This is a genomic window from Peteryoungia wuzhouensis (assembly GCF_003205195.1).
In the GTDB taxonomy this organism is placed as follows: domain Bacteria; phylum Pseudomonadota; class Alphaproteobacteria; order Rhizobiales; family Rhizobiaceae; genus Allorhizobium; species Allorhizobium wuzhouense.
Genome location: NZ_QJRY01000007.1, coordinates 1 through 329295, shown reverse-complemented (window position 1 = coordinate 329295; position 329295 = coordinate 1). Strand labels below are relative to the sequence as shown.

The following is a 329295-nucleotide window of genomic DNA, read 5'->3' as shown; positions in this document are numbered from 1 at the left end:
CGGTTCAGGTTGAGCTGATCGTTCCGATCGCGATGGAAGAAAAGCTGCGCTTCGCGATCCGCGAAGGTGGCCGTACCGTCGGCGCCGGCATCGTCGCCTCGATCATCGAGTAATCGATTACGGGAAGCGGCCTCGGGCTACCGGTCCGAGGCCGCTTCGCATTTCTAGCTGCAGCTGGCGCAAGCCAGTGATGCAGTGAAAGCAGAGCTCGGCATTTCGGTCAGCGTGACCAATTGACGAGAGGCCGTTTGCGGTGTATGTCGCCGGCCACGATCAGAATCGCGCGGTGATTTGCACGGCGGATTCTCAGCGCTGCAGTTTTCAAAGGCCTGGTGACGGGTCGAGTTCGGCAGGGCTCCTCAGGAATAGAAGAGTGACAGCGGCATCCATGATGTCGCTGTGATTTTTGAAAATTTGGGGCCGGCCAGTCATGGTAATTCACTGTCTCTGCGTATGCGGGACGCAAGAAAAGAAACAAGGACAAGTCGAATGAACGGCCAGAATATCCGCATCCGCCTGAAGGCGTTTGATCACCGGGTTCTCGATGCCTCCACACGCGAAATCGTGCAGACGGCAAAGCGCACCGGTGCCAGCGTCCGCGGCCCGGTTCCGCTCCCGACACGCATTGAAAAATTTACCGTCAACCGTTCGCCTCACGTCGACAAGAAGAGCCGCGAACAGTTTGAAATGCGCACGCATAAGCGCCTGCTCGATATCGTTGATCCGACCCCCCAGACCGTGGACGCGCTGATGAAGCTCGACCTGGCTGCCGGCGTCGACGTCGAGATCAAGCTCTAAGAAGGAATTCCGGCGAGAGCCGAAATAACAAGGAAGGTACGTGGCAAGACCTGCCAACGACTTCTCGAAACGGGAAACCCGAAGGTTCGGAAGGGCCGGAGTGGAATCCTTAAACAAAGAGGAAAGGTCAGGATCGCGAGATCCCGTCCGCGACTCTCAAGAGGAATGAACCAATGCGTTCAGGTGTGATTGCACAGAAAGTGGGTATGACCCGCGTCTATAACGACGCCGGCGAACATGTCCCGGTTACAGTTCTGCGTCTGGATAACGTACAGGTCGTCGCTCAGCGCACGGCCGACAAGAACGGCTATGTCGCGCTTCAGCTCGGCGCCGGTACGTCGAAGGTCAAGAACACGACGAAGGGCCTTCGTGGTCACTTCGCAGCAGCGAGCGTTGAGCCCAAGGCCAAGCTCGTTGAATTCCGCGTTTCCGAAGAAAACCTCATCGATGTCGGCGCACAGCTGACCGCGAGCCATTTTGAAGCCGGCCAGCTGGTCGACGTCACGGGCACGACGATCGGTAAGGGTTTTGCCGGTGCCATGAAGCGCCACAACTTCGGTGGTCTGCGCGCGACCCACGGTGTTTCCGTCTCGCACCGTTCGCACGGTTCGACCGGTTCGAACCAGGATCCGGGCCGCGTTTGGAAGGGCAAGCGCATGGCTGGTCACATGGGCCAGACCCGCGTCACCACCCAGAACCTCGAAGTCGTTTCGACTGATGAAGATCGCGGTCTCATCCTGGTAAAGGGCGCAGTGCCCGGTTCCAAGGGTTCCTGGATCATCGTCCGCGACGCCGTTAAGTCGTCGAAGTAAGGGAGCCAAGCACATGGAATTGAACGTCAAGACCCTCTCGGGCACAGACGCCGGCAAGGTTTCTCTGTCTGACGAAATCTTCGGCCTTGAGCCGCGCGAAGACATCATTGCCCGCATGGTCCGCTACCAGCTGGCCAAGAAGCGCCAGGGTACGCACAAGACCAAGACCCGCGCTGAAGTCTCGCGCACCGGTGCGAAGATGTACAAGCAGAAGGGCACCGGTCGTGCTCGTCACCATTCGGCCCGCGCTCCGCAGTTCCGCGGCGGTGGTAAGGCTCATGGCCCGGTTGTTCGCAGCCACGCCCATGACCTGCCGAAGAAGGTTCGTGCACTCGCTCTGCGTCACGCCCTGTCGGCAAAGCTGAAGTCGGAAGACCTGATCATCGTTGATAATCTGGTTGCTGCCGAAGCCAAGACCAAGACCCTGGTCGGCACCTTCGCCTCGCTCGGCCTCACCAATGCTCTCGTCATCGGCGGTGCCGAAATCGACAGCAACTTCAAGCTCGCAGCCGCAAACATCCCGAACATCGATGTTCTGCCGGTTCAGGGCATCAACGTTTATGACATCCTGCGCCGCGGCAAGCTCGTCCTGTCGAAGGCGGCTGTGGAAGCTCTGGAGGAGCGGTTCAAATGACGGATCTTCGCCACTACGACGTGATCGTATCTCCGTCGATCACGGAAAAGTCGACCATGGTGTCTGAGAACAACCAGGTCGTCTTCAACGTCGCCAAGGGCGCCAGCAAGCCGGAAATCAAGGCTGCTGTCGAGGCTCTCTTCGGCGTCAAGGTCACCGCCGTCAATACGCTGCTCCGCAAGGGCAAGACAAAGCGTTTCCGCGGCTTCATCGGCAAGCAGAAGGACGTCAAGAAGGCGATCGTTACGCTCGCTGAAGGTCAGTCCATCGACGTGTCGACGGGCGTCTGAGGTAGGGAACAAGAACAATGGCATTGAAAAGCTATAATCCGACGACCCCGAGCCAGCGTCAGCTGGTCATCGTCGACCGCTCGGGCCTCTGGAAGGGCAAGCCGGTCAAGGCGCTGACGGAAGGTCTGTCCAAGAGCGGTGGTCGTAACAACCTCGGCCGCATCACGGCTCGCTTCATCGGTGGTGGTCACAAGCGTACCTACCGTCTCGTTGACTTCAAGCGTCGCAAGTTCGACGTCGAAGGCACCGTAGAACGTCTGGAATACGACCCGAACCGCACCGCCTTCATCGCCCTCATCACCTATGCTGATGGCGAACAGGCCTACATCCTGGCTCCACAGCGTCTCGCTGTTGGCGACAAGGTGATCGCCTCTGAGAAGGCTGTCGACGTAAAGCCCGGCAATGCGATGCCGCTGCAGTACATCCCGGTCGGCTCCATCATCCACAACGTGGAAATGAAGCCGGGCAAGGGCGGTCAGATCGCTCGCTCTGCAGGCACCTATGTTCAGCTGGTCGGCCGCGATGCCGGCATGGCAATCCTTCGCCTGAACTCCGGCGAACAGCGTCTGGTCCCGGGCTCCTGCCTGGCCACCGTCGGCGCCGTTTCCAACCCGGACCACGGCAACATCAATGATGGCAAGGCGGGTCGTACCCGCTGGCGCGGCAAGACCCCGCATAACCGCGGTGTCGTCATGAACCCGGTCGACCACCCCCACGGTGGTGGTGAAGGCCGCACGTCGGGTGGTCGTCACCCGGTCTCCCCGTGGGGTAAGCCCACCAAGGGTAAGCGGACTCGCTCGAACAAGTCGACCGACAAGTTCATCATGCGCTCGCGCCACCTGAAGAAGAAGTAAGAGAGGTAGTCAGAAATGGCTCGTTCAGTATGGAAAGGCCCGTTCGTTGACGGCTATCTTCTCAAGAAGGCTGAGAAGGTTCGTGAAGGCGGTCGTAGCGAAGTGATCAAGATGTGGAGCCGTCGCTCCACCATCCTGCCGCAGTTCGTCGGTCTCACTTTCGGCGTCTACAACGGCTCAAAGCATGTGCCCGTCTCTGTCAACGAAGACATGGTCGGCCACAAGTTCGGTGAATTCGCTCCCACCCGGACCTACTACGGTCACGGTGCGGACAAGAAGGCGAAGAGGAAGTAACGATGGGCAAGGCAAAAGCCGAACGCCGGCTGAAGGACAACGAGGCGCAAGCCATTGCGCGCACGATCCGCGTCAGCCCCCAGAAGCTCAACCTGGTTGCCGCGCTCATCCGCGGCAAGAAGGTCGAGCGCGCTCTCGCTGATCTCGAATTCTCCCGCAAGCGCATCGCCGGCACGGTCAAGAAGACCCTGGAATCGGCCATCGCAAACGCCGAGAACAACCATGACCTCGACGTCGATCAGCTGATCGTCGCCGAAGCCTATGTTGGCAAGTCGATCACCATGAAGCGTTTCCACGCTCGTGGCCGCGGCCGCGCATCGCGCATCGAAAAGCCGTTCTCGCACCTGACGATCGTCGTGCGCGAAGTCGAAGCCAAAGGGGAGGCCGCATAATGGGTCAGAAAATCAATCCGACAGGTTTTCGCCTGGGCATCAACCGCACTTGGGATAGCCGTTGGTTCGCGGACAATGCCGAGTATGGCAAGCTGCTGCACGAAGATCTGAAGATCCGCGCCTACCTGATGGAAGAGCTCAAGCAGGCCGGCATCGCCAAGGTCGTCATCGAGCGTCCGCACAAGAAGTGCCGCGTCACGATCCACTCGGCTCGTCCGGGTCTGATCATCGGCAAGAAGGGTGCAGACATCGAGAAGCTTCGCAAGAAGATCTCGTCGATGACCAACTCGGAAACGCACCTCAACATCGTTGAAGTGCGCAAGCCGGAAATCGACGCAACCCTCGTTGCCCAGTCGATTACCCAGCAGCTCGAGCGTCGTATCGCTTTCCGTCGCGCCATGAAGCGCGCCGTACAGTCGGCAATGCGTCTGGGTGCCGAAGGCATCAAGATCACCTGCGCCGGCCGTCTCGGTGGTGCTGAAATCGCGCGTACCGAATGGTACCGCGAAGGTCGCGTTCCGCTTCACACCCTGCGTGCCGACATCGACTACGGCACGTCGGAAGCGGAAACCGCCTACGGCATCTGCGGCGTGAAGGTCTGGATCTTCAAGGGCGAAATCCTTGAGCATGATCCGATGGCGTCTGAGCGCCGTGCACTCGAGGGCGATGCCCAGGGTCCGGCAAGCCGTGAACGCGGTGATCGTGGCGACCGTCGCCGCGAGAACGCTTGATTGAACGCTGGCGAAAGATAAGCTCGGAGAAGTAAGAAAATGTTGCAGCCAAAGCGTACAAAGTACCGCAAGCAGTTCAAGGGGCGCATCAAGGGCGTCGCCAAGGGCGGTTTTGATCTGGCATTCGGCGAATTCGGCCTGAAGTCTCTCGAACCCAACCGCGTGAATGCTCGCGAAATCGAAGCAGCCCGTCGTGCGATCACCCGCTACATGAAGCGTGCGGGCCGTGTATGGATCCGCGTATTCCCTGACGTTCCGGTCACGGCAAAGCCGACCGAAGTTCGTATGGGTAAGGGTAAGGGTTCGGTCGAATACTGGGCTTGCAAGGTCAAGCCCGGCCGAATGATGTTCGAGATCGACGGTGTATCCGAGGAGATCGCTCGCGAAGCGCTCCGTCTCGGTTCGGCCAAGCTCTCGGTCAAGACGCGCTTCGTACAGCGCATTGCAGAGTGAGGATTGAGCCCATGAAAGCCGCAGACGTCCGCGCCATGAGCGCCGATCAGCTGAACGACGAGCTTGCCAAGCTGAAGAAGGAGCAGTTCAACCTGCGCTTCCAGAAGGCCACCGGCCAGCTTGAGAAGTCTTCCCGTATCCTGGAAGTTCGTCGTGACATCGCACGCGTGAAAACCATTGCCCGCCAGAAGGCGGCAGAAGCCAAGGCCTAAGGACCAGAAGAATATGCCGAAACGCATTCTGCAGGGCGTAGTTGTCAGCGACAAGAACGACAAGACTGTCGTTGTTCGCGTTGAGCGTCGATTCGCACATCCCTTGCTTCAGAAGACCGTTCGCCGGTCGAAGAAGTACAAGGCCCATGACGAAAACAACCAGTACAAGACCGGTGACGTCGTTTCCATCGAGGAATGCGCACCGATCTCCAAGGACAAGTGCTGGACGGTTATCTCCGCCCAGGCTTAATTTGACGAGATTCTGCGCAGGGGCTTGCACCTTGCGCAGAATCTTGTATGAAGCAGGCCACTGGCTGGGAACGCCCCCTTACGGGCGTTCTTTTGCTTTGAGCGCACGGAAGGTCCCTTATGGGAAACCACCCTGTATTTATCTTCCCGCGCACTCTCGAAATTTATCATAAGCCGGAATAGGGGGCGTATGCCCAACCGTTCGGGTTACAACAAGAAGGCGACCTGACATGATTCAGATGCAGACTAACCTCGACGTCGCGGATAATTCCGGCGCACGTCGTGTCATGTGCATCAAGGTGCTGGGCGGCTCCAAGCGCAAGTACGCTTCGGTCGGCGACATTATCGTCGTCTCGATCAAGGAAGCGATCCCGCGCGGCCGCGTCAAGAAGGGCGATGTGATGAAGGCGGTTGTCGTTCGCACCGCCAAGGACATCCGTCGCGCTGACGGCAGCGTCATCAGATTCGATAACAACGCTGCTGTTCTTATCGACAACAAGAAAGAGCCGATCGGCACCCGTATCTTCGGACCGGTTCCGCGCGAACTTCGCGCCAAGAACCACATGAAGATCATCTCGCTGGCTCCAGAAGTACTGTAAGGGAGCGGGAAGCGATGAATAAGATCCGCAAGGGCGACAACGTCGTCGTACTCTCCGGCAAGGACAAGGGCCGCACTGGCGAAGTCCTCCAGGTCCTGCCGAAGGAAGATCGCGCCGTAGTGCGTGGTATCAACATGGTGAAGCGCCATCAGCGTCAGACACAGACGCAGGAAGCCGGCATCATCAACAAGGAAGCATCCATTCACCTGTCCAACATTGCCATCGTCGGCAAGGACGGCAAGCCGACCCGCGTTGGCTTCCAGGTCGTAGACGGCAAGAAGGTGCGTGTGGCCAAGCGTTCGGGAGATGTCATCGATGGCTGAGGCAAAGTATGAGCCGCGGCTCAAGACCGAGTATGTAACGCGCATTCGTGCAGCGCTGCAGGAGCAGTTCTCGTTCGCAAACGAGATGCAGATTCCGAAGCTCGACAAGATCGTCATCAACATGGGCGTGGGCGAGGCGACTGCCGACTCCAAGAAGCCTTCTGTTGCTGCTGCTGACCTTGCTGCGATCGCCGGCCAGAAGCCGGTCATCACCAAGGCGCGCAACTCGATCGCTGGTTTCAAGGTTCGTGAAAACATGCCGATCGGCGCGAAGGTTACCCTGCGCGGCGCCCGCATGTACGAATTCCTGGACCGCCTGATCAACATCGCGCTTCCGCGCGTTCGCGACTTCCGGGGCCTGAACCCGAAAAGCTTTGACGGCCGTGGCAACTTCGCCATGGGCATCAAGGAGCACATTGTGTTCCCTGAGATCAACTACGACAAGGTTGATCAGATGTGGGGCATGGACATCATCGTTTGCACGACGGCAAACTCGGACGACGAAGCTCGGGCTCTTCTGAAAGAGTTCAACTTCCCGTTCCGCACGTAACCGTAACGACGAGCGTAGAAGAGGAACTTCCATATGGCGAAGACAAGCGCAGTTGAAAAGAACAAGCGCCGCCGCAAGTTGGTCGGTCAGCACGCCGCTAAGCGGGCCGCGCTGAAGGCGATCATTATGAACCAGTCGCTCTCGATTGAAGAACGGTTCAAGGCAACATTGAAGCTGGCGGATCTGCCGCGCGATGGCTCCAAGACCCGTATCCGCAACCGTTGCGAAGTGACCGGCCGTCCGCGTGCGTTTTATCGCAAGCTCGGCATGTCCCGTATCGCACTCCGCGACCTCGGCAATTCCGGCAAGGTGCCGGGCATTGTCAAGTCGAGCTGGTAAGGAGACGCGCAAATGACGATGACTGATCCGTTGGGCGATATGCTCACCCGCATCCGCAATGGCGCCGCACGCCGCAAGAGCTCGGTTAACACCCCGGCCTCGAACCTGCGCGCCCGCGTTCTCGACGTTCTGCAGGCCGAAGGTTACATCCGCGGCTACAGCCAGGTCGATTACGGCAATGGCAAGTCCGAGCTCACGATCGAGCTGAAGTACTACGAAGGTGCTTCGGTCATTCGCGAAATCGGCCGCGTCTCCAAGCCGGGCCGCCGAGTTTATGTCTCGGTCAAGTCCATCCCGCAGGTCGCGAACGGCCTCGGCATCACCATCCTTTCGACTCCGAAGGGTGTGATGGCCGATCACCAGGCTCGCGAACAGAACGTTGGTGGTGAGGTTCTCTGCTCTGTCTTCTAAGACAGCGCAGGGGAACTCCATAGCGAACAGACAGGATAAAAACTATGTCTCGTATCGGTAAGAAGCCCGTTCCGGTTCCGGCTGGCGTGACCGCCACTGTCGAAGGCCAGAAGGTCTCCGTCAAGGGCCCGAAGGGTGAACTCTTCTTCGTCGCAAATGACGAAATCTCCGTGAAGCTCGAAGACAACGCTGTTGTCGTCCTGCCGATCAACGACTCCAAGGATGCTCGTTCCAAGTGGGGCATGTCCCGCACGATGGTCGAAAACATCCTGAAGGGTGTCAAGGACGGTTACGAGCGCAAGCTCGAAATCAACGGCGTTGGTTACCGTGCATCGCTGCAGGGCAAGAACCTGCAACTCGCGCTCGGCTTCAGCCATGATGTCGTCTATGAGCCGCCGGTTGGCATCTCCATCGCTGTTCCGAAGCCGACCGAAATCATCGTGTCCGGCATCAACAAGCAGCAGGTCGGCCAGGTTGCCGCCGAGATCCGCGAATATCGCGGTCCGGAGCCCTACAAGGGCAAGGGCGTCAAGTATGCCGAAGAGCGGATCGTCCGCAAAGAAGGCAAGAAGAAGTAAGGAACGCGCGAAATGGCAAGCAGAAAAGAAGCACTTGTTCGCCGTGCGAACCGCGTACGGCGTCAGATCAAAGCGGTGGCCAATGGCCGTCCGCGTCTGTCGGTACATCGCTCTTCGAAGAACATCTACGCTCAGATCATCGACGACGTCGCTGGCAAGACCCTTGCGGCTGCTTCGACCCTCGATGGCGGCCTGAAGGCCGAGCTCAAGACCGGCGCCGACACCGCAGCAGCAGCTGCCGTTGGCAAGCTGGTTGCCGAGCGCGCAACCAAGGCTGGCGTGAAGGAAGTTGTCTTCGATCGTGGCGCCTTCATCTATCATGGCCGCATCAAGGCCCTGGCAGAAGCGGCCCGCGAAGGCGGTCTCTCCTTCTGATCAAGTTTCCGCCCGGGCTTGCGCTCGGGCGGATATCCGGCCTATAGAGCCGGCCACACCGGATTCCACCTTGACCCGACAGGGCAGGGTGGAACTTTGCGTAATCTGCCGATTGCACCCGGAAAAGAAAAAGGAAAAGGACAATGGCACAAGAAAAGCGTGGTTCGCGCGATGATCGCCAGAACCGTGAAGAACGCGATAGCGAATTTGTCGACAAGCTGGTCGCCATCAACCGCGTCGCCAAGGTAGTTAAGGGCGGCCGTCGCTTCGGCTTCGCAGCCCTCGTCGTCGTCGGCGACCAGAAGGGCCGCGTTGGCTTCGGTCATGGCAAGGCACGTGAAGTGCCGGAAGCCATCCGCAAGGCCACCGAAGCCGCCAAGCGCGAACTGATCTTCGTTCCGCTGCGTGACGGTCGCACCCTGCATCACGACGTAAACGGCCGTCATGGCGCCGGCAAGGTTCTCCTGCGCGCCGCCAAGGCTGGTACCGGTATCATCGCCGGTGGTCCGATGCGCGCCGTGTTCGAAACGCTCGGCATGCATGACGTCGTCGCCAAGTCGACTGGCTCGTCGAACCCGTACAACATGGTTCGCGCCACGTTCGACGCCCTGAAGGCTCAGGTGCATCCGAAGGATGTGGCAGCTCAGCGCGGCTTGAAGTACGCCACGCTGCAGGCTCGCCGCGCCGCCTCCGGCAACGCAGCTGAAGAATAAGAGGAGTCTGAACCATGGCCAAGGCTACGAAGAAGACTGAAGCAAAGACGATCACGGTCGAGCAGATCGGTTCGCCCATTCGCCGTCCGGCAGTCCAGCGCGCAACGCTGGTCGGTCTGGGCCTCAACAAGATGCACCGGGTCCGCACCCTGGAAGATACGCCTTCCGTTCGTGGCATGATCCGTGCTGTCCAGCATCTCGTTCGCGTCGTCGACGAGAAGTGAGACGGGGGAAGTCATCATGAAACTGAATGAAATCAAAGACAACGAAGGCGCTTCCAAGGACCGTATCCGCGTAGGTCGCGGTATTGGTTCGGGCAAGGGCAAGACCGGTGGTCGCGGCGTGAAGGGTCAGAAGGCTCGTTCCGGCGTTGCCGTCAACGGCTTCGAAGGCGGCCAGATGCCGATCTATCGTCGCCTGCCGAAGCGCGGCTTCAACAACATCTTCGCATCTGAATACGTCACCGTTTCGCTCGGCCGTATCCAGACCGCGATCGATGCTGGCAAGCTCGACGCCAAGGCAACGGTTGATGCCGCTTCGCTCAAGGCAGCCGGCGTGATCCGCCGCGCCAAGGACGGCGTTCGCGTTCTCTCCGATGGCGACCTGAAGGCCAAGCTCACGATCGAAGTCGCCGGTGCCTCCAAGGCCGCCGTCGAGAAGATCGAAAAGGCTGGCGGTTCCATCAAGCTGCTCGAAGCAGTCAAGGAAGCCGCTGAATAAGTGACTGACAATCGCCCGGGGTGCTTCACACCGGGCGATTTTGCTCCCATATGTGAGCCTCACGATCCCAGGACGGAATGGACGTCGTTTCGTCTTCCGGGTCATCTGGAAAACAAGGGTGTGAGGCATGCGGTTGCTGGCCAACTTCTCCCCGCGCCCTGTTTTCTGAAAAACAGTTTGAACGAATAGCCTACGGCCGCGAAAGTCGCGTTGCCGGTCAAGGTTTGCGGAGAATTTCATGGCTTCTGCAGCGGAACAACTGGCCTCGAACCTCAACTTCTCGACTTTCGCCAAGGCGGAAGATCTGAAGAAGCGTCTGTGGTTCACCCTGGCCGCATTGCTGGTCTATCGCCTCGGCACGCATATTCCGCTGCCTGGCCTCAATCCCGAAGCCTATGCGGCGGCCTTCCAGGGCCAGTCCGGCGGCATTCTCGGCCTCTTCAACATGTTTGCCGGTGGCGCTGTCCAGCGCATGGCGATTTTCGCCCTCGGCATCATGCCCTACATCTCGGCCTCGATCATCGTGCAGCTCATGACCTCGGTCGTGCCGGCGCTCGAGAATCTCAAGAAAGAAGGCGAGCAGGGCCGCAAGATCATCAACCAGTACACCCGTTATGGCACCGTTCTGCTCGGCGCCCTGCAGGCCTATGGCATCGCGGTGGGTCTGGAATCCGGCCAGGGAATCGTTGTCGATCCCGGCATCTTCTTCAAGATCTCGACCGTACTGACGCTGCTCGGCGGCACCATGTTCCTGATGTGGCTCGGTGAGCAGATCACCTCGCGCGGCATCGGCAACGGCATTTCGCTGATCATCTTCGCGGGCATTGCCGCAGGTCTCCCGACCGCGATCGCCCACACGCTCGAACTCGGCCGTACCGGCGCGCTCTCGACCTTCCTGATCTTCGCAGTCGTAATCGTCGCCATCGGCGTCATCGCGCTGATCGTCTTCGTCGAGCGCGCCCAGCGTCGCCTTCTGATCCAGTATCCGAAGCGTCAGGTCGGCAACCGCATGTTCCAGGGCGACACCTCGCACCTGCCGCTGAAGCTGAACACCTCGGGCGTCATCCCGGCGATCTTCGCATCCTCGCTGCTGCTTTTGCCCGCAACGGCTGCAGGCTTCGCTGGCAGCTCGCAGATGCCGGGCTGGGCAACGACCATCATCGCGTCCCTCAGCCACGGCCAGCCGGTCTACATGCTGATGTATGCGGCTCTGATCGCCTTCTTCGCCTTCTTCTACACGGCCATCGTCTTCAACCCGAAGGACACGGCCGACAACCTGAAGAAACATGGCGGCTTCATCCCGGGCATCCGCCCCGGTGACCGCACGGCTGAATACATCGATTACGTCCTGACCCGCATCACGGTCATCGGCGCGATCTATCTCGTCTTCGTCTGCATTCTTCCCGAAATCCTCATCGCACGCACCGGCATCCCATTAGCCCTTGGTGGTACGTCGCTTTTGATTGTTGTCAGCGTCACCCTTGATACTGTAGCACAGATCCAGGGACATCTGATCGCCCAGCAATATGAAGGCCTGATCAAGAAGTCGAAGCTGCGTGGAGGAAAGAGGGGACGATGAGACTGATTCTGTTAGGACCGCCGGGCGCGGGCAAGGGGACCCAGGCCCAGCGGATCGTGGAGAAGCACGGCATCCCGCAGCTTTCCACCGGTGACATGCTTCGTGCAGCGGTTTCCGCCGGCACGGAGGTCGGAAAGCGCGCCAAGGCCGTCATGGACGCCGGCAGGCTGGTTTCTGACGAGATCGTCATCGCCATCGTGTCCGAGCGCATTGATGCGCCCGATTGCGCCAATGGCTTCATCCTCGACGGCTTCCCGCGCACGCTGGTCCAGGCCGACGCGACCGAAGCCATGCTGTCCGGCAAGAATATCGACCTGTCGGCGGTCATCGAGATCCGCGTCGACGACGAGATCCTGGCGGATCGAATCGCCGGTCGTTACACTTGCGCCAACTGTGGCGCCGGTTATCACGACGAAAACCTGAAGCCGAAGGTTGAGGGTGTCTGCGACAAGTGCGGTTCCACGCATTTCAAGCGCCGCCCCGACGACAACAGGGAGACGGTCCGTACTCGTCTCCAGGCCTACTACAAGGAAACATCGCCGCTGATCGGTTATTACCACGCCAAGGGTAAGCTGCATTCGGTCGACGGCATGGGCGAGATCGATGCCGTCACGGCCGAGATCGAAGCCATCCTCGCCCGGGTCTGACCCGGGCGGTTCCAAGAATCTTCGTGGCATCGGTTGCTTTTGTCGACTGATTCCGCTAAAGACCGCGCCAACTCGCGACATGACTGCGATCGGCGCGTTCTTCCTGAGACGGAAGACCGGGTTCGATCGTTTTGACGTGTTGAGAACCCGATTTGTAATTGCGGCTCATTCGGGCCGTGTAACGAGACACCACTTGCCGGATGGCAACTGGAAGCAAGGAGAATAGGCGTGGCACGTATCGCTGGCGTCAACATCCCGACTGCGAAGCGCGTTGTTATTGCGCTGACCTATATTCACGGGATCGGACCGAAGTTTGCACAGGAAATCATGGAAAAGGTCGGCCTGCCCGCTGAAAAGCGCGTACACCAGCTGACCGACGCCGAAGTTCTGGCCATCCGCGAAACCATCGACCGCGACTACCAGGTCGAAGGTGATCTTCGTCGCGATACCGCGATGAACATCAAGCGTCTGATGGACCTCGGCTGCTACCGCGGCCTGCGTCATCGTCGCGGCCTGCCGGTTCGCGGTCAGCGCACGCACACCAACGCCCGCACCCGCAAGGGCCCGGCGAAGGCGATCGCTGGTAAGAAGAAGTAATTTTTTCGAGGCAGTTGGCAATAGGCAGTGGGCAGTAGGGATACTACTGGCTACTGCCTAAATCCTATTGCCTCGATTGGTGTAGCCGCTGGCATTACGGCGGTGCTTAGATCAACTGAAAGGAAGACCATGGCCAAGGAAGCCACACGCGTTCGCCGTCGCGAACGTAAAAACATCTCGTCGGGCGTAGCGCACGTCAACTCGACCTTCAACAATACGATGATCACCATCACCGACGCACAGGGCAACGCGATTGCCTGGTCGTCTGCTGGTGCAAAGGGCTTCAAGGGTTCGCGTAAGTCGACCCCGTTCGCGGCCCAGATCGCTGCTGAAGACTGCGCCAAGAAGGCCCAGGAACACGGCATGAAGTCTCTCGAAGTGGAAGTCTGCGGTCCGGGTTCGGGTCGTGAATCCGCTCTGCGCGCCCTCCAGGCTGCCGGCTTCATGATCACGTCCATCCGCGACGTGACGCCGATCCCACACAATGGCTGCCGTCCGCGCAAGAAGCGTCGCGTCTAATCATTCTTCGTCTTGCCGGGCAGGCGGTTCGCCTTCCCGGTGCTTCTCATATTCGGCCGTCACGATTGAATGGTGATGGCGAACGGAAGGTAAAATCATGATTCAGAAGAATTGGCAGGAACTGATCAAGCCGAACAAGGTGGAATTTTCCTCCTCCGGCCGCACCAAGGCGACCCTCGTCGCCGAGCCGCTCGAGCGTGGCTTCGGCCTGACGCTCGGCAACGCTCTGCGTCGCGTTCTCCTGTCGTCGCTTCGGGGTGCAGCGGTTACCGCTGTCCAGATCGACGGCGTTCTGCACGAGTTCTCGTCTATCCCAGGCGTTCGCGAAGATGTCACCGACATCGTCCTGAACATCAAGGAAATCGCCATCAAGATGGACGGCGACGATGCCAAGCGCATGGTTGTCCGCAAGCAGGGTCCGGGCGTGGTTACCGCCGGTGACATCCAGACGGTCGGCGACATCGAGATCCTGAACCCCAACCATGTCATCTGCACCCTCGACGAAGGTGCGGAAATCCGCATGGAGTTCACGGTCAACAACGGCAAGGGTTACGTCCCGGCCGAGCGTAACCGCGCAGAAGATGCTCCGATCGGCTTGATCCCGGTCGACAGCCTCTACTCGCCGGTCAAGAAGGTGTCCTACAAGGTGGAAAACACCCGCGAAGGACAGGTTCTCGACTATGACAAGCTGCTGATGACCATCGAAACCGATGGTTCGGTCACCGGTGAAGATGCAGTTGCTTTCGCAGCCCGCATTCTCCAGGACCAGCTCGGCGTCTTCGTCAACTTCGACGAGCCGCAGAAGGAAGTCGAAGAAGAGTCGGTTACCGAACTCGCCTTCAACCCGGCTCTGCTCAAGAAGGTCGACGAACTGGAGCTTTCGGTCCGTTCGGCGAACTGCCTGAAGAACGACAACATTGTCTACATCGGCGATCTGATCCAGAAGACCGAGGCAGAAATGCTGCGCACGCCGAACTTCGGTCGCAAGTCGCTCAACGAAATCAAGGAAGTTCTCGCTTCCATGGGCCTGCACCTCGGTATGGAAGTACCGGCATGGCCGCCCGAGAACATCGAAGATCTCGCGAAGCGTTACGAAGACCAGTATTAATAACAGTGAAGGCAGCCTCTAGATCTGCCTTTCCCCGTCAAACTGCGGGCGAATGCCCGTATGTGTCAGGAAACGGCAGCCTCTGAGACAGAGCCTGCACTTAAAGGAGAATAGCAATGCGCCACCAGAAAGCCGGCCGCAAGCTGAACCGTACCGCCAGCCACCGTAAGGCGATGTTCGCCAACATGGCGGCTTCGCTCATCCTGCATGAGCAGATCGTGACCACCCTGCCGAAGGCGAAGGAAATTCGCCCGATCGTCGAAAAGCTCGTCACCCTCGGCAAGCGCGGCGACCTGCATGCTCGCCGCCAGGCGATCTCGCAGATCCGCGACGTTGCCGTCGTCGCCAAGCTGTTCGACGCCATCGCTTCGCGCTACGCAACCCGCAACGGCGGCTACCTGCGTATCATGAAGGCCGGTTTCCGCCAGGGCGACAACGCTGCCATGGCCGTCATCGAGTTCGTTGAACGCGACGTCGACGCCAAGGGCGCAGCCGACAAGGCCCGCGTCGCCGCTGAAGCCGAAGCTGAAGCCGCGTAAGTTTCCTCCCGTAAGGGAAGGACGAAAAAAGCCGGGTGAGCGATCACCCGGCTTTTTGCTGTCTTCCGTTTGCGTGACGGGCGGCCCTCAGAGTCTTCACCCGCAGGCCTCGGCGCGGCTCATCAGAAACGCCCGCTCTGCGGCATTCCCACTCAACCCGGCCGCCCGCGCGAACGCTGCCCGCGCTTCGGCCATGCGCCCCGATCGCATGAGGAAGTCTCCCTTGGCCGCAGGGAGCGGCGCGTAGCCCGCCAGCGACTGCTCCTCCTCAATCTCCTCCAGCAGCGCCAGCCCCGTCTCCGGTCCGAACGCCATGGCATGGGCCACCGCCCGGTTCAGCGCCACGACGGGCGAGGGGAGGCGCTCCAGCAGCCGATCGTAGAGCGCGGCACTTCTGTGCCAGTCCGTATCGTCAAACTTCGCCGCCCGCGCATGCACCGCTGCAAGTGCCGCCTGCAGCGCATAAACGCCATCTTCACCGCCAAGCCTGGTTACAGTCGCCAGCCCCGCCAGCCCGCGCTGGATCAGCAACCTGTCCCAGAGCCCGCGGTTCTGCGTCTCGAGCGTGAGCGCGCGACCATCCGCGCCGACCCGTGCCTTGAAGCGCGAGGCCTGAAGCTCCATCAGCGAGAGCAGGGCATGCGCCTCCGCTTCCTCCGGCGCCAGCCCCACCAGGATGCGCCCCAGCCGCATCGCCTCCTGACAAAGCTGCGGCCGGATCAGATCCTCACCCCGGCTTGCGGCATATCCCTCGTTGAAGATGAGATAGATCACCTCCAGCACCGAGCCGAGGCGTGCCGCGCGCTCCTCGCCAAGCGGCACCTCGAACGCGACATCGCCGTCACGCAGGATCTTCTTGGCCCTGACGATCCGCTGCGCCACCGTCGTCTCCTGGGAGAGAAAGGCGCGCGCGATTTCCTCCGTCGTCAGGCCGGCGATGATCTTCAATGTCAGCGCCGTGCGCTGGTCGTGGGAAAGCAACGGATGGCAGGCGGTGAAGATCAACGACAGCCGCTCGTCACCGATCGTGTCGTCGAGCCGTGCCTCGATCGCTGCATGGGCGTCGCTCTGCCCGGCCTCGATCTCATGCGTGATCGCTGCCTCGTACCGCGCCATCATCCGGCGCCGCCGCCAGAGGTCGACGGCCCGACGTTTCGCCGTCGTCATCAGCCAGCCGCCGGGATTGGGCGGCGTTCCTGTCCGGGGCCAGGCACCAAGGGCAGCCATCAGCGCGTCCTGCGCCAGGTCTTCGGCCAGGCTGATGTCGCCCACATGCCGTGCGAGCCCGGCAATCAGCCGGACCCGCTCCAGGCGAAAGATCGCCTCGATATCCCGTGCGGTCGTCTCCATGGCGTCCTGGCTCTTGCCGCCAGGATGAGCCGGTGCCTGTCCATCTCGTGTCATGGTCAGGAGTATGGACACCTTGCCCGTGCGGTCAACGCCGGCCATGGCCTCAGGCGTCGACGGTCGAGCTGTCGCCGGGTACGGCCGCAGGATCCATCCAGAAGATCTCCCAGACATGCCCGTCCGGATCCTCGACCGACCGGCTGAACATCGACCCATGATCTTGCGCCGGGTTCGGATCGGCCCGCCCACCCTTGGCGCTGGCAGCCTCCAGGACCCGATCCACCTCCGCCCGTTCACCGACCGTCACCGCGAGCAGCATCTGGCTCGTCGCCTTGGCATCGGCAATCGGCCGCTGGGTGAAGTTGCGGTAATAGTCATGCGTCAGGATCATCACGCCGATCGTGTCCGTCAGCATCATGCAGGCCGCATTCTCGTTGGAGAAATGCGGATTGCGCGTTGCCCCCAGCGCCTCGTAGAAGCGCGTTGAAGCGCCGAGATCGGTCACCGGCAGGTTGACGAAGATCATCTTGCTCATGCGGTCTCAACCCCTGTCTTTCTGCTGGGCTGCAAGGCCTTCGGCGGCGCGATCATGGCTCGCCTGGCCCTCGGGCGTGGCGATCTCGGCAAAGTCCTCCATCTCGTAGAAGGGACGGATTTCAATCTCGCTCGGCCCCAGCATCGGGTTCGGGCAACGCTTCACCCAGGCGACCGCTTCGTCCATGTCCTTGACCTCCCAGATCCAGTAGCCGGCAACCAGCTCCCGGGTCTCCGCGAACGGCCCGTCGATGACCCGGCGGTCCGGCCCGTCAAAGGCCACCCGCTTGCCCATCTTGGATGGCTTCAAGCCGTCGCCGGACAGCATGATGCCGGCCTGCACCAGCTCCTCGTTGAATTTGCCCATGTCCTCGAACAGTTTCGGCGGCGGCATGATGCCTTCTTCGCTGTCTTCCGTCGCCTTCACCAAGACCATCACACGCATGACTTCTCTCCTCTTGTTGTCCGGACCGCCTTGTCCGGTCCTATCCCCTCAACGGATGAGCATGGCAGGTTTCGACACGGGAGAGAAAAAAAATTAGTGGCGATGCCGATGGCGGAGGCGGTGGTCCAGAAAGCCGGCAAGTGCGATGCCGATCAGATAGGCGAGAATGTTCCACAGCGAGAAGATACGCCCCAGCAGCAAGGCGCCTGCAAGCGTCAGCCGAAAAGCGTCGAGCCAGGGAGCATGGTAGAGCCGGAGGAGCTCGACGGCGAGCGAGATTGCGCAGGCAAGCCCGGTCGCCAGCCGCAGCCGGCGGGGCAGGGCGGCCGCCACCAGCAGAAACACCATCGCCCCCCAGAGCATCGAACCGCCATATTTGACCAGTCCATAGGGCAAGCCGACCTCGTAACCGGTCAGCCGCAGGGTGATTCCCACGGCAATGGTCGCGAGCGCCGCAAGCAGCCGCCAAAGGCGCATTTTCAGAATGACGTTTGATCCGGTCATGCCGCGTGTCTACCGGCAGGCCGGCAAAAGACAAGGGCCGAAGGGAGGGGGAATGAGCACGCTGACTTCAAGAGATCGCATCAGCCTCGACGGCATCGACCGTCTCCTGATCGATCCGCCGCCGGCCCCTGCGCTTTCTGGTATCCGCCGCTTCTGCGTGGAATTTCTTCTGTTCGGTATCAAGGAAGCCCGTGCCTGCCTCTTTGCCGGGTCCTTCTTCGTCTCGATCTTCGTCATGCCCCGCGAGGGCCTTTTCGGCGTTCCGCGCTACGATCTGCTGCTCTTGATCGCGATTGCGATCCAGGTCTGGATGGTCTGGGCCAAACTCGAGACTTTGGACGAGCTGAAGGCAATCTGCCTCTTTCACCTCGTCGGCTTCGCTCTGGAGGTTTTCAAGACCTCAGGCGCCATCCAGTCCTGGTCCTATCCCGATTTCGCCTATACCAAGCTGCTCGGCGTACCGCTCTTCTCCGGCTTCATGTATGCCGCCGTCGGCAGCTACATCATCCAGGCCTGGCGCCTGCTGCATGTGCGGATCCGCCATCACCCACCGTACTGGATGGCGACCCTGGTGGCGCTGGCGATCTACGGGAACTTCTTTACCCACCATTATATCGGGGATTACCGCTGGTACATCGCGGCATTGGCGATCGGTCTCTATGCCCGGGCAACCGTCGTCTACCGTCCCTTTGATCGCGACCGCCGCATGCCGCTGATCCTCGCCTTCATCCTGATCGGCTTCTTCATCTGGCTGGCCGAGAACCTCTCGACCTTCTTCGCCATCTGGTACTATCCCAATCAGATCGGCGCCTGGTCGACGGTCCATCTCGGCAAGTGGAGTTCGTGGACGCTCCTGGTGATCATGACCTTCACCATCGTTGCCTCGCTCAAGCACATCCGGGAAAAGATCTACATTCCGCAGTAGGGACGGGGCAGCCAACCGCCCTCACGCCATCAGCGACATTTCCGAAAACACCTGGTTTCGCCCATTGGCCTTGGCCATATAGAGAAATTGGTCGGCGGCATTCAGCTGGTTGTCCAGCGGCTCCCGGGCCTGCACATTGGCAAGGCCGAATGAGGTCGTGACGGAAATTTCGGTGCCGTTGCGCAGCTCGATCGTCATCTCCTCGATCGCGATGCGAACAGCCTCGCAGAAGTCGTGCGCCGACTGGTCGGTCAGACCCCGCAGATAGAAGGCGAATTCCTCGCCGCCGAGGCGGGCCGCCATGTGTGGCGTGCCCTCGACCGCCTCCTGGACGCAACCGGCGACGCGACGCAGCGTATCGTCACCCGCCTCATGGCCATAGGTGTCGTTGACCTTCTTGAAGAAGTCGATGTCGAGCAGGGCAACCGCGCTGTCCACGCCCATCGCCTGATCCTCGCGCATCATCTCCGCCACCACCTCGAAGAAGTAGCGACGGTTGGGCAGATTGGTCAGCTGGTCCCGCTCGGCAAAATAGCGCAGGCGCTTGATCAGCTTGATCGTGTCAACATTGCTGTCGATGCGACATTGGAATTCTTCCGCCAGCAGCGGCCGGTAGATGAAGTCATTGGCACCCGCCTTGAGAAAAAGCGAGCTGACGCGGCGATCGCTGGACGATGTCACGCCGATGATCCTGAGCTGGGTATAGGCGGAACTCTGGCGCACATGCTGCACCAGCGTATAGCCGTCCATGTCGGGCATATTGTAGTCGGTGATCAGCAGCTCGACATCCTTTTCCTCCGCAAGGATCGTCAGCGCCTCGGCCCCGGATCGCGCCTCCCGCACATCGAAATTGTGCCGTGTCAGCAGGTCGACCAAGCTCTGGCGCGCGCTGTTCTGGTCATCGACCACGAGCACTTTCACATCCGCATTGCCAAGCACCCGCACCGCCGTCTGCACCACCCGGCCGATGGAATTGTTTTCGTCCTTGACGCAGTAGTCGAGCAGTTGCATCTGCGCATAGCGCGCCTGCGCCTGCGCGTCATGACGGGCGGTGAAGACGATGGCCGTAAGGTCGGCATCGTCGAGCACGCCGAGAATGTCCTCGCCACCGCCGTCCGGCAGGTTGAGCCCGGTGATGGCGAAGGCGAACCGCTCGGCCGTGAAGGCGCGACGGGCCTCGGCAAGGTTTGTGCAATGGACGATCGTTGCGCTCGAGACCGCCGCGAGCCGGGACATGATGAGGTTGGCAACGGCCAGGGAATCCTCGATCAGCAGAATGCTGTTCGACTTCTGCGCCCCGCGCACGGATTGAGCGTGGCAAGCCCAGCCGAAGGTAGCGCTGTCACGTCCTGAAAATTCCGCGTGGGGCTTCATGTCTCGGGCCGTCCTCCTGACGATCACACCGCAACTTAGGGCCCGATGTATTAATGCGATCTGAATAATCATCCGCCACAATTGACACTTTGAGGCGACGAATTGTTCTTAAAGCGACAATCGCTCCGTCAGGGCCTTGCCATCGCGCGCTTCGCCCGACGGCGCGCCATGATCCGGGGTCGAATGAGGCGATAGCCGAGCAACACGACCGCGACCGTGATGTAGAAGGCCGGCTCCGCCGAGATCACCTTCAGCGACAGGGCATAGTGCAGCACGGCGACGATCAGCACCGGATACACAAGCTTGTGCAGCTTGTTCCATGTCGGCCCCAGCCGCCGGATCGAGGCCTGGTTGGAGGTCAGGGCGAGCGGGATCAGCATCAACAGCCCCGCCATGCCGAACATGATATAGGGCCGCTTCAGGATATCGCCGGCAATCGACGAGAAGATCAATCCGCGATCGAGCGTCAGATAGACGGTGAAATGCGCCAGCACGTAATAGAAGGCGATCAGCCCCAGCGCGCGCCGGTAGGCAATGAGGTTAATGCCGAAGAGATCGCGCAGCGGCGTGACGGCAAGCCCGAGACAGAGAAACCGGAGCGCCCAGAGCCCCAGAAGATGCTCGAAGGCACGAACCGGGTCCGCGCCAAGCCCGCCGAAGATGCCGAGATAGAAGGCATAGAACCCCGGCAGGAGGCCGACGACGTAAAGCACCCAGATCGAGGCCGGCTTGTAGCGGGCGGGAAGGGCAGGCAGCGAAAGCGCGGTCATCAGTAGAACTTCGTCAGGTCCATGCCGGCATAGAGGCCGGCGACCTCGTCGGCATAGCCGTTGAACGGCAGCGTATCGATGCGCGCACCGCCGAACAGCCCGTCGGCCTCGCCGATCCGCCGCTCGGTTGCCTGGCTCCAGCGCGGATGGTCGACGGCCGGATTGACGTTGGCATAGAAGCCGTATTCGGACGACTGCAGCTTGTTCCAGGTTGACGGCGGCTCCTTGTCGGTCAGCGTGATCTTGACGATCGACTTGATGCCCTTGAAGCCGTATTTCCAGGGAACGACGAGCCGGATCGGTGCGCCGTTCTGGTTCGGCAGCGTCTCACCATAGAGCCCGGTCGCCAGGATCGCCAGCGGATGGCGCGCTTCATCGAGCCTGAGGCCCTCGACATAGGGCCATTCCAGCGCCTGGAAGAGACCGGCCTGTCCCTGCATTTCCTCAGGGCGAACAAGCGTTTCGAAGGCGACGTATTTTGCCGAACCCAAGGGTTCCACCCGGTCGAGCAGCGCCGAAATCGGGAAACCGATCCACGGGATCACCATCGACCAGGCCTCGACGCAGCGCATCCGGTAGACGCGCTCTTCCATCGGGAATTCTTTCAGGATCGTCTCGATGTCGATCACCTGCGGCTTGTTGACCATGCCGCCGACTTCGATCGTCCACGGGCGGGTGTTGAGCGAGCCGGAGTTGCGCGCCGGATCTTCCTTGCCGGTCCCGAATTCGTAGAAGTTGTTGTAGCTGGTCACATCCTCCTTGGAGGTCAGCTTGTCATCGACCTTGTAGGCGCTGGGTTTGGCAGCCAGGGGCATGGTCAGTTGGGCGGCGCCCGCAATCGAGGGCAGGCCGGCAGCCGCAAGCCCTCCGGCGGCGGCGCCAATGAATTCTCGGCGTCGCAGATACAGCGACTTCGGTGTGATGGCGCTTTCGGCGATGCGGGTAGGACGGTAGCGGGACATGATCGACCTCGTGAAGCTCCGGTATGCCTTCGATATGACATAGGAGACGAGCGGCAGGAAAACAGAGTTTCATGCCGGGGAAAAGAAGTCGAGCGGGAACAATTTCGTGTAGCGTGGGGCGCCGCGCGGCCTGTAAGAAATCCGGGTGTCGAGCGACAGCCGTCAGCCGCACCAGTTGAGCTTGTGGCCTTCCCAGCGATGCGCCAGACCCCGCGCGATCAATGCGTCGCCGATCGAGTGTCCGTCCTGCATCACGACGCGCAGCTTTCGCCCATACTTGTCGGTATCCCGCCATTCCTGCTGCTCGAGCGTCAGTCCGCGGCCGTTCAGCGTCTGCAAGAGCGCCACCTGCGCCTGGCGCGCAAGTTGCCGTTCCCGCTCGCAGGCCGGCTGGCTGATTTCCGGCGTGTTGATGTCCGAAATCCGGTATTTCACCCCTCCATACCAGAACGTGTCCCCGTCGACGACGCAGTTGATCCGTGTGGCCGAGGCGCAGATCGAGAACTTGGCACGGATCGGCTCTGCATCGGGCGAGACGGAGCCGGTGGTCGAGCGGTCGATCAGGCCGCTGGCGTCAACCATCAATTTGGACGGCGCCAGATCGGGGCTGGGCAACACGCCGAGGTAGATCGCCACCACGCCGAGCAGCGAAACGGCGGTCAGCCGCAGGGGAATGAAGTCGATCAGGCGCCTCTGGGGGCGGGGCGCGGGCGATGGTCCGGCCAGCTTCTGCCGGGCATCCTTCAGCAACAGCACGCGGGCGGGTTTCCGGGTCATCATGACGCCTCCTTCGCCGTCAAAGATTAGGAGAGACGTCTTGCCCCGGGCTTAACGCGATCACTCAAATGCGAATTGTCGTGCGGGTCCAGAGCCGGAAACCGTACCGATTTCAGGGAAGCTGCTAGTGACAGGATCGCCACCTTGGCTTAGATCCTTTCCAAAAAGGGCACCGCGCGCCGAGCGCCATTGGGCGTTTGCCTGCGGGCCAGAACCGACATTGAGGTAACACCCATGCCCGTCTATCGTTCGAGAACCACCACCCACGGCCGCAACATGGCGGGCGCGCGCGGCCTCTGGCGCGCCACCGGCATGAAGGACGGCGATTTCGGCAAGCCGATCATCGCGGTCGTCAACTCGTTTACCCAGTTCGTGCCCGGCCACGTCCACCTGAAGGATCTCGGCCAGCTCGTCGCTCGTGAGATTGAGGCCGCCGGCGGCGTGGCGAAGGAATTCAACACCATCGCGGTCGATGACGGCATCGCCATGGGCCATGACGGCATGCTCTATTCGCTGCCGTCGCGCGAGATCATCTCCGACTCGGTCGAATACATGGTCAACGCCCACTGCGCCGATGCCATGGTCTGCATTTCGAACTGCGACAAGATCACCCCCGGCATGCTCTCGGCCGCCATGCGCCTGAACATCCCCGCCGTCTTCGTCTCCGGTGGCCCGATGGAGGCCGGCAAGGTCGTCATGCATGGCAAGACGGTTGCGCTTGACCTCGTCGACGCCATGGTTGCCGCGGCGGACGACAAGATTTCCGACGAGGACGTCAACACCATCGAACGCTCGGCCTGTCCGACCTGCGGTTCCTGCTCGGGCATGTTCACCGCCAATTCGATGAACTGCCTGACCGAAGCGCTGGGTCTCTCGCTGCCCGGCAACGGCTCGACGCTCGCCACCCATTCCGACCGCAAGCGCCTCTTCGTCGAGGCCGGCCACCTGATCGTCGACCTCGCCCGCCGTTATTACGAACAGGACGACGACAGCGTCCTGCCGCGCTCGATCGCAACGAAGGAAGCCTTCGAGAACGCCATGGCGCTCGATATCGCCATGGGCGGCTCGACCAACACGGTTCTGCACATCCTCGCAGCCGCGTATGAAGGCGGCGTCGATTTCACCATGGACGACATCGACCGCCTGTCGCGCCGCGTGCCCTGCCTCTCCAAGGTTGCTCCCGCCAAGCAGGACGTGCACATGGAAGACGTGCACCGCGCCGGCGGCATCATGCGCATCCTCGGCGAACTCGAACGCGGCGGCCTGCTCAACACCGATTGCAAGACCGTGCACGCCCCGACGCTCGGCGACGCCATCAACCGCTGGGACATCACCCGCACCAATTCCGAGACAGTCCGCACCTTCTTCAAGGCCGCCCCCGGCGGCGTGCCGACCCAGGTCGCCTTCTCGCAGTCCTCGCGCTGGGATGAACTGGACACCGACTCGGACAAGGGTGTCATCCGCTCGGTCGAAAAGCCCTTCTCCAAGGATGGCGGTCTGGCCGTGCTCTACGGCAACATCGCGCTCGACGGCTGTATCGTGAAGACGGCCGGTGTGGATGAATCCATCCTCAAATTCTCCGGCCCGGCCCGCGTCTTCGAAAGCCAGGACGCCTCGGTCAAGGCGATCCTGTCCAACGAGATCAAGGCCGGCGACGTCGTCGTCATCCGTTACGAAGGCCCCAAGGGCGGCCCCGGCATGCAGGAAATGCTCTATCCGACGAGCTATCTGAAGTCGAAGGGCCTCGGCAAGGCCTGCGCGCTGATCACCGACGGCCGCTTCTCCGGCGGCACCTCCGGCCTCTCCATCGGCCACGCCTCGCCGGAAGCAGCCCAGGGCGGCGCGATCGGCCTCGTCCAGGAAGGCGACCTGATCGAGATCGACATCCCGAACCGCACGATCAACCTCGCCATCGACCCGGCCGAACTGGAGCGCCGCCGCGCCGAGCAGGACGCCAAGGGCTGGCAGCCTGCCGAAAAGCGCAAGCGCAACGTTACGACCGCGCTCAAGGCCTATGCCGCCTTTGCCGCCTCGGCCGACAAGGGCGCCGTTCGCATTCTGCCGGAATAAGGCATGACCTGAACGACCAGGAGGCGGTCCGCCGCCTCCTCACACTGCCTGCCCTTGGAAAGCGGCCATCCAGGTGCAGCGAAGACGACGCGGTCAAGACCTCGCTGCCAAGACAGACGGTAAGGCGGGCAACCGGCCCGAACGGTCGCCCAAACCTGAATGTCCCGCACATCTGGAGCCGCCATGACCGTCCCCTTCAGCCTCGTCGGCATCGACCACGTCGTCTTCATCGTCGACGACATGGAAAAGGCACTTCGCTTCTATCACGAGGTTCTGGGCTGCCGCCCGGGCTACACCTATCCGGCGCTCGGCATGGAGCAGGTCTGGTGCGGCGCGGCCTTGATCGTTCTCTGGGACATCACCCATCCCGGCGGCCACAAAGCCGCCCCACCGGTCGCAGGCGGCCGTAACGTCGATCACATCTGCATCGCCACAGGCCCCTTCGACCACGACGAGTTGCGCGCCCATCTTGCCCGCCACAAAGTCACCATCGACCGCGAAGCCATGCACGGCGGCGCCCGCGGCATGGGCCATTCCTTCTACGTAAAGGACCCTTTCGGCAACACGATCGAGATCAAGGGCCCCGCCGAATATCCGGATGGACGCGGCTGACACGTGCATTTGGATAAATGTTCAGCGTTTCCGCCGGAACCACTCCTGCTTCTGTGTCTCGCGCACTCTGGTCAGATCGAACGCGGCGAACACCAAGCCGGCTTCTGTCGGCCCGATGGAAACGACGTGGCCCAGTTCATCGACAGCCACCGAATGCCCGTCATCTTTCGGCTCAGGATAGTTCGCCACCGCCATGCAGGTCACAGTCTGGTAGGCCGTGGCACGAATGCCGGCCAGCCGCACATCTCCGATTTCGGCATCGTCGACCAGCGCGCAACTGTTGGGAACCAGAATGATCTCGGCGCCCGCCCGCATCAGGTCCGTGGCGACATCGGGAAACTCCCGGTCCATGCAGATCATCAGCCCGACGGTGACCGAGCCATGCGCGGTGACGAGTTCGGTCACGTCCGACCGCTCCCCGGCAGCGCAGGCATCTTCCGGATTGTCGAAAAAGCAGATGTGCCGCTTGCGCTGCCGCAACACCGTCTGGCCCTGCCGGTCGATGAGAAGGGCTGTGTTGAACGGCTTTTCTTCACCCCGCTCCAGCAGGGTCACGACAGTGGCGATCCGGTGACGAAGCGCCGCCTGGCGAAACCGTTCGACAAAGGCGCCGTCGATCGCCTCTGCCGCCTCGATCCACGCCGCGCGGCCGGACGGCGTCGTTTCATACCGGCCATATCCATTCGAGAACATTTCCGGAAAGACGATGACATCTGCGCTTTCCGCTGCCGCCTGTGCGAAGAGAACCTCGATATCCGCGCCCGGCAGCACCTGTGCCAGCGCCACCTTGATCCGTTCGGCCCTCATGGATGCTGCTCCTCCACCCGTTTTCGTGACCCGAAACAGATAGGGGCGGCGTGGTGTTCGCGCAATGCGTGTCGACCATCCGTCACGAAAGCAAACGCGAGGGAGGCATCCGCTGCCGTCTGGATCTCAATCCCGGTACGTCGGATCCTCCTTGTCGAGGCACGACTTCAAATACGCAAAATGCTTCTCCGCCATGCCGCGATACGGAATCCAACCATCCGAGGTCCCCTGCGCGATCTCGTCCGACAGCACCGCCAGCGGCTTGCCGGTCGAAAGCGCCAGCACCATCGTCTGCGCCGCCTTCTCGAAGAAATACAGGTCCTCGAAGGCATCCGCCACGGTTTCACCAGCAACCGAAACCCCGTGATTGCCCATGACCAGCACCGCCTTGCCCCGGATCATCTCCGCCAGCCGCTCGCCTTCTTCCGCCGCGTCCGCAATCCCGCCAAAGTCGAGGTCATAGCCGATCCGCCCGAAGAAGCGCGCCGTGTTGTTGTCGAGCGGCAGAAGCGTCGGGTCTTTCAGGCAGGAGAGCGCCACCGCATAGGGCGAATGGCAATGCAGGATCACGCGCGCCTCCGGCAACATCCGGTGCAGCGTGCCATGCACCGTCCAGGCCGATGGATCGGGCGCATTGGGCCTGTTCATCACAACGGGATCATCGGCATCGAGCAGCAGCAGATCGCTCGCCTTGACCGTGGCAAAATGCTGCCAGCGCGGATTGAGCAGAAATTTCCGCCCATTTGCAGAGACGGCAGCACTGAAATGATTGCCGACCGACTCGCTCCAGCCGAAGCGATGGCAAAGCCGGAAGGCAGCAGCAAGATCCTGACGCAGCGCAGTCAGCGCTGCATCGTCGAGCATATCGTTTCCGGAAGCCGCGATATTCATGCCTTGAACCGTCCTTCCGTCGTCAGCGCGCGATAGGTCGAGCGCATCTCCTCCCGATCGGCATAACAGCCGCGCAGATAGCGATCGCCGCTGGTCGCCGAATAGGCCAAACGCCCATGCACGATGCGGTGGTTGTCGAACACCATGCACTCCCCCGCCTTCATCAGGAAGCGCATCATGAACCTGTCGTCCTGCAGCATTTTGCCGAAGCGGCAGAAGGCCGGATAATAATCGTCGAGCACGGTCTGCGGCAGGTCGAACATGTCAGCCATATGCTGGCTGATCGTCAGGCCAGAGACCTCGCCGTGTTTGTCGAGCTCGATCACCCGCTGCCGCGAGCGCATGTCGTAGGTGTCGTGTTCGCAGAAGAACGGAATGTCGATCTCCGACAAGAGCTTGAAGCCATCAGGGTCGATCTCGCGGAAGGCATTCGCCACCGCCACGCCGTCCGAATAGATGCTCATGCCGCCTTCGACGGTATTGGCCCGGCAATGCAGGAACTGGATGCCCGGCGCATGCTCCTCGGCCGGCGTGTCGGTATGCAGCTCCAGCGCCTTGGCCGTATAGGCCGTATTGGTCGGGTTGATATGCGTCTTCACATCAAAATATTCGCCGAAGAAGGTCGGCCGCACATGGCCCATCAGCTTGACGGTCTCTGTCAGCCCCTCGTTGCTGTCGGGCATGTCGGTGACGATCGTCAGCCCCTCGACGATCATCGCCTCCAGCCATTCTGCAACCTTCTTCGGATCGCGCATCAGCTCCGGCTGCGAGAAGCGGGGAATGTTTGGATAGTGGTCGCTGAACCAGGCCTTGCGCGGCAGGTCGGCGGGGTCAGGCCGATGTTTGCCTTCGGTGTAGAGTTCAAGCAGCGACAGCGGAAAGCGCGACACATGGTTCTCGCCCGCCCAGCGGATGACAAGCGTCCCGTCTTCGATCTCGGCACTGGCAGCGCGCGGAGCAGCAGAGAGGTGGAAGATGTCGAAGCTGCGTTCGCGCGTCGTGCTGTCGAAGGAGGAGGGACAATTGTCGCGCAGCCAGTAATAATTGAAATAGGCCTGCTTTCCCTCGGAGAGCGGCAGGTTCAGCCCTTTTTCGGCCAGGGTCACGGCGCCTGCGGCAACATGCATATTCACAGCGAATTTCCTTAAGCTGGGGCAGCGATAGAGCGGATCGGATTTGACGATCATCATCCGACTTAACAGGCGAGGCCAGAGCGATTATGCTTATGCTGAGTTAAGCTGGAGGTTAAGTTGAGCCGTCTTCCGCCCTTACGTCTTCTGACCACCTTCGAGGCCGTCGCCCGCCTCGGCTCGATGCGCGAGGCAGCGACCGCCTTGAACGTCACCCAGCCCGCCGTGACGCAAGCCCTGAAGGCCCTGGAAGAGCATGTCGGCGCCGTTCTGATCGATCGCTCGACCCGGCCGGTACGGCTCACCGAACCCGGCCTTGAGCTCGCCCGCGCCACCCGCGACGGCCTCGACCTGATCGCCGACACGATCGAGGAAATCCGCACCAGCGCCGGCCTCGAAGACCAGCGCCTCACCGTCGCCTGCACCATGGGGCTGGCCACCCACTGGCTGATGCCGCGTCTGAGCGACTTCTACGCCCTCCATCCGGGCTTCTTCGTCAATGTCCAGGTGCCGCCCACCGACCTCCCGCAGATGTGGCCCGGCACTGATCTTGTCTTGCGCTACGGTCGCGGCACCTGGACTGATGGCACGACGCTCCGCCTCTTCGACGAGACCGTCTGCCCCGTCGGCCGTCCGGCGCTGGTCGAGAGCCTGCTGGCGAAAGGAGAGGGGCTCGACGCCGCCCCGCTCATTCATGTCCGCACCGTCGAGGCGCGCCACTGGGAAGGCTGGACCGATTATCTTAGCCGACGCGACCTGCCCAAGCCGCGCGGCCCCTCCCACATCTTCGACAACTACGTCCAGGCCGTGCAGGCGGCGCTGGACGGCCGCGGCCTGATGCTTGGCTGGCGCTCGATCACCGACACCCTCGTCGCCGACGGCAGCCTCAAACCCTGGCCCGATGGCGCCCTCGACCTCGGCACCGCCTACTTTGCCACGGTCGCGCCAGCGGCCGCGAAACGCCCGGCGGTCAAAGCGTTTGTGGCCTGGCTGGGGGAGCGGGCGGAAGAAGCCCATGACGGGGTGGAGCAGGGTGCGTAATTAGGCAAATAGGAAAATAGCGCAATATCGACGGCGCCGATTACGAAGAAGGCTGCGTTTCCTGAAAACTCTCCAGCGCTGTCACCATCTGCCACCAATCGCCGAGATTGCCGTACTCCGCAAACATCTGGCGCAGCTCCGGCACCTCCAGCGCATAGGCGATCATCGGCGCCAGATGAAGATCCGCCAGCGTGAGTGTGTCGCCACACATCCACTGCTGCTCGGAAAGAAAGCCGGCGAGCACGCCGAGCGTGATCCGGGCAACGCCGCGCGCTGTCTCCACGCGCCCTTCATCCGGAGTTTCCCCCCGCTTCGGCTTTTCGATGCATTCCACATACAGCCCCCAGACCATCTGCGGATACACATAGCCATCAGCAATGCTGATGATCTGGTTCATCCTGGCGCGCGTTTTCGCATCGGCAGGCTGGAGCGCCGGCCCGTCAAAGGCCTCGTCGACATAGCGGGTGATGGCGCCGGTCTCGTAGAGATGGAAATCGCCGTGTTCGAAGGCCGGGATTTTTCCGAAAGGATGCCTCTGCCGATGCGCTGCTGGAATCCCGTCTTCGGCAAAGATGTCGACCGGCACGAGATCATAGGCAACGCCTTTTTCCAGAAGGGCAAGGCGCGCGATCCGCACGTAAACGCTGTAATCGGCGCCGTAGAGTTGGGGTGATTTTCTGCTTGCAGGCTCCGTCACCATCGCTCCTCATGCATCCAATTCGGATGTGTGTGATGCAGTCAAAACACCCGAAGCGCAGTCCGCTCGACATCGGCCCGGAGCAAGGGATGCAGGCTATTGCGTGTCGTGAGGTCAATAGCCATCGAAAGCTCCTGCTCCAGAAACTGCTGGATGCCGATAAGCTCAATCAGGGAAAACTTCTGGGCTGGATCATGATCAATAAACAGGTCCAGATCACTTGTTGGTTTCGCTTCGTCGCGGGCCGTCGAACCGAAAACAAACAGTGCGGTTGCCCCCATGGCCCGGACCGTTGGGGCAAGCCGCTTGAGCTGCGATAGGGCTTCGACCTGTTTCATGCGAGGATGTTAGCACACCGCATGAGGCCAGTCACTTTGGATGCTTTGCATCATCTTGGCTGAAATTATGAAATTCCATACCTGTTTGGGAGAGGTACCATCATGATCACCAGCAAGCTGAGCAGCAAGGCGCAGACCACGATTCCCCAAGCGGTTCGGGCGGCCCTCCGATTGAAGGAGGGCGACGTGATCGCCTATGCGATCGAGGCTGATGGCGGGTCCTGTTGTCACGTGCGGTGTCGGAACCTCCGTCAAGAGACCCATTCGCAACCTTCTCCGAATGGGACGGCGAAGCGGACCGTCGAGCCTATGCCGATCTTTAAGCTAGTTGATATCATCCGCGAACCCTTCCCTCGTGTGGGATCGGGGCACCGACATCGATGATCGGCCAAGATGGTCTTGAACGGTGGAGCTGGCGAAGCGGGGGCCTTTTGAGGTGGCCATGATCACCTCAGCGGGAACCCGTGCCCGTCACTTCGGCCGCTGCACGCCCTCATACACCGTAGCCAGCTGTGCCATCCGCGCCGTATAAGCGGCCGTCAGGCAGGCGACGTCGCCCTTGCATTCGCCGCGCTTCGTCAGCCACTCGATCTGCTGGTCCTGCAATTCGCCGCGTGCGCCCATGGCGAGAAGACCGGACAGAAGGTCGAACGTCGTCACCATCTTCACGTCCATGTCGTTCAGCGACAGCGTCTGGCAGATCGCGGTCTCGTCTGCGGCCAGGTCCGGCTTCTGGCAGTCGAAGCTCGCCGCCTTTGCCGGCAGGGCGCCCGCCAGCATGGGGCCTGCCAGCAGCGCAAAGAGGATGGCGCGGGTCGCGGCTGCATGGGGATCGGACATGGTGTGACCTCGTTTGGTTTTGGCAACGGGATCAGAACGCTCAAAGCGCTTTCCCCGTTCCGTGCGCTGCGCGCATGGCAGGGTCTCACGATGCGGTGAGGCGGGCCACACACGCTTTGATCCAGCGCCTGCCTTTCCTAAATTGCACCGGATGAACAGAAGAACACTTCTCGCAGCTCTGGCGACGCTGCCGGCCCTCGCAGTGAACAGAAGCTTCGCCCAGCCTGGCCAGGCGGATGACACAACCCGCCAACGTATCGCCCGTTTGCTCGAGGAGGCAGGGCGGCTCGACACACTGGAAACCGTCTTCATCACCCGCAACGGTGAAACGCTCGGCGAACGCGCCTATGGCAACAGTTCGCTTGATGGTTCGACCAACATCAAGTCGGCGTCGAAATGCGTGGTCTCGGCGCTGGTCGGCATCGCCATCGACAAGGGCCTGCTCGATGGCGTCGACCAGAAGATCGAAACCGTGCTGCGCTCCGAATTCCCCAACAATCCCGATCCGCGCCTGTCGCAGATCACCATCGGCCATCTGCTTTCGATGCGCGCAGGCCTCGACCGCATGTCTGGGCCGAATTACGGCCGCTGGGTCGCCAGCCGCAACTGGACGCGCTTTGCGCTCGCCGCCGATTTCATCGATGAGCCGGGCGGTGGCATGCTCTATTCAACGGCCTCTACCCATCTGCTCTCGGTGATCCTCACCAAGGTCTCGGGCAAGCCGACCCTGGCACTGGCGCGGGACTGGCTCGGCCCGCTCAAGGGTTTCCGCATCGGCGCCTGGGACCGCGATCCGCAAGGCTATTATCTCGGCGGCAACCAGATGGCCATGACGCCGCGTTCGCTGCACGCCTTCGGCGAACTCTATCGCCGGGGCGGCGTCACTGAAGATGGCACCCGTCTGGTCTCCGAAGCCTGGATCCGCGAAAGCTGGATCCGCCGCACCAATTCCGTCTTCAACGGCGACGGTTACGGCTATGCCTGGTTCCTCAAGGAGATGGCCGGCGAGCAGGTCAACTATGCCTGGGGTTATGGCGGCCAGATGCTCTACATCACCCCGAGCCTCGGCCTCACCGTCGCCATGACCTCCAACGAGGCCGCCCCGTCCGCCCGCACCGGCTACCGTGACGCGTTGCACACACTGATGACCGGCATCATCGAGACCGTCAGGACTTGAGCCGGACAGGCGTTATCCCCATCTGCGATCACGCTTCCTTGGTTCTGCCTATTTCAGGACGCAGGAACCGGGTCTAGAACATTCCTGATCGTCTGAAGGATCTTCGCATGCCGCACTTCGACCGCCTGAAACCCATCGCCGTGATCGCCGCTTTGCTTCTGCCTCTGGCCCCGCCCGTGATGGCTGAGGACAAGGTCGTGCCGCAGAGCCAGCTCGACATGCAGATGTCTTTCGCCCCGCTGGTCAAGCAGACGCGCGGCGCCGTGGTCAATGTCTATGCCGAACGCATCGTCCAGAGCCGCTCCAGCCTCTTTGCCGGCGATCCCTTCTTCGAACAGTTCTTCGGCCAACGCATGCCGAACCGCACCGAAAAACAATCCTCGCTCGGCTCCGGCGTCATCGTCGAGGCGAACGGCACGGTCGTGACGAACAACCACGTCATCGACGGCGCCGACGACATCAAGGTGGCGCTCGCCGATGGCCGCGAATATCCGGTCAAAGTGGTGTTGAAGGATGACCGCCTCGATCTCGCCGTTCTGAAGTTCGATGCGCCTGAAACGATGCCGACCCTGCCGATCGGAAACTCCGATTCGACGGAAGTGGGCGACCTCGTGCTCGCCATCGGCAATCCCTTCGGCGTCGGCCAGACGGTCACTTCGGGCATCGTCTCCGCACTTGCCCGCAATCAGGTGACGGAAGGCGATTTCGGCTTCTTCATCCAGACCGATGCCGCGATCAATCCCGGCAATTCCGGCGGCGCGCTGGTCAACACGAAGGGCGAACTGATCGGCATCAACACGGCGATCTTTTCGCGCGGCGGCGGCTCGAACGGGGTCGGCTTTGCCATTCCCGCCAATCTCGTGCGCGTCTTCCTCGATGCCGCCGATCGTGGCGATGCAAGCTTCGAGAAGCCCTATGTCGGCGCGAGTTTCGAGCCGGTCACGTCGGATGTTGCCGAAGCGCTCGGCCTGAAAACGGTGCGCGGCGCGCTCGTCGTGCGCATTGCCGAGGATGGTCCGGCCGCCAAGGCAGGCCTGAAGCCGGGCCAGGTCGTGACCGCCGTCAACGGCATCCAGGTCGAACATCCCGACGCCCTCGGCTACCGCCTGACCACCGCAGGTCTCGGCAAGACGGCTGAACTCACGGTGCAGGAGGATGGCCGCGAGGAAAAGATCGAACTCACGCTCGCCGCAGCGCCCGAAACCCGTCCGCGCGACATCCAGCTGATCGAAGGCCGCAGCCCCTTTGCTGGCATGCGCGCCGGCAATCTGTCGCCGCGCCTCGCCTATGAACTCAAGATGGCCTCCGAGGTGACTGGCGTCGTCGTCACCGAAGTCGTGCGCGGCTCGCCGGCTGCCCGTCTCGGCTTCCAGCCGCGTGATATCGTCATTGCGGTCAATGGCGAGGATATCGCCTCGGTCGAAGACCTGCAGAAGGTCGCCGAAAGCGATCCGGGCTTCTGGCGCGTCGAGATCGAACGGGATGGCCAGCGCATCCGGCAGATCTTTCGATGAGTGATCTTTTCGCGCCGCAGATGTCGAAGGAAATGGCTGAGCGCCGGCCGCTCGCCGATCGCCTGCGGCCGAAAAACCTCGCCGAAGTCACCGGTCAGGAACACCTGACCGGCGAGGACGGCGTGCTCGCCCGGATGATCGCGTCGGGTTCGCTCGGCTCGATGATCTTCTGGGGACCGCCGGGCACCGGCAAGACCACCGTAGCCCGGCTTCTGTCGGGCGAGGCGGGGCTCGCCTTTGAGCAGATCTCGGCGATCTTTTCTGGTGTCGCTGACCTGAAAAAAGTCTTCGAAAGTGCGCGGCTCCGCCGTATGGAAGGCCGCCAGACGCTGCTCTTCGTCGACGAGATCCACCGTTTCAACCGCGCCCAGCAGGACAGCTTTTTGCCGGTCATGGAGGATGGCACCGTCATCCTCGTGGGCGCCACCACCGAAAATCCGAGCTTCGAACTGAACGCCGCTCTTCTGTCCCGGGCGCGGGTGTTGACCTTCAAGCCGCATGATGCCGAAAGCATCGAGACGCTGCTGAAGCGCGCCGAGGAAACGGAAGGCAAGCCGCTGCCGCTCGATGCCGATGCGCGGGCAACCCTCATCCGCATGGCCGATGGCGATGGCCGCGCCTCACTGACTTTGGCGGAAGAAGTCTGGCGCGCCGCCCGTCCCGGCGAGGTCTTCGACACCGAGGGCCTCGGCAAGATCGTCCAGCGCCGCGCACCTGTCTACGACAAGGGCCAGGACGGCCACTACAATCTGATCTCGGCGCTGCACAAGGCCGTGCGCGGCTCCGACCCGGATGCGGCGCTCTACTATCTCTGCCGGATGTTCGACGCCGGCGAGGATCCCCTCTATCTTGGCCGTCGCCTGGTGCGTATGGCGGTGGAGGATATCGGACTTGCCGACCCGCAGGCGCTTGTCGTCTGCAATGCCGCCAAGGACGCTTACGATTATCTGGGCTCACCGGAGGGTGAACTGGCGCTCGCCCAGGCCTGCGTCTATCTCGCGACCGCCCCGAAGTCGAACGGCGTCTATGTCGCCTACAAGGCCGCGATGCGCGCGGCCAAGGAACACGGCTCGCTTCTGCCGCCCAAGCACATCCTCAATGCCCCGACCAAGCTGATGAAGGCGGAGGGGTACAACGAGGGCTATCGCTACGACCACGACGAACCGGATGCCTTTTCCGGCCAGGATTATTTTCCGGAAAAGATGGGCCGGAAAACCTTCTACGATCCGCCGGAGCGGGGCTTCGAGCGCGAGATCAAGAAACGCCTCGACTGGTGGGCGAAGCTGCGCCGCGAGCGCGGCGGCTAAGGCTGGCTTGCGCATCGTCATGTCGGCTTAAGTCGGTTTTAAGCGCTCTGCCGTACTCTTTCCCGCGAGCAAGGGAGGAAGCATGGCGCAGAGCGGTTCAGTTTCACAGTTTCAGTCGGATGGCGGTGCGCCCGGAGGTTTTGGCCTGCCGGCGCTGGTGCGGCTTTTCGCCTTCGTCCTGATCACGCTCTCGGCCCTGTCGCTGCTCTTCATCGGCTATATCGCTTCGCGCAAGGCCGACGAGATTGCCGTCGACAAGCAGCTGGTGCTGCTGGAAAACGTCCTGCGCGACCGCCACGGCCTGCTTGCCCGCGACCAGCTCGGGCTCGCGCGCTGGGACCGCTCGGTCAAGTATATCACCCTGAAGTTCAGGCCGTCCTACGTGGTCGAGGAGTTTGTCTCTTCGCTCTGGTATGATTTCGGCCACGAGCGCAGTTTTCTGGTCGGCCCGGGCGGCCGGCTGCTGATGTCGGCCTGGCAGGACGATGTGGACCTGACGGCCCGCGATCTCGACGCCAAAGATGATCTGAAGGCCATCGCCGATCTCGCCATCGAACGGCATCATGCGCATCGCATCACGATCGAGGGCGGCTACGGCCAGAAGCCGGTGCCGGCCTCGGAAATTCACCAGGTCGCGGCCTTCGGTTATGCCGAGATCGACGGCGAGGTCATGCTCACCACCGCCATGGCGATCGTGCCCGATGACGGGGAGGTGGCCCTGCCGGAAGGCGATCCGGTCATCCTCATCTCGGCGCGGCCGATCAACGCGGAATTCGTCGGCGATCTCAACGGCCAGCTGGAATATGCCGACCTGAAATTCGCGCGCAACGGCGATGGTCTCCTGAAGATCAAGAGTGTCGACGGCCAACCCCTGGGCAGTTTCAACTGGGACCTCTACCGCCCCGGTGCCGAGATCTGGCCAGTCGTCGTGCCGGCCGTCGTGCTGCTGTGCGGGCTGCTGCTGGCCGCAAGCTTCGTGCTCGGCCGTTATATCAGCCGTCTGTCGATCCGGCTCGAGGACAGCGAGCGCCGCAACCGCGATCTCGCCCACCGCGACGCGCTGTCGGGTCTCGCCAACCGGCTCTTCTTCGAAAAGGCGCTGAACGATGCGGCTGACCGGCTCGCCCAGGCACCGTTCGCCGTGATCGCCAGCGACCTCGATCGTTTCAAGCTGGTCAATGACAGCCACGGCCACGCCGCCGGTGACGAGGTGATCCGCACGGTCGCCGAACGCCTGAAGGACGCCGTCGGCGAAACCGGTCTCGTCGGCCGGGTGGGCGGCGACGAATTCCTCATCCTGCTCACCGCTGCGCGCGACAGGGCGCGGCTTGCAGCACTCGCCAGACGCATCATCGCCTCGGTCTCCGATCCCATCACCTTGTCGACGGGCGCGGTCGTCGATGTCGGCATCAGCCTCGGCATTGCAACGGCGCCCGAAAACGGCGCTTCGGCACGCGTCATCATGTCCATGGCCGACCGCGCGCTCTATGCCTCGAAGGAAACGGGCCGCGGCCGGGTCTTCTTCGCCGAAGATCTCGAGGCTCCGAACGTGGGAGCAGCCGTCGATGCGGCCTGATCGGCTTCGCCGCCGCCTGCTGTTCCTGCTTGCCGGCTCGGGCCTCTCGACGCTGCCGCTTGCCCGCCATGCGCTGGCGGCGCCATCGCGGCCGACGCCCGGCAAAGGGCAGGCTCAGGCGGCTGCAGATGCCGGCAAGGGGTTGAAGGTGATTGTGGTTGGTGCCGGCATGGCCGGCCTTTCCGCCGCCGCGACGCTGACCGAGGCCGGTGCCGAGGTGATCGTCCTTGAGGCCCGCGACCGGATCGGCGGGCGCATCTTCACCGACCGCAGCCTGGGCGTACCCGTCGAGAACGGCGCCAATTTCATCCACGGTTTCAACGACAATCCGGCAGCCGAGCTTGCAAGCCAGACCGGCGCCACGCCCTTTTTCGTCGATCCGGAGCAATGGCAGCTGTTCCAGCCTGGTGGCGTGGAACCGGAGGAATTCGAGACCGACGACATTTTCGACGACCTCAACCGGATCGCCGACAAGGCGGCCGAGGAGGCCGATGGCGATCGCAAGCGCTCGCTGGAAGAGGTGATCGCCGTGCTCGATCCGGCACTTCTGCAGGAGCCGATCGGCAACTGGGCACTCACCGATACCTATGAGGGCGACCTCGGCGCGCCGCTGGCGCAGATCTCGGCGCTGCATTTCGACGCCGGCGAGATCTTCGACGGGCCGGACGCCGTGCTGCGCGAAGGTTATGACACGCTGCCGAAAGCGCTGGCCGAAGGCCTCGACATCCGGCTCAACGAGCCCGTCCGCCGCATCCGGCATTCCGCTGGCGGCGTCACCGTCGACACCGTCACGGGCACACTCAGCGCCGACCACTGCATCGTCACCGTGCCGCTCGGCGTCTTGAAGGCGGGGAGCGTCGTCTTCGATCCGCCGCTGCCCGAGCCGCATCGCCGGGCGATCGCGACCATCGGTTTCGGCCGGCTTGCCAAGGTCTCGGTCGCCTTCGACCAGGCCTTCTGGCCGGAGGCGCCGCATTTCCTGGGTTTTGCCGGGGACAGGCGCGGCCGGTTTGCCGACATGCTGAACCTTGTGCCGATCCACGGCGCCGCCGTTCTGACCATGGTCGCAAGCGGCGACTATGCCGAAACCGTCGACGCCATGGACGACGCCGCGCTTCGGGCGGATATCACGGCGGTGCTGCGCGACATGTTCGGCGACAAGGCTGTCGCCCCGAAGGCAATGGCCCGCCATGTCTGGTCCGCCGATCCCTTTGCGCTCGGCACCTATTCCTTCCCGGCGGTCGGGGCGGCACCTTCAGATCACCAGGTGCTGGCCTTGCCGGCCGGGCCGCGCCTCTTCCTGGCGGGCGAACACACCAGCGCCGACTATTTCGGCACGGTGCATGGCGCCTTCATCAGCGGCGAACGGGCGGCCGACGCGGTGCTGGTGGCGGGCAAGGGCTGATCGATAAGGGGTGACCGGCAAAGGCAAGGGGCGGGCCGGCCCGGCTCAGGACGCCCGTTGTTTCGGCTGCACGGCCGGTGCCGCGATCATCTTGACCTTCGATTCCGCCAGCCCGTGATGGCCTTCCATGTCGACGATCAGGTGCCAGTGGCCGCTTTCCGGGATGACGATGTTGAGCGGCGATTTCTTCGCCACGCCGCCCAGGAACTTGAAATCCAGCGTTTCCTTGAAGCGCTGGAAATTCGTCGGCGTCATCAGCCGCACATTGTTCACGGCCGACAGCGTCACCTCGATGATCGTTCCGGCGCGCTGTTCCTTGAGGTCGTAATGGGTGAAGCGGAAGGTCGGTTTGGACATTTCGCTCGGGTCTCCGTCCAGTCTTTTAATGTATCATAAATTACCGCAAGGCCGTTAAGGAAGCGTTGGCCGGTCGGCGCGTCGGGGCCGGGCAGGGCGGACTTTTTTGGGACGCGGCATTCACGGGAATGAAAGGTGGGGGTGGGTTCCCCGCGCTTGTGACCCGCCCCCTCATGCTGAGGTGCCCGCGTGAAGCGCGGGCCTCGAAGCATCCTGCGCTGGTGGCCTCGTCCTTCGAGGCCGGGCAAGCCCGGCTTATCTCCCCCTTGCGGGGGAGAACGGAAAATCGAAGGCTTAGGCGAGCGCAAGCCGCCTAAACTTCTGATTTTCCAAGAGAGGGGCAGCGTTCCGTTGGCGCTCAGCTTACCGAGCCCCCCTCTTGCGAAATCTGAGGTTTGGCCCTGAGCGGGCCAATTCCTCGATTTCGCTTTCTCCCCCGCAAGGAGGGAGATAGAGCCTCTCATGCTTCGCCGCCGGTCGGGATCATCTCCCTCCGGGGATGGGCATGCTTGTCTCGGACGAGGCGCCAGAAGCAACCTGTCTAAGTAAATATGTGGCTCCTTCCGGCGCCTCGTTCGGCGTCTATTCCCGCTGCATGCGTCTCTCTGGCAAGGCGGCGACGGGCGTTGAAACGTGAGTCCCAACGTTCGACCGGGCGCGGGTCCGGCTGCGGCAGTCTGCTCCGAAGAGTGTTCTGCTTCAGCCTGGCCGGTGGCCCGGGAGGTTCCCGCCGGATGGTGCACCAATCCGACCGGGACCCTCGCCCGGGGGATGATCGTCTGGCCATTTGCGGCTTAGGCGTCCATCCCCGCCGTTTGTTACGCCCCGCTGTCTGGGTGTTCGCGACAGCGCGGGCGCCTTGTCTGTGTGCCTCTGAGGCACGTCCTTCCGATCAGGGTATCCAGGTTTTGGGACGCATCCGACCCCATCACCCTCGTCAAGCCCTTCGTCCGGAGGGAGACCGTGGCAGCGGGCCGGGGATTTGTGCCTGCGAGNCCGGAGGGAGACCGTGGCAGCGGGCCGGGGATTTGTGCCTGCGAGAGCACGCCACCCCGGCGCCGGCCCCGCCTCGCCTGACATCGCATCGTCAGGTGTATCCGAGGGCGGGACAGCTCTGAGTCTACGAGAGGAAAAATGGGCGGGGATGAAAAAATGTGTCGGGGTTTGATTTTGTTGGGAAATGTTTGGAATTCATCCCCCTTTTTTGGGAAATGGGGCTGTCTGGCGTGACCGTCTGGCCTCGGAAGGCTTGTGTTTGGATCCTCGGGTCAAGCCCGAGGATGACGGAGTGTGAGGGGGAGCGACTGGTATCCTCCTCTACTGTCTTCACCGGATAACGTCTGCGGAGGATACCCTTATCTCCCCGAGAGGTCGTCATCCTCGGGCTTGACCCGAGGATCCAGTCACAAGCACATTGCACGCATGGCGGGATATGTTTACATCGTCACCAACCACAAACGCGGCACGCTCTATATCGGTGTGACATCCGATCTGGAGCGGCGGATCTACGAGCATCGGGAATGCCAAACGCCGGGTTTCGCGTCGAAGTATGGCTGCCGGCAGCTGGTCTGGTATGAGGAGCACGACAGCATCCGTACGGCGATCCAGCGGGAGAAGTCGCTGAAGCGCTGGTATCGGCAGTGGAAGATCGCGCTGATCGAGGGGTTCAATCCTGATTGGCGGGATCTGTACTACGAGTTGATGTGAGGCGGTGCCGCTTGCTGCCGTTGAAGGGCTTGTGTCTGGATTCTGGGGTCATCCTCGGGTTAAACCCGAGGACGAAGATAACGACCTTTGGGGGGAGGGGAAGGGTATTCTCCTCAGGGCTCGCCCGAGGACGAAGGTAGAGGAGGATACCAGCAGCATCCCCACCCTCCGTCATCCTCGGGCTTGACCCGAGGATCCAGACACAAGCCCATGCGCTCGCCTAACCCTTCGATTTTCCGTCCTCCCCCGCTTGGGGGGAGGTGTGCTTCTTTGAGCTTAATACGTCGCTAACTCTTAAACGTCCTCTCAATTTCAATTATTTCGCGAATTGAAGAATGGATACGCTTTAGTCCAAGTGAGTTCATCTTAACCTGACCAGCAGGTGAAATCTTACTCTCCATTGCAATCGCTATGTTGATAGAATTTGATAGCTCTATCAGTGGCTCTGTGTTTAGTGGCCATCTCGCTGTTTTGCTTATGCTGCGCAACAATAGTCGGAGATTTTCGAGGTGTTGGGCCATGTCAAAAAATGCTTCGTCATAAGTTTTTCTTCGAAAATCAGGGAAGCGAGACAAATTGAGGCCGGATTCAGTCTGTACATGGTGTTCAGCGTTACTCAAATTAGATAACGATTCCTTGTGAGTTGCGTGTAGTATCTCCTCGAAAACCCTATCCTGTCGCTCTCGATGGGCTTCTTCGCTCTGTCTTCTTAGATTTTCTGTTTGCTCCCCAATGAAATCGGCTTGCCGCTGAGCTTGCAATGCTTGATTGCGCGCCTGCTCGGCTTGTTCCCTCATAACTTCTCTGCTGTCGGCTAGTTCCTGACGCGTCATCGCCAATTCTTCGCGTTGCGCACGTAATTCTTGTGCCTGTATCAAAACCGCAGCGACGAGCCATAAGAATGCCACCGGGGCAAATGCGCCAGCCAAGAAATCTCCCAACTCGTTTAAGCTTCGGCAAGCTAGAAGTCGTTGGGTGAGGGTTTCTCCAGCGCTGCATAGGGATGTTTCGGGTATCAAAAAAACGACCAAGACTATCAAATACAGAGCAGTAAAAATTCCTGCCGTAGCGAGCCAGTTTATTCTTAAATGGCTTTGATTTTTTGCGTCTTTGATCATCTGGGAATCATCTTCTGTATTCGGATTAAAAAAAACCCGCGCCGAACTCAATCGACGCGGGGCTTAGTTTACCTCATCTCAGGCGAGTGAAAAATCGAAATCTCCACCTATCCCTGTGGTCCTCAGCTGCACCCGCTCGTCGCGCCGCACGTGTCGCACTTCTCGCAAGTCCCGTTCCGAACCATCGTAAAGTTCTGGCATTCCGAGCACATGTTGCCCGTATAGCCCTGCGCGATCGAGCGCATGCGGCGGGTCGCCTCGAGCTGCTTGGCATCCGCCTTGGCCTTCGCTGCCTCGTCGGCAGCCGTATCGGAGAAGAGGCTTTCCTCGGCGATCTCCTCGGCGAGTTCCACGGCCCGTTCCTCGTAGTCGCGCTTGAAGGACACGACTTCCGAAGTTGCGACGGCGGTCGTGACTTCCAGTTTGCGGGCAGCGCTGCCCGAAGACGCGAAGGCGGTGACGGTGGAGGCCTTGGCGGGTATGGCGGTGGCCGCCCCCTTCGGGTCGCTGCCGGCGGCGGCCGGCATGTGGCTGGAGACCAGCGTCGGCTTGTAACCGCGGGTCAGGCCCTTGGAGACGACGTCTGCCTTGCCTTCCTTGACGCCACGGCCAAGGGCCGTCGCGGAGAAGTCTGACGTGTCGACATGGGCGAGGTCGCTGCGACCGAGATAGGAGATCGCAAGCTCGCGGAAGACGTAGTCGAGGATCGACGTTGCATTCTTGATCGCGTCGTTGCCGGTGACCATGCCGGCCGGCTCGAACTTGGTGAAGGTGAAGGCGTCGACATATTCCTCGAGCGGCACGCCATATTGCAGGCCGAGCGAGACGGAGATGGCGAAGTTGTTGATGAAGGCGCGAAGGGCCGAGCCTTCCTTGTTCATGTCGAGGAAGATTTCGCCCAGACGCCCGTCGTCATATTCGCCGGTGCGCAGGAAGATGGTGTGGCCGCCGATCTTGGCCTTCTGGGTATACCCCTTGCGGCGGGTGGGCAGCTTTTCCTGTTCGCGCACGACCCGCTCGACGATGCGCTCGACGATGCGTTCCGTGATGGTGACGGCCTGGGCGGCAGCGGGCTGCTGCATCAGGTCGTCGAGGGCGTCGTCATTGTCCTCGTCTTCGATCAGCGAGGCATTGAGCGGCTGGGAGAGCTTCGAGCCGTCGCGATAAAGCGCGTTGGCCTTCAGTGCCAGCTTCCAGGACAGCATGTAGGCGGCGCCGCAATCTTCGACGGTTGCCTCGTTCGGCATGTTGATCGTCTTGGAGATCGCGCCCGAGATGAAGGGCTGGGCAGCCGCCATCATGCGGATATGGCTCTCGACCGAGAGATACCGCTTGCCGATCTTGCCGCAGGGGTTGGCGCAATCGAAGACCGGCAGATGTTCGGCCTTGAGGAAGGGCGCGCCTTCGAGCGTCATCGCACCGCAGACATGGATGTTGGCGGCTTCGATGTCCTTCTTCGAGAAGCCCATGTGGTCGAGCAGGTTGAAGCTCATGTCGGCGAGCTGCTCGTCGGAGACCTTGAGGGTCTCTTTCAGGAAGTCGGCGCCGAGCGTCCACTGGTTGAAGACGAACTTGATGTCGAAGGCAGCCTTCAGCGCGCCGTTGACGGCTTCGATCTTCTCGTCGGTGAAGCCCTTGGCACGAAGCGTCGAGGGGTTGATGCCCGGCGCCTGGTTCAGGTTGCCATGGCCGACGGCATAGGCGTCGATTTCGGCGATCTGGCTTTCCGAGTAGCCGAGGGTGCGGAGCGCCTCCGGAACGGCAGCGTTGATGATCTTGAAGTAGCCGCCACCGGCGAGCTTCTTGAACTTGACCAGCGCGAAGTCGGGCTCGATGCCGGTCGTGTCGCAGTCCATGACGAGACCGATCGTGCCTGTTGGAGCGATGACCGAGACCTGGGCATTGCGGTAGCCATGCTTTTCGCCGAGTTCGAGCGCCTTGTCCCAGGCCGCGGTTGCATGGGCAACGAGAGCCGGATCCGTGCATTCGCCATGGACGAGCGGCACCGGATTGACGGAGAGGCCTTCATAGCCATCCGACAGACCGTGGGCGGCGCGGCGGTGGTTGCGGATGACGCGCAGCATGTTGTCGCGGTTCGGCGCAAAGCCCGGGAAGGGGCCGAGTTCCGAGGCCATTTCTGCCGATGTCGCATAGGAGACGCCGGTCATGATGGCGGTGAGCGCACCGGCAATGGCGCGGCCTTCGGCGCTATCATACGGAATGCCGGAGGACATCAGCAGGCCGCCGATATTGGCATAGCCGAGGCCGAGCGTGCGGTATTCATAGGAGCGTTCGGCGATCTGTCGCGACGGGAACTGCGCCATCATCACGGAGACTTCGAGCACGACGGTCCACAGGCGGACGGCATGTTCGTAATCGCCGATGTCGATGTTCTTGGTCGTCTGATCCTTGAAGCGGAGCAGGTTGAGCGAAGCGAGGTTACAGGCCGTGTCGTCGAGGAACATGTATTCCGAGCACGGGTTCGAGGCGCGGATCGGACCGGCGGCCGGCGAGGTGTGCCAGTCGTTCATCGTCGTGTTGAAATGCAGGCCCGGATCGGCCGATGCCCAGGCGGCATAGGAGATCTTGTCCCAGAGGTCGCGGGCCTTCAGCGTCTTCATCACCTTGCCGTCCTTGCGGGCGGTCAGGTTCCAGTCGCCGTCATTTTCGACAGCGCGCAAAAAATCGTCCTTCAGCGAGACGGAGTTGTTCGAGTTCTGGCCGGAGACGGTGAGATAGGCTTCCGAATCCCAGTCGGTGTCATAGGTCTTGAACTCGAGATCCTTGTAGCCCTGCTGGGCGAACTGGATGACGCGCTTGATGTAGTTTTCCGGAACCTGGTCCTTCTTCGCGGCGCGGATTTCGCGCTTGAGGGCCGGGTTCTCGTTCGGGTCGAAGCAGGCGCCGTTGTCGGCCTCGCAATTGACGCAGGCCTTCATGATCGCCTTCAGGTGCTTGGCGACGATCTTGGAGCCGGTGACGAGGGCGGCAACCTTCTGCTCTTCCTTCACCTTCCAATCGATATAGGCTTCGATGTCAGGATGGTCGATGTCAACAACGACCATCTTGGCCGCACGGCGGGTGGTGCCGCCGGACTTGATCGCGCCGGCAGCCCGGTCGCCGATCTTCAGGAAGGACATGAGGCCGGAGGAACGGCCACCGCCGGAAAGCTTTTCGCCTTCGCCGCGCAGGTAGGAGAAGTTGGAGCCGGTGCCGGAGCCGTACTTGAAGAGACGCGCTTCGCGAACCCAGAGGTCCATGATGCCGCCTTCATTGACCAGGTCGTCTTCGACGGACTGGATGAAGCAGGCATGCGGCTGCGGGTGTTCATAGGCCGACTTCGACTTGACGAGCTTGCCGGTGAAGGGGTCGACATAGAAATGGCCCTGGCCGGGGCCGTCGATGCCATAGGCCCAGTGCAGGCCGGTGTTGAACCACTGCGGCGAATTCGGTGCGACGCGCTGGGTGGCGAGCATATAGGCGAGCTCGTCCTTGAAGGCGGCCGCGTCTTCTTCCGAGGTGAAATACTTGCCCTTCCAGCCCCAATAGGTCCAGGTGCCGGCCAGGCGATCGAAGACCTGGCGGGCATCGGTTTCCGAGCCGTAGCGTTCGTTTTCAGGCAGCGAGGCGAGGGCCTTCTCGTCGGCAACCGAGCGCCAGAGGAAGGAAGGAACGTCGTTCTCTTCGACCTTCTTCAGCACCTTCGGCACGCCGGCCTTGCGGAAATATTTCTGGGCGAGAATGTCGGCTGCCACCTGGCTGAACTGGGCCGGGACGTCAATGTCGGCAAGACGAAATACGATTGAGCCGTCGGGGTTCTTGATCTCGCTGATGGCCTTGCGGAACTCGATCTCCGCATAAGCGGACTGCCCCGGTTTGGTGAAGCGACGTTCAATGCGCATCTGCCTGTGTCCCTCGATCTTGGGCGCCGATAAGGCGCGAAATATGGCGTCCGGTTGCGCGCGTCAAACCGCACAGCCAGTGATTTGTTCGTCTGTCAGGTGATTCATCCGAAGACTGGGCACCCTGTATCTTGTGGTGATGGTGGCTGCAAACGCTAAATATAGTATTAACAGATTATTGCCGCCAGACATAGACCCCCTGTGTGGCGGTCAAAAATCGCACAGAATTCCTATCATGGGCGACGTCGTCAGAACGCCGTTCCAGGTGCAAGAAAGCCGCTACAAATTTTGATGAAACCCGGCCTCGTTCATGCCCGGTCCAGTCGCCGCCGCAACAGGATCCATTAACATCGACCCGACTGATTCCGTCAAGGGGTGGTCTGTGAAGGAAATGTTAACGCTATATCTTGTGGTGCCCTGTTGTGGATAACGGGCAAAAGGCCGAAGTCACGGGAATGTCTTGCCTTTCTGCTGCAGTGATCGCAGGCGGGGCAGGGGCTCCGGCCTGTCAAGCTTCCGTCACGAATATTTTTCTGTCCGGCGGTGGCACACTACCCATCACACTACCCATAGTGTCCAGCGCCGCTGTCCACAGGCGAATTGGCCGGATTTGCGCGGTGGAAAAGCTGGGGATGACGCGATGTCGCCGGTTGGTTGAACGCGTTGTGATGGGGGTTCTGGAAAGGTCACAGTGCAGTGCAGCACACCATCGAATTTCAGGCCGCAATTGCAACGAATTGGAAATATGTGGCTCCTAATTTAGCGCTCGATTTGTGTGGAATGACCTCCATGCCCGGCCGAGATGGTCACCTGCCAGGATGGCGGGTTTGTATGGAGCGCGTTGATGTCGATTGCCAATCTGTCCATTTTGAAGAAGGTGAGCCTCGTCGTCGTCCTGATGGGCGTGGCGGCGGCGGCCATCGCCACCGTTGGCGCCCAGGGCCTGTCGTCGCTCGGTGCGGCGCTCAAAGACACGGGCGCCCGCGAGGAAGTGGCCCGTGAAGCCATGGACCTGCGCGTGGATATCATCGCCATCTCGCGCATGACCTATCAGCTGGCGCTGTCGCCGGAAAAGGCGGCCGACTTTGCCGCCGAGACCGACAAGCGCTCGAGCGAGATGCTGGCGCGCCTGCCGAAGATTGCGTCCACCGCCAACGCCACGGAAAACCAGCTGCTCGACAAGATCAAGGGCACGCTAGACGCCTATTTCACCCAGATCCGCGCCATGGTCGCGGTTGCCGGTTCGGATGCCGGCAAGGACCCGGCGGTGATGAAGGCCGAGCTTGCCAAGGCGCTCGATGCCCAGAAGGTCGTGACCTCGGCGGTTAAGGAATATTCGACGCTGTCGGCGACCACGCTCACCGCATCGCGTGACAATGCGCTTGCCGCCTCCAGCTTCACCATGCTGGTGCAGATCGTCACCGCCGCCGTCTGCATTATCGCCGGTGTCGCCGTCAGCTTCGTGCTCGCCCGTCGTGGCATCGTCAATCCCATCCGCAGCCTGACCGCCGTGATGTCGGACATGGCCGCCGGCCGTCGTCCCGACAGCATCCGCGGCACCGAGCGCAAGGACGAGATCGGCGAAATGGCCCGTGCTCTCGAAGTCTTCCGCGTCAATGAAGAGCATATGCGCGCCATGGAAGCGCAGGAAGCGGCACTCACCGCCCAGAGCAAGGACCTGCAGTCCTCGATCAGCGTCATCGTGGCCTCTGCTGCCGCCGGCGATTTCTCGCAGCGGATTTCGAAGACCTATGACGATGCCGACCTGCAGCGTTTTGCCGGCTCGGTCAACGAACTGGTGGCCAATGTCGACCGCGGCATCACCGAAGTGCGTCGCGTCATTGCAGCGCTCGCCGATGCCGACCTGACCCACGAAATGCAGGGCCAGTTCCAGGGCGCGTTTGCCGAACTGCAGGGCAATGTGAACCAGACCATGGCGGTGCTGCGCCAGACGATGCAGAACATTCTGACGGCGGCCGGCACGATCACCGGCAATTCCGGCGAACTGTCCTCGGCTGCCAACCAGCTGGCGCGCCGCACCGAACAGCAGGCCGCCTCGCTCGAAGAGACGGCGGCAGCGCTTGAAGAGATCACCACGACGGTCAAGACTTCGACCCAGCGCGCCAACGAAGCCTCGCAGATGGTCCGCGAGACCAAGGACAGTGCCGGCAAGTCGGGCGACATCGTCCGCAACGCCATCGACGCCATGGGCCGCATCGAGCAGTCGTCGAGCAAGATCAGCCAGATCATCTCCGTCATCGACGAGATCGCCTTCCAGACCAACCTTCTGGCGCTGAATGCCGGCGTCGAAGCAGCCCGCGCCGGTGAAGCCGGCCGTGGTTTCGCGGTTGTTGCCCAGGAAGTCCGCGAACTGGCGCAGCGTTCGGCGAATGCCGCCAAGGAGATCAAGACCCTGATCAACACCTCGGCCGAAGAGGTGAAGGGAGGCGTCTCGCTGGTGCTGTCGACCGGCGAAGCGCTGCGCGAGATCGAGGCGCTCGTCAACCGCGTCAACGACCATGTGGTGACGATTGCCCGTGCGGCCGAGGAACAGTCGGCAGCGCTTGGCGAGATCAACACCTCGGTCAACCACATGGACCAGATGACCCAGCAGAACGCCGCCATGGTGGAAGAGACGACCGCATCCAGCCAGGTCCTCGCCGGCGAGGCCCGCCAGCTTCAGGCCCAGCTTGCCCGCTTCCAGCTCGGCGGCCAGACGGGCTCCGGCAGCTACCGCACGGCGGCGTGAGACAATTCGATAATTCCATAAATAAGAAAGGCGCTGCAGCAATGCGGCGCCTTTTGCGTTTGCGGGGCGGAACGGGCAAGGTGCTCAGACAGTCTCTTGGCATGGCGCGGGGTTGCCCGGAGCCGGCCAATCCGCCAGTCATTGTTGAAGGAGGGTGCATGCATCTGTTGATATTGGGCGCGACCGGCCTCGTCGGCGGCCATGTTCTGTCGCTGGCGCTCGCCGACCCGCGCGTGACAGCCGTGACTGCCCCGACGCGTCGCCCGCTGGTGTCGCGGGCGGGCCTTTCCGCGCCCACGGTGGATTTCGAACAACTGCCGCAGGACCCGGCGATCTGGGCGGTGGATGCAGTCATCTGCGCTCTCGGCACGACGCTGAAGACCGCCGGATCGCGCGAGCGCTTTCACCGTGTCGACCACGACTATCCCGTCGAGAGCGCAAGGCTGGCAAAGGCCCATGGTGCACGCACCTTCGTGCTCAACTCGGCAAAGGGGGCGGATGTGAAATCGCTGTTCTTCTACAGCCGGGTCAAGGGCGAGACGGAGCGGGACATTCTGGCACTTGGGTTCGAGCGCACCGTGCTGGTCCGGCCGGGTCTGATCGATGGGCCGCGTCCGGAGCCGCGGCCGATGGAGCAATGGGCGGGCAAGATACTCAAGGTTCTGAAGCCGCTTTTACCGGGTACGCTTCAGGCGAACCGGCCGGAGACCATTGCCCGTACCATGCTGGAGGCGGCGATGTCGGCGCCGGCGGGCGTGACCATCATTCCGTCGCAGGACCTTTTGTAAAGGGGCTGCGACGGCTTCGGTCGGGTTTGTCCGGTGTCAGCTGAAGCGGCCGAGCGGCAATTGTCGCGTCACATCGCCGACTTCAGGCGTCTTGATGCGCCGGAAACGCGCCTCGACGAAATTGTAGAGGCCGAAGGCGGCCAGGCCGAGCGCGACCACCGCATAGATGACGCCGCCGAAGGGGAGCGCGTGGACCCAGGCAAGCGCGTCCGCCATGCCGCCGGCCTGTTCCGGATCGACGGTGAAGGCGGCGTAGAGGAAGAAGACCCCGATGATGCCGAAGACCGCACCCCGCGCGACGAGGCCGTAAATCGAGATCAGCACCGCCGGCGTGTTCTTGTCGGCGTCGAGTTCCAGATAGCGACCGAAGCTGCGCTTGATGCCCTTCATGGCGGTGACCACGCCGCCGATGATGAAGCCGAGACCGATCAGGCCGGCGAGATAGCGGCCGAAGGGCTGGGCCATGACCCAGGCGGCAAGGCCCTGTTCACCGCCGGAGCCGCTGCCGCCGGACAGCTGCAGGGCCATGGTGAAGCTGGTGACGGCAAGGCCGGCATAGGTGACCGCACTGCCGAAGAGGGCGGCGCGGATGGCATAACCTTTCATGTCGTCATCCTGGCCGTCCGCATTGGCGAGCGACTGGGCGAGGCGCCAGATGACGAAGCCGGCCAGCCCGAGCCCGATCAGGCCGATCCAGATCCGTCCGAACGGCTGCTGCAGGATGGCGTCCAACGCGCCGCGCGTATCGGCCTTGCCGCCGCCCAGGCTTGAAAACAGGGCAAGGCCCGCAACGAGCAGAAAGACGATGCCGCGTGCGCCATAGCCGGCCCGCGCCATCAGATGAAATTTCGATCGGGTGTTCATGAAAAGCCTCTCCTGGTGTGGAGAGGAAACGGAGGAGAGGGGGCGGGGTTCCCCGCATCATCCGTGTTCCTGCCCGGCTTGTTCCGGAACCGAAGCCGCGGCGACGGGTTACCCTAGGAGGCAAGCAGCACGGGAGTATCGGATGGCGACGGAACCGGAAAATGGCGAGACCCAGCGGCCCCGCGACACCGATTACGCTGCCCAGTCCGACAGCGGCGCCAAACCCGGCTTTGTGCTCTCGGCCTGGTCGCTCGTTCTCGGGGGGATCGCCCTTTTGTTGATCATCAGCAGCCTGCTGGTTATCTGACGCTCCCCCGTCACCCTTTGCCCCGGAAATGAATCCTCAACCAGATGGTTGACAATTGGATTTGTTGCGCTCATGTTCAACCGTATGGTTGAATTATCTGCGCACCCCCTCGATACGATCTTTCACGCGCTGGGCGATGACACCCGCCGTCGGATGCTCGCCGCCCTCTCCGATGGCGAGCGCAGCGTCGGCGAACTGGCGGAGCCCTTTGCCATGTCGCTGGCGGCGGCCTCCAAGCACATCAAGGTGCTGGAGACGGCGGGCCTGATTCGGCGTGAAGTGAAAGGTCGCACCCATCTCTGCCGGCTGGAGCCGGGGCCGCTTGCCGGTGCCCACCAGTGGCTGAGTGCCTACGAGCACTTCTGGACCGGCCGGCTGGATGTCCTCGAGCGGATCCTGCGCGCGCAGGACGCCGCATCTTCCCCTCATGATGACACGGATGGAGAGAGACGATGACGCAACGACTGGACGTGAATGCTTACGGGCGGCTTGCCGAGCCGCAGACTTTGGTGATCGAACGCTTGCTGCCCGGCCCCGCCTCGCGGATCTGGAGCTACCTGACCGACAGCGACCTGCGGCGGCAATGGCTGGCCTCGGGCGCGATGGAAGAGAAGGCCGGGTCCGCCTTCGAACTGGTCTGGCGCAATGACGAACTGACCGATCCGCCGGGCATGCGTCCCGAAGGCTTCGGCGAGGAAATGCGGATGAAGAGCCGGGTGCTGGAACTGCAAAAGGACAAGCGGCTGGTCTTCACCTGGGGCGAGAGCGGCGAGGTCTGCTTCGACCTGCGGCCCGAAGGCGACGAGGTGCTGCTGACGGTGACGCATCGCCGGATTTCCGACCGCGCCAATCTGCTGATGGTCGGGGCGGGGTGGCATATGCATCTCGACATTCTCCAGGCCAAGGTCAGAGGTGGTCGGACAGAGCCTTTCTGGGATGGCTGGCTGAGGCTCAAGGGCGACTACGACAAGCGGCTGCCGGCCTGATCAAAGATGACCCCAAATGATGAGCGCCTCCCCGGTGACGGGGAGGCTCTTCCGCTTTTCAGCGGATGACTGCTCAGGGCTGGGCGGGTGTCGCCGGAGCCGGTGCCGGGGCATCCTGCACCGCACCCTCTGGGTCCGTTGCCGGCACATCGGTCTGCGGCGGCGTCGTGGACGGCGGGGCGAGTTTGCCATTGCCAGGATCCGCCGGTGTCGCCGGGGTCGGTGCGACGGCCGGATCGTCAGCCGGGGCGACGCCGGGCGTCGTGGCCGGCGACGAGCCTGTGCCGCCGGTCTCGGTGCCGTCCGCTTCAGCGGGTGCAGCCGTGGCGGCCGGTGCATTCGGCGGCATCTGGTCTGTGCCCAAAGGTTCGGCAAGCGGCGTGGCGCCGGTGGCGGCGACGCGCCAGACGGTGTTGCCAGCATCGTCTGCGACGAGAAGCGCGCCGGTGCCGTCGAAACCGAGACCGACCGGGCGGCCGCGAGCCTCTTCGTCGGCATTCAGGAAGCCCGTGACGATATCCTGCGGATCACCGGAGGGTTTGCCGTTTTCGAACGGCACGAAGAGCACCTTGTAGCCGTTGAAATGGTCGCGGTTCCAGCTGCCGCGATTGCCGACAAAAGCGCCGTTGGCATAAGGCTCCGGCAGGCCCATGCCATAGGAGAAGGCAAGGCCCAGCGCCGCCACATGGCTGGACAGCGCATAATCCGGCTTGATCGCCTGTTCGACCATGTCAGGGCGCGGCGGATGCAGGCGCGCATCGACATGCTGGCCATAATAGCTCCAGGGCCAGCCGTAGAAGGCGCGGTCCTTCACAGAGGTCATGTAGTCGGGCACCAGATTGGGGCCGAGCTCGTCACGCTCGTTGACCACGGTCCAGAGCGCGCCGCTTTCCGGGTTGAAGGTGAGGCCATTGGGATTGCGCAGGCCCGACGCATAGATGCGCGAGGCACCGCTTTCGCGGTCGATCTGCCAGATGGCGGCACGGCCTTTTTCCGCCTCCAGCCCGCGTTCGCCGGCATTGGAATTGGAGCCGACGGAGGCATAGAGAAAGCGACCGTCGGGGCTGAGCGCCAGGTCCTTCGTCCAGTGGTGGTTGATCGGGCCGCCGGGAAGGGGCGTCACGACGCGCGGCGGCGTGGTGATCTCGGTCTGGCCGAGCGTGTAGTCGTAAGCGAGCACGGCGTCGGCGGCGGCGACATAAAGCGTGTCGTCGGCAAAGGCGAGGCCGAAGGGGGAGTTCAGGTCCTTGAGCAGGTCGTGGCGCTCGTCGACGGTGCCGTTGCGGTCGGTGTCGCGCAAAAGCGTGATCAGGTTGGTCGGCTTGGCCTCGCCACCACCACCGCCCGATGCGATGCCCATGATGAAGTCGCGGATCACGTCCTTCGGCCGCTCCACGGGTTTGCCCGGAGGCGCCTTGCTCTGCACGACGAGCACATCGCCATTCGGCAGGGTGTGGACCGTGCGCGGATTGGAAAGATCGCGGGCATAGGCGGTGACGGTGAAGCCGTCCGCCACGGCGGGCGTCTCGTCTTCACCCCAGCCGACGACCGGCGCCACCTTGAGGTCGGGGACGAGGCTCTGGCTCGGTTCCGGCAGCACCGGATCCGGGCCGATCTGGCTGGAGATGTCGAAGCTGTCGTCGCTGTCGCTGCAGCCGGCAAGGGCCAGCACAATCAGGGCGCTGGAGGCAAGCGCGGTTCGACGGAGCGGGCGGCGCAATCGCGGGGACGTTGATGTCATGGGATCCTCCAGGCATTGGCGGTACGGGTTCCGGCGGTGAGGTAGACGCTGGCGATCATCGCAAGCAGCGTGACGGCCGAGGCGATCAGCCCGGCGGGCACGATCGCGGTCCAGCCGTCGCCGGCATGAATGAAGCTGTTGAGGATGCCGAGCAGAAGCACGCCGATATAGACGACGACGGCGGAAAGCGGGGGACGCAGCGCCCGCGTGGCGGGGCGGATGAGATCGATGAGGCCGGCGATCAGCGAGATCGCGCCGACGATCAGGCCGAAGAACAGCAGCCAGTCGGAAAAGTTGCTCCACATCAGGTTCGAGGTCCGCCAGTAGAGAATGTCCGTGAGGAGGACGAGTGTGAAGCAGACGAAGGGAAAGGGGACGAACAGCGCCGAAAACGGATAGGCGTTCGACGCGGCGGGGGGAGATTGTAGAGCCATGGGGATCTCAGCCTGTCTGGAGGTGGGACATGGCTGTCATACGGATGGAGGGGGTAGTTTGTTCCCTCACAAAACCTGTGATGGCGGCGTGAATGCGCAGATCAGCTGTTTCACGCGCGCATCCCCAAAAGAAAAGGCCGCCCGAAGGCGGCCGATCCGGATGTTTGAACGTGTCGAAATTAACCTTTGGAGCCCTTGGCGATCGGTTCCTGATAGGTGAAGCCCATGTCCCAGGGGAAGTAGATCCAGGTGTCCTGGGAGACTTCGGTCACGAAGGTGTCGATGGTCGGCACGCCCTTCGGCTTGGCATAGACGCAGGCGAAATGGGCCTTCGGCATCATTTCGCGCACTTCGAGCGCTGTCTTGCCGGTGTCGGTCAGATCGTCGACGACCAGCACGCCTTCGCCGCCATTGGTCAAGAGATCGGCCGTCACGCCTTTCAAGACGTTCATGTCGCCCTGGTTGACGTAGTCGTGATAGGAGGCGATGCAGACCGTTTCGATCAGGCGGATATTCAGCTCACGCGAGATGATCGCCGCCGGCACGAGGCCGCCACGGGTGATGCAGACGATCGCGCGGAATTCCTGGTTCATGCCGGCAAGGCGCCAGGCGAGCGCCCGGGCGTCGCGGTGGAACTGGTCCCAGGAGACGGGAAAGGCTTTATCGGGAAGAGACATTCGGGAGGGCTCCGGTGCGGCGTCAGGGAAAGCCACTCCATAATCCAGTTCTTCTGGCATGAAAATCGCCAGAGACCTGAAATCACCTCGATTCACAGCCGGAAATCGCTTCTTTACGGCGTTTTCTGAAGGACGTTGCCGGCTTGGATCACGGATTGCCTGCCCCGGAGCGGTTCTGCGCCAGGATGAAGGCCGTGATCGTGGAGAGCGCTTCGGGAGCATAGGCCCGGCGTCCTTCGACCAGAAAGCGGACGATGCGGGTCGCCGGCCACTCGGATGTAAGCTGCGCATTGTAGGCATCGGCCTTCAGCAATCCATGCGTTGCGTTCGCGACCAGCACGACACTGCTTCCGGCCCGACCGGCAAGCACAGTTCGATAGATCTGGGAATCGCCCTTCGCATCCACATTCAGGTCATCTTCGCCCCAGATCGCCAGGAGCGGAATATCGAGTGCGCGCAAGTCCTGCCTTGCATCGGCCTGGAGATTGCGCTGGATGAAGGCGTAGCGGGCAGGGGGGAGACCCGTGCGCCTGATGGTTTCCTCGCCTGCCTCAGGGCCGAAATCGGCAGCGTCTTGCACCGCCTGCGCGTCCGCCGCCCGTTCGGCCGCGCTGCGGTCCATACCCTCCCGCAGATTTCGGGTGATCCCGAAATAGCGGCCCTGGTCCAGCCAGGAAACCGCAGGCCCGGCCAGAACGAGGAAATCGGCTTGCGGCGCCCGCAGCTTTGGCAGCACCCATCCGGCCTGGGAAAAGCCGACAGCGCCGGTCGCGAGACCCGGGAGCCGCTGCCGCAAGGCTGCAAGTGCGGCAGCCGTCTCGTCGGCGCGATCCTGCATGGATTGCGCCAGCCAGTCGCCGGACGACCCGCCAAGGCCCGGCTTGTCCCAGGAGGCGACTGCGATATTGGCATCCAGCAGGCTGTTGATCAACGGCGCATAGCCGTTGTCGGAGGTTCGGTCCTGCGGGCCGTCGCCATGCACCAGCACCACGGCGGACTGCGGGGGCTGATCGGGAAGCCACAAGGTGCCGGAGAGGTGTGTCGTACCATTCGAAAAATCGAAAGCCTCGGACGTGCGACGGTCGAGATAGTGGTCGAGCAGCCCGCGCAGCGAAAAAGCCGCAAGGGCGACCAGAAGGAAGAGCGCGGTTATGAGAAGAGTGCGGCGGGAAGTCAGGCGGAACATGGAAAACGCGGCGGCCAGTGTAAAGAGCGGACAGAAGGCTGAAGACGAAAGTCGCCGGCCAAGGTCCTATCACGTCATAGGAAGAAGGCACGCCGGCGGCGCAGTGACCGACGTGCCGTATTGCGGTTGGTCGAGAGACTACGGCTCAACGCGACAGAAGCGTCAGTGCCGTCATCGAGTCGAGCAGCGTGCGGGTCACGCCACCGAACAGCATTTCCCACCACCGTTTGTTGCCATAGGCGCCCATGACGAGGAGATCAATGGAGCTGTCCGACAGGCGGTTCTCGATGGCCATGGCCGGGTCGAGCCCGCTCTTCTGCTGGCTGGTGACGGAGACCTTGATGCCGTGGCGGGCGAGCGTGGCGGCAATCTCGACGCCGGCCATATCGGCCGATTGCGCGGCGGTGTCGACCGCATCGACGGTGAAGATCTCGACTTCATCGGCCGCCTTCAGGAAGGGCAGGGCGTCGAAGGTGGCGCGGGCAGCCTCACGCGAGCCGTTCCAGGCGATCAGCACCCGGCGGATCGGTTTCGGGCTGCTCAGGATATGCGGGATGAGCAGGACGGGCCGGCCGCTTTCAAAGAGGAAGCTCTCCAGCTCCGATCGGCTCTCCGACAGCAGACCGGTTTCGCCCTGGGCGGCGATGACGAGATCGGCGCTGCGCGCGCTGTCGATCAGGGCCGCCGAGTTGAAGCCCGAGGACGTGACGAAGCTGCGCCATTCATGCGAGAGACCTTCGCGGCGGGAGATGTCGCGGAACAGCGTTTCGACGGCCTCTGTCTCGCGGTGTGCCATGTCCTGAAGCGCCTGCACCGTGACGGGGTCTGGAATTTCCATCGGTGCGACCAGCGGCACCATGGCGACGGCCTCGGCATGGGCGCCGATCACGTGACCTTGAAACTGATTGGCGAGGGCCACCGCGAAATCGGTGACCTGGCGCGTGGTTTTCGGGGTGTCCAATATGGCAAGAAGTGTCCGGTAACCCATGATCGTCTCCTTTCGCGGCCCTTAAATCGCGTCCGCATGGGTTAACTATGGGGTCCCATGCGCGGTTCCGCCTTGACCTCGGTCAAGGCGGGAGCGGGTGAGGCAGGGTGTCAGGCGACCTCGCCGGTGCCGAGATCGCGGGTCAGCGCTGCATCCTTCTCCAGGCGGATCGCCTCGATCATCGCCTCCACATCGGCCGCGGCGGCATCGACCAGCCCCTGGTCGCGGGCGCGCACGATCAGTTCGGTGGAGAATCGGATGCCGTCGAAATGCGGATAGGAGCCGATCGATGTCTGCGGATGCGCCTTCTGGATGATGCCGAGCGCAGTCCCGATATCGCCTTCGCCGAAGGGGCAGGCGATCGAGCGGGAGAGGACGCGCTGCCCGGCGGGAAGCGAGGCGACGACATGGGCGAGCATGGCCTGGAACACCTGCGGAACGCCCGCCATGACATGCACATTGCCGATGATGAAGCCGGGCGCAGTCGAGACCGGGTTCGGGATGTGGCGGCTGCCTTCGGGCATGCGCGCCATGCGCTGGCGGGCTTCGGTGAATTCCAGCCCGCGGCCCGCATACATGTCGCCGAGCAGTTTCATGGCGTCGGGATCGTGCAGGCAGGGCACGCCGAAGGCTTTCGAGACGGCATCCGCCGTGATGTCGTCATGGGTCGGACCGATGCCGCCCGAGGTGAAGACATAGGTGTAGCGGGCGCGAAGGGCATTCAAGGCCTCGACGATTGCCTCCTCCTCGTCCGCGACGATGCGGACCTCTTTGAGATCGATGCCGGCGACGGTCAGGAGATCGGCGAGGTGGCCGATATTCTTGTCCTTGGTGCGGCCGGACAGGAGTTCGTCGCCGATGGCGAGCATCGCGGCGGTCTTGATCGTGGAAGTCATGAACGGGTCCTATGGAATGGGCAGGCAGGTGCGGCGGGAGGTTACCGTTTTGTGTCTGCGAAGAGAAGTAAAGGCCATCATTGATTGAACACTGCGTTCGTGCGCGCGTGACTGGTCGAGACGACGGAATGCGCTACATGTGGCACATCCATCACGCGGCGTGGCCGCAGCTTCATAAAGGGAGATACGACATGGCAAAGGTACTGGTTCTCTATTATTCGGCTTACGGTCATATCGAGACCATGGCTTATGCCGTCGCGGAAGGCGCAAAGTCGGCCGGCGCCGACGTTACCGTCAAGCGCGTTCCTGAACTGGTTCCGGAAGATGTCGCCAAGGCTTCCTACTACAAGGTCGACCAGAAGGCCGAGATCGCCGATCCGAATGAACTCGACCAGTACGACGCCATCATCGTCGGCGCCGGCACGCGTTACGGCACGGTTGCGTCGCAGATGCGCAACTTCTGGGATCAGACCGGCGGCCTCTGGGCGCAGGGCAAGCTGACCGGCAAGCTCGGCTCGATGTTCACCTCGACCGCGACCCAGCACGGCGGCCAGGAAACCACCATCATGGGCTTCATCCCGACCTTCCTGCACCACGGCATGGTCTATGCCGGCCTTCCCTATGCCTTCCAGGGCCAGATGGGTGTCGAGCAGGTCAAGGGCGGCTCGCCCTACGGCGCTTCCACGATCACCGACGGCGACGGCTCGCGCCAGCCGTCCGACATCGAACTGGAAGCCGCCAAGTTCCAGGGCGCCCATGTCGCCAAGCTGGCCGCCAAGCTCGCCTGATTTCGGCGAAGGCGATCACAGATGAAGGGCGGGGCTTCGGCTCCGCCCTTTTTTGTTTTTTTCTACGATATTTAAAATGCAAGTATTTGATTTTAAATATCGTTCAGCCCGAAATGCGATCCTGTGACCATTGAACAGAGACAGGACTGTGTCATGCCGGAAACAGAGAGGCGACGAGAGCCACGTTTGCGCGCCCTGAAGGCGGGACGCGCGGTTTTGGCGGGCGGCCGCTCCACCTTCGACTGCATGGTGCGCAACCTCTCGCCGATTGGCGCCAAGGTGGTCTTCGAGAGCACGGCGGACATCCCCCCGCGCTTCAGCCTGCGCTTCCAGGACGGCACCGCCCATGACTGCGCCGTCAAATGGCGCACGCAGCGCGAAATGGGTGTCGAATTCGTCGAAGCCAAGACAGGCTGAGACACGGCCCCAGTGAGCCAGCCATGCCGCCGCAAACGCACATGCCACCCGTTGCAGACAGACATCGCCGTACCGCGTGACCCGTTTCGACCCTTGACGCCTTCGCGCAACTGGATGAAACAGGACGCGCATGCGGACGTGGCGAAACTGGTAGACGCAAGGGACTTAAAATCCCTCACCTCAGGGTATACGGGTTCGACCCCCGTCGTCCGCACCAAGACATCGGGCCAGCGGCGAACGCAGAACCCTAAGATTTCTTCTCCACCAGTGTGAATGGCAGTTCGAAGGGGACCGAGCGTTCGGCGGCGACGTCGTTGATCGTGTAGCGCAGGATATAGGCGCCGGGGGCAGCGCCTGAGACGTCGAGGGTGAGGTGGGTATAGACCTCCTGCGCCGGCGAATGGGCGGTGAAGGTGAAATTGCCAAACTCCTTCTGCAGCGCGAGCGTCTTGCCCTTGTCGTCGGAGAGTTCGAGGTCGACGGTGAAATGCGCCTGGTGGCGGTCACCCTCGACGGGCTGCCATTGCAGGCCGAGCACCTCGACATAGGCGAGAAGCGATTCGCCCGCTTCAAAGATCGGCTCCTTCTTGGCGGTGTAGGCGCGGTAGGCGGTGGGTGTTTCCGTGACGAAGAGCGCGCGCGGGACAGACAGTGGCAGGCTGGCGGTAAAGCGCGCCATGCCGGCATGGATCGCCTCGAAGGCGCCGGAGGAATCACCGGCGGCAGCCTTGCGCTCGGCTTCGGCCGCTGCATCGAGCAGTGGGCCGGCATGAAGCGGCGGCGGTTCGAGAACCGCCAGAGAGCCGACAAACGCCGCCCCGAGCAGGGCGGGCCGCAGACAGACGCGCCAGAGGCGGCGTGCTGAGATCTTGGAACGCATGTGATTCTCGTCCTCCATCGCCATGTGTGACGAGTGTGGGAAGATCCACCCTTTGCCGTCAAGCGCAACGTCGCGACGTCCGCAGCGTCCGGGGGAGCCGTTGCCGAGCGGTGACGGCCTCAAGGCCGGGACGGTTGAGGCTCCGCTGTCAGGACTTCCAGAAGATCGGCACCAGCAGCACCAGCATGGTCAGGACTTCCAGGCGGCCGAGCAGCATGGCGAGCGACAGGATCAGAAGTTCCGGGTCCTGCATCATCGCAAAATTGCCGACCGGGCCGATCAGGGGGCCGATGCCGGGACCGACATTCGACAGCGCCGTGATGACCGAGGACGTGGCGGTCGCGAATTCATAGCCGGCGAGCGCCATGGCCATCGAGCCGATCGCCCAGATGAAGATATAGGCGCTGAAGAACAGGAAGACGGCGCGCTGGGTGTCGGCATCGACGATCTGGTTGCCGTAGCGCACCGAATAGACGGCGTTCGGATAGATCAGCCGCTTCAGCCCGCTGACGATGATGTTGAACAGGATGACGAAGCGATAGGCCTTGATGCCGCCGGCAGTCGAGCCGGAACAGCCGCCCATGAAGGTGGCGAAGAAGGCGGCGGCCACCGCAAACGGCCCCCAGAGCGTGTAGTCTTCGCTGGCAAAACCCGTCGTCGACAGGATCGAGGAGAAGTTGAAGAAGGAATGGGTGAGCGCGACCGGAAGGGCGATGCCGTTCTGCAGATGATTGTAAAGGCCGGCGGCCAAGGCAAAGGCGAAGATGTAACCGAGGAAGACGAGGATCTGCGGGTCGCGCAGCGCATCCAGCCGGCCTTTGACCACGAGCACGATCAGGATCGAGAAGGGAAGGCTGCAGAGCGTCATGAAGAAGGTCGAGATCCACAGGATCGTCAGGCTGTCGAAATGGGCGAACGATGTGTCGTGGTTGCCGAAGCCGGCCGTCGCGACGGTCGAGAAGGCATGCACGATGGCGTCGAAATGGCTCATGCCGGCGACGTCGTAAGACACGATGCAGGCGAAGGTGATGGCGACATAGACAGCCATGAAGGCGCGGGTAAAGGTGGCGATCCGGGCAAACGGCTTGTCGCCGATATCGGAGGATTCCATCTTGAAGAAGGAGACGCCGCCGACGCGCAGGAAGGGCAGGACGAAGAGGCCGAGCGCCACGATGCCGATGCCGCCGAGCCAGGCGAGCAGGCCGCGCCACATCAGGATGCCGCGTGACAGGGTGTCGAGGCCGGAAATGACGGTGGAGCCGGTCGTGGTGATGCCGGAGATCGATTCGAAAAGCGCCTGGGCAAAGGTGAGGTCGAGGTTCGAGAAATAGAGTGGGATGGCGCCGACCACGGAGAACACGGCCCACAGGACATTGACCAGCAGAAAGCCCATGCGTTTGGTGAAGGCCGGCGGCGGTCCGCGCGTCGCCATGGCCGCCGTCAGCGACAGGCCGCCGACGAGGGCCGCAGACACCGTGAAGACGGACCAGTCGTCCGAACCGTAATAGAGATCCACCATGGCGGGGATCAGCATGGCTGTCGAAAGATAAAGCCCGCAGAGCGCGGCGATATAGACGACGGAACGGAACAGCGTGGCGTTCAAGGAATGTCTTCCGTTGGTTGGCAGTGCAAAGAGGCTTTGTCTCTGCCGGGTGTCTATGCCATAGCGGGACACGGTTCAGAATTCAACGGAGAGACGCGGTGAGGCCCAAGGAAGTCGACGACGCGCTGCAGGCGATGCGCGGTCTTTTTGCCGAAACGCCGCTGCAGTTCAATGATCACCTGAGCGCGCGTTACGGAGCGAATGTCTATCTGAAGCGCGAGGACCTGACGCCTGTCCGGTCCTACAAGATCCGCGGCGCCTTCAACTTCCTGCGCAAGATCGTGGCCGACAGCCCGAAGGGCACGACCTTCGTTTGCGCCTCCGCCGGCAATCACGCCCAGGGTTTTGCCTATGTCTGCCGCCATTTCGGCGTTGAGGGCGTGGTCTTCATGCCGGTGACGACGCCGCAGCAGAAGATCGACAAGACCCGCACCTTCGGCGGCGAATTCATCACCATCCGCCTGGTCGGCGACATCTTCGACCAGTGCTATACTGCGGCCCGCGACCATGTCGAGGCAATCGGCGGTTATATGGTGCCGCCCTTCGACCATCCCGATATCATCGAGGGGCAGGCGACGGTGGCAGCCGAGATCGTGCAGCAACTGCCCGAGGGCGTGACGCCGGATCTCATGGTGATGCCGGTTGGCGGTGGCGGACTGTCCTCGGGCATGACGGGGTATCTGGCAAAACGTCTGCCGGCCGATGCCATGGTCTTCTGCGAGCCGGCCGGCGCGCCCAGCCTGCGCCGCAGCCTGGAGGCGGGCGACGTCGTGACGCTGCCAAAGGTGGACAACTTCGTCGACGGTGCCGCCGTTGCCCGCATCGGCGACCACAATTTTGCGGCCTTGAAGCACTTCCGCGCCGACCAGGTGGTGATCGTGCCGGAGAACGCCATCTGCGTGACGATGACCGAGATGCTGAATGTCGAGGGCGTGGTGCTGGAGCCGGCCGGCGCCCTGTCGCTGGCGGCGCTCGATCTCCTGCCGCCCGAAGAGATTGCCGGCAAGACGATCGTCGCCGTCGTCTCCGGCGGCAATTTCGACTTCGATCGCCTGCCGGACGTCAAGGAGCGCGCCATGCGCTACGCCGGACTGAAGAAATATTTCATCCTGCGCCTGCCGCAGCGTCCAGGCGCCCTGCGCGACTTCCTCAACCTGCTCGGGCAGGAAGACGACATCGCCCGCTTCGAATATCTGAAGAAGTCCGCCCGCAATTTCGGCTCGATCCTGATCGGCATCGAAACTCGGCATCGGGACAATTTTGCAGGCCTGTTTGCCCGTTTCGAGGCGGCAGGTCTCGGCTTCGAGGACATCACCGACAATGAGATCCTGGCCAACCTGATCATCTGATCAGGGGGGCGCCGAACTTACCGAATCCCCTGTCTGCCGAGCCAGTTGACGATCGCTTTTGCGATAGGTTCGGTGGTGGCTGGCGAATAGGTGTCGCCGGCAATCACATGATTGTTGGCGTCTCCCGTAGTGCCTGGGTCGAAGCTCTCATGCGGTGCACCCCAGCGGATGGCGATCGCAGCCGTCAGGTCCGGCCTCACGACCAAATCTCTGGGCGAATAGACGAAAAAGGCCGGCACCTTGATGTCCTCGACCGGCGTGAAGGCGGCGAGCCGCACGGCCTCAGCCATCGGGATCAGGGCCTCGACGGGATAATCTGTCGTCCAGTTGTGGGCATTCAGCGCATTGACGGGCTCGAAGCCGCGCCGGGCGCCGATCACCAGATGGGCGATCTCTTTCGCAAAGGGGCCGGTCAGCAGAAAGCTGCCGGACGCCTGGATGCCGTAATTGGGCGACAGCAGGACAGTGGCCGCGACAGTCTCAGAAAGGCCGGGCCGGGCAAGGGCCCAGGTGACGAGCGAGGCGCCGGTCGAGGTCGCGATCACCACGACCCGGTCGCCCAGCAGGCGGCCGATGGCAAGAGCCTCTTCGAGATCGGCGGTCCAGTCACCGAGCACCGGCCGGCCAAGCGCGTCGGGGTCCTCCAGCCCGTGGCCGGCAAGCCGCGTGAAGAACAGGTTGGCGCCGAGCGCTGCCGCCACGCGGTCGGGCAGGGGGCGCAGTTCGGCCGGCGAAGCGGAAAAGCCGTGCACATAGACGACGGAGAGGGCGGTCCGGCCCGGATGGAGCGGATCAGCCCAGACGATCTGCTTGGCGAGACCCTTGCGGATCGAACCCGCCTTGTCCTCTTCACCGGCGATGAAGGCTTGAACCGATGTGATGTCGACACCGGCGGGCAGTGGCGACCTGCGCTCCAGCGCGAGATCGGGTGGCCGCCGATGGATGAGGGCGAGCGCAAGCGCTGCAATGACGACGATGGCGATCAACAGTCCCATGGCGACCCGCATTTCGAATGCCCCCCGGCCCCTCCAGGCCAACCGCGACCTTATCAGGACGGTGCCGCGATGGAAGTCGTCGCGGCCGGATGGCTTCCACCTGGCTCGGTGAGGGCGTCTGCCCCGGATGGGCGAGGTTGGGGGATGCCCGCCGAGTTTCGAAGAAAGGATCCACTTCGAATGCAAATCGGTCCGCCGCGACCAGGAGAGCTGCCAGGCCCGAACTCTCTGGGATGACGGCGTGGGGATCGACGCAGGCTTTTGCGATTTCCAGTGCATGCCAGCGGTGACCGAACGTCTTTCGTTCGGCCACCGGCCATGCTAGGGAAAATGCATGTCTATTCTGTCACGCATCCTGTCTATGTTCACGGGCGGCCCTTCAGGCGTCGCTCAAGCCCCCGCAGCCGAACCCGAGGCCTACAAGGATTGCCTGATCCATGCAGCGCCGATCGCCGAAGGCAGTCAGTATCGGCTGGCCGGGCGAATCGAGCGCGAAATCGACGGCAAGCTGCTTGAGCGCAGCTTTATCCGCGCCGATGTGTTCAGCTCCCGCGACGATGCCATGGAAGGCACCTTCCGCAAGGCGCGACAGATCATCGACCAGAATGGGCCGTCCCTGTTTGGCGATGGTGCGGACAAGCGCAGCGTCTGACGCAGGTTTTCCCGGTTTTCGCTGACGGCGTGACGATGACAGGACCGTCTAGATGACGCCTGACCGTAGGCGCGTGCAGGGGCGCACACAGGTTCTGACCCGAACATCTCTATAAAAACTGAACGACCGGCGGGGCGACCGCCGGTCGTTTGCGCATTGCGGGCGGTGGATCAGGCGGCGAGTGCCAGTTCTGCGACCTTGGCATGGGCGGCGGCAACGGCTTTTTCAGCCGCTTCCGGACCATAGGCGACGCCTTCGACATACACCGTCTCGACCAGTTCGATGCCGAGGAAGCCAAGAACCGTCTTCAGGTAGGGCTCGGCATGGTTCATCGGGGCGCCGGGGCCGGAGGAATAGATGCCGCCGGCGGCAAGCACGAGATAGGCCTTCTTGCCCTTGGCAAGACCGACGGGACCGTTTTCGGTGTAGGTGAAGGTGAGGCCGGCGCGGGCAACGTGGTCGATCCAGGACTTCAGCGACGAGTAGATGTTGAAGTTGATCAGGCCGGTGCCGATGACGATCGTGTCGGCAGCCATCAGTTCTTCGACAAGCTTGTCGGACAGGGCGACGGCTTGCGACTCTTCGGCCGTGCGGTCATCGGCCGGCTTGCGGATGGCGGCGGTGAAGGTGCCGTCGACATGGTCGAGCTGGGTTTCGACGAGGTCACGCCGAACGAGCTTGGCTCCGGCAGATGCGGCGAACTTTTCGGCCAGTTCCGTTGCAATGGCATTGGACAAAGATTCCGAGCCGCGCGGGCTGGAGGTGACGAGCAGGATGGACGACATGTGCAATTCCTCGAATGATGGAGGGCCCTTGGGAGCAGGCCAGCCATGCATCTAGACCCGGCGACGCATCGATGAAACTGTGATAATATAGATTGGTCATATCGAATAACTGGATGGATGATCGCCGCGCCATGGATGCCAATCCCACCCTCGACCAGCTTCAGGTCTTTCTGGCCGTTGCCGATGCCGGCAGCTTTTCGGCCGCCGCACGGATCCTCAACCGTGCCCAGTCCGTGGTGAGCTACACGATCGGCAATCTCGAGAGCCAGCTGGGTGTGACGCTCTTCGACCGGACCGGCACGCGTCAGCCAAGGCTGACGGACGAGGGCAGGGCGATGTTGACCGATGCCCGGCGGATCGTTGGCGATTTGCAGGTGATGCGCGCCAAGGTCCGCAGCATGCGCCAGGGGCTGGAGGCGGAACTGTCGATCGCCATCAGCGTGCTTGTGCCAACCGATGCGCTCCTGGCAGTGCTTCGTGACTTCCAGCGGCAGTTCCCCTCCGTCTCATTGCGCCTGGAGGTTGGCGAACTTGGACGGCTGGTGGAGCTGGTCTTGAGCGGCAAGGCGACGATCGGCATCGGTGGGGCACCGACCCGTCAGGACGACACGCTGATTGTCGATCGCATCGGCCATAACTTCCTCCTTCCGGCGGCCGCAGCCGGCCATCCGCTGGCGGCCCGCCAGGGCACGCTGTCGCTGCAGGACGTGCGGGAGGAGACGCAGATCGTTGTCAGCGACGCCTCCGATCTCACCTCGGGTCGCGACTTCAATGTGCTTTCCTTCAAGACCTGGCGGGTGAGCGACATGGCCACCAAGCATCAGCTGATCCGGGGCGGTCTTGGCTGGGGCGGACTGCCGGTCTCGATCATCCGCGATGATCTCGCCAAGGGCCGTATCGTGCAGCTCGACCTGCCGGCCTATGAACAGGGATCGTACAATCTCTATGCCATTCGCCGGACGGACAATCCGCCGGGTCCGGCCGGCACATGGCTGGTCCGCGCTTTCGAGGACCGGTTGTCGAATTGCCCCGCGGATCTCGCCGCCCCGCCGCTTGCAAAAGTGGTTTAGGGAATCGATTCAATGTCTTGAATCGATTCCACACTTGGGGTCCAAACAGCAAAGATCCCGTCGCGTCAGAGCGTCAATCGGAACTTCGCAAAGCCGTCTGCGCCATCGCCGGCATCCTCGATCTTGGCCCCCTTGAAACCGGACAGATGTTCGCGCGCCCTGGGGCCGGTCTCGAAGGTGACGGAGGTGTCGCCGATCGGGGCGAAGGACCAGTTGCCGTCGGCGGACGGGTTGATCGTGCCCTGCTCGACGATGTAGCGCACGATGATATCGCGATTGGTGTCCGGCCCGACGAAGATGACCTTGTCGGAGGCGATCTCGGGGAACTTGCCGCCGCCGCCGGCCCGGTAGTTGTTGGTGGCCACCACGAAGGTCTGACCCGGGTCGATCGGCTTGCCGTCGAATTGCAGGTTGACGATGCGGCTCGATTCCGGATGCACCACCTTCCCGTCCTTGTCGTAACGCGCGGGCTTGGTCAGGTCGATCTGGTAGGTGACGCCGTCGATCACGTCGTAATTGTAGGACGGGAAGTCCGGATTGATCAGGGGGACGTCTTTCGCCCCCTTCTCGATCTGGTTGAAGATGCCGGCCGACATTTCCAGCCAGTTTTTCACCTGCTCGCCGGTGATTGCCACCGCCTGGATGGTGTTCGGATAGAGATAGAGGTCGGCGACGTTCTTGATCGCGATATCGCCGGCCGGGACATCGGTGAAATAGTCGGCGCCGCCGCGCCCGCCGGCCTTGAACGGGGCGGCGGCCGAAAGCACGGGAAGATCCTTGTGCGGCCCGTCCTTCAGCATCTGCCGGATATACCAGGACTGGGCGATCGAGACGATCTGGATCGACGGATCGTCCGCAACCAGGGCGAAATACGAATAGAGCGGGGCCGAGGTCTTGCCGACGGGCGTGCGCACATAGTCGAGCGTCGCCTGATGCTCGGCCGCGACCGAGGCGACGACTTCCGCCTTGTCCTTGACGTCCGCCACGATCTTGCGGTTGTCGTCGCGGTGATAGATCGGCCGGGCCTCGCAGGTGAAGTCGACGATCTTCCAGCGCGATCCGTCCTTTTCGAGAAGCAGATCGATCAGGCCCATGTGGGATCCCCAGAAGCCGGCCATGACGGCGGGCTTGCCGAGCAGCGTGCCACGGGCGGCATCGGCGCCAGGGACATTCTCGAAATCCTTAGGCCCTGGAAAGACGAGGTGCTGGTGGCCGGTGAAGATCGCATCGATCCCTTCGACACCGGCGAGATACAGCGAGGCGTTTTCCATGCCTTCCGCCTCGCCATGGCCGTCGATGCCGGAATGGGAAAGCGCAATCACGATGTCGGCACCGTCCTCCTTCATCTGCGGCACCCAGGCGCGCGCCGCCTGCAGGATGTCGCGCGTCATCGCCTTGCCCTCAAGGTTCTTTGCATCCCACAGCATGATCTGCGGCGGCACGAAGCCGATGAAACCGACCTTGATCGGGCTCGTTGCCCCCGAGCCGTCGCGGATCTGCTTTTCGATGATGTGGTAGGGCTTGAAATAGAGCGGGTCCTGCTTCGGGTCGGAAGCAAGCTGGCCCTTGGTCAGGTTGGCGCAGACGAAGGGAAATTGCGCGCCGGCCAGCGTGTTGAACATGAATTCGAGGCCGTAGTTGAACTCGTGATTGCCGAGCGTGCCGCAATCATAGCCGAGAACGTTCATGGCCTTGATGACAGGATGCACGTCGCCGGGCTTCATGCCGCGCTGATAGGCCATGTAATCGCCCATCGGATTGCCCTGCAGGAAGTCGCCATTGTCGATCAGCATGGAATTGCCGGCCTCGGCGCGGATGGCATCGATGATCGATGCGGTGCGGGCAAGCCCCATCGTGTCGTTCGGCTTGTCGGCATAATAGTCGTAGGGCATCACATTGACATGGATGTCCGTCGTTTCCATCAGTCTCAGATGCGCCTGATTGCCCGCAGCGCGCGCCGCGAACGGATGAAGCGCCACCAGGGTGGCGGTGGCTGCGATGCCTCCGAGAAAGGAGCGGCGGCTGAAGGGGTGAAGATCGACCAATGAGGGCATGTCATGTCTCCCGGCGATGGACAGGTGCTGAAAGCGACCGATGTTAGGTCGCTTTCTCGACAGTTGCACCTGCAAAATGACAGGGGTGAGACGTGACCGCGATGTCGTCAGGATGGCCGGAGGTTTTTCGGGTCGCGGTGGAAATTGCGGAAATAGGCGGTGATCTGCGCCACCATATTGCTGGTCTGCTCGAATTCCAGGCCCATCTTGCCGGCCCTGTACCAGCGCACGCTGCATTCGACATGCCCGAGTTCCGGACAGGTGAGGATGATGGTGCTGCCGCGTTTCGCCTCGATCCAGCCATGCAGTTGCACCGCCATGCCGGTTCTTGAAATGTCGATGATGCGGCAATCGAGTTTTTGCGTGAGGAATTGCAGGGTGGCGCGGATATGGCACCGGATGCGCTGCGCGCGCCGGCCGTCGGCGCTTTGTTGAATGGCAAGCATGAAAATCTGCGCTCCATGAAAAACAAGGAAAGAAACGCAGAAAACCTCGGCCGGGCGCCTTAACGGCGACTGACCAAGGTCGTTAAGATGCCGTGGAATGCCCCGGCATATTTCGGGTATTGGAGGGTCTTATCCCCCCGTTTACCGTGAAACGGCGGGGATCAGGGCAGACGCGATGTTAGCGGGTCAGCACCGGGCGCACTTCCTGATGAAAGTTGCGGAAATAGGCCGCAATCTTCGCAAGCGAATTGCTGTTGGGTTTGAACATGACGCCGAGGCGTCCGCCATAATTCCAGCGCACCACACCTTCGAGCAGGCCGATGTCGTCGTTTTCGATCACGACGGAGCTGCCCGCTGCCGCATGCAGCTTGCCCGACAGTTCCAGCGCCAGACCGGTGCGGGATATGTTGATTACCCGCCCGTTCGCCTCCTGCTGGAGGTGCCGGACCTTGCTGTCCATGCGAACGCGGCTGCGAGGAGATTTTCGAACATCCATGGCGAGATTGTTGGTCATTGCACGATCCTGACGAACGATGATCAGGTGACACTACCAATCATGCGTAAGGGCAGGCTAAATCAAATCATTAGAATTTTCGGGACATTCCCTAAAGTCCCACATTGGGGCGTTCGATGATTTCGCGCAGCGCGAAACTCGAATTGATCTTGACCACATGCGGCAGGGCCGAGAGCCAGTCGCGGTGAATGCGCTCGTAGTCTTCGAGATCCTTGGCCGCGACCCTGAGGATATAGTCATATTCGCCCGACATCAGGTAGCAGACGAGCACATTGGGACAGCGTTTGACGGCCGCTTCGAACTCGGTCAGCGTTTTGGCGAACTGGCCGGACAGGGAGATATGGACGATGACCATCATCTTGTAGTCGATGGCCTTGTGGGCGAGGCGGGCGTGATAGCCGCTGATGACGCCTGACTTTTCCAGCATGTCGTGCCGACGCGAGCAGGCGGAAGGCGACAGTCCGACCTTCTCCGCCAGCTCCGCATTGGTCATGCGGCCATTCTCCTGCAGTGCCTTCAGAATGGCACGATCAATGGCATCGAGTTCCGCCATTCGCAGCTTTCCCCATTTTTGGGCTTCCTGACGCAAGAAGCTGCGAATTGTTTCGCGCTCCAGCCTTCATTTTGCAAGGACATTTTCCGCCGGGAATGTTTGAATTTCGGGGTCTGAAACAATGCGGCTGCGGCCGCGGAAAAATGAGAGGAACGCTTGATGCGTGTCGGTTGCCCGAAGGAAATCAAAAACCATGAATATCGTGTCGGTCTGACCCCCGGTGCGGTCCGCGAATATGTGGCACATGGCCATGATGTCCTGATCGAAACGGGAGCGGGAGCCGGCATCGGCGCCGATGACCACGCCTATGTCGCCGCTGGCGCGAAGATCGCAGCCTCCGCCAAGGACGTGTTCGAAAAGTCCGACATGATCGTCAAGGTCAAGGAACCGCAGCCCTCCGAATGGGCGCAGCTGCGGGACGGCCAGATCCTCTATACCTATCTTCATCTGGCACCGGATCCGGAGCAGACCAAGGGCCTGCTCGACTCCGGTGTGACGGCCGTTGCCTATGAGACCGTGACCGATGAGCGCGGCGGCCTGCCCTTGTTGGCGCCGATGTCGGAAGTCGCCGGGCGCCTGGCGATCCAGGCGGGTGCAACGGCCCTGCAGAAAGCCCATGGCGGCCGCGGCATCCTGCTCGGCGGCGTTCCCGGCGTCCTTCCGGCCAAGGTCACCGTCATCGGTGGCGGTGTCGTCGGTCTGCATGCCGCCAAGATGGCCGTCGGCCTTGGTGCGGACGTCACCATTCTCGACCGCTCGCTGCCGCGCCTGCGCCAGCTCGACGACATCTTCGGTGGCCGTGTGCACACCGTTTATTCGACGATCGATGCGCTGGAGCAGGAATGCTTCTCGGCCGATCTCGTCATCGGCGCCGTTCTGATCCCCGGTGCTGCAGCACCGAAGCTCGTGACCCGCGAAATGCTCTCCGGCATGAAGAAGGGCGCCGTCATCGTCGACGTCGCCATCGACCAGGGCGGCTGCTTCGAGACCTCGCATGCCACGACCCATTCCGACCCGACCTATGTGGTTGACGGCATCGTGCATTACTGCGTCGCCAACATGCCGGGCGCCGTTCCGATCACCTCGGCCCATGCGCTGAACAATGCGACCCTGGTCCATGGTCTGGCGCTGGCCGATCGCGGTCTGCGGGCGATTGCCGAGGACCGCCACCTGCGCAACGGCCTCAATGTGCACAAGGGACGTGTCACCAACAAGCCCGTTGCGGATGCGCTCGGTTACCCGGCCCATGCGCCGGAGGCCGTGTTGAACGTAGCGTAAGGTCGCACTCTCCGGTCACCTTACGTAACGTCTGGCCGGCAGTCGTATTGTGTCACGGCCGATCTGGGCCGGCCATCCCATCGGCCGGCCCATTTTTTTATGCCGGCGTGTCAGCCGGGCAGGGAGCCTCGGGTGGATGGGGTGAGGAGCCGCCGGTGGAGGCGGCCGTCGATCAGCACCAGCCCGGCAACGATCGTCGCCATGCCGATGAAGTGCTGGGTCGCGAGCACCTCGCCGAGAAAGAGCCAGCCGAGCAGGATGGCGCTCACCGGAATGAGGAAGGTGACCAGCATCAGGTTCGTCGCACCGGCAGACGCCAGGATGCGGAAGAAGATGATGTAGGCGAGGGCAGTGGAGACGAGCGCGATCGCGACAATCGCGGCGATCGTCGGGATACCCGGAACGGGCAGGGTCCAGGGCCTGTCGATAAAGAGGGCAAGCGGGATCATCAGGACGGCAGAGGCCGAGATCTGGCCCGTAGCCGTGACAATAGGGTCGATGCCCATCGCCTTGAACCGACGGCCAAAGATGCCGGCAAGCGAATAGGAGAGCGCTGCCCCGAGTACGGCAAGTTCGGCCAGGAGATGCGAGCCGAGCCCCGACAGCGCCGAAGGCCCGATCATCAGCGCCACCCCGGCAAAGCCGACGACCGTGCCGGCGAGCCGCCCGCCGGTCATCTTTTCGTCGCGGGTCAGCAGATGCGCGACCACGACCCCGAAAAGCGGAGTCGTCGCATTGAGTATCGAGGCGAGGCCGCTGGCGATATGGCCCTGTCCCCAGACGATCAGCGAAAAGGGGATCATGTTGTTCATCAGCCCCATGCCGAAGAAGGCGGCCCAGACCTTCATCGATTTCGGCATAGGCACGCCTGCGATCCCGAGGCCGACGAGAAGGGCGAGGGCCGCGAGCCCGACCCGCGCGGCGACGATGGTGAAGGGCGGCAACTCCTTGACCGCGATCCCGGTGAAGAAGAAGGAGCCGCCCCAGATGACCGAGAGAGCGGTCAGCATGGCCCAGTCGCGGCCGCTCATGCTTTTTGAGGTCGTCATATCGTGTCTCCAACTGCGCTTGCGGCATTCCTGCCGATATGGGAAAAACTCAATCATAGGGTCCAGGTGCCCGAATGGTTCTGGCGGCCTGTGGCCTCGTTGTCTGTCCGATAGCTAGCCTGAACCACAGGTGCTGGACAAACGACGATTTCTGCGAGAACGATTGAGGAAAACTAAATCATGAAGGTGGTTTTGCCGCCGCTCAATGCGCTCAGGGCCTTCGAGGCGACCGCGCGCCACCTGAGCATGACCCGCGCGGCCGGTGAGCTGCATGTGACCCCAGGCGCGATCAGCCTGCAGATTCGCGAACTCGAAACCGCTCTGGGCCTGCCGCTCTTTCTGCGCCGGCCGCGCGCCCTTGTGCTGACACCGGAAGGCACGGCCTACGCGGCAAGAATCCAGGCAGCCTTCGCGCTGATCCGGGAGGCGACGGCGGAGGTGACCGTGCAGCGCCGGGCAGCCACTTTGTCGGTGACCTGCACGGCGAGCGTTGCGGCCCAATGGCTCCTGCCGCGGCTGGCGGCGTTTCAGGCCGAGATGCCGGATATCGACATCCAGATCAACAGTTCCAATCGCCTGTTCGACCTGGAGCGCGATGGCATCGATCTCGCCATCCGCCATGGCAGCGGGCGTTATGACGGGCTCTCCAGCGTGTTGTGGATGGAGGACGGCCTGCTGCCCGTCCTGAGCCCCGAGCTCGTGCGGCGTGCCGGCGCGATCCAGCATGTCTCCGATCTGGCCGAGATCCCGCTGCTGCATGACGAAAACACCGACGACTGGCGCAAATGGCTGTCCGAGATGGGGGCGGCCGGCCTCGATGCGGGGCGCGGTGCCGTCTTCAGTGGCGGCAACGGTGCCATCGAGGCGGCTCTCGCCGGCCTCGGCGTCGCACTCGTGCGCTACGCCTTTGTCGAGCGCGAGATTGCTGCCGGACGGCTTGTAGCCCCCTTCGAGCATACGATTACGCAGGCCTATGCCTATTATCTGATCTCGCCTTTCCCGGCCCTTCGCCGACCTGAGGTCGTTGCCTTCCGTGACTGGTTGCTGCGGGAGGTCGGGCGTCTGCCGCCGGTGTGATCCAAGATGTGACATGGACGTCAGTCGGCGTTGTCTGCGTCGTCCCGGCGCTCGATCCGGCACTGGTAGCAATTGTTGCGGGCGGACCGCACATGCACATAGGCGATCCCGGGATCTGTCAGGAGACTTGCCGCGCGGCCCGCGATCTCCGCCGTGGGTGTGACGGCGCCGGTACCATAGACGATGCGGTCGTCGGCGCCGTAGCCGCGAACGATGTAGTCGGGCCCTGATAGCATGGGCGGCAGAATCTCGGCTGCCGCATAGCGCGGGCAGGCTTGGGCATGAAGAAAGATCGGTCCCGTTTCGGCATAGGGCTGCAACGTCGGAAAGGGACGATAGGCAAGCGTCAGATACTCCTCGCCCGTGCCAATCTCGTTGAGGCAATGGCGGCAGGGATAGCCGCCCGGCGAGACACGGCGTTCGGGGGCAAGTCCGTAGGCGTCGGCGGCACCGGCGCGGTAGGCTGAAGCCTCGTGCTCGCCAATGGCAACGAAGCGAATTTGGGGTGTCATGGTGGGATCTCCGTGAGGATGGAACGATGTCCATCCTTCGACCGGATTGGCAGAGCCGGCCACCCGATTCCTGCGCTTGGAGAGGACGATCGGCCATCACGTGCTCCAGGCGCCATGTCACCCGGATGTGGTCGGGCTGAAAAACATCCGTCTCAGCGGATGAAATCGTCGATCCGGCGCAGGGTCACGCGGCGATTGCGCCAGTCCGGCGCCTCTGTCGGGACGAGGAGAAAGTCCTCGCCGTAACCCACCGTCTCCAGCAGGCGCGGTGGAACGCCGAATTCCCGGGCGAGCACGAGCCGCAGCGATGCGGCGCGGCGCTCCGACAGGATCTGGTTCGACATGGCCGTGCCCACCGCATCGGTATGGCCTTCGATCAGGAAGCGCACGCCGCGCCGCCGCCTCAGGATCTGCTCCATGGCGCGTGCGATCTGCTGCACCTTGCGATACTCCGAACGCGGGATCTCCGCCGATCCGGTGGCAAAGTTGATCGCCTGGATATCGATCGAGGGGGCCGCGCGGCGCAGGTCCGGCCGGCGCTTGAATTCGTTGAGCGTAACGCGGCTCTCCGGTGCGATCTGCCGCAACGGCGCGGCATCGAGCCGGCGCAGGATCATCTCCTCGCTCGGCCCCTCCTGCGCCAGGCCGACCTTGATCGAGGCAAGGGTCGCGCTGACGCCGACGCCTGCCAGAAATGCCCGTCTTTTCATTGATTCCCCCGTGTCTCCCTGCGCCCGAGTGTGTCAGAGAAGGCGTGAATTGCAATCCGGCGGAGGCCGGCTGACCTCTATATTTCGGGGGGTGGATACAGGGTTTGGAGAGTGGCGAAACCGCAAGCCGGAAGGTCTGATTTCCCCGAAAAAAGCATTTCTCCTGCCTCCTGACTCGGGGCAGTGTTGATCCCATGCGAATCGGGATCGGGGGCATTCCAGATGAGATCACTGAAAACCTGTTGTGCCATAGGGCTGGCGTCCGTTGCGGCCTTCTTTTCCACGCCCGCCGATCGGGTGCGCGCCGCCGATCTGACGGCCGAGCAGATCGCGGAGGGGCAGAAATTCATCGTCAACAATGCGCTCTTCATCCTCTTTCACGAATCCGGCCACATGCTGGTGTCCGAGCTTGGCCTGCCGGTTCTCGGCCGCGAGGAGGATGCCGTCGACGCCTTGTCGTCGGTCATGCTGCTCGAAAGCGAGGACGAGGAACTGAAGGAAGCCATGCGGGATGCGGCAGACGGCTGGTTCCTGATCGACGAAGCCAATGGCGATGCGCTGGACGACAGCGATTTCCTCGACACCCACGGGCTTGATCGCCAGCGCGCCTATTCCATCGTCTGCATGATGGCCGGCGCCGATGCGGCCTATTTCAAGACCTTCATCGATTCGCTCGACTTCCCGGCCGAGCGCCGCGAGGAATGTGTCGAGGAATATGCCAAGATCCGCGACAGCTGGTTCGGGCTGTTGGAAGCGCATCAGGACGAGGCCAAGAAATCCAAATTCACAGTGACCTATGAGCCGGCCAACAATGCCGATCTCCAGCCCTTCGCCGATCTCCTGAAGGAGAGTCAGGTTCTGGAGACGATCGAGGCGACCTATGGCGAGGGCTACGACATTCCTGACGGCATCAAGGTGACCGGCAAGACCTGCGGCACGGAAAACGCCTTCTGGCAGGAAGACACCCGCGAGATCACCTATTGCTATGAAATGGCCGCCTATCACGCCGCCCTGATGGTCAACTACTTCTCCAACCAGAACGCCACCACCGCCAATGACCAGTCGGCTTCGCCTGAAGCCGAGGCCAATGCCAATTCGGTGAAGTTGAAACTGAAGGAGTGACGGGACGGTTCAGCCGTCCCGCTTCATCAGCGCCAGCAGTTCCTGGTCGGTCATCGGATCGACCAGGGCTTCATAGGTTCCGACCGGTGAGAAGCCGAACTGCTGGTAGAGCTGCAGCGCGCGCGGATGGTCGAGCGAATTGGTGGTGACGGTCACCCTCTTCGGATTGGTGGACCAGGCGGCATAAAGACATTGCAGCAGGAACCACTTGCCGATCCCCAAGCCCAGCGCATGTTCGAACAGGCCGAAATAGGAGAGCTCGACCAGATCGTCGCTTTCCTGCGAGAGCTCGTAGAAGCCGGCCGGCGCCCCGTTCACATAGAGGACGGAAATCGACACCTTCTGATGATGGATGATCGACTTCAGCTGGTCGTCGGGCAAACGCAGCCGTTCATACCAGTGCCAGCGCGCGCCGACCTGGCGATGCAGGAAGCGGTAGAAGGGGAGCGGGATCTCATGCGTGCGCATGATCGCCGTCTGGATATTGACCGGCACCGGCAGGCTGGATTTCGGCGGCGAGGTCATTTCGAGTCGCGTCACATGGGCGGTGAGCGGGGCTGTCGCCATGGAAGCGGCGATCGGCTCGGCTGCACCCGTCACAACAGGCGTATCGCTCTTTGAGCCCCATTCCGACCAGGAACCGTCATAAAGCGAACTGTCGCTATGCCCCAGGCTTTCGAGCGCCAGCGTCACCACGGCGGCGGTGACACCCGAGCCACAGCTGGTGACAACAGGATTGTTGAGGTCGATGCCGGCATTGGTGAAGATCGAGCGCAGGGTGGCGAGATCTTTCAGGCGGCCGTTTTCGGACAGCGAGGCGGCCGGCACGCTGCGCGCGCCCGGCATATGGCCGGAGCGCATACCGGCGCGCGGTTCCGGCTCCTCGCCGGTGAAGCGGCCGGCGGGGCGGGCGTCGGCAATCTGCTTGTCGCCGCTGTCGGCAATTTCAGACATCTGGTCAAAGGAGGTGAGTTTGGAGCGATCGAAGCGGGCCTCGAAGGTGACAGGGGCCGGCTCCGGCAGGTCGGTCTCAAGCGGGCGGCCCTCGGCCTTCCATCCATCCAGGCCACCATCGAGCACATAGACCCGGCGCGCGCCCATGACGCGGAACATCCACCAGACGCGGGGGGCGGAGAAGAAGCCCGGACCGTCATAGACGACGATCGTGTCGTCCGCGGAAATGCCGAGCTGGCCGACGGCCTGGGCAAAGAAGGACGGCGAGGGGAGCGAATGGGGCAGGCCGGTCGTGGTGTCGGCAATCACGTCCTGGTCGAAAAAGACGGCACCCGGAATATGGCCGGAAGCATATTCGACGGCACCGTTGCGCCCCTGTGCGGGTAGATACCAGGAGGCGTCGACGACTTTAAATCCGGGCGCCCCGAGGTTCTTTTCGACCCAATCCGCCGAAACGACGAAACGGCTTCTTTCACCGGACATGCACTTCTCCCGTAATTGCCTCAGGCAGAAGCGTCCGGGGCTCCAAAGCGAATGCGGAACCGGCGGTTCTCCTTGCCCTTCTTTTCAATCTTGGCGATATGAATCGCACCGACCTCCTGGGTCTCGGAAACATGTGTGCCCCCGCAGGGCTGGCTGTCAACGGCGGAGTTCTCGCCGATGCAGACAAGGCTAACGCGGCCTAAGCCGACGGGTGGGCGGACATTCTTCGACTTGACGATGCCGGGGTTGCCGGCGAGTTCGTCATCCGTGATCCACTGAAGGTATACGGGATGGTTTTCACCGACGAGTTTCATCAGGTCTGCCGTCACCTGATCCTTGTCGATCGTGTCCGCCATGTCGAAATCGACCCGGCTTTCTTCTTCGCCGACGGCCGCCCCGGTGATCGGATAGGAGCAGACGACCGAGAGCAGATGGCAGGCGGTGTGCATGCGCATGAGTTTGTAGCGGCGCGGCCAGTCGACATGCAGCACGAGTTTTTCGCCCAGTGAGGGCAGGGGCTCGCCCTCGGCCGGTCGGTGAAGGATGATGTCCTTGCTGGCACCGTGTCGCGTTTCGGAAAGCTGGATGCGGCTGCCGTCTTCGCGTTCGAGGAAACCGGTATCGCCTGGCTGGCCACCGGAGGCGGCATAAAAGCAGGTCTGGTCGAGTTCGACTGTGCCGTCCTCATGAACTGATGTCACCACCGCCTCCGCCGTCGAGAGATAGAAATCGTCGCGGTAGAGGGCGATGGTGGTCATGGTACTGCTTTCAATGGATGTCAGGCGGTCTCAAAGGGGAGATCGAAATCGGCGCGCTTTTCGAGCCAGGCCGGGATCGGCAGGTTCTTGGAGCGCAGGAAGTCGGGGTTGAACAGTTTGGACTGGTAGCGATTGCCGTAGTCGCAGAGGATCGTCACGATGGTGTGGCCGGGGCCGAGTTCCTTGGCCAAGCGGATGGCGCCCGCGATGTTGATGCCCGACGAGCCGCCGAGGCACAGGCCCTCGTTTTCGACGAGATCAAAGACGATGTCGAGCGCTTCCGAATCCGGGATCTGATAGGCGAAATCGGGGGTGAAGCCTTCGAGGTTCGCCGTGATGCGGCCCTGGCCGATGCCTTCGGTGATCGAGGAGCCCGAGGATTTGAGCTCGCCGTTCTTGTAATATTCGTAGAGCGCCGCACCCTCGGGATCGGCGATGCCGATCTTGACGCCGGGCTTCCTGTTGCGAAGGCCGATGCCGGTGCCGGCCAGCGTTCCGCCCGAGCCGACCGCGCAGATGAAGCCATCGATGGCGCCGCCGGTCTGCTCGAAGATTTCCTTCGCCGTCGTCTCGATATGGGCGTCGCGATTGACCGTGTTGTCGAACTGGTTCGCCCAGATCGCCCCGTTCGGCTCGGTCTTTGCAAGCTGGGCGGCGAGACGACCGGAGATCTTCACGTAGTTGTTGGGGTTCTTGTAGGGCACCGCCGGCACTTCGACGAGTTCGGCGCCGAGCAGCTTCAGCGCGTCCTTCTTTTCCTGGCTCTGGGTTTCCGGGATGACGATCACGGTGCGATAACCGAGCGCCTTGGCAACCAGTGTCAGCCCGATTCCGGTATTGCCGGCCGTGCCCTCGACGATCACGCCGCCGGGGCGCAGCAAGCCGCGCCGCTCGGCATCGCGGATGATGAAGAGGGCCGCGCGATCCTTCACCGACTGGCCGGGATTGAGGAATTCGGCCTTGCCGAGAATGGTGCAGCCGGTCGCCTGCGAGGCGCCCTTCAGCCGGATCAAGGGTGTATTGCCGATCGCTTCGAGAACGGAAGGATGAAATGCCATGAGATGTGCCTTTTCGTCTGACGCGGACACTAGAACCAAATGCGCGGGGAAGAAAACCGGGGCACCGCGCAATTTTGCCCTTCTGGACAAAATTATGCGGGTTAAGCGGCTGGCGCGGGATTGTACCGGTCTTTTCGGCTCGGATGCCGGGAATGGCAAGGAATGGCTTTTCGCGCGGCGGCGGCGGGAGGGAAAATGCGTTCGGGGGAGTTAGGTTCGGAAGGCTTCCGGAAAATCACAGGCCACGCCGAGAGGCATGAAGTGTCTCAGATTGGCGGTGATCAAGGTCAGCCCATAGGCCTTGGCGGTTGCGGCAATCAGGATATCGGCGAAGCCCGGATGGGCACCCGTTGCTGTCGCGACATCATCGAGGCCGCCGGCGATCCGGGCGACGATGGGATCAACAGGGAGGACGTGGTCGCCGAAAGTTTCGGTGATCGAATCGAGCCAGGCACTCAAGCGCTGCGCCCTGTCTACGCCACCAAGACGGTGCAGGCGGCGCACGCCCTTCTCGATCTCGGCCAAGGTGATGGTTGATACGTAGAGGATATCGCCCTGTTCCCGGAACCACATCCGCATCGCCTCAGACGGCGCCGGCTTCCGGTCGGGCGAAAAGAGGGAGATGATATTGGTGTCGATGAGGAAGCCGCTACTCAAGCTCGGCATCCCGCATGGGAGATGGGTTGCGTTCGAGATCGGCAGGGCCGGGATAGGACATCAGGAACTCGCCGAAGTTCGGCCTCGGCTTCGCCATCGCCCGTTTCGCCGCCTCTCCGGCCTCGACACTGACCAGCATGGCAGCAGGTTTCCCGTGGCGGGTGATCGTTACGAACTCGCCATTGGCTGCTTCGTCCACGAGGCTCGCAAAACCGGCCTTGGCATCGGCAACACTCATGCTCGACATGGGGACCTCCCGAGATGACTATATGTGGTCATTTTAGCGGAGGGTAGGGTGTCGATCAAGCGAACGATCTCCACAGACTTTCAAGGCTGGAAGCCTAGCCCCTCACTCCCCCTTCAACCCCTGAAACGCCGCCATCGCCGCATCCCGTGCCTTGCCGTGATCGACGATCGGCAGCGGATAGGTCTTGCCGAGGCTCACGCCTGCTTCCCGCAGCACTGTCAGCGGCGCCTCTGACGGCTTGTGGATGAATTTATCCGGCATGTCCTTCAGCTCCGGCACGAAGCGGCGGACGTAAACGCCCTCGGGGTCGAATTTCTCGCCCTGGCTGGTCGGGTTGAAGATGCGGAAGAAGGGGGCGGCGTCGGCGCCGGAGCCGGCGACCCATTGCCAGCTGGCGGCATTCGAGGCCGGGTCGGCATCGACAAGCGTGTCGCGGAACCAGCGCTCGCCTTCCCGCCAGTCGATCAAGAGATCCTTGATCAGGAAGGAGGCGACAATCATGCGGACGCGGTTGTGCATCCATCCGGTCTGCCAGAGCTGGCGCATGCCGGCATCGACGATTGGATAGCCGGTCTGGCCCTTTTGCCATTTCTCCAAGAGGTCCGGCGCGTCGCGCCAGGGGAAGGCGTCGAATTTGGCACTCCAGTTGCGGGTAGACAAATCCGGGAAATGGAAGAGCAGGTGATAGGAGAAATCGCGCCAGACGAGTTCCTTGCGGAAATGGATATAGTCTTCGCTGGAATAGTCCTCCGACAGACCGCGCGTCGCATGCCAGACGCTCGCTGGCGAGATTTCGCCGAGCGCGAGATGCGGCGATAGCATCGAGACATGCGCTTCGCCGGGGAAATCGCGGCGGGTGCGGTAGCCCTTGAGGCCGGACTGGACGAACGCGGCGAGCCGCTTTTGTGCGCCCGTCTCGCCGGGCTGCCAGGGACCTTCGAAGGATTTGGCCCAATTGAGTTTCGTCGGCAAGAGCGCCCAGTCTTCGAGCGCGTCGCTTTTGGGAGGCGAGGCGGGCGAGGGGATGCGGGCCGGCGCCGGGATCGGTTCGGCCGGTTCGCCGGACGCTTCAAGTGCCTTCCAGAACGGGGTGTAGACGCGGAAATTGCCGCCGGCCCCTGTCTTCAGCTTTGTGGGTTCATGCAGGATCTGGCCGGCGAAGCTGCGCACGACCAGCCCGCGCTCGGTCAGATCAGCCTTGATCGCCTTGTCGATGGCAATGCCCGGCGGATCGTAGCGCCGGTTCCAGAAGACGGCATCGGCGCCCGTCCCGGAAATCAGGGCTTTGAGCACCTCGGATGCCGGCCCCCGGCGCAAGACGAGCCCACTGCCATGGTGCATCAGAGAGCTGGCAAGGGCCTCCAGCGAATGATGCAGCCACCAGGCCTGCGCTGCCCCGAGCGGGCCGGTGCCGGCGTCTTCAGGTTCCAGGATATAAACCGGGATGACCTCGGCGCCCTCATCGACGGCCGTGGCAAGGGCTGCGTTGTCGGCAAGCCGCAGATCCTTGCGGAACCAGAGAAGGACGGTTTTGGGACGGGAGGGAGCGGCATCAGCGGGCATGGCAATCTTCTTGTCGTTGGCTTTGTCTAAGCCATACGCAGCCCGCAGGCGGAAAGATCACGCATGTCCGCGCTTTTGTCCGCCGTTGCCTCCTCCTGCGTTCGGGCGGCTTCTCAGTCGCGACGATGTGGGACGCAGGCTTGGCCCGTTATGCGGCCCCGCGGCTGCCGGTGCGCAGCCGATCCTGTTCGGCGCGCAGCAGCGCCATGATCTTCTCGGCGTTTTCGCGCACATAAAGCCGGTGCAGCTTTTCGGCGACGGGCGCGGTGGTCAGCAGGCAGGTATAGCCCTCCCGCTCGTACCAGCGGAAATCCACCACATTGTCCATGTTCACGAAGAGGGGGAAGCCATCCCCGTCATGAAGCTGGAGCCACATCGGCCTATTCTCCTGCATGCTTTGATCGGTCAAAATCTCTGCAAATGCGAATAGCAGCCAAAGATGAATAGGGGGTTTCAGACCGGACGACGCTGCGATCATGGCGGAGCATGCAGTGCCGTTGGATCGAAGGAGAAACAAAAAGGCCTGCGCAGCATTATCCGCGCAGGCCTTTTAAGAATGAGATGGCTCCCCGGGCCGGATTCGAACCGGCGACCTGTCGATTAACAGTCGAATGCTCTACCGCTGAGCTACCAGGGAACAGCCGCTTGGCGCGGTGTGAGCGGGGTAATACTGATGCTCGGTCCGTTTGCCAAGCGGTTTTTCAAAAAAAATGTCATCGCCTTGTTTTTATTTGTGGACCACCCATCTGCTCGAGCGGGGGCGGATGCTGAAGATCGCTGCAATTGCTGGAGTTTGAGACCTTGGCAGAACGACATTACCGCATCGACCAGGCCCGTGGTCGCCTCGTGCTGGGCCGTTTCGAGATCCCGATCCCCCGTTCCAGGGCGGGTCGGATCGCAACAGGGTCTGCGCTGATCGGCGGCGGGATTCTCGGTTTCCTGCCGGTGCTCGGCTTCTGGATGGTGCCGCTCGGCCTCGTCGTGCTCTCGCATGACCTCGCTTTCGTCCGCCGCCGCCGCCGCCGAGCAGCCGTCTGGTGGAGCCGCAGAAGGGCGGCACGCCGGGGTCCGCCCGTGCAAGGCTGATCGCCGCTCCCCGGTGCCCCCGGACATGTCTTAGTGAAATGCGCGCGCTTTCAAAGCAGCGTAGAAAGCTCAGACAGTCGGGGCACACCGAACGGCGATCCTGCCCGAACGGTTCCTCCGAAAAAAAATGGGTGAGGGTGAATGATCAACCTCCAGACGGCGGGGATCCCGATGATACTCACGCCACAAGACTTCAGCATCATGGAAGACGCGATGCGCGGAATCGGCGCGCTCAGCAGTGGACGTGACCGCGATATCCATCGGGAAAGCGTCGGCAAGGCGGTGATCAAGCTCTATCTCGCAGGCATCACCGATCCAACCAAGCTCGCGGAAGCCGCAGACACGCTGTCTGCCATGCGTCTGCTCAATCGGCGGGGGTGAGCGGGGAGAGTGGCGCCGCTTTTTGGAGGGCCGCGCAAGCGTGTGTCGAAAAACAGCCGATTCCCGAAAATGCCTCTTGCGGTTTTTTTAGATCGCGTCTAAATCCGCGCCACCACACGCTCTTTTCTACCGGACGGCCTCGTGGCGGAGTGGTTACGCAGAGGACTGCAAATCCTTGCACCCCGGTTCGATTCCGGGCGAGGCCTCCAACTTCTCTCCAGACGTCATATCGTGTCGGGCAAGCGTTGTGAAAGCGCTGACGCGCTGCTTTTTTCTCCCGCAATACTCCTTCCTGCCGCGCATTTCCGACCGGAGACCGGCCAATTCTGTGCCGATCTCCGCTCAGGCTCGGATGCGCCCGAAACTGGCCGATGTCACGGATTGTCCAGAGGTTTCTGCTGGCGCAGGTGTTCGGACATCGATCAACTCGGGAGTTCCTTGCATGCGCACCATCCTCTCTCTTTTCGCAGCCTCGGCGGTCTTTGCCGCCCCGCTCGCCGCCTCAGCCGAGACGCTGTCCTTTACGCTTGAAAACAAGACGTCCAACATGGTCGTGCAGGTTCATGTCTCGCCGGTCGATGGCGGCAAGAGTGTCGAGCTTCTGCGCAAGAAGGGGCTCTATGGCGGAAAGTCGCGGCAGTTGACCATCGACGACGGCACCGATGCCTGCGTCTACAGGATCCGGGTGGTCTTCGAGGGCGACAGCTACTACGACCTGCGCGACAAGGTCGATTTCTGCGAGACCGGCAGCTACACGATCGCAGAGTGACGCCCTTTTTGGCGGGCGGGTCTGAGGGCGTGCAATGATAATCTGTTCCCGAAGCCTGCCCGTGACTTGAAAGGCGCTCGCCCTGCAATTAAAGACACGGGGGAAAACCCGACCGGCCGAGATGGGGCGACAGGACATGATGGATTACGCAGCAGCACGCACCAAGATGGTGGACAACCAGATCAGGACCACGGACGTCACGTCCCATTCGGTGCTGACGGCCTTCCTTTCGGTGCCCCGTGAAGCCTTCGTTCCGGCGGAACTGAAGCCGCTCGCCTATATCGACGAGGACATGCAGGTTGCCCCGGCTGCCAACGGCAATCCGGCGCGCTACATCATGGAGCCGTCGCCGCTTGCCAAGCTTCTGCAGCTGGCGGCCATCACCAAGGACGACCTCGTGCTCGAAATCGGCTGTGGCGCCGGTTATGCGGCAGCTCTTCTGTCGCTGGTCGCAGGCTCCGTCGTGGCGGTCGAATCGGACGAGGCGCTGGTGCTGCGCGCGACCGAAAAGCTCTCCTCGCTCGGCTACGACAATGTCGCCGTCGTCGCTGGCAACCTCGAAGCCGGCTATCCGGCCGAGGCGCCCTATGACGTGATCTTCGTCAATGGCGCGGTGGAGCATCTGTCGGATGCGCTGCTCGGCCAGCTGCGCGAAGGCGGCCGTCTCGTCGCCGTCGTGGGTTATGGCAATGCGGCGCGTGCCCGTCTTTACGTGAAGGCCGGCGGCACGGTGTCCTACACCGAATATTTCAATGCTGCGGTCAAGCCGCTGCCGGGCTTCCGCAAGGCGGCCGAATTCGTCTTCTGACGGATGTCCCCATGAAACTGCCGAAGGCCCGCTGCGTGCGGGCCTTTTGCGTTCTGGGCGAACAAAGCTGTGCATCACGCCAATTGCGGGAGCCTGCGTGATTTTTTTCCTGAGGCGCGTATCCTAGGGTGACCGCGAATCGGTTGGCGGCAAGGTTGTCGCCGATGATCTTGAGGACAACGGGGATTAGTATGGCTCAGCCAAGCGTAGCGCGTGAACCGTCCATGGAAGAGATCCTGGCATCGATCCGCCGGATCATCGAAAGCAATGACCCGGTTTCGGGCGAAACCTTCGCGAGTGACAGCGACGAGATGGACGGGGGCGCTCATGCGCCGGCTCTGCGCCAGGCCGAAGTCGATTTCAGCTATGAAAGCGTGGATTTCACCCCCGCAAACGATCCCGGACCGGCCGCGCCGGCACCGCAGCGCGTCGAGGCTCAGGTCCAGCCGGAAGCATCCCGCAGCGTTTCGCTGGCCGATCTCGCTGCCCGTGTCCGTTCCGCCTCCGAGCGCACCGAGCGTCCGGTTCAGCCGTCAGCCGCTGTCGCCGCGCCGGTAGCCGCCGCGCCCGCTGTCGAACAGCCGATGGCCGCCGCCCGTGACATGCAGCCGTCGCGCGGTGAAAGCCCGCTGATGACCGCGCGGCTTGCCGAACTGCGCGCCCCGCAGCTCCGGCCGTCGATTTCGGTCGAGATCAAGCAGGCCCCGGTGGCCGTCAGACCTCCGCAGGCACCCGAAGTCGCTGTTGCCGCCGAGCCCGTGCCCGCGCGCCCGGCCCCTGCCATGATGCCGGACGCCACTCAGACGATCAGCCAGGCACCGGTGATCGAGCCGGAACGTCGGGACATGCCCGAAATGCAGTTGGAGATGCAGCGTGAAGAACCGCGCGCGCCGTCCTTCGATGCTATCGCCATGCATCTGGCCGCCGAACCGCGGCCGGAACCTGTGGCCGAAGACGCGGCCCAGTCGAGCGCCGGTACCGATTTGACCGCCCTGGTTTCCGCAGCAACCGTCGAACAGGTCTCCCGTTCCTTCTCGGATCTCGCCGCTGCCATCGACGGCCAGGAGCGTCGTTCGCTCGACGAAATGGCCGAGGAAATGCTGCGTCCGATGCTCAAGGACTGGCTGGACGACAACCTGCCGACGCTCGTCGAACGCCTCGTGCGCGAGGAGATCGAACGTGTCGCCCGCGGTCCGCGGCGCTGATTGAATTCCCCTGGGGATCATGGGCCGCTCGCAAGAGCGGCCTTTTTTATTGACTTGGTTTTGCCAGTCCTATTTACCAACCCACATCCAGAACTCGAAGAAACCGGTCGGAAAATGCTCGAAAAGACCTATGATTCAGCCGCCGTCGAACCGAAGATCGCCAAAGCCTGGGAAGACGCGGATGCGTTTCGCGCCGGCGCCAATGCGAAGCCGGGCGAGGACACCTTCACCATCGTGATCCCGCCGCCGAACGTGACCGGCTCGTTGCACATGGGCCACGCGCTGAACAACACGCTGCAGGACATCATGGTCCGCTTCGAGCGCATGCGCGGCAAGGACGTGCTGTGGCAGCCGGGCATGGACCATGCCGGTATCGCGACGCAGATGGTCGTCGAGCGCAAGCTCGCCGAAAACGGCCAGAACCTCTCGCGCCGCGACATGGGCCGCGAGGCCTTCATCGAACGTGTCTGGGAGTGGAAGGAAGAATCGGGCGGCCTGATCTTCAACCAGTTGAAGCGCCTCGGCGCCTCCTGCGACTGGTCGCGCGAACGCTTCACCATGGACGAGGGGCTCTCTCAGGCCGTGCTCGAAGTCTTCGTCACGCTCTACAAGGAAGGCCTGATCTATCGCGGCAAGCGTCTGGTCAACTGGGATCCGAAGTTCGAGACGGCGATTTCCGATCTCGAGGTCGAGAACAAGGAAGTTGAAGGCCATATGTGGCACTTCAAATATCCGCTCGCCGGTGGTGCGACCTACACCTATGTCGAGAAGGACGAGGACGGCAACGTCACCTTCCAGGAAGAGCGCAACTACATCTCGATCGCCACCACGCGTCCTGAGACGATGCTGGGTGACGGCGCCGTTGCCGTCCACCCCTCGGACGAACGCTATGCGCCGATCGTCGGCAAGCTCTGCGAGATCCCGGTCGGGCCGAAGGAGCATCGCCGGCTGATTCCGATCATCACCGACGAGTATCCGGATCCGAAATTCGGTTCGGGTGCCGTCAAGATCACCGGCGCGCATGATTTCAACGACTACCAGGTCGCCCGCCGCAACAAGATCCCGCTCTACCGCCTGATGGATACCCAGGCGAAGATGCGCGACGACGGCGAGGACTACGCAGTCTACGCGGCGCGGGCACTCGACATCGCCAAGACCGGCCATCTGCCGAACGAGGCAGAAGTCGACGACATCAATCTCGTGCCCGACGACTATCGCGGTCTCGACCGCTACGAAGCCCGCAAGCGCATCATCGATGCGATCAATGCGGAAGGTCTTGCCGTCACGGTGAAGGACGCCGAAGGCAATGACATTCCCTTCGTCGAAAACAAGAAGATCATGCAGCCCTTCGGCGATCGCTCCGGCGTCGTCATCGAGCCGATGCTGACCGACCAGTGGTTTGCTGACGCAAAGACGCTGGCCGAGCCGGCGATTGCTTCGGTTCGCGAAGGCCGCACCAATTTCGTTCCGAAGAACTGGGAAAAGACCTACTTCGAGTGGATGGAGAACATCGAGCCCTGGTGCATCTCCCGCCAGCTCTGGTGGGGGCACCAGATCCCGGCTTGGTATGGTCCGGATGGGCAGGTCTTCGTCGAAAAGACCGAGGAAGAGGCGCTGCATTCGGCGATCCAGCACTACATCGCCCATGAAGGCCCGTGGAAGGCCTGGGTCGAGGAGAAGCTCGAAAACTTCGCGCCGGGCGAGATCCTGACCCGCGACGAGGACGTGCTCGACACGTGGTTCTCATCGGCGCTCTGGCCCTTCTCGACGCTCGGCTGGCCGGACAACACGCCTGAGCTGGCGAAATACTACCAGACCGACGTTCTCGTCACCGGCTTCGACATCATCTTCTTCTGGGTCGCCCGCATGATGATGGGCCTGCACTTCATGAAGGACGAGGACGGCACGCCGGTCGAGCCCTTCCACACGGTCTATGTGCATGCGCTGGTTCGCGACAAGAACGGCCAGAAGATGTCGAAGTCGAAGGGCAATGTCATCGACCCGCTGGAACTGATCGACGAATACGGTGCCGACGCCCTGCGTTTCACGCTGGCGATCATGGCAGCGCAAGGCCGTGACGTGAAGCTCGACCCGGCCCGCATCGCCGGCTACCGCAACTTCGGCACCAAGCTGTGGAACGCCACGCGCTTTGCCGAGATGAACGGCGTCAAGGCCGATCCGGCCTTCCTGCCGGAAACGACCTCGCTCGCCATCAACCGCTGGATCCTCACCGAACTGGCGCGCACCGAGCGCGAAGTCACCGAGGCGATCGAAAGCTACCGCTTCAACGATGCGGCCAGCAGCCTTTACCGCTTTGTCTGGAACCAGTTCTGCGACTGGTATCTCGAGTTGCTGAAGCCCGTCTTCATGGGTGAGGACGAACTGGCGAAGAAGGAAGCGCAGGGCTGTGCGGCCTATGTCCTGGAGCAGATCTACAAGATGCTCCATCCCTTCATGCCGTTCATGACCGAAGAACTCTGGGCCCACACAGCCGGCGAGGGCGCGTCGCGTGACACCCTGCTCTGCCATGCCGACTGGCCGACGCCGGAGTTTTCGGATGAAAACTCGGCCGCCGACATCAACTGGCTGATCGACCTCGTCACCGGCATCCGTTCTGCCCGTTCCGAAATGAACGTGCCCCCGGGCGCGGTCGCTCCGCTGGTGGTGGTCGGTGCCAACGGCGTGACCCAGGAACGGTTGTCGCGCCATGAAGCCTCGATCAAGCGGCTTGCCCGCGTCGAGACGATTGCAATCGCCGAGGAGGCGCCCAAGGGCGCAGCCCAGATCGTGGTGGGTGAGGCCACCGCCTGCCTGCCGCTCGGTGCGCTGATCGATCTCAACGCAGAAAAAGCCCGCATTGAAAAGGCGATCGGCAAGGTCGACCAGGAAATGGCCCGCATCGCAGGCAAACTGGGCAACGAGAAATTCGTCGCCAATGCCAATCCGGAGGTGGTGGCCGCCGAACGCGAGCGCTACCAGGAACTGGAAGTTCAGAAGGCCAGCCTGGAAACGGCTCTGAAGCGCGTTATCGAGGCGATCTGATATCCCCCTCAAAAGGAATGGATTTCCAAGGGCCGGGCGGCAACGCCTGGCCCTTTTCCGTGCTGCTTTCGGCCGAGCAGGGAGGCAGGCCGTCGCCGGAATATTCGAGTCCGCACGATAACCAGATATATCCCCTTGATTTTTGGTGGGTGGCGTCGATTTTTCGCCGTCTTTGATCTTCGTCAGATGAAGCTATGCGCTGTGGCTGTCACGCAACAGGCAGTGTCACAGGCGAAACATCATTCTCTGACTGGCCAAAAAATCGGCATTTGGCGCAATAATCATCCAAGCGGGCCGCCGTTTGACGTGTTCGTCAAATAAATTACGTAAAAATTTCGGCACTGGCGGACCGCGCTGACAAATGCAACCCGATTGTCATTCTGTCGCACATGTCTAGTATGGCAAATCACAGTTTTGCCTGAATTGGGGAGAGACATGGCGAACAACCTGAAAAAGACGACCGCCCTCGGACTGATTGCCGCTTGCGCCTTTGTGGGAGGAGCGCAGGCCGGTGGCTTCTCGCGCGGTGAGGCAGATACGGACATTCTCTATGAGGATGGCGATATCGCGGCGCGCGCCGGCTATGTCTATGTCATGCCGCAGCGCGGTTACGACTCGATCAACGGTGCGAGCACCAGTGACGACGATTTCACCCAGAACTACAGCATTCCGAGCTTCTCGGCCAAGTTCCGCGTATCGGATAACTTTTCGTGCGCCCTGACCTATACCGAACCTTTCGGTGCCAAGTCCGAATATGGCGCCGATGCTCGTGCGGCGGACCGCAACGCCGATAGAGCCGAGGCCATTCTTGCGCCGGTCGGCGCCGGCAAGATCCCGCTGTTTATCGGCGGTAACGCAGTTCTCTCATCGCAATTCAAGACCACTGAACTCGGCGGCACTTGCGCCGTGAGCGTGGATGCTGGCCAGGGTCGGTTCTCGGTTCTCGGCGGACTGTTCACGCAGTCCTTCGATTACACTGAGGTCAAGGACTATGGCACGCTGAACCTGCGCGACGACGGCGAGATGGGTTACCGTTTCGGCGCCGCCTATGAGATCAAGGAATATGCGCTGCGGGCCGAACTCATGTACCGCTCGAAAGTGGAGCATGATGCGGAAGGCGTCTTCACGTCTGCTGCGCCGCTCGCAAGTCTTCCGGGCGCCTTCGGCGGGCCGATCCCGCTGGGCACTCAGCTGTCCTCGACCGGCAACGGCACGCTGCCCCAGTCGATCGAGTTGAGCCTGCAAAGCGGTATTGCGCCTGACTGGCTCGCCTTCGGCTCGGTCAAGTGGACCGACTGGAGCGTCCTGCAGACGTTGAATTACCGGATTACCGGCCTTGGTCCGCAGACCAAGGACTTCTTCTGGCAGGATGGCTGGACCATTTCCGGCGGCGTTGGCCACAACTTTACGGATAAGATTTCCGGTGCGATCAGCCTGACCTGGGATCGTGGCGTTGGCACGGGTGCCGACATCATGACCGACACCTGGACGATCGGTGCCGGCACGCAGATCAAGGCTGGCCCCGGTGTGGTTCGTCTCGGTGCGGCCGCGACCTACCTGACCGAAGGTTCGCAGTCCACGGCTCAAGGCGCAGACTTCAACGCCACAGTGGGTGGCGACTGGGCCTATGCCGTCAGCGCGTCCTACAAGATCTCCTTCTGATCTTCGTTTAAACCGTTGATCGAAGCCCGGCTTGTCCGGGCTTCTTTCGTTTCGGCCAGGCCTCACGTGTTTTTCAGCTTTCCGGAATGTGTTGATTCTGCAACATTGACTCTATCCTTGATGGCAGGATCGGGTTGCGCCCAATTTGTCCATTTCCCGCCACAAACGAAGAGCACCGGTGATCCCCAGAGACGGCGGGGCGCTGTTTCCGGCGGGTGGCCTTCGGGTGGTGTGTGAGTTGAGAATGAGCCTCAGGGGCGAAAATAGGGTTCGAATACAAATGGTTTCGGTCGCTTTCGGGGAGCGGTCGGTGGTTCCGGACAACGAACGGATGCACGAAATATCGAGCGTCCCAGTCTTGCCGGAAATCGGTTCTACTCTCTTCGTCATGTTAGATGATAAGCAACGGTGGCGCATCGATCGCCATGATATCGAGATTGGTTATGAACCCTCCGTTCATCCATCTCGCGGTATCTTCACATCGGACGCATTTGGTCTGGCCATGGCGGCGGGGCGGGTGTCGTGATGTCAGTCATGTCTTGGAAGAACGACGCAACCATGCGGATAAGGGACTGGAAGTCTTCGGCTCTACTTCTGACGGCGACCGCATTTCTGCTGTCTCTGAGCCCGTCGGCACAGGCCTTCGACATGAACGCCGGCGTCAACAAGGAGTCCGGCCCGTTCGATCTCTTCAAGTTCGGCTTCAACGCCTACAAGAAGGGCCAGAAGCAGGAGGCCGTCGAAGCCTATCGCTACGCGGCCGAGAAGGGCCATACCGGTTCGCGCTGGGCGCTCGCCAATATGTATGCCGCCGGTGACGGGGTCGTCGAGAACGACTTCGAAGCGTTCAAGATCTATGCCGAAATCGCCAACCAGGGGATCGAACCCGGTTCGGAAGACACCGGCTTCTTCGTCAATGCGCTTCTGTCTTTGGCCCGCTACTATCGCCAGGGTATTCCCGAGACGCCGGTCAAGGCCGATCTCGCCCAGGCGCGCCAGATCTATTTCCAGGTGGCCTCGACCTTCGGGGTGCCGGAGGCGCAGTTCCAGCTGGCCCGCATGATCCTGGCGGGCGAGGGCGGCAGCGTCAACGTCCAGCAGGCCAAGAAGTGGCTGAACCTTGCCCGCAAGAGCGGCCATGCCGGCGCCATGTCCGTCTTCGGCAATGTGCTCTTCGAAGAGGGGCAGACGGTTCGCGGTCTTGCTTTCCTGACGGCGGCGCTGGATCGCTGCAATCCCAAGGATTGTCCCTGGATGCAGGATCTGCAGGAGCACGCTTTCTCTCTGGCGTCGGAGGAAGACCGGCGCGTCGCCGTGGTGCTCGCACCGAAGGTCTACGAACAGGGCGACTGACGTCCGTCTCTGGTGGAAACCAGGCTCCGCGAAGGGGCATAGAAAACAAAAAAGGACGCCGGCTGGGCGTCCTTTTTGCGTTTTCGGCATATCGTCAGGCGGGTGTCTAGAGCAATTCCAGCGAAAGTGGAAACCGGTTTCGCGTTCGGAATTGCGTAATAACAAAGGGTTAGATCATTTCCGTGTTTCCATGAAATACGGAAATGATCTAGAAGTTGAAATAGCCGGCGACAGGCACATGATCCGACGGCTTTTCCCAGGCCCGCACATGTTTTTCGATCTCGGCCGAACGCAGCCGGTCTGACGCTTCCGGCGACAGCATCAGGTGATCGATGCGGATGCCGTTATTCTTCTGCCAGGCGCCGGCCTGATAATCCCAGAAGGAAAAGAGAGGCGCCTCGTCCGTGGTGGCGCGAACGGCATCGACGAAGCCGAGGTTTTCCAGGCGCCGGAAGGCGGCGCGCGTCTGGGGCAGGAACAGCGCATCGGTCACCCACTGGCTCGGGTCTTTTGCGTCATGCGGTTCGGGGATGACATTGTAGTCGCCGGCCAGGATCAATGGCTCCTCGAGCGCCATGCGGTCGCGCGCAAAGGCTTCGAGACGCGCCATCCAGGCAAGCTTGTAAGGGTATTTGACCGGATCGTCGGACGGGTTGCCATTGGGCAGATAGAGCGAGCAGACGCGCACGACGCCACCATCGACGGAAAAGACGCCTTCGATGAACCGGGCCTGTTCGTCGGTGTCGTCGCCCGGCAGGCCGCGGTTCACTTCATCCGGCTTCAGTTTGGAGAGGATCGCGACGCCGTTAAAACCCTTCTGGCCATGCGTCTCGACGTGATAGCCGAGCGCTTCGATCTCGAGCCGCGGAAACCCCTCGTCGACCGACTTGATTTCCTGCAGGCAGACGATGTCGGGTTGACTGTCCTTAAGCCACTGGCACAGGTTCTCGATGCGCGCCTTGACGCCGTTGATGTTCCAGGTGGCTATTTTCATCATCACTCACACGGAGAAGCTGGTGCCGCAGCCGCAGCTCGCCACCGCATTGGGGTTCTTGATCTGGAACGACTGGCCAAGCAGGTTGTCGACGAAGTCGATTTCCGATCCGGCCATATAGATCAGCGAAACGGGATCGATCAGCACGGTGGCGCCATCGCGGGTGATGACGATATCGTCATTTGCCGGCTGCTGGTCGAGGTCGAACTTGTAGGAAAAGCCGGAACAGCCGCCGCCTTCGACGGAGACGCGCAGCGCCTGCTTGTCGGCATCGGCCGCGACGATCGCAGCGATTCGCTTCGCTGCGGCTTCGGAAAGGGTGACGGTCTCGGTGCTCATTCGGCCTCCTGCCGGGTTCAAGGCCCGGTGAAAACGGTCTTTTCTTCGCAAATCACCGCATTGTCACGCAAAAGCGCGATTTTTGATCCGGCGCGGCGGCCCGAAATCGGTTCGCAACCCGCATCGCCTTGCGGCTTTGTCCGCTATAGGTATGAAGGCACAAGAGTTGCGTCAATGGGGAGCAGGCGGCACAGGCATGACGATCGATCAAGCAGCACTGGGATTCGGCACCGGGCAGCGGGCGGTATACGCCACCGATCCGTGGAAAAGCCGTGGCCGGCTCTTCGAAGAGGGCGGCAGCCTCACGCGCTCCGAGTTTCAGCGCGACCGCGACCGGATCGTCCATACGACTGCCTTTCGCCGTCTGAAGCATAAGACCCAGGTCTTCATCGGCCCGGATGGCGATCACTACCGCACCCGGCTCACCCACACGATCGAGGTGGCCCAGATCGCCCGTGCGCTGGCGCGTGCCCTGAAGCTCGACGAGGATCTCGCGGAAGGTGTGGCGCTCGTCCACGACTTCGGCCACACGCCTTTCGGTCACACGGGCGAAGATGCGCTGCACGAGGTGCTGAAACCCTATGGCGGCTTCGATCACAATGCCCAGTCGCTGCGCATCGTCACCAAGCTGGAGCGCCGGTATGCGGATTTCGACGGGCTGAACCTCACCTGGGAGACGCTGGAAGGCCTGGTCAAGCACAATGGTCCGCTGCTGACCAAGGACGGGCAGGGCACGCGCGGTCCGGTTCCGCAGCCGATCCTCGACTATTGCGAGATCCACGATCTGGAGTTGTCGAGCTTTGCCGGACTTGAGGCCCAGGTCGCGGCCATTGCCGACGACATCGCCTACAACACGCATGACATCGACGATGGCCTGCGCTCCGGTTATCTCAATTTCGAGATGCTGGAAGACGTGCCTTTCCTCGCCGGTCTGATGAAAGAGGTCCGCGATCGCTATCCGCATCTCGACCCTGACAGGTTCACCCACGAGATCATGCGCCGGCAGATCACCCGCATGGTCGAGGATGTGATCGGCGTGGCTCAGGATCGACTGAGGGCGGTCGAGCCGCAAAGTGTCGAGGATGTGCGCGCGGCCTCGATGACGATTGCCACCTTTTCCGACCAGATGGCCGAAACCGACAAGGCAATCAAGAAACTGCTGTTCAGCCGGATCTACCGGCACCCCGACATCATGCGGATCCGCGCGGCAGCGGCCGAGATCGTCACCGATCTCTTCACCGCCTATATGGCCGATCCGAAGCTGATGAAGAGTCACTTCTGGGTGAACCATATTTCGGGCCTGAACGACGGCCAGAAGGCACGCCATGTTGCCGACTACCTTGCGGGCATGACGGACACCTACGCGGTGCGCGTGCATCGCGAGCTGTTTGACCGGACTCCTGAATTACGATAGTCAGCCGACAAATTCTGAAGGAATGCAGCCGGAAATCCGCCTGCATGCAGGGATATGCCATGAACCTCTTCGCCGATTTCGAAACCCGGATCAAAGCAGCGCTCGACGAGATCGAGGTCGTCCGCGAGAAGCGCGACAGCCTCGACTTCAGCCGCATCGTGGTCGAGCCGCCGCGCGATCCGAGCCATGGCGACGCCGCGACCAATGCCGCCATGGTGCTGGCCAAAGGCATGGGCATGAACCCGCGCGCGCTGGCCGATCTGATCGGCGAGAAGCTGAAGCAGGACCCTGACATTGCAGACGTGGGCGTGGCCGGCCCCGGCTTCATCAACATCCGCCTGTCGGTTGCCTATTGGCAGCGCCTGCTCGCCACCATCATCCGGGAAGGCACCGATTTCGGCCGCTCGCCAGTTGGCAAGGGCCACAAGGTCAATGTCGAATATGTTTCGGCGAACCCGACGGGACCGATGCATGTCGGCCATTGCCGTGGCGCCGTGGTTGGAGACACGCTGGCAAACCTGCTGGGCTTTGCCGGATACGAGGTCACCAAGGAATATTACATCAACGATGCCGGCGCGCAGATCGACGTTCTCGCGCGCTCAGCCTTCCTGCGCTATCGCGAAGCGCTGGGTGAGGATATTGGCGAGATCCCGGCCGGCCTCTATCCGGGCGACTACCTCGTTCCGGTCGGCAAGGAACTCGCCGCCGAATACGGCACCAAGCTCCTGACCATGCCGGAAGACGAGATGCTTGCGATCGTCAAGGAGAAGGCGATCGCAGCAATGATGGCGATGATCCGCGACGATCTAGCGACGCTCAACGTCCATCACGACGTCTTCTTCTCGGAGCGCACGCTGCATGCCAGCAATGCCGCGAAGATCCGCACCGCGATCAATGACCTCACCTTCAAGGGCCACGTTTATCGCGGCACGCTGCCGCCGCCGAAGGGCCAGCTGCCGGAAGACTGGGAAGATCGCGAGCAGACGCTGTTCCGCTCGACCGAAGTGGGTGACGACATCGACCGGCCGCTGATGAAGTCGGATGGCTCCTACACCTATTTCGCCGCAGACGTGGCCTATTTCAAGGACAAGTTCGATCGCGGCTTCTCCGAGATGATCTATGTGCTCGGCGCCGACCATGGCGGCTATGTGAAGCGGCTTGAGGCCGTGAACCGGGCTGTGTCCGAAGGCAAGTCGAAGCTGACCGTGCTGCTCTGCCAGCTGGTTAAGCTCTACCGCGACGGCGAGCCGGTAAAGATGTCGAAGCGCTCGGGCGATTTCGTGACATTGCGCGAAGTGGTCGAGGAAGTCGGCCGCGATTCGGTGCGTTTCATGATGCTCTACCGGAAGAATTCCGAACCGCTCGACTTCGACTTCGCCAAGGTGACGGAGCAGTCGAAGGACAATCCGGTCTTCTACGTGCAGTATGCTCATGCCCGTTGCATGTCGATTCTGCGCCAGGCGAAGGAAGCCTTCCCCGATCTCGAGATCGAGACACTCGACCTCGCCGGTGCCGTAATGGGGCAGATCGAAGATCCGACGGAACTGGCTCTGGTGGCGAAACTGGCCGAATATCCGCGCCTGATCGAGGCGGCAGCATTGTCGCAAGAGCCGCATCGACTTGCATTTTACCTGCATGATCTGGCAAGCTCGCTGCATACGCACTGGAATAAGGGCAAGGATTCGCCCGAATTACGCTTTGTTAACGATAAACATAGAGAATTAACCATCGCCAGGCTTGGGCTGGTGCATGCTGTCGCCTCCGTGTTGAAATCGGGACTGGCCATTACGGGCACCGAAGCACCGGTTGAGATGCGATAGCAGTGTCACCAATTCCCCACATTGCGCTGGCAGGCGTATGGTCGCGTAAGTGAGTGGAACAGGGTATGGTACAGCAGCAGGCTGCAAACAGCATTCGATCGCAGGGCGATGGTTTCGCGGATGACGATCCGTTGGCGGAGCTTGCCCGTATTGTCGGCTTTGATCAGCCGCTGAAGCGCGAGCCTGTTGTGTCGCTGCCGCCGGCGCCTGACATGTCGTCGAGCGAATTCAATCTTGAAGACGAGCTGATGCGCGAGTTCGAAGGCTATGAGCAGCCTTCGTCGTCCATGCCGGACATGCGCGCGCCGGAGCCTGTCGTTCCGCACGCGCCCATCTCTCCGGTGCAGGCCTCGGTGCGCGAAGAGCCGAGCTTTGAGCCTGCCGCGTCCGACTTCGACGTCGATATTCCGTCTTATGCTCCGCCGGTCTCTTCGGCTGCCGTCGAGCGGTATGAAGAGCCGCTGGTGGCGGAGGTGCAGCCGGCGCCTGAGCCTGCCATTTCCTACGATCTTGCGGACGAGCTTGAGCTGGCTGTCGCCGATGCCGATATTCGCCCTGTGCCGTCGCATCAGGTCGAGCAGCCCCGTCTGCGACTGCCGCTTGCCAATTTTTCGGCACAGGTTCAGCCGGTTCGTCGCGCAGAGCCCGAACTGTCGCCGCGCATCGAAGCGCTTGCCCCCGAGGTTGAGGCACCTGTTGTCGCCAAGGTCGAGGCGCAGCCGGTGGCCGCGCCCGCCGTCAGCCAGGAACCCGTCTTCGAATGGGCGACGGGCGCTTTCTCCTTTGGTGAGCCTGAGGGGCAGACATCGAGCATCGTTGGTCCTGATTTGGCCGATCTGCCGGTCGAGGCTGCCGGTTCCGGATCCTTCTCTGCTGCGCCGAAAGCGGAGCCCGCCCCGCAGGTAAGCACCCGCAACGAGCCGGATTTCTCCTTCGACTTTTCCGCAGACCTGTCGCTTGACGATGAACTGGATGCTGCACCGTCCGCCACCGCGACGGCACCAGTCAGGAATGTTGCCGAGCCGGTGTCGGACGATGATTTCGATCCGTTCGGCGATCAGGATTTCGAGTTGAAGCTGGATGAACTCGATCTGGCGCTCGATCTCTCGGAAATCGAACCTGTGGCGCCCGTTGCGCCGGCTGCAAAACCTTTGGCGATTGAAGCGGCGCTCCCGGCTTATGCCGCAGTGACGGCCGCGGCTGCTGCCGCGCCTGTGGTTGCCGCAGCCTGGCCTTCGGTTGCTGCACCGGTTTCTCCCCGTCGTGTCGAACCGGACATGCGCTTTACCCCAGACGCCGGCAGTTCTGCGCCGTCTGCCGTGGCGGCGCCTATGCGGCCGCAACCGGCTGCTCAACCGCTGGCACCGGCCCCGCAGCCCATTGTCCAGCAGGCTTATGTCCCGCCAGCCTATTCCGTCGATGACGGCTTCGGTTTCGATCCTTCGGAAATCTCCGAGCAGGAAGATCATCTCGAAAGCGTGGGTGCGCTGGACGTGCCTGAGGTGCCCGTCACCGAAAACCGCCCGGCGGCCCCGGTTCAGTCGGAATACGACATCGATATCGATGCCGAACTGGCGACGCTGTTTGAAGAGCCGGTTGCACCGCCGACGCCGGCAAAGACATTCGGCAATAGCCGTGTTGTGGCCGACACTCCGCCCGCGCGCGCAGCAGCGGCTCCGCTCGACGATTTCGATGCCTTCGAAAAGGCGCTGGAAGAAGATCTGCGCAGCTCGCTCAGCACCACCCGCGCGATCGACCCCGAAAGCCGTGGTCATATCACCATCGCCGGCGAGGCTCAGGGCTTCCGCTTCCGGCGCATCAAGCCTTATCTGATAACCGGCACGGCCGTGTTGCTGCTGCTGGCGGGGGGCGGTGGCCTTTATGCCTGGCTCGGCAACGGCGCGGTTGGTAGCCTGTCGGGCGGCGAACCGCAGATCATCGCTGCCGACAAGACGCCGGTGAAGATCGTGCCGGAAAATCCGGGCGGCAAATCCGTTCCGAACCAGGACAAGGCCGTCTACGATCGCGTGGCCGGCAATGGCGTCGAAGATCCCAAGCAGACCAGCCTGATCTCCTCGGAAGAGGAGCCTGTCGACGTGGTGCAGCGGACACTGATCCCCGAGACCATGCCGCTCGAAGGTGAAAACGACGCTGCGGCAACGCCGGTGGGCGAGACCGAGGATCCGCGTCTGCTGCCCGACGGCCAGCCGCAGGAAACGGCAGCTGCCGCAGAAGATCCGGCAACGATCACGCCGCGTAAGGTGCGGACGATGATCGTGCGTCCCGATGGCACATTGGTGGCGCAGGAAGTGCCGGCCGAAACGGCTCCTGCCGCGACCGCACCGTCCTCGACGACGGCTGCCGCACCGGCTTCAACGCCGGCCGTTCTGGCCGCTCCGAGCGTGCCTTCGGCAAAGAGCAACGACGCCGTGAAGACGGTGGAGACACGGGTCGTCAACCCGAACGCGCCGGCGGATACCGCAGCGGCCACGCCGGCTGCGACCACGGCGTCCACAGCGCCTGCGACAAACCCGGCAACGGCAACGGCCGAAACCGCGCCGCAGTCTGTTGCCGAGATCGCTGCCGCCTCGGCGGTCGAAGACAATGCCGCTCCGGCCGTCAACGCACCGATCCCGACCATGCGTCCGTCCGACCAGCCGGTGAATGTCGTTGGCACCGTGACCGATCAGGGCAATCTGCGCCCGTCCAAGCCGGCGGCGACCCCTGCACCGGCACCGACCGAAACTGCGGCCGCAAGCCCGGCGGCGGCACCTGCCGCCGCACCCGCTGGCAGCTACGGAATCCAGATCGCGTCCTTGCCATCGGAAGCCGAAGCCCAGCGCAGCTATCGCAGCCTGTCGTCGAAGTTTGGCGTTCTGGCCGGCAAACCCTACGAGATCCGCCAGGCTGACATCCCCGGCAAGGGCACCTATTACCGTGTCCGTATCGTTGCCGGCACCAAGGATGCCGCTGTGGCGCTCTGCGAGCAATATCGCTCGGCGGGCGGTACCTGCCTGGTCTCGAAGTAAGCAGGCTCAGTCCTTTTAGAGAAAAAACGAGGCGGAACCGGGTGTTCCGCCTTTTTTCTTGTGCATGACGCCCATCCGTCTCCCGCCGACACCTTCGGCTTTCCTCTGACCCCCGGTATGATTCGCCCATGATCCAGACGTCTTCTCCTGCCAAAGCCATGATCCTCGGTTGCCTCGGTCAGCGCCTGACCGCTGACGAGAAGGCCTTTTATCGCGATGAACAGCCCTGGGGCTTCATCCTCTTCGGCCGCAATATCGGCGAGGCCGAGCAGGTGAAGGATCTGGTCGCGGAGATGCGCGAGACGGTGGGTGGTCGCAATGCACCCGTTCTGATCGATCAGGAAGGCGGGCGCGTCCAGCGCATCCGCGAGCCGATCGCGCCACGTTACCCCTCTGGCGCCGAACTCGGCGCACTCTATGATGCCGACGCGGAAAAGGGCCTGCGGGCTGCCTGGCTGATGTCGCGCCTGCATGCCTTCGATCTCTACCGGCTCGGCATCAACGTCGATTGCCTGCCGGTGCTCGATGTGCCGATCGCCGGGGCCAGCAATGTCATCGGCAACCGCGCCTATTCGAACGACCCGCATGTGGTCGCCAAGATGGGGCAGGCAGCGGCAGATGGTCTGAAGGCCGGCGGCGTGTTGCCGGTCATGAAACATATTCCAGGCCATGGGCGTGGCATGGCCGACAGCCATCACGATCTGCCCGTCGTCACCGTGCCGCGCGCCGAGTTGGAGGCGCATGACTTCGTGCCGTTCAAGGCGCTCGCCAACGAACTCATGGGCATGAGCTGCCATGTCGTGTATACCGACATCGACCCGGATTTCCCGGCCTCGACGTCACGCATCGTGACCGAGGAGATCATCCGAAAGGCCATCGGCTTCGAAGGGCTCCTGATGTCGGACGATATCTCGATGAACGCGCTGAAGGGCACGATCGGCGAACGGGCCGTCCGCATCGCGGCCGCTCTGGACGTGGTCCTGCATTGCCATGGCCATATGGACGAGATGCAGGCGGTGGCCGCCGCGGTGTCTGAATTGTCCGGCAAGGCTCGTGCGCGGGCGGACGCCGTCGAGGCTGCCTTTACCGCGCCCGACGATGCCGACGAACAGACGCTGCGCGACGAGTTTGAAACATTGATGGCGGTCTCCTGATGGTGCGTGGTCCTGTCCATCCGACGGTCATCAACCGGCCCTCGAACGCCGAAACGCCGGCGCCGACGCCGATGGACAGCCTGTGGCAGGACACCGCCGAAGATCGGGCCGCAAGCGACCCCGCTTTGCTGATCGATGTTGCCGGCTTCGAAGGACCGCTCGATCTCCTGCTCTTTCTGGCGCGCAACCAGAAGGTCGATCTGGCACGTATCTCGGTGCTGGCGCTGGCCGAGCAGTATCTGCTCTTCATCGAAAGCGCCCGGCGCATTCGCATCGAGCTGGCGGCCGATTACCTCGTGATGGCCGCCTGGCTCGCCTATCTGAAATCGCGCCTGCTCATTCCCCAACAGGCCAAGGACGAGGGCCCCTCGGGTGAGGAGATGGCGGCCTCGCTCGCCTTCCGCCTGAAACGTCTGGAGGCGATGCGCGATGCGGCCTCGCGGCTGATCAACCGCAATAGGCTCGGCCGCGACGTCTTTGCCCGGGGCGCACCCGAGCATGTGCCGGCCCGCGCCGACAGTGCCTATGAGGCGAGCCTCTACGATCTGCTCTCGGCCTATGCGTCGCTGCGCCAGCGCCAGGCCGTGACCCAGGTGACGATCGAACGGCGGCGCGTGTGGTCGCTGGCCGATGCGCGCGGCATCCTGACCCGCATGATCGGCGAGATCGGCGACTGGACGGCCTTGGATCAGTTCCTGATCCGCTTTCTGGCGTCGCCTGAGGATCGCGTCACCGCGATCGCGAGCGCCTTTGCCGCCTCCCTCGAGCTGGTCCGCGAAGGGCGGCTCGAAATTCGCCAGGACGGTGCCTTCCAGCCGATCTACATGCGCGGCGGTCCGAAGGCCGAAGCCCTTCATGCGGTCGAGTGAGGGACGATGAGTGACGTTGAAGCAGTGCCCGTGACTGACGGGGCCGATGACGAGGACGAGATCGTCATCGATGAGGCGAGCATTGCCCGGCATGAGGCGGAAGCGCTGCGGATCGCCGAAGCCCTGGTGTTTGCCTCTGCCCAACCGGTGTCGACGGGTTTTGTCGAGGAGCGCCTGCCGCGCGGCATCGACGCGCGCGCGGTGCTTCACAAGCTGAAGGACGAGTATGCCGGTCGCGGCGTCAATCTCGTCCAGGTTGACGACCAGTGGGCGTTTCGCACGGCAGCCGATCTCTCCTTCGCTATCCGCAAGGACGAGACCGAGGTCAAGAAACTCTCCCGTGCGGCCCTCGAAGTGCTGGCGATCATCGCCTATCATCAGCCGGTGACGCGGGCCGAGATCGAGGACATCCGGGGTGTGCAGACCTCGAAGGGCACGCTCGACGTCTTGATGGAGGCCGGCTGGGTGCGCTTTCGTGGCCGCCGCCGCTCGCCCGGCCGCCCGGTGACGCTGGGCACAACCCGCGATTTCCTCGACCACTTCGGCCTTGAGGAACTGCGCGATCTGCCCGGTCTCGAAGAGTTGAAGGGGGCAGGTCTGCTCTCCGGCCGCATTCCGGCCAACTTCAACATCCCCATGCCGCTCGGCTCCGACGACCTCACCGACGAGGAGGATCCGATCACCCAGCTCGATCTGGAAGAGCTCGGCCTCTTGACTCCGGGCGGTGAAGCAGAGGAATAGGGTCAGCTTTTAATTGGTAACCGGCTTTTCCCGGACCCAGCCCGTCCGGCCCTGCCGTCGCGGTAAGGGTGGGGCGGCCGCGCGGACGATGGAATGAACCCAGCGAAGACCAGGCACGGAAACGGTCAACGGACGGCGGGCGTGACATTTGCTGCCCGTCTGACATTCGAGGACATCCGCCATCGCTATCACGGCAAGGAGACCATTCGCGGTCTGTCGCTGACGGCGGAACCGGGTGAGGTGCTGTGCTTGCTGGGGCCATCTGGCTCTGGCAAGACGACGCTTTTGCGCATTGCTGCCGGCATCGAGGCACAGACCAGCGGTCGGGTGCTGATCAACGACCGGGAAGTGGCCGGCCCCGGCTCGTTCCTGCCGCCGGAAAAGCGCGGCATCGGCCTGATGTTTCAGGATTTCGCCCTTTTTCCCCATATGAGCGTGCTCGACAATGTCCGCTTCGGCCTGACGGCGCTGCCGGCAAAGGAGGCGATTGCCGAGGCGGGCGTGGCGCTGGAGCGGGTAGGGCTGTCGCACTACGCGGACAAATATCCGCATGCGCTCTCCGGCGGTGAACAGCAGCGCGTGGCACTCGCCCGTGCCCTTGCGCCACGACCGAGCGTGCTTCTGATGGATGAGCCGTTTTCCGGCCTCGATTCGCGACTGAAAGACACGGTGCGCGCCGATACGCTCGCAATTCTTCGTGAAACCCGCGCGACTGCTGTCGTCGTCACCCATGACGCCGAAGAGGCCATGCGCATGGCCGACCGCATTGCATTGTTGAAGGATGGACGCCTCGTCCAAGTCGGCACCTCCGACGATCTTTACCGTCGTCCGCGCGATATTTTCGCGGCGGCCTTCTTCTCCGAGATCAATGAATTTTCCGGCCGGGTGGCCGGCGGTCGCGTCGAGACGCCCTTGGGCAGCGCCGATTCCGGCTCCATTGCCGAAGGGGCGGAGGTGGCGGTGGCGGTGCGTCTGTCGGGGCTTTCCGTGCGGGAGAGTGGTGGGCCGATCCCGGCGCGCATCGTCGCCCGGCGTTTCCTCGGTGTGGTCGAACTTCTCGATCTCGCCGTGCCCGGCACCGAGTCTCCGGTGCGCGCGCGGATCCGTGCGGACATGTTGTCGCCGGGCGTCCGCGACGTAACGATTGCGGTTGAGCCCAAGGACATTTTGGTGTTTGAAAAGACAACGGAAACCCCCTACATCGGGGAAACGACAATCTAAGGAGTGGCAGGCATGGGTTCGTTTAGCATTTGGCACTGGATCATCGTCTTGGCGATCGTCCTGCTTCTCTTTGGCCGTGGCAAGATCCCCGAACTGATGGGCGACGTCGCCAAGGGCATCAAGAGCTTCAAGAAGGGCATCAGCGACGAAGACGACAATGATGCGCCGTCGACGACCTCTTCTTCGAAGACCGTCGACCACAAGCTCGACGAGACCAAGTAAGCGATCTTTGTCTGACGGATTACGGGTGGCCCTTCGGGCCGCCCGCATAGGTATGGGATAGGCCGCGGACGTCCAGGACGACGACACGGCGCGGCATCAGGAGCCCGTTGAATGCTGGATATTGGCTGGACCGAGCTATTGGTGATCGCCGTGATCCTGATCGTGGTGGTCGGTCCCAAGGACCTTCCTCCGATGATCCGCGCCTTCGGCAAGATGACGAAGCGCCTGCGCCAGACGGCGGGCGAGTTCCGCGCTCAGTTCGACGAGGCGCTGCGCGAGGCCGAACTCGACGACCTGAAGAGCACGGTCAACGACCTGAAGTCGCTCAACCCGACCAATTCGATCCGCGAAACACTCAATCCGCTCCGGCAAATGGGCCAGGACATCAAGTCCGACCTGCAGAAGTCGTCTCGCATTGACAGCCCGACCCCGGCATCCTCGTCGATGGCGGCAGCGGCTGCGGGTGTGAGCCCGACGGAAAACTCCATCCTTCCCGATCTGCCGACCGGTGCTGCCACCGTCCCGCCGGATCTCAGCCCGGCGGCTGCGCCTGTGACGGCTGCAGCCCAGAGCGAGCCGGCCTCCGCCGTTCCCGTGCCGCCGGCATCGAAGAAGCCGCGCAAGGCGTCGACGGCAAAGGCAGCCGCAGCCGTTGGTGAAACGGCTGCCGTTCCTGCTCCCGCAGCCGGCAAAGTGTCCAAGCCCCGGGCCTCGGCCTCGAAGGCCGTCGTCGCCGCGCCTGAGGTTCTGCCGGTGGCAACCAGCGTCAAAGCAGTCAAAGCGAAGCCGGCATCGGCCAAGTCTCCGGCCGCGAAATCCGGCGCAAGCAAGCGTGTTGTGGCCGAAGCCGCGCCTGCCGCACCCGTGGCCCGCAAGCCGCGCCAGAAGAAGAGTGAGGACCGCGCATGAGCGGCGACATCGACGACAAGCCGCAGCCGCTGATCGAACACCTGATCGAACTGCGCACCCGGCTGATCTGGGCGCTCGGTGCCTTCTTCGTGGCGTTCCTGGTGTGCTTCTATTTCGCCAAGCCACTCTTCAACCTGCTGGTCGTGCCCTACAAGTGGGCGGTGGTCTGGGCAGGTCTCGATGTGACCAAGGCGGAGTTGATCTACACCGCACCGCAGGAATTCTTCTTCACCCAGGTGAAGGTGGCGGCCTTCGGCGCCATGGTCATCGCTTTCCCGGTGATCGCCTCGCAGGTCTACAAGTTCGTGGCGCCGGGCCTCTACAAGAACGAGCGGGCGGCCTTCCTGCCGTTCCTGATCGCGTCGCCGGTGTTGTTCCTGATTGGCGCTTCGCTGGTCTATTTCTTCTTCACGCCGATGGTGATGTGGTTCTTCCTCGCCATGCAGCAGAGCCCCGGCGAGGGCGAGGTGGCGATTTCGCTGCTGCCTAAGGTCTCGGAATATCTGAGCCTGATCATGACGCTGGTCTTTTCCTTCGGTCTGGTCTTCCAGCTTCCCGTCATCACCACGCTTCTGGTGCGTGTCGGCATTCTGGAAAGCCAGTGGCTCGCCGACAAGCGCAAGTACTTTATCGTCGTGGCCTTCATTGTCGCCGCCGTGCTCACGCCGCCCGATCCGCTGTCCCAGATCGGTCTTGCACTGCCGACAATCCTTCTCTACGAGGTGGCTATCTACGCGGCGCGACTCGTCGAACGGAACCGGGCCAAGGCGGAAAGCGCCGAGGTGGTCGCGACCGAGACGGAGTAGGCGGCAGAAACGGCCGCCGAGCCACCGCTTCAACCCATGCCGACATGGGGCCGGACGTGGCCGCCGGCCAGCTCCGATCCCGGTCGAAACTCAAGACCTGGAACGACGATGCTCGATATCAAGTGGATCCGTGACAATCCCGAGGCCCTGGACGCGGCGCTTGCCAAGCGCGGCGCAGAACCGCTGGCGGCCTCCCTGATCGCCCTCGACCAGAAGCGCCGTGCGGTTGCCCAGTCGATGCAGGACATGCAGTCGCGCCGCAATGCGGCCTCCAAGGACATCGGCGCCGCCATGGCGCAGAAAAACATGGAACTGGCCGAAAAGCTGAAGGCCGAAGTGGCCTCGCTCAAGGACACGCTGCCGGCGGCCGAAGAGGAAGAGCGTCAGCTCACCGCTGAACTCAATGACGCCCTGTCGCGCATCCCGAACATTCCCCATGACGACGTGCCCGTGGGCAAGGACGAGCACGACAACGTGGTTGCTCGCGTGGTTGGTGAAAAGCCCATGTGGAATCACAAGCCGCTCGAGCACTACGAAATCGGAGAAGCTCTGGGCTACATGGATTTCGAGCGCGCCGCCAAGCTGTCCGGCGCCCGCTTTACCGTTTTGACGAGCCAGCTTGCGCGGCTTGAGCGCGCCCTCGGTCAGTTCATGCTCGACCTCCACACGAGCGAACACGGCTACACGGAAGTGTCGTCGCCGCTGATGGTGCGCGACGATGCCATGTATGGCACCGGCCAATTGCCGAAATTTGCCGAAGATCTGTTCAAGACCACCGATGGCCGCTGGCTCATTCCGACGGCCGAAGTGACGCTCACCAACCTCGTTGCCGGTGAAATCCTCGACCAGGAAAAGCTGCCGCTGCGCTTCACCGCACTGACCCCGTCCTTCCGTTCGGAAGCAGGTTCGGCGGGCCGCGACACGCGCGGCATGCTGCGCCAGCACCAGTTCTGGAAGTGCGAACTCGTCTCGATCACCGATGCGGAAAGCTCTGTTGCCGAGCATGAGCGCATGACGGCCTGTGCCGAAGAGGTGCTGAAGCGGCTCGGCCTGCATTTCCGCACCATGACGCTTTGCACCGGCGATATGGGGTTTGGCGCGCGCAAGACCTATGACCTTGAGGTCTGGCTGCCGGGCCAGAACACCTATCGCGAAATTTCGTCCTGCTCGGTCTGCGGCGATTTCCAGGGGCGTCGCATGAATGCCCGCTACCGCAACAAGGAAGAGAAGGGCACGACCTTCGTGCACACGCTGAACGGGTCAGGCACGGCCGTCGGTCGATGCCTGATCGCGGTGATGGAGAATTATCTGAACGAAGATGGTTCGATCACTGTCCCGGACGTCCTGCTGCCCTACATGGGCGGTCTGAAGAAGATCGAGAAGGCGGCCTGATCACGCCGCGACCGGAGTGGCCATGCGCATTCTGCTGACGAACGACGATGGTATCAACGCTCCGGGGCTTGTTGCCCTGGAGACGATTGCGAGAAGTCTCTCCGACGATGTCTGGATCGTGGCCCCCGAGACCGACCAGAGTGGATTGGCGCATTCGCTGACGCTCTCGGAACCGCTGAGGCTGCGCGAACTCGGCGAAAAGCGCTTTGCCCTGCGCGGAACGCCGACCGATTGCGTCATCATGGCAATCCGCAAGGTCCTCGACCGCAAGCCCGATCTGGTTCTCTCAGGCGTGAATGCCGGCGCGAACCTTGCCGACGACGTGACATATTCGGGAACTGTGGCGGGTGCCATCGAAGGCACGGTGCACGGCGTGCGCTCCTTCGCCTTGAGCCAGGCCTATAGTTACGAGGCGGGCGCGCCCATCCCTTGGCATGTCGCCGAGACGCTGGCGCCGGACCTGTTGAGCAAGCTGATGAAGGTCGACCTGCCACCCGGCACCTTTCTGAACCTGAATTTTCCCCATTGCGAGCCGGAAGAGGCCGATGGTGTGGAGGTGACGGCCCAGGGAAAACTGGAATTCGGCCTTTCGGTCGAGGAGCGCCATGACGGGCGCGGCTTGCCGTATTTCTGGCTGCGATTCGGCGACCGCAAGGGCAACTACCGCGCCGGCACCGACATTCACGCCTTGCGGGCGAAGAAGGTGTCCGTGACGCCGCTCAAACTCGACATGACCGATTACGCCGTCCAGGACGCAATCGCACAGGCGCTCGGGCAGGAGGATCTCGGATGAGATCGGCGCTTCTCGAACGGGAAGGCTTCGCTGCCCTGGTGCTGCGCCTGCGCGCCGAAGGCGTGACCAATCTCGATCTCCTGACGGCTGTCGAGCAGACGCCGCGCTCGGCTTTCGTGCCACCGGAATATGCGGCGAGCGCCTATTCGAGTCGCTCCATTCCGATCGAATGCGGGCAGTTCATGGAAGGGGCGGACCTCACAGTGAAGCTGCTCAGCCAGTTGCAGGTCAAGCCCGGACATCGCGTGCTGGAAGTCGGAACGGGCAGCGGCTTCATCACGGCGGTGCTCGCAAGGCTCTCCGAGCGGGTCATCTCCATGGAACGCTACAAGACCCTGATCGCCGGTGCGCAGCGGCGGCTCGAAACCCTGGGGCTGCGCAATGTCATCCTGCGCCAGGCCGATGGTGCAAATGGTCTGCCGGGCGAGGGGACCTTTGACCGCATCTTCGCAACGGCGGCTTATCCGTCCATGCCGCGCTTCTATGCCGAGCAGCTCGTTTCGGGTGGCATGCTGCTTATTCCCCTGATGGTCGATGAGACCCGCTGCATCATGGTACGCCTCACCAAGACCGGCAGCCGCTTCGAGCGCGAGGACCTCTTCGAGGTTCCCTTCCTGCCGTTGCAGCAGAAGATTGCCCGGCATCTGTGAGCCGCATCACAGCCTGAAATCGGTCATATTCTCCCAAAATCCAGGGCTTTTTGCGCGCTTCCGGACGTCTGCATATCTGCGCCTTGTCGAATTAGTTCATGCGGAGTCAGCCGGGTTAACCGACCAGTAATACTAACGCGCTTTAATGATCCCACTTCAATTTGTGTCATATGTGGGTCGAGTCATGCGTAAAAGTGTATCGCCAAAAACTGGACTGCCGATCGTCCGCGTATGCGGCGCAATGGTCCTGGTAGGCGCCCTTGCCGGTTGCAGCTCGGATGCTTCGCGCTTCACTTCGGTCTTTTCCACCGACAATCTGACGACGGCCTCCATTCCGCGCGGTCGATCCCCGCTGCGCGAACAGCCTCCGGTGCCAGCCGAAAACATCGGCGGTGGCGGCTATGGCCAGCAGCAGGCCATGGCGCAGCCGATGCCGGCCCCCACGTATCAGCAGAACACCTATCAGCCGGCCGCAGCCCGCGCCGCAAGCACGCCGGCTGCCGTCCAGCGTGCCGAGCTGTCCGCTCCGTCGGGCATGGCGGCTCCCGCCTCCAGCAACAATTCCGAGCGTGCCCAGGCCCTGGCGCAGCCATTTCCGTCGATGCCGTCCGGCAACGGCACCCAGACCGCAGGCCTCGGTGCGCCGCCGCAAAATCTTGCAGAACCCAGCGTCACTGGCTCGACCCCGAAGACGGGGCAGTGGTCGACGGCCAAGGCGACGCGTGTCACCCTGCATCAGGGCGAAACCATCGGCACGCTCGCCAACAGGTATGGCGTGCCGGAGCGCGAAATCCTGAAGGCCAACGGCCTGACTCAGTCCTCCGATGCGGCAACCGGCCAGCTCGTGGTCATTCCGAGCCTTGCCGGCGGAAACGCCGCGCGTGCTGCAGCCGATGCCAACGGCATTCCGGATGGCGGCAAGCCGGGTCTGCCCGACGGTCAGCAGCAGAATGTTGCCGTCCTGCCGACGGTACCCGGTGCGCGTGACAAGCAGCAGACCTCGACGCTCGCCGCAACCGGCAAGACCGCGACCGGGGCCGGCACCGGCACCTATGTCGTCAAACCCGGCGATTCGATCGCCCGCATCGCCCAGCAGCATGGTGTGACGGCGGCCGAACTGAAAAAGGCGAACGGCCTCACCACCGGTGCGATCCGCATCGGCCAGACCCTGACCCTGCCGGCAAAGGCCAGCCAGGCGGCCGCTACACCCGTTGCCGCTGATCCGGTCAAGACCGCTTCGGTTCCGGCATCTGGGCAGCCCGCAGAATACAAGGCGCCTGCCGCCACGAAGTCGGTCTCGGAAGTCGCCTCGGTCGATCCGGAATCCTCTGCTCCGCAGGCAACGGGCATCGGCAAGTATCGCTGGCCGGCACGCGGCGCCGTCATCGCCAACTTCGGTTCGAACATCGATGGCAAGCGTTCCGACGGTATCGCGATTTCTGTCCCGACCGGTACACCGATCAAGGCCGCAGAAAACGGCGTCGTCATCTACGCCGGCAATGGCCTCAAGGAGCTCGGCAACACGGTTCTGATCCGCCACGACGACGGCAAGGTCACGGTCTACGGCCATGCCGACAGCCTGTCGGTTCAGCGCGGCCAGAAGGTTCAGCGTGGCCAGACGATCGCCACCTCCGGTATGAGCGGCAATGTCACCCGCCCGATGCTGCATTTCGAAGTCCGCAAGGATGCGGCTCCGGTCAATCCGATCACTTATCTGGAATAGGTTTTGCGTACCAGGTAATGGCCAAAGGCCCGGGTTCGTCCCGGGCCTTTTTCGTTGGATCATGCGTTGTCTGTGGAGATCCGCAGGCGACCGGCGAGGTCCTGGATATATTGCCAGGCGACACGGCCGGAGCGGCCGCCGCGCGTCGTCGCCCATTCGAGCGCCGCATGATGCAGCTCTGCCTGGGGCAGGGGCAGCTTGAAGTGGGCCGCATAGCCGTCGATCATCGTCAGATAGTCGTCCTGGCTGCATTTGTGGAAACCGAGCCACAGACCGAAACGGTCCGAAAGCGAGACTTTCTCCTCCACGGCTTCCGACGGATTGATGGCCGTTGACTGCTCGTTTTCCATCATGTGGCGCGGCAGGAGGTGTCGGCGGTTCGACGTGGCATAAAAAAGGACATTGTCCGGCCGGCCCTCAATGCCGCCGTCGAGCGCTGCTTTGAGCGATTTGTAGGCGGTGTCGTCATGGTCGAAGGACAGGTCGTCGCAGAAGACCAGGATGCGATAGGGAGCGGCCTTGAGGATATCGAGCAACCCCGGTAGCGAGGCAATGTCCTCGCGGTGGACTTCGATGAGCTTGAGGGCGGCGCCGGTTGTCGCCCTGATGTCGGCATGCACGGCCTTGACCAGCGAGGACTTGCCCATGCCGCGCGCACCCCACAGCAGCACGTTGTTGGCCGGGAAACCCTGGGCAAAGCGCAGCGTGTTGTCGTGCAGGATGTCACGCACATGATCGACGCCGCGGATCAGGGAGAGCGCGACCCGGTTCGGCCGTTTCACGGGCTGCAGGTGCTGGCGGGTGGCGTTCCAGACAAAACAGTCGGCCGCCTCCCAGTCGTTCGCGACGGGTGCGGGCCCCGCCAGTCGTTCAACCGCATTGGCAAGCCGCGTTACTTCGGCAAGCAGCGCCGCCATCATCTGATCAGCCATCATGTCCTCCAAGCCCGGTGAAATCGGAGCTTTGCCTGTCTGGGGACGCGGTATCACGAGCATTTGCGCACAGAAAGTGTAAGGACCGGGAAAATGGTACGCCTTCGCGCTGTTTCTGTTGCATTCATAGGCCCGGTTACTATATTCCGGCGACCTGAACGGGGGGTGCCCGAGCGGCGCTTACACTTGTCTTCATAGGAGTTTCACATGTTTGTCACGCCAGCCTTTGCCCAGGACGCGACGGGTGCTACCGGCGCCATGGGGTCGGGTTTCGAGATGCTTCTGCTCTTCGCACCGCTGATGGTCGTCTGGTACTTCTTCCTGATCCGTCCGCAGCGCCAGCAGATGAAGAAGCGTGAGGAAACGTTGTCGACCATCCGCCGCGGCGATCAGGTCATCATGGGTGGCGGCATTGTCGCCAAGGTGACCAAGGTGGTCGACGACAAGGAACTCGAAGTCGAAATCGCCGATGGCGTGAAGGTTCGTGTTCTGCGCCAGTACATCGCGGAAGTCCGCGTCAAGGGCGAGCCGGTCAAGACCGAAACGGCAGCCTGATCCCCCGCTTGGGCCGGCACTGCGCCGGCCTTTGCTCTTTTTCCGCCTATTTTCCGAGAGTTCCATGCTTCACATTTCCCGCTGGAAGACTGCGTTCATCTGGTTGACCGTCCTGGTCAGCATTCTGATTGCCATACCGAATGTCTTCTCAGACGAGACGCTGAAGTCCTTCCCGTCGTGGCTGCCGACCAACAAGGTCACGCTCGGCCTCGACCTGCAGGGCGGCTCGCATATCATGCTGAAGCTGGAGCGCCAGGACATCGTCAAGGAACGGTTGGAAACGATCGTCGGCGATGTGCGCACGCAGCTGCGTGATGCCAATATCCGCTATACCGGGCTGTCCGGCGTCGGCCAGCAGATCCAGGTTCGCATCTCCGATACGGACAAAGTCGCTGCAGCGGTCGAGGCCCTGACCTCGCTCACCACGCCGGTGAGTGTCGGCGGCCTGACCGGTGGTTCGGTCACGGAAGTGACGATGGAACAGGCAGAAGACGGCCTGCTGCGCCTGACGCTGACCGATCCGGGCATCGACTACCGCGTTTCCTCCGCACTGACACAGTCGATGGAAGTCGTCCGTCGCCGCGTCGACGAACTCGGCACCACCGAGCCGTTGATCCAGCGCCAGGGCGAAGACCGCATCATCGTCCAGGTGCCGGGTCTGACCGATCCGCAGCGTCTGAAGTCTCTGCTCAACCAGACCGCCAAGCTGTCCTTCCGCATGGTGGACACCTCGATGCCGGTCACGGAAGCGATCAACACCCGCCCGCCGGCCCAGTCGGAAGTGCTCTATTCGACCGATGATCCGGCCGTGCCTTATCTGGTCGAGAAGCGCGCGCTGATCTCGGGTGAAAACCTCGTTGACGCCCAGGCGTCGTTCGACCAGCGTTCGAACGAGCCGGTCGTCAGCTTCCGCTTCGACAGCCGCGGCGCCCAGCGCTTCGCCCAGGCAACGCAGCAGAATGTCGGCCGTCCCTTCGCCATCATCCTCGATGACCAGGTCATTTCCGCTCCTGTGATCCGCGAGCCTATTCTCGGCGGTTCGGGTCAGATCTCGGGCAATTTCTCCGTTGAAGGGGCAAACGACCTGGCCGTACTTCTGCGCGCCGGTGCATTGCCGGCAACGCTCACCGTGGTTGAAGAACGCACCGTCGGTCCGGGCCTTGGCCAGGATTCGATCAATGCCGGCGTCACCGCCAGTATCCTCGGCGCGCTTGCCGTCGTCGCCTACATGATGGTCTTTTACGGGACCTTCGGCCTGATGGCGAACATCGCGCTCACGGCCAACATCATCATGATCATGGCGGCGCTGACGCTGATCGGCTCGACGCTGACGCTGCCGGGTATCGCCGGTATCGTGCTCACCATGGGTATGGCCGTCGACTCCAACGTTCTGATCTATGAGCGCATCCGCGAGGAAGCGCGCAATGGCCGGTCACTGATCCAGTCGATCGACATCGGCTTCAAGAAGGCCTTTGCGACCATCGTCGACGCCAACCTGACGACCCTGATCGCGGCCGTGGTTCTGTTCTTCCTCGGCTCCGGCCCGGTGCGCGGCTTTGCCGTGACGCTCTCCATCGGTATCGTCACCACGGTCTTCACCGCCTTTACCATGACCTTCTGGCTGATGGCGCACTGGTATCGCTGGAAGCGTCCGAAGTTCATCCCGAAGAGCGTTCGCACCGGCTTCTTCGACAACCGCAACATCCGCTTCATGGCGATGCGCAAGATCAACTTCGCAGCCGCCATGCTGATTTCGATCGCTTCGGTGATCGGCTTCTTCACCGTCGGCATGAATCTCGGCATCGACTTCAAGGGTGGCTCGATCATCGAGGTCAAGGCACGCCAGGGTGCGGCGGACCTGTCCGATATCCGCGAGCGGCTGAGCCAGTTGAACCTCGGCGAAATCCAGGCTCAGGGCTTCGGTGACGACAGTAGCGCGTTGATCCGACTGCAGGCGCAGGACGGCGGCGAGAATGCCGAGCAGTCGGCCCTTGCAAAGGTCCGAGGCGAACTGGAAGCCGAATACGATTTCCGCCGTGTGGAAGTTGTCGGTCCGTCGGTGTCGAGCGATCTCACCTACACCGCCACTCTTGGCGTGGCCGTGGCGCTGCTCGGTATCCTCATTTACATCTGGTTCCGCTTCGAATGGCAGTTCGCTCTGGGCGCCATCATCGCCACCCTGCACGACGTCATCTTCACGCTTGGCCTGTTCGTGCTGACCGGGTTCGAATTCAACCTGACCAGTATCGCCGCCATCCTGACGATCATCGGCTATTCGCTGAACGACACCGTTGTCGTCTACGACCGCATGCGTGAAAATCTGCGACGCTACAAGAAGATGCCGCTCGACGTGCTGATCGACGAATCGATCAACCAGACGCTGTCGCGAACGGTTCTGACGGCAGGTTCCACCTTCCTGGCTCTGCTTGCTCTCTACATCTTCGGTGGCGAAGTCATCGCCTCCTTCACCTTCGCCATGCTCGCCGGTGTGGTGATCGGGACCTTCTCGTCGATCTACATCGCGGGTCCGGTGCTGATCGCCTTCAAGCTGCGCCCCGAGACCTTCCAGAAAGGCGACGAGAGCGACGCCGACAAGGCTGCCGCGAAGGCGGGGGCCTGAGCCGATGATCTTCGGTTTTGGAGATAAGGGCATCGTCAAGCGCGATGCCCATTTCCCCGGCCGGCCGGTGATCGATTCCTATGGCAATGGCGGTTTCCGTTTTGCCGACATGTCCCACAAGGGCTCCCTTCTCCTGCTGCCATCCGGTGTCTATGGCTGGGATCAGACGGAAGAGGAGCCCCTGACAGTCCGATCCTTCGAACGTGTGTTTGCCGAGACGGGCATCGAATTCCTCATTGTTGGAACGGGCCAGCAGCTTCGGCTGATCGACCCGGCCGTGCGGGCCGCGCTCAAGGAGAAGGGCATCGCCAGCGATCCGATGGGAACCGGCGCTGCGTTGCGTACGTATAACATCATGCTGGCCGAAGAGCGGCCGGTCGCAGCGGCTCTGATTGCCGTCTGAGCAAGCCCCCGAAAGGTGCCCCGTGAGCGAAATGAAGCCGGACAATGAGGCGCTGTGCCTCGCAGCCCTGCGCGATTTCGACCGCGACCGTTATCTCGCGGCACTGCTGACACCGGCGGAAAAGCGCGCATCCATCGTTGCGCTCTATGCCTACAACGCCGAACTCGCGAGGGTCCGCGAACTTGTCCGTGAGCCGCTGCCCGGAGAGGTGCGCTTGCAATACTGGCGTGACCTCCTCCAAGGTTCCGGCCATGGCGAGACGGCGGCCAATCCGGTCGCGGCCGAACTGCTGCGGGCGATCCGGGATCGCGGATTGCCTGTTGCCGCACTCGTCGCGATGGCCGATGCCCGCATTTTCGATCTCTACGACGACCCTATGGAATCAACGCAGATGTTCGAAGGCTATGCCGGAGAAACGTCGGCGTCTCTCATCCAGCTCGCGTCGCTTGTGCTTGATGCGAAGGCAGCCGAAGGCGCGTTCGACATCGTCGGTCATGCCGGCGTGGCACTGGCGGTGGCCGGCGCGCTTCTGCTGCTGCCGGTCCACAAAGCGCGCGGCCAGGTTTACCTGCCGCTGACGGTTCTCTCGGCAGCCGGCCTCGATCGCGAGAGTTTCCTGGAAGGCCGGGATCCTGCGCGGCTGAAGGCTGCCATCGAGGCCTTTGCCGGCTATGGCCTGGACCATTTGCGCCAGGCGCGGGCTGCGGGGGCGATCCCGAAGAGCCTGCTGCCGGCCTTTCTGCCTGTGTCCCTGGCGTCGGGCGTCCTCAAACGCGCCGCGCGCAATGGTGCCTCGGCACTCTCCCACGACTTCCGCGCGCCGCAATGGCGCCGTCAGCTGGCGATGCTGCGGCTCCTAGTGACCGGTCACCTGTAGGCGAGGTGGCGGATCTGCCAGTGGTCACGTTCGCGCAAGCCTGGGCGTTTATGCGGGAGCGGATATGAACTGCGACTGTGGAGCCGCGAGCCGATCATGGTGACCTGGGGTATCGTATTGGCGCTTGTCGGCGTCCTCGCCTACTTCTCTTCCCGCATGGCGCGTCAGCAGGACGCCGACGGCCTCCAGGATATGGGGCTGGCGATCATGGAGTTCGGCCGGGCCTTTCCGCAGGAGGCGATCCGCAGCCTGCATGCGACGGTCGACGGCAAGGCGGTTTTCGTCCGCCTGCACGACAACAAGGCCGGCTTCATGCGCAATATGCGCAGCCACTATGCTTGCCACCTCATCGAGCCCGGTACGGTTCGTGTGCGCGATCTCGGCAATGGCAAGAGCTTTGCGGTGGAGTTTCTCGAAGCACCGTTCCACAACGGCGAATTCCGCTTTGCAACGGCCGCTGAAGCGGCCGAAGTCTCGCTGTGGCTGCTGGGGAATTATGTCGGTCCGGCCGATCGCGAGATCGAGGTTCTGCCGAGCGCCTGAGGCACCCGGCAGCCCTGATCCGCCTCAGGCGCGGTCAAGCCACGCCTTGCAGTCTTCCAGCGCGCGCGCGGCCACCAGCTGCCGCTTCATGATCGTCTTGTCCTTGCCACGGAAGCGCTTGACGCCCTCCGGCTTGACGATCGAGCCCGGCTCCAGCTCCGGAAACAGCCCGAAATTGATGTTCATCGGCTGGAACGAGCGCTTGCCCGGTTCCTCGTCCGAGACGATATGGCCGCCGGTGATGTGGTTGAGCAACGAGCCGAGGGCAGTCGTCGCCGGCGGCAGGCTGATTTCCTCACCCTTGCGCTCAGCGGCTGCGAACCGGCCGGCGAGCAGGCCGATCGAGGCGCTTTCGACATAGCCTTCGCAGCCGGTGATCTGGCCGGCGAAACGCAGGCCTGGACGGGCCTTCAGCTGCAGGGTCGGATCGAGCAGCGTCGGGGAGTGGATATAGGTGTTGCGGTGCAGACCGCCGAGACGGGCAAATTCGGCGTTTTCCAGGCCCGGGATCATGCGGAAGATCTCCGCCTGGGCGCCATACTTCAGCTTCGTCTGGAAACCGACCATGTTGTAGAGCGTGCCAAGCGCATTGTCCTGACGCAGCTGCACGACGGCATAGGCCTTGACGGTCGGGTTATGGGCATTGGTGAGGCCCATCGGCTTCATTGGCCCGTGGCGGAGTGTCTCGCGGCCGCGCTCGGCCATGACCTCGATCGGCAGGCAGCCGTCGAAATAGGGTGTGCCTTCCCATTCCTTGAAACCGACGGCATCACCCTCGATCAGCGCGTCGATGAAGGCATTGTACTGGGTCTCGTCGAGCGGGCAGTTGATATAGTCCTTGCCCGTGCCGCCGGGGCCGACCTTGTCGTAGCGCGACTGGTACCAGCAGATGTCCATGTTGATGCTGTCACGATGCACGATCGGTGCGATGGCATCGAAAAAGGCGAGCGCATCCTCGCCCGTCTTCTCGCGAATGGCTTCTGCGAGCGACGGCGAGGTGAGAGGACCCGAGGCAATGATGGCGAGGTCCCAGGCTTCGGGCGGAAGCCCCGTGACTTCCTCGCGCACGATTGTGATGAGTGGATGGGCTTGGAGCTCTGCCGTGACCGCCTCGGAAAAGCCGTCGCGATCAACAGCCAGCGCACCGCCGGCCGGAACTTGGTGGCGGTCGGCGCAGGCCATGATCAGCGAATTCGCCATGCGCATTTCGGCATGGATGACGCCGACGGCATTGGAGGTTGCATCATCAGAGCGGAAGGAGTTGGAGCAGACCAGTTCGGCAAGGCCATCGGTCTTGTGTGCATCGGTGCCGCGCACGCCGCGCATTTCATGCAGGATGACCGGAACGCCGGCCTGGGCAATCTGCCAGGCGGCTTCGGAGCCGGCAAGGCCGCCGCCGATGATGTGAATGGGGGAGAAGGAGCTATCTGTCATGGGCGGCTTCCTATCACGGACGAGCGGCCAAGGTCCATCGGATCTCGCAGTCGACGGGGCATGCCGATCGCTGCAAGAGAGGTCCTGGAATCAAAAACGGCACCATGCGGTGCCGTTTCAAACCGACTTCAATGCAGTTCCGATCAACGGAAGGAGCGCGAAGCGATATTGCGGATTTCGTAGCGGGTGATGCCGATGTCGTTCAGGGTCTGGCTGGACAGGTTGCCCAGTTCGGCCATCGTGCGGCGGTAGCTCATCCAGTTCTTGGCAATGCGGATCGGGTTCATGGTCGTTTCCTCGGTTGTATCTCTTGGCTGATCCTGCGGTGTTTCCCGCATCAGCGATTGATGTTCTTATACGCCCGTAAAACAATATTGTGCAGTGCAAATAATGTGCGACTGCCATGCATTTGTGCATGAGGTTGGCGCGATAAGGAGCAAGTCCAGCCGGCTGCTCAAAAACGCGCCACAGGTTAATCGCTATTCATGAATGCAGAAAAGCCCGCAATCGCGGGCTTTTCGGAGGTCTGGAACGTGGGATTCGAGCCGTCAGATCGGCTTCACGAGGATATGCTTCTTTTTGCCCAGCGACAGCTTGATCACGCCATCGCCTGTCAGCTGTGCATTTCCGACAACCATGCGCTCGTCGGAGACTGCAGCGTCATTGATTTTTACCGCACCGCCCTGCACATGGCGACGGGCTTCACCGTTCGAGGCGGCAAGGCCCGCCTTGACGATCAGTCCGAGCAGGCCGATGCCGGCTTCGAGTTCGCTGGACGCGATTTCGACGGTCGGCAGCGTATCGGCGAGTGCGCCTTCCTCGAAGGTCTTGCGGGCCGTTTCGGCAGCCTGTTCGGCAGCGTCGCGACCATGCAGCAGGGTCGTGACTTCTGTGGCAAGGATCTTCTTGGCCTCGTTGATTTCGGATCCGCCAAGCGCAGCCAGACGGGCGATCTCGTCCATCGGGAGAATGGTGAAGAGCTTGAGGAAGCGCACGACGTCGGCGTCTTCGGTGTTGCGCCAGTACTGCCAGAAGTCATAGACCGGCAAGAGGTCGGCATTGAGCCAGACGGCACCCGAGGCCGACTTGCCCATCTTGGCGCCAGAAGAGGTGGTGAGCAGCGGTGCCGTCAGCGCATAGAGCTGCGGCGTGCCCATGCGGTGGCCGAGGTCGATGCCGTTGATGATGTTGCCCCACTGGTCGGAGCCGCCCATCTGCAGCCGGCAGCCATAGCGCTGGTTCAGTTCGACGAAGTCGTAGGCCTGCAGGATCATGTAGTTGAATTCGAGGAAGGACAGCGACTGCTCGCGGTCGAGGCGCGTCTTGACGCTGTCGAAGGAGAGCATCCGGTTGACCGAGAAATGCCGACCGACATCGCGCAGGAACTCGAGGTAGTTCAAGGGGCGCAGCCATTCGGCATTGTTGATCATCAGGGCGCCGCCCTTCGGACCATTGTTGTAGTCCAGATAATGCGAGAAGCAGCGCTTGATCGAGGCGATATTCTCTTCGATCGTCTCGAGGGTCATCAGCTTGCGCGCCTCCTCCTTGAAGGAGGGGTCGCCGACCATGCCGGTACCGCCGCCCATCAGCGAGATCGGCTGGTGGCCGGTCTGCTGAAACCAGCGCAGCATCATGATCTGCATCAGGTGACCGACATGCAAGCTGGATGCCGTCGGGTCATAGCCGATATAGGCCGTCACGCTTTCCTTGGCGAGCAGGTCGTCGAGCCCCGTTTCATCGGACATCTGATGAATGAAGCCGCGCTCGGAGAGAATGCGGAGGAAATCGGACTTGAACTTCGTCATGACGCTGTTGCTTTCGGGTTCTCTGATCTTTCGGTGGTATTCTTGGAAATCCGCGCGGGCTTTAGCATTGTTTTTTGAATTGTGCACCCGTCTCGGTCATGAATGTCGGCCAAGACGGGTGGTCGAATCGGGTGATGTATGGCGCGGATGAAGACAGCGATCGGTCTGATGAGCGGAACCTCGATGGACGGCATCGACGTGGCACTGGTGCGCACGGATGGCGAGGCTATCGTCGAGCGCGGCCCGTTTCTCTCGGTGCCCTATGAGCCGGCGTTTCGCGAGCGGCTGAAGCAGGCTCTGGACGACGCGAAGGCGATCCGGGAACGCCGCGAACGACCAGGCGATCTCTTCCGTATGGAGAGGGACCTAACGTTACGGCATGCCGAAGCGGTGCGCCTTTTTCTCAAGCATGCGGGATTGTCCGCATCCGACATCGACCTGATCGGCTTTCACGGTCAGACTGTTCTGCATCGTCCGGACGAAGGGCTGACCGTCCAGATCGGCGACGGCGCGTTGTTGGCAAAGAAGACCGGCATTCCCGTCGTCTACGACATGCGCGCCAATGACATGATGTATGGTGGGCAGGGCGCGCCACTGGTGCCGGTCTATCATCAGGCGCTGGCGCACCAGATCTCCGGCGATCAATGGCCCGTCTGTTTCGTCAATATCGGCGGCATTTCCAACCTGACCTTTCTCGGCCGCGACGGCACGATTACAGGTTTCGACAGCGGACCGGGTAACACCCTGATCGATCAATGGGTCGAGACCCATGCCGGCATCCCCTATGACGATGGCGGCCGCATTGCCTCGGAAGGAAGCGTGATCCCGGCGCTTGCCGACCGCTATCTCGACAATCCATTTTTCACAGCGCCGACACGCCGTTCGCTCGACCGCAATGATTTCCGGCCGCCGGAGGGCACTGATGCGGAACTCTCGGATGGTGCGCGCACACTGGCCTATGTCTCGGCCGCAGCGATTCTCAAATCCGCCGCCCACCTGCCAGCGCAGCCGAAGACCTATGTAATCTGCGGCGGCGGGCGGTTGAACCGGACCATCATGGCCGATCTGGCCCGGTTGGCGGGCGAACAGGGCGCCGACGTCCTGTCCGCGGAAGCAACCGGCTTTGACGGCGATGCGATGGAGGCCGAGGCCTGGGCCTATCTTGCCGTGCGGTCTGCACGGGGGCTGCCGCTGACCTTCCCGGGCACGACGGGCGTGACGTTGCCGGTCAGCGGCGGTGTGCTGGTACGCCCCGTGATTCTGGAAACCGAACGTCTGTTGCTGAGCCCATGGGAACGGGGGGATGAAGCCTCTCTTGCTGCTCTTCATGCGACGTCGGAAACGAGCCTCTATGTCGGCGAAGGCGTGCCCTGGAGCCTCGACTACGCGAAAAGACGCATTGATGGGTGGCGCTCCGCGTTTGCCTTACGCGGTCTGGCGACACTTAAGCTTCTGGCAAAGGACGATGGCGCTTTCATCGGGCGTGCCGGCATAAACTGGTACGAGGATGACGGGGCTCATCAGGTTGTCTACTCCATCGCCCGGCATGCCTGGGGACAGGGATATGCGACAGAGATCGCCGCCGCGCTCAGAGACTGGTTCTTCACCCGAAACATCGCTGACCGGCTCGAGGGCATGGCGCATGTCGACAACAAGGCTTCTATCCGCGTGCTGACGACGATCGGCATGACGCCCACCATCCTCAGGCAGGTTCGTGGAGAGCCCTGTCAGTTCTTCGAGATCGATCGGGTGTCATGGGAGCGGGCAAAGGCCATTCCATCCCGCAATCCCAATTCATAGGCATGCCGGATGCCGGCGGCGTCACCCACGGCAAACTTGTTCACCGGAATGTCTTCGCTCGGACCGACCACGATGCGATTGGGGGCTGATGGCGGTTTGCGGCCGAAGCGGGTCGAGAGAAGCAGCGTGCGCCAGCCCTTGTTCTCCACCTCGCGCAACTTCGTCAGCGGCGGATTGTCGACGAGGCCGCCGTCGAGATAGGCGCGACCACGCACGCGTCCGATCGGCATGAAGGGCGGGACGGACGAGGTTGCCATTAGCGCATCCACCAATTCCCCCGGGTAGTCGATATTGTGCGTCGATATCCACACTGGCCGCAGGCCCAGTCTTGCGCCGGCCTTGGAATGCACGCCGTCCGTCAGCAGTTTTTCGATCTGGTAGGCTCCGATCGAACCCAGTGCGCCGAATGCACCGGGCATCCAATCGGGCAGTTCGGAAAGCTGGATCAGCATGGGCGGGGCGGCCTTCAAGGCCGCGAGTTCCTCATTGCCGAATTCGCTGTCGAGCAGTTGGCGGAAGAGCGACCCGACCACGAGAGGGGATTGCCGGCGCCGCAGCGCCCGCCAGTCGACGCCGCGATGTCCCTTTTCGGCAAAGGCGAAGGCGGAGGCCCGCACTCGGTCCCCGACGCCGGCCAGAAACATGGCGCCGTGATAGGCCCCGGCGGAGACGGAGACGTAGAAGCGCGGATTGAGGGACTGGTGTTCGCTGTAGGCTTTCAGAAACCCGCTCTGCCAGTAGCAGCGGTTTCCACCGCCTGCGAGCCCGACGGCGTCGAAGGAAAGGTCTGAGGTCATTGAAAATCACGTATGTAAATAATGATCACAGGTCAGTCGCGCTGCAGGAGAGCGAGTGCCTCTGCTTCCCGACCTTTGCCACGTTCGGCCATCTCCTGGAACAGGCGGTGGGCATCATGCTGCATGACCATCTCAGCCGTCATATCGGACAACAGGCGCTCGGGGGTCACGCCTTTTTCAGCCGCGATCAGGTCCACCTTTTCATGGACCTCCGAACTCAGTTCAACGGTCAATGCATTCATGCCCAAAGCCTCCTGGCGGCTGTCTCTGGAGTTTCGATCATGATGTGCGGAAACCTGAGTTCGGCCCGCTCGAAATCGCGAATGTTCGATGTGACGAGTATATGCGCATTGGCCGAGATTGCCAATTCGAGCAGGTGATTGTCACCGTCATCGACCAGATTGGGACGCCACTTGAAATAGGCGGTGCGCCAATGGCAGCGTGAGAGGAAGATTTCCAGAAGTGCCGTGCGCTCTTGGGAATTCAGTCGGGCGCGCAGGAATGGTTCGGTTCTGGATAAGACGTCACGGTATTCCATCAAAAGTGGACCGGACATGAAAGGGACGAATCGTCCGTCGAAACAAGCCTCAATCACCTTCGAGGCAGGACCCTGGCCGATACAAGCGCTGATTAAAACGTTTGTATCGGCCACGATCCGGATCATGTCACCGGATCCGCTTGGCGGCCGGTTCGGGGACCAGTTCGCCTTCGAGGCGACGGTCGAGATAGTCTTCGCATTCGCCCATCAGCGTTTCCACCTGGCCGTTGAAGAAGTGGTTGGCGCCGGTCACCGTCTTGTGGGTGATCAAGATGCCCTTCTGCGTCTTCAGCTTGTCGACGAGGCCCTGGACGTCCTTTTCCGGCGCCACCTTGTCGCCGTCTCCATGGATGATCAGGCCGGAGGACGGGCAGGGGGCGAGGAAGGAGAAGTCGTAGATGTTCGGCTGCGGCGCAATCGACATGAAACCTTCGATCTCAGGGCGACGCATCAGGAGCTGCATGCCGATCCAGGCGCCGAAGGAGTAACCGGCGACCCAGCAGCTCTTCGAATCCGGATGCAGGCTCTGCACCCAGTCGAGCGCCGATGCGGCATCCGACAGCTCGCCGGCACCATGGTCGAATTCGCCCTGGCTGCGGCCGATGCCGCGGAAGTTGAAGCGCAGCGTGGTGAAGCCGCGCTTCTGGAACATGTAGAAGAGCTGGTAGACGATCTGGTTGTTCATCGTCCCGCCGAACTGCGGATGCGGATGCAGGATGATGGCGATCGGTGCGCTTTTTTCCTTCGACGGCTGGTAACGACCTTCGAGGCGGCCCGCCGGGCCGTTGAAAATGACTTCGGGCATTGAGACTCCGGTCCGTAACAATTCTGTCGGCTCTGGCGCATCATATCAGGAAGCTGACTTGACGAAGTCAGTCAGCTTTTCTAAAACGAAGTTTAGAACCGTTCGAAACTGGATGCGGCTGCATCCGGGTTGAAGGTGTCATAGGACAAGCCCGGCCGAAATTTCAAGGAAAATGCGCCGGGGGAACCAGAGGTCTGCCTGAGGAATGGCAATCGCACGCATCTATCTGGACTGGAACGCGACCGCGCCGCTCTTGGGCGTGGCGCGCGATGCCGTCCTGGAAGCGATGACCCTGCCCGGCAACCCGTCTTCGGTGCATGCCGAAGGGCGTGCCGCGCGGGTTGTGGTTGAAAAGGCGCGCCGGCATGTGGCTTCGCTCCTCGGCGCCGAGCCGGCCCATGTGACCTTCACGGGCAGCGCGACGGAAGCGGCGAACCACGTCCTCTCTCCTGTCTACCGCATGGGCAAGGCGAAGATCGCCGTCGGCCGCCTCTATGTCTCGGCGATCGAACATCCGGCGGTCCGCAATGGCGGCCGTTTTGCGCCTGAGCAGGTGTCGGAAATCCCGGTCACGCCACAGGGTCTCGTCGATCTGAACGCGCTGGCGGATCTGCTCGCCGCCCATGATGTCACTTCCGGCATGCCGCTCGTCGCGATCATGCTGGTCAACAATGAAACCGGTCTGATTCAGCCAATCCGCGACGCAGCCGCCATCGTAAAGAAGCATGGTGGCCTTCTGGTGGTTGACGCCGTCCAGGCAGCGGGACGAATTCCGGTGTCGATCACAGACCTCGGTGCCGATTTCCTCATCGTCTCGGCGCACAAGCTGGGCGGCCCCAAGGGTGTGGGTGCGCTCGTGTCGCGCGGCGAAACGCTGATGCCCGAACCGCTGGTGCGCGGTGGCGGCCAGGAAAAGGGCCATCGAGCGGGAACGGAAAACCTGGCTGCGATCGCGGGCTTCGGCGCGGCGGCGCGGGCCGCGGGTGAAGATATCGAGGGACGCAATGCCGCGATTGCGGCTCTGCGCGACCGGGCTGAAGAGGCGATGCTCAGCGTCGCGCCAGAGACTGTCATCTACGGCCGTAGGCTTGCCCGCGTCGCCAACACAAGTTTCTTCCGTCTGCCGGGCCTGAAGGCCGAGACGGGGCAGATTGCATTCGATCTCGAAGGTGTGGCGCTCTCGGCCGGGGCTGCCTGCTCCTCGGGCAAGGTTGGCGCCAGCCATGTGCTGACGGCCATGGGCGAGGATGCCGCACATGGTGCGCTGCGCCTGTCGCTCGGAACCGGTACGACGGAGGCTGATATTGACCGCTTCACCGCGGTCTTCGAAAAGGTCGCTCAACGCCGCAAGCGCGCCGAACAGGCAGCGTAAAGCGCAGGAAAACTTGACGAGTGTTCGTTTTTCCCTTGCCAAGAGGGTGAAATGCTGGCTCGAAAACCTTAAGTATGGCGGGACACCGCCCAACGTTAACAAGCTGCCGGAATTTGGCCCGGCAAGATTGGAGAACGACCATGGCTGCTGTGCAGGAAACGATCGATCAGGTTCGCCAGATCGATGTGGATCAGTACAAGTATGGTTTTGAAACCACCATCGAAGTCGACAAGGCCCCGAAGGGACTGTCGGAAGATATCGTCCGCTTCATTTCGGCCAAGAAGAACGAGCCGGAATGGATGCTCGAATGGCGCCTCGACGCCTACAGGCGCTGGCTGACGATGGAAGAGCCCACCTGGGCCCGCGTCGACTATCCGAAGATCGATTTCAACGACATCTACTATTATTCGGCGCCGAAGACGGCGGCCGGCCCGAAGTCGCTGGACGAGGTCGATCCGGAACTTTTGAAGGTCTATGAGAAGCTCGGCATTCCGCTGAAAGAGCAGGAAATGCTGGCAGGCGTCCAGACCTCGAAGATCGCCGTCGATGCCGTCTTCGATTCGGTCTCGGTCGTCACGACCTTCAAGGCCGAGCTGATGAAGGCCGGCGTGATCTTCATGTCGATCTCGGAAGCGATCCGCGAATATCCTGATCTGGTGAAGAAGTATCTCGGCTCGGTCGTACCCGTCACCGACAACTACTATGCGACGCTGAACTGCGCGGTCTTCACCGACGGCTCCTTCGTGTACATCCCCAAGGGCGTCCGTTGCCCGATGGAGCTCTCGACCTATTTCCGCATCAACGAGAAGAACACCGGCCAGTTCGAGCGCACGCTGATCGTCGCCGAAGAAGGCGCCTACGTCTCCTATCTCGAAGGCTGCACGGCACCGCAGCGCGACGAAAACCAGCTGCATGCAGCCGTGGTCGAACTCGTCGCCATGGATGACGCAGAGATCAAGTATTCGACGGTCCAGAACTGGTATCCCGGCGACAAGGACGGCAAGGGCGGCATCTACAACTTCGTCACCAAGCGTGGCGATTGCCGTGGCGACCGCTCCAAGATCTCTTGGACCCAGGTCGAGACCGGCTCTGCGATCACCTGGAAATACCCGTCCTGCATTCTGCGCGGCGATGATAGCCAGGGCGAGTTCTACTCGATCGCCGTCTCCAACGGTCATCAGCAGGTCGACAGCGGCACCAAGATGATCCATCTCGGCAAGAACACCAAGAGCCGGATCATCTCCAAGGGCATCTCGGCGGGCGTGTCGCAGAACACCTATCGCGGCCAGGTCTCGATGCACCGCAAGGCGGAAAATGCCCGCAACTTTACCAATTGCGATTCGCTCCTGATCGGTGACACCTGCGGCGCGCATACGGTTCCTTACATCGAGGTGAAGAACTCGACGGCCAAGGTGGAGCACGAGGCGACGACCTCGAAGATCTCCGAGGACCAGAAGTTCTACGCCATGCAGCGCGGCATCCCGGAAGAAGAGGCGATCGCGCTCATCGTCAACGGCTTCGTCCGCGACGTCATCCAGCAGCTGCCAATGGAATTTGCGGTTGAGGCGCAGAAGCTGATCAACATCTCGCTTGAGGGGTCGGTCGGTTAACCTTGCAGGATTGTCTGAATGGAAGCGGACAGGGGGAAGCAGAGGCAGTGGACCTACCTGAGAGAGAAAATGGAGCGGATCTACGACCGTGCCGGATATCTCTTGCTCATGGTCGGTGTCTTGTTCGTTTTGTTCGTGACCTTCTACTCGGATGACTGGTTGCAAACGCTCTGGCGAGGTGTGCTCATAATCATGACGCGTGGTCGAAGTGATCCTGCGGCCTGAAATGGGAACGTTTCGATGTCTAATGCTCTAGCGTTCAGGCCGAGTTGGCCAGAACTCAAGGGTCTACAAACATCTCTCTCAAGGGAAGGGTGGGGTGATGAACGAGAAAGTCGAGAATCTAATTCTGGAGCACCTGCGCATCATGCGCACCGACATCGCTTCGTTGAAGGAAGAGATGGTTGGAATGCGCTCCGAAATGCGGGCTGTGAAGCAGTATATGGCTGGGTTCATGACCGACGAGACAAGACAGGATGGCGAGATCGCGGAATTGAAGCTGCGTCTCGACCGGATCGAAAAGCGGCTCGAATTGAGCGAGGGTTAACCAGGCCGGTGCGCGCTGCGCAGGGCCTGTGGACCGTGTATCCTCGGGACAAGCCCGAGGATGACGAACAGGAAAAGATGCGCCCATCGGGCGCAACAGGAAACGACAGGCGGCCCTTGAACCGCCCGATGGACAGGAAGACAGACATGCTTGAAATCAGAAACCTCCATGCCCGCATCGCCGAAGACGGCACCGAAATCATCAAGGGTCTGAACCTGACCGTAAAGGCCGGCGAAGTGGCTGCCATCATGGGCCCGAACGGCTCCGGCAAGTCGACGCTGTCCTACATTCTCTCGGGTCGCGAAGACTATGAAGTGACTGAAGGCGACATTCTCTACAACGGCGAGAGCATCCTCGAGCTCGACCCGGCCGAGCGCGCCGCAAAGGGCATTTTCCTGGCCTTCCAGTATCCGGTCGAAATCCCGGGCGTCGCCACCATGCAGTTCCTCAAGGTCGCGATGAACTCGCAGCGCAAGGCGCGTGGCGAAGCGGAACTGACGACGCCGGACTTCATCCGCCGCGTCAAGGAAGCGTCGGCGGAGCTGAAGATCAATCCTGATATGCTGAAGCGTCCGCTGAACGTCGGCTTCTCCGGCGGCGAAAAGAAGCGCGCCGAGATCCTGCAGATGGCGTTGCTCGAGCCGAAGCTCTGCATCCTGGATGAAACCGACTCTGGCCTCGACATCGATGCGCTGAAGATCGTCGCTGACGGCGTGAACGCCCTGAAGCGTCCGGACCGCGCGACCGTCGTCATCACCCACTACCAGCGCCTGCTCGATTACATCGTGCCGGACAGCGTGCACGTTCTCTACAAGGGCCAGATCATCAAGTCGGGCGACAAGTCGCTGGCGCTTGAGCTGGAAGCCAACGGCTATGCCGATATCACGGGGCAGGCTGCCTGAGTTCGGCAGAGTTTGAAGGAGTTGCACCGATGACTTTGCAAGCGGCCAACCGGCTCACCGCAGCCGAGACCCAGCTCATCGACGCCTATACCAACCAGATCGGCAGCCTTCCGGGCGATGGCGCCGTTTTGCTGAAGCGTGACGGCCTGTTCGACGGACTGAAGCGCCAGGGGCTGCCGACGCGTCGCGTCGAGACCTTCCACTATACCGACCTCAAGGCGCTCCTGCGTGCACTGCCCGCGGACGAACCGCAGGCCGTTGCCAAGTCTGAGGCACCGATCGTCAATGACGGTACGGTTCTGCGCATTCTGCAGGGCGCGGCGGAAACGCCGGCCAATCTGCCGGAAGGGCTGACGGTCGAACTCTACCGCGAAGCGCTGTCAAGCGGCGCTGCTGCCGAGGGTCTGACCGCCTTCAACAGCGATGACACGATCGGCCGCATCAACGGCGCCTTCGTTCGTGACGGCTACGCTATTGCTGTTGCCGCCGATACCGTGATTGACCGTCCGGTGGAGCTGCAGTCGGTTCATGCGGCCGGCCAGCTGCATCTGCGTTTCCCGGCGACCTTCGGCAAGGGTTCGAAGGCAACGGTGATCGAACGCCATATCGGCCAGAGCGGTTCCGCTGCTTTGGCCACGGTCGTTGCCGACCTGAAGCTCGACGAGGGCGCCGAGATCACCTGGGTCATCGTCCAGGGCGAAGGTGATGCCGACAGCCATCTGGGCCAGATCCGCGCCGAGCTCGGTGCGGACTCAAAATTCCGGCTGTTCGTCATCAATGCCGGCGGCAAGCTGGTGCGCCAGGAAGTGCATGTGAAGACGGTTGGCGAAGGCTGCGACTTCACCCTGCGCGGCGTCAATCTGCTGGGCGGCGACACCCATACCGACGTCACCATGACGCTCGGCCATGACGTGCCGAACACCACCTCGACGGAAATCATCCGCAACGTGCTGTTCGACCGCGCCAAGGGCGTGTTCCAGGGCATGATCCGGGTGGCCCCGGATGCCCAGAAGACCGATGCGCGCATGGCCTGCAACACGCTGCTGATGTCCGACGATGCCGAGTTTTCGGTCAAGCCCGAGCTCGAAATCTTCGCCGATGATGTGCAGTGCGCCCATGGCGCGACGGTTGCCGACATCCACAAGAGCCATCTCTACTACCTGATGTCGCGCGGCATTCCGGAAAAGAAGGCGCGTGGCCTTCTGGTCAACGGTTTCGTCGCCGAGATCGTCGAGGAACTGGAAGACGAAGCCCTCGTCGAAGCCCTGGAAGAGATCATCACCGACTGGCTGGAGCACCATGGCTGACACGATCGCGGCACGGACAGGGTATGACGTAGACGCCATCAGGCGGGATTTCCCGATCCTGTCGCGCGAGGTCTATGGCAAGCCACTGGTCTATCTCGACAATGCCGCTTCGGCCCAGAAGCCGAGACAGGTCATCGATGCGATCGCGCACGCCTATTCGAATGAATATGCGAACGTGCATCGTGGCCTGCATTTCCTGTCCAATGCCGCGACGGACGCCTATGAAGCGGCGCGCGAGAAGGTGCGCCGTTTCCTGAATGCCCCCTCGATCGACGAGGTGATCTTCACCAAGTCCTCCACCGAAGCGATCAACACGGTCGCCTATGGCTGGGGCATGAAACATATCGGCGAGGGCGACGAGATCGTGCTCTCGATCATGGAGCACCACTCCAACATCGTGCCCTGGCATTTCCTGCGCGAGCGCAAGGGTGCCAAGCTTGTCTGGGCACCGGTCACCGATGACGGCGCCTTCGACATGGAAGCCTTTGTCGGCTGCCTGACCGAGCGCACCAAGCTGATCGCCATCACCCATATGTCCAACGCGCTTGGTACCGTCGTTCCGATCAAGGAAGTCTGCCGCATTGCCCATGAGCGTGGCATCGCTGTCATGGTCGATGGCAGCCAGGGCGCGGTGCATACGCCCGTCGACGTCCAGGATCTCGGCTGCGACTGGTATGCCATCACCGGCCACAAGCTCTATGGTCCCTCCGGCATCGGCGTGCTCTGGGGCAAGATGGACCGCCTGCGCGACATGGACCCCTTCATGGGCGGCGGCGAGATGATTGTCGAAGTCTCCGAAGACCGCGTCACCTATAACGAGCCGCCGCATCGCTTCGAGGCCGGCACACCGCCGATCGTTCAGGCGATCGGGTTGGGCTACGCGCTCGACTATATGGAAGCGCTTGGCCGTCAGAACATTGCCGCGCACGAGGAAAGCCTGCGCGCCTATGCGCATGAGCGCCTCTCCGCGATCAATTCGCTCAAGATCATCGGCAATGCACCGGGCAAGGGGGCAATTTTCTCCTTCGAACTCGCCGGCATCCATGCCCATGACGTCTCGACCATGATCGATCGTCGCGGTGTCGCCGTCCGCGCCGGAACCCATTGCGCCCAGCCGCTGCTCGCCCGCTTCGGCGTGACCTCCACTTGCCGCGCCTCCTTTGGTCTCTATAACACACGGGAAGAAGTCGATGCTTTGGCCGACGCGCTGGATTATGCGCGCAGCTTCTTCGCCTGAGGAATGAACACCATGAGTGACACAGAAACCAAGCCTGATGTCCGCGAGGGCATCATCAACACCGCGATCCCGCCGGAAGAAGTGGCGCGCCTGTCGGATGATATCGTTGCGGCGCTGAAGACCGTCTATGATCCGGAAATCCCGGCCGACATCTTCGAACTGGGATTGATCTACAAGATCGACATCGAAGACGACCGCACGGTGAAGATCGTCATGACCCTGACGGCACCCGGGTGCCCGGTTGCCGGCGAAATGCCGGGCTGGGTCGAAAATGCTGTCGGTTCCGTTGAGGGCGTCTCCGGCGTCGAGGTCGAAATGAGCTTCGATCCGCCATGGACCCCCGACCGCATGTCCGAAGAGGCGCAGGTCGCCGTCGGCTGGTATTGATAGGCCGCCCAGGCCTCTCTACATTCAAGGCACAAGAAACGCCGGACCTTGAACCCGGTTGTGGATGGAGATTATGCCGATGGCCTTTCAAGTGATGTCGATGAGCGAAGCGGCGGCTGCCCGCGTCAAGGCAATCGTCGAAAATTCGGGTCCTGATGCCAAGGGCATCCGGGTCGGGATCAAAAAGGGCGGTTGCGCCGGGATGGAATATACCATCGACCTGGTCACCGAACCCAACCCCAGGGATGACCGGATCGAGCATGATGGTGCGACGGTGTGGATCGATCCGGCCGCAGTTCTCTACCTGCTGGGCACCGAAATGGGCTTCGAGACAACCACGCTGCGTTCCGGGTTCACCTTCCACAATCCCAATCAGACGTCGGCCTGCGGCTGCGGCGAATCGGTCGAACTGAAAGCGGCCGATCTTGCGGAACTGGCCCGTCAGCGCGAAAGCGCCTAAGCGAAAAGGCGGCCCCTTCACCCATGACGCCCGGCTGTGTCCGGGCGTTTTTTGTTGCTGGTCCCGATGGGGGAAATCTTCGCTAACTTTCGAAGCGTTCCGCAAATTATCTTGATTTAACTTTATGAACGTTATATTTTGCGGAAATGGAAAAGATTGACCGCAAAATAATCGATATGCTGGGTGAGGATTCCCGCCGCTCTCTGGCGAGCATCGGTGACGCCGTCGAGCTGTCGCCATCGGCGGTGAACGAGCGGATTCGCAGACTGGTCGCGACCGGTGCTATCAGGCGGTTCACGGTGGAAGCTGATCCGGCGGCGATCGATCTGCCCGTCACGGCCTTCGTACTCGTCGCATTGAACTACGATGCCGGTGAGGACACATTCAGATCCGTCATCGCGACGCATCCGGCCGTTCTGGAATGCCATCACGTCACCGGCAGTTGGTCTTACATGCTGAAAATACGTGCGGCGGACCTTGCCGGCGTCGAAGCCTTTTTGGGGGACCTCAAGATCCGCCGCTTCGTCGCCCGCAGCGAGACGATGATTGCCTTGTCGACGGTCTGCGAGCGCGGTCTTCCTTTGGCAGGAGGGTGAGATGGATCCCCTGCTTTTTGCGAAAGGCCTCGTGCTTGGCATGGCAATCGCCGCGCCGCTTGGGCCGATCGGTGCGCTTTGCATCAACCGGACCCTGGAGCGTGGCTTCTGGGCAGGGGTTGCCGGCGGGTTGGGCACGGCGCTGGCCGACGGCGTTTACGCAGCCCTCGCTGCTGCAGGCTTTACCGCGCTTTCAGGCGTCCTGGCTGCGATCGAGTGGCCACTGCAGGTCGTCGGCGGCCTGTTTCTGCTCTATCTCGGCCTGCAGGGCTTGAAACCGCGTGCCGATGTTTCGGCCGCCTCTGTCGGTTCGAAAGGATTGGTGGCCACGACAGCCGCGACCTTTCTGCTGACCATCGCGAATCCGGCGACCATCCTCTCCTTCGCTGCAATCTTCGCCGGCCTCGGACTTGCGGCCGGAGAGGGCGGTTGGGCTGCAGTCATGCTTGTGGTTGGTGTTTTCCTCGGCTCGCTCGCTTGGTGGTTTTTCCTGAGCGGCGCGGTAAGCTTGATGCGCAAACGTCTCCCGCAACGGTTCACGCTGATGGTTGCACAGGTTTCTGCGGTGATCCTGATCGTGTTCGGTGTGCTGGCGCTCGGTCTGGCCTTGCGCAGCATGCTCGCCTGATACGGCGAAGGTCACGCCTGGCTCGCAGTCAGTCGCGCTTGATGCTCATCAGCACGTCCCACATGTCGGCACCGGTTTCCCAGACATTTGCATTGGCCTTGAAGGCGATTTCGCTTTGAAGAAGAGCCATCGCCTCCTCGGCAAGATCGACATTCGAGCTGCCTGCGAAGGTGTCTGCACCCGAGGGGGCGACGGATGCCCGCACTCCGCCGCTAGCCTCGCTCGAAAACGCAGTCGTCCGTCGATCGTAAGCGGGGGTAAGTGCATTGGCGACATTGCTCGCCGCAGCGGTCACCCGTGTTTGCTGGGCCTGCATGCCCGACAACGAAATGCTCATGACGCTGGAAAGGCTCATTAGGCGACCCTGGGTGATGATGGACCAAGGCAGATTAGGGTCTCTGGATGAGGAAATGCTGAACAACCGTGGTTTCCGCTCTGTTGCAGGCGAATATCGGAATGATCGGATTTGGCACGGACGACGAGAAGACAAGAAAAACCCGGCGCTGGGGCCGGGTTTCTGATGCAGCGAGATGTCAGATCTTATTCGATGATCTGAATGATCTGGCGGGTCTGTGGATCAACAATCACACGACGGTCGTTGATGACCGTGTAAGAATAGTTCTCATAGCCATCGACCGGATAGAGTTCGACGGGATCGTCGATGACACGTCCGATCAGGACGTCACCTTCGTAAGGCACGGAGCGCACTTCGCGCTGCATGACATAGGTTTCGACGGGTGCCGGAACGACAATCGTCGACTGGGTGGCCACCGGGGCCTGCTGGATGATGACAGTTTCCTGCGCATTGGCCGACGCTGCGAGCGTCATCAGTGCCGCTGCACCAGCGAGGATAAGAGTATTGCGCATGTCTGTTCTCCTGTGTTGAGCAGCAGAAGAACGGCCAATGCGTCATTCCGTTCCATCACAGTGATTGTCAGACCGTCACGACAAATGAAGAACGCCGCCTCAACGGCGGCGTTCCTGTGTCGATACTGGGGCCGTTACTCGGCGGCTTCCGCATAGGCTTCCATAGGCGGGCAGGTGCACACCAGGTTGCGGTCGCCATAGACATTGTCGACCCGGTTGACCGAAGACCAGTACTTGTCGACGCGGAAGGCGCCTGGCGGGTAGCAGGCCTGTTCGCGGCTGTAGGGACGATCCCACTGGCCGACGAGGTCTTCCACCGTATGCGGCGCATTCTTCAGCGGGTTGTTGGCCTTGTCCATCCGGCCTTCCTCGATGTCGCGGGCTTCCTCGCGGATCGCCAGCATCGCTTCGCAGAAACGATCGATCTCGGCCTTGGTCTCCGATTCGGTCGGCTCGATCATCAACGTGCCCGCCACCGGCCAGCTCATCGTCGGCGCATGAAAGCCGCAGTCGATCAGACGCTTGGCGACATCGTCGACGGTGACGCCGGCCGAGGCCTGCAATGGCCGGGTGTCGATGATGCATTCATGCGCCACGCGACCGGAGGCCGAGGTGTAGAGCACGTCATAGGCGCCCTTCAGCCGTGCCGCGATGTAGTTGGCGTTGAGGATCGCGACCTTCGTCGCCTGGGTCAGACCTTCACCGCCCATCATCAGGCAGTAGGACCAGCTGATCGGCAGGATCGACGGCGAGCCGTAAGGGCCGGCCGAGACCGCGCCTGGACGACCATCGGCCGAGACATGCCCCGGAAGGTAAGGCGCGAGATGCGCCTTGACGCCGATCGGTCCCATGCCAGGACCGCCGCCGCCATGCGGAATACAGAAGGTCTTGTGCAGGTTGAGGTGGGAAACATCAGAGCCGATGTCGCCGGGACGGGCGACGCCGACCATGGCGTTCATGTTGGCGCCGTCGAGATAGACCTGGCCACCATGCTGATGGGTGATCTCGCAGATCTCGCGCACCGTCTCCTCGAACACGCCATGCGTCGAGGGATAGGTGATCATGCAGCAGGACAGGTTTTCTGCATGCTGTTCCGCCTTGGCGCGGAAGTCGTCGAGATCGACGTCGCCGTTGTCCTTCGACTTCACCGGCACGACCGTCATGCCGACCATCTGGGCGGAGGCCGGGTTGGTGCCATGGGCCGAGGTCGGGATCAGGCAGACGGTGCGGTGCGTATCGCCCCGCGACAGGTGATAGGCGCGGATCGTGAGAAGCCCCGCATATTCCCCTTGCGCGCCGGAATTCGGCTGCATCGAGATCGCGTCGTAACCGGTCACCGCGCAGAGCTTTTCCGAGAGATCGTCGATCATCTCCTTGTAGCCGAGTGCCTGATCGGCCGGCACGAAGGGATGGATGTCGGAGAATTCCGGCCAGGTGATCGGCAGCATTTCGGCTGTCGCGTTCAGCTTCATCGTGCAGGAGCCAAGCGGGATCATTGCACGGTCGAGGGCCAGATCGCGGTCGGAGAGCCGGCGGATGTAGCGGGTCATCTCGCTTTCCGCGCGGTTCATGTGGAAGATCGGATGCGTCAGGTAATCGCTGGTGCGCAAGAGATCCTTGGGCAGGCGGTAGTCCGCTTCGAATTCCGAGACCGAGAAATTTCCACCGAAGGCGCGCCAGACGGCCTCGAGTGTGGCCGGACGGGTGCGTTCATCGAGCGCGATGCCGACCTTGGTCTCGCCGACCTTGCGCAGGTTGACGCCTTCCGCGACAGCCGCGCGCATGACCAGACCCTGCATATGGCCGACCTCGACGGTGATCGTGTCGAAGAAGGTTTCCGGCTCGATGGTATAGCCGAGCTTTTCCAGCCCCTTGGCCAGCAGCACCGTCTTGCGATGCACCTGCTGGGCGATCGCCTTCAACCCCTGCGGACCGTGGAAGACGGCATACATCGAGGCCATGACGGCAAGCAGAACCTGCGCGGTGCAGATGTTCGACGTCGCCTTTTCGCGGCGGATATGCTGTTCGCGGGTCTGCAGCGACAGGCGATAGGCGCGGTTGCCGCGCGCATCGACGGAGACGCCGACGAGACGACCCGGCATGGACCGCTTGATCGCGTCCTTGACCGCCATATAGGCCGCATGCGGACCGCCGTAACCGACCGGCACGCCGAAGCGCTGGGTCGAACCGATGGCGATGTCGGCGCCCATTTCGCCGGGTGATTTCAACAACAGCAGGGCGAGAATGTCAGCCGCAACAGCCGCGAGGGCACCGGTCTGGTGCAGCCGGGCGATCAGGCCGGAGAAATCGCGCACATGCCCATGCGTGCCCGGATACTGGAAGATCGCGCCGAAGACTTCGGTCGGGTCGAGATCGGTGAAGGGGTCGCCGACGGTGACCGTCCAGCCGAGCGGCTCGGCGCGGGTCTGGATGACGGCGATGGTCTGCGGGTGGCAGTCCTTGTCGACGAAGAAGCCGGTCGCCTTGGTCTTGGCGCTGCGCTGGCAGAGCGCCATGGCTTCGGCAGCAGCCGTTGCTTCATCGAGCAGGGAGGCATTGGCCACGTCCAGGCCGGTGAGATCCGTCACCATGGTCTGGAAGTTGAGAAGCGCTTCCAGGCGGCCCTGGCTGATTTCCGGCTGGTAGGGCGTGTAGGCCGTGTACCAGGCCGGGTTTTCCAGGATGTTGCGCTGGATGACCGGCGGCGTGATGGTGCCGTAATAGCCTTGGCCGATCAGCGAGGTCAGGACCTTGTTCTTGTTCGCCGTCTCGCGCAGCTTGTCGAGCGCCTCGCGCTCTGTCATCGCCGCACCCCAGGTGAGCGGCACCTTCTGGCGGATCGAGCCGGGAACGGTATCGTCGATCATCTGATCGAGCGAGTGATAGCCGATCACCTTCAGCATATCCGTCATTTCGGCCGGCGAGGGGCCGATATGGCGCCGATTGGCGAAATCGTAGGGATCGTAATCCGTGAACTGGAATTCCGTCGTCATTACGCAATCAGCTCCTTGTAGGCGGCCTCGTCGAGCAGCGCGTCGGCTTCAGCCGGATTGGCGAGCTTCAGCTTGAAGAACCAGGCAGCCCCTTCCGGATCGGAATTGACCAGCGAGGGGTCGTCAACGATCGCCTGGTTGATCTCGACCACTTCGCCATCGAGCGGGCAGTAGACGTCGGAGGCCGCCTTGACGCTTTCGACGGTCGCAGCGCTTGCGTCCTTCTTGAAGCTTGTGCCTTCTTCCGGCAATTCGACGAAGACGAGATCGCCGAGCTGGCCTGCGGCATGGGTGGTGATGCCAACGGTCGCAACGCCGTCTTCAATCTTCAGCCATTCGTGTTCAGCGGTGAATTTCAACATGGTTCTCTCCGGAGATTTTTTCAGCGTTTGTAGGTGGGGGTGACGAAGGGAAGGGCGGAGACGGTCAGGGCCAAGAACTTACCGCGCACCTCCGCAAAAACCTGGCTGCCGGGTTCGGCCATCTGGGTTGGCACATAGCCCATGGCGATGGGGCCTTCGGCGCTGGGGCCGAAGCCACCCGAAGAGACGTGACCGATCTCGGTCTTGCCCTCGGCATCGGCAAACAGCCTGGCCGGCGGGCGGACCGGGGCCTTGCCCTCGGGCTTCAACCCCACGCGGCGGCGGGAAACGCCATTGTCGAGTTCAGCGAGAATGCGGGCCGACCCTGGAAAACCGCCTTCGCGGGCGCCACCTGAGCGGCGGACCTTCTGGATGCCCCATTCGATCGAGGCTTCGACCGGCGAGGTGGTCGTGTCGATGTCGTTGCCATAAAGGCAGAGTCCGGCTTCGAGGCGCAGCGAATCACGGGCGCCGAGCCCGATCGGCTGGCAGTCCGGCTGGCTGAGCAGGGCCTTGGCAAGATCGGTTGCCCGGTCGGCCGGCACCGAGATTTCGAAACCGTCCTCGCCGGAATAACCGGTGCGCGAGACGAGGGCAGGGATGTCGCCCAGAGACAGTTCACGCACATCCATGAACTTCATGGCGGTGACATCGGCATTGAGTGTCGCGAGAACGGCTTCCGCTTTCGGCCCCTGCAGGGCAAGAAGGGCCCGGTCGTCATGCACAACAACCTGCACACCTGCAGGAAGCTTTGCCCTGAGATGGGCGATATCGGCATCCTTGCAGCCGGCATTGACCACGACAAGCAGCCGGTCGCCCAGCCGCGAGATCATCAGGTCATCGAGGATGCCGCCGTTTTCGTCGGTGAAGAAGCCGTAGCGCTGGCGACCGTCCTTGAGGCCGAGGATATCGACCGGAACGAGCGTTTCCAGCGCCTTGGCGGCATCATCATAGGTGCCGGAGGCGGCGACGAGTTCGACCTGACCCATATGGGAGACGTCGAAAAGGCCGGCGGCGGCCCGGGTGTGAAGGTGTTCCTTCAACACGCCGGCCGGATACTGCACCGGCATGTCGTAGCCGGCAAAGGGCACCATCTTGGCGCCAAGCGATACGTGGAAATCGTAAAGGGGGGTGCGTTTCAGTTGGGTCTGATCGTCCAAGACGTCGCCTCCGGGTTCGCGCTCACGCGCTTGCTCAAGTCTGGGCACGGTTGTGCCGGTTCATGAGCCCCCTCTGTCCTTGTGCCTGAGATTGTTATCCCTTCGGCTTGGTCCGCTTTGGAAACGGGCCTCTCTCCAGAGTGCAGTCGACGCCTTGTGGTCCTTTTGCCTGAGAGTTTCCGGGGCGGTTGCTCCTTCGGCACCGGATTGAACCGGCTTCTCCCAACAAGGTGTGATGGCATTATCTGGCAGTGGGGCAGCTTGGCAAGGGGCTGCGTCGCTCTCGAACAAATAATTGTCGCTGGGGCGTCCTGCGCACCTCTGCCTATGTCTCCGAAAGGTTGCAGGGTGCCGCGTCATCTCGCCGCTTGGCTTGGCGTGCGCATCGCGATAAAGCAATGATCCGAACGGGGACGACGATGAAGCCAACACGAAAGACAGCGACGATGATCTTGCGCATTCTATGCGCCATGGTCTTCCTGTCTGTCGGCTTTGCCCATCGCATGCCGACGGCAACGGCAAGGGAGGTGCTTTCGGTCGCCTATAGCCTGCCCGATGGGACCTTCGCCGATCTCTGCATTGCCGACGACGCGAAGAAGCATGCCAATCCTTCAGGGGATTGCGAAGCCTGCCGTCTTGCGGGTGCCATTCTTCTGCCGTCGCCGCCGGATCATGCCTGGCTTCTCAGCAGCTTTGCCAGCCTCGGCGCAGTTAAGGCACCAGAGCCGCCGGTACGCTCCGCCCATCTGCTCGACCGTCCGCGCCTGCGCGGGCCTCCACTCTCCGCCTGATCCTTCGCAACACATCAATCGAACAGAGGATCGCCGCAGGACGCACATGCGTCGCGGTACGGAGAATAACCATGAAGATCAAATTGCTTGCCGCCACCAGCCTCGTCGCCCTCGCTTCGGCCGGGTCCGCGTTTGCTCACGCCACCTTTGCCAATGCACCGGTTGCCGTCGGATCCTATGTCGCCGCCACCCTGCAGGTTCCGCACGGTTGCGATGGCAAGGCCACCAATGAAGTCCAGATCAAGCTGCCGGAAGGCTTCATCTCCGCCAAGCCCATGGTCAAGCCGGGCTGGGAGATCGAGATCATCAACGGCGACTACCAGAAGAGCTACGATAACCACGGCAAGGAAGTGAAGTCCGGTCCTGTCGAGATCCGCTTCAAGAACGGTGAGCTGCCGGACAATTTCTACGACACCTTCACCGTCTACGGGAAGGTCGCGGCCGGTGATCCGGCAACGGGTCTCGCATTCCCGACCGTTCAGCTTTGCGGTGCGGACGGCAAGGTCGCCTGGGACCAGATCGCAGCGCCCGGTCAGGATCCGCACGAACTCGACGGACCGGCTCCGGTCTTGAAGCTCGTCGCCGCCGAGGCCGATGCCCATGCCGGTCACGGTGCCCATGCCGGCCACGGCGATCAGGCTGCTGCCGCCGATGCGCATGGCGCCCATGCCGGTCACGATGCCCATGCGGGCCATGGTGACCACATGGCGGCAACCGATCCAGGCGGCTTCCAGCCCGTGAGCCTTGGTGATCTCGACCTGACCACAGGCTTCATCAAGGCCATGCTGCCCGGTCAGCCGGTCGGTGGCGGCTTCATCACGATCACCAACAAGGGTGGGAGCGACGACCGGCTTGTATCCGCGGCATCGGACCGCGCCGGCGAGGTGCAGCTGCATGAAATGGCAATGCAGGGGGATGTCATGAAGATGCGGCAGCTGCCGGACGGCATTCCTGTCCCGGCCGGCCAGACTGTCGAACTGACGCCTGGTGGGTTGCACATGATGTTCTTCAAGGTGGCCGAGCCGTTCCAGGAAGGCCAGTCGGTCACGGTGACGCTGACATTCGAAAAAGCTGGCAAGGTCGACGTCGTGCTGCCGGTCGGGCCGGCCAAGGCCAAGTGATCCGCTTCATCAATACCTGACACAAAATGGAGCCGCGGCCGGAAACGGTCGCGGTTTTCTCGTGTTGGCTTGACGACGGTTTGCGGTCAGGCGACCGAGTTCTTGTAGGCCTCGATCGTGTCCTTGAGGGTCGCCTGTTCCAGGCGCTCCTGGCTCGCTGTGAGGAAATACAGGGCCAGCGCCGGAGGCTGGACCACGCTGACGAGAGCACGAATACGAGGGTCGTCGCCGCGGGCGGCCTTTTCAGCAAGCACCCGCGTATGGTCCTCGACATAGGAGGCGCGTGACACGCGCTGCGGCGGTTTGATCGGCTCCATCGCATAAGCGGCGGTATGGGCAGAGACTGTGACAACCTGTGTCATGGGTGTGTTCCGCAGAGTACATAACGACATTAGAATAAACTACGGGTATATATGCATCTTTAAGTCGAATTATGGTCTTTGAATAAAACTATAACGAACCAAAGGCCGCCTTTCGAGAGCGACGGACGCCGCAATTTGCGGCAGATCAAGGCGCCGGGCGCGCCGTGGGGTAGGATCTCCACAGTCCCTCACAGCAAGGAGCCGGGCCATGATCATTCTCGTCGGATATGCTTCCGTGGAAGGCCAGTCACGCAAGATCGCCGAGCGGGTGGCGGCGGAAGTTGAGGCTGCCGGAGACCGGGCTCTGCTGTTGGATATCGGGCTGGGCGGAGAATATGCCCTTGGTCATCCCGAGGCCGCCATCCTGTGTGCGCCCATTCATGCCGCCCGTTATCCTGCAGCCTTCGTTGCATTCGTCCGCCAGGAAGCCGAGTGGTTGAACAGCGTTCCCTCCGCCTTTATTTCCGTCACCCTGCTGATCCGCAGCGAACTGGAAGAGGAACGCCAGGAGGCGCAACATTTTCCCGACGGTCTCTTGTCCGAAACCGGCTGGAAGCCGGCGATGGTGCATAATGCCGCAGGGGCGCTGCGCTACAGCGAGTATGACTTCTTCAAACGCTGGATGATGAAGCGCATGGCCGCGCAGGAAAAGGCGCCCACCGACATCCATCACGATCACGAATTCACCGACTGGACGGCGCTTCGCCGTTTTGTCGCGGACTTCCGCGTGACTGCAAGGACTTGACGACGGGCCTCGCAACGGCTTGAACCGGTCCATTGCTCACGTGCCGGAGGCCGCCTTGTTCCATATCCTGCTTGTCGCCATCGGCGGGGCGATCGGTTCGGTCGCCCGGTATCTCGTCGGACTCGGCATGACCCGACTGATGGGCTTGTCCTTTCCCTGGGGCACCCTCACGGTCAACATCGTCGGTTCGTTTGCGATCGGCATTCTGACCGAACTCGTCGCCCGTCGCTTCGATGCCTCGACCGAACTGCGGCTGCTGCTGGTTGTCGGCGTTCTCGGCGGCTTCACCACCTTTTCCTCCTTCTCGCTCGACACCATGGCGCTGATCGAGCGCGGCGCGACGGCTCACGCCTTTGCCTATGTCGGCGCGAGCCTGATCCTTGCCCTGGGCGCAGCCTTTGGCGGGCTTCTGCTCGGTCGCAGCCTGTTCTGAGGCGCCGATTTCATTTCTGCTTTCCCTTCCGGGCCGAAATCAACTAAAGGCTCCGGACAAAGGGCTCTGCCCGCTTGCAGAATGAAAGAACCCAGATGGCTGGCATCGAACATATCACCGTGGAGGCAGACGAGGCCGGCATGCGCCTCGACCGCTGGTTCAAGATCCACTATCCGGGTCTCGGCTTCGGTGCCTTGCAGAAACTCCTGCGCTCCGGTCAGGTGCGTGTCGATGGCGGCCGCGTCAAGTCCGACGCCCGGGTTCAGCCCGGCCAGGTGGTGCGTATCCCGCCGATGGAAGTGGACGCCAAGAAGACCGGACCGATGTCCAGTCACGACCTGAAGCATGGCGACGACCATGAACTCCTGTCGCGCATGCTGCTGCACGAGGACGAAAAGGTCTTCGTGCTCAACAAGCCGGCCGGTCTCGCTGTCCAGGGGGGCTCCGGCCTCAACCGCCATATCGATCAGATGCTTGAAGCCTGGACCAGCAAGAAGGGCGAGAAGCCGCGCCTGGTGCATCGCCTGGACCGCGACACCTCGGGCGTGCTCGTCGTCGCCCGCACGCGCGGCGCCGCCCAGAAGCTGACGGCCGCCTTCCGCGAGCGCGACACCAAGAAGATCTACTGGTCGCTGGTGAAGGGCGTGCCGCGCAAGCACGAGGACAAGATCTCGACCTGGCTCACCAAGGACCAGACCGACGAGGGCGACCGCATGCGGGTCTGCAAACATGGCGAGGAGGGCGCCGATCACGCGGTGACTTATTACCGTGTTGTCGATACCGCCGCTCAGAACCTCGCCTGGCTGGAAATGGAGCCCTATACGGGCCGGACTCACCAGTTGCGTGTCCACGCGCTCCATATCGGGCATCCGATCATCGGTGATCCCAAATACTTCATCGACGACCACAATTGGGATTTCCCCGGCGGCATCCAGAAGCGTCTGCACCTGCATGCACGCTACATCGACCTGCCGCATCCCAATGGCGGACGGCTGAAGGTGACCGCACCTCTCTCGCCGCACATGGTGCAGAGCTGGAACCTGCTCGGCTTCGACCAGCGCGACGGTGACAGGGACGCCGAATGAAGCTTGTTCTCTTCGATTGCGACGGCACGCTGGTCGACAGCGCCGGCCTGATACATGAGGTTATGCGCCACACCTTCCGCGATTTCCAGAAGCCCGAACCGGCCTTTGCCACGACCAAGTCGATCATCGGCCTGACGCTCGACATCGCGATAGCCCGTATGGATGGCAAGCCGCATGCCGACGATGAGGCGGTTGCCATGGCGGCGCATTACAAGGCGATCTTCGCAGAGGTGCGCCGCACGTCCGGCTTCGGCGAGACTATGTTCGACGGTATCCGCGAGGTCCTCGACACGCTGATCGCGCGCGAAGATATCTGGCTGGGTGCCGTCACCGGCAAATCACGCCGTGGCCTCGAAATGATTCTTGAAGGCCATGGACTAAAACCCCATTTCCTGTTCTGCCGCACCGCGGACGACTGCCCGTCCAAGCCGCATCCGGCGATGGTCAACGAATGCTGTGACGAAGCCGGCATCGTGCCGCGCGAGACGATTGTCATCGGCGATGCGGTGTACGACATGCAAATGGCAAAAGCCGCTGGCGCGACAGCCATCGGGGTTGGCTGGGGCTACGCCGCGGTCGAGGATCTCTGGAACGCCGGTGCCGATGCCGTCGTCGAACGGCCGGCCGACCTTCTGGCCTATATTCACTAGGAGCACTTCATGCGCGACGAGCTCGACAAGGACATTTTCGGCACCTTCGTTCCGGAGCACAGCCACGAGGATCCGGTACGCCGTGCCCAGATCCAGATGAAGCGGCCGCTGCCGAAACGGTTCTACAAGGATGCTTCCATTGCAGAAGGGCTGGAGGGCTTCTCTGTCCTGCTCGACGGCAAGTTGGTGAAGACCCCGGCCAAGAAGGCGCTGACCCTGCCGACGCGCGAGGCTGCAGAACTGGTCGTGGCAGAATGGGCCGCTCAAGGTGAGCATATCGACCCGGCCAAGATGCCGATCACCAAGCTCGCGAATACCGCCATCGATGCGGTTGCCATCAGTCTTGATGACGTCTTCGACGAGATCGTGCGTTTTGCCGGAAACGACCTTCTTTGTTACCGCGCCGATGCGCCGAAGGAGCTGGTCGAGCGCCAGGCAAAGAGCTGGGATCCGGTGCTGGCGTGGATTGCCGCCGCCCACCAGGCCCGCTTCATTCTCGTCGAGGGAGTGATGCACCAGGCACAGCCAGCCGCAGCGATTGCGGCCTATGCGGCCGCGCTCAACGCCTATCGTGAGCCGTTTCGGATTTCCTGTCTGAATGTCGTGACCACTCTGACCGGGTCGGCCGTTCTCGCGCTCGCCTTCGCCGAAAGCGCATTCGATCTCGACACTGTCTGGGCGCTTGCCCATGTCGATGAAGACTGGACCAGTGAACACTGGGGCAGCGACGAGGAGGCCGAAGCCCGCCGCGAGGCGCGTTACGCGGAATACGCGGCCGCCGCCGCATTGTTTGCCGCCCTCGACCCGGCAATTTAACTTTGCGCTAACCATGATGGGCCGATGCTCTGGCGGGAAGAATCACCGCCGGAGTCGTCATGACAGTTCGTCGTCTGCGCACCGCAATCGCGTTTGGGCTCGTGCTGTGCCTTGTCTCCTGTGCGAGCATCCAGGCTCGCATGTTTCCCCGGCCGCTGGTCTACTATGTTCGAAACGTCACCGTGATGGCTGACGCGCGCATGCCGCTCGATCTCATAGCCGGCGTTGACGCACGCGTGTCGGCGGCCATTGCTGCCACCAATCCGCCGCCGGGCGCCGAGCGTGTCGTGTTGATGGTCAAGATCGACCGTCTGGACAACGGCGAAGGCGCGCGCCGGCGCCTGGAGCGCGCGCATGTAAGCGTGATCGCGACCTCCGTCGAGACGGGCGACCCGGTCGCAGAAGGTCGATATGTCGTCAACGCTCCGACCAACGACCCGCGCTTTGCGCGCGCGTTGCTTGCCGAGGAAATTGCCGCGCGCATCCGCTTCGACTTTTCGCTTGCCCATCCCATGAAGCGCATAGTCGCGGTTCGCCCCGAGATTTCGACGCGCCTGAAGACCGATCCGGAGGTTCAGGGGACGTTGCCGTCACCGCCGGTGTGGGCAGCCGCAAGGCCGGCTGCTCCGGTCGCCGTGATTCCTGCCAAACCCTTGCCAGCACAGGCTCCCAAGCCGGCGCCTGAAGAGATGGCGGCTCCGCCTGTCGTCCCGACGGCAGCGCCCCAGCCGACCGCATTCCCCGCCCAGCCGGCCCGTGCTGCGGCGGAAGTGAAATCCGGCACCACGGTCGAGCAGGGTGCACGCGGCGCGGTGCGTCTTGGCACCGGTTGCGACCCGACGATTGCCAGCGATTGCCTTACGCCCAAGCCGTGATTTCGGGGCTTGGAGCTTGACGTTTTTAACGCTGGCCGATGCCGCTGCCGCGATTGACTTGGGGAGGGCCCGCGCCTAATCCTAGTCGCGGATGGTTTCCGGACGGCAGACAGGCCGCCTGGGAAGCAAAAGGGAATGCGAAGGCCTGGACCCATCCAGGGCAAGCCGAACGCAGCCGACCCCGCGACTGTATTGCAGTGAGGGTCTTCCATCCTGCCTTTTGAGATCGATGGCGACGGACCGCACGGTGCGGTCGGCCGTCGTTTCGCGGAGGTGGGAAAAGCCACTGGAGTGGCGACTCGAATAGCCGGGGCTGGACGCCTCTTTCTCTACGAATCGTCCGCCTCTTCGTGTCGCAAAAACTCCGGGAAGGTGAGGAAGACCCGCTGGCATCCGTGCCACGACCTGCGAGCCAGGAGACCTGCCATCCGTGACGGGCATAACGCCCACCTGGGGAGCAATCCCCGTTGCCAACACGGAGGTTGTCTTGGCGACGTTTGAGACATGCGGACCCTCTGGGTCCCGCAGGGGGCTCACGCCGTTTGGGCGCGGCTTCTCTGCAAAGGCGGATCCTGCGGCACCCGAGGGGTGGCATCAGTGCGCGCCGCTGCATGGAGGCCTCTGCGCTCCATGACGACATCCCATTCCCGATCCATCCTTGTTCTCGGCGGCGCCCGATCCGGCAAGTCTCATTTTGCCGAAACCATGGCGCGCGACACTGGCTTCGACCGTGTCTATCTCGCAACCGGCCGCGCTTGGGACGACGAGATGCGCGCCCGCATCGAAACACACAAGGCCGACCGTGCCGATGGTGGCTGGACGACCCATGAGGAGCCGCTCGACCTGATCGGCGCTCTGAGGGCGCTCGACCGACCCGGCCGCGTCATCCTTGTGGACTGCCTGACGCTGTGGGTCACCAATCTGATGATGGAAGAGGGCCGTGACGTCGACGCAGAAGGTGCAGCACTCGCAGCCATGCTCGCAGAACTCCAGGCGACCGTCATCTTCGTCTCCAATGAAGTCGGCCTCGGCATCGTACCCGAAAACAGGATGGCCCGTGCCTTCCGCGACCATGCCGGCCGTCTCCACCAATCGATCGCCGCGCAAGTGGCTGAAGTCTATTTCGTCGCGGCCGGACTGCCGCTGAAAATGAAGGGTTGAACCATGTTGCAGCAAAAGATTCCCGCCACCGTGATCACCGGTTTCCTCGGCGCGGGCAAGACCACCATCATCCGCAACATGCTGATGAATGCCGGCGGCAAGAAGATCGCGCTGATCATCAACGAGTTCGGTGATCTCGGCGTCGATGGCGACGTGCTGAAGGGCTGTGGCGCCGACAACTGCACCGAGGACGACATCATCGAGCTCACCAACGGCTGTATCTGCTGCACCGTCGCCGACGATTTCGTGCCGACCATGCAGAAGCTGCTCGACCGCGACGTTAAGCCCGACCACATCGTCATCGAGACCTCGGGACTGGCGCTGCCGCAGCCGCTGGTCGCCGCCTTCAACTGGCCGGATATCCGCACCCGCGTGACGGTCGACGGTGTCGTGACCGTCGTCGACAGTGCTGCCGTTGCCGCTGGCCGTTTTGCCGACGACCATGACGCGGTCGCCGCCCAGCGGGCGGAGGACGACAGTGTCGACCATGAAAGCCCGATCGAGGAACTCTTCGACGATCAGCTCACCTGCGCCGACCTCATCGTCCTCAACAAGACTGACCTGCTCGACGCTGCCGGCATTGCCGCCGTGCGCGCCGAGGTGACCGGCCGCACCAGCCGCAAGCCCTCGATGATCGAGGCAAAGAACGGCGAGGTGCCCTCGCTGGTTCTGCTCGGCATCGGCGCCAGCACGGAAGATGACATCGATAACCGCAAGTCGCATCACGAGCTGGAGCACGAGGCGCTGCATGCCTCCGGCGAAGACCACGACCATCATCATGACCACGACGAGTTCGAGAGCTTCGTTTTGAAGCTCGGCGCGATCAAGGACGCTTCCGAATTCATCGACCGCCTGAAGCCTGTCATCGAAAAGCACGACATTCTGCGCCTCAAGGGCTTCATCGACGTTCCCGGCAAGCCGATGCGCCTCGTCATCCAGGCCGTCGGCACCCGCATCGACACCTATTTCGATCGTCCCTGGACGAGCGCCGAAAAGCGCGAGACGCGTATTGTCGTCATCGGCCTACATGAATGGGACTTCGGTTCTGTCGTCGAGGACGTCCAGGCGGCGGCCGGCTGATCCATGCATCTCCTCCTAGCCCAGAAGGGATCGATCAGCGACGGCGACGAGGCGATCGATCTCGGCCAGACGCCGGGGGATATTCTCTTCCTCTCGGCGGCAGACACGGAGCTTGCGGCGATTGCCGCAGCTGTGGAGGCGAGGGGCGGAGAGGCGCTGCGCTGGCGTCTCGCCAGTCTGATGACGCTGAAACATCCGATGTCGGTCGATACCTATATCGAACGCACGGCGCGCCATGCGCGGCTGATCGTGGTGCGGGCGCTGGGTGGGGCGAGCTACTTCCACTATGCGCTGGAGGCGCTGCATGCCTCAGCCCGCCGCAGCGGCGCTGTGATCATCGTGCTGCCCGGTGACGACAAGCCGGACGAGGGGCTTTCGCCGTTTCAGAACAGCTCAGACGAGGACCGCAGCGCGCTGTGGACCTATCTGACCGAAGGCGGTGCGGGGAATGCCTCGGCTTTTGTCGCCTATGCCGAGGCTATTCTCGATGGCACCGACCGACCGGAACCTGCGCGTCCGCTGCTGAAAGCCGGAATCTGGTGGCCGGGCAGGGGCGTGATCGGGGTTGAGGAATGGGAGAGGCTGGCGTTTTCGGCACCCCCCTCTGGCCTGCCGGCCATCTCCCCCACAAGGGGGGAGAGTGGCTTTGCGGCCGGCGGCGTGCCTCCTTCTCCCCGTTCACGGGGAGAAGGTGCCCGAAGGGCGGATGAGGGGCAAAGTACCGAGCAAGAGCAGCCCCTCACCCTGACCCTCTCCCCGCAGGCGGGGAGAGGGAATGTTGCCCCCCTCTGCTTCTACCGCGCCCTCGTCCAGAGCGGCGAAACGGCCCCTGTGGAGGCCATGGTCGAAGCCTTGAAAGCTGAGGGCCTCATCCCGCTGCCGGTCTTCGTGTCGAGCCTCAAGGACCAGGTCTCGGTCGGCACGCTGCGGGCCATCTTCACCCGCTTCCCACCATCCGTGGTGATCAACACGACAGGCTTCGCCGTCTCGACACCTGGCGCGGAAAAGCCGTCGACGGTGCTCGACGAGACCGGTGCCGTCGTACTGCAGACGATTTTCTCTTCCTCCTCCAGGGCGACCTGGGAGACCTCGAGCCAAGGCCTGAGTGCCCGCGACCTCGCCATGAGTGTCGCCCTGCCGGAGGTCGATGGCCGGGTGCTGACACGTGCCGTCTCGTTCAAATCGAAGGCGCGGTTCGACGAGCGGGTCGAGGCCAATCTTGTGAGCCACGAGCCGGATACCGGCCGCATGCGTTTCGTCGCCGAACTCGCAGCCAACTGGGCGAGGCTTCGCGCGACCGAGCCGGCTGAGCGCCGCGTGGCACTGGTCATGGCCAACTACCCGAACCGTGACGGACGACTTGGCAATGGCGTTGGTCTCGATACGCCTGCCGGAACGATCGAAGTGATGCGCGCCATGCGCGATGCCGGTTACGATGTCAGCGATCTGCCCGCGGACGGCGATGCGCTGATGCTAGCGCTGATGGCGGGACCGACCAATGCGGCAAACGATGGGCGGGAGATCCGTGAACAGCTTTCACTAGGCGATTACAAAGCCTTCTTTGAAGGTCTTCCCAAGGAGGTTCAGGAACGCGTGACCACGCGGTGGGGTGCGCCGGAAACCGATCCCTTCCATCGCGATGGTGCCTTTGCGCTGCCGCTGATGCGCTTCGGTAAGCTCATGATCGGCATCCAGCCGGCGAGGGGCTACAATATCGATCCCAAGGAAACCTACCACGCGCCGGATCTCGTGCCGCCGCATGGCTATTTCGCCTTCTACGCCTTCCTGCGGCGGGACTTCGGCGCGCAGGCCGTCATCCACATGGGCAAGCACGGCAATCTCGAATGGCTGCCGGGCAAGGCGCTGGCGCTGTCGGAAACCTGTTTCCCCGAAGCCGTTTTCGGACCGCTCCCGCATCTCTATCCCTTCATCGTCAACGATCCCGGCGAGGGCACGCAGGCGAAGCGCCGCAGCTCCGCCGTCATCATCGACCACCTGACGCCGCCTTTGACGCGGGCCGAGAGCTATGGCCCGCTGAAGGACCTGGAGACATTGGTCGACGAGTATTACGAAGCCGCAGGCGGTGACCCGCGCCGGCTCGTTCTCTTGAAGAAACAGATCCTGGAACTGATCGCCGATATAGGCCTCGACCAGGATGCGGGGATTGCCAAGGATGAGGCGGAAGATCAGGCGCTGGAAAAGCTCGACGCCTATCTCTGCGACCTCAAGGAAATGCAGATCCGCGACGGGCTGCACATCTTCGGGCTTGCGCCTGAGGGACGGCTGTTGACCGATCTTGTCGTCGCACTGGCGCGGGTGCCGAGGGGCCAAGGCGAGGGAGGAGATGCAAGCCTGCAGCGCGCGATTGCGAGGGATCTTGATTTGCTCTCCCCCCTTGTGGGGGAGATGTCAGCGAAGCTGACAGAGGGGGGTGACCTTCAGGGGCCGCGCTCTGACTTACCCCCCTCTGCCCTGCCGGGCATCTCCCCCACAAGGGGGGAGAACGGGATCGTGGCCGATGGCGTGCCCCCTTCTCCCCGCCTGCGGGGAGAAGGTGCCCGAAGGGCGGATGAGGGGCATATGTTCGACCCCCTCGACTGCGTCATGTCCGATCCGTGGTCAGGCCCGCAACCCGCGATCCTATCCGATGTCACTGACGCCCACTGGCGCACCCATGGCGACACTGTCGAGCGCATCGAACTCCTCGCCGGTAAACTGGTCGCTGGCGAGATCGCCTGCCCGGAGGACTGGCCGTGCACCCGTGCTGTTCTCGCCGAGATCGAAACGCGCCTCAAACCCGCCGTCGTGTCTTCCGGCCCCGCCGAAATCGAGGGCCTGCTGAAAGGTCTCTCGGGCCAGTTCGTGCCCCCCGGTCCCTCCGGCGCTCCGACCCGTGGGCGGCCAGACGTGCTGCCGACCGGCCGAAACTTCTACTCCGTCGACAGCCGCGCCGTACCGACACCGGCGGCTTACGAGCTCGGCAAGAAATCCGCCGAATTGCTGATCCAGCGTTATGTGCAGGATCATGGCGAATGGCCTGTTTCCTTCGGCATCACCGCCTGGGGCACGTCGAACATGCGCACCGGCGGCGACGATATCGCTCAAGCCTTGGCGTTGATCGGCGTCAAGCCGCTCTGGGACATGGCCTCGCGGCGCGTCACCGGCTTCGAGGTGATGCCGATGGCGATCCTTGGGCGGCCGCGTGTCGATGTCACCCTGCGCATCTCCGGCTTCTTCCGCGACGCGTTTCCGGAGCAGATCGCGCTGTTCGACAAGGCGGTGCGGGCTGTGTCAGCGCTCGATGAAGATGAGGGTGATAACCCGATTGCGGCGCGCGTGCGGGCGGAAACAGAGAAATTTAAAGGCGAGGGGCTGGACGACAAGCAGGCCGCGCGCCGCGCCGGCTACCGCGTCTTCGGTTCCAAGCCCGGCGCCTATGGCGCGGGCCTGCAGGCCCTGATCGATGAGAAGGGCTGGACCGACCGCGCCGATCTCGCCGAAAGCTATCTCGTCTGGGGCGGCTATGCCTACGGCGCGGGCGAGGAGGGCAAGGCGGAACGCGGCCTGTTCGAGGAACGCCTGCGCTCGGTCCAGGCCGTGGTGCAGAACCAGGATAATCGGGAACACGACCTGCTCGACAGTGACGATTATTACCAGTTCGAAGGCGGCATGACGGCGGCGGTCGAACATGTCGCGGGTGTAAGGCCCAAGGTCTATCACAACGACCATTCGCGGCCGGAAAAGCCTGTGATCCGTAGCCTCGAAGAGGAGATCGGCCGGGTCGTGCGCGCCCGTGTCGTCAATCCGAAATGGATCGAAGGCGTCATGCGCCACGGCTACAAGGGCGCCTTCGAAATCACCGCGACGGTCGACTACATGTTCGCCTTTGCCGCCACCACCGGCGCCGTCCGCGATCACCATTTTGAAGCCGTCTACCAGGCTTTTGTTCTCGATGAGCGCGTCCGCGACTTCATGGCCGAGAAGAATGCGCCCGCCCAGAAGGAGCTCGCCGAGCGTTTGATCGAGGCGATCGAGCGCGGCCTGTGGACGCCGAAGAGCAATTCGGCCAAGTTCACCCTCGTGGAGATGACGCAGGGAGAGCAACATGCCTGACATGCAAACCGGAGAACCTCAGGCTTTGAGCGGCCACTGCCTGTGTGGCGGCGTGCGCTTCACGGCCAGAGGCTTGGTTAGGGCCTCCGGCCATTGCCACTGCGAAAGCTGCCGGCGTGCGACCTCTTCGCCCATCACCACGTTTTTCACTGTGCCTCGCGAGGGGACTGAGCTGACAGGCGAGAGCCTGCGCTTTTATGCGTCCTCGCCGGGCGTCAGGCGCGGCTTTTGCGCAACGTGCGGCGCGCCCATGTCGTTTGAAACCGAAAGGCGCCCCGGTGATATCGACCTCTACGTGGCGAGCCTCGATGCGGGCTTATCCATCCCCATCCGCGAGCATTGGCATTGGGACGAGCGCGTCGACTGGTTGCATGTGGATGACGGACTGCCGAAAAGTGGGGGTGGCGTATGACGGTCGCGTTTGAGATCGAGCGCATTGACGGAGCCGACCCAGCGCTGCCCGACGCGGTCGATGCCATCCTCGATGACGCAGCTGCGGCCCTGGGGCGACCCTTCGAAGGTCTGAGGGTGCACCTTCGGGTCCGCGATTCCGATGGGAACTTGCTGGGTGGACTGGTCGGCGCCCATCTCCAGCGCTGGTTTTTCGTCAAGCTTCTCGCCGTCTCGCCCGAGGCACGAGGAAGCGGGATCGGTTCGCTCCTCCTTCGCAAGGCGGAGGCGATCGCGCGCGACGAGGGGCTGGTCGGCATCTATCTCGATACATTCGAGTTTCAGGCGCCCAGATTTTATGTGCGTGAGGGCTACCAGGAGATCGGACGGCTGCCGAAAGTCGGGGATGCGCCGCAGCGCATCTGGTTTGCCAAACAATTCAACAGTTCCGGGAGTAAAGAATGACCGAGGAAACGACCCACAGCCCCGAGGCGGATCTTGCTCGCCACGCCGAGAAGATGGCGAAGAAGAAGGCCGCGCGTGATAAGATCATGGCGACGAAAACCGGCGAGAAGGGCCTGATCATCGTTCACACAGGCAAGGGCAAGGGCAAGTCGTCGGCTGCCTTCGGCATGATCTTCCGCCACATCGCGCACGGCAAGAAATGCGCCGTCGTTCAGTTCATCAAGGGCGCCATGTCGACTGGCGAGCGTGACCTGATCCTCAGGCATTTTTCAGATCTCTGCGAATTCCACACCATGGGCGAAGGCTTCACCTGGGAGACCCAGGACAAGGCGCGCGATATCGCGATGGCGCAGGTGGCCTGGGAGAAGGCCAAGGAGTTGATCCGCGATCCAGCCAATTCCATGGTTCTTCTCGACGAGATCAATATCGCGATCCGTTACGACTACATCGATCTTGGCGAGGTTCTGGAGTTCCTCGCGACCGAAAAGCCTGACATGACCCATGTCGTCTTGACCGGCCGCAATGCCAAGGACGAGCTGATCGAGCTTGCCGATCTCGTCACCGAGATGGAGCTGGTGAAGCATCCGTTCCGCTCGGGAATCAAGGCCCAGATCGGGGTTGAATATTAGAGGTAACGGACGAGGCTGAGCACTTAGCGCCGAAGGAAATCTGGGAGCGACCTATTGTGGATCACCGATAGAATTTCGATGTCGGGCGACCGGATGGCGTAGAAAATGAGGTGCTCGCCCTGAGGGAAGGAATAGCAGTTATCGCGGAGTTCGGGCCGTGCCCGACCAAGAAGAGGGTTCCGTGCAAGCCATATAAATCGGTGTCTGAGCTCGGCAAGATATTTCCGACGCTGCTGGTTGCCCCATTCCCGAGCGGTATAGTCATTGATCGCCTTGAGATCGTGCGCCGCCTTGGGCGTCAGGCGATAGCGGCCACTCAACGGTGATCGAACTCGACATCCGCTTCGATGAGACCGTCGAGAAATTTGTCGTCGACAAACACTCCGGCCTCTGCCTGTTGCCGGCCTTCATCGATTTGTCGAAGGACGTCAGCAAGCTTGCGGTCCTGATCTTCCAGGCCTTTCAGCGCATCGCGCACAACCTCATCCGCCGATGCATAACGGCCGCTCTTGACCTTCTCATCAATGAAATTCAGCCAATGAGCTTCGAGATCGAGAGCTGTCTTTGCCATGATTCCTCTCTACGGGGCACTGAATTGCCCAGAGTGAATATAGCGCTGCGCACTGGGCCTGCAAAGAACGGAATCCTCAGATCCCGATCCACACCCGGATCGGGTTGGTCGGGTCGGCCAAGAGCTTGATGGCGAGGGCCACGCAGGTGACGACCAGAAGCGGCTTGATGATCTTCGCACCCTGGCGCATGGCAAACCGCGATCCGGTCTGCGCGCCGAGGAACTGGCCGGCGCCCATCAGGAGGCCGACTTTCCATAGGATCACGCCACTGGCGAGGAACACCATAAATGCCCCGAGATTGGAGCCGAGGTTCAAAAGCTTCGTATGCGCCGTGGCCTTCAGCAGGCCGAAACCGGCGAGCGAGACGAAGGCAAGCATGAAAAACGATCCGGTGCCGGGGCCGAAGACACCATCATAGAGGCCGATCAGCGGTACAAGCGTCACGCCGAAGACAAACGGCGTCAAGCGCTGATGGCGGTCTTCGTCGGAGATGTTCGGCTTCAGCGCAAAATAGAGCGCGATGGCAACGAGCAGGAAAGGCATGAGCACCCGCAGCACATCTCCAGGGACGACGGTTGCGATCAGCGCGCCGATGGCACCTCCGAGGACGGCCATGACAGCCATCGGCAGCTGCTTTTTCAGGTCCACATGGCCCTTCCGCGCATAGGCGATGGTGGCAGACCCGGCACCGAACATCGACTGCAGCTTGTTGGTACCAAGCGTTTCCAGCGGTGGAATTCCCGCAATCAGCATGGCGGGAATGGTGATCAGCCCGCCGCCGCCGGCGATCGAATCGATGAAGCCGGCGATAAAGGCGGCAATGAACAGCAGCAGCAGGGCTTGGAAAGCGAGATCGACCACAGAGAGACTCGGATGAGGTTTTGCACGCGGGCAGGGAAGGTGCGTTGTTGTGGACCAATCGCCTCGGCGACGCAACCGCGCTCCTGTTTCGGAGAGGTCGCTCAAGGGACATTCTGTGGAAGGGCGTTTCCGTCACATAAAGCGCCGCAATCCGGTTTGACCGCTTTGCTGCCCTCCGTTAAAGCTCAAGGTAATGTGCGACGGCGCCTGTTCGACAGGCTGGAAATAGTCCGGTGCGGCTGACCCAATCAGGGGGCCAATTCCGGAGCTGTCCCAAAGGCCATGGACCACGCCTCAGGAGGCGGACGGTTCGGCGCTTCGTACAGGTACAAAAAACGAAGCAGGGAGGCCTTTGGTTATGGCGGAAAAACTCGGAATCATGGTTTGCGGCCACGGCAGCCGCAATCAGAACGCGGCAAAGGAATTCGCCGTGATCGCGGAGGCGCTGCGCGCCCGCAACCCCGACATGCCGGTGGAATACGGCTATCTCGAATTCTGCAACCCGGTGATTTCGGCTGGTCTCGACAGCCTGCGCGAACAGGGTGTGACCCGCGTGCTGGCGGTTCCGGGCATGCTCTTTGCCGCAGGACACGCGAAGAACGACATTCCTTCGGTCCTCAACACGTATCAGGCCCAGAACCCGGGCATGGTGATCAACTACGGTCGCGAACTCGGCATCGACGTGAAGATGATCCGTGCTGCCGGCGACCGGATCCAGGCGGCCGTTGACGAGGCGAACGAGACGCTCGGTTTCGTCGAGAAGCATGACACGCTGTTGATGGTCGTCGGTCGCGGTTCCTCCGATCCGGATGCCAATTCCAACGCCACCAAGGTCATGCGCATGCTCTGGGAGGGCATGGGCTTCGGCTGGGGCGAGACGTGCTACTCGGGCGTGACCTTCCCGCTGGTCGAACCGGGCCTGACCCATGCCGCCAAGCTCGGCTACAAGCGCATCATCGTCTTCCCTTACTTCCTCTTCACCGGCGTGCTGGTGAAGCGCATTTACAGCTATACCGACGAGGTGGCGGAGCGTTACCCCGACATCCAGTTCGTCAAGGCGAGCTATCTCAACGACCATCCGCTGGTGCTCGATGCCTTCCAGGATCGGGTCAAGGAAATCCTTGAAGGCGCGGCGGTGATGAACTGCCAGATGTGCAAGTACCGCGAACAGGTGCTCGGCTTCGAGGCGGACGTCGGCCAGCCGCAGGAGAGCCACCACCACCATGTCGAGGGCATTGGCGGTGGGCTGGAGAACTGTCCGTGCAAGGGCGACTGTGACGCCTCCTGTCGCGATCCTGATTTCTGTCGCGAGCATGGTCTGCCGTGGACGCCGGTGCACAGCCATGCCGAACCGGCAAGCCTTGAGCCGGTGCCGGTCGAGACCTCGTTCGACTATGCGCCGTCCTTCTCGCTCGGTGGCAAATATGCTGCCCTCAAGGACAAGACACCGGATGACGATCTGCAGGCCGTGATGGACGCACCGTCGTCCGGCAGGCCGGCGCATCATGAGCACGGCCCGAACTGCGGCTGCGGTCACCACGATCACGACCACCAGCACGACCACGCGCACGATCATCATGATCATGGGCACTCCCATGATCACAGCCACCACCACGGCCACAGTCATGGTCACGACCATGCGCACGGCCACGACCATCACCATGCGCCTTACCCCCATGCTGACCATCCGCTTGGGCCGAAATCGATGCAGAAGAAGAAGTAATGCCGCTGTTCGATCGCTATCTGATCGTCGACTGGTCAGGCGCCGGGCAACCGGTGACGGGCAAGAACTCGCTCTGGGCATGTCTCGCCCGGCGTGAGGGCGATCAGACTGTGATCGACTGGATTGCGAATTTCCCCACACGGCATTCTTTCATGGAGCGCCTCGAGGCGGTCGTGAGCTGTGCATTGGCAGAAGGCAAACGCCTTCTCTGCGGTTTCGATTTCGCATTTGGCTATCCGGCTGGCACCGCCGAGCGGCTGACGGGCAGGGCGGATTGGCGGGCCCTCTGGCGCAAGATCGCGGATGAAATCGAGGATGCGCCTGATAACCGCAACAACCGCTTCGATCTGGCGTCCCGCTGGAATGCCCGTTATTTTGTCGAAACGCCGCGCTTCTGGGGGCATCCGCACCAGCATGCCTATCCGGCGCTGTTTCCCAGGCGGCCTGCGGCCCCAACCTCTGCGCCGTTGTGCCTCCGTCTGTCGGAGCGTTTTGCCAAGGGGGCAAAAGCAGTTTGGCAATTGGCCTATAACGGGTCCGTGGGCAGCCAGACCCTGCTCGGAATTGCCCGGCTGTCACGCTTTCTCGACGAGAGCGGTCATGGGGACCGCGTCTCGGTCTGGCCGTTCGAAACCGGCTTTGCCACGTCTTTCGGAAAGCCGGTTGTCTTTGCCGAGATCTATCCGTCTTTGTTCACGCTGTATGGCGACGATGTGGTCAAGGATCAGGCTCAGGTGCGGACGGTCGCCGAAGCATTTGGCCAGTTCGACGGGGATGGTCGGCTTGCAGCGCTGCTCGATCGTCCGCCGATGCTCAGCGACGAGGAGGTGGCAACGGCAATCTCTGACGAGGGGTGGGTGCTCGGCATCGGACATCGGGAGCTTGCGCGGGGGATGGCTGGATGACCGCACCCCTCGACTACATCCGCGACCCCGCTGAAATCTACCGGCAATCCTTCGCAACGATCCGTGCGGAGGCGGAACTTCAGCGCTTCCCGCCCGTCCTTCAACCGCTTGTCATCCGCCTCATCCATGCCTGTGGCATGGTTGATCTCGCTGACGATATCCGCTGGTCAGATGGTGCCTTTGACGCCGGCGCTGCTGCGCTTCAGAAGGGCGCGCCTGTTCTCGTTGATGTCGAGATGGTTCGCCACGGCATCATCCGTCGTCTGCTGCCTGCCGAAAACGAGATCCTCTGCCTCTTGAACGACGAACGGGTCCGGCCGAAGGCCGAGGAGATCGGCAATACACGATCAGCGGCCCAGGTCGATCTCTGGGATAAACATCTCGAAGGCGCCGTGGTGGCGATCGGCAACGCGCCGACGGCGCTTTTTCGCCTGCTCGAGCGGCTTGATTCAGGCGCTCCAAAGCCGGCGCTCATTCTCGGTTTCCCGGTCGGTTTCGTCGGCGCCGCCGAAAGCAAGGACGAACTGATCGCCAATTCCAGGGGCATTCCCTATATCGCCGTGCGCGGTCGGCGAGGCGGCTCGGCGATGGCGTCGGCAGCGGTGAATGCGCTGGCAGGAGGGCTCGGCACCAATGTCTGATCATGCGCACGGCCCTTGGCTCACCATCATCGGCATCGGCGACAACGGGCTGGAAAGCCTCACACCCGAGGCGCAGGCTGTTGTGTGGCAGGCGGAAACACTCGTCATCGGCGAGAGGTTGGATGCGGTCATTGACGGTTCCAGCCTTCCCGATCTGAAGCGCATCCTCACCTGGGGCGCCGGTTTTCGCGAGACGCTGGCGGAAATTCTGAAGTTGCGCGGTACGCCGGTGACGGTGCTGGCGACCGGCGACCCCATGCATTTCGGCATCGGCGCCACACTCAGGCGTTACGTCGCCGCCGAGGAAATGATCGTGCTGCCGAGTCCGTCGGCCTTTTCGCTCGCCGCTGCGCGGCTCGGCTGGCCGCTGCAATCGGTAACGCAGATCTCGCTTCATGGCCGACCGCTGACCTTCCTCAATCGCCATGTTCTGCCACGCGCCCGCATTCTGGCACTGACATCGGACGCCTCGACCGTGCAGGCCGCTTCGGTGCTGCTGGCCGAACGCGGATTTGGTGCGTCGGTCCTGCATGTGCTGGAGCACATGGGGAGCCAACGCGAGCGCATCCTGCGCATGACGGCGCTGGACATGGCGGGGACCTGCCCTGCCATGTCGGACTTCAACACGCTCGCCATCGACTGCGCACAAGACGGACCTCTGCTGGCGCCGGTGCCGGGCCTGCCGGACGAAGCCTTCCGCCATGACGGACAACTTACCAAGCGGGAGATCCGCGCCGCGACCCTGGCGCAACTCGCGCCCTTTCCGAATGCGCTTCTTTGGGACGTTGGCGCCGGTTGCGGCTCCGTTGCCATCGAATGGATGCGCACAGGCATGGGGACAAAGGCCATCGCGATCGAGGCTAAGCCCGAGCGACTGGCCATGATCCGGGACAATGCGGAGATCCTCGGCGTGCCGGACCTGGAAATCATCGAGGGGACGGCGCCTGCGGCCTTGGCCGGCCTCAGGCGTCCCGACGTCATCTTCATCGGCGGCGGTATCAGCGGTGAGGGCCTGTTCGAGGCTTGCTGGTCGGCACTCGGTCCAGGTGGCCTGCTGGTCGCCAATGCCGTGACCATCGAAGGGGAGGCCCGATTGGCCCATCTGCGCGGGCTGCATGGCGGCGAATTGGTCCGCATTCAGGTGGCGCGCGCCGCCCCGGTGGGCCGCTATTGCGGCTGGAAGTCGCTGATGCCGGTCACGATGTGGACGGCAGTGAAGGGAGAGGCAGAATGACCGGCAAGCTCTACGGCCTCGGCCTCGGTCCCGGCGATCCGGAATTGCTGACGTTGAAGGCGCATCGCATCCTGACGCAATGCCCCGTCATTGCCTATCCGGCGCCCGATACCGGTCCGAGTTTTGCGCGCCAAATCGCGGCCCCGTACCTGACCACCGCGCAGCTTGAAGTGCCGATTGTCGTGCCGATGCGGGTTGAGCGGTTTCCGGCCCAGGACATATACACCCAGGCAGCCGAGGTGCTTTCGCGTCATCTCGATGCGGGATCGGATGTGGCGGTCCTCTGTGAAGGAGACCCCTTTTTCTACGGTTCGTTCATGTATCTCTTTGAGCGGCTTGCCGATCGCTATCCGACCGAAGTCGTCCCCGGGGTCTCCTCGATGATGGCGGCGGCTGCGGGTCTGGGGAGGCCGCTTGCGGCGCGCAACGACGTGTTGACCGTTCTGCCTGGCCCGCTGCCGGATGACGAACTCGCAGCGCGCATCGACGCCTCCGGCGCTGTCGCGATCATCAAGCTCGGCCGACACTTCGCCCGTATCCGCGCGCTGATCGAAAGTCTCGGACTGACCGCGCAGGCCGGATATGCAGAGCGGGTCAGCCTTGCCGAACAGAAGCTGACACCGCTAGCCGATGTGGCAGAGGATACCGCCCCCTACTTCTCCATGATCCTGATCTACAAGGGCGAGGAGCGCTGGCATCCGGCGCTGGCGAAGACGCTCGGAAGTGAGGCCCGATGACGGGTCTCTCTGCAACTCCGGGCAAACCCGCCGTCGTCATCCTGAGTGAGGCCGCCGCTTCACTGGGCCGCCGCATTGCCGAGCACATCGGGGGAGAGGTGCATGGCGCAGCCTTGCGTGTCTCAAAGGCAGACTTTCGCTTTGCATCTGCCAAAGACCATGTCCAGGCGCTGTTTGCTGCCGGTCGGCCCATCGTGGCGGTGATGGCCTCTGGCGCTCTGATCCGGCTCCTGGCGCCGCTCTTGTCCGACAAACACTCGGAACCGCCGGTGCTTGCTGTCGCGGAGGACGGCTCCGCTGTGGTGCCTTTGCTCGGTGGCCACCACGGGGCAAACGACCTGGCTCGCCAGATTGCCGGCGTCCTCGGCGCATGCGCTGCGATCACCACGGCGGGCGACTTGAAATTCGGCGTTGCCCTCGACCAGCCGCCGGAAGGCTGTGTGCTTGCCAATCCGCAGGATGCCAAGACCGTCATGGCGGAACTTGTCGCGGGCGCGGGCGTGCGGCTCGACCTTCCTTCTCCCCGCTTGCGGGGAGGCAGTGCCCGAAAGGCGGATGAGGGGCTGCTTGAGCCCGGCGCGCAAGACCTGCACCTCACCCCAACCCTCTCCCCTCAGGCGGGGAGAGGGTGTGTCGCCGACTGGCTCATCCAATCCAGACTTCCATTTGAACAAGAGGCCCGCGTGACGCTGACCGTGACCGACCAACAGAAGACCGCAGGCGAACTTGAACTCGTCTATCATCCGAAGACCTTGGTGCTCGGTATGGGCTGCGAGCGGCATGCAAAGCCCGAAGAGGCGATCGCGCTCGCCGAGGAAGCTATGACCAAGGGTGGTTTCGCCAGGGAAAGCCTTGCCGCCGTCTGCTCGATTGATCTGAAGGCAGACGAGGCGGCGATCCATGCGGTGGCCGCCCATTTCGGCGTGCCGGCCCGGTTCTTCACGGCGGCCACGCTGGAAGCCGAGGCGCCACGTCTGAAGAACCCGTCCGAGGTGGTCTTTGCCGAAGTCGGCTGCCACGGTGTGGCCGAGGGTGCCGCCCTTGCCGCAGTTGGGTCGGAAGGCGAACTCGTCGTCGAAAAGATCAAGTCGAAGGGTGCGACGGCCGCCATCGCACGGGCCGCTGACATCGTTGATTCCAAGACGATCGGCCGTGCACGCGGCACGCTCTTCGTCGTCGGGATCGGACCGGGTTCGGAGGGCTGGCGCTCGCCCGAGGTCTCGCGCATGGTCGCAGCCTCCACCGATCTAGTCGGTTATTCGCTTTATCTCGATCTGCTTGGATCCCTGGCCGACGACAAGACCCGCCACGATTTCGACCTCGGCAAGGAAGAGGCCCGCGTCGTGCATGCCATGGAACTTGCGGGTGAGGGCCGGACGGTGGCGCTGGTCTGCTCGGGTGACGCCGGCATCTATGCCATGGCGACGCTGGTTTTCGAACTCTTCGACAAGGGCGGAATCACCGATGCGGCGAGCCGCATCGAAGTGCAGGTCTCGCCGGGCATCTCCGCACTCCAGGCCGCCGCCGCGCGAATCGGTGCGCCGCTCGGCCATGATTTCTGCACCATCTCGCTTTCGGATCTTCTCACCCCCTGGGAGCATATCCAGCGCCGGGTGAAGGCGGCGGGCGAGGGCGATTTCGTCATCGCCTTCTACAATCCCGTCTCGATGAAGCGCCGTACGCAGCTGGCTTACGCACGAGACGAATTGCTGAAGTATCGTCCGGCCTCGACCCCGGTCATCCTCGCCACCAATCTCGGCCGCGAGGGCGAGAACGTGCGCACCGTGCCGCTCGGTGCGTTGAATGTCGACGATGTCGACATGCTGACTGTCGTGGTTGTCGGCTCGTCGGAGAGCCGGACGGTGACGACGGGTGACGGCAAGACCTGGGTCTATACGCCACGCGGGTACTCCGGGAAGGCGGATACGGGGATGAAGGGCGACTGAGAATTCAGGGCGCATGAGGCCCCTCATCCACCCTTCGGGCACCTTCTCCCCACAGGCGGGGAGAAGGCTGGAGCGGCCGGCGTCTTGCCCCCTTCTCCCCGTTCAAGGGGAGAAGGTCCCGGCAGGGGGATGAGGGGCAGCGCGACTGCCGTCAAATTGAAGAGGAAATGAAGCATGACCGTCTATTTCATCGGCGCCGGCCCCGGAGCCCCCGATCTGATCACCGTACGCGGCCTGCGCCTGATCGAGCGCTGCCCTGTCTGTCTCTATGCCGGTTCGCTGGTGCCGGAGGAGATCGTCAAGGCAGCGCCGGAGGGTGCGATCGTCAAGGACACCGCCCCGATGCATCTCGACGAGATCGTCGCGGATATGGTGGCCGCCCATGCGCGGGGAGAAGACGTGGCGCGCGTGCATTCCGGTGATCCCTCGATCTACGGCGCGATCGCCGAACAGATGCGCCGGCTCGATGCGGAAGGCATTCCCTATGACGTCGTCCCCGGCGTGCCGGCCTTTGCCGCGACCGCAGCACGGTTGAAGACCGAGCTGACGCTGCCCGAAATCGCCCAGACGGTCATCGTCACCCGCACCGAGATGAAGGCATCCTCGATGCCTGAATTCGAGACGCTGGAGATCCTGGGAAAGTCTCGGGCGACGCTCGCAATCCACCTGTCGATTCGCAATCTCACCCATATCCGCGATACGCTGACGCCCTATTATGGCGAAGACTGTCCTGTCGTGATCGCCTACCGCGCCACCTGGCCGGATGAGCTCTTCATCCGCACCACGCTGAAGGACATGGCGGAAGAAGTGCGCAAGGCGAAGATCACCCGGACTGCGCTCATCATGGTCGGCAAGGTCTTCGGCCATGTGGAGTTCCGCGACAGCGATCTCTACAATTCCGACTTCAGCCATGTGCTGCGCAATGTCGGGAAAAAGAAGAAAGTGGCCGGCTGACGGCCGGTCTTTCCGCCGTCACGCATCAGAGCTATCGTCGCGCCGATCCGGCGCGAGCCGCTCAATAAAAACAAGAAAAGGACTTCTCCCATGCACAAGGTCATCTTCGATACGGATCCGGGCGTCGACGACGCTATGGCGCTCCTCTTCCTGCACCATCATCCGGAGATCGACCTCCTCGGCATCACCACCGTTTTCGGCAATGCCGAAATCGACATCACGACGCGCAATGCGCTGTTTTTGAAGCGTGAATGGAAAATTGATGCTCCGGTTGCCCGGGGGGCGGGGGAGACCTTTCTTCCCCACCGCGTGAGCCACGAACCGCCGAAATTCATTCACGGTGATGACGGGCTCGGCAATATCGGTGTGCCCGAGGTCACGGATGTCCATCCCGATCCGCGCCCAGCGCACCGCTTCATCGTTGAGATGGTTCGTGCCAATCCGGGCGAGGTAACCATCGTTGCAGTCGGGCGCATGACCAATCTCGCCAACGCGCTGAAGGAGGCTCCCGAGATTGTTGATCTCGTCAAGGAGATCGTCATCATGGGCGGCGCCTTCGACGTCAACGGCAATGTGACGCCGGCGGCCGAAGCCAATATCCATGGCGATCCCGAAGCCGCCGATGTGGTGATGACCGCCAAGTGGCCCGTTGTGGTTGTCGGACTTGACGTGACGATGCAGACGGTGATGACCCGCTCGCAGCTCGCCGACATCAGGGATGCCGCCGGCACCAGCCGCGCGCGTCTGCTTTTCGATCTCTCGCAGTTCTATATCGACTTCTACGAGGGCCTGGTCGACGACGGCATGGTCGTGCATGACAGCTGCGCCTGCGTCTATGTCGTGGCGCCGGAATTGTTCAAGACGCGCAGCGGTGTGATCCGCGTGGTCTGCGGCGGCATTGCCGATGGCCAGACGATCCAGAAGCCGGATGGTCGTGGATTCGGTCCGTCCGAATGGGATGGCGACCTGCCGAGTCAGAAGATCTGCACCGACATTGACGCACCGGCCGTGCTGAAACTGATTCACGACGTGATCGTCTCGGTCAAGGAAGACTGAGGCGCCCTGCTTGCCAAACGAAAAACCCCGGATCTGCTGCCAGATCCGGGGTTTTTCTGTGTCTTGTTCCGACCGAAGTCGGTCCGATCAGCCGTGGACGGCGTGGCGGGCAACGCGACGGATGTCTTCGCGGCCGATGCCGAGGTCACGCAGTTCGCGGTCCGACATGCGGCCGAGTTCGGTGATGGTCTGACGATACTTGCGCCAGTTGTTGAGCGAGCGAGCGATGTTCATGGGATCTACCTCTTTGGTGGTTGGACCCATCCGTGGGCCCCTTCGAATTTGTTGAACCCAATATATGCTGCGTTGCGAAACGATTGAAGACATAATGCGGCACGGCACCCATGCGCATCGTGCATATCAAGCACCTTAACAGTTTGTTAAGTGGCGCTTTTTTGAGCGTCTGCATCATCAGAATTTTTGCTCCGGGAGAGGCATGGAGGTCGCGGGGGCGTTTTCGACCCGCAGCAGGGCAAAAAAAATAACGCTCACCGGGGGAGGAGGTCCGGTGAGCGTCATTTTTGCAGATCAGCGACTGGGAGGAGGAGTGTCGCCGATCAATCGACCCCGCATTGGGAGGAGGAGTATGCGGGCCGAAGATCCGAGCAACGCGTGACGTCGCTCTGTTGATGGAAATATAGGTGACACATACCGATTATTGCAGTGCAATATTGGCATGAGAGGCATGCGGTCGATGCATGGGGGCATATTCACCCGATAAGGGTGCCAGTGGGAGACTTGTCTTTGGCTTCGCGCGATTGCAGATTGGGCCGAACCGCATAGAGGACGGCTGGGAATGTATCGTGGAAGGCTGAAGAACGATCTGGATGACTGGACAAAGCGTGGTCTGATCGATGCTGAGACTGCGCGGCGTCTACTCGATGATGTTGATTCGCGCGGCAACCGCTTCAGTATCGGCACCATCCTTTCGATGTTCGCGGCCGTCCTGATTGCTGCATCGATCCTGATGCTGGTGGCCGCGAACTGGGAGGCGATACCGCGCCTTGCCAGGGTGGTGGGCATCCTCGGCCTGATCTGGATCTTTCACGGTGCAGCGCTGGCGGCCCGCGCCTATGGCGCTGACCGGATCGCTGCGGCATCGCTGGTTCTCGGTGCTGCGACCTTCGGAGGTGCCATCGCCCTCATTGGTCAGCTTTACCACCTCTCCGGCGATACCTTCGCGGCGATGTTCCTCTGGTTCATTGTCACGGCGGTATCGGCAGCGCTCTTCCGGTCCGGAGCCTTGGCCGTTGTGGCGGGCGCACTTTCCCTGGTTGCATTCGGTGGCGGCTTCGACAGTTTCGGGTGGGAGGTCGGCGGACACGGGCTCTGGGCCTGGTGGCCACCCTTCGGTGCCGTCGCGATCTTTGCGCTCGCCCATTGGACGGGCGCAAGCCGGGCCAAGCACTTTGGCTATCTGCTGCTGTTGGCCTGGATCTGGTGGGTGGCGATTATCGACGAAGACATCACCTGGGCCTTCTCGATCGCCCTGTGTGCAAGTGCCGTCTTCTTTCTTCTCACTTTGCCGCGTTCGCCGCTCGCGTCCCTTCACCGGCGGCTCGGCGCGTCTGCTAGCTTTTATGCGCTCATCATGGCGTTTTCGGCATTCTCCTTTGTGCAGGCACAGCTTCTAGACGCCATGTCGATCGCCATCCTTGGCATCGTCATCCTTGGCTTGGCCATTGCGGCAATCGCGCTTGAAGGCCGGGACAATGGCGCCGTGCGTTTTCTCGCTTATGCCGCCTTCGCCGCCGAGGTGCTTTATCTCTCCTATGAGACGATCGACAGCATTCTCGGCACCTCTGCCTTCTTCCTCCTGTCGGGCCTTGTCGTCGCGCTGCTCGCCTTCGTCGTCGTCCGGCTCGAAAAGCGCTTCTCCCGTCGGACTGCCGAGGTGACGCCATGATTTCTGCAAAACCCTTCGCTGCGGTCGCTGTCCTCGTCGCACTCGCGCAGACGGCCATTCTTGGTTCGATGATCGAGGGCCGTGCGTCGATCCTGCGCTCAGGCACCGAGGTGTTGCTGAAGACGGCCCCGGTCGATCCCCGCGACCTGTTGCGCGGCGACTATGTCATTCTGTCCTATGATATCTCGAATATCCCCAATTCGGTGATCAAGGGGACCAGGCCCGTCGCCGGAAACTCGCTGCCCCTCAATGTACGCATCGCGCCGGGCGCAGATGGCTTCTGGACGGTGGCGGAGGCCTCCTTCGATGCTTTGCCCGCGAAGGCAGGAAGCGTCATCCTCACATCGCTTCCGGTCGAGATCTATGACTGGCAGTGGACGGAGGACGGCTCCTTCCTGGTTTCCTACGGCATAGAGAGCTATTACGTCCCGGAAGGCGAGGGGCGGCCGATCGAGGATGGCCGCAACGAAGGCCGTGTGTCCGTTGCAGTGCGCGTCTCTGACGAGGGCACTGCGCAGATTCGTGCGCTGATGCTCGATGGCCAGCCACTCTACGAAGAGCCCCTCTACTGAGCGTGCCATGTGCCCCCTGCAATGCCTGTGGAGCCGGCCCCGTCCGCTTTGCGGCCCTGTCATTTTTCCTTTGCGTGCAGAAAAACGGGTGTTATAGAGACGCGCGCTCCGGAGGGGCCATGCGCGAACGCAGCATGCGCTTTTGGACGCGGGTATGGTGAAATTGGTAGACACGCCAGATTTAGGTTCTGGTGCCGCAAGGCGTGGGAGTTCAAGTCTCTCTACCCGCACCAGCTAGGCCGCGCGGGATGGATAAGAGACGCAACTATGTGGCTCTGACCCATCCGGCGCCGTTTTGCTTGGCAGAATGTTTGATTGCGACGCAGCCACGTCCGGATAAATGAATTCCGGCGTCGTGCTCAGTGAAACCACCGGCTGCCCGAGCACGGCCGCCACGACATGAAGGTAAGAACATGCAGGTTATCGAAACGCTCGCTGAAGGGCTGAAGCGCGAAATCAAGGTCGTGATCCCGGCCAAGGACATGGAACAGCAGATGAACGAGCGTCTGGCCGACGTGAAGGACAAGGTCCGGATCAACGGCTTCCGCCCGGGCAAGGTGCCGGTTTCCCACGTCAAGAAGATGTACGGCAAGTCGATCATGGCTGAACTCGTCAACGAGATCATCCGCGACCGTCCGAGCGCGATCCTGTCGGAGCGCGGCGAAAAGTCGGCGACCCAGCCGGAAATCGCGATGACCGAGGACGAGGCCGAAGCCGAAAAGATCCTGAACGCCCAGGCCGACCTGGAATTCACGCTCTCCTACGAAATCATCCCTGCGATCGAGCTGAAGTCGGTTGACGGCATCAAGGTCACCCGCGAAGTGGTCGAGATCTCGGAAGACGAGATCAACGAGCAGATCCTCAAGATCGCCGAAAGCGCCCGCACGTTCGAGACCAAGAAGGGCAAGGCCGCCGACGGCGACCGCGTCACTATGGATTACCTCGGCAAGGTCGACGGCGTTGCCTTCGACGGCGGCAAGGACGAAGACGCAGAACTCGTCATCGGCTCGAACCGCTTCATCCCCGGCTTCGAAGAGCAGCTGGTCGGCCTCAAGGCTGGCGACGAAAAGGTCATCACCGTGACCTTCCCGGCGGAATACCCGGCTGCCAACCTCGCCGGCAAGGAAGCCACCTTCGACATCACCGTCAAGGAAGTGGCAGCTCCGGCAGCGACCGAAATCAACGATGACCTCGCCACCAAGCTTGGCGTCGAATCGGTCGAGAAGCTGAAGGAAATCGTCCGCGGCCAGATCGAAAGCCAGTACGGCAACGTCACCCGCCAGAAGATCAAGCGTCAGATCCTCGACCAGCTCGACGCGATCTACAAGTTCGAAGCCCCCTCGAAGCTGATCGATGCCGAGTTCGACAACATCTGGCGCCAGATCAACACCGATCTCGCCCAGTCCGGCAAGACCTTCGCTGACGAAGACACGACGGAAGAAGCCGCCCGCGAAGAATATCGCACGCTCGCCGAGCGCCGCGTTCGCCTCGGCCTCGTTCTCTCCGAAATCGGCGAAAAGGCCGGCATCGAAGTGACCGACGAGGAAATGCAGCGTTCGCTCTTCGCCCAGCTGCAGCAGTTCCCGGGCCAGGAAAAGGAAATCCTGGAATTCTTCCGCAAGACCCCGGGTGCCGCCGCTTCGCTGCGCGCCCCGATCTTCGAAGAAAAGGTCATCGACAAGCTGCTGGCTGACGTCACCGTCACCGACAAGACCGTGACCAAGGAAGAACTGCTCGCCGAAGACGCCGAGGAAGGCGACAAGCCGAAGAAGGCTGCTTCCAAGAAGAAGGCTGCTGCCAAGGCTGACGACGCTGCCGAAGGCGAAGAAGCCGCTCCGAAGAAGAAGGCGGCCCCGAAGAAGAAGGCCGCCGAAGGCGACGCCGAGTAATCTTCGCGCCTTGCTGATGTTGAGGAAAAGCCGTCCCCTTGGGGCGGCTTTTTCACATTCTGGTCCATAAGAAGTATTGCGAGGGGTAAATTCGATGCAGATCCAGCTCGTCCGCAGTGCAACCCTCATCGTCGAGATGGCAGGAGCCCGCCTTCTGATCGACCCGTGGCTGGCTGAGAAGGGCAAGGGCCGCAGCTATTCCGGTCGCGCGCAATCGCCGCTGGTTAACCTGCCTCTGTCGGTCGCCGAGGTCCTGGATGGCATTGATGGCGTGCTTGTCTCACATCTGCATTCCGACCATTTCGACGAGACCGCACAACGGGTGATCCCCAAGCAGGTGCCGATCCTTTGCCACCATCGTGATGCCGAGGCGATCCGCTCCATGGGCTTTGATGAGGTGCGGGTGGTGGGCGAGGGGGCCCAGGTCGGGTCAGTCCTCATTCGGACCACCGACGGCCAGCACGGGCCGCCGGAGGTTCTAGACGATATGGGGGAGGTGAGCGGCTTCCTGATCTCGGCACCGGGCGAGCCGCTGCTGTACTGGGCCGGCGACACCATTCTCTGCCCCCAGGTGGTGGCTGTGCTCACCAGCGAGGCCCCCGACGCTGTCGTGGTCCATGGTTGCGGCGCACTCTGGGACGGCAAAGGGCCATTGGTGATGGATGGCGCGATGGTTCTTGAGACGGTCAGGCTTGCGGCAGACGCAGCCGTCGTCGTCACGCATCTGGATGCTGTCGACCACGCGACTGTGACGCGCGCTGACCTGAGGGCACTGGTTTCGGCCGGCGCAATCGGCGCCGACCGTCTGATTATCCCGGAGGACGGCGACATCCTCGCGTTCTGAACGTCAGCGCCAGCCGAGGCCAGGCGCCACATGGGTCAGGATCGCTTCGATCACATGGGCGTTGTAGGCGACGCCAAGCTGGTTCGGCACCGTGAGCAGCAGCGTATCGGCCTCGGCGATCGCCTCGTCGCGCTTCAACTCATCGATCAGCCTGTCCGGTTCGGCGGCATAGGAGCGGCCGAAGATGGCGCGCGTGTTCTCGTCGATGAAGCCGATCGAATCCTGGTCTTTGCTCTGACCGAAATAGGCCCGGTCCATGTCGTTGACGATGGCGAAGATGGAACGGCTGACGGAGACGCGCGGCGTGCGGCTGTGTCCGGCTTCCTTCCAGGCGTCGCGATAGGCGCGGATCTGCTTGGCCTGCTGGACATGGAAGGGCTCGCCCGTTTCGTCATCCTTCAAGGTCGAACTCTGCAGGTTCATGCCTTGCTGTGCCGCCCAGACGGCTGTGGCGTTCGAGCCGGATCCCCACCAGATGCGGTCGCGCAGTCCTTCCGAATGCGGCTCAAGACGCAGGAGGCCCGGCGGGTTGGGGAACATCGGTCGCGGATTGGGCTTGGCAAAGCCCTCGCCCTTCAGCACGTCGAGAAAGACCTCCGCATGGCGACGGCCCATGTCGGCGTCACTCTGACCTTCCTCCGGCTGATAGCCGAAGTAGCGCCAGCCCTCGATCACCTGCTCCGGGGAACCGCGAGAAATGCCGAGCTGCAGGCGGCCTTGCGAAATCAGGTCGGCGGAACCGGCGTCTTCCGCCATGTAAAGCGGGTTCTCGTAACGCATGTCGATGACGCCGGTCCCGATCTCGATCTTCGAGGTGCGGGCGCCGACGGCGGCAAGCAGCGGGAAGGGCGAGGCGAGCTGGCGGGCAAAGTGGTGCACACGGAAATAGGCGCCGTCAGCCCCCAGTTCTTCAGCTGCGACCGCAAGATCGATGGATTGCAGAAGCGTGTCCTGCGCCGAGCGGGTGCCGGACTGAGGTGAGGGCGACCAGTGGCCGAAGGAAAGGAACCCGATTTTCTTCATGATGATCAAGCCTGTGTAATGAGAGTTGTACTCTAAATGGCATCGGTGCGTGCCGCACCATAGGGCTGCGCGGGTGACAGACTGTTTCGCCTGCAGAGACGACCCGCCGGTCAGTCGATCGCTGCGCGCACGCCGCGCCGTTCCACCGAAAGCAGTCCGATCACACCTCCTATCGCAAGAGCCGTACCAAGCCATGACGAGCCCGAATAACCGAAGAAGTGCGAGCCTATGGCGAAGGCTGCAGCATTCAGGCCGTTTCCGAGGAAGGAGTTGATCGGCAGGAAGGCTGTGCCGAGGCCCGGACGTCCGGGAAAGAGATCCTGGAAATAGTTGAGCGGTAGCGCGAGCAGGGCTGCGGCGAAGGCGGCACCCGGCAGAGCGAGGGCGTAGATGTGCCATGGCGCCGATGCGAAGCTGAGCGCCGCCATATAGGCACCGTAGCCGAGTGCCGCCGTCACGATGATGCCGATGATGTTGTGGCGCTTGAGCAGATGCGCCCACATCAGCATGAAGGGGATCTCGATGAGGGCCGTCATCCCGGCGATCAACCCCACGTCTGCAGTCTTTCCGCCGAGTTGCAGGGTCAGGATGAGGGGCCAGATCGTGCCGCTGAGCCGCAAGGTGGAGGTGATCGCCGCGATCGAGACCATGCGGATCAGCATGTCGCGGGCAGCGAGTTCGCGCAATGCGGCGAAGAAGCCGGGTGCATTGGCATCACGCACCGGCTGGCTTGTCGGTTTCGTCAACACGAACACGGCGCAGACGAGGATGAACAGGCAGAACAGCGCGGCCAGACCCCAGGCGCCGATCATGCTGCCTGATGCGCCGAGCAGCAGTCCGAGGCCGGCCGGTGTCAGCACCCAGGCGGCGGAGACGATGGCGCGCAGGGTGGCATTGATCGAGGCGGCATCGGTCGGCTCCATGTCGCCGGTATGCAGCCGCGCGCTGGCAAACAGCAGGGAACTGGTGGCGTAGAAGAAGGGAATGACGAGCGACGTCGCCCCGAGAAAGACCGGGACGGAGGGGAACAGATAGATGGCGCCGTAACCGACGACACCGAGCGCCGACATGACGATCAACATGTGCCGACGATCGCCCAGCATGTCCGAAAGAATGCCGAGCGAGACGCTGATGGTGACCGCGGCAACCGACGAGACGAGGACGAGCAGCGAATAGGCCTGGTCGCTCATCCCAAGCGTGCCGATCGCCGTCACCGACAGATACGGGATTGTTGCCCCGAAGGCCGAGCCCTGGGCGAAGATCATCAGGGACAGGACGAGCAATTGCGGGCGGCCGGCAATCTGGCCGAAGGATGAAAACATCAGATGATCTCTGCTGCCGCGACAGCGCAAAGGGCCGCAGACAGGCGGGCTGAAAGTGCGCCACCTTGGCATGAGTCGTATCGCCCGTCATCCGTCCACCTGCGGTGGCGATGCGCGCACGAACAATGCGACAGGCAGCGGTGCGAACAGGCCTATTCGGCGGCCTTGCGTTCGATCTTCTCGATCTTCAACTCGCCCATGCGGTTCCAGGCGTCGAGGCCGGCGATCTTGTAGGCCTCCGCCAGCGTCGGGTAGTTGAAGGTGTTCTCGACGAAATATTCGACCGTGCCTTTGAGGTTGAGCACGGCCTGGCCGATATGCACGAGTTCGGTCGCCCCTTCACCGACGATGTGGACGCCCAGCAGGCGGCGGGTCTTGTGCGAGAAGATCATCTTCAGCATGCCGCTGTCGAGGCCCATGATATGGCCGCGCGAGGTCTCGCGGAAATGCGCGATGCCGGTCTCGTAAGGGATGCCGCGCTGGATGACTTCCTCTTCGGTCAGGCCGCAGGTCGAGATCTCCGGTACGGCATAGATGCCATAGGGGAAGAACTGCGGCGGCTCGTGGGCCGGTGCGCCTACAGCATGCCGGGCGGCGATGCGTCCCTGCTCCATCGAGGTCGAGGCAAGCGAGGGAAAACCGACGACGTCGCCGGCGGCATAGATGTTTGGCACGGAGGTCTGGAAGGTTTCCGGATTGACCTTGAGGCGACCACGATTGTCCGCCTCGAGTCCGATGGCTGACAGGTTCAGCGTGTCGATCGCGCCCACGCGGCCGGCGGCATAGAGCACCATCTCGGCCATCAGGATTCGCCCGTTCTTCAATGTGACGCGACACTTGCCGTCCACCTTCTCGACGGTCTCGACCGTCTGGCCGAAGATCAGCTTCATGTTGCGGTCGCGCAGCTGGTAGGTGAAGTCCTCGACGATCTCCTTGTCGATGAAATCGAGCATGGTGTCGCGTGGTTCGACGACGGTGACAGCAGTGTCGAGTGCGGAGAAGATCGTCGCATATTCGATGCCGATGACACCGGCACCGATGACAATCATCGAGCGCGGCAGATCCTTGATCTCAAGGATTTCGTCACTGTCGAGGACGCTGGCGCCGTCAAAGGGGATGTGGGTCGGGCGGAAGGGACGGGTGCCGACAGCGAGCAGCACCGAATCGGCTTTCACATGCAGGACTTCGCCGTCATCCTTGGTCACCTCGATCGTGTGCAAATCGAGAAAGCGGGCGGTCCCGCGCAGCTGCGAAACCCGGTTGCGCGAAAACTGGTGCTCCAGCACCTCGACCTCGTGGTCGAGCGTGATGAGCAGACGGCGGCGCAGGTCCTCGGCCTTGATCTCCTGTTTGACGCGGTAGCTGCGGCCATAGAAGCCGCGCTCGCGCCAGCCGGTGAGGTTGAGGGCCGTCTCGCGCAGGGTCTTGGAAGGGATGGTGCCGGTATGCACGGAGACGCCGCCGACGCGGGTGCCCTTTTCGATGACAAGAACCTTCTTTTCCAGCTTTGCCGCCTGGATCGCGGCGCGGCGGCCGGCTGGTCCGCTGCCAATCACGACGAGGTCATACTGGTTCATGGGGCGCCCCTGATTCGTCAAATTTCATGCTGCAGTGCAATGTCACGCACAAAACATATCAGGGCAATCTAACCGTTTCATTATCATGGCGAGCCAAACGCGGAATCCGGCAATTTATTGCGTCAAAGCGACAGCCAGCAGCGGTGGCAAAGGCGCTCAGATCAGCCGGAGTCCTCTCAGGCTGGCGTGACCATCTTTCCCGATAATGATGTGGTCGTGGACGGTGATGCCGAGGGGCTTTGCGGTGTCGACGATCGTGCGCGTCATGTCGATATCGGCGCGGGAAGGCGTGGGGTCGCCGCTCGGATGGTTATGGACGAGGATGATCGCGGTGGCAGAGAGTTCAAGCGCGCGCTTGACCACCTCGCGCGGATAGACCGGTGTGTGATCGATCGTCCCGCGCCCCTGGATTTCGTCGGCGATCAGCACATTGCGCTTGTCGAGGAAGAGGATGCGGAACTGTTCGGTGGTCTCATAGGCCATGGCGGCATGACAGTAGTCGATGACGGAGGACCAAGACGACAGCACCTGCTTCTCTCGCAACTCGCTTTTCAGCATGCGCTGAGCGACATTGGCGATCAGCTTCAGGTCGAGCGCGACGCTTTCGCCGATGCCCTTGACCTCCTGCAACAGCGCCGGCGGTGCGCCGATGACGCCGCCAAGTGTGCCGAAGCGGGCAATCAGTGCCTTGGCAATGGGCTTGGTATCGCGCCGAGGAATGAGGCGGAACAGCAGAAGTTCGAGGATCTCGTAATCGGCCAGCGCCGTGTCGCCCCCGTCGCGGAAGCGGTTCCGCAATCGCTCACGGTGCCCAAGGTAGTGCGCTTCAGGCTGAAGCGCGGCCCGTGAGGATGCGGCCTTGGCCAGATTGCTCTCCCGCGCCGGCTGCTCCGCAAAGAAGCTCCGTTCGTCGGCGGAATGGCCGGAACGGGATCCATCCATGCCGAAGAGATCGCCCGGCTGTTTCATCGCCGCACCGTCGCCGCGCAACGGTTCGTCTGAGAAAGGAAGCTTGCTCGTCATGCCACCCCAATCCTGACCATCATGGTCGAGCGGCGTATGGCCGCGCGGATATACTGACACGACTGCCGCCGTGCGCAAGTTCAAGTTGCGGTGACGTGTGCCGTCGTCCTCTGCGAGATCAGCCGAGGCCGGGCCGGTCGAGACCGGCAGGCGAGAGCGTGAAGATCTCGCAGCCCGTGGCGGTGACGCCGACCGTGTGCTCGTACTGCGCCGTCAGCGACCGATCCCGCGTGACAGCCGTCCAGCCGTCGGACAAGACCTTCACATGCGGCTTGCCGAGATTGATCATCGGCTCGATCGTGAAGATCATGCCCTCGCGCATTTCCGGGCCTTCGTCGGATTTGCCGTAGTGCAGGATATTCGGGCTGTCGTGGAACAGGCGGCCGACTCCATGGCCGCAGAAGTCGCGCACCACCGAGCAGCGCTCGGCCTCAGCGAAGGTCTGGATCGCTTCACCGATGGCGCCCGTCCGGGCACCCGGGCGGACCGCCCCGATGCCACGCATCAGGCACTCATAGGTGACTTCCATCAACCGCTCCGCCGCCCGCTTGATCTGGCCGACCGGATACATGCGGCTGGAATCGCCATGCCAGCCGTCGAGCAGGAAGGTGACGTCGATATTGACGATGTCACCGTCGCGCAGCGGCTTGTCGTCGGGCATGCCGTGACAGACGACGTGGTTGATCGAGGTGCAGACGGAATATTTGTAGCCGCGATAGTTCAGCGTAGCGGGTAGCGCGCCGTGATCGGCACCGAATTCGAAGACGAAGCGGTCGATCGCCGCCGTCGTCACGCCGGGCTTGACCATTGGTACCAGCGCGTCGAGACAGCGCGCCGTCAATTGGCAGGCGCGGCGCATGCCCTCGAAGGCTTCGGCATCGTAGAGCCTGATGGCACCGGTGTTTTTCAGGGGCGCCGTGGCCGCGTCGATATAGGTGACCATGAAGTCGCTTTCGGAATGTCTCATCTGGGGGCTTGGCCGTTCATAATCCACCAACCCCCGCCTCGTCTATCGGGATCAGCCGTTGAGGGGCGATTTTGGCCGGATCGAGCCGGCAGGAGAGAGCATACGCCTCGACCCCGCGGCCAATCGCCCGGCGAAACGCCCGGCCGTAGCCAGGGTCGAGATCGCCACAGATCTTGAGACGCGTGCAGTCATTTCGCTGGATAACGAACAGCATGGCGGCGCGAAAGCCGTCCTCCACCAGATCCCCCATCTCGTCGAGATGTTTGGCGCCGCGTGTCGTGACGCTGTCGGGAAACTCGGCAAGGCCTGATGTCCGGGTGAAATGCACATTCTTCACTTCGACGTGGACGCTGCCCTTGATCGGATCCTCCAGCAGAATGTCGATGCGGGAATTGCGGCCATAGCGCTGCTCGCGCTTCAGGATCGCAAAGCCGGACAGGGCAGGGACTAGGCCGGCCAGAATGGCTTCCTCGGCAAGCCGGTTCGGCAATGCCGTGTTGACCCCGACAATCGTGCCGTCCGCCTCGATCAGCTCGAAGGCATGAGCGTATTTGCGGTTCGGCGCATCATGTTGCGATAGCCAGATCCGGGAACCCGGCTCGGTCAGACCCCGCATCGAGCCGGTATTGGGGCAAAATCCGGTGATCGCGCGGCCATCATCAAGCACGGCATCGAACAGGAACCGCTTGTAGCGGCGGATAAGGGTGGCGGGCACCAGCGGTGGATCGAAGAGCATCTCGGCCTGTGAACGTCTCAGGAAACGGGTTCGTCAGCGGGCTTGTTGATCGCCCATGTCAGGAGAGCGTCGAGCGCGGGGCAAAGCGCCTGTCCCCAGTCCGTCAGGCAATACTCGACCTTCGGCGGCACCTGGTGATGAACGATGCGTCGCACGATCCCATCCTGTTCCATCTGGCGGAGCTGCTGGATCAGCATTTTTTGCGAAATTCCCGGAATGGACCGTTCAAGTTCGGAGAACCGCAAAACGGCCCCGCCGAAGAGATGAAACAGGATCACCAGCTTCCAGCGACCCTCAAGGATCCGAAGGGCGTTTTCCACGCCTTCGGCCCCATCAGCAGGCGTCTGGAAGACATCCTTACTTTTTAGTGGGTACCTTACTTTTTTGTCTGTTCTTGCCATTTCATACACGTAAGCCCATTTTGGTTTTCGAGCAAGCGCGCTGCTCTTTCGCTAACCGAAACGAGAGATTTGATCCCATGTCGAATACGATAACGGGGCCGGTTAAGGCCTATTTCGAAGCCAGAAACGCGCGCAATTTCGAGCGGGCCCTGTCAGGTTTTGCCGAGGATGCGGTCGTCCGCGACGAAAGCCGAATGCATCGCGGCCTTGATGAAATCACGGCCTGGATGACCGAAACGATCGCGGCCTATGACGATCGTTCCGAGCTTCGTGCTGTTGAAAACAAAGGCGATCATGTCATTGCCACGGCCGAGGTGTCCGGTCATTTTCCGGGCAGCCCCATCATCCTTCGCTACCGTTTCAAGATGAAGGACGGCGCGATTGCCAGCTTGGAGATCGCCCCATGAGCGTGGCGTTCAGGATCGATCCGACGGAGTTCGCCGGCAAACGCGTCGTTGTGACCGGCGGCACGATGGGGGCGGGTGAAGCGATCGTCACGCGGTTTGCAAGGGCGGGCGCAAAGGTGGTCACGGCTGCGCGTTCCCAACCGCAATCGGTGGGTCTCGGCGTGCATTTCGTCCAGGCAGACCTGTCGATGCCAGAGGGCATCGCTTTGCTCGCAGACCAAGCCCTGTCGCATCTGGGCGGGGTGGATGTTGTCGTCCACTGCCTTGGTGGCTCCTCCACCCCCGGAGGCGGCTTTCAAGCCGCGACCGAGGCCTTCTGGCAGCAGGAACTATCGCTCAACCTGCTGGCGACCGTCCGCCTCGACAGGTTGTTGGTGCCACAGATGCTTGAGCGCGGGGAGGGCGTCGTGATCCATGTTGCCTCGATCCAGCACCGGCTGCCGCTGCATGAGTCCACCATTGCCTATGCCGCCGCGAAGGCGGCACTGGCAACCTATAGCAAGGCGCTGTCGAAGGAACTGGGACTATCAGGCGTGCGGGTCAACACGGTCTCTCCCGGCTGGATCAGGACGTCTGCCGCAGACCGCATGGTGGAGCGACTGGCCGAGAGCGGCGGGATCGACGAGCAGACCGCCCGGCAGAGCATCATGGATGCGCTGGGCGGCATCCCCATTGGCCGGCCAGCCTGGCCGGAGGAGGTCGCCGAACTTGTGGCCTTCCTGTCCTCCGGGCGAGCCGCATCCATCCATGGTGCAGACTATGTGATTGATGGCGGGACGATCCCGACCGTGTGATGGTGCTGGCAGCCGCCAGACCGTTCGGGTGAAGTTAGACTCGGGCGAGTACGTTGCGCCCAGGCGCATCGGCGATGGCGTTGAGCGCGTCTCCACCCGGCTTGCGGGCGGGGACGCGGGTCGCGTCGAGGCTCTCGATCCAGGTCTGCCAATGCGGCCACCACGAGCCGGGCGTTTCCTTGGCCGTTTCCACCCAGTCATCATAGTTTCCAACGGCCGGGCCGTTGGTCCAGTACTGGTATTTGGTCTTGTCCGGCGGGTTGACGACGCCGGCGATGTGCCCGGAGCCGGAGAGCACGAACTGCACCGGCCCGCCGAACAGGGAACTGCCGACGAACACCGATTTCGCCGGGGCAATGTGGTCTTCGCGGGTCGCCAGATTGTAGATCGGGATGGTGACGTCCTTCAGCGACAGACGTTTGCCGGCGAGTTCCATCTTGCCCTGGCTCAGCGTGTTATTGAGGTAGCAGTTGCGCAGGTAAAAGGAGTGGTTGGCGGCCGCCATCCGCGTCGAATCGGAATTCCAGTAGAGAAGGTCGAAGGGCGTCGGGTCCTGGCCCTTTAGGTAGTTGTTGACGAAATAGGGCCAGATCAGCTCGGAGGCGCGCAGCATGTTGAAGGCGGCCGCCATCTTCGAGCCGTCGAGATAACCTGTCTCCTGCATCCGCTCTTCCAGGCTGTGCAACTGCTCCTCATCGACGAACACCTTGAGGTCGCCGGCATAAGTGAAGTCCACCTGCGTCGTAAACAGGGTCGCACTCGCGATCCTTTCGCGCTTTTCCTGCGCATGCAGCGCCAGGGCTGCCGCCAGCAGCGTGCCGCCGACGCAGTATCCGATGGCATTGACCTGTTTTTCGCCCGTTGCCTTCTCGATCGTGTCGAGCGCGAAGTCGACGCCCTCGCGGATATAGGCTTCCCAGTCCTTCTTGGCGTGCCGCTCGTCAGGGTTGACCCAGGAGATGACGAAGACCGTCTGTCCCTGGTCGACGCACCATTTGATGAAGCTCTTCTGCGGATTGAGGTCGAGGATGTAGAACTTGTTGATCCAGGGCGGGCAGATGAGGAGAGGGCGCTTCAGCACCGTCTCGGTCGTTGCATCATACTGGATCACCTCGCAGATATCGCTTTGGGCGATCACCTTGCCGGGTGTGATCGCCATGTTTTCGCCGACGGCGAACTTGCTCGTATCCGTCTGGCGGATGCGCAGATCCCCGCCGCCAGCGGTAATGTCTTCGGCAAACATCTGCATGCCCTTGACCAGATTGGCGCCACTGCTCGCCACCGTCTCGCGGTAGAGCTGCGGATTGGTCGCGACGAAATTGGCAGGCGAAAGTGCTGCCGTGATTTGCCGCATGTAGAAGTTCGCCTTGTGGCGGGTATGTTCGTCGAGTCCGCCGGCTTCGTTCACCATCTTGTCCGCCCATTGCGACAGAACGAGATAGGTCTGACGCAGGAAGTCGAAAAAGGGATTGCGCTGCCAGTCCTCGTCGGAGAAGCGCTTGTCCTTGGGCAGGGGATCTTCGATCGTCTGGTCCGGCTCGGCGAATCGCGTCATCGATCGGCTCCACACGCCGAAGATGGCGTTGAGCAGATGCGTCTGTGCTTCCAGGGTCCGCTTGGGATCGGACATCCAGAATTCCGCGACCTTGCCCATGGTCTTGACCATTTCGGCTACAGGCTCAGACAGGGGATCTGGCAGATCGCCGCCCTGTCGGGGTTCGAGCCATGCCGATGCCGCTTTTCCCAGGTTTTCCAGAGCTCTGGCGGCATTGACAGCGAGCGCCTGCGGATCCTTGATGATGTACGGCTCGATCAGCTTGGGATCGAATGCAGTGCCAGCCCCGCTCTCGTCCCGTATCCTGTCCATGGCGTCCTCCCCGGGATTGTTCTGGCGTCTTTTGTGTTTGCCTATCCTGCATGAAAACGACTACAAGTTCCAGCGATTGGCGCATAGTCTTTCGCAGGTGATCGATCGCTGCGCCCTTGCAGATCGTCAATTTTCCCGCAGGTGGAGCGGAACATCGAGGCCATGGTGGAGAGCTTACGCATTATTTTCGGTCGAAGCGGTCAGGCCGCCGTGTTTTGTGTCGTCGCGCTCGCCGCAGGCGCCGGTTGCCAGTCCGCGCCGGCCCCGGCGGCCGTTCCGACAGCGACCGGCCTTGAAGTCACGGTCGAGGATGCCGACCAGCCGGAGCCGGCGACGCCCCGCCCGACCTATTCCGATGGTTATCCAAGTTTCGCGGGTTCACTGAATGCCGCGAATGTCCAGATGACCAATGAAGAGGCCCAAGCCTTGCAGTTTCGCCTGACCGCGCTGAGCCAGGCACGCAAGGCCGGAACCATCTCGGAAGCCGAGTACCAGGCCAAGCTTCGGGAACTGCGCAAGCTGGCCGCCGAGCACGGTGCCGACACCCAGGCGCTGATTGCCAAATAGCACTTGCGTTTGAGCGGGATTTTCCGCAAAGCAGCCAGGACGTTGCGGCGTGCTTTTTCGTTCCGGGCAAGGCTCGGAACCGGATTTGCGACAAGATTTGCTGTCAGCGTTCTGGTTGGGATATCATCACCCGTCTCCGGTTTTGCGGTTCGTTGCGGAGCGTGTGTTCACTGGGAAAACGAGCGCGCCTGCCGCGGACAAGACCCGCGCGGTTTCAGGGGTTGAAGATGGAAGAGTTTCACAAAGTCCGGCGGCTGCCGCCTTACGTTTTCGAACAGGTCAACCGTTTGAAGGCGAGCGCGCGAGCCGGTGGAGCCGACATCATCGACCTGGGCATGGGCAATCCCGACCTGCCGACCCCGCAGGCGATCGTCGACAAGCTGTGTGAAGTGGTCCAGGACCCGCGCACCCATCGTTATTCCTCGTCCAAGGGCATTCCGGGCCTGCGCCGCGCGCAAGCCGCCTATTATGCTCGGCGCTTCAACGTGAAGCTCAATCCCGACACGCAGGTGGTCGCCACCCTTGGCTCGAAGGAAGGTTTCGCCAACATGGCGCAGGCCATCACGGCTCCGGGTGACGTTATCCTGTGCCCGAACCCGACCTATCCGATCCATGCCTTCGGCTTCCTGATGACCGGCGGTGTCATCCGCTCGATTACCGTCGAGCCGGACGAGACCTTCTTTCCGCCGCTCGAGCGTGCCGTAAAGCACTCGATCCCGAAGCCGCTGGCACTGATCCTGAATTACCCGTCGAACCCGACGGCCATGGTGGCAACGCTCGACTTCTACAAGGACGTGATCGCCTTCGCGAAGAAGCATGACATCATCGTGCTGTCCGACCTTGCCTATTCTGAAATCTATTTCGACGGCAACCCGCCGCCATCCGTGCTCGAAGTCCCGGGCGCCATGGACTGCACCGTCGAATTCACCTCGATGTCGAAGACCTTCTCCATGCCCGGCTGGCGCATGGGCTTTGCCGTCGGCAACGAGCGCCTGATCGCGGCCCTGACGCGCGTCAAATCTTACCTCGACTACGGCGCCTTCACGCCGATTCAGGTGGCTGCAACCCATGCGCTGAATGGCGACGGTTCCGACATCGCGGAAGTCCGTAGCGTCTATCATCGTCGCCGCGACGTCATGGTCGAGAGCTTTGGCAAGGCCGGCTTCGAAGTGCCGCCGCCGGCAGCCACCATGTTCGCCTGGGCCAAGATCCCTGAAAAGTTCCGCCATCTCGGCTCGCTGGAGTTCTCCAAGCTGCTGGTCGAGAAGGCGGACGTCGCCGTGGCCCCCGGCATCGGCTTCGGTGAAATGGGCGACGAATATGTCCGTCTCGCCCTCGTCGAAAACGAGCACCGCATCCGCCAGGCCGCCCGCAACATCAAGAAGTTCCTGTCGACGGCCGACGAGACCATGCACAACGTGATTTCGCTCAACGCTCACCGTTGAGTTTCCGGGTGGCGCGTTCGCCGCCGCCCTTTCATCTCCTTTATGACGTCAGGAATGCCCCATGGCTGATGCCCTTAAAATCGGCGTAGCGGGACTGGGTACCGTCGGTGCCTCGCTCGTCCGGATCCTCCAGCAACGGGCCAACGCGCTCACCGTCGCCTGCGGACGCCCGATCCGCGTAACCGCCGTTACGGCCCGCGACGCGACGAAGGACCGCGGCATCCTGATGGATGGCATCGCCTGGTATGCCGACCCATCGGAGATGGCGGAAAAGGCCGACATCGATGTCTTCGTTGAACTGATCGGCGGCGCCGAGGGCGCCGCTGAACGCTCCGTGCGGGCCGCCCTGACGCGTGGCCTGCATGTGGTGACCGCCAACAAGGCACTGCTATCGCGTCACGGTGTTGAACTGGCGAAGATCGCCGAGCAAAAGAGCCGGCTGTTGAACTACGAAGCGGCGGTTGCCGGCGGCATCCCCGTGATCAAGACCCTGCGCGAATCGCTGACCGGCAACAATTTCACCCGCATCTATGGGATCATGAACGGCACCTGCAATTACATCCTGACCCGCATGGAGCGGGAGGGGCTGTCATTTGCCGATTGCCTCAAGGAAGCCCAGCGCCTGGGTTACGCCGAAGCCGATCCGAGCTTCGATATCGAGGGCAATGATACGGCGCACAAGCTGTCGATCCTGACGACGCTGGCCTTCGGCTGCGAGATCTCGGCCGACAAGATCTATCTCGAAGGCATCACCAACATCTCGATCGAGGACATCCATGCGGCCGCCGACCTCGGTTACCGCATCAAGCTCCTCGGCGTGGCCCAGAAGACCGAGAGCGGCATCGAGCAGCGTGTGCATCCGACCATGGTCCCGCTTGACAGCGTGATTGCCCAGGTCGATGGCGTGACGAATGCGGTAGCCCTCGAATCCGACATTCTGGGCGAGCTGCTGATGGTCGGCCCAGGTGCCGGCGGCAATGCCACGGCCTCAGCCGTGCTCGGTGACATCACCGACATCGCCAAGAGCCGCCCCGGCGCGCAGGATGTGCCGGTCCTCGGTCGTCCCGCCCATCTGCTGGAACCCTACCGCCAGGCGGAAATGCAGAGCCACGAAGGCGGCTATTTCATTCGCCTGACCGTCCAGGATCGCACCGGCGTCTTCGCCAGCATTGCGACCCGCATGGCGGAAAACGCGATCTCGCTCGAATCGATCGTTCAGCATTCCAAGGAGCCGGCGGCACCCGGCCGGCCGCAGACGATCATTCTCGTCACCCATGCGACGATGGAGAGTGCTGTGCGCACAGCCGTCGGTGCGATCAAGGGTGAGGGTTATCTGATCGGCGAGCCGCAGGTCATCCGCATCGAGCGACCCAAAGGCTGATCGGCGCGCCTCCAGACCTCGGGCGATCCACAGCCGCCATTGGGCATCCCGGCATGCGCCTGTAGCCTCCGCGTGTTTCTCAGGCTAGGGATAGAGGAACGCGGCAGTGGCGGGAATAGCGCCCGCTCCGTGAGCGTATGCGGATGGACGGCGCGCCTTCAGGCGACCGCCGGGTCCATCAGAGAGCAGGCATGTCGAACGAACCAGTCGATCCCGTCATCCGGTCTTTTCTGAGTGTCGATCAGTCGGCGAGCGGCCAGCGCTGGATGTCGCGTGCCGACCAGGCGGGCCTCAACCGGGCGCTTGCCATCAGCCAGGTGCATGGCATTCCGGAACTCGTTGCCCGCGTGCTCGCTGGCCGAGGTGTCGGCGTCGACGATGCACCGGCCTTCCTCGACCCGACCATCCGCAGCCTCATGCCGGACCCGTCGAGCCTGACCGATTGCGACAAGGCAGCCGCCCGCATTGCCGATGCTGTAAACGCCAAGGAACGGGTCGCGATTTTCGGCGACTACGACGTCGACGGTGCGGCCTCCTCCGCTCTGATGTTTCGCTTCCTGCGGCATTTCGGCGTTGAGGCGGAGATCTACATTCCGGATCGCATCTTCGAAGGTTACGGCCCGAATGCGGCGGCGATCGACCAACTCATCGAGCGCGGCGCCAATCTCCTGATCACGGTTGATTGCGGATCGACCAGCGTGGAGGCGCTGGGTGCTGCCGAGCGGCGGGGCGTAGATGTCGTCGTGATCGACCATCACCAGATGGGCCATGAAATGCCGGTCTGCCACGCGCTGGTCAATCCGAATCGCGAGGACGATCTGTCGGGGCAGGGGCATCTCTGTGCCGCTGGTGTCGTCTTCATGGTGCTGGTTGCAACGCTGCGCCGCCTGCGCGAGGCCGGCCATCCCTTTGCCCGCTCGCTTGACCTCCTCGCCTGGCTTGATCTTGTGGCGCTTGCCACGGTCTGTGACGTGGTAACACTGAAGGGCCTCAACCGCGCCTATGTCACCAAAGGGCTGATTGCCGCCCGCCACCAGAACAATGCGGGCCTAGCAGCCCTGTTGAAGGTCGCCGGCATCGGCGGACCCGTCACGCCCTATCATTTCGGCTTCCTCGTTGGCCCGCGAATCAATGCCGGTGGCCGCATCGGCGATGCAGCGCTTGGGAGCCGGCTGCTGACCCTCGACGATCCCTCCGAGGCCGACCAGATCGCCGCCAAGCTCGACGAACTCAACCGCGAGCGCCAGGCGATGGAAACGATCATGCTGGCCGAGGCAGAGGCCGAGGCGCTGGCCGAATACGGCACGGGCGAAACAGCCGGCGTCATCGTGACTGCCAAGGATGGCTGGCATCCGGGAATCGTTGGCCTGCTTGCGGCACGCCTGAAGGAGCGCTTCAAGCGCCCGGCCTTCGCCATCGCCTTCGATCCCATGGGCAAGGGCACGGGCTCCGGGCGCTCGATCAACGGCTTCGATCTGGGGCGTATGGTGCGCGCTGCCGTCGACAACGGTATCCTGGCCAAGGGCGGCGGCCATGCCATGGCGGCAGGCCTTACCGTCGAGCGCGGCAATCTCGGTCGTCTGCGCAGCTTTTTCGACGAGCAGGCGACGGCCCAGGTCACGGCGCTCGCCGCCAACCAGACCCTCAAGATCGACGGAGCGATCGGTGCATCCGGCGCGACGCTGGCGCTGGTGGATCAGCTCGAATCGGCAGGTCCCTATGGCTCCGGCCATCCGCAACCGATCTTTGCCGTACCACTGCATCGGCTGAGGGATGTGCGGCCCGTGGGCACCACGCATATCAAGGTCACGCTGGAGGGCATGGACGGCTCGCGCCTCGAAGGCATCGCGTTTCGCGCCGCCGAAACCGACCTCGGTCATTTCCTGATGAACAGCCGCGGCAACCAGATCCATGTCGCGGGCACGCTCAGCGCCGACCACTGGCAGGGCAACCGACGCGTACAGTTCCGGATCCTCGATGCCGCAAAGGCGCCATAAGGCCAGAACCACGCTTCATTTTCTGGAAGATCGAAGTGGCACGCCCTAGGGGAGTCGAACCCCTCTTCCCAGAATGAAAATCTGGTGTCCTAACCGATAGACGAAGGGCGCGTGCGCTTCGGTGGCGCCCTTATGGCCGGAACTTTCGGCAAGTGCAAGCGCTTTCGACAGCCATGGAACGATTTTTTCCACAGCGGAATCGAGTGTTTTTCGAAGCGTAAAACGCTTGTCGCGGCAAGAGCTTAACTGGCTCTGCAGGAGGATGATGCGAGGAGTGGGAGAAGATCGAAGTGGCACGCCCTAGGGGAGTCGAACCCCTCTTCCCAGAATGAAAATCTGGTGTCCTAACCGATAGACGAAGGGCGCGTGCGCTTCGGTGGCGCCCTTATAGTCACGGTGATTTTTGACCGCAAGCGGAAATTTGATGCCTCTACAGACAAAATTCGAAGAGCCGGAATGACGTGCATGGCCGAGCGCAGTCAGTCGACGCAAGCGAGCGCTCGCTACAGGCTTTGATGGAATGAGAGGGAGATCGAAGTGGCACGCCCTAGGGGAGTCGAACCCCTCTTCCCAGAATGAAAATCTGGTGTCCTAACCGATAGACGAAGGGCGCCTGCGCTTCGTGGCGTCCTTATAATCAGGCTGGTCAAAGACCGCAAGCGGGGCAGGGCGCTTTTTTGCAGAAAAATGACAAAGCCCTGAAGCGGCAGGAGCGGGTGTCGAAAATGCCGTTTTGCCAAGGGGTTGGCGGGCACCCGGTGTCAAGTTTTTCAGGGTTTGTTGCTCTTGGTTTTCGCCCCGCCTGCCAGCAGATCCGAGAGCGAGGGCAGCCACTTCTTCTTTTTGGCGGTTGGTACGCCCTCGCCATCAGGCACCATTGCGGACTCGCCAGACCCATCCCCAGGCATTTCGGGAACAGCTCCCATGGCTGCCAGTTGTTCTGGCGTCAGCTGAACACGTTCCGGCATGGCGTCGGCCGGTATCTGGTCCTCTGGCATTCCGGCAGTCGGCTCGCGCAGCACCAGAATTTTGCGCTTTGGACGCGGGTCGGACAGCTTGTGGAGAACCGGTGGCCCGGTGTCCGGTTCGACGAGCGGAAGGTCACTTTCGGGTGCCGCCATTTGCTCAGGCGCGGACAGCATCTGCTGCTGTTGTTCGGCCGAGGGGCTGAACAGGCTCTTGCTCATCGCATTCACGCCGAGTGTCGGCATATTGCCCGGCACGAGGCTTGTAACGGGCTGTGCAGAATTGCCGGTTTGCTGCGCTGCCGCTGTCGGCGGTGCCGCAGCCACCGGGGCTGCAGGCGGTTGTGACCGGCCGGCGGAAAACAGGCTGTTCTTGTGTGTGTTGACCTCGGTCGGCTGCGACACGCCGAGATCCTGCGCAGGCGCGGTGCCAGCCATGGCCTGCTGCTGTAATGCCAGCACTTCGGGCGGCGGCTCCGCAATATCGGAATAGGCGGCGGCCAAGGGGGCCGGCTTGCGTTTCAGGCTCGCCGCAGGTTCGTTCAAGGCAAGCTGCGCACCTTGTGCGTTGGCTGTTGCCGAAACTGCAACAACGCGCGGATCGCTATAGCCGCCCTTGGTCGGCTTGTCTGTGTGGCTTGCTGCTTCCAGCGAGCCGGTGGCGAGGATGTCGCCGGCATTCGTCTGACACGACCCCAATATCAATCCGCTGAGGATCGCGAGCGTTCGAAGGCTCGTGCTGCTGTGCATGAAGGTCTGTGTCATGGCCGGCTCCGACATCCGTCCCCACCAGTGGGGGCGGGCAAGGCGCCGCGCATGCACGACACCTTGCGTTTCGAAACCCGTTTTAGACGCGCAAACTTGCGCGAGGCGGTTTGCCGTCGTCTGCTGCTATTACCAGGCGCCGGTATTCGGCATCGAGGCCCAGGGCTCGGCAGGCGCAAGATTGTCACCCTTCTGCAGGATCTCGATCGAGATGCCGTCGGGAGAGCGGACAAAAGCCATGTGGCCGTCGCGCGGCGGGCGGTTGATCGTCACGCCATTGTCCATCAGCTTCTGGCAGATCGCGTAGATGTCGTCGACTTCATAGGCGAGGTGGCCGAAATTGCGTCCGCCCGTATAGTCTTCCGTGTCCCAGTTGTAGGTCAGTTCCAGGGCAGGCGACATCGTCTCCTTGGCCTCTTCGTGATCCGCGTCAGCCACGAGAAAGACCAGCGTGAAGCGGCCCTTTTCGTTTTCATAGCGGCGGATTTCCTTGAGGCCGAACAGGTCGCAATAGAAATGCAGCGAGGCGTCGAGGTCCTTGACCCGGACCATGGTGTGTAGATAGCGCATCGAGATATCCTCCTTTGAGGCCTTGGATATGGAACAAGCGCCAGTCTCGGGCAAGGCTCATCCGGCAAAAGCAGTTGGGTATAGATGAAACTAGGGCTTGCGCAGATCCGTTGACGAAATGTTAATCTGAATCTCAAGAATCAGTTGACTGAGCAATGTGACGCGTTTTCGAGGGGCTTGGGGAAATGGCGGACAGGATTTCATCGAAGGGGCTCGATGGTTTCGAGGAACTGTCCGGCGAAGCCGTTGATCTGATCGAAATCACCGGCATCGTGAAATGGTTCGACGTCGCCAAGGGATTTGGTTTCATTGTGCCCGACAATGGCATGCAGGACGTGCTCCTGCACGTGACCTGCCTGCGCCGCGACGGCTACCAGACCATTCTTGAGGGAACGCGCATTGTCGCCCTGATCCAGAAGCGTGATCGGGGTTATCAGGCCTTCCGCATTCTCTCCATGGACCAGTCGACGGCAATTCATCCGTCGCAGATGCCGCCGGTGCGCACCCATGTTCAGGTAACCCCGACCAGCGGTCTGGAGCGGGCCCTGGTCAAATGGTTCAATCGCACCAAGGGTTTCGGCTTCCTGACACGCGGCGAGGGCACCGAGGATATCTTTGTCCATATGGAGACGCTGCGTCGCTTCGGTCTCACCGAACTGCGTCCGGGCCAGACTGTGCTCGTCCGCTTCGGGCCTGGAGACAAGGGCCTGATGGCTGCCGAAATCCACCCGGACAATCCGGGTCCCGCCGCACGGGCTCACTGAGCCGATGCGCAAGTTTTCCAAGACCATGACAAGCGCCTTCGTGGCGCTTTTCGTCTTTTTCAGCGGCATCTTGCCTGCCCAGGCGCAGGTGGCTTTCGACACAGGCACGCTCACCATCACCACGCAGGCCGGCAAGCAGCTGGAATTTGAGGTGGAATGGGCGCTGACGGCCGAGCAGCGTGCCCGCGGCTTGATGGAGCGCGAGACGCTGGCTGATAATGCCGGCATGCTCTTCGATTTCGGCGAAACCCGTATGGTCACCATGTGGATGGCCAACACGCCCCTGTCTCTCGACATGGTCTTCATCGATGAGGCCGGTGGCGTCGTGCGTGTCGCCGAAAAGACGACACCCTTTTCCGAGGCCATCGTCGGTTCGGGCAAGCCGGTTCGTTATGCTCTTGAGATACGCGGCGGCCGCGCCGCCGAGCTTGGCCTGACGGCTGGCGCGCGCCTCGTCCTGCCCTTGGACCTGCCGCAAGCCAAAACGCCATGAGCGCGATTTTCTTGATGAAATCAGCATCGGGAAGCCGTGTTTTTGAGGTTGCGGCCTAAGGGTGAACCGTGTATTCCGGCAGCATTGCTGGAACGGAGTGTAGCGCAGCCTGGTAGCGCATCTGGTTTGGGACCAGAGGGTCGGGAGTTCGAATCTCTCCACTCCGACCAGCAATGAAATTCAGCCGCCCGCCTAGGGCGGTCGCCTTCCCGGCGGTGGGTTGGCCCGCCGTCTACGTTCTGGAGATGGATAGACCATGTCTGCGAAGATCTACCGCCCCGCCAAAACCGCCATGCAGTCCGGTAAGGCGAAGACTCATCTCTGGGTTCTGGAATTCGACCAGTCGGCGCCGCGCAAGATCGATCCGATGATGGGCTACACGACATCAGGCGATACCCGCCAGCAGATCAAGCTCACCTTCGAAACGCTGGAACAGGCGGAAGCCTATGCCACCCGTGAAGGCATCGAATACCGTGTCATCCTTCCTAAGGAAGCCAAGCGCCAGACGGTGTCCTACACGGACAATTTCCGCTTCAACCGTCTGCAGCCCTGGACCCACTAAGGTCCCCCAGGTCACCTTTATTCGGTCCCTTAGCTCAGCTGGATAGAGCAAGTGCCTTCTAAGCACTAGGTCGTAGGTTCGAGCCCTACAGGGATCGCCAAACCCCATATTAAGCGATTGAAATCATTGAAGGTGCGACCAGCTAGGGCACAAGGTGCGACCTAAAATTTGTTCGCCAGCCGTTCTCCGCTGCGCCTCGCGAGGTCTCTTCGCGAGGCTTTTTGCGTGTAGTGGTTCGCCATTTCGAGATCGGCCCAGCCAAACATGGCCATCAGCTCGTGGGCGCTGGCGCCTTCCTCGGCCGCGATCGTAGCTCCGGCCTTGCGCAGGCCATGGGCGCGGCATGAGTCGGGCAGGCCTGCGGCCTTCACCTGTTTGGCAAACCAGTTTCCAAAGCTTGCGCCCGATGCGAAGGGCTTGCCGTTCTCGGTCACCAGGAAGGCGAGGTCGCCTGTCTTCGTCGCCTCGATCGAGGCCTTGAGCGGTGGCAGCAGCGCCAGTTCGACGAGGGTGTTTGTCTTCTGGGTGCGAATCGCAATCGTCGCGCCGCTGACATGCTGCCTGCCGACCAGGATCACATCGCCACGGCGGAGGCCAAGGAACAGCAACAGGTCGATCGCCAGACGGGCGCGCGTTCCGAGCTTGTGGACCTCGCGATACTGGCGCACCTGGTCGATCGTCCAGGCCTGAAAGCCATCGGTCTTGACGCGGATCTTGCGCACGCCGATGCAGGGGTTGACCTCGATGAGATCGCCATCCGCTGCCCACTTGAACAGATGCGCCATCGTCTTCAGGAAATTGTTTGCCGCGTTCGGCTTCGTGGCGCGCCTGTCCATGCCCATGCGGATCTGGGCCTTGGTGATCGTGTTGAAAGGTGCGTCGGCCCTCTTCGGATCGTCGAGGATAGTTTTCAGCATGTTTCCGCGATGGCGGCGGGTCGATGGCGCCAGCTCGGCGAATGCGGCGCTGCGCATGTATTGCTCGACCAGCCATTTCAGCGTGCCAGATCTCGCTTTGCCTGGCTTCTGTTTCTCGATCGCAGCGAGACCGGCAAGCGCCAGGTCGTAGGCGTGATTGAATTCGTCGCTGCCGTAGACGTCGGGAAGCCGGACGCGCCTTCCATCCTTTTTGAAGTACCAGACGTATTTGCCGTGGCGGGTTCTTTCCCGCGACAGATAAGGTTTGCGCGCCATATCGCTCATAGGCCCAGATCGATCTCCGGCTTAGCCTTGTCTTTTTCAGGCGAAGTTGCAAGCGGACCGCCGATCGTGATCCGCCTGCCGGCGACCTCGATCGTCACCGGCAGGCCGGATTCCTTGGCGACCTTGGCGTAGCGGTTAAGCTCGGGCGTGGTGATGATCGCTGGTCGGCTCATGTGTACATCCTCGCTTCTCCAAGGCACTTGATCCAAAACTCAGGCGTGATGACGCTCATGTCATTGTCGCGAACAAGGATCGAAAACACAGCGCCCTCGTCGCATTCCTCGTCGATCATGATCTCAACAAGGCGTTCCTGGGCGTCGTCATCGTCTCCATCTGCGAGAAGGTCGGTGATGGTCACGCATTCTTGGCAGACGACTTCGCCGCTAATCACGCGCGCTCCATCGAATGCGAAGCACTCACTGTCGCACCGTTCGCAGAAGGACCCGAAGCCTGCCCTGATCCAGTGGTGGCTTCGGATCTCATCGACCTGAAGGCCGTCCATCTTGTGGGCGCGCTCCAGTGACATGCAGGCGTCCTCAAGCGTGTAAGGCCTACCATCCAGATCGATGTCTCGACCGTGATAGGCGAGCAGCTGCCTTGCTGCATCCTCTCGACTCGTCGCGTCGAAAGGACGCCAATCAAATTCGCCGTCGTGGCCGCCGACCCAGATCGTGGTCGCCGGTGCGGCCTCGGCTGGAGCCGCGACAGGAGCGGCAATTGATGGGAGCGCTGGAGCAATTGCGAGCGCTGCAGAGCTGGTGAGAAAGGCACGACGACTGAGCATCATTCCCCCACCTCCCTCGGTTGGGGTGATGGGGTGCGCGGCATTGCGCCGAACAGGTAGCAATTCCAATTCATGCTCATGCGCCCCCAAAACTCGCGCGCTCTTGCCTCATCGGAAAAGACGGAGTTCCGGCAATCAGGATCATCGAACGTCACCAGAAATTGGCGCTCTTTGATGTCGCCGGGCTGGCACCACTCCTGCTCGATCTCAGGCTCCCACTTTGGCGCTGCTGCATCGAAGCCAATGGCTATCTGTTTCGCCGTCGCCAACCACTCGTCTGTCGTGATCGCATTGGGCTTAAGGCACACGCAGCTGGAACCGGGCCACATGCCAGGCGTCTCTTTGACCAAGAGCGCAACCTTTTCATCAAGGCGGTCTTGGATAAACCAGCCGTCCGGAAGCCCGTCGCGGATAATGCGATCGCTGAACTCGCGCTTACCCATGGTCCGATCCCTCCGTGATGCCGAGAAGATAGTCGGTGCTGACGTGGAAGAATGCGGCCAGCCTCATCAGAGTGGGGATCGATGGCTCGCCGCGTCCGCGCTCAAGGTTCGCAATCTGTGGGCGCGAAATGCCGGCAGCGTTCGCGACCTCGTCTTGTGTGAGCGCCCGATCAGTACGAAGCGTGGTTAGTCGGGTTGAAAGGCTGGCCACTATGCGGCCGGTGCCTTGGCAGTATGGGCAAACGTCAGCCATTGTCCTTGCCCTCCGTGGTGGCGAGGGCGGGCAGCAGCGCGTCGATGTCATATTGCTCTACACCAGCGGCCTTGAGCTTTTCGACTGAACCTAAGCCGGCGCTATCGATGATCTGCGTGGCGATGACTTCCTTACCCCAGCAGCGCATAACGATGGCCGCAGCCATGGCCATACCGACCCCTACGCTGCGTTCGTCCACCTCCACATGTGTTGAGGGTGGTGGGGCCGGGTGCGCATGCAAAGGCTTGGCGCCATCGATCTCGGCATAAAGGAACGTGTCGGCCGCGCTGCCTTCAGGAAGCTCTTCGCCGTTTTCGAGATCGACAACGGGGCAGCCTTGCAAGCATTCGGCATGACAGATCCCCATCTCGATGTCGCTTGCGCACACGTCTTCGGGCTTGAACTCGATGTTGCAGACCGGGCAGCGCAGGGCGTCGGCCTCCGGTCGAACAGGGTCGATCTCCACCAGCTTCAATGCCGAGGCAGGATAGATCTGCGCCGGGCCGTTGGTCATATCGAGTTGGACACAGATCCCGTCAGGTGTCTGATCGGTGCTGTAGTGGCCGACGACGAACCCACGCCACCACGAACCCGAGTGCTTGAAAACCTGCTGCCGGATCTTGAAAGCGGAATTCTCGTTTGCCGGCACTGCGCGGCGGTTCCAGTCTCGGCCATGACCGAACTCTTCTCCAGTCTCCAGAGAGCATCCGCAGTGATTGCACCGGTAGATTGTCGAGAAGCTGCGATTCCCAAGTCGTTCGATATGGGCCTCGCCGCCGCAGAAGGGGCAGGGCAGGAGTTGTTCTCTCATCACGCCCTCCCGATCTGGCGCGGCTGGCCCTCGAAGCGAGCGACCATCTCCTTCAGCGCGACGACAACATCCTCGCGATTGCCGTTGGAAATGTAGTCGACGCGGTTGCCGGGCTGGCCGTCGAAGGGGAAAAGCAGCACAACAAAGCCGACTGACTTCGGACTTCCCTTGGGGTTCACGGTTTCATCGATCGCCGATGCAATCGCCTTCATCACGTCTTTCGTGTCTGTCATCTCGCTCTCCTCTTGAAACTGCCGTACAGGTCCAGCCAGCGCCTGGCGGCTTCGGGGTCGTGGTCAAGCTCGGCGCGGCTTCCGATCTGCAGCATCGAGCGGACGTGATTGTCGACGCGGATCTGGTCCGAGATATCGGCGCCGTGGATCTCGTGCAGCCAGTGCTTGAAATCCGGCTTGGCACACTGGATTGCGCAGTTCTGGGCGTGGCTGAAAGGCTTCTTCGCCTTCGGGTCCGGCTGGCCCTTGAGGCTGCGGATCTCGGCGCGCAGCTGTTCGTTCGCCCATTTGAGATAGCGGCCGCCGGCGACCAGCGCGCGGACCATCTGGGCGCCGCGCACGACCATTTCGCGATCGGCGTAGCTGATCTCTTCCGTAAGGATCAGGATGGGCCTTGCATCGGCACCGTTGTCGCCTTCGACGAGGATTTCCGTGCGGCCTTCCTCGAAATTGCGGAAACCCTGCCAGCCATAGGACAGAACCGGCTCAAGCTCCCGCGCGCGGGAGCACAGAGCCTTTTCCGCGTCGGTGAGGCGGCGGGGTTCGGGGTCTGGCTGGTTCGGCTGCGCAGCGCTTGCCATCATTGCGCCTCACGCCCAGGCACGCTCCGGAACCTCATCACCTGCAGCACGAAGATGTCTGTCTCGATGCCTACGGGAACGATGACGATAGGCGTGGCCGCGTCAGTGAAATAAATGCGCACCCGGTCTGTGCCGATACTGGAAAGCAGTTTGAGCAGCTGCGCACCGTTGATGCCAACCTGGAAGTCGATCGGCGCTGACACCTCACAGGCAACTTCTTCGACGGCGATGCCGCCCGTCTCTCCGACCAGGTCGAGCTGTATGCCGCTCGATGTCACGACAACGCGCATGGCGTCGTGCTTCTGGTCATCAATAACGATATTCACCCGCCTGACTGCAGCCGTAAGCTCGACGGTCGCCGCTTCGACGAACTGCGTTCGGGTGGGCGAGATAACGCCTTCGTATCCCGGATAGGTGCCATCTATCAGCTTCGAGATCATGGTGACACCATCGCGCCGCGCCATGATCAGCGCATCACTCGTCGCCAGGCTGCAGCCGCGCAGCGCGCCATCAAACATCTTGCGCAGGCTATCGACAGCCCTCGGCGGAACGATGACGTGGGGGTAGCTGTAGCGCCGCTCGGGCAGCCTTGGCTCGGGAATGGCAGGGCAGTGGATACGCGCCAGGCTGATGCCGTCGGTCGCGACAAGCGTCAGGACTTCGTGCTTGCCGATCTTGCTCGCATGGAAACACATGCCAGCGAGATAGGCGCGATCATCACGCTTGTTGAAGGCGAAGCTGGCATTGCTGATGCCGCGAGACAGTTCGTTGCCATCGACGTCATACCAGTCTGCGCCGTCGCCCGTCCCGATGCACGGGAAGTCTTGCGCCGGAAGGAAGGGGATCGACAGATTTGCCTTGCCAGAACGTATTGAAACCTGGTCGTTGAAGCGACCTGATCCGAATATGATCTCGCCACTTTCGGGCAGGCTGGATGATAGAGCTTTTAGCCGATCGCCGGGAAGACAGAAGCTGGCATGTCCGACAGACTCGAACACCTCGCACTCGGCATCTACCTGCAGATCCAGGTTGGATGCCCGCAGAACAAGGACGTCATCAGCGACTGAGAACATGACATGCCCGAGAATCGGGATCGTGCTGCCAAAATCCACTGCGCCCATGACCATACCTAGCGCCCGTCGAAAATCAGAGTGGTGCGCACGGAACCAGACTTCAGCCATGGGCCGCATCCTGCCGGGTGCCGCAGAGGTTCGACAGCCTGATCTCCATATGGGGGGGGCGCAGTTCAGCAGCATCGCCGAGGAAATCATAGAACCTTTGCAGCAGCTGCTCGGAGCCTTCGCCATCAGCGATCGCGCGATAGATCTGTGCGGCCTCGGCGCGTTCCAAATCATCAAGACGAATGGACGTCATTGGTCATCTCCTTCACGATCCAGTTGATGAAGTCGGCGGCTGTTGCCGTTCGGGGCGGGGCGTTGCGCCAATCAAGTTCATGGTTTGAGCGCAGGCCCTTCTGCAGCTCTTCCTCGATTGTGATCAGCAGCTCGATCAGTTCGAGACTGTCGTCCCAGAGTTCGGCACAGGTCGTCGCCAGCCGGACGGGTGCGGCGCCGGGGCGCAGCTTCTTGTGAGCATTGATGAGCGCATCAATCACGCGCTCTCGCAGGGCAGCGGATGCGGGTGTTTCACGCATTGCCGTTGCCCCGCTGGTAAAGCCATTCCTCGATCGCGCGCTTGAAGGCCGCGTCGGCAGGGCGGGTTCCGCATGCGAGGCAGCGCAGTTTCAGCAGCTCCAGGCAGAGCATGACGGCGCGGGCCAGCGTGCTGCCCTCGGCGATGCTGCCGAGGCGCGGGGTGGCGGTGCCGGCTCCGGCGTTGCAAAGCCCGGCCTGGATCTCGTCTGAGACTGTATCGACCAGGCGCTCGGCTTCGGTGAGGATGGCCCCGGCTTCCTTGTTGGGCGCGCGAGGGGCTGCCTTTCGGCGGGAGCGGAGATCAATAACCACGCACGGATTAAAGCTCATAGTTGCCACCCCTCGCGCACCAGCTTGCGGCGCCGCTCGCTAAGCTTGAGAAATTCGCCGAATGTTTCGCTGCCATCGCGCTGCAGAAAGTCGCGGTATCGCTGCTTGGATGCGGAGAGCTTCGGCGGTGGCGGGCTTTCGGCCTTTACGGCGACCTTGCCGGCCTCGGTGACCCAGAACATGTCGTCGCCGCCGAACATCTCGACACGGGCGCGCTGCTGCATGAAACCAAGGGCGACCAGGGCCATACAGTCCGGATGATCCTTGCTGCCTTCACCGGTCACAAAGCGGTTGCGATACATGCTGCCCTGGCCGTGTTCGTCCAGGCCAAGAGCATGCTGCAGGACGTGGAGTTGCGCAGGCGTCATGCGTCACCTTCCTTGCCGTCCGACGTGCGGCTGACCTTGATCTTGGTGATCAGCGCTTTCGGGTGAATTTCGAGCAGCCTGGACCGGGCCTCGACGGGCGTTTCGGCCGGGATCGAGCGGATGTCGGGCAGGCCATCGGCGCGGGTGAAGTGGACGTTGAAGCGTTTCATGCTGCACCGCCTGTCTCGTCCAGGGGAACGACGATGGTTTCTTCGTTGCGGCTGATGGCAAAAGCCCAGCTTTCCCACGCGAGGTCGTGAGCCTTCTGCCATTCCTCGCACGCGGCGCGAATGCGGGCGTGCAGATCCTTCTTCAGAGCCTCGGCGCAAACGAAGATCTCGTCGCTGTCGGGATTGCCGAAATCCCATCCGGAGGCGCTGTCCTCTATGTTCTCAAACAAGTCTTCGACATCGTGGGGGATGGCATAGTCTGCGATGCGCAGGTCGAACTTCGATGCTTCGACGATGTAAAAGAACAGGCGGGGTGTGCCGTCCTCGCTCAGCTCTTCCCCCATGCGCTCGGCGGTCGCTGCGGCGATCACAGCCTCGCGGGTGCGTGCCTTGATGGTGTAGGCCTCAGCGTCGGCGCTGGCATACCAGCGGAATTCGGTGTGGCCGGCCATCACAAACCTCCGCGCAAATATCCCGCCGTGGCATAGGTGCCGAGCGGGATGCGGGAGGACCATTGCTTGCCCTCGTCGATCGGAACCGACCGGGCAATGAGCAAAGCCAGAAGGGCGACGAAGAGGACGCCCATGACGACGAGGACGAGGCCTGCGCCGGCACGGATGACGCTTTCGGTTCGGTTTCTGTTGCGCATGGCTCAGATCCCCGTGACCAGGCGGCCGAGCAGCCAGACGCCGGCGAGGCCGGCAAGGGTGTAGTGCAGGGCGATTAGGATATCGGCGATGCCGATGGCGCGCTCCATGGCGGCGATCGTCTCTCGGGCGCGCTGGGCAACCTTTTCATAGGCCATCATCTCGGCTTCGAGTTCTGCCTCGATGTTGACGGGCTCGGCCATGACGACTTCGGCAGGGATGAGCGGCTGGCCCTGGCGGGTGGTCCGGGTGAGGGTGAGGATCTGGGCCATCGGTTCAGCTCCGCTTGACGAAGCGGCGGCGGGCGATGCCGCGTGCTTCCGTGGCAAAGCGGCTGATGATCGCGGGCGAAAAATTGCGGGCGATCAGCGCTTCCTCGGTCACGGGCTCGCCGCTTCCGCCCAGTTCGCAGATGGCATCGGCCAGCCGGTCGACGACGGAACGTCGGCAGGACTGGCGGGCGGGTTCGGGTGTCGGCAATGGCATGCGGGCAAATTCGATCATGGGTTTTCTCCGATCCATTCGGGAAGCCGCAGCCCGCTTGGGAGGGCTTGGGCGCGTCGGCGGACGGGCCGAGGCTGCGGCGACCGGAAGGGAACTGCCTTCGGGAAAGGGACTGTCGCCGCCGGCCCCGTGGGGGAGGAGAGGGAGTAAGGGCCGGCGGCGACAGGTCTTGCGTCAACCGCAGCTGGGAGGAGGATTGCTGCGGATGAGCCAAAATAGGCAAATTCCTATCTTCCCGTCAATAGGTAAAATAGGATTATGCCTATCGTGTGCGCGGCCTAGGAGGATTGGATGCTGCGGCGATTACTGCCGGGCGCGAAACTGGTCGAGGGTTAGCCCATCGACGGACGCGAGATCTGGGATGATTCGCCCGTCTGGGCGATTAAGACGGATGACGCATTCCGAGCGCTTGGCGACGATTGTCGCATCCGTTGCGGTGGCTTCGTAGTCGATGATGAAAGTTATGATCCGTGGACGGAATGTGCCCTCATCGAATTCCGCAAGTCGTCGTTGAATCATGGTGGGCCTGACACCAAGCGCCTTGAGGTGGCTTTCAACCTCAGTTCGATCCATGTCGTGCTGGTCGCGCGTGAACGCTCCCCTTCGAAATAGGGACGGGACCGGCTGTCTCTGAGAGATCGAGTAGTCGCATGCTGCCAGTTCTTCTTGATCGCTGGCGGATGATGGCCCTGCCAGACAGATAAGCACTGGCAAAGCGACCATCCTTCTCATGTTGTGAAGCGTCCCACGAAGCGACCGATGATGTGGATCTCGTCGAGTGTCAGTTCTCGATCGGTGTGCCTTGGGTTGTCGGACGATACGCGAACTCGGATCGGATCTTCTCCTGGGCGAGACGCCACTTCAAGCCGTTTTACGACAACGCCGCCGAACTCATCTGCTAGCGCATACACACCAGGCGGGGAGGGTACGCGGTGTCGGGTATCGATGAACACGATGTCGCCGTCGCAAATGGTCGGGTGCATCGAGTCGCCCTGTGCTGGGAAGCAAGCGACCGCCGACGGCTGCAAGCCCATTCGATTTAAGACGCGTTCTGGCAGCTGCCAATAATCGCGGATTGCCTCCCGCGCGAATGAGATTCCGTTATGGCTCGACATCTCAATGGTGGCCAGTCCACCGCCGCCAAGTCCTGCCACGAGATCAATCTCGGGGATCATTTTCGATTTTTCGGGCGCAGCGTTGGTTAGCTTTTTTCCGCCCAACTGATCCTCCGGTATATCCAGCAAGTCTGCCAGCTTTTCGCGGTCGGCTTCCTTGAGGTGCGCCGGCACATTCCGTTCGAGAAATTGCTGGATATATGCCGGATTTCGGCCAATGCGCTCGGAGACCTCCTTGTAGGTGAGGTTGCGCTCTTCGATCCGCTTCTTGAGGGTTTTGCGAATGATGTCCATGGGAATTCCCTTGCATAGGAATTGACATCTGGCGAATAGGAATATACCTATCAAAATAGTGATAGTCCTATTGGAGTCTGCGATGTCAGACATCGAGACCTTTCGAGCCAAGATTGAAGGTTATCTGGAAAGCCGGGAAATGAGCCCAACTCAGTTTGGGAAGCGTTTTGCTGGCGATCCGCTTTTCGTCTTCCAGCTTCGAGCGGGACGTGAGCCTCGCTATTCGACACGTCAGAAGATCCTGACAGCGATTGATGAAACACAGGAGGCTGCCGAATGAGCGCGCCTCTTTTCCCTTCCGATGGCACGGTGATGGCATCGGCAAGAGCCCTGCTGCGGCGGATGTTTGCAGTCGCCGCCAATGACCGCGCTGACGTCGCGGCAGGACCTGATTTGCGTTCCCTGGTGCGCGGCTTCTTCCAGTCGGCCCGGCCAACTGCCCGGAGCGGGATGCCTGGCCATGTGCCGGCGTTCCAGCGGACTGCTCCGGGCGCTTTCTATTCCCGATCCGGCCGCGCGCCCGTACCCGCGCTGGCTGGTTGTGGCGGACGGGCGGGCGGTGTTGCGGTTGCGCCGCCCGCCCGTCATGCCGTGTTTGCGCCTTGTGCATGCGGGCCTCCATGACCTGAACCATGCCGGCACCTTACGCGGCGTGAGGCCAGCCATCACCGAATGAGTTTTGAAGCTTGATTCCTTGACTTTGCGAGGGGGTTTTCGTGCGCGCTGTTTCCGACAAAGACCTGAAGACCTTGAAGGCCGCGACGCGGCTTTCGGTGACGCGCGCCGGCGGCTCCGATGCTTTCGAGCATGTGACCCGCGTTCGCCAGGGGCAGATCTCGAAATACGGGCTGGCCAGCGACGAACACATGGCCTCGTTCATGCCGATCGACGTTGCGCTGGAAGCGGACATCGAGGGCGGATCGCCGGTCATCGTCGAGGCGATGGCCAAGCTGCTCGGCTATCGCCTGGTGCGCGAGGATGTGCCTGAGCCGGAAACGGGGCTGACCCATCGCGACATCTCGGCGCTGAACGCCGAAGCCGGAGACGTAACACGGCTGGCGATCGAGGCGCTGGACGACGGGCGGCTGGATGCGCGCGAAAAGCGCGACCTGATGGAACAGTTGGCGGAACTGAAAGCCCAGATCGCCGCCGTCGAGGGCAAGATCGGGGGTGGGGCGTGAGCGTTCATCCTGTTGACCTCATCGCCAATCTTGAGCCCGCCCGCGTGATCGAACGCGCGGCATTGCCTGTTGTGCGCGGCGTCGAGCTGATGGCCATGGCGGATATCGAGAAAGCAACACTGAACAAGCGCGACTGGCGCCGCCTGACGGGCATTCAGGGGCGGGATTTTGGCGGCATCATTGTTTTCGCACGCAAGGGGGCAAGGGGATGAACGCCAACCACCTCGCCCCCGGATGGTCGACGGCGGATGCCGCCGCATTGAAGACGCTCTGGTTCGCCGGGGCGACCGAGGAAGAGATCGCCGAGGCGCTTGGAAAGACAAAAGGGCAGGTGAGCGGGCGAGTAAACCGCCATCGCGACGCCTTTGGCTTTCGACAGAAGCGGGCAGCCGAAAAGAACCGGGGCAAGATGGTCGACCAGGTCTGGCAGGAGAACCGGCCATGAGCGGCACGCTGGTCTGCCTCATCGATTTCCTTGGCACCCGCACGTCCTGCCCGGTCTGTGGCGCCGGGCGGCGAGCGACGGATCTGCCGACGCAGTGGGCCGCGCACCGGGCGATGTTTACCTGCGAGGCCGAGTTTGCGGCGCGGGGTGAGGCAATCATTGCCGAGCGTGCCTGCTCGGATCGATCAAAGATTGCGGCGGTTTTCTGGACGAAGGAAGCGACAGGGTATGCGAAGCCTGCACCTCAAGACGAGGGGGACGGGGCATGACGGACGCATCCGCAGGGACCGCACCGCTTTTCGTGTCGAAAGTCTTCCATTGGCAAATTCTGCTGGCCAAGCAGGCGCGAATGGAGCGTGTGTTGCGCCTGTTCCATGTCGAGCACCTGTCGACCTTCTGCATCGCCGAAAAACTCGATGTGAGCGAAGCTGTTGTCTGCGCGCTGCTCGATGAAGCAGACAGGGGGCGGTGATGAATTCGCTAGCCGTTCTCGAATCCTCGGAACTGGTTGCCACGATCGAACGTGCGCGGGCGCATCTCGATGCTGGCGACGTGCAGGCGGCCTTGATGCTGTCGTCCGCCGCCTATGCCCAAGCAAAGGCGGCGGGCGGTTATGCGAGCCGGGTCAAGGTCAGCCGAGACCTGATTGACAAGGCCAAGCGGATGCAGGCCGACGCGCTTAAAATCGAAAGCATCTGCTACTGCCGGATGGCCGACGCGGTCGACGAAGCGCAAGCCAAGGGCGCCATCTCAAAGGGTGGTCGGCCGAAAACCATTTCAGACGATAAGGGTTTTCGCCTCGAAGATGTTGGGCTGGATAGCCAGCGCCTGCACGCGGCGCGACAGATCCGCGATGCCGAACGCGCGGAACCCGGCTTTATCGACCGTGTCGTCGAAGCGCGGATTGAGGAGGGGCTGGACCCCAGCCGGGCCAGCGTGAAGAACGCGGCCGGTCATGCGATCGGCACCAAGACCGCGACGAAGGATGAGCGGGGCGACGATCTCTACGAGACGCCGATCGAGGCGATGCGGGTTCTGCTCGCGCTTGAAAGCTTTGGTCTCGGTGTGGTCGAGCCCAGTGTCGGCCGTGGCGCCATCCTGCGGCCGCTTGAGGCGGCGGGTTATGAGGTGGCGATTTCCGACCTGGTCGATCGCGGTACGGTCACCCAGCATGGCGAGCCGCAGGGGGTGGGGGATTTTCTGCTTTCGCAGGGGCCAAGTGCACTCTGGTCTCATGGACCCGACATCGTCACCAACCCGCCCTATGGCGTGGCGAACGCCTATATTGCCCACGCGATCCGGACGCACCGGCCGGGCAAGATTGCGATGCTGCTCAATCTGAACTTTCTGGCCGGCTTCGACGATGCCGACCGTTGCTTCGTCATGGACGAAAACCCACCGAGCCGGATCTATGTCTTCACCCGCCGCCTGCCGATGATGCATCGCGACGGATGGGAGGGAAACAAGGCTTCCAGTCAGATGAACACGGCCTGGTTCATCTGGGAGCGAAACCTCGACGGCAGCTATGGCCAGGGCTTTCCCGAGGTGATCCGGATTGACTGGAAACGGTTCGAAACCGCCGAGCCGCTGGCGCCGGGCGAGGGGACGCATGTCTCACCTTTGACCTTTGCCGAGGCGGAGGAGGATTTCACCCGCACGACGCAGCGCAAGACGCTGGACGAGCGGGTGAGCGAGGTCATGGACGCGGCTCTTGGCTGGATCCGCGACACACCTGCCACCTTTGAGGCGCGCGATTTGCGCATTGCCATTGGCGTGCGGGATTCGACGGCCTGCGAAATCATCAACCGGCTGGCCGGAGAGGGGCGCGTGCACCGCCTTGAGGACGGCTGGGCATGGGCTGGCGACGCACACAAGGCGGTGGCGGCATGACATCCCGTCTCGAATTCGGTCCTCAAATGCTGGCGCTCTTCCTGCAGGCACACGTGGTTTATGCCGGTGTCTCTGGCGCATCGCTGCCGGTCAGCCAGCGCAAGCTGGATGGACCGCGCAAGGCGGCGGAGCACGAGGAGGAGCGGCGGCTGGCCAAGGCGGCCGGGCTCTCGGTCGAAACGCTCCGCCAGGCCGCCCGCTGCAGCCACAAGGTGACGTTGGACGAGCGCACCGCGCTTTGGCTGTCGATGGAAATCAACCCCTACATCCACCAAAGGAGCGCGGCATGAGCGACGCTGACAGCAGCCTTGCGCAATTCGACTGGTTTGCCTTCCGGCTGGCGCTGCGCAGTGCAGCCTTCAGCGACGGGCGAAGCCAGGCGGAGATGGCCGCAGACGCGGGCGTGACCAGCTCCGACTTCTCCCGGCTGATGGGTGGGCATCACCTGTCCATAGCGAAGGTGATTGCCGCCTGCGACTGGATGGATCGGGATCTGCGCAGCTTCTATCGCGCGCCACCGGTGCAAGGGAAATCAAGGGCTTGCAGTGCGGGCAACGTGAAACATTCGGCCGTGAAACATGAGGTGCGGGCGTGAACATGCGAACCCTTTTCGAATCGGCCGCACCGATCGCAGCTCTCAAGCTCTGGCATGGTCGGCCGCTGATCGTCGACAGCTTTGCCGGCGGGGGCGGGGCGTCGACCGGGATCGAGATGGCGCTTGGGCGGTCACCCGATATCGCCATAAACCACAATCCGGCGGCGCTGGCACTGCATGCGGCGAACCATCCGGAGACGCTACACCTGTCGGAAAACGTCTACCACGTCGATCCGCTGGACCATATGCGCGGCTGCCATATCGGCCTCATGCACTTCTCGCCCGATTGCAAACACTTCTCCAAGGCCAAGGGCGGCAAGCCCGTAGAGCGCAATATCCGCGACCTTGCCTGGATCATTCCAGGCTGGATCGAGCGCATCCAGAAGAGCGGCGGCAAGGTCGATGTCGTCACGATGGAAAATGTCGAGGAATGGAAGGACTGGGGGCCGCTGATCGAAACCGAGCGCGGGCTGATGCCCTGTCCAGACCGGCGCGGGCAGACGTTTGAGGCCTGGTGCAAGAAGATCCGCAAGTTGGGCGGAAGGATCGAATGGCGGGAACTCAGGGCTTGCGACTATGGCGCGCCGACGATCCGCAAGCGGCTATTCGTCGTCATCCGCTTCGACGGCAAGCCTATCGTCTGGCCGGAGCCGAGCCATGGGGACCCGAAGAGCGCGGACGTCATCGAGGGGCGGAAGCTGCCCTGGCCGGGCGCCTATACCATCATCGACTGGTCGCTGCCTTGCCCCTCGATCTTCGACAGCAAGACGGAGATCTGGGAAAAGCACCATCTGCGGGCTGTGCGTCCGCTTGCCGACAATACCATGGCCAGGGTGGCGCGCGGCATGATGCGCTACGTGCTCGATGCCGAGCGGCCGTTTCTCGTGAATGTCACTCATGGTGCTCGGCTAGAAGATATCGACGAGCCGCTGCGGACCATCACCGGGGCCCATCGGGGCGAGAAGGCGGTGGTAGCACCGCATGTCATGACCATGAGGAATGCACAGAAGCCATTCAATGGCGCGGATGAGCCGCTGCACACGATCACTGCCGGGGGCGCGGGAATGACGCTGGTCGCTCCTGTCTTGACCTATGCGCAGCAGGGCGGCGGCGTACGCTCTGTCGAAGATCCTCACCATACGATCACGGCCAGCGGCAAAGACCAGAATGCGGTGATAGTGCCGCATCTGACGGCATTCTATGGGCCGGGCGCGGGAAGTGATGATCGCTCAGCTGATGTTGCCGAGCCTCTGCGCACGATCACGACGGAAAACCGGCATGCAGTGATCGTCCCCACGCTGGTGCAGACGGGTTACGGGGAGCGGGAAGGGCAGGCACCTCGCTCGCTCGACATCGAAAAGCCATTGGGCACCATCGTAGCTGGTGGCGTGAAACATGCAGTCGCGACGGCCTTTGTTGCCCAACAGAACAATGACAGCCGCCGGATCGGCGGCGTCAATCCGGGCCGGGGGGCGGATGAGCCGCTGTCGACGGTGACTGCGACCGGGGCCCAGCAGAGCCCGGTTACAGCCTTCATCGCCCGCCAGTTCGGCACCAGCACCGGCCATGCGATCGACGAGCCTCTGGGCACGACGACGGCAGGCTGGAACAAGTCGCAGCTCGTCGCGCCGTTCTTCTCGAAATACTACGGGACCGGCGACGGGGCCCGGCATGACGAACCCTGCCACACGGTCACCGTCAATGACCGGTTCGGCCATGTCGAGGCCTTGCTCGATATTCCGCCTTTCCGGCCCGAGCAGGAGGCCAGGGCGCGCGAGGTGGCTGATTTCATGCGGGCGCATGGCTTCTGGGATGAACGCGAATTCGTGACGCTCACCATTGGCGGACTGACCATCGTCATCGTTGATATCGGCATGCGCATGCTGACCCCGCGAGAGCTGTTCAACGCGCAAGGCTTTCCGCCCGACTATGTCATCGACGGTGTCTGGCAGGGCAAAGGCGAGGCCAGGCACTTCGTCGCGTTTCCGAAAGATGTGCAGGTCAGCTGCTGCGGCAACAGCGTCTCGCCCTATCCCTATGCCGCGATTGTGGCTGCGAACTGCGGTGAGCTGGTTTTGATGCGGGAGGCGGCTGAATGAGCCACGACGCCACCAACTGGGCGATCAAGCAGCGAGGCATCAAGCCAGCGCTCAAGGTCGTGCTGTGGAACCTCTGCGACCGATACCACCCTGACAATGGCTGTTTCCCTTCACAGGACACGCTGGCGGCCGATTGCGAGGTGCCGCGATCGACGCTCAACGTCTATCTGGACGAACTGGAAAAGAAGGGTCTGATTGCCCGCGAACAACGCCGGCAGAAGGGCAGCCAGAAACAGGAACGCACCCGCTATTACTTCCCTTTTGAGCCTGATTTTGAACGGTTTTCGGCACAGGAAAATAGTCCAGAGAACGAAGCACCGAGTCCAGAAACTGGACACGGGCAAGAGCGGCGATCCGTGTCCAGAAATGCGGGTGAGCCGAGTCCAGAAAATGGCGAAAGCCGAGTCCAGAATCTGGACAGTAACCTTGTAAGGGAACCAGTAAGAGAACCCGTAACAGAGAGAGAGGGCGCGAGCGCGGGCTTAGGGCAGGAAGAGGGAAGCCGGCCTGTCGACATGAGCCAGATCCTTCGTCGAGTGAAGGCGATGGAGCTGGGCAGTCGTCCGGCCTATTCCGGCACCCAGTGGCCGGGGGCGGCCGGTTCCTCGACGCAGTGGGCGGCGCAGTGGTTTGCCAAGCTATCCGACGAGGAGCGGGCAGAGGCGGAGCGGCTGCGGGATGCCTACCTAGCCGATTGCGTTCGTAGCGGAGTGAAGCCTGTGGCGATCGGCGTCTATTTCCGGGACAGGAAGTTCGAGGGCGTGCAGGTGCTGGCCAAGGACGCGGCACCGAGGCTGCCGGGCGGGCGCGTGGCGGTGCCGGTTCTGGGGCCGATCTTTGCGGCAGCCTGCGTTGCCGGTGTGCTCCGGGCACCTCTTCGGGTGCAGCTGCCGGAGGATCATCGCCAGAGGGTTCTGGATACAGCATCGCGATTTCCCAACCCGCAGCGGGGCAGGGACTATCTTGCCGGCAAGGGCATTCACCTGGACCAAGCCGGAGAGCCGGTCTTTCCGCCGACATTCGAGCGGGACGAGGAGCGGCGGCTGCGGATGTCGGACGGTTATCCGATGGTCAAAAAGCTCTATGAGGCGGCGCGCGACAGGTCTGCGGTGACCGTCGAACAGCGCTTCGAGGCACTGAAGGATGCAATGGAGTTCGTGCCTCTCGACAGCGAAATGATGCAGGCGTGGCGGCGCTTCTACGAGACGAACTTCCTGCCTTTCCCACCGATGGGCGCAAGAGGCGGATACTTCCCGGCGGGCGGGCCGGATGCACTGGACGAGTTTCGGGCGAAGCTGGCGACACACGAGGGCGAACATGATGCAGCATAGGGGTATCGAAGGGAAGGTGATTGAGATCACCGAACGGGCCATCGCCAAGCAGGAACGCGCCATATGCGACCAGGCGAATCGGCAGGATCGATTCGCAGCGATCCGCCAAGCGACCGACAATTTGCCGTGGTTCGTCGTCAGGACCATGACCGGATGTGAGCAGGCTGTGGAAAAAGTGCTGCAGGACAATGCCATCGAAGCGCTGGTTCCGATGCGCAAGGGCAAGACATGGGAGCGTCGTGGCCGGAAGATGGAAGGGCGACCGATGCCCGTCATCCATGGCTATGTGCTAGTGCGTTTCATGCCAGATGCAGCCGCTTTTGAGGCTGTCTCTTGTATCGACAAGGTGCTGGGATTTCTTCGCATGGGAGAGCAGGCGAAGCCGATAAGTCATTCCGAGGTCAAGCGTTTCTACCAGAGGGCAATGGCCGGCGAATACGACTGGAAGAGCACGAAACTGACCTATGTCGCCGGCGAGAAGGTGCGCATCACCGAGGGGCCATTTGCAGGCCATATTGCGACCGTCGTAACCCGTGAGGAGCGGAAGGATGCCGATCTTCTCGTCGTCACCATCGAGATGTTTGGCACGGAACTGCCGGTCAACCTGCCTCTTGCGCTGGTCGAAAAACTGTGAGAGTCATCTGCCCCATGGACAAGCCAATGATCCTGCTAGTGAGCCTCTGAGAACGCTGTAGAAAGCGGGGAGAAATCCCGAGGTGGTACACCGGTTGGCCCCAGCCTTGACAGTCCCAAACGCGGACATCGACTCAAGGCCAGTGCGCAAGCTATGACCTGATGCGAGATGAGGAGCCCGGTGATGAGCCGGGCTTTGTTGTGTCTAAGGGGTATGGGCAAGCTCAAGACGATGTCGCCTCGTATCGGTAGGCTTGCACCTCGCATCGGGCGTGCGCCTGGTGATGAGAAAGCCAGACTGAAAGAGCGTGACAAGACGGTCGATTGGCGCAGCTGGTATGGCACTGAACGTTGGAAGAAGCTTCGACGTGAGGTCTGGGTCCGCGACAAGTTCATCTGCCAGAAAACAGGACAGCTCTGCATCGGGCGATATCCAGCGGGGAATAGTCCGGTCGCCGACCATAAGATCCCACATCGAGGCGACGAGCGGTTGTTCTGGGATCCGGACAACATCGAGACGGTGAGCAAAGCCTACCACGACGGCGAGAAGCAGAGGCAGGAGCGCGCCCTCCGCTGAAGGGGGGGTGGGTCAAAGTCTGGGGGCCTTCAGCTTCCCCACCCGCGCCCCTCTCACGCAGACCTTTTTTTCCTGACGAGTCCGAAAAATGAGTGCCCAAGCAACCAGCGACATTGCCGTCGACCTGTTCGGGCAGCCAGTGCAAGCCCTTCGGGATCCGCGTGGCCGGAAGAGCTACAAGAAAAGCCCGGAGAATCAGCAGCTTGTATCAGTTCTCCGCGCCAGCGGCTGGACGCATGAGCGGATCGCAGCGGTTCTGCAGTGCGATGAGAAGACTTTGCGCAAACATTTTTCCCGTGAGCTGGAAGTCGGCAAGGATATCGTCGAAGCGGAAACGCTGATGGTGAACTACTCGCAGATGCGCCAGGGCAAGTCCGGCGCGATCGCGCGGCAGATGAAGATACTGGAGCACACCAGTCTTCAGCAGCCGCGCAAGTCTGAACCGAAGGTGCCGAGAGAACCGAAGAAGGAAACGCTCGGCAAGAAGGCGCAGCTTGAAAGCGATGCGCATAACGGCCTCCGATCCAGCAGCTGGGGCGATGTTCTGCAATGAGCCTTGCAGTCGATCCGAACGACCTGCGGCCCAGCTGGAGCTTTGCCTGCCCTGACTGGTTCGAGAGGCTTCAAGCTGGAAAGCCGCCTTTCGCTGATCTTCCGATTGACCAGATGAAGGCAGAGCAGGGGCTGCGGATCTTCGAGAAGCTCCGTGTCCCTGACATCGACGACAAGCCAACGCTGGGCGAGGCCTGCGGGCCGTGGTTCAAGGACATTGTCAGGGCGATCTTCGGCTCGGTCGCCGATGATGGATCTCGGTCGATCAGCGAGATTTTCGCCCTGGTCGGCAAGAAGAACTCGAAGACGACCTATAGCGGTGGTCTGATCCTGACGCTTCTGCTGGCGAACAAGGTGCCTCGCGCCGAAATCCTGTTCGTGGGTCCAACGCAGGAGATCGCCGACACAGCGTTTCAGCAGGTCGTCGGGATGATCGAAGAGGACGAGGAAGGCTATCTGCAGAAACGGTTCCACGTGCGGGACCACGTCAAGATCATCCGCGATCGGGTGACCAAGGCTTTTGTGAAGATCAAGACCTTCGACATGAAGGTCATGACTGGCTCAAAGCCGATCATCGTGTTGCTCGACGAGATGCATCTGATGGGGTCGATCTCGTATGCGTCCCGCGTCATTCGCCAGATCCGAGGCGCCCTGGTGCGCCGGCGTGATGGCCTGCTGGTGATGATCACAACGCAGAGCGACGAGGAACCGGCCGGGGCCTTTAAGGCCGAGCTCGAATATGCGCGCGGCGTTCGTGACGGAAAGATCACGTCGCATGTCAGGACGCTTCCGATCCTCTACGAGTTTCCGGAAGAGATGCAGATAGACGACAAGAAGCCGTGGGAAGATCCCCGCAACTGGCCTCTCGTCATGCCGAACCTCGGGCGGTCACTTCATCTGGAGATGATGATCGCCGACTATGAGGCGGAACGCTTGAAGGGTGATGAGGCGATCCAGCTTTGGGCCTCTCAGCACCTGAACGTTCAGGTCGGGCTTGCCCTGCATGGAGGCAGGTGGCGCGGCGCAGACTACTGGCCGCAGGCCGCTGATCAGCGGATCACGCTCGATTACCTGATCGAGGTTTGCGACGTCCTTGTCGGCGGTGTCGACGGTGGTGGCCTTGACGACCTTCTGGGCGCGACGGTGCTCGGCCGCGTTGCTGAGACAAAAGAATGGCTGTGGTGGTCAAAGGCCTGGGTGCAGGACGACGTGCTCCGCCTGAGGCCGCAGATTGCCGAACGGTTTCGCGACTTCGCGAAGGACGGCGACCTGGTCATCTGCGAAGACCCGTCGCAGGACATCGAGGAATTGGCTGACCTGTTCGAGCGGCTTTGGGATACGGGTCTTCTGCCTGAAGCTGGCGGGATCGGCCTCGATCCTCAGTCTGTCGGCGCCCTCGTCGATGAAATCACCGGTCGCGGCATTCCGACTGAGGCGCTTGTTGCTGTGAGCCAGGGCTACCGCCTGTCGCATGCCATCTGGGCTGCTGAACGCAAGCTGAAAGACGGCACGCTCAAACACCATAACTCGCCAATGCTGAATTGGTGCGTCGGCAACGCCAAGGCTGAGCAGGCTGGCAACGCCGTCATCATCACCAAGAAGGCGGCAGGCAAGGCCAAGATCGACCCTGTCATCTCTGGCTTCAACGCTGTCTCGATCATGTCTCGAAACCCTGTTGCCCGCGGAGCCGATGGCATGGACGACTATTTCAAAAGTCTGGCAGGTGCGGCGTGAAGGTTCTCGACAGGATCAAGAGCGCTATCGTTCGCCGGCTGGACGTCCGCGAGCCCGATGGCTGGATTTCGAACAGCATGCGCGGCGATGCCGGCGAGGTCGTGACGGATGACACTGTGCTGTCGCTGTCCGCGGTCTGGGCCTGCGTCAACCTGATCGCCGGGACCATCGCGAGCTTGCCGCTCGTCGTCTACCGCACCGACAATCAGGGACGGCGCACTGTTGCTCGGGAACACAAGCTCTATCGTGTGCTGCATGACAGCCCGAATTACGATCAGACGGCGGTCGATTTCTGGGAATTCGTGAGCGCATCGATCGAGCTTTGGGGCAACGCGTATGCCCGGATCTCGCGCAGCGGCTCCGATATCGCCAGCCTGCATCCGATTGCGCCAAATCTGGTGTCCGTCCGGCGCCTCTCATCTGGCACCATCGAGTACCGCTGGACCGAGGATGGGAAGTCCTTCGTCGAGACGGACAAGACGATGCTTCACATCAGAGGCTTTGGGGGCAATCCTCTGGGTGGGATGTCGACGTTGCATTTCGGGCGGCACGCTTTCAGCCTTGCCCGTGCCGTTGATCGCTCTGCCGGTTCCACCTTTCGGCACGGTCTGCGCCCGTCCGGCGTCCTGACATTCGAGAAGTGGCTTTCTCCTGAGCAGCGCCAGGTCGCAGAGGATAAGCTCAACGAGAAATTCCTCGGCGCCATGAACGCCGGGCGCCCGCTGATCCTCGAAGGTGGCACTAAGTGGGAGCAACTGACGATCTCGCCTGATGATGCGCAGCTTCTTCAATCACGCGGGTTCTCGATCGAGGAAATCTGCCGCTTCTTTGGCACGCCGCCCTTCATGATCGGCCATACGGAGAAGACGACCAGCTGGGGCACTGGCCTCGAGCAACAGACCCTCGGCTTCCAGAAGTTCACGCTGCGTCGCCGTCTGAAGCGCATCGAGCAGGCCCTCGAAAAGCAGCTGCTCACGCCGAACGATCGCGCCAACCGGATCACGATCGAATTCAACCTGGAAGGCCTGTTGCGCGGCGACAGCGCAGGCCGCGCCCGGTTCTACCAGCAGATGACACAGATCGGCGCCATGACCATCAATGAAGTGCGCGCGCTCGAAAACCTGCCTCCTGTAGACGGTGGCGACGTGCCGCGCATGCAGATGCAGAACATGCCCATTACGGAAATCGACGAGGAGGCCATGCGCCGCCTCATCGCGCAGCAAGGATCATCGGCATGAGCAAGTTGCTTCTGGCAAACCTCCTGAAATCCGACGCACACGGCGACGAGATCAAGTCGGGCCCGTGCATCGAGATCAAGGCCGATACGCTCAAGGAAAGCGGTGAGTTTTCCGGCTATGGGTCGACCTTCGGGGGCGAGCCTGACAGCTATGGCGACGTGATCGCGCCTGGCGCTTTCGGTGAATCGCTGGCGGCTCACGCGGCTGCCGGCACCATGCCAAAGATGTACTGGCAGCACGATCGCACCAAGCCGATCGGCAAATGGCTGGAAGCCAAGGAAGACGCGAACGGCCTGTTCCTGGTCGGCAAGCTCAATCTCGATGTCCAGCAGGCGCGCGAGGCATATTCGCACCTGAAGAACGGCGACATCGATGGTCTTTCGATCGGCTACCGCATCAAGGCCTATTCGGTCGATACGGATACAGGCGTCTGGACCCTTGAGAAGCTCGATCTTCGCGAGGTTTCCATCGTCTCCGAAGGCGCGAACGATCGCGCCACGGTTTCCAGCGTGAAGGCTGCCAAGCAGTTTCAGCAACTGACAGAAAAACTGAAGGCCGGGGACCGGCTGACAGAGCGGGAGTTCGAGGGCTGGCTCAAGGGATTGGGCTTCTCGAACTCGCAGGCGGAGCGTGCCGCGCGTCTCCACCTGAAGGGGCAGGGGGAACCTGCCGAAGCGGATACTGGCGTCGCGTTCTTGCAGGCACTGCTGCGCGATTAACCCCTTCCCAACGAGGCACATCATGAAGAAGAGAATCAATATGCTGGCATCCGCCGGCATCCTTGGCGCTATGACCGCCAACGAACGCATGGCTGGCCGCTATCTGCGCGATGGCGGCGGTCACCCGAACCCGGAAGCGCTGGCCCAGCAGGTCAAGCAGAAGTTCGATTCCGCACTCGACGCCGTGAAGGCGATCGCGGAGGAAGCGCTTGGCAAGGCGAAGAGCGGTGAGGAACTGTCGACCACCCTCAAGGAAAAGGCCGACGAAGCGCTCATCAAGATGAACGGCCTGAATGAGCAGGTCGCCGAACTTCAGCAGAAATTCGATCGCGTCGGCGGCGGTGATGATTCCGAGCGTAAGTCTGCCGGTGAACTCTTCACCAGCGACGAGCGCGTGAAGTCGTTCCTTGGCAGCGAGCCGAGCTCCGGCAAGATCGATGTCCGCATCAAGGCGACCCTGACCTCGCTGACGACCGATGCTGCCGGCTCGGTCGGTGACGCGATCGCGCCGACACGCCTGCCGGGCATCCTGCCGCTTCCGCAGCGCCGCCTGACTGTGCGTGACCTGCTGTCGCAGGGCCGCATGGATGGCAATGCGCTGGAATACGTCAAGGAAACCGGCTTCGTGAACAACGCGGCGCCGGTGGCTGAAGGTGCTGCTAAGCCTTCGTCCGACATGAAGCTCGACCTTGTCACCACGTCGGCCAAGGTCATTGCGCACTGGATGAAGGCATCCAAGCAGGTCCTCTCAGACGTTTCGCAGCTCCGCTCGATCATCGACCAGCGCCTGCTCTACGGTCTGGCCTACGTCGAGGAGGCGCAGCTCCTGAACGGTGACGGTACGGGCCAGAACCTTGCCGGCATCATCCCGCAGGCGACTGCCTACTCGGCGCCGATCACGCTGTCCTCGCCAACCAGCATCGACATGATCCGCCTCATGCACCTGCAGGCGGCTCTTGCCGAGTATCCGTCGACCGGCACGGTCATGCATCCGAGCGATTGGGCATGGATCGAGACCCTGAAGGACACGACCGGCCGCTACATCATCGGCAATCCGCAGGGCGGCATTGCACCGACCCTCTGGGGTCTGCCGGTGGTCGCCACCCAGGCGATGACGATCGACAAGGTTCTCGTCGGAGCGTTCCAGCTCGGTGCGCAGGTATTCGACCGTTGGGATGCCCGCGTCGAAACCGGCTTCGTCAATGACGACTTCACCAAGAACCTCGTCACGATCCTGGCAGAAGAACGCCTGGCGCTCGCTGTCTACCGTCCGGAAGCCTTCATCTACGGCGACTTTGGTCGCGTTGCCTGATCGAGATCGGCTCATCAAGGAGGGCGGCACCTCGCTGCCCTCTCTATGAACCGATGGAGACCGTCATGAAGACCTACAAAGTCCTTCGCCAGCACCTTGGCGACAAGATGTACTTGCCGGGCGATGACCGGAAGGCCAAGCCCGCCGACGTCGCGCACCTCGTAAAGAGCGGCGTTCTCGTCGAGAGCGAGGGCGCGAAGGCGGAGAAGCTTGCCAGCAACAAGGCGGAGCCGCCGGTGCGCAACAAGGCCCGCTGATCCAATCACCTCATCCCGCTCACTGGAGCTATCAGCATGTCCGTCCTGTCTGCATTTCTAGCGCTCGGGTCGCTCAATCCGACGACATTTGCGTTCACTGAGTTATCCGGCTCGGGCTATGCTCGGCAGCCCATCAGCTTTGTTGCGTCCGGCGCAGGTGAAGTGACCAATGATGCGGCTCTGCTATTTCCGGCCATCACCGGCGCGAGCTGGTCGCGCTACAATGCCCTTGCAGTCTTTGACGCGCTCACCGCCGGCAATCGCCTTATGGCCTGGAATGTGAGGCAGCCGGAGCTCAACTCGCTGATTCCGGGGCGTCGCCAGTCGATTGCAAGGGGCAACATCCGGCTCAGCTTCCCCGTCGTTCAGGCAAACAGTGGCTCTCCCGTGATCATGTCCGGACCCTAGAGCGCTCCGGATGTGTCCAGCATCGCGGGGCGCTTGCCGTTTCTACCCCACGCGTGACTCTCGGTGTGAACAGCTTCGAGTTGTGGTTAATCCGGTTCCGTGGGTGGCAATCCATGCCGACAGCGCGATTTATAGCCCTGGCCTTTGCCGCGGCGTTCTCTGCCCTCATCTGGGCAGCAATCCTGAATATGGTGGTCTGATCCGATGCATCGTCCTGTCTTGGTCACTGCGGCCACAGTCCTGCCTGTCCTGGTCGACGACGTGAAGCTTGCCCTCCGTGTCGACGGCTCCGATCTCGATGCCGATCTCGATCGGCTCATTCGCAGCGCCGTCGCTCACTATGAAGGATGGAGCGGAGTTCTGGGCATCAGCCTCGTCGAACAGACCTGGCGGCAGGACTTCGATCGCTTCGAGCAGCGCATGCCTCTGCCGGTTGGTCCGGTCACAGAGATTGTGTCGGTGACCTACCGGAACGCCGCTGGCAGCGAGTCGACGGTCGATGACAGCAACTACGCCCTGAAGCAGGATGCGGGTGGCCGGTTCTTTGTCCGCTTCATCAATGACTTCTCGACGCCTTCGGACCTCTATGAAGAGGCCGCAGTTTCGATCGAATACAAGGCCGGATGGCCGCTCGGGGAGGATGACGTCTCAACTGTGCCCGCTGACATCAAGACGGCGATCATCCTCTTCGTGCAGAAGCATGTCGACGAGGCAGCCCGCGAGAATTCCGCAATGCTCGACCGCATCGAGCGCGATCTCGCTTCGAAGTATCGGCTGCATACGGTCTGACACTCATATGCGCGTCCGATTCACCCAGGATTACGACTACAAGCCGGTGCCTCAGGTTACCGTGGCTTACCTCGCCGGGATGGTGAAGACAGTGAAGCGCGATTGCGGTCGGCGCGCCATAGAAGCCGGCAAGGCCGTCGACATCACCAGGCAGAAAGACGAGCACGATGGCAACGAAGTTTCCGACCGCGCAGGAGCTTGATCGCCGCGTTTTCTTCGATGCTCGCGTCGAGCTCGACGACGGTTACGGCAATACGGAGGGCGGTTTCTCCGAGCGGTTCGAAGTCTGGGCCGCTTTTCGTTCGCGTGGCGGTTCCGAGGCTGTCCAGGCCGCCCGGCTCGAAGGCCGCAACACATTTGGTGTCTATGTACGCTCGTCGAGCGAAACGCGACAGATCGCGACTGACTGGCGCATGCGGGACAAGGCAACCGGCAACGCCTTCGCGGTGAAGATCGTTGACGCGATCAGCGACGCCAGATGGGTCTATCTTGAAGTCCAGACGGGGGTCGCTGCCTGATGGCTATCAAGGCAAAAATGCTCGGTCGCGAGAAGGTCACTCGGCTGCTTAACCAGGTGGTGCCGGAGGCCGAAAAAGAGCTCGCCAAGGCGCAGCTCGAAGGGGCTCAGTCGGTCGCAAACAAGATCAAGCCGCGCGCGCCTGGGCCGCGCACTGGCGCATATCAGGCCAGCATTCAGGCGGCTCGTCTCGCTGATCGGCCGAAAGAGCGCGCGCTGGGGGGCGGCGCCTCGAACAGCAATACCAAGGATCCGAACGCGACCGGCGTGTTTGCCGACTTCATCTGGCGGTTTCTGGAATTCGGGACCGTCAAGATGGCGAAGCGGCCACACATCTTCCCGACCTGGCGTCAGGAGCGGAAGCGGGTCCGTCGAAACATGGCGGCAGCCGTGCGCAAGGCCATCAAGAAAGCGAAGAGCAAGTAAATGGCTTCACCGTCTCTGGAACTGCAGGGCGCGATCGTTGCGCGCCTGAAGGCATGGGCAGGGTTGTCAGCAACCGTCAATGGCCGGGTCTATGATTCCGTCCCTGCTGAAGAGAAGCGCATAGCTGAGACCGGCGCTGGGTGGCCTTACATCACCGTCGGCGAGGGAGACGAAACCAGTGACGATGCGGATTGCATCGACGGCTTCGAAATCTCGCTCGATATCGACATCTGGTCGCGCGCGAACGGCTATCCGGAGTCCAAGCGTATCAGTGACGAGGTTCGCAAGGCCATAAAGTCGGCGGATCTGGCTTTGCCGACAAACGCACTTGTCGACTTCCGCCACCGGCAGACGCGGTTCCTTCGCGATCCGGACGGGCTCACCTCACATGCCGTGATGACCTTCGAAGGCTTCGCGGAGCAACCTTAACTGCCATCAGGAGGCAACTATGGCCAAGGCGACCACCATCAAGGGCGGGAAGTTCCGCGTCCTTCTCGGCGACGATGCCGATCCCATCGTCTACACCGCGCCGTGCGGTTTCACGCAGCGTTCGATCACGCTGAACAAGGGGCTGGAGGAAGTCAACATCCCCGACTGCGACGATCCGGACAAGATCGACTGGCTTGGCCGTGACGCGACCTCGCTCTCGATGTCGATCAGCGGCGAAGGTGTGCTGGCCGAGCAGAGCGTCGAGACCTGGCTCGATGGCTTCGAAAGCATCGAATCCGTGCCGGCCAAGGTTGAATGGGAATTCCCGACGAAGACCATCACCTGGACGGGCTTCATGCACATTGAAAGCCTCGAGGCTGGGGCCGCCAATGCTGGCCGCGCGACGCTCAATGTGTCGATGCAGTCTGATGGCGAGATGGCGCGTACTGTGACGCCGGCAACGCCCTGATGAGCCGAGACGGATCCTGCGAGGTCCCGTTCAACGGGCAACTGACCTTCTTCCGCCTCGCATGGCGGGAGCTGATGAAGATCCAGGAGGCGTGCGACGCCGGGCCTTACGTGGTCCTTGACCGCCTGCTGACCGGGCGCTGGAAGCTTGAGGACATCTCGGAGGTCATCAAGTGGGGCCTGATCGGTGGGGGCGTCGATACGAAGACGGCGCTTAACCTCGTCTCATCCGAGGTGATGAGCCGCCCGCCGCTGGAAAGTCTCGTCGTCGCTCAGCGCGTCCTCGGTGCCGGTGTGGTCGGCACGCCGGAGGAGGAAGTCGGAAAAAAATCGGAGGCGGCAAGTCCGGAGGAGGGGAGCGACCGCTCCCCAACGGAAAATTCCGATTTGCCGCCATCATCGGAAACGGAATAGCGATGGGGCTGTCACCGCAGGAGGTGATGGGCCTGTCAATCTTCGAATACCTCGCCGCCCTCGATGGCTTCATCCAGGCCAACGATCCGGAAGGCGACAAGAAACTGAGCGAGTCCGAGAAGGACGAACTCTGGACCTGGCTCAACGGGAACTCTGATGGCGACTGATAATGAACAGCTGGTGCTGAGCATCAGCGCCGACGTCCGCCAGATCCAGCGTCAGCTGAAGGGACTTGTCGGGCAGACACAGCGCGACACAAAGGCGATCGAGGAAGCCTTTGGCGGCATCGACAAGGCTGCTTCCGGTGCATTTGCTGGCTTGGCTGCAAACAGCAACAAGGCGTTCAATGCTGCTGGGAATAGCGGCCGGCGGTACCAGGAGGCTATGAAGGCTTCCACCGTCCAGACAGGGAACCTTGCGGCGCAGCTGAACGATATCGGTGTTCAGCTTGCCGGCGGGCAGTCGCCATTCCTGATCGCCCTCCAGCAGGGCAGCCAGATCACGCAGGCGCTCGGAAGCGGTGTCGGTGCTCGCGGTGCCGTGTCGGCTCTCGCTGGTGCCTTCACATCGCTGCTCAATCCGGTCTCGCTGGCGACGATCGGGATCATCGCACTGGGCGGCTCGGCCGTTCAGTATTTCACGAGCCTGCTGTCGGATGGGGAGAAAACAGCCGAGACCCTGAAAAAGCAGGGTCAGTTAATCCAGCAGCTCGCGCGGGACTGGGGCGATGCCGTTCCGGCGCTACGGGAATACGCCGACGAGCTCGAGCGGACGCAAAAGCTTGCGGACCTCCGCGAAGGTGTGTCGATCGTAAATGCCGGCACGCTCGAGGCCACCCGCTCCGAGATTGCGAGCGTTGGGGTTGAACTCAGCGACCTGATCAGCCAACTGCAGGCAGCTGGCGAAGAGACGGATGTCGTTCTCGGTCTCCAGGACGCCTTCAATGACTTCGCGGCGGCTGCCAATGACGGATCACTGAGCGTCGAGGACGTCCAGCGCGTCCAGGATGCGTTGGCGGCCGCCATCAACAGCACTGGCATCCCGGCACTCGATGCATTCCGGTCCATGTTCGACCAGCTGTCGGCGTCTGCACTCTCGGCTGCTGGCAGTGTCCAGCAGCTGAACGCAGCAAGCGGCGCGGCGACGACTGCGCTCTATCCGACGCGCGGCACCTATGCCGGCGTCGATCGCAGTGCTGACGGGAATATCCAGAACGCTGGCTTCATGACGCCCGAAAACGGGCCGACGCCGGAGTCGCGCCCACTGATCGAGTTGACCGGGCTTCCCAAGGCCCGTGGTGGCGGTGGGCGGTCTAAGGCGATCAGCGATGCCGAGCGTGAGAAGAAGGCTGTTGCCGATCTGATCGAGCAGCTGGAGTTCGAGCAGAGCATTCTTGGTTCGACTGATGTCGAGCGCGAAGTTGCAAACGCGTTGCGCCGAGCGGGTGCCGCCGCGACGGATGAGCAGCGTGCCAAGATCGAGCAGCTCGTCGAGGCAACTTATGCCGAGCGCGAGGCGCTGAAGGCAAACAAAGACGCCATGCAGGAGCTGCAGAACGTCGCCAAGGATGTTCTGGGTGGGATTATCTCCGACCTTCGCGCTGGCAAGTCCGGCGCGGATATTCTTGCAAACGCATTGGACCGGGTGCTGAGCAAGCTGGTCGACGGTGCTTTAGACAGCTTCATCAAAAACATCTTTGGTGGGATTGGCGGCGGCGGTCGTGGCGGCCTGCTCGGTGGTTTCATCATCCCTGGCATTCTGCATTCCGGGGGCGTTGCCGGCAGGGATGGCTATGGTCATGGTCGTGCTGTTTCGCCTTCTGTCTTCAGTGGCGCAAAGCGCTATCACTCAGGCGGCGTCGCCGGCCTCAAGCCTGGCGAAATCCCTGCCATCCTCCAGCGTGGTGAGGTCGTCATTCCTCGTGGCGGAAAGATGCGCGGCGGTGCTGAAACAATCACCGTCAACCTGGCTGCCGATCGCTCCGTGATCGCGGAAACGGCTGATCAGCGCATTGAGACGGCAAGCGGGACGATCGTGAACGTTGCAGTCCAGCAAGCCAATCAGCGGGTCGTTCCGACAATGGCTCGATATCAGAACGATAAGGCAGGCGCAGAATGGCGGTGATTGTCTGGCCTCACTGCGTACTGCGCCCGCAGCAAGTCGCTGCCAACCTGGTCCCATTCACGCGCAGCGGTGGGCCCACGCTTGGCGGCGTAACGCCTTCTTATCGGACTGATCTTGGCTTCTGGTCGATCGACTACATGAATGTGATCCTGCGCAACCGGCATCGCGAGCATTGGCAGACATGGCAGGCACTGCGACAGAAGCTTGGTGGGCGCTCTGGCTTGATCGCGGTTCCTGTAAGATCTGGACTGTCCGCTCCGTATGAATCGGGCCGCTTCGAGGCGATGCCGGAGACGACACACAGCGATGGCTCGACGTTCAGCGACGGCTCGCACTACGTCCAGGGTGCGATCTCGGTCAAGTCAGTGGGGACAACGGCGATTGGCGCTACAAGCATCCGTCTGCGGATCATCAACGCTGCCGAGAACCTGGTTGGGGTGCGTTTCTCCTACAATCACGCGCTCTACGAAACGGGGCCGGCTATAAGTGTCGACGGCGATATCTGGGAGGTCCCGATCTCACCCACGGTGCGTGATCTGATCCCTCCGGATGCTGATCTGGAATTCGATCGGCCGACATGTCTCTGCCGCCTTGCTGACGATCGCGGAATGGATGTGACGCAAGAGGCTGTCTCGCGCACATCCTATCCATCGATCAGGTTCACTGAGGCGACTGACTATTGGAACGCTCTTGCGCTGGGGCTGGTCTGATGGCGGCGCTGAAGATCCTAGTCGATATCACGCTGCCGGACACGGTACTGCGAATTTGGGACGGCTCTGGCGGTGCATTCGTCGACGGGGATGGCAATATCTATCGTGCAGCCCAGTTCGCGGAAGACAGCCTTCAGAACATCGAGGCTGCGATCAACGGCGAGGCGTTCACGCTCACCCTTTCGCTGATCAACATCGACACGGCCACCGGCGATCAGGTGTGGGACTATGATGAGTTGGTGAGCGTCGTCGGCTCACCTGTCGTCATCAAGATCCAGGAGCTGAATGATCTTGAGCAGCCTGTCGGCGAGCCTGAAGTGAAGTTCACAGGCACGATCGACAATATGAAGGTCGCCGACCAGTCGATGGAAGAGGCTTCCCAGTCTATCGTCACTGTCGAGGTGGTCAACGCCTTCACGCTGCGTGTGCTGAACAACGGGCAGGTGTTGTCAGATGTCGATCAGAAAGAGCGCAGCAAGCGCCTCAATCCGTTCGCGGCGCTAGATCGGTTCTGCGAGCGTGTTCCCGGTCTGCGAGATAAGATGATCCGATGGCCCAGCTGGTGACGCTGAACGCATTTCTTACGGCATACGAAACCGAGCCCTGGACGCCTGGTGGCAAAGTGGACTGCTGTCTGATCATTGCCGAATGGGCAAAGTGGATAGGGCGCCCAGATGGTGCTGCCCATTTGCGCGGGATGTATGAGGAAGGGCAGGGCCAGCTGGATATTCTGTCTGCTCATGGTGGGGCCGTGGCTCTGATCGACTCCTGTGTGGCCTCGATCGGTGCCAAGCGGGTCAGCGATGCTAGAGCCGGCGACTTTGGCGTCGTTGGCAGCGCCAAAACAGTGACCCGTCAGTTCGGCGTCATCCATGACGGCCATGGGTGGCTCACGCGTGCGCCCGATGGCTTCAAGCGAATCATTGCCAAACCGCTGGCGATCTGGAGACTGTAGTGGGCATCCTTGAATCCATCGCGTTGACGATCGTGGCATCAATCGGCACGACGAGCGTCATTGCATCCAACCTCATCTATCTCGGCACCATGGCCGCGCTGTACGGGGGCCTCGCCTACGGCGCCGGAGTGCTGCAGTCGCTGTTGGTCCAGAAGCCTGCGATTCCGAGGCCGGACGACGGCTCCTATAACCTCAAGCAGAACGTGCCGCCTTTGCCGATCGTCTATGGGCGGGTGAAGAAGGGTGGCGACTACGTCTTCCTTGAGCAGTCCGGCGGAACGGCTTTTCACATCATCGTCTGGAGCGGGCGGCGTATCCACGGGTTTTTCCAGCATTTTCTGCATGACGAGGATGTGATCCTCGACAGCTCCGGAGACGTCTCCGGACCGGATCACTTCCGCAAGGGCGGAACAAATTACGTCAATATTCAAACCCGGCTGGGCCTGGATGCCGAGAGTGCTTATGGCGACGCCACCGCCGCATTTCCGGGCGCATGGACCTTGGATCATCGAGGTGACGGGCTGGCGTCAGTCCTGATGCGTGTCCAGACGCCTCCGGACAAATACTACATGCAGGTTTTCCCAAATCAGATGCCTGAACATTCTGCTGTTGGTGACGGTGCCCTTCTTTATGATCCCCGCAAGGACAGCGAGCAGCCCGGCGGCATAGGCTCACACCGCTGGAATGACCCGAACAGCTGGCAGTTCTCTCGAAACATCGCTCTCATGCGCCTGGATCACCTGGCCCAGCCCTTTGGCGGCAAGCTCGGCTTCGAGCGCATGTACATGCCTGAGTGGATGCATGCGGCCGATGTGTGCGACCAGATCGTCACCAATCGCAGCGGCGGTACCGAGCCTCGCTATCACGGAGGGATGTGGTTCCGGACGAACAATGATCCGGTCGAGGTGGGCAGGACGCTTGACGAGGCGGCCGAGCTGATCGTTTACGAGCGCAGCGACGGACTGATCGGCGTTCATGCCGGTGAATACGTCACACCGGATATTCGCCTTACAGAAGCGGATATCTTCGCAATCGAAGTCGACAAGAACAAGCGGCTGGCGTCTACGGTGCTCGCGGTTCGCGGACGCTACCAGAACCCAGCTTCTCGCTACAATACTGAGGATGCGGCCCTCTACGGCGATCCTTATGCTGAGTTTGACGACACCGAGCGCACCAAGACACTCGACAACGTCGCGATCCAGTCCCACAACCACTGCCAGCGGAAGCAGAAGCTGACCTTCATCCGCGCCAATGCGCGGCGCGTCACCATCACGGCTGACTACAGCGCTGCGAAATCCTGCGCCTATCGGCGCTTTGTCCAGGTGCACTACCCCAGACGCGGCTTGGTCGAAGCGACCATCGAGATCACATCGACTGTATCTCTGGATCTGCGCAACATGCGCATCAGTTTCAGCGGGATCGTCGTGCCGTCAAACCTTTACGCCTTCAACGCCGCGGCTGAGGAAGGTGAGCCGGGGGCTTCCATCCCACCCATTGAAAGCGGGGGTGTTTCCGTTCCTGCCGGATTTGTCGTTGAGGTTCGCAACGAGGTTGTGACAGGCGGTTCTACAGCCGCCTATCTCTTCGGCGAGTGGGACGATCTCGGCGACACGCTGCGCTACGAAATGGAGTATGAACGCACCAGCGGGTCAACCGGCGTCCAGTCCGTCTTCGCCGCCGACGGCGAGAACTTTGTCCGGTCAGGCTATCTGGTCGACGGGCAGCAGTATCGCGTCCGGCTTCGGGCATGGGGCGGAGGTACGCCTTCGAACTGGACCGACTACCAGCTCGTGACGGCCGTGGCCGATCCGATTGCTCCTGGCGTCGTGACGGGTGCCGCTGCATCGGGCGGGGCAGGGCAGGCAAACTTCTCCTGGGTTGCTCCCAACTCGGCCAATTATACGGCAGTCCGGATCTACATCAACGCCAGCAATACCTTCAGCGGCGCCATGCTTGTGGCCACGGAATACGGCCCGCCGAATATCGCGGATGGTCGCGTCGTCACTGGCCTGACGGCCGGCACCAAGTACGGCTTCCTCGTCGCGATCAACGCGTCCGGCGTTCCTTCCGCCGAAGCGGCGACCGGCAGCTTCGTCGTCACTTAACACGCACTGGATCCCTATTCATTGTCTCTGGCTGCCGTCGGAGCGCTTTCGCATGAGGATATGACATGACAATGACTGCTGCCGAAGCTCTGCGTGACTGGGAGGTGGATGGTGTTCCTTCGTCCGGGGAGCACAAGGTCAAGAAATCCGATCTTCGCAATGTCATCGGCAATCTTGAGCGGCGAACCGCGGCCGGGGAGATCGGCGGTGCCGTCTGGAAGGCTACAAAGGCTTTGCTGGTCGCCGACCTGGCGCATTCGGCAGGCACGGCTGCGGTTGTCTATGGGGACGCGACCTCCGCGAACAACGGCATGTATGTGAAGGCGGGCTCTTCGGGTTCCGGCTCCTGGTCGCAGATCACGACATTCCTTCCCGGCTACCAGTTCGTCACGGCGACGGATGACGGCGACAGCACGGCCAATGCCTATTCGATGGATACCAATCCCCGCCTGCCCTTCGGTGATGGCGTGGCCCTGGTGGAATTCGTGGTGCCGGCGACGAACACCAGCGGGACGGTGATGGTCTCTTTCGACGGTGACCCTGCGCTGACGATCAAGACCGCCTCCGGAAATGCTCCGGCCATCGGCGGCCTGATCGGAGGAATGCCTGTCTCGGGCGTCAAGATCGGAACCAGCTTCTACATGCGGTCGGACCAGGCCAGTGCGGCCCTGCTGGCACAGGTGGAACTCGTTGTCGATGAAGCGGAGGGGTTCAAGAACCAGGCTGCTGCCTATGCCGATTTCGCTCGCAACAACTGGGCGATGGCGGCCAGTGGTCTCGGGACCGGCGTGGAAGCGGATATTCCGTTGCTGGTCGATCCCGGCTCGGTCAACAACATGTTTGTCGTGGTCGGCGGCGTCGGTCAGCTCGTGACGCAGGGGGCATATTCCCTGGTCTACAGCGGCGGCAATGCCTTCATCCGTATGGCCGTCCCAGTCGACGTGCCTTATGAAGTGCGGGTGAGTAATGCCATCCCGGTTGGAACACCGTCCGATGGGTCAGTCTCGACGGCAAAGATTGCTGACGGGGCGGTCGCCACGGCGAAGTTGGCGAACGAGGCAGTCACCTTTGCCAAGACGCAGGACATCGCGACGGAGCGGCTGCTCGGCAGGGTAACGGCGGGCGGCGGCTCTATCGAGGAATTAACGGCTGATCAAGTAAAAACGCTGCTCGGGGTTTCCAGCGGTAAGCTGCTGGATCGAGCTTACGCCGAGTACACCACGAACGCGGCGCTCACAGCAGCAATCCCGCTGGATGATACAATCCCGCAGTCAAGTGAGGGTACAGAGATACTCTCTGTTTCCATCACCCCAAAGAGCACCACGAACCGGCTAAGGGCAAGGGCCTGCCTTGTTGGTGCGGTAAGCTCGGCCAACAAGGCAATCATCGCCGCCATATTTTCTGGCGCCTCCGCTAATGCGTTGTGCGCCCGCTATGTAACTGCGCCTACAGCGGACTTTGAGCATGAACTTAATATGGAAGTTGAGTGGGTTCCGGGCGTCACTACCAACCAGACTATCACCGTTCGCGCTGGCTCATCCTCTGGCGGTAACCTTAGCCTTAACGGCAACTCTGGCGGTCGTATCTTCGGCGGCGCGTCCCGCTGCACCCTTATTGTAGAAGAGCTGGAGGCCTGATCTAATGCTGACCCGTGTACCCGCATCTATGATCAGCGGTTTTTTCGTTGTATCTACTCGCACAGAAATGGCCAAGCTGCCGGCCGGTTCGGTGGCCTATCTGACCGAGCGCTATCATCCCGATCTGCCAGGTCGAGAGGGTATCTTCGTCTGGCGTGAGGGCGATTTCACCGCCTTTGTGGCTGCCGACCCATACCAAGGGGTATGTGTCGCTCACGAGACCATCCCCGCATCGATCGGCGCCTTCATCCGCGATCACGACAAAGGCCGCTGTCATGCCGAGTGGTGGGGCGTACGGTCCGTCTATGACACGGAAGTTGACTATCTTCTGCAGGACGATAGCGCTCGACTTAACTCTGCAATGGCCTACATCGAAAGCCCCGTCGAGTGGGAGAGCGTTCACTTCATGTTCGAACGCGGCGGCGAGCTGCTGCTACCCCGCGGCTTTACATACGCCACCGCTGAAATCCACATCCCCGCCGGGGTCTACATTGAAGGCAACGGGACACAGTCGAGCGGGATAGTCACCAGCTGCTCGAACGACGTAGTGCATAACATCTTTATTGGTCGAAAAGACCAGGTCGCTTCCTTCTCGTGCGGTCTCCGGAACCTTTGCGTAAAGGATGTGCAGGGCCGCGCTGACGTCGCAAGAGACGTGGATGTAGTCTATACGGAAGCTGCACAGCATACCGGCGGCGTAGATAACGTCTTGATCTACTCCGGAGGCCGTACCTGCTTCCGCGCAAATGCTGGTTACGGTGGAGCAACCTATTTAACGGTTAAGAACCTAGAGACCGCAAACTTCGGGGCATCCCAGCTTCCGGAAGGGACACAGGCGAACCCACAAGTTGTACTGAACTACTCGTCCGCCATGATCTATGCTGAAAACATGGTAACGCAGGGCAGTTCTGAGGCGGAATACGCCGGCGGTTCGACGGCTAAGGGCTGCGTCGTCGGAAGCGGATACGTGACGTTCCGCAACTACCATGTTGAGCAAGTGGCGACCGGCATCGAGGTTAATGTCAAGACTGCCTACGGCCATGTGAGAGTAGAGGGCGCTACAGGCGGAACAAATGTGGGGGCTGTCATCAGTTGCCAGTCCGATGCATTCGCCACCGCCGCCATACAGCTCGAAAACATCCGGAAAAATGATGCCAACTATACGTATCGGGATTTCCGGGCCGGCAAGACGAGCTACACGACCGACATTGTTGCCTTCACAACTCCCTGACGGCGCTGATTCAAGCAGCGACCGACTGCATCGTTGATCGGCTTCTCAAGCAGCCGCCAAGATGCCACCGATGCCGTGAGGCAGAAGCCCATCGCTCCCCACCGGACCAGTTCTCCCGTCCATTGTGGCGGGGACAACTGCCAAACCAGGCCATTGAGACAGACGAAGAACGGGAAGTGGAATAGATACAGGGCGTATGAGCTATCACCCAGAAGGGTCAGAGGCTTCGAGTGTGTATGCCACGCGGCCGCGCTGCAGACAAGTATGCCTGCTGCCATAGATGTCGAATAGGGGATCGCCAGCAGTGGGCCGAAGTGCAGCATTACGAGGCCGAAACAAAGCAACGCGAGAGGCGTGTGTTTCCTTGTCCGGGCCTTCATCATGATGAGGTAAGCCCCCACGCCCGCGCCGAAGGAAGCATATCTTGAACCGAAGAAGTGTTCGATCCAGGTATTTTCGATTGGCTGCCAGTAAACGAATGTTGCAGCTGCCACACAATAGACGAGCAGGGCGGCAGGTGACGCGAAACGCAGGATTAACCCCCCGACTATGTAAAAGCAGACCTCGTATTGTAGCGTCCAAGCGACTGCGTTGAGGGACCGATCTGATGGCAAAAGAAGGATGGAGTAGAGCAGCTGCGATCCCGTGAACTGATCGAAGAGCGGCAGGTCGATGGTGAAGACTATGAGCACGATCCCCAGTGTCACCGCTGTACTCAATGGATAGATGCGAGCCATCCGCTTCAAGAAGAAAGATGGGAGTGTGAATGATGGCTTTTGCGAGACTAGGCAGATAATATAGCCGCTGATGGCGAAGAATACGTCAACCCCAAAAGCCCCATGCTCCGTAAGGTAACTGATCGGCCACAAAACGCTCTTGTTGAAATAGCCCAGGGCGAGATGCGAGTGATAATACATGACTGCAAAGGCGGCCATACCTCGCGCAGCTTGCAGGCCCTGATTGCGGCTATCTGAAGAACTGTTGTCGCTCATTTGTCCTAATTACGTTTGCTGGACGCGTGACGTCAACATACGTCACACGACCGTGACCTACCGAGGCTTATTTCTTGCCCCGCGCACTCTTGGCAACTGCATCGTTGATCGGTTTCTCGAACAGTCTCCAGGAAGCGATAGCCGCTGCAATACAGATGCCCATTGCGCCCCACCGGACCAGTTCCCCCGTCCATTGTGGCGGGGACAACTGCCAAACCAGGCCATTGAGGCAGATGAAGAACGGGAAGTGAAAAAGGTAAAGCGCATACGAGCTGTCGCCAAGCATCGTCAGCGGCTTCGATCGTATGTTCCAGGACACGGCGCTGAAGACAAGCAGAAAGGCTGTGACGGCCTGATAATACGGAATGCCAAGTCGAAACCCGGAATGAAAGAAGGCTAAGCCTAAGGCAGTCGCAATCGCGGGAATGATTTTCGACTCCGGCACGCGCGATGCGATCAGATATGCTGCAACGCCGGCCCCGAATGAGGAATAACGCCCATCGAAGAACCGGGCGATCCAAACATTCTCGACCGGCATCCACAAGGCAGATGCGGAGGCAGCAGCGCAGTACGCAAAAAGCCACATTGGAGAAAAGAACCGCACGATGGCGCCGGCTACGAGGTAGAAGCAAATCTCATATTGAAGGGTCCACAACACGCCATTGAGCGGCTTTGGGGTTGGCAGAAGTAGAAGCGACTTGAAGAGATCCATCCACGAATAGGGATCAAATAGCTTCCATTCAGTCATGGGCGCAATGATCGCGATCCCTACCGTCACCAGTGCACTCAGCGGGTAGATCCGGGAAAAGCGCTTTGCAAAGAAGGACGGCAGAGTGAACGATGGTCTCTGCGCTATCAGACAAACGATGTAGCCGCTGATGGCGAAGAACAGATCCACCCCAAAAGCTCCCCGATTTGCGAGGTATCCGACCGTCAACAGGCTCGTTTCGTCGAAATAAACCAGTGCCAAATGCGAGTGGTAATACATCACCGCAAGCGCGGCGATCCCTCGTGCGGCTTGAAGGCCCTGGTTGCGGTCAATTGTTGTCATCATCACGGATAACTACGGGCACCAAAGTCAGCGCGTCAATCCCGTGCTTATCAGCCCAACCGGCTTCAATCTCAAAATCCACCACAAGGATATCGCTATGACCGAAAGCCCCGTGGCAGTCTCTGCGGCGTGGATGCCGCCTGCGCGTATGCAGCGCATCATCGTCCATTGGACTGCAGGCGCTCACAAGGCGTCCGATCTCGACAAGGCGCACTATCACATACTGATCCAGGGTGACGCTTCTCTGGTGCGGGGCATCCCGACGATCGACCTCAACCAGGCCCCGGCGAAGAAGGGGTATGCAGCTCACACGCTGAACTGCAACACCGGATCAATCGGCGTGTCTCTCTGCTGCATGGCTGGGGCCGTCGAAAGCCCGTTCAACGCTGGCAAGTTCCCGATGACCGAGTCGCAATGGGACAAGCTACCCGTCGTCCTTGCGGCTCTCTGTGAGCGCTACAGCATCACCCCAAGCCCGACGACTGTCCTGTCTCATGCCGAGGTGCAGGCGAACCTTGGGATCAAGCAGCGCGGCAAGTGGGATATCGCCCGCCTAGCCTTCGATCCATCCGTCAATGGCGCGAAAGCCTGCGGCGACATCTTCCGCAAGCGCACCGCTGAACTGTTGGGCTGACCGATGAACACCAATTTCCTGCACAACATCATCAACGTGCTGATCATCCTGATCGTCGGCCTGCACGACGTGGACTGGACCGCGTTTTTCAGCGCAGAGACCTCGCTGAAGATCGTGGCCGGGCTGACCATCGCCAAGCTTTTGATCAACGGCGTGCGCGATGGGCTGACCGGCATGGTGAAGCCGCAGCCGCCGGTGGAGCGCTGAGTTTTCCATCTTCCCAAACAGGAGACTTCAATCATGGAACTATCCGTCGCCGTGCGCAACGCCCAGGCCGATGCATTCGAAACGACAATCGGGACTGCGCCAAAAGTGCAGATCTTCACCGGGCTTCGCCCCGCAAACTGCGCGACCGCGCGTAGCGGCACGATGCTCGGCAATATCACCGCTCCATCGGACTGGATGTCGGCCGCCTCTTCGGGCGCGAAGGGGCTTCTTGGCACATGGACAGACAACAGCGCTGATGCGGCGGGTTATGCGGGCTATTTCTCGATCATGGATTCGGCCGGCACAACCTGCCATTTGCAGGGGATCGTCTCCGAAGCATGGGCGACCTCCAAGGCCTATGTCGTCGGGCAGCAGGCAAGTCTGAACGGCAATGTCTATCGCTGCACCACGGCTGGAACGTCGGCTTCGTCTGGTGGTCCGAGCGGGACCGGAACGGGAATCACGGATGGGTCCGCAGTCTGGTCCTATGTCGGCCCGACCGAGATGGTGCTCGACAACACGAACATTGCTGCAGGTCAGGCGATCACCATCACGAGCTTCACCTATACGCGCGGCAACGCCTGAGGCCCGTCTGATCCATGGCCATCAGCATCGTCGGCACGGCGGTCGGCACCAACACGGCGACGCCGCCCGCGCATCAGGCAGGCGATGCTTTCGTTGTCTTTGCCTTTCGCGATGGCTCGACCACGCGGCCGACGCCACCGGCCGACTATTTGCAAGCCATTGGCGGCGGGGCGAATACCTGCTCGGCGACCGTGTGCGGCAAATATGCCGCCTCCGGCAGCGAGACGGTCGGGACTTTCACCAACGCGACCAGCCTCATCCTGATCGTGTTGCGCGGGGTGGACCTGACCACCCTGTTCGGCGCGGTCAATCTTTCGACCGGATCTTCGACGACGATCACCTATCCGAGCCTGACGCCGCAGCGCACGGATGGCTCAAGCTGGATCCTGTGTTTTGCCGGCCACCGCTCCGCCGATGTGGCGATCACGACCGTTCCGTCCGGCCTGACGGAACTGGCTGCCGTTTCCGACGCGACGGACGAGGCGGCGGCCTTCTATCTGGCCGGGCCGACCGGCAATTTCACCTCACGCACCGCCAGCGTGGGGGGCACGTCGTCCGGCTGGCGGTCGCATTCGATCGAGATCCGGGCGGCGATCGCAACCGGGTCTGCGGCCCTGGCCGACGAGGCCGATGCGGTTTCGGCGGGCGGGGTCGTCTCCAGTTCGGCGACGGTCGCGCTGGCCGACGATGCGGATGGCGTGACGGCGGCGGGAACAGCGGGCGCCACGGGGACTGATGTGACCGGCGCTGCGGCGCTGGTCGATTCAGATGACGGCATCTCGGCCTCTGGCCTGGTAGCTGTTGCCGGCGGCTCAGCGCTCCTGGATGGGCAGGACAGCGCTTCGGCGTCTGGTTTATCCGGCGTTGCGGGCAGCGCCGCGCTCATCGACGGGACTGATGGCGTCACGTCGGCCGGCCGCGTGGCTGCGGCGGGTGTAGCAACGCTCTCCGACGGGCAGGACGGTGTTTCGGCTGTCGGCCAAGCCGGCCTTGCCGGGTCTGCAGTTCTTCTGGACGGTACCGACGGGGTGGCGTCTGTCGGCCGCTTAGCCGTTGCGGGTGCATCGGCGTTCCTCGATGGGCAGGATGGTGTTTCGGCCTCTGGTTCGTTGGGCGCTCTGGGCGGAACTGCCACCATTACTGATGCGGACGATGGTGTTTCGGCTTCTGGACTGGTCCCGGCATCCGGTGTGGCGGAGCTTGTCGATGCGGTTGATGGTGTCGGTGCTTCGGGCGGTGTGGCGGTTCAGGCTTCGGCTGCCCTCGGCGACGCGGAGGATGCGACGACCGGGCAGGGCGGGGCATCCGCTTCCGGATCGGCGGCGCTGGTCGACGACGGGGATCATGTCGCTTCGTCTGGCGCGGCGCCGGTTTCGGGGGCGGTGGTTCTTGCCGACCAGAATGATGCGGCTTCGTCTAGCGGGCTTACCTCTGCCGTCTCGGTCAAGGTTATCGCCTTCCTTGCGCGTGCGCCGGGGGCGATTGTCCGTCGAGCTATTCAGCCACGCGTGCCGCAGTTTTCCGGCAAGGCGCAAAGGCCTGCGGTCCTGACACGGACTGCGAGGGCGCCGCAGGTTTTAAACTTCATAGCAAGGCGGAGACCATGAGCGGCAATTCAATCGACAAAGGCTATGCATGTCGTCTGCGCTTCACCGTCGTCGATGACCTGGGAGCAAAGGCTGCCCTGGACGGGGCGGAGATTGCCTGGGCGCTGGCCGCCAGCAAGGCCGGCCCTCCGCTCATTACACGCGACTCGGGTGGGATGACCATATCAACCTCTGCGGCGACGGTGGATTTCTCGCTGACGCGGGCAGAGACGGGAGCGCTGCAGCCGGGCCGCTATTATCATCAGCTTTCGATCGGGTTTGCCGGCCGGGAACCTGAGGTCTACTTCTCCGGCTTTCTCATCGTCGAGGCGCGGCTGTGATGGCGCCCATGCTCGCATTCCTGCGGCTGTTGCCGCTTCCGGTGCTGATCGTGCTTGGCGGGCTTGTCTATTACGAGGGGCTGCCGGGCTTTGCGCGCATTCCCTATCTGGCCTCGGTTCCGGTTCTCGGCGATCTCACGGCCGGGCGTGTCGCCGTTGCGGCGACAAAGGCGCGGGCGGAGGGGCGCGAAGCGGGCGCCTTTGTCGAACGGCAGCTGTGGCAGGCGGCGCGGGCCAAGGCTGAGGACGAGGCCGCCAAGGCTGCGGCGGCGCTGCAGGCGGAGATCAACGCGGCTGACCTGTCGGTGGAAGTTTTCCGGAAGAACGACCGCCTGCGGGCGGCGGCTTTCGAGGCGGCGATGAGGGAGCAACGGGATGAAGACCAGAAGACTGGTGTGGATCGCAGCGTGTGTGATCTGCCTGACCGCGTGTGGAACGCTACCCGTTGATCACTCGCCCGGCGCCCTGGTTCAGACACCGAGGCCGGTGGTTTCGGCCGCTCTTCTGGCCGTGCCGGAAGGTAAGACGGCGATACCACGGCACGCGCCTCTAGAGGTGCAGTGGGCGCATCTGGCCGAAGACCGCCGGCGGCTCGACGCCTGCGTGATGCAATCGACCGCGCAGGCGGGTGTGATCAGGGCAATGGCGGGGGAGTGATGCATGGATGGTCTAGGCCTGATCATGAAGCAGCTGGAAATGATGAGCGATCGTCTCGACACCATCGCGAGCGAGGGGTCTCGACGAGGGCGCGACCTGCACGACAAGCTGAACCAGCAGGGCCGCGATCTGGCCGTGTTGACGCATCGGCTGGGCTCTCTCGAAGACAGCGTGAACGGCCAGGCCGTGACGCTGAACGAATACCAGGACTTCAAGAGGAAGGCAGAGGGCGCCGGCTGGCTGGGGCAGAAGCTCTTGCGGTTCGGCTGGGTCATCCTGGCTGTTGCCGGCTGGGTCTATGGCAGCTGGACCAACATCGTCAGCATGCTGAAATGGCTGGTGGGGCGGGTGTGATGATGTGCAGCGCGATATTGCTCCTGTTGATGGCCTCGACGGCATTGGCCGCATTGCCGCAGACCCATGAAGACGAGGCGCAGCACCGGCCGGCGCTGGCGACGGGAACGCCGCCGTGCCTGGAGCCGAAGCGTGTGTGGCGCTATGTCGTGACGTGGGTGATCGAGAACAAGCGCACGGGCGAGCGGCGGGGCGTCGGCAGCCGTGAGGTGCGGCTCAGATGCTAGGCTCTCGACCCAGCTTCCAGCGGACAAGATCGGGGAAGGAGACGCCACAGACTTCGTTGAGACGCGTGATGTCATTGGACTTGGTGCAGGTCGATTCGAAGTGGATCCGCAAATCCATGAGGTCGAAGTCTGCCCCATGGCACTCAATCAGGCGCACCGTCGCGTAACGGCCGGCTCGGCCGCATTTGCGGCAGACCATTTCGAGATAGGGATAGGGGAACTCTTTCAGCGGCGTGGGTTTGTTTTCGGGGAGTGGGATCTGGCGCATCATGAAAACATCTCCCAGAGGCGCCCAACCATGGCGACCAGGGCGAGGACGATCAGCACTAGAATCATGATGATCTCAAATCTCATCTCGCGCCGCCTCTTCGCCCGCGTGATCCGGTCTCATCGAAAATACCGTCCGCTCGGCGCCATGCAAGATCAATGGTTCGCCGGTTCGCCGGAAAACAACGGGAACAGACATGGCTAACCACCGCGTAAATGGCTTTGATATCTCAGAAAATTGGTAGGCCCGGAGGGAGGCAAGCCAATTCACTTAATTTGACATCGCCTACTGCCGATCAGGAGTTTTCGGTTGGGGATCCGCATCCTTAGTGGTGGGCATTTCCGGCAAAGGAATCTCAGCGATAGCGGCCGCGTGCGGGTGATCTTGGTATGCATAGCGCTCCGGCCCCTGCAGCGATCGCCAGATTCTTCCTTGGATCTTGACGCGACGACTGGTGCGCTCTTTCCGGGGCAGCTCGCCACTCACTCGATGAAGAACATTGCCGTGGTGCTCATATTTCCCCTCCGGCCAAAACAAAGCTAGTACGTCGTCTTCCCCGTCCTCGGAGGTAGAGTGAGACAGAGAGAAGGTGTAGTACCCGAGATAGGCGCGTTTATTACCAATAAACGCTAGATCATCACGCTCAGGCAAAGGGCGAGACCTATTCTGTTCGTCAGCAAGATCAATGCCCTGTTGATGTGCAGTTTCCATGTCACAGAGCCCAAGACAGGTAACCGAGAACCCGTAGACGTGAGCCCACCCGCCAAGAAGACGCTCGTCGACCTCCTCAACCTTCTGAAAGTTTATAAGCGCTTCTTCCGACAGCTGCGCTTGAGGCAAATGTGTTGGAAAAATGATCGATCTCGCGACCGGCTGGTCGCCTGGAATTACATCACCTGGTTCCACGCTTACCTTCTCAGGTAGCTTGCGAAAGTGGTAAGCGCGGGATCATTCCGTAAGTCCAGGTCCAAACGCAGCTCTTCTCCGTGGGTGGGCATGTACGTCAAACTGATGACGTCGTCGGAGTAAAACGCATAATCGCGGCCGTGAGGCTTGTCCCAGACAAAAACGACTGCTTCGCCGCCGGACGGGAAAGCTTTGGGCGGGCGAGCGTTAATTGAAACGAGATGGCGCAGGAAGCCTCGCGCGTCTTCGGCTGCTTCCTGATCGACTCTCAGATCAGAATTCTGGTCCTGGAAACTTTCAATGAGGTCTGAAAGCTGTACATAGGCATAGGTGTGACCAGGCGAATACGTACCAGACTGTGTGTCGGACGTTGTAATATCCACAGAGTGGGTTGACGGCGTGCGAGCCCAGCGGTTCTTCCCAGTGGACCATGTTGATGGCGCAACTCTACGGTTGCACGTACGCTGTATCGGGAACTGTGCAGGTTGCAACATCATTTAAACCTTAGGCTATTTCTTCTAGCTTTTACAACTTCACTGGCTAAAACGTCAAGCGAGTTGGTCGCTTGGGCAATTTCCATAGGTATATGGGAGGCCACCGTGTTGAAGTCCAGGTGTGTGAAAGCTGAAAAGAATTGGCTGAACGTCTGGGTTGGCGCGAAGCCAGATCCAATCGTAGTCGCTGAAATAAGCTGAATTATCTCTACTGACCATTTCACTATTCTGTTTATGCTAACCCCCTCTGTTTTTAGCGGATTATTCAGCTGGAGGAGAAAGTCGCTTTGGCTATCCAGTGGGATCTTGACTGGTAGTACACTAAGTATTTTCTTGTTTGCGTCTCTCAGATTTCGCTCGTGGCTGACTAACCGTACATTCAATGCCAAACGAATTGGATCCGGCACAACTTGAAGGAGACGCTTTGCGGCTGCCACTGACAAGTCAATTGCCTGCGTCACATCTGCCACCGTCGGCGGGGCGGCGGAGGCAGCCAATATAGTCTCGACGCCCTGAATGTTCACATCGAACCTTCCAGGTTGCACGACTAAGACTTTAGTGACGCCCGCGTCTTGAGCGGCTGCTTGCCCAACTCGTCCGTGCACTTGCATGCTCTCGTTGAGCTGCGTGCACCTCATCCCGAATGCAGCACCAAAAAGATCCGCCAGCGACCTTGCGCCGGTCGGTTCTCCCCCGAAGATCGAGACAGAAACTGCCTCTGCGTGCCAGGAATAGATATCCCCAAAAGCCATGTAAAACGCCACCGATGTTACTCAGCACACTTGTACGTATGGCGGCCGGCCGCGCAACCAGATTCTTTTGTAAGGGTTTATTTGCTGCTGATCGCTGGTGCGACCGAGGCCCTGAATTTCTCTAATCTTTCCGGAGAGCATGGTGCGACAAAGGATCGGGACCAAGTGCTTGACAACGCTCACGCGTTCGTCACCTACAGGGATCGCCAACTACCCAGCCATTTGCCTTTTGTGTCGCCGTCTCCCGGCGAATCAGGAACCGGATCGCCTTTCATCGGTTAACTCCCCGTGATGATATCCATAGGGAGTGAGATACATGATGAAGATCCTAGCCGCTGCCGCCATCCTCTCCGTCAGCCTGACCGGCGTGTCGCTGGCCCAGAGTTCATCGGATGGTTCGGCGAATTCCGGCACCAGTGACAGCGGTAGCCAGCAGGGTGACACCAGTGGCGCGACCGGCAACGCCAGCATCCCGGCGGACACCAGCGCGGGCGACGAGCCGCAATGCCCGCCCGGCCAGAAGAGCGCCGATTCGGCCGCCACGAATGCTGACAAGAAGTGCGTGGCAGAGTAACCTCCAAGCACAGCCAATGCTGAAGACGGTCGGGGACAATGCCCCGGCCGTTTTTCGTCTGGATGACAGCGCGCCCTTGCGCCATCCACCGAATTTTCTCCCATGCCAACCTTTCGGAAACCCTTGGGCGTCATGATGGCGCTCACGAGAGGTTAACCATGTCCAGTCGCACCGCCAGTTCCCGCCGCGCGCCCGCCAAGCGCCGTAAATCCAGTCGCTCTTCCTCTGCGGGGCAGGGCGTCACGCAATGGATCGTCATTTTGGCGCTCGTCGCGGGTGGCATCGCGCTTTATGACAATCGCCAGACCGTGATGAAGCAGGTTGCGCCTCTCTTGAAGGACGATCGACCGTCCGTTGCTCGAACGGAGCGCAAAGCGGAACCTCGACCTGAAAAATCGGCAGCGCCGGTCGGTGTGGCAAAGGCACCGGTACCGCCCGTTGCCGTCGGCGAGGCAAAGGCGCCGGTTCCGGATGCAAAGCCTGCCGCCGCAAGCGCGAGCGCCGGCGCGGGGACTGCCCTCATGGGCGAAGACTTCAAGGGCCGGTTCTATTTTTGCGGCACATCCGGCCTCGACAATTGCGTCGCCGATGGCGACACTTTCTGGTTCTCGAAAACCAGGATTACTCTCGCTGACATCTCGGCACCCGCGACAGACAAGGCGGCCTGCCAGCAGGAGCGGGACCGCGGCTTTGCCGCGAAAGTTCGGCTGCGCGACCTGTTGAATGCGGGCAAGTTCGACATCGAAGTGTTGAAGGGACAGCCGCTTCAGGCCGGGTCGTCGGTGATGCGTGTCGTCACCCGTGACGGCCGCTCGCTGGGCTCGATCCTGGTGTCGGAGGGGCTGGCCAAGCCGCGGCTCGCCGCGAACCAGTCCTGGTGTCCTTGAGCTTATCCAACGGATCATGCAAAAAAAAGAGGCCCGCTGCGGCTGGCGCAGCGGGCCCTCTGATATTCGGCGCAAGCCTTGAGTAATCAGTGCAGGATCTGGCTGAGGAAGAGCTTGGTGCGCTCGTGCTGCGGATTGTCGAAGAATTCTGCCGGCGAATTCTGTTCGACGATCTGGCCCTGGTCCATGAAGATGACGCGGTTGGCGACCTGGCGAGCAAAGCCCATTTCATGGGTGACGCAGAGCATGGTCATGCCTTCTTCCGCGAGACCCACCATGGTGTCGAGCACTTCCTTGACCATTTCCGGGTCGAGCGCAGAGGTCGGCTCGTCGAACAGCATGATCTTCGGCTTCATGCAGAGCGCCCGGGCAATCGCCACGCGCTGCTGCTGGCCGCCTGAAAGCTGGCCCGGATACTTGTTGGCCTGTTCCGGGATCTTGACGCGCTTGAGGAAGTGCATCGCCACTTCCTCGGCTTCCTTCTTCGGCATCTTGCGCACCCAGATCGGCGCCAGCGTGCAGTTCTCCAGAATCGTCAGATGCGGGAAGAGGTTGAAGTGCTGGAACACCATGCCGACTTCGCGGCGCACTTCGTCGATCTTCTTCAGATCGTTGGTCAGTTCCATCCCGTCGACCAGGATGTTGCCCGACTGGTGTTCTTCCAGCCGGTTGATGCAGCGGATCATCGTCGACTTGCCGGAACCCGACGGGCCGGCAATGACGATGCGCTCGCCCTTCATGACCTTCAGGTTGATGTCGCGCAGCACGTGAAAATCACCGTACCACTTGTTCATGTTGATCAGTTCGACGGCGACATCGGTGTCAGAGACGGCCATCTTGGCGGAAGCGGCATTTGCCATGGTTGTTCCCCTTGTCATTATTTCTTGTGGCCAGTGTCGAGATGCCGCTCCATGAAGGCGGAATAACGAGACATGCCGAAGCAGAAGATCCAGAATACGAAACCAGCGAAGATGAGGCCCGTCAATGGTGTAACGGGCGTGATCCAGCGGGCATCGCCGAAACTGGCCTTCACGATCCCGAGAAGATCGTACATGTTGATGATCGAGACCAGCGAGGTGTCCTTGAACATCCCGATAAAGGTGTTGACGATGCCCGGAATGACCAGCTTGATCGCCTGCGGCATGATGATGAACACCATCTTCTGCCCGTAGTTCAATCCCAGCGAATCCGCGCCTTCATACTGGCCTTTCGAGATCGCCTGGAGGCCGCCACGAATGACTTCGGCCATGTAGGCGGAGGCGAAGATCGAGACGCCGACGAGTGCGCGCAGGAACTTGTCGATGTTGTCACCGGGCGGCAGGAAGAGCGGCAGAAGCACGCTGGCCATGAACAGCACGGTGATCAGCGGAACGCCGCGCACCAGTTCGATGAAGCCGACACAGGCCGCCTTCATGATCGGCATACGCGACCGACGGCCGAGCGCCAGGATGATGCCGAAGGGCAGCGACACGACGATCCCGACGAAAGACAGGATCAGCGTCACCATCAGCCCGCCCCACAGCGAGGTCTCGACATGGCTGAGGCCAAAGGAACCGCCGAGCAGGATGATGTAGGCGAGGATCGGCAGGACCACGAGCAGAAGGATCGCGTTGGTGCCCTTGAAGGGGACCTTCGGGATCAGCATCGGAACGAGGAAGCCGACGAACAGCAGGGCGATCAGGATCGGCCGCCAGAGTTGGTCGCGCGGATAGGACCCGACCATGAACTGCGTGAACCAGTCGCCGACATAGGCCCAGCAGGCACCGCTCCAGCCATCCGGCTGTGTTCCACCTTGGACGAGGGTGGCGCAGGCGGCTCGGCCTTCACCCGACCACACGGCCGAAATGAACAGCCAGTCGAAGACCGACAGCACGAACCAGATGATGATGGCGCCGAAGACGACCGTCATCAGGCCATCGAGAGGGGTGGCGAACAGGTTCTTGCGCACCCAGCCGACGGCACTCTTGTCAGAGGTCGGCGCCGGAAGCGCGGGGAGAAACTCGCGACGGAGATAGGAAACGTCTTTGCTCATCTCAGCGCTCCACCAAAGCCATCTTGGCATTGAACCAGTTCATGAACAGCGAAGTCGCAAGGCTGATCGACACATAGATCAGCATCCAGATCGCGATGATCTCGATCGAGTGACCCGACTGGTTGAGGATCGTGCCGCCGACGGCGACCAGATCCGCATAGCCGATGGCAACGGCCAGCGACGAATTCTTCGTCAGGTTGAGATATTGCGATGTGAGCGGCGGAATGATGATGCGAAGCGCCTGCGGCAGGACCACCAGACGCGTGGTGAGTCCAGCGCGGAAGCCAAGCGCCCCAGCTGCTTCGGACTGTCCCTTGGAAACGCCCATGATGCCTGCGCGAACGATTTCGGCAATGAAGGACGCCGTATAGAAGGACAGCGCCATGTAGAGCGAGAGGAATTCCGGCCCGATGACCGTGCCGCCACGCATGTTGAACTTTCCGAGTTCCGGAATGTCGAAGGTGACGGGCGCGCCGATCGCGAGGAAGGCAAGGATCGGAAGTCCGACGATCAGCGCGATATTGATCGCCAGGACAGGCGGGCGAACCCCGGTCGCGAGCTGACGCTGGGTCGCCCAGCGGCTGTAGAAGACCGCCCCGATGATGCCGACGACAAAGGCGGCCAAGACGAAGAGCATGCCTTCGCCGAAAATCGGCGCAGGCATGTAGATGCCGCGATTGCTGACGAAGACGGAGAGTGGCAGTGACAGCGACTGCTTCACGTCCGGCAGCAGGGACAGGACACCCTTGTACCAGAAGAAGATGACGAGCAGCGGCGGGATATTGCGGAACACTTCGACATAGACGGTGGAAATCCGGGAGATCAGCCAGTTGTTCGAAAGCCGACCAATGCCGACGAGCAGGCCGATGATGGTCGCCGTGATGATGCCGGTTGCGGCCACGATCAGCGTATTGACCAGGCCCAGCATCAGCGCCCGCAGATAGGTGGAATCGCTCGAATATTCGATGGGTGTCTGTGCGATGTCGAAGCCGGCGCGGCTGCCGAGGAAATCGAAGCCGGCGGTCATGTTCGCGCGGGCGAGGTTGGCGGCGGCGTTGGTGCCGGCATACCAGAACAGCCAGATCACGAAGACCACGGTCAGTGCCTGATAGACGAACTGACGCACGGCGGGATTGTAAAGCAACGAGGTCCCGGAGCGCACGGCTCCGCCCCGGTCTGCAGCGTTAACTGCCATATACCTGTCCCCTGTACCAAAGCCCTGTTTTTGTTATTGGGCCGGCGTTTTTATTGGTTTGGTGCGCGTGACGACGGGAAGGCGCGAGATGCGCCTTCCCGGATGGTCAAAGGATCAACGGATCGGCGGAGCGTACTGCAGGCCACCCTTGGACCACAGCGCATTCAGGCCACGTTCGATCTTGAGCGGGCTGCCCTGACCGACGTTGCGCTCGAAGGATTCGCCGTAGTTACCGACCTGCTTGATGATGTTGTAGGCCCACTTTTCATCGAGACCGAGGTCCTTGCCGATGGTCTGGTCCTTTTCCTCGCCGAGGAAGCGCTTGATATCAGGGTTTTCCGACTTCACCATTTCGTCCAGGTTGGCCTGGGTGATGCCGAAGTCTTCACCGGTGATCATGGCGTAGTGGGCGTAGGACACCACGTCGAACCACTTCGAATCGTTCTGGCGAACGGCCGGTCCAAGCGGCTCCTTCGAGATGATTTCCGGCAGGATCACGTGGTCGGCCGGGTTGGCGAGCGACAGGCGGATCGAATACAGGCCCGACTGGTCGGTGGTGTAGACGTCGCAACGGCCGGACTGATAGGCGGCGTCGACTTCTTCCTGCTTTTCGAAGACGACCGGCTTGTATTCCATGCCGTTGGCCTTGAAGTAGTCGGCAAGGTTGAGTTCGGTCGTGGTGCCGGACTGCACGCAGACGGCGGCGCCGGACAGTTCGAGGGCCGACTTGACGTTCAGCGCCTTGGTGACCATGAAGCCCTGACCGTCATAATAATTGACGGCGCGGAAGTCGAAGCCGAGCTGCGAGTCACGGCTGGCGCTCCAGGTCGTGTTACGGGCCAGAACGTCGATTTCGCCCGACTGCAGGGCCGGGAAGCGGTCCTTGGCGGACAGCGGCGTGAACTTCACCTTGGTGGCATCGCCGAAGACGGCGGCAGCAACGGCACGGCACAGGTCGACATCGAGGCCGGTCCAGTTGCCGGAGGAATCCTGCGCGCCGAAGCCGGCGAGGTTCGAACCGTTGACGCCGCACTGCACGAAGCCCTTGGCCTTGACGTCATCGAGCGTTCCAGCCTGCGCTGCAACTGCGCCGAAGCCGACGGCAGCGACGCCAATCGCTGCAGACAGAAGTGTTTTTTTCATTTTTCCCAACCTTATTCTCTTGTTTTTGCCATCGACGGCATCCGGCCAGGGTTTCCCGGCGGCGCTCATCGGCTTGCGGGCCTCCCGGAGCAAGCAGCACTATCACAGTCGGAAATGGTTGCAGGGTCAAGTCTTTAAGCTGATTTATGGCTCAAGGGGGAAGATTTTGCCAAAATCGCCGAAGAAATGGGCAGAAATGCTGAATGTGGGCGCATTAGTGCTGAAAATGACGCCTATCGGTGCCCTTTCCTTTGCGCTGAGTGCATGGCGAGACGCTTGGAGCAGGTCATAGGATGCGACTTGACCTGCCGGATGGGGAGCGGCAAGAACGGGAAGTCTAGCACCAGGGAATTCCTCGCAATGAGCAAAAACAAAGAATGGCTGGAAACGGCCGGGACCAATACGAAGCTCTGCCATACCGGCTATGATCCGAACGAGTATCATGGCTTCGTCAATCCACCTGTCGTGCATGCCTCGACGGTTCTTTTCCCCAACGCAAGGGCGATGGAAACGCGGACCCAGCGCTACACCTACGGCACGCATGGTACACCGACCACGGATGCCTTGTGTGCTGCCATCGACGAATTGGAAGGCTCGGCGGGGACCGTTCTCGTCCCGTCCGGGCTGGCCGCCATCAGCGTTCCCTTCCTGACATTCCTCTCGGCGGGAGACCACGCGCTGATCGTCGATTCGGTCTATTCGCCCTGCCGACACTTCTGCGACACCATGCTGACCCGTTTGGGGGTCGAGATCGAATATTACGATCCCGAGATCGGCGCTGACATCGCGCGGCTGATGCGACCCAACACGCGTCTGGTGCATACCGAAGCGCCCGGTTCAAACACGTTCGAAATGCAGGATATCCGCGCCATTGCCGATGTTGTGCATCGCTTCGACTGCGTGGTGACCATGGACAATACCTGGGCGACACCGCTTTATTTCAAGCCGCTGGATTTCGGCGTCGACGTCTCCATTCATGCCGCAACCAAGTATCCCTCCGGCCATTCCGACATTCTCATGGGTACGGTTTCCGCGAATGCGAAATGCTGGCCGAAACTGCATGAGGCCCATAGCACCATGGGCATTTGCGGGGCGCCGGATGATTCCTACCAGATCCTGCGCGGCCTGCGCACGATGAACCTGCGCCTCGATCACCATTTCCGCTCTGCGCTCAAGGTTGCGGAATGGTTGGAGGGCCGTCCTGGCGTTTCCCGCGTCCTGCATCCGGCCTTGCCGAGTTTCCCCGGCCACGAGATGTGGAAACGCGACTTCAAGGGAGCCTCGGGCGTCTTCTCCTTCGTGCTGTCGGCAGACACGCCCGAGAAGATCAAGCCGAAGGCCCATGCCTTCCTCGATGCCCTCCAACTCTTCGGCCTAGGCTGGTCCTGGGGTGGCTACGAGAGCCTTGCTGTGTTCGTCAATCTGAGTGATCGCAAAATTCGCAAAGGTCCGCAGGACGGTGCCGTCATCCGCCTGCAGATCGGTCTGGAAGATGTCGAGGACATCTTTGTGGATCTGGAGCGCGGCTTTGCGGCCGCCGCCAGCCTCTGATTGAAGCCTCAGCCGTCGATTTTGTGGCCATAAAGCCAGTCGAGATCGGCGGCGAGTTTCTCGGGTGACCGCAATGACAGCACGAGGTCGCGAGCGATACGGACGGGACCGCGTGCATGATAGGCGAAGCGGTTGAAATCGCCCCGTGCCTTGACGCGTGCCGCGCGTGCCTTGCGCTCCGTCTCGAAGCTTGAGAGAGCCGAGGGCAGGGCGGTGCGTGAGACATGGTGGGCCAGGCTGAAGGCGTCTTCGATGGCCATGGCGGCTCCCTGGGCGGAGAACGGCATCATGGCATGGGCCGCATCGCCGATGAGCACCGTATCCCGTCCATTCTGCCAGCGCCCCTCCGAGGCCTGGTACAGCGGCCAGAAGGTCGGGTTTTCAGCGCCGGCCAGGACGGTCCGGATATCCCGGTGCCAGCCGGAGAACTGTTCGAGCAGCATGGCGCGTCGAGCGGCATCGGCCTGGAGGGCCCAGCTTTCGTCGCTTCTGGCGCCGGCCGCAATGGCCACGAGGTTGAAGCCGTCGATCTCGTTCAGCGGATAGCTGACGAGATGTGCCCTCGGGCCAAGATGGGCGGTCACGCCACTGCGCGACAGAAAGGCTGGCGCGTCCGCCGACGCGACGGTGAAGCGCCACGCGATGTTGCCGGAAAAGCTGACATTGGGCGCCCCGGCAACGGCGTCGCGCGCAACCGACCAGGCTCCATCAGCACCAACGACGAGGTCGGGTCTCCGACCCGTGACATGCGCCAGCGCATCCGCACCCACGCCGTCGATGCGGTGTCCGAGGTGAAGCTTGCAAAGCGGTTCGTTCAGCGCCGCCCGAAGCAGGGCTTGCTGCAAGGTCGAGCGATGAAGCACGCCATAAGGCGCGCGCCAGCGATTGCGGGCGAAGTCTCCCGCCGGCAGATCCGCGAGGCTGCGAAGATCGATCCCGGAGGCGAGGCGGATGCTGCGTGGCTCGAGCCACTGCCGTTCGATTTCGGCAAGCACACCCAAGGCGGCGAGAACGCGTGTGGCGTTGGGCGAGAGCTGAAGTCCTGCCCCGACTTCGCCCAGTTGCGGGGCCTGCTCGATGATATCGCTCGAAATCCCCTTGGCAGCGAGCGAGAGCGCAGTCGTCAGGCCCGCCACCCCGGCTCCGACGATGGTGGCGTGCATGATGGACATGAGGTGATGCCGATCGTGACGCCGCTTACGCCGCCTTCACGTGAAAGACGCAGCCCGGCGGGTTCGTCTGCTCGGCCTTGAGCGCCGGGTTGTAGCGGTAGAGCGTCGAGCAGTAGGAACAGACCTTTTCGGTGTCGTGCCCCATGTCGATGAAGATATGCGGATGGTCGAAGGGCGAGGATGCCCCGGTGCACATGAATTCCTTGACGCCGATCTCGATCACAAGGTGACCGCCGTCGTTCTGGAAATGGGGAATGCTGTGACCGGCCATGGGAAACTCCGCGAAATGCTCGTGATTTTGCGCCGGACCATAACGCTCCCGTATGCAAATGTGTAGAGCCAATGCGCGGTTGGACCCACAGAAAATCCCCCTGCGGCAATTGATGTCAGCGGCACAATCACTAAGGTTGCCGGCCCAGCCCCTGCAGGATGTCAGCATGAATCTCGACGCACCGAATTTCTCCCGTTTTCGCAACGACGATCTGGAGCTTGCCTATTTTGACGATGGCGATCCCACGGGCGAACCCGTTTTGCTGATCCATGGGTTCGCCTCGTCGGCAAGCGTCAACTGGGTCTATCCGGGCTGGTTGCGGACATTGGGTGATGCCGGCTACCGCGTCATTGCCATCGACAATCGCGGTCACGGCGCGAGTGACAAGCCGCATGATCCGGAGGTCTACCATCCAAGCTCAATGGCCGGAGATGCGGCAGCCCTTCTTAATCATCTCGGCCTGCCCGACGCCCATGTCATGGGATATTCCATGGGCGCGCGCATCTCGGCATTCCTGGCGGTCGAACACCCCGATCGTGTTCGAACTCTGGTCTTCGGCGGTCTCGGCATCGGCATGTGCGACGGCGTGGGCGATTGGGATCCGATCGCCGATGCTCTGCTCGCGCCGTCTTTGGATGACGTGACGCATGAGCGCGGGCGGATGTTCAGAGCCTTTGCCGACCAGACTGGTTCTGATCGGCTGGCGCTCGCCGCCTGCATTCGCACCTCGCGGGACCTCGTGTCGCGACAGGACATCGCCAAGGTCGACATACCCACCCTGATCGGCGTCGGGACCAAGGACGATATTGCTGGCTCGGCGGCGGAACTCGCGGCCCTCATGCCCCATGCCGCCGCGCTCGATATTCCGAACCGCGACCACATGTTGGCCGTCGGCGACCGGGTGTTCAAGAAAGCGGTGCTGGAATTCTACGCCGCTCAGGCGCGGTAGGTGCAGTCACTGCGTCGGCGCATTCTTCAAGGCTTCCATCGTTTTCGGCCCCACGACACCATCTGCCGTCAGCCCGTGCTGGCGTTGAAATTCGATGACCGCCGCGCGTGTCGCCGGGCCGAAAATGCCATCCTCGTCAACGTCGAAGCCGCTTAGGATGTTGAGGCGCTGCTGTGTCCATTCGACTTCGGGTCCACGGTCGCCGATCGAGAACCTGTGAGCCTCTTGCGGCAGTTCCTGCGGTTCTCCGAATGCCCCATCCCGGTGCCAGGCGAGCAATTGCTGCCGACTGATCTCGAAATGCATGGAATCCTCCGTCTTGAAGGCGGCACCCCAGAAGAAATTGTGCCTGTTCATGATCGGATGCATGGCGATCAGGCCCTTTTGCGCTCTGTTGTCGCCGCGGGTGTCGAGTTTGCCTTCGAGGGTGAAATCGATGGCGCAGCCCCAAGAATGGTTGCTGATCGAAGATTTGCTTCCCCGAACATATCTGACGCACAGCATGCCGGCAGAGCCCAATACGGCGTAGATTTCCGGCATCTCGGTCCGTAGGTCGGTGAGGGCGGACCGCAATTGATCCACCGCAGGCTTGAGTCCTGTAACTTTAAAGGGACCGACGCTTTCGGTGACGATCAGCTTGCGGATCACCGGGTGGGTGACGGACTGGCAGGATTGGTCGTAGTTCCCGCGGGGATTCCCGAGAACGCGAAGCATGAGATTGTTGGTCAGGGGCAGAATGTCCCCGTTGAGCGTTTCCCTCTGCGTCAAAGGCTGCGTATCACTGATCCACGACATGATGGCACCTCCCTGTCTCTGGGAGAATGCTACGCCCTGAACGCGAACTGTAAACAAATCAACCGCAACCCATAGGTGTATTATTCACCTTTGAACACCGGGCGCCGGCGCTCGGCAAAGGCGGCGCGCCCTTCACGATAGTCTGCGCTGTCGAAGGTCTGGGCGCCAAGGATCTCCGCTTCGCGCAACATGTCTTCATCCGCGAGTTCGACTGCCCTCAGCGCAAGCTTCGAGGCCCGAAGGGAGAGGGGCGCATTCTGGGAAATGGCTTCGGCCAGGGCCAGAGACTGTCGTTCGAGTGCATCCGGAGACGTCACTTCGCTCAGAAAACCGCAGGCGAAAAGTTCCTGCGCCGTGAGACTTCCTCCGGTAAACAGCGCCCGCCGAGCCATCTGGCTTCCAAGGCCGCGAACGAAATCCTGGACGGCGTCGGCGGGATAGGCGAGGCCGAGCCGAGCAGCAGGGACGGCAAACAGCGCTTCCTCGGATGCGATCCTCAGATCGGCGGCCGCAGCAAGTCCGAACCCGCCACCGTAACAAATGCCGCGCACGGCCGCGATGACAGGGATTGGGGCCTCGCGGATCGCCGCGAAGGCGCGGCTGTTGGACGCTTCGTAGACTCGCGCCGTCGCAGCATCCTTGCGTAATTCGGTAAATTCCGAAATGTCTGCGCCCGCGCTGAAATCCCTGCTGCCGGCGCCGGACAGCACGATCACCCGCGCCGCAGCGTCAGCATGCAGCCAGTGGAGCGCTTCCGGGATGGCCCGCCACATTGCTGCGGTCACCGCATTCTTTCGCATTGGATTGACGATCTGCAACAGGCCAATGCCGTCTCCACTGGTCGCCTCGATCTGACCATTCGCGAATGCCTTGGAACGTTTCATGCGGGTCCCCATTTGAGTTCGGAAAGGGTTCGGATATATAATGCCATTCAAGCATGAACGAGGAGACCGGCAATGGTCGCACACAACGACGTTCTCAAGAACGAAATTGTCACGTCGATGGACCCGATCTGGGACAGTCTGCGCCAGGAGGCGCGTCTGGCTGCGGAACGAGACCCCATGCTGGCTGCATTTTTCCATGCGACGGTCCTGAGCCATCGTTCACTCGAGGATTGCGTCATCTATCGCATCTGCGAGCGGCTCGACCACTCCGACCTGCCGGCCATCGTGCTGCGCCAGGCTTTCGAGTCCATGATGGCCGATTGGTCGGAATGGACGGCGATCCTTCGCGTCGATATCCAGGCTGTCTATGACCGTGACCCTGCCTGCACCCGTTTCATGGAGCCGGTCCTCTATTTCAAGGGTTTCCACGCGATTCAGACCCATCGGCTGGCGCACTGGCTGTGGAACAACGGCCGCCGCGATTTTGCTCTCTACCTCCAGAGCCGTTCCTCGAACATATTCCAGACGGACATCAATCCCGCAGCGCGCATCGGCAAGGGGATCTTCCTCGATCATGCCACGGGGCTGGTGGTGGGCGAGACCGCCCGCATCGGTGACAATGTTTCGATCCTGCATGGCGTGACGCTGGGCGGCACGGGCAAGGAGGGTGCCGATAGGCATCCGAAGATCGGCGACGGCGTTCTCATTGGGGCCGGGGCAAAGGTGCTTGGCAATATCGAAGTCGGCAGCTGCTCGCGCATTGCTGCCGGCTCGGTGGTGCTCAAGCCGGTGCCACGCTGCACGACCGTCGCTGGTGTGCCTGCGCGGGTCGTCGGAGAGGCCGGCTGCGCGGAACCGGCGCGCTCGATGGACCAGATGATCGTTTCAGTCGACTGATCGCGCCCGGTCGCAAATTCCGATTTGATATGTCTGGCGGGCCGGTCAATCCTTCCTTTGCGTCTTTACAGCGGCGGAAAAGCCGTGGCACAAGCGGCGCAATTCAAAAACATCCGATGGAGATCCAGTGTGAAGCCTGATGAGATCAAGAAGCTCGACGCCTATTTCAAGCGGACATTGAACCCCTCGATGGCCGTCAAGGCCCGCCCGCGTAAGGATGACTCGGCCGAAGTCTACGTTGGGGAAGAGTTTCTGGGCGTCGTCTTCCGGGACGAAGAGGACGGCGAACTGTCCTACAATTTTTCGATGGCCATCCTCGACGTCGATCTTTGATCGCGATTGAAGCCAAAGGTTGAGACCGCGACGGAATCTCGTTGTGCCGTCAACATCATAGGGTCGCCTGTTGCTGGGCGGCCCTTTTTTTAAACGGAAATGCAACCCCTGGTAATTGTGCATCGCACAATTTCCCTTGACGGATTTTGTGCGGCTGCTATCTTATTCTTCACTGATATGAGGCGTAGAGGAGTGAGATCACATGTTCAATATTGATGAAGCCAGCAAGAAGAGCAAAGAAGCCATGGACGCGATGATGAAGAACTATTCGGAGATCACGAAGGGTTTCCAGTCGATCGCGACCGAGGCGACCGACTACTCGAAGAAGTCCTTCCAGGACATGGCCTCCTATGTCGAAGCGCTGACCTCGGTGAAGAGTGCCGAAGCCGCCTTTGAACTGCAGTCGTCTTATCTCAAGTCCTCCTACGAGAGCTTCGTTGCCGAAGCGACCAAGATCGGCGAAATGTATGCCGAACTCGCCAAGACGCTGTACAAGCCCTATGAAGCGCCGTTCAGCCGTGCGCTGACGCCGGTCGCCACGGCAGCCTGATCCAAGCTTGCGTGTACCATGCGAGACCGGCCGCGCCCTGCGCGGCCGGTCTTGTCATTTTTGCTTGCTGGTATAACCTGTTGGTTCGAATTTCCTTGGTTTTCCGCCCCGTGGGACAAATCGTCGTCACGGTCGTTCGGGGGGCTTAAAATCACCGAATTATGAACTACCTTACTGTGCTGAGTGTTCGTCCGTACCGATGCGTAACGGCTAACCGGCCGGACAACGGAGAATGAACTGAAATGATCGCCAAGCCGGTCTTCATGCAGAGCCAGCGTGACGGGGACAGTGCCAACAAGGGCACTTCGGTCATCACGCGCACCAAGCCGAAGACGAAGAAGCCTGATTTGTATCGCGTACTGCTTCTGAACGACGACTACACCCCGATGGAATTCGTGATCCATATCCTGGAGCGCTTTTTTCAAAAGGACAGGGAAGCTGCCACTCGCATCATGCTGCATGTTCACAATCATGGCGTGGGTGAGTGTGGAGTCTTCACCTACGAAGTCGCCGAAACAAAAGTCTCACAGGTGATGGATTTCGCCAGGCAGCATGAACATCCGCTTCAATGCGTCATGGAAAAGAAGTGAGGATCAGACGTGCCAACATTTTCCCCCAGCCTCGAAAAAGCGCTGCACCAGGCCCTGACCTACGCCAATGAGCGCCACCACGAATATGCGACGCTCGAACATCTGCTGTTGGCCCTGATCGACGACGCCGATGCGGCAGCCGTCATGGGCGCCTGCAACGTCAATCTCGACACGCTGCGCAAGACGGTTCTGGACTTCGTCGACAACGATCTGGCCAATCTGATCACGGGTTATGACGAGGATTCCAAGCCGACGTCGAGCTTCCAGCGCGTCATCCAGCGGGCGGTCATCCATGTACAATCCTCCGGTCGCGAGGAAGTGACCGGCGCCAACGTGCTTGTCGCCATCTTCGCCGAACGCGAGAGCAATGCCGCTTTCTTCCTGCAGGAGCAGGAGATGACGCGCTATGATGCGGTCAACTACATTTCCCATGGTATCGGCAAGCGCCCCGGTGCTTCGCAGGTTCGCCCGGCACGCGGCGCCGAGGATGGTGAACCCGAAGGCGCCAAGGCTTCCGGCCGCGAACCGGAGGAGGGCGCTTCCAAGGGCAAGCAGGAGGCACTCAAGGCCTATTGCGTCAACCTGAACGAAAAGGCCAAGACCGGCCGTATCGATCCGCTGATCGGCCGCCACGACGAGGTCAACCGCACCATCCAGGTCCTGTGCCGCCGTTCGAAGAACAACCCGCTCTATGTCGGCGATCCCGGCGTCGGCAAGACGGCGATCGCCGAGGGCCTCGCCAAGCGCATCGTGGAAGGCAAGGTGCCGGAAGCGCTGGCCGATGCCACGATCTTCTCGCTCGACATGGGCACCCTGCTTGCCGGCACGCGTTATCGCGGTGACTTCGAGGAGCGCTTGAAGCAGGTCGTCAAGGAACTGGAAGACTATCCTGGAGCGGTTCTCTTCATCGACGAGATCCACACGGTGATCGGCGCCGGTGCCACTTCGGGCGGCGCCATGGATGCGTCGAACCTGTTGAAACCAGCGCTCTCCTCGGGCGCGATCCGTTGCATCGGCTCGACCACCTACAAGGAATACCGCCAGTTCTTCGAGAAGGATCGGGCGCTCGTCCGTCGCTTTCAGAAGATCGACGTCAACGAGCCGTCGATCGATGATGCGATCGAGATCATGAAGGGGCTCAAGCCCTATTTCGAAGACTATCACAAGCTGCGTTACACCAACGAGGCGATCAAGTCGGCTGTCGAACTGTCAGCCCGCTACATCTCCGACCGCAAGCTGCCGGACAAGGCGATCGACGTCATCGACGAGACGGGTGCGGCCCAGATGCTGTTGCCGGCATCGAAGCGCCGCAAGCTGATCACCGAGAAGGAGATCGAGGTCACCATCGCGACGATGGCCCGGATCCCGCCGAAGACCGTATCCAAGGACGACGAGATGGTGCTCGCCAACCTGGAGAAGGAATTGCGCTCGGTCGTCTACGGCCAGGACAAGGCGATCGAGGCGCTCTCGACTGCCATCAAGCTCGCCCGTGCAGGTCTGCGCGAGCCGAACAAGCCGATCGGCTCCTACGTCTTCTCCGGCCCGACCGGCGTCGGCAAGACGGAAGTGGCAAAGCAGCTCGCGGCGTCGCTCGGCGTCGAGATGTTGCGCTTCGACATGTCGGAATACATGGAACGGCATACGGTATCGCGTCTGCTCGGTGCACCTCCCGGCTATGTCGGCTTCGACCAGGGCGGCCTCTTGACCGATGGTGTCGACCAGCACCCGCATTGCGTGGTCCTGCTCGACGAAATCGAGAAGGCCCATCCGGATATCTACAATATCCTGCTGCAGGTCATGGACCATGGGTCGCTGACGGATCACAACGGTAAGAAGATCGACTTCCGCAATGTCATCCTGATCATGACGACCAATGCGGGCGCGTCGGAAATGGCAAAATCGGCCATCGGCTTTGGCTCGTCGAAGCGGACCGGTGAAGATGAAGAGGCACTCAACCGCCTGTTCACCCCCGAATTCCGCAACCGTCTCGACGCGACGATCCCGTTTGCCCCGCTGCCGACCGACGTCATCCACCAGGTCGTGCAGAAGTTCGTCATGCAGCTTGAGGCGCAGCTCTCGGAACGCAACGTCACCTTCGACCTGTCGGAACCGGCGATCGCCTGGCTGGCGACAAAGGGTTACGACGAGAAGATGGGCGCGCGCCCGTTGTCGCGCGTGATCCAGGAATACATCAAGAAGCCGCTCGCCAACGAGATCCTGTTCGGCAAGCTCAAGAAGGGTGGCGTCGTTAAGGTCGGCATCAAGACGGACGAGGCAGGCGACGAGGTTCTTGACCTCGAATGCCTGTCCGAAGTGGCACCGGTCAAGCCGAAGCCCGAGGCCGAAGTGGCGACGGCCAAGCTCGCCAAGGCCAAGCGCAAGCCGTCCCCCAAAGCGGCCGTGGTGGAGGATGACGGAGAGGTTGCTGTGATCGATGCAGCGCCGACGCCATCCAAGCGCAGCGCGGTGCCGAAGGTACCCAAGAAGAAGTAAGGCGCTTCATCTGAATGAATACGGTGCCGGGCCAACGCCCGGCACTGTCGTTTCTCGCTCTGGAATTTCTGATGATACCTGCCGAACGTGACGTGTCCCAAAGCCGCTGGTTCCTCGCCGGAATGCGCGGCCTGTTCAGCCTGCCAGCGATGATCCTGATGATTTCCTTTGTCGGATTCGCCGCCTTTGCGCTCCAGTCGGGTGTCACGAGGGCAGAGGCCATGTTCATGACGGCGACTGTCTGGGCACTCCCGGCGAAGATGATCCTGATCGGCACGATGACCAGCGGCGCCAATCTTCTGGCGATCTTTCTGGCCGTGACGCTCTCCTCGATCCGGCTGATGCCGATGGTGGCCTCGCTGGTGCCGGAACTGCGCACCAGCCGTACGCAGACCTGGTTGCTGCTTCTGCTCTCGCATTTTGTCGCGATTACCGCCTGGGTGTTTGCCATGGGCAGTATCAAGGATGTTCCGCGCGAGGGACGCACCGCCTATTTTGCCGGCTTCGGCATCACGCTCGTGGTTGTCAACACGCTCCTTGTCGGCCTCTGTTATGGTCTGGTCGCAAGTTTTCCGCCTGTCGTTGCCGGTTTGCTTTTCTTCCTCACCCCATCCTATTTCATTGCGTCAATCTGGGCGACCGGTCGGCAGTCGGTGGTGAAGGTCGCCTTCGTCATCGGCGCTCTTGCCGGCCCACTGCTGGCTGTCGTCATGCCGGGCTTTGATATTCTCGTAGCCGGTCTCGGTGGCGGCACGCTGGCCTATCTCGTCGACCGCTTCGTCATTCGGGCCGGCAAGGGTTCCACGACCGCTGAGCCAGGAACGGTGGTGCAGGCCGAGGAGGTTGTCTGATGGTGGACTACTGGCCCTTTATCGTGATCCTCGTCGCCGGCTGGCTGGCCACGGACCTCTGGCGATGGCTGGGCGTCGTTGCCGGCAATCGGTTGCAGGAGGGATCCGAGGCGCTTCATTGGGTGAGGGCGGTGGCAACGGCTCTCGTGATGGCCGTCACGGCAAAGCTCGTCGTCTTCCCGACCGGCGTACTGGAAGCCTCGCCGCTCTGGCTGAGACTTGCTGCGGCAAGCCTCGGTTTTGCAGCTTTCCTGGTCGCCGGGCAGCGGGTGCTTGTGGGCGTCGTTGTTCCTCTGGCGATCCTTGGTGCCGGCCTGCTCTGGCTTTGATTTTGTCGCGCAATCACAGCTTGGTGTTGGGGCTGGAAATGCCACAATTGCCGCCCCAGATCGATTTCGTCGAACGATCAAAGGCAATGGTAATGGCGAAGGTAATGCGTTTCCGCAGGCTGAAACATGGGCCACCGCAGAAATTCAAGGTTCTCCCGGACGATCTGGGCCGCAGCCATGGCGGAGCATGGTTCGGAACTGGTCCCGGCATGCTTGGTGCCATCGCCCTTGTTGCCGCAAGCGCGGCGGTGCTGCTGATCGTCGGCGGCCTTCTCGCCTGACCGGGCAACCGCTCGGTCAGGATGTATCGTGACAAAAAGGCTCGTTACAGCGCGGCCTTGATCTTCTCGGCGTTTGCCTTCAACACTTCGATGCTCTCCATCCCGCCCGTATGCGGCTTCAGCGGTATCCCGTCATGGCGCGGGATCACGTGGAAATGCAGGTGGAACACGGTCTGACCGGCCGCCGCCTCGTTGAACTGTGCGACATGGACCCCGTCAGACTCAAAGGCTTCCTGCGCCGCATTGGCAAGCCTCTGCACGACCGGCAGCAGTTTCGAAAGCACCACCGGATCCGCATCCAGCAGATTGCGCGAACCCTTTTTCGGAATCACCAGCAGGTGCCCCGGTGCCTGCGGCATGACGTCCATGAAAGCCAGCGTATCCTCGTCCTCGTAGAGCTTCACCGACGGGATGTCACCGGACAGGATCTTGGCGAAGATGTTGTTGGGATCATAGGCGGTCATGGGTCTCTCCTCGATTCGTTCCGCCACTTAACGGCAGCAGGGTCAATGCATCAAGCGGGCGTAAACCCATCAGCCGTCGAATTCCTCACCCTCGCGCGGTGGCCGTTCCCCTTTGCGAAAGGGCGTGTGCTCGCCGAGATAATCGCTCATCTGGGCAATCTCGCGCCGCTCGTGTTCGAGATAGTCGGCGACCGCGCGGCGAAGCCCGGGATGGGCAATGTAGTGGGCCGAATGTGTGGTGACGGGCTCATAGCCCCGTGCAAGCTTATGTTCGCCCTGGGCGCCCGCCTCGACGCGGGAAAGGCCCTTCGACAGGGCGAAATCAATCGCCTGGTGATAGCAGACTTCGAAATGCAGGAAGGGGTGATCCTCGATGCAGCCCCAATGGCGGCCATAGAGCGCCTCTGATCCGATGAAATTGATCGCGCCCGCGACATAACGGCCGTTGCGCTTGGCCATGACCAGCAGCACATCGTCGGCCATGCGTTCACCGATCAGCGAATAGAATTGGCGGGTGAGGTAGGGCCGGCCCCATTTGCGGCTGCCGGTGTCGATATAGAAGCGGAAGAACTGGTCCCAGATGTCTTCGGTCAGATCGCTGCCGGTCAGCCAGTCGATGGTGATGCCGTTTTCAAGCGCTGCCCGCCGCTCCTTTCGCAGGTTCTTTCGCTTTGAGGAGGACAGTTCCGCGAGGAAGGCTTCATGGTCGGCATAACCTCGATTGATGAAGTGGAACTGCTGGTCGGTGCGGTGGAGAAAATTGGCATCCGTTAGGGAAGGCAACTCACCTAACGGAAGGAATGTGACGTGCGCCGATGAGGCGCCGATCTTCTGCGTCACCTGGGCCAGGGCCAAGGCCAGGAGGCCGGAGACTCGCTCCACATCTTCGCCACGCTTGACTAGCAGCCGCGGCCCGGTGGCAGGTGTGAACGGCACGGATGCCTGGAGCTTGGGATAATAGTGGCCGCCGGCCCGCTGATAGGCGTCGGCCCAACCGTGGTCGAAGACATATTCGCCCTGGCTGTGGTTCTTCAAATAACAAGGGACGGCCCCGATCAGCCGTCCGCCTTCCTCCAGCAGCAGGTGATGGCCCATCCAGCCGGTTTGCGCGACAGCCGAGCCGGATTCGTCCATGGCCGAGAGAAATGCATGCGAGACGAAGGGATTGTAGCCGGGTCCGGCACGCGGGGTGCCGGACAGCGTGGCCCAGTCGGCCGGATCGATCTCCTGAAAGGAGCCTGCAATGCGGACAGTCACCTCGTCTGCCATGAATCTCCCTGTCAGTGTCAGTGTCAGGCGACGGCCGGCGCCACGCGCGGGTCGAAGCCTTCAAACGTCATCTGGTCAGCATAGGTATAGGTCTGTGCCCGCATGATTTCATCCCTGACGGTCCAGGTAATCACGGGTGTGCCCTTTTCACGCAGGCCGGTGACGAACGGGTTCGGCAGATGGACGACGCAATAGGAAGTGAAGTCGAGCCCGAGCGCCATGGCTTCCTCATGGGCTGCCAGCACGTCCGGCTTGACGCCCTCGGCCGTAAGCCCGACCGGGTAGGGGCAGTCGACGTGTTTGAGGGCACGCAGGAGGTGATAGTCGAAGCTCATCAGCGCGACCTTGCCCTCGTAGCCTTCCAGCACTTCCAGCACGCTCTCGACAAAGCCGTCATCCTGCTCGGCATCGATACCCTTGAGCTCGATCACCAGTGGTACCTGTCCCTTGACGAGGTCGAGCATCTGGCGGAGCGTTGGGATCTTGTCCTTCGTGCCGCCGATCGACAACATCTTCAACTCACCCGCCGTCCGCTCGCGAACTTCGCCGGTAAGCCCGCATAGACGCTGCAGATCGTGGTCGTGGAACACCATCGGCACGCTGTCCGATGACAGCTGGATATCGCATTCGATCGCGAACCCCGCCTCGATGGCCCGCGAGAACGCCGAGAGCGTGTTTTCGAACACGGTCTTGTTCATGTCGTGATAGCCGCGATGGGCGACCGGTCGGTCCTTGATCCAGTCGACACCGCTCACAGCGCGATCTCCAGGATCGCATCGATCTCGACGGCGGCGTTCAGCGGCAGCGAGGCCATGCCAACGGCGGCCCGCGCATGCTTGCCGGCTTCGCCGAGAACATTGGCGATCAGGTTCGAGGCGCCGTTGATGACGAGGTGCTGCTCGACAAAGCCCGGTGCGGAAGCGACGAAGCCGTTCAGCTTGATGACGCGGGTGATCCGCGACAGGTCGCCGCCGAGCGCGCTCTTGGCTTGGGCAAGGATGTTGATGGCGCAGAGTTCAGCCGCCCGCTGGGCGTCTGCGAGAGCGACCTCCGACCCGACGAGGCCGAGAACCGCCACTTTTCCGCCTTCAATCGGCAATTGGCCGGAGAGGTAGAGCAGGTTTCCGCTGATCACGAAGGGGACGTAATTGGCAGCAGGGGCGGCGGCTGCGGGGAGGGTAATCCCCAGCGCTGCAAGGCGGCTGTCGATGGTGTCGGACATGGCGAAATCCCGGTCTGTTGAAAATAAAGTGAGAAACCTCTGGCGACGAAAAGCATGTCTCGCTTTTGCCGGATGTGTTCTTATAACATCGACGACGAGTCCAACAGGAGGTTGTCGATGTTTCCTTTGCGTATGGCGTTCGCCGCCACATTGACCCTCGCCGCCGGCATGGCTGCCGGGCAGGCTTCGGCGGCGACGATCGGTCTTGTGCCGCATCGTGCCGTCTACGACATTTTCTTGAAGGAAGCCTCAGACCGTTCCGGGATCGAAGGCGTGCGCGGGCGCATGGTCTACGAATTTTCGGGATCGCCCTGCAAAGGCTTCAACACCCAGTTCCGTTTTGTCACCCGCATTGATGTCGGCGACGGCGTGCGCGTCACGGACCAGCGCTCGACCACCTTTGAGGATGTGAGCGCCGGCAAGTTCCGGTTCGACAACAAGTCCTTCACCGACGACCAGCTGGACAAGGATGTGAGCGGGGCCGCAGCCGAGGCCGGCGACAAGGTGACCATCGAGCTGACCGGTCCCAATCAGCGCGCGCTGGAACTGGCGGGCAGCCGTTTTCCGGCCGAACACATGCTGGAAGTGATCGCTCGGGCCCGCAAGGGTGAACGGGTCTTCGAATCCCGCATCTTCGACGGCTCGGAGGATGGAGACCAGACCTTCCTCACCACCACGGTCGTCGGCGCAGCGAAGAAATCGACAGACACCGATCCGGAAGCCAAGGCGGCTGCTCCGCTCGGCACAAGCGACTACTGGCCGGTCTCGATCGCCTATTTCGACGAGAAGTCGAAGGGTGACCAGCTGCCGATCTATAGCCAGTCCTTCAAGCTCTACGAGAACGGGGTCACCCGCGACCTGACTTTGGACTATGGCGACTTCGTCCTGGCGGGCAAGCTGACCAAGCTCGAAGTGCTCGGCCCCCCGAACGGCGATTGCAAGTGAGCAAATCGCGGCTTCTTTCCCGAACTTGCCCGCAAAGGCTTGATTTTATGCCGTGAGCCCTGTATGGGCCGCATCATTCCACACGCGAAGCTTGGGAAGTTCAGGGAGAAATCCTGAGTTTTCCGCCCGGTGGCTTCCCCGCAAGGGGAGCTGTTTGCTTCGCGGGGGTTAAACCGGAAAAGGAGACAAAGGCATGGCATTGCCTGATTTCAGCATGCGTCAGCTTCTCGAAGCTGGCGTCCACTTCGGTCACCAGACTCACCGCTGGAACCCGAAGATGAAGCCGTACATCTTCGGCGATCGTAACAACATCCACATCATCGACCTGGCCCAGACCGTTCCGCTTCTGTCGCGCGCCCTTCAGGTCGTGTCCGACACGGTTGCTCGTGGCGGTCGCGTTCTGTTCGTCGGCACCAAGCGTCAGGCTTCGGAAATCATCGCCGACAGCGCCAAGCGTTCGGCCCAGTACTACGTCAACTCCCGTTGGCTCGGCGGCATGATGACCAACTGGAAGACCATCTCGAACTCGATCGCTCGCCTGCGCAAGCTCGACGAGATCCTCTCTTCGGAAGCCTCCGGCTATTCGAAGAAGGAGCGTCTGAACCTTGAGCGCGAGCGCGAAAAGCTCGACAAGGCTCTCGGTGGTATCCGCGACATGGGCGGCGTTCCCGACCTGATGTTCATCATCGACACCAACAAGGAAAAGATTGCGATCGACGAAGCCAAGCGCCTCGGCATCCCGGTTGTTGCTGTCATCGACTCGAACTGCGATCCGGACCTCATCGACTATCCGATCCCGGGTAACGACGACGCTTCGCGCGCCATCTCGCTGTATTGCGACCTGATCTCGCGCGCTGCCATCGACGGCATCGCTCGCCAGCAGGGCTCTTCCGGTCGTGACATCGGCGCCTCCGCCGAAGCTCCGATCGAGCCGGCTCTCGAGACTGAAGCCGAAGCTTGATGCTTCGAATGCGGTGGAGTTGATCCGCCGCACCCCGTCAAGGGATACGGCCGCCCGGACGCTCATTGGAGCCTCGGGCGGCCTCGCAATTCCGGTGACCTGTCACAGATACGGTCCTGAATGCGTTCAAGGTTTTCGTGGTGACCTGCTTCATCACGTTGTCACACTTCCGGGTACATTTCGTCCCCCAAACAGCATGCTCCGCGATCCTGATCGTCTGGTGCATCGCTTGAACAGACAAGAGGCACACAATGGCTGAAATCACTGCAGCACTGGTTAAGGAACTGCGCGAGAAGTCCGGCGCAGGCATGATGGATTGCAAGAAGGCTCTCATCGAGAACGACGGCGACGTCGAAGCCGCCATCGACTGGCTGCGCGCCAAGGGTATCGCCAAGGCTGACAAGAAGTCGGGCCGTACCGCAGCCGAAGGCCTGATCGGCATCAACGGCAACGGTACCTCGGCTGTTGTTGTCGAAGTCAACTCCGAAACCGACTTCGTTGCCCGTAACGATGCCTTCCAGGACCTCGTCCGCGGTGTGGCTTCTGTTGCCATCGGCACCGACGGTTCCGTCGAATCGATCGGCGCTGCCACCTATCCGGCCAGCGGCAAGACCGTCACCGACACCATCAAGGATGCGATTGCCCATATCGGCGAGAACATGACGCTGCGCCGCGCCGTCAAGCTCTCGGTCGAAGACGGTGTTGTCGCGACCTACGTCCACAATGCTGCTTCTGAAGGCCTCGGAAAGCTCGGCGTGCTCGTCGCCCTGAAGTCGACCGGCAACAAGGACGTTCTGTCCGCCATCGGCCGCCAGGTTGCCATGCACATCGCAGCCACCAACCCGCTCGCCATCCGTTCGGAAGAAGTCGATGCCGCGGTCGCCGAGCGCGAGCGCAACGTCTTCATCGAACAGTCGCGCGCCTCGGGCAAGCCGGACGCGATCATCGAAAAGATGGTCGAAGGCCGCATGCGCAAGTTCTTCGAAGAAGTCGCTCTTCTCTCGCAGGCTTTCGTCATCAACCCGGACCTGACCGTCGGCGACGCCATCAAGGCTGCCGAAAAGGATGCCGGCGCGCCGATCGAAATCACCGGCATGGCACGTCTGTTGCTCGGCGAAGGTATCGAGAAGGAAGAAAGCGACTTCGCAGCAGAAGTTGCTGCTGTCGCCAAAGGCTGATCTGGCCACTCCTTTCGAGGGAAAACATCGGGCATCGCGTGACAACGCGATGCCCTTCGTGTATCCGGCACTGAATTGATTTCGGGAGCACACATGACCGCCAAGCCATTGTTCACACGCGTTCTCCTCAAGGCTTCCGGTGAGGCCCTCATGGGAAGCCAGGGCTTCGGGATCGATGTCGCTGTGGCCGATCGGATCGCCGGCGATATCGCGGAAGCGCGGCGCATGGGCGTCGAGGTTGGCGTCGTCGTCGGGGGGGGGAACATCTTCCGGGGCGTTGCCGTGGCCTCCAAGGGCGGCGATCGCGTCACCGGCGACCACATGGGCATGCTGGCGACTGTTATCAACGCGCTCGCGCTCGCGACCTCGCTGCGCAAGCTGGATATCGATACGGTCGTCCTGTCGGCAATTGCCATGCCGGAAATCTGCGAGAGCTTCTCGCAGCGCGCTGCATTGCACCATCTGGCGCAGGGCAGGGTGGTGATCTTTGCCGGCGGCACCGGCAACCCGTTCTTCACCACCGATTCCGCCGCAGCACTCCGTGCCGCCGAAATCGGTGCGCAGGCCATCTTCAAGGGCACGCAGGTCGACGGCATCTACTCGGCGGACCCGAAGAAGGATCCTCATGCCACCCGTTTCGAGCGTCTGACGCATGATGAAGTCCTGCAGAAGGGACTTGCCGTCATGGACGTGGCAGCTGTGGCGCTTGCGCGCGAAAACCACATTCCGATCATCGTCTTCTCGATCCACGAGAAGGGCGGTTTCGGCGAAATCCTGTCCGGCGCTGGTCGCATGACCATCGTCACCGACAACTGATCCAACAACCATGGGCGCCCTCTGCTAGGGCCGCCGGCTGAACGAGCAATGGGAGAACCAGGATGACCGCAGGGGTTGATCTCAACGACATCAAGCGCCGCATGGACGGCGCGATCAATGCATTCAAGAACGACATCGCCTCGCTGCGCACGGGGCGCGCCTCGGCCAACATTCTCGACCCGGTGACGGTTGATGCCTACGGCTCGCGTGTACCGTTGAACCAGGTCGCCAACGTGACGGTTCCTGAGCCGCGCATGCTGGGTGTATCGATCTGGGACAAGTCGATGGTGAACGCCGTCGATCGCGCCATTCGCGAAGCCAATCTCGGCCTCAATCCGATCATGGACGGTCAGAACCTGCGCATTCCTTTGCCGGAACTGAACGAAGAGCGCCGCAAGTCGCTCGTCAAGGTCGCGCATGATTATGCGGAAAAGGCAAAGGTCGCGATTCGCCATGTTCGCCGCGACGGCATGGACGGCCTCAAAAAGGGCGAAAAGGACGGCTCCATCAGCCAGGATGATAGCCGTTCCCTGTCGGATAAGGTTCAAAAGATGACGGACGACACGATTGTCGACGTCGATCGCTTGCTCGCCGACAAGGAAAAGGAAATCATGCAGGTTTAAACGAGAGTCGTTCGTTTAAACCATTTCCCTTGCCGCCCGGACCGGAGCCCATGTCGAGAGCACCACAGCGCATCGTACCGCAGCATGTTGCGATTATCATGGACGGCAACGGTCGTTGGGCGAATGCACGGGGCTTGCCGAGGACGTTCGGCCATCGCAAGGGCGTGGAAACGGTCCGTGATACGGTCAAGGCTGCGCGCGAAGCGGGCGTAGCCTTCCTCACGCTGTTTGCCTTCTCCTCGGAAAATTGGCGTCGCCCGGAAGCCGAGGTCAACGAACTCTTCGGCCTGCTGAAAGCGTTCATTCGCCGCGATCTGGCGGATCTGCACAAGGCGGCCGTCCGGATTCGCATCATCGGAGACCGGGTCAATTTGCGCGAGGACATTCGCGCTCTGCTGCTCGAAGCCGAGGAGCGAACGGCCGACAATACGGGCATGACCCTCGTCATCGCCTTCAATTACGGCGCACGTGACGAGATTGCGCGCGCTGCTGCCCGTCTCGCCCGCGAAGTGCAGGCCGGTCGCCTCGATCCGTGCCAGATCGATGCACAGAAGATCAATGACAGCCTCGACACGGCCGGGATCCCTGATCCCGACCTGGTCATCCGAACAAGCGGCGAGGAGCGCCTCTCGAATTTCCTGTTGTGGCAGTCGGCTTATGCCGAACTGATGTTCGTGCCGGATTTCTGGCCCGACTTCACGCCGGCCGTCTTTGATGCCGTGCTGGAGCGGTTTGCCGCCCGGGACCGCCGCTTTGGCGGACTGTCCTCGAAGGTCGTGGCGGTCGGCTCATGACACTCTCAATCTCGCGCGAGCTTCAACTGCGCATCTATTCTGCCATCGTCATGGTCATCGTGGTGCTTGCCGCCACCTGGGCGGGCGGCATGGCGTTTCGTTTCCTCGCTGCCGGAATTGGCCTGCTGGTTTATTACGAGTGGTCCAAAATGACACGGCTCGCCGAGACGAGCCTGCGGTCGAATACGTTCGGCTGGTTCTCCATGGCGCTCGTCAGCCTCAACATGCTGTTCGGTTCGGCAGATTTCACCGTGCCGCTTTTTGCGGGGCTTGTGATTACGGCGGCAATTCCGGCTCTGCTGCGTCGGATGAGCTGGTGGCATCCGGGCGGCCTGTTTTACTCAGGCCTCAGCATGATTTCGCTCGCCGCCATCCGCGGCGACGATTCGCTCGGCCTCATCGCCATGCTCTTCGTCTTCGTTGTCGTCTGGGCGACGGATATCCTCGCCTACTTCGTCGGTCGCGCCATCGGCGGTCCGAAGCTTGCACCGCGCATCTCGCCCGGCAAGACGTGGTCAGGCGCCATGGGTGGCACGCTGGCTGGGGTGGTTGGCGGCTATCTTGTCGTTATGGCCCATTTTCAGGATGTCTGTCTGTGGACCGTTGCGGTGGCGCTTGCGCTGTCGATCGCGAGCCAGATCGGCGACCTTTTCGAATCCTTCATCAAGCGCCGTTTCGGGGTCAAGGATTCGAGCAATCTCATTCCCGGCCACGGTGGCGTGATGGACCGGGTCGATGGCCTTGTATTTGCCTGTTTTGCCGCATTCTTCCTGGCGATAGGTTTTTCTGCGGGCGCAAGCCAGTCCGTGGTATCCATGGGCGCCTTTCTCTTCGGTCTCTGATCGGGTAAGGGGCCAGGCGAAGAGGGATTGGCCTCAGCCACGGCGACAATCTGATAGGGATGACGGATCACATGAGTGCAGTCCTCGGCTTTCTCGGCGGGTATATTCTCCCCTACATCCTCATTCTCTCCCTGCTCGTCTTCATCCACGAGATGGGCCACTATCTTGCTGGCAGATTGTCAGGCATTCGGGTTCTGGCTTTCTCCGTCGGCTTCGGTCCTGAACTCGTTGGCTTCACCGATCGTCATGGAACCCGTTGGAAGATTTCGGCAATTCCGCTGGGCGGTTATGTGCGGTTCTTTGGCGATGCCGACGCGGCAAGCATGCCTGACGGGAAAGCCATCGAAGACCTGAGCGATGCGGAAAAGGCGCAGACGCTGAACGGCGCAAAGCTGTGGAAGCGTGCGATCACCGTGGCGTCCGGCCCGATTGCCAACTTCGTGCTTGCGATCGTCATTTTCGCGGTGATGTTCGGCACCATGGGCAAGCCTGTCTCGGATCCTGTCGTAGCGGATCTGAAGCAGGGCAGCGCCGCAGAAACGGCCGGCATCGAACGTGGTGACGTGCTGGTCGCGCTGGATGGCCATGCCATCGAGACCTTCGATGATGTCGTTCGCTATATCACCATGCGTCCGGAAGTGCCCGTGACCGTGACCGTGCGCCGCGCAGGGCAGGAGATCGATTTCCCCATCGTCCCCAAGCGCGCCGTAACGACCGACCGTTTTGGCAATTCGATGGAAGTCGGCCAGATCGGGATTATCACCGATCAGAAAGCCGGCAATTTCCGCATCGTTGAGCTGTCGCCGCTGCAGGCGGTTTGGGAAGGTGTTCGCCAGACCGGGCACATTGTCACCGGTACCTTCGACTATATCGGCAACATGATCGCCGGCCGGATGAACGCAGACCAACTGGGCGGTCCGGTCCGTGTCGTGCAGGCCTCGGGCGAAATGGCCACCCTCGGCGTTATCGCTCTGTTAAATCTGGCAGCGGTTCTTTCCGTTTCGCTGGGGCTTTTGAATTTGATGCCAGTTCCGGTCCTTGACGGCGGCCATCTCGTTCTCTACGCGATTGAAGCAGTGCGCGGGAGGCCGATGGGTCAGGGGGCGCAGGAGGTTGCTTTCCGTATCGGTCTGGCAATGATCCTCTCCCTGATGGTGTTTGCCACCTGGAACGACATCAGCCGGTTGATAGGCTGAGGTCGATCTTGCAAGCTGTGGAAGGATTTGTTTACGATGTTTCAAATTGATAGTGGCGATTGGGCCACGGATTCAAATGAAGTAAACAGAAATTAACGCGCAGTCTTGCTTGTAGGGTAAAACCCGCTAAAACCACACACGGGCCGGAGTCGGGGTTAGGACTGCGGGACAATGGAAGAAGGTAAAGTACACACATGAAGGCTGGTTCAAGATTTTTGAACGCAGTGTCGGCGGTCGCGCTGTCTGCTGGTATCGTGTCTACGGGCGCAAGTGTTGCCGTGATTGCTTCGGCTGCTGCAGCCCAGGCTGCTGTCATCCAGCGGGTCGACGTGCGTGGCGCTCAGCGTGTGGGGGCGGAAGCTGTCCGCTCGAACCTCTCCATTCAGCCTGGCAAAACCTTCTCGAATGCCGATATCGACGAATCCGTGAAGCGTCTTTACGCGACCGGCTTCTTCTCGGATGTTCAGATCTCCGTATCCGGCGGCACGCTGGTTGTGACGGTCGCCGAAAACCAGCTGGTCAACCAGGTGGTGTTCAACGGCAACCGCAAGATCAAGGACGACAAGCTCGCCGGCATCGTGCAGACGCAGCCGCAGGGTCCGTACAGTGACAGCCTGATCAGCGCCGATATCCAGCGCATCAAGGAAGCCTATACCGCGATCGGCCGTAGCGATGTTGAAGTGACGACGCAGGTCGTTCCGGTGGCTGAAGGTCGTGTAAACCTCGCCTTCGTGATCAACGAGGGTGAGCGCACCAAGATCAGCTCCATCAATTTCAGCGGCAACAATGCCTATTCCGACGGTCGTCTCGCATCCGTGCTGCAGACGAAGGAGTCAGGCCTTCTGTCGTTCCTGACCCGCAAGGATGTCTACAACGAAGACAAGTTGCGCGCCGACGAGGAAGCGCTTCGTCAGTTCTATTATAACCACGGTTATGCCGACTTCCGCGTGATCTCCTCTGAGGCTGTGCTGAACGAGGCTGGCAACGAATATACGATCAACATCACGGTGGATGAAGGTCAGCGCTACAAGTTCGGCGCGGTCACCGTGGAATCGACGGTTGATGGTGTCGATGCGGCTCAGCTCCAGGGCCTTCTCGAGACTCATGAGGGCAGCACCTACAGCGCCCGCGACGTTCAGAAGTCGATGGAAGCCATTTCCCGCCGCGTGTCGTCGGCCGGTTACCCGTTTGCGCGCGTCGTTCCGCGTGGCGACCGCAACTTCGAAAACAACACCATCGGCGTGACCTATCTCGTCGACCAGGGTGAGCGCGCCTATGTCGAGCGCATCGAAGTTCGTGGCAACACCCGGACCCGCGACTACGTCATTCGCCGCGAATTCGATATTTCCGAAGGCGATGCCTTCAACCAGGAAACCATCTCGCGCGCCAAGCGCCGCCTCGAAGCACTCGGCTTTTTCTCGGCGGTCAACATCTCGACCCAGCCTGGTAGTTCGCCGGACCGCGTCGTGGTTGTTGTTGATGTGCAGGACCAGCCGACCGGTTCGTTCGGTATCGGTGCTGGCTACTCCGTCGATAACGGTGGCGTCGTTCTGGAGGCCTCGGTTGAAGAAAAGAACTTCCTCGGACGTGGTCAGTTCATCCGCGTTGCCGCTGGTGGTGGTTTCGACGACACCCAGACGTACAACTTCTCCTTCACCGAGCCTTATTTCCTCGGCTACCGCCTTGCCGCCGGCTTCGACGTCTTCAAGAGCTCGACCAGCAGCAATTCGCAGTACGACTACGAAGAGCAGGGTGCGACGGTTCGTGTGACCGCTCCGATCACCGAAGATCTGGCGACGACCCTCCGCTATACCTACAAGCAGATCGACTACATCAACGACGGTGCCTTCGGTGCAAACGGCGTTGCAGGCGGCGGCGACGACACGATCGCAGCACCGTATATCGATGCCATCACAGGCAGCACTTGGACGCAGTCGATCATTGGTCATTCGATCGTGTACAACACGGTTGACGATCGCCAGAACCCGCATGAAGGCATCTATGCCAGCTTCACGCATGAATATGCGGGTCTCGGCGGCGATTCCGACTTCTACAAGGCTTATGCCCGTGCGCGCCTCTTCTACACGCTGTCGGATGAGTTCGATGTCGTCGGCTCGCTTGCTGGTTCGGCCGGTCACGTCGTTGCCCTCGGCGACAACCTGAACGTCTTCGATCAGTTCAAGATCGGCGGCAAGGAAATCCGTGGCTTTGCCAACAGCGGTATCGGTCCGCGTATGGGCGGCGATTCCATTGGCGGTACCACTTACTTCACCGCTTCGGCCGAAGCGACGTTCCCGCTGCCTGCCGTTCCGCAGGATCTCGGCTTCCGTGGCGCGATCTTCGCCGATGCTGGTACCCTGTTCGGCAGCAAGCTGAAGAACGATGCGGGTGCTGACGGTACCGATATGGCGATCCGTGCGTCGGTTGGCGCCGGCATTCAGTGGAACTCGCCGTTTGGTGCGCTTCGCTTCGACTATGCTGTTCCGGTCGCCAAGGAAGACTACGACGATACGCAGGAATTCCGGTTCAGCATGGCGAACCAGTTCTAAGGCGAGCGGTCCAGAACTGCTGACAGGTTGACGTTCTGGAGCGTTTTCTGATGGAGCACAATCATTTCTTTCCGCCCCATGCAGGGGTGACCCTGGCTGCGCTTGCAGCTCATACGGGGGCGGAATTGACGGATGCCGCAAAGGGCGGGACGATCATTCGGTCGGTCTCGCCCGTTGCCCGCGCCAAGGCGGGTGATGTCTGCTACATCCTCTCCCGTCGCAATCGCGACGACCTTCTCACCTGCAATGCATCGGCCATCTTCTGTGAAAAAGCGCTGGTGTCGCTGGTTCCTGCGCATATTCCCGTTCTGTTGGCGAAAAGTGCCCAGACGGCCTTTGCGTTGGCCGGCGCGCTTCTGCATCCCGAAGGCCTTCGTCCGGTCCGCATGACCAGCGAACCGGCCAACATCTCGCCGGCCGCGTATGTCGATCCGACGGCGCGCCTCGAAGATGGCGTCGAGATCGAGGCAATGGCCGTGATTGGTGCGCATGCTGAGGTTGGCAGCGGAACGCGCATCGGACCGGGTGCTGTGATCGGACCCGGGGTCCGCATTGGACGCGACTGCACGATTGCTGCGGGCGCGACAGTGCAAGTGGCGTTGGTCGGCAATAATGTGATCATCCACAACGGTGCTCGTATCGGTCAGGACGGCTTCGGCTATGCGCCGGGTCCGCGTGGCATGATCAAGATCGTCCAGGTCGGTCGCGTGATCATCCAGGATCATGTGGAAATCGGCGCCAACACGACGATCGATCGTGGCACCATGGACGACACGGTCATTGGCGAGGGGACCAAGATCGATAATCTGGTTCAGGTCGGTCATAACGTTCGCATCGGTCGCCACTGCGGCATTGTCAGCCAGGTCGGCATTGCCGGCAGTACTGTGATCGGCGATGGCGTGATGATTGGTGGCGCAGCCGGCGTCAACGGCCATATCAAGATTGGTGACGGGGTTCAGATCGCCGCCATGAGTGGCGTTCTGGCAGACGTGCCCCCGGGCGAAAAATACGGCGGTGTCCCGGCCCGCCCTCTGAAGGATTATCTGCGCGAAGTGGCCGAGACGTTGAGCCGCTACGATAGCCGCGCAAAGGACAAAGGAGCCAGCAATGACTGACGCCGCCACGAAGAGCGAATTGGGATCCGCTGATATCCTCGAAATCATGCGGCTTCTGCCGCATCGCTACCCGTTTCTGCTCGTCGACAAGATCATCGAGATCGACGGTGACGATTCTGCCATCGGCATTAAGAACGTGACGGCGAACGAGCCGCATTTCACCGGCCATTTTCCCGAATCTCCGATCATGCCGGGTGTCTTGCTCGTCGAGGGCATGGCGCAGACTGCCGGCGCCATTTGCGCGCGCAAGCAGGGCGAAGCCGGCAACCTCGTTTATTTCATGACCATCGACAATGCCCGTTTCCGCAAGCCCGTGGTTCCGGGTGATCGCGTCGAATATCACGTCGTGAAGCAGAAGCAGCGCGGCAACATCTGGAAGTTCCATTGTGATGCCAAGGTGGATGGCCAGTTGGCGGCGGAGGCCGACATCGGTGCCATGATCATGCGCAAGGACGCAAAATGAGCACCATTGCTGCCACTGCCGTGATCCATCCGATGGCGGTCGTTGAAGCCGGCGCAGTCATTGGCGAGAACGTGCGCATTGGCCCTTTCTGCCATGTCGGACCGCGTGTGACGCTGAAGGATGGTGTGGAGCTCCTTTCGAACGCCGTGGTGTCCGGCCTGACCGAAATCGGTGAGAACAGCCGGATCTTCCCCATGGCCGTCATCGGCGGCGTCTCGCAGAGCCTGCATGAAGCCGGCGAGGATTCGCGCCTTGTCGTTGGTGCGAACTGCACCATGCGTGAAGGCGTGACGATGAACTCGGGCACGGTTGGCGGCGGCGGGATTACTCGTGTCGGCGACAATTGTCTCTTCCTGGCCAATTCGCATGTCGCCCATGACTGCATTCTCGCCAGCAATATCATCCTGTCGAACAATGTCATGCTGGCTGGGCACGTTCACGTCGGCGATCATGTGATTCTGAGTGGAGGATGCGCCGTCCACCAGTTCACACGCATCGGCCGCAACGCCTTTATCGGCGGTCTCTCGGCCGTCAGCTACGACGTGATCCCGTATGGCATGCTGAACGGCAATCCCGGTATCCTCGGCGGCCTCAACGTCGTCGGAATGACCCGTGCGGGGATCGAACGCTCGATCATCCATCAGGTGCGCCGCGCCTTCAAGCAGATCTTCGAGGGCGAGGGCTCTGCCCGTGCCAATGCGGCGGCAATCCGCGACGACTATCTCGACTGCCCGCAGGTGATCGAAATCCTGGATTTCATTGCAGCCGACAGCGATCGCGCGCTCTCGTCGCCCCATCGCGGCAAGAACTGACGCCATGACGTCCGCCAGCGCAACAGGACGCCTGGCATCGAAAGGTCGCCTCGCCATCATCGCCGGCAGCGGCAAGCTCCCGCTATTCTTGGCAGAAGCCGCGCGTGCCGCGGGCGAAGATCCATTCATCTTGCGCCTGAAGAACGAGGCGGATGCAGACTGGCAGAGCTACGAGACGGCGGTGATCGGGGTCGGAGACATGGCGGGCCTCTCTGCCCTGTTTCAAAAGCATGGGATCGGTCGCGTCGTCATGTCGGGCGCGGTCAAGAAGCGTCCTGCCTTCGGTGAGATCCACGTCAACCTCCGCTCCATTCTGAAGCTCCCGATGGCGCTCAGGACCTTGTTGGCGGGCGGCGATGATGCCGTGCTGCGCATGGTGATTTCGCTGATCGAAGCCCAGGGCTGCGAAGTTTTGGGTGCACACGAAATCCTTCCCGGACTTTTGGCAACCGTCGGTCCGCTCGGAAAGGCTAAACCCTCCGACGACGATATCAGGGATATCGAGCGGGCGGCGGATGCGGCAGAGACGCTCGGACGCCTGGACGTGGGGCAGGGCGCTGTGAGCATTGGCGGGCGCATCGTCGCCCTCGAGGGCGTCGAGGGAACCGATGCCATGCTCGCTCGTGTTGCGGGCCTGAGGGCCGAAGGGCGCATCTCCCAGCGCCGCAGGGGCGTGATCGTCAAGCTGTGCAAACCCCAGCAGGATCTGCGGGCCGATCTGCCGACCATCGGCGTATCGACCGTGGAAAATGCCAAGGCGGCAGGCCTTGCCGGCATTGCCGTGGAGGCGGGACGGGCCTTGGTCGTCGAGCGGGACGCGATGATTGCTGCTGCAGATGCGGCGGGCCTCTTCGTCGTCGGCATTGAGCGATCGGGAAAGGACAAAGGCCCATGAGCGAGAAGCCACTCAAGATCGCCGTCATTGCCGGTGAAGTTTCCGGTGACCTGCTCGGCGCCGATCTCATCGCAGCCTTGAAACGGCGCCATGCCGGCCGCGTCGATGTCATCGGCGTCGGTGGCGAGGCTCTGGCAGGGCAGGGACTGCAATCGCTCTTCGATTTCTCCGAACTGTCGATCATGGGGATCACGCAGGTTTTGTCGAAGCTGCCACGCCTGATCAAGCTGATCTCGGTCACGTCGGACGCCATCATTGCCGCAAAGCCGGACCTGCTTTTGATCGTCGATAGCCCCGATTTTACGCACAGGGTCGCCAAGCGGGTCCGCAAGGCACTTCCCGATCTGCCGGTGGTCAACTATGTCTGCCCGAGCGTCTGGGCCTGGAAGGAATACCGGGCCAAGGCGATGCTCCCTTATGTCGACGAAGTTCTGGCCGTGCTTCCCTTCGAGCCCCAGGTGATGGAGCGACTGGGCGGCCCGAAGACGCATTTCATCGGTCACCGACTGACAACTCATGCCGAGATCCTGCGTGTGCGGGAAGCCCGCAAGGCGCGGTCGGTCAGAGCTGTGGGTGATCAGCGCACGATCCTGCTTTTGCCGGGATCGCGTGGCGCGGAGATTACCCAGCTTCTGCCAGTCTTCGGTGCGGCAATGGAGGAGTACGTCGCTCGGAACGGCAAGACCCGTTTCGTGCTGCCGACAGTGCCCCGCCAGGAGGCCCGTGTTCGCGAGATGACCGCCTCCTGGGCGCTGCGTCCCGAGATCCTGCTCGGCGATGATGCCAAGTGGAAGGCGTTCGAGGAGGCAGATGCCGCGATCGCGGCATCGGGTACGGTGATTCTGGAGCTGGCATTGGCCTATGTGCCCGTCGTCTCCACCTACAAGGGTGATTGGATCATCCGGATGATGGCGAACCGGATCAAGGTCTGGACGGGAGCCCTGCCAAATCTAATCGCGGACTACGCCATCGTGCCCGAATATTTCAACGACGTGCTGCGACCGGCAAGCCTGGTGCGCTGGGCGGAACGCTTGTCGAGCGATACGCCGCAGCGCGCCACCATGCTTTCCGGCTATGATGACGTCTGGAGCAAGCTGCAGACGGACCTGCCCGCAGGCGAGGCCGGGGCAGATCTGGTGCTTTCACTTCTCGCCCGTCGTGGTCGGCTCTGAACCTCAGGCCCACTTGGCGAAGGGGTCCGGCAGTCCTTCCCACGCGGTCGGCGTGAAGCCGGTCGCAGGCACAAGGCAGGCGTCAAGCTCCGCAGTGATCTGTGCCTGGTCCATCGGGTCGGCACCGATAAACACGATCTCCTGCCGCCGGTCGCCCCATTCGGCATCGAGATAAGGCGCCATGGCATTGAGAAAACCCGGATCGTCAGGCCACCGCGATTTCGGAACGGACGCCCACCACAGACCCATTCTCGTCGTGCGTACCAGTGGTCCTGCCTGGCTCAGTTCCCCGACATGATGCGGCCGTGTCGCGAGCCAGAAAAAGCCTTTGGCACGGATGACGCCTGGCCAGGAGCGATCGAGGAAATCGCGGAAACGCGTCGGATCAAGCGGCGCGCGGGCGCGATAGACGAAGGAGCGGATGCCGTATTCCTCCGTCTCCGGCACATGGTCGCGAAAGCCGTGCAGTTCCTGGAACCAGAGCGGGTGCGTCTCGGCCTTGGCCAGGTCGAACAACCCGGTCCCAAGGATGTCGTGCGGGTCCACCTTGGCGAATTCCGTCTCGATCACACGGGCGCTGGCGTTCAAGCCGCCGATGATCTTGCGGGCCGCGTCGAGTTGATCGGGGCTGGCTGCGCCCACCTTGTTGAGGATGATCACGTCGGCGAACTCGATCTGCTCGACGAGAAGGTCAACAAGCGTCCGGTTGTCGTTTTCACCGGCCGTTTCACCGCGATCGGAAAGAAAATCGCTCGATGAGTAGTCACGCAGCAGGTTGGCCGCATCCACGACCGTCACCATGGTGTCCAATTGCGCGATGTCGGACAGGCTGCGCCCTTCCTCGTCCCGGAAATCGAAGGTGGTGGCGATCGGCAGCGGTTCAGCGATACCCGTGGCTTCGATCAGCAGGTAGTCGAAGCGCCCCTGTTCGGCGAGTCCGCGCACCTCGTTGAGCAGATCGTCACGCAGGGTGCAACAGATGCAGCCATTGCTCATTTCCACCAACTGTTCCTGCGTGCGCGAAAGGGCGGCGTCCCCGCCGCGTACGAGGGCTGCGTCGATGTTGACTTCACTCATGTCGTTGACGATCACGGCAACTCTCAAGCCCTGACGGTTTGCCAGCACGTGGTTCAACAGGGTGGTTTTCCCGGCGCCGAGAAAGCCGGACAATACTGTGACGGGAAGCTTCTTCATCGGGCTCTCCAGTAAATGTAATAACATAACAAGCTGTGTGACAAAAAAGGCGAGGCCGTGGCCCCGCCTTCCTGTCCGGGGGAGGAGTGGCTATTGTGACAGGCAAGCCGCAATCGACGTCGCAAGGTTGCGCATCAACTGACCATAGAGTTCCGGCCCTTCCGAAAGCGCGCCGCCTTCGGGATCCAGTGTCCCTGATTTGGCATTGGTGCCTTCGATCACGACGTTGATCAGTTTCGGCTCGAATTGCGGTTCGGCGAACACGCAAGCCGCGCCCAGTTCGGCGATCTTCGCATGGATCTGCGACAGGCGCTCTGCACCAGGCATGGTCTCGGGGCTGACGGTCACGGAACCGACAACGCGGACTTTGTACCGGTTTTCGAAATACTGGTAGGCATCGTGGAACACCACAAAGGGCTTGTCGGCAACGGGCGCAACTGTTGCGGCGATGTCGGTATCGAGCGCGTCGATCTCGGCATTGAGCGCAGCGGCATTTGTTTCATAGGTTGCCTTGTTCGCAGGATCGGCCTCGATCAGCGACGTGGCGATGACCGACGCCATGGCCTTGGCATTGGCGGGGTCGAGCCAGAGATGCATATCCGTGCCGCCATGTTCGTGGTCGTGCTCGCCTTCATGCTCATGTTCATGGCCTTCGCCGCCCTCTGCGGCATGGTCATGGTCCTCCTCGGCATGATGGTCGTGACCCTCTTCTTCATGGGCAGTTGCATCTGCAGCCTCGTGCTCATGATGCTCGCCTTCGGCATGCTCGTCGCCCGCGTGCTCGCCGTGATCATGTGCCTCGAAGGCACCGCCTTCGCGGAAGGGCAGCTTGTTGAGGCCGGGAGCATCTTCGAGTTCCACGACCTTGGCCTTGCCGGCGAGAGCCTCCAGCGGCTTCTCGAGGAAGGCTTCGAGGCCCGGACCCACCCAGAACACCAGATCGGCTTTCTCCAGCGCACGGGCGTTGGAGGGTTTCAGCGTATAGGTATGGGGCGAGGCGGCGCCTTCGACGACCAGCGACGGTTCGCCGACCCCTTTCATGATCGAGGCCACCAGTGAATGGATCGGTTTGATCGACACGACGACCTGCGGCTCCGCCATGGCAATTGCCGGCGAAAAGAGCAGGGCTGCGACGGAAGCGGTCAATCCGAGGCGGATAGGGTTCATGGTGACGTCCTTCAAGGCTGTAACGTAATACTATTACGTCAATTGCGTAATGCTATAACGTGTGGCATAGGTGTCCGCAACAGCAAATTTCCGGGAAGTGTATGGCAGCCTTGAAAACATGGGATGCGGAGCCGCTTGTGTCACTGGCGGGTGCCGGGGTCTATCGCAACGGACGCTGGCTGGTGCGCGGCGTCGACTTCTCCGTCCGCCCAGGCGAAATCGTCACCCTGATCGGCCCGAATGGTTCTGGCAAATCGACCAGCGCCAAATTGGCGACCGGTATTCTGCGCGCCGACGAGGGGCGGGTGGATCGCAAGCCGAACCTGCGCATCGGCTACGTGCCGCAGCGGCTTGCTGTCGATTGGACCATGCCGCTCACCGTCCGGCGTCTGATGACGCTGACGGCACCACTCGGTGCCGATGAAATCGACCGTGCTCTTGATGCTGTCGGCATCCGCCATCTCGCCGGCGCGGAAGTGCAGCATTTGTCGGGCGGTGAATTCCAGCGCGCGCTGCTCGCCCGTGCTATGGCCCGCAAGCCTGATATCCTCGTGCTCGACGAACCGGTGCAGGGTGTCGATTTCTCCGGCGAGATCGCGCTGTACGACCTGATCACCTCGATCCGCAACGCGACGGGCTGCGGCATCCTGCTGATTTCCCACGACCTGCATATCGTCATGGCGGAAACCGACACCGTGATCTGTTTGAACGGCCACGTCTGCTGCCGGGGAACGCCGGCCGCCGTCAGCAGCAGTCCGGAATATATGCGCTTGTTCGGCGACAAGGCGAGCCGGACGCTCGCCGTCTACAGCCACGACCACGACCACACGCATCTGCCGGACGGCCGCGTTCTGCATGGGGACGGGAGTATCACGGACCATTGCCATCCGGAGGACGGCCACCATCATGCAGCAGCCGGTCGCCATGATGGCGAGAATCACGTCCATAGTCATGACCATCATGATCACGCCCATGGTCACAGCCATGACCACGGTTCCGGACCTGCTGCGCTGACGACCGCAAACACCACGAAGGAGCATCACCATGCTCGATGACTTCTTCGTCCGCGCCATGTTGGCCGGCATCGGCCTCGCGCTCACCACCGGGCCGCTCGGTTGCTTCGTCATCTGGCGGCGCATGGCCTATTTCGGCGATACCATGGCGCATTCCGCTCTGCTCGGCGTCGCCTTGTCGCTGTTTTTCTCGCTCAATTTGATGGTCAGCGTCTTTGTTGTCGCGGCGCTGGTTTCGCTGATCCTGATTGTCCTGCAGAAACGTCAGGGCCTGTCAGCCGACGCGCTGCTCGGCATCCTCAGCCACGCCACGCTCGCCATCGGTCTCGTCATGGTCGCCTTCATGTCCTGGGTGCGCTTCGACCTGATCGCCTTCCTCTTTGGCGATATCCTCGCGGTTACGCCGACGGACGTGGCAATCGTCTGGGGTGGTGGCGCCGTTGTGGTGGCGCTGATCGTCTATCTCTGGCGCCCGCTGCTTGCGGGCACCGTCAATGCCGAGTTGGCCGAAGCCGAAGGCATGAACCCGGAACGCGCGCGCATCATCTTCATGCTGCTGATGGCGCTGGTCATTGCGATCGCCATGAAGATCGTCGGCATCATGTTGATCACCTCGCTCCTGATCATCCCGGCCGCCGCCGCCCGCCGTTTTGCGGTCTCGCCAGAGGCCATGGCCGTGATTGCCTCTCTACTCGGTGCCGTGGCGGTCGTCATTGGCCTCTTCGGCTCGCTCACTTACGACACCCCGTCGGGTCCTTCGATCGTTGTGGCGGCCCTCCTTCTCTTCCTGATCAGCCTTCTGCCGCGCCCGCGCCTGGCGACGGCTGAAGATCGCCCGCGAGGTTGACCCCATGCCTAAGACCGATCTGACCCGCAACCAGTCGCTCGTCTTCGATAGCCTTGTCGAAGCCGATGGCCCGCTTTCCGCCTATACGCTGCTGGATCGGCTCCGTGACCATGGGTTCCGCGCACCGCTGCAGGTTTACAGGGCGCTCGACAAGCTGGTCGAGTTCGGCATGGTGCATCGGCTGGAAAGCCTCAACGCGTTCGTCGCCTGCGCTCATCCCCATGAGGGCTGCGCCAGCCATGGCACCGTCGCCTTCATGATCTGCAACAAATGCAATCAGGTGACCGAGTTTCATGATCACGAGGTCGATCACCACCTTAGCGCCATCACCCGCAAGCAGAATTTCAAGGCTGAGAAGACGACAATCGAGATCCGCGGTCTGTGCGCTGCCTGCGCGGCCTGAGGCTCAAAGCGGCTGAAGATCGCGCGCGAAGCGCTGCCAGTTTCGGACGTAGCTTTCCGCTGACAACCTGAGACGCGCCACCGCGTTGTCATCAAGAGTTCTGACCACCCGTGCGGGTGCGCCGACAATGAGCGAGTTGTCGGGAAAGACTTTGCCTTCGCTCACCAGAGCATTGGCACCCACAAGGCAGTTCTTGCCAATGACGGCACCGTTCAGGACGGTCGCCCCCATGCCGATGAGGGAATTGTCACCGATCGTGCAGCCATGGACGATGGCGTGGTGTCCGATCGTGCATCCATCACCAATCTTGGTCGGGAACCCAGGATCGGTGTGGATCATCACGCCATCCTGAATATTGGTTCCTTTGCCGATCGTTATGGGATCGTTGTCGCCGCGCAGCACGGCATTGAACCAGATGCCGACATCAAGACCCAGACGCACGTCGCCGATGACCTGAGCGCCTGATGCAATCCAGTAGCGGTCGGCAGCTGGCAACAGCGGGCGTTTTTCGCCAAGGGCATAGATCGCCACCGCGCTCACTCTCGTTCAGCGAAGGCGCAGGATGACGGGGAAGCGCCCGCCCTGGGCGCCGACATGAAGGTGAATATTGACGTCAGGCTGGGAATAACGCCAAGCGCGCGCGCCATGCGACAGGAGCAGCCCGATCAGATCCTTCGTCTTCGAGCGCTTCTCGCGGCCGCCGATTTCGGCCAGACGGAAGGCGGCTTCGTGCAGCGGATGCAGGACATGCGACGCTGGCAAAATCCCGCCATTGTCCTGATCGTCCACTTTGCCGATTCTGAAGTCTTTCGAAGCCATCTTGCTATCCTCGTACAAAAATACAAATCGAGGTTTGGTCAGCGTGGTTACTGGGCGGCTGCCCAACAGCCGATACCCTTGCGTTTCAACTGCTTGCAGGCGTTGACAGCATCCTTCTGCGCATCGAAGCCACCGAAACGTGCACGGTAGATCTCCTGTGAGCCCGCATTGTAGGCGACTGTGAATGGGGTGGCGGAACGCAATACCTGTCCGCCTTTCTCTTGCGCATTGCGCAGAAGATCCATGGCCAGCGACTTGTCCGGCGATGTGCCGATCTGGATGATCCAGCCAGACGTCGGCTTGGTCGATGCAGTGGTGACCGTGTCGACATCCGGCGGCGTGGCGGAAGCGGCAGCGACAGACTGAGTGGTTGCAGCAGGCGCGACCATGGCGCCGCTGTTCGGCATGTAGGCCGGGGCAGGCTGCGGCACGGGCACGCTTTCAGAACTGCCCGGTGCGACGGGGCGCATGCCGCTCAGCGCAGCGGTTGCTGCATTTCCGGTGGGAGCCGCGACATAGGCAGAGGCCTGCGCGACACCGGCGTAACGCGGATCCGGCATCGGGCCTGTCTGCGGCAGGTTCGGATGACCATCATCAAGCGAAGCCGTTGCCTGGACGGGGTCGGCGGCAACAGGCGTCTGAACCTTGGCGACGAGATCACCGGAGGAACGACCCGAAGACGCCTGAGGGAGATAACGCTGCACGAGTGCGGTCATCTGGGCATTCCTGCGCGCACCGGAGGAGGCGCCGAGAATGACGGCAACGATGGAGCGCCCATCGGCCTGGGCAGAGGTTGCGAGATTATAACCGGCAGCACCGGTATAGCCGGTCTTGATGCCGTCGACGCCGCGAACGGCACCGAGCAACCGGTTGTGGTTGCCGATTGTCTGCTTGCCGAAAGAGAAGCTCCGGGTGGAGAAATAGCCGTAATACTGCGGGAAGTGCTGACGAAGCGCGATGCCGAGGCGGGCCTGGTCCCGGGCTGTTGTCATCTGTGCGGTATTGGGCAAGCCATGTGCATTGCGATAGGTGGTCTTGGTCATGCCGAGGCTACGGGCCTTGGCCGTCATGAGCTGGCCGAAACGCTGCTCCGAGCCGCCGAGATACTCACCCAGCGCCGTTGCAACGTCATTGGCGGAGCGCGTCACGAGCGCCAGGATTGCCTGTTCGACCGTGATGCTGCGGCCAGCGCCGACGCCGAGCTTCGACGGCGGTTCCTTTGCGGCATTCTTGGAGATCGGAACCTTGCTGTTGAGCGAGATACGGCCGGATTCGAGCGCCTCGAACGTCAGATAAAGCGTCATCATCTTGGTGAGTGATGCCGGATAGCGGAGGCTGTCGGCGTCTTCGCTATACAGAACCTTGCCGGTCTTGGCGTCGATGACCACGCCCGCATATTTGGCAGCACTCGCACCTGACGTCGTTGCCAGCGCGGCAAAAAGGACCGCAACGACGGCGATCACGACTCGACGGATTGGAGCGGCGAATGTGAGGCTTCCGAGAACTTTATGCACCACGATACTCTTTGAACTGTTCATTTCAAACCGGACGCTCTCCTCCGGTCGCGACCATCAGGCTGCGACTTTAGGATGCGTGCGTTACCAAGAGGTTTATGATGAATGCTTTGTTGATGGTCTTGCCGGCATTTTAGCGGTATCTGCGGGCGTGAGCGTGTCGGTGCGCTGTTCCACATAGGACCGGACGGCCGCATCGATCTGCTTCCACTCCGGAAGCAGGCGGCTCGAGAACCGGTAGAGTACGGACAGATCTTCGCCGACGTGAATGTCACGCTGGCAATCGCTGCTGCTGGCAAGTTTGTCGGCAGTCGGGATGAGGCAGCGAACTGCATATTGTCCGCCATCGCCATCATCTGCCGTCAGAAGGACTTCCCCTTCGAAACCGGTTCCCGGCCTGAACCGGTGCATCTGCAGGCCACCGGGGCCCACATCGGCGGGGCCGATCGTCAGATGGCGGTATATTGGCTCTATCCGGCCTGACATGTCGCGCGACATCGTGCTTTGCGATACCTGCAGGAAGAGCAGGGACTGTGCCTGACCAAGGTCGTCGAAGGCGAGGCGAAGCGCCTGGCTATAGCCCTCCATCGACGGCCAATGCAGTTGAAGGTCGACGCGTTCTGCCGCCCCGCTGCGCCGCTGTGGTTCGAAGCGAAGCGTATTTGCGGTCAGGTGTAATGTGTCGCGGCCTATGGTGATGTCGTAGACGTCGAGGCTGTCGCTGTGGCCGGCAAGGGCGAGTTGCGCGCCATAGAGGTGTCCGTAAACATTGATTCCGAGCGAGGCGAGGGCCAGGAGTGCAATGGCGATGACGGAGGCCAGAAGGAAGCGCGCAGAAAAAAGCGGTGCATGTTGCTCTGCGCCGAAATCGGCCGTGCCGTTTTGCATGAGTTTTCCGCTCCCGTTCGGCCGCGCTCGACGCTATCGGCACCGACCCTCCGCAAGCTTTCCATCATCATGGTTAAGGCACGGTTAATATTGCTCTTCGGCAAAAAGAGAGCCGGTCCCGGTTGGACGGGACCGGCTCAGAATGGCTCCGGTCGGGGGACGGGTATGCGGGGGACGGACCGGCGCCAATGCGTTGAAGCTGAAACCTCAGTTGGAGTTCACGCTGCCAACATAACTCGCGCGGCCATCCTGGAGCTTGACCCAGCGGCTGGGGTCTGTCGAGGACTGACGCTTGAGATAGGTGTATTCCGTATCCGACCACAGCAGCACCTTGTTGCGCATGTTGTCGAGAATGAAGTCGCCGTGATCTGTCCGGACCGTCAGCACGGCATGGCCTTCGCCGCTCGGCTGCAGCACCACGGTGATCAGCAGATCTGTCGGATCAAAGCCGCGATCGATGAGCATCTTGCGCTTGAGTAGGGCGAAATCCTCGCAATCGCCAACCGTGCGCGGATAGGCCCAGCGTTCCTCGACGCCGTAGATCTCCATGTCCGTCAGCGGCGTGATCGACGAGTTGACGGTGTAATTCACCTCCAGCATCGTCTTCCACAGCGACTCGGTAAGTCCAAGCGGCCCGGTATCCTTGTAGCTGCCGGCGCATTCTGATGCGTAGGTCTGGCAGAATTCGTAGTGGCCGATCGGCGGGTTTGCCTTGCCGATCACCTGCATGTTGGCCGGCGCTGCGTGTGCCTGCAATCCAAGGGCCCCGGCGAAAGCGATGGCCAGAAATCCAATACCGAGAGTTTTCTTTCTTGTCATTGTTTGTCTCCTGGTTATGGAGCCAGTAATGACAGAGATAATTTGATCGACCGCGAATTATAGTGCCGGCTTTTGAGTAGAATAAACGGATAAACTGAGTTTGTATTGATTTATATTTGAAGAAATTTCGATTTAAACTTTCGGCAAATTTGTCGAAAATTTTCTGCGCATTTTATCTTTTCTAGTCTCCGTTGGCTGAAGGGCGATGGATTGGTGAATAAAAACAAAGGGTAAGCGCAGGGCTTTGTTTCGGCCGCGTGCCCCGAATCGTGAGGTTCTCGGCCGCAGGAGACGTCTGGGATATGAGGCCGTGTGCGCGAATAACCTTGAAAGGTCCAGTGAACGGCAGCGCGCGGCTTGATGGGCTCGGAATTTTTTTTGAACGGCGTCCCGCTTTGGCACGAACTGTGGAGATGGCCTTAGTCATCCGGAAACGAAAAAAGCGCCCGCGTTTCCGCAGGCGCTCGGCCGGCCTTGAAAAGGGGGATCTGCTAGAGGAATTCCGTCAGGGCTTCGCGTGACTGGAGCGACAGGAACTCGATGGCGACGCCTTCCATGAAGTGGCGCACGACGCGACCGCGCATATTGCCGAGCCTGATCGCGGTGCCGATGGGCGGGCGGATGTCGATGTCGACGGCTGCACCCGAAAGGGAAAGGTCCATCAGGCGGCAAGGATAGGTCTTGCCGTCTTCGAGCGTAAGCTCGGTCAGAACCTGCCGCGGTGTGAGGCGGTCATGACGGCGGTCTTCGGGAAGTCCGAGTTCGTGCTTGTTGGCAATCCAGGTGAGCTGGGCCGCCAGCTTCTCGCGTTTGCGCGCGGTGGCCGTCAGTTCGATGATGAATCCGTCATCCATGATCTTCGACACGGTGCCTTCGAGGCGCCCGAGATGATCGATATAGGCGATGACACGTTCGTTGAGGCGCGGACAGCCGGCGCAGACGAAGCGAGCATCGCCCGGCGACATGTCGATGACCTTGCAGACATATTCTTCGTAGTTGGCCAGCATCAGCCGGCCCTGCAAGTTGACAGCAACACGCTGAAAGGCGCGCTGCTGACCCGGCGAGGCAATCGTATTGCTGTGGCTGGCCTGCGAAGAATACATCATGAGCGATCTGTTTACCCCTCTACGATGGAACCTTAGACCTGCAGCCGTTAACATATCGTTTGCTTTCCTCTCGGGAGGGGCTGCCAGGGGGTAGTCGACAAGGGCTTTCGCGCGGGCCGATTGTCGTTTAACACGAGACAACAAATGATATCGGGAGCCCGCCATGTCGGACGATCCAGCAGCATCCGACGAGACCAGGCACGATTCGGATGCTCCTCCGCATGGCGAAATGCGGATATCACCCAAGCCGGTCAATCCGCCGATCTTCAACCTTCCGACGGGCGTTCTGGTGTCTCTCGCGCTGGTCTGCGGCATCTATGCCCTGCAGGCCCTTGTCTTCTCGGCCGACATCAATGACTGGATCACGTTCGAATTTGCCTTCATGCCGCTGCGCTACGTCTACCCGTTGGGCGAGCAGTCTTTCGCCTGGCTCTGGTCGCCGGTGACATATTCTTTGCTGCATGGCAGCTTCGAGCATCTGGCCTTCAACAGTCTGTGGCTTGCCGCCTTCGGCACGCCGGTATGCCGGCGCATAGGCGAGCGCCGGTTCCTTGTCTTCTGGATCGTGACCGCCGTCGCGGCCGCCGCATTGCACGCCGCGGTCAACTGGGGCGAGCCTTCCGTGATGGTTGGTGCTTCCGGCGTGATTTCGGCACTCATGGGGGCCGCCTGCCGATTCGCATTCGGCGGCCGGTTGCGTTTCGCCGCAGCCGGTCGCGAGCCGCCACTGCTGACGATCCCGGCTGCCCTGTCGGATCGCACGGTGCAGATCTTCATCCTGGTCTGGTTTCTCGGCAATGTGGCGGTGGCCGTGGGGCTGCCGTTGATGGGCACCGATTCAGCTGCCATCGCCTGGGACGCGCATATCGGCGGTTTTCTCATGGGCTTTTTCGGTTTCCGGCTTTTTGACCGCAAGCATATCTGAAACCACCCCTTCCAATCCGCATATTGCATTCCACTTGATTAACAGGCACCATTTTCGGGCGCTCGCCCGGGGAGGGGCCTGCGTACGCACAGCGTCCAATGCGAGGAGGATACAATGTCTGCATCAGCCAGAAGCATACTCGAGCAAAAAGGCCGTAACGTTATCACCATCAGCCCGAGCGTGACGCTCGGAGAAGCCGCACGCGTTCTCGACGAAAACAAGATCGGTGCCGTCGTTGTCGTCGGCGTGGAAAACAGGATCGTCGGGATCTTTACCGAACGTGATGTCGTGCGGGCCCTGGGTTCGGCCGGCCGCAATGCCTTCGACCAGCCTGTCTCCGGATTCATGACGGCCAACGTCTATCGCTGCCGCGAGGAGACGTCCGTGAACGAATTGATGGAGATGATGTCGAGCCGGCGCTTCCGCCACGTGCCGGTCGAAGACGCCGGCAAGCTGTCGGGCATCATCTCGATCGGTGACGTCGTGAAGTCGCGAATTCGCGAAATCGAAGCCGAGGCCGAACACATCAAGGCTTATATCGCCGGCTGACCTTCGGTCCCAGTTTAGGCGCGGGCGGTGCGTTCCGCCCGCTGCTTCTACCGCAACACGGCTTCCTGCATCCGACGAATTTCGCTGACGCGCGATTTCGCCTCTTCATAGCCGCGTTCAATCGCTTCGCCGGCCCGGTGGAACTCGGACAGCCCGATATCGTTGAGCCGCGGATGAAGTGCGAGATCCGGCGGATCGCCAGCCAGCCGTGCGCGCGAGATCCGGTCCTGGATGATGTTGAAGGCCTGGACCATGACGCCGGTCAGGCCGACCTTGCTCGGCGCGCGTTCTTCCGGCGGTTGATCCGCCGGCGCAGAGGCCTTGTGCTTCACCACCGCCGAACGACCGAAGACGTCGTAATGGAGGTTCACGGCCATCACCAGCGGCTGCTCGTAGGAGCGGCAGACGGAAACCGGCACCGGATTGACGAGTGCGCCATCGATCAGCGTTCGATTGTTGCAGCGGACCGGTTCGAAGATGCCGGGCAGGGCGTAGGATGCCCTGAGCGCCGTGATCAGATTGCCGCCGTCGATCCAGACTTCGTGGCCGCTGTTCAGCTCTGAGGCGACCGCCACGAAGGGTTTCGGTAGCTGTTCGACCGTCAGCCCCTCAAGATGCTCCTGCATGCGCTTGGTCAGCCGCATGCCGCCGAGCAATCCGCCGCCGCCGATGGTCAGATCGAGAAGGGAGGCAATGCGGCGCATGGTCAGCGAACGGGCAAAAGCCTCCAGTTCGTCGAGCTTGCCAGCAAGATAGCATCCGCCGACCAGTGCCCCGATCGAGGTGCCTGCGATCATGCCGACTTCGATACCTTCTTCGTCAAGGGCGCGCAGCACGCCGATATGCGCCCATCCGCGCGCAGCACCGCCGCCGAGCGCCAAGGCGACCTTTGCCTTGCTGCGAGTGGCGACCGGGACGGGTGGACCCGATCCACCAGCCGCGCCATCTCTGTTCGGTTGCGCCAGATTGGTGCCACCGCCTGCCATCAAACTCCAGTTCAGCATCTCCGCATACCCCATTCGCTGAACACTCCGAAGGACATTAGGACACTGTCTGCTTACGAATTCGTTAGGGCCGGGCTACTCCTCACGCGCCGTAGATGGCGTCGGGGTCGAAATGGCGATGGTCATCCGCGATCGTCAGAACCGGTTTGCCTTCATCGAGGCTGGCTGCGCGGTAAAAGCAGGAGCGACGGCCCGTGTGGCAGGTCGCATCATGGCCGGCGACCTCGACCTTCAGCCAGATCGCATCCTGGTCGCAATCGACACGGATTTCCTTGACGGTCTGCAGATTTCCGGAGCTTTCGCCCTTCTTCCAGATCTTGCCCCGCGACCGGCTGAAATAGTGGCCGATGCCGGTCTCGAGCGTGAGTGCGATGGCCTCTGCATTCATATGCGCGACCATCAGCAATTCACCATCGCGGGCGTCGGTGACCACGGCAGTGACAAGGCCATGCGCATCGAATTTTGGTGTAAAGGCGAGGCCTTCTTCGAGAAGAGCCTTGTCTGCGGACGGGCTGCCGAACGTGATGGTCATGAAGTGCACTCGATGGGGGTTACCGGATGCGGACCATGGACATGAAACGCGCCTGTTCAGCCGCATTGTCCTTGAACGCGCCGGTGAAAGTTGTGGTGAGCGTCGTCGATCCGGTCTTCTGGATTCCGCGCATGGCCATGCACATATGCTCGGCTTCGATGAAGACGGCAACCCCGCGTGGCTTAAGCGTCTCGTCGATCGCTTGGGCGATCTGCGCCGTCATGTTTTCCTGCGTCTGAAGCCGCCGTGCAAAGATATCGACCACGCGGGCGATCTTGGACAGACCGAGCACGCGACCCTTCGGCAGATAGGCCACATGCGCCTTGCCCATCACCGGCAGCATGTGATGTTCGCAATGCGAGAAGAAGGAGATATCGCGCACCAGCACGATATCGTCATAGCCGCCGACTTCTTCGAACGTGCGGCCAAGAACTTCATCAATGTCGACACCGTAGCCGGAGAACAGCTCGCTATAGGCCTTGGCGACACGGGCTGGCGTATCGAGCAGGCCCTCGCGTTCCGGGTCGTCACCAGCCCATAGAAGCAGGGTGCGTACCGCCGCCTCGGCTTCTTCGCGCGTCGGGCGGCGCAGCTCGGCCGGTAGTTTCTTCACGATGGCATCCATGCCGATTGTCTCCCGGTCCCGATTGGCATCGGCCGCGTGTTTGGCTTTTGCCGATTGTAAAGGCGTAATGCGGCTCATAATGCAAGTCCGTTCGTGAAAATTGCGACGCGCATGTGCTGCCCGGCGTGATCCCTTGTTTGTCCTTGGACCGCCATTTCGATATAGTCATGGCTGGCGGTGAGAAAAAGCGCCTGCGACATCGCGTGTGGAAGCAATGCCGCGATTTATCCCTATATACGGACGAACAAACAGCGCGGATTGATCATGGACGACATCTACAACGCCAAGATTCTGGATTTCGCCGGCAATATCGGCCGCGTCGGCGCCTTGCCGGATGCGCAGGCCGTGTCCGAGAAGCACTCGAAGCTCTGTGGATCGCGGGTCAAGGTCTACCTGAGCCTTCAAGATGGCGTGGTGTCCGATTTTTCCCATGAGGTGAAGGCGTGCGCGCTGGGGCAAGCCTCGTCCGGCATCATGGCCCGCCATGTCGTCGGTGCGACGCCAGAGGAGCTGCGTGCCGCTCGCCTCGACATGCTCGCCATGCTCAAGGAAGGCGGTGAGGGGCCGTCGGGACGTTTCGAGGACATGCGTTTTCTGAAACCCGTGCGCGACTACAAGGCGCGCCATGCCTCCACCATGCTGACCTTCGATGCGGTGGTCGATTGTCTCGACCAGATCGAACATGCCGACCGTACGGCCGAAGCGAGCTGATAATGTGTAATGCGCCTGACTGTCGGCACGAGAAGCTGCAGCGCGGCCGCAATTGGGCCGGCCCGTTCGCCAAGACACCCGGACGCCTGTTCGGCATGGGCTTGATCCGCCTCTATCAGCTGACCGTGTCGAGCCTCATCGGCAGTTCCTGCCGCCACATGCCGACCTGTTCGGAATATGGCTACGAGGCCGTGGCGCGCCATGGTCTCTGGTCCGGTGGTTGGTTGACCCTGTTTCGCGTCATGCGCTGCGGGCCGGGCGGCACCTGGGGCGTCGATCCCGTGCCTGAAGCCCTGCCGCCACCCCTGCGCTGGTATGCACCTTGGCGCTACTGGCGAGTCGGCCGTCAGGCAGCACACTGACTTGACGAATCGGCTGGGGGGCTCCGTCTTTGGTGCCGACCAACGAGACAGTGCCTTGGAGTGCCCCGCCATGCCCATGCCCCTCGAATATCGCCAGGCCTCGGCCGATTTCGATCGATTCATGAAGGACCTTGTCACCACGTCCATGCTGACCTCGTCGCACCAGGCCTATACGATGCTTCAGGCAGTCTTCTACGTCTTCCGACGTCGCTTGACGGTCGCAGAAGCGATCGCCTTTGCCGGGGTGTTGCCGCCGGTCCTCCGGGCAATTTTCGTCAGCGACTGGCGCCTCGACGAGCCGCAAATGCCATTTGTCGCCCGAGACGAACTGCAAAAGGAAGTCCGTGCCTTTCGCCACGACCACAATCTCTCGACCGAGACCGCCATCGAGGAGGTTGCGGAATGCCTGAAGCGGCATGTGGATGCCAGGTCGTTCGAGCGACTGCTTGCAGGTTTTGCACCAGAAGCCCGTGAGTTCTGGAAGCTCGACCGGACTTAGCAAGATCCTTTACTCAGCAGCGCTTTCGTCCTAAGGAGCGCCGGTAAATCGCGGGTTCGAGCCCGCCCCTTTCACCACCCGCATTCGTTGGCGGGACTGGATCAGGAGACATAGCATGTCCGCTTCCGTATCTCTCACTTTCCCCGATGGTTCCATCCGCGAATACGCTCCCGGCACGACCGGTGCGCAGGTCGCCGAATCCATTTCCAAGTCGCTCGCCAAGAAGGCTGTCGCGATCGCACTCGACGGCACCGTTCGCGACCTCTCCGACCCCGTCGTGGACGGCCGGATCGAGATCGTCACCCGCACCGATCCGCGCGCCCTGGAACTGATCCGCCACGATGCGGCACATGTGATGGCCGAGGCCGTGCAGGAACTGTGGCCCGGCACCCAGGTGACCATCGGTCCGGTGATCGAGAACGGCTTCTATTACGACTTCGCCAAGGCTGAGCCCTTCACGCCCGACGATCTGCCGAAGATCGAAAAGCGGATGAAGGAGATCATCCAGCGCAACAAGCCCTTCACCAAGGAAATCTGGCCGCGCAACAAGGCGAAGGAAGTCTTTGCCGCGAAGGGCGAGGCCTACAAGGTCGAACTGGTCGACGCGATCCCGGAGGACCAGGATCTGAAGATCTATTATCAGGGCGACTGGTTCGACCTGTGCCGTGGGCCGCATATGGCGTCCACCGGGCAGATCGGCATGGCCTTCAAGCTGATGAAGGTGGCCGGCGCCTATTGGCGTGGCGACAGCAACAACACGATGCTGAGCCGCATCTACGGCACCGCCTTTGCCGAGCAGGAAGAGCTGGACCGCTACCTGCACATCCTGGCCGAAGCCGAAAAGCGCGATCACCGCAAGTTGGGTCGCGAAATGGATCTCTTCCATTTCCAGGAAGAAGGTCCCGGCGTCGTGTTCTGGCACGGCAAGGGCTGGCGCATGTTCCAGACCCTGACCTCCTACATGCGTCGTCGGCTCGATGGCACCTACCAGGAAGTCAACGCGCCCCAGGTGCTCGACAAGTCGCTGTGGGAAACCTCGGGTCACTGGGGCTGGTATCAGGAGAACATGTTCGCCGTGAAGTCGGCGCATGCCTTTACCCACCCCGACGATGAGGAAGCCGACCAGAAGATCTTCGCGCTGAAGCCGATGAACTGCCCGGGTCATGTGCAGATCTTCAAGCATGGCCTGAAGTCCTATCGCGAGCTTCCGGTCCGCCTTGCCGAGTTCGGCAATGTGCACCGCTATGAGGCCTCCGGTGCTCTTCATGGCCTGATGCGCGTGCGCGGCTTCACCCAAGACGACGCCCACGTCTTCTGCACGGAAGAGCAGATGGCGGCCGAATGCCTGCGCATCAATGATCTGATCCTCTCGGTCTACGAGGACTTCGGCTTCGACGAGATCGTCGTCAAGCTCTCGACCCGCCCCGAAAAGCGCGTCGGTTCCGACGAGCTCTGGGATCGCGCCGAAAGCGTGATGATGGAGGTCTTGAAGCAGATCGAGGAGCAGTCCGGCGGTCGCATCAAGACCGGCATCCTGCCGGGCGAGGGCGCCTTCTATGGTCCGAAGTTCGAATACACCCTGCGTGACGCGATCGGCCGTGAATGGCAGTGCGGGACCACCCAGGTCGACTTCAACCTGCCGGAACGCTTCGGCGCCTTCTACATCGACGACAAGTCGGAGAAGAAGCAGCCGGTGATGATCCACCGCGCCATCTGCGGCTCAATGGAACGGTTCCTCGGCATCTTGATCGAGAACTTTGCCGGCCACATGCCGCTCTGGTTCGCGCCGCTGCAGGTCGTGGTCGCCACGATCACCTCTGACGCCGACGACTATGGTCGGGAGGTGGCCGAGCAGCTGCGTGACGCCGGCCTTCAGGTCGAGACCGACTTCCGCAACGAGAAGATCAACTACAAGGTCCGTGAGCACTCGGTGACCAAGGTTCCCGTGATCATCGTCTGCGGCAAGCGCGAGGCGGAAGAGAAGACGGTCAATATCCGCCGTCTCGGTTCGCAGGAGCAGGTGTCGATGGCACTGACCGAAGCCGTGGCTGTCCTCTCGGGCGAAGCGACCCCGCCGGATGTCCGCCGCAAGTTGGCCGCGCGCAAGGTGTGAACAAAGACGGTGTCTGGCAGGTCGGTACACGGCCTGTCAGACACTTGTCATCAAATCTGCATATGACAGTATGATGATTGTCATCCGGCCACCGAGGTGTCTTTGTGAAGTTCAATGAACTGTCCTATGCCAATGCGCGTGATCCCAAGCTGAAGCGCTGGTTCATCCGCTCCATCGAAGGTCTGTCTGGCCGCGATCGCTACACGCGGCTCTACGAGATCTGGCGCAATGACATCGTCGGCAAGACTGACCGGGTCTTCGGCAAGATGCTCGATCTCATCCATGTCGACCTGAAGGTTCAGGGCACCTGGCCGCCGGAAAACATCCCGGAGGGACCGATCGTGATGGTCGCGAACCATCCCTTTGGCATTGGTGACGGGATCGCGGTTCTGGCGCTGGCCGAGCAGCTTGGCCGCCCGTTCCGTGTGCTGATCAACAACGAGCTGCTGAAGGTGCCGGAAATGGCGCCCTATTCTCTTCCCGTTTCTTTCGAGGAAACCAAGGAAGCACTCGCCCTCAACATGCAGACCCGCCACGAGGCCCTTCGTCTTTTGAAGGAAGGCGTCACCGTCGTGATTTTCCCCGCCGGTGGCGTGGCGACGGCCAGGAAGGGCTTCGGACGGGCCGAAGATCTTCCGTGGAAGATGTTCCCGGCCAAACTCATCCAGGCGGCCAAGGCGAATGTCGTACCGGTTTATTTCGAAGGCCAGAACGGCCGTCTCTTCCACCTTGCCAGCAAGATCTCGCTCACTCTGCGCGTATCCCTTCTGATCCGCGAATTCCGTCGGCTGTCCGGTTCGGCGATCTCGGCCCGCGTCGGTCAGATGATTCCCTGGGAAGATTTGAGCGCTTATGCGGACCGCAAGGACTTGCTGGCCCGCCTGTTCGGCGCCGTATTCAGCATGGCGCCGGTGGAACGTCGGCGGTTCAGGAAGGCTGCCTGAACCGGTTCAGGGGGTGAGCGCCAGCTCGACATCCATATTGCTGCCGGCCGCCACCTCGAAGTCCTTCTGATAGATCTTGTCCTTGTTGCGGGCGACGACCGTATACTGTCCTTCCGAAAGCACCATGACAGGGAAGGCGCTGACGCTTTCAGCGACGATGTCGCCGCCGGACGTGAGGATGGACCACGCCGTATCGGCGATGGCTTCGCCACCCGGTTCCGAGACCAGCTTGAAGCCGATCTGCGAGGCGCGGTGCTGGATCGTTGCTTCCGTCAGTTCGCCGGCCTCGACGGCGATGTCGGCTCGAACGACGGCATTGACCGCGCCGTATTCGGAGACCACGTGATAGGTCCCGGCATTGAGGCGCACGATCGTGTTCGGCTTGACATCGGCAACAACGAGGCCGCGCTCGCCATCTTCGCGCACCTCTGACGAATAAATGTCGAAGCTCAATTGTTTGTCCGGGATATGCGAATCGGTGCCCGATATCGCATTGAGCGTCAGCCCACCGGCATCGAGAACCATAACCTGCTCGTCGACTTCGCCTTCGGCAGGAACATTCAGCTTCTTGGTGGCTCCGGCGCGACCGAAGGAGACATTGACGAAATAATCCCCCGGCGCGAGCTGGAAGGCGGCAGATCCGCCTTCGGCGCTGGCAAGCAGCGGCAGCTTGCCATCAGCACCCGGGATGGGGCTGAAGACACGCCAGGACAGCCCATGCTGCATGGCGTCGCCCTTGGCCGTCAGTTTGGCTTCGAGCTTGACACTGCGGCTCGGGTTGGCGGCGGCAAGGGCCTCGGCGCCGGGCGCGGAAAAAGCCTTCAGCTTCGGCATCTTGGTCGAACCGTTCAACTGCTTGAAGGTTTCGAATGCATCCTGAGAATGGCTCTCGGGCGCGGCCGTGAGGGCTACGCAAAGCCCGACAAATACACGGGCGAGAATTCCTTGGCAGGTCATGCGATGCACTGTCTGTTGACTTCCTTCCCAATGCCGGCAACTTCAACCCCAATGCCATGGCAATTTCAAGACCGGTCTTGTTCCCACAGGGCCAACGAAGGTTATCATCTATGAGAAATGACATCAAACTGCTTGATTATTTGGCTGTTCGCCGTTCTGTGCCCGCTTTCCAGATGCGCGAACCAGGGCCGGATCGGAGCGAACTCGAATCGATTCTCTCGCTTGCGGTTCGCGTGCCCGACCACGGCAAGCTCGCGCCTTGGCGTTTTATCGTCTATCGCGGCGAGGAGCGTGCCCGGATCGGCGAGGAACTGCTGAAGATGGCAGTGGAGAAGAATCCCGACCTGTCGGAGGAGATGATTGAGGTGGAGCGTAGCCGCTTCACCCGCGCGCCGGTGGTGATCGCCGTTGTCTCGACCGCTGCCCCGCATTTCAAGATCCCGGAATGGGAACAGGTCATGTCGGCCGGCGCCGTCTGCCTCAATCTCTTGATGGCCGCCAATGCCCATGGCTACGTCTCCAATTGGTTGTCCGAATGGTTTGCCTTCGATGAGCGCGCGCATCCTCTGCTTGGAATCAAGCCCGGCGAGAAGGTTGCCGGCTTCATCCATATCGGATCGACGGATTTTCCGATCGTCGAGCGGTCACGCCCCGCTTTGGCCGATGTCGTCAGCTGGCAAGGCGGCGAGGACTGATGTTCTACGATACCGAGAGCAACGCCCATGGCATGGTCCATGATCCCTTCAAGGCGATCGTGGCGCCAAGGCCGATTGGTTGGATCGGTACGAAGGGCAGGGACGGAAGCCGCAATCTCTCGCCCTATTCGTTCTTCAATGCCGTCGGCGATCGGCCGAAAATGATCATGTTCTCATCAAGCGGTCGAAAGGACAGTCTGCGAAATGCCGAGGAGACCGGCGTCTTCACGACCAGCTTCGCCAGTCGGACGCTGCTGGAGAAGGTGAGCCGGTCTTCGGCTGCCGTACCTTATGGTACGGACGAGTTTGCCTTGGCCGGATTGACGGCAGTCGACGGTCGTCTGGTCGCTGCGCCCTATGTTGGAGAAGCGGTCGCTGTCCTGGAGTGCCGGGTGACCTTGGTGACGACGCTGAAAGATATCGATGGCATGGACACGGACAGTCATGTTGTCTTCGGCCAGGTTGTCGGCGTTCATATCGACGAAAGCGTGATTCGCGACGGACGTTTCGATCTCGCTCTCGCCGATCCGATCCTGCGGGCGGGCTATATGGACTACGCCGGGATTTCGCCGCTCATTCAACTGGCCAGGCCATCGGCGCCGGGCAGGGGTTAAGAAACGTGGTGAACGTTTCATAAAGACTTTGCCGCTAGGGTCTTCACAGCCGGATCATCCGGTTTGCGTGTCCGTAGCGAGTGGGTCTGACTGTGATCGTTGCCGCATTTCTCCGATGGGTCGAAACTGCCAAGGCGCAGGAGCGCGCGAAAGCAGCCAATGCCCTTGCGCGCGCCTATCTGAAATCCGAAATGTCACCCGAGGAGCGGCACAAAGCCCAGGTCGCCATGACCTATCTGCTTGATGATCCGTCTCCCCAGGTGCGCCTCGCCTTGGCTGAGGTTCTTGCGGCCGAGCCCCGCGCTCCGCGCGGTCTCATGGTGTCGCTTGCAGAGGATCAGCCCGAGATTGCCTCTTCCGTGATCCTGCTCTCTCCCGTTCTGACCGACGCGGACCTGGTCGATATCGCTGGACGCGGCACGGTCGAGACGCGCGCGCTGGTGGCGGCGCGCGGTACGGTGAGTGTCGGGGTGGCGGCGGCTCTTGCCGAAATTGGAGATGCCTGCGAGCTTGAAGTTCTCCTCGAAAATCCAGGCGCCAGACTGACCCCCTTTACCCTGAAGCGCATTGCCGAACGTCATGGCCGCAGCGAGCGGATCCGCGCATTGCTGCTGGAGCGTGACGATCTCTCCGCTGGCCTGCGTCAGCTTCTGGTCCAGTTCGTGGCGGAGGCTTTGTCTGGCTCCGGTCTGGTACTTGGGGCAATCGGCAGCCGCCGTATCGAACGCATTGCCCGCGAAGCGAGCGACAGTGCGACCGTTGCCCTTTTGTCGGATGTGCATGGTGACGAATTGCGCCGTCTGACCGAGCAGCTGCGCACGGCCGGTCGGCTGACGCCCGCCTTCCTCATGCATGCGCTTTGCGCCGGACGCACCGATTTCTTTGCGGCAGCGATCGAAGCCATCTCGGGTCTGGACGAACGCCGCGTGCGCGCCATTCTGGCCACCGGCCGATTGCACGCCGTACGTGCCCTTTTGGAAGCGACCGGCCTCTCGCGCGAAATCAGCCCGCTCTTCGTCGATGCGATCATGCAGTGGCGCAGCCTTATCGAGTCAGCCAATGGCCTGGACCTCGACAATATTGCCCACCGTCTCATCGCACGCCATCGCGAACAGACGGACCTCAGCGACACGGCGCGTGCGCTGCTCGATATGGTGGAAAGACTGGCGATCGCCGAGGAACGGCGTCTTGCCCGCGATTATGCAAGCGGGCTCGCCCTCGCTGCCGCCTGAATTCGATCCCCTAGGGAATGATTTTCTTGGCGACCCAGGAATAGCTGTCCGAGACGACGTGAATCGGCGTCTCGAAAATCATCTTGAACTGCGCTCGGCCGGGAAGCACCTCACGGATGCTGTCGATCGCGCGTGAGGTGAGCGTCTTGTGCTCTTCGGTAAGAGTGGGTGTCGCACTGGCGACCGCAGCGGCATTCGCTTCTGTCGATTCGGCGATGGCATCGGCGATTTCCGGAGGCGGCTCCTGGCAGACGGCAACGGCTGTCGGAAACGCGATATTGCTATAGCGCTCCAACACCGTTTCGGACGCCGCATCGCAGAGTTCGACCGAGACGAACCGTTCCGGTGGCGTCTCGACGAACTGGCATTGGCTGACGCTGTCATCGCAGCCGAGTATGGTCATCATGATCAAGGCGGTTTTCATCGACGCGGGCGCTCCTCCAGATGATGGCTGCGACGAAACACAAGGATTGGAGCCAAAACAAGGCTTCGGATACCGCCAAGATCGACCGGGCCCGTTGCCTTAGACGGGGAGCTTGACGTCAGGTCCTTGAAACCTGGCGTGGCCGGGGCGGCGGAGCAGGCACGTCGACGATCTCGGTCATCTCCGCAGGCAAGGCGTGGTCTAGACCTGCGTCTGCGGCGAACTCTTCGGAGAGCTCGACTTCGCGGATCCACTCACGCCAGATCGAGACCAGGAGCGCCATCAGGACGGGGCCGATGAACAGGCCCAGGAACCCCATGGTTTTGACGCCGCCAACCAGGCCGAAAAACGTCGGAAGGAAAGGCAGCTTGATCGGTCCTCCGACGAGGCGCGGGCGCACCGTCTTGTCGACGATGAAGAGTTCGACGGAACCCCAGAGGAACAGAGCCACGCCCTGGACGACCAGACCGCTGGCAGCCAGGTAGATCGAGACGAGGGTGAACGACAGGGGCGCGCCACCGGGGATGAGCGCCATGACGCCAGTGATGACACCGAGCGTCACGGGGGAGGGCACGCCGGCAAGCCAGTAGGCGATGCCGAGCACGATGCCTTCGCCGATCGCGATCAGCGTCATGCCTGTCACGGTCGAGCTGATCGTTGCCGGCACGACGCGCGAAATGCGCTCCCAGCGATTGGGCAGGATGCGCTCACCGAGAAGGTCCAGCTGTCGGGCGAAATTGGCGCCATCGCGGTAGACGAAAAACAGAGCGATCAGCATGAAAAGCAGCGTCAGAAGCAGGTGGAAAAGCCCGTCACCGGCCGCGATCACCGCCCTGTAGATATTGCCGATATTGGCGCCGCTGACGATCTGGATCAGCTCGCCGATCGATCCGGGTTCGCCCACATGCATGCGCCATTTGTCGGCCAACCACTCGCCAGCCCAGGGAAGGGCCGTGATCCAGGCCGGCGGCGGTGCGCCGATGCGATTGGCCTCGACCGCCCAAAGGATCCATTGCCGTACTTCGTCCACCGCATAGCTGACCGCAATGCCGATCGGGACGACGAGAAAGGCAATGATAAACAGGATCGCACAGGTGGCGCCAATGGTGGTGTTGCCGTTGACGTTTCTCAGCAAGCGGCGATAGAGCGGCCAGCTGGCAAAGGCAACGACCAGCGACGCAAGCACCGGGACCACAAAGCCGTGAAAGAAATAGATCGCCGCGATGCCGATCAGCACAAGCAGCCAGCGGGCGACGGAGATCGGCGTGATCAGGGCAATACGGTTCGCCGTGGCCTGGCCAAGCCAGCGCGGTCCCTTTTGCGGGTTCTGTTGGTCGACCTGGCTCACAATCGTCTGCGCCCCTCTGCCTGATACTCCTGCATATGGGGCATTATCGACTTCGACACAAGCCGCGACCATGGTCGCGGCGTCGCAGGCGTGGGATCAGATGTCCAGATTTTCCGCAAATGCCGCGCGTTCCTGGATGAAGCGGAAACGGGCTTCCGGTTTGGTGCCCATCAGGGCATCCACGGCGTCGCGTGTGCCTTCAAAATCGACGTCGTCGATGCCAACACGCAAGAGCGTGCGCTTGGCCGGATCCATCGTCGTTTCCTTGAGCTGTGCCGGCATCATTTCGCCAAGGCCTTTGAAGCGGCCGATTTCCACCTTCTTGCCCTTGAACACCGTCTCCATCAGCTCGGCGCGATGCGCATCGTCGCGGGCATAGACGGTCTTGGCGCCCTGGCGGATGACATAGAGCGGCGGCACGGCGAGATAGAGATGGTTGCCGCGGATGAGTTCGGGCATTTCCTGGTAGAAGAAAGTGATCAGCAGCGAGGCGATATGCGCGCCGTCGACGTCGGCATCGGTCATGACGATGATGCGTTCATAACGCAGATCCTCGTCGCGATATTTTGTCCGCGTGCCACAGCCGAGCGCCTGAATAAGGTCGGCGATCTGCTGGTTGGCCATCAGCTTTTCGCGGCTCGCCGAACCGACATTGAGGATCTTGCCGCGCAAGGGAAGGATCGCCTGGTTGGCGCGGTTGCGCGCCTGCTTGGCCGAGCCACCGGCCGAGTCACCTTCGACGATGAAGAGTTCAGCGCCTTCTGCCGTATTCTGCGAGCAGTCGGCAAGCTTGCCCGGCAGGCGCAGCTTGCGCACCGCCGTCTTGCGGTTGACTTCCTTTTCCTTGCGGCGGCGCAGGCGCTCTTCCGCACGCTCGATCACCCAGTCGAGCAGCTTGGCCGCCTCGTTCGGGTTGTCGGCGAGGTAATGGTCGAAGGGATCACGCAACGCGTTTTCGACGATGCGCTGAGCTTCGACGGTGGCGAGCTTGTCCTTGGTCTGGCCAACGAATTCCGGCTCCCGGATGAAGACCGAGAGCATGCCGACGGCCGAGATCATCACGTCGTCGGTGGTGATCTGCTGGGCGCGCTTGTTCTGTGTCAGTTCGGCGTAGTTCTTCAGGCCCTTGGTGAGCGCAATGCGCAGACCCGCTTCATGCGTTCCGCCTTCGGGCGTTGGAATGGTGTTGCAATAGGAATGCAAAGCCGGATCGCCACCATACCAGGTGACGGCCCATTCCATGGCGCCGTGGCCACCGGTCTTCTCGGTCTTGCCGGCGAAGATCTCGCGGGTAACCGTGAACTCTTTGCCGAGCGTCGCGGCCAGATAGTCCTTCAAGCCGCCGGGGAAGTGGAAGACGGCCTTTTCCGGAATGTCTCCGCCTTCCGGCACCATGCCGGGATCGCAGGACCAGCGGATCTCGACGCCACCGAAAAGATAGGCTTTGGACCGCGCCATGCGGAAAATCCGGCCCGGATCGAACTTGGCATGATCGCCGAAAATCTGCGGATCCGGGTGGAAGCGAACGCGCGTCCCGCGGCGATTGTGTACTTCGCCCAGTTCTTCGAGCCCGCCCTGCGGCACGCCGCGGGAAAAGGTCTGGCGATAGAGTTTGCGATTGCGGGCAACCTCGACCTCGAGCAGGTCGGAGAGTGCGTTAACGACGGAGACGCCGACCCCGTGCAGACCGCCGGAGGTCTCATAAGCCTTGCCGTCGAATTTACCGCCGGCATGCAGCTTGGTCATGATCACTTCAAGCGTCGACTTGCCCGGAACCTGCGGATGCAGTTCGACGGGGATACCACGGCCGTTGTCGGTGACGGTGAGGAAACCCTCGGTATCGAGATGCACGTCGATGAAGTTGGCATGCCCGGCGACCGCCTCGTCCATCGAGTTGTCGATGACTTCGGCAAAGAGGTGGTGCAGGGCCTTCTCGTCCGTGCCGCCGATATACATGCCCGGACGCATGCGCACAGGCTCCAGACCCTCCAACACGCGGATCGAGGAGGCGCCGTAATCGTCGCCGGAAGAGGTCCTCAACGGTGCAACAGGCTGAACTGGCGCCACAACGGGCTTCTCGGCGCGCGCGGGTGCGGCCGTCGGTTCGGCGTCGACCTTGGTCGGGATCGGCATTGCCGAAAAGAGATCGTTGTCGTCCATGGCGTCGTTCGATACTCTGTTGATGGTGAAGCCGGACCGTCGGCACCTTCGGCGAGCCGCCGCGTCAGGCCTTTCGCGGATGCGAATCACGACCTGACTGTGCCACAAAGTGGGCGCAGGCACGAAGGGCCGCACAAGCCGGCTCTTTCTGAAAGCGGATGAGCTTTGCTTGCCGCAAATCCGGAACGCAAGGCTGAGAGCCAGAGGAAAATCATCTTCCATGCAGATGTCCACAGCTGATTTCCGCATCGCGGCAATATTCTGCGTTCTCGTTCCGTTTCTGTCTGCATCTCTTGCCCGTGCCGAGACTCTCGCGCCCTACAAGGATGATCTCTTCTCCGGTCAGACGGTGCTCGAAACCGCCGACGACGGCGACTTTACGCGTGTCGATTACCAGGAACTGCGTGATATCAACGGCCGCGACAGCATCCCGGAGCGGCGGGTCAAGGATCGCTACGTCTCGCTGAAAGTGCGCCGCCTGCAGGAAAACCAGACACTGTCTCTTTCGACAGGCCCGCTCGAGGTGGCCCGCGTCGGCGCAGATGCCGGCCAGGCCTTCACCGTGATCTTCATTCACGGACGGGGCGGGGACCGTCGGCTCGGCATGAATGACTTGACCTTCGGGGGCAATTTCAACCGTCTCAAAAATCTCGCTGCCGACAATGGCGGAACCTATTACAGCCCATCGGTGCGCAGCTTCAACGAACCAGGTGTTGCCGAAATCGCGGCGCTGATCGACCATGCGGCCGCCCAGTCAGGCGGTCGGCCGGTCGTGCTTGCCTGTGCTTCCATGGGAAGTTTCATCTGCTGGGGCATTTCGCGGGATCCAAAGGCGGTCGCGCATCTCTCCGGAATGGCAGTTCTTGGCGGTGCCCCCGACCCTGACCTGCCGAAATCGGCCGCTGCCAAGGCAAAACTGCCGATCTGGTTCACCCACGGCAGCCGGGACAGTGTCTACGCCGCCGACGACCAGATTGCGATTTACCGGAAGCTGCGCAAGGCAGGTGAGCCTGTCCGTTTCACGCTGTACGAGACGGGGTCCCACGGCACGCCAGTGCGTATGTCCGACTGGAGAGCACTGCTCAACTGGCTGATCCGTTGACCGCAAAACCTGCGGCAGCGAGCCGTTCAAGCGGCGCGAGCGCCGGAACCACGCGATTGCGCCCCTGTTTCTTCGCCTCATAGAGCGCCTTGTCGGCCCGTCGCAACAAGTCCTGCAGGGTCAAGTCTTTGGTCTCGCCGCCGGCCGTGCCGATGCTGGCGGTGACCACGCCCGGAGGTGAAAGGCCCTCATGACGGATGGCCAGGTCTTCGATCGCGAGCCGGATTCGTTCGGCCGCCGCATGGGCTTCGTCCGGGCGCGCATCCGGCATCAGGATGAGGATTTCTTCACCGCCGAAGCGGAAGACGGACGCACTCGTGCCGACGCTGTTGTTGATCGCACGAGCCACGGCTCTGAGACAATCATCTCCGTCCAGGTGGCCATGCACGTCATTGAAGAGTTTGAATCTGTCGATATCGAGCATCATCGCGAAGACGGCGCAGCTCTCGACGGACTGCCACAATTGACGCTCGATCCGGACCAGAGACCGTCGATTGAGGAGCCCTGTCAGTTCATCCCTGTCCGACTGCCACTGCAGTTGCTGATGAAGCGATGTCGCATGCAGGCAATTGAGGAAGTTCATGCGCTCGGAATGCTCTTGAAAGTAGGCGCCGAGGCCGAGGAAGATCGAAATGGTGACGTAGAAGGTGACGAGCCCCTGAAAGGTGACGCTGTCGAAGCTCGGTATGTGCCAGCAGATCGTCAGGTGGATGGCACTCAGCAGAATGAGGCCCGCAATCAGGCTGGGGAACCTCGGCCGTAAACCCACGACCAGGAAAAGAAAGGTCGCCACGTTTCCCGTCTGGTAGGTGAAGAGATCCTCGCTCGTGCTGTGCATGGCAACCAGCATCGGAAGGGCGCCGCCCACAAGCACGATGGCGAGCGAGAGCAGGTCGTAATCCCGCGCATTTCGCCGCGTCATCGCCAGAAACGTTACGACGACGGCAAAGGGCGTGAAGATGCCGAACCGGACGAGCATCAAGGCATCCAGTTGATCCGGCACCATTGTTGCGTCGCCGAAGAAGACGAGGTCATATATGAATGTGCCGACAAGAGCCCAGATCGGCGCACGGCGGACCCGATGTTCGGTATAGTCCCGCAGGTAGAGCTCTTCGATGGCCCTGTCGAAACGGAGCCGGTTGACGCCCTTGCTTAGCTGCCTTTCCACCGTCTGTAGCTGGGTCTCTTCCAAGAAATCTCTCCTCTGGCTTGCGCCAGTATGGAAGCGAATACTGAAAAGTCGCTGAATGACGGTGGGCCAATTCTGATTGGAAGCGCTTTGCCCTTCTTGCCATGCCATTGGGCAGCGGAGGTTCACATTTTCACCATGCCGCCCGATAAAGCGGCCAAAACGGCATCACAATCTTTCCTTCCCGGCACAGATTTGCTAGGCCGCAAGAGCAAAATAGAGGTTTGATCACGATATGACACCGGATGTTCGTCCGCTCGTCGCGGGCAATTGGAAAATGAATGGAACGCGGGCGTCGCTCGATCAGATCAAGGCGATTGCCGAAGGCGTTCAGGGACCGCTGGCCGAAAAGGTCGAAACCCTGATCTGCCCGCCGGCGACGCTTCTCTATGTGTCGACTGCACTCTGCACTGACAGCCCGTTGCAGATCGGGGCCCAGGATTGCCACCAGAACGCCTCTGGCGCGCATACTGGTGATATCTCCGCCGAAATGATCGCCGATTGCTTCGGGACCCATGTGATCGTCGGTCATTCAGAGCGCCGCACCGACCATGCCGAGACCGACCATCTGGTTCGTGCAAAGGCGGAAGCCGCCTTTGCGGCCGATCTCACGGCTGTCATCTGCATTGGCGAAACAGCAGAAGAGCGCAAATCCGGCCAGACTCTCGACATCCTCAAGCGTCAGCTTGCAGGGTCGGTGCCGGACGGCGCCAAGGCTGAGCGCACGGTGATCGCTTATGAACCCGTATGGGCGATCGGCACGGGCCTGACGCCCACCAGCGACGATGTGGCGGAAGCCCATGCTTTCATGCGCGCAGAATTGGTGAAGCGCTTCGGTGCGGAAGGCCAGTCCATGCGTCTGCTCTATGGTGGTTCGGTCAAGCCCTCCAACGCCCGTGAACTGATGGGCGTCGCGAATGTCGACGGTGCGCTCATCGGCGGAGCGAGCTTGAAGGCGTCGGACTTCCTTGCCATATACCGGGTCTATGAGGAACTCACCGCCTGAGGCCGAAAGGTTGAAAAGCGGGGAAGGGGCTTTCAAAGCCCGCTTCTCTCATGTAAAGACCCGCCAACCTCATTGATTTTGCCCGTCTCGGGCAGGATGGACATTCCATGCAGACCGTATTGCTCGTTATCTACCTCATGGTCGTCGTTGCCCTGATCGGCGTCGTCCTCATCCAGCGCTCGGAAGGCGGCGGTCTCGGCATCGGTGGCGGCTCCGGCTTCATGTCGGCCCGTGGCACTGCCAATGCCCTGACCCGCACCACGGCGATCCTGGCGACCCTGTTTTTTGTGATCTCGCTGGCGCTCGGCATTCTGGCCCGCTACGAATCCAAGCCGACCGACATTCTGGATCGGATCCCCGTTGGTAACGGCACGACGCAGGGCGGAGGCAATGTCCTCGACCAGCTTCCAGGTGCCGCACCCGCGACCCAGGCGCCGGCGACAACCCCGGCGGCTCCGGCACCTGCCGATCCGAACGCTGTTCCGAACAACTGATCGGCACGCATCTCATCACTCCGGCGGGCCCCAGGGTCCGCCGGTTTTCTTTTGTCTGAATTCCGCCGCGCCCACGAAAATTGTGCGTGATGCCATTTTGGGCTGGCGGAATCGAATCTGAAACGGTATCCGGTGAAGCCCATGGCGCGATATGTATTCATCACTGGCGGCGTGGTTTCCTCTCTCGGTAAAGGAATTGCGGCCGCGGCACTCGGAGCATTGTTGCAGGCACGGGGTTACCGCGTGCGTCTGCGCAAGCTGGACCCCTATCTCAATGTTGACCCGGGCACCATGAGCCCGACTCAGCACGGCGAAGTTTTCGTCACCGATGACGGTGCCGAAACCGATCTCGACCTCGGCCACTATGAGCGTTTTACCGGGCGCTCGGCCACCAAGACCGACAACATCACCACCGGTCGCATCTACAAGAACATCATCGACAAGGAACGCCGCGGCGACTATCTCGGCGCAACCGTCCAGGTCATTCCGCACGTGACGAACGAGATCAAGGATTTCGTCATTGAGGGTAATGACGAGTATGATTTTGTCATCTGCGAGATCGGTGGCACCGTCGGCGATATCGAAGCCATGCCGTTCATGGAAGCGATCCGCCAGCTCGGCAACGACCTGCCGCGCGGCACGGCCGTCTATGTTCACCTGACCCTGATGCCTTACATACCTGCAGCCGGCGAGCTGAAGACCAAGCCGACGCAGCATTCGGTCAAGGAATTGCAGGCGCTCGGTATCCATCCTGACATTCTGCTGGTGCGCGCCGATCGCGAGATCCCGCAGGCCGAGCGCCGCAAGCTCTCGCTGTTCTGCAACGTGCGTGAAAGTGCCGTGATCCAGGCCCTCGACGTCGCCAACATCTACGACGTGCCGATGGCCTATCACAAGGAAGGCCTCGACAACGAAGTTCTCGCCGCATTCGGCATCGAACCGGCGCCGAAGCCGCGTCTGGATGCCTGGGAAGAGGTGTGCAACCGGATCCACACTCCCGAAGGCGAAGTCACGATCGCAATCGTCGGCAAGTACACCGGCCTCAAGGACGCTTACAAGTCGCTGATCGAGGCGCTCTATCACGGTGGCATCGCCAACCGCGTCAAGGTCAAGCTTGAATGGATCGAGTCGGAGATCTTCGAAAAGGAAGATCCGGCGCCGTGGCTGGAAAAGGTCAACGGCATTCTCGTTCCCGGCGGTTTCGGCGAACGTGGCTCGGAAGGCAAGATCCTGGCCGCCCAGTTTGCCCGCGAGCGCAAGGTGCCCTATTTCGGCATCTGCTTCGGCATGCAGATGGCCGTCGTCGAAGCGGCTCGCCATCTTGCCGGCATCGACAAGGCTTCCTCGACGGAATTCGGCAAGACCGATGAACCGGTTGTTGGCCTGATGACCGAATGGATGAAGGGCAACGAGCTCGAAAAGCGTTCGGCCGTTGGCGACCTCGGTGGCACCATGCGGTTGGGCGCCTACAAGGCCTCGCTCAAGAAGGGCACCAAGATCTCCGAGATCTATGGCTCAACGGATATCTCCGAGCGCCATCGCCATCGCTACGAAGTCAATGTGGACTATAAGGATCGTCTCGAAGCCTGCGGCCTCGTCTTCTCCGGCATGTCGCCGGACGGACTGCTGCCGGAAACCGTCGAATATCCTGACCATCCGTGGTTCATCGGCGTCCAGTACCATCCGGAACTGAAGTCGCGCCCGCTTGATCCGCATCCGCTCTTTGCAAGCTTCATCGGCGCAGCACTTGAGCAGGCACGGCTCGTCTGAGACGACCGCTCGACATCGTACTACCCAGAATGACCCGGCTTTCGAGCCGGGTTTTTTCGTTCAAGCCAGACGCAAGCCTGACTGCCTACCTTGGGTGGAAAAAAGGAGGCGAGACATGCGCATTGGCGAAACAGGGTTGTACTTACCGACTTACTCGACAAAGCCGAAACCCACATCGGAGGCTCCGTCGAGTTATGACGCGGGCAAACCGCAGGCTTTCGGCAACATACCGGAGCGCGGCCGATCCTCGACAAGCCTGGAGTCTAATCTCTGGCAACTGCGGGCAGGCAAGTATTTGCATGAGGAAACCGCAGAGGCGGCGCAGAAGCGCGACGCTTTGCGGGCGGAGTTTCTCGACGAAAGCAGAAAAACACCAGCCGAGCGCATCCGGGAGAAATACCTCAAGGAAAACGGCCTGACCGAAGAGATGCTCGCAGAGATGTCGCCCGAAGATCGAGAGGCCGTCGAGGACCAGATTGCGGCCTTGATCAAGCGACAGTACGGACTGGAAGATACCAAATCCAGCAACGTCGACGCCACGACCGACGCCAGCGTCGGCCAATCAAACGGTTAGGGTCGGAGCAACAGCACCGGCACCTCTTCGCCTTCCATCGCCATCGGCGCATGTGGAGGTCTGACGATGAGGCAGTCCGACTGCGAGAAGATGCGCATCATCGATGAGTCCTGTTTGCCGAAGCTTTCGACAACAGGCGTTTGATCCGATTCGCGAAACAGCCGCGCCCGCACATAGTCCTGACGTTTGTCATTGGCGGGCAGGGCTGTGCGCAACCGTGCTGTTGCCATGCGCTTAGGCGGCATTATCCGTCCGAGACGGCAAAGCAGAGGCTCGAGGAACAGAAGCCCGCATACGAGGCTGGACACCGGATTGCCCGGAAGTCCAAGCACCTGCATTCCGCCCAGTCGGCCAACCATCAGAGGCTTGCCCGGTCGCATGGCGATCCGCCAGAAATCGAGTTCCATTCCGGCCGACACCAGCGTCGACTGGACGAGGTCGTGGTCGCCGACGGATGCACCGCCGAGGGTGACCAAGACATCGACGCGACTTTCCTGCGCGCGTGCGATGGCTGCCAGCAATGCCGCACGATCATCCGCGACGATACCGAGATCGATGACGTCGGCGCCATTGTCGCGGGCAAGGGCCGCGATGCCGAAGGTGTTGGATCCGATAATCTGGCTCGGTCCGGGTTGCCGGCCCGGAGCAACCAGCTCATCGCCCGTCGCAAGGATGCCGACCCTTGGCCGCCGCAGGACGGGCACACGGGCATGATTCATGGCTGCGGCAAGCGTCAGGTGACTGAAGTCGAGACGTATGCCGGCGGCGAGCGCCGTGTCGCCTTCAGCGAAATCCTGCCCCCGCGGGCGTATGTGCCGGCCAGATGTCACCGGAAACGCTGTACGAATCCGTCCATCTGCGAGCGTCTCGGCATCCTCCTGGAGCAGAACACTGTCGGCCCCCTCGGGAACTGGCGCACCGGTGAAGATCCGGACCGTCTCACCGCCGCCGACACGCCCGGAAAAACCGTGGCCCGCCGCCGATTCGCCGATGATGCTCAATGTGGCCCCGACCTCGGCAGCATCTTCGGCGCGAAGGGCATACCCATCCATGGCCGAGGCATCAAAGGGAGGCTGAGTGAGGCGGGCGGCGAGATCATCGGCCAGCACGCGCCCATTGGCCTCGTGCAGCGAGACGGCCTCGATTTCGACAACTGGTTGGGCGGCCGCCAGAAGGCGCGCCAAGGCATCCTCGACCGGCAGCAGCGACATCACACGCGCTCCGGATGCCGGAAATCGCCTGACTTCCCACCGCTCTTTTCCATCACCCGTATGCCGCCGATCTCCATCGTCTTGTCGACGGCTTTCGCCATGTCGTAGATCGTCAGGCATGTCACCGAAACGGCGGTCAGAGCTTCCATCTCGACACCGGTCTTGCCGGTGAGCTTGACGGTCGCTTCGACGCGAAGCCTGGAACGGTCGGCATCTTCGGTGATGTCGATGGTGACCTTGGACAGCATCAAAGGATGACAGAGCGGAATGAGATTGGCCGTCTGTTTCGCCGCCATGATGCCGGCGATACGCGCCGTACCGATGACGTCGCCCTTCTTGGCGTTACCGTCCCGGATGATCGCAAGGGTTTCCGGTTTCATCGTAACGAAGCCTTCAGCAACCGCGATCCGGACCGTGTCATCCTTCGCCGAGACATCGACCATATGCGCCTCGCCGGCGGCACCGAGATGCGTCAGTGCGGTCGGTCCGCCCGTCATTCCGCAGCCAGCGTGCCGGGCTTGCCGGTCAACAAGATTCGGGTCGCCTCGGCGACGTCGTCCTTGCGCATCAGACTTTCGCCGACGAGGAAGGTCGAGATTCCCGATTTCTGCAGCCGCTGGCAGTCTTCATAGGTGAAGATTCCGCTTTCGCCGACCAGCAGGCGGTCGGAAGGCACCATGGCGGCCAGTTCTTCGCTGACGCCGAGGCTCACTTCGAAGGTGCGAAGATTGCGATTGTTGATGCCGACGAGTGGGGACGTGAGCTTGAGCGCCCGCTTCATTTCCTCGGCATCATGCACTTCGATCAGAACGTCCATACCGAGTTCGAAGGCAACCCCTTCAAGCTCGGCGGCTTCGCCGTCCGAAAGCGAAGCCATGATCAACAGAATGCAGTCACCACCCCAGGCCCGGGCTTCATAGACCTGGTAGGCATCGAACATGAAATCCTTGCGCAAGGCCGGCAGCGAGCAGGCCTTGCGGGCGGCTGTCAGGAATTCCGGGGCGCCTTGAAAGCTCGGCGTGTCCGTAAGCACGGAAAGACAGGCAGCGCCTCCCGCCTCATAGGCGGCCGCAAGCGCCGGCGGATCGAAGTCCGGACGGATGAGGCCCTTGGACGGGCTGGCCTTCTTGATCTCCGCAATCAGGCCGAACCGCTCCTGGTCCCGCGCGCGCGACAGCGCCTGGTAGAAGCCGCGCGGCGCGTCCTGGGCCGCGATGCGGTCCTTCAGTTCGGCAAGCGAAACGGCGGCCTTGGCGGCTGCGATTTCTTCCCGCTTGTAGGTTTCGATGCGCTTCAGGATATCGGTCATGATGGCAAGCTTAGTCCTGAGTGGCGGAATTGGAAATGGCGATCAGCTTTTCGAGGGCGCGTGCGGCGGCCCCACTGTCGAGCGACTGGCTCGCAAGGTGCATGCCTTCGGTCACGTCCTGGGCCTTTCCGGCGACGATGAGTGAGGCGGCAGCGTTGCACAGCGCCACATCCCGATAGGCCGTCTTTGCGCCGCCAAGCACATCACGCAGAGCGGCCGCGTTCACCGTACCATCGCCACCTCGGATCGCATCGAGCGAGACCTCGGCCACGCCGAAATCGGCTGGCGTCAATTCAAAGGTGCTGATCTCGCCGTCCTTGAGTGCCGCAACCAGAGAAGGGCCGGTTGTGGTGATCTCGTCCAGACCACTTCCGTGGACAACCCATGCACTGCTGAGGCCGAGATCTCGCAGCGCTTCAGCCCCAGGCACCAGCCATTCCGGCGAATACACACCGAACAGCTGCTTCTTCACCTGTGCCGGGCTCGAAAGGGGACCTACGATGTTGAAGATCGTGCGTGCACCGAGCTCGACGCGGGCAGAGCCCACATGGCGCATGGCAGGGTGGTGGATCTGGGCGAACATGAAGCCGATGCCGGCCTCGTGAATGCATCGGGAAATGGTCTGCGGGTCGATGTCGAGCTTAACACCGAGCTGCGAGAGCGCATCGGCTGTACCAGACTTTGAGCTCAGCGCGCGGTTGCCGTGCTTGGCCACCGGCACGCCGGCGCCCGCCACGATGATCGCGGCGAGGGTGGAGATATTGTAGGTATTGGTACCGTCACCACCTGTCCCGACGATGTCGATGGCGCCTTCCGGTGCGTCGACCACGACCATTTTCTGGCGCATGATCGAGACAGCCCCGGCGATCTCGTCGACCGTTTCGCCGCGAACGCGCAGACCCATCAGAAATCCGCCAACCTGCGCCATGCTCGCTTCGCCGGACATCAGGATTTCGAACGCGTCGCCAGCTTCCTGGCGGGTCAGAGATTGGCGGCTCGCGATCTTCGCGATGAAGGGTTTCAACCCGGACATGGACGTGCTCCCCCTGACGTCGGCGTTAGCGAACGATGGCCTGCTGGGCCAGCGCCTGGTTGAATGTCACGCCATATTGCGCCTGCAACTGTCCGACCATCTGGTCGAGAATGTCGTCGCCAGCCGAATTGGCCATGGAGACGATCTGCTCGTCCTCGTTGCTCAGCACGCCACCTGCGGCCTGGTCGCGAACAGCGGTCACGGTCAAAAGAATCTGGGTCGCCGGATCGCCGCCGGATGCGCTGGTGACCGTGCCTTCCGGCCCGCTGAACGCCGCGGTGATCGCTGCCGGACCCAGAACCGCATCTTCGGTGCGGCGGGTAAGGCCGGCCTTGCTTTCGACCGTCAGGCCGAGTTCGGCAGCCACGTCTGCCAGCTTGCCACCATCGGCAATACGCTTGCGCAGGCTCTCGGCCTTGGCACCGAGCGCGGTGCGCTGCTGTTCCGCGGTCCAGTCGGCCACTGCCTTTTCCCGCACTTCCGCAAGTTCCCGGTCGCGCTCTGCCTTGATGTCCGTGACATCGAACCAGATGTAGCCGTTATTGCCGAGATTGACGGGCAGGGCCTCGACACCGATGTCGGTGCGGAAGACTTCTGCCAGAAGTGCGTCGCGTTCGGGAATGCCTGCAACTTCGGTTTCGCGCGTGTCGAAGCCACGGCGGTCGATGTCGGTGACCGTCAAGGCCTTCAATTTCAACTGGTCAGCTGCTTCCTTGAGCGTCGAGCCGCCCGCACGCAGATCCTCGAACTGGTCGTGCACAGCAGTGATATCGGCAATGGCGGCCGATTCGGCCAGGGCCTCGCGGATTTCATCCTTGACCTCATCGAGGCTGCGCGTACGGCCTTCCTTGATGTTCGTCACACGCAGGATGACCGGGCCAAGTGCGCCTTCGACAACCGGCGTCGTGCCGCCTTCAGCCTTCACTGCGAAGGCCGCATCGGCAAGTGCAACGTCCGGCAGGCGATCCTTCGAGAAATCGCCGAGCAGCACGTCGCTCGCCGTCTTGCCCTGGTCGGTGACGAGTTGGTCAAAGCTCGTGCCCTTGGCAAGCTCGGCGGCGGCAGCGTCGGCCAGTTCCCGCGTCTCGAACGAGAGCTGTTCGATCGTGCGCGTTCCGGCGATCTCATAAGTCGCCTTGCGACGATCGTAGTCGGCCTTGATGTCCTCGTCGCTGACGGATGCCTTGTCGGCGATGTCGGCCGGCTCCAGCTTCACATAGGTGAAGCTGCGGAATTCCGGTGCGCGGTAGCGCGACTTGGTCGTATCGAACCATGTCTTCAGCGTCGCGTCGTCAGGCGCTTTGATCGGGTCGATATTGGCGTTGGAGAGCAGCAGATAGTTGATGTCGCGGTTCTCGTAACGATAGTCCTTGATCGCATCGACGAGGACCTTCGGTGCGACGAAACCGTCTGCGGTCGCATCGACGATCTGGCTGCGGATCGCAACCTTGGAGCGCTCCTGGATGTAGTCGTCTTCGCGCAGGCCCGAATTGCGCAGGCGCGAGGTGAACAGTGCACGATCGAAGTTGCCGGCCGAGTTCTTGAAGGCCGGGTCATCGGCGATCAGCTGGGCAAGCCGGTCCTGCGACAGGCCGAGATTCATGTCCGATGCCAGCTGATCGAGGGCCGCACCCGCAGCAAGCTGGGAGAACACCATGGATTCGACGCCGAACGCCTTGGCCTGTTCGGTGGTCAACTGGGTTCCGAACCGATTGCTGAGATCGGTAACCTGGCGCTGATAGGCAAAGGCGAAGTCCCGCGTCGAAACCGTCTGGTCGCCCACGGCCACCACCGTGTCGGAATTGCTGGTGAACAGCGAAGCCGAAACGCCCCACACGCCGAAGGATGCCACCAGCAAAAGCAGCAGGATCTTGGCGAACAGGGTCTGGGAAACTTTTCTCAATATGACGAGCATCGGGACGCATGAACCTCTTGACTGATCTTCGCACGGGCGAAGCGGGTGGACTTCCTTAGAACAAAGATCAAAGGAATTGAAGGCGTATCCGGTCGAAAAGAGGCAGGAGGGTATCTCTGCCCCGCCGGCACAGAAAAGTGATGGCGCGAAGCGCCCGGCGCAGCAGTTTCAGCTGTCGGAGAGGTCCAGTAACGGAAACCCGTGCCGGGCGAGCACGGCGGGTCTGATGCCATGAACCGAAATGCAAAAGGCCGGCGATGTGCCGGCCTTCCGAAATGTCTGTGGCGTGTGATCAGCGATCGGTGATCGGCTTGTAATCGCGCTTCGGTTCGCCGGTATAGAGCTGACGCGGACGGCCGATGCGCTGCTGCGGATCTTCGATCATTTCGTTCCACTGTGCGATCCAGCCGACGGTGCGGGCAAGCGCGAACAGAACGGTGAACATGGTCGTCGGGAAGCCGAGCGCGCGCAGCGTGATGCCCGAATAGAAGTCGACATTCGGGTAGAGCTTCTTCTCGATGAAGTAGGGGTCGTTGAGCGCGATCTTCTCGAGTTCGAGCGCCACCTTCATCAGCGGGTCGTCGCCGTGGCCGGTCGCTTCCAAGACCTCGTACATGGTCTTCTGCATGATCTTCGCGCGCGGGTCATAGTTCTTGTACACGCGGTGGCCGAAGCCCATGAGACGGAACGGATCGTTCTTGTCCTTGGCCTTGGCGATATATTCCGGAATACGGTCGACCGAGCCGATTTCCATCAGCATGTTGAGGGCCGCTTCGTTCGCACCGCCATGGGCGGGGCCCCAGAGGCAGGCGATGCCGGCCGCAATGCAGGCGAACGGGTTGGCACCCGAGGAGCCGGCGAGACGGACCGTCGAAGTCGACGCGTTCTGCTCGTGATCCGCATGCAGGATGAAGATGCGGTCCATGGCGCGGGCCAGAACGGGGTTCACCTTGTACTCTTCGCAGGGCACGGCAAAGCACATGCGCAGGAAGTTCGACGCGTAGTCGAGATCGTTCTTCGGATACACGAAGGGCTGGCCGACATGGTACTTGTAGGCCATGGCAGCGATCGTCGGCATCTTGGCGATCATGCGCAGCGACGCGACCATGCGCTGGTGCGGATCGGTAATGTCGGTCGAGTCGTGATAGAAGGCCGAGAGCGCGCCGACAGTGCCGACCATGACGGCCATCGGATGGGCGTCGCGGCGATAGCCGGAGAAGAACTTGCTCATCTGCTCGTGCACCATGGTGTGGTGCGTGACGCGGTAGTCGAAGTCCTTCTTCTGTGCCGGCGTCGGCAGTTCGCCGTAGAGCAGCAGATAGCAGACTTCGAGGAAGTCGCCCTTGTCGGCGAGCTGTTCGATCGGATAGCCGCGATGAAGCAGCGTGCCTTCGTCGCCGTCGATATAGGTGATCTTGGATTCGCAGGACGCGGTGGAGGTGAAGCCCGGATCGTAGGTAAAGGCGCCGGTGTGTTTGTAGAGGGCCGCGATGTCGATCACGTCAGGGCCGATCGTGCCGCCCTTGACAGTCAGGTCGACCGTCTTGTCCCCGAGTTTCAAAGAAGCGCTTTTGTCCGTCATGCTAATCCTCCGGAATTGGCGGGAAGGCGTCTCCAAAAAGCCGCCATCGGTTAAGCGTGTTGATGTAGCTATATGATACGGAAGTTAATGCCAAGCTATCCAAAGGGCAAATTGTGCGTTGCGAAATCGACGCCAATCGAACCGGACGGTTCTAATCGATTTGCATGTTGATTTGCGTTTGGCGGAGTGTCTGACACACGCTTTGATTGTCTGGTGCGGATAGCCTATTCTGCTCTGCGCCCGCGTTTTTCGCCGGGCTGCGGGTTGAGTTCAGATGGTGCATCTGCGCGAAAATAATCCTGATATCGAGGGGGAGGCGTTGCGCGCGCCGCTTGGCGAATTCGCGCCGCCATTGCGCACCGATCATCCGGTCTCCCGCCCCACCAGGAGCCGGGTCGCGCGCCTCAACGAGAGGCTCCGGAGCCTGCCCGCAGAGATACGCATTGCTGCTGGCAAGGAGAGCGGGCAGGGCCACCTCTTCCACTTTGTTCCTGTCTGTATCGGTCTTGGTGAAGTTGTCTGGTTCAGCCTCCCGGTGCCCCCGTCGACGATGAGCCTGTTGGCACTTCTGCCACTTTCCCTGATCGCCCTTTGGTTCAGTCTTGCCGGAACGAACCGCCGCGTGCTGTGTCTGGCGGCCTTGATGGTGGTCGCCGGAATGCTGCTGGCGGACGCGGAAACGCGGAGGATGGCGACGATCATTCTCGACGCCCCGGTGGTAACGACGGTGACCGGAGTGGTGGAGCGGCGGGAGGCAGGGGCCGCTGGCGAATGGCGCTATGTCATCCGTTTGTCCGCAACAGCAGACCCCGTACTTCGGCGCCCTCCGCAACGCATCTCGCTGCTGGCCCGCAGCCGTCATGGCGTGGTGCGGATTGGTGACCCGATCACCGGACGCGCGCGGCTCTCTCCGCCGTCGGGGCCGGCGCTGCCCGGCATGAACGATTTCGCCTTTCAGAGCTATTTCGCCGGCATCGGCGCTGTCGGCTTTTTTCTCGGCGCCCCCGAGCGCCCCTCGATTGCGCGTGCGGCCGAGAGCGATCTGTGGACGCAGGTGGATCAATCGCTGTTTTCACTGCGTGACCGGATTTCAGACCGCATCCATGAAGTCTTGCCCGGAGACACCGGCGCATTCGCCGCGTCCATCATAACCGGCGAACGCCGCTCGATGTCGAAGGAGGCGACGGACGCGTTGCGCCTGTCGGGTCTCGCCCACATCACCGCAATTTCCGGCCTGAACATGGCGCTTGCTGCCGGCATCTTCTTTGTCGGGTTGCGCGCTCTGCTGAGCCTTTTTCCCGGCATGGCGCAGCGCTATCCGGTCAAGAAGATTGCCGCTGGCGGTGCGCTGTTGGCGGCCACTGCCTATGTCCTCATTTCTGGCTACCAGGTTTCGGCACTGCGGGCCTATCTCATGACGGCGATCATGCTGGTTGCCGTCCTCATCGACAGACCTGCCATCAGTCTGCGCAATCTGGCCGTTGCCGCGACGATCATCCTGATTACCCAGCCTTCGGCGGTAATGGGGCCGAGTTTCCAGATGTCCTTTGCCGCAACCGCAGCATTGATCGCGGGTTATGCCGCTTGGAGAAAGGCGCCGCGCTCGATCTGGCCGGCGCCAACATCCACCTATGGAAAACTGGCGACCTTTGCCGCCAAGTTTGTCGGCGGAACGCTTGCAACCTCCTTGATCGGCGGGCTCTCGACAGCGATCTTCGCCGTTACCCATTTTCATCGGCTGTCGACGCACGGGCTGGAGGCCAACCTTGCCGCCATGCCGCTGATTTCGATCATCGTCATGCCGGCGGGCTTCATTGCCATGCTGGCGATGCCGTTCGGTCTCGACGCCCCCTTTTTCTGGATCATGGGAGGCGGGCTCGATCTCGTGCTGGTGGTCGCCCACACCGTCGCCGGTTGGGGAGAGGCGGCCTTCATTCCCCGACAGCCGACCTGGTTTCCGGTGCTTGTTGTGGTGGCTCTTCTGCTGATGACCCTTTTGCACACCGGGCTCCGCCACGGCGGCACCGTGCTTCTCGTCGTCACCTTGGCAGCGGCCTTTCTGCGTTCTGGCGAACAGCCGGCGGACCTCTTGGTCAGCGAAGATGGCCGCATGGTCGGCTTTTGGTCTCAACAAGAGCGGGTGGGAGAGGGGAGGGTCCTTGCAAGCAATCGCAAACGCCCTCCCGCCTTCCTTTTCGATCAATGGCAGCCGGCACTGGCCGCCGGCCACCATCTGCCCCCGAGCATGGAAAGTGCACCCGTGCTCCCGCCGCCTGCAGACTGGAAGAAGGAAGAAACCTGGGATTCCGCGACGATACAATTGGCAAGACAAACGCTCGAGCAACTGGTCAAGACAGCCAAAACGGGCCGCTTCATCTGCATCCGCGGCGCCTGCGCCGCAAAACTTGTTGATGGATGGACAGTGTTGACTGTTGACCGCCTGGATCTTGCCGGACCTGCCTGTGACGTCGCCGATATCGTCATCCTAGGGGCCCGCAGCCGCATGAAAGGCTGCCGGTCGACTGCAACATTCCTCAGCGAGACAACACTGCGCGCAAGCGGCGCCGTGGAAATCCGGCTTGGCGCCCACCACGACAAGACGATTGAAATCACGCCCGCCTTGTCAGGTCCGCCACGGCCCTGGACAATCCATCGTCTCTACGATTGGCGCACAGGCGAAACCGCCAGGCAACACGGCATAGATTCAGGAGCGATGAAGGACAAAGATAGCGACAGCGAGACGGAACGGAAAAACGGCCCCCACAATCCCGCAATGCATGTCCGTCAGTGATATCGGCGGATCAAGCCGACGAGCTTGCCCTGGATCTTGACCCGGTCCGGCGGGAAGATGCGCGTCTCGTAAGCCGGATTGGCCGCTTCCAGAGCGATCGAAGCGCCACGCCGACGGAAGCGCTTCAAGGTTGCTTCTTCGTCATCAACGAGTGCGACGATGATGTCGCCCGGATTGGCGTTGGAGGCATTGCGGATGATGACGGTATCGCCATCGAGGATGCCGGCGTCAATCATCGAATCGCCTTTGACCTCAAGTGCGTAATGGTCACCGGCGCCGATCATTTCGGCGGGAACGGTGATGTCATGGGTGTTGTTCTGAATGGCCGAGATCGGCACCCCGGCCGCGATTCGGCCCATGACCGGTACGCTGACGGAGGAATTCTGGTCTTCGACACTCGGTCTGGCGGGCACTGGCGGCGGCGTCTTGCCCAGGCTGCCCTCAATGACACTCGGCGCAAAACCGCGCCGCGGCTGCAGGCTGGGTGTATAGGCTTCCGGCAGCTTGATGACTTCAAGCGCACGCGCCCGATTGGGAAGCCGGCGAATGAAGCCACGTTCCTCAAGGGCCGTGATCAGTCGGTGAATGCCGGATTTCGACGCAAGATCGAGGGCATCCTTCATTTCGTCGAATGAAGGCGGCACGCCCGATTCCTTCATCCGTTCGTGAATGAAGAGAAGCAGTTCCTGTTGCTTGCGCGTCAGCATATGCGGAGCCCCGTTTGTGAAACAAATCCAGAACAGACACTATATGTTCCATTTGTGTTCCGCAAGTGGATAAATTTCCGTGAACAACCGTCGCGAAAATGCGATAGGCGTCTTCACCGTCACCGGATGACTGCGGCCATCGGACCTATCCCTGTCGGTCGGGTGACACCTGTCCCTGTCGGATCCCTTCCAAGCTCCTGTGAGAAGATCGAAATGCTGAAAGACCTGGAAAAGACCCTGCTCGGTAAGCAGGTGGATCAACTGACATCGGCCGAGAAGAAGGTCCTGAAAAAGGCACGGGAGCGACGCACGGTTTCGACGAATGCCGGTGAGGATTTCCTTGCCGGTTCGAGCTTCGGTCAACGCGTGGCAGACAGCATCGCGCGGATCGGCGGTTCCTGGAGTTTCATCATCGGCTTCCTGCTCTTTCTGGTCGCCTGGGTGATTCTCAACACGGTCATTCTGGCAGCGCGCCCGATTGATGCTTATCCCTTCATCTTCCTCAATCTTCTTTTGTCCATGGTCGCAGCCATCCAGGCGCCGATCATCATGATGAGCCAGAATCGCCAGGCGGAACGGGACCGCTTCATGGCGGCCAAGGATTACGAGATCAATCTCAAGGCTGAGATCGAGGTGCTGGCGCTTCATCACAAGATCGACGAGCAGGTTGTGAAGGAACTGCGCGATACGCGTGCCGAGATCGACACACTGCGTCAGGCGATCGAAGCTCTTACAAAACAGTCGGGCCGTTCCTAAGTGTCTCGGCGAACGAAGGTCTCTGTCATGACTGAAACAAATCCAGCGCCCCGCGCCGTCGACCACCTCGTCCTGCCGGTGATTGACCTCGATACCGCCCGGCATCGTTTCACGCAGCTTGGCTTTACCGTCGCCGCAGACGCCCGCCATCCTTTCGGCACGGAAAACGCCTGCGTGTTTTTCGGCGATGACACCTATCTCGAACCCCTCGCCATCGGCAGCCGCGAAGACTGTCTGGAAGCGGCCAGGATCGGCAATGTCTTTGTCGCACGCGATCAGGCGTTCCGCTTCCGGCGGGGAGAGGGTCTCTCTGCTGTCGTCGTCAAGTCCGACGATGCCGAGGCGGACCATGCCCGTTTTGTCACCGAAGGCATGAGCGGCGGCGATCTCTTGCGCTTTTCCCGCGAGTTTTGCTTTCCCGGTGGGCGCACCGTGGAAGGATCTTTCCGGCTCGCCTTTGCAGCCGATCTGCGATCACCTGATTTTTTTGCCTTTTCGTGCCAGCGTGTGAACCCCTTGCCGGCCGATCGTGGAGTGCTTCTGGTCCATGCGAACGGCGCCGTGGGACTTGCCCGGATCGTGCTGTGCGAGGACAATCCGAGCGACTTCCAATATCTCCTGGAAACGGTGCTGGGCCAGCGTGCCGTGACGGCCCATTCCTTCGGCCTGTCGATGGCAACGGCCAACGCCATCGTGGATGCGCTGACGCCTGAGGGGCTGGCGGCGAATTACCGACTTCCGAATTCGCGCTCTGAGCGTGGCCTTCTGGGAGCCGTGGTCGTGGTCAAGAGCCGTGATCTCGGCGTGACAGAAGCCTGCCTCGCTGCTAATGGCGTCCGGTATCACAAAACGGGTGCGCGCCTCGTGGTCGCGCCAGAAAAGGGCCAGGGCGTCGCCTTCGCCTTCGAGGAGTTGAAATGAGCACTGTGACCAATTCCGAAGTCGTCGTCGGCGAGGGCGAAGGCAAGGTTGTTTTCTCGCAGACAGGCCGTTTTGCCCTCATCGCAGGTCCCTGCCAGATGGAAAGCCGCGACCACGCCTTTATGGTGGCTGGCGTTCTCAAGGAGCTTTGCGCAAAGCTTGGTATTGGCTTGGTCTTCAAAACTTCCTTCGACAAGGCAAACCGGACGTCGCTGTCGGCTGCTCGTGGAATCGGCATTGATAAGGGGCTGGAAATATTTGCGGACTTGAAAGAGGAGTTCGGTTTCCCGGTTCTCACGGACATCCACAATGAGGAGCAGGCCGCCAGGGTTGCGACCGTGGTGGATGTTTTGCAGATCCCGGCATTCTTGAGCCGGCAAACGGATCTACTGGTCGCCGCAGCAAAAACCGGACGGGTGATCAATGTCAAGAAAGGCCAGTTCTTGGCCCCCTGGGACATGAAAAGTGTCCTCAAAAAGATCAACGACAGCGGCAATCCCAATGTGTTGCTCTGTGAACGCGGTGCCTCCTTCGGCTACAACACGCTCGTCTCTGACATGCGCTCGCTCCCAATCATGGCAGCGACCGGCGCTCCGGTCATCTTCGACGCGACCCATTCGGTTCAGCAGCCGGGCGGGCAGGGCGAGTCTTCCGGTGGTCAGCGCGAATTCGTTGAAACGCTTGCCCGCGCGGCAATCGCGGTCGGTGTTGCCGGGGTCTTCATCGAGACCCACCAGGATCCGGACAATGCGCCCTGCGATGGCCCAAACATGGTCTACCTAGACCAAATGCGCCGTCTGCTCGAAAAACTGATCGCGTTTGACGACATCGCCAAGGCTGTATGATCCCCTTTGCCGGCGCTTCAATCGGTTGAAGCCGACCTGGCGCCGACGCTGGCTCTTTAAATCGATTAGATTTCAGTCTTTGTCGCTCCGATCCGTCATTGTATTTTCCGGATCATCGGATAAGAGAGGATGACTCACAGGCGGGTCCGCAGGCTTCATGCCTCATGATCGGCCGCCGAGCCTTGTCCAATTTCCGTCACCAGGGAGCGAACATGACCGCCATTACCGACATCATCGGCCGCGAGATCCTCGACAGCCGCGGCAACCCGACCGTCGAAGTCGACGTCTATCTCGAAGACGGCAGCTTCGGCCGCGCGGCCGTTCCCTCAGGCGCCTCGACCGGCGCGCATGAAGCCGTCGAACTGCGCGACGGTGGCTCGCGTTACCTCGGCAAGGGTGTTGAAAAGGCTGTCGAAGCCGTCAACGGCGAGATCTATGATGCGATCGGCGGCCATGAGGCTGAAAACCAGATCCAGATCGACAACCTGATGATCGCGCTCGACGGCACGCCGAACAAGGCCCGCCTTGGCGCCAACGCCATCCTCGGCGTCTCGCTCGCTGTCGCCAAGGCCGCTGCCCAGTCGGCCGGCCTGCCGCTCTACCGCTATGTCGGTGGCCCGAACGCCCATGTCCTGCCGGTTCCGATGATGAACATCATCAATGGCGGCGCCCATGCCGACAATCCGATCGACTTCCAGGAGTTCATGATCGTGCCGGTCGGTGCCGAAACCATTCGCGACGCCGTTCGCATGGGTTCGGAAGTCTTCCACACCCTGAAGAAGCAGCTTGCCGCAGACGGCCACAATACCAATGTTGGTGACGAAGGCGGCTTTGCCCCAGGTCTCGCCTCGGCTCCCGCTGCGCTCGATTTCATCATGAAGTCGATCGAGAAGGCCGGTTATCGTCCGGGCGAAGACATGCATATCGCACTCGATTGCGCATCGACCGAATTCTTCAAGGACGGCAAATACGTGCTCGAAGGCGAAGGCCGCACGCTCGAGCCGGAAGCCATGGCCGAATACCTCGCCGAACTCGCTGCCAAGTACCCGATCTTCTCGATCGAAGACGGCATGGCAGAAGACGATTGGGACGGCTGGAAGACCCTGACCGACAAGATCGGCAAGAAGGTTCAGCTCGTCGGCGACGACCTTTTCGTCACCAATTCGGCCCGCCTGCGCGACGGTATCAAGATGGGCGTTGCCAACTCCATCCTCGTCAAGGTCAACCAGATCGGCTCGCTGTCGGAAACCCTCGACGCCGTTTCGACCGCACATCGCGCTGCCTACACGGCCGTGATGTCGCATCGTTCGGGCGAAACGGAGGATTCGACGATTGCCGATCTCGCGGTTGCCACCAACTGCGGTCAGATCAAGACCGGCTCGCTCGCTCGTTCCGACCGCACCGCCAAGTACAACCAGCTCATCCGCATCGAGGAAGAACTCGGTCCGCAGGCGGTCTATGCCGGGACTTCGATCCTGCGCGGCTGATCACGGAAAAGCGCTGAATTTTACGCCCGCGCCGGTTCTTCGGCGCGGGCTTTTTGTTTCCTGCCAATTGCGGTCAACGATCGGTTAAGACATCCCCGCTAGTTTGACGGAAAGTCATGCGTTGTAAGGCAGTTGTCGGCATGTGGACCAGACATCACAAGAAAAAGAAATACGGCCGTTTTGCCCTTCCTGCCATCACCATCGCGTTCCTCTCCTATTTCGGCTACCATTCCATCCATGGGGACTATGGCCTGAAGGCCGGTCAGCAATTCGACCGTCTGCAGGCGGCGAGAAGCGCCGAGCTCGACAAGCTGGTGAAGCAGCGCATGCAGCTCGAAAAGGAAGTCAGCCTGCTGAGTGACGGCTCGCTTGACGAAGACATCATCGATGAAAAGGCGCGCTACCAGCTCAACATGTCGCGCCCTGATGAAATCGTCATATTCAACACCTATTTCTGATAAACCGAGATCCGGTTAATTAGAAATTGTAATTTGATATCAATTGCTTGGTCTGAATATGACCTATGCATTTCTGGCATTGCGGATGCCTGTTTTCTTCCCTATTCTACGTTCAACAATAGACCAACCATAACCCACGGGAGGGATGAATGGCGCCGCGCAAATCCGCGACTGCGACCGGTCGGAAGCCTTCGGCCAAGCCTGCCAAAAAAGAATTGACCACCGGTATCGTTGCCGAGTTCGACAAGGCGCAGGAGCTCGCGTCCTATCGCGAAATGCTGCTGATCCGTCGTTTCGAGGAAAAGGCCGGCCAGCTCTATGGCATGGGCTTCATCGGTGGTTTCTGTCATCTTTACATCGGCCAGGAAGCGGTCGTCGTCGGCATGCAGATGGCGCTGAAGGAGGGTGATCAGGTCATCACCGGCTATCGTGACCACGGCCACATGCTGGCCTGCGGCATGAGTGCCCGCGGTGTCATGGCCGAGCTCACTGGACGCCGGGGCGGCTTGTCCAAGGGCAAGGGCGGCTCCATGCACATGTTCTCCAAGGAGAAGAACTTCTACGGCGGTCACGGCATCGTCGGTGCCCAGGTGTCGCTCGGCACGGGTCTGGCATTCGCCAACAAATATCGCGGCAATGACAATGTCTCGCTTGCCTATTTCGGCGACGGTGCTGCCAACCAGGGTCAGGTCTACGAGAGCTTCAACATGGCTCGCCTGTGGAACCTGCCGGTGATCTACATCATCGAAAACAACCGCTACGCCATGGGTACCTCCGTCTCGCGCGCTTCGGCCCAGACCGACTTCTCCCAGCGCGGCGTGTCCTTCAACATTCCCGGCATTCAGGTTGATGGCATGGATGTGCGTGCGGTCAAGGCGGCAGCCGATCAGGCGGTCGAGCATTGCCGTGCCGGCAAGGGTCCTGTCATCCTCGAGATGCAGACCTATCGCTATCGCGGCCACTCCATGTCCGACCCGGCCAAGTATCGCTCGAAGGACGAAGTGCAGAAGATGCGCTCCGAACATGACCCGATCGAACAGGTCCGGGCCCGCCTGCTCGAAAAGGGCTGGGCGACAGAAGACGAGCTGAAGGCGATCGACAAGGACGTGCGCGACATCGTGGCCGACTCGGCAGATTTCGCCCAAGCCGATCCGGAGCCGGATGCATCCGAGCTCTACACCGACATCCTGCTGTAATCGGGGAGGGAACCCATGCCGATCGAAATCCTCATGCCCGCCCTGTCTCCGACCATGGAAGAGGGTACACTCTCCAAGTGGGTCAAGCAGGAAGGTGACACCATCAAGTCCGGCGACGTGATTGCCGAAATCGAAACCGACAAGGCCACGATGGAAGTCGAGGCCGTCGACGAAGGCGTGCTCGGCAAGATCCTGATCGCCGCCGGCACGGAAAACGTCAAGGTCAACACGGCGATTGCAGTCCTCCTGCAGGACGGCGAAAGCGCCGATGCCGCCGTGGCTCCGAAGAAGGACGCCGATACTCCGGCCGCGACTGCCGATGCCGCCGGTGGCAAGGCGCGCGAAGCCTCAGAAGAGCCGTCCTCCAAGGCCGACAACACCGTCCCGGCAGCGCCGAAGGTCGATGTTGCCGCCGATCCGGATATTCCGGCTGGCACCGAAATGGTAACGATGACGGTGCGTGAAGCGCTGCGCGAAGCCATGGCCGAAGAGATGCGCGCCAATCCTGATGTCTTCATCATGGGTGAGGAAGTCGCGGAATATCAGGGTGCCTACAAGATCACCCAGGGCTTGCTGGCTGAATTCGGCGCAAAGCGCGTCGTCGACACGCCGATCACAGAACACGGCTTTGCCGGCGTCGGCGTCGGTGCGGCCATGGCGGGTCTACGTCCGATCATCGAGTTCATGACCTTCAACTTCGCCATGCAGGCGATCGACCAGATCATCAACTCGGCTGCCAAGACGCTCTACATGTCCGGCGGCCAGATGGGCGCGCCGATCGTCTTCCGTGGCCCGAATGGGGCTGCTGCCCGCGTCGCTGCCCAGCACAGCCAGGACTATGCGGCCTGGTACAGCCAGATCCCAGGTCTCAAGGTCGTCATGCCTTATACGGCAGCCGACGCCAAGGGCCTGCTGAAGGCCGCGATCCGCGACCCGAACCCGATCATCTTCCTCGAGAACGAGATCCTCTACGGCCAGTCCTTCGAGGTTCCGAAGCTCGACGATTTCGTCCTGCCAATCGGCAAGGCGCGCATCCACAAGACCGGCAAGGACGCCACCATCGTTTCCTGGGGCATCGGCATGACCTATTCGGTCAAGGCTGTCGCCGAGTTGGAGAAGGAAGGCATCGATGTCGAACTGATCGACCTGCGCACCATCCGCCCGATGGACCTTCCGACGATCATCGAATCGGTCAAGAAGACCGGCCGTTTGGTCACCGTCGAGGAAGGCTATCCGCAGTCGTCCGTCGGCACCGAGATCGCCACCCGCGTCATGCAGCAGGCCTTCGACTATCTCGATGCGCCGATCCTGACGATCGCCGGCAAGGACGTTCCGATGCCTTACGCGGCGAACCTCGAAAAGCTCGCTCTGCCGAATGTCGGCGAAGTGGTCCAGGCGGTGAAGACCGTCTGCTACAAGTAAGGGGAGGGTAGGTCCATGCCGATCAACATCACCATGCCGGCGCTCTCTCCGACGATGGAAGAGGGCAATCTGGCCAAGTGGCTGGTCAAGGAAGGCGACAAGGTCAAGTCCGGCGATGTCATCGCCGAGATCGAAACCGACAAGGCGACCATGGAAGTGGAAGCCGTCGATGAAGGTACCGTGGCGAAGATCGTCGTTCCGGCCGGCACCGAGGCCGTCAAGGTCAATGCCCTGATCGCCATCCTCGCCGCGGATGGCGAAGATGTTGCCGCAGCCGCCGCCGGCGGCGGTTCCGCGCCAGCAGCCCCGAAGGCGGAAGCCGCACCGGCACCGAAGGCAGCAGAAGCTGCTCCGGCTCCGGCTGCAGCCCCTGCTGCGCCGGCACCTGCGGCTGCTCCTGCAACGGCTTCCTCCGGCGACCGCGTTTTCGCGTCACCGCTGGCGCGTCGTCTCGCCAAGGAGGCTGGCCTCGATCTCAACGCCGTCTCCGGCTCCGGTCCGAAGGGCCGCGTCGTGAAGAGCGACGTCGAAAAGGCCGTCAGCACCGGTGGCGCCAAGCCCGCCGCCTCGACATCTGCTCCGGCAGCCGCACCGGCCCCGGCACTCGCCAAGGGCGCTTCGGAAGAAGCCGTGCTCAAGCTGTTCGAAGCAGGTTCCTACGACCTCGTGCCGCATGACGGCATGCGCAAGACGATCGCCAAGCGCCTGCAGGAATCGAAGCAGACCATCCCGCATTTCTATGTCTCCGTGGATTGCGAACTGGATGCGCTGCTGGCCCTGCGCGCCCAGCTGAACGACGCCGCACCCCGCAAGGATGGCGCGCCGGCCTACAAGCTCTCGGTCAACGATATGGTGATCAAGGCCATGGCGCTGGCGTTGCGCGATGTCCCGGATGCCAACGTCTCCTGGACCGACAGCAACATGGTCAAGCACAAGCACGCCGATGTCGGCGTTGCCGTTTCGATCCCCGGCGGCCTGATCACCCCGATCATCCGCAAGGCCGAGACGAAGACGCTGTCCGCCATCTCCAACGAGATGAAGGACCTGGGCAAGCGCGCCAAGGACCGCAAGTTGAAGCCGGAAGAATACCAGGGCGGCACCACCGCCGTGTCCAATATGGGCATGATGGGCGTCAAGAACTTCGCCGCCGTCGTCAACCCGCCGCATGCGACCATTCTGGCCGTGGGTGCGGGCGAGGAGCGCGTCGTGGTAAAGAACGGCGAGATGAAGATCGCCAACGTCATGACCGTGACGCTGTCGACCGACCATCGCGCCGTCGACGGTGCGCTCGGAGCCGAACTGCTCGGCGCCTTCAAGCGCTACATCGAAAACCCGATGGGCATGCTCGTCTGACGAGGGGGAGCGGTGCGATGAAGACCGTTCTCGCTTACGGCGACAGCCTGACATGGGGATACGACCCGGTTAACCTGGGTCGGCATGCCTATGAGGACCGCTGGACGAGCGTCTTGCAGAAGGCGCTCGGCCATGGTGTCCGGGTGATCGCCGAAGGTCTGAACGGACGGACCACCGCTTATGATGATCATCTCGGCGATTGCGAGCGCAACGGGGTGAAGTTGCTGCCCACCCTGCTTGCCACGCACAAGCCGATCGATCTCGTCATCATCATGCTGGGAACCAATGATCTCAAACGCGGGATCCAGGGAACAGCGATCGGTGCAACGAGCGGTGTGAAACGCCTGGTCAAATTGGTGGAGAAGCACGATTGGGGGTTTGAGTTCGAGACCCCTGAAGTGCTGATCGTTTCCCCTCCGCCGATCCGGGAAACCGCAAATGCAATATTCGGTGCCATGTTCAATCACTCGGTTGAGGAGGGCGCCATGTTGGCCAGCATGTATCGGGATGCGGCTGACGAAGCCGGTTGTGCATTTTTTGATGCGGGCTCGGTTGCTGAAACCACGCCGCTCGACGGTATCCATCTCGATGCGGAAAACACCCGCGCAATCGGACGTGGCCTTGAGCCCATTGTCCGGATGCTGCTGGGGCTTTGAAGAAAGACCGCGTCCTGATCTCTCCGTCGGGGGTGCGTTGATCAAAATCAAGGAGGTCTTGTGCGCTGCGTCTAACCTGTACCCATAAACCCGACAGAGGAGATGGGATCATGTCGAACACACCGCACGAACTGGCAGTGGAATTCCCGGAACACGTCGCGCTGATGCGTCATCTGAAGGAAACGGATGGTCACTTTGCAAGATTGTTCGAGACCTATCACGATGTGAACCGGGCCATCCACCGCGCCGAAACGAATGTCGAGCCTGCAGACGATTTCCATGTCGTGGAAATGCGCAAGAAGCGGATGCAGCTCAAGGATGAAATTTACGGGATGCTGGTTCATCACGAACCGGAAGCCGAGAAGCCTGCAGTCTGAGGCGCTCGCTTCCAATCCCGAACCGGACCTCCGCCTGTGCGGAGGTTCGCAGGAAACCGAGGAGTGGAAGCGCCCATGTCGAATGCTTACGACGTCATCATCATCGGCTCCGGCCCCGGCGGTTACGTCACCGCCATTCGCGCGGCCCAGCTTGGCCTGAAGACCGCGATCGTCGAACGCGAGCATCTGGGTGGCATCTGCCTCAACTGGGGCTGCATCCCGACCAAGGCGCTGCTGCGCTCGGCCGAGATCCTCGATCATGCCAACCACGCCAAATCCTACGGCCTGACGCTGAACGGCACGATGACCGCCGACGTCAAGGACGTGGTCGCCCGTTCGCGCGGCGTCTCGGCCCGCCTCAACGGCGGCGTCGGCTTCCTGATGAAGAAGAACAAGATCGACGTGATCTGGGGCGAAGCCAAGCTCTCGAAGCCGGGCGAAGTCGGCGTCGGCAAGATGTTGAAGCCCGTCGTTGAGCCGCAGAACCCGGTTCCGAAGGGTGTCTTGGGCGAGGGCACCTACACCGCCAAGCACATCATTGTCGCGACCGGTGCGCGTCCGCGTGCGCTTCCCGGCATCGAGCCGGATGGCAAGCTGATCTGGACCTATTTCGAGGCGATGAAGCCGGATTTCATGCCGAAGTCCATAGTTGTCATGGGCTCGGGCGCGATCGGCATCGAATTCGCCTCTTTCTATCGCTCCATGGGCGTCGACGTCACCGTTGTCGAGCTGATGGCCAACATCATGCCGGTCGAGGATGTGGAAATCTCCACCTTCGCCCGCAAGCAGCTGGAAAAGCGCGGCCTGAAGATCATCACCGAAGCCAAGGTCTCCAAGGTTGAGAAGGGCGCCAATTCCATCACCGCCCATGTCGAAACCAAGGACGGCAAGGTGCAGACGATCACCGCTGACCGCCTGATCTCCGCCGTCGGCGTCCAGGGCAATATCGAGAACCTCGGTCTCGAGACCCTCGGCGTGAAGACCGATCGCGGCTGCATCGTCATCGACGGCTACGGCAAGACCAACGTGCCGGGTCTCTACGCGATCGGCGACGTCGCAGGTCCTCCGATGCTCGCCCACAAGGCCGAGCATGAAGGCGTCATCTGCATTGAGAAGATCGCAGGCCTGCCCAATGTTCACCCGATGGACAAGGCCAAGATCCCCGGTTGCACCTACTGTAATCCGCAGGTCGCTTCTGTCGGTCTGACCGAAGCCAAGGCGAAGGCTGAGGGCCGGGAAATCCGCGTCGGCCGCTACAACTTCAATGCCAATGGCAAGGCGATCGCGCTTGGCGAAGACCAGGGCCTGATCAAGACGATCTTCGACAAGAAGACCGGCGAACTGATCGGCGCTCACATGGTCGGCGCAGAGGTCACCGAACTCATCCAGGGCTTCGTCGTCGCGATGAACCTTGAGACGACAGAAGAAGAGCTGATGCACACCATCTTCCCGCATCCGACGCTGTCGGAAATGATGAAGGAAAGCGTGCTCGACGCCTATGGTCGCGTGCTCAACGCCTGAGCCAGTTGTCGCCGTGACGTCTGCCGCTTATATAGGCGGCAGGTTCCAACCGAGTGTTTGAAAAGGATTACGCCGTGGCAGGGTTTGAAGTCGGAATTCTCGCAACGATCTTCTTTGGCGGCCTTGCAGGCTGGCTCGCGGGAAAGCTCGTGGACATGCGCTTCGGCGTCTTCATGAACATCATCATCGGCATCATCGGCGCCGTGATCGCCGCCGCGATCTTCCGCCGTCTCGGCATCTTCGTCGCTGGCGATTGGCTCGGTTATCTGATCACCAGCTTTGTCGGCGCAAGCATTCTTCTCTTCATCGCCAAGCTCGTGCGGCGATAAACCACAAAGGCCGCTCCTGCGGCACAAAGGGTCTTCATTNGTGTTCAGGCACACATAGATGATCGAGTTGATGTAGCCCTTGTACCACGACGGATCGGTGAAGATCACCATGTAATTGTGCAAGGTCGGCGATTGCGGATAAAACGAGACACTGCTCATGATCTCGTTATTGGTCTTGAAGCTCATGTTGACCAACCAGTAGATCGGCAGCATGAGGAAGAGAATGTAGAGGGCCGGGACAAGCCAGGCGAAGCCAATTTTGCTGCGGCGTATTGGCAAAGGGAGCCCGTTGTGAGGTCGCGTTATCGCAGGGGTGCTGCCCGTCTGCACGGTCGAAATGTCTGTCACGTGGGTGTTCATGACGCTCTCCTTAGCTGGCGGCGTCGCTGCTGGTCATGACGGTGTAGAAGACCCATGACATCAGCAGGATGATCAGGAAGTAGATGATGGACATGGCGGCTGCCGGTCCGAGATCGAACTGGCCGACGGCCATCTTGACCAGGTCGATCGACAGGAAGGTCGTATCAGAGCCCGGTCCGCCGCCGGTGACGACGAAGGGCTCGGTGTAGATCATGAAACTATCCATGAAGCGGAGCAGCACGGCGATCAGAAGAACGCGCTTCATCTTCGGCAGCTGGATGTAGCGGAAGACAGCCCAACGCGACGCACCATCGATCTTCGCGGCTTGATAGAAGCTGTCCGGGATCGAGACGAGGCCGGCATAGCAGAGCAGCACCACGAGGCTGGTCCAGTGCCAGACATCCATGACGATGACGGTGATCCAGGCATGCAATGGATCAGAGGCGTAGTTGAAGGGAAATCCCATTTGCGCCAATCCGTAGCCGATCAGGCCGATATCGGCTCGGCACAGCAATTGCCAGATCGTGCCGACCACATTCCAAGGGATGAGCAGGGGCAATGCCATGAAGATAAGGCAGAAAGGGACACCCAAACCTCTTTTCGGCATGTTCAGGGCGATGAAAATCCCAAGTGGGATCTCAATGACCAGAATGACGCTGGAAAAAAACAGATTTCGTCTCAACGCGTCCCAGAAGCGGTCGGATTCGAGAACGTCCGTGAACCACTGGGTCCCCGCCCAGAAGAACTCGTTGTTGCCGAAAGTGTCCTGAACCGAATAGTTCACCACCGTCATCAGCGGGATGACGGCCGAGAAGGCGACCAGCACCAGCACCGGCAGCACCATGAACCAGGCGTTGTTGTTCCAGGTCTTGTGCATGGTCATGTCCCTCCGTTTGCCGGCGATGAATTGGAGACCCGCCAGGAATCGGCGTAGATATTGATGCCGGCTGGATCGAAGGTAACCCGCGCATCTGCCGGAATTTCCCCGTCCTCCCGCAGGACGATGGCGATGGGTTGCGCACCGAGCTGTGCGCGCACGATCTTCTGGCGACCGATGTCCTCGACTTTGGAAATCGTGACCGGCATGCCTTCGCGCCCCAGGCGCACGAATTCCGGGCGGATGCCCAGTTCGATCTTGGACTGGCCGGCAAGCTTCGGAGCTCCGGAAAGTGCGATGGACTGATCGCCTACGCTGGCCATTGCTCCGGTCACCGTCGCAGGCATGACGTTCATGCCGGGCGAGCCGATAAAATAGCCGACGAAGGTATGACTGGGACGCTCGAAAAGTTCGGCTGGTGTGCCGATCTGCACGATCTGGCCATCATACATGACGACGACCTTGTCTGCGAAGGTGAGCGCCTCGGTCTGGTCATGGGTCACATAGACCATGGTGAAGCCGAACTGCTTGTGAATGAGCTTCAGCTGCGAGCGCAGCACCCATTTCATATGCGGATCGATGACCGTCAGCGGCTCGTCGAAGAGGATGGCGCTGACGTCGGAGCGCACCAGCCCGCGACCGAGCGAGATCTTCTGCTTCTGGTCGGCCGTCAGGCCACGTGCCTTTTTCTTCGCCCAGTCCGACAAACCGATCATCTCGATGATCTCGCGGACGCGACGATCCACCTCCGGCTCCGGAATCCTGCGGTTGCGCAGGGGAAAGGCGAGATTGTCGTAGACCGTCATTGTGTCGTAGATGACCGGGAACTGGAAGACCTGGGCAATATTGCGCTCCTGGGTCGACAGGTGGGTGACATCCTTGCCGTCGAACAGGATCCTGCCTTCCGAGGGCTGCACCAGCCCGGAAATGATGTTGAGCAGCGTGGTCTTGCCGCATCCGGAAGGACCGAGCAGCGCATAGGCACCGCCGTCATTCCACTCGTGGTGAACTTCCTTCAGGGCATAGTCGTTCGGATTGGACAGGCGCAGGCCATAGGCGTGGCGGATGTGCTCGAGGTTGATGCGTGCCATTTTATGTCCTCACGCTGCTTTTCGGATGGTGCCAGCGGTCGCCTTGCCATCCGCGCCGAACGCGACCAGATGTCGGGTGTCGATGAAGAGGCTGACATCGGTGTTGGCGTCGATATCGTGAATGCCATGGACCAGCATGACCCAGCGCTCATCACCAAATTCCACGTGGATGAAACTCTCCGAGCCTGCGATTTCCGAGATTATGGTCCGGGCCTTGATCTCCGATGCAGTCTCATGCGGCCGCCTGAGCGACAGGTGGTGCGGCTGGAAGGCAATGGTGTAGTCCCCGTCCGCGATCTCCGAGAGATGCGCGGGAACACCCAGGATCTGCTCGCCTCCCCGGAACAGGCCGCCGCCTTTCTTGGTCACCGCGATGATGTTGAGCGGAGGGTCGGCAAAGGTGCGCGCCGAGACCAGATCGGCCGGATTGCGATAGACATCGATCGTCTTGCCGAACTGGGTGATGCGCCCCTGCGACAGCGTCGCCGTGTTCCCACCAAGGAGAAGCGCTTCGGACGGTTCCGTTGTTGCATAGACGAAGATGGCACCGGACTCAGCAAAGATCTTCGGCAATTCTTCGCGCAATTCCTCGCGCAGCTTGTAATCGAGATTGGCGAGGGGTTCGTCGAGCAGGACAAGGCTCGCATTCTTGACGATCGCACGCGCGAGCGCCGTGCGCTGCTGCTGGCCACCGGACAGGCTGAGCGGCGTGCGGTCAAGATAGGGCGTCAATTTCAACAGGTCGGCTGCCTTGCGCACCTCTCGGTCGACCGTCGCCTTGTCCTTGCCGGCAATCCGCATTGGGGAGGCAATGTTCTCATACACTGTGAAAGCCGGATAGTTGATGAACTGCTGGTAGACCATCGCCACCTTGCGCTGCTGCACCGGCATGCCGGTCACATCCCGGCCGTCAAATCGGATGGTGCCCGTCGTCGGTTTGTCGAGGCCTGCCATCAACCGCATCAGCGAGGTCTTGCCCGACAGTGTCGGGCCAAGCAACACGTTGAGCGTGCCCCGCTGCAGGGCAAGGCTTGTCGTGTGAATATGCGTTTCACCGCCCACAACCTTGGAAATGTCGTTGAGTTCAAGCATGTGTCGCAACACCTTCTGTCAGGATTTATCGGCTCTTGCGGGACATGTCAGACGGCCACCGCGTGGCGCGATGGACTGTCTTCACCATGCGTGTCCTCACTCCCTTGGGTTTGCGTCCAGAGCGGTGCGACGACGTCAATGGCGGCTCGATAAATCTTGTATTTTGCCGTCAGGAGCTTAGCCCGCACCGGATTCGGCTCGAAACGCTGATCGATCCGAACCATGGCAGCAATGGCAGTGGGGATGTCGGGATAGATGCCGGTCGCGACTGAGGCGCATATGGCCGCACCTTTGGCCCCGAATTCCGTTCCGTTGGCGATCTCGATCGGGAGCCCGAGACCATCGGCAAACATCTGCGCCCACACGGCGCTTCGCGAGGGCCCGCCGGCCAGCCGAATAACCTTGGGATCCGCCGCGTCCGGTCCGGACAGCAGAAAGGACATATCGTAGCGGTGGGCGAAAACCACGCCCTCATAGACGGCGCGAATGATATCAGCCAGCGCTACGCCCGCCTTGAGCCCGAGGAAACCGGCCGGCGCGCCCTGCGGGCCATCGTAGAGGAAGGGGAAGAAAAGGATGCTGTTGTTGCGCCCCAAGGCACTCGCGACCAGATCATTGCAGATGTCATAGACACTTCGCCCTTCCAGCAGCGCCTGATGGGCTTCCGCCGAAAGCATGGTCTTGCACAACCATTCGAGGTTGCTTGCCGAGGTTGGTGTGGCCGTCGTCGCCAGATACTGGCCTGCCACCGGATAGGGAGTCTGGATGGTCGGCAGCGGATCGTGGGACGGAGACCTGTGCACGGTCGAATGAATGCTGAATGTGCCGGCGACCGCCGCCAACTGGTCGGGTCTTTCAACGCCGGAGGCCATGGAGCAGCCGATGACGTCGTAGACGCCGCGCACCACAGGGGTTCCGGCCAACAGGCCCGTCTGGCTGGCGGCTCTCTCACTCACGCTGCCGGCGACTTCGACACTGGGGCCGATCGGCGGGAGCTTGTCCAGCCATGCCGTGATCCCGGCCTCCTCAAAGGCCTGCCGGGAAACCTCCGACCGGGTCACGTTGATGAGGCCGGAGCATCCGGCATCCGTCGGGTCGGTCGAGATGTCGCCACATAGCCGCATGCGCAGAAAATCTTTGCACGACAGCACGTATGCGGTTCGGCGCACGGTTTCCGGCTCGTTTTCTTGCATCCAGGCGAGGATCGGCAAGGTTTGGCCGGGCCAGATCTGCTGCTCAATATGCCGGGAAACTGCAGCCGCGCGGCCGGAAGCGGTCCAGCGGGCGATCAAGGGGATGGTGCGTGTATCGGTGGAGACCAGGGCATTGCGAACCGGTAAGCCATCCTTGTCGATCAGGTAGACACCGCCACCATAACCAGAAGGGGTGACTGCAAGGATATCAGCCGGATCAGTACCGGTCTTTTCGAGCAAGATGCCGATACACTCGCAGGCAGCCTCCCACATCTTCTCGGCGTCGCGTTCTGTCCAGCCTTCCTGCGGCAACAGCATGACATTCGTCCGCCGCTCGCTGCCAACCTCATTCCCATGCAGGTCGAACAAAACGACTTTCGTCATCGTTCCACCGGCGTCAATGCCCATCAGGCGCTTGCGCATGGCCCACTCCTCCTCCAAGCCGGCGCGCACCGTCTCCTTCAGTGCGCTGGGAAGTGGCTCCCCGTCCGGTATTTTCCTCTGAAGCTAGGCTATTTCACCGGGGAAAATTGTCAATCAGATTTGTAAGAAAATTTTATACACGAACAAGCTAATGATTTTTATTGATTTTTTTCTCCTGAATAACTTTTACACCAATATCATCACTTCCAAAAGTAATAAACTGACATTATGGAGGAGGCCTCGGTCTTAATATCAGCAGGGAGAGGGTTCATGCGCAACCGCGACGAGGTCTTGCAGCAGCTCAGGACGGCATCGAGTGGCGCCGCGCACATCCTGATTGTCGGCGGCGGGATCAATGGTATCGGGCTCTACCGAGATCTGGCGCTACAGGACGTCCCTGCCATCCTGATCGACAAAGGAGACTTTTCATCCGGGACAAGTGCGGCACCCTCCCGGTTGATTCATGGCGGTCTTCGTTATCTTGAAACCGGTGAATTCGAACTCGTGCGCGAGTCTGTGATCGAGCGCAATCATCTGATCCGCAATGCCCCGCATCTCGTGAAGCCGATCCCTGTCTGGGTCCCGGCATTCAGCTGGTTCGGCGGCATGCTGTCCGCCGGCTTGCGGTTCCTGAAGCTGAAGAAGACACCCGGTGCCAAGGGTATCCTCGTCGTCAAACTCGGTCTCGTCTTCTTCGACCGGTTCGGGCGCAAGAACCAGACCATGCCTGCTCATCGGCTGATGTCGAAGCGTGAGAGCAAGCGCCGCATGCCGGGTCTGTCCGATAAGGTCTGTGCCGTCGCTGAATATTATGATGCGCGTCTGGTTCATCCGGAGCGCCTCGTTCTCGAACTGGTCAAAGATGCAGAACGCGATTGCCCGCAATCAATCGCTCTTCCCTATGTGTCGCTGGACGCCACCCATGGCAGTCGGGTGCGTTTGAAGGATGAGATCAGCGGTGAGACCTTCACGGTCGAGCCGCAACTGGTGATCAATTGCGCAGGCGCCTGGGCTGACGAGGTCGATCGAAGGCTTCACATCGAAAAGCGCCTGATCGGCGGCACCCGCGGGTCGCACCTGATCATGCGTCGTCCTGACCTGGCGCGACAACTGGGCAACGGCATGCTCTATTTCGAAACAAAGGACTTCCGCGCCTGCCTCGTCTATGCGCTTGATACAGACAACATCCTTCTCGGCACGACCGACATCCGCGTCACCGGACCCGAAGAGGCCCGTTGTTCCGACGAAGAGATCGACTATCTGTTCGATGTGCTCGAGCAGGTTCTGCCGGGCGCCAAGGCTAGCCGGGACGAGATCGTCTTTGCCTATTCCGGCATCCGCCCCTTGCCATGGAGCGGTGATGCGGCAACCGGATCGATCAGTCGCGACCACGCCCTTCACGCGTTCGAGCCAGAACCGAACCGACCCTTTCCCGTCCTCACGCTTGTGGGTGGCAAATGGACAACCTACCGCGCCTGCGCCGAGCAGATCTGCGATACGATCCTGAAACGGATCGGCATGGTCAGACGTAAGACGACCCTGTCGCAGCCCATCGGCGGCGGACGCCAGTTTGAAACAGACAAGAAGGGCCTCGTCCAGGCAATCAAAGAGATTGTCCTCGCATCGGGACTGCCCACGGACATCGCCGCAACACTTTACCGTCGCTATGGCACAGAGGCACAGATGGTTGCCGCGATGATGGCCGGGAGTGGAGCGAAGATTGCCGATAGCGGCGATCTTTACGCCAAGGACGAAATTCGCTGGATCTTGAGACACGAGCGCGTGACACGGCTTGCCGACATTGTTTTGCGCCGAACGCTTCTTCCCTTCGAAAACGCCATCACACCTGCAGTCATTGATGGCATTGCCACGGCAGCCGCCGGCGAACTGGGCTGGAGCGATGTGCGGCGGGCTGAAGAAATCGCCCACACAACATCGCTGCTGACCCAGCACTACAGGGTCAGCTCACTGACGGAATAACGTTTGCTCGCACCTTGAGGTGCTGCAATCCGAACGGGTGTTCCAAGCAAGGAAAACTGGACATGACACCGGAAAACAAGCCGCTGATCGCCGGCAACTGGAAAATGAATGGCCTGCAGTCATCTCTTGAGACACTGACGGCGATCGCTGAGGGGGTGTCCGCTTTTGCTGCCAAGACCGATACTCTGATCTGCCCGCCGGCAACCCTGCTGCGTGCGGCCGCAGTGATATCTGCCGGTACCGCGCTTCGCATTGGCGGGCAGGATTGTCACGCAGCAGTGAACGGTGCCTACACGGGAGAGATCTCGGCAGAGATGATCGCGGATGCAGGCGCCACCTTCGTGATCCTCGGACATTCGGAGCGCCGCACCCTGCAGAACGAAACGAATGGGGAGGTCTCGTACAAGGCTGCGGCTGCTCACACTGCAGGGCTGACTACCATCGTTTGCCTGGGCGAAACGGAAGCCGAGCGAAAATGTGGTCAAACACTTGATGTCCTGGGACGTCAGCTCGAAGAGTCCGTCCCGGACGGCGCGACGAGTGGCAACACGGTTATCGCCTATGAGCCCGTCTGGGCGATCGGAACAGGCCTGACGCCGACGACTGCGGATATCCGTGAAGCACATGCCTTCATGCGCGCCGCGCTTGAGGCCCGCTTCGGGGCTGAGGGCAAAACGATGCGGATCCTTTACGGAGGCTCCGTCAAGGCGTCCAATGCGGCAGAACTGATGGCCATTGACAATGTCGACGGCGCCTTGATCGGCGGCGCCAGCCTGAAGGCTGACGATTTCCTGGCTATTGCCGGGATTTATGAGGCAATCTGACACCGCGCGGCGGATGTCGTAACAAAGGGGGCAGCCCGATGGTCACCATCCTCGACAGGACCAATCTCGTTCCGGCCCCGGCCGACGAGAAGCGCGTTCGCCACCCGGAAAAGGCCCGCAAGCCCGACACCGAAGTGCTGCGCAAGCCGGAATGGATCCGCGTCAAGGCGCCGACATCCAAGGGGTATCACGAGACCCGCGAGCTGGTTCGCTCCCACAAGCTGGTGACGGTCTGCGAGGAAGCTGGCTGCCCGAACATCGGCGAGTGCTGGGACAAGAAGCACGCGACGTTCATGATCATGGGCGAGATCTGTACCCGCGCCTGCGCCTTCTGCAATGTCGCGACAGGCAAGCCAAACGCGCTCGACCTGGATGAACCGGAAAATGTTGCCAAGGCCGTGCGCCAGATGGGCCTCTCCCACGTCGTCATCACCTCCGTCGACCGTGACGATCTCGCCGATGGTGGCGCTGAGCATTTTGAAAAGGTGATCTGGGCCATTCGCGCTGCATCGCCGCAAACGACGATCGAGATCCTGACCCCGGACTTCCTGAAGAAGCCCGGTGCCCTGGAGCGCGTTGTCGCCGCCAAGCCCGACGTCTTCAACCACAACATGGAAACCGTGCCCGGCAATTATCTGACCGTCCGTCCGGGCGCGCGCTATTTCCACTCCGTCCGTCTGCTGCAGCGGGTGAAGGAGCTCGACCCGACCATGTTCACAAAGTCGGGCATCATGGTCGGCCTTGGCGAAGAGCGGAACGAAGTCCTGCAACTGATGGACGACCTGCGCACCGCCGACGTCGACTTCCTGACCATCGGCCAGTACCTCCAGCCGACCCGCAAGCACCACAAGGTCGAACGCTTCGTCACGCCGGAAGAGTTCAAGTCCTACGAGGACATAGCCTACACCAAGGGCTTCCTGATGGTCTCGTCGAGCCCGCT

General features: G+C 61.6%; 363 protein-coding genes, 9 tRNA genes, 2 pseudogenes and 2 riboswitches. Of the genes and pseudogenes, 234 read left to right on the top strand and 140 right to left on the bottom strand.

Annotated elements, in window-relative coordinates:
* From DMY87_RS19360 to rplQ, 28 genes are all read left to right on the top strand, one after another.
* On the top strand, positions 1-113 hold a 113-nt coding region (locus tag DMY87_RS19360), incomplete at its 5' end, for an EF-Tu C-terminal domain-related protein (RefSeq protein WP_133253043.1).
* 376 nt (positions 114-489) lie between these two features.
* Positions 490-798: a 30S ribosomal protein S10 gene (gene rpsJ / locus DMY87_RS19355; RefSeq protein WP_009109911.1), complete on the top strand. Its 309-nt coding sequence runs from the start codon at positions 490-492 to the stop codon at positions 796-798.
* A 173-nt stretch (positions 799-971) separates the two neighbouring features.
* On the top strand, positions 972-1610 hold the full coding sequence (gene rplC, locus DMY87_RS19350) for a 50S ribosomal protein L3 (RefSeq protein ID WP_110793263.1): 639 nt from the start codon (positions 972-974) through the stop codon (positions 1608-1610).
* A gap of 13 nt (positions 1611-1623) precedes the next feature.
* Positions 1624-2244: a 50S ribosomal protein L4 gene (gene rplD, locus DMY87_RS19345; RefSeq protein WP_110793262.1), complete on the top strand. Its 621-nt coding sequence runs from the start codon at positions 1624-1626 to the stop codon at positions 2242-2244.
* Positions 2241-2534: a 50S ribosomal protein L23 gene (locus DMY87_RS19340; protein ID WP_062282880.1), complete on the top strand. Its 294-nt coding sequence runs from the start codon at positions 2241-2243 to the stop codon at positions 2532-2534. Before rplD ends, DMY87_RS19340 begins: the two co-directional genes overlap by 4 nt.
* A 17-nt stretch (positions 2535-2551) precedes the next feature.
* Positions 2552-3388, top strand: coding sequence for a 50S ribosomal protein L2 (gene rplB, locus DMY87_RS19335; protein WP_110793261.1), 837 nt, complete (start codon positions 2552-2554; stop codon positions 3386-3388).
* A 15-nt stretch (positions 3389-3403) separates the two neighbouring features.
* Positions 3404-3682, top strand: a complete 279-nt coding sequence (gene rpsS, locus DMY87_RS19330; RefSeq protein WP_062282885.1) for a 30S ribosomal protein S19 — start codon at positions 3404-3406, stop codon at positions 3680-3682.
* Between the two features lie 2 nt (positions 3683-3684).
* Positions 3685-4074: a 50S ribosomal protein L22 gene (rplV, locus tag DMY87_RS19325; RefSeq protein ID WP_062282888.1), complete on the top strand. Its 390-nt coding sequence runs from the start codon at positions 3685-3687 to the stop codon at positions 4072-4074.
* Positions 4074-4805 carry a 30S ribosomal protein S3 gene (gene rpsC, locus DMY87_RS19320; RefSeq protein WP_110793260.1) on the top strand — a complete coding sequence of 244 codons (732 nt, stop codon included), beginning with the start codon at positions 4074-4076 and terminating at the stop codon, positions 4803-4805. Before rplV ends, rpsC begins: the two co-directional genes overlap by 1 nt.
* Positions 4806-4844: 39 nt before the next feature.
* Positions 4845-5258, top strand: a complete 414-nt coding sequence (rplP, locus tag DMY87_RS19315; protein WP_009109534.1) for a 50S ribosomal protein L16 — start codon at positions 4845-4847, stop codon at positions 5256-5258.
* 11 nt (positions 5259-5269) lie between these two features.
* A complete protein-coding gene (gene rpmC, locus DMY87_RS19310; RefSeq protein WP_110793259.1) occupies positions 5270-5470 on the top strand; it encodes a 50S ribosomal protein L29 in 201 nt (66 codons plus the stop codon).
* A 13-nt stretch (positions 5471-5483) separates the two neighbouring features.
* On the top strand, positions 5484-5720 hold the full coding sequence (rpsQ, locus tag DMY87_RS19305; RefSeq protein ID WP_062282893.1) for a 30S ribosomal protein S17: 237 nt from the start codon (positions 5484-5486) through the stop codon (positions 5718-5720).
* 229 nt (positions 5721-5949) lie between these two features.
* Entirely contained in the window at positions 5950-6318 is a 369-nt protein-coding gene (gene rplN, locus DMY87_RS19300) for a 50S ribosomal protein L14 (protein WP_003495199.1), read from the top strand.
* Positions 6319-6332: 14 nt separating this feature from the next.
* Positions 6333-6641: a 50S ribosomal protein L24 gene (gene rplX, locus DMY87_RS19295; protein ID WP_110793258.1), complete on the top strand. Its 309-nt coding sequence runs from the start codon at positions 6333-6335 to the stop codon at positions 6639-6641.
* The gene (gene rplE / locus DMY87_RS19290; RefSeq protein WP_110793257.1) at positions 6634-7191 is read left to right on the top strand and encodes a 50S ribosomal protein L5; all 558 of its coding nucleotides are present in this window, start codon (positions 6634-6636) and stop codon (positions 7189-7191) included. The genes rplX and rplE overlap by 8 nt, the downstream gene beginning before the upstream one ends.
* Positions 7192-7224: 33 nt before the next feature.
* Positions 7225-7530 carry a 30S ribosomal protein S14 gene (gene rpsN / locus DMY87_RS19285; protein WP_110793256.1) on the top strand — a complete coding sequence of 102 codons (306 nt, stop codon included), beginning with the start codon at positions 7225-7227 and terminating at the stop codon, positions 7528-7530.
* A gap of 12 nt (positions 7531-7542) precedes the next feature.
* The gene (rpsH, locus tag DMY87_RS19280; protein ID WP_062282905.1) at positions 7543-7941 is read left to right on the top strand and encodes a 30S ribosomal protein S8; all 399 of its coding nucleotides are present in this window, start codon (positions 7543-7545) and stop codon (positions 7939-7941) included.
* Positions 7942-7985: 44 nt separating this feature from the next.
* Positions 7986-8519 carry a 50S ribosomal protein L6 gene (rplF, locus tag DMY87_RS19275; protein ID WP_110793255.1) on the top strand — a complete coding sequence of 178 codons (534 nt, stop codon included), beginning with the start codon at positions 7986-7988 and terminating at the stop codon, positions 8517-8519.
* 12 nt (positions 8520-8531) lie between these two features.
* On the top strand, positions 8532-8894 hold the full coding sequence (gene rplR / locus DMY87_RS19270; RefSeq protein ID WP_110793254.1) for a 50S ribosomal protein L18: 363 nt from the start codon (positions 8532-8534) through the stop codon (positions 8892-8894).
* A gap of 143 nt (positions 8895-9037) precedes the next feature.
* The gene (gene rpsE, locus DMY87_RS19265) at positions 9038-9607 is read left to right on the top strand and encodes a 30S ribosomal protein S5 (protein WP_110793253.1); all 570 of its coding nucleotides are present in this window, start codon (positions 9038-9040) and stop codon (positions 9605-9607) included.
* Between the two features lie 14 nt (positions 9608-9621).
* Positions 9622-9831, top strand: coding sequence for a 50S ribosomal protein L30 (gene rpmD, locus DMY87_RS19260; protein ID WP_006728669.1), 210 nt, complete (start codon positions 9622-9624; stop codon positions 9829-9831).
* Positions 9832-9847: 16 nt separating this feature from the next.
* A complete protein-coding gene (gene rplO / locus DMY87_RS19255; protein ID WP_110793252.1) occupies positions 9848-10327 on the top strand; it encodes a 50S ribosomal protein L15 in 480 nt (159 codons plus the stop codon).
* A gap of 238 nt (positions 10328-10565) precedes the next feature.
* Positions 10566-11906, top strand: a complete 1341-nt coding sequence (secY, locus tag DMY87_RS19250) for a preprotein translocase subunit SecY (protein ID WP_110793251.1) — start codon at positions 10566-10568, stop codon at positions 11904-11906.
* Positions 11903-12553, top strand: a complete 651-nt coding sequence (locus DMY87_RS19245; RefSeq protein WP_110793250.1) for an adenylate kinase — start codon at positions 11903-11905, stop codon at positions 12551-12553. The genes secY and DMY87_RS19245 overlap by 4 nt, the downstream gene beginning before the upstream one ends.
* 228 nt (positions 12554-12781) lie before the next feature.
* Positions 12782-13150: a 30S ribosomal protein S13 gene (rpsM, locus tag DMY87_RS19240; protein WP_062282930.1), complete on the top strand. Its 369-nt coding sequence runs from the start codon at positions 12782-12784 to the stop codon at positions 13148-13150.
* Positions 13151-13279: 129 nt separating this feature from the next.
* Positions 13280-13669 (top strand): 30S ribosomal protein S11, encoded by a 390-nt coding sequence (gene rpsK / locus DMY87_RS19235; protein WP_015915761.1) that lies wholly within the window; start codon positions 13280-13282, stop codon positions 13667-13669.
* Between the two features lie 97 nt (positions 13670-13766).
* On the top strand, positions 13767-14777 hold the full coding sequence (locus DMY87_RS19230) for a DNA-directed RNA polymerase subunit alpha (protein WP_062282933.1): 1011 nt from the start codon (positions 13767-13769) through the stop codon (positions 14775-14777).
* A 116-nt stretch (positions 14778-14893) separates the two neighbouring features.
* Positions 14894-15316, top strand: coding sequence for a 50S ribosomal protein L17 (gene rplQ / locus DMY87_RS19225; protein ID WP_054158119.1), 423 nt, complete (start codon positions 14894-14896; stop codon positions 15314-15316).
* 96 nt (positions 15317-15412) lie between these two features.
* Here the strand turns inward: rplQ and DMY87_RS19220 are convergent, their stop codons facing one another.
* The 4 genes from DMY87_RS19220 to DMY87_RS19205 form a co-directional block, all read right to left on the bottom strand.
* A complete protein-coding gene (locus DMY87_RS19220; protein WP_245408978.1) occupies positions 15413-16765 on the bottom strand; it encodes an RNA polymerase sigma factor in 1353 nt (450 codons plus the stop codon).
* 4 nt (positions 16766-16769) lie between these two features.
* Positions 16770-17198: a VOC family protein gene (locus tag DMY87_RS19215; RefSeq protein ID WP_110793249.1), complete on the bottom strand. Its 429-nt coding sequence runs from the start codon at positions 17196-17198 to the stop codon at positions 16770-16772.
* A gap of 6 nt (positions 17199-17204) precedes the next feature.
* Positions 17205-17642 carry a YciI family protein gene (locus DMY87_RS19210; RefSeq protein WP_110793248.1) on the bottom strand — a complete coding sequence of 146 codons (438 nt, stop codon included), beginning with the start codon at positions 17640-17642 and terminating at the stop codon, positions 17205-17207.
* Positions 17643-17735: 93 nt separating this feature from the next.
* Positions 17736-18146 carry a ribosomal maturation YjgA family protein gene (locus DMY87_RS19205; RefSeq protein ID WP_110793247.1) on the bottom strand — a complete coding sequence of 137 codons (411 nt, stop codon included), beginning with the start codon at positions 18144-18146 and terminating at the stop codon, positions 17736-17738.
* A 52-nt stretch (positions 18147-18198) separates the two neighbouring features.
* Between DMY87_RS19205 and DMY87_RS19200 the strand changes: the two genes are divergently transcribed.
* A complete protein-coding gene (locus DMY87_RS19200; RefSeq protein ID WP_110793246.1) occupies positions 18199-19071 on the top strand; it encodes a DUF817 domain-containing protein in 873 nt (290 codons plus the stop codon).
* A gap of 21 nt (positions 19072-19092) precedes the next feature.
* Here DMY87_RS19200 and DMY87_RS19195 read toward each other — a convergent pair whose 3' ends face one another.
* The 4 genes from DMY87_RS19195 to DMY87_RS19180 form a co-directional block, all read right to left on the bottom strand.
* A complete protein-coding gene (locus tag DMY87_RS19195; RefSeq protein ID WP_110793245.1) occupies positions 19093-20445 on the bottom strand; it encodes a GGDEF domain-containing response regulator in 1353 nt (450 codons plus the stop codon).
* A gap of 128 nt (positions 20446-20573) precedes the next feature.
* A complete protein-coding gene (gene msrQ / locus DMY87_RS19190; protein WP_110793244.1) occupies positions 20574-21218 on the bottom strand; it encodes a protein-methionine-sulfoxide reductase heme-binding subunit MsrQ in 645 nt (214 codons plus the stop codon).
* Positions 21215-22177: a protein-methionine-sulfoxide reductase catalytic subunit MsrP gene (gene msrP / locus DMY87_RS19185; protein ID WP_110793243.1), complete on the bottom strand. Its 963-nt coding sequence runs from the start codon at positions 22175-22177 to the stop codon at positions 21215-21217. The genes msrQ and msrP overlap by 4 nt, the downstream gene beginning before the upstream one ends.
* Before the next feature lie 162 nt (positions 22178-22339).
* Complete coding sequence (locus tag DMY87_RS19180; RefSeq protein ID WP_165826343.1) at positions 22340-22954, bottom strand: thermonuclease family protein; 615 nt, start codon at positions 22952-22954, stop codon at positions 22340-22342.
* Positions 22955-23188: 234 nt separating this feature from the next.
* Between DMY87_RS19180 and ilvD the strand changes: the two genes are divergently transcribed.
* Positions 23189-25024: a dihydroxy-acid dehydratase gene (gene ilvD, locus DMY87_RS19175; RefSeq protein ID WP_110793241.1), complete on the top strand. Its 1836-nt coding sequence runs from the start codon at positions 23189-23191 to the stop codon at positions 25022-25024.
* A gap of 183 nt (positions 25025-25207) precedes the next feature.
* Positions 25208-25636, top strand: a complete 429-nt coding sequence (locus tag DMY87_RS19170; RefSeq protein WP_110793240.1) for a VOC family protein — start codon at positions 25208-25210, stop codon at positions 25634-25636.
* Positions 25637-25657: 21 nt separating this feature from the next.
* On the opposite strand, the gene DMY87_RS19165 is transcribed toward DMY87_RS19170, so the two are convergent.
* The 3 genes from DMY87_RS19165 to DMY87_RS19155 all read right to left on the bottom strand — a co-directional run bounded on the left by DMY87_RS19165 (position 25658) and on the right by DMY87_RS19155 (position 28461).
* Complete coding sequence (locus tag DMY87_RS19165) at positions 25658-26443, bottom strand: carbon-nitrogen hydrolase family protein (RefSeq protein WP_110793239.1); 786 nt, start codon at positions 26441-26443, stop codon at positions 25658-25660.
* 126 nt (positions 26444-26569) lie between these two features.
* The gene (locus DMY87_RS19160) at positions 26570-27334 is read right to left on the bottom strand and encodes a class II aldolase/adducin family protein (RefSeq protein ID WP_110793238.1); all 765 of its coding nucleotides are present in this window, start codon (positions 27332-27334) and stop codon (positions 26570-26572) included.
* Positions 27331-28461 carry a TauD/TfdA family dioxygenase gene (locus DMY87_RS19155; protein WP_245408983.1) on the bottom strand — a complete coding sequence of 377 codons (1131 nt, stop codon included), beginning with the start codon at positions 28459-28461 and terminating at the stop codon, positions 27331-27333. Before DMY87_RS19155 ends, DMY87_RS19160 begins: the two co-directional genes overlap by 4 nt.
* Positions 28462-28584: 123 nt before the next feature.
* Here DMY87_RS19155 and DMY87_RS19150 point away from each other — a divergent pair, with 123 nt between their 5' ends.
* The gene (locus DMY87_RS19150; RefSeq protein ID WP_110793236.1) at positions 28585-29505 is read left to right on the top strand and encodes a LysR substrate-binding domain-containing protein; all 921 of its coding nucleotides are present in this window, start codon (positions 28585-28587) and stop codon (positions 29503-29505) included.
* A gap of 40 nt (positions 29506-29545) precedes the next feature.
* On the opposite strand, the gene DMY87_RS19145 is transcribed toward DMY87_RS19150, so the two are convergent.
* From DMY87_RS19145 to DMY87_RS19130, 3 genes are all read right to left on the bottom strand, one after another.
* Positions 29546-30202, bottom strand: a complete 657-nt coding sequence (locus DMY87_RS19145) for a glutathione S-transferase family protein (RefSeq protein ID WP_245408977.1) — start codon at positions 30200-30202, stop codon at positions 29546-29548.
* 41 nt (positions 30203-30243) lie between these two features.
* Positions 30244-30540, bottom strand: a complete 297-nt coding sequence (locus DMY87_RS19140) for a nucleotidyltransferase family protein (protein WP_110793234.1) — start codon at positions 30538-30540, stop codon at positions 30244-30246.
* 471 nt (positions 30541-31011) lie between these two features.
* On the bottom strand, positions 31012-31380 hold the full coding sequence (locus tag DMY87_RS19130; RefSeq protein ID WP_110793233.1) for a lysozyme inhibitor LprI family protein: 369 nt from the start codon (positions 31378-31380) through the stop codon (positions 31012-31014).
* Positions 31381-31531: 151 nt separating this feature from the next.
* Here DMY87_RS19130 and DMY87_RS19125 point away from each other — a divergent pair, with 151 nt between their 5' ends.
* The 5 genes from DMY87_RS19125 (at position 31532) to DMY87_RS19105 (ending at position 38359) form a co-directional block, all read left to right on the top strand.
* Positions 31532-32557 carry a serine hydrolase domain-containing protein gene (locus DMY87_RS19125; RefSeq protein ID WP_110793232.1) on the top strand — a complete coding sequence of 342 codons (1026 nt, stop codon included), beginning with the start codon at positions 31532-31534 and terminating at the stop codon, positions 32555-32557.
* 107 nt (positions 32558-32664) lie between these two features.
* Positions 32665-34071 carry a DegQ family serine endoprotease gene (locus DMY87_RS19120; RefSeq protein ID WP_110793231.1) on the top strand — a complete coding sequence of 469 codons (1407 nt, stop codon included), beginning with the start codon at positions 32665-32667 and terminating at the stop codon, positions 34069-34071.
* Positions 34068-35378: a replication-associated recombination protein A gene (locus DMY87_RS19115; RefSeq protein ID WP_110793230.1), complete on the top strand. Its 1311-nt coding sequence runs from the start codon at positions 34068-34070 to the stop codon at positions 35376-35378. Before DMY87_RS19120 ends, DMY87_RS19115 begins: the two co-directional genes overlap by 4 nt.
* Positions 35379-35460: 82 nt before the next feature.
* A complete protein-coding gene (locus DMY87_RS19110) occupies positions 35461-36954 on the top strand; it encodes a diguanylate cyclase domain-containing protein (protein ID WP_110793229.1) in 1494 nt (497 codons plus the stop codon).
* Positions 36944-38359 (top strand): flavin monoamine oxidase family protein, encoded by a 1416-nt coding sequence (locus DMY87_RS19105; RefSeq protein WP_165826341.1) that lies wholly within the window; start codon positions 36944-36946, stop codon positions 38357-38359. The genes DMY87_RS19110 and DMY87_RS19105 overlap by 11 nt, the downstream gene beginning before the upstream one ends.
* 45 nt (positions 38360-38404) lie before the next feature.
* On the opposite strand, the gene DMY87_RS19100 is transcribed toward DMY87_RS19105, so the two are convergent.
* Positions 38405-38716 carry a DUF1883 domain-containing protein gene (locus DMY87_RS19100; protein ID WP_110793227.1) on the bottom strand — a complete coding sequence of 104 codons (312 nt, stop codon included), beginning with the start codon at positions 38714-38716 and terminating at the stop codon, positions 38405-38407.
* 1422 nt (positions 38717-40138) lie between these two features.
* Between DMY87_RS19100 and DMY87_RS19095 the strand changes: the two genes are divergently transcribed.
* Positions 40139-40423, top strand: coding sequence for a GIY-YIG nuclease family protein (locus DMY87_RS19095; RefSeq protein WP_110793226.1), 285 nt, complete (start codon positions 40139-40141; stop codon positions 40421-40423).
* Between the two features lie 287 nt (positions 40424-40710).
* On the opposite strand, the gene DMY87_RS19090 is transcribed toward DMY87_RS19095, so the two are convergent.
* Complete coding sequence (locus DMY87_RS19090; protein ID WP_133253042.1) at positions 40711-41541, bottom strand: hypothetical protein; 831 nt, start codon at positions 41539-41541, stop codon at positions 40711-40713.
* 122 nt (positions 41542-41663) lie between these two features.
* Complete coding sequence (locus DMY87_RS19085) at positions 41664-45443, bottom strand: vitamin B12-dependent ribonucleotide reductase (protein WP_110793224.1); 3780 nt, start codon at positions 45441-45443, stop codon at positions 41664-41666.
* Between the two features lie 844 nt (positions 45444-46287).
* On the opposite strand from DMY87_RS19085, the gene DMY87_RS19080 reads away from it, so the two are divergent.
* A complete protein-coding gene (locus DMY87_RS19080; protein ID WP_110793223.1) occupies positions 46288-48192 on the top strand; it encodes a methyl-accepting chemotaxis protein in 1905 nt (634 codons plus the stop codon).
* 158 nt (positions 48193-48350) lie between these two features.
* Positions 48351-48980, top strand: coding sequence for an NAD(P)H-binding protein (locus DMY87_RS19075; RefSeq protein WP_110793222.1), 630 nt, complete (start codon positions 48351-48353; stop codon positions 48978-48980).
* A gap of 36 nt (positions 48981-49016) precedes the next feature.
* Here DMY87_RS19075 and DMY87_RS19070 read toward each other — a convergent pair whose 3' ends face one another.
* Complete coding sequence (locus DMY87_RS19070) at positions 49017-49844, bottom strand: DUF1206 domain-containing protein (protein WP_110793221.1); 828 nt, start codon at positions 49842-49844, stop codon at positions 49017-49019.
* Between the two features lie 142 nt (positions 49845-49986).
* Between DMY87_RS19070 and DMY87_RS24260 the strand changes: the two genes are divergently transcribed.
* The 3 genes from DMY87_RS24260 (at position 49987) to DMY87_RS19060 (ending at position 51137) form a co-directional block, all read left to right on the top strand.
* Positions 49987-50151, top strand: coding sequence for a hypothetical protein (locus DMY87_RS24260; protein ID WP_165826339.1), 165 nt, complete (start codon positions 49987-49989; stop codon positions 50149-50151).
* Positions 50152-50235: 84 nt separating this feature from the next.
* Complete coding sequence (locus DMY87_RS19065; RefSeq protein WP_110793292.1) at positions 50236-50607, top strand: ArsR/SmtB family transcription factor; 372 nt, start codon at positions 50236-50238, stop codon at positions 50605-50607.
* Positions 50604-51137: an SRPBCC family protein gene (locus DMY87_RS19060; protein ID WP_110793220.1), complete on the top strand. Its 534-nt coding sequence runs from the start codon at positions 50604-50606 to the stop codon at positions 51135-51137. The genes DMY87_RS19065 and DMY87_RS19060 overlap by 4 nt, the downstream gene beginning before the upstream one ends.
* 73 nt (positions 51138-51210) lie before the next feature.
* Here DMY87_RS19060 and DMY87_RS19055 read toward each other — a convergent pair whose 3' ends face one another.
* From DMY87_RS19055 to DMY87_RS19030, 6 genes are all read right to left on the bottom strand, one after another.
* The gene (locus tag DMY87_RS19055; RefSeq protein ID WP_110793219.1) at positions 51211-52878 is read right to left on the bottom strand and encodes a PQQ-dependent sugar dehydrogenase; all 1668 of its coding nucleotides are present in this window, start codon (positions 52876-52878) and stop codon (positions 51211-51213) included.
* Positions 52875-53312 (bottom strand): DUF2231 domain-containing protein, encoded by a 438-nt coding sequence (locus DMY87_RS19050; RefSeq protein WP_110793218.1) that lies wholly within the window; start codon positions 53310-53312, stop codon positions 52875-52877. Before DMY87_RS19050 ends, DMY87_RS19055 begins: the two co-directional genes overlap by 4 nt.
* 179 nt (positions 53313-53491) lie before the next feature.
* Positions 53492-53989, bottom strand: coding sequence for a xanthine phosphoribosyltransferase (gene gpt / locus DMY87_RS19045; protein ID WP_110793217.1), 498 nt, complete (start codon positions 53987-53989; stop codon positions 53492-53494).
* A 148-nt stretch (positions 53990-54137) separates the two neighbouring features.
* Entirely contained in the window at positions 54138-55175 is a 1038-nt protein-coding gene (locus DMY87_RS19040) for an alpha/beta hydrolase (protein WP_110793216.1), read from the bottom strand.
* 145 nt (positions 55176-55320) lie between these two features.
* Complete coding sequence (locus DMY87_RS19035; RefSeq protein ID WP_110793215.1) at positions 55321-56163, bottom strand: universal stress protein; 843 nt, start codon at positions 56161-56163, stop codon at positions 55321-55323.
* Positions 56164-56273: 110 nt separating this feature from the next.
* Positions 56274-57059, bottom strand: coding sequence for a competence/damage-inducible protein A (locus DMY87_RS19030; protein ID WP_110793214.1), 786 nt, complete (start codon positions 57057-57059; stop codon positions 56274-56276).
* Positions 57060-57250: 191 nt separating this feature from the next.
* Here DMY87_RS19030 and wrbA point away from each other — a divergent pair, with 191 nt between their 5' ends.
* From wrbA to DMY87_RS19015, 3 genes are all read left to right on the top strand, one after another.
* Positions 57251-57847 carry an NAD(P)H:quinone oxidoreductase gene (wrbA, locus tag DMY87_RS19025; RefSeq protein ID WP_110793213.1) on the top strand — a complete coding sequence of 199 codons (597 nt, stop codon included), beginning with the start codon at positions 57251-57253 and terminating at the stop codon, positions 57845-57847.
* A gap of 153 nt (positions 57848-58000) precedes the next feature.
* Positions 58001-58264, top strand: coding sequence for a PilZ domain-containing protein (locus tag DMY87_RS19020; RefSeq protein ID WP_110793212.1), 264 nt, complete (start codon positions 58001-58003; stop codon positions 58262-58264).
* Positions 58265-58396: 132 nt separating this feature from the next.
* Positions 58397-58481, top strand: a tRNA-Leu gene (locus DMY87_RS19015).
* 30 nt (positions 58482-58511) lie between these two features.
* On the opposite strand, the gene DMY87_RS19010 is transcribed toward DMY87_RS19015, so the two are convergent.
* Both DMY87_RS19010 and DMY87_RS19005 read right to left on the bottom strand, forming a co-directional pair.
* Positions 58512-59144, bottom strand: coding sequence for a hypothetical protein (locus DMY87_RS19010; RefSeq protein WP_245408974.1), 633 nt, complete (start codon positions 59142-59144; stop codon positions 58512-58514).
* A 148-nt stretch (positions 59145-59292) separates the two neighbouring features.
* On the bottom strand, positions 59293-60747 hold the full coding sequence (locus tag DMY87_RS19005) for a TrkH family potassium uptake protein (RefSeq protein WP_110793211.1): 1455 nt from the start codon (positions 60745-60747) through the stop codon (positions 59293-59295).
* A 134-nt stretch (positions 60748-60881) separates the two neighbouring features.
* Here DMY87_RS19005 and ilvA point away from each other — a divergent pair, with 134 nt between their 5' ends.
* A complete protein-coding gene (ilvA, locus tag DMY87_RS19000) occupies positions 60882-62096 on the top strand; it encodes a threonine ammonia-lyase (RefSeq protein WP_425353514.1) in 1215 nt (404 codons plus the stop codon).
* A gap of 17 nt (positions 62097-62113) precedes the next feature.
* Here the strand turns inward: ilvA and DMY87_RS18995 are convergent, their stop codons facing one another.
* A complete protein-coding gene (locus DMY87_RS18995) occupies positions 62114-63103 on the bottom strand; it encodes an alpha/beta hydrolase (RefSeq protein WP_110793209.1) in 990 nt (329 codons plus the stop codon).
* A 322-nt stretch (positions 63104-63425) separates the two neighbouring features.
* Between DMY87_RS18995 and DMY87_RS18990 the strand changes: the two genes are divergently transcribed.
* The gene (locus DMY87_RS18990) at positions 63426-63743 is read left to right on the top strand and encodes an HlyU family transcriptional regulator (RefSeq protein ID WP_110793208.1); all 318 of its coding nucleotides are present in this window, start codon (positions 63426-63428) and stop codon (positions 63741-63743) included.
* A 170-nt stretch (positions 63744-63913) separates the two neighbouring features.
* Here the strand turns inward: DMY87_RS18990 and DMY87_RS18985 are convergent, their stop codons facing one another.
* Entirely contained in the window at positions 63914-64528 is a 615-nt protein-coding gene (locus DMY87_RS18985) for an FMN-dependent NADH-azoreductase (protein ID WP_110793207.1), read from the bottom strand.
* A 131-nt stretch (positions 64529-64659) separates the two neighbouring features.
* On the opposite strand from DMY87_RS18985, the gene DMY87_RS18980 reads away from it, so the two are divergent.
* The gene (locus tag DMY87_RS18980; RefSeq protein WP_110793290.1) at positions 64660-65598 is read left to right on the top strand and encodes a LysR family transcriptional regulator; all 939 of its coding nucleotides are present in this window, start codon (positions 64660-64662) and stop codon (positions 65596-65598) included.
* A 65-nt stretch (positions 65599-65663) separates the two neighbouring features.
* Here DMY87_RS18980 and DMY87_RS18975 read toward each other — a convergent pair whose 3' ends face one another.
* The 4 genes from DMY87_RS18975 to DMY87_RS18960 all read right to left on the bottom strand — a co-directional run bounded on the left by DMY87_RS18975 (position 65664) and on the right by DMY87_RS18960 (position 69165).
* Positions 65664-67652: a bifunctional 2',3'-cyclic-nucleotide 2'-phosphodiesterase/3'-nucleotidase gene (locus DMY87_RS18975; protein WP_110793206.1), complete on the bottom strand. Its 1989-nt coding sequence runs from the start codon at positions 67650-67652 to the stop codon at positions 65664-65666.
* Between the two features lie 107 nt (positions 67653-67759).
* Complete coding sequence (locus tag DMY87_RS18970; protein ID WP_110793205.1) at positions 67760-68098, bottom strand: PilZ domain-containing protein; 339 nt, start codon at positions 68096-68098, stop codon at positions 67760-67762.
* A 178-nt stretch (positions 68099-68276) separates the two neighbouring features.
* Positions 68277-68612: a PilZ domain-containing protein gene (locus DMY87_RS18965; RefSeq protein ID WP_110793204.1), complete on the bottom strand. Its 336-nt coding sequence runs from the start codon at positions 68610-68612 to the stop codon at positions 68277-68279.
* A gap of 91 nt (positions 68613-68703) precedes the next feature.
* Positions 68704-69165: an Lrp/AsnC family transcriptional regulator gene (locus DMY87_RS18960; RefSeq protein WP_110793203.1), complete on the bottom strand. Its 462-nt coding sequence runs from the start codon at positions 69163-69165 to the stop codon at positions 68704-68706.
* A gap of 159 nt (positions 69166-69324) precedes the next feature.
* Between DMY87_RS18960 and ald the strand changes: the two genes are divergently transcribed.
* On the top strand, positions 69325-70443 hold the full coding sequence (gene ald / locus DMY87_RS18955) for an alanine dehydrogenase (RefSeq protein ID WP_110793202.1): 1119 nt from the start codon (positions 69325-69327) through the stop codon (positions 70441-70443).
* Positions 70444-70553: 110 nt separating this feature from the next.
* Here ald and DMY87_RS18950 read toward each other — a convergent pair whose 3' ends face one another.
* On the bottom strand, positions 70554-71492 hold the full coding sequence (locus DMY87_RS18950; RefSeq protein ID WP_245408973.1) for a DMT family transporter: 939 nt from the start codon (positions 71490-71492) through the stop codon (positions 70554-70556).
* A 180-nt stretch (positions 71493-71672) separates the two neighbouring features.
* On the opposite strand from DMY87_RS18950, the gene gcvA reads away from it, so the two are divergent.
* The gene (gene gcvA / locus DMY87_RS18945; RefSeq protein WP_110793201.1) at positions 71673-72569 is read left to right on the top strand and encodes a transcriptional regulator GcvA; all 897 of its coding nucleotides are present in this window, start codon (positions 71673-71675) and stop codon (positions 72567-72569) included.
* 20 nt (positions 72570-72589) lie between these two features.
* Here gcvA and DMY87_RS18940 read toward each other — a convergent pair whose 3' ends face one another.
* Positions 72590-73081 carry a DUF1203 domain-containing protein gene (locus DMY87_RS18940; RefSeq protein ID WP_110793200.1) on the bottom strand — a complete coding sequence of 164 codons (492 nt, stop codon included), beginning with the start codon at positions 73079-73081 and terminating at the stop codon, positions 72590-72592.
* A gap of 152 nt (positions 73082-73233) precedes the next feature.
* Positions 73234-73791: an OmpA family protein gene (locus tag DMY87_RS18935; protein WP_110793199.1), complete on the bottom strand. Its 558-nt coding sequence runs from the start codon at positions 73789-73791 to the stop codon at positions 73234-73236.
* A gap of 222 nt (positions 73792-74013) precedes the next feature.
* Between DMY87_RS18935 and DMY87_RS18930 the strand changes: the two genes are divergently transcribed.
* Positions 74014-74913 carry a DUF4344 domain-containing metallopeptidase gene (locus DMY87_RS18930; protein WP_110793198.1) on the top strand — a complete coding sequence of 300 codons (900 nt, stop codon included), beginning with the start codon at positions 74014-74016 and terminating at the stop codon, positions 74911-74913.
* Positions 74914-74922: 9 nt separating this feature from the next.
* Here DMY87_RS18930 and sseA read toward each other — a convergent pair whose 3' ends face one another.
* The 8 genes from sseA to DMY87_RS18890 form a co-directional block, all read right to left on the bottom strand.
* Entirely contained in the window at positions 74923-76350 is a 1428-nt protein-coding gene (gene sseA / locus DMY87_RS24595) for a 3-mercaptopyruvate sulfurtransferase (protein ID WP_110793197.1), read from the bottom strand.
* A gap of 20 nt (positions 76351-76370) precedes the next feature.
* A complete protein-coding gene (locus tag DMY87_RS18920; RefSeq protein WP_110793196.1) occupies positions 76371-77108 on the bottom strand; it encodes an alanyl-tRNA editing protein in 738 nt (245 codons plus the stop codon).
* 20 nt (positions 77109-77128) lie between these two features.
* A complete protein-coding gene (locus DMY87_RS18915; protein ID WP_110793195.1) occupies positions 77129-78166 on the bottom strand; it encodes a cysteine synthase A in 1038 nt (345 codons plus the stop codon).
* A 210-nt stretch (positions 78167-78376) separates the two neighbouring features.
* Positions 78377-78823 carry a type II toxin-antitoxin system VapC family toxin gene (locus DMY87_RS18910; protein WP_245408972.1) on the bottom strand — a complete coding sequence of 149 codons (447 nt, stop codon included), beginning with the start codon at positions 78821-78823 and terminating at the stop codon, positions 78377-78379.
* On the bottom strand, positions 78816-79070 hold the full coding sequence (locus DMY87_RS18905; protein ID WP_110793193.1) for a type II toxin-antitoxin system Phd/YefM family antitoxin: 255 nt from the start codon (positions 79068-79070) through the stop codon (positions 78816-78818). The genes DMY87_RS18910 and DMY87_RS18905 overlap by 8 nt, the downstream gene beginning before the upstream one ends.
* 102 nt (positions 79071-79172) lie before the next feature.
* Positions 79173-80633, bottom strand: a complete 1461-nt coding sequence (locus DMY87_RS18900; protein WP_110793192.1) for a cryptochrome/photolyase family protein — start codon at positions 80631-80633, stop codon at positions 79173-79175.
* 148 nt (positions 80634-80781) lie between these two features.
* Positions 80782-81009: a hypothetical protein gene (locus DMY87_RS18895; protein WP_110793191.1), complete on the bottom strand. Its 228-nt coding sequence runs from the start codon at positions 81007-81009 to the stop codon at positions 80782-80784.
* 186 nt (positions 81010-81195) lie between these two features.
* Positions 81196-81270, bottom strand: a tRNA-Asn gene (locus DMY87_RS18890).
* 164 nt (positions 81271-81434) lie between these two features.
* Between DMY87_RS18890 and DMY87_RS18885 the strand changes: the two genes are divergently transcribed.
* The 10 genes from DMY87_RS18885 (at position 81435) to exoR (ending at position 90939) form a co-directional block, all read left to right on the top strand.
* On the top strand, positions 81435-81719 hold the full coding sequence (locus DMY87_RS18885) for a hypothetical protein (RefSeq protein ID WP_183041867.1): 285 nt from the start codon (positions 81435-81437) through the stop codon (positions 81717-81719).
* Positions 81720-81860: 141 nt separating this feature from the next.
* Entirely contained in the window at positions 81861-82100 is a 240-nt protein-coding gene (locus tag DMY87_RS18880; protein ID WP_110793190.1) for a hypothetical protein, read from the top strand.
* Between the two features lie 135 nt (positions 82101-82235).
* Positions 82236-82309: transfer RNA gene (locus DMY87_RS18875), tRNA-Cys, on the top strand.
* 233 nt (positions 82310-82542) lie between these two features.
* Entirely contained in the window at positions 82543-82869 is a 327-nt protein-coding gene (locus tag DMY87_RS18870; RefSeq protein WP_110793189.1) for a hypothetical protein, read from the top strand.
* 136 nt (positions 82870-83005) lie between these two features.
* A complete protein-coding gene (locus tag DMY87_RS18865; protein ID WP_110793287.1) occupies positions 83006-83677 on the top strand; it encodes a protein-L-isoaspartate O-methyltransferase family protein in 672 nt (223 codons plus the stop codon).
* A 191-nt stretch (positions 83678-83868) separates the two neighbouring features.
* The gene (locus DMY87_RS18860) at positions 83869-84882 is read left to right on the top strand and encodes a DUF2497 domain-containing protein (protein ID WP_110793188.1); all 1014 of its coding nucleotides are present in this window, start codon (positions 83869-83871) and stop codon (positions 84880-84882) included.
* A 114-nt stretch (positions 84883-84996) separates the two neighbouring features.
* Positions 84997-87924 (top strand): valine--tRNA ligase, encoded by a 2928-nt coding sequence (locus DMY87_RS18855; RefSeq protein WP_110793187.1) that lies wholly within the window; start codon positions 84997-84999, stop codon positions 87922-87924.
* A gap of 435 nt (positions 87925-88359) precedes the next feature.
* Positions 88360-89586, top strand: coding sequence for an OmpP1/FadL family transporter (locus tag DMY87_RS18850; protein ID WP_110793186.1), 1227 nt, complete (start codon positions 88360-88362; stop codon positions 89584-89586).
* Positions 89587-89830: 244 nt separating this feature from the next.
* Complete coding sequence (locus DMY87_RS18845) at positions 89831-90112, top strand: hypothetical protein (RefSeq protein WP_133253041.1); 282 nt, start codon at positions 89831-89833, stop codon at positions 90110-90112.
* Positions 90112-90939: an exopolysaccharide production regulator ExoR gene (gene exoR, locus DMY87_RS18840; protein WP_425353513.1), complete on the top strand. Its 828-nt coding sequence runs from the start codon at positions 90112-90114 to the stop codon at positions 90937-90939. Before DMY87_RS18845 ends, exoR begins: the two co-directional genes overlap by 1 nt.
* A gap of 208 nt (positions 90940-91147) precedes the next feature.
* Here the strand turns inward: exoR and xth are convergent, their stop codons facing one another.
* Positions 91148-91933, bottom strand: a complete 786-nt coding sequence (xth, locus tag DMY87_RS18835; protein ID WP_110793286.1) for an exodeoxyribonuclease III — start codon at positions 91931-91933, stop codon at positions 91148-91150.
* A gap of 6 nt (positions 91934-91939) precedes the next feature.
* Positions 91940-92272 carry an iron-sulfur cluster insertion protein ErpA gene (gene erpA, locus DMY87_RS18830; protein ID WP_110793183.1) on the bottom strand — a complete coding sequence of 111 codons (333 nt, stop codon included), beginning with the start codon at positions 92270-92272 and terminating at the stop codon, positions 91940-91942.
* A gap of 196 nt (positions 92273-92468) precedes the next feature.
* On the opposite strand from erpA, the gene DMY87_RS18825 reads away from it, so the two are divergent.
* The 14 genes from DMY87_RS18825 (at position 92469) to DMY87_RS18760 (ending at position 109015) form a co-directional block, all read left to right on the top strand.
* A complete protein-coding gene (locus DMY87_RS18825) occupies positions 92469-93686 on the top strand; it encodes a deoxyguanosinetriphosphate triphosphohydrolase (RefSeq protein WP_110793182.1) in 1218 nt (405 codons plus the stop codon).
* A gap of 59 nt (positions 93687-93745) precedes the next feature.
* Complete coding sequence (gene argS, locus DMY87_RS18820; protein ID WP_110793285.1) at positions 93746-95506, top strand: arginine--tRNA ligase; 1761 nt, start codon at positions 93746-93748, stop codon at positions 95504-95506.
* 65 nt (positions 95507-95571) lie between these two features.
* A complete protein-coding gene (locus tag DMY87_RS18815; RefSeq protein WP_110793181.1) occupies positions 95572-98535 on the top strand; it encodes an SPOR domain-containing protein in 2964 nt (987 codons plus the stop codon).
* 128 nt (positions 98536-98663) lie between these two features.
* Positions 98664-99689 (top strand): beta-N-acetylhexosaminidase, encoded by a 1026-nt coding sequence (nagZ, locus tag DMY87_RS18810; protein WP_110793180.1) that lies wholly within the window; start codon positions 98664-98666, stop codon positions 99687-99689.
* Entirely contained in the window at positions 99689-100558 is an 870-nt protein-coding gene (locus DMY87_RS18805; RefSeq protein ID WP_425353512.1) for a segregation and condensation protein A, read from the top strand. Before nagZ ends, DMY87_RS18805 begins: the two co-directional genes overlap by 1 nt.
* A gap of 6 nt (positions 100559-100564) precedes the next feature.
* A complete protein-coding gene (gene scpB, locus DMY87_RS18800) occupies positions 100565-101299 on the top strand; it encodes an SMC-Scp complex subunit ScpB (protein ID WP_205908198.1) in 735 nt (244 codons plus the stop codon).
* A gap of 93 nt (positions 101300-101392) precedes the next feature.
* Positions 101393-102520: an ABC transporter ATP-binding protein gene (locus tag DMY87_RS18795; RefSeq protein WP_110793179.1), complete on the top strand. Its 1128-nt coding sequence runs from the start codon at positions 101393-101395 to the stop codon at positions 102518-102520.
* Positions 102521-102532: 12 nt separating this feature from the next.
* Positions 102533-102742 (top strand): twin-arginine translocase TatA/TatE family subunit, encoded by a 210-nt coding sequence (locus DMY87_RS18790; RefSeq protein WP_110793178.1) that lies wholly within the window; start codon positions 102533-102535, stop codon positions 102740-102742.
* 111 nt (positions 102743-102853) lie between these two features.
* A complete protein-coding gene (gene tatB, locus DMY87_RS18785; protein WP_110793177.1) occupies positions 102854-103651 on the top strand; it encodes a Sec-independent protein translocase protein TatB in 798 nt (265 codons plus the stop codon).
* Entirely contained in the window at positions 103648-104457 is an 810-nt protein-coding gene (gene tatC / locus DMY87_RS18780; protein WP_110793176.1) for a twin-arginine translocase subunit TatC, read from the top strand. The genes tatB and tatC overlap by 4 nt, the downstream gene beginning before the upstream one ends.
* A 108-nt stretch (positions 104458-104565) precedes the next feature.
* Entirely contained in the window at positions 104566-105849 is a 1284-nt protein-coding gene (gene serS / locus DMY87_RS18775; protein WP_110793175.1) for a serine--tRNA ligase, read from the top strand.
* Between the two features lie 22 nt (positions 105850-105871).
* Positions 105872-106642 carry a 5'/3'-nucleotidase SurE gene (surE, locus tag DMY87_RS18770; RefSeq protein WP_110793174.1) on the top strand — a complete coding sequence of 257 codons (771 nt, stop codon included), beginning with the start codon at positions 105872-105874 and terminating at the stop codon, positions 106640-106642.
* Positions 106639-107292 carry a protein-L-isoaspartate(D-aspartate) O-methyltransferase gene (locus tag DMY87_RS18765; RefSeq protein ID WP_110793173.1) on the top strand — a complete coding sequence of 218 codons (654 nt, stop codon included), beginning with the start codon at positions 106639-106641 and terminating at the stop codon, positions 107290-107292. The genes surE and DMY87_RS18765 overlap by 4 nt, the downstream gene beginning before the upstream one ends.
* Positions 107293-107476: 184 nt before the next feature.
* Entirely contained in the window at positions 107477-109015 is a 1539-nt protein-coding gene (locus tag DMY87_RS18760) for a peptidoglycan DD-metalloendopeptidase family protein (protein WP_110793172.1), read from the top strand.
* A 59-nt stretch (positions 109016-109074) separates the two neighbouring features.
* Here DMY87_RS18760 and DMY87_RS18755 read toward each other — a convergent pair whose 3' ends face one another.
* Entirely contained in the window at positions 109075-109947 is an 873-nt protein-coding gene (locus DMY87_RS18755) for an ATP-binding protein (RefSeq protein WP_110793171.1), read from the bottom strand.
* Positions 109948-110154: 207 nt separating this feature from the next.
* Between DMY87_RS18755 and yajC the strand changes: the two genes are divergently transcribed.
* The 5 genes from yajC to DMY87_RS18730 all read left to right on the top strand — a co-directional run bounded on the left by yajC (position 110155) and on the right by DMY87_RS18730 (position 114945).
* Positions 110155-110502, top strand: a complete 348-nt coding sequence (gene yajC, locus DMY87_RS18750; protein ID WP_110793170.1) for a preprotein translocase subunit YajC — start codon at positions 110155-110157, stop codon at positions 110500-110502.
* Positions 110503-110566: 64 nt separating this feature from the next.
* Positions 110567-113122 (top strand): protein translocase subunit SecDF, encoded by a 2556-nt coding sequence (gene secDF, locus DMY87_RS18745; protein ID WP_110793169.1) that lies wholly within the window; start codon positions 110567-110569, stop codon positions 113120-113122.
* A gap of 4 nt (positions 113123-113126) precedes the next feature.
* Complete coding sequence (locus DMY87_RS18740; RefSeq protein ID WP_110793168.1) at positions 113127-113525, top strand: Mth938-like domain-containing protein; 399 nt, start codon at positions 113127-113129, stop codon at positions 113523-113525.
* 31 nt (positions 113526-113556) lie between these two features.
* Complete coding sequence (locus DMY87_RS18735; protein ID WP_110793167.1) at positions 113557-114402, top strand: phytoene/squalene synthase family protein; 846 nt, start codon at positions 113557-113559, stop codon at positions 114400-114402.
* Positions 114403-114498: 96 nt separating this feature from the next.
* Complete coding sequence (locus tag DMY87_RS18730; protein ID WP_110793166.1) at positions 114499-114945, top strand: hypothetical protein; 447 nt, start codon at positions 114499-114501, stop codon at positions 114943-114945.
* Positions 114946-114969: 24 nt separating this feature from the next.
* On the opposite strand, the gene trmFO is transcribed toward DMY87_RS18730, so the two are convergent.
* The 3 genes from trmFO to tyrS all read right to left on the bottom strand — a co-directional run bounded on the left by trmFO (position 114970) and on the right by tyrS (position 118184).
* Complete coding sequence (trmFO, locus tag DMY87_RS18725) at positions 114970-116379, bottom strand: methylenetetrahydrofolate--tRNA-(uracil(54)-C(5))-methyltransferase (FADH(2)-oxidizing) TrmFO (RefSeq protein ID WP_110793165.1); 1410 nt, start codon at positions 116377-116379, stop codon at positions 114970-114972.
* 143 nt (positions 116380-116522) lie between these two features.
* Positions 116523-116666: a DUF1127 domain-containing protein gene (locus tag DMY87_RS18720; protein WP_082511209.1), complete on the bottom strand. Its 144-nt coding sequence runs from the start codon at positions 116664-116666 to the stop codon at positions 116523-116525.
* A gap of 261 nt (positions 116667-116927) precedes the next feature.
* Positions 116928-118184 (bottom strand): tyrosine--tRNA ligase, encoded by a 1257-nt coding sequence (gene tyrS, locus DMY87_RS18715; protein WP_110793164.1) that lies wholly within the window; start codon positions 118182-118184, stop codon positions 116928-116930.
* Positions 118185-118322: 138 nt separating this feature from the next.
* On the opposite strand from tyrS, the pseudogene DMY87_RS18710 reads away from it, so the two are divergent.
* Positions 118323-119435, top strand: a pseudogene (locus DMY87_RS18710) (anhydro-N-acetylmuramic acid kinase); the annotation flags it as partial.
* Positions 119424-119984: a GNAT family N-acetyltransferase gene (locus DMY87_RS24430; RefSeq protein ID WP_245408981.1), complete on the top strand. Its 561-nt coding sequence runs from the start codon at positions 119424-119426 to the stop codon at positions 119982-119984. The pseudogene DMY87_RS18710 and the gene DMY87_RS24430, both read left to right, overlap by 12 nt.
* On the opposite strand, the gene DMY87_RS18705 is transcribed toward DMY87_RS24430, so the two are convergent.
* Genes DMY87_RS18705 through DMY87_RS18690 form a run of 4 tightly spaced genes read right to left on the bottom strand, consistent with a single transcriptional unit; the run spans position 119912 to position 122124 of the window.
* Positions 119912-120781, bottom strand: coding sequence for a patatin-like phospholipase family protein (locus DMY87_RS18705; protein WP_110793162.1), 870 nt, complete (start codon positions 120779-120781; stop codon positions 119912-119914). The genes DMY87_RS24430 and DMY87_RS18705 overlap by 73 nt on opposite strands.
* A gap of 32 nt (positions 120782-120813) precedes the next feature.
* Positions 120814-121023, bottom strand: coding sequence for a toxin-antitoxin system HicB family antitoxin (locus DMY87_RS18700; RefSeq protein ID WP_110793161.1), 210 nt, complete (start codon positions 121021-121023; stop codon positions 120814-120816).
* On the bottom strand, positions 121020-121445 hold the full coding sequence (locus tag DMY87_RS18695; RefSeq protein WP_110793160.1) for a putative toxin-antitoxin system toxin component, PIN family: 426 nt from the start codon (positions 121443-121445) through the stop codon (positions 121020-121022). The genes DMY87_RS18700 and DMY87_RS18695 overlap by 4 nt, the downstream gene beginning before the upstream one ends.
* Position 121446: 1 nt before the next feature.
* Entirely contained in the window at positions 121447-122124 is a 678-nt protein-coding gene (locus tag DMY87_RS18690) for an alpha/beta hydrolase (protein ID WP_110793159.1), read from the bottom strand.
* Positions 122125-122329: 205 nt separating this feature from the next.
* Here DMY87_RS18690 and DMY87_RS18685 point away from each other — a divergent pair, with 205 nt between their 5' ends.
* The 10 genes from DMY87_RS18685 (at position 122330) to DMY87_RS18635 (ending at position 131170) form a co-directional block, all read left to right on the top strand.
* The gene (locus DMY87_RS18685; protein ID WP_110793158.1) at positions 122330-123496 is read left to right on the top strand and encodes a cysteine desulfurase family protein; all 1167 of its coding nucleotides are present in this window, start codon (positions 122330-122332) and stop codon (positions 123494-123496) included.
* 140 nt (positions 123497-123636) lie between these two features.
* Positions 123637-125106 (top strand): Fe-S cluster assembly protein SufB, encoded by a 1470-nt coding sequence (gene sufB / locus DMY87_RS18680; RefSeq protein WP_110793157.1) that lies wholly within the window; start codon positions 123637-123639, stop codon positions 125104-125106.
* A 322-nt stretch (positions 125107-125428) separates the two neighbouring features.
* On the top strand, positions 125429-125653 hold the full coding sequence (locus DMY87_RS18670; RefSeq protein ID WP_110793155.1) for a hypothetical protein: 225 nt from the start codon (positions 125429-125431) through the stop codon (positions 125651-125653).
* Between the two features lie 146 nt (positions 125654-125799).
* Positions 125800-126555, top strand: a complete 756-nt coding sequence (gene sufC / locus DMY87_RS18665) for a Fe-S cluster assembly ATPase SufC (protein ID WP_102019889.1) — start codon at positions 125800-125802, stop codon at positions 126553-126555.
* A gap of 29 nt (positions 126556-126584) precedes the next feature.
* Entirely contained in the window at positions 126585-127862 is a 1278-nt protein-coding gene (sufD, locus tag DMY87_RS18660; RefSeq protein WP_110793154.1) for a Fe-S cluster assembly protein SufD, read from the top strand.
* Positions 127855-129099 carry a cysteine desulfurase gene (locus tag DMY87_RS18655; RefSeq protein ID WP_110793153.1) on the top strand — a complete coding sequence of 415 codons (1245 nt, stop codon included), beginning with the start codon at positions 127855-127857 and terminating at the stop codon, positions 129097-129099. The genes sufD and DMY87_RS18655 overlap by 8 nt, the downstream gene beginning before the upstream one ends.
* Positions 129100-129111: 12 nt before the next feature.
* The gene (locus tag DMY87_RS18650) at positions 129112-129486 is read left to right on the top strand and encodes an SUF system Fe-S cluster assembly protein (RefSeq protein ID WP_054160022.1); all 375 of its coding nucleotides are present in this window, start codon (positions 129112-129114) and stop codon (positions 129484-129486) included.
* Positions 129487-129565: 79 nt separating this feature from the next.
* Positions 129566-129946 carry a Fe-S cluster assembly scaffold SufA gene (gene sufA, locus DMY87_RS18645; protein WP_110793152.1) on the top strand — a complete coding sequence of 127 codons (381 nt, stop codon included), beginning with the start codon at positions 129566-129568 and terminating at the stop codon, positions 129944-129946.
* Between the two features lie 146 nt (positions 129947-130092).
* On the top strand, positions 130093-130542 hold the full coding sequence (locus tag DMY87_RS18640) for an Lrp/AsnC family transcriptional regulator (protein WP_110793151.1): 450 nt from the start codon (positions 130093-130095) through the stop codon (positions 130540-130542).
* 1 nt (position 130543) lies between these two features.
* The gene (locus DMY87_RS18635) at positions 130544-131170 is read left to right on the top strand and encodes a LysE family translocator (protein WP_110793150.1); all 627 of its coding nucleotides are present in this window, start codon (positions 130544-130546) and stop codon (positions 131168-131170) included.
* 28 nt (positions 131171-131198) lie between these two features.
* Here DMY87_RS18635 and DMY87_RS18630 read toward each other — a convergent pair whose 3' ends face one another.
* The 5 genes from DMY87_RS18630 to gcvT all read right to left on the bottom strand — a co-directional run bounded on the left by DMY87_RS18630 (position 131199) and on the right by gcvT (position 136552).
* On the bottom strand, positions 131199-131525 hold the full coding sequence (locus DMY87_RS18630) for a flagellar basal body rod C-terminal domain-containing protein (RefSeq protein ID WP_110793149.1): 327 nt from the start codon (positions 131523-131525) through the stop codon (positions 131199-131201).
* A gap of 185 nt (positions 131526-131710) precedes the next feature.
* Positions 131711-132037 (bottom strand): DUF1236 domain-containing protein, encoded by a 327-nt coding sequence (locus tag DMY87_RS18625; protein ID WP_110793148.1) that lies wholly within the window; start codon positions 132035-132037, stop codon positions 131711-131713.
* A 134-nt stretch (positions 132038-132171) separates the two neighbouring features.
* On the bottom strand, positions 132172-135030 hold the full coding sequence (gene gcvP / locus DMY87_RS18620) for an aminomethyl-transferring glycine dehydrogenase (protein ID WP_110793147.1): 2859 nt from the start codon (positions 135028-135030) through the stop codon (positions 132172-132174).
* Positions 135030-135392 carry a glycine cleavage system protein GcvH gene (gcvH, locus tag DMY87_RS18615; protein WP_110793146.1) on the bottom strand — a complete coding sequence of 121 codons (363 nt, stop codon included), beginning with the start codon at positions 135390-135392 and terminating at the stop codon, positions 135030-135032. Before gcvH ends, gcvP begins: the two co-directional genes overlap by 1 nt.
* Before the next feature lie 20 nt (positions 135393-135412).
* The gene (gene gcvT / locus DMY87_RS18610; protein WP_110793145.1) at positions 135413-136552 is read right to left on the bottom strand and encodes a glycine cleavage system aminomethyltransferase GcvT; all 1140 of its coding nucleotides are present in this window, start codon (positions 136550-136552) and stop codon (positions 135413-135415) included.
* 147 nt (positions 136553-136699) lie between these two features.
* Positions 136700-136788, bottom strand: a riboswitch (glycine riboswitch).
* A gap of 183 nt (positions 136789-136971) precedes the next feature.
* On the opposite strand from gcvT, the gene DMY87_RS18605 reads away from it, so the two are divergent.
* Both DMY87_RS18605 and DMY87_RS18600 read left to right on the top strand, forming a co-directional pair.
* A complete protein-coding gene (locus DMY87_RS18605) occupies positions 136972-137343 on the top strand; it encodes a hypothetical protein (RefSeq protein WP_133253040.1) in 372 nt (123 codons plus the stop codon).
* Between the two features lie 71 nt (positions 137344-137414).
* Complete coding sequence (locus DMY87_RS18600; protein WP_110793143.1) at positions 137415-138464, top strand: copper chaperone PCu(A)C domain-containing protein; 1050 nt, start codon at positions 137415-137417, stop codon at positions 138462-138464.
* Positions 138465-138550: 86 nt separating this feature from the next.
* Here DMY87_RS18600 and DMY87_RS18595 read toward each other — a convergent pair whose 3' ends face one another.
* Positions 138551-138826 carry a hypothetical protein gene (locus DMY87_RS18595; RefSeq protein ID WP_110793142.1) on the bottom strand — a complete coding sequence of 92 codons (276 nt, stop codon included), beginning with the start codon at positions 138824-138826 and terminating at the stop codon, positions 138551-138553.
* A 208-nt stretch (positions 138827-139034) separates the two neighbouring features.
* Here DMY87_RS18595 and DMY87_RS18590 point away from each other — a divergent pair, with 208 nt between their 5' ends.
* The 12 genes from DMY87_RS18590 to cobO all read left to right on the top strand — a co-directional run bounded on the left by DMY87_RS18590 (position 139035) and on the right by cobO (position 151268).
* The gene (locus tag DMY87_RS18590) at positions 139035-139571 is read left to right on the top strand and encodes a flavodoxin domain-containing protein (protein WP_110793141.1); all 537 of its coding nucleotides are present in this window, start codon (positions 139035-139037) and stop codon (positions 139569-139571) included.
* A gap of 55 nt (positions 139572-139626) precedes the next feature.
* Positions 139627-140004, top strand: coding sequence for a fluoride efflux transporter CrcB (crcB, locus tag DMY87_RS18585; RefSeq protein WP_110793140.1), 378 nt, complete (start codon positions 139627-139629; stop codon positions 140002-140004).
* A 95-nt stretch (positions 140005-140099) separates the two neighbouring features.
* Positions 140100-141089, top strand: coding sequence for an RluA family pseudouridine synthase (locus DMY87_RS18580; RefSeq protein WP_110793139.1), 990 nt, complete (start codon positions 140100-140102; stop codon positions 141087-141089).
* Positions 141086-141739, top strand: coding sequence for an HAD family hydrolase (locus DMY87_RS18575; protein ID WP_110793138.1), 654 nt, complete (start codon positions 141086-141088; stop codon positions 141737-141739). Before DMY87_RS18580 ends, DMY87_RS18575 begins: the two co-directional genes overlap by 4 nt.
* 9 nt (positions 141740-141748) lie before the next feature.
* Positions 141749-142555 (top strand): ATP12 family chaperone protein, encoded by an 807-nt coding sequence (locus DMY87_RS18570; RefSeq protein WP_110793137.1) that lies wholly within the window; start codon positions 141749-141751, stop codon positions 142553-142555.
* 59 nt (positions 142556-142614) lie between these two features.
* Complete coding sequence (locus DMY87_RS18565) at positions 142615-143430, top strand: hypothetical protein (RefSeq protein ID WP_110793136.1); 816 nt, start codon at positions 142615-142617, stop codon at positions 143428-143430.
* 75 nt (positions 143431-143505) lie between these two features.
* Positions 143506-143873, top strand: a riboswitch (cobalamin riboswitch).
* Between the two features lie 187 nt (positions 143874-144060).
* Complete coding sequence (cobU, locus tag DMY87_RS18560) at positions 144061-144591, top strand: bifunctional adenosylcobinamide kinase/adenosylcobinamide-phosphate guanylyltransferase (RefSeq protein WP_110793135.1); 531 nt, start codon at positions 144061-144063, stop codon at positions 144589-144591.
* A 3-nt stretch (positions 144592-144594) separates the two neighbouring features.
* The gene (gene cobW / locus DMY87_RS18555) at positions 144595-145671 is read left to right on the top strand and encodes a cobalamin biosynthesis protein CobW (RefSeq protein ID WP_110793134.1); all 1077 of its coding nucleotides are present in this window, start codon (positions 144595-144597) and stop codon (positions 145669-145671) included.
* A 3-nt stretch (positions 145672-145674) separates the two neighbouring features.
* Entirely contained in the window at positions 145675-149784 is a 4110-nt protein-coding gene (cobN, locus tag DMY87_RS18550) for a cobaltochelatase subunit CobN (RefSeq protein WP_110793133.1), read from the top strand.
* Positions 149777-150196 (top strand): GFA family protein, encoded by a 420-nt coding sequence (locus DMY87_RS18545; protein WP_110793132.1) that lies wholly within the window; start codon positions 149777-149779, stop codon positions 150194-150196. Before cobN ends, DMY87_RS18545 begins: the two co-directional genes overlap by 8 nt.
* Entirely contained in the window at positions 150193-150639 is a 447-nt protein-coding gene (locus tag DMY87_RS18540; protein ID WP_110793131.1) for a GNAT family N-acetyltransferase, read from the top strand. The genes DMY87_RS18545 and DMY87_RS18540 overlap by 4 nt, the downstream gene beginning before the upstream one ends.
* Entirely contained in the window at positions 150636-151268 is a 633-nt protein-coding gene (cobO, locus tag DMY87_RS18535; RefSeq protein WP_110793130.1) for a cob(I)yrinic acid a,c-diamide adenosyltransferase, read from the top strand. Before DMY87_RS18540 ends, cobO begins: the two co-directional genes overlap by 4 nt.
* A gap of 23 nt (positions 151269-151291) precedes the next feature.
* Here cobO and DMY87_RS24655 read toward each other — a convergent pair whose 3' ends face one another.
* The 3 genes from DMY87_RS24655 to DMY87_RS18520 form a co-directional block, all read right to left on the bottom strand.
* Positions 151292-151588: a type II toxin-antitoxin system RelE/ParE family toxin gene (locus DMY87_RS24655; RefSeq protein ID WP_110793129.1), complete on the bottom strand. Its 297-nt coding sequence runs from the start codon at positions 151586-151588 to the stop codon at positions 151292-151294.
* On the bottom strand, positions 151585-151839 hold the full coding sequence (locus DMY87_RS18525; protein WP_110793128.1) for a type II toxin-antitoxin system ParD family antitoxin: 255 nt from the start codon (positions 151837-151839) through the stop codon (positions 151585-151587). Before DMY87_RS18525 ends, DMY87_RS24655 begins: the two co-directional genes overlap by 4 nt.
* 76 nt (positions 151840-151915) lie before the next feature.
* The gene (locus DMY87_RS18520) at positions 151916-152701 is read right to left on the bottom strand and encodes a TSUP family transporter (protein WP_110793127.1); all 786 of its coding nucleotides are present in this window, start codon (positions 152699-152701) and stop codon (positions 151916-151918) included.
* Between the two features lie 358 nt (positions 152702-153059).
* Between DMY87_RS18520 and DMY87_RS18515 the strand changes: the two genes are divergently transcribed.
* The 8 genes from DMY87_RS18515 to DMY87_RS18480 all read left to right on the top strand — a co-directional run bounded on the left by DMY87_RS18515 (position 153060) and on the right by DMY87_RS18480 (position 161897).
* A complete protein-coding gene (locus tag DMY87_RS18515; protein WP_110793126.1) occupies positions 153060-154424 on the top strand; it encodes a sirohydrochlorin chelatase in 1365 nt (454 codons plus the stop codon).
* On the top strand, positions 154424-155329 hold the full coding sequence (locus DMY87_RS18510; protein ID WP_110793125.1) for a cobalamin biosynthesis protein CbiG: 906 nt from the start codon (positions 154424-154426) through the stop codon (positions 155327-155329). Before DMY87_RS18515 ends, DMY87_RS18510 begins: the two co-directional genes overlap by 1 nt.
* Positions 155326-155970, top strand: a complete 645-nt coding sequence (locus DMY87_RS18505; RefSeq protein WP_110793124.1) for a precorrin-8X methylmutase — start codon at positions 155326-155328, stop codon at positions 155968-155970. The genes DMY87_RS18510 and DMY87_RS18505 overlap by 4 nt, the downstream gene beginning before the upstream one ends.
* The gene (gene cbiE, locus DMY87_RS18500; RefSeq protein WP_110793123.1) at positions 155963-157204 is read left to right on the top strand and encodes a precorrin-6y C5,15-methyltransferase (decarboxylating) subunit CbiE; all 1242 of its coding nucleotides are present in this window, start codon (positions 155963-155965) and stop codon (positions 157202-157204) included. The genes DMY87_RS18505 and cbiE overlap by 8 nt, the downstream gene beginning before the upstream one ends.
* Positions 157201-157941, top strand: a complete 741-nt coding sequence (gene cobI, locus DMY87_RS18495) for a precorrin-2 C(20)-methyltransferase (protein ID WP_110793122.1) — start codon at positions 157201-157203, stop codon at positions 157939-157941. The genes cbiE and cobI overlap by 4 nt, the downstream gene beginning before the upstream one ends.
* Entirely contained in the window at positions 157938-159887 is a 1950-nt protein-coding gene (cobJ, locus tag DMY87_RS18490) for a precorrin-3B C(17)-methyltransferase (protein ID WP_110793121.1), read from the top strand. Before cobI ends, cobJ begins: the two co-directional genes overlap by 4 nt.
* A gap of 174 nt (positions 159888-160061) precedes the next feature.
* Positions 160062-160841, top strand: a complete 780-nt coding sequence (gene cobM, locus DMY87_RS18485) for a precorrin-4 C(11)-methyltransferase (protein ID WP_110793120.1) — start codon at positions 160062-160064, stop codon at positions 160839-160841.
* 90 nt (positions 160842-160931) lie between these two features.
* Positions 160932-161897: a nucleoside hydrolase gene (locus DMY87_RS18480; protein WP_110793119.1), complete on the top strand. Its 966-nt coding sequence runs from the start codon at positions 160932-160934 to the stop codon at positions 161895-161897.
* A gap of 87 nt (positions 161898-161984) precedes the next feature.
* Here DMY87_RS18480 and DMY87_RS18475 read toward each other — a convergent pair whose 3' ends face one another.
* Positions 161985-162131, bottom strand: a complete 147-nt coding sequence (locus tag DMY87_RS18475) for a DUF1127 domain-containing protein (RefSeq protein WP_110793118.1) — start codon at positions 162129-162131, stop codon at positions 161985-161987.
* Between the two features lie 562 nt (positions 162132-162693).
* Here DMY87_RS18475 and DMY87_RS18470 point away from each other — a divergent pair.
* The 5 genes from DMY87_RS18470 (at position 162694) to DMY87_RS18450 (ending at position 167108) form a co-directional block, all read left to right on the top strand.
* Complete coding sequence (locus DMY87_RS18470) at positions 162694-163803, top strand: DUF2157 domain-containing protein (RefSeq protein ID WP_110793117.1); 1110 nt, start codon at positions 162694-162696, stop codon at positions 163801-163803.
* On the top strand, positions 163800-164375 hold the full coding sequence (locus DMY87_RS18465; RefSeq protein ID WP_110793116.1) for a GDYXXLXY domain-containing protein: 576 nt from the start codon (positions 163800-163802) through the stop codon (positions 164373-164375). The genes DMY87_RS18470 and DMY87_RS18465 overlap by 4 nt, the downstream gene beginning before the upstream one ends.
* Before the next feature lie 148 nt (positions 164376-164523).
* Positions 164524-164608: transfer RNA gene (locus DMY87_RS18460), tRNA-Leu, on the top strand.
* Between the two features lie 180 nt (positions 164609-164788).
* Complete coding sequence (gene tig, locus DMY87_RS18455; RefSeq protein WP_110793115.1) at positions 164789-166264, top strand: trigger factor; 1476 nt, start codon at positions 164789-164791, stop codon at positions 166262-166264.
* Between the two features lie 94 nt (positions 166265-166358).
* Positions 166359-167108 (top strand): MBL fold metallo-hydrolase, encoded by a 750-nt coding sequence (locus DMY87_RS18450; protein ID WP_110793114.1) that lies wholly within the window; start codon positions 166359-166361, stop codon positions 167106-167108.
* Positions 167109-167111: 3 nt separating this feature from the next.
* Here DMY87_RS18450 and DMY87_RS18445 read toward each other — a convergent pair whose 3' ends face one another.
* The 7 genes from DMY87_RS18445 to DMY87_RS18415 form a co-directional block, all read right to left on the bottom strand.
* Positions 167112-168131 (bottom strand): LLM class flavin-dependent oxidoreductase, encoded by a 1020-nt coding sequence (locus tag DMY87_RS18445; RefSeq protein WP_110793282.1) that lies wholly within the window; start codon positions 168129-168131, stop codon positions 167112-167114.
* 110 nt (positions 168132-168241) lie between these two features.
* The gene (locus DMY87_RS18440) at positions 168242-169453 is read right to left on the bottom strand and encodes an MFS transporter (RefSeq protein ID WP_110793113.1); all 1212 of its coding nucleotides are present in this window, start codon (positions 169451-169453) and stop codon (positions 168242-168244) included.
* Positions 169454-169605: 152 nt separating this feature from the next.
* Complete coding sequence (sthA, locus tag DMY87_RS18435) at positions 169606-171030, bottom strand: Si-specific NAD(P)(+) transhydrogenase (RefSeq protein WP_110793112.1); 1425 nt, start codon at positions 171028-171030, stop codon at positions 169606-169608.
* A gap of 156 nt (positions 171031-171186) precedes the next feature.
* Positions 171187-171999: a RadC family protein gene (gene radC / locus DMY87_RS18430; RefSeq protein ID WP_110793281.1), complete on the bottom strand. Its 813-nt coding sequence runs from the start codon at positions 171997-171999 to the stop codon at positions 171187-171189.
* Positions 172000-172171: 172 nt separating this feature from the next.
* Positions 172172-172996: a type I methionyl aminopeptidase gene (gene map, locus DMY87_RS18425; RefSeq protein ID WP_110793280.1), complete on the bottom strand. Its 825-nt coding sequence runs from the start codon at positions 172994-172996 to the stop codon at positions 172172-172174.
* Positions 172997-173036: 40 nt separating this feature from the next.
* Positions 173037-173756: a DNA/RNA nuclease SfsA gene (sfsA, locus tag DMY87_RS18420; RefSeq protein WP_110793111.1), complete on the bottom strand. Its 720-nt coding sequence runs from the start codon at positions 173754-173756 to the stop codon at positions 173037-173039.
* 17 nt (positions 173757-173773) lie between these two features.
* Entirely contained in the window at positions 173774-174157 is a 384-nt protein-coding gene (locus DMY87_RS18415) for a winged helix-turn-helix transcriptional regulator (protein WP_110793110.1), read from the bottom strand.
* A 77-nt stretch (positions 174158-174234) separates the two neighbouring features.
* Here DMY87_RS18415 and DMY87_RS18410 point away from each other — a divergent pair, with 77 nt between their 5' ends.
* Both DMY87_RS18410 and DMY87_RS18405 read left to right on the top strand, forming a co-directional pair.
* Positions 174235-174564: a nuclear transport factor 2 family protein gene (locus DMY87_RS18410; RefSeq protein WP_110793109.1), complete on the top strand. Its 330-nt coding sequence runs from the start codon at positions 174235-174237 to the stop codon at positions 174562-174564.
* Positions 174561-175358 carry an SDR family oxidoreductase gene (locus tag DMY87_RS18405; RefSeq protein ID WP_110793108.1) on the top strand — a complete coding sequence of 266 codons (798 nt, stop codon included), beginning with the start codon at positions 174561-174563 and terminating at the stop codon, positions 175356-175358. The genes DMY87_RS18410 and DMY87_RS18405 overlap by 4 nt, the downstream gene beginning before the upstream one ends.
* Before the next feature lie 34 nt (positions 175359-175392).
* On the opposite strand, the gene DMY87_RS18400 is transcribed toward DMY87_RS18405, so the two are convergent.
* A complete protein-coding gene (locus tag DMY87_RS18400) occupies positions 175393-177225 on the bottom strand; it encodes a PHA/PHB synthase family protein (protein WP_110793107.1) in 1833 nt (610 codons plus the stop codon).
* Between the two features lie 162 nt (positions 177226-177387).
* On the opposite strand from DMY87_RS18400, the gene DMY87_RS18395 reads away from it, so the two are divergent.
* From DMY87_RS18395 to recJ, 4 genes are all read left to right on the top strand, one after another.
* The gene (locus tag DMY87_RS18395) at positions 177388-177792 is read left to right on the top strand and encodes an SHOCT domain-containing protein (protein WP_110793106.1); all 405 of its coding nucleotides are present in this window, start codon (positions 177388-177390) and stop codon (positions 177790-177792) included.
* A gap of 227 nt (positions 177793-178019) precedes the next feature.
* Positions 178020-179237 carry an LL-diaminopimelate aminotransferase gene (locus tag DMY87_RS18390; RefSeq protein ID WP_110793105.1) on the top strand — a complete coding sequence of 406 codons (1218 nt, stop codon included), beginning with the start codon at positions 178020-178022 and terminating at the stop codon, positions 179235-179237.
* A gap of 61 nt (positions 179238-179298) precedes the next feature.
* Positions 179299-180618 carry a homoserine dehydrogenase gene (locus tag DMY87_RS18385; RefSeq protein WP_110793104.1) on the top strand — a complete coding sequence of 440 codons (1320 nt, stop codon included), beginning with the start codon at positions 179299-179301 and terminating at the stop codon, positions 180616-180618.
* A 191-nt stretch (positions 180619-180809) separates the two neighbouring features.
* Positions 180810-182615 carry a single-stranded-DNA-specific exonuclease RecJ gene (recJ, locus tag DMY87_RS18380; RefSeq protein ID WP_110793103.1) on the top strand — a complete coding sequence of 602 codons (1806 nt, stop codon included), beginning with the start codon at positions 180810-180812 and terminating at the stop codon, positions 182613-182615.
* Between the two features lie 36 nt (positions 182616-182651).
* Here recJ and DMY87_RS18375 read toward each other — a convergent pair.
* From DMY87_RS18375 to gloA, 5 genes are all read right to left on the bottom strand, one after another.
* Positions 182652-182726, bottom strand: a tRNA-Glu gene (locus tag DMY87_RS18375).
* Positions 182727-182906: 180 nt separating this feature from the next.
* Positions 182907-182981: transfer RNA gene (locus tag DMY87_RS18370), tRNA-Glu, on the bottom strand.
* Positions 182982-183153: 172 nt separating this feature from the next.
* A tRNA-Glu gene (locus DMY87_RS18365) sits at positions 183154-183228 on the bottom strand.
* A gap of 157 nt (positions 183229-183385) precedes the next feature.
* Positions 183386-184345 carry a hypothetical protein gene (locus DMY87_RS18360; protein ID WP_110793102.1) on the bottom strand — a complete coding sequence of 320 codons (960 nt, stop codon included), beginning with the start codon at positions 184343-184345 and terminating at the stop codon, positions 183386-183388.
* A gap of 129 nt (positions 184346-184474) precedes the next feature.
* Positions 184475-184915 (bottom strand): lactoylglutathione lyase, encoded by a 441-nt coding sequence (gene gloA, locus DMY87_RS18355; protein WP_110793101.1) that lies wholly within the window; start codon positions 184913-184915, stop codon positions 184475-184477.
* Between the two features lie 185 nt (positions 184916-185100).
* On the opposite strand from gloA, the gene DMY87_RS18350 reads away from it, so the two are divergent.
* The 5 genes from DMY87_RS18350 to DMY87_RS18330 all read left to right on the top strand — a co-directional run bounded on the left by DMY87_RS18350 (position 185101) and on the right by DMY87_RS18330 (position 186834).
* A complete protein-coding gene (locus tag DMY87_RS18350) occupies positions 185101-185679 on the top strand; it encodes a cold-shock protein (RefSeq protein ID WP_110793100.1) in 579 nt (192 codons plus the stop codon).
* Between the two features lie 4 nt (positions 185680-185683).
* Positions 185684-186172, top strand: a complete 489-nt coding sequence (locus tag DMY87_RS18345) for a DUF192 domain-containing protein (protein WP_110793099.1) — start codon at positions 185684-185686, stop codon at positions 186170-186172.
* Positions 186173-186265: 93 nt separating this feature from the next.
* Positions 186266-186342, top strand: a tRNA-Pro gene (locus DMY87_RS18340).
* Positions 186343-186428: 86 nt separating this feature from the next.
* Positions 186429-186734: an ETC complex I subunit gene (locus DMY87_RS18335; RefSeq protein ID WP_110793098.1), complete on the top strand. Its 306-nt coding sequence runs from the start codon at positions 186429-186431 to the stop codon at positions 186732-186734.
* Positions 186735-186757: 23 nt separating this feature from the next.
* Positions 186758-186834: transfer RNA gene (locus DMY87_RS18330), tRNA-Arg, on the top strand.
* A gap of 61 nt (positions 186835-186895) precedes the next feature.
* Here DMY87_RS18330 and DMY87_RS18325 read toward each other — a convergent pair.
* From DMY87_RS18325 to DMY87_RS18245, 19 genes are all read right to left on the bottom strand, one after another.
* Positions 186896-187936: a site-specific integrase gene (locus DMY87_RS18325; RefSeq protein ID WP_110793097.1), complete on the bottom strand. Its 1041-nt coding sequence runs from the start codon at positions 187934-187936 to the stop codon at positions 186896-186898.
* Positions 187933-188109, bottom strand: a complete 177-nt coding sequence (locus DMY87_RS24255; protein WP_165826337.1) for a hypothetical protein — start codon at positions 188107-188109, stop codon at positions 187933-187935. Before DMY87_RS24255 ends, DMY87_RS18325 begins: the two co-directional genes overlap by 4 nt.
* Positions 188106-188723: a hypothetical protein gene (locus DMY87_RS18320; RefSeq protein ID WP_110793096.1), complete on the bottom strand. Its 618-nt coding sequence runs from the start codon at positions 188721-188723 to the stop codon at positions 188106-188108. The genes DMY87_RS24255 and DMY87_RS18320 overlap by 4 nt, the downstream gene beginning before the upstream one ends.
* On the bottom strand, positions 188720-189163 hold the full coding sequence (locus DMY87_RS18315; RefSeq protein ID WP_110793095.1) for a hypothetical protein: 444 nt from the start codon (positions 189161-189163) through the stop codon (positions 188720-188722). The genes DMY87_RS18320 and DMY87_RS18315 overlap by 4 nt, the downstream gene beginning before the upstream one ends.
* Positions 189156-189416: a helix-turn-helix domain-containing protein gene (locus tag DMY87_RS24650; RefSeq protein WP_165826335.1), complete on the bottom strand. Its 261-nt coding sequence runs from the start codon at positions 189414-189416 to the stop codon at positions 189156-189158. The genes DMY87_RS18315 and DMY87_RS24650 overlap by 8 nt, the downstream gene beginning before the upstream one ends.
* The gene (locus DMY87_RS18305) at positions 189409-190227 is read right to left on the bottom strand and encodes a hypothetical protein (protein ID WP_110793093.1); all 819 of its coding nucleotides are present in this window, start codon (positions 190225-190227) and stop codon (positions 189409-189411) included. The genes DMY87_RS24650 and DMY87_RS18305 overlap by 8 nt, the downstream gene beginning before the upstream one ends.
* Positions 190227-190460: a hypothetical protein gene (locus tag DMY87_RS18300; protein WP_110793092.1), complete on the bottom strand. Its 234-nt coding sequence runs from the start codon at positions 190458-190460 to the stop codon at positions 190227-190229. Before DMY87_RS18300 ends, DMY87_RS18305 begins: the two co-directional genes overlap by 1 nt.
* Complete coding sequence (locus DMY87_RS18295) at positions 190457-191044, bottom strand: hypothetical protein (RefSeq protein WP_133253039.1); 588 nt, start codon at positions 191042-191044, stop codon at positions 190457-190459. Before DMY87_RS18295 ends, DMY87_RS18300 begins: the two co-directional genes overlap by 4 nt.
* Positions 191041-192222: a DNA polymerase III subunit beta gene (gene dnaN / locus DMY87_RS18290; RefSeq protein ID WP_165826334.1), complete on the bottom strand. Its 1182-nt coding sequence runs from the start codon at positions 192220-192222 to the stop codon at positions 191041-191043. The genes DMY87_RS18295 and dnaN overlap by 4 nt, the downstream gene beginning before the upstream one ends.
* On the bottom strand, positions 192215-192415 hold the full coding sequence (locus tag DMY87_RS24250) for a hypothetical protein (RefSeq protein ID WP_165826332.1): 201 nt from the start codon (positions 192413-192415) through the stop codon (positions 192215-192217). Before DMY87_RS24250 ends, dnaN begins: the two co-directional genes overlap by 8 nt.
* A complete protein-coding gene (locus tag DMY87_RS18285) occupies positions 192396-192695 on the bottom strand; it encodes a hypothetical protein (RefSeq protein ID WP_110793089.1) in 300 nt (99 codons plus the stop codon). Before DMY87_RS18285 ends, DMY87_RS24250 begins: the two co-directional genes overlap by 20 nt.
* A complete protein-coding gene (locus DMY87_RS18280) occupies positions 192688-193026 on the bottom strand; it encodes a hypothetical protein (RefSeq protein WP_110793088.1) in 339 nt (112 codons plus the stop codon). The genes DMY87_RS18285 and DMY87_RS18280 overlap by 8 nt, the downstream gene beginning before the upstream one ends.
* Positions 193023-193394: a hypothetical protein gene (locus DMY87_RS18275; protein ID WP_110793087.1), complete on the bottom strand. Its 372-nt coding sequence runs from the start codon at positions 193392-193394 to the stop codon at positions 193023-193025. The genes DMY87_RS18280 and DMY87_RS18275 overlap by 4 nt, the downstream gene beginning before the upstream one ends.
* Positions 193391-193564, bottom strand: a complete 174-nt coding sequence (locus DMY87_RS24245) for a hypothetical protein (RefSeq protein ID WP_165826331.1) — start codon at positions 193562-193564, stop codon at positions 193391-193393. The genes DMY87_RS18275 and DMY87_RS24245 overlap by 4 nt, the downstream gene beginning before the upstream one ends.
* A complete protein-coding gene (locus tag DMY87_RS18270) occupies positions 193561-194016 on the bottom strand; it encodes a hypothetical protein (protein WP_110793086.1) in 456 nt (151 codons plus the stop codon). Before DMY87_RS18270 ends, DMY87_RS24245 begins: the two co-directional genes overlap by 4 nt.
* Complete coding sequence (locus DMY87_RS18265; RefSeq protein WP_110793085.1) at positions 194016-194213, bottom strand: hypothetical protein; 198 nt, start codon at positions 194211-194213, stop codon at positions 194016-194018. Before DMY87_RS18265 ends, DMY87_RS18270 begins: the two co-directional genes overlap by 1 nt.
* A 3-nt stretch (positions 194214-194216) precedes the next feature.
* Complete coding sequence (locus DMY87_RS18260; RefSeq protein WP_110793084.1) at positions 194217-194483, bottom strand: hypothetical protein; 267 nt, start codon at positions 194481-194483, stop codon at positions 194217-194219.
* Between the two features lie 4 nt (positions 194484-194487).
* The gene (locus DMY87_RS18255) at positions 194488-194715 is read right to left on the bottom strand and encodes a hypothetical protein (protein ID WP_110793083.1); all 228 of its coding nucleotides are present in this window, start codon (positions 194713-194715) and stop codon (positions 194488-194490) included.
* A gap of 728 nt (positions 194716-195443) precedes the next feature.
* Positions 195444-196124, bottom strand: coding sequence for a LexA family transcriptional regulator (locus tag DMY87_RS18245; RefSeq protein WP_165826329.1), 681 nt, complete (start codon positions 196122-196124; stop codon positions 195444-195446).
* A gap of 82 nt (positions 196125-196206) precedes the next feature.
* On the opposite strand from DMY87_RS18245, the gene DMY87_RS18240 reads away from it, so the two are divergent.
* The 35 genes from DMY87_RS18240 to DMY87_RS18075 all read left to right on the top strand — a co-directional run bounded on the left by DMY87_RS18240 (position 196207) and on the right by DMY87_RS18075 (position 222900).
* Positions 196207-196404, top strand: coding sequence for a hypothetical protein (locus DMY87_RS18240; RefSeq protein WP_110793279.1), 198 nt, complete (start codon positions 196207-196209; stop codon positions 196402-196404).
* A 436-nt stretch (positions 196405-196840) separates the two neighbouring features.
* Positions 196841-197305, top strand: a complete 465-nt coding sequence (locus tag DMY87_RS18235; protein ID WP_110793080.1) for a phage regulatory CII family protein — start codon at positions 196841-196843, stop codon at positions 197303-197305.
* Positions 197302-197517: a hypothetical protein gene (locus tag DMY87_RS18230; RefSeq protein WP_110793079.1), complete on the top strand. Its 216-nt coding sequence runs from the start codon at positions 197302-197304 to the stop codon at positions 197515-197517. Before DMY87_RS18235 ends, DMY87_RS18230 begins: the two co-directional genes overlap by 4 nt.
* Entirely contained in the window at positions 197514-197750 is a 237-nt protein-coding gene (locus tag DMY87_RS18225) for a hypothetical protein (RefSeq protein WP_110793078.1), read from the top strand. Before DMY87_RS18230 ends, DMY87_RS18225 begins: the two co-directional genes overlap by 4 nt.
* Positions 197747-198019 carry a hypothetical protein gene (locus DMY87_RS18220; RefSeq protein ID WP_110793077.1) on the top strand — a complete coding sequence of 91 codons (273 nt, stop codon included), beginning with the start codon at positions 197747-197749 and terminating at the stop codon, positions 198017-198019. Before DMY87_RS18225 ends, DMY87_RS18220 begins: the two co-directional genes overlap by 4 nt.
* Positions 198016-198222: a hypothetical protein gene (locus DMY87_RS18215; RefSeq protein ID WP_110793076.1), complete on the top strand. Its 207-nt coding sequence runs from the start codon at positions 198016-198018 to the stop codon at positions 198220-198222. The genes DMY87_RS18220 and DMY87_RS18215 overlap by 4 nt, the downstream gene beginning before the upstream one ends.
* Positions 198222-199640: a hypothetical protein gene (locus tag DMY87_RS18210; RefSeq protein ID WP_205908197.1), complete on the top strand. Its 1419-nt coding sequence runs from the start codon at positions 198222-198224 to the stop codon at positions 199638-199640. The genes DMY87_RS18215 and DMY87_RS18210 overlap by 1 nt, the downstream gene beginning before the upstream one ends.
* Positions 199637-199930 (top strand): hypothetical protein, encoded by a 294-nt coding sequence (locus tag DMY87_RS18205; protein ID WP_133253036.1) that lies wholly within the window; start codon positions 199637-199639, stop codon positions 199928-199930. Before DMY87_RS18210 ends, DMY87_RS18205 begins: the two co-directional genes overlap by 4 nt.
* Positions 199927-200235 (top strand): hypothetical protein, encoded by a 309-nt coding sequence (locus DMY87_RS18200; protein ID WP_110793074.1) that lies wholly within the window; start codon positions 199927-199929, stop codon positions 200233-200235. The genes DMY87_RS18205 and DMY87_RS18200 overlap by 4 nt, the downstream gene beginning before the upstream one ends.
* A 2-nt stretch (positions 200236-200237) precedes the next feature.
* Positions 200238-202334, top strand: a complete 2097-nt coding sequence (locus DMY87_RS18195) for a DNA cytosine methyltransferase (RefSeq protein WP_110793073.1) — start codon at positions 200238-200240, stop codon at positions 202332-202334.
* On the top strand, positions 202331-203665 hold the full coding sequence (locus tag DMY87_RS18190) for a helix-turn-helix domain-containing protein (RefSeq protein ID WP_110793072.1): 1335 nt from the start codon (positions 202331-202333) through the stop codon (positions 203663-203665). The genes DMY87_RS18195 and DMY87_RS18190 overlap by 4 nt, the downstream gene beginning before the upstream one ends.
* Positions 203652-204299 (top strand): transcription termination/antitermination protein NusG, encoded by a 648-nt coding sequence (nusG, locus tag DMY87_RS18185; RefSeq protein ID WP_165826327.1) that lies wholly within the window; start codon positions 203652-203654, stop codon positions 204297-204299. Before DMY87_RS18190 ends, nusG begins: the two co-directional genes overlap by 14 nt.
* 183 nt (positions 204300-204482) lie before the next feature.
* A complete protein-coding gene (locus tag DMY87_RS18180; RefSeq protein WP_245408971.1) occupies positions 204483-204875 on the top strand; it encodes an HNH endonuclease in 393 nt (130 codons plus the stop codon).
* Between the two features lie 88 nt (positions 204876-204963).
* Positions 204964-205428: a hypothetical protein gene (locus tag DMY87_RS18175; RefSeq protein ID WP_110793070.1), complete on the top strand. Its 465-nt coding sequence runs from the start codon at positions 204964-204966 to the stop codon at positions 205426-205428.
* Positions 205425-207161 (top strand): terminase large subunit, encoded by a 1737-nt coding sequence (locus DMY87_RS18170; RefSeq protein ID WP_110793069.1) that lies wholly within the window; start codon positions 205425-205427, stop codon positions 207159-207161. The genes DMY87_RS18175 and DMY87_RS18170 overlap by 4 nt, the downstream gene beginning before the upstream one ends.
* On the top strand, positions 207158-208399 hold the full coding sequence (locus tag DMY87_RS18165) for a phage portal protein (RefSeq protein ID WP_245408970.1): 1242 nt from the start codon (positions 207158-207160) through the stop codon (positions 208397-208399). Before DMY87_RS18170 ends, DMY87_RS18165 begins: the two co-directional genes overlap by 4 nt.
* Positions 208396-209118: an HK97 family phage prohead protease gene (locus DMY87_RS18160; protein ID WP_110793068.1), complete on the top strand. Its 723-nt coding sequence runs from the start codon at positions 208396-208398 to the stop codon at positions 209116-209118. Before DMY87_RS18165 ends, DMY87_RS18160 begins: the two co-directional genes overlap by 4 nt.
* An 88-nt stretch (positions 209119-209206) precedes the next feature.
* A complete protein-coding gene (locus tag DMY87_RS18155; RefSeq protein ID WP_245408980.1) occupies positions 209207-210430 on the top strand; it encodes a phage major capsid protein in 1224 nt (407 codons plus the stop codon).
* 65 nt (positions 210431-210495) lie between these two features.
* Positions 210496-210687: a hypothetical protein gene (locus tag DMY87_RS18150; protein ID WP_110793276.1), complete on the top strand. Its 192-nt coding sequence runs from the start codon at positions 210496-210498 to the stop codon at positions 210685-210687.
* Between the two features lie 36 nt (positions 210688-210723).
* Complete coding sequence (locus DMY87_RS18145) at positions 210724-211095, top strand: phage tail fiber protein (RefSeq protein WP_110793066.1); 372 nt, start codon at positions 210724-210726, stop codon at positions 211093-211095.
* 204 nt (positions 211096-211299) lie between these two features.
* Positions 211300-211884: a head-tail connector protein gene (locus tag DMY87_RS18140; protein WP_110793065.1), complete on the top strand. Its 585-nt coding sequence runs from the start codon at positions 211300-211302 to the stop codon at positions 211882-211884.
* A gap of 7 nt (positions 211885-211891) precedes the next feature.
* Entirely contained in the window at positions 211892-212086 is a 195-nt protein-coding gene (locus DMY87_RS18135) for a hypothetical protein (RefSeq protein ID WP_110793064.1), read from the top strand.
* A complete protein-coding gene (locus DMY87_RS18130) occupies positions 212052-212402 on the top strand; it encodes a head-tail adaptor protein (RefSeq protein WP_110793063.1) in 351 nt (116 codons plus the stop codon). The genes DMY87_RS18135 and DMY87_RS18130 overlap by 35 nt, the downstream gene beginning before the upstream one ends.
* On the top strand, positions 212402-212827 hold the full coding sequence (locus tag DMY87_RS18125; RefSeq protein WP_110793062.1) for an HK97-gp10 family putative phage morphogenesis protein: 426 nt from the start codon (positions 212402-212404) through the stop codon (positions 212825-212827). Before DMY87_RS18130 ends, DMY87_RS18125 begins: the two co-directional genes overlap by 1 nt.
* On the top strand, positions 212828-213256 hold the full coding sequence (locus DMY87_RS18120; protein ID WP_110793061.1) for a DUF3168 domain-containing protein: 429 nt from the start codon (positions 212828-212830) through the stop codon (positions 213254-213256). It abuts the gene before it with no gap.
* Between the two features lie 19 nt (positions 213257-213275).
* The gene (locus tag DMY87_RS18115; protein ID WP_110793060.1) at positions 213276-213725 is read left to right on the top strand and encodes a phage tail tube protein; all 450 of its coding nucleotides are present in this window, start codon (positions 213276-213278) and stop codon (positions 213723-213725) included.
* Positions 213725-214138 carry a gene transfer agent family protein gene (locus DMY87_RS18110; RefSeq protein WP_110793059.1) on the top strand — a complete coding sequence of 138 codons (414 nt, stop codon included), beginning with the start codon at positions 213725-213727 and terminating at the stop codon, positions 214136-214138. The genes DMY87_RS18115 and DMY87_RS18110 overlap by 1 nt, the downstream gene beginning before the upstream one ends.
* Before the next feature lie 2 nt (positions 214139-214140).
* Positions 214141-214305, top strand: coding sequence for a hypothetical protein (locus DMY87_RS24240; protein ID WP_165826317.1), 165 nt, complete (start codon positions 214141-214143; stop codon positions 214303-214305).
* On the top strand, positions 214295-216262 hold the full coding sequence (locus tag DMY87_RS18105; protein WP_110793058.1) for a phage tail length tape measure family protein: 1968 nt from the start codon (positions 214295-214297) through the stop codon (positions 216260-216262). The genes DMY87_RS24240 and DMY87_RS18105 overlap by 11 nt, the downstream gene beginning before the upstream one ends.
* Complete coding sequence (locus DMY87_RS18100) at positions 216253-216972, top strand: hypothetical protein (protein ID WP_110793057.1); 720 nt, start codon at positions 216253-216255, stop codon at positions 216970-216972. The genes DMY87_RS18105 and DMY87_RS18100 overlap by 10 nt, the downstream gene beginning before the upstream one ends.
* Entirely contained in the window at positions 216972-217538 is a 567-nt protein-coding gene (locus DMY87_RS18095) for a hypothetical protein (protein WP_110793056.1), read from the top strand. Before DMY87_RS18100 ends, DMY87_RS18095 begins: the two co-directional genes overlap by 1 nt.
* Entirely contained in the window at positions 217523-217927 is a 405-nt protein-coding gene (locus DMY87_RS18090) for a DUF6950 family protein (protein WP_165826326.1), read from the top strand. The genes DMY87_RS18095 and DMY87_RS18090 overlap by 16 nt, the downstream gene beginning before the upstream one ends.
* Positions 217927-220032 carry a phage tail protein gene (locus DMY87_RS18085; RefSeq protein WP_245408969.1) on the top strand — a complete coding sequence of 702 codons (2106 nt, stop codon included), beginning with the start codon at positions 217927-217929 and terminating at the stop codon, positions 220030-220032. Before DMY87_RS18090 ends, DMY87_RS18085 begins: the two co-directional genes overlap by 1 nt.
* Positions 220033-220103: 71 nt before the next feature.
* Complete coding sequence (locus DMY87_RS18080) at positions 220104-221669, top strand: hypothetical protein (RefSeq protein ID WP_133253035.1); 1566 nt, start codon at positions 220104-220106, stop codon at positions 221667-221669.
* Between the two features lie 4 nt (positions 221670-221673).
* Positions 221674-222900 carry a hypothetical protein gene (locus DMY87_RS18075; RefSeq protein WP_133253034.1) on the top strand — a complete coding sequence of 409 codons (1227 nt, stop codon included), beginning with the start codon at positions 221674-221676 and terminating at the stop codon, positions 222898-222900.
* Here the strand turns inward: DMY87_RS18075 and DMY87_RS18070 are convergent.
* Positions 222864-223892 carry an acyltransferase family protein gene (locus tag DMY87_RS18070; protein WP_110793053.1) on the bottom strand — a complete coding sequence of 343 codons (1029 nt, stop codon included), beginning with the start codon at positions 223890-223892 and terminating at the stop codon, positions 222864-222866. The genes DMY87_RS18075 and DMY87_RS18070 overlap by 37 nt on opposite strands.
* A gap of 67 nt (positions 223893-223959) precedes the next feature.
* On the bottom strand, positions 223960-224946 hold the full coding sequence (locus DMY87_RS18065; protein WP_110793052.1) for an acyltransferase family protein: 987 nt from the start codon (positions 224944-224946) through the stop codon (positions 223960-223962).
* A gap of 94 nt (positions 224947-225040) precedes the next feature.
* On the opposite strand from DMY87_RS18065, the gene DMY87_RS18060 reads away from it, so the two are divergent.
* From DMY87_RS18060 to DMY87_RS18025, 8 genes are all read left to right on the top strand, one after another.
* Positions 225041-225577, top strand: coding sequence for a peptidoglycan recognition protein family protein (locus DMY87_RS18060; RefSeq protein ID WP_110793051.1), 537 nt, complete (start codon positions 225041-225043; stop codon positions 225575-225577).
* Between the two features lie 3 nt (positions 225578-225580).
* Positions 225581-225784, top strand: coding sequence for a hypothetical protein (locus DMY87_RS18055; protein ID WP_110793050.1), 204 nt, complete (start codon positions 225581-225583; stop codon positions 225782-225784).
* Positions 225785-225817: 33 nt separating this feature from the next.
* Positions 225818-226369 (top strand): carbohydrate-binding protein, encoded by a 552-nt coding sequence (locus tag DMY87_RS18050; RefSeq protein ID WP_110793049.1) that lies wholly within the window; start codon positions 225818-225820, stop codon positions 226367-226369.
* Positions 226370-226383: 14 nt separating this feature from the next.
* On the top strand, positions 226384-227976 hold the full coding sequence (locus DMY87_RS24235; protein WP_165826324.1) for a hypothetical protein: 1593 nt from the start codon (positions 226384-226386) through the stop codon (positions 227974-227976).
* Positions 227973-228296 carry a hypothetical protein gene (locus DMY87_RS18040; RefSeq protein ID WP_110793048.1) on the top strand — a complete coding sequence of 108 codons (324 nt, stop codon included), beginning with the start codon at positions 227973-227975 and terminating at the stop codon, positions 228294-228296. The genes DMY87_RS24235 and DMY87_RS18040 overlap by 4 nt, the downstream gene beginning before the upstream one ends.
* Positions 228296-228745 (top strand): hypothetical protein, encoded by a 450-nt coding sequence (locus tag DMY87_RS18035; protein WP_110793047.1) that lies wholly within the window; start codon positions 228296-228298, stop codon positions 228743-228745. The genes DMY87_RS18040 and DMY87_RS18035 overlap by 1 nt, the downstream gene beginning before the upstream one ends.
* Before the next feature lie 211 nt (positions 228746-228956).
* Positions 228957-229307: a hypothetical protein gene (locus tag DMY87_RS18030; protein ID WP_110793046.1), complete on the top strand. Its 351-nt coding sequence runs from the start codon at positions 228957-228959 to the stop codon at positions 229305-229307.
* Entirely contained in the window at positions 229307-229534 is a 228-nt protein-coding gene (locus DMY87_RS18025; protein WP_110793045.1) for a hypothetical protein, read from the top strand. The genes DMY87_RS18030 and DMY87_RS18025 overlap by 1 nt, the downstream gene beginning before the upstream one ends.
* On the opposite strand, the gene DMY87_RS18020 is transcribed toward DMY87_RS18025, so the two are convergent.
* The 3 genes from DMY87_RS18020 to DMY87_RS18010 all read right to left on the bottom strand — a co-directional run bounded on the left by DMY87_RS18020 (position 229524) and on the right by DMY87_RS18010 (position 231954).
* Positions 229524-229805, bottom strand: coding sequence for a hypothetical protein (locus DMY87_RS18020; protein ID WP_110793044.1), 282 nt, complete (start codon positions 229803-229805; stop codon positions 229524-229526). The two genes, DMY87_RS18025 and DMY87_RS18020, sit on opposite strands and share 11 nt — an antisense overlap.
* Before the next feature lie 282 nt (positions 229806-230087).
* Positions 230088-230708 carry a hypothetical protein gene (locus DMY87_RS18015; protein ID WP_133253033.1) on the bottom strand — a complete coding sequence of 207 codons (621 nt, stop codon included), beginning with the start codon at positions 230706-230708 and terminating at the stop codon, positions 230088-230090.
* A 493-nt stretch (positions 230709-231201) separates the two neighbouring features.
* The gene (locus DMY87_RS18010) at positions 231202-231954 is read right to left on the bottom strand and encodes a hypothetical protein (RefSeq protein WP_133253032.1); all 753 of its coding nucleotides are present in this window, start codon (positions 231952-231954) and stop codon (positions 231202-231204) included.
* A gap of 316 nt (positions 231955-232270) precedes the next feature.
* On the opposite strand from DMY87_RS18010, the gene DMY87_RS18005 reads away from it, so the two are divergent.
* Complete coding sequence (locus DMY87_RS18005) at positions 232271-232528, top strand: hypothetical protein (RefSeq protein ID WP_133253031.1); 258 nt, start codon at positions 232271-232273, stop codon at positions 232526-232528.
* A 158-nt stretch (positions 232529-232686) separates the two neighbouring features.
* A complete protein-coding gene (locus DMY87_RS18000; protein WP_110793040.1) occupies positions 232687-233415 on the top strand; it encodes a thermonuclease family protein in 729 nt (242 codons plus the stop codon).
* Positions 233416-233501: 86 nt separating this feature from the next.
* Here DMY87_RS18000 and DMY87_RS17995 read toward each other — a convergent pair whose 3' ends face one another.
* From DMY87_RS17995 to DMY87_RS17980, 4 genes are all read right to left on the bottom strand, one after another.
* Positions 233502-234275: an amino acid ABC transporter ATP-binding protein gene (locus DMY87_RS17995; protein WP_110793039.1), complete on the bottom strand. Its 774-nt coding sequence runs from the start codon at positions 234273-234275 to the stop codon at positions 233502-233504.
* Between the two features lie 17 nt (positions 234276-234292).
* A complete protein-coding gene (locus tag DMY87_RS17990; RefSeq protein WP_110793038.1) occupies positions 234293-235447 on the bottom strand; it encodes an amino acid ABC transporter permease in 1155 nt (384 codons plus the stop codon).
* A gap of 1 nt (position 235448) precedes the next feature.
* Positions 235449-236642: an amino acid ABC transporter permease gene (locus DMY87_RS17985; protein WP_110793037.1), complete on the bottom strand. Its 1194-nt coding sequence runs from the start codon at positions 236640-236642 to the stop codon at positions 235449-235451.
* A 114-nt stretch (positions 236643-236756) separates the two neighbouring features.
* The gene (locus DMY87_RS17980) at positions 236757-237785 is read right to left on the bottom strand and encodes an amino acid ABC transporter substrate-binding protein (protein WP_110793036.1); all 1029 of its coding nucleotides are present in this window, start codon (positions 237783-237785) and stop codon (positions 236757-236759) included.
* Between the two features lie 360 nt (positions 237786-238145).
* Between DMY87_RS17980 and DMY87_RS17975 the strand changes: the two genes are divergently transcribed.
* Positions 238146-239336, top strand: coding sequence for a cystathionine beta-lyase (locus DMY87_RS17975; RefSeq protein ID WP_110793035.1), 1191 nt, complete (start codon positions 238146-238148; stop codon positions 239334-239336).
* 8 nt (positions 239337-239344) lie between these two features.
* Here DMY87_RS17975 and DMY87_RS17970 read toward each other — a convergent pair whose 3' ends face one another.
* Positions 239345-240508 (bottom strand): FAD-dependent monooxygenase, encoded by a 1164-nt coding sequence (locus DMY87_RS17970; protein ID WP_110793034.1) that lies wholly within the window; start codon positions 240506-240508, stop codon positions 239345-239347.
* 25 nt (positions 240509-240533) lie between these two features.
* On the bottom strand, positions 240534-240779 hold the full coding sequence (locus tag DMY87_RS17965; RefSeq protein ID WP_110793033.1) for a zinc-finger domain-containing protein: 246 nt from the start codon (positions 240777-240779) through the stop codon (positions 240534-240536).
* Between the two features lie 166 nt (positions 240780-240945).
* Here DMY87_RS17965 and DMY87_RS17960 point away from each other — a divergent pair, with 166 nt between their 5' ends.
* Positions 240946-241728 carry an alpha/beta fold hydrolase gene (locus DMY87_RS17960; protein WP_110793032.1) on the top strand — a complete coding sequence of 261 codons (783 nt, stop codon included), beginning with the start codon at positions 240946-240948 and terminating at the stop codon, positions 241726-241728.
* Between the two features lie 6 nt (positions 241729-241734).
* On the opposite strand, the gene DMY87_RS24425 is transcribed toward DMY87_RS17960, so the two are convergent.
* Positions 241735-242523, bottom strand: coding sequence for a peptidoglycan-binding protein (locus DMY87_RS24425; protein ID WP_110793031.1), 789 nt, complete (start codon positions 242521-242523; stop codon positions 241735-241737).
* 80 nt (positions 242524-242603) lie between these two features.
* Positions 242604-243407 carry an enoyl-CoA hydratase-related protein gene (locus DMY87_RS17950; RefSeq protein WP_110793273.1) on the bottom strand — a complete coding sequence of 268 codons (804 nt, stop codon included), beginning with the start codon at positions 243405-243407 and terminating at the stop codon, positions 242604-242606.
* A 72-nt stretch (positions 243408-243479) separates the two neighbouring features.
* On the opposite strand from DMY87_RS17950, the gene cysE reads away from it, so the two are divergent.
* The 8 genes from cysE (at position 243480) to DMY87_RS17910 (ending at position 249731) form a co-directional block, all read left to right on the top strand.
* Positions 243480-244304: a serine O-acetyltransferase gene (gene cysE, locus DMY87_RS17945; protein ID WP_110793030.1), complete on the top strand. Its 825-nt coding sequence runs from the start codon at positions 243480-243482 to the stop codon at positions 244302-244304.
* A 129-nt stretch (positions 244305-244433) separates the two neighbouring features.
* Positions 244434-244637, top strand: coding sequence for a DUF3126 family protein (locus DMY87_RS17940; protein ID WP_110793029.1), 204 nt, complete (start codon positions 244434-244436; stop codon positions 244635-244637).
* Between the two features lie 202 nt (positions 244638-244839).
* Positions 244840-245187 carry a phasin family protein gene (locus DMY87_RS17935; RefSeq protein WP_110793028.1) on the top strand — a complete coding sequence of 116 codons (348 nt, stop codon included), beginning with the start codon at positions 244840-244842 and terminating at the stop codon, positions 245185-245187.
* A gap of 242 nt (positions 245188-245429) precedes the next feature.
* Entirely contained in the window at positions 245430-245777 is a 348-nt protein-coding gene (gene clpS, locus DMY87_RS17930; protein ID WP_110793027.1) for an ATP-dependent Clp protease adapter ClpS, read from the top strand.
* Positions 245778-245786: 9 nt separating this feature from the next.
* The gene (gene clpA, locus DMY87_RS17925; protein ID WP_110793026.1) at positions 245787-248270 is read left to right on the top strand and encodes an ATP-dependent Clp protease ATP-binding subunit ClpA; all 2484 of its coding nucleotides are present in this window, start codon (positions 245787-245789) and stop codon (positions 248268-248270) included.
* 71 nt (positions 248271-248341) lie between these two features.
* Positions 248342-249121 carry an AzlC family ABC transporter permease gene (locus tag DMY87_RS17920; protein WP_165826322.1) on the top strand — a complete coding sequence of 260 codons (780 nt, stop codon included), beginning with the start codon at positions 248342-248344 and terminating at the stop codon, positions 249119-249121.
* The gene (locus DMY87_RS17915; protein WP_110793025.1) at positions 249121-249450 is read left to right on the top strand and encodes an AzlD domain-containing protein; all 330 of its coding nucleotides are present in this window, start codon (positions 249121-249123) and stop codon (positions 249448-249450) included. Before DMY87_RS17920 ends, DMY87_RS17915 begins: the two co-directional genes overlap by 1 nt.
* 92 nt (positions 249451-249542) lie before the next feature.
* A complete protein-coding gene (locus DMY87_RS17910; RefSeq protein WP_133253030.1) occupies positions 249543-249731 on the top strand; it encodes a hypothetical protein in 189 nt (62 codons plus the stop codon).
* A 44-nt stretch (positions 249732-249775) separates the two neighbouring features.
* Here DMY87_RS17910 and DMY87_RS17905 read toward each other — a convergent pair whose 3' ends face one another.
* The 4 genes from DMY87_RS17905 to DMY87_RS17890 all read right to left on the bottom strand — a co-directional run bounded on the left by DMY87_RS17905 (position 249776) and on the right by DMY87_RS17890 (position 252686).
* Positions 249776-250195, bottom strand: a complete 420-nt coding sequence (locus tag DMY87_RS17905; protein WP_110793023.1) for an HIT family protein — start codon at positions 250193-250195, stop codon at positions 249776-249778.
* A 69-nt stretch (positions 250196-250264) separates the two neighbouring features.
* Entirely contained in the window at positions 250265-251464 is a 1200-nt protein-coding gene (locus DMY87_RS17900) for a GNAT family N-acetyltransferase (RefSeq protein WP_110793022.1), read from the bottom strand.
* Positions 251465-251487: 23 nt separating this feature from the next.
* The gene (locus DMY87_RS17895; protein WP_110793021.1) at positions 251488-252219 is read right to left on the bottom strand and encodes a glycerophosphodiester phosphodiesterase; all 732 of its coding nucleotides are present in this window, start codon (positions 252217-252219) and stop codon (positions 251488-251490) included.
* Positions 252216-252686: a RidA family protein gene (locus tag DMY87_RS17890; RefSeq protein ID WP_110793020.1), complete on the bottom strand. Its 471-nt coding sequence runs from the start codon at positions 252684-252686 to the stop codon at positions 252216-252218. The genes DMY87_RS17895 and DMY87_RS17890 overlap by 4 nt, the downstream gene beginning before the upstream one ends.
* Positions 252687-252803: 117 nt before the next feature.
* Between DMY87_RS17890 and DMY87_RS17885 the strand changes: the two genes are divergently transcribed.
* The 14 genes from DMY87_RS17885 (at position 252804) to lpxB (ending at position 267047) form a co-directional block, all read left to right on the top strand.
* Positions 252804-253631: a cell envelope integrity EipB family protein gene (locus tag DMY87_RS17885; protein WP_110793019.1), complete on the top strand. Its 828-nt coding sequence runs from the start codon at positions 252804-252806 to the stop codon at positions 253629-253631.
* A gap of 193 nt (positions 253632-253824) precedes the next feature.
* Positions 253825-254592, top strand: coding sequence for a 30S ribosomal protein S2 (gene rpsB / locus DMY87_RS17880; RefSeq protein WP_110793018.1), 768 nt, complete (start codon positions 253825-253827; stop codon positions 254590-254592).
* A gap of 251 nt (positions 254593-254843) precedes the next feature.
* Positions 254844-255770, top strand: a complete 927-nt coding sequence (gene tsf / locus DMY87_RS17875) for a translation elongation factor Ts (protein WP_110793017.1) — start codon at positions 254844-254846, stop codon at positions 255768-255770.
* A 93-nt stretch (positions 255771-255863) separates the two neighbouring features.
* Positions 255864-256586, top strand: a complete 723-nt coding sequence (gene pyrH, locus DMY87_RS17870) for a UMP kinase (protein WP_110793016.1) — start codon at positions 255864-255866, stop codon at positions 256584-256586.
* Between the two features lie 62 nt (positions 256587-256648).
* On the top strand, positions 256649-257209 hold the full coding sequence (frr, locus tag DMY87_RS17865; protein WP_110793015.1) for a ribosome recycling factor: 561 nt from the start codon (positions 256649-256651) through the stop codon (positions 257207-257209).
* A 50-nt stretch (positions 257210-257259) separates the two neighbouring features.
* Positions 257260-258003, top strand: coding sequence for an isoprenyl transferase (locus tag DMY87_RS17860; protein WP_110793014.1), 744 nt, complete (start codon positions 257260-257262; stop codon positions 258001-258003).
* A gap of 8 nt (positions 258004-258011) precedes the next feature.
* On the top strand, positions 258012-258845 hold the full coding sequence (locus tag DMY87_RS17855; protein WP_110793271.1) for a phosphatidate cytidylyltransferase: 834 nt from the start codon (positions 258012-258014) through the stop codon (positions 258843-258845).
* A gap of 71 nt (positions 258846-258916) precedes the next feature.
* Entirely contained in the window at positions 258917-260041 is a 1125-nt protein-coding gene (gene rseP, locus DMY87_RS17850; RefSeq protein ID WP_165826320.1) for an RIP metalloprotease RseP, read from the top strand.
* Positions 260042-260235: 194 nt separating this feature from the next.
* On the top strand, positions 260236-262590 hold the full coding sequence (gene bamA, locus DMY87_RS17845; protein WP_110793012.1) for an outer membrane protein assembly factor BamA: 2355 nt from the start codon (positions 260236-260238) through the stop codon (positions 262588-262590).
* Between the two features lie 50 nt (positions 262591-262640).
* A complete protein-coding gene (gene lpxD / locus DMY87_RS17840; RefSeq protein WP_110793011.1) occupies positions 262641-263705 on the top strand; it encodes a UDP-3-O-(3-hydroxymyristoyl)glucosamine N-acyltransferase in 1065 nt (354 codons plus the stop codon).
* The gene (gene fabZ, locus DMY87_RS17835; RefSeq protein WP_110793010.1) at positions 263698-264168 is read left to right on the top strand and encodes a 3-hydroxyacyl-ACP dehydratase FabZ; all 471 of its coding nucleotides are present in this window, start codon (positions 263698-263700) and stop codon (positions 264166-264168) included. The genes lpxD and fabZ overlap by 8 nt, the downstream gene beginning before the upstream one ends.
* Entirely contained in the window at positions 264165-264980 is an 816-nt protein-coding gene (gene lpxA, locus DMY87_RS17830) for an acyl-ACP--UDP-N-acetylglucosamine O-acyltransferase (protein ID WP_110793009.1), read from the top strand. The genes fabZ and lpxA overlap by 4 nt, the downstream gene beginning before the upstream one ends.
* A gap of 4 nt (positions 264981-264984) precedes the next feature.
* A complete protein-coding gene (locus DMY87_RS17825; protein WP_110793008.1) occupies positions 264985-265875 on the top strand; it encodes an LpxI family protein in 891 nt (296 codons plus the stop codon).
* Entirely contained in the window at positions 265872-267047 is a 1176-nt protein-coding gene (gene lpxB, locus DMY87_RS17820; protein ID WP_110793007.1) for a lipid-A-disaccharide synthase, read from the top strand. The genes DMY87_RS17825 and lpxB overlap by 4 nt, the downstream gene beginning before the upstream one ends.
* 3 nt (positions 267048-267050) lie before the next feature.
* Here the strand turns inward: lpxB and DMY87_RS17815 are convergent, their stop codons facing one another.
* Both DMY87_RS17815 and DMY87_RS17810 read right to left on the bottom strand, forming a co-directional pair.
* The gene (locus tag DMY87_RS17815) at positions 267051-268241 is read right to left on the bottom strand and encodes a GTP-binding protein (RefSeq protein WP_110793006.1); all 1191 of its coding nucleotides are present in this window, start codon (positions 268239-268241) and stop codon (positions 267051-267053) included.
* A gap of 90 nt (positions 268242-268331) precedes the next feature.
* Complete coding sequence (locus DMY87_RS17810) at positions 268332-269408, bottom strand: zinc ABC transporter substrate-binding protein ZnuA (RefSeq protein ID WP_110793005.1); 1077 nt, start codon at positions 269406-269408, stop codon at positions 268332-268334.
* 101 nt (positions 269409-269509) lie between these two features.
* On the opposite strand from DMY87_RS17810, the gene DMY87_RS17805 reads away from it, so the two are divergent.
* From DMY87_RS17805 to DMY87_RS17795, 3 genes are read left to right on the top strand one after another with little or no spacing between them, the layout of a single operon-like run.
* Positions 269510-270463, top strand: coding sequence for an ATP-binding cassette domain-containing protein (locus DMY87_RS17805; protein ID WP_110793004.1), 954 nt, complete (start codon positions 269510-269512; stop codon positions 270461-270463).
* The gene (locus DMY87_RS17800; protein ID WP_110793003.1) at positions 270453-271268 is read left to right on the top strand and encodes an iron chelate uptake ABC transporter family permease subunit; all 816 of its coding nucleotides are present in this window, start codon (positions 270453-270455) and stop codon (positions 271266-271268) included. Before DMY87_RS17805 ends, DMY87_RS17800 begins: the two co-directional genes overlap by 11 nt.
* 4 nt (positions 271269-271272) lie before the next feature.
* The gene (locus DMY87_RS17795; RefSeq protein WP_110793002.1) at positions 271273-271671 is read left to right on the top strand and encodes a Fur family transcriptional regulator; all 399 of its coding nucleotides are present in this window, start codon (positions 271273-271275) and stop codon (positions 271669-271671) included.
* Between the two features lie 3 nt (positions 271672-271674).
* Here DMY87_RS17795 and DMY87_RS17790 read toward each other — a convergent pair whose 3' ends face one another.
* From DMY87_RS17790 to DMY87_RS17765, 6 genes are all read right to left on the bottom strand, one after another.
* Positions 271675-272202: a gamma carbonic anhydrase family protein gene (locus DMY87_RS17790; RefSeq protein ID WP_110793001.1), complete on the bottom strand. Its 528-nt coding sequence runs from the start codon at positions 272200-272202 to the stop codon at positions 271675-271677.
* Between the two features lie 15 nt (positions 272203-272217).
* Positions 272218-272490 (bottom strand): hypothetical protein, encoded by a 273-nt coding sequence (locus DMY87_RS17785; RefSeq protein WP_245408968.1) that lies wholly within the window; start codon positions 272488-272490, stop codon positions 272218-272220.
* Positions 272491-272537: 47 nt separating this feature from the next.
* Complete coding sequence (locus DMY87_RS17780; protein WP_110793000.1) at positions 272538-274028, bottom strand: SPOR domain-containing protein; 1491 nt, start codon at positions 274026-274028, stop codon at positions 272538-272540.
* A gap of 72 nt (positions 274029-274100) precedes the next feature.
* Positions 274101-274892, bottom strand: a complete 792-nt coding sequence (locus tag DMY87_RS17775) for a hypothetical protein (protein ID WP_110792999.1) — start codon at positions 274890-274892, stop codon at positions 274101-274103.
* A 207-nt stretch (positions 274893-275099) separates the two neighbouring features.
* Positions 275100-275711, bottom strand: a complete 612-nt coding sequence (locus tag DMY87_RS17770; protein WP_110792998.1) for a transglutaminase-like cysteine peptidase — start codon at positions 275709-275711, stop codon at positions 275100-275102.
* 491 nt (positions 275712-276202) lie between these two features.
* On the bottom strand, positions 276203-276814 hold the full coding sequence (locus tag DMY87_RS17765) for a PilZ domain-containing protein (protein ID WP_110793269.1): 612 nt from the start codon (positions 276812-276814) through the stop codon (positions 276203-276205).
* A gap of 166 nt (positions 276815-276980) precedes the next feature.
* Here DMY87_RS17765 and DMY87_RS17760 point away from each other — a divergent pair, with 166 nt between their 5' ends.
* Together DMY87_RS17760 and DMY87_RS17755 are read left to right on the top strand one after the other, a co-directional pair.
* Entirely contained in the window at positions 276981-277742 is a 762-nt protein-coding gene (locus tag DMY87_RS17760; protein ID WP_110792997.1) for a rhomboid family intramembrane serine protease, read from the top strand.
* A gap of 114 nt (positions 277743-277856) precedes the next feature.
* Positions 277857-278291, top strand: coding sequence for a CBS domain-containing protein (locus DMY87_RS17755; RefSeq protein ID WP_110792996.1), 435 nt, complete (start codon positions 277857-277859; stop codon positions 278289-278291).
* Positions 278292-278338: 47 nt separating this feature from the next.
* On the opposite strand, the gene DMY87_RS17750 is transcribed toward DMY87_RS17755, so the two are convergent.
* The 3 genes from DMY87_RS17750 to folE form a co-directional block, all read right to left on the bottom strand.
* On the bottom strand, positions 278339-279295 hold the full coding sequence (locus DMY87_RS17750; RefSeq protein WP_110793268.1) for a patatin-like phospholipase family protein: 957 nt from the start codon (positions 279293-279295) through the stop codon (positions 278339-278341).
* A gap of 82 nt (positions 279296-279377) precedes the next feature.
* Complete coding sequence (gene hisI, locus DMY87_RS17745; RefSeq protein ID WP_110792995.1) at positions 279378-279827, bottom strand: phosphoribosyl-AMP cyclohydrolase; 450 nt, start codon at positions 279825-279827, stop codon at positions 279378-279380.
* A 19-nt stretch (positions 279828-279846) separates the two neighbouring features.
* Positions 279847-280452: a GTP cyclohydrolase I FolE gene (gene folE, locus DMY87_RS17740; protein WP_110792994.1), complete on the bottom strand. Its 606-nt coding sequence runs from the start codon at positions 280450-280452 to the stop codon at positions 279847-279849.
* A gap of 264 nt (positions 280453-280716) precedes the next feature.
* Here folE and DMY87_RS17735 point away from each other — a divergent pair, with 264 nt between their 5' ends.
* The 5 genes from DMY87_RS17735 (at position 280717) to DMY87_RS17715 (ending at position 285081) form a co-directional block, all read left to right on the top strand.
* Positions 280717-281163 (top strand): iron-sulfur cluster assembly scaffold protein, encoded by a 447-nt coding sequence (locus tag DMY87_RS17735; protein WP_205908196.1) that lies wholly within the window; start codon positions 280717-280719, stop codon positions 281161-281163.
* Positions 281164-281165: 2 nt separating this feature from the next.
* A complete protein-coding gene (gene yidD, locus DMY87_RS17730) occupies positions 281166-281525 on the top strand; it encodes a membrane protein insertion efficiency factor YidD (protein WP_110792993.1) in 360 nt (119 codons plus the stop codon).
* Positions 281526-281595: 70 nt separating this feature from the next.
* Entirely contained in the window at positions 281596-282024 is a 429-nt protein-coding gene (locus tag DMY87_RS17725) for a DUF2267 domain-containing protein (RefSeq protein ID WP_110792992.1), read from the top strand.
* A gap of 115 nt (positions 282025-282139) precedes the next feature.
* Positions 282140-284137: a threonine--tRNA ligase gene (gene thrS / locus DMY87_RS17720; protein WP_110792991.1), complete on the top strand. Its 1998-nt coding sequence runs from the start codon at positions 282140-282142 to the stop codon at positions 284135-284137.
* Between the two features lie 104 nt (positions 284138-284241).
* Positions 284242-285081, top strand: a complete 840-nt coding sequence (locus DMY87_RS17715; RefSeq protein ID WP_110792990.1) for a lysophospholipid acyltransferase family protein — start codon at positions 284242-284244, stop codon at positions 285079-285081.
* A gap of 6 nt (positions 285082-285087) precedes the next feature.
* On the opposite strand, the gene DMY87_RS17710 is transcribed toward DMY87_RS17715, so the two are convergent.
* The gene (locus tag DMY87_RS17710; protein ID WP_110792989.1) at positions 285088-286038 is read right to left on the bottom strand and encodes a hypothetical protein; all 951 of its coding nucleotides are present in this window, start codon (positions 286036-286038) and stop codon (positions 285088-285090) included.
* A gap of 110 nt (positions 286039-286148) precedes the next feature.
* Here DMY87_RS17710 and DMY87_RS17705 point away from each other — a divergent pair, with 110 nt between their 5' ends.
* The 3 genes from DMY87_RS17705 to DMY87_RS17695 all read left to right on the top strand — a co-directional run bounded on the left by DMY87_RS17705 (position 286149) and on the right by DMY87_RS17695 (position 288579).
* The gene (locus tag DMY87_RS17705) at positions 286149-286733 is read left to right on the top strand and encodes a nitroreductase family protein (RefSeq protein WP_110792988.1); all 585 of its coding nucleotides are present in this window, start codon (positions 286149-286151) and stop codon (positions 286731-286733) included.
* Positions 286733-287347 (top strand): flavin reductase family protein, encoded by a 615-nt coding sequence (locus tag DMY87_RS17700; protein ID WP_110792987.1) that lies wholly within the window; start codon positions 286733-286735, stop codon positions 287345-287347. The genes DMY87_RS17705 and DMY87_RS17700 overlap by 1 nt, the downstream gene beginning before the upstream one ends.
* Positions 287348-287439: 92 nt before the next feature.
* Positions 287440-288579, top strand: coding sequence for a DUF2336 domain-containing protein (locus DMY87_RS17695; protein ID WP_110793266.1), 1140 nt, complete (start codon positions 287440-287442; stop codon positions 288577-288579).
* Between the two features lie 10 nt (positions 288580-288589).
* On the opposite strand, the gene DMY87_RS17690 is transcribed toward DMY87_RS17695, so the two are convergent.
* From DMY87_RS17690 to parE, 3 genes are all read right to left on the bottom strand, one after another.
* The gene (locus DMY87_RS17690; protein WP_110792986.1) at positions 288590-289003 is read right to left on the bottom strand and encodes a hypothetical protein; all 414 of its coding nucleotides are present in this window, start codon (positions 289001-289003) and stop codon (positions 288590-288592) included.
* A gap of 118 nt (positions 289004-289121) precedes the next feature.
* Entirely contained in the window at positions 289122-290351 is a 1230-nt protein-coding gene (locus DMY87_RS17685) for an AI-2E family transporter (RefSeq protein WP_245408967.1), read from the bottom strand.
* A gap of 96 nt (positions 290352-290447) precedes the next feature.
* The gene (gene parE / locus DMY87_RS17680; RefSeq protein WP_110792984.1) at positions 290448-292511 is read right to left on the bottom strand and encodes a DNA topoisomerase IV subunit B; all 2064 of its coding nucleotides are present in this window, start codon (positions 292509-292511) and stop codon (positions 290448-290450) included.
* Positions 292512-292737: 226 nt separating this feature from the next.
* On the opposite strand from parE, the gene DMY87_RS17675 reads away from it, so the two are divergent.
* Complete coding sequence (locus DMY87_RS17675; protein WP_165826345.1) at positions 292738-293613, top strand: alpha/beta fold hydrolase; 876 nt, start codon at positions 292738-292740, stop codon at positions 293611-293613.
* Here DMY87_RS17675 and DMY87_RS17670 read toward each other — a convergent pair.
* Complete coding sequence (locus DMY87_RS17670; RefSeq protein ID WP_110792982.1) at positions 293594-294805, bottom strand: GGDEF domain-containing protein; 1212 nt, start codon at positions 294803-294805, stop codon at positions 293594-293596. The genes DMY87_RS17675 and DMY87_RS17670 overlap by 20 nt on opposite strands.
* Before the next feature lie 232 nt (positions 294806-295037).
* Here DMY87_RS17670 and tpiA (DMY87_RS17665) point away from each other — a divergent pair, with 232 nt between their 5' ends.
* The 4 genes from tpiA (DMY87_RS17665) to DMY87_RS17650 all read left to right on the top strand — a co-directional run bounded on the left by tpiA (DMY87_RS17665) (position 295038) and on the right by DMY87_RS17650 (position 298646).
* On the top strand, positions 295038-295808 hold the full coding sequence (tpiA, locus tag DMY87_RS17665; protein ID WP_110792981.1) for a triose-phosphate isomerase: 771 nt from the start codon (positions 295038-295040) through the stop codon (positions 295806-295808).
* A gap of 107 nt (positions 295809-295915) precedes the next feature.
* On the top strand, positions 295916-296302 hold the full coding sequence (gene secG, locus DMY87_RS17660; protein ID WP_110792980.1) for a preprotein translocase subunit SecG: 387 nt from the start codon (positions 295916-295918) through the stop codon (positions 296300-296302).
* A gap of 132 nt (positions 296303-296434) precedes the next feature.
* Complete coding sequence (locus DMY87_RS17655) at positions 296435-298072, top strand: CTP synthase (RefSeq protein WP_165826318.1); 1638 nt, start codon at positions 296435-296437, stop codon at positions 298070-298072.
* Between the two features lie 115 nt (positions 298073-298187).
* A complete protein-coding gene (locus DMY87_RS17650) occupies positions 298188-298646 on the top strand; it encodes a hypothetical protein (protein WP_110792978.1) in 459 nt (152 codons plus the stop codon).
* On the opposite strand, the gene DMY87_RS17645 is transcribed toward DMY87_RS17650, so the two are convergent.
* From DMY87_RS17645 to gltA, 6 genes are all read right to left on the bottom strand, one after another.
* Positions 298643-299857 carry a molybdopterin molybdotransferase MoeA gene (locus DMY87_RS17645; protein ID WP_110792977.1) on the bottom strand — a complete coding sequence of 405 codons (1215 nt, stop codon included), beginning with the start codon at positions 299855-299857 and terminating at the stop codon, positions 298643-298645. The two genes, DMY87_RS17650 and DMY87_RS17645, sit on opposite strands and share 4 nt — an antisense overlap.
* The gene (moaC, locus tag DMY87_RS17640; RefSeq protein ID WP_110792976.1) at positions 299857-300354 is read right to left on the bottom strand and encodes a cyclic pyranopterin monophosphate synthase MoaC; all 498 of its coding nucleotides are present in this window, start codon (positions 300352-300354) and stop codon (positions 299857-299859) included. Before moaC ends, DMY87_RS17645 begins: the two co-directional genes overlap by 1 nt.
* Positions 300351-301166: an indole-3-glycerol phosphate synthase TrpC gene (trpC, locus tag DMY87_RS17635; RefSeq protein WP_110792975.1), complete on the bottom strand. Its 816-nt coding sequence runs from the start codon at positions 301164-301166 to the stop codon at positions 300351-300353. Before trpC ends, moaC begins: the two co-directional genes overlap by 4 nt.
* Before the next feature lie 10 nt (positions 301167-301176).
* Positions 301177-302199 carry an anthranilate phosphoribosyltransferase gene (trpD, locus tag DMY87_RS17630; protein ID WP_110792974.1) on the bottom strand — a complete coding sequence of 341 codons (1023 nt, stop codon included), beginning with the start codon at positions 302197-302199 and terminating at the stop codon, positions 301177-301179.
* 25 nt (positions 302200-302224) lie between these two features.
* Positions 302225-304114, bottom strand: a complete 1890-nt coding sequence (locus DMY87_RS17625) for a peptidylprolyl isomerase (protein ID WP_110792973.1) — start codon at positions 304112-304114, stop codon at positions 302225-302227.
* A gap of 292 nt (positions 304115-304406) precedes the next feature.
* Complete coding sequence (gltA, locus tag DMY87_RS17620; protein WP_110792972.1) at positions 304407-305696, bottom strand: citrate synthase; 1290 nt, start codon at positions 305694-305696, stop codon at positions 304407-304409.
* Between the two features lie 274 nt (positions 305697-305970).
* Between gltA and DMY87_RS17615 the strand changes: the two genes are divergently transcribed.
* On the top strand, positions 305971-308487 hold the full coding sequence (locus tag DMY87_RS17615; protein ID WP_205908194.1) for a ComEC/Rec2 family competence protein: 2517 nt from the start codon (positions 305971-305973) through the stop codon (positions 308485-308487).
* On the opposite strand, the gene lexA is transcribed toward DMY87_RS17615, so the two are convergent.
* The gene (gene lexA, locus DMY87_RS17610) at positions 308481-309194 is read right to left on the bottom strand and encodes a transcriptional repressor LexA (RefSeq protein ID WP_110792971.1); all 714 of its coding nucleotides are present in this window, start codon (positions 309192-309194) and stop codon (positions 308481-308483) included. The genes DMY87_RS17615 and lexA overlap by 7 nt on opposite strands.
* A gap of 213 nt (positions 309195-309407) precedes the next feature.
* Here lexA and DMY87_RS17605 point away from each other — a divergent pair, with 213 nt between their 5' ends.
* The 12 genes from DMY87_RS17605 to DMY87_RS17550 all read left to right on the top strand — a co-directional run bounded on the left by DMY87_RS17605 (position 309408) and on the right by DMY87_RS17550 (position 320515).
* Entirely contained in the window at positions 309408-309950 is a 543-nt protein-coding gene (locus tag DMY87_RS17605; protein ID WP_110792970.1) for a DUF1003 domain-containing protein, read from the top strand.
* A gap of 27 nt (positions 309951-309977) precedes the next feature.
* Positions 309978-310871, top strand: a complete 894-nt coding sequence (locus tag DMY87_RS17600; RefSeq protein ID WP_110792969.1) for a VOC family protein — start codon at positions 309978-309980, stop codon at positions 310869-310871.
* The gene (gene kdsA / locus DMY87_RS17595; RefSeq protein ID WP_110792968.1) at positions 310868-311716 is read left to right on the top strand and encodes a 3-deoxy-8-phosphooctulonate synthase; all 849 of its coding nucleotides are present in this window, start codon (positions 310868-310870) and stop codon (positions 311714-311716) included. Before DMY87_RS17600 ends, kdsA begins: the two co-directional genes overlap by 4 nt.
* Before the next feature lie 212 nt (positions 311717-311928).
* Positions 311929-313203 (top strand): phosphopyruvate hydratase, encoded by a 1275-nt coding sequence (gene eno, locus DMY87_RS17590; protein ID WP_110793265.1) that lies wholly within the window; start codon positions 311929-311931, stop codon positions 313201-313203.
* Between the two features lie 140 nt (positions 313204-313343).
* Positions 313344-313661, top strand: coding sequence for an FtsB family cell division protein (locus DMY87_RS17585; protein ID WP_110792967.1), 318 nt, complete (start codon positions 313344-313346; stop codon positions 313659-313661).
* Between the two features lie 149 nt (positions 313662-313810).
* Positions 313811-314857 carry a pyruvate dehydrogenase (acetyl-transferring) E1 component subunit alpha gene (gene pdhA, locus DMY87_RS17580; RefSeq protein ID WP_110792966.1) on the top strand — a complete coding sequence of 349 codons (1047 nt, stop codon included), beginning with the start codon at positions 313811-313813 and terminating at the stop codon, positions 314855-314857.
* A 15-nt stretch (positions 314858-314872) separates the two neighbouring features.
* Positions 314873-316279 carry a pyruvate dehydrogenase complex E1 component subunit beta gene (locus DMY87_RS17575; RefSeq protein ID WP_110792965.1) on the top strand — a complete coding sequence of 469 codons (1407 nt, stop codon included), beginning with the start codon at positions 314873-314875 and terminating at the stop codon, positions 316277-316279.
* 15 nt (positions 316280-316294) lie between these two features.
* Positions 316295-317632, top strand: a complete 1338-nt coding sequence (locus DMY87_RS17570; RefSeq protein ID WP_110792964.1) for a pyruvate dehydrogenase complex dihydrolipoamide acetyltransferase — start codon at positions 316295-316297, stop codon at positions 317630-317632.
* 17 nt (positions 317633-317649) lie between these two features.
* Positions 317650-318288, top strand: a complete 639-nt coding sequence (locus DMY87_RS17565) for an SGNH/GDSL hydrolase family protein (protein WP_110792963.1) — start codon at positions 317650-317652, stop codon at positions 318286-318288.
* Positions 318289-318398: 110 nt separating this feature from the next.
* Complete coding sequence (locus DMY87_RS17560) at positions 318399-318665, top strand: HP1242/YdcH family protein (protein WP_110792962.1); 267 nt, start codon at positions 318399-318401, stop codon at positions 318663-318665.
* A gap of 75 nt (positions 318666-318740) precedes the next feature.
* Positions 318741-320186, top strand: a complete 1446-nt coding sequence (gene lpdA / locus DMY87_RS17555) for a dihydrolipoyl dehydrogenase (protein WP_110792961.1) — start codon at positions 318741-318743, stop codon at positions 320184-320186.
* A gap of 74 nt (positions 320187-320260) precedes the next feature.
* A complete protein-coding gene (locus DMY87_RS17550; protein WP_110793264.1) occupies positions 320261-320515 on the top strand; it encodes a GlsB/YeaQ/YmgE family stress response membrane protein in 255 nt (84 codons plus the stop codon).
* 42 nt (positions 320516-320557) lie between these two features.
* On the opposite strand, the pseudogene DMY87_RS17545 reads toward DMY87_RS17550, so the two are convergent.
* From DMY87_RS17545 to DMY87_RS17525, 5 genes and pseudogenes are all read right to left on the bottom strand, one after another.
* Positions 320558-320875: pseudogene (locus tag DMY87_RS17545) on the bottom strand (carbohydrate ABC transporter permease); the annotation flags it as partial.
* A gap of 10 nt (positions 320876-320885) precedes the next feature.
* Positions 320886-321752: a carbohydrate ABC transporter permease gene (locus DMY87_RS17540; RefSeq protein ID WP_110792960.1), complete on the bottom strand. Its 867-nt coding sequence runs from the start codon at positions 321750-321752 to the stop codon at positions 320886-320888.
* Positions 321753-321754: 2 nt separating this feature from the next.
* On the bottom strand, positions 321755-322843 hold the full coding sequence (locus DMY87_RS17535) for an ABC transporter ATP-binding protein (RefSeq protein ID WP_110792959.1): 1089 nt from the start codon (positions 322841-322843) through the stop codon (positions 321755-321757).
* 9 nt (positions 322844-322852) lie between these two features.
* Entirely contained in the window at positions 322853-323935 is a 1083-nt protein-coding gene (locus tag DMY87_RS17530; RefSeq protein WP_110792958.1) for an ABC transporter ATP-binding protein, read from the bottom strand.
* Between the two features lie 47 nt (positions 323936-323982).
* Positions 323983-325551, bottom strand: coding sequence for an FGGY-family carbohydrate kinase (locus DMY87_RS17525; RefSeq protein WP_110792957.1), 1569 nt, complete (start codon positions 325549-325551; stop codon positions 323983-323985).
* A gap of 270 nt (positions 325552-325821) precedes the next feature.
* Between DMY87_RS17525 and DMY87_RS17520 the strand changes: the two genes are divergently transcribed.
* The 3 genes from DMY87_RS17520 to lipA form a co-directional block, all read left to right on the top strand.
* On the top strand, positions 325822-327531 hold the full coding sequence (locus DMY87_RS17520) for a glycerol-3-phosphate dehydrogenase/oxidase (protein WP_110792956.1): 1710 nt from the start codon (positions 325822-325824) through the stop codon (positions 327529-327531).
* 62 nt (positions 327532-327593) lie between these two features.
* Positions 327594-328355 (top strand): triose-phosphate isomerase, encoded by a 762-nt coding sequence (tpiA, locus tag DMY87_RS17515; RefSeq protein WP_110792955.1) that lies wholly within the window; start codon positions 327594-327596, stop codon positions 328353-328355.
* A 38-nt stretch (positions 328356-328393) separates the two neighbouring features.
* Positions 328394-329295 (top strand): lipoyl synthase (gene lipA, locus DMY87_RS17510; protein ID WP_110792954.1); only part of this gene is annotated, 902 nt, incomplete at its 3' end.

Bases quoted from the DNA above. Each gene is read 5' to 3' on its own strand.
- DMY87_RS17915 (WP_110793025.1), top strand. From the start codon at position 249,121: ATGGTGGACTACTGGCCCTTTATCGTGATCCTCGTCGCCGGCTGGCTG.
- DMY87_RS18295 (WP_133253039.1), bottom strand. From the start codon at position 191,044: ATGATGGCAAGCGCTGCGCAGCCGAACCAGCCAGACCCCGAACCCCGC.
- gloA (WP_110793101.1), bottom strand. From the start codon at position 184,915: ATGCGCTATCTACACACCATGGTCCGGGTCAAGGACCTCGACGCCTCG.
- DMY87_RS17705 (WP_110792988.1), top strand. From the start codon at position 286,149: ATGAGAAATGACATCAAACTGCTTGATTATTTGGCTGTTCGCCGTTCT.
- DMY87_RS18870 (WP_110793189.1), top strand. From the start codon at position 82,543: ATGCGCACCATCCTCTCTCTTTTCGCAGCCTCGGCGGTCTTTGCCGCC.
- tatC (WP_110793176.1), top strand. From the start codon at position 103,648: ATGAGCGGCGACATCGACGACAAGCCGCAGCCGCTGATCGAACACCTG.
- gltA (WP_110792972.1), bottom strand. From the start codon at position 305,696: ATGACGGACAAAAGCGCTTCTTTGAAACTCGGGGACAAGACGGTCGAC.
- DMY87_RS19130 (WP_110793233.1), bottom strand. From the start codon at position 31,380: ATGTCCGATCCCCATGCAGCCGCGACCCGCGCCATCCTCTTTGCGCTG.
- DMY87_RS18390 (WP_110793105.1), top strand. From the start codon at position 178,020: ATGGAAGAGTTTCACAAAGTCCGGCGGCTGCCGCCTTACGTTTTCGAA.
- DMY87_RS19230 (WP_062282933.1), top strand. From the start codon at position 13,767: ATGATTCAGAAGAATTGGCAGGAACTGATCAAGCCGAACAAGGTGGAA.
- DMY87_RS18650 (WP_054160022.1), top strand. From the start codon at position 129,112: ATGAGTGACACAGAAACCAAGCCTGATGTCCGCGAGGGCATCATCAAC.
- DMY87_RS18145 (WP_110793066.1), top strand. From the start codon at position 210,724: ATGTCCGTCCTGTCTGCATTTCTAGCGCTCGGGTCGCTCAATCCGACG.
- DMY87_RS17600 (WP_110792969.1), top strand. From the start codon at position 309,978: ATGACTGAAACAAATCCAGCGCCCCGCGCCGTCGACCACCTCGTCCTG.
- hisI (WP_110792995.1), bottom strand. From the start codon at position 279,827: ATGACCATCACGTTCGGCAGCCCGTCCGCAGACAAGGCTCTTCTCGAA.
- rplX (WP_110793258.1), top strand. From the start codon at position 6,333: ATGAATAAGATCCGCAAGGGCGACAACGTCGTCGTACTCTCCGGCAAG.
- DMY87_RS18905 (WP_110793193.1), bottom strand. From the start codon at position 79,070: ATGTCGAGCATGAGTGTTGCCGATGCCAAGGCCGGTTTTGCGAGCCTC.
- DMY87_RS18655 (WP_110793153.1), top strand. From the start codon at position 127,855: ATGGCTGACACGATCGCGGCACGGACAGGGTATGACGTAGACGCCATC.
- DMY87_RS18180 (WP_245408971.1), top strand. From the start codon at position 204,483: ATGAGCCGGGCTTTGTTGTGTCTAAGGGGTATGGGCAAGCTCAAGACG.
- rpmC (WP_110793259.1), top strand. From the start codon at position 5,270: ATGAAAGCCGCAGACGTCCGCGCCATGAGCGCCGATCAGCTGAACGAC.
- DMY87_RS18000 (WP_110793040.1), top strand. From the start codon at position 232,687: ATGTCCAGTCGCACCGCCAGTTCCCGCCGCGCGCCCGCCAAGCGCCGT.
- gpt (WP_110793217.1), bottom strand. From the start codon at position 53,989: ATGTCTCTTCCCGATAAAGCCTTTCCCGTCTCCTGGGACCAGTTCCAC.
- DMY87_RS18305 (WP_110793093.1), bottom strand. From the start codon at position 190,227: ATGAGAGAACAACTCCTGCCCTGCCCCTTCTGCGGCGGCGAGGCCCAT.
- sufA (WP_110793152.1), top strand. From the start codon at position 129,566: ATGGCCTTTCAAGTGATGTCGATGAGCGAAGCGGCGGCTGCCCGCGTC.
- secY (WP_110793251.1), top strand. From the start codon at position 10,566: ATGGCTTCTGCAGCGGAACAACTGGCCTCGAACCTCAACTTCTCGACT.
- tpiA (WP_110792955.1), top strand. From the start codon at position 327,594: ATGACACCGGAAAACAAGCCGCTGATCGCCGGCAACTGGAAAATGAAT.
- rplD (WP_110793262.1), top strand. From the start codon at position 1,624: ATGGAATTGAACGTCAAGACCCTCTCGGGCACAGACGCCGGCAAGGTT.
- DMY87_RS17750 (WP_110793268.1), bottom strand. From the start codon at position 279,295: ATGCTGAACTGGAGTTTGATGGCAGGCGGTGGCACCAATCTGGCGCAA.
- sfsA (WP_110793111.1), bottom strand. From the start codon at position 173,756: ATGCTCTTCGATCCACCGCTGGTGCCCGCCACCCTTATCCGCCGCTAC.
- DMY87_RS19170 (WP_110793240.1), top strand. From the start codon at position 25,208: ATGACCGTCCCCTTCAGCCTCGTCGGCATCGACCACGTCGTCTTCATC.
- DMY87_RS17525 (WP_110792957.1), bottom strand. From the start codon at position 325,551: ATGCGCAAGCGCCTGATGGGCATTGACGCCGGTGGAACGATGACGAAA.
- cobM (WP_110793120.1), top strand. From the start codon at position 160,062: ATGACCGTCTATTTCATCGGCGCCGGCCCCGGAGCCCCCGATCTGATC.
- tpiA (WP_110792981.1), top strand. From the start codon at position 295,038: ATGACACCGGATGTTCGTCCGCTCGTCGCGGGCAATTGGAAAATGAAT.
- DMY87_RS17700 (WP_110792987.1), top strand. From the start codon at position 286,733: ATGTTCTACGATACCGAGAGCAACGCCCATGGCATGGTCCATGATCCC.
- cobJ (WP_110793121.1), top strand. From the start codon at position 157,938: ATGACGGGTCTCTCTGCAACTCCGGGCAAACCCGCCGTCGTCATCCTG.
- DMY87_RS17825 (WP_110793008.1), top strand. From the start codon at position 264,985: ATGACGTCCGCCAGCGCAACAGGACGCCTGGCATCGAAAGGTCGCCTC.
- DMY87_RS18335 (WP_110793098.1), top strand. From the start codon at position 186,429: ATGTCTGCGAAGATCTACCGCCCCGCCAAAACCGCCATGCAGTCCGGT.
- DMY87_RS19155 (WP_245408983.1), bottom strand. From the start codon at position 28,461: ATGCATGTTGCCGCAGGCGCCGTGACCCTGGCCGAAAAAGGGCTGAAC.
- serS (WP_110793175.1), top strand. From the start codon at position 104,566: ATGCTCGATATCAAGTGGATCCGTGACAATCCCGAGGCCCTGGACGCG.
- DMY87_RS18450 (WP_110793114.1), top strand. From the start codon at position 166,359: ATGCAGATCCAGCTCGTCCGCAGTGCAACCCTCATCGTCGAGATGGCA.
- DMY87_RS24245 (WP_165826331.1), bottom strand. From the start codon at position 193,564: ATGAAACGCTTCAACGTCCACTTCACCCGCGCCGATGGCCTGCCCGAC.
- DMY87_RS19090 (WP_133253042.1), bottom strand. From the start codon at position 41,541: ATGATCAAAGACGCAAAAAATCAAAGCCATTTAAGAATAAACTGGCTC.
- lpxB (WP_110793007.1), top strand. From the start codon at position 265,872: ATGAGCGAGAAGCCACTCAAGATCGCCGTCATTGCCGGTGAAGTTTCC.
- surE (WP_110793174.1), top strand. From the start codon at position 105,872: ATGCGCATTCTGCTGACGAACGACGATGGTATCAACGCTCCGGGGCTT.
- DMY87_RS18245 (WP_165826329.1), bottom strand. From the start codon at position 196,124: ATGGACATCATTCGCAAAACCCTCAAGAAGCGGATCGAAGAGCGCAAC.
- DMY87_RS18160 (WP_110793068.1), top strand. From the start codon at position 208,396: ATGAGCAAGTTGCTTCTGGCAAACCTCCTGAAATCCGACGCACACGGC.
- DMY87_RS17860 (WP_110793014.1), top strand. From the start codon at position 257,260: ATGTCGAGAGCACCACAGCGCATCGTACCGCAGCATGTTGCGATTATC.
- frr (WP_110793015.1), top strand. From the start codon at position 256,649: ATGACCGCAGGGGTTGATCTCAACGACATCAAGCGCCGCATGGACGGC.
- DMY87_RS18515 (WP_110793126.1), top strand. From the start codon at position 153,060: ATGGCGGAAAAACTCGGAATCATGGTTTGCGGCCACGGCAGCCGCAAT.
- DMY87_RS18280 (WP_110793088.1), bottom strand. From the start codon at position 193,026: ATGAGCTTTAATCCGTGCGTGGTTATTGATCTCCGCTCCCGCCGAAAG.
- DMY87_RS19100 (WP_110793227.1), bottom strand. From the start codon at position 38,716: ATGTCCAAACCGACCTTCCGCTTCACCCATTACGACCTCAAGGAACAG.
- DMY87_RS19075 (WP_110793222.1), top strand. From the start codon at position 48,351: ATGCATCTGTTGATATTGGGCGCGACCGGCCTCGTCGGCGGCCATGTT.
- ilvD (WP_110793241.1), top strand. From the start codon at position 23,189: ATGCCCGTCTATCGTTCGAGAACCACCACCCACGGCCGCAACATGGCG.
- DMY87_RS18130 (WP_110793063.1), top strand. From the start codon at position 212,052: ATGGCAACGAAGTTTCCGACCGCGCAGGAGCTTGATCGCCGCGTTTTC.
- trpC (WP_110792975.1), bottom strand. From the start codon at position 301,166: ATGACCGATATCCTGAAGCGCATCGAAACCTACAAGCGGGAAGAAATC.
- DMY87_RS17535 (WP_110792959.1), bottom strand. From the start codon at position 322,843: ATGGCACGCATCAACCTCGAGCACATCCGCCACGCCTATGGCCTGCGC.
- DMY87_RS19340 (WP_062282880.1), top strand. From the start codon at position 2,241: ATGACGGATCTTCGCCACTACGACGTGATCGTATCTCCGTCGATCACG.
- kdsA (WP_110792968.1), top strand. From the start codon at position 310,868: ATGAGCACTGTGACCAATTCCGAAGTCGTCGTCGGCGAGGGCGAAGGC.
- rpmD (WP_006728669.1), top strand. From the start codon at position 9,622: ATGGCCAAGGCTACGAAGAAGACTGAAGCAAAGACGATCACGGTCGAG.
- DMY87_RS19095 (WP_110793226.1), top strand. From the start codon at position 40,139: ATGGCGGGATATGTTTACATCGTCACCAACCACAAACGCGGCACGCTC.
- DMY87_RS18600 (WP_110793143.1), top strand. From the start codon at position 137,415: ATGAAGATCAAATTGCTTGCCGCCACCAGCCTCGTCGCCCTCGCTTCG.
- pdhA (WP_110792966.1), top strand. From the start codon at position 313,811: ATGGCGCCGCGCAAATCCGCGACTGCGACCGGTCGGAAGCCTTCGGCC.
- DMY87_RS19070 (WP_110793221.1), bottom strand. From the start codon at position 49,844: ATGAACACCCGATCGAAATTTCATCTGATGGCGCGGGCCGGCTATGGC.
- DMY87_RS19160 (WP_110793238.1), bottom strand. From the start codon at position 27,334: ATGAATATCGCGGCTTCCGGAAACGATATGCTCGACGATGCAGCGCTG.
- DMY87_RS18545 (WP_110793132.1), top strand. From the start codon at position 149,777: ATGCCTGACATGCAAACCGGAGAACCTCAGGCTTTGAGCGGCCACTGC.
- DMY87_RS18795 (WP_110793179.1), top strand. From the start codon at position 101,393: ATGAACCCAGCGAAGACCAGGCACGGAAACGGTCAACGGACGGCGGGC.
- DMY87_RS19040 (WP_110793216.1), bottom strand. From the start codon at position 55,175: ATGTTCCGCCTGACTTCCCGCCGCACTCTTCTCATAACCGCGCTCTTC.
- DMY87_RS18270 (WP_110793086.1), bottom strand. From the start codon at position 194,016: ATGGCCGGCCACACCGAATTCCGCTGGTATGCCAGCGCCGACGCTGAG.
- DMY87_RS17810 (WP_110793005.1), bottom strand. From the start codon at position 269,408: ATGAACCCTATCCGCCTCGGATTGACCGCTTCCGTCGCAGCCCTGCTC.
- DMY87_RS19085 (WP_110793224.1), bottom strand. From the start codon at position 45,443: ATGCGCATTGAACGTCGCTTCACCAAACCGGGGCAGTCCGCTTATGCG.
- DMY87_RS17890 (WP_110793020.1), bottom strand. From the start codon at position 252,686: ATGTCCGACACCATCGACAGCCGCCTTGCAGCGCTGGGGATTACCCTC.
- DMY87_RS18920 (WP_110793196.1), bottom strand. From the start codon at position 77,108: ATGACCACCATCGCCCTCTACCGCGACGATTTCTATCTCTCGACGGCG.
- DMY87_RS18440 (WP_110793113.1), bottom strand. From the start codon at position 169,453: ATGTTTTCATCCTTCGGCCAGATTGCCGGCCGCCCGCAATTGCTCGTC.
- cobW (WP_110793134.1), top strand. From the start codon at position 144,595: ATGTTGCAGCAAAAGATTCCCGCCACCGTGATCACCGGTTTCCTCGGC.
- DMY87_RS17800 (WP_110793003.1), top strand. From the start codon at position 270,453: ATGCTCGATGACTTCTTCGTCCGCGCCATGTTGGCCGGCATCGGCCTC.
- DMY87_RS18360 (WP_110793102.1), bottom strand. From the start codon at position 184,345: ATGACACAGACCTTCATGCACAGCAGCACGAGCCTTCGAACGCTCGCG.
- DMY87_RS18860 (WP_110793188.1), top strand. From the start codon at position 83,869: ATGGCTCAGCCAAGCGTAGCGCGTGAACCGTCCATGGAAGAGATCCTG.
- DMY87_RS17735 (WP_205908196.1), top strand. From the start codon at position 280,717: ATGGACGACATCTACAACGCCAAGATTCTGGATTTCGCCGGCAATATC.
- DMY87_RS18140 (WP_110793065.1), top strand. From the start codon at position 211,300: ATGCATCGTCCTGTCTTGGTCACTGCGGCCACAGTCCTGCCTGTCCTG.
- DMY87_RS19030 (WP_110793214.1), bottom strand. From the start codon at position 57,059: ATGACTTCCACGATCAAGACCGCCGCGATGCTCGCCATCGGCGACGAA.
- rplE (WP_110793257.1), top strand. From the start codon at position 6,634: ATGGCTGAGGCAAAGTATGAGCCGCGGCTCAAGACCGAGTATGTAACG.
- DMY87_RS18960 (WP_110793203.1), bottom strand. From the start codon at position 69,165: ATGGCGGAACTCGATGCCATTGATCGTGCCATTCTGAAGGCACTGCAG.
- cobU (WP_110793135.1), top strand. From the start codon at position 144,061: ATGACGACATCCCATTCCCGATCCATCCTTGTTCTCGGCGGCGCCCGA.
- DMY87_RS19115 (WP_110793230.1), top strand. From the start codon at position 34,068: ATGAGTGATCTTTTCGCGCCGCAGATGTCGAAGGAAATGGCTGAGCGC.
- DMY87_RS18445 (WP_110793282.1), bottom strand. From the start codon at position 168,131: ATGAAGAAAATCGGGTTCCTTTCCTTCGGCCACTGGTCGCCCTCACCT.
- DMY87_RS17710 (WP_110792989.1), bottom strand. From the start codon at position 286,038: ATGACCTGCCAAGGAATTCTCGCCCGTGTATTTGTCGGGCTTTGCGTA.
- DMY87_RS18400 (WP_110793107.1), bottom strand. From the start codon at position 177,225: ATGGACAGGATACGGGACGAGAGCGGGGCTGGCACTGCATTCGATCCC.
- DMY87_RS18605 (WP_133253040.1), top strand. From the start codon at position 136,972: ATGAAGCCAACACGAAAGACAGCGACGATGATCTTGCGCATTCTATGC.
- DMY87_RS18720 (WP_082511209.1), bottom strand. From the start codon at position 116,666: ATGAACCCGATCCGCATTGCCAAGAACTGGATGAGCTACCGCCGCACG.
- DMY87_RS17965 (WP_110793033.1), bottom strand. From the start codon at position 240,779: ATGGCCGGTCACAGCATTCCCCATTTCCAGAACGACGGCGGTCACCTT.
- trmFO (WP_110793165.1), bottom strand. From the start codon at position 116,379: ATGACAGATAGCTCCTTCTCCCCCATTCACATCATCGGCGGCGGCCTT.
- DMY87_RS18100 (WP_110793057.1), top strand. From the start codon at position 216,253: ATGGCGGTGATTGTCTGGCCTCACTGCGTACTGCGCCCGCAGCAAGTC.
- DMY87_RS18510 (WP_110793125.1), top strand. From the start codon at position 154,424: ATGCCGCTGTTCGATCGCTATCTGATCGTCGACTGGTCAGGCGCCGGG.
- DMY87_RS17795 (WP_110793002.1), top strand. From the start codon at position 271,273: ATGCCTAAGACCGATCTGACCCGCAACCAGTCGCTCGTCTTCGATAGC.
- ald (WP_110793202.1), top strand. From the start codon at position 69,325: ATGCGTGTCGGTTGCCCGAAGGAAATCAAAAACCATGAATATCGTGTC.
- nagZ (WP_110793180.1), top strand. From the start codon at position 98,664: ATGATCCAGACGTCTTCTCCTGCCAAAGCCATGATCCTCGGTTGCCTC.
- DMY87_RS18470 (WP_110793117.1), top strand. From the start codon at position 162,694: ATGTATCGTGGAAGGCTGAAGAACGATCTGGATGACTGGACAAAGCGT.
- map (WP_110793280.1), bottom strand. From the start codon at position 172,996: ATGGTCACCTATATCGACGCGGCCACGGCGCCCCTGAAAAACACCGGT.
- tyrS (WP_110793164.1), bottom strand. From the start codon at position 118,184: ATGACGAAGTTCAAGTCCGATTTCCTCCGCATTCTCTCCGAGCGCGGC.
- rplC (WP_110793263.1), top strand. From the start codon at position 972: ATGCGTTCAGGTGTGATTGCACAGAAAGTGGGTATGACCCGCGTCTAT.
- DMY87_RS18220 (WP_110793077.1), top strand. From the start codon at position 197,747: ATGAGCGGCACGCTGGTCTGCCTCATCGATTTCCTTGGCACCCGCACG.
- rpsN (WP_110793256.1), top strand. From the start codon at position 7,225: ATGGCGAAGACAAGCGCAGTTGAAAAGAACAAGCGCCGCCGCAAGTTG.
- DMY87_RS17990 (WP_110793038.1), bottom strand. From the start codon at position 235,447: ATGAGCAAAGACGTTTCCTATCTCCGTCGCGAGTTTCTCCCCGCGCTT.
- DMY87_RS19080 (WP_110793223.1), top strand. From the start codon at position 46,288: ATGTCGATTGCCAATCTGTCCATTTTGAAGAAGGTGAGCCTCGTCGTC.
- DMY87_RS19110 (WP_110793229.1), top strand. From the start codon at position 35,461: ATGGCGCAGAGCGGTTCAGTTTCACAGTTTCAGTCGGATGGCGGTGCG.
- DMY87_RS18005 (WP_133253031.1), top strand. From the start codon at position 232,271: ATGATGAAGATCCTAGCCGCTGCCGCCATCCTCTCCGTCAGCCTGACC.
- DMY87_RS19060 (WP_110793220.1), top strand. From the start codon at position 50,604: ATGACGCAACGACTGGACGTGAATGCTTACGGGCGGCTTGCCGAGCCG.
- DMY87_RS18325 (WP_110793097.1), bottom strand. From the start codon at position 187,936: ATGAGCGATATGGCGCGCAAACCTTATCTGTCGCGGGAAAGAACCCGC.
- DMY87_RS18805 (WP_425353512.1), top strand. From the start codon at position 99,689: ATGGTGCGTGGTCCTGTCCATCCGACGGTCATCAACCGGCCCTCGAAC.
- exoR (WP_425353513.1), top strand. From the start codon at position 90,112: ATGTCAGTCATGTCTTGGAAGAACGACGCAACCATGCGGATAAGGGAC.
- rplO (WP_110793252.1), top strand. From the start codon at position 9,848: ATGAAACTGAATGAAATCAAAGACAACGAAGGCGCTTCCAAGGACCGT.
- rpsJ (WP_009109911.1), top strand. From the start codon at position 490: ATGAACGGCCAGAATATCCGCATCCGCCTGAAGGCGTTTGATCACCGG.
- DMY87_RS18385 (WP_110793104.1), top strand. From the start codon at position 179,299: ATGGCTGATGCCCTTAAAATCGGCGTAGCGGGACTGGGTACCGTCGGT.
- DMY87_RS18260 (WP_110793084.1), bottom strand. From the start codon at position 194,483: ATGGCCCAGATCCTCACCCTCACCCGGACCACCCGCCAGGGCCAGCCG.
- DMY87_RS17775 (WP_110792999.1), bottom strand. From the start codon at position 274,892: ATGCAAAACGGCACGGCCGATTTCGGCGCAGAGCAACATGCACCGCTT.
- DMY87_RS17540 (WP_110792960.1), bottom strand. From the start codon at position 321,752: ATGCACAAGACCTGGAACAACAACGCCTGGTTCATGGTGCTGCCGGTG.
- DMY87_RS19245 (WP_110793250.1), top strand. From the start codon at position 11,903: ATGAGACTGATTCTGTTAGGACCGCCGGGCGCGGGCAAGGGGACCCAG.
- tig (WP_110793115.1), top strand. From the start codon at position 164,789: ATGCAGGTTATCGAAACGCTCGCTGAAGGGCTGAAGCGCGAAATCAAG.
- DMY87_RS18895 (WP_110793191.1), bottom strand. From the start codon at position 81,009: ATGTGGCTCCAGCTTCATGACGGGGATGGCTTCCCCCTCTTCGTGAAC.
- DMY87_RS17960 (WP_110793032.1), top strand. From the start codon at position 240,946: ATGAATCTCGACGCACCGAATTTCTCCCGTTTTCGCAACGACGATCTG.
- DMY87_RS18135 (WP_110793064.1), top strand. From the start codon at position 211,892: ATGCGCGTCCGATTCACCCAGGATTACGACTACAAGCCGGTGCCTCAG.
- pyrH (WP_110793016.1), top strand. From the start codon at position 255,864: ATGACCGCCAAGCCATTGTTCACACGCGTTCTCCTCAAGGCTTCCGGT.
- DMY87_RS19195 (WP_110793245.1), bottom strand. From the start codon at position 20,445: ATGAAGCCCCACGCGGAATTTTCAGGACGTGACAGCGCTACCTTCGGC.
- DMY87_RS19065 (WP_110793292.1), top strand. From the start codon at position 50,236: ATGGTTGAATTATCTGCGCACCCCCTCGATACGATCTTTCACGCGCTG.
- DMY87_RS17605 (WP_110792970.1), top strand. From the start codon at position 309,408: ATGCTGAAAGACCTGGAAAAGACCCTGCTCGGTAAGCAGGTGGATCAA.
- ilvA (WP_425353514.1), top strand. From the start codon at position 60,882: ATGCGCGGTCTTTTTGCCGAAACGCCGCTGCAGTTCAATGATCACCTG.
- DMY87_RS18210 (WP_205908197.1), top strand. From the start codon at position 198,222: ATGAATTCGCTAGCCGTTCTCGAATCCTCGGAACTGGTTGCCACGATC.
- DMY87_RS18850 (WP_110793186.1), top strand. From the start codon at position 88,360: ATGGCGAACAACCTGAAAAAGACGACCGCCCTCGGACTGATTGCCGCT.
- DMY87_RS18765 (WP_110793173.1), top strand. From the start codon at position 106,639: ATGAGATCGGCGCTTCTCGAACGGGAAGGCTTCGCTGCCCTGGTGCTG.
- DMY87_RS17585 (WP_110792967.1), top strand. From the start codon at position 313,344: ATGTGGACCAGACATCACAAGAAAAAGAAATACGGCCGTTTTGCCCTT.
- DMY87_RS18640 (WP_110793151.1), top strand. From the start codon at position 130,093: ATGGAAAAGATTGACCGCAAAATAATCGATATGCTGGGTGAGGATTCC.
- DMY87_RS18320 (WP_110793096.1), bottom strand. From the start codon at position 188,723: ATGATGCTCAGTCGTCGTGCCTTTCTCACCAGCTCTGCAGCGCTCGCA.
- clpS (WP_110793027.1), top strand. From the start codon at position 245,430: ATGATCGCCAAGCCGGTCTTCATGCAGAGCCAGCGTGACGGGGACAGT.
- lpdA (WP_110792961.1), top strand. From the start codon at position 318,741: ATGTCGAATGCTTACGACGTCATCATCATCGGCTCCGGCCCCGGCGGT.
- DMY87_RS19165 (WP_110793239.1), bottom strand. From the start codon at position 26,443: ATGAGGGCCGAACGGATCAAGGTGGCGCTGGCACAGGTGCTGCCGGGC.
- dnaN (WP_165826334.1), bottom strand. From the start codon at position 192,222: ATGGCTGAAGTCTGGTTCCGTGCGCACCACTCTGATTTTCGACGGGCG.
- DMY87_RS17760 (WP_110792997.1), top strand. From the start codon at position 276,981: ATGTCGGACGATCCAGCAGCATCCGACGAGACCAGGCACGATTCGGAT.
- DMY87_RS19120 (WP_110793231.1), top strand. From the start codon at position 32,665: ATGCCGCACTTCGACCGCCTGAAACCCATCGCCGTGATCGCCGCTTTG.
- rplF (WP_110793255.1), top strand. From the start codon at position 7,986: ATGTCTCGTATCGGTAAGAAGCCCGTTCCGGTTCCGGCTGGCGTGACC.
- DMY87_RS17615 (WP_205908194.1), top strand. From the start codon at position 305,971: ATGGTGCATCTGCGCGAAAATAATCCTGATATCGAGGGGGAGGCGTTG.
- DMY87_RS19050 (WP_110793218.1), bottom strand. From the start codon at position 53,312: ATGGCTCTACAATCTCCCCCCGCCGCGTCGAACGCCTATCCGTTTTCG.
- lpxA (WP_110793009.1), top strand. From the start codon at position 264,165: ATGAGCACCATTGCTGCCACTGCCGTGATCCATCCGATGGCGGTCGTT.
- DMY87_RS19055 (WP_110793219.1), bottom strand. From the start codon at position 52,878: ATGACATCAACGTCCCCGCGATTGCGCCGCCCGCTCCGTCGAACCGCG.
- msrP (WP_110793243.1), bottom strand. From the start codon at position 22,177: ATGTCCCGCTACCGTCCTACCCGCATCGCCGAAAGCGCCATCACACCG.
- DMY87_RS17995 (WP_110793039.1), bottom strand. From the start codon at position 234,275: ATGGCAAATGCCGCTTCCGCCAAGATGGCCGTCTCTGACACCGATGTC.
- lpxD (WP_110793011.1), top strand. From the start codon at position 262,641: ATGGAGCACAATCATTTCTTTCCGCCCCATGCAGGGGTGACCCTGGCT.
- DMY87_RS17570 (WP_110792964.1), top strand. From the start codon at position 316,295: ATGCCGATCAACATCACCATGCCGGCGCTCTCTCCGACGATGGAAGAG.
- DMY87_RS17755 (WP_110792996.1), top strand. From the start codon at position 277,857: ATGTCTGCATCAGCCAGAAGCATACTCGAGCAAAAAGGCCGTAACGTT.
- scpB (WP_205908198.1), top strand. From the start codon at position 100,565: ATGAGTGACGTTGAAGCAGTGCCCGTGACTGACGGGGCCGATGACGAG.
- folE (WP_110792994.1), bottom strand. From the start codon at position 280,452: ATGGATGCCATCGTGAAGAAACTACCGGCCGAGCTGCGCCGCCCGACG.
- DMY87_RS18735 (WP_110793167.1), top strand. From the start codon at position 113,557: ATGAAGCCGGACAATGAGGCGCTGTGCCTCGCAGCCCTGCGCGATTTC.
- DMY87_RS18930 (WP_110793198.1), top strand. From the start codon at position 74,014: ATGAGATCACTGAAAACCTGTTGTGCCATAGGGCTGGCGTCCGTTGCG.
- DMY87_RS18940 (WP_110793200.1), bottom strand. From the start codon at position 73,081: ATGACACCCCAAATTCGCTTCGTTGCCATTGGCGAGCACGAGGCTTCA.
- DMY87_RS19105 (WP_165826341.1), top strand. From the start codon at position 36,944: ATGCGGCCTGATCGGCTTCGCCGCCGCCTGCTGTTCCTGCTTGCCGGC.
- rpsC (WP_110793260.1), top strand. From the start codon at position 4,074: ATGGGTCAGAAAATCAATCCGACAGGTTTTCGCCTGGGCATCAACCGC.
- lexA (WP_110792971.1), bottom strand. From the start codon at position 309,194: ATGCTGACGCGCAAGCAACAGGAACTGCTTCTCTTCATTCACGAACGG.
- DMY87_RS18405 (WP_110793108.1), top strand. From the start codon at position 174,561: ATGAGCGTGGCGTTCAGGATCGATCCGACGGAGTTCGCCGGCAAACGC.
- erpA (WP_110793183.1), bottom strand. From the start codon at position 92,272: ATGAGCACCGAGACCGTCACCCTTTCCGAAGCCGCAGCGAAGCGAATC.
- DMY87_RS18975 (WP_110793206.1), bottom strand. From the start codon at position 67,652: ATGCCCTCATTGGTCGATCTTCACCCCTTCAGCCGCCGCTCCTTTCTC.
- xth (WP_110793286.1), bottom strand. From the start codon at position 91,933: ATGAAAATAGCCACCTGGAACATCAACGGCGTCAAGGCGCGCATCGAG.
- DMY87_RS17650 (WP_110792978.1), top strand. From the start codon at position 298,188: ATGCGCATTGGCGAAACAGGGTTGTACTTACCGACTTACTCGACAAAG.
- DMY87_RS24425 (WP_110793031.1), bottom strand. From the start codon at position 242,523: ATGTCGTGGATCAGTGATACGCAGCCTTTGACGCAGAGGGAAACGCTC.
- DMY87_RS17675 (WP_165826345.1), top strand. From the start codon at position 292,738: ATGTCCACAGCTGATTTCCGCATCGCGGCAATATTCTGCGTTCTCGTT.
- sufC (WP_102019889.1), top strand. From the start codon at position 125,800: ATGCTTGAAATCAGAAACCTCCATGCCCGCATCGCCGAAGACGGCACC.
- DMY87_RS18050 (WP_110793049.1), top strand. From the start codon at position 225,818: ATGGAACTATCCGTCGCCGTGCGCAACGCCCAGGCCGATGCATTCGAA.
- rplQ (WP_054158119.1), top strand. From the start codon at position 14,894: ATGCGCCACCAGAAAGCCGGCCGCAAGCTGAACCGTACCGCCAGCCAC.
- moaC (WP_110792976.1), bottom strand. From the start codon at position 300,354: ATGACGGGCGGACCGACCGCACTGACGCATCTCGGTGCCGCCGGCGAG.
- DMY87_RS24240 (WP_165826317.1), top strand. From the start codon at position 214,141: ATGGGGCTGTCACCGCAGGAGGTGATGGGCCTGTCAATCTTCGAATAC.
- cobI (WP_110793122.1), top strand. From the start codon at position 157,201: ATGACCGGCAAGCTCTACGGCCTCGGCCTCGGTCCCGGCGATCCGGAA.
- DMY87_RS18915 (WP_110793195.1), bottom strand. From the start codon at position 78,166: ATGGCATTTCATCCTTCCGTTCTCGAAGCGATCGGCAATACACCCTTG.
- parE (WP_110792984.1), bottom strand. From the start codon at position 292,511: ATGGACGACAACGATCTCTTTTCGGCAATGCCGATCCCGACCAAGGTC.
- DMY87_RS17935 (WP_110793028.1), top strand. From the start codon at position 244,840: ATGTTCAATATTGATGAAGCCAGCAAGAAGAGCAAAGAAGCCATGGAC.
- DMY87_RS19035 (WP_110793215.1), bottom strand. From the start codon at position 56,163: ATGGGTTACCGGACACTTCTTGCCATATTGGACACCCCGAAAACCACG.
- DMY87_RS18170 (WP_110793069.1), top strand. From the start codon at position 205,425: ATGAGCCTTGCAGTCGATCCGAACGACCTGCGGCCCAGCTGGAGCTTT.
- DMY87_RS18065 (WP_110793052.1), bottom strand. From the start codon at position 224,946: ATGATGACAACAATTGACCGCAACCAGGGCCTTCAAGCCGCACGAGGG.
- DMY87_RS17565 (WP_110792963.1), top strand. From the start codon at position 317,650: ATGAAGACCGTTCTCGCTTACGGCGACAGCCTGACATGGGGATACGAC.
- DMY87_RS19020 (WP_110793212.1), top strand. From the start codon at position 58,001: ATGCCGGAAACAGAGAGGCGACGAGAGCCACGTTTGCGCGCCCTGAAG.
- DMY87_RS18845 (WP_133253041.1), top strand. From the start codon at position 89,831: ATGAGCCTCAGGGGCGAAAATAGGGTTCGAATACAAATGGTTTCGGTC.
- DMY87_RS17970 (WP_110793034.1), bottom strand. From the start codon at position 240,508: ATGTCCATCATGCACGCCACCATCGTCGGAGCCGGGGTGGCGGGCCTG.
- DMY87_RS18315 (WP_110793095.1), bottom strand. From the start codon at position 189,163: ATGGGTAAGCGCGAGTTCAGCGATCGCATTATCCGCGACGGGCTTCCG.
- DMY87_RS18685 (WP_110793158.1), top strand. From the start codon at position 122,330: ATGGCAATCGCACGCATCTATCTGGACTGGAACGCGACCGCGCCGCTC.
- radC (WP_110793281.1), bottom strand. From the start codon at position 171,999: ATGAAACAGCCGGGCGATCTCTTCGGCATGGATGGATCCCGTTCCGGC.
- DMY87_RS17975 (WP_110793035.1), top strand. From the start codon at position 238,146: ATGAGCAAAAACAAAGAATGGCTGGAAACGGCCGGGACCAATACGAAG.
- DMY87_RS18565 (WP_110793136.1), top strand. From the start codon at position 142,615: ATGACAGTTCGTCGTCTGCGCACCGCAATCGCGTTTGGGCTCGTGCTG.
- cobN (WP_110793133.1), top strand. From the start codon at position 145,675: ATGCATCTCCTCCTAGCCCAGAAGGGATCGATCAGCGACGGCGACGAG.
- DMY87_RS18760 (WP_110793172.1), top strand. From the start codon at position 107,477: ATGCGTAAAAGTGTATCGCCAAAAACTGGACTGCCGATCGTCCGCGTA.
- DMY87_RS18190 (WP_110793072.1), top strand. From the start codon at position 202,331: ATGAGCCACGACGCCACCAACTGGGCGATCAAGCAGCGAGGCATCAAG.
- DMY87_RS17780 (WP_110793000.1), bottom strand. From the start codon at position 274,028: ATGAACAGTTCAAAGAGTATCGTGGTGCATAAAGTTCTCGGAAGCCTC.
- DMY87_RS18060 (WP_110793051.1), top strand. From the start codon at position 225,041: ATGACCGAAAGCCCCGTGGCAGTCTCTGCGGCGTGGATGCCGCCTGCG.
- recJ (WP_110793103.1), top strand. From the start codon at position 180,810: ATGTCGAACGAACCAGTCGATCCCGTCATCCGGTCTTTTCTGAGTGTC.
- rplV (WP_062282888.1), top strand. From the start codon at position 3,685: ATGGGCAAGGCAAAAGCCGAACGCCGGCTGAAGGACAACGAGGCGCAA.
- DMY87_RS17725 (WP_110792992.1), top strand. From the start codon at position 281,596: ATGCCCATGCCCCTCGAATATCGCCAGGCCTCGGCCGATTTCGATCGA.
- DMY87_RS18590 (WP_110793141.1), top strand. From the start codon at position 139,035: ATGATCATTCTCGTCGGATATGCTTCCGTGGAAGGCCAGTCACGCAAG.
- DMY87_RS18120 (WP_110793061.1), top strand. From the start codon at position 212,828: ATGGCTTCACCGTCTCTGGAACTGCAGGGCGCGATCGTTGCGCGCCTG.
- rplR (WP_110793254.1), top strand. From the start codon at position 8,532: ATGGCAAGCAGAAAAGAAGCACTTGTTCGCCGTGCGAACCGCGTACGG.
- DMY87_RS18990 (WP_110793208.1), top strand. From the start codon at position 63,426: ATGTCTATTCTGTCACGCATCCTGTCTATGTTCACGGGCGGCCCTTCA.
- DMY87_RS18275 (WP_110793087.1), bottom strand. From the start codon at position 193,394: ATGACGCCTGCGCAACTCCACGTCCTGCAGCATGCTCTTGGCCTGGAC.
- DMY87_RS18105 (WP_110793058.1), top strand. From the start codon at position 214,295: ATGGCGACTGATAATGAACAGCTGGTGCTGAGCATCAGCGCCGACGTC.
- DMY87_RS18880 (WP_110793190.1), top strand. From the start codon at position 81,861: ATGATCAACCTCCAGACGGCGGGGATCCCGATGATACTCACGCCACAA.
- trpD (WP_110792974.1), bottom strand. From the start codon at position 302,199: ATGTCCGGGTTGAAACCCTTCATCGCGAAGATCGCGAGCCGCCAATCT.
- DMY87_RS18040 (WP_110793048.1), top strand. From the start codon at position 227,973: ATGAGCGGCAATTCAATCGACAAAGGCTATGCATGTCGTCTGCGCTTC.
- DMY87_RS18200 (WP_110793074.1), top strand. From the start codon at position 199,927: ATGAGCGACGCTGACAGCAGCCTTGCGCAATTCGACTGGTTTGCCTTC.
- DMY87_RS18570 (WP_110793137.1), top strand. From the start codon at position 141,749: ATGCGCGACGAGCTCGACAAGGACATTTTCGGCACCTTCGTTCCGGAG.
- DMY87_RS17985 (WP_110793037.1), bottom strand. From the start codon at position 236,642: ATGGCAGTTAACGCTGCAGACCGGGGCGGAGCCGTGCGCTCCGGGACC.
- bamA (WP_110793012.1), top strand. From the start codon at position 260,236: ATGAAGGCTGGTTCAAGATTTTTGAACGCAGTGTCGGCGGTCGCGCTG.
- DMY87_RS18395 (WP_110793106.1), top strand. From the start codon at position 177,388: ATGGTGGAGAGCTTACGCATTATTTTCGGTCGAAGCGGTCAGGCCGCC.
- DMY87_RS18090 (WP_165826326.1), top strand. From the start codon at position 217,523: ATGGCCCAGCTGGTGACGCTGAACGCATTTCTTACGGCATACGAAACC.
- DMY87_RS18985 (WP_110793207.1), bottom strand. From the start codon at position 64,528: ATGTCGTCCATCCTGCTCGTCACCTCCAGCCCGCGCGGCTCGGAATCT.
- DMY87_RS18865 (WP_110793287.1), top strand. From the start codon at position 83,006: ATGATGGATTACGCAGCAGCACGCACCAAGATGGTGGACAACCAGATC.
- DMY87_RS19205 (WP_110793247.1), bottom strand. From the start codon at position 18,146: ATGACCGGATCAAACGTCATTCTGAAAATGCGCCTTTGGCGGCTGCTT.
- DMY87_RS17920 (WP_165826322.1), top strand. From the start codon at position 248,342: ATGATACCTGCCGAACGTGACGTGTCCCAAAGCCGCTGGTTCCTCGCC.
- DMY87_RS18195 (WP_110793073.1), top strand. From the start codon at position 200,238: ATGCGAACCCTTTTCGAATCGGCCGCACCGATCGCAGCTCTCAAGCTC.
- DMY87_RS24250 (WP_165826332.1), bottom strand. From the start codon at position 192,415: ATGACGTCCATTCGTCTTGATGATTTGGAACGCGCCGAGGCCGCACAG.
- DMY87_RS18980 (WP_110793290.1), top strand. From the start codon at position 64,660: ATGGATGCCAATCCCACCCTCGACCAGCTTCAGGTCTTTCTGGCCGTT.
- DMY87_RS18110 (WP_110793059.1), top strand. From the start codon at position 213,725: ATGAGCCGAGACGGATCCTGCGAGGTCCCGTTCAACGGGCAACTGACC.
- DMY87_RS18900 (WP_110793192.1), bottom strand. From the start codon at position 80,633: ATGCCCGCTGATGCCGCTCCCTCCCGTCCCAAAACCGTCCTTCTCTGG.
- DMY87_RS17770 (WP_110792998.1), bottom strand. From the start codon at position 275,711: ATGACAAGAAAGAAAACTCTCGGTATTGGATTTCTGGCCATCGCTTTC.
- DMY87_RS18115 (WP_110793060.1), top strand. From the start codon at position 213,276: ATGGCCAAGGCGACCACCATCAAGGGCGGGAAGTTCCGCGTCCTTCTC.
- sseA (WP_110793197.1), bottom strand. From the start codon at position 76,350: ATGTCCGGTGAAAGAAGCCGTTTCGTCGTTTCGGCGGATTGGGTCGAA.
- DMY87_RS19200 (WP_110793246.1), top strand. From the start codon at position 18,199: ATGAGCACGCTGACTTCAAGAGATCGCATCAGCCTCGACGGCATCGAC.
- DMY87_RS18540 (WP_110793131.1), top strand. From the start codon at position 150,193: ATGACGGTCGCGTTTGAGATCGAGCGCATTGACGGAGCCGACCCAGCG.
- DMY87_RS18465 (WP_110793116.1), top strand. From the start codon at position 163,800: ATGATTTCTGCAAAACCCTTCGCTGCGGTCGCTGTCCTCGTCGCACTC.
- DMY87_RS18410 (WP_110793109.1), top strand. From the start codon at position 174,235: ATGTCGAATACGATAACGGGGCCGGTTAAGGCCTATTTCGAAGCCAGA.
- sufD (WP_110793154.1), top strand. From the start codon at position 126,585: ATGACTTTGCAAGCGGCCAACCGGCTCACCGCAGCCGAGACCCAGCTC.
- rplN (WP_003495199.1), top strand. From the start codon at position 5,950: ATGATTCAGATGCAGACTAACCTCGACGTCGCGGATAATTCCGGCGCA.
- DMY87_RS18035 (WP_110793047.1), top strand. From the start codon at position 228,296: ATGGCGCCCATGCTCGCATTCCTGCGGCTGTTGCCGCTTCCGGTGCTG.
- DMY87_RS18415 (WP_110793110.1), bottom strand. From the start codon at position 174,157: ATGGCAAGAACAGACAAAAAAGTAAGGTACCCACTAAAAAGTAAGGAT.
- DMY87_RS18205 (WP_133253036.1), top strand. From the start codon at position 199,637: ATGACATCCCGTCTCGAATTCGGTCCTCAAATGCTGGCGCTCTTCCTG.
- DMY87_RS18095 (WP_110793056.1), top strand. From the start codon at position 216,972: ATGGCGGCGCTGAAGATCCTAGTCGATATCACGCTGCCGGACACGGTA.
- DMY87_RS18025 (WP_110793045.1), top strand. From the start codon at position 229,307: ATGATGTGCAGCGCGATATTGCTCCTGTTGATGGCCTCGACGGCATTG.
- DMY87_RS18505 (WP_110793124.1), top strand. From the start codon at position 155,326: ATGACCGCACCCCTCGACTACATCCGCGACCCCGCTGAAATCTACCGG.
- DMY87_RS18625 (WP_110793148.1), bottom strand. From the start codon at position 132,037: ATGCGCAATACTCTTATCCTCGCTGGTGCAGCGGCACTGATGACGCTC.
- DMY87_RS18670 (WP_110793155.1), top strand. From the start codon at position 125,429: ATGAACGAGAAAGTCGAGAATCTAATTCTGGAGCACCTGCGCATCATG.
- DMY87_RS18125 (WP_110793062.1), top strand. From the start codon at position 212,402: ATGGCTATCAAGGCAAAAATGCTCGGTCGCGAGAAGGTCACTCGGCTG.
- cobO (WP_110793130.1), top strand. From the start codon at position 150,636: ATGACCGAGGAAACGACCCACAGCCCCGAGGCGGATCTTGCTCGCCAC.
- DMY87_RS24260 (WP_165826339.1), top strand. From the start codon at position 49,987: ATGGCGACGGAACCGGAAAATGGCGAGACCCAGCGGCCCCGCGACACC.
- DMY87_RS18935 (WP_110793199.1), bottom strand. From the start codon at position 73,791: ATGAAAAGACGGGCATTTCTGGCAGGCGTCGGCGTCAGCGCGACCCTT.
- rpsH (WP_062282905.1), top strand. From the start codon at position 7,543: ATGACGATGACTGATCCGTTGGGCGATATGCTCACCCGCATCCGCAAT.
- DMY87_RS18730 (WP_110793166.1), top strand. From the start codon at position 114,499: ATGGTGACCTGGGGTATCGTATTGGCGCTTGTCGGCGTCCTCGCCTAC.
- DMY87_RS19125 (WP_110793232.1), top strand. From the start codon at position 31,532: ATGAACAGAAGAACACTTCTCGCAGCTCTGGCGACGCTGCCGGCCCTC.
- DMY87_RS17520 (WP_110792956.1), top strand. From the start codon at position 325,822: ATGCGCAACCGCGACGAGGTCTTGCAGCAGCTCAGGACGGCATCGAGT.
- DMY87_RS18755 (WP_110793171.1), bottom strand. From the start codon at position 109,947: ATGGCTGATCAGATGATGGCGGCGCTGCTTGCCGAAGTAACGCGGCTT.
- DMY87_RS18345 (WP_110793099.1), top strand. From the start codon at position 185,684: ATGCGCAAGTTTTCCAAGACCATGACAAGCGCCTTCGTGGCGCTTTTC.
- DMY87_RS18255 (WP_110793083.1), bottom strand. From the start codon at position 194,715: ATGATCGAATTTGCCCGCATGCCATTGCCGACACCCGAACCCGCCCGC.
- DMY87_RS18300 (WP_110793092.1), bottom strand. From the start codon at position 190,460: ATGACAGACACGAAAGACGTGATGAAGGCGATTGCATCGGCGATCGAT.
- DMY87_RS18825 (WP_110793182.1), top strand. From the start codon at position 92,469: ATGACGATCGATCAAGCAGCACTGGGATTCGGCACCGGGCAGCGGGCG.
- rseP (WP_165826320.1), top strand. From the start codon at position 258,917: ATGAGTGCAGTCCTCGGCTTTCTCGGCGGGTATATTCTCCCCTACATC.
- DMY87_RS18855 (WP_110793187.1), top strand. From the start codon at position 84,997: ATGCTCGAAAAGACCTATGATTCAGCCGCCGTCGAACCGAAGATCGCC.
- DMY87_RS18020 (WP_110793044.1), bottom strand. From the start codon at position 229,805: ATGATGCGCCAGATCCCACTCCCCGAAAACAAACCCACGCCGCTGAAA.
- DMY87_RS18995 (WP_110793209.1), bottom strand. From the start codon at position 63,103: ATGCGGGTCGCCATGGGACTGTTGATCGCCATCGTCGTCATTGCAGCG.
- DMY87_RS18575 (WP_110793138.1), top strand. From the start codon at position 141,086: ATGAAGCTTGTTCTCTTCGATTGCGACGGCACGCTGGTCGACAGCGCC.
- sufB (WP_110793157.1), top strand. From the start codon at position 123,637: ATGGCTGCTGTGCAGGAAACGATCGATCAGGTTCGCCAGATCGATGTG.
- DMY87_RS17885 (WP_110793019.1), top strand. From the start codon at position 252,804: ATGTTTCCTTTGCGTATGGCGTTCGCCGCCACATTGACCCTCGCCGCC.
- DMY87_RS18075 (WP_133253034.1), top strand. From the start codon at position 221,674: ATGCTGACCCGTGTACCCGCATCTATGATCAGCGGTTTTTTCGTTGTA.
- yidD (WP_110792993.1), top strand. From the start codon at position 281,166: ATGTGTAATGCGCCTGACTGTCGGCACGAGAAGCTGCAGCGCGGCCGC.
- DMY87_RS19220 (WP_245408978.1), bottom strand. From the start codon at position 16,765: ATGGCCGGCGTTGACCGCACGGGCAAGGTGTCCATACTCCTGACCATG.
- DMY87_RS18215 (WP_110793076.1), top strand. From the start codon at position 198,016: ATGACGGACGCATCCGCAGGGACCGCACCGCTTTTCGTGTCGAAAGTC.
- DMY87_RS17645 (WP_110792977.1), bottom strand. From the start codon at position 299,857: ATGTCGCTGCTGCCGGTCGAGGATGCCTTGGCGCGCCTTCTGGCGGCC.
- DMY87_RS18240 (WP_110793279.1), top strand. From the start codon at position 196,207: ATGTCAGACATCGAGACCTTTCGAGCCAAGATTGAAGGTTATCTGGAA.
- DMY87_RS17530 (WP_110792958.1), bottom strand. From the start codon at position 323,935: ATGCTTGAACTCAACGACATTTCCAAGGTTGTGGGCGGTGAAACGCAT.
- DMY87_RS17625 (WP_110792973.1), bottom strand. From the start codon at position 304,114: ATGCTCGTCATATTGAGAAAAGTTTCCCAGACCCTGTTCGCCAAGATC.
- rpsB (WP_110793018.1), top strand. From the start codon at position 253,825: ATGGCATTGCCTGATTTCAGCATGCGTCAGCTTCTCGAAGCTGGCGTC.
- DMY87_RS18740 (WP_110793168.1), top strand. From the start codon at position 113,127: ATGATCTTCGGTTTTGGAGATAAGGGCATCGTCAAGCGCGATGCCCAT.
- DMY87_RS17950 (WP_110793273.1), bottom strand. From the start codon at position 243,407: ATGAAACGTTCCAAGGCATTCGCGAATGGTCAGATCGAGGCGACCAGT.
- DMY87_RS18965 (WP_110793204.1), bottom strand. From the start codon at position 68,612: ATGACCAACAATCTCGCCATGGATGTTCGAAAATCTCCTCGCAGCCGC.
- gcvP (WP_110793147.1), bottom strand. From the start codon at position 135,030: ATGACGACGGAATTCCAGTTCACGGATTACGATCCCTACGATTTCGCC.
- secDF (WP_110793169.1), top strand. From the start codon at position 110,567: ATGCTTCACATTTCCCGCTGGAAGACTGCGTTCATCTGGTTGACCGTC.
- DMY87_RS17980 (WP_110793036.1), bottom strand. From the start codon at position 237,785: ATGAAAAAAACACTTCTGTCTGCAGCGATTGGCGTCGCTGCCGTCGGC.
- nusG (WP_165826327.1), top strand. From the start codon at position 203,652: ATGATGCAGCATAGGGGTATCGAAGGGAAGGTGATTGAGATCACCGAA.
- gcvH (WP_110793146.1), bottom strand. From the start codon at position 135,392: ATGTTGAAATTCACCGCTGAACACGAATGGCTGAAGATTGAAGACGGC.
- rplB (WP_110793261.1), top strand. From the start codon at position 2,552: ATGGCATTGAAAAGCTATAATCCGACGACCCCGAGCCAGCGTCAGCTG.
- DMY87_RS18150 (WP_110793276.1), top strand. From the start codon at position 210,496: ATGAAGACCTACAAAGTCCTTCGCCAGCACCTTGGCGACAAGATGTAC.
- cysE (WP_110793030.1), top strand. From the start codon at position 243,480: ATGGTCGCACACAACGACGTTCTCAAGAACGAAATTGTCACGTCGATG.
- tatB (WP_110793177.1), top strand. From the start codon at position 102,854: ATGCTGGATATTGGCTGGACCGAGCTATTGGTGATCGCCGTGATCCTG.
- DMY87_RS18475 (WP_110793118.1), bottom strand. From the start codon at position 162,131: ATGAACATCGCTCGCTCGCTCAACAACTGGCGCAAGTATCGTCAGACC.
- DMY87_RS17805 (WP_110793004.1), top strand. From the start codon at position 269,510: ATGGCAGCCTTGAAAACATGGGATGCGGAGCCGCTTGTGTCACTGGCG.
- DMY87_RS18705 (WP_110793162.1), bottom strand. From the start codon at position 120,781: ATGACCTCAGACCTTTCCTTCGACGCCGTCGGGCTCGCAGGCGGTGGA.
- DMY87_RS18525 (WP_110793128.1), bottom strand. From the start codon at position 151,839: ATGGCAAAGACAGCTCTCGATCTCGAAGCTCATTGGCTGAATTTCATT.
- fabZ (WP_110793010.1), top strand. From the start codon at position 263,698: ATGACTGACGCCGCCACGAAGAGCGAATTGGGATCCGCTGATATCCTC.
- thrS (WP_110792991.1), top strand. From the start codon at position 282,140: ATGTCCGCTTCCGTATCTCTCACTTTCCCCGATGGTTCCATCCGCGAA.
- DMY87_RS18055 (WP_110793050.1), top strand. From the start codon at position 225,581: ATGAACACCAATTTCCTGCACAACATCATCAACGTGCTGATCATCCTG.
- DMY87_RS18790 (WP_110793178.1), top strand. From the start codon at position 102,533: ATGGGTTCGTTTAGCATTTGGCACTGGATCATCGTCTTGGCGATCGTC.
- DMY87_RS19140 (WP_110793234.1), bottom strand. From the start codon at position 30,540: ATGAAACAGGTCGAAGCCCTATCGCAGCTCAAGCGGCTTGCCCCAACG.
- DMY87_RS18155 (WP_245408980.1), top strand. From the start codon at position 209,207: ATGGCTGGCCGCTATCTGCGCGATGGCGGCGGTCACCCGAACCCGGAA.
- DMY87_RS18350 (WP_110793100.1), top strand. From the start codon at position 185,101: ATGGCGGACAGGATTTCATCGAAGGGGCTCGATGGTTTCGAGGAACTG.
- yajC (WP_110793170.1), top strand. From the start codon at position 110,155: ATGTTTGTCACGCCAGCCTTTGCCCAGGACGCGACGGGTGCTACCGGC.
- DMY87_RS19215 (WP_110793249.1), bottom strand. From the start codon at position 17,198: ATGAGCAAGATGATCTTCGTCAACCTGCCGGTGACCGATCTCGGCGCT.
- gcvA (WP_110793201.1), top strand. From the start codon at position 71,673: ATGAAGGTGGTTTTGCCGCCGCTCAATGCGCTCAGGGCCTTCGAGGCG.
- rpsS (WP_062282885.1), top strand. From the start codon at position 3,404: ATGGCTCGTTCAGTATGGAAAGGCCCGTTCGTTGACGGCTATCTTCTC.
- DMY87_RS18950 (WP_245408973.1), bottom strand. From the start codon at position 71,492: ATGACGACCTCAAAAAGCATGAGCGGCCGCGACTGGGCCATGCTGACC.
- DMY87_RS17905 (WP_110793023.1), bottom strand. From the start codon at position 250,195: ATGACCGCCTATGATCCCAACAACATCTTCGCCAAGATCCTGTCCGGT.
- DMY87_RS18580 (WP_110793139.1), top strand. From the start codon at position 140,100: ATGGCTGGCATCGAACATATCACCGTGGAGGCAGACGAGGCCGGCATG.
- DMY87_RS18225 (WP_110793078.1), top strand. From the start codon at position 197,514: ATGAACGCCAACCACCTCGCCCCCGGATGGTCGACGGCGGATGCCGCC.
- DMY87_RS18690 (WP_110793159.1), bottom strand. From the start codon at position 122,124: ATGCCCGAAGTCATTTTCAACGGCCCGGCGGGCCGCCTCGAAGGTCGT.
- DMY87_RS24255 (WP_165826337.1), bottom strand. From the start codon at position 188,109: ATGAGCCGACCAGCGATCATCACCACGCCCGAGCTTAACCGCTACGCC.
- DMY87_RS18630 (WP_110793149.1), bottom strand. From the start codon at position 131,525: ATGAGCCTTTCCAGCGTCATGAGCATTTCGTTGTCGGGCATGCAGGCC.
- DMY87_RS17765 (WP_110793269.1), bottom strand. From the start codon at position 276,814: ATGTATTCTTCGCAGGCCAGCCACAGCAATACGATTGCCTCGCCGGGT.
- DMY87_RS18285 (WP_110793089.1), bottom strand. From the start codon at position 192,695: ATGCGTGAAACACCCGCATCCGCTGCCCTGCGAGAGCGCGTGATTGAT.
- argS (WP_110793285.1), top strand. From the start codon at position 93,746: ATGAACCTCTTCGCCGATTTCGAAACCCGGATCAAAGCAGCGCTCGAC.
- DMY87_RS18635 (WP_110793150.1), top strand. From the start codon at position 130,544: ATGGATCCCCTGCTTTTTGCGAAAGGCCTCGTGCTTGGCATGGCAATC.
- DMY87_RS24235 (WP_165826324.1), top strand. From the start codon at position 226,384: ATGGCCATCAGCATCGTCGGCACGGCGGTCGGCACCAACACGGCGACG.
- wrbA (WP_110793213.1), top strand. From the start codon at position 57,251: ATGGCAAAGGTACTGGTTCTCTATTATTCGGCTTACGGTCATATCGAG.
- DMY87_RS17910 (WP_133253030.1), top strand. From the start codon at position 249,543: ATGGCGAAGGTAATGCGTTTCCGCAGGCTGAAACATGGGCCACCGCAG.
- DMY87_RS18595 (WP_110793142.1), bottom strand. From the start codon at position 138,826: ATGACACAGGTTGTCACAGTCTCTGCCCATACCGCCGCTTATGCGATG.
- DMY87_RS18265 (WP_110793085.1), bottom strand. From the start codon at position 194,213: ATGCGCAACAGAAACCGAACCGAAAGCGTCATCCGTGCCGGCGCAGGC.
- DMY87_RS19180 (WP_165826343.1), bottom strand. From the start codon at position 22,954: ATGACCCGGAAACCCGCCCGCGTGCTGTTGCTGAAGGATGCCCGGCAG.
- DMY87_RS17815 (WP_110793006.1), bottom strand. From the start codon at position 268,241: ATGAAGAAGCTTCCCGTCACAGTATTGTCCGGCTTTCTCGGCGCCGGG.
- DMY87_RS18695 (WP_110793160.1), bottom strand. From the start codon at position 121,445: ATGATCCGGATCGTGGCCGATACAAACGTTTTAATCAGCGCTTGTATC.
- DMY87_RS19210 (WP_110793248.1), bottom strand. From the start codon at position 17,642: ATGCGTGTGATGGTCTTGGTGAAGGCGACGGAAGACAGCGAAGAAGGC.
- rpsK (WP_015915761.1), top strand. From the start codon at position 13,280: ATGGCCAAGGAAGCCACACGCGTTCGCCGTCGCGAACGTAAAAACATC.
- sthA (WP_110793112.1), bottom strand. From the start codon at position 171,030: ATGAACCAGTATGACCTCGTCGTGATTGGCAGCGGACCAGCCGGCCGC.
- DMY87_RS17900 (WP_110793022.1), bottom strand. From the start codon at position 251,464: ATGGCAGACGAGGTGACTGTCCGCATTGCAGGCTCCTTTCAGGAGATC.
- DMY87_RS17560 (WP_110792962.1), top strand. From the start codon at position 318,399: ATGTCGAACACACCGCACGAACTGGCAGTGGAATTCCCGGAACACGTC.
- DMY87_RS18010 (WP_133253032.1), bottom strand. From the start codon at position 231,954: ATGGCTTTTGGGGATATCTATTCCTGGCACGCAGAGGCAGTTTCTGTC.
- secG (WP_110792980.1), top strand. From the start codon at position 295,916: ATGCAGACCGTATTGCTCGTTATCTACCTCATGGTCGTCGTTGCCCTG.
- DMY87_RS18700 (WP_110793161.1), bottom strand. From the start codon at position 121,023: ATGAATGCATTGACCGTTGAACTGAGTTCGGAGGTCCATGAAAAGGTG.
- DMY87_RS17575 (WP_110792965.1), top strand. From the start codon at position 314,873: ATGCCGATCGAAATCCTCATGCCCGCCCTGTCTCCGACCATGGAAGAG.
- DMY87_RS18970 (WP_110793205.1), bottom strand. From the start codon at position 68,098: ATGCTTGCCATTCAACAAAGCGCCGACGGCCGGCGCGCGCAGCGCATC.
- DMY87_RS18175 (WP_110793070.1), top strand. From the start codon at position 204,964: ATGAGTGCCCAAGCAACCAGCGACATTGCCGTCGACCTGTTCGGGCAG.
- cbiE (WP_110793123.1), top strand. From the start codon at position 155,963: ATGTCTGATCATGCGCACGGCCCTTGGCTCACCATCATCGGCATCGGC.
- DMY87_RS17690 (WP_110792986.1), bottom strand. From the start codon at position 289,003: ATGAAAACCGCCTTGATCATGATGACCATACTCGGCTGCGATGACAGC.
- DMY87_RS18080 (WP_133253035.1), top strand. From the start codon at position 220,104: ATGACTGCTGCCGAAGCTCTGCGTGACTGGGAGGTGGATGGTGTTCCT.
- DMY87_RS19010 (WP_245408974.1), bottom strand. From the start codon at position 59,144: ATGCGTTCCAAGATCTCAGCACGCCGCCTCTGGCGCGTCTGTCTGCGG.
- DMY87_RS24650 (WP_165826335.1), bottom strand. From the start codon at position 189,416: ATGGCTGACGTTTGCCCATACTGCCAAGGCACCGGCCGCATAGTGGCC.
- DMY87_RS18480 (WP_110793119.1), top strand. From the start codon at position 160,932: ATGCACAAGGTCATCTTCGATACGGATCCGGGCGTCGACGACGCTATG.
- DMY87_RS17785 (WP_245408968.1), bottom strand. From the start codon at position 272,490: ATGGCTTCGAAAGACTTCAGAATCGGCAAAGTGGACGATCAGGACAAT.
- DMY87_RS18070 (WP_110793053.1), bottom strand. From the start codon at position 223,892: ATGAGCGACAACAGTTCTTCAGATAGCCGCAATCAGGGCCTGCAAGCT.
- tsf (WP_110793017.1), top strand. From the start codon at position 254,844: ATGGCTGAAATCACTGCAGCACTGGTTAAGGAACTGCGCGAGAAGTCC.
- DMY87_RS18815 (WP_110793181.1), top strand. From the start codon at position 95,572: ATGGTACAGCAGCAGGCTGCAAACAGCATTCGATCGCAGGGCGATGGT.
- rpsE (WP_110793253.1), top strand. From the start codon at position 9,038: ATGGCACAAGAAAAGCGTGGTTCGCGCGATGATCGCCAGAACCGTGAA.
- rplP (WP_009109534.1), top strand. From the start codon at position 4,845: ATGTTGCAGCCAAAGCGTACAAAGTACCGCAAGCAGTTCAAGGGGCGC.
- DMY87_RS18030 (WP_110793046.1), top strand. From the start codon at position 228,957: ATGGATGGTCTAGGCCTGATCATGAAGCAGCTGGAAATGATGAGCGAT.
- rpsQ (WP_062282893.1), top strand. From the start codon at position 5,484: ATGCCGAAACGCATTCTGCAGGGCGTAGTTGTCAGCGACAAGAACGAC.
- eno (WP_110793265.1), top strand. From the start codon at position 311,929: ATGACCGCCATTACCGACATCATCGGCCGCGAGATCCTCGACAGCCGC.